At 67.0% G+C, this 453,915-nt stretch carries 415 protein-coding genes, 9 tRNA genes, 1 pseudogene and 1 riboswitch (2 of these 426 only partly in view); of the genes and pseudogenes, 209 read left to right on the forward strand and 216 right to left on the reverse strand.

The genetic code is table 11. From position 1 onward, the window contains the following. From PIB44_RS06920 to PIB44_RS06935, 4 genes are all read right to left on the reverse strand, one after another. Positions 1-1,197, reverse strand: the 5' portion of a protein-coding gene (locus PIB44_RS06920; RefSeq protein ID WP_278070853.1) for a peptidylprolyl isomerase. Its footprint begins 171 nt before the window's first position; 1,197 of the gene's 1,368 nt are visible here — the first part of the coding sequence; its start codon is at positions 1,195-1,197; the stop codon falls past the left edge of the window. 112 nt (positions 1,198-1,309) lie between these two features. Then, complete coding sequence (locus PIB44_RS06925) at positions 1,310-3,802, reverse strand: LPS-assembly protein LptD (protein WP_278070854.1); 2,493 nt, start codon at positions 3,800-3,802, stop codon at positions 1,310-1,312. Positions 3,803-3,842: 40 nt separating this feature from the next. Next, complete coding sequence (gene lptG, locus PIB44_RS06930) at positions 3,843-4,946, reverse strand: LPS export ABC transporter permease LptG (protein ID WP_278070855.1); 1,104 nt, start codon at positions 4,944-4,946, stop codon at positions 3,843-3,845. After that, positions 4,943-6,076 carry an LptF/LptG family permease gene (locus PIB44_RS06935; RefSeq protein ID WP_278070856.1) on the reverse strand — a complete coding sequence of 378 codons (1,134 nt, stop codon included), beginning with the start codon at positions 6,074-6,076 and terminating at the stop codon, positions 4,943-4,945. The genes lptG and PIB44_RS06935 overlap by 4 nt, the downstream gene beginning before the upstream one ends. A 158-nt stretch (positions 6,077-6,234) precedes the next feature. Here PIB44_RS06935 and PIB44_RS06940 point away from each other — a divergent pair, with 158 nt between their 5' ends. From PIB44_RS06940 to PIB44_RS06955, 4 genes are read left to right on the forward strand one after another with little or no spacing between them, the layout of a single operon-like run. Continuing rightward, the gene (locus tag PIB44_RS06940) at positions 6,235-7,710 is read left to right on the forward strand and encodes a leucyl aminopeptidase (protein WP_253120150.1); all 1,476 of its coding nucleotides are present in this window, start codon (positions 6,235-6,237) and stop codon (positions 7,708-7,710) included. A 25-nt stretch (positions 7,711-7,735) separates the two neighbouring features. Further along, entirely contained in the window at positions 7,736-8,197 is a 462-nt protein-coding gene (locus tag PIB44_RS06945; RefSeq protein ID WP_003167123.1) for a DNA polymerase III subunit chi, read from the forward strand. Further along, the gene (locus PIB44_RS06950) at positions 8,155-8,565 is read left to right on the forward strand and encodes a hypothetical protein (RefSeq protein WP_235599232.1); all 411 of its coding nucleotides are present in this window, start codon (positions 8,155-8,157) and stop codon (positions 8,563-8,565) included. The genes PIB44_RS06945 and PIB44_RS06950 overlap by 43 nt, the downstream gene beginning before the upstream one ends. 17 nt (positions 8,566-8,582) lie before the next feature. After that, positions 8,583-8,885, forward strand: a complete 303-nt coding sequence (locus PIB44_RS06955; RefSeq protein ID WP_025976723.1) for a hemolysin — start codon at positions 8,583-8,585, stop codon at positions 8,883-8,885. A 20-nt stretch (positions 8,886-8,905) separates the two neighbouring features. On the opposite strand, the gene PIB44_RS06960 is transcribed toward PIB44_RS06955, so the two are convergent. Next, positions 8,906-9,148 (reverse strand): DUF2164 family protein, encoded by a 243-nt coding sequence (locus PIB44_RS06960; protein ID WP_278070857.1) that lies wholly within the window; start codon positions 9,146-9,148, stop codon positions 8,906-8,908. After that, entirely contained in the window at positions 9,148-11,034 is a 1,887-nt protein-coding gene (locus PIB44_RS06965) for an ABC-F family ATP-binding cassette domain-containing protein (protein ID WP_278070858.1), read from the reverse strand. Before PIB44_RS06965 ends, PIB44_RS06960 begins: the two co-directional genes overlap by 1 nt. A gap of 103 nt (positions 11,035-11,137) precedes the next feature. Between PIB44_RS06965 and ndk the strand changes: the two genes are divergently transcribed. Beyond that, positions 11,138-11,557 (forward strand): nucleoside-diphosphate kinase, encoded by a 420-nt coding sequence (gene ndk, locus PIB44_RS06970; RefSeq protein ID WP_025976727.1) that lies wholly within the window; start codon positions 11,138-11,140, stop codon positions 11,555-11,557. A 218-nt stretch (positions 11,558-11,775) separates the two neighbouring features. Next, positions 11,776-11,988, forward strand: a complete 213-nt coding sequence (locus PIB44_RS06975) for a YMGG-like glycine zipper-containing protein (protein WP_025976728.1) — start codon at positions 11,776-11,778, stop codon at positions 11,986-11,988. Between the two features lie 213 nt (positions 11,989-12,201). Here PIB44_RS06975 and PIB44_RS06980 read toward each other — a convergent pair whose 3' ends face one another. Both PIB44_RS06980 and purN read right to left on the reverse strand, forming a co-directional pair. Next, complete coding sequence (locus tag PIB44_RS06980; protein ID WP_278070859.1) at positions 12,202-14,259, reverse strand: M13 family metallopeptidase; 2,058 nt, start codon at positions 14,257-14,259, stop codon at positions 12,202-12,204. A gap of 109 nt (positions 14,260-14,368) precedes the next feature. Then, on the reverse strand, positions 14,369-14,959 hold the full coding sequence (gene purN / locus PIB44_RS06985; protein ID WP_278070860.1) for a phosphoribosylglycinamide formyltransferase: 591 nt from the start codon (positions 14,957-14,959) through the stop codon (positions 14,369-14,371). 205 nt (positions 14,960-15,164) lie between these two features. On the opposite strand from purN, the gene PIB44_RS06990 reads away from it, so the two are divergent. Next, entirely contained in the window at positions 15,165-16,757 is a 1,593-nt protein-coding gene (locus PIB44_RS06990; RefSeq protein ID WP_025976731.1) for a S10 family peptidase, read from the forward strand. Positions 16,758-16,990: 233 nt separating this feature from the next. On the opposite strand, the gene purM is transcribed toward PIB44_RS06990, so the two are convergent. Beyond that, the gene (purM, locus tag PIB44_RS06995; protein WP_278070861.1) at positions 16,991-18,028 is read right to left on the reverse strand and encodes a phosphoribosylformylglycinamidine cyclo-ligase; all 1,038 of its coding nucleotides are present in this window, start codon (positions 18,026-18,028) and stop codon (positions 16,991-16,993) included. Between the two features lie 81 nt (positions 18,029-18,109). Between purM and rnd the strand changes: the two genes are divergently transcribed. Beyond that, positions 18,110-19,264, forward strand: a complete 1,155-nt coding sequence (gene rnd, locus PIB44_RS07000; RefSeq protein ID WP_278070965.1) for a ribonuclease D — start codon at positions 18,110-18,112, stop codon at positions 19,262-19,264. A gap of 161 nt (positions 19,265-19,425) precedes the next feature. Here the strand turns inward: rnd and PIB44_RS07005 are convergent, their stop codons facing one another. The 3 genes from PIB44_RS07005 to PIB44_RS07015 form a co-directional block, all read right to left on the reverse strand. Continuing rightward, positions 19,426-20,916, reverse strand: coding sequence for a Ppx/GppA phosphatase family protein (locus tag PIB44_RS07005; RefSeq protein WP_278070862.1), 1,491 nt, complete (start codon positions 20,914-20,916; stop codon positions 19,426-19,428). Further along, complete coding sequence (locus PIB44_RS07010; RefSeq protein WP_278070863.1) at positions 20,913-23,147, reverse strand: RNA degradosome polyphosphate kinase; 2,235 nt, start codon at positions 23,145-23,147, stop codon at positions 20,913-20,915. The genes PIB44_RS07005 and PIB44_RS07010 overlap by 4 nt, the downstream gene beginning before the upstream one ends. A 70-nt stretch (positions 23,148-23,217) precedes the next feature. After that, on the reverse strand, positions 23,218-23,883 hold the full coding sequence (locus PIB44_RS07015; RefSeq protein ID WP_278070864.1) for a P-loop NTPase family protein: 666 nt from the start codon (positions 23,881-23,883) through the stop codon (positions 23,218-23,220). A gap of 196 nt (positions 23,884-24,079) precedes the next feature. Here PIB44_RS07015 and aspS point away from each other — a divergent pair, with 196 nt between their 5' ends. Beyond that, positions 24,080-25,912 (forward strand): aspartate--tRNA ligase, encoded by a 1,833-nt coding sequence (gene aspS / locus PIB44_RS07020; RefSeq protein ID WP_278070865.1) that lies wholly within the window; start codon positions 24,080-24,082, stop codon positions 25,910-25,912. 61 nt (positions 25,913-25,973) lie between these two features. Here aspS and PIB44_RS07025 read toward each other — a convergent pair whose 3' ends face one another. From PIB44_RS07025 to PIB44_RS07035, 3 genes are all read right to left on the reverse strand, one after another. After that, positions 25,974-26,888, reverse strand: a complete 915-nt coding sequence (locus PIB44_RS07025; RefSeq protein ID WP_278070866.1) for a pentapeptide repeat-containing protein — start codon at positions 26,886-26,888, stop codon at positions 25,974-25,976. Positions 26,889-26,950: 62 nt separating this feature from the next. Next, positions 26,951-27,445 carry a pentapeptide repeat-containing protein gene (locus PIB44_RS07030; protein ID WP_278070867.1) on the reverse strand — a complete coding sequence of 165 codons (495 nt, stop codon included), beginning with the start codon at positions 27,443-27,445 and terminating at the stop codon, positions 26,951-26,953. Positions 27,446-27,516: 71 nt separating this feature from the next. Continuing rightward, complete coding sequence (locus PIB44_RS07035) at positions 27,517-30,138, reverse strand: TSCPD domain-containing protein (RefSeq protein WP_278070868.1); 2,622 nt, start codon at positions 30,136-30,138, stop codon at positions 27,517-27,519. Between the two features lie 219 nt (positions 30,139-30,357). Here PIB44_RS07035 and PIB44_RS07040 point away from each other — a divergent pair, with 219 nt between their 5' ends. Continuing rightward, positions 30,358-30,750 carry an NADH:ubiquinone oxidoreductase subunit NDUFA12 gene (locus PIB44_RS07040; protein ID WP_025976741.1) on the forward strand — a complete coding sequence of 131 codons (393 nt, stop codon included), beginning with the start codon at positions 30,358-30,360 and terminating at the stop codon, positions 30,748-30,750. Then, positions 30,747-31,445, forward strand: coding sequence for a DUF2155 domain-containing protein (locus tag PIB44_RS07045; protein WP_278070869.1), 699 nt, complete (start codon positions 30,747-30,749; stop codon positions 31,443-31,445). The genes PIB44_RS07040 and PIB44_RS07045 overlap by 4 nt, the downstream gene beginning before the upstream one ends. Here the strand turns inward: PIB44_RS07045 and aat are convergent. From aat to aroQ, 4 genes are read right to left on the reverse strand one after another with little or no spacing between them, the layout of a single operon-like run. Next, the gene (gene aat, locus PIB44_RS07050) at positions 31,412-32,107 is read right to left on the reverse strand and encodes a leucyl/phenylalanyl-tRNA--protein transferase (RefSeq protein WP_512699163.1); all 696 of its coding nucleotides are present in this window, start codon (positions 32,105-32,107) and stop codon (positions 31,412-31,414) included. The genes PIB44_RS07045 and aat overlap by 34 nt on opposite strands. A gap of 6 nt (positions 32,108-32,113) precedes the next feature. Continuing rightward, positions 32,114-33,466 (reverse strand): acetyl-CoA carboxylase biotin carboxylase subunit, encoded by a 1,353-nt coding sequence (gene accC, locus PIB44_RS07055; protein ID WP_025976744.1) that lies wholly within the window; start codon positions 33,464-33,466, stop codon positions 32,114-32,116. A gap of 5 nt (positions 33,467-33,471) precedes the next feature. Then, the gene (gene accB, locus PIB44_RS07060; RefSeq protein ID WP_278070871.1) at positions 33,472-33,957 is read right to left on the reverse strand and encodes an acetyl-CoA carboxylase biotin carboxyl carrier protein; all 486 of its coding nucleotides are present in this window, start codon (positions 33,955-33,957) and stop codon (positions 33,472-33,474) included. A 40-nt stretch (positions 33,958-33,997) separates the two neighbouring features. Beyond that, positions 33,998-34,453 carry a type II 3-dehydroquinate dehydratase gene (gene aroQ, locus PIB44_RS07065; protein ID WP_278070872.1) on the reverse strand — a complete coding sequence of 152 codons (456 nt, stop codon included), beginning with the start codon at positions 34,451-34,453 and terminating at the stop codon, positions 33,998-34,000. Between the two features lie 296 nt (positions 34,454-34,749). Here aroQ and PIB44_RS07070 point away from each other — a divergent pair, with 296 nt between their 5' ends. From PIB44_RS07070 to PIB44_RS07080, 3 genes are all read left to right on the forward strand, one after another. Continuing rightward, positions 34,750-35,067 carry a hypothetical protein gene (locus PIB44_RS07070; protein WP_278070873.1) on the forward strand — a complete coding sequence of 106 codons (318 nt, stop codon included), beginning with the start codon at positions 34,750-34,752 and terminating at the stop codon, positions 35,065-35,067. 93 nt (positions 35,068-35,160) lie between these two features. After that, a complete protein-coding gene (thiS, locus tag PIB44_RS07075) occupies positions 35,161-35,358 on the forward strand; it encodes a sulfur carrier protein ThiS (RefSeq protein ID WP_024352991.1) in 198 nt (65 codons plus the stop codon). Between the two features lie 194 nt (positions 35,359-35,552). Further along, entirely contained in the window at positions 35,553-36,341 is a 789-nt protein-coding gene (locus PIB44_RS07080) for a thiazole synthase (RefSeq protein WP_278070874.1), read from the forward strand. Between the two features lie 133 nt (positions 36,342-36,474). On the opposite strand, the gene PIB44_RS07085 is transcribed toward PIB44_RS07080, so the two are convergent. The 3 genes from PIB44_RS07085 to PIB44_RS07095 are packed head-to-tail and all read right to left on the reverse strand — an operon-like array spanning position 36,475 to position 41,487. Beyond that, positions 36,475-37,272: a DsbA family protein gene (locus PIB44_RS07085; RefSeq protein ID WP_278070875.1), complete on the reverse strand. Its 798-nt coding sequence runs from the start codon at positions 37,270-37,272 to the stop codon at positions 36,475-36,477. Between the two features lie 45 nt (positions 37,273-37,317). Beyond that, the gene (locus PIB44_RS07090) at positions 37,318-38,742 is read right to left on the reverse strand and encodes a M48 family metalloprotease (RefSeq protein WP_025976749.1); all 1,425 of its coding nucleotides are present in this window, start codon (positions 38,740-38,742) and stop codon (positions 37,318-37,320) included. A gap of 54 nt (positions 38,743-38,796) precedes the next feature. Beyond that, positions 38,797-41,487, reverse strand: coding sequence for an Rne/Rng family ribonuclease (locus tag PIB44_RS07095; RefSeq protein WP_278070876.1), 2,691 nt, complete (start codon positions 41,485-41,487; stop codon positions 38,797-38,799). A gap of 449 nt (positions 41,488-41,936) precedes the next feature. Between PIB44_RS07095 and PIB44_RS07100 the strand changes: the two genes are divergently transcribed. Beyond that, positions 41,937-43,145 carry an N-acetylmuramoyl-L-alanine amidase family protein gene (locus PIB44_RS07100; RefSeq protein ID WP_025976751.1) on the forward strand — a complete coding sequence of 403 codons (1,209 nt, stop codon included), beginning with the start codon at positions 41,937-41,939 and terminating at the stop codon, positions 43,143-43,145. Positions 43,146-43,182: 37 nt separating this feature from the next. Here PIB44_RS07100 and PIB44_RS07105 read toward each other — a convergent pair whose 3' ends face one another. Beyond that, positions 43,183-43,827, reverse strand: coding sequence for a uracil-DNA glycosylase (locus tag PIB44_RS07105; RefSeq protein WP_278070877.1), 645 nt, complete (start codon positions 43,825-43,827; stop codon positions 43,183-43,185). Next, positions 43,824-44,405: a LabA-like NYN domain-containing protein gene (locus tag PIB44_RS07110; RefSeq protein ID WP_278070878.1), complete on the reverse strand. Its 582-nt coding sequence runs from the start codon at positions 44,403-44,405 to the stop codon at positions 43,824-43,826. Before PIB44_RS07110 ends, PIB44_RS07105 begins: the two co-directional genes overlap by 4 nt. Positions 44,406-44,438: 33 nt before the next feature. On the opposite strand from PIB44_RS07110, the gene folK reads away from it, so the two are divergent. From folK to PIB44_RS07165, 11 genes are all read left to right on the forward strand, one after another. Beyond that, positions 44,439-44,981 (forward strand): 2-amino-4-hydroxy-6-hydroxymethyldihydropteridine diphosphokinase, encoded by a 543-nt coding sequence (folK, locus tag PIB44_RS07115; protein ID WP_278070879.1) that lies wholly within the window; start codon positions 44,439-44,441, stop codon positions 44,979-44,981. A gap of 130 nt (positions 44,982-45,111) precedes the next feature. After that, complete coding sequence (gene rpoZ / locus PIB44_RS07120) at positions 45,112-45,471, forward strand: DNA-directed RNA polymerase subunit omega (RefSeq protein WP_003168108.1); 360 nt, start codon at positions 45,112-45,114, stop codon at positions 45,469-45,471. 170 nt (positions 45,472-45,641) lie between these two features. After that, on the forward strand, positions 45,642-47,795 hold the full coding sequence (locus PIB44_RS07125) for a RelA/SpoT family protein (protein ID WP_253120719.1): 2,154 nt from the start codon (positions 45,642-45,644) through the stop codon (positions 47,793-47,795). A gap of 36 nt (positions 47,796-47,831) precedes the next feature. Beyond that, a complete protein-coding gene (locus tag PIB44_RS07130) occupies positions 47,832-48,611 on the forward strand; it encodes an LOG family protein (protein ID WP_253120086.1) in 780 nt (259 codons plus the stop codon). A gap of 45 nt (positions 48,612-48,656) precedes the next feature. Continuing rightward, entirely contained in the window at positions 48,657-49,241 is a 585-nt protein-coding gene (gene pyrE, locus PIB44_RS07135; protein WP_278070880.1) for an orotate phosphoribosyltransferase, read from the forward strand. 33 nt (positions 49,242-49,274) lie between these two features. Continuing rightward, entirely contained in the window at positions 49,275-50,033 is a 759-nt protein-coding gene (locus tag PIB44_RS07140; protein WP_278070881.1) for a pyridoxine 5'-phosphate synthase, read from the forward strand. After that, a complete protein-coding gene (gene acpS, locus PIB44_RS07145; protein ID WP_003165381.1) occupies positions 50,030-50,431 on the forward strand; it encodes a holo-ACP synthase in 402 nt (133 codons plus the stop codon). Before PIB44_RS07140 ends, acpS begins: the two co-directional genes overlap by 4 nt. Positions 50,432-50,543: 112 nt before the next feature. Continuing rightward, entirely contained in the window at positions 50,544-51,470 is a 927-nt protein-coding gene (gene lepB, locus PIB44_RS07150) for a signal peptidase I (RefSeq protein ID WP_025976760.1), read from the forward strand. Continuing rightward, positions 51,470-52,186: a ribonuclease III gene (rnc, locus tag PIB44_RS07155; protein WP_025976761.1), complete on the forward strand. Its 717-nt coding sequence runs from the start codon at positions 51,470-51,472 to the stop codon at positions 52,184-52,186. The genes lepB and rnc overlap by 1 nt, the downstream gene beginning before the upstream one ends. Next, a complete protein-coding gene (gene era, locus PIB44_RS07160) occupies positions 52,183-53,148 on the forward strand; it encodes a GTPase Era (RefSeq protein WP_025976762.1) in 966 nt (321 codons plus the stop codon). Before rnc ends, era begins: the two co-directional genes overlap by 4 nt. Before the next feature lie 4 nt (positions 53,149-53,152). Further along, entirely contained in the window at positions 53,153-54,391 is a 1,239-nt protein-coding gene (locus PIB44_RS07165; protein ID WP_134580540.1) for a serine hydrolase domain-containing protein, read from the forward strand. Between the two features lie 144 nt (positions 54,392-54,535). Here the strand turns inward: PIB44_RS07165 and scpC are convergent, their stop codons facing one another. Further along, positions 54,536-56,044 carry a succinyl-CoA:acetate CoA-transferase ScpC gene (gene scpC, locus PIB44_RS07170; RefSeq protein ID WP_227157893.1) on the reverse strand — a complete coding sequence of 503 codons (1,509 nt, stop codon included), beginning with the start codon at positions 56,042-56,044 and terminating at the stop codon, positions 54,536-54,538. 194 nt (positions 56,045-56,238) lie between these two features. On the opposite strand from scpC, the gene PIB44_RS07175 reads away from it, so the two are divergent. From PIB44_RS07175 to PIB44_RS07195, 5 genes are all read left to right on the forward strand, one after another. Then, the gene (locus tag PIB44_RS07175; protein ID WP_278070882.1) at positions 56,239-56,694 is read left to right on the forward strand and encodes a nuclear transport factor 2 family protein; all 456 of its coding nucleotides are present in this window, start codon (positions 56,239-56,241) and stop codon (positions 56,692-56,694) included. Beyond that, positions 56,694-57,425 carry a DNA repair protein RecO gene (gene recO, locus PIB44_RS07180; RefSeq protein WP_278070883.1) on the forward strand — a complete coding sequence of 244 codons (732 nt, stop codon included), beginning with the start codon at positions 56,694-56,696 and terminating at the stop codon, positions 57,423-57,425. Before PIB44_RS07175 ends, recO begins: the two co-directional genes overlap by 1 nt. A gap of 116 nt (positions 57,426-57,541) precedes the next feature. Further along, the gene (parC, locus tag PIB44_RS07185; RefSeq protein WP_025976767.1) at positions 57,542-59,755 is read left to right on the forward strand and encodes a DNA topoisomerase IV subunit A; all 2,214 of its coding nucleotides are present in this window, start codon (positions 57,542-57,544) and stop codon (positions 59,753-59,755) included. Positions 59,756-60,120: 365 nt separating this feature from the next. After that, positions 60,121-60,690, forward strand: coding sequence for a LemA family protein (locus tag PIB44_RS07190; RefSeq protein WP_025976768.1), 570 nt, complete (start codon positions 60,121-60,123; stop codon positions 60,688-60,690). Between the two features lie 6 nt (positions 60,691-60,696). Then, the gene (locus PIB44_RS07195) at positions 60,697-61,728 is read left to right on the forward strand and encodes a M48 family metallopeptidase (protein ID WP_278070884.1); all 1,032 of its coding nucleotides are present in this window, start codon (positions 60,697-60,699) and stop codon (positions 61,726-61,728) included. Positions 61,729-61,767: 39 nt separating this feature from the next. On the opposite strand, the gene PIB44_RS07200 is transcribed toward PIB44_RS07195, so the two are convergent. Beyond that, a complete protein-coding gene (locus PIB44_RS07200; protein WP_134580557.1) occupies positions 61,768-62,499 on the reverse strand; it encodes an arginyltransferase in 732 nt (243 codons plus the stop codon). Positions 62,500-62,632: 133 nt separating this feature from the next. Continuing rightward, positions 62,633-63,535 carry a flagellar motor protein MotB gene (locus tag PIB44_RS07205; protein ID WP_025976771.1) on the reverse strand — a complete coding sequence of 301 codons (903 nt, stop codon included), beginning with the start codon at positions 63,533-63,535 and terminating at the stop codon, positions 62,633-62,635. Between the two features lie 123 nt (positions 63,536-63,658). On the opposite strand from PIB44_RS07205, the gene PIB44_RS07210 reads away from it, so the two are divergent. Beyond that, positions 63,659-64,171: a flavin reductase family protein gene (locus PIB44_RS07210; protein ID WP_253120068.1), complete on the forward strand. Its 513-nt coding sequence runs from the start codon at positions 63,659-63,661 to the stop codon at positions 64,169-64,171. Between the two features lie 140 nt (positions 64,172-64,311). Here the strand turns inward: PIB44_RS07210 and hemB are convergent, their stop codons facing one another. Further along, positions 64,312-65,316: a porphobilinogen synthase gene (gene hemB / locus PIB44_RS07215; RefSeq protein WP_278070885.1), complete on the reverse strand. Its 1,005-nt coding sequence runs from the start codon at positions 65,314-65,316 to the stop codon at positions 64,312-64,314. A gap of 291 nt (positions 65,317-65,607) precedes the next feature. Here hemB and PIB44_RS07220 point away from each other — a divergent pair, with 291 nt between their 5' ends. From PIB44_RS07220 to PIB44_RS07255, 8 genes are all read left to right on the forward strand, one after another. Continuing rightward, positions 65,608-66,744 carry an isobutyryl-CoA dehydrogenase gene (locus PIB44_RS07220; protein WP_025976774.1) on the forward strand — a complete coding sequence of 379 codons (1,137 nt, stop codon included), beginning with the start codon at positions 65,608-65,610 and terminating at the stop codon, positions 66,742-66,744. Next, positions 66,741-67,793, forward strand: a complete 1,053-nt coding sequence (locus PIB44_RS07225; RefSeq protein WP_278070886.1) for an enoyl-CoA hydratase/isomerase family protein — start codon at positions 66,741-66,743, stop codon at positions 67,791-67,793. Before PIB44_RS07220 ends, PIB44_RS07225 begins: the two co-directional genes overlap by 4 nt. 51 nt (positions 67,794-67,844) lie before the next feature. After that, positions 67,845-69,215, forward strand: a complete 1,371-nt coding sequence (locus tag PIB44_RS07230) for a class II 3-deoxy-7-phosphoheptulonate synthase (RefSeq protein ID WP_025976776.1) — start codon at positions 67,845-67,847, stop codon at positions 69,213-69,215. Further along, positions 69,212-69,778 carry a prephenate dehydratase domain-containing protein gene (locus PIB44_RS07235; protein ID WP_025976777.1) on the forward strand — a complete coding sequence of 189 codons (567 nt, stop codon included), beginning with the start codon at positions 69,212-69,214 and terminating at the stop codon, positions 69,776-69,778. Before PIB44_RS07230 ends, PIB44_RS07235 begins: the two co-directional genes overlap by 4 nt. A 358-nt stretch (positions 69,779-70,136) precedes the next feature. After that, complete coding sequence (locus tag PIB44_RS07240) at positions 70,137-70,850, forward strand: chorismate mutase (RefSeq protein ID WP_235599231.1); 714 nt, start codon at positions 70,137-70,139, stop codon at positions 70,848-70,850. 48 nt (positions 70,851-70,898) lie between these two features. Next, the gene (locus PIB44_RS07245; RefSeq protein WP_278070887.1) at positions 70,899-71,546 is read left to right on the forward strand and encodes an SPOR domain-containing protein; all 648 of its coding nucleotides are present in this window, start codon (positions 70,899-70,901) and stop codon (positions 71,544-71,546) included. 120 nt (positions 71,547-71,666) lie between these two features. Beyond that, positions 71,667-72,500, forward strand: coding sequence for a division plane positioning ATPase MipZ (locus tag PIB44_RS07250; RefSeq protein ID WP_025976780.1), 834 nt, complete (start codon positions 71,667-71,669; stop codon positions 72,498-72,500). Between the two features lie 25 nt (positions 72,501-72,525). Further along, the gene (locus PIB44_RS07255) at positions 72,526-72,954 is read left to right on the forward strand and encodes a J domain-containing protein (protein ID WP_278070888.1); all 429 of its coding nucleotides are present in this window, start codon (positions 72,526-72,528) and stop codon (positions 72,952-72,954) included. A gap of 12 nt (positions 72,955-72,966) precedes the next feature. On the opposite strand, the gene PIB44_RS07260 is transcribed toward PIB44_RS07255, so the two are convergent. Further along, positions 72,967-73,737 carry a tRNA1(Val) (adenine(37)-N6)-methyltransferase gene (locus PIB44_RS07260; protein WP_278070889.1) on the reverse strand — a complete coding sequence of 257 codons (771 nt, stop codon included), beginning with the start codon at positions 73,735-73,737 and terminating at the stop codon, positions 72,967-72,969. Positions 73,738-73,879: 142 nt separating this feature from the next. Here PIB44_RS07260 and PIB44_RS07265 point away from each other — a divergent pair, with 142 nt between their 5' ends. Beyond that, positions 73,880-74,854, forward strand: coding sequence for a polyprenyl synthetase family protein (locus tag PIB44_RS07265; RefSeq protein ID WP_278070967.1), 975 nt, complete (start codon positions 73,880-73,882; stop codon positions 74,852-74,854). After that, the gene (locus PIB44_RS07270; RefSeq protein WP_278070890.1) at positions 74,854-75,219 is read left to right on the forward strand and encodes a hypothetical protein; all 366 of its coding nucleotides are present in this window, start codon (positions 74,854-74,856) and stop codon (positions 75,217-75,219) included. The genes PIB44_RS07265 and PIB44_RS07270 overlap by 1 nt, the downstream gene beginning before the upstream one ends. A gap of 48 nt (positions 75,220-75,267) precedes the next feature. On the opposite strand, the gene PIB44_RS07275 is transcribed toward PIB44_RS07270, so the two are convergent. After that, positions 75,268-76,473, reverse strand: a complete 1,206-nt coding sequence (locus PIB44_RS07275; protein ID WP_278070891.1) for a pyridoxal phosphate-dependent aminotransferase — start codon at positions 76,471-76,473, stop codon at positions 75,268-75,270. 122 nt (positions 76,474-76,595) lie between these two features. Between PIB44_RS07275 and PIB44_RS07280 the strand changes: the two genes are divergently transcribed. The 8 genes from PIB44_RS07280 (at position 76,596) to PIB44_RS07315 (ending at position 84,642) form a co-directional block, all read left to right on the forward strand. Next, the gene (locus PIB44_RS07280; RefSeq protein WP_025976786.1) at positions 76,596-77,318 is read left to right on the forward strand and encodes a TVP38/TMEM64 family protein; all 723 of its coding nucleotides are present in this window, start codon (positions 76,596-76,598) and stop codon (positions 77,316-77,318) included. A gap of 13 nt (positions 77,319-77,331) precedes the next feature. Continuing rightward, the gene (locus PIB44_RS07285) at positions 77,332-77,949 is read left to right on the forward strand and encodes a glutathione S-transferase family protein (RefSeq protein WP_278070892.1); all 618 of its coding nucleotides are present in this window, start codon (positions 77,332-77,334) and stop codon (positions 77,947-77,949) included. Between the two features lie 252 nt (positions 77,950-78,201). Then, on the forward strand, positions 78,202-79,242 hold the full coding sequence (locus PIB44_RS07290; RefSeq protein ID WP_003168146.1) for a rod shape-determining protein: 1,041 nt from the start codon (positions 78,202-78,204) through the stop codon (positions 79,240-79,242). A 127-nt stretch (positions 79,243-79,369) separates the two neighbouring features. Next, entirely contained in the window at positions 79,370-80,458 is a 1,089-nt protein-coding gene (gene mreC, locus PIB44_RS07295) for a rod shape-determining protein MreC (RefSeq protein WP_278070893.1), read from the forward strand. A gap of 20 nt (positions 80,459-80,478) precedes the next feature. Continuing rightward, positions 80,479-80,973, forward strand: coding sequence for a hypothetical protein (locus PIB44_RS07300; protein WP_029972406.1), 495 nt, complete (start codon positions 80,479-80,481; stop codon positions 80,971-80,973). Then, a complete protein-coding gene (gene mrdA / locus PIB44_RS07305; protein ID WP_253121789.1) occupies positions 80,970-82,973 on the forward strand; it encodes a penicillin-binding protein 2 in 2,004 nt (667 codons plus the stop codon). The genes PIB44_RS07300 and mrdA overlap by 4 nt, the downstream gene beginning before the upstream one ends. Beyond that, positions 82,970-84,127: a rod shape-determining protein RodA gene (rodA, locus tag PIB44_RS07310; protein ID WP_278070894.1), complete on the forward strand. Its 1,158-nt coding sequence runs from the start codon at positions 82,970-82,972 to the stop codon at positions 84,125-84,127. The genes mrdA and rodA overlap by 4 nt, the downstream gene beginning before the upstream one ends. A 26-nt stretch (positions 84,128-84,153) precedes the next feature. After that, on the forward strand, positions 84,154-84,642 hold the full coding sequence (locus PIB44_RS07315) for a DUF6173 family protein (protein WP_278070895.1): 489 nt from the start codon (positions 84,154-84,156) through the stop codon (positions 84,640-84,642). 31 nt (positions 84,643-84,673) lie between these two features. Here the strand turns inward: PIB44_RS07315 and pip are convergent, their stop codons facing one another. Beyond that, the gene (pip, locus tag PIB44_RS07320; RefSeq protein ID WP_278070896.1) at positions 84,674-85,645 is read right to left on the reverse strand and encodes a prolyl aminopeptidase; all 972 of its coding nucleotides are present in this window, start codon (positions 85,643-85,645) and stop codon (positions 84,674-84,676) included. 24 nt (positions 85,646-85,669) lie between these two features. Continuing rightward, positions 85,670-86,041 carry a DUF423 domain-containing protein gene (locus PIB44_RS07325; RefSeq protein WP_025976794.1) on the reverse strand — a complete coding sequence of 124 codons (372 nt, stop codon included), beginning with the start codon at positions 86,039-86,041 and terminating at the stop codon, positions 85,670-85,672. 47 nt (positions 86,042-86,088) lie between these two features. On the opposite strand from PIB44_RS07325, the gene PIB44_RS07330 reads away from it, so the two are divergent. Then, entirely contained in the window at positions 86,089-87,258 is a 1,170-nt protein-coding gene (locus PIB44_RS07330) for an MFS transporter (RefSeq protein WP_278070897.1), read from the forward strand. Here the strand turns inward: PIB44_RS07330 and PIB44_RS07335 are convergent. The 3 genes from PIB44_RS07335 to PIB44_RS07345 all read right to left on the reverse strand — a co-directional run bounded on the left by PIB44_RS07335 (position 87,244) and on the right by PIB44_RS07345 (position 90,823). Further along, positions 87,244-87,843 carry a hypothetical protein gene (locus tag PIB44_RS07335; RefSeq protein ID WP_278070968.1) on the reverse strand — a complete coding sequence of 200 codons (600 nt, stop codon included), beginning with the start codon at positions 87,841-87,843 and terminating at the stop codon, positions 87,244-87,246. The two genes, PIB44_RS07330 and PIB44_RS07335, sit on opposite strands and share 15 nt — an antisense overlap. A 90-nt stretch (positions 87,844-87,933) precedes the next feature. Beyond that, a complete protein-coding gene (locus PIB44_RS07340) occupies positions 87,934-90,486 on the reverse strand; it encodes a tipN (protein ID WP_278070898.1) in 2,553 nt (850 codons plus the stop codon). Between the two features lie 145 nt (positions 90,487-90,631). Further along, positions 90,632-90,823 (reverse strand): hypothetical protein, encoded by a 192-nt coding sequence (locus tag PIB44_RS07345; protein ID WP_029972408.1) that lies wholly within the window; start codon positions 90,821-90,823, stop codon positions 90,632-90,634. Between the two features lie 153 nt (positions 90,824-90,976). Here PIB44_RS07345 and PIB44_RS07350 point away from each other — a divergent pair, with 153 nt between their 5' ends. Continuing rightward, positions 90,977-92,455, forward strand: a complete 1,479-nt coding sequence (locus tag PIB44_RS07350; RefSeq protein WP_278070899.1) for a phospholipase D-like domain-containing protein — start codon at positions 90,977-90,979, stop codon at positions 92,453-92,455. Here PIB44_RS07350 and PIB44_RS07355 read toward each other — a convergent pair. From PIB44_RS07355 to folD, 5 genes are all read right to left on the reverse strand, one after another. After that, entirely contained in the window at positions 92,440-93,186 is a 747-nt protein-coding gene (locus PIB44_RS07355; protein ID WP_278070900.1) for an endonuclease/exonuclease/phosphatase family protein, read from the reverse strand. The genes PIB44_RS07350 and PIB44_RS07355 overlap by 16 nt on opposite strands. 70 nt (positions 93,187-93,256) lie before the next feature. Further along, positions 93,257-93,940 carry a TPM domain-containing protein gene (locus PIB44_RS07360; protein ID WP_318035487.1) on the reverse strand — a complete coding sequence of 228 codons (684 nt, stop codon included), beginning with the start codon at positions 93,938-93,940 and terminating at the stop codon, positions 93,257-93,259. Then, positions 93,940-94,800 carry a TPM domain-containing protein gene (locus PIB44_RS07365; RefSeq protein ID WP_278070902.1) on the reverse strand — a complete coding sequence of 287 codons (861 nt, stop codon included), beginning with the start codon at positions 94,798-94,800 and terminating at the stop codon, positions 93,940-93,942. The genes PIB44_RS07360 and PIB44_RS07365 overlap by 1 nt, the downstream gene beginning before the upstream one ends. Before the next feature lie 8 nt (positions 94,801-94,808). Next, positions 94,809-95,489, reverse strand: coding sequence for a LemA family protein (locus PIB44_RS07370; RefSeq protein ID WP_253121763.1), 681 nt, complete (start codon positions 95,487-95,489; stop codon positions 94,809-94,811). Between the two features lie 140 nt (positions 95,490-95,629). Continuing rightward, a complete protein-coding gene (gene folD / locus PIB44_RS07375; protein ID WP_278070903.1) occupies positions 95,630-96,553 on the reverse strand; it encodes a bifunctional methylenetetrahydrofolate dehydrogenase/methenyltetrahydrofolate cyclohydrolase FolD in 924 nt (307 codons plus the stop codon). Here folD and PIB44_RS07380 point away from each other — a divergent pair. The 3 genes from PIB44_RS07380 to PIB44_RS07390 all read left to right on the forward strand — a co-directional run bounded on the left by PIB44_RS07380 (position 96,513) and on the right by PIB44_RS07390 (position 100,322). Next, positions 96,513-98,462: a PPC domain-containing protein gene (locus PIB44_RS07380; protein WP_278070904.1), complete on the forward strand. Its 1,950-nt coding sequence runs from the start codon at positions 96,513-96,515 to the stop codon at positions 98,460-98,462. The genes folD and PIB44_RS07380 overlap by 41 nt on opposite strands. 62 nt (positions 98,463-98,524) lie before the next feature. Continuing rightward, positions 98,525-99,511: a type 2 isopentenyl-diphosphate Delta-isomerase gene (fni, locus tag PIB44_RS07385; protein ID WP_278070905.1), complete on the forward strand. Its 987-nt coding sequence runs from the start codon at positions 98,525-98,527 to the stop codon at positions 99,509-99,511. A gap of 49 nt (positions 99,512-99,560) precedes the next feature. Continuing rightward, entirely contained in the window at positions 99,561-100,322 is a 762-nt protein-coding gene (locus PIB44_RS07390; RefSeq protein WP_253121747.1) for a peptidase, read from the forward strand. 34 nt (positions 100,323-100,356) lie between these two features. On the opposite strand, the gene PIB44_RS07395 is transcribed toward PIB44_RS07390, so the two are convergent. The 3 genes from PIB44_RS07395 to hutU all read right to left on the reverse strand — a co-directional run bounded on the left by PIB44_RS07395 (position 100,357) and on the right by hutU (position 104,283). After that, the gene (locus PIB44_RS07395; RefSeq protein ID WP_278070906.1) at positions 100,357-100,857 is read right to left on the reverse strand and encodes a hypothetical protein; all 501 of its coding nucleotides are present in this window, start codon (positions 100,855-100,857) and stop codon (positions 100,357-100,359) included. Between the two features lie 56 nt (positions 100,858-100,913). Then, positions 100,914-102,443 (reverse strand): histidine ammonia-lyase, encoded by a 1,530-nt coding sequence (gene hutH, locus PIB44_RS07400; RefSeq protein ID WP_278070907.1) that lies wholly within the window; start codon positions 102,441-102,443, stop codon positions 100,914-100,916. A 166-nt stretch (positions 102,444-102,609) separates the two neighbouring features. After that, positions 102,610-104,283: a urocanate hydratase gene (gene hutU, locus PIB44_RS07405; RefSeq protein WP_278070908.1), complete on the reverse strand. Its 1,674-nt coding sequence runs from the start codon at positions 104,281-104,283 to the stop codon at positions 102,610-102,612. A gap of 86 nt (positions 104,284-104,369) precedes the next feature. On the opposite strand from hutU, the gene hutC reads away from it, so the two are divergent. From hutC to PIB44_RS07435, 6 genes are all read left to right on the forward strand, one after another. Next, positions 104,370-105,071: a histidine utilization transcriptional repressor HutC gene (gene hutC, locus PIB44_RS07410; protein ID WP_278070969.1), complete on the forward strand. Its 702-nt coding sequence runs from the start codon at positions 104,370-104,372 to the stop codon at positions 105,069-105,071. 5 nt (positions 105,072-105,076) lie between these two features. Beyond that, positions 105,077-105,967 carry an agmatinase family protein gene (locus PIB44_RS07415; protein ID WP_278070909.1) on the forward strand — a complete coding sequence of 297 codons (891 nt, stop codon included), beginning with the start codon at positions 105,077-105,079 and terminating at the stop codon, positions 105,965-105,967. Beyond that, positions 105,967-107,184, forward strand: a complete 1,218-nt coding sequence (hutI, locus tag PIB44_RS07420) for an imidazolonepropionase (protein ID WP_376787739.1) — start codon at positions 105,967-105,969, stop codon at positions 107,182-107,184. Before PIB44_RS07415 ends, hutI begins: the two co-directional genes overlap by 1 nt. A 168-nt stretch (positions 107,185-107,352) precedes the next feature. Continuing rightward, complete coding sequence (locus PIB44_RS07425; RefSeq protein WP_318035488.1) at positions 107,353-110,736, forward strand: class I SAM-dependent DNA methyltransferase; 3,384 nt, start codon at positions 107,353-107,355, stop codon at positions 110,734-110,736. 137 nt (positions 110,737-110,873) lie between these two features. Next, complete coding sequence (locus PIB44_RS07430) at positions 110,874-113,615, forward strand: valine--tRNA ligase (RefSeq protein WP_278070912.1); 2,742 nt, start codon at positions 110,874-110,876, stop codon at positions 113,613-113,615. Positions 113,616-113,619: 4 nt separating this feature from the next. After that, complete coding sequence (locus tag PIB44_RS07435; RefSeq protein WP_278070913.1) at positions 113,620-114,345, forward strand: TlyA family RNA methyltransferase; 726 nt, start codon at positions 113,620-113,622, stop codon at positions 114,343-114,345. A gap of 73 nt (positions 114,346-114,418) precedes the next feature. Here PIB44_RS07435 and PIB44_RS07440 read toward each other — a convergent pair whose 3' ends face one another. After that, on the reverse strand, positions 114,419-115,072 hold the full coding sequence (locus PIB44_RS07440; protein WP_278070914.1) for a glycine zipper 2TM domain-containing protein: 654 nt from the start codon (positions 115,070-115,072) through the stop codon (positions 114,419-114,421). A gap of 157 nt (positions 115,073-115,229) precedes the next feature. On the opposite strand from PIB44_RS07440, the gene PIB44_RS07445 reads away from it, so the two are divergent. Further along, positions 115,230-116,471: a class I SAM-dependent RNA methyltransferase gene (locus tag PIB44_RS07445; RefSeq protein WP_278070970.1), complete on the forward strand. Its 1,242-nt coding sequence runs from the start codon at positions 115,230-115,232 to the stop codon at positions 116,469-116,471. On the opposite strand, the gene PIB44_RS07450 is transcribed toward PIB44_RS07445, so the two are convergent. From PIB44_RS07450 to PIB44_RS07465, 4 genes are all read right to left on the reverse strand, one after another. Continuing rightward, on the reverse strand, positions 116,472-117,548 hold the full coding sequence (locus PIB44_RS07450; protein WP_278070916.1) for a PA0069 family radical SAM protein: 1,077 nt from the start codon (positions 117,546-117,548) through the stop codon (positions 116,472-116,474). It lies immediately after the preceding gene. A gap of 80 nt (positions 117,549-117,628) precedes the next feature. Then, positions 117,629-121,867, reverse strand: coding sequence for a translocation/assembly module TamB domain-containing protein (locus PIB44_RS07455; protein ID WP_278070918.1), 4,239 nt, complete (start codon positions 121,865-121,867; stop codon positions 117,629-117,631). After that, positions 121,864-123,651, reverse strand: coding sequence for an autotransporter assembly complex protein TamA (locus tag PIB44_RS07460; RefSeq protein ID WP_025976821.1), 1,788 nt, complete (start codon positions 123,649-123,651; stop codon positions 121,864-121,866). The genes PIB44_RS07455 and PIB44_RS07460 overlap by 4 nt, the downstream gene beginning before the upstream one ends. A 56-nt stretch (positions 123,652-123,707) precedes the next feature. After that, complete coding sequence (locus PIB44_RS07465) at positions 123,708-123,980, reverse strand: hypothetical protein (RefSeq protein WP_278070919.1); 273 nt, start codon at positions 123,978-123,980, stop codon at positions 123,708-123,710. 241 nt (positions 123,981-124,221) lie between these two features. Between PIB44_RS07465 and PIB44_RS07470 the strand changes: the two genes are divergently transcribed. Then, positions 124,222-124,298: transfer RNA gene (locus tag PIB44_RS07470), tRNA-Lys, on the forward strand. 87 nt (positions 124,299-124,385) lie between these two features. Here PIB44_RS07470 and PIB44_RS07475 read toward each other — a convergent pair. From PIB44_RS07475 to PIB44_RS07490, 4 genes are read right to left on the reverse strand one after another with little or no spacing between them, the layout of a single operon-like run. Next, the gene (locus PIB44_RS07475; protein ID WP_278070920.1) at positions 124,386-125,525 is read right to left on the reverse strand and encodes a hybrid sensor histidine kinase/response regulator; all 1,140 of its coding nucleotides are present in this window, start codon (positions 125,523-125,525) and stop codon (positions 124,386-124,388) included. Then, a complete protein-coding gene (locus tag PIB44_RS07480) occupies positions 125,522-126,073 on the reverse strand; it encodes a chemotaxis protein CheB (RefSeq protein ID WP_318035489.1) in 552 nt (183 codons plus the stop codon). Before PIB44_RS07480 ends, PIB44_RS07475 begins: the two co-directional genes overlap by 4 nt. Before the next feature lie 20 nt (positions 126,074-126,093). Continuing rightward, positions 126,094-126,918, reverse strand: coding sequence for a CheR family methyltransferase (locus PIB44_RS07485; RefSeq protein ID WP_025976825.1), 825 nt, complete (start codon positions 126,916-126,918; stop codon positions 126,094-126,096). 8 nt (positions 126,919-126,926) lie between these two features. Beyond that, entirely contained in the window at positions 126,927-130,316 is a 3,390-nt protein-coding gene (locus PIB44_RS07490; RefSeq protein WP_278070922.1) for a response regulator, read from the reverse strand. 228 nt (positions 130,317-130,544) lie between these two features. Between PIB44_RS07490 and PIB44_RS07495 the strand changes: the two genes are divergently transcribed. Then, positions 130,545-131,093: a hypothetical protein gene (locus tag PIB44_RS07495; RefSeq protein WP_025976827.1), complete on the forward strand. Its 549-nt coding sequence runs from the start codon at positions 130,545-130,547 to the stop codon at positions 131,091-131,093. On the opposite strand, the gene tgt is transcribed toward PIB44_RS07495, so the two are convergent. Genes tgt through queA form a run of 4 tightly spaced genes read right to left on the reverse strand, consistent with a single transcriptional unit; the run spans position 131,090 to position 134,126 of the window. After that, complete coding sequence (gene tgt / locus PIB44_RS07500) at positions 131,090-132,202, reverse strand: tRNA guanosine(34) transglycosylase Tgt (protein ID WP_278070923.1); 1,113 nt, start codon at positions 132,200-132,202, stop codon at positions 131,090-131,092. The two genes, PIB44_RS07495 and tgt, sit on opposite strands and share 4 nt — an antisense overlap. Positions 132,203-132,257: 55 nt before the next feature. Beyond that, on the reverse strand, positions 132,258-132,728 hold the full coding sequence (locus PIB44_RS07505; RefSeq protein ID WP_278070924.1) for a hypothetical protein: 471 nt from the start codon (positions 132,726-132,728) through the stop codon (positions 132,258-132,260). Positions 132,729-132,737: 9 nt separating this feature from the next. Beyond that, positions 132,738-133,022 (reverse strand): hypothetical protein, encoded by a 285-nt coding sequence (locus PIB44_RS07510; RefSeq protein WP_278070925.1) that lies wholly within the window; start codon positions 133,020-133,022, stop codon positions 132,738-132,740. Positions 133,023-133,040: 18 nt separating this feature from the next. Next, a complete protein-coding gene (gene queA / locus PIB44_RS07515) occupies positions 133,041-134,126 on the reverse strand; it encodes a tRNA preQ1(34) S-adenosylmethionine ribosyltransferase-isomerase QueA (protein ID WP_278070972.1) in 1,086 nt (361 codons plus the stop codon). Between the two features lie 115 nt (positions 134,127-134,241). Here queA and PIB44_RS07520 point away from each other — a divergent pair, with 115 nt between their 5' ends. From PIB44_RS07520 to PIB44_RS07530, 3 genes are all read left to right on the forward strand, one after another. After that, positions 134,242-134,700, forward strand: a complete 459-nt coding sequence (locus PIB44_RS07520) for a MaoC family dehydratase (RefSeq protein WP_134580667.1) — start codon at positions 134,242-134,244, stop codon at positions 134,698-134,700. Between the two features lie 49 nt (positions 134,701-134,749). After that, entirely contained in the window at positions 134,750-136,420 is a 1,671-nt protein-coding gene (locus PIB44_RS07525; protein ID WP_278070926.1) for a lysine--tRNA ligase, read from the forward strand. A 369-nt stretch (positions 136,421-136,789) separates the two neighbouring features. Further along, positions 136,790-137,269 (forward strand): SH3 domain-containing protein, encoded by a 480-nt coding sequence (locus PIB44_RS07530; RefSeq protein WP_025976833.1) that lies wholly within the window; start codon positions 136,790-136,792, stop codon positions 137,267-137,269. Positions 137,270-137,331: 62 nt separating this feature from the next. On the opposite strand, the gene PIB44_RS07535 is transcribed toward PIB44_RS07530, so the two are convergent. The 5 genes from PIB44_RS07535 to PIB44_RS07555 all read right to left on the reverse strand — a co-directional run bounded on the left by PIB44_RS07535 (position 137,332) and on the right by PIB44_RS07555 (position 139,865). After that, entirely contained in the window at positions 137,332-137,967 is a 636-nt protein-coding gene (locus tag PIB44_RS07535; protein WP_278070927.1) for a S24 family peptidase, read from the reverse strand. 41 nt (positions 137,968-138,008) lie between these two features. Further along, positions 138,009-138,443, reverse strand: a complete 435-nt coding sequence (locus PIB44_RS07540; protein WP_025976835.1) for a hypothetical protein — start codon at positions 138,441-138,443, stop codon at positions 138,009-138,011. Between the two features lie 89 nt (positions 138,444-138,532). Next, positions 138,533-138,868 (reverse strand): hypothetical protein, encoded by a 336-nt coding sequence (locus PIB44_RS07545; RefSeq protein WP_003168195.1) that lies wholly within the window; start codon positions 138,866-138,868, stop codon positions 138,533-138,535. Positions 138,869-138,984: 116 nt separating this feature from the next. Beyond that, on the reverse strand, positions 138,985-139,389 hold the full coding sequence (locus tag PIB44_RS07550) for a PaaI family thioesterase (RefSeq protein WP_025976836.1): 405 nt from the start codon (positions 139,387-139,389) through the stop codon (positions 138,985-138,987). After that, positions 139,386-139,865: a PaaI family thioesterase gene (locus PIB44_RS07555; RefSeq protein WP_025976837.1), complete on the reverse strand. Its 480-nt coding sequence runs from the start codon at positions 139,863-139,865 to the stop codon at positions 139,386-139,388. Before PIB44_RS07555 ends, PIB44_RS07550 begins: the two co-directional genes overlap by 4 nt. A 72-nt stretch (positions 139,866-139,937) precedes the next feature. Here PIB44_RS07555 and PIB44_RS07560 point away from each other — a divergent pair, with 72 nt between their 5' ends. Next, a complete protein-coding gene (locus tag PIB44_RS07560; protein WP_253121677.1) occupies positions 139,938-140,975 on the forward strand; it encodes a ligase-associated DNA damage response exonuclease in 1,038 nt (345 codons plus the stop codon). Between the two features lie 7 nt (positions 140,976-140,982). On the opposite strand, the gene PIB44_RS07565 is transcribed toward PIB44_RS07560, so the two are convergent. Further along, positions 140,983-142,569 (reverse strand): response regulator, encoded by a 1,587-nt coding sequence (locus tag PIB44_RS07565; protein WP_134580677.1) that lies wholly within the window; start codon positions 142,567-142,569, stop codon positions 140,983-140,985. 197 nt (positions 142,570-142,766) lie between these two features. Between PIB44_RS07565 and queC the strand changes: the two genes are divergently transcribed. Then, on the forward strand, positions 142,767-143,483 hold the full coding sequence (queC, locus tag PIB44_RS07570; RefSeq protein WP_278070929.1) for a 7-cyano-7-deazaguanine synthase QueC: 717 nt from the start codon (positions 142,767-142,769) through the stop codon (positions 143,481-143,483). Continuing rightward, positions 143,480-144,115 (forward strand): 7-carboxy-7-deazaguanine synthase, encoded by a 636-nt coding sequence (gene queE / locus PIB44_RS07575; RefSeq protein ID WP_134582453.1) that lies wholly within the window; start codon positions 143,480-143,482, stop codon positions 144,113-144,115. The genes queC and queE overlap by 4 nt, the downstream gene beginning before the upstream one ends. Positions 144,116-144,119: 4 nt before the next feature. Here queE and PIB44_RS07580 read toward each other — a convergent pair whose 3' ends face one another. From PIB44_RS07580 to PIB44_RS07590, 3 genes are all read right to left on the reverse strand, one after another. Continuing rightward, complete coding sequence (locus tag PIB44_RS07580) at positions 144,120-144,383, reverse strand: hypothetical protein (RefSeq protein ID WP_278070930.1); 264 nt, start codon at positions 144,381-144,383, stop codon at positions 144,120-144,122. Between the two features lie 97 nt (positions 144,384-144,480). Further along, complete coding sequence (locus tag PIB44_RS07585; protein ID WP_278070931.1) at positions 144,481-145,461, reverse strand: RcnB family protein; 981 nt, start codon at positions 145,459-145,461, stop codon at positions 144,481-144,483. Between the two features lie 153 nt (positions 145,462-145,614). Beyond that, entirely contained in the window at positions 145,615-146,172 is a 558-nt protein-coding gene (locus tag PIB44_RS07590) for an RcnB family protein (RefSeq protein ID WP_278070932.1), read from the reverse strand. A 192-nt stretch (positions 146,173-146,364) separates the two neighbouring features. Between PIB44_RS07590 and PIB44_RS07595 the strand changes: the two genes are divergently transcribed. The 4 genes from PIB44_RS07595 to PIB44_RS07610 all read left to right on the forward strand — a co-directional run bounded on the left by PIB44_RS07595 (position 146,365) and on the right by PIB44_RS07610 (position 148,929). Beyond that, complete coding sequence (locus PIB44_RS07595) at positions 146,365-146,667, forward strand: sel1 repeat family protein (RefSeq protein WP_278070933.1); 303 nt, start codon at positions 146,365-146,367, stop codon at positions 146,665-146,667. Positions 146,668-146,759: 92 nt separating this feature from the next. After that, positions 146,760-147,065, forward strand: a complete 306-nt coding sequence (locus PIB44_RS07600) for an ETC complex I subunit (protein ID WP_134580685.1) — start codon at positions 146,760-146,762, stop codon at positions 147,063-147,065. A 548-nt stretch (positions 147,066-147,613) separates the two neighbouring features. Next, on the forward strand, positions 147,614-148,381 hold the full coding sequence (locus tag PIB44_RS07605) for a DUF4214 domain-containing protein (RefSeq protein WP_278070935.1): 768 nt from the start codon (positions 147,614-147,616) through the stop codon (positions 148,379-148,381). Positions 148,382-148,852: 471 nt separating this feature from the next. Further along, positions 148,853-148,929, forward strand: a tRNA-Arg gene (locus PIB44_RS07610). Here PIB44_RS07610 and metC read toward each other — a convergent pair. The 4 genes from metC to PIB44_RS07630 all read right to left on the reverse strand — a co-directional run bounded on the left by metC (position 148,888) and on the right by PIB44_RS07630 (position 155,853). Next, positions 148,888-150,081 carry a cystathionine beta-lyase gene (metC, locus tag PIB44_RS07615; protein WP_278070973.1) on the reverse strand — a complete coding sequence of 398 codons (1,194 nt, stop codon included), beginning with the start codon at positions 150,079-150,081 and terminating at the stop codon, positions 148,888-148,890. The genes PIB44_RS07610 and metC overlap by 42 nt on opposite strands. A 150-nt stretch (positions 150,082-150,231) precedes the next feature. Further along, positions 150,232-153,621: an error-prone DNA polymerase gene (locus PIB44_RS07620; protein WP_278070936.1), complete on the reverse strand. Its 3,390-nt coding sequence runs from the start codon at positions 153,619-153,621 to the stop codon at positions 150,232-150,234. Continuing rightward, positions 153,618-155,174: a Y-family DNA polymerase gene (locus PIB44_RS07625; protein ID WP_278070937.1), complete on the reverse strand. Its 1,557-nt coding sequence runs from the start codon at positions 155,172-155,174 to the stop codon at positions 153,618-153,620. The genes PIB44_RS07620 and PIB44_RS07625 overlap by 4 nt, the downstream gene beginning before the upstream one ends. After that, on the reverse strand, positions 155,065-155,853 hold the full coding sequence (locus tag PIB44_RS07630) for an ImuA family protein (protein WP_278070938.1): 789 nt from the start codon (positions 155,851-155,853) through the stop codon (positions 155,065-155,067). Before PIB44_RS07630 ends, PIB44_RS07625 begins: the two co-directional genes overlap by 110 nt. A 430-nt stretch (positions 155,854-156,283) precedes the next feature. Here PIB44_RS07630 and PIB44_RS07635 point away from each other — a divergent pair, with 430 nt between their 5' ends. Then, positions 156,284-157,660 (forward strand): AMP-binding protein, encoded by a 1,377-nt coding sequence (locus PIB44_RS07635; RefSeq protein ID WP_278070939.1) that lies wholly within the window; start codon positions 156,284-156,286, stop codon positions 157,658-157,660. Between the two features lie 25 nt (positions 157,661-157,685). Here the strand turns inward: PIB44_RS07635 and PIB44_RS07640 are convergent, their stop codons facing one another. Next, positions 157,686-158,390, reverse strand: coding sequence for a TetR/AcrR family transcriptional regulator (locus PIB44_RS07640; protein ID WP_025976855.1), 705 nt, complete (start codon positions 158,388-158,390; stop codon positions 157,686-157,688). A 262-nt stretch (positions 158,391-158,652) separates the two neighbouring features. On the opposite strand from PIB44_RS07640, the gene PIB44_RS07645 reads away from it, so the two are divergent. The 6 genes from PIB44_RS07645 to PIB44_RS07670 are packed head-to-tail and all read left to right on the forward strand — an operon-like array spanning position 158,653 to position 167,812. Next, positions 158,653-161,241, forward strand: a complete 2,589-nt coding sequence (locus PIB44_RS07645; RefSeq protein WP_278070940.1) for a TonB-dependent receptor plug domain-containing protein — start codon at positions 158,653-158,655, stop codon at positions 161,239-161,241. Positions 161,242-161,262: 21 nt separating this feature from the next. Continuing rightward, positions 161,263-162,525, forward strand: a complete 1,263-nt coding sequence (locus PIB44_RS07650) for a serine hydrolase domain-containing protein (protein WP_278070941.1) — start codon at positions 161,263-161,265, stop codon at positions 162,523-162,525. Positions 162,526-162,572: 47 nt separating this feature from the next. Beyond that, the gene (locus tag PIB44_RS07655) at positions 162,573-164,033 is read left to right on the forward strand and encodes an MFS transporter (protein WP_278070942.1); all 1,461 of its coding nucleotides are present in this window, start codon (positions 162,573-162,575) and stop codon (positions 164,031-164,033) included. Between the two features lie 60 nt (positions 164,034-164,093). Further along, positions 164,094-164,975 (forward strand): SDR family NAD(P)-dependent oxidoreductase, encoded by an 882-nt coding sequence (locus PIB44_RS07660; RefSeq protein WP_025976969.1) that lies wholly within the window; start codon positions 164,094-164,096, stop codon positions 164,973-164,975. 8 nt (positions 164,976-164,983) lie between these two features. Further along, positions 164,984-166,630, forward strand: coding sequence for a carboxylesterase/lipase family protein (locus PIB44_RS07665; protein ID WP_278070943.1), 1,647 nt, complete (start codon positions 164,984-164,986; stop codon positions 166,628-166,630). 9 nt (positions 166,631-166,639) lie between these two features. Further along, on the forward strand, positions 166,640-167,812 hold the full coding sequence (locus PIB44_RS07670; RefSeq protein WP_278070944.1) for an acetyl-CoA C-acyltransferase: 1,173 nt from the start codon (positions 166,640-166,642) through the stop codon (positions 167,810-167,812). A gap of 85 nt (positions 167,813-167,897) precedes the next feature. Here the strand turns inward: PIB44_RS07670 and PIB44_RS07675 are convergent, their stop codons facing one another. After that, positions 167,898-169,142, reverse strand: a complete 1,245-nt coding sequence (locus PIB44_RS07675; RefSeq protein WP_278070945.1) for a DUF6880 family protein — start codon at positions 169,140-169,142, stop codon at positions 167,898-167,900. Positions 169,143-169,728: 586 nt separating this feature from the next. Then, positions 169,729-169,803, reverse strand: a tRNA-Asn gene (locus PIB44_RS07685). Between the two features lie 111 nt (positions 169,804-169,914). On the opposite strand from PIB44_RS07685, the gene PIB44_RS07690 reads away from it, so the two are divergent. Then, a complete protein-coding gene (locus PIB44_RS07690; RefSeq protein ID WP_278070948.1) occupies positions 169,915-170,730 on the forward strand; it encodes a TrmH family RNA methyltransferase in 816 nt (271 codons plus the stop codon). A 49-nt stretch (positions 170,731-170,779) separates the two neighbouring features. Here PIB44_RS07690 and PIB44_RS07695 read toward each other — a convergent pair. Beyond that, positions 170,780-170,853, reverse strand: a tRNA-Cys gene (locus PIB44_RS07695). A 131-nt stretch (positions 170,854-170,984) separates the two neighbouring features. Here PIB44_RS07695 and PIB44_RS07700 point away from each other — a divergent pair. The 3 genes from PIB44_RS07700 (at position 170,985) to PIB44_RS07710 (ending at position 174,062) form a co-directional block, all read left to right on the forward strand. Further along, complete coding sequence (locus PIB44_RS07700; RefSeq protein WP_278068905.1) at positions 170,985-171,614, forward strand: protein-L-isoaspartate O-methyltransferase family protein; 630 nt, start codon at positions 170,985-170,987, stop codon at positions 171,612-171,614. 137 nt (positions 171,615-171,751) lie between these two features. Beyond that, complete coding sequence (locus PIB44_RS07705) at positions 171,752-173,326, forward strand: TolC family outer membrane protein (protein WP_278068906.1); 1,575 nt, start codon at positions 171,752-171,754, stop codon at positions 173,324-173,326. 169 nt (positions 173,327-173,495) lie between these two features. Beyond that, the gene (locus PIB44_RS07710; RefSeq protein ID WP_278068907.1) at positions 173,496-174,062 is read left to right on the forward strand and encodes a DUF2497 domain-containing protein; all 567 of its coding nucleotides are present in this window, start codon (positions 173,496-173,498) and stop codon (positions 174,060-174,062) included. A gap of 35 nt (positions 174,063-174,097) precedes the next feature. On the opposite strand, the gene recG is transcribed toward PIB44_RS07710, so the two are convergent. Then, positions 174,098-176,188, reverse strand: a complete 2,091-nt coding sequence (gene recG / locus PIB44_RS07715) for an ATP-dependent DNA helicase RecG (protein ID WP_278068908.1) — start codon at positions 176,186-176,188, stop codon at positions 174,098-174,100. Between the two features lie 87 nt (positions 176,189-176,275). Between recG and PIB44_RS07720 the strand changes: the two genes are divergently transcribed. After that, the gene (locus tag PIB44_RS07720; protein ID WP_278068909.1) at positions 176,276-176,605 is read left to right on the forward strand and encodes an FAD assembly factor SdhE; all 330 of its coding nucleotides are present in this window, start codon (positions 176,276-176,278) and stop codon (positions 176,603-176,605) included. Then, positions 176,605-180,054, forward strand: coding sequence for a transcription-repair coupling factor (gene mfd / locus PIB44_RS07725; protein WP_278068910.1), 3,450 nt, complete (start codon positions 176,605-176,607; stop codon positions 180,052-180,054). Before PIB44_RS07720 ends, mfd begins: the two co-directional genes overlap by 1 nt. Here the strand turns inward: mfd and PIB44_RS07730 are convergent. Then, complete coding sequence (locus PIB44_RS07730; RefSeq protein ID WP_278068911.1) at positions 180,051-182,327, reverse strand: fused MFS/spermidine synthase; 2,277 nt, start codon at positions 182,325-182,327, stop codon at positions 180,051-180,053. The genes mfd and PIB44_RS07730 overlap by 4 nt on opposite strands. 73 nt (positions 182,328-182,400) lie before the next feature. Here PIB44_RS07730 and PIB44_RS07735 point away from each other — a divergent pair, with 73 nt between their 5' ends. Beyond that, positions 182,401-182,895, forward strand: a complete 495-nt coding sequence (locus tag PIB44_RS07735) for a CinA family protein (RefSeq protein WP_145915905.1) — start codon at positions 182,401-182,403, stop codon at positions 182,893-182,895. 68 nt (positions 182,896-182,963) lie between these two features. Then, on the forward strand, positions 182,964-183,134 hold the full coding sequence (locus tag PIB44_RS07740) for a sulfurtransferase TusA family protein (protein ID WP_318035456.1): 171 nt from the start codon (positions 182,964-182,966) through the stop codon (positions 183,132-183,134). Here PIB44_RS07740 and PIB44_RS07745 read toward each other — a convergent pair. Then, positions 183,100-183,996 (reverse strand): YihY/virulence factor BrkB family protein, encoded by an 897-nt coding sequence (locus PIB44_RS07745; RefSeq protein ID WP_051582071.1) that lies wholly within the window; start codon positions 183,994-183,996, stop codon positions 183,100-183,102. The two genes, PIB44_RS07740 and PIB44_RS07745, sit on opposite strands and share 35 nt — an antisense overlap. A gap of 215 nt (positions 183,997-184,211) precedes the next feature. Here PIB44_RS07745 and PIB44_RS07750 point away from each other — a divergent pair, with 215 nt between their 5' ends. Next, entirely contained in the window at positions 184,212-185,519 is a 1,308-nt protein-coding gene (locus tag PIB44_RS07750) for a diguanylate cyclase domain-containing protein (RefSeq protein WP_278068914.1), read from the forward strand. A 4-nt stretch (positions 185,520-185,523) separates the two neighbouring features. Here the strand turns inward: PIB44_RS07750 and PIB44_RS07755 are convergent, their stop codons facing one another. Beyond that, the gene (locus tag PIB44_RS07755; protein ID WP_278068915.1) at positions 185,524-186,666 is read right to left on the reverse strand and encodes a bifunctional 2-C-methyl-D-erythritol 4-phosphate cytidylyltransferase/2-C-methyl-D-erythritol 2,4-cyclodiphosphate synthase; all 1,143 of its coding nucleotides are present in this window, start codon (positions 186,664-186,666) and stop codon (positions 185,524-185,526) included. Positions 186,667-186,732: 66 nt separating this feature from the next. On the opposite strand from PIB44_RS07755, the gene dusB reads away from it, so the two are divergent. The 7 genes from dusB (at position 186,733) to PIB44_RS07790 (ending at position 195,614) form a co-directional block, all read left to right on the forward strand. Then, on the forward strand, positions 186,733-187,782 hold the full coding sequence (dusB, locus tag PIB44_RS07760; RefSeq protein ID WP_278068916.1) for a tRNA dihydrouridine synthase DusB: 1,050 nt from the start codon (positions 186,733-186,735) through the stop codon (positions 187,780-187,782). Then, positions 187,782-190,031: a sensor histidine kinase NtrY-like gene (locus tag PIB44_RS07765; protein ID WP_278068917.1), complete on the forward strand. Its 2,250-nt coding sequence runs from the start codon at positions 187,782-187,784 to the stop codon at positions 190,029-190,031. The genes dusB and PIB44_RS07765 overlap by 1 nt, the downstream gene beginning before the upstream one ends. A gap of 10 nt (positions 190,032-190,041) precedes the next feature. Next, complete coding sequence (gene ntrX, locus PIB44_RS07770; protein ID WP_025976988.1) at positions 190,042-191,448, forward strand: nitrogen assimilation response regulator NtrX; 1,407 nt, start codon at positions 190,042-190,044, stop codon at positions 191,446-191,448. Further along, positions 191,448-192,308, forward strand: a complete 861-nt coding sequence (locus PIB44_RS07775; RefSeq protein WP_278068918.1) for a D-amino-acid transaminase — start codon at positions 191,448-191,450, stop codon at positions 192,306-192,308. The genes ntrX and PIB44_RS07775 overlap by 1 nt, the downstream gene beginning before the upstream one ends. A gap of 110 nt (positions 192,309-192,418) precedes the next feature. Beyond that, positions 192,419-192,664, forward strand: a complete 246-nt coding sequence (hfq, locus tag PIB44_RS07780) for an RNA chaperone Hfq (RefSeq protein ID WP_003164861.1) — start codon at positions 192,419-192,421, stop codon at positions 192,662-192,664. Continuing rightward, positions 192,665-193,978 (forward strand): GTPase HflX, encoded by a 1,314-nt coding sequence (gene hflX, locus PIB44_RS07785; protein ID WP_278068921.1) that lies wholly within the window; start codon positions 192,665-192,667, stop codon positions 193,976-193,978. It begins immediately after the preceding gene. Positions 193,979-193,985: 7 nt separating this feature from the next. Then, positions 193,986-195,614, forward strand: coding sequence for a Na+/H+ antiporter (locus PIB44_RS07790; RefSeq protein WP_278068922.1), 1,629 nt, complete (start codon positions 193,986-193,988; stop codon positions 195,612-195,614). A gap of 1 nt (position 195,615) precedes the next feature. On the opposite strand, the gene mazG is transcribed toward PIB44_RS07790, so the two are convergent. Together mazG and PIB44_RS07800 are read right to left on the reverse strand one after the other, a co-directional pair. Further along, positions 195,616-196,404 (reverse strand): nucleoside triphosphate pyrophosphohydrolase, encoded by a 789-nt coding sequence (gene mazG / locus PIB44_RS07795; RefSeq protein WP_278068923.1) that lies wholly within the window; start codon positions 196,402-196,404, stop codon positions 195,616-195,618. Next, the gene (locus PIB44_RS07800) at positions 196,405-197,790 is read right to left on the reverse strand and encodes an MFS transporter (protein WP_278068924.1); all 1,386 of its coding nucleotides are present in this window, start codon (positions 197,788-197,790) and stop codon (positions 196,405-196,407) included. A 120-nt stretch (positions 197,791-197,910) separates the two neighbouring features. Between PIB44_RS07800 and PIB44_RS07805 the strand changes: the two genes are divergently transcribed. The 3 genes from PIB44_RS07805 to ygiD all read left to right on the forward strand — a co-directional run bounded on the left by PIB44_RS07805 (position 197,911) and on the right by ygiD (position 200,105). After that, the gene (locus PIB44_RS07805; protein WP_278068925.1) at positions 197,911-198,768 is read left to right on the forward strand and encodes a M15 family metallopeptidase; all 858 of its coding nucleotides are present in this window, start codon (positions 197,911-197,913) and stop codon (positions 198,766-198,768) included. Beyond that, complete coding sequence (locus PIB44_RS07810; RefSeq protein WP_278068926.1) at positions 198,765-199,229, forward strand: NUDIX hydrolase; 465 nt, start codon at positions 198,765-198,767, stop codon at positions 199,227-199,229. Before PIB44_RS07805 ends, PIB44_RS07810 begins: the two co-directional genes overlap by 4 nt. Positions 199,230-199,349: 120 nt before the next feature. Then, on the forward strand, positions 199,350-200,105 hold the full coding sequence (ygiD, locus tag PIB44_RS07815; protein ID WP_278068927.1) for a 4,5-DOPA-extradiol-dioxygenase: 756 nt from the start codon (positions 199,350-199,352) through the stop codon (positions 200,103-200,105). Between the two features lie 21 nt (positions 200,106-200,126). On the opposite strand, the gene PIB44_RS07820 is transcribed toward ygiD, so the two are convergent. Beyond that, on the reverse strand, positions 200,127-200,537 hold the full coding sequence (locus PIB44_RS07820; RefSeq protein WP_025976997.1) for a DoxX family protein: 411 nt from the start codon (positions 200,535-200,537) through the stop codon (positions 200,127-200,129). Positions 200,538-200,619: 82 nt separating this feature from the next. Then, positions 200,620-202,176 (reverse strand): AMP-binding protein, encoded by a 1,557-nt coding sequence (locus PIB44_RS07825; protein ID WP_376787740.1) that lies wholly within the window; start codon positions 202,174-202,176, stop codon positions 200,620-200,622. A gap of 218 nt (positions 202,177-202,394) precedes the next feature. Between PIB44_RS07825 and lipA the strand changes: the two genes are divergently transcribed. The 15 genes from lipA (at position 202,395) to gcvA (ending at position 215,845) form a co-directional block, all read left to right on the forward strand. Next, complete coding sequence (gene lipA, locus PIB44_RS07830) at positions 202,395-203,369, forward strand: lipoyl synthase (RefSeq protein ID WP_278068929.1); 975 nt, start codon at positions 202,395-202,397, stop codon at positions 203,367-203,369. 4 nt (positions 203,370-203,373) lie between these two features. Beyond that, entirely contained in the window at positions 203,374-203,826 is a 453-nt protein-coding gene (locus PIB44_RS07835) for a type II toxin-antitoxin system RatA family toxin (protein WP_025977000.1), read from the forward strand. A 4-nt stretch (positions 203,827-203,830) separates the two neighbouring features. Then, positions 203,831-204,952, forward strand: coding sequence for an NAD(P)/FAD-dependent oxidoreductase (locus PIB44_RS07840; protein ID WP_278068930.1), 1,122 nt, complete (start codon positions 203,831-203,833; stop codon positions 204,950-204,952). Positions 204,953-205,100: 148 nt separating this feature from the next. Continuing rightward, on the forward strand, positions 205,101-205,283 hold the full coding sequence (rpmF, locus tag PIB44_RS07845; RefSeq protein WP_024352840.1) for a 50S ribosomal protein L32: 183 nt from the start codon (positions 205,101-205,103) through the stop codon (positions 205,281-205,283). A gap of 112 nt (positions 205,284-205,395) precedes the next feature. After that, the gene (locus PIB44_RS07850; protein WP_134580739.1) at positions 205,396-206,001 is read left to right on the forward strand and encodes a hypothetical protein; all 606 of its coding nucleotides are present in this window, start codon (positions 205,396-205,398) and stop codon (positions 205,999-206,001) included. An 81-nt stretch (positions 206,002-206,082) separates the two neighbouring features. Then, the gene (eno, locus tag PIB44_RS07855) at positions 206,083-207,360 is read left to right on the forward strand and encodes a phosphopyruvate hydratase (RefSeq protein ID WP_134580740.1); all 1,278 of its coding nucleotides are present in this window, start codon (positions 206,083-206,085) and stop codon (positions 207,358-207,360) included. Between the two features lie 152 nt (positions 207,361-207,512). After that, positions 207,513-207,833 carry an FtsB family cell division protein gene (locus PIB44_RS07860; protein WP_035302209.1) on the forward strand — a complete coding sequence of 107 codons (321 nt, stop codon included), beginning with the start codon at positions 207,513-207,515 and terminating at the stop codon, positions 207,831-207,833. 112 nt (positions 207,834-207,945) lie between these two features. Further along, positions 207,946-208,974 carry a pyruvate dehydrogenase (acetyl-transferring) E1 component subunit alpha gene (gene pdhA / locus PIB44_RS07865; protein ID WP_025977005.1) on the forward strand — a complete coding sequence of 343 codons (1,029 nt, stop codon included), beginning with the start codon at positions 207,946-207,948 and terminating at the stop codon, positions 208,972-208,974. A gap of 3 nt (positions 208,975-208,977) precedes the next feature. Further along, positions 208,978-210,333: a pyruvate dehydrogenase complex E1 component subunit beta gene (locus PIB44_RS07870; RefSeq protein ID WP_278068932.1), complete on the forward strand. Its 1,356-nt coding sequence runs from the start codon at positions 208,978-208,980 to the stop codon at positions 210,331-210,333. Next, the gene (locus PIB44_RS07875) at positions 210,330-210,647 is read left to right on the forward strand and encodes a DUF5076 domain-containing protein (protein WP_278068933.1); all 318 of its coding nucleotides are present in this window, start codon (positions 210,330-210,332) and stop codon (positions 210,645-210,647) included. Before PIB44_RS07870 ends, PIB44_RS07875 begins: the two co-directional genes overlap by 4 nt. Further along, on the forward strand, positions 210,647-211,915 hold the full coding sequence (locus tag PIB44_RS07880) for a pyruvate dehydrogenase complex dihydrolipoamide acetyltransferase (protein ID WP_278068934.1): 1,269 nt from the start codon (positions 210,647-210,649) through the stop codon (positions 211,913-211,915). Before PIB44_RS07875 ends, PIB44_RS07880 begins: the two co-directional genes overlap by 1 nt. Positions 211,916-211,930: 15 nt before the next feature. Then, positions 211,931-212,410: a glutathione peroxidase gene (locus PIB44_RS07885; RefSeq protein ID WP_278068935.1), complete on the forward strand. Its 480-nt coding sequence runs from the start codon at positions 211,931-211,933 to the stop codon at positions 212,408-212,410. Between the two features lie 2 nt (positions 212,411-212,412). Continuing rightward, entirely contained in the window at positions 212,413-213,819 is a 1,407-nt protein-coding gene (gene lpdA, locus PIB44_RS07890) for a dihydrolipoyl dehydrogenase (protein ID WP_278068936.1), read from the forward strand. 66 nt (positions 213,820-213,885) lie between these two features. Further along, positions 213,886-214,887, forward strand: a complete 1,002-nt coding sequence (locus tag PIB44_RS07895) for a cysteine synthase A (RefSeq protein ID WP_278068937.1) — start codon at positions 213,886-213,888, stop codon at positions 214,885-214,887. Between the two features lies 1 nt (position 214,888). Further along, positions 214,889-215,845: a transcriptional regulator GcvA gene (gene gcvA, locus PIB44_RS07900; RefSeq protein WP_278068938.1), complete on the forward strand. Its 957-nt coding sequence runs from the start codon at positions 214,889-214,891 to the stop codon at positions 215,843-215,845. 186 nt (positions 215,846-216,031) lie between these two features. On the opposite strand, the gene PIB44_RS07905 is transcribed toward gcvA, so the two are convergent. From PIB44_RS07905 to PIB44_RS07915, 3 genes are all read right to left on the reverse strand, one after another. Beyond that, the gene (locus tag PIB44_RS07905; protein ID WP_278068939.1) at positions 216,032-218,044 is read right to left on the reverse strand and encodes a TonB-dependent receptor; all 2,013 of its coding nucleotides are present in this window, start codon (positions 218,042-218,044) and stop codon (positions 216,032-216,034) included. Positions 218,045-218,364: 320 nt separating this feature from the next. After that, positions 218,365-219,405: a zinc-dependent alcohol dehydrogenase family protein gene (locus PIB44_RS07910; RefSeq protein ID WP_278068940.1), complete on the reverse strand. Its 1,041-nt coding sequence runs from the start codon at positions 219,403-219,405 to the stop codon at positions 218,365-218,367. A 167-nt stretch (positions 219,406-219,572) separates the two neighbouring features. Further along, positions 219,573-220,574, reverse strand: a complete 1,002-nt coding sequence (locus PIB44_RS07915; RefSeq protein ID WP_278068942.1) for a zinc-dependent alcohol dehydrogenase family protein — start codon at positions 220,572-220,574, stop codon at positions 219,573-219,575. A gap of 127 nt (positions 220,575-220,701) precedes the next feature. On the opposite strand from PIB44_RS07915, the gene PIB44_RS07920 reads away from it, so the two are divergent. The 5 genes from PIB44_RS07920 (at position 220,702) to PIB44_RS07940 (ending at position 226,205) form a co-directional block, all read left to right on the forward strand. Then, positions 220,702-221,424 (forward strand): HAD family hydrolase, encoded by a 723-nt coding sequence (locus PIB44_RS07920; RefSeq protein WP_278068943.1) that lies wholly within the window; start codon positions 220,702-220,704, stop codon positions 221,422-221,424. Continuing rightward, the gene (locus PIB44_RS07925) at positions 221,421-223,721 is read left to right on the forward strand and encodes a glycoside hydrolase family 65 protein (protein WP_278068944.1); all 2,301 of its coding nucleotides are present in this window, start codon (positions 221,421-221,423) and stop codon (positions 223,719-223,721) included. Before PIB44_RS07920 ends, PIB44_RS07925 begins: the two co-directional genes overlap by 4 nt. A gap of 113 nt (positions 223,722-223,834) precedes the next feature. Then, the gene (locus tag PIB44_RS07930) at positions 223,835-224,398 is read left to right on the forward strand and encodes a DUF1003 domain-containing protein (protein ID WP_025977042.1); all 564 of its coding nucleotides are present in this window, start codon (positions 223,835-223,837) and stop codon (positions 224,396-224,398) included. A gap of 33 nt (positions 224,399-224,431) precedes the next feature. Further along, positions 224,432-225,400, forward strand: a complete 969-nt coding sequence (locus PIB44_RS07935) for a universal stress protein (RefSeq protein WP_278068947.1) — start codon at positions 224,432-224,434, stop codon at positions 225,398-225,400. A gap of 115 nt (positions 225,401-225,515) precedes the next feature. Further along, positions 225,516-226,205 carry a VIT1/CCC1 transporter family protein gene (locus tag PIB44_RS07940; protein WP_278068948.1) on the forward strand — a complete coding sequence of 230 codons (690 nt, stop codon included), beginning with the start codon at positions 225,516-225,518 and terminating at the stop codon, positions 226,203-226,205. A gap of 105 nt (positions 226,206-226,310) precedes the next feature. Here PIB44_RS07940 and PIB44_RS07945 read toward each other — a convergent pair. Further along, positions 226,311-228,683: pseudogene (locus tag PIB44_RS07945) on the reverse strand (cation-translocating P-type ATPase); the annotation flags it as partial. 539 nt (positions 228,684-229,222) lie between these two features. Between PIB44_RS07945 and PIB44_RS07950 the strand changes: the two are divergent. Then, positions 229,223-229,855 (forward strand): helix-turn-helix domain-containing protein, encoded by a 633-nt coding sequence (locus PIB44_RS07950; protein WP_278068949.1) that lies wholly within the window; start codon positions 229,223-229,225, stop codon positions 229,853-229,855. A 39-nt stretch (positions 229,856-229,894) separates the two neighbouring features. Here PIB44_RS07950 and PIB44_RS07955 read toward each other — a convergent pair whose 3' ends face one another. From PIB44_RS07955 to PIB44_RS08030, 16 genes are all read right to left on the reverse strand, one after another. Next, positions 229,895-230,758, reverse strand: coding sequence for a putative universal stress family protein (locus tag PIB44_RS07955; protein WP_278068950.1), 864 nt, complete (start codon positions 230,756-230,758; stop codon positions 229,895-229,897). Positions 230,759-230,784: 26 nt separating this feature from the next. Beyond that, positions 230,785-231,384 carry an NAD(P)H-dependent oxidoreductase gene (locus PIB44_RS07960; protein ID WP_278068951.1) on the reverse strand — a complete coding sequence of 200 codons (600 nt, stop codon included), beginning with the start codon at positions 231,382-231,384 and terminating at the stop codon, positions 230,785-230,787. Next, complete coding sequence (locus PIB44_RS07965) at positions 231,384-233,012, reverse strand: MBL fold metallo-hydrolase RNA specificity domain-containing protein (protein ID WP_278068952.1); 1,629 nt, start codon at positions 233,010-233,012, stop codon at positions 231,384-231,386. The genes PIB44_RS07960 and PIB44_RS07965 overlap by 1 nt, the downstream gene beginning before the upstream one ends. 24 nt (positions 233,013-233,036) lie before the next feature. Continuing rightward, positions 233,037-233,495 (reverse strand): host attachment protein, encoded by a 459-nt coding sequence (locus PIB44_RS07970; protein ID WP_278068953.1) that lies wholly within the window; start codon positions 233,493-233,495, stop codon positions 233,037-233,039. Positions 233,496-233,673: 178 nt separating this feature from the next. After that, on the reverse strand, positions 233,674-234,171 hold the full coding sequence (locus PIB44_RS07975; protein WP_278068954.1) for a GlcG/HbpS family heme-binding protein: 498 nt from the start codon (positions 234,169-234,171) through the stop codon (positions 233,674-233,676). A 47-nt stretch (positions 234,172-234,218) separates the two neighbouring features. Then, on the reverse strand, positions 234,219-234,941 hold the full coding sequence (locus PIB44_RS07980; protein ID WP_278068955.1) for an ABC transporter ATP-binding protein: 723 nt from the start codon (positions 234,939-234,941) through the stop codon (positions 234,219-234,221). Next, the gene (locus PIB44_RS07985) at positions 234,938-236,143 is read right to left on the reverse strand and encodes an ABC transporter permease (RefSeq protein ID WP_278068956.1); all 1,206 of its coding nucleotides are present in this window, start codon (positions 236,141-236,143) and stop codon (positions 234,938-234,940) included. The genes PIB44_RS07980 and PIB44_RS07985 overlap by 4 nt, the downstream gene beginning before the upstream one ends. Positions 236,144-236,147: 4 nt before the next feature. Continuing rightward, complete coding sequence (locus tag PIB44_RS07990) at positions 236,148-237,221, reverse strand: efflux RND transporter periplasmic adaptor subunit (protein WP_278068958.1); 1,074 nt, start codon at positions 237,219-237,221, stop codon at positions 236,148-236,150. A 145-nt stretch (positions 237,222-237,366) separates the two neighbouring features. Further along, positions 237,367-238,149: a hypothetical protein gene (locus tag PIB44_RS07995; protein ID WP_278068959.1), complete on the reverse strand. Its 783-nt coding sequence runs from the start codon at positions 238,147-238,149 to the stop codon at positions 237,367-237,369. Positions 238,150-238,562: 413 nt separating this feature from the next. After that, positions 238,563-238,639 (reverse strand) — tRNA-Pro (locus tag PIB44_RS08000). Positions 238,640-238,711: 72 nt separating this feature from the next. Next, positions 238,712-239,128, reverse strand: a complete 417-nt coding sequence (locus PIB44_RS08005) for a MerR family transcriptional regulator (RefSeq protein ID WP_278068961.1) — start codon at positions 239,126-239,128, stop codon at positions 238,712-238,714. Between the two features lie 5 nt (positions 239,129-239,133). Then, complete coding sequence (locus PIB44_RS08010; protein WP_025977057.1) at positions 239,134-239,442, reverse strand: integration host factor subunit alpha; 309 nt, start codon at positions 239,440-239,442, stop codon at positions 239,134-239,136. A 68-nt stretch (positions 239,443-239,510) separates the two neighbouring features. Continuing rightward, positions 239,511-240,488 (reverse strand): beta-ketoacyl-ACP synthase III, encoded by a 978-nt coding sequence (locus tag PIB44_RS08015; protein ID WP_025977058.1) that lies wholly within the window; start codon positions 240,486-240,488, stop codon positions 239,511-239,513. Next, the gene (gene plsX, locus PIB44_RS08020) at positions 240,485-241,534 is read right to left on the reverse strand and encodes a phosphate acyltransferase PlsX (RefSeq protein ID WP_025977059.1); all 1,050 of its coding nucleotides are present in this window, start codon (positions 241,532-241,534) and stop codon (positions 240,485-240,487) included. The genes PIB44_RS08015 and plsX overlap by 4 nt, the downstream gene beginning before the upstream one ends. A gap of 130 nt (positions 241,535-241,664) precedes the next feature. Then, positions 241,665-242,198, reverse strand: coding sequence for a YceD family protein (locus PIB44_RS08025; protein WP_278068963.1), 534 nt, complete (start codon positions 242,196-242,198; stop codon positions 241,665-241,667). Beyond that, positions 242,195-242,722, reverse strand: coding sequence for a ubiquinol-cytochrome C chaperone family protein (locus PIB44_RS08030; protein ID WP_278068964.1), 528 nt, complete (start codon positions 242,720-242,722; stop codon positions 242,195-242,197). The genes PIB44_RS08025 and PIB44_RS08030 overlap by 4 nt, the downstream gene beginning before the upstream one ends. Before the next feature lie 90 nt (positions 242,723-242,812). Here PIB44_RS08030 and bamE point away from each other — a divergent pair, with 90 nt between their 5' ends. Further along, positions 242,813-243,292 carry an outer membrane protein assembly factor BamE domain-containing protein gene (gene bamE / locus PIB44_RS08035; RefSeq protein WP_025977062.1) on the forward strand — a complete coding sequence of 160 codons (480 nt, stop codon included), beginning with the start codon at positions 242,813-242,815 and terminating at the stop codon, positions 243,290-243,292. A gap of 122 nt (positions 243,293-243,414) precedes the next feature. On the opposite strand, the gene PIB44_RS08040 is transcribed toward bamE, so the two are convergent. The 10 genes from PIB44_RS08040 to glyA form a co-directional block, all read right to left on the reverse strand. Next, positions 243,415-245,565 (reverse strand): sodium-translocating pyrophosphatase, encoded by a 2,151-nt coding sequence (locus PIB44_RS08040; protein ID WP_278068966.1) that lies wholly within the window; start codon positions 245,563-245,565, stop codon positions 243,415-243,417. Between the two features lie 174 nt (positions 245,566-245,739). Continuing rightward, a complete protein-coding gene (locus PIB44_RS08045; protein ID WP_278068967.1) occupies positions 245,740-246,162 on the reverse strand; it encodes a hypothetical protein in 423 nt (140 codons plus the stop codon). Between the two features lie 40 nt (positions 246,163-246,202). Further along, a complete protein-coding gene (gene thiL, locus PIB44_RS08050) occupies positions 246,203-247,192 on the reverse strand; it encodes a thiamine-phosphate kinase (protein WP_278068969.1) in 990 nt (329 codons plus the stop codon). After that, entirely contained in the window at positions 247,179-247,715 is a 537-nt protein-coding gene (gene nusB / locus PIB44_RS08055; RefSeq protein ID WP_035302214.1) for a transcription antitermination factor NusB, read from the reverse strand. Before nusB ends, thiL begins: the two co-directional genes overlap by 14 nt. Further along, on the reverse strand, positions 247,712-248,173 hold the full coding sequence (gene ribH / locus PIB44_RS08060) for a 6,7-dimethyl-8-ribityllumazine synthase (RefSeq protein ID WP_029972475.1): 462 nt from the start codon (positions 248,171-248,173) through the stop codon (positions 247,712-247,714). The genes nusB and ribH overlap by 4 nt, the downstream gene beginning before the upstream one ends. Beyond that, entirely contained in the window at positions 248,170-249,306 is a 1,137-nt protein-coding gene (ribB, locus tag PIB44_RS08065) for a 3,4-dihydroxy-2-butanone-4-phosphate synthase (RefSeq protein ID WP_134580800.1), read from the reverse strand. The genes ribH and ribB overlap by 4 nt, the downstream gene beginning before the upstream one ends. Further along, complete coding sequence (locus tag PIB44_RS08070; protein WP_278068972.1) at positions 249,303-249,893, reverse strand: riboflavin synthase; 591 nt, start codon at positions 249,891-249,893, stop codon at positions 249,303-249,305. Before PIB44_RS08070 ends, ribB begins: the two co-directional genes overlap by 4 nt. 77 nt (positions 249,894-249,970) lie before the next feature. Then, positions 249,971-250,729, reverse strand: coding sequence for a RibD family protein (locus PIB44_RS08075; protein WP_278068974.1), 759 nt, complete (start codon positions 250,727-250,729; stop codon positions 249,971-249,973). Further along, a complete protein-coding gene (nrdR, locus tag PIB44_RS08080; RefSeq protein WP_003164743.1) occupies positions 250,729-251,202 on the reverse strand; it encodes a transcriptional regulator NrdR in 474 nt (157 codons plus the stop codon). The genes PIB44_RS08075 and nrdR overlap by 1 nt, the downstream gene beginning before the upstream one ends. A gap of 12 nt (positions 251,203-251,214) precedes the next feature. Continuing rightward, positions 251,215-252,498, reverse strand: a complete 1,284-nt coding sequence (gene glyA / locus PIB44_RS08085; protein WP_376787710.1) for a serine hydroxymethyltransferase — start codon at positions 252,496-252,498, stop codon at positions 251,215-251,217. A gap of 192 nt (positions 252,499-252,690) precedes the next feature. Here glyA and PIB44_RS08090 point away from each other — a divergent pair, with 192 nt between their 5' ends. Then, positions 252,691-253,428, forward strand: coding sequence for an IPTL-CTERM sorting domain-containing protein (locus PIB44_RS08090; RefSeq protein WP_278068975.1), 738 nt, complete (start codon positions 252,691-252,693; stop codon positions 253,426-253,428). A 9-nt stretch (positions 253,429-253,437) separates the two neighbouring features. Here PIB44_RS08090 and PIB44_RS08095 read toward each other — a convergent pair whose 3' ends face one another. The 5 genes from PIB44_RS08095 to gor all read right to left on the reverse strand — a co-directional run bounded on the left by PIB44_RS08095 (position 253,438) and on the right by gor (position 258,339). Continuing rightward, positions 253,438-253,626, reverse strand: coding sequence for a DUF6898 family protein (locus PIB44_RS08095; RefSeq protein ID WP_278068976.1), 189 nt, complete (start codon positions 253,624-253,626; stop codon positions 253,438-253,440). Further along, positions 253,623-254,849, reverse strand: a complete 1,227-nt coding sequence (gene hemA / locus PIB44_RS08100; RefSeq protein ID WP_278068978.1) for a 5-aminolevulinate synthase — start codon at positions 254,847-254,849, stop codon at positions 253,623-253,625. Before hemA ends, PIB44_RS08095 begins: the two co-directional genes overlap by 4 nt. A 273-nt stretch (positions 254,850-255,122) precedes the next feature. Next, the gene (gene mmsB / locus PIB44_RS08105; protein ID WP_278068980.1) at positions 255,123-256,019 is read right to left on the reverse strand and encodes a 3-hydroxyisobutyrate dehydrogenase; all 897 of its coding nucleotides are present in this window, start codon (positions 256,017-256,019) and stop codon (positions 255,123-255,125) included. 83 nt (positions 256,020-256,102) lie between these two features. After that, positions 256,103-256,846 carry a class I SAM-dependent methyltransferase gene (locus PIB44_RS08110; protein ID WP_278068981.1) on the reverse strand — a complete coding sequence of 248 codons (744 nt, stop codon included), beginning with the start codon at positions 256,844-256,846 and terminating at the stop codon, positions 256,103-256,105. Positions 256,847-256,941: 95 nt separating this feature from the next. Continuing rightward, a complete protein-coding gene (gene gor / locus PIB44_RS08115) occupies positions 256,942-258,339 on the reverse strand; it encodes a glutathione-disulfide reductase (protein WP_278068982.1) in 1,398 nt (465 codons plus the stop codon). A 238-nt stretch (positions 258,340-258,577) separates the two neighbouring features. On the opposite strand from gor, the gene PIB44_RS08120 reads away from it, so the two are divergent. Continuing rightward, entirely contained in the window at positions 258,578-259,519 is a 942-nt protein-coding gene (locus PIB44_RS08120) for a hypothetical protein (RefSeq protein WP_278068983.1), read from the forward strand. Here the strand turns inward: PIB44_RS08120 and rpiA are convergent. Together rpiA and glmU are read right to left on the reverse strand one after the other, a co-directional pair. Then, a complete protein-coding gene (gene rpiA, locus PIB44_RS08125) occupies positions 259,509-260,192 on the reverse strand; it encodes a ribose-5-phosphate isomerase RpiA (protein ID WP_278068984.1) in 684 nt (227 codons plus the stop codon). The genes PIB44_RS08120 and rpiA overlap by 11 nt on opposite strands. Further along, a complete protein-coding gene (glmU, locus tag PIB44_RS08130) occupies positions 260,189-261,556 on the reverse strand; it encodes a bifunctional UDP-N-acetylglucosamine diphosphorylase/glucosamine-1-phosphate N-acetyltransferase GlmU (RefSeq protein ID WP_278068986.1) in 1,368 nt (455 codons plus the stop codon). The genes rpiA and glmU overlap by 4 nt, the downstream gene beginning before the upstream one ends. Before the next feature lie 75 nt (positions 261,557-261,631). On the opposite strand from glmU, the gene PIB44_RS08135 reads away from it, so the two are divergent. From PIB44_RS08135 to PIB44_RS08155, 5 genes are all read left to right on the forward strand, one after another. Next, on the forward strand, positions 261,632-262,321 hold the full coding sequence (locus PIB44_RS08135) for an HAD-IA family hydrolase (RefSeq protein WP_278068987.1): 690 nt from the start codon (positions 261,632-261,634) through the stop codon (positions 262,319-262,321). A gap of 279 nt (positions 262,322-262,600) precedes the next feature. Beyond that, positions 262,601-263,890, forward strand: coding sequence for a dicarboxylate/amino acid:cation symporter (locus PIB44_RS08140; RefSeq protein ID WP_278068988.1), 1,290 nt, complete (start codon positions 262,601-262,603; stop codon positions 263,888-263,890). Positions 263,891-263,995: 105 nt separating this feature from the next. Continuing rightward, positions 263,996-264,070, forward strand: a tRNA-Val gene (locus PIB44_RS08145). A 147-nt stretch (positions 264,071-264,217) separates the two neighbouring features. Next, positions 264,218-265,714, forward strand: a complete 1,497-nt coding sequence (locus PIB44_RS08150) for a sensor histidine kinase (protein WP_227157298.1) — start codon at positions 264,218-264,220, stop codon at positions 265,712-265,714. Further along, positions 265,714-266,091, forward strand: coding sequence for a response regulator (locus PIB44_RS08155; protein ID WP_025977083.1), 378 nt, complete (start codon positions 265,714-265,716; stop codon positions 266,089-266,091). Before PIB44_RS08150 ends, PIB44_RS08155 begins: the two co-directional genes overlap by 1 nt. A gap of 22 nt (positions 266,092-266,113) precedes the next feature. Here the strand turns inward: PIB44_RS08155 and PIB44_RS08160 are convergent, their stop codons facing one another. Genes PIB44_RS08160 through kdsA form a run of 4 tightly spaced genes read right to left on the reverse strand, consistent with a single transcriptional unit; the run spans position 266,114 to position 270,631 of the window. Next, a complete protein-coding gene (locus tag PIB44_RS08160; protein WP_278068990.1) occupies positions 266,114-267,214 on the reverse strand; it encodes a DUF3089 domain-containing protein in 1,101 nt (366 codons plus the stop codon). Then, positions 267,214-268,215 (reverse strand): ADP-glyceromanno-heptose 6-epimerase, encoded by a 1,002-nt coding sequence (gene rfaD, locus PIB44_RS08165; RefSeq protein ID WP_278068991.1) that lies wholly within the window; start codon positions 268,213-268,215, stop codon positions 267,214-267,216. The genes PIB44_RS08160 and rfaD overlap by 1 nt, the downstream gene beginning before the upstream one ends. Positions 268,216-268,249: 34 nt before the next feature. Beyond that, positions 268,250-269,710 carry a D-glycero-beta-D-manno-heptose 1-phosphate adenylyltransferase gene (gene rfaE2 / locus PIB44_RS08170; protein ID WP_278068992.1) on the reverse strand — a complete coding sequence of 487 codons (1,461 nt, stop codon included), beginning with the start codon at positions 269,708-269,710 and terminating at the stop codon, positions 268,250-268,252. 18 nt (positions 269,711-269,728) lie between these two features. After that, positions 269,729-270,631 carry a 3-deoxy-8-phosphooctulonate synthase gene (kdsA, locus tag PIB44_RS08175; protein WP_376787711.1) on the reverse strand — a complete coding sequence of 301 codons (903 nt, stop codon included), beginning with the start codon at positions 270,629-270,631 and terminating at the stop codon, positions 269,729-269,731. A gap of 124 nt (positions 270,632-270,755) precedes the next feature. On the opposite strand from kdsA, the gene sseA reads away from it, so the two are divergent. Beyond that, positions 270,756-271,595, forward strand: coding sequence for a 3-mercaptopyruvate sulfurtransferase (sseA, locus tag PIB44_RS08180; RefSeq protein WP_278068994.1), 840 nt, complete (start codon positions 270,756-270,758; stop codon positions 271,593-271,595). On the opposite strand, the gene PIB44_RS08185 is transcribed toward sseA, so the two are convergent. Further along, positions 271,592-272,917 (reverse strand): dicarboxylate/amino acid:cation symporter, encoded by a 1,326-nt coding sequence (locus PIB44_RS08185; RefSeq protein WP_278068995.1) that lies wholly within the window; start codon positions 272,915-272,917, stop codon positions 271,592-271,594. The genes sseA and PIB44_RS08185 overlap by 4 nt on opposite strands. A 31-nt stretch (positions 272,918-272,948) precedes the next feature. Beyond that, positions 272,949-274,049, reverse strand: a complete 1,101-nt coding sequence (locus PIB44_RS08190; protein WP_029972480.1) for an amino acid ABC transporter substrate-binding protein — start codon at positions 274,047-274,049, stop codon at positions 272,949-272,951. 153 nt (positions 274,050-274,202) lie between these two features. Between PIB44_RS08190 and PIB44_RS08195 the strand changes: the two genes are divergently transcribed. Beyond that, positions 274,203-274,823 carry a TetR/AcrR family transcriptional regulator gene (locus tag PIB44_RS08195; RefSeq protein WP_025977091.1) on the forward strand — a complete coding sequence of 207 codons (621 nt, stop codon included), beginning with the start codon at positions 274,203-274,205 and terminating at the stop codon, positions 274,821-274,823. Positions 274,824-274,923: 100 nt separating this feature from the next. Here PIB44_RS08195 and PIB44_RS08200 read toward each other — a convergent pair whose 3' ends face one another. Continuing rightward, entirely contained in the window at positions 274,924-275,745 is an 822-nt protein-coding gene (locus PIB44_RS08200) for a hypothetical protein (protein WP_278068996.1), read from the reverse strand. Positions 275,746-275,831: 86 nt separating this feature from the next. Between PIB44_RS08200 and PIB44_RS08205 the strand changes: the two genes are divergently transcribed. Together PIB44_RS08205 and PIB44_RS08210 are read left to right on the forward strand one after the other, a co-directional pair. Then, positions 275,832-276,437, forward strand: coding sequence for an LOG family protein (locus PIB44_RS08205; RefSeq protein ID WP_025977093.1), 606 nt, complete (start codon positions 275,832-275,834; stop codon positions 276,435-276,437). Positions 276,438-276,552: 115 nt separating this feature from the next. After that, a complete protein-coding gene (locus tag PIB44_RS08210) occupies positions 276,553-276,846 on the forward strand; it encodes a DUF8200 family protein (RefSeq protein ID WP_025977094.1) in 294 nt (97 codons plus the stop codon). A 78-nt stretch (positions 276,847-276,924) separates the two neighbouring features. On the opposite strand, the gene gltX is transcribed toward PIB44_RS08210, so the two are convergent. The 3 genes from gltX to PIB44_RS08225 form a co-directional block, all read right to left on the reverse strand. Continuing rightward, positions 276,925-278,259, reverse strand: coding sequence for a glutamate--tRNA ligase (gltX, locus tag PIB44_RS08215; RefSeq protein ID WP_278068997.1), 1,335 nt, complete (start codon positions 278,257-278,259; stop codon positions 276,925-276,927). 80 nt (positions 278,260-278,339) lie between these two features. After that, positions 278,340-278,774 carry an RNA polymerase-binding protein DksA gene (dksA, locus tag PIB44_RS08220; RefSeq protein ID WP_082891449.1) on the reverse strand — a complete coding sequence of 145 codons (435 nt, stop codon included), beginning with the start codon at positions 278,772-278,774 and terminating at the stop codon, positions 278,340-278,342. A 187-nt stretch (positions 278,775-278,961) separates the two neighbouring features. Then, positions 278,962-279,390 carry a flagellar assembly protein FliX gene (locus PIB44_RS08225; RefSeq protein WP_025977097.1) on the reverse strand — a complete coding sequence of 143 codons (429 nt, stop codon included), beginning with the start codon at positions 279,388-279,390 and terminating at the stop codon, positions 278,962-278,964. Positions 279,391-279,573: 183 nt separating this feature from the next. Here PIB44_RS08225 and PIB44_RS08230 point away from each other — a divergent pair, with 183 nt between their 5' ends. Genes PIB44_RS08230 through PIB44_RS08245 form a run of 4 tightly spaced genes read left to right on the forward strand, consistent with a single transcriptional unit; the run spans position 279,574 to position 283,101 of the window. After that, entirely contained in the window at positions 279,574-280,692 is a 1,119-nt protein-coding gene (locus PIB44_RS08230) for a flagellar basal body P-ring protein FlgI (protein WP_025977098.1), read from the forward strand. Next, positions 280,692-281,015, forward strand: coding sequence for a rod-binding protein (locus PIB44_RS08235; RefSeq protein ID WP_134580846.1), 324 nt, complete (start codon positions 280,692-280,694; stop codon positions 281,013-281,015). The genes PIB44_RS08230 and PIB44_RS08235 overlap by 1 nt, the downstream gene beginning before the upstream one ends. Next, positions 281,012-281,452 (forward strand): flagellar basal-body protein FlbY, encoded by a 441-nt coding sequence (locus PIB44_RS08240; protein ID WP_253121038.1) that lies wholly within the window; start codon positions 281,012-281,014, stop codon positions 281,450-281,452. Before PIB44_RS08235 ends, PIB44_RS08240 begins: the two co-directional genes overlap by 4 nt. Positions 281,453-281,499: 47 nt before the next feature. Then, complete coding sequence (locus tag PIB44_RS08245; RefSeq protein ID WP_278068998.1) at positions 281,500-283,101, forward strand: EAL domain-containing protein; 1,602 nt, start codon at positions 281,500-281,502, stop codon at positions 283,099-283,101. Here PIB44_RS08245 and PIB44_RS08250 read toward each other — a convergent pair. Next, positions 283,074-284,675: an ABC-F family ATP-binding cassette domain-containing protein gene (locus PIB44_RS08250; RefSeq protein WP_278068999.1), complete on the reverse strand. Its 1,602-nt coding sequence runs from the start codon at positions 284,673-284,675 to the stop codon at positions 283,074-283,076. The two genes, PIB44_RS08245 and PIB44_RS08250, sit on opposite strands and share 28 nt — an antisense overlap. Next, positions 284,641-284,778 (reverse strand): hypothetical protein, encoded by a 138-nt coding sequence (locus tag PIB44_RS08255; RefSeq protein WP_167309460.1) that lies wholly within the window; start codon positions 284,776-284,778, stop codon positions 284,641-284,643. The genes PIB44_RS08250 and PIB44_RS08255 overlap by 35 nt, the downstream gene beginning before the upstream one ends. Positions 284,779-284,944: 166 nt before the next feature. Here PIB44_RS08255 and PIB44_RS08260 point away from each other — a divergent pair, with 166 nt between their 5' ends. Together PIB44_RS08260 and uvrA are read left to right on the forward strand one after the other, a co-directional pair. Continuing rightward, on the forward strand, positions 284,945-285,472 hold the full coding sequence (locus PIB44_RS08260) for a group III truncated hemoglobin (RefSeq protein ID WP_278069000.1): 528 nt from the start codon (positions 284,945-284,947) through the stop codon (positions 285,470-285,472). A gap of 96 nt (positions 285,473-285,568) precedes the next feature. Beyond that, complete coding sequence (uvrA, locus tag PIB44_RS08265) at positions 285,569-288,508, forward strand: excinuclease ABC subunit UvrA (RefSeq protein WP_278069001.1); 2,940 nt, start codon at positions 285,569-285,571, stop codon at positions 288,506-288,508. Positions 288,509-288,606: 98 nt separating this feature from the next. On the opposite strand, the gene PIB44_RS08270 is transcribed toward uvrA, so the two are convergent. Then, the gene (locus PIB44_RS08270; RefSeq protein WP_278069002.1) at positions 288,607-289,497 is read right to left on the reverse strand and encodes a hypothetical protein; all 891 of its coding nucleotides are present in this window, start codon (positions 289,495-289,497) and stop codon (positions 288,607-288,609) included. A 109-nt stretch (positions 289,498-289,606) separates the two neighbouring features. Between PIB44_RS08270 and trmFO the strand changes: the two genes are divergently transcribed. Beyond that, positions 289,607-291,025, forward strand: a complete 1,419-nt coding sequence (gene trmFO, locus PIB44_RS08275) for a methylenetetrahydrofolate--tRNA-(uracil(54)-C(5))-methyltransferase (FADH(2)-oxidizing) TrmFO (RefSeq protein ID WP_278069003.1) — start codon at positions 289,607-289,609, stop codon at positions 291,023-291,025. Here the strand turns inward: trmFO and PIB44_RS08280 are convergent. After that, the gene (locus PIB44_RS08280; RefSeq protein WP_278069004.1) at positions 291,022-292,227 is read right to left on the reverse strand and encodes an MFS transporter; all 1,206 of its coding nucleotides are present in this window, start codon (positions 292,225-292,227) and stop codon (positions 291,022-291,024) included. The genes trmFO and PIB44_RS08280 overlap by 4 nt on opposite strands. A 64-nt stretch (positions 292,228-292,291) precedes the next feature. Here PIB44_RS08280 and PIB44_RS08285 point away from each other — a divergent pair, with 64 nt between their 5' ends. Then, positions 292,292-292,783 (forward strand): MarR family winged helix-turn-helix transcriptional regulator, encoded by a 492-nt coding sequence (locus PIB44_RS08285; protein WP_134580871.1) that lies wholly within the window; start codon positions 292,292-292,294, stop codon positions 292,781-292,783. Here the strand turns inward: PIB44_RS08285 and PIB44_RS08290 are convergent. The 10 genes from PIB44_RS08290 to serS form a co-directional block, all read right to left on the reverse strand. Next, positions 292,780-293,313: a rhodanese family protein gene (locus PIB44_RS08290; RefSeq protein WP_278069005.1), complete on the reverse strand. Its 534-nt coding sequence runs from the start codon at positions 293,311-293,313 to the stop codon at positions 292,780-292,782. The genes PIB44_RS08285 and PIB44_RS08290 overlap by 4 nt on opposite strands. A 28-nt stretch (positions 293,314-293,341) precedes the next feature. After that, entirely contained in the window at positions 293,342-293,659 is a 318-nt protein-coding gene (locus PIB44_RS08295; protein WP_253121046.1) for an ArsR/SmtB family transcription factor, read from the reverse strand. Positions 293,660-293,722: 63 nt separating this feature from the next. Further along, positions 293,723-294,349: a squalene/phytoene synthase family protein gene (locus PIB44_RS08300; protein WP_278069006.1), complete on the reverse strand. Its 627-nt coding sequence runs from the start codon at positions 294,347-294,349 to the stop codon at positions 293,723-293,725. A gap of 105 nt (positions 294,350-294,454) precedes the next feature. Beyond that, positions 294,455-295,447: a protein translocase subunit SecF gene (gene secF, locus PIB44_RS08305; protein ID WP_278069007.1), complete on the reverse strand. Its 993-nt coding sequence runs from the start codon at positions 295,445-295,447 to the stop codon at positions 294,455-294,457. Further along, the gene (secD, locus tag PIB44_RS08310) at positions 295,447-297,045 is read right to left on the reverse strand and encodes a protein translocase subunit SecD (RefSeq protein WP_025977113.1); all 1,599 of its coding nucleotides are present in this window, start codon (positions 297,043-297,045) and stop codon (positions 295,447-295,449) included. The genes secF and secD overlap by 1 nt, the downstream gene beginning before the upstream one ends. 48 nt (positions 297,046-297,093) lie before the next feature. Then, positions 297,094-297,408 (reverse strand): preprotein translocase subunit YajC, encoded by a 315-nt coding sequence (yajC, locus tag PIB44_RS08315; protein WP_025977114.1) that lies wholly within the window; start codon positions 297,406-297,408, stop codon positions 297,094-297,096. Positions 297,409-297,555: 147 nt separating this feature from the next. Further along, positions 297,556-298,632 (reverse strand): peptidoglycan DD-metalloendopeptidase family protein, encoded by a 1,077-nt coding sequence (locus PIB44_RS08320; RefSeq protein WP_278069009.1) that lies wholly within the window; start codon positions 298,630-298,632, stop codon positions 297,556-297,558. Between the two features lie 115 nt (positions 298,633-298,747). Further along, the gene (locus PIB44_RS08325; protein WP_003167066.1) at positions 298,748-299,392 is read right to left on the reverse strand and encodes a protein-L-isoaspartate(D-aspartate) O-methyltransferase; all 645 of its coding nucleotides are present in this window, start codon (positions 299,390-299,392) and stop codon (positions 298,748-298,750) included. Next, positions 299,389-300,180, reverse strand: a complete 792-nt coding sequence (gene surE / locus PIB44_RS08330) for a 5'/3'-nucleotidase SurE (protein ID WP_003167065.1) — start codon at positions 300,178-300,180, stop codon at positions 299,389-299,391. Before surE ends, PIB44_RS08325 begins: the two co-directional genes overlap by 4 nt. 160 nt (positions 300,181-300,340) lie before the next feature. Then, positions 300,341-301,633 carry a serine--tRNA ligase gene (gene serS / locus PIB44_RS08335; protein ID WP_278069011.1) on the reverse strand — a complete coding sequence of 431 codons (1,293 nt, stop codon included), beginning with the start codon at positions 301,631-301,633 and terminating at the stop codon, positions 300,341-300,343. A gap of 171 nt (positions 301,634-301,804) precedes the next feature. On the opposite strand from serS, the gene PIB44_RS08340 reads away from it, so the two are divergent. Continuing rightward, positions 301,805-302,500, forward strand: a complete 696-nt coding sequence (locus PIB44_RS08340) for a pirin family protein (RefSeq protein ID WP_278069012.1) — start codon at positions 301,805-301,807, stop codon at positions 302,498-302,500. Between the two features lie 50 nt (positions 302,501-302,550). Here PIB44_RS08340 and gatB read toward each other — a convergent pair whose 3' ends face one another. Genes gatB through gatC form a run of 3 tightly spaced genes read right to left on the reverse strand, consistent with a single transcriptional unit; the run spans position 302,551 to position 305,816 of the window. Then, a complete protein-coding gene (gene gatB, locus PIB44_RS08345; protein WP_278069013.1) occupies positions 302,551-304,044 on the reverse strand; it encodes an Asp-tRNA(Asn)/Glu-tRNA(Gln) amidotransferase subunit GatB in 1,494 nt (497 codons plus the stop codon). 2 nt (positions 304,045-304,046) lie between these two features. Then, positions 304,047-305,525, reverse strand: coding sequence for an Asp-tRNA(Asn)/Glu-tRNA(Gln) amidotransferase subunit GatA (gatA, locus tag PIB44_RS08350; RefSeq protein WP_278069014.1), 1,479 nt, complete (start codon positions 305,523-305,525; stop codon positions 304,047-304,049). A gap of 3 nt (positions 305,526-305,528) precedes the next feature. After that, positions 305,529-305,816, reverse strand: a complete 288-nt coding sequence (gene gatC, locus PIB44_RS08355) for an Asp-tRNA(Asn)/Glu-tRNA(Gln) amidotransferase subunit GatC (RefSeq protein WP_278069015.1) — start codon at positions 305,814-305,816, stop codon at positions 305,529-305,531. A gap of 172 nt (positions 305,817-305,988) precedes the next feature. Between gatC and PIB44_RS08360 the strand changes: the two genes are divergently transcribed. From PIB44_RS08360 to dprA, 7 genes are all read left to right on the forward strand, one after another. Continuing rightward, positions 305,989-306,288, forward strand: coding sequence for a helix-turn-helix domain-containing protein (locus PIB44_RS08360; RefSeq protein ID WP_278069016.1), 300 nt, complete (start codon positions 305,989-305,991; stop codon positions 306,286-306,288). Between the two features lie 197 nt (positions 306,289-306,485). After that, positions 306,486-306,950, forward strand: coding sequence for a Holliday junction resolvase RuvX (ruvX, locus tag PIB44_RS08365; RefSeq protein WP_025977123.1), 465 nt, complete (start codon positions 306,486-306,488; stop codon positions 306,948-306,950). A gap of 1 nt (position 306,951) precedes the next feature. Further along, on the forward strand, positions 306,952-307,875 hold the full coding sequence (locus PIB44_RS08370) for an AEC family transporter (protein ID WP_278069018.1): 924 nt from the start codon (positions 306,952-306,954) through the stop codon (positions 307,873-307,875). Positions 307,876-307,898: 23 nt separating this feature from the next. After that, positions 307,899-308,882: an aspartate carbamoyltransferase catalytic subunit gene (locus PIB44_RS08375; protein ID WP_278069019.1), complete on the forward strand. Its 984-nt coding sequence runs from the start codon at positions 307,899-307,901 to the stop codon at positions 308,880-308,882. Beyond that, positions 308,879-310,174, forward strand: coding sequence for a dihydroorotase (gene pyrC, locus PIB44_RS08380; RefSeq protein ID WP_278069020.1), 1,296 nt, complete (start codon positions 308,879-308,881; stop codon positions 310,172-310,174). The genes PIB44_RS08375 and pyrC overlap by 4 nt, the downstream gene beginning before the upstream one ends. Positions 310,175-310,188: 14 nt before the next feature. After that, positions 310,189-310,827: a glycerol-3-phosphate 1-O-acyltransferase PlsY gene (gene plsY / locus PIB44_RS08385; protein ID WP_278069021.1), complete on the forward strand. Its 639-nt coding sequence runs from the start codon at positions 310,189-310,191 to the stop codon at positions 310,825-310,827. After that, a complete protein-coding gene (gene dprA, locus PIB44_RS08390) occupies positions 310,824-311,912 on the forward strand; it encodes a DNA-processing protein DprA (RefSeq protein WP_278069022.1) in 1,089 nt (362 codons plus the stop codon). The genes plsY and dprA overlap by 4 nt, the downstream gene beginning before the upstream one ends. Here dprA and PIB44_RS08395 read toward each other — a convergent pair. Continuing rightward, positions 311,909-312,094 (reverse strand): hypothetical protein, encoded by a 186-nt coding sequence (locus PIB44_RS08395; RefSeq protein WP_278069023.1) that lies wholly within the window; start codon positions 312,092-312,094, stop codon positions 311,909-311,911. The two genes, dprA and PIB44_RS08395, sit on opposite strands and share 4 nt — an antisense overlap. A gap of 152 nt (positions 312,095-312,246) precedes the next feature. On the opposite strand from PIB44_RS08395, the gene topA reads away from it, so the two are divergent. Continuing rightward, complete coding sequence (gene topA, locus PIB44_RS08400) at positions 312,247-314,883, forward strand: type I DNA topoisomerase (protein WP_278069024.1); 2,637 nt, start codon at positions 312,247-312,249, stop codon at positions 314,881-314,883. 95 nt (positions 314,884-314,978) lie between these two features. On the opposite strand, the gene PIB44_RS08405 is transcribed toward topA, so the two are convergent. Next, positions 314,979-315,350: a hypothetical protein gene (locus PIB44_RS08405; protein WP_278069026.1), complete on the reverse strand. Its 372-nt coding sequence runs from the start codon at positions 315,348-315,350 to the stop codon at positions 314,979-314,981. A 223-nt stretch (positions 315,351-315,573) separates the two neighbouring features. Here PIB44_RS08405 and PIB44_RS08410 point away from each other — a divergent pair, with 223 nt between their 5' ends. From PIB44_RS08410 to PIB44_RS08420, 3 genes are all read left to right on the forward strand, one after another. Then, positions 315,574-317,064, forward strand: a complete 1,491-nt coding sequence (locus PIB44_RS08410) for a DEAD/DEAH box helicase (RefSeq protein ID WP_278069027.1) — start codon at positions 315,574-315,576, stop codon at positions 317,062-317,064. 80 nt (positions 317,065-317,144) lie between these two features. Next, positions 317,145-318,203 carry a GGDEF domain-containing protein gene (locus tag PIB44_RS08415; RefSeq protein ID WP_278069028.1) on the forward strand — a complete coding sequence of 353 codons (1,059 nt, stop codon included), beginning with the start codon at positions 317,145-317,147 and terminating at the stop codon, positions 318,201-318,203. Positions 318,204-318,252: 49 nt separating this feature from the next. Beyond that, the gene (locus PIB44_RS08420; protein WP_278069029.1) at positions 318,253-319,050 is read left to right on the forward strand and encodes a lysophospholipid acyltransferase family protein; all 798 of its coding nucleotides are present in this window, start codon (positions 318,253-318,255) and stop codon (positions 319,048-319,050) included. Here PIB44_RS08420 and PIB44_RS08425 read toward each other — a convergent pair. From PIB44_RS08425 to PIB44_RS08475, 11 genes are all read right to left on the reverse strand, one after another. Beyond that, complete coding sequence (locus tag PIB44_RS08425; protein WP_278069030.1) at positions 319,047-319,856, reverse strand: MetQ/NlpA family ABC transporter substrate-binding protein; 810 nt, start codon at positions 319,854-319,856, stop codon at positions 319,047-319,049. The genes PIB44_RS08420 and PIB44_RS08425 overlap by 4 nt on opposite strands. A 20-nt stretch (positions 319,857-319,876) precedes the next feature. Continuing rightward, entirely contained in the window at positions 319,877-320,539 is a 663-nt protein-coding gene (locus PIB44_RS08430; protein WP_278069031.1) for a methionine ABC transporter permease, read from the reverse strand. A gap of 169 nt (positions 320,540-320,708) precedes the next feature. After that, on the reverse strand, positions 320,709-321,701 hold the full coding sequence (locus PIB44_RS08435) for a methionine ABC transporter ATP-binding protein (RefSeq protein ID WP_278069032.1): 993 nt from the start codon (positions 321,699-321,701) through the stop codon (positions 320,709-320,711). 1 nt (position 321,702) lies between these two features. Next, positions 321,703-322,101 carry a HesB/IscA family protein gene (locus tag PIB44_RS08440; RefSeq protein ID WP_025977137.1) on the reverse strand — a complete coding sequence of 133 codons (399 nt, stop codon included), beginning with the start codon at positions 322,099-322,101 and terminating at the stop codon, positions 321,703-321,705. A gap of 10 nt (positions 322,102-322,111) precedes the next feature. Next, the gene (locus PIB44_RS08445; RefSeq protein WP_025977138.1) at positions 322,112-322,513 is read right to left on the reverse strand and encodes an SUF system Fe-S cluster assembly protein; all 402 of its coding nucleotides are present in this window, start codon (positions 322,511-322,513) and stop codon (positions 322,112-322,114) included. 5 nt (positions 322,514-322,518) lie between these two features. Beyond that, entirely contained in the window at positions 322,519-323,787 is a 1,269-nt protein-coding gene (locus PIB44_RS08450; RefSeq protein WP_278069033.1) for an aminotransferase class V-fold PLP-dependent enzyme, read from the reverse strand. Continuing rightward, entirely contained in the window at positions 323,766-324,788 is a 1,023-nt protein-coding gene (gene sufD / locus PIB44_RS08455) for a Fe-S cluster assembly protein SufD (RefSeq protein ID WP_278069034.1), read from the reverse strand. The genes PIB44_RS08450 and sufD overlap by 22 nt, the downstream gene beginning before the upstream one ends. Beyond that, positions 324,785-325,534 (reverse strand): Fe-S cluster assembly ATPase SufC, encoded by a 750-nt coding sequence (gene sufC / locus PIB44_RS08460; RefSeq protein ID WP_134580939.1) that lies wholly within the window; start codon positions 325,532-325,534, stop codon positions 324,785-324,787. Before sufC ends, sufD begins: the two co-directional genes overlap by 4 nt. Before the next feature lie 21 nt (positions 325,535-325,555). Next, a complete protein-coding gene (gene sufB, locus PIB44_RS08465; RefSeq protein ID WP_025977142.1) occupies positions 325,556-327,022 on the reverse strand; it encodes a Fe-S cluster assembly protein SufB in 1,467 nt (488 codons plus the stop codon). Between the two features lie 3 nt (positions 327,023-327,025). Continuing rightward, positions 327,026-328,162, reverse strand: coding sequence for a cysteine desulfurase family protein (locus PIB44_RS08470; protein ID WP_278069035.1), 1,137 nt, complete (start codon positions 328,160-328,162; stop codon positions 327,026-327,028). Beyond that, positions 328,159-328,617, reverse strand: coding sequence for an Rrf2 family transcriptional regulator (locus tag PIB44_RS08475; protein ID WP_025977144.1), 459 nt, complete (start codon positions 328,615-328,617; stop codon positions 328,159-328,161). The genes PIB44_RS08470 and PIB44_RS08475 overlap by 4 nt, the downstream gene beginning before the upstream one ends. A 159-nt stretch (positions 328,618-328,776) precedes the next feature. Between PIB44_RS08475 and PIB44_RS08480 the strand changes: the two genes are divergently transcribed. Beyond that, on the forward strand, positions 328,777-329,427 hold the full coding sequence (locus PIB44_RS08480; RefSeq protein ID WP_003167032.1) for an alpha/beta hydrolase: 651 nt from the start codon (positions 328,777-328,779) through the stop codon (positions 329,425-329,427). 70 nt (positions 329,428-329,497) lie between these two features. On the opposite strand, the gene PIB44_RS08485 is transcribed toward PIB44_RS08480, so the two are convergent. Together PIB44_RS08485 and PIB44_RS08490 are read right to left on the reverse strand one after the other, a co-directional pair. Further along, positions 329,498-330,454: a DMT family transporter gene (locus PIB44_RS08485; protein ID WP_278069036.1), complete on the reverse strand. Its 957-nt coding sequence runs from the start codon at positions 330,452-330,454 to the stop codon at positions 329,498-329,500. Then, a complete protein-coding gene (locus tag PIB44_RS08490; RefSeq protein WP_278069037.1) occupies positions 330,454-331,593 on the reverse strand; it encodes an anhydro-N-acetylmuramic acid kinase in 1,140 nt (379 codons plus the stop codon). Before PIB44_RS08490 ends, PIB44_RS08485 begins: the two co-directional genes overlap by 1 nt. A 179-nt stretch (positions 331,594-331,772) precedes the next feature. Here PIB44_RS08490 and tyrS point away from each other — a divergent pair, with 179 nt between their 5' ends. From tyrS to PIB44_RS08505, 3 genes are all read left to right on the forward strand, one after another. Further along, a complete protein-coding gene (tyrS, locus tag PIB44_RS08495) occupies positions 331,773-333,053 on the forward strand; it encodes a tyrosine--tRNA ligase (RefSeq protein ID WP_025977147.1) in 1,281 nt (426 codons plus the stop codon). A 10-nt stretch (positions 333,054-333,063) separates the two neighbouring features. After that, positions 333,064-333,531 (forward strand): peroxiredoxin, encoded by a 468-nt coding sequence (locus tag PIB44_RS08500; RefSeq protein ID WP_025977148.1) that lies wholly within the window; start codon positions 333,064-333,066, stop codon positions 333,529-333,531. Positions 333,532-333,664: 133 nt separating this feature from the next. Continuing rightward, positions 333,665-334,228 carry a bactofilin family protein gene (locus tag PIB44_RS08505; protein WP_278069038.1) on the forward strand — a complete coding sequence of 188 codons (564 nt, stop codon included), beginning with the start codon at positions 333,665-333,667 and terminating at the stop codon, positions 334,226-334,228. Positions 334,229-334,300: 72 nt separating this feature from the next. Here the strand turns inward: PIB44_RS08505 and prfB are convergent. From prfB to dapA, 4 genes are all read right to left on the reverse strand, one after another. After that, a protein-coding gene (prfB, locus tag PIB44_RS08510; RefSeq protein ID WP_278069039.1) for a peptide chain release factor 2 occupies positions 334,301-335,414 on the reverse strand; the annotation gives its coding sequence in 2 pieces (ribosomal slippage) (positions 334,301-335,344 and positions 335,346-335,414; 1,113 coding nt in all). Positions 335,415-335,538: 124 nt separating this feature from the next. Continuing rightward, complete coding sequence (locus PIB44_RS08515; protein ID WP_278070975.1) at positions 335,539-337,929, reverse strand: penicillin-binding protein 1A; 2,391 nt, start codon at positions 337,927-337,929, stop codon at positions 335,539-335,541. Positions 337,930-338,030: 101 nt separating this feature from the next. Continuing rightward, a complete protein-coding gene (gene smpB / locus PIB44_RS08520) occupies positions 338,031-338,501 on the reverse strand; it encodes an SsrA-binding protein SmpB (protein ID WP_025977152.1) in 471 nt (156 codons plus the stop codon). Next, on the reverse strand, positions 338,501-339,385 hold the full coding sequence (gene dapA, locus PIB44_RS08525) for a 4-hydroxy-tetrahydrodipicolinate synthase (RefSeq protein ID WP_278069040.1): 885 nt from the start codon (positions 339,383-339,385) through the stop codon (positions 338,501-338,503). Before dapA ends, smpB begins: the two co-directional genes overlap by 1 nt. A gap of 114 nt (positions 339,386-339,499) precedes the next feature. On the opposite strand from dapA, the gene PIB44_RS08530 reads away from it, so the two are divergent. Further along, on the forward strand, positions 339,500-341,530 hold the full coding sequence (locus tag PIB44_RS08530) for a lytic transglycosylase domain-containing protein (protein ID WP_278069041.1): 2,031 nt from the start codon (positions 339,500-339,502) through the stop codon (positions 341,528-341,530). On the opposite strand, the gene PIB44_RS08535 is transcribed toward PIB44_RS08530, so the two are convergent. Genes PIB44_RS08535 through PIB44_RS08550 form a run of 4 tightly spaced genes read right to left on the reverse strand, consistent with a single transcriptional unit; the run spans position 341,521 to position 344,697 of the window. Continuing rightward, on the reverse strand, positions 341,521-342,288 hold the full coding sequence (locus tag PIB44_RS08535; protein ID WP_278069042.1) for an ABC transporter ATP-binding protein: 768 nt from the start codon (positions 342,286-342,288) through the stop codon (positions 341,521-341,523). The two genes, PIB44_RS08530 and PIB44_RS08535, sit on opposite strands and share 10 nt — an antisense overlap. Continuing rightward, on the reverse strand, positions 342,285-343,274 hold the full coding sequence (locus PIB44_RS08540; RefSeq protein WP_278069043.1) for a FecCD family ABC transporter permease: 990 nt from the start codon (positions 343,272-343,274) through the stop codon (positions 342,285-342,287). The genes PIB44_RS08535 and PIB44_RS08540 overlap by 4 nt, the downstream gene beginning before the upstream one ends. Continuing rightward, a complete protein-coding gene (locus PIB44_RS08545; protein ID WP_278069044.1) occupies positions 343,271-344,023 on the reverse strand; it encodes an ABC transporter substrate-binding protein in 753 nt (250 codons plus the stop codon). The genes PIB44_RS08540 and PIB44_RS08545 overlap by 4 nt, the downstream gene beginning before the upstream one ends. A gap of 41 nt (positions 344,024-344,064) precedes the next feature. Next, complete coding sequence (locus PIB44_RS08550; RefSeq protein ID WP_025977158.1) at positions 344,065-344,697, reverse strand: TetR/AcrR family transcriptional regulator; 633 nt, start codon at positions 344,695-344,697, stop codon at positions 344,065-344,067. 216 nt (positions 344,698-344,913) lie between these two features. Between PIB44_RS08550 and PIB44_RS08555 the strand changes: the two genes are divergently transcribed. From PIB44_RS08555 to PIB44_RS08565, 3 genes are read left to right on the forward strand one after another with little or no spacing between them, the layout of a single operon-like run. Continuing rightward, a complete protein-coding gene (locus tag PIB44_RS08555; protein ID WP_278069046.1) occupies positions 344,914-346,221 on the forward strand; it encodes a glycosyltransferase family 2 protein in 1,308 nt (435 codons plus the stop codon). Positions 346,222-346,237: 16 nt separating this feature from the next. Further along, on the forward strand, positions 346,238-347,134 hold the full coding sequence (locus tag PIB44_RS08560; protein ID WP_278069047.1) for an RsmD family RNA methyltransferase: 897 nt from the start codon (positions 346,238-346,240) through the stop codon (positions 347,132-347,134). After that, a complete protein-coding gene (locus PIB44_RS08565) occupies positions 347,134-347,946 on the forward strand; it encodes a TrmH family RNA methyltransferase (protein WP_278069048.1) in 813 nt (270 codons plus the stop codon). The genes PIB44_RS08560 and PIB44_RS08565 overlap by 1 nt, the downstream gene beginning before the upstream one ends. A gap of 17 nt (positions 347,947-347,963) precedes the next feature. Here the strand turns inward: PIB44_RS08565 and hrpB are convergent, their stop codons facing one another. Further along, positions 347,964-350,399 (reverse strand): ATP-dependent helicase HrpB, encoded by a 2,436-nt coding sequence (hrpB, locus tag PIB44_RS08570; protein WP_278069049.1) that lies wholly within the window; start codon positions 350,397-350,399, stop codon positions 347,964-347,966. Positions 350,400-350,554: 155 nt separating this feature from the next. Between hrpB and PIB44_RS08575 the strand changes: the two genes are divergently transcribed. The 5 genes from PIB44_RS08575 to PIB44_RS08595 all read left to right on the forward strand — a co-directional run bounded on the left by PIB44_RS08575 (position 350,555) and on the right by PIB44_RS08595 (position 360,652). Then, positions 350,555-352,216, forward strand: coding sequence for an amino acid permease (locus PIB44_RS08575; RefSeq protein ID WP_278069050.1), 1,662 nt, complete (start codon positions 350,555-350,557; stop codon positions 352,214-352,216). A 179-nt stretch (positions 352,217-352,395) separates the two neighbouring features. Continuing rightward, a tRNA-Leu gene (locus PIB44_RS08580) sits at positions 352,396-352,480 on the forward strand. Between the two features lie 567 nt (positions 352,481-353,047). Continuing rightward, positions 353,048-355,747, forward strand: a complete 2,700-nt coding sequence (locus PIB44_RS08585) for a M14 family metallopeptidase (protein ID WP_318035461.1) — start codon at positions 353,048-353,050, stop codon at positions 355,745-355,747. 267 nt (positions 355,748-356,014) lie between these two features. Further along, the gene (locus PIB44_RS08590; protein WP_278069052.1) at positions 356,015-358,978 is read left to right on the forward strand and encodes a TonB-dependent receptor domain-containing protein; all 2,964 of its coding nucleotides are present in this window, start codon (positions 356,015-356,017) and stop codon (positions 358,976-358,978) included. Positions 358,979-359,191: 213 nt separating this feature from the next. After that, entirely contained in the window at positions 359,192-360,652 is a 1,461-nt protein-coding gene (locus PIB44_RS08595) for an amidohydrolase (protein ID WP_278069053.1), read from the forward strand. A gap of 124 nt (positions 360,653-360,776) precedes the next feature. Here the strand turns inward: PIB44_RS08595 and glnA are convergent, their stop codons facing one another. Together glnA and PIB44_RS08605 are read right to left on the reverse strand one after the other, a co-directional pair. Beyond that, on the reverse strand, positions 360,777-362,186 hold the full coding sequence (gene glnA, locus PIB44_RS08600; protein ID WP_278069054.1) for a type I glutamate--ammonia ligase: 1,410 nt from the start codon (positions 362,184-362,186) through the stop codon (positions 360,777-360,779). 58 nt (positions 362,187-362,244) lie between these two features. Further along, positions 362,245-362,583 (reverse strand): P-II family nitrogen regulator, encoded by a 339-nt coding sequence (locus tag PIB44_RS08605; protein WP_025977168.1) that lies wholly within the window; start codon positions 362,581-362,583, stop codon positions 362,245-362,247. Between the two features lie 190 nt (positions 362,584-362,773). On the opposite strand from PIB44_RS08605, the gene PIB44_RS08610 reads away from it, so the two are divergent. Beyond that, positions 362,774-363,541, forward strand: a complete 768-nt coding sequence (locus PIB44_RS08610) for an NAD(P)H-hydrate dehydratase (RefSeq protein WP_278069056.1) — start codon at positions 362,774-362,776, stop codon at positions 363,539-363,541. Between the two features lie 23 nt (positions 363,542-363,564). Here PIB44_RS08610 and tatC read toward each other — a convergent pair whose 3' ends face one another. Genes tatC through PIB44_RS08625 form a run of 3 tightly spaced genes read right to left on the reverse strand, consistent with a single transcriptional unit; the run spans position 363,565 to position 365,272 of the window. After that, on the reverse strand, positions 363,565-364,452 hold the full coding sequence (tatC, locus tag PIB44_RS08615) for a twin-arginine translocase subunit TatC (protein WP_278069057.1): 888 nt from the start codon (positions 364,450-364,452) through the stop codon (positions 363,565-363,567). Continuing rightward, on the reverse strand, positions 364,449-365,033 hold the full coding sequence (gene tatB, locus PIB44_RS08620) for a Sec-independent protein translocase protein TatB (RefSeq protein WP_278069058.1): 585 nt from the start codon (positions 365,031-365,033) through the stop codon (positions 364,449-364,451). Before tatB ends, tatC begins: the two co-directional genes overlap by 4 nt. A gap of 23 nt (positions 365,034-365,056) precedes the next feature. After that, a complete protein-coding gene (locus PIB44_RS08625) occupies positions 365,057-365,272 on the reverse strand; it encodes a twin-arginine translocase TatA/TatE family subunit (RefSeq protein WP_003166998.1) in 216 nt (71 codons plus the stop codon). Between the two features lie 115 nt (positions 365,273-365,387). Between PIB44_RS08625 and rnhA the strand changes: the two genes are divergently transcribed. Beyond that, positions 365,388-365,840 (forward strand): ribonuclease HI, encoded by a 453-nt coding sequence (rnhA, locus tag PIB44_RS08630; RefSeq protein ID WP_025977172.1) that lies wholly within the window; start codon positions 365,388-365,390, stop codon positions 365,838-365,840. A gap of 22 nt (positions 365,841-365,862) precedes the next feature. Here rnhA and PIB44_RS08635 read toward each other — a convergent pair whose 3' ends face one another. The 3 genes from PIB44_RS08635 to PIB44_RS08645 are packed head-to-tail and all read right to left on the reverse strand — an operon-like array spanning position 365,863 to position 367,840. Further along, the gene (locus PIB44_RS08635; protein WP_025977173.1) at positions 365,863-366,321 is read right to left on the reverse strand and encodes an NfeD family protein; all 459 of its coding nucleotides are present in this window, start codon (positions 366,319-366,321) and stop codon (positions 365,863-365,865) included. A 3-nt stretch (positions 366,322-366,324) separates the two neighbouring features. Beyond that, the gene (locus PIB44_RS08640; protein ID WP_376787741.1) at positions 366,325-367,335 is read right to left on the reverse strand and encodes an SPFH domain-containing protein; all 1,011 of its coding nucleotides are present in this window, start codon (positions 367,333-367,335) and stop codon (positions 366,325-366,327) included. 52 nt (positions 367,336-367,387) lie between these two features. Further along, complete coding sequence (locus PIB44_RS08645) at positions 367,388-367,840, reverse strand: NUDIX hydrolase (RefSeq protein WP_278069061.1); 453 nt, start codon at positions 367,838-367,840, stop codon at positions 367,388-367,390. 77 nt (positions 367,841-367,917) lie between these two features. On the opposite strand from PIB44_RS08645, the gene PIB44_RS08650 reads away from it, so the two are divergent. From PIB44_RS08650 to PIB44_RS08665, 4 genes are all read left to right on the forward strand, one after another. Beyond that, complete coding sequence (locus PIB44_RS08650) at positions 367,918-369,321, forward strand: FAD-binding oxidoreductase (protein ID WP_278069063.1); 1,404 nt, start codon at positions 367,918-367,920, stop codon at positions 369,319-369,321. A gap of 95 nt (positions 369,322-369,416) precedes the next feature. Further along, entirely contained in the window at positions 369,417-370,190 is a 774-nt protein-coding gene (gene yaaA, locus PIB44_RS08655; RefSeq protein WP_278070976.1) for a peroxide stress protein YaaA, read from the forward strand. Between the two features lie 65 nt (positions 370,191-370,255). Then, positions 370,256-371,053 carry a 3-hydroxybutyrate dehydrogenase gene (locus tag PIB44_RS08660; protein ID WP_278069064.1) on the forward strand — a complete coding sequence of 266 codons (798 nt, stop codon included), beginning with the start codon at positions 370,256-370,258 and terminating at the stop codon, positions 371,051-371,053. Between the two features lie 40 nt (positions 371,054-371,093). Then, positions 371,094-372,119 carry a patatin-like phospholipase family protein gene (locus PIB44_RS08665; protein WP_134580984.1) on the forward strand — a complete coding sequence of 342 codons (1,026 nt, stop codon included), beginning with the start codon at positions 371,094-371,096 and terminating at the stop codon, positions 372,117-372,119. Here the strand turns inward: PIB44_RS08665 and PIB44_RS08670 are convergent. After that, on the reverse strand, positions 372,116-373,054 hold the full coding sequence (locus PIB44_RS08670) for an L-threonylcarbamoyladenylate synthase (RefSeq protein ID WP_278069065.1): 939 nt from the start codon (positions 373,052-373,054) through the stop codon (positions 372,116-372,118). The two genes, PIB44_RS08665 and PIB44_RS08670, sit on opposite strands and share 4 nt — an antisense overlap. A gap of 137 nt (positions 373,055-373,191) precedes the next feature. Between PIB44_RS08670 and PIB44_RS08675 the strand changes: the two genes are divergently transcribed. Then, positions 373,192-374,976: an acyl-CoA dehydrogenase gene (locus PIB44_RS08675; RefSeq protein WP_278069066.1), complete on the forward strand. Its 1,785-nt coding sequence runs from the start codon at positions 373,192-373,194 to the stop codon at positions 374,974-374,976. A gap of 126 nt (positions 374,977-375,102) precedes the next feature. Here the strand turns inward: PIB44_RS08675 and PIB44_RS08680 are convergent, their stop codons facing one another. Next, positions 375,103-375,906, reverse strand: coding sequence for a trypsin-like serine peptidase (locus PIB44_RS08680; RefSeq protein ID WP_278069067.1), 804 nt, complete (start codon positions 375,904-375,906; stop codon positions 375,103-375,105). 72 nt (positions 375,907-375,978) lie between these two features. Between PIB44_RS08680 and PIB44_RS08685 the strand changes: the two genes are divergently transcribed. Both PIB44_RS08685 and PIB44_RS08690 read left to right on the forward strand, forming a co-directional pair. Next, a complete protein-coding gene (locus PIB44_RS08685) occupies positions 375,979-378,156 on the forward strand; it encodes a S9 family peptidase (protein WP_278069069.1) in 2,178 nt (725 codons plus the stop codon). 154 nt (positions 378,157-378,310) lie between these two features. Further along, positions 378,311-378,387: transfer RNA gene (locus PIB44_RS08690), tRNA-Asp, on the forward strand. Between the two features lie 374 nt (positions 378,388-378,761). Here the strand turns inward: PIB44_RS08690 and PIB44_RS08695 are convergent. Continuing rightward, the gene (locus PIB44_RS08695; RefSeq protein WP_025977183.1) at positions 378,762-379,031 is read right to left on the reverse strand and encodes a hypothetical protein; all 270 of its coding nucleotides are present in this window, start codon (positions 379,029-379,031) and stop codon (positions 378,762-378,764) included. 148 nt (positions 379,032-379,179) lie between these two features. On the opposite strand from PIB44_RS08695, the gene PIB44_RS08700 reads away from it, so the two are divergent. Then, a complete protein-coding gene (locus tag PIB44_RS08700; RefSeq protein WP_278069070.1) occupies positions 379,180-380,097 on the forward strand; it encodes an MBL fold metallo-hydrolase in 918 nt (305 codons plus the stop codon). On the opposite strand, the gene PIB44_RS08705 is transcribed toward PIB44_RS08700, so the two are convergent. Then, the gene (locus PIB44_RS08705) at positions 380,094-380,774 is read right to left on the reverse strand and encodes a DUF1499 domain-containing protein (RefSeq protein WP_278069072.1); all 681 of its coding nucleotides are present in this window, start codon (positions 380,772-380,774) and stop codon (positions 380,094-380,096) included. The two genes, PIB44_RS08700 and PIB44_RS08705, sit on opposite strands and share 4 nt — an antisense overlap. Positions 380,775-380,792: 18 nt before the next feature. Further along, on the reverse strand, positions 380,793-382,424 hold the full coding sequence (locus PIB44_RS08710) for a long-chain-fatty-acid--CoA ligase (protein WP_278069073.1): 1,632 nt from the start codon (positions 382,422-382,424) through the stop codon (positions 380,793-380,795). 172 nt (positions 382,425-382,596) lie between these two features. Here PIB44_RS08710 and udk point away from each other — a divergent pair, with 172 nt between their 5' ends. Together udk and PIB44_RS08720 are read left to right on the forward strand one after the other, a co-directional pair. Beyond that, positions 382,597-383,241: a uridine kinase gene (udk, locus tag PIB44_RS08715; RefSeq protein ID WP_278069074.1), complete on the forward strand. Its 645-nt coding sequence runs from the start codon at positions 382,597-382,599 to the stop codon at positions 383,239-383,241. Positions 383,242-383,324: 83 nt separating this feature from the next. Then, positions 383,325-383,939, forward strand: a complete 615-nt coding sequence (locus PIB44_RS08720) for a TetR/AcrR family transcriptional regulator (RefSeq protein WP_278069075.1) — start codon at positions 383,325-383,327, stop codon at positions 383,937-383,939. A 10-nt stretch (positions 383,940-383,949) separates the two neighbouring features. Here the strand turns inward: PIB44_RS08720 and pdxH are convergent, their stop codons facing one another. Next, a complete protein-coding gene (gene pdxH, locus PIB44_RS08725) occupies positions 383,950-384,606 on the reverse strand; it encodes a pyridoxamine 5'-phosphate oxidase (RefSeq protein WP_278070977.1) in 657 nt (218 codons plus the stop codon). Positions 384,607-384,769: 163 nt separating this feature from the next. On the opposite strand from pdxH, the gene PIB44_RS08730 reads away from it, so the two are divergent. Continuing rightward, positions 384,770-385,516 (forward strand): J domain-containing protein, encoded by a 747-nt coding sequence (locus PIB44_RS08730; RefSeq protein WP_278069076.1) that lies wholly within the window; start codon positions 384,770-384,772, stop codon positions 385,514-385,516. An 11-nt stretch (positions 385,517-385,527) separates the two neighbouring features. Next, on the forward strand, positions 385,528-386,613 hold the full coding sequence (gene aroC, locus PIB44_RS08735; protein WP_278069077.1) for a chorismate synthase: 1,086 nt from the start codon (positions 385,528-385,530) through the stop codon (positions 386,611-386,613). Between the two features lie 7 nt (positions 386,614-386,620). On the opposite strand, the gene PIB44_RS08740 is transcribed toward aroC, so the two are convergent. Together PIB44_RS08740 and PIB44_RS08745 are read right to left on the reverse strand one after the other, a co-directional pair. Then, positions 386,621-387,940, reverse strand: a complete 1,320-nt coding sequence (locus PIB44_RS08740; protein WP_278069078.1) for a YceI family protein — start codon at positions 387,938-387,940, stop codon at positions 386,621-386,623. Positions 387,941-388,016: 76 nt separating this feature from the next. Then, positions 388,017-388,721, reverse strand: a complete 705-nt coding sequence (locus PIB44_RS08745; protein WP_278069079.1) for a YceI family protein — start codon at positions 388,719-388,721, stop codon at positions 388,017-388,019. 214 nt (positions 388,722-388,935) lie between these two features. Between PIB44_RS08745 and mutL the strand changes: the two genes are divergently transcribed. Next, complete coding sequence (gene mutL / locus PIB44_RS08750) at positions 388,936-390,858, forward strand: DNA mismatch repair endonuclease MutL (RefSeq protein ID WP_278069080.1); 1,923 nt, start codon at positions 388,936-388,938, stop codon at positions 390,856-390,858. Positions 390,859-390,921: 63 nt separating this feature from the next. Here mutL and PIB44_RS08755 read toward each other — a convergent pair whose 3' ends face one another. Together PIB44_RS08755 and PIB44_RS08760 are read right to left on the reverse strand one after the other, a co-directional pair. Continuing rightward, positions 390,922-391,359 carry a hypothetical protein gene (locus tag PIB44_RS08755; protein ID WP_278069081.1) on the reverse strand — a complete coding sequence of 146 codons (438 nt, stop codon included), beginning with the start codon at positions 391,357-391,359 and terminating at the stop codon, positions 390,922-390,924. A gap of 115 nt (positions 391,360-391,474) precedes the next feature. Then, positions 391,475-392,491, reverse strand: coding sequence for a Kelch repeat-containing protein (locus PIB44_RS08760; RefSeq protein WP_278069082.1), 1,017 nt, complete (start codon positions 392,489-392,491; stop codon positions 391,475-391,477). 190 nt (positions 392,492-392,681) lie between these two features. On the opposite strand from PIB44_RS08760, the gene PIB44_RS08765 reads away from it, so the two are divergent. After that, on the forward strand, positions 392,682-392,957 hold the full coding sequence (locus tag PIB44_RS08765; RefSeq protein ID WP_003165268.1) for a YjhX family toxin: 276 nt from the start codon (positions 392,682-392,684) through the stop codon (positions 392,955-392,957). Here PIB44_RS08765 and rsmD read toward each other — a convergent pair. After that, a complete protein-coding gene (gene rsmD, locus PIB44_RS08770; RefSeq protein WP_025977198.1) occupies positions 392,940-393,515 on the reverse strand; it encodes a 16S rRNA (guanine(966)-N(2))-methyltransferase RsmD in 576 nt (191 codons plus the stop codon). The two genes, PIB44_RS08765 and rsmD, sit on opposite strands and share 18 nt — an antisense overlap. 3 nt (positions 393,516-393,518) lie before the next feature. Next, positions 393,519-395,060, reverse strand: coding sequence for a pseudouridine synthase (locus tag PIB44_RS08775; RefSeq protein WP_278069083.1), 1,542 nt, complete (start codon positions 395,058-395,060; stop codon positions 393,519-393,521). Positions 395,061-395,072: 12 nt separating this feature from the next. On the opposite strand from PIB44_RS08775, the gene tadA reads away from it, so the two are divergent. After that, the gene (gene tadA / locus PIB44_RS08780; protein WP_278069084.1) at positions 395,073-395,543 is read left to right on the forward strand and encodes a tRNA adenosine(34) deaminase TadA; all 471 of its coding nucleotides are present in this window, start codon (positions 395,073-395,075) and stop codon (positions 395,541-395,543) included. 31 nt (positions 395,544-395,574) lie between these two features. Continuing rightward, on the forward strand, positions 395,575-395,991 hold the full coding sequence (locus tag PIB44_RS08785; RefSeq protein ID WP_253121110.1) for an MliC family protein: 417 nt from the start codon (positions 395,575-395,577) through the stop codon (positions 395,989-395,991). On the opposite strand, the gene aroB is transcribed toward PIB44_RS08785, so the two are convergent. Both aroB and PIB44_RS08795 read right to left on the reverse strand, forming a co-directional pair. Beyond that, positions 395,988-397,100, reverse strand: coding sequence for a 3-dehydroquinate synthase (gene aroB / locus PIB44_RS08790; protein ID WP_278069085.1), 1,113 nt, complete (start codon positions 397,098-397,100; stop codon positions 395,988-395,990). The two genes, PIB44_RS08785 and aroB, sit on opposite strands and share 4 nt — an antisense overlap. Next, positions 397,097-397,666, reverse strand: a complete 570-nt coding sequence (locus PIB44_RS08795) for a shikimate kinase (RefSeq protein ID WP_025977203.1) — start codon at positions 397,664-397,666, stop codon at positions 397,097-397,099. The genes aroB and PIB44_RS08795 overlap by 4 nt, the downstream gene beginning before the upstream one ends. Positions 397,667-397,733: 67 nt before the next feature. Between PIB44_RS08795 and PIB44_RS08800 the strand changes: the two genes are divergently transcribed. From PIB44_RS08800 to PIB44_RS08815, 4 genes are all read left to right on the forward strand, one after another. After that, positions 397,734-398,633: a site-specific tyrosine recombinase XerD gene (locus PIB44_RS08800; protein WP_278069087.1), complete on the forward strand. Its 900-nt coding sequence runs from the start codon at positions 397,734-397,736 to the stop codon at positions 398,631-398,633. A gap of 85 nt (positions 398,634-398,718) precedes the next feature. Continuing rightward, entirely contained in the window at positions 398,719-399,669 is a 951-nt protein-coding gene (locus PIB44_RS08805; protein ID WP_134581028.1) for an acetyl-CoA carboxylase carboxyltransferase subunit alpha, read from the forward strand. 95 nt (positions 399,670-399,764) lie between these two features. Beyond that, positions 399,765-400,340: a response regulator gene (locus PIB44_RS08810; protein ID WP_278069089.1), complete on the forward strand. Its 576-nt coding sequence runs from the start codon at positions 399,765-399,767 to the stop codon at positions 400,338-400,340. After that, positions 400,337-400,813: a chemotaxis protein CheE gene (locus tag PIB44_RS08815; protein ID WP_278069090.1), complete on the forward strand. Its 477-nt coding sequence runs from the start codon at positions 400,337-400,339 to the stop codon at positions 400,811-400,813. Before PIB44_RS08810 ends, PIB44_RS08815 begins: the two co-directional genes overlap by 4 nt. A 6-nt stretch (positions 400,814-400,819) precedes the next feature. Here the strand turns inward: PIB44_RS08815 and PIB44_RS08820 are convergent, their stop codons facing one another. The 6 genes from PIB44_RS08820 to PIB44_RS08845 form a co-directional block, all read right to left on the reverse strand. Beyond that, the gene (locus PIB44_RS08820; protein ID WP_376787712.1) at positions 400,820-402,706 is read right to left on the reverse strand and encodes an ABCB family ABC transporter ATP-binding protein/permease; all 1,887 of its coding nucleotides are present in this window, start codon (positions 402,704-402,706) and stop codon (positions 400,820-400,822) included. Positions 402,707-402,756: 50 nt separating this feature from the next. Then, complete coding sequence (locus tag PIB44_RS08825; RefSeq protein WP_278069091.1) at positions 402,757-403,773, reverse strand: threonine aldolase family protein; 1,017 nt, start codon at positions 403,771-403,773, stop codon at positions 402,757-402,759. Between the two features lie 3 nt (positions 403,774-403,776). Next, the gene (locus PIB44_RS08830; protein WP_278069092.1) at positions 403,777-404,757 is read right to left on the reverse strand and encodes a mechanosensitive ion channel family protein; all 981 of its coding nucleotides are present in this window, start codon (positions 404,755-404,757) and stop codon (positions 403,777-403,779) included. Between the two features lie 44 nt (positions 404,758-404,801). Beyond that, on the reverse strand, positions 404,802-406,499 hold the full coding sequence (locus PIB44_RS08835) for a cisplatin damage response ATP-dependent DNA ligase (RefSeq protein WP_278069093.1): 1,698 nt from the start codon (positions 406,497-406,499) through the stop codon (positions 404,802-404,804). Between the two features lie 65 nt (positions 406,500-406,564). Continuing rightward, positions 406,565-408,370: a response regulator gene (locus PIB44_RS08840; RefSeq protein ID WP_025977214.1), complete on the reverse strand. Its 1,806-nt coding sequence runs from the start codon at positions 408,368-408,370 to the stop codon at positions 406,565-406,567. A gap of 106 nt (positions 408,371-408,476) precedes the next feature. Continuing rightward, positions 408,477-408,800, reverse strand: a complete 324-nt coding sequence (locus PIB44_RS08845) for a BolA family protein (protein ID WP_446680376.1) — start codon at positions 408,798-408,800, stop codon at positions 408,477-408,479. A gap of 21 nt (positions 408,801-408,821) precedes the next feature. On the opposite strand from PIB44_RS08845, the gene PIB44_RS08850 reads away from it, so the two are divergent. Next, positions 408,822-409,490 carry a J domain-containing protein gene (locus PIB44_RS08850; RefSeq protein ID WP_025977216.1) on the forward strand — a complete coding sequence of 223 codons (669 nt, stop codon included), beginning with the start codon at positions 408,822-408,824 and terminating at the stop codon, positions 409,488-409,490. On the opposite strand, the gene PIB44_RS08855 is transcribed toward PIB44_RS08850, so the two are convergent. Then, a complete protein-coding gene (locus PIB44_RS08855; RefSeq protein ID WP_025977217.1) occupies positions 409,450-409,722 on the reverse strand; it encodes a hypothetical protein in 273 nt (90 codons plus the stop codon). The genes PIB44_RS08850 and PIB44_RS08855 overlap by 41 nt on opposite strands. A gap of 132 nt (positions 409,723-409,854) precedes the next feature. On the opposite strand from PIB44_RS08855, the gene PIB44_RS08860 reads away from it, so the two are divergent. Together PIB44_RS08860 and cobS are read left to right on the forward strand one after the other, a co-directional pair. Next, positions 409,855-410,283: an organic hydroperoxide resistance protein gene (locus PIB44_RS08860; protein WP_278069094.1), complete on the forward strand. Its 429-nt coding sequence runs from the start codon at positions 409,855-409,857 to the stop codon at positions 410,281-410,283. Positions 410,284-410,363: 80 nt separating this feature from the next. After that, complete coding sequence (gene cobS / locus PIB44_RS08865) at positions 410,364-411,368, forward strand: cobaltochelatase subunit CobS (RefSeq protein WP_025977219.1); 1,005 nt, start codon at positions 410,364-410,366, stop codon at positions 411,366-411,368. A gap of 78 nt (positions 411,369-411,446) precedes the next feature. Here the strand turns inward: cobS and PIB44_RS08870 are convergent, their stop codons facing one another. Next, the gene (locus PIB44_RS08870; RefSeq protein WP_278069095.1) at positions 411,447-412,502 is read right to left on the reverse strand and encodes a COX15/CtaA family protein; all 1,056 of its coding nucleotides are present in this window, start codon (positions 412,500-412,502) and stop codon (positions 411,447-411,449) included. A gap of 138 nt (positions 412,503-412,640) precedes the next feature. On the opposite strand from PIB44_RS08870, the gene PIB44_RS08875 reads away from it, so the two are divergent. Beyond that, a complete protein-coding gene (locus PIB44_RS08875) occupies positions 412,641-412,892 on the forward strand; it encodes a transglycosylase (RefSeq protein ID WP_278069096.1) in 252 nt (83 codons plus the stop codon). Then, positions 412,892-413,086, forward strand: coding sequence for a DUF2842 domain-containing protein (locus PIB44_RS08880; RefSeq protein WP_025977222.1), 195 nt, complete (start codon positions 412,892-412,894; stop codon positions 413,084-413,086). Before PIB44_RS08875 ends, PIB44_RS08880 begins: the two co-directional genes overlap by 1 nt. A 46-nt stretch (positions 413,087-413,132) precedes the next feature. Here PIB44_RS08880 and PIB44_RS08885 read toward each other — a convergent pair whose 3' ends face one another. The 7 genes from PIB44_RS08885 to PIB44_RS08915 all read right to left on the reverse strand — a co-directional run bounded on the left by PIB44_RS08885 (position 413,133) and on the right by PIB44_RS08915 (position 421,109). Then, the gene (locus PIB44_RS08885; protein WP_278069098.1) at positions 413,133-415,082 is read right to left on the reverse strand and encodes a TonB-dependent receptor plug domain-containing protein; all 1,950 of its coding nucleotides are present in this window, start codon (positions 415,080-415,082) and stop codon (positions 413,133-413,135) included. 132 nt (positions 415,083-415,214) lie between these two features. Continuing rightward, positions 415,215-415,425: riboswitch (cobalamin riboswitch) on the reverse strand. 127 nt (positions 415,426-415,552) lie between these two features. Further along, positions 415,553-416,824, reverse strand: coding sequence for a dicarboxylate/amino acid:cation symporter (locus tag PIB44_RS08890; protein ID WP_278069100.1), 1,272 nt, complete (start codon positions 416,822-416,824; stop codon positions 415,553-415,555). A gap of 143 nt (positions 416,825-416,967) precedes the next feature. Next, the gene (locus PIB44_RS08895; RefSeq protein WP_278069101.1) at positions 416,968-417,786 is read right to left on the reverse strand and encodes an MBL fold metallo-hydrolase; all 819 of its coding nucleotides are present in this window, start codon (positions 417,784-417,786) and stop codon (positions 416,968-416,970) included. Next, positions 417,783-418,568, reverse strand: coding sequence for a TatD family hydrolase (locus PIB44_RS08900; RefSeq protein ID WP_278069102.1), 786 nt, complete (start codon positions 418,566-418,568; stop codon positions 417,783-417,785). The genes PIB44_RS08895 and PIB44_RS08900 overlap by 4 nt, the downstream gene beginning before the upstream one ends. 15 nt (positions 418,569-418,583) lie before the next feature. Beyond that, positions 418,584-419,564 (reverse strand): DNA polymerase III subunit delta', encoded by a 981-nt coding sequence (locus tag PIB44_RS08905; RefSeq protein WP_278069103.1) that lies wholly within the window; start codon positions 419,562-419,564, stop codon positions 418,584-418,586. Then, entirely contained in the window at positions 419,561-420,187 is a 627-nt protein-coding gene (gene tmk / locus PIB44_RS08910; protein WP_278069104.1) for a dTMP kinase, read from the reverse strand. Before tmk ends, PIB44_RS08905 begins: the two co-directional genes overlap by 4 nt. Before the next feature lie 40 nt (positions 420,188-420,227). Next, positions 420,228-421,109, reverse strand: coding sequence for a septal ring lytic transglycosylase RlpA family protein (locus PIB44_RS08915; RefSeq protein ID WP_278069105.1), 882 nt, complete (start codon positions 421,107-421,109; stop codon positions 420,228-420,230). Positions 421,110-421,246: 137 nt separating this feature from the next. On the opposite strand from PIB44_RS08915, the gene PIB44_RS08920 reads away from it, so the two are divergent. After that, complete coding sequence (locus PIB44_RS08920; protein ID WP_278069106.1) at positions 421,247-422,179, forward strand: DMT family transporter; 933 nt, start codon at positions 421,247-421,249, stop codon at positions 422,177-422,179. Positions 422,180-422,243: 64 nt separating this feature from the next. Beyond that, a tRNA-Ser gene (locus PIB44_RS08925) sits at positions 422,244-422,333 on the forward strand. A 264-nt stretch (positions 422,334-422,597) separates the two neighbouring features. Here PIB44_RS08925 and PIB44_RS08930 read toward each other — a convergent pair. The 4 genes from PIB44_RS08930 to PIB44_RS08945 are packed head-to-tail and all read right to left on the reverse strand — an operon-like array spanning position 422,598 to position 430,456. Further along, positions 422,598-424,724, reverse strand: a complete 2,127-nt coding sequence (locus PIB44_RS08930; RefSeq protein WP_278069107.1) for a M13 family metallopeptidase — start codon at positions 424,722-424,724, stop codon at positions 422,598-422,600. A 35-nt stretch (positions 424,725-424,759) separates the two neighbouring features. Beyond that, a complete protein-coding gene (locus PIB44_RS08935; RefSeq protein ID WP_278069108.1) occupies positions 424,760-426,577 on the reverse strand; it encodes a DUF885 domain-containing protein in 1,818 nt (605 codons plus the stop codon). Positions 426,578-426,613: 36 nt separating this feature from the next. Beyond that, positions 426,614-428,683 (reverse strand): M13 family metallopeptidase, encoded by a 2,070-nt coding sequence (locus tag PIB44_RS08940; RefSeq protein WP_278070979.1) that lies wholly within the window; start codon positions 428,681-428,683, stop codon positions 426,614-426,616. 54 nt (positions 428,684-428,737) lie between these two features. Then, a complete protein-coding gene (locus PIB44_RS08945; RefSeq protein ID WP_278069110.1) occupies positions 428,738-430,456 on the reverse strand; it encodes a retropepsin-like aspartic protease in 1,719 nt (572 codons plus the stop codon). A gap of 232 nt (positions 430,457-430,688) precedes the next feature. Between PIB44_RS08945 and PIB44_RS08950 the strand changes: the two genes are divergently transcribed. The 8 genes from PIB44_RS08950 to PIB44_RS08985 all read left to right on the forward strand — a co-directional run bounded on the left by PIB44_RS08950 (position 430,689) and on the right by PIB44_RS08985 (position 443,457). After that, positions 430,689-431,492, forward strand: coding sequence for a TrmB family transcriptional regulator (locus tag PIB44_RS08950; protein ID WP_278069111.1), 804 nt, complete (start codon positions 430,689-430,691; stop codon positions 431,490-431,492). Positions 431,493-431,506: 14 nt separating this feature from the next. Next, on the forward strand, positions 431,507-433,576 hold the full coding sequence (locus PIB44_RS08955) for an alkaline phosphatase D family protein (protein WP_278069112.1): 2,070 nt from the start codon (positions 431,507-431,509) through the stop codon (positions 433,574-433,576). 18 nt (positions 433,577-433,594) lie between these two features. Continuing rightward, positions 433,595-434,503, forward strand: a complete 909-nt coding sequence (locus tag PIB44_RS08960; RefSeq protein WP_134581068.1) for a GNAT family N-acetyltransferase — start codon at positions 433,595-433,597, stop codon at positions 434,501-434,503. Next, positions 434,500-434,982 (forward strand): YybH family protein, encoded by a 483-nt coding sequence (locus PIB44_RS08965; RefSeq protein WP_278069114.1) that lies wholly within the window; start codon positions 434,500-434,502, stop codon positions 434,980-434,982. Before PIB44_RS08960 ends, PIB44_RS08965 begins: the two co-directional genes overlap by 4 nt. Positions 434,983-435,009: 27 nt before the next feature. Continuing rightward, a complete protein-coding gene (locus PIB44_RS08970) occupies positions 435,010-437,175 on the forward strand; it encodes a M3 family metallopeptidase (protein WP_278069115.1) in 2,166 nt (721 codons plus the stop codon). Next, positions 437,172-438,269 (forward strand): serine hydrolase domain-containing protein, encoded by a 1,098-nt coding sequence (locus tag PIB44_RS08975; protein ID WP_278069116.1) that lies wholly within the window; start codon positions 437,172-437,174, stop codon positions 438,267-438,269. Before PIB44_RS08970 ends, PIB44_RS08975 begins: the two co-directional genes overlap by 4 nt. 186 nt (positions 438,270-438,455) lie before the next feature. After that, a complete protein-coding gene (locus PIB44_RS08980; protein WP_278069117.1) occupies positions 438,456-441,416 on the forward strand; it encodes a TonB-dependent receptor plug domain-containing protein in 2,961 nt (986 codons plus the stop codon). 292 nt (positions 441,417-441,708) lie between these two features. Beyond that, complete coding sequence (locus PIB44_RS08985) at positions 441,709-443,457, forward strand: acyl-CoA dehydrogenase (protein WP_278069118.1); 1,749 nt, start codon at positions 441,709-441,711, stop codon at positions 443,455-443,457. A gap of 7 nt (positions 443,458-443,464) precedes the next feature. Here PIB44_RS08985 and PIB44_RS08990 read toward each other — a convergent pair whose 3' ends face one another. Further along, complete coding sequence (locus PIB44_RS08990) at positions 443,465-444,349, reverse strand: SDR family NAD(P)-dependent oxidoreductase (RefSeq protein ID WP_278069119.1); 885 nt, start codon at positions 444,347-444,349, stop codon at positions 443,465-443,467. Between the two features lie 270 nt (positions 444,350-444,619). Between PIB44_RS08990 and PIB44_RS08995 the strand changes: the two genes are divergently transcribed. Beyond that, the gene (locus tag PIB44_RS08995; protein ID WP_278069120.1) at positions 444,620-444,829 is read left to right on the forward strand and encodes a hypervirulence associated TUDOR domain-containing protein; all 210 of its coding nucleotides are present in this window, start codon (positions 444,620-444,622) and stop codon (positions 444,827-444,829) included. A 10-nt stretch (positions 444,830-444,839) separates the two neighbouring features. On the opposite strand, the gene PIB44_RS09000 is transcribed toward PIB44_RS08995, so the two are convergent. The 4 genes from PIB44_RS09000 to tpiA all read right to left on the reverse strand — a co-directional run bounded on the left by PIB44_RS09000 (position 444,840) and on the right by tpiA (position 448,054). Next, positions 444,840-444,968, reverse strand: coding sequence for a hypothetical protein (locus tag PIB44_RS09000; protein WP_268750902.1), 129 nt, complete (start codon positions 444,966-444,968; stop codon positions 444,840-444,842). A gap of 70 nt (positions 444,969-445,038) precedes the next feature. Then, on the reverse strand, positions 445,039-446,691 hold the full coding sequence (gene pyrG / locus PIB44_RS09005; RefSeq protein ID WP_278069121.1) for a CTP synthase: 1,653 nt from the start codon (positions 446,689-446,691) through the stop codon (positions 445,039-445,041). A gap of 125 nt (positions 446,692-446,816) precedes the next feature. Continuing rightward, the gene (gene secG, locus PIB44_RS09010; protein WP_428979865.1) at positions 446,817-447,218 is read right to left on the reverse strand and encodes a preprotein translocase subunit SecG; all 402 of its coding nucleotides are present in this window, start codon (positions 447,216-447,218) and stop codon (positions 446,817-446,819) included. Between the two features lie 86 nt (positions 447,219-447,304). Next, positions 447,305-448,054: a triose-phosphate isomerase gene (gene tpiA / locus PIB44_RS09015; protein ID WP_278069122.1), complete on the reverse strand. Its 750-nt coding sequence runs from the start codon at positions 448,052-448,054 to the stop codon at positions 447,305-447,307. A 130-nt stretch (positions 448,055-448,184) separates the two neighbouring features. On the opposite strand from tpiA, the gene PIB44_RS09020 reads away from it, so the two are divergent. Beyond that, positions 448,185-450,110: a peptidylprolyl isomerase gene (locus PIB44_RS09020; RefSeq protein WP_134581076.1), complete on the forward strand. Its 1,926-nt coding sequence runs from the start codon at positions 448,185-448,187 to the stop codon at positions 450,108-450,110. After that, complete coding sequence (trpE, locus tag PIB44_RS09025; protein WP_278069123.1) at positions 450,110-451,627, forward strand: anthranilate synthase component I; 1,518 nt, start codon at positions 450,110-450,112, stop codon at positions 451,625-451,627. Before PIB44_RS09020 ends, trpE begins: the two co-directional genes overlap by 1 nt. On the opposite strand, the gene PIB44_RS09030 is transcribed toward trpE, so the two are convergent. Next, positions 451,624-451,812 (reverse strand): hypothetical protein, encoded by a 189-nt coding sequence (locus tag PIB44_RS09030; protein WP_278069125.1) that lies wholly within the window; start codon positions 451,810-451,812, stop codon positions 451,624-451,626. The genes trpE and PIB44_RS09030 overlap by 4 nt on opposite strands. Positions 451,813-451,936: 124 nt before the next feature. Here PIB44_RS09030 and PIB44_RS09035 point away from each other — a divergent pair, with 124 nt between their 5' ends. The 3 genes in view from PIB44_RS09035 to trpC are tightly spaced (at most 4 nt apart) and all read left to right on the forward strand, a layout consistent with a single transcriptional unit that may run on beyond the window. Continuing rightward, positions 451,937-452,527, forward strand: a complete 591-nt coding sequence (locus PIB44_RS09035) for an anthranilate synthase component II (RefSeq protein ID WP_278069126.1) — start codon at positions 451,937-451,939, stop codon at positions 452,525-452,527. A gap of 4 nt (positions 452,528-452,531) precedes the next feature. Beyond that, complete coding sequence (gene trpD / locus PIB44_RS09040) at positions 452,532-453,566, forward strand: anthranilate phosphoribosyltransferase (RefSeq protein WP_278069127.1); 1,035 nt, start codon at positions 452,532-452,534, stop codon at positions 453,564-453,566. Further along, a protein-coding gene (gene trpC, locus PIB44_RS09045; protein ID WP_278069128.1) for an indole-3-glycerol phosphate synthase TrpC crosses the window boundary here: on the forward strand, positions 453,566-453,915 show its beginning. Its footprint extends 454 nt past the window's final position; the window shows 350 of its 804 coding nt (coding positions 1-350); the start codon lies at positions 453,566-453,568; its stop codon lies off the right edge, out of view. Before trpD ends, trpC begins: the two co-directional genes overlap by 1 nt.

The following is a 453,915-nucleotide window of genomic DNA, read 5'->3' on the forward strand; positions in this document are numbered from 1 at the left end:
ACGCACCGCCGTGCTGACCGAGCCGATCTCGGCCGAGCGGGCGACCTGCTGGAACTGCGGCGCCAGATCGTCGACGTCGCTTTCGCCCAGGTCGGCGCCGAGCAGGCCCGTCTCAGAGCGTGCGCGGGTCAGGATGTTGTCGCACGTCAGTTGGCCGCGCAGGGCCTCGAGACGCTGGGTCGCGGCGGCGACCTGAGCCTCGTCGGCGGTCTCGGGCAGTTCGATCATGACCTGCTTCATCTTGACCATGCTGGTCGAGGCGCCCGAGCGCTTGTCGCGCATGTACAGGATGTAGACGCCGCCATCGACGGGGATCGGGTTGGACAGCTGACCGACTTCCAGGGTCTCCATGACCGTTTCCAGGGCGGGCTGGGCGGCGCCCTTGACGATCCACCCGGCGTCGCCGCCGCGCGCGGCTGAAGGAGCGGCCGAGAACTGGCGCGCCACGGCCATGAAGGGGGCGCCCTGGATCATCTGCTGCACCAACTGGCGCGCGCCGTTCATGGCTTCCTGCATCCCGCCGACGCGGGCCGCTTCGAGGTAGATCTCCCCGACCAGATACTGGGGCTTGGTGGCTGATTCCGTCAGCTGGCGCACGGCCTGGTCGACCTGGCTCTTGCTGACGCGGGCGCGGTCGCGGAAGCGGCCGCCAACCAGTTCGCGCCAGCCCACCTCGGTGCGGATCTGTTCGCGGAAGGCGGGAAGGGCGATGCCGCCCTGTTGCAGGAAGGCGAGGAAGGATTCGGGGCTGGCGCCGGCCTGGCGGGCCATGTCGGCGATTTCGCGATCAACCTCGTCGTCGGTGATCTTCAACTGGTCGAACTTGGCGATTTCCTGCGCCTGGAGATGCTGTTCGATCAGGTCGTTGAGCGCCTGCTGCTGGATGGCGGCGATGTTTTCTTCGGTCGGCTGCAACTGGGACATGGCCATGACGACCAGCATCCTCTGGCGCAGGTCGAAGCCCGTGATGATGCGGTCGTTGACCGTAGCGATGATGCCGTCGGCCATGCGGAACTGAGGCGCCGGCGTCGCGCGCTGAGGCGCTTCTTCCGCCGCCGGATTCAGGGCTCCGGCTGCGGGCTGGGCGGGGGGCTGAGCCTGAGCCGCCGGCGCCGTCTGGGCCCATGAAGGCTCCACGGCCGCCACGACCATGAGGGCGGCCAGGGCGGCTCCCGTAGAGTAACGCTTCAAACGCATCGTCAGTCCTGATTCCCTAAAGCGGTCCCAATCCGGCCCAATCCGGTAAGCGACGCTGTCCGCGCCGCCGCGCCAGGGCGCACGTCCCCGTAAGCCGCAATCCACGCCATGCCTACCGCATATTGCCGCGATCATAGCCTGAACCTCCAAAAGTGGCGAGGTTAAGACGGATATAGACGCCCTCGGCCGGGCCGGTGGGGCGCACGCGGGTGTTGTCGCGACGCCAGCCCAGCTCGATGCGGAAACAGTCGTCGTCAAACAACAGGCCGACCTCCGAGCGGGTGATGATGTCGCGTTCCAGATCGGCGATGCCGGTCACCGCCACGCCCCAGTTGCCATAGACGAACTGGTTGGCCGACAGTTGGACGAATTCGTAGTTGCGGTTCTCGGGTCCGTCCAGCGGATTGGAGCGGTCGACGATGTAGCTGACGCTGGCCAGGTTGCGGCGACCCCAGCGGCCGTCGACCGTCGCTTCGGCGCGGCGAATCTCGCCATTGCCGTCGACGGTGGCGTGGAACCAGCCGCGCATCCGGTCCGACGGATTGAACGTCCCCTGAACCACCCAGTCCGAGGTGCGGCTGGCCAGACCCGACGGGTCATAGAGGCGGGCCGGATCATCCGGGATCGGCGTCAGATATTCGTCCTGGTCGTCGGCGCGCATGCTGCGGCCGATGAACAGGCTGGCCGAGCGCACCTCGTCCCAGCGCAGGGTGGCGCGGGCGCCCGCCGTGAAGCGCAGGCCGCCCTCCAGCAGGTCGTAGCCGGGGAAGCGGTCCATGCGGAACAGGGACAGGTGATCCAGTTCGGTGATCTGGCTGTCTTCGTTCGGGATGCGCGGGTCCAGGTCGGCCTTGTTCGAGATCGACAGCTGGGCCATCGGCTCAAGGATCAGGTCGGACGAGGCGCTGAGGCGGCGATACAGCGGATAGCTGACATCGACCCCGGCGCTGGTCCGCGCGCGGAAATGGGTCTTGTCCTCGACGCCGAGGGCGGGCGGCAGATCATCGACCGAATAGACGTCGGCGCGCAGGTCCACGAAAGGCTCCCACCGCACGCCGATGGGCGAGGTCAGCACCCGGCGCCACTCAGCCTGGCCGGTGATGCGGCGACTGTCGACGCCGGGCAGGTCGTCGGTCGGCCCGGCGGGAATCAGTTCGGGCGCCAGGGTTGGGAAGCCGACATAGGCGTCGCGCGTCAGCGCCACGGCCGAGCCGCGCAGGCGCAGGCGACCGCCCAGCACGGGGCCTTCAGGCTCCCAGCGCGCCTCGATCAGCGGCGCGACCAGCGGCAGGGTGTTGTCGTCTTCAAAGACGTTCAAGGCCGGGGTGATCGGGTTGAACTCGGCCACCCGCAGGCTCTGCAAGGTGAAGGCCGCGACCGACAGATAGGACCGCTCGGTCTGGCGCTCGGCGTAGATCTGGCTGATCAGGCGGCGGCTGTCGCCGTAGTAGAGGCCGTTGTCCTGATAGGCGTCGCGGATGTCGTAGCGGTCGAACAGGGTCTTGTCCGAAACCCGCTCGGCGGTGAAGCCCCAGCGCCACGGGCCGTCGGGATCGAACTTGCCGTGAGCCAGCAGATAGCTGCGCGTCGTCGTGTCGCCGAAACGGACGTTGCTTTCCGCCTGGCCGTCGCCGTCCAGGTCGAAGTCGCCGAAGCTTCGGCCGTAGGTGGCGCCGCCGCGCGCGACGATCATCCCGTCGGTGAATCGCTTGCGCCACTGCAGGTTCAGCAGCGGGGCGACCTTGGTGTTGAACTGGGGGCTGACCAGCACGTCTTCAGAGGGCGAGATGACGTGCAGATAGGGAATCTCCAGCGAGACCCCGCGTCCCGCCTGATAGTCGCCCCACGGCACCAGGAAACCCGACGCGCGATCCACGGTCGGATCGGGATGCGAGAAGACCGGCAGATAGAAGATGGGCACCCCGCCCAGCCGGAACACCACGTCGCGATACAGGATCGCGCGCAGCTCTTCGTTCTGGACCGCCTTAGACGCCTGGATGGAGACGCTGGGCGTCTTGGCCGCGCCGTCCACGGTGCAGATCGGGCAGGGGGTGAAGATGACGTTGTTCAGCTCGCTGACCGTCTCGGAGCGTCGCACGGCGGTGGCGGCCATCAGGCTGGAGCCGTTGGATAGGCGGGTGGCCAGGTCGACGGCGACGCCCGCCTTGAGGTCGGAATCCAGTTCGATCCGCTGGGCGTGGACGACCGAACCGTCCGGCGCCGTCAGCTCGGCGTCGCCCGAGGCCGTGGCCACGCGGTTCTGGAGGTCATAGGTGAGGTCCTGAGCGCGCAGGCTGTGGTCCTGAAAGCGGGCCATGACCCGATCCTCGTCCGAGCCCTGGGCCGAGATGACGTCGCCCTGACGCTGAGCGGAATCGGCGTCCACGAAGACGGCGTCGGGCGTCAGGCCGTCGGCGCCGGGGGCGGCCTCGGTCGTGGTCTGGGGCGCGGTCTGCGCCGGGGCCTGAACGGGGACGGGCGCCGTCTGGGCCTGTGCGGCCGAGGCGAACGCCAGCGATGAGAGGGGCGCGCCTATGACCAACGCCGCGCCGGTCAACAGCCGAAGGCGCAGGGCTCCCATACGGGGGAGGCGGCGATGGGTCATGCGGAGTCCACTCATTACCGGCCGGGCGGAAACCGCCCGATTAGCCGTCTTCGGTATAGAACAGCAAGGTAAAGGCGGCGAGAGCCGTCAATATGGGCGGCAGCCAGGCGGCGATGACCGGCGGCACGACCTCAGCCGAGCCCATGGCCGAGGAGAACTGATTCAGGAAGAAGAAGGCGAAGCCCAGCACCACGGCCGCCACCGTCATCCGCGCCAGATCGCCCAGACGCATCAGCCGCAGCGAGAAGGCCGCCGCCAGGATCGACATGGCGCCGAAGACCAGCGGCGTGGCCAGCAGCTGCTGCAACCGCAAGCGATAGGCGGTGGAGGCGAAGCCGGCGTCTTCAATGCGGCGAATCTGGTTGGGCAGGGACCAGAAGGGCGTGGACTGGGGCCGGGCGAAGCGCTGGAAGGCTTCCTTGTCGGCCAGGTTGGACGGCAGATCCAAGGTGGCGTAGCGGACCGCCCGCTGGCCCGTCTGCGCGCCCGAGGCGTCGGTCAGGCGCCAGCGCCCAGCGTTCAGGGTGGCCGTGGCCGCATCGACCCGCTCGGTGAAGACGCGATGGCCGCCGGAGGTCGTGGTGTAGATGAAGAAGGTCGCGTCCAGCAGGCGGCCGGTGGCCGGGTCCTGCCGTCCGCCGCGAATGATCATCTGGCGGTTCTCGTCGCCTTCGCGCAGCCAGACGGATTCGCGTGAATCGCCTCCGGGCGTCGAGCCGGAGATGCGCCCGCGCTCACGCTGCCAGACGCCGTCGCCCGCGGCGGCTATTGGGCCCAGAACGGTGACGGTCAGGGCGCCCAGCAGCACGGCGGCGCCCGCCGCGGGCAGGACGAAGCGCCAGGCCGACACGCCCGCCGCCCGCATGGCGATCAGTTCGCTGCGCCGGTTCAGGCTGACAAAGGCGCCCAGGGTCCCGAACAGGAAGACGAAGGGCAGGAGCTGGAGGATGACCGAGGGCGACTTGACCAGCACCAGGCCGAAAATCCGCGCGCTGGACAGCTCGCCCGAGGAGTTCAGCCCGCGCGAGACCTCGACGAAGTCGATCAGCATGACCAGGGCGGCGATGACGGCGAAGGCTACGCCCAGCGACTTCATCTGCTGGATCAGGACATAACGTTCGATGCGGCCGAGACGGAATTTCATGCGAGCCTCGCCTTCACGCGGGCCAGCGGCGATCCGGCGCGGCGACGGCGCGGCTTGAGCGCGCGGAACAGGACGCGCAGGGCCAGGGCCGTGGCGGCCAGCGGCACGACATATTGCAGGATGTTCAAGGCGCCGTTCCAGGCGCTGGCCGCGACCAGACCGTAGCCGATGACGCGCAGCAGCAGGAAGGCGCCCGCCGCCTTGGCGATGCGGCCGGTGTAGCCTGTCCGGCTGAAGGCGCCGCCTAGAATGGCCGCCAGGGCAAAGGCCATCGCCGCCAGGGCGTAGAAGGGCGAAGCGAGGCGCGAATGGCCCTCGGCCGCCAGCTCGCCCCGCGTTCCAGCGGTCTCAAGCAGGGCGGGCGTCGGGTCGAACAGGTCAGTCAGCCACAGGTCCGACGGCTTGAAACGGATGCGCTCGGTGGTCTTGGCGTAGGGCGACAGGTCGAACACCTGCTGGTCGAACGACAGCTGGTTCAACACCTCGCGCGAGGAATAGCGCTGCATCGACCCGTTCTGCATGGTCAGCACCGGCAGGCCGTCGACGCGACCGAATCGGGCGGTTTCGGCGTCCCAGGTGGTGACCGTCTTGCCGTTGTCCAGATAGACGAAGAGGTTCTTCATCAGCCCGTTCTGCTCGATCTGCTGGACGTAGACGGTCAGGCCGTCGGGCCCCTGGACGAACTGGCCTTCTTCGACCAGCAGGGCGGCCAGGTCGGTGCGGATGGCGAAGGCCTGACGACGGCCTTCGCGCTGGGCCCACGGCTGGACGAAGACGTTCACCAAAAGGGCGATGACGGTGACGATCAAGGCGATCTGCAGGGCGGGCCGGATCAGGGCCCAGCGGCTGACCCCGGCGGCGTAGGCGGCGGTCAGCTCCTGCTCGCGCTGCAGCCGCGTCAGGGCGATCAGGGCGCCGACGAACAGGCCGATGGGCAGGATGACGGCGATCAGCTGCGGCAGGGCCAGCAGGGTAAGCTTGACCATGACCCAGACGCTCTGTCCGCGCTCGACGATGACTTCCAGCTGATCCAGGCTCTGGCTCAGCAGGCCGATGCCGGCCAGCGCCGCGACCGCCGCCACGACGGGCAGGCCGATCTGGCGGAAAAGATACCTCTGGATCAGGGTCATAAGGCCGGAAAGGTCGTATAATCGGCTGCGAACGTGTTGCAGCCCGGGGCGATGCGAGCCATGTAATACACATCCGGCCGCCCCGACGAAACCGTCGCCGCGACCATGGCAAATTCAAGCGTGATCGGGACAGGTTCTTCCGGTCTGGAGTCAGTTTCATGAAAATCGAATTCGTCGCTTCGCCCGGCGCCGCAGAAATTCTCGCCGTGCTGGTGCATGAAGGACGAGCCCTCGCCGGCGCCGGTTCGGCGCTGGATCAGGCGGCCTCGGGCGCCCTGACCAAGGCGATGAAGAACAGCCGCTTCAACGGCGCCGCCAACAGCAGCCTGAACGTCGCGGCCCCGGCCGGGATCGACGCGAACGCCGTGCTGATGGTCGGCGCGGGCGCGGCGGACAAGCAGGACGATCTGGCGGTCGAAACCGCCGCCGCCGCCGCCTATCAGGCGACCAAGATGTCGGGCGCCGAAGTCCTGACCATCGAGGCGTCGCACCTGTCGCCGGAGCTGGCCGCCCGCGCCGGTTTCGCCGTTCGCCTGGCCGCCTATCGCTTCGCCAAATATCTGACCAAGCAGAAGGCCGACAAGATTCCGTCGGTGACGACGGTGCGCGTCGTGACCTCGGACGTGAAGGCCGCCGAGGCCGCCTTCGGCCCGCTGTCGGCCGTGGCCGACGCCGTGCTGTTCGCGCGCGATCTGGTGTCGGAGCCCGCCAACATCCTGCACCCGGTCGAGTTCGCGCGCCGCGTGAAGGAGCTGGAGGCCCTGGGCGCCAAGGTCGAGATCCTGGGCGAGGCCGAGATGGAGAAGCTGGGCATGGGCTCGCTGCTTGGCGTCGGCATGGGCTCGGTGCGTGAAAGCCAGCTGGCCGTTATCCAGTGGAACGGCGGCAAGGAGGGCGAGGCCCCCATCGCCTTCGTCGGCAAGGGCGTCTGCTTCGACACCGGCGGCATCAGCCTGAAGCCCGCCGAGGGCATGGAAGAGATGAAGTGGGACATGGGCGGCGCCGCCGCCGTGGCCGGCCTGATGCACGCCCTGGCGGGCCGCAAGGCCAAGGTGAACGCCGTCGGCGTCCTGGGCCTGGTCGAGAACATGCCGGACGGAAACGCCCAGCGTCCGGGCGACGTGGTCACCTCCATGTCGGGCCAGACCATCGAAGTGCTGAACACCGACGCCGAAGGCCGCCTCGTTCTGGCCGACGCCCTCTGGTACACGCAGGACCGCTTCAAGCCGAAGTTCATGATCGACCTGGCCACCCTGACGGGCGCCATCATCATCTCGCTGGGCCTGGAATATGCGGGCGTCTTCACCAACAGCGACGAACTGGCGGCCAACATCGCCGACGCCGGTCCGAAGGTGGGCGAGAAGTCCTGGCGCATGCCGATCCCGGCGGAATACGACCGCCACATCGACAGCCCGATCGCCGATGTGAAGAACATGGGCAATGGCCGCGCCGGCGGCTCGATCACCGCCGCCCTGTTCCTGCAACGCTTCACCAACGGCGTGCCGTGGGCGCACATCGACATCGCCTCGACCGCCTGGGTGAAGGACTCCAAGAACCCGACCGTGCCGGACGGCGCCGTGGGCTATGGCGTGCGTCTGCTCGACCGCATGGTCGCCGACCACTACGAAGGCTGAGTTTTGTTCAGCAGGGTAGGGCCGGGTGTCTGACGCCAAGCCGGAAATCTGGTTCTACCACCTGGAGCGGTCGACGCTGGAACAGGTGCTGCCGACCCTGCTGGAGCGCACGCTTCAGCGGGGCTGGCGCGCCCTGATCCGGGGGGCGACCTCGCATCGGCTCGACGATATCGACGAGCTGTTGTGGACCTATCGCGACGATAGCTTCCTGCCTCACGGACGGGCCGATGGCGACCACGCCGCGCGCCAGCCTGTGCTTCTGTCCGAATCGGGCGAGAATCTGAATGGCGCTCAGGCGCTGTTCATCGTCGATGATTCAGAGCTTGGGGCCACGCAGGAGTTCGCACGTTGCTTCATCATCTTCGACGGTCGGGACGAGCAGGCGCTGAACCATGCGCGCGGGCGCTGGCGGACGCTGAAGGCGGACGGCGCCGACCTAGCCTATTGGAAACAGTCGGACGAAGGGCGCTGGGAAAAGGCGGCCTGATCCTGACGCTTGGCGCGCTGGCTGTCGCGGCCTGCGCTGCGCCGCCCCCAAACGCCACGACTACGACGCGGACGGCCGCCCATTCGAACTATCCGCCGGTCACGCCGGCCGCGCCCGCATCGCCGACCGAGCGTCCCTATCTCTCCGAGCCGGGCATCCGCAATGCTTCGGGCGTCGCCATGTGCAAGGCGGATGAGTTTCAGTGGCTGATTGGGAAACCTCGGACTGAAATACCCGTTCCGGTGGATGTGGTGAACCGTCGGGTCGCCTGCACGACCTGCCCGATCACCGAGGACTATTCGCCCTATCGGCTCAACATCTTCTACAACCAGCGCACAGGCCTGATCGAACAGGTCCGCTGCGGATGATCATGAGGGACGACGTTATGAAGTCATTTCTGACGCTGAGCGCCGCCGCAGGCTTCCTGGTCCTGGCGGCCTGTGCGCCGACGCAAGGGGGCGGGACGACGACCGCGCCGGGCGGCGAGGCGACGCCGGTTGCCTGCAAGGCCAGCGACTATCAGGAGTATGTCGGCCGCAATCGCTCGACCATTCCGGCTGCCCCGGAAGGCCGCATCTTCCGCGTCCTGTGCAGCAGTTGCGCGGCGACGATGGACTATCGCGACAACCGCGTGACCTTCACCTACGACGACAAGACGGACATCGTGACGCGCGTCAGCTGCGGCTGATCGGGATCAGGGGGCGGGACTTATCGTTCCAGGCCGTAGAGGGCGTCGGCGACGTCCTCGACCTTCTGGCGCACCACGGTTTCGGCGTCGCGCAGGCCGCGGTTGTAGAACAGGCGGCCGATGTCCCGACCGATGAACTCGACCAGCATTTCGGCGGGCAGGCGGCCGACCTCGACCTCCATTTCGTCGCGCAGATAGGTCTGCAGGCGGGCGGCCGCCTCCTGCATCTCGTCCTTGGTCAACAGGGGCGGCGCCTTGCTCATTACGACACCTCGGCCAGAGCTTCCTCGGCGGCGATCCAGTCGGCCTCGGCCTGATCCAGGTCGGCCTGGGCCTTGGCGCGGGCGCGAGTCAGGCCTTCCAGCTTCTTGGGGTCACTGACGGCGGCGTTGGCCAAATCGTCGTCCAGACGCGCCAGATCGGCGGTCAGCTGGGCCATTCGGTCCTCGGCCTTCTTCACCGCATGGCGAAGGGTGGACGGGGACGGTCCCTTCTTCTTCTCGGCCTTGGGCGCGGCGGAGGGCGCGGGGGCCTCGGCCACGGCTTCCTCGTGCTTGACCTGGCTCGGCTTCATGCCGGCCTGCTTGGCGCGGTCCAGGACGAACTTCTGATAGTCGTCCATGTCGCCGTCGAACGGCTTCACCGTGCCGTCGGCGGCCAGCCACAGGCGGTCGGCCACCAGCTCCATCAGCGAGCGGTCGTGGGTGATCAGGATGACCGCGCCGGTATATTCGTTCAGCGCGTCCAGAAGGGCGCGGCGGCTGTCGATGTCCAGGTGGTTGGTCGGTTCGTCCAGGATCAGGATGTGCGGCGCATCCATCGCCACCAGGTTCAGCAGCAGACGCGCCCGCTCGCCGCCCGACAGGGAGCCGACGGTGGTCTCCTGCTTCTCGAAGGGCAGGCCGAACTGGGCCAGACGGCTGCGGCGGCTGCTTTCCGAGGCGTCCGGCATGGCGCGGCGGATGATCTCCAGCGGCGTGTCGGTCGGGTCCATCGCCTCGATCTGGTGCTGGTGGAACCAGCCCACGCGCATCTTCCCGTCGCGGTGGAACTCGCCCGTCTCGATGGTCAGCGCCTTGGCGATCAGCTTGGCGAAGGTGGACTTGCCCGCCCCGTTGACGCCCAGCAGGCCGATGCGGTCGTCCAGGTCCATCCGCAGGTTCAGGTTCCGCAAGATGGGCTTGCCCGGCTCATAGCCGACATTGGCCTTCTCCAGCCGGATCAGCGGCGGGGGCAGGGGGCGTTCGGGCGAGGGCAGGGTGAAGGGGGCGACGCGTTCTTCGGGCGGCAGTTCGATGCGCTGCATCTTCTCCAGCCGCTTGACGCGCGACTGGGCCTGCGTCGCCTTCGACGCCTTGGCCTTGAAGCGGTCGATGAACTTCTGCAGGTGGGCGCGCTCGGCGTCCTGCTTGGATTTGTTGGCCTCCATCAGGCGCAGTTTCTCGGCCCGCGTCTTTTCGAAGGTGTCGTAGTTGCCGGTGTAGAGGTCCAGCTTGCGGTTCGACAGCTGCAGGATGTGGGTGCAGACGCCGTTCAGCAGCTCGCGGTCGTGGCTGATGATCAGGGCCGTGTGCGGATAGCGCTTCAGCCGCTGCTCCAGCCAAAGGGCGCCTTCCAGGTCGAGGTAGTTGGTCGGTTCGTCCAGCAGCAGCATGTCCGGCTCGGCGAACAGGGCGGCGGCCAGGGCCACGCGCATCCGCCAGCCGCCCGAGAACTCGGCCATCGGGCGAAGCATGTCCTCCTGGCTGAAGCCAAGGCCGACCAGGATTTCAGAGGCGCGCGAGGGGGCGCTGTCGGCGTCGATCTCGATCAGACGGCCCCAGATCTCGCCCATTTCCTCGGGTTCGGCGGTTTCCAGCCGGGTCAGCAGGTCGTGGCGCTCGACGTCGGCTTCCAGGATGGTGTCCAGAACGCTGACCGGCGTGGCGGGGTGTTCCTGATCGACCGAGCCGATGCGGGCGGTCTTGGGCAGGGAGATTTCGTCGCCGTTGGCGGCCAGCTCGCCCAGGATCAGCTTGAACAGGGTCGACTTGCCGATGCCGTTGCGGCCGACCAGCCCGACCTTGGACCCCGGCGGCAGGCTGACGGAGGCGTCGTCCAGGAACTCTCGGCCCCAAGCGTTGTAGGTCAGGTTTTTGATCTGCAGCATGGGATCCGGAACGAAAAAGGCTTACAAGCGGGGATATTGGAAAGATGTGCGGCGCTCGCTATAAGCCGCCGACCCTCAAACACCCAAACAAGAAGTCACTCCCATGACCGAACGCACGTTCTCGATCATCAAGCCCGACGCCACGCGCCGCAACCTGACGGGCGCCATCAACGCCGTCATCGAAGGCGCCGGCCTGCGCATCGTCGGCCAGCGCCGCATCAAGCTGACCGAAGCCCAAGCCAAGAAATTCTATGAAGTGCACGCCGAGCGTCCCTTCTACGGCGAACTGGTGTCGCAGATGATCGCCGAGCCGGTGGTCGTGCAGGTGCTGGAAGGCGACAACGCCGTCGCCAAATACCGCGAAGTCATGGGCGCCACCAACCCGAACGACGCCGCTGAAGGCACCATCCGCAAGCTGTTCGCCCTGTCGATCGGCGAGAACTCGGTCCACGGTTCGGACTCGCTGGAGAACGCCAAGATCGAGATCGAGCAGTTCTTCACGGACGCCGACATCGTCGGCTGATGCTGAAGGGCCGCGCTCGTCGGCCCTTCGGGACCTCCCGACCCGACGCGGTTTGGTTTTCTGAGCCGCAGTCAAAAGGCTTCGCCCTTTCGACCCGACGCGGCTTGATCGTTTGCGGTCAAGCTGTGTGACAATTCGGCCCGCTCCCGGAACCGGGGGCGGGCCGTTTCGTTTTCACGGTCTCGTTACGCTCGCTCGCAACAATAAGGATGACCGCCATGAAGACGATGCTGAAGCTTGCCCCTGTGCTGGGCCTGACGGCTCTGCTTGCCGCCTGCGGCACCACCACGGAACAACGCGCCGCCACGGGCGCCCTGGGCGGTGCGGTCGCTGGTCAGGCGATCGGCGGCAACACCGGCGCGACCGTCGCCGGGGGCGTCATCGGCGCCGTGGCCGGCGCGGCCACCACGCCGAAGAAGCCCAACGAGTAACCGCTTTCCTCCCCACAAAGTGGGGAGGGGGACCACGAAGTGGTGGAGGGGCGAGCTGGGGCGGGCGATTAATCCCAGCTCAGCGGAAACAAGCGGCCCCTCCGTCTCGCCACCTTCGGCGCCGATCCACTTCCCCATGGAATGGGGAGGAGAAAAAAGGGCGTCGGCTTTGCGGCCGACGCCCTTTCCTTTGTCCGTCGCCGGGCGCGCCGGCTACCAGATCCGGGCGCGCTTTTCGGGGGCGATGTATTGCGCCTGATCCGGGGTGACGCCGAAGGCGGCGTACCAGGCGTCGATGTTGCGCGGCGGAGTGGCGGCCCGCGCCATGCCGGGCGAGTGCGGGTCGGTGGTCAACTGCTCTTTCAGAGCCTCTTCACGCGACTTCTCGCGCCACACCTGGGCCCAGCCCAGGAAAACGCGCTGTTCGCCCGTCAGTCCGTCGATCACTGGCGCCGGTTGACCGTTGAGGCTGCGCTTATAGGCGTCCAGCGCCATCAGCAGACCGCCGAGGTCGGCGATGTTCTCGCCCATGGTCAGGTCGCCGTTGATGGGCGTGCCCGGCACCGGCTCCTGGGCGGCGTAGATGGCGCCCAGCGTCTTGGCGCGCTCCTTGAAGCGGGCGGCGTCCTCGGGCGTCCACCAGTCGCGCAGCACGCCGTTGGCGTCGGTCTTGCGGCCCTGATCGTCGAAGCCGTGGGTGATTTCGTGGCCGATCACGGCGCCGATGCCGCCGTAGTTGACCGCCGGATCGGCGTTCGGGTCGAAGAAGGGCGCCTGCAGGATGGCGGCCGGGAAGACGATCTCGTTGCGCGGCGGGTTGTAGTAGGCGTTCACCGTCTGGGGCGTCATGCCCCACTCCAGCGGATCGACCGGCTGGCCGATCTTGCCGCGGTTCCAGGCCCAGTCGAAGGCGGCGGCGCGCTCGACGTTGCCGTAGAGGTCGTCGGCCTTCAGCTCCAGCCCGTCATAGTCGCGCCACTTCTCGGGATAGCCGATCTTCACGCCGAACTTGGACATCTTCAGCAGGGCCTGCTCGCGCGTGGCCTCGCTCATCCAGTCCAGCGCCTTCAGGCGCTCGGTCATGGCGTCCCTGAGGTTGGCGACCAGCGTCTCCATCTGCGTCTTGGACGACGCGGGGAAGTGCAGGCGGACGTATTCCTGGCCCAGAACCTCGCCCAACTGGCCGTCGACCAGGACCACGCCGCGGTTCCAGCGCGGACGGTTTTCGGGTTGGCCGCGCAGGGTCTTGCCGCGGAACTCGAAGCGCGAGTCCACGAAGGCGTCGGACAGATAGGGGCTGGCCTGATCGACGGTCTGGAAGGCCTGCCAGGCCTTCAGCGTCTCGATCGGCGCATCGGCGAACACCTGGGCGATGCCTGGGATGGCGGTGTTCTCCATCAGCACCAGGGTCGGCACGGTCTCGACCTTGGACGCCTGCAGGAAGGCGGCCCAGTCGAAGCCCGGCGCAAAGGTCGCCAGTTGCGCGGCCGGGGTGGGGTTGTAGATCTTGTCGATCTGGCGACGCTCGACAGTGGTCCAGTGCTTCTCGGCGACCTTGGTCTCGAAGGCCAGGATGTCGGCGGCGGCCTGCGCCGGGTTGTCCCAGCCTGCGGCCGTCAGAGCGCGCGTGACATAGGCGACGTAGGCTTCACGCTGAGGGGCGAAGTCCGGCTTCAGGTAGTAGTCGCGGTCCGGCAGGCCCAGGCCGCCCTGACCCAGATAGGCCGAGTTGATGTTCGGGTCCTGCAGGTCCTCGAACACCGCCAAGCCGAACAGGGAGCCGCCGAAGCCTTCGTGGCTGGCGCCCATCAGGCGGGCCATGTCGCTGTGGTTCGCCACGGCGCGGATGGCGGCCAGATCGGCGGCCAGGGGCTGGGCGCCCAGTTGGTTGACGCGAGCCTCGTCCATGAAGCTGGCGTACAGGGCGCCCACCTTCTGGGCGTTGGCGTTGGCCGGGTTGGCGGCGCTGGCCTCGATGATGGCGCGCAGCTGGGCCTGCGAGTTCTCATACAGGACGTCGAACGGGCCGAAGCGGGCCTTGTCCGACGGAATTTCCGTGTTCTTCAGATAGACGCCGTTGGCGTAGGCGTTGAAGTCGTCGCCCGGCTTCACCGTCAGGTCGCGACCGTCCAGGTCGAAGCCCCAGGGCTTGATCTCGGGCGCGGTGGAGGCAGCCGTCGAGGCGTGGGCGTGTTGAGCGAGGGTCGGTTGAGCGGTGAAGGCGAGGGCGAGCGCCATGGCGGCGGCGCCCATCAGGCGGGTTTTCATCATCGGGTCTTTCCCAGTGGTGCAGACGTGCGCGATAGCGCCGTCAGGAAGGCGCGTTCGTGCTTGCGGGCAACCTGCGCCTGCGTGCGACCGGCTGTCGCATTAAAAATCGTTAAGGTTTCGGAGCGTTCAGAAAATCCATCAGAATTCGGGGATAAAGCTGATGTTCCGCCGCCTTGACCCGCTCAGACAGAATTTCAGCCGTGTCGCCGGGCAGGATGGGCACGCGCGCTTGGCCCAGGGCGGGGCCTTCGTCTACGCCCTCGGTGACGATGTGAACGGTGCAGCCCGCCTCCTGGTCGCCCGCTTCTATGGCGCGGGCGTGAGTGTTCAGGCCGGGATAGAGCGGCAGCAGCGACGGGTGGATGTTGAGCATCCGGCCCGCCCACCCGCGCACCAGCCACGGCGTCAGCAGGCGCATATAACCGGCCAGGGCCACGACCTGAACGCCATGTTCGCGCAGCAGGGCGTCCACGGCGCGTTCGTGCGCCTCTCTATCCTTGCCGAAGGGGGCGTGTTCGACGGCGACGGCCTGAACGCCCAGCGCCCGCGCCTTGTCGAGGCCGGCGGCGCTCGCGATGTTGGAGACCACCAGCACGACTTCATACGGCGCATCCGGCGCCTGTCCCGCCTCGATCAGGCTGACCATGTTCGATCCGGTCCCGGAGATCAGGACGGCGACACGGGCTTTGGCGACGGACATGGGCGGCTCACGCGTGGAAGATGGCGTGATTGCCATGCGGCCCCGAAGGCGACTTAGCAAGAGGGGCGGCAGGGTCGAGGGGAAGGGCGGGTCGCCGCCGAACCATTGTTGCTGAACCGACGTAAACTCCGTTGCTTCTTCGGAAACAGCGGCGTTAGCGTCCATGCGCCGGGGGAGTCCGGCATCCAAGGGGGGAGTATCCTATATGCGTCGTCTGTTGACCGCCGCCTGCGCAGCGGCCCTGTTGGCCGCGCCGGCCGTTTCCATGGCTCAGGAAGCCGCGTCCAGCGGCGGCTCGGGGCCGGTCCGCTCGGCATCTGATCGCTTGCGCAACGTCACCGCCGAACAGATCGAAAAGAACTGGGCGCGCGCCACGGCCGATGAATCGGAAGTGACCACCAGCCACTCGATCAACGCCCACGGCCGCACCCTGCGCTACAAGGCGACGGCGGGGACGCTGACGGTCCGCAACGACGCGGGCATGCCGACGGCCAGCCTCTTCTATGTGGCCTATACGCTGGACGGACAGCCGGTCGGTCGTCGTCCGATCACCTATATGTTCAACGGCGGGCCGGGTTCGCCGACGGTGTGGCTGCACATGGGCGCCTTCGGCCCGATGCGGGTCCAGACCGATGAGCCAGTGGTCGAGCGCCCGGCGCCGTTCAACCTGGCGCCCAACGACATGACCCTGCTGGACAAGACCGACCTGGTCTTCATCGACATGGTCGGCGCCGGTTATTCGCGTCCGCTGGGCGAGACGCCGGGTTCGGCCTTCTGGGGCGTGGATCAGGATGCGGACACCTTCGCCCGCGCCATCATGCGCTACACGACCAAGTTCGACCGCTGGTCCAGCCCGAAATATGTTCTGGGCGAAAGCTACGGCACCCTGCGCGCCGGCGCCCTGGTGCACCAGCTGGAAGATCGCGGCATGTCGCTGAACGGCGTGGTGCTGCTGTCGTCGATCATGAACTACGGCGTGCGCCAGCCGGGCTATCCGCAGAACTTCGTCACCCTGCTGCCGACCTATGCGGCGACGGCCTGGTATCACAACAAGATCCCGAACAAGCCCAGCTTGGAAGAACACGTCCAGCGCGCCCGCGAATTCGCCATCGGCCCCTATGCGGCGGCCCTGTCGAAGGGACACCTGATCTCGGACGCCGAGCGCGCTCAGATCGCCCAGCAGATGAGCGCCCTGATCGGCATTTCGCCGACGGTGCTGGATCAGGCCAACCTGCGCCTTGAGCTCAGCCCCTTCCGCAAGGAACTGCTGCGCGACCGTCGCCAGACGATCGGCCGTCTGGACACGCGTTACCTGGGCATGGACGCCAGTGCTGTGGGCGGCTCGCCCGAGGAAGACCCGTCCAGCAGCGCCATCACCGGGGCCTATTTCAGCATCTTCCGCGACTACATCGCCACGACGCTGAACTATCGCACCGATGTGGATTACCGCCAGTCGGCGCGTGGCCTGCCGGGCTTCAACTGGGACTGGAGCCACCGCCCGCCGGTCGGCGGTCCGCAGACCACGCCGAACACGGCCGTCGACCTGGCCACCGCCATCCGCCGCAATCCGCACATGAAGGTGCTGGCGCTGAACGGCTATTACGACGCCGCCACGCCCTTCTTCAGCACGGAGTACGACCTGGCCCAGATGATGCTGGAGCCGCACCTGCGCCGGAACCTGGAGTTCACCTACTATGAAGGCGGCCACATGATGTACACGGCCCGCCCGGCGCTCGAGCAACTCTACACCGACATGGCGAAATTCTACGACGAGACGGTCAACGGCGGTCTGCGCTGATCCTCGCGACAGTCTGAAATGAAGAAGGCCCCGGTCAGCGCGACCGGGGCCTTTTTCGATGGGGTTTGGGTTTTCGCCGTCATCCCCGGCTCCACGCCGTCATCCTCGGGCTTGACCCGAGGATCGGGTTGTCCGTCTGCGCGGGGTTGGCAGGGAAGGGCGCGCCCCCGCCCTCGATCCTCGGGTCAAGCCCGAGGATGACGGAGGATGAAAGACCGGCGACCGCGTGTGGATCAGGCCGCCTGAAGCTGCCCGCAGACGAAGGCCGTCTCGCCCGCGTTCAGCAGGGCGGCCAGCACCGGCTCGACGTTCTCGGGCGCGACGATCAGGATGAAGCCGACGCCGCAGTTGAAGGTGCGGCGCATCTCGTGGTCCGAAATACCGCCCGTCTCGGCCAGCCATTGGAAGACGTCGGGCATGGGCCAGGCGTCCCAGTCGAAGCTGGCCTCAAGGCCATCGGCGATGCAGCGCGGCGGGTTTTCGATCAGGCCGCCGCCCGTGATGTGGGCCGCGCCCTTGATGAGGTCGGCCTTCATCAGCGGCAGGACCGGCTTCACATAGATGCGGGTCGGCTCCATCAGCGCCTGGGCTAGGGACAGGTCCTTGGCGAAGGGAGCGTCGTCGCCCCAGGCCAGACCGGACTTCTCGACCACCTTGCGGATCAGGGAATAGCCGTTCGAGTGCGGCCCCGAGGAGGCCAGGCCGATGATGACGTCGCCGGCCTTCTGCTGGTCCAGATAGGGCAGGACCTTGCCGCGCTCGACCGCGCCGACCGAGAAACCGGCCAGATCATAGTCGCCGCCCGAATACATGCCCGGCATTTCGGCCGTCTCGCCGCCGACCAGGGCGCTGCCCGACTGGCGGCAGCCCTCGGCGATGCCGGCCACGACGCGGCGCGCGGCGTCCACGTCCAGCCTGCCCGTGGCGTAGTAGTCCAGGAACATCAGCGGCTCGGCGCCCTGCGCCAGCAAGTCGTTGACGCACATGGCGACCAGATCGACGCCCACGCCGTCGTGACGGCCGGTCTCGATGGCGATCTTCAGCTTGGTGCCCACGCCGTCCGTCGTCGTGACGATCAGCGGATCTACGAAACCGGCGGCCTTCAGGTCGAACAAGGCGCCGAAACCGCCCAGAGAGGCCTCTGCGCCGGGGCGGCGGGTGGACTTGGCCAGCGGCTTGATGGCGTCGACCAGCTGCTCGCCGGCGTCGATGTCCACACCTGCGTCGGCGTAGGTCAGACCGCTTTTTTGGGCCTCAGGGGTGTCGCTCATCGGTCACGGCTCGAAATCGGGGGCGAAAATATGTCGCGGCGCTCTTGCCACGACGGCGTCGCGCGGGGCTATAGCATCGGAATGACGCTAATCACCACCAATGACGCGCTGATCGCCTTCTGCGATCGTCTGGCCAAGGCCCCGTACATCACCGTCGATACGGAATTCATGCGGGAAACCACCTACTGGCCCAAGCTGTGCCTGATTCAGGCGGCGGTCTCGCCGTCCGACGCCGCCATCATCGACCCGATGGCCGAGGGGCTGGATCTTGAGCCCTTCCTCGACATCCTGCGCGACGAATCGATTCTGAAGGTCTTCCACGCCGCCCGGCAGGACGTGGAGATCTTCAACAAGCTGGGCGCCATGCCGCGCCCGCTGTTCGACACCCAGGTCGCCGCCATGGCCGCCGGGTTTGGCGATCAGGTCAGCTATGAACAGCTGGTCCGCCAGATGCTGCGTCAGGAGCTGGACAAGGGCAGCCGCTTCACCGACTGGGCTCGCCGTCCGCTGTCGGAGGCGCAACTGACCTATGCGCTGGGCGATGTGACGCACCTGTCGTCGCTGTATCCCAAACTGCGCGACCGGTTGCAGAAGGAAGGCCGTCTGGACTGGGTCATGTCGGAAATGGGCGCGGTCACCGACCCGGCGCTGTACGACACCTCGCCCGAGAACGCCTGGAAGCGTCTGAAGCCGAAGAAGTTCAACGCCAAATACCTGGCCGGTTTCGTCGCCACCGCCGTGTGGCGCGAGCGCGCGGCCCAGGAGCGCGACCAGCCGCGCGGCCGCATCCTGAAGGATGAGGCCATAGACGAGATCGCCGTCCAGACGCCGACCGATCCGGACGCCTTCAATCGTCTGCGCTCGGTGCCCAAGGGCTTCGGCGGCTCGCGTCTGGGGCTGGAGCTGGCGGCGGAACTGAAGCGCGTCCTGGCCGACCCGGAAGCTCATGCGCCCAAGCTGGAGCGCCCGGCCAATAGCCAGCCCGCGCCGCCCTCGGTGGTGGAGCTGCTGAAGGTGCTGCTGAAGGCCAAGAGCGACAACGCCGGCGTGGCCGCCAAGCTGATCGCCACGGTTTCGGACCTCGAAAAGATCGCCCTGAACGACAATGCGGACATCGAGGCCATGAAGGGCTGGCGCCGCGAACTGTTCGGCGAAGACGCTCTGAAGCTGAAAAAGGGCGAGATCGCCCTGGTGCTGAACGGCGCCCGCGTCGAAGTGGTCGAGATCGAGGGGTAGCCCTTTCTCCCTCCCCTTCAAGGGGAGGGTGGTCGCGAAGCGACCGGGTGGGGAGGGCTGGGTGATCGGCCCTCAGCGCTTGAATAGCCTTGCCGCCCCCACCCGGCTTCGCCTTTCAGGCTCAGCCACCCTCCCCATGAAGGGGAGGGAGATGCGTTGCGCTAGATCTTCAGCGTCAGATCCATCGCTTCCGCCAGCGCCTTGGCGCGCCGTTTCGTCTGTTCGCCCAGCAGCATGTCGGCGTAGCCGTTGGCGGCGGTGACGCGCAGGGCGCCTTTCTCGACCGTGGCCGCGGCGTTGGCCAGCAACTGCGGCGAGCGGCCCGACAGGTCGCAGGCCAGCCGCATGGCCAGCCCCAGCGCTCGCGCGCGCTTCTGGCCCTTTTCCGACAGCAGGCGCTCGACCGTTTCGGGCGCCGGCGTGCGCGCCTCGCCGCCGTAGCGGGCGTTCATCGCCACGGCCATGAAAGCGCGTTCGGCGTGGGTCTGGCCGGGAATGGGTGACCATAGAACCTGATCGAACACCAGGCTGACGCGGTGGTCGGGGTGCAGGCGCGCGCCCAGGTCCGCCAGACGGCACACCGAGGAGGTTAGCAGGGCGTCGCGCTCCTCTCCGAACACTTCGGGCAGGGCGGAGACCACGGACTGCAGCCAGCCGTCCAGGGCGCGGGGCAGGGCCGGGTCCACGCCCTGACGGCCGCCCCATGCCGAACACCCGGCCAGCAGGGGGTCGACCACGCGCATGGCGGGGTCCATGCCGTGATACAGCAGTCCCTCGCGAACGCCCCAGGCCGAGAAGCTGACCGAGGTCAGCCCCAGGCGGTCGATCAGCCCCTCCAGCACCAGGGCGGCGTAGGGCAGGGTCTCGGCGCGGCGCTTGGACAGGCCGGGCAGCTTCTCCAGCGAGGCGCGGGACTGGCGCGCGACCAGCCGGGCCATGTCGCGCGCGTCGGCCGCGCTCATGGCGTACTGGTGGACGATGCGGATCGGATGTTCGACCATCGCCATATGCATCTGGGCCAGGCTGCGCCAGGCGCCGCCGACGGCGTAGAGCGTCGGCGTGGCGTAGTGGTCCTCGATCGGCTCCAGCCGCTTGGCGATGCGGCCGCGCAGGCGGTCGGCGTCGAAGCCCCTGTCGTCCAGCAGGGCGAAGGGGCCCAGCGGCAGGGTCACGCCCGGGCCGCGCGGACCGTCGCCGATCCGCGTCAGCTCCAGACTGGCGCCGCCCATGTCGGCGGCCACGCCGCGCGCGCCGGGGTCGCCTGCCAACACGCCCAGCGCCGAATATTTCGCCTCTTCCTCGCCGTTGAGGACGCGGATGCGCAAGCCCGTCTCGGCGGCTACGCGCTCGCAGAAATCAGGGCCGTCTTCGGCCTGACGCACGGCGGCGGTGGCGGCGACCAGCACCTGATCGGGCTGGACGCCCTCGATCACGGCGGCGAAGCGGCGCAGCGCCGTCATGGCCATGACGACGCCCGGTTCGGACAGGCGCCGCGTGGCGGCCAGGTCACGCCCCAGACCGGCCAGCACCTTTTCGTTGAACATGGTCCAGACCGCCCGGCCTTCCAGCCGGTACAGCACCAGACGCACCGAGTTGGAGCCGATGTCGATGACGGCGATCTGTTTCGATTCGTATTCGCGCTCGGGGCTCATGAGCGGCGCTTCCGCACCTTGAGGCCCGGATAGGACAGGGCGCCCGGCAGGGTCTTCACCTTGCGGCCGCGCCCCGACAGGCTGGGGTTGGTCATGAAGTATTTGTGCGCCGAGAAGGGCCGTTCGGACCCGCTGGGGATCACCCGTCGGTAGGAGCCGTCAGGCTCCAGCACCCAGCTCTGGGCGTCGTCTTTCAGGTTGGCGACCATGATCTGGTCGAGCACCTGGTCGTGAACGGTGGCGTTCAGGATCGGCGTCATCACCTCGACGCGGCGTTCCAGGTTGCGCGGCATCCAATCGGCCGAAGAGATGTAGACCCGCGCCCGGTTGCTGGGCAGGTCGTGGCCGTTGGCGAAGGCGACGATGCGGCTGTGCTCCAGGAAGCGGCCGACGATCGACTTGACCCGGATGTTCTCCGACAGGCCGGGCACCCCGGGGCGCAGGCAACAGATGCCGCGGATGACCAGTTCGATGCGCACGCCCCATTGGCTGGCGCGATACAGAGCGTCGATGATCTCGGGATCGACCAGGGCGTTCATCTTGGCCCAGATGGCGGCGGGCTTGCCCTTGGCGGCGGCCGACATCTCCTTGCCGATCATCTCGATCAGGCTGGTCTTCATGTTCAGCGGGGAGACGACCAGAGCCTCCAACTCGTCCGGCGCCGCATAGCCGGTGATGTAGTTGAACACCCGCGTGGCGTCGCGGCCCAAGGCCGGATCGCAGGTGAACAGGCTGAGGTCGGTGTAGATCTTGGCCGTGACCGGGTGATAGTTGCCGGTGCCGAAGTGGCAGTAGGTGCGCAAGGATTCGCCCTCCCGCCTCACGACGACGCTCATCTTGGCGTGGGTCTTGTACTCGACGAAGCCGAAGACGACGTGGACGCCCGCCCGCTCCATCTGGCGCGCCCAGCGCAGGTTGGCTTCTTCGTCGAAGCGGGCCTTCAGCTCCACCAGGGCGGTGACGTTCTTGCCGTTCTCGGCCGCCTCGATCAGGGCGGCGACGATGGGGCTGTCCTTGGAGGTGCGATACAGGGTCTGCTTGATGGCGATGACGTGCGGATCGCGCGCCGCCTGGCGCAGGAACTGCACCACCACGTCGAAGCTCTCGAACGGGTGGTGGATCAGCATGTCCTTTTCGCGCACGGCCGCGAAGATGTCGCCGCCGTTGTCGCGCACCCGCTCGGGGTAGCGCGGCTCATAGCCCTTGAACTTCAGGTCGGGGTGGCCGCCGGGGATCAGTTCGGAAAGCTGAGCCAGGCCCAGCATGCCGTCGACCAGCACCACGTCCTGCGGCTGGGCGTGCAACTGGGCGATGATGAAGTCGCGCAGGTCGTCGGGCATGTCCGCCTGAATCTTGATGCGGACGACCGAGCCCATGCGGCGCTGCTTCAGCGCCTCCTCGAACTCCATGACCAGGTCTTCGGCTTCTTCCTCGATCTCGATGTCGGAATCGCGGATCAGGCGGAACAGGCCCTTTTCCAGGATCTCGCAGCCCGGAAACATGTGGTCGATGAACAGCAGTAGCAGGTTTTCCAGCGAGACGTAGCGCGTCCGTCCCGGCGTCGAACGCCCGTCCGTCGCCAGCGCCCAGAAGCGCCGCACCTGGGTCGGCACCGGCACCAGGGCGTACAGCACGCGGTTGTCGCTGTTGCGGCGCAGCTTCAGCGCCAGGGAGAACCCCAGGTTCGGCAGGAAGGGGAAGGGGTGCGCCGGGTCGATCGCCATCGGCGTCAAGACGGCGAAGAGCTGGTTCAGGAATTCCGGCTCCAGCCGCTCGCGCTCGGTCTTGGTGATGCGGGCGCGCTCGACGATCTCGATGCCGGCGGCGGCCATCTCCTTGCGCAGGACGCGCCACTGGCGCTGCTGTTCGGCCATCAGGCCGCCCGCCGCCGCATTGACCTGCTCTAACTGCTCGGCCGGCGTCAGGCCGTCGGGCGAGACGACGCGGATGCGCTCACGGACCTGACCCTTCAGACCGGCGACGCGCGTCATGAAAAACTCGTCCAGGTTGTTGGCCGAGATGGACAGGAAGCGCACGCGCTCCAGCAGGGGGTGGCCCTCGTTCGCGGCCTCTTCCAGCACCCGGCCGTTGAAGGCCAGCCACGACAGCTCGCGGTTGATGAACCGCTCGGGCGAGGCCATCAGCGCCTCGGACAGCTTGAGTTGCGGCGCGCGCGAGGAGGGGACTTCCTCACCGGTGGTGTCGACGGCGATGGGCGCGATATCGGTCATGATTCCGTTGTCGCGCGCGCCTGTGACGGCTGCAACCGCGATTGTGTCGCGGCGGGGAATGGGCAGGCGGTTAGGGCTGCTCCCCGTCCAGCACCTGGCGAGCCAAAACGCGCGTCACGGGACGGTGCAGGGCGTCCAGGCGGTCGACCACGGCCTCGGCGGCGTCGGCCGAGCGGTCGATGCGGCGGACGAGATACTCGATCAGTTCATCGGCCGGGGTGATGTTTCGGCTGGCGAAGGCGCGGCGCAGCATGGCGGCGAAGACGACGTCGTCGGGCGCCTCGATCCCCACGGTGCGGATGGCGTTCAGGCGCGAGCGCAGGTCGGGCAGGTCCGTCGCCCAGGCGCCTGGCGGATCGCGCGACACCAGCAGCAGGGCACCGCCGCCCGACTGGGTCAGATTGATCAGGTGGAACAGGCTCTCGTCATCGGCGTCCTGGGCGTCGTCCAGCAGGACGGGGCGGCCTTCCAGCTCCAGCGGGTCGACCAGGGCCGCCTCGGCGCCGTGCAGGGCGATGGCGCCGGTGCGCTCGACCCAGGCGGCGGCCAGGTGGCTCTTGCCGCAGCCCGCCGGCCCGAACAGGGCCAGCATGGCGCCGGGCGCTTCGGGCCAGACGGCCAGGGTCGCCACGCCTCCAGCGTTGGCTTCCGAGATCGCCAGGTCGGAGGCGCGCTGGGGCGTCTCCTGCTGCAGCGGCAGGCGCAGTTGACGGATCTCGGCGGCTGGGGCGTTCATGACGATGAACCCTAGCCGGGCGGGGATGCGGGCGTCTCTGTTGATAGGGCGGGATCTCGGGGACAACCAGCCTCGCCCTGTGGATGGCGTATCAGGGGCGTTTGAGCCGTCAGCCTTGACTTTCGGGGGCGATGATGGGCCTTTCCCCGCTCCTAATTCACGCTGTTCGACAGCCGTTTTCAGACGAAATCCGATCATGCACGCCTATCGCACCCACACCTGCGGCGCCCTCCGTTCGACGGATGCCGGCGCGAATGTTCGTCTGTCGGGCTGGATCCACCGCAAGCGCGACCACGGCGGTCTGCTGTTCATCGACCTGCGCGACCACTACGGCCTGACCCAGCTGGTCCTGCACCCCGAAACGCCGGGCTTTGACGTGGTCGAGCGCCTGCGCGCCGAGAGCGTCATCAAGATCGACGGCGAAGTGGTCCTGCGCGAAGGCTCGACTGTCAACGCCAACCTGCCGACCGGCGAGGTCGAGGTGCGCGTCCTGTCTCTGGAAGTCCTGTCGGAAGCGGCCGAACTGCCGATGCCGGTCTTCGGCGAGCAGGAGTATCCGGAAGAGATTCGCCTGAGCAACCGTTTCCTGGACCTGCGTCGCGAGCGTCTGCACAAGAACATCGTCCTGCGTTCGCGCGTCATCCAGTCGATCCGCACTCGCATGGTGGCGCAGGGCTTCCTTGAGTATCAGACGCCGATCCTGACGGCCTCGTCGCCGGAAGGCGCGCGCGACTTCCTGGTGCCGTCGCGGATGCACCCGGGCAAGTTCTACGCCCTGCCGCAGGCCCCGCAGCAGTTCAAGCAACTGCTGATGGTGTCGGGCTTCGACCGCTACTTCCAGATCGCGCCCTGCTTCCGCGACGAAGACCTGCGCGCTGACCGCTCGCTGGAGTTCTACCAGCTGGACGTGGAAATGAGCTTCGTCACCCAGGAAGACGTCTTCCAGGCGATCGAGCCGCTGATGCACGGCCTGTTCACCGAGTTCGGCGAGGGCAAGCCGGTCTCGCCGATCGACGACGTGAAGACCTTCACCAACGACTTCGGTCAGACGATGGAGCACAAGGGCTTCGAGCGCCTGACGTTCGCCCAGTCGATGAAGTGGTACGGCAGCGACAAGCCGGACCTGCGCAACCCGATCAAGATGCAGGACGTGTCGGACCATTTCCGCGATGGCGGTTTCGGTCTGTTCGCCAAGATCCTGGGCGCGGACGCCAAGAACGCCGTCTGGGCCATCCCGGCGCCCACGGGCGGTTCGCGCGCCTTCTGCGACCGCATGAACTCCTGGGCGCAGGGCGAGGGCCAGCCGGGCCTGGGCTACATCTTCTGGTCGGACGATCAGCAGTCGTGGGGCGGCCCGATCGCCAAGAACCTGGGTCAGGAGCCGACGCAGGCGCTGATGACGTCGCTGGGCCTGGGCCAGGGCGACGCCGCCTTCTTCACCGCCGGCGACCCGGCCGTCTTCGCAAAGTTCGCCGGTCTTGCGCGCACCCGCGTCGGCACCGAGCTGAAGCTGGTCGATGAGGATCAGTTCAAATTCTGCTGGATCGTCGACTTCCCGATGTTCGAATGGTCGGAAGAAGAGAAGAAGGTCGACTTCAGCCACAACCCGTTCTCGATGCCGCAGGGCGGCATGGAGGCGCTGGAAACGCAAGACCCGCTCACCATCCGCGCCTATCAGTACGACATCGTCTGCAACGGCTATGAGCTGTGCTCGGGCGCGATCCGGAACCACAAGGCCGAGATCATGCTGAAGGCCTTCGAGATCGCCGGCTACGACGCCTCGGTGGTCGAGGAGCAGTTCGGCGGCATGCTGAACGCCTTCCGCTACGGCGCACCGCCGCACGGCGGCCTGGCGCCGGGCATCGACCGCATCGTCATGCTGCTGGCGGGCGAACAGGCTATCCGCGAGGTCATCGCCTTCCCGCTGAACCAGCAGGGCCAGGACCTGATGATGAACGCCCCGGCCGAGGTCGAGGAGCGTCAGTTGAAGGAGCTGTCGATCCGCACCCAGCTGCCGATCAAGGTCTGATCCAGGCGAGCGCCGAATTGCAAAAGGGAGGGGCGACCCCTCCCTTTTTTGTATCCCGGCCTCAGTTGCCGGAAACGATCACCAGATTGCGCTGGCGCGGCGGAACAGGCGGAGATGGCGGAGCCGGAGGGGTCGCTGGCGTGCGGATGACGCGCACGCCGCTGATGCGGCAGTTGCGGGCCGTCATGTCGCCGGGCAGGCGGGTGGCGGCGTCGCCGCAGGCTTCGGACACCTGATCGGCGCTGAGCCCGCGCGCCCGGGTCAGGTCCAGACCGCGAATGTCCGTGCGACGCATGGAGGCGCCGCGAAAATCGGCGCGGGTGAAGTCGCCGCCGGACAGGCGGGCGCTGTCCAGATCGGCGCCCCGGAAGGAGGCCCCGCTGAAGTTGCCGCCGGTCAGGTTCGAGGCCTTGATGTCGGCGTTTCCGAAGTCGGCGCCGCTGGCGTTGACGTTGGCCAGGGTGGCGCCGAAAATCTCGGCGTCGTTGAGGCGGGCGCGGGTCAGGTTGGCGCTGTTCATGTTCACTCCCTGAAGCTCGGCCCCGCTCAGGTTGGCGCCGTTCAGGTCGACGCGGATCAGCACGGCGCCCGTCGCTTCGGCGCCCATCAACTGGACGCCGGTCATCTTGGCGTTGGTGAAGTTCGAGCCGACCATTTCAATGCCGCGCATGTCGGCCCGGCTGAAGTCCGCCCCTGTGAAGTTGGAGCCGACGAGTTCAGCGCCGCGCAGATTGGCGCCCACCAGGGTGGCCTGGGCGAAGTTGGCGCCGGTCAGGGTGGCGCCCGACAGGTCGCGGCCCGACAGTTCGCAACGCGTGCAGCTTCCGCCCAGCGACACCATGCGGGCCACGTCGCGATCCTGGGCCCAGGTCATCTCCACGGCGCCGGCCAAGGCGGGGGCGGCCGCCATCAGTCCCGTGAGGGCTGAGGCGGCGAGGGCCAGACGGTGCAGGGGAGAAATCGAGCGTTTCTTCACCCTTATTGAATGCGCCTTAGTCCGTAAAAACCCTACTTAAATCGCGGTAACGAAGGCGACGCTCAACAGGCGGGAATGCGTAGGCCAGAAGGCAGAACCGTGTTCTGATCGCCGCAGGCCTGATTGAGCTGCGACTGGGTCAGGCCGCGCGCGCGCGCCATTTCGGCGCCCGACAGATTGGTCCCGTTCAGCTTGGCCCCGGTGAAGGAGGCGCCTTCCAGGAAGGTCCCCACGAAGCTGGCGTTGGTCAGGTCGGCGCCGTTGAAGTTCGAGCTGGACAGGACGGCGCCATAGGCCTCGACATCGCGCAGGTCAGAGCGGCTGAAGTTGGTGCGGTTCATCACCGACAGGCTGATGTCGGCCTGACGGATGCGGGCGCCGGACAGGTTCAGGCCGGTGCGCTCCATGCCGGAAAAGTCGCCCTGAAACAGGTTGCAGGCGGGGCAGGAGGCGCCGCGACGCACCTGGGCGATCTGCGAGGCGTTCTGCGCCGAGGCGGGCAGGGCCGTCAGCGTCAGGCCGACGGCGGCGAGAAGGGCGATTGCGGGACGGATCATGCGAATGGCTCCAGGCTTTGCGCCTGTTGCAGCAAGAAGCGGGCCGCCGTTTCGGGACAGTGCGTCCCGTTTCAACCCTGAACCTTGGGCGCCGCGCCGCAGGAACCGCACGCGGGCGTCCCGCTCCGATCCGTCAGCATCAGGTCGCCGCACTCAGGGCAGGGGCCGGCCTGAACCTGCGGCGTGGCGCGCGGCGACGGCTCCTTGCGGCCGAACGGGGCGACGATCAGGTTGTCGGGCGCTGCGCCCCGCGCGAAACCCTTGGAGATGAAGCGGGCGGCGGGCACGGGCTGGGGCGTCTCAGCCGGAACGCCGTCCATGCCGTCCAGATTGGCAGCCTCGGGCGTTACTTGCGCCAGTTCGCGCCGGTCCAGATAGGAGACGCCCAGTTCGCGGAACACATAGTCGAGGATGGAGGTCGCCGAGCGTATGGAGTCGTTGCCTGTGACCCGCCCCGACGGCTCGAACCGGGTGAAGACGAAGGCGTCGACGAACTCGTCCAGCGGCACGCCGTATTGCAGGCCGATCGAGATGGCGATGGCGAAGTTATTCATCATCGACCGGAAGGCGGCGCCTTCCTTGTGCATGTCGATGAAGATCTCGCCCAGTTCGCCGTCTTCGTATTCGCCGGTGTGGATGTAGACTTTGTGGCCGCCCACCGAGGCCTTCTGGATATAGCCCTTGCGGCGATCGGGCAGGCGGCGGCGGGTGCGGTCGCGCTCGATCACTTTTTCGACCACGCGCTCGACGGTGCGGGGCGCGGCCTCGGGGGCGGGGGCCGCTTCGGTGCGGCGTGGAGCCTCGACCTCGGGCAGGCGCAGGCGGAAATCGGCAGGGGGCTGGGCGCGGCGCAGGACTGCGGCGCGACGACCGTCCAGCGCCGCATCGGCCAGGGCGCGGGCCAGATCCAGACGATCAGCGCGCCAGTCCAGCGTGACAGGGGCCAGGTCGGGCGCGTCGCTGAACGGCTCAATGGCGCGGCGCAGGTCGGCTTCCAGCGCCTCGCCGGATTGCGACAGCACCTGCCGCAAGGCCTCGGGCGCTTCGGCCCAGTCGGACAGGTCGGGGCGGCCGAAGACATAGTCCGCCGCAGCCCTGATCGCCGCCTCGTCAAAGCCCAGGCGCGGCAGCAGGGCTTCGCCCGGCGCCAAAGTCAGGCCCAGAACGTCGCCGATGAACCCCTCGTCCAGCACGGGCGGAGCGAAGGCGGCGGCGAAATCCTCGACCGAGGACAGGGCGCGCTCGATCCCTTCAAGCTCCAGGTCGGTGAAGCCCAGTTCGCGCAGGCGGGCGTGGTTGACGCCGGGCGCCTCGGCCAGGGTGCGGCGGCCGAACAGGTGGTGCTCCGCGGCCTCGACATCAGCGCCGGCGCGGGTCAGGGCGAGGGCCAGCGCCGGGCGGAGGCGACGTTCGACCTCGCCGTCCGCCGTCTGCCAGACGTCCGTCGCCGTGAAGGGCGAGAGGCCGAGGCGCAAGGCCAGTTCGGCGTCGTCGGCGAACAGGCTGATGGCCGCATGGCGCCGCCCTTGGGCGCGCAGCGCATCGACCGGCTCGCCGCGTTCGGTCAGGGCGGCGAGGGTTTCGTCCTTCACCGCTTCCCACTCGGCGCAGGGGCCAAGGCGGGCGGCCAGATCGGCCGAGGCGGCGTTGGCGAGGCGCGCAACCCGAGCGGCCAGGGCGGCGGCGGGCAGGGCCGGCTCAGCGGCGTCCTGCGACACGGCCCAGTCGGCTAGACCGCCCAGACCAAGGGCGATGGGGCGCGCGGCGGCGCGGCGCTCCTGGGCGTCCAGCGTCAGGTCCAGCGCGGTGACCAGCAGTTCGGTCAGGGCGGCCAGCGCCGAGTCGAACGCTTGCGGGAAGGCGGCGGCCAGCGCGGGCAGGTCCATCGCCGCGCGTGCGGCCAGAGGCGTATCGGCGGCAGCGTCGGCGTCAGCGGGCGTGAAGACGGCGGCGACGGGGCCTTCCAGGGCCGCCTCGGCCACGGCGAGCGCCAGAGGTCCGCCGGCGGCGGCCGTGTCCGGCTGGACCAGCACGATCAAGGAAGCCGGCGGGGCGTCAGCCAGCGGCGCGGCGGTCGCCGACACACCCTCGCCCTTGATGGCGCGCAGGATGTCCGCATGGGCGGCGCCGCACTGTCGCGCGACATGGGCGGCGCGGGTCAGGGCGGGGTTGGAGGCGGGGTCAGCGCAGGCGGCGGCGTCGCCCTCGCACCGCGCCACGGCGTCGGCGACGTTGGCCAGCGCCTGAGCCAGCGCCTCGGCGGCCTGCCCGGCCAGCCGTTCGCGACGCCAGGCGGCGGCCTGCTGCGCCAGACGGCGCTCGGCCTCGGGCTCGGACAGGTCCAGACGAAGGGCGGTTACGGCGGGCGTGCCCGCATCGCTGACGGCGGCCAGACCCAGCAGGACCGCGCCCGTCAGTTCCGCCTCGAATCGGGCGCTTTCGGCGGCGTTGGCGAAGACCGCGCTGTTTTGCCCGGCGGCGGCGAGACGCTCCGCCCAGTCGTGCACGGCGCCGTTCAGGGGCAGGTCGGGGCGAGAGGAGGACGCGTCGGCCCAGTCCAGCCAGGTCTCGACCTGCACATCGGTCCAGGCGTCGGGCGCCAGCACCCTGTCGACGACGTCGGGCCGCTCGATCTCGCGCAGCGCGACGGGGACGGCGGCGGCCAGGGGAGCAAACAGGGGCTTGAAGCGCATCAGGCGTCTCCCACGCTGGAGGTGGAGCGTGTCCTGAAGACAACCTATCGGGCGATCATGACGGCGTTCAATAGATGTTGCGGCTGTCGTGGGTGTTGCCCACAAGATGTTGAGGCGTTTCCAATGCGCTCGACGCTGGACGTAGGGCGTCGCGGTTTCTATGATCGGCCCGCGCCGCCGGACCTCCCCGGGGCGGTGGATTCGAGTGAGTTCAACGACGTGCTGAGCAAGATCTTCACCTGGTGGAACGGCGCCACGATCGGCACCCTGTTCACCATTGGCAAACGCGGCCAGCAGGTCGGCACGGACGAGTTCGGCAACCGCTACTACGAATCCCGCGACACCGTCAGCTATGACGGCCGCAAGCGCCGCTGGGTCATCTATGACGGCTATGCCGAGGCGACCAAGGTGCCGCCGGAATGGCAGGGCTGGCTGCGCTACACCTATGACGAGACGCCGACTGAGCGCCCGCTGCCGCGTCAGGCGTGGGAAAAGGATCACCTGCCGAACATGACGGGCACGCCCATGGCGCGTCGTCCGCAAGGGTCGCTGGCCGCACTGGGCCAACGCCCGGCCGCCACCGGCGACTATCAGGCCTGGAGCCCGGAATGAGCCTTCGCCATGTCCTGCTGGCCGGGGTGGTCGTCGCGGGACTGGCGATATCGGGCGCCGGCGTGGCCAGCGTCCTGATGGACCTGCCGCAGGACGCGACGCCCGCGCCGGCTGATCCTGTCGGCGACATGCTGCGCGACACCAACCGCACGCCGCTGCAGAATCCGCAGGGTCCGGCGACACAAGCGCAGCAACCGGCGTCGTCCAATAGCCCGGCCATTGTGATGCCGACCGCGCCCGCCGCGACGCCTGCGACGCCCGTTATCATCACGCCGGGCGAGGAAGTGGCGGTTCAGGAAGAGGCGCCGGACGAAATTCCGGTCGAAGAGGTCGCGCCTGCGCCCACGGAACCGGTCTCGCCGCCGGGAGTCCGTCAGCGTCGCCGCACCGCCGTCATCCAGGCGGTGGACAAGACCACGGCCGAGACCATGCGGTTTGAGGTCGAGGTGGGCGGCCGTCCGGTGCGGTTCGGCAGGACCCTGCTGTTCAAGGCCCGCGCCTGCGAGGTCTCGGCTTCTGACGAAATGACCGAGGACGCCATCGCCTATCTGGAGGTCGGCGTTCAACCGCGCGGTCTGGCGGCGCCGACCGAGGCGCGTCAGGTGTTCAAGGGCTGGATGTTCGCCTCATCGCCCAGCGTCAGCGGCCTGCAGCACCCGGTCTATGACGCCTGGGTGGTGGGCTGTAAGGCGTAAGCCACAGCCTCGGCCCCGCTGAGGGGCGCCGTAAAGGCGTCCATGTCGGGCGCCGCCTGCAGAGCCCAAGGCAGCATGCGCAAATAGGCCTCCTGAGGCGTCTCCACAGCGCCGAACTGGCCCAGGTGCTCGGTCAGGAACTGGGTGTCCAGCAGCCGCCAGCCGCCTTTTTTCAGGCGCGCGACCAGGTGGACCAGCGCCACCTTTGACGCATCGGTCGCCCGGCTGAACATGCTCTCGCCGAAGAAGGCGCCGCCCAGCGTCACGCCGTAAAGCCCGCCCACCAGCGCCTCGTCGCGCCAGCATTCGATGCTGTGGGCGAAGCCGCGCTGATGCAGTTCGACATAGAGGCGGCGGATCGGGGCGTTGATCCAGGTGTCTTCGCGGCCGGGCGCAGAGGCGGCGCAGGCGTCCAGCACGGCGGCGAAGGCGGTGTTCACCCGCACGTCGAACGGCTCGCCCCGCACGGTGCGGCGCAGGCGCGAGGGGATGTGAAAGCGATCCAGCGGTATCAGGCCGCGCTGGTCCGGCTCGACCAGAAAGACGCGCGGATCGTCGTGCGCCTCGGCCATGGGAAAGACGCCCCGCGCGTAGCAGGCGAGCAGCGCCTCCGGTCCGAAGACGTCAGAGGCGCCGCTCGCGCTGAAGCCGGGTTCGTGCAAGGGGGGTTAGGCCTTGGCCTTCTGCGCCGCCGCCCACTTCTCCAGCCAGTGGATGTCGTAGTCGCCCGACAGGATGTCCGGCTCCTGCAACAGCTTCTGGAACAGGGGGATGGTGGTGTCGACGCCGCTGATGACCGTCTCGCCCAGCGAGCGTTTCAGCCGGGCCAGCGCTTCCTCGCGGTCGCGGCCGTGGACGATCAGCTTGCCGATCAGGCTGTCGTAATAGGGCGGGATCGAATAGCCGGCGTAGATGGCGCTATCCAGTCGCACGCCCAGGCCGCCTGGGGCGTGGAACTCGGTGATCGTGCCCGGGGAGGGCGTGAAGGTCTCGGCGTTCTCGGCGTTGATCCGCACCTCGATGGCGTGGCCCTCGAAGGTGATGTCTTCCTGCTTGAACGACAGCGGCAGGCCCGCGGCGATGCGGATCTGTTCGCGCACCAGATCGACGCCCGTGATCATTTCCGTGACCGGGTGTTCGACCTGCAGGCGGGTGTTCATCTCGATGAAGAAGAACTCGCCGTCCTCCCACAGGAACTCGATGGTCCCGGCGCCCAGGTAGCCGATGGCGGCGATGGCCTTGTTGACCGTCTCGCCGATCTTGACCCGGCCTTCGGCGGACAGGGCGGGAGAGGGGGCCTCTTCCAGCACCTTCTGGTGACGGCGCTGCAGCGAGCAGTCGCGTTCGCCCAGGTGGACGACGTTGCCGTGGCTGTCGGCGATGACCTGAATCTCGATGTGGCGCGGCTTCTGGAGATAGCGCTCCATATAGACGGCGCCGTTGCCGAAGGCGGCCAGGGCCTCGGCCTGGGCCGTCTGTACGGCCTCGACCAGATCGTCGGCCGTCTGGGCCACCTTCATGCCGCGACCGCCGCCGCCGGCGGCCGCCTTGACGATCAGGGGGAAGCCGATGGCCTTGGACGCCTCGATGGCCTGTTCGACCGTCTCGACCTCGCCGTCAGAGCCGGGGACGACGGGGATGCCCGCGTCCTTCACGGCTTGCTTGGCGGTGATCTTGTCGCCCATGACGCGGATATGCTCCGGCTTGGGCCCGATGAAGGTCATGCCGTGGGCTTCGATGATCTCGGCGAAGCGGGCGTTCTCGGCCAGGAAGCCGTAGCCCGGGTGGATCGCCTGGGCGCCGGTGATCTCGGCCGCCGCGATGATCGAGGGGATGTTCAGATAGGACTTGGCCGCCGGCGCAGGGCCGATGCAGACGCTCTCGTCGGCCAGACGCACCCACATGGCGCCGCGGTCGGCCTCGGAGTGAACGGCGACGGTGGAGATTCCCATCTCCTTGCATGCGCGGTGGATGCGCAGCGCGATCTCGCCCCGGTTGGCGATCAGGACCTTGGTGAACATGGGGCTCAGGCTTCCAGCACGACCAGGGCTTCGCCGAACTCGACCGGCTGGGCGTCGCCCACCAGGATCTCAGCAACCACGCCGTCGCGCGGCGCCTGGATCGGGTTCATGGTCTTCATGGCTTCGACGATCAGCAGGGTCTGGCCCTTCTTGACCTTGTCGCCGGCCTTGATGAAGGGATCCGAACCCGGCGCCGGCTGCAGATAGGCGGTGCCGACCATCGGCGACTTCACCTCTTCGCCCGAGCGGGCGACGATGGCAGCCGGGTCCGACGGCATGGAGGCCGGGGCGGCGGCCGGGGCGGCGTGCACGACCGGAGCCGGAGCAGCGGCGTAGTGGATCGGGGCGGCGGCGACGGTGACTTCGCGCTTGACCTTGATCTTCAGATCGCCGCGCTCGACCTCGATCTCGGTCAGATCGGTGTCGTTCAGGATGTCGGCCAGGCTGCGGACCAGATCGGCGTCGATGTGCTTGTTCTTGTCGTCGGACATGAGGGTCTCTTCTACTTTATCTTCTGACGGCGCGCGGCGGTCAGCCCTTGGCCCCGGCGCGACGCGCCAGGTCCAGGGCGGCCCGGACGGCCAATTCATAGCTGTGGGGGCCAAAGCCGGCGATCACGCCGGTCGCGGCCAGGGACGCATAAGAGTGATGCCGAAACGCCTCGCGTGCGGCGGGGTTCGACAGGTGGCATTCGACCACGGGGATGCTCAGCGTCTTCAGCGCGTCGAGCAGGGCCACCGAGGTGTGGGTGAAGGCGGCCGGGTTAATGACCAGGGCGTCGGCCTCGGTCCTGGATTCCTGGATCCAGTCGACCAGCTGGCCTTCATGATTCGACTGGCGGAACACCACGCGCGCGCCGTCGGCCGCCGCCTCGCACATGGCCTGAACGTCGGCCAGCGTCTCGCGGCCATAGATGTCCGGCTCCCGAACCCCCAGCAGGTTCAGGTTCGGCCCGTTCAGGACATACAGGGTGAGGGTTTCGGGCATTCGCTCGCAAAACAGGCGCGCCGCCGCGCGGAATCGAGCGCGCGTTGTAGCCCAGGTGGCGCGCGGCGCAAAGCGGGCGAGGAAAAAGGGTGACGTAGGGAAAGGGTGTGAATTTATTTCGATCGACCGCAGCTTAGCGACGTTATAATTGTCGGGCGCGAGATTGAGCTTCGCTAGACATCAAGGATCCGAATATCTTGTAAGTAAAGAGACGGATGTCTGAAATTTTACGTCAACGAAGGCTAGTTTTTAGCGAGAGTTTTTCCACATTATCGTATTTTAGGGGGACGGCCGGTGTGAGCGTGTTTGCCCATTTCTTTTCATTAGTCTCCTTTCTGCTAGGTCTTGTTGCCTGGGTTTGGCTCTTGGTTTGGCTAGATCATAGATTGAGATTGCGGGGTAAAAATATCCTTTGGTTGATCCTGTTTTTTGGACCATTTTGCGTTGTTTTGTTTGCTATTTCGCTAATACCTGTGGACCGTCAGAAGTTGATTCTTCTGGGGGTAATTTTCGGCGGCATTATTTCTGCGCCAACAGCCATCTGGGGTTTGGTTGAGATAACCGCCGCTTCGAAAAGCTCGGGCGTCAAATCGAACTCAGAAAAGGATAGTTGAAAAACTGCCTCGGGCAAAAGGTGTTGGAATTGATCTCTCTAGGTCAGAAGCCCATATCTGCCTCTCAACCCTGCATCGTCTGGAGCGAACAGTTTGCGTATCGAAGTCAACGGCGAGGCGCGGGAGACCGGCGCCACGACCATTCTGGGTCTGGTTCAGGAGTTGTCGCTGGACCCCAAGAAGGTGGCGGTCGAGCGCAATCTGGAGATCGTGCCGCGCTCGCTCCACGGAGAGACGGCGCTGGCCGAGGGCGACAGGATCGAACTGGTGCAGTTCGTGGGCGGCGGCTGAGGCCCCCTATGCTCCGCTCATCGCGGCGGACGCGGGGATCCAGTCCTTTGGCGACAGGTTCGCCCTTCAAAAGGTTGCGCGTGAGGCTCTTACTGGATCCCGGCGTCCGCCGGGAGGAGCGGGAGGGGGCGCGCGCTCATCAAATCCCGCAACGCCGCTTCCCCCCGGCGGCGGGCGGCGCTACTTCCCTAGGCATGACTGACACCGCTCCCCGCACCGACAGCTGGACCGTCGCCGGCCGCACCTTCAACTCGCGCCTGATCGTGGGCACCGGCAAGTATCGCGACTACGCCCAGAACGCGGCGGCGGCCGAGGCGTCGGGCGCCGAGATGGTCACCGTGGCCGTGCGCCGGGTCAACCTGACCGATCCGAACCAGCCTGTGCTGACGGACTTCATCGATCCGAAGAAATACACCTATTTGCCCAACACGGCGGGCTGCTTCACCGGCGAGGACGCGGTGCGGACCCTGCGTCTGGCGCGCGAGGCCGGCGGCTGGACCCTGGTCAAGCTGGAGGTGCTGTCGGACCCCAAGACCCTGTTCCCCGACATGGAAGAGACCCTGCGGTCGCTGAAGCTGCTGACCGCCGAGGGCTTCGAGGTCATGGTCTATTGCACCGACGACCCGGTCTATGCGCGCAAGCTGGAGGACGCGGGCGCCGTGGCCATCATGCCGCTGGGCGCGCCGATCGGCTCGGGGCTGGGGGTGCAGAACCCGATCAACATCCGCCTGATCGTGGAGCAATCGAAGGTGCCGGTGCTGGTCGACGCGGGCGTCGGCACGGCCTCTGACGCCGCCATTGCGATGGAGCTGGGCTGCGACGGCGTGCTGATGAACACCGCCATCGCCGAGGCGCGCGACCCGATCCTGATGGCCAGCGCGATGAAGCACGCCGTCATCGCCGGGCGCGAATCCTATCTGGCCGGGCGGATGAAGAAGCGGTTCTACGCCGATCCGTCCTCGCCGCTGGCGGGGCTGATCTGATCGCCTCCCCACGACGTGGGGAGGTGGCGCGGCGCCGATAGGCGACTGACGGAGGGGACGCTTGGTTCAGCCGTTGCTGAGCCCCCTCCACCGCTTCGCGGTTCCCCTCCCCATAAAATGGGGAGGAAAGGCGTCAGCCCTTTTTCTTGGCGGCCTCGATCAGGGCGCCGACCTCGCGCGGGTCGATGCCGGGGCTGGCGACGCCGTTGATGAAGAAGGTCGGCGTGCCCTGCAGGCCCAGCGCCGCCGCCGCCGTGTGGATGTCGGTGACGTGGCGCGTCATCTCGGGGGCCGAGATGGCGGCGTTCGCCTTGGCCATGTCGACGCCGTTGTCGGTCAGGATGCGGTCGATGGCGCCGCGGTCCAGCGCGCGCTCGGCCATCAGGGCGTCATAGACGGGCAGATACTTGCCCTGTTGATGCGCGGCCAGGGCGGCGCGCGCGGCGTATTGGGACGTCACATCCTCGCCCCGGTCCAGGATCGGCCAATCCTTAAAGACGAAGCGCACCTCGGGGTGGGCGGCCATCAGGGCGCGGTATTCGGGGGCAACCGCCTTGCAGCCGGGGCAGCGGAAGTCGAAGAACTCGATCACCGTCACCTTGGCGTTCTCAGGGCCGAACGCCGGGTCGCGCGGATCGGCGGCCAGCAGGGTCGGATTGGCGGCGGCGGCGGCGTTGATGCTCTGCACGCGCGACTGGGATTCGGCCGCCTCACGCGCAGCCAGCACTTCGTCCAGCACCTGCGGGTTCTGGATCAGATAGGCCCGCACCCGCTCGCCGAAACCGCCGGTCAGATAGGGCGCAGCCGACAGGGCCAGGGCGACAGCCGACATGCCTGCGGCGGCCCAGCCCAGCGTCGTGCCCGACAGGCCCAGCCGCGCCTTCTTCGGCGTGGCGGTCGGGGTCGGTTCGGGGCGCGCGTCGTCGGTCATCAGGGTCTCGTATTATCAGGCAGTGCAGTAGGGGGCGGGAAGGGCTCATTCCCCGCCGGGCGGGATGACGCCGGAGCGGCTGCGCTGTTCGTTGCGGCGCTCGGCGTCGGTGATGTCCTTCTCGGTCGCGCCCGAGGCCAGGACGATGTCGGTGGCGCGGCGCCATTCGATGGAGTTGCGGTCCAGCATGTCGCGCGCCCGCATGGCGAACTGGGCCGCCTGATCCGGGCGACGCAGGGCGAACCAGTATTCGGCCGAAGCCAGGCGCGCCTCGCCCTCCTTGCCCTGGCTGGAGTAGGCCTGAGACAGCAGGCGCCAGGCCAGGTTGTTATCGGCCTCCAGCGCCAGGGCGCGCTTCAACTGGTCTTCCGCCTCGGTCAGCCGGGCCGTGTCGTTGGTTTCGATCAGGGCGTGGGCCAGGTTGATGCGCAGCAGCGGCGCGTCCGGCTTCAGCTCGACGGAGCGTTCATGGGCGCCGATGGCCTCGGCCGGGCGGCCTTCCTCGAACAGGATCTGGCCCTTGAGCTCCCAGAAGTAAGGGTTTTCGGGCTGTTCGGTCAGTAGGACGTCGACCGCGTCCAACGCCTTCTGCGTCTGGCCGTCCCGGTACCAGGCGATGGCGCGGGCGTACCGGGCGGGCAGGGAGGCGTCGCTGGACGGATAGTCGCGCAAGGTTGCGTTGGGCGCGTCCATGAAGGCGCGAATCTTGGCCACGACCAAGGCGTGCTCAGCCATGCGCTGCGTGCTGTCGCGCTTGTCGTAGTGGGAGGCGGCCTCGACGGCGGGGCGCAGGGCCTCGATCCGCTGGGACGACAGGGGGTGGCTGCGGAAATAGGGATAGCGCCGCTGGTCCGAGAAGATTTCCTGCGAGCGGAAGTTCTCGAAGAACTCGACCATGCCGCGCCCGGATTCCCCGGCGCGCTCCAGGGCCCGGGCCCCGGTGATGTCGGCTTCGCCCTCCTGGCTCTGCATGTAACGCAGAGCGCCCAGCGTGCCGAAATACTGGCTTGAGGCCAAAAGCGCTGCGCCCGCGTCCGGCGCGCCCGCGATCGCGGCCAGGGCGCCCAGGGCCATGGTCATGATCATCGGCTGCATGCCGGCGTTCTGGGCGCCGTCGCGCAGGGTGTGGCGGTTCTTGATGTGGCCGGCTTCGTGAGCGATCACGCCCAGAAGCTGATTGGGGCTCTTGGTCCGCAGGATCAGGCCGGTGTTCAACCCCATGATCCGCCCGCGCGTGGCGAAGGCGTTCAGGTCGTTGTCGTTGACCAGCAGGATCTCGACCTCGTTCGGGTCAAGGCCCATCGCGTCCAGCACGGGCTCGGACCAGTCGTGGATGATGCCTTCGATCTCGGTGTCGCGGATCAGGCTCTGGGCCTGGGCCGCAGCGGCCGAGGCCAGCACCGCAAGGGCGCCGACCCCGGCGGCCAGATAGCGCCGGAAGCGGGGTGCGGCGGGGGGCGTCCTGGTCATGAAGAACTCCAGAGCGATCGTCTCCCCCGCAGCTTCCAGCCTAATCGTGTCCGATCAACGGCGCCACCAGCCGCGTTTCGGCTTGGTCGGCGGGGCGACGATCTGGTTCGGATCCTCGGCGATGATGGCGGCGATATCGACTTCGGGCGTCGGCGCCGTGACCGGTTCGGCCAGGACGACGGCTTCCTCGGCCAGAACCTCCTCGATCGCCTGCTCGATGCGGGCGGCCACGGCGGGCGTGACGTCCAGCTCGGCCGGGACTGGGGCCGATTGCTTGGCCTCTGCGGCAGCCTCAGCCTCGGCAGCGATCGCCTCGGGGGCGGCGGCTTCGGCCTGTTGCTCGGCGGCGACCTCGTTCAGCTCCTCGGCGATGGCCGAGGTGACCTTGCGGCGCACGCGGCGACGCTTGGGCGCCTCGACGGGCTCCAGCACCGGGACGGCCTCGGTCGCCGTTTCGGGCGAACCGTTCGACGTTTCTTCGTCGATCACCATGGCGATGGGCGTGTCGGGCGAGCCGACAGGCGGCAGGCCTTCGTTGACGGCGCGATCCTCGACCTTGGCCTCATGCGTCACCTCGCTCCGGCCGCGACCACGACCGCGACGACGGCGCGAGCGGCCGTTGCGGCCTTCGCCCTCGGTCGCCTGTTCGGCGTGAACATCGCGCGGCTCGTGGCTGCGCTCGGCGTCATCCTCGGCGACGCGTTCGGCGCGCACCGGCGCCGGGTTGATCGGGTCGAACCAGACATAGGGGTCCTGCAGCGACGGCGTGCGGCCGCGCACCCAGGTGAAGACGTCGCGTTCGCCTTCCTCACGCACCCGGCGACCACCGCGGCGGCCCCGGCGACGGCGACCGCCGCGCCCGTCGTCATCGTCGTCTGCGACGACGGCTTCGGCTTCATCCTCCCGACCTCCGCCGCGACGGCGACGGCGGCGACGGCCGCCACGGCCGTCATCGTCCTGTTCCTGACGAGCGCGGCTTTCGTCGTCGTCCTCGTCTTCAGACTCCAGTTCGGCCTCGTTCTGATCGTCGCCGAAGTCCTCGTCCTCGTCGTGATCCTCGTCTTCATCGTCGAACGCGCTGTCGTCGAAGCCGTCGTCCAGGTCGGCCAGGTCGATGTGGCTTTCCGGCGCGACGAAGTCCTCGTTGGTTTCGGTGCGCTCGATCGAGTGCTCGCCCTGAGCCAGGCTGTCGTCGATCTGGATGACGACGTTCAACCCGCGCTGTTCCAGCAGGGACTGCAGATAGGCGCGCTTGTGGTTCAGGATGTACAGCGCCACGGCGGTCGAGACGCGCAGGTTCACCGAACCCGCGCCGTTCTTGCCGGCCTCGATGTCGACGGCGCGCAGGGTGGTCAGGGCCGCCGATTCGGCCGAGCGGACGCGTCCGGCGCCCTGGCAGCATTCGCAGACCTCGGTGGCGCCTTCGATCACGCCCAGACGGCGGCGCTGACGGCTGATCTCCATCAGGCCGAAGCCCGAGATGCGGCCCATCTGGATGCGGGCGCGGTCCTTGGCCAGGGCGTCCTTGACGGCCTTCTCAACCGCGCGGTTGTTCTTGCCCTCGTCCATGTCGATGAAGTCGATGACGATCAGACCGGCCAGGTCGCGCAGGCGCAGCTGGCGGGCGGCCTCGACGGCGGCTTCCATGTTGGTCTTGGTGGCCGTGGCCTCGACGTTGCGCTCCTTGGTGGAGCGGCCCGAGTTCACGTCGATGGCCACCAGGGCCTCGGTCTGGTTGATGACCAGATAGCCGCCCGACTTCAGCGGCACGACCGGCTGGTGAATCTGGGCCAGCACCTCTTCGATGCCGTTCGCGGCGAACAGCGGGCGCGAGCCTTGATAGAGATGAATCTTCTTGGCCTGGGAGGGCATCAGCACGCGCATGAAATCGCGCGCCTGTTTGAAGCCCTCGACGCCCTCGACCTGAATGCCGTCGAAGTCCTTGTCGTACATGTCGCGCACGGCGCGACGGACCAGGTTTTCTTCCTCGTAGATCATCGCCGGCGCGTTGGAGCTCAGCGTCGTCTCGCGGATCGTCGACCACAGGCGCAGCAGATATTCATAGTCGCGCTTGATCTCGGCGCGGGTGCGCTTGGCCCCGGCCGTGCGGATGATCAGGCCCATGCCCTGCGGCACCTTCAGCGCGGCGGCGGCGGCCTTCAGGCGGCGACGGTCCGAGGTGTTGGTGATCTTGCGAGAGATGCCGCCGCCCTTGCCGGTGTTGGGCATCAGCACGCAGTAGCGGCCAGCCAGCGACAGCCAGGTGGTCAGGGCCGCGCCCTTGGCGCCGCGCTCGTCCTTGACGACCTGCACCAGCAGGATCTGACGGCGCTTGATGACGTCCTGGATCTTGTAGCGGCGCATCAGGCGACGCTTCAGGCGCTCCTCGTCGGCCAGGCCGCCTTCCGATTCGCCGTCGTCGCTCTCGCGGCCCAGATCATCGTGATCGTCGTCGTCGTCCGACTGCGCTTCGGCCATGATGGCTTCGCGGTCGGCGACCGGGATCTGATAGTAGTCGGGGTGAATTTCGTTGAAGGCGAGGAAGCCGTGGCGGTTGCCGCCGTACTCGACGAAGGCGGCCTGCAGGCTGGGCTCTACGCGGGTGACCTTGGCGAGATAGATGTTCCCGCGAAGCTGGCGACGCGCGCGGGATTCGAAATCGAATTCCTCAACCTGGCGGCCGTCTACGATCGCGACGCGCGTTTCTTCCGCGTGCGCCGCGTCGATCAACATGGTTTTTGACATGAAGGGTCTCTCTCAGGCGCGCCAGGCCGTGCGCCGCGAGTTCAATCGCGGGAATGGGGGCGGCTCGCCGAATGGAAATGGGGGCCGGGGCGCGCGTCATCCCCTCGCAGAAAGCGAGTGCGGCAAGGTCTTGCCGAAGAGGATCGCAGGCGTAGTGGCCCATAAGGTTGTCGGTCCTGGGCCCGAACGCGCCGATCAAGGCTGCGTCCTGAACCCGTTCTCCGGATCGTCGGCCAGGCCGGGCGATCCTCGGAATAGGTGAAAGTCAACGCCGCGAGGAGGGCGCGGCCGGTCCCGCAGAACTGCGGGCGGCGCGATCAGTCGCATGCGGAACTCATAATAGGCACATGCGGCGGAAAATAAAAGAACCGCGACGATAAGAGGTCTTAACGAAATCCTTAAACTGCGGCGGCATCCTGCAAGGACAAACTACAGGGTAACTTCGGTTCATGGCTGGTCGGTGGCGCGACAATCTCGCCCTTTGGGGCGTCCGCGAATGGGCGATGACGGCCGTGGCCGTTGTCGTCGTGTGCGTCGTCGTGCTGGCGGCCGGACGCGGGCTGGCTTTCGGGCCGGACGGAGAGGTCATGCGCCTGCGCTTCGGCGGCGACGCCCAGCGCACCCGCATCGTCGTCGATCTGGGCCGCAGCACGCGCGGTCAGGTGATTGAGGACGGGTCGTCGGGGCGGGTGATCCTGGCGCTGTCGGGCGTTCAGCCGGGGCGTGGGCTGGACGGTTCAGGCTCCGGGCTGGTGCGCGGCTATGAGGTGTCGGCTTCGGGCTCTTCGTCGCGCGTGCGGCTGGACCTGGCGCGCGGCGCGGAGATCGAGCGCCGTTTCCTGCTGCCGCCCGGCGATGGGGTGGCTCACTATCGCTATGTCATCGACCTGAAGGCTACCGGCGCGGCCGCTGCGCCCGCCGTCGCCCCGCGGCGCGAACAGGTTCGGGCTGAAAAGCCCCTCATCGTCATCGACGCAGGCCACGGCGGCCGCGATCCGGGCGCGCAAGGCCAGCATGTTCAGGAAAAGGCCGTCACCCTGGCCGCCGCTCAGGAGCTGAAGGCCGCGCTGGAGCGCACCGGCCGTTATCGCGTGCGGCTGACGCGAGACGGCGACGTCTATGTCGCTCACGGCCGCCGGGTTCAGGTGGCGCGCGATGCGGGCGCGGACCTGTTCATCTCCCTGCACGCCGACGCCGGTTCTGATCCGGCCCTGCGCGGCGCCAGCGTCTACACCCTGTCCGAACAGGGCGCCGGACGGGCCGTGCGCGAGTTCACCAAGGGCGAAGACTGGCAGCGCGACCTGCGCCTGCCTGGCCGCGATCCCTCGGTCGACCGCATCCTGCTGGACATGACCCAGCGCGCCACCCAGAACCGCTCGGCCCAGTTCGCGCGGGTGCTGCTGACCCATATCGAGGGCGACAACCATCCCCTGCTGCGCCGCAGCCACCGCGACGCGGGTCTGGCGGTGCTGCTGGCGCCCGACGTGCCCGCCGTGCTGCTGGAGATGGGCTTCATCACCAATCCGGAAGACGAACGCGTCCTGACCGACGAACGCGCCCGCCGCCGCCTGATGCGCTCGGTCGCCGAGGGCATCGACCGCTATTTCCGCGAACCGGCCGCCCCGGTGATGGTTGCAGGCGAGATCGCCGGGGGCTGATGTCCTCCCCATGCAATGGGGAGGGGAAGGCTTTGCGTTATTCCTCCAGCGCCGCTTTCGCGCGCCGGAAGATGTCCTCGAACATTTCGGCGGTCAGTCGGCCGGTGTTCGTGTTCAGCCGCGAGCAATGATAACTGTTGATCAGGGTGTAGGGGCCGACCTTGCCCTCGACCCCATGCCCGGCCGGAATGGCCGAGCCGGGATAGCCCAGCGTCCGCAGGATGCTGCGCCGGGACACGTCGCCCAGCGTGACGATCACCTTCAGGCGGGGCAGGGCGGCCAGCCGGTCCACCAGGAAGGGCCGGCAGGTGTTCTCCTCCGCCGCCGTCGGCTTGTTCTGCGGCGGGGCGCAGCGCACGGCGTTGGTGATCATGCAGTCGATCAGCCGCAGGTCGTCGTCGCCGTTCGGATCATATCGGCCTTCAGCGAAGCCGGTCTTCTTCAGCGTGTCGTACAGCAGCCAGCCTGCGTGGTCCCCGGTGAAGGGGCGGCCGGTGCGGTTGGCGCCGGTGCGGCCGGGCGCCAGACCTGCGATCAGCAGGCGCGCGTTCGGGTCGCCGAACGAGGGCGCGGGGCCGTTCCACCAGTCCGGGTTCTGGCGCGCGTTCTCGGCCCGATAGGCGACCAGTCGCGGGCACAGGGGGCAGTCGCGGGGCGGCTCGGGGTTCACAGAAGCGCTCACGCGCGGTCGTTCCGATCCAGGGTGCGGGTCACGCCCTGATTCATCGGGGCCTTGGGCTTGCCCACCTCATTGACGATGTCGGCCAGGTCGATGAAGGCGTCCGCCTGACGGCGCAGGTCGTCCGAAATCTGGGGCGGCTGGCTCTTGACCGTCGAGACGACGGTGACGCGCACGCCCTTGGCCTGCATGGCCTGCACCAGACGGCGGAAGTCGCCGTCGCCGGAAAACAGCACGGCGTGGTCGAGGCGCGGCGCCAGTTCCAGCATGTCGACCGCGATCTCGATGTCCATATTGCCCTTGGTGCGGCTGTGGCCTTGCGCATCGACATAGCGTTTGACCGGCTTGGTCACGACGGTGAAGCCATTGTAGTCGAGCCAGTCGACCAGGGGGCGGATCGGCGAGAATTCCTCGCCCTCGATCACCGCTGTGTAATAATATGCGCGGATCAGCCGGCCCTCGCCGGTGAAGCGCTGAGACAGTTTCTTGAAGTCCAGATCGCAGTTCAGGGCGCGAGCCGCCGAATAGAGGTTGGCGCCGTCGATGAACAGGGCGATGCGGTCGTCGGGATAGTCGGTCATGAAGAAAATGAGTCCGTCGGAATGATCGAGAAAATGAACGCCCGGAATGACGCGGCCGAAACGGCGTCTGATCTGGATGACGCAGTCATCGTCGCCCTGGGCTGCAATGACAAGGGCGCATGGTCGTCCTGCGTCGAGGCGCTGGAGGCGGGGCTGGCCCGATTTCGCGCCGAGGGGATCGACGTGCTGGCGCGGTCCTCCTGGTGGTCGTCGCAGGCCTGGCCCGATCCGACCGATCCGCCGTTCCTGAACGGGGTGGCGATCGTCAGCACCGCCCAGGACGCCGGGACCCTGATGCGGACGCTGGCGCGGATCGAGGATGTCTGCGGGCGGGTGCGCACGACGCGCAACGCCCCGCGCACCCTGGATCTGGACCTGATCGCCTATGGACGACTGAGCGGCGACTTGGACGGGCTGATCCTGCCGCACCCGCGCGCGGCCGAACGGCTGTTCGTCATGGGACCGCTGGCCGAGCTGGCGCCCGAGTGGAGGCATCCGCTCTGCGGCCGCATGGCGCGCGAACTGGCGGCGGAGGCGCAGGTCGGGCGCGACGCCTTCCCGCTGCACAGGGCTTGACGCGGGGCGGGCTGTCGGGCGAGGGGAGAGATGACGGACGCCGATCCGCCTCAATGACGCCTTCGCGGCGTTGCACAATCGGCTTTCAACCTATATTTTGTGCGGTTCTCCCTGCCGCCAGAGGATTTTCATGGCCCGCGTCACTGTCGAAGACTGCATCGAAAAGGTGCCGAACCGCTTTGGTCTGGTTCTGCTGGCCGGCCACCGCGCCCGCAACATCGCCAACGGCGCCGCGCTGACGCTGGACCGCGACAACGACAAGAACCCGGTCGTGGCCCTGCGCGAACTGGCCGACGAAACCGTCGTGCCGGAAGAATTGCGCGAGAACATCATCACCACCCTGCAACGCGTCGATGAGCGCACCGAGGCTGAGGACGAAGCCGAAGTCGTGGCCCTGCTGGCCGAGCCGCAGCACATGAACATGGCCGAAGCCGAACTGATCCGTGCGCTGCAAAGCGACCGCGACGGGGGCCAGGAGGAGCGCTACTGACGACCGACCCGGTCACCAAGGTAGCCAGGCGCACGGCGCGGCCTCAGATGGACACGCCGATGGACCCCGCCGCGAATCTGCAAGACAACACATCGGCGTCGTCTCTTCCCGAGGCGGCGCCGAAGTCGTCTGAAGGCCCTGCATTGTCTGATACCAAGCGCGCACCGATCATGCGCCAGTTCGAACTGATCGAGGCGGTCAAGGCCTATGACCCGACCGCCGACGAGGCGCTGCTGAACCGCGCCTATGTCTATGCGATGAAGATGCACGGCTCGCAGCTGCGGGCCTCGGGCGATCCCTATTTCGCCCATCCGATCCAGGTCGCGGGCATTCTGACGGATTATCGGCTGGACACGGCGACCATCGTCACCGCCCTGCTGCATGACGTGGTGGAGGACACCTCCGCCACCCGCGACGACATCGCCGCCATGTTCGGCGAGGAGATCGCCATCCTCGTCGAGGGCGTGACCAAGCTGTCGCGGCTGGAGCTTCAGGCCGAACACACGCGCCAGGCCGAGAACCTGCGCAAATTCATCCTGGCCATCTCCAAGGACGTGCGGGTGCTGCTGGTCAAGCTGGCCGACCGTCTGCACAACATGCGGACCCTTCACTTCGTGAAGCCGGAGAAGCGCGAGCGCATCAGCCGCGAAACGCTGGAAGTCTATGCGCCTTTGGGCCGTTCTATCGGCATCCACTCCATCGCCGCCGAGCTGGAGGAACTGGCGTTCGAGCATCTGAACGCCACGGCCCGCGTCGCCATCCAGCGTCGTCTGGAGGCCCTGAAGCTTGAGAACGGCAGCGCCATCGAGGCCGTCTCGCCCGAGATCGAGCGCGTTCTGGCCGAAGCTGGCGTGCAGGCGCGGGTCAAGGGACGGGAAAAGACGCCCTATTCCATCTGGCGCAAGCTGCAGCGCAAGACGGTCGGCTTTTCGTCCCTGTCGGACATCTACGGCTTCCGCGTCATTGTGGAGAGCGAGGACGACTGTTACCGCGCCCTGGGCGTCATCCACCGCGCCTGGCCGATGGTGCCGGAGCGGTTCAAGGACTTCATCTCGACGCCCAAGTCGAACAACTACCGCTCGCTGCACACCACGGTGGTCGGGCCCGGCGGCCTGCGCATCGAGATGCAGATCCGCACCGAGGCGATGGACCGGGTGGCCGAGGACGGGGTGGCGGCGCACTGGCGCTACAAGAACTCGTCCTATGGCTTCGACCGCGAAGCGATGGAGGCTGACGGCGGCCGCGACCCCCTGCTGAACCTGCGCCATCTTGTTCAGGTCATCGAACACGGAGAGGGAGGCGAAGACTGGGTCGAGCACGCCAAGCTCGAAATGTACCTGGATCAGGTCTTCGTCTTTACGCCCAAGGGCACGCTCATCACCCTGCCGCGCGGCGGGATGCCGCTGGACTTCGCCTATGCTGTCCACACCGAAGTCGGCGACACGGCCGTGGGGGTCAAGATCAACGGCGAGCTGAAGCCCATGCGCACGGCGCTTCAGAACGGCGACGTGGTCGAGATCATTCGCGGGACCAAGCGGGAAGTCCCCACCGACTGGCGCAGTCTGACGGTCACGGGCCGGGCCCGCTCGGCCATTCGCCGCCACATCCGCACTTCCGAGCGTGAAGAGTTCGTGCGTCTGGGCAAGACGACGCTGGAGCAGACGCTGGAGCGGGCGGGCAAGTCGCTGGCCGAGGTCAAGCTGACGGAGGTGCTGAAGACCTTCGCCATGCCGTCCGAAGAGGACATGTTCGACGCCATCGGTCGCGGCCGACTGGCCGCGACGCGCGTGGCCGAGACCCTGTTCCCGGCGCTGAAGGGTCAGTTGAAGGCGGGACCCGAGCGCAAGCGCATCGGCGAGGAATCGCCGCGTCTGTTCGTGCGCGGCGGCGGGCTGACGCCCGGCGTCAGCATCCATTTCGGCCAGTGTTGCTCGCCGGTTCCGGGCGACCGCATCGTCGGCATCCTTGAGCCGGACAAGGGGCTGACGGTCCACACCATCGACTGCCAGACCCTGGCCGATTTCGCCGATGATGACTCGGTCTGGCAGGACCTGCAATGGACGCCGCAGGCCGAGCGCAGCGCCGTCGGATCGGTCAAGCTGCACGCCACCCTGACCAATACGCGCGGCGTGCTGGGACAGGTGGCCTCCATCATCGGCGAGGCGGGCGGCAACATCCTGAACCTGTCGATGGCCCATCGTCAGCACGACTTCTACGACGTCGACATCGACGTGGAGGTCGAGGACGCCCGCCACGCCACCATGATCATTGCGGCGCTGAGGGCCAATCCTTACGTCGATACGGTCGATCGCGCGCGCGGCTGAGCCGCGCCGACGCCATCCATTTTCTCAAAGGTCGAAATGTCTCCTGAACAACAAAGACTCGCCAACGAGGCCCAGGTGGCCTCGCCCTCCTATCGTCTGGCCGCCCTGGATCAGGACTTCCTGCTGGGCGAATCGATGCGCGGCGTGCGCTTCCTGATGGAGTATGAAAAGGCGGAGCAGGCGCTGAAGGCCTGGGGCGTGCGCTCGACCATCGTCGTCTTCGGCAGCGCCCGCGTGGGCGCCAACGGCGACGGCCGCCACGCCTATTGGTACGAACAGGCCCGCCAGTTCGGCCGCATCGCCTCTGAACGCGGCGGCGCCTTCCGCGGCGAGCCGGGCGAGGTGCGCGACAACGTCATCGCCACGGGCGGCGGGCCGGGCATCATGCAGGCCGCCAACCAGGGCGCGCACGAGGCCGGGGCGCCGTCGATCGGCTTCAACGTCACCCTGCCGCACGAGCAATTCCCGAATCCGTGGTCTACGCCGGAACTGACGTTCCAGTTCCACTACTTCGCCATGCGCAAGATGCACCTGGCCATGCGGGCCAATGCGCTGGTGGTCTTCCCCGGCGGCTTCGGTACTCTGGACGAGTTGTTCGAGATCCTGACTCTGCGCCAGACCGGCAAGGCGCCGCCGATCCCCATCGTCCTGTTCGACGAGGCTTACTGGCGCTCGGTCGTCAACTTCGACACCCTGATCGAGCACGGCATGGTCAAGGCTTCGGACATGGACCTGTTCGCCTTCGCCGATGACGCCGAGACGGTTTGGGCCAAGCTGCTGGAAGGCGGGCTGAAGCCCAACGCCGAGATCAAATAGGGCGCGGGTTGAGGGCGGTCGTCACAGGGTCTAAGGACGGCGTTCATGAACACTGAAGACGTCCTCCACGAATTCCGCGACGCCGGCGCCCTGCGCGAAGGCCATTTCGTCCTCTCGTCCGGCCTGCACAGCCCGGTCTTCCTGCAGAAGAACCTGGTCTTCATGGACGGGGCTCGCTGCGAGCGCCTGTGCAAGGCGCTGGCGGAAAAGATCGTCGCCACGGTCGGCCCGGTCGATGCGGCGATCTCGCCCGCCGTGGGCGGCATCATTCCCGGCTATGAGACCGCCAAGCACCTCAACGTCCGCTCGATGTACGTCGAGCGCGAGGGCGGCGAGTTCAAACTGCGTCGCGGCTTCTCGGTCGAGCCGGGCGAGAAGGTCGTAATGGTCGAGGACATCGTTACCACAGGGCTTTCTTCGCGCGAATGCATCGCCGCGATCCAGAAGGCGGGCGGCGAAGTCGTCGCCGCCGCCTGCATCGTCGACCGTTCGGGCGGGAAGGTCGATGTGGGCGTGCCGCTGATCGCCCTGGCTTCGATGGAAGTGCCTGCCTATCCGGCCGACGCCCTGCCGCCGGAACTGGCCGCCCTACCGGTCGAGGACCCGGGCAGCCGCCGCCTTTCCAAATAAAAGAGACGGTCAAAGTAGAGAAGAGAGAACGGGATGAAGCGTCAGCGGGTTCGTCTGGGCGTCAATATCGACCACGTCGCCACGGTTCGTAACGCGCGCGGGGGCGCTCATCCTGATCCGGCCCGCGCGGCCGAGGCGGCGCTGGCGGCCGGGGCCGACGGCATCACCGCCCATCTGCGCGAGGATCGCCGTCACATCACCGACGCCGACATCGACGTGCTGACGGCCCTGTGCCGCCGCGCGGACAAGCCGCTGAACTTCGAGATGGCTGTGACGGAGGAGATGCTGGCCATCGCCCTGCGCCACACGCCGCACGCCGCCTGTCTGGTGCCTGAACGCCGCGAGGAAGTGACGACCGAGGGCGGCCTGGCCGTCGCCGGTCATGAGGCCCGCATCGCCCCGGTGGTGAAGGCCCTGTCGGACGCCGGCATCCGCGTCAGCCTGTTCATCGAACCGTCCGAGGATCAGGTCGAGGCCGCCGCCGCCGTCGGCGCCCAGGTGGTCGAGTTCCACACCGGCCGCTATTGTCTGCTGGGCGATCCGGCCGAGCGTGAAGCCGAGTTCGAGCGCCTGGCCGCCGCCGCCGCTCAGGCGGATATTCTGGGGCTGGAGGTCCATGCGGGCCACGGTCTGAACTACGCCACGGCGGGGTCGATCCTGGCCATTCCCGAGATCGTCGAGCTGAACATCGGCCACTTCCTGATCGGGGAGGCGGTCTTCGTCGGGCTGGACGCCGCCATCCGCCGGATGCGGGCGGCGATGGACGAGGCGATTTTCGGGGCCGGGTCGTGATTATCGGCGTCGGCGCCGATCTGTCGGACATTCGGCGCATTCAGGCCTCGCTGGACCGTTTCGGCGACCGTTTCAAACAGCGGGTCTTCACCGAGCTGGAGCGCACCCGCTCGGACCGCAAGGCCGACCCGGCGTGGAGCTACGCCAAGCGGTTCGCCGCCAAGGAAGCCTGCGCCAAGGCGCTGGGCACGGGGATGCGCTCTGACGTCTACTGGCGCGACATGGGGGTGGTGAATCTGCCGTCCGGCCAGCCGACCTTGGCCCTGACCGGCCACGCGGCCGAGCACCTGGCCCGTCTGACGCCGCCGGGTCATGAGGCGCGCATCCATCTGACGCTCAGCGACGAGCATCCCTATGCGCTCGCCTTCGTGGTGATCGAGGCCCTGCCCAAGGCCTGACGCCGCCGCGAAGGTTGCGGTTCCTTCATCATCCAAAGTCTTGCTCGCGGCCGTTTCAGAGACTACGCCTCGACCTTCAAACCCCGCGTTCGGCGGGGGATTCGAGCAGACGATGAGCGACGACCCCAAGGCGAACGGCGGAGCGGCCAACCCAGCTCTTCATCCGGCTGAACAACGGCCGATCTGGAGCGATGACGGCGACGCGCCATTCGACATCGGGGACGACCCCGAGGCTCTCGATAGCGAGACCCCGATCTATGCGCCTCGGCGCTCCAGGAAGGCCAAGCGAGTGAAGAAAGAAAAGTCCGCGAGCAACGAAACGGTCGAGATCATCAAGACCGTCGTTTTCGCCCTGCTGATCGCGCTGGTGCTGCGGGTGCTGCTGTTCCAGCCCTTCACCATCCCGTCGGCCTCGATGGAGCCGAACCTGTACGAAGGCGACTACATCGTCGTGTCGAAGTGGTCGTACGGCTATTCCAAGCATTCGATCCCGTTCAGCCCGCCGGTGTTCAACGGCCGCATCCTGGGACGCGAGCCCGCGCGCGGCGACATCGCCGTGTTCAAGCTGCCGCGCGACAACAAGACCGACTACATCAAGCGCGTGATCGGCCTGCCGGGCGACAAGGTGCAGATGATCGCCAACAAGCTCTACATCAACGGCGCGCCGGTGCAGGACGTGGTGGTCACCCGCGCCGAGATGGCGGACATGTTCGGCCCGCGCGCCGTGACCCAGGTCCGCGAGACCCTGCCCGGCGGCAAGAGCTTCATGACCCAGGACTTCGGCCCCGGCAACGAACTGGACGACACGCCGCTGTATGAGGTCCCGGCCGGCCACTACTTCATGATGGGCGACAACCGCGACAACTCGATCGACAGCCGCGTCGAGATGTCGTCGGGCGTGGGCATGGTTCCGGCCGAGAATCTGGTCGGCAAGGCCGAGATCATCATGTTCTCGTGGACGCCGGGCGCCTCGTTGTTCAACCCGGTCAGCTGGTTCGCCAACGTGCGCTTCAGCCGGTTCTTCAAGATCCTCGACTGATGGCGGGCGGACGCACGAATGTGCGCGCCGAGGCCGTGGCGGCTCTGCGTCGTCGGCTTGGCCATGCTTTCGCCGAGCCTGAGCTTCTGGAACGCGCCTTGACCCACTCCAGCGTGGGCGAGGGCGCGGGGCCGCAGGTTCCGGCCGACAATGAGCGTCTGGAATTCCTGGGCGACCGGGTGCTGGGCCTGCTGGTCGCGGACCGGCTGGTGCACGAGTTTCCGGCGGCGGACGAGGGGCAGTTGTCCGCCCGTCTGCACGCTCTGGTGGACAAGACCGCCTGCGCCCGCGTGGGCGAGCGACTAGGCGTCGGCGACGCCCTGCGCCTGTCGCCCGGCGAGACCAAGACCGGCGGCCGCAGAAAGGCCGGAGTCATCGCCGATGCTGTTGAAGCGATCCTGGCGGCCGTCTATCGCGACGGCGGCCTGATCGCGGCGCAGGCCGTGTTCGAGCGCGCCTGGGCCGAGGAACTGGCTGCGCCCCCGGCGCCGGCCATCACCAATCCTAAGTCCGCCCTGCAGGAATGGGCGCAAGGCCAAGGCCGTCCGCTGCCGACCTATGCGGTGGTCCAGCGCACCGGTTCGGACCACGCGCCGACCTTTACGGTCGAGGCGACGGTGACAGGATATGAACCCGCCCGAGCTCAAGGGCGTTCGCGACAGGAGGCGGAAAAGGCCGCCGCCGTCGCTCTTTTGAAACGTGAAGGCGTGATTTGACCGAGACCCCCGAAACCACCGAGATCAGCAACCAGCGCGCGGGCTTCGCCGCCATCATCGGCGCGCCCAATGCGGGCAAATCGACGCTGGTGAACCGGTTGACGGGCTCCAAGGTCTCGATCGTCACCCAGAAGGTCCAGACCACGCGCTTTCCTGTGCGCGGCATCGCCATCAAGGGCGACGCCCAGATCGTGCTGGTGGACACGCCCGGCATCTTCACGCCGCGCCGCCGTCTGGATCGCGCCATGGTCGCCTCGGCCTGGGGCGGAGCGCAGGACGCCGATGTGGTCGTGCACCTGATCGACGCCCAGTCGCATATCGACGCGGAAGGACGTGAAGGCACGCCTGCTGACCGTCGCTCGGCCGAGGACACAGAGACCATCATCGCCAACCTGCAGGCGACGGACACCAAGGTCATTCTGGCGCTGAACAAGATCGACGGGATGCGCCGCGATACGCTGCTGGCCCTGTCGCAGCGCCTGTTCGAGACGGGCGTCTATTCCGAGGTCTTCATGATCTCGGCCCTTAGCGGCGACGGCGTCGACGATCTGATGACGCGGCTGGCGATGGCCATGCCCGAGGGGCCGTGGCTCTATCCCGAAGACCAGTCGGCGGACGTGCCGCTGCGCGTGCTGGCCGCCGAGATCACGCGCGAGAAGGTCTATCTGCGCGTCCACGAAGAACTGCCCTATTCGGCGGCGGTCGAGACGACCAGCTTCGAGGACCGCGCCGACGGTTCGGCCCGGATCGAACAGACCATCTATGTCGAGCGGGAAAGCCAGCGCCCGATCGTGCTCGGCAAGGGCGGACAGACCCTGAAATGGATCGGTCAGAAGGCGCGCGAGGAGCTGATCGAGATCCTGGATCGGCCCGTTCACCTATTTTTGACCGTCAAAGTCGATCCTAAATGGCAAGACTCAAAGGCATTGTACGCCCAGTTCGGCCTGGAGTTTGACGTCTAGTCTCGTGTTCATCGTTCCCAAGACCGCGGGCGGCAGGCCCTGGTTTCTCGGCTCGCTCGTCGCGGCCGGCCTGATATCGGCCGGGGCGGGCGCGTGGTTCCTCAACGCCGTTGCGCCTGAGACCCAGGCGGCGGTCGTCAACCAACCGGCTGCGCCGAAGCGCCCGCCGGTCGAGGTGGTCGAGGCCCTGCCGCAGTTGAAGGAACGGCTGGATCGCCTGGCTGCGGCCAAGCAGTTCACCGGCGCCGTGCTGGTGTCCAAGGGCGATCAGGTGCTGTTCCGCCAGGTCTACGGCAAGGCGAACTATGAGCAGGACACGCCGTTCGCTCTGGACACCCGTTTCCGTTTGGCCTCGGTGTCCAAGCAGTTCACGGCCGTCGCTGTCCTGAAGCTTCAGGACGAGGGCAAGCTGTCGGTTGACGATCCCGTCTGCAAATGGATTGAGCCGTGCCCCGCCGCATGGGCGCCGCTGCGCATCCATCACCTGCTGTCGCACACCTCGGGCATTCCGGACCTGATGGCTCAGGCCGAATGGGGGCGCATTCGCGTCACCCATCGCACGCCGCAGGAGCTGACCGAGGCGTCGGCCCGCTATGGCCTGCAGTTCGAGCCGGGGACCAAGGTCCGCTACAACAACGCCGCCTTCAATCTGGCCGCCGTAATCGTGGCCAAGGCCAGCGGCCAGACGTTCGAAGACTATCTGGAGCAGTCCATCCTCCGGCCTCTGGGCATGAAGGACACCGGCTCTGACGTGCACGACGATGCTCAGGGCCTGGCCATGGGCTACGGCCTGTTCCCGGCCGGGCTGACGCCGCAGCCGATCGCCAACGTCAGCATCGTGGCGGGGGCAGGGGCGCTGTATTCGACGCTGGACGACATGCTGGCCTGGAACCGCGGCCTGCATCAGGGCCATGTGCTGAGCCGTAAGGCCTATGCCGACCTGATCGCGGACCACGCGCCCGACGACATGCCTGAGCGGCGCGGACCGCACCGGGCCTATGGCTATGGCCTCTATGTCAGCGCCCTGGGCGAACGGACCTCGGCGCCGTTCAGCGATCGCCAGATCTATCACACCGGCAGCTGGGCGGGTTTCCGCAACCTGGTGTCCTATCAGCCGGATGAGCAGGTGACGGTGGTGGTGCTGTCCAACAACTACCACCTGCGCGATCTGGTGCTGCTGATCAATCAGCAGGCGATGGCCGAGGCCCTCGGTCGTCCGGTCCCGGCCGCGCTGAGCCGCTGAGGCGCGGGTTTCACCTCCCCATTTCATGGGGAGGTGGATCGGCGGCCATAGCCGCCGAGACGGAGGGGCCGCTTGGTTGCGACGTGATTAAGCCCCTCCACCGCTACCCGGTCCCCCTCCCCACGGAGTGGGGAGGAGAGGCGGTCACGGCTTCATCGACCCCGTTTCGATATAGCGCTGGTGCCACGACAGCGCCTCGGTCAGCAGGTGCGGCGACTGCAGGCCGTACGACCCCTTCATCGCGCGGGCGTAGTAGTCGGCCAGCGCGTCGCGATAGTTGGGGTGGGCGCAGTTGGCGATGATGACCTTCGCGCGCTGCTTGGGCGACAGGCCGCGCAGGTCGGCCAGTCCCTGTTCGGTGACGATGACCTGCACGTCCTGGGTGATGTGGTCGACGTGGCTGGCCATGGGGACGATAGCGGAAATCTTGCCGCCCTTGGCCGTCGACGGCGTGACGAAGCAGGAGATGTAGGCGTTGCGCGCGAAGTCCCCCGAGCCGCCGATGCCGTTCTGGATGCGCGAGCCCATGACGTGGGTCGAGTTGACGTTGCCGTAGATGTCGGCCTCGATCAGGCCGTTCATGGCGATGCAGCCCAGGCGGCGGATGATCTCCGGGTGGTTCGAGATTTCCTGCGGGCGCAGGATGATCTTGCCGCGGAACTGCTCCATGCGGCTGTTCAGATCGGCGGCGGCCTCGGGGCTGAGCGAGAAGGCGGTGGCCGAGGCGACGGTCAGCTTGCCTGAGTCCAGCAGGTCCAGCATCCCGTCCTGCAGCACCTCGGTATAGGCGGTCAGGTTCTCGAACGGGCTGTGCTGAAGGCCGGCCAGCACGGCGTTGGCGACATTGCCGACGCCCGATTGCAGCGGCAGCAGATGGGCGGGCAGGCGGCCCAGCTTCACCTCATGCTGCAGGAACTCGATCAGGTGGCCGGCGATGGCCGTGGCGCTGGCGTCCGGCGCCGCGAAGGGCAGGTTGCGGTCGGGGCTGTCCGTCTCGACGATGGCGGCGATCTTGGACGGATCGACGCGGAAGACGGTCTCGCCGATCAGATCGGTCGGCTTGGTCAGAGGGATCGGCACCCGGTTCGGCGGCAGGGCGGTGCCGTAGTAGATGTCGTGCATCCCTTCCAGCGCCGCATTCTGCCAGCTGTTGACCTCAAGGATGATGCGGTCGGCGCGGTCCAGCCAGGTCTTGTTGTTGCCGATGGACGACGAGGGGATCAGGGCCCCGTCTTCTCGGATGCCCGACACCTCGACCACCGCCGTCTCCAGCGGGCCGAGAAAGCCCTGCCAGGCCACCGGGGCCACCTGCGACAGGTGCATGTCGAGGTATTCCATCTCGCCCTTGTTGATCTTCTCGCGGGCGATGGGGTCAGAGTTATAGGGCAGGCGGAACTCGATGCCGTCCGCCTTGGCCAGGGCGCCGTCCAACTCAGGCCCGGTCGAGGCGCCGGTCCAGACCTTGAGCCGGAACGGATTGCCGGCCGCGTGCTCGGCCTCGATCCGCTCGGCCAGGGCCATTGGCACGACCTTGGGATAGCCCGAGCCGGTAAAACCGCTCATGCCCACGGTCGAGTTCGCCGGGATCAGGGCGGCGGCGTCCTGCGCGGACATGATCTTCGACTTGAGGGCGGCGTTACGGACGCGGGACATCGCAAACCTGACGACTGGAGCCGGGAAGGGCTCGGAAAACGAAGCGGACATAGGCGCCGCATCACCCTGATTCCAATACGGCTTTGGTCGTAACAGTCTGTGATCACAAAGGCGTCAGCAGGCGGGGACGGATCAGGAATGCGACGAGGCGGGCCGTGCTTCCCCCACGGACGGAACAGGACTAGAACAAAGCCATGATCACCGCCGCCCTGATGATGCTTCAACTGTCCGCCGCGCCTGCCGAGACCGCGCTAGTCGAGCGTACGCTGGACGCTATGCACGCCGCCGCCTCCGTCGCGGACGGCGAGGCCTACTTCGCGACCTTCACGCCGGACGCGCGCTTCATCGGCACGGATGCGGCTGAGCGCTGGAGCTTGTCGGAGTTCCGCGCCTACGCCATGCCCTACTTCTCGCAAGGGCGTGGCTGGACCTATCGCCCAACGGCGCGAACCGTGACCATCGCACCGATCGATTGCCGCTGCGTCGCCTGGTTCGACGAGGTGCTGGACAACGACGCTTATGGAACCACGCGCGGCTCGGGCGTGCTGCGTCTGACCGACGACGGCTGGAAGATCGAGCAGTACGTCCTCAGCTTCGCCGTGCCGAACGACCGGGCGCGCGCCGTCGTCGACGCCATCAAGGCCGACTGATGGAGGTTCAGGACGACGCCTTCGTGCTGTCGGCGCGGGCGCATGGCGATACGGGGGCGGTGGTCGATCTGCTGACCGAGCGGCATGGCCGCCGTGCCGCCTATGTCGCAGGCGGGGCCTCGCGCAAGATGCGGCCCTTCCTTCAGCCGGGCGCCAGGGTTGTGGCGGACCTGAGGTCGCGAACATCGGATCAACTGGGTTCGGCGCGGCTGGAGCCCGTGGGCGAGGGGCCGGCCGCCCTGTTCGACGACCCGCTGGCCCTGACCGGCCTCAGCGCCGCCGCTGCGGTGGCGCAGGGCGCCCTGCCGGAGCGAGAGCCGCATCCCGGCGCCTTCTATGCTTTCGAGGCGCTGATGACGGCCTTCGCGGTGCCCGAGGTCTGGCCCGCCATCTTCGTGCGGTTCGAGGCGGGGCTGCTGGAGGACCTGGGGTTTGGGCTCGACCTGTCGCGGTGCGCCTCCACAGGGTCGATGGACGATCTGGTCTGGGTCAGCCCCCGCACCGGCCGCGCCGTCAGCCGCGAGGCGGGCGCGCCCTACGCCGACAAGCTGCTGGTCCTGCCGCCCTTCATGCTGGGCGCGCAGGCGGGGCTGGGCGCGGGCGACGTGAAGGCGGGGCTGGAGCTGACCGGGCATTTCCTCGAGCAGTTCGTCTTCCACGCCCTGAACCGCCCGCTGCCGCCCGCGCGGGTCTGGATGATCGACAAGCTGGGCGAGGCGGGGCGGCTGTAGCGCCTGCCCGCGTCAAAGCCCCTTCGCGCGTTTCTGCACAGTTAGGCGCGGACAATCCCGGCGTCAGGCCTCCGCTGCGCTAGACTTTCCTCGTCCGATCATTGATTCGAAGTCATATGACCATCCACACCCCGACGCCCGACGGCGGCCGCATCGTCGAAGAACCGATGGGCGAGGCGCTGTCGCGCCGCTATCTGGCCTACGCCCTGTCGACCATCACCAACCGGGCGTTGCCCGACGTGCGCGACGGCTTCAAGCCGGTGCACCGGCGCATCATGTACGCCATGCACCAGATGCGGCTGAACCCCCAGGCGGCGGCGCGCAAATGCGCCAAGGTCGTCGGCGAGGTCATGGGCGGCTATCACCCGCACGGCGACGCCTCGATCTATGAGGCGCTGGTGCGCCTGGCTCAGGACTTCGCCCAGCGCTATCCGCTGGTGGACGGGCAGGGGAACTTCGGCAACATCGACGGCGATAGCGCGGCCGCCATGCGCTACACCGAGTGCAAGCTGACGCCCGCCGCCGTCCTGCTGCTGGACGGCATCGATCAGGACGCCGTCGACTTCCGCCCCACCTATGACGATCAGGACGAGGAGCCGGTGGTCTTGCCGGCGGGCTTCCCCAACCTGCTGGCCAACGGCTCGTCGGGCATCGCCGTGGGCATGGCGACCTCGATCCCGCCGCACAACGTCGGCGAACTGATCGACGCCTGCCAGTTGCTGCTGGAGCGGCCGGACGCGACGACGGTCGACCTGATGCAGATCGTGCCGGGACCGGACTTCCCGACCGGCGGCGTCTCGGTGGAGAGCCAGGCGGCCATTCTGGACGCCTATGAGACGGGTCGTGGGGGGGTGCGCCTGCGCGCCAAATGGGTCGAGGAAAAGCTCGATCGCGGCGCCTATCAGATCGTCGTCACCGAGATGCCGTACCAGGTGCAGAAGTCGCGCCTGATCGAGGCTCTGGCGGATCTGATCGAGAACAAGAAGGCGCCCTTGCTGGGCGATGTGCGCGACGAGTCGGCCGAAGACATCCGCCTCATCCTCGAACCGAAGAACCGCACCATCGAGCCTGAAATGCTGATGGAAAGCCTGTTCAAGCTGTCCGATCTTGAGGTGCGCTTCCCCATCAATATGAACGTCCTGGATGCCACCGGCACGCCGCGCGTCATGGGGCTGAAGGAATGCCTGCGGGCCTTCCTGGATCACCGCCGGGTGGTCCTGAACCGCCGCAGCCAGTGGCGCATCGCCCGCGTCGAGAAGCGCCTGCACCTGTTGGAAGGCCTGCGCATCGTCTTCCTGAACCTGGACGAGGTCATCCGCATCGTCCGCGAGGAAGAGCAGCCCAAGGCGGCCCTGATCGCGACCTTCGGGCTGAGCGAGCTTCAGGCCGACTTCATCCTCGACACCCGCCTGCGCCAGTTGGCCCGCCTCGAAGAGATGACGATCGAGAAGGAATTCAAGGAGCTGTCGGAAGAACTTGCAGCGTTGCAGGCGCTGACGTCCTCCGAGGCGAAACAGTGGAAGGCGATCGGCAAGGAGCTTGAGGCCGTGCGCAAGGCCTTGATCTCGCCGCGCCGCACCGTGATCGGAGAGGCGGTCGACGCCTCGGCCTTCGTTGCGCCGGAAGCCTTCATCCCGCGCGAAGCCATCACCGTCATCCTGTCGGATCGCGGCTGGATCCGCGCCGCCAAGGGCAAGGTCGACGATCCCTCCGAGCTGAAGTTCAAGGAAGGCGACAAGCTGGGCTTCCTGATCCCCGCCTTCACGACGGACAAGCTGTTGGTGGGGGCCTCGGACGGGCGCATCTTCACCATCGGCGCCGACAAGCTGGCCTCCGGGCGCGGCCACGGCGAGCCGTTGCGCCTGATGATCGACCTGGACGAGAAGGCCGACATCATTAACGTCGTGGCGCATGAGCCGGACGCCAAGCTGCTGATCGCGTCGAAGGCCGGCTACGGCTTCGTGGCCCCCGAGAACGACCTTCTGGCGCAGAAGCGCGGCGGCAAGCAGGTGCTGAACGGCGAGATGTTGGCCATGCTGCGCGTGCCTTCGAACCCCCAGGCCGACCACGTCGCCGTCATCGGCGAGAACATCAAGACGCTGGTCTTCACCCTGGCCGAACTGCCCGAAATGGGCCGGGGCAAGGGCGTGAAGCTGCAGAACTACAAGCAGGGCGGCCTGGCCGATGTGACGGTGTTCAACGCCGAGCAGGGACCGGAATGGGTCGATGGCGGCGGCCGCCGCCGCAACTGGCCGGACTGGAAGGACTGGCTGGGCAAGCGCGCCGGGGCCGGGCGGCAGGGTCCGCGCGGCCTGAGGAAATTCCGCTGATCCCTGTCTCCCTCCCCGTCCCGGGGAGGGGGGTCGCGCAGCGACCGGGTGGGGAGGGCTTGGTGATCAGGGTGCGCTTGAATAGCCTTGCCGTCCCCACCCGGCTTCCCCCTTTCGGGCTCAGCCACCCTCCCCGGGACGGGGAGGGAGAAGGTTGGTGCGCGTCTTTCCTTCCCACTTTGTGGGGAGGGGGACCGCGAAGCGGTGGAGGGGCCTGACCACCGCGAAACCAAGACGCCCCTCCGTCACGTCGCCTTCGGCTCCGCGCCACCTCCCCATTGCATGGGGAGGAGAGGTGACGGCGAATTCATTGGTTGGGGCGGGATTCGCACCCCATACTCCGCCCATCTTTCGGAGGAGGCTCAATGATCACCCTGATCATCATCGGCGTCATCGTCGCGATTCTGCTGTTCGTCGTGGTCGGCGCCTACAACCGGCTGGTGAAGCTGGATCAGACGGCGAACCAGTCGTTCGCCGATATCGACGTGCAGCTGAAGCAGCGTCAGGACCTGATCCCCAATCTGGTGGAGACGGTGAAGGGCTACGCCACGCATGAGCGCGGCACCCTGGACGCCGTCACCCAGGCGCGCGCCGCCGCTGCGGGGGCGCGCACCGTCGATGAAAAGGTGCAGGCCGAGAACATGCTGACGGCGACGCTGGGTCGCCTGTTCGCCGTTTCCGAGGCCTATCCGGACCTGAAGGCCAACGCCAACTTCCAGCAGCTGCAGATGGACCTGTCGGACATCGAGAATAAGCTGGCCGCCGCGCGCCGCTTCTTCAACAATGCGGTCAGCGAGTTCAACGCCGTGCGCCGCCAGTTTCCGACCGTTCTGTTCGCCGGGATGTTCGGCTTCGGCGCCGACAAGCCTTTCTTCGACGTGGGCGAGAGCGAGCGCGCCGGTCTGAACGCCGCGCCGCCGACGGTGCAGTTCTAAGCCCCAATGGCGGTTTTCGGTCAGGCCGTCGGCCTCAAGACCCACATCTGGCAGAACAACGCCCGGTCAGCGATCCTGCTGGCCGGGTTCCCGGTGCTGCTGGTCGGCATATTGTTCGGCGTTCAGGTGCTGATGATGGGGTTCGGCCTGCTGCCCAACTCGGGCGGGGACCTGGGTCAGGACCTGGCGCTGGCGGCCTCCATGCTGGGCTGGACGGTGCCCTTCGCCGCCATCGCCGCGGCGATCTGGTTCGTCATCGCCTATTTCGGCAACCAGATGATGATCGACGTCATGACCGGGGCGCGCAAGGTCGAGCGTCGGGTCGAGCCGGCACTCTATAACCTGCTGGAGAATCTGGCGATCTCGCGCGGGATGAAGACGCCCGCCCTGCGCATCATCGAGAGCCCGTCGCTGAACGCCTATGCGTCGGGCCTGCATGAGGGGAACTATAGCGTCACCGTCACGCGCGGCCTGATGCAAACCCTGAGCCGGGACGAGATGGAATGCGTCCTGGCGCACGAGCTGACGCACGTCATCAACAAGGACGTGCGGACCATGGTGATCGCCTCGATCTTCGCCGGCATCATCAGCGTGATCGCCGAACTGGTGTTCCGCAGCCTGTTCTACATGCGCGGCGGGCGCGGGCGGGACAACAAGAACGCCATGCCGCTGATCCTGATCGGCCTGGCCATCGGGGTGATCGGCTTTGGTCTGGCCGCCGTCATCCGCATGACCCTGTCGCGGACGCGGGAGTATGTGGCGGATGCGGGGGCTGTGGAGCTGACCAAGAACCCGGATGCGATGATCTCGGCGCTGAGGAAGGTGTCGGGTCAGTCCAAGATCGAGGCGCCGGACGAACTGCGCGGCATGTTCCTGGACAATACGGCCGAGAAGACGGGGTTCTCGGGCCTGTTCGCCACGCACCCGCCGATTGAGAAACGCATCGCGGCGCTGGTGCAGTTCGCTGGCGGCCGCGATGATGGGCCGTGGGGCGGCGAGGCATCCCAAGCCAGAGGCACGGCGGTGCCGACGACGTAGGTTTTCCTTCTCCCACAAGGGGAGAAGGAAGGTGCGGCTTTAAAACCGCTCCCAGCCCCAGGGGCGCAGCGCCTCTAGCGGGCGGAACTCGGCCTTGTAGTCCATCTTGGGCGAGCCCTGGACCCAGTAGCCGAGGTAGACGTAGGGGAGTTCCACCGTCTCGGCCTGCTGCAGGTGATCCAGAATGGCGAAGCGGCCCAGGCTGCGGCGCTCCAGATCCGGGTCGAAGAAGCTGTAGACCATGGACAGCCCGTCATGCAGCAGGTCGGTCAGGCAGACGCCGACCAGACGGCCGGGGCCGTCGTCTTCGCTGGGCAGGCGGTATTCGATCAGATGGGTGCGAACGGCCGTGTCCTCGACCATGGAAACATAGTCGGACCAGCCCATGTCGCTCATCCCCCCGCCGGGGTGGCGGGCGTTCAGATAGCGTTGCAGCAGGTCGAACTGTTCCATTGTCGCCTCGGCTTCGACCAGACCGCGCGACAGGTCCGCGTTGCGGGCCAGGATGCGGCGGCGCGAGCGAGAGGGTTCGAAATCCGCCACCGGAATCCGCACCGAAACGCACGCCGCACAGGCCTCGCAGGCGGGGCGATAGGCGATGTTCTGGCTGCGACGGAAGCCGGCCTGGGTCAGGGCGTCGTTGACGTCCGCCCCGTCGCTGAACGGCAGGTTGGCGAAGACTTTGCGCTCGAACTTGCCAGGCAGGTAAGGGCAAGGGGCGCTGGCCGTCATGAAGAAGCGGAGCTGGCGCGAGAAGAAGTGCTGGGTCACGGCTGTCGCTCCGTGACGGTGTCAGCGCCCGCATAGGGGCTGGATGGGTACGCGCGGCTCATGTCCTGATTTGGCGCGCAACCAGCCGATTTCGCAAGCCTTCTTCGCGCGGCGGGCGTCTCGCCGCGCTTTGTCACAGGCTGGTGTCCATGGGCAGGACCGGCGCTTCGCGCAGCAGGACTATGGCGATGCGGCGGTTGCCCGCCAGCGACGGGTCGTCGGGATAAAGGGGATCGGACCCCGCCTTGCCCGCGACGGAATAGACGCGGTCGGCGTTCACGCCCGCGCTTTGCAGGGTCAGGCGCGAGGCGTCGGCGCGGGCCGAGGACAGGGGCCAGTCGCCGGGGCTGCTGGCGCGGCTGGAGCCGGCGACGGCGCTGGTGTGGCCGGTGATGGAGATGCGGTTGGGCAGTTGGTTGATGACCTTGGCCACCGCGCGCAGCAGCAACTGGGCGCGCGGGTTGGGGCGGGCCGAGCCGTTCTCGAACATCGAGCGGCCTTCCTGATCGACCAGCTGGATGCGCAGGCCTTCGGGCGTCTGATCGATGATCAGCTGTTTCGACAGCTCGGCCAGTTCCGGCATGGATTGCATGGCCTGGCGCAGGGATTCGGCGGCGCTGGCGAAGTCGGCGGCCTCGCGCCGGGCGATCTCGGCGCGCAGGGCGGCTTCGCTGGCCGAGGCCAGGTTGGAGTTCTGGCCAGCGTCCTGGGGGGCGTCGGGCGCGGCCGGGGCCAGTTGTTCAATCACGGCGTTGGAGCCGGCGCCCTTGGCCCCTTCGGAATCGCCCAGCGACGTGCCGCCCAGAATACCGCCCGAGCCCGAAGTGGAGGCGGATACGCTGGCCGGGGCGAAGTATTCGGCGATGCCGCGTTTCTGTTCCGGGTCGGTCGTGTTGATTAGCCACATCAGCAGGAAGAAGGCCATCATGGCGGTGACGAAGTCGGCATAGGCCACCTTCCACGCGCCGCCGTGGTGCCCGCCGCCGGAAACCTTTTTCACCTTCTTGATCAGGATCGGGCGATCGTTCAGCGCCATGGGGGCGGGTCCGTCTTAACCGTGTTCGTTCGCCTTACATCCCATACGGGGCTTAAGAAGCGGTTGCGGCGAGCTGCGGCGGCCCGCCGCGCCCTTGCCGATGCGGACTTCACGGCCTAGCTGATGGCCATGACCAATGCGTCCGCTTCTCCTACCGCTGATTTCGATCCTCGCGCCTATCGCCGGGCGCTGGGCGGGTTTGCGACGGGCGTGTGCGTGGTGACGGCCCATACGGGCGACGGGCCGTTGGGGATCACGGTGAACAGCTTCACCTCTGTGTCGCTGGACCCGCCGCTGGTGCTGTGGTGCATGGACGTCAAATCCGACCGCCACGACGCCTTCGCCGGCGCGGAGCGGTTCGCCGTCCATATGCTGCCCGTCGAGGACAAGGCCATGTCCGACCGCTTCGCCTGGGGCGCGTGCCGCCTGTCAGACGATGAGTTCGCGGTGGACGACCCGGAGCCGCCGCGCCTGCGGAACGCCGTGACGCGTCTGACCTGCCGGACCCACGACCGCATCGTCATGGGCGACCACTTGGTCATTGTAGGCCGGGTCGAGGCGTTCGATACGCGGCCGGGGGATGCTCTGACCTATTTCCGAGGCAAGTACGGCAAGGCGGTCGATCCGACGGCGTGATCCCGCTTTTTTCCTCCCCATGAAATGGGGAGGGGGACCGCGTAGCGGTGGAGGGGCTTAACCACAGCGGAACCAAGCGGCCCCTCCGTCTCGTCGGCTGCGCCGCCGATCCACCTCCCCACAAAGTGGGGAGGAGAAGCTCAGCTTCCCATCATCCGCGCGGCCTGCGGCGCGAAGTAGCTGATGACGCCGGACGCTCCCGCGCGCTTGAAGGCGTGCAGGCTTTCCAGGATGGCGCGGTCCGGGTCCAGCCAGCCGTTGGCGAAGGCGGCCTGCATCATCGCGTACTCGCCGGACACCTGATAGGCGAAGGTCGGCACCTTGAACGTCTGCGACACCAGCCGGACGATATCCAGATAGGGCAGGCCCGGCTTGACGATCAGGGCGTCGGCCCCTTCCGACAGGTCCATCGCCACTTCGCGCAGGGCCTCCTCGGCGTTGGCGAAGTCCATCTGATAGGTCTTCTTGTCGCCGGTCAGCGACTTGGACGAGCCGACCGCGTCGCGATAGGGACCGTAGAAGGCCGAGGCGTATTTGGCCGCATAGCTGATGATCAGGGTGTCGCTCAGGCCATTGGCCTCCAGCGCCTCGCGGATGGCCTGGACGCGGCCGTCCATCATGTCGGACGGCGCCACGGCGTCGGCGCCGGCGTGGGCGTGGATGAAGGCCTGTTCGGCCAGCCGCTCCAGCGTCGGGTCGTTGACGATGCGGCCGTTCTCCAGAACGCCGTCGTGGCCGTGGTCGGTGTAGCAGTCCAGCGCCACGTCGGTCATGACGCCGATCTCGGGCGCGGCGTCTTTGATGGCGCGGATGCAGTCGGGGATCAGGCCGTCCGGGTCGGTGGCGGCGGCGCCCACATTGTCCTTCAGGCCGTCGTTCACGTTCGGGAACAGGGCGACCATCGGGATGCCGAGGTCGCGCGCCTCGACGGCGGCCTTGGCGGCTTCCTTGGGCGACAGGCGGAAGACGCCCGGCATGGAGGCGACCGGCTGACGGTCTTCCGGGCCGTCGTGGACGATCAGCGGCCAGATCAGGTCGGCCGGCGTCAGGGTCGTTTCGGCGACCAGACGGCGCACCCAGGGCTGCGAACGCAGGCGACGCGGGCGGGCGTAGGGGAAGGCGGCGGGCTGGAAGGGCATGGTCATGGGCGGGGCTTAAAACAAAGCGTGGGGAGAGGCAAAAGGTGGCCCCTCTTCTTTCGTCATCCTCCGGCAAGCCGCGAAGCGGCGCGACCGGGGGACCCAGCGGCGCCGAAGGCGATCTAGCTGCAAGCGCTGTGCATGGGTCTTTCGCCCTGACGGGCGCCGCTGGGTCCCCCGATCTTCGCTACGCTACGTCGGAGGATGACGAGAGGGTAAGGGTGACGCGCGCGCAGCCAGCCGCTAGAAGCGCCCCGAACGCCCCGTCAGAGGGCAGGCTGTAATGCGGGAGCTTTCATGGACTTCGCCCTCACCGACGATCAACGCGCCATTCAGGACGCGGCCCGCGCCTTCGCCGAGGCCGAGCTGGCCCCGCACTCGGCCCGCTGGGACGAGGACAAGCATTTCCCTGTCGACGTGCTGAAGGCCGCCGCAGAGATGGGCTTCGCCGGCATCTATACGGGCGAGGAACATGGCGGCATGGGTCTGGGCCGGGTCGAGGCGGCGCTGATTTTTGAAGAACTGTCGCGCGGCGATGTGGCGACGGCGGCCTTCATCTCGATCCACAACATGGCGACGTGGATGATCGACAGCTTCGGTTCCGGCGAACTGCGGGCGCGCTTGGTGCCGTCGCTGGTCGGGATGGAGAAGATCGCCAGCTACTGCCTGACCGAGCCGGGCTCGGGCTCGGACGCGGCGGCGCTGCGGACGACGGCGGTGCGCGACGGCGACCACTATGTGCTGAACGGCTCCAAGGCCTTCATCTCGGGCGCCGGAACGTCCGACGTCTATGTCGTCATGGTCCGCACGGGCGGGGAGGGGCCGAAGGGCATCTCGACCCTGGTGGTCGAGGCGGGCACGCCCGGCCTGTCGTTCGGCGCCAATGAGAAGAAGATGGGCTGGAACGCCCAGCCGACCGCCGTGGTCAGCTTTGACGACTGCCGGGTGCCGGTCGCCAATCTGGTGGGCGAGGAAGGCGCGGGCTTCAAATACGCCATGGCCGGTCTGGACGGGGGGCGCCTGAACATCGCCGCCTGCTCGCTGGGCGGGGCGCGTCTGGCGCTGGAGACGGCGCAGGAATACGTCGCCGGCCGCAAGCAGTTCGGTCAGGCCATCGGCCAGTTCCAGAACACCCAGTTCGAGCTGGCGGACATGGCCACGGATCTGGAGGCCGCCCGCCTGATGGTTCTGCGCGGCGCCTGGGCGATCGACACCGGCCATCCGGAAAAGACCAAGTGGTGCGCCATGGCCAAGCGCCTGACCACCGACGCCTGCTTCCAGATCGCCGATCAGGCGCTGCAGCTGCACGGCGGCTACGGCTATCTGAAGGACTATCCGCTGGAGCGGATCGTGCGCGACCTGCGGGTGCACCGCATCCTGGAAGGCACGAACGAGATCATGCGGGTGATCATCGCGCGGGAGCTGGCGAAATGAGCGAAGCTGAAGTCATCACCCGCATTGAAAACGGCGTCGGCCGCATCACCCTGAACCGGCCCAAGGCGATCCATGCGCTGAACCGGTCCATGTGCGAGGCGATGATCGAGGCGCTGCTGGCGTGGCGGGACGACGCCGCCGTGGCCTCGGTGCTGATCGACCATGCGGGCGAGCGCGGCTTCTGCGCCGGGGGCGACATCCGCATGATCGCCGAGAGCGGGGCGGGGGACGCGTCAGAGGCCAAGGCCTTCTTCAAGACCGAGTATCAGCTGAACCATCTGATGTTCGTCTATCCCAAGCCGATCACGGCGGTGGTGGACGGCATCGTCATGGGCGGCGGCGTGGGCATCAGCGAACCGGCCGACGTCCGCATCGCCACCGAGCGCACCACCTACGCTATGCCCGAGACGGGCATCGGCCTGTTTCCCGACGTGGGCGGCGGCTGGTTCCTGCCGCGCCTGCCAGGCCAGACGGGGGTCTGGCTGGCGTTGACCGGCGCGCGGCTGAAGGCGGCGGATACGGTGGCGCTGGGCATTCACACCCACTTCGTGCCGAGCGAGGGCGTCGAGGCGTTCAAGGCCGAACTGCTGGCCGCGCCTGCCGACCCGAAAGCGGTCGCGGACCGCGTCGCCGCAGACGCCGGGCCGTCGCCGCTGGCCGCGCACCGCGAAGCCATCGACCGGTTGTTCGCCTTCGACACGGTCGAGGAGATCGTCGCCGCGCTTCAGGCTGACGGTTCCGAGTGGGCGCTGAAGCAGCTCGACATCCTGAAGACCAAGTCGCCGCAGTCGCTGAAGGTGTCGCTGCGCCAGATCCGCACTGGCGCGACGCTGACCGACTTCGCCGACAACATGGCGATGGAATACGCCCTGGGCGGCCGCGTGGTTCAGACCCATGACTTCCAGGAAGGCGTGCGCGCCGTCATCATCGATAAGGACAATGCGCCGAAGTGGTCGCCCGCCGAGCTTTCTTCGGTTTCCGACGCCCAGATCGAGGCCTTGTTCGAGCCGCTGTCCGCCGCTGAGGCATGGAAACCGCTGATCGACTGATTTCGTGCAAGCTTTGTTGTCCGGGTCGGGGGAAAAGCCTATCTTGGCGAAATGAGTAAGCGCTGGACCCCCGAATCCTGGAGAAACAAGCCCGTCCTGCATATGCCGACGGACTATCCGGACGCCGCCGAACTGGCGCGCGTCGAAGACGAGCTGCGCGCGATGCCGCCCCTTGTCTTTGCGGGCGAGGCGCGCAAGCTCACCAGCCATCTGGCCCAGGTCGAGGCGGGCGACGCATTCCTGCTGCAGGGGGGCGACTGCGCCGAGAGCTTCAAGGAGTTCTCGACCGACAACATCCGCGACACCTTCCGCCTGATCCTGCAGATGGCGGTGGTGCTGACCTTCGCCGGCCGCAAGCCGGTGGTGAAGGTAGGCCGCATCGCCGGCCAGTTCGCCAAGCCGCGCTCGTCCCCGGTCGAGGAGATCGGCGGGGTCGAGCTGCCGTCCTATCGCGGCGACATCATCAACGGCATGGGCTTCACGCCGGAAGAGCGCACGCCCGATCCGCAGCGCCTGATCCGCGCCTATAACCAGTCGGCCTCGACGCTGAACCTGCTGCGCGCCTTTGCGGGCGGGGGATACGCCGACCTGTACAATATCCACCGCTGGACGCTGGGCTTCGCCGACGACGGCGCGGGCGCGGCCTACCGCGAGCTAGCCGACAAGATCACCGAGGCCCTGGCCTTTATGGAGGCGGTCGGCGTCACGCCTGAGACGCACCCCGACCTGTCGCGCGTCGAGGTCTTCACCAGCCACGAAGCCCTGCTGCTGAACGTCGAGAGCGCCCTGACGCGCCTGGACGGCTCGACCGGCGAATGGTTCGACACCTCGGCCCACATGCTGTGGATCGGCGAGCGCACCCGCCAGCTGGACGGCGCTCACATCGAGTTCATGCGCGGCATCTCCAACCCCATCGGGGTCAAGTGCGGGCCGACCATGACGGCGGACGACCTGCTGCCGCTGATTGACGCCCTGAACCCGAACAATATTCCGGGCCGTCTGACGCTGATCGGCCGCTTCGGCCACGACAAGGCGGGCGACCGGCTGCCCGGCCTCATGCGGGCGGTGAAGGCGGCGGGCAAGCGCGTCGTCTGGTCGATCGACCCGATGCACGGCAATACGCTGAAGGCGGGCAACGGCTACAAGACCCGTCCGTTCGACCGCGTCATGGGCGAGGTCCGCACCTTCATCGACGTGGCGGAGGCCGAGGGCGTCCATCCCGGCGGCGTCCACCTGGAGATGACAGGCCAGAACGTCACCGAATGCATCGGCGGCGCCCAGGCGGTGACCGAGGACGACCTGTCGAGCCGCTATCACACCCACTGCGACCCGCGCCTGAACGCGGATCAGGCGCTGGAGCTGGCCTTCCTGGTCGCCGAGCGTCTCAAGGCCGGGCGGCAGGCCCGGTCCGAGGCCGCATGACGGCAGAAGACCACACGCCCGGCCGCGTCGCCTATCAGGGCGCGCCGGGCGCCTTCAGCCATGAAGCCTGCCTGGACCTGCGCCCGTGGGACGAGGCGGTCGGCTTTGAAACCTTTCAGGGGGCGATCGACGCGGTCCTGAGCGGCGACTGCCACTGCGCCCTGATCCCGGTCGAGAACTCGACCGTGGGCGTGGTCGAGCCCGCCGCCACTCTGGTGCGGGAGGCGGGATTGGTGGCGGTCAGCGACGCCTGGCGGCCGATCCGATTGGCCTTGATGGGCGTGCCTGACGCGCGCCTGTCCGACATAAAAACGGCCGAAAGCCATCCCGTCGCCCTGCAGCAGTGCTCCAAGGCTCTGAACGAGATGAAGATCTCGGCGATTGAAGTGTTCGACACCGGGGGCGCCGCCGCCGCCGTCGCCGAGGCGGGGGACGTCTCGCGCGCCGCCGTCGCGCCAGCGCGCGCGGCCGAGGTTTATGGGCTGATCGTTCTACGCAACGATTTGCAGGATTTCAGCGACAACCGGACGCGTTTTGTCCTGTTCACGGCCCCTGAGGCTTGACCGCGCATAAAATTTGCTGTTGTAAGGCCCGGTCGGATCAACCCTGATCCAGAAACCGGACCGGATTCATGTCCTCGCTGCGCGCACAAATGACCCTTGAAACCACCACGCGCGCGGTGGCCGGCTTTTATTTTGGCTGCGGCTATTACGGCTTTCGATACGCCGGCTGAGGCGTCGGGCTTCTAACCAAACCCTGACTGTCTCGCTGGCGACCGCTTCTCCCCAAGCGGCCAGTACGCGCGTTCACGCCTGACCTTCTGTCGGCGGGACGCGACCCCCCATCGAAATCCTATGCCGAAAGCCATCCCCCATGCCGCAGTCCGCCATCCAGCAAGTCTGGCCCGCTGAAATCACTGAAATGAGCGCAGAACAGAAGGCGCTGGCCGCCCTGCGCGCCGAAATCGACAGCCTGGACGATCAGATCCTCGAATTGTTCGAGCGCCGTCTGGCCGTCGCTGCCCAGGTGGGCCAGGCCAAGGACGCGCCCGTCGGTCCCCACACCAAGCTGCGTCCCGACCGCGAACAGGCCGTTCAGGCCCGCATCCTGAAACAGTGCGATCCCGAGAACCGTGAAGCCGTCGAGCACCTGTGGCGCGAGATCGTCGGCTGGGGCCTGGCGCGCCAGGGCCGTCTGCAGGTCCAGGTCTGGGCCCCGATCGATCCGTCCAAGGCGGTGGACGGCGCCCGGCTGCGTTTCGGCGCCGCCGCCGACATCAAGCTGGTCCTCGACCCGCAAGCCGCCCTGGCCCACGCGGCCGAGGGCAAGGGCGTGGCTGTCCTGTCCATCAGCGGCGACGATCCCTGGTGGATCGGTCTGCGCCGCGAGTGGTCGATGCTCAGCGTGTTCGACGGTTACGGGGGCGAGACGCCGACGTCTCTGGCTGTCGGCAAGATCGATCCGCCGGCCCTGCCCAAGGGGCGTCGCGTCGTCGTCACGGCGGGCGGCGATGCGGGCGACGGGTCGGGCGCGCGCCGCTGGGGCCTGAACACCCACCACGGCTGGACCCTGGCCCTGACCGACGCCGATGTGGCGCCGGGCGAGGTCGAGGGCGGCGTCGGCGCCATCGGCTGACGCAGGGCGTTAACTCCGTCTCAAAGCAGGGCGGGCGAGTGTGGCGACATGGCCCAGCCCGTCCTGCATCGACTGCCGCGTGTCGTCGCCCTCTCGGCGGCCGCTCTGGCGCTTGCGGGCTGCGGCGTGAACGAAGCCGACCCGCATCGGTTCGAGGCCCTGGCCCAGTCGGTCGCCGCTATTCCTGTATCGGCAGACGAGGGCGGGGAGAGGGACGACACAACGCGGCCAGCCGCGGCTCCCGGCGCTTCACATCAGCGCGCAGCGCCTCTGAAGGTTGAGCTGATGACCCCGCACGAGCTGTGGGACGCCCGCGACGGGCTGGGCGCCAAGGTTCGCCGGATGTCGGCTCCTGCGCCTGCTCCGACCGGCTATCATGATTTCGAGGCCCCCCCGCCCGTCGCCGCTGCGCCCGTCGTTCCCCTGCCAGGCGCGCCGGCGCCGACGGCCCGCCATGTGCAACTGGGCGCCTTCTCCAGCGAGGACAGCGCCCGGGCGGCATGGCGACGGATGAGCCAGGGGGCTGGCGGCGCGGCCTTGTCGGGGCTTCAGCCCGCCTATGAAGCGGTTGAGGTCGGCGGGCGCCGGCTGGTCCGGCTGAAGGTCGCCGCCACGGCTGAACAGGCGCAGGTTCTGTGCCGCGATCTGGCGGCGTCGGACCCCTGGTGCGCGCGCGCCGGCGGCGCTGCGGCCTGATCGTCCACAGGCTCAGCTTAAGGTTTCGTTGACGATTGGCCCTCGCGGCCCGATCCTGCGCGGCATGGGCGGGCTGCGGACAGAGATGAGTCGCGCCTGCTGATCACAGTGGGATTTCACATGGCGCAGCCTCAGGTCATCGTCATCGGCAATGAAAAGGGCGGGGCAGGCAAGTCCACCCTGGCCATTCATATCGTCACCGGCCTTCTGCACGCCGGGCGCAAGGTCGCGATTATCGACCTGGACCTGCGCCAGCGTTCGCTGGAGCGCTTCTTCGCCAACCGTATCGCCTGGACCAAGGCCAACGGCCATGAGCTGCCGCTGCCCATCGTTCCGGACATGGGCGACGGCAAGCTGCTGCATAAGGCGGATGAGGCCGAGCAAATGTCGCGCTTCGAGGCGGCGTTCAGCTACGCCAAGTCGTCGGCGGACGTCATCGTCATCGACACGCCGGGCGGGGACACCCCGCTGTCGCGCGCCGCGCACGGCCGGGCCGATCAGATCGTCACCCCGATGAACGACAGCTTCGTCGACTTCGACCTGCTCGGCGAGGTGGACCCGGTGACGCTGGATCTGATCCGTCCGTCCATCTATTCGGAAAGCGTCTGGGAGGCGCGCAAGCACCGCGCCATCGCCGAGGGCCGCCAGGTGACCATCGATTGGATCGTCGTCACCAACCGTCTGGCGGTGGCCGAGGCGCGCAACCGTCGCCGCCTTGCCTCGCGGATGGCCAAGCTGGCCAAGCGGGTCGGTTTCCGGGTCGGGCCGGGCCTGCGCGACCGGGTCATCTATCGCGAACTCTTCCCGTTCGGGCTGACGGTGGCGGACCTGTCGAATGACATCCGCCCGGTGTCGGTGTCCCTGGCGCACGTCGCCGCGCGTCAGGAGATGCGCAACCTGATGCAGGCCCTGGGTCTGGACGACGCCATCTCGGCGATGGACGCGGCGGCTTGATCGCTTCATGGGCTGATAGAGCTTCATGGGGTTGATCTGGCTGGGTCTAGCCGCCGTGGCCCTGTGGGCTCTGGTGCGGCTGGGCCGTCAGACCGAGCGCGCGCGGCGCGGCCACTGGCGCATCTCGGCGACAATATTGAGTGCGGCCCTGTTGGCCGGGGCTGTGCTGGCGGCGGCGCGCGGGGCGTGGCTGATCGGCGGAGGCATGGCGTTGGCGGGCGTCTGGCTGGCGGTGCAGTCGCGCGTCAGGCCCGTAGCGCCGAAGGCTCAGCCCTCAGAGCGGATGAGCGAAGCCGAGGCGCGGGCGATCCTGGGCGTGCCTCCAGGCGCTGACGCCCAGACGGTGCAGGCCGCCTGGCGACGCCTGATGGCGCGCGCCCATCCCGATCAGGGCGGCACCGAAGGGCTGGCCGCCCGCGTCAATGCCGCGCGCGATCGCCTGCTGAAGGAGTAGGGGACTCTTCGGTCAGAAGCCGAGTTCGGCCTCGCCGCGCAAAATGGCCTCGGCCTGCAGGGTGTGCTTGGCCCCCGCGCGGTCGTGGACGATCAACGGCGGCAGAAGGCGCAGCGGCGCCTTGCCCGTCTTGATGGCCTGAACCAGAACCCGCTTGGCGGGCTGATCGACGTAGGGCTGGATCGGGCGAATGGCGAACGAGCCGGCCTTGGGCGCGAGCAGCGACAGGATGTCGGCCAGCCGGTCGGCGCGGTGGATGATGACGATGCGTCCGCCCTCGCGCACCGCCTTCAACAGAAACCCGGTCCATGCGGCCAGGCCGTCGTCGGCCATCCAGGCGCCGCGCTTGCCCTCTGCCGGAGCGCGCAGGGCGCCGGGGTCGTCGAAGAAGGGCGGATTGCTGACAGCCCAGTCGAACGGCGGCAGGTCCAGGGCGCGGAAGGCGTGGGCCACGTCGCCGTCCAGGATGGTCGTGCGCGAGGCGGCGCGGTTCAACTCGGCGTTCTGGCGGGCCAGGGCGGCGGCGGCGGCGTCGCGCTCCAGCCCGGTCAGCAGGGCCTCGGGCCGTCGCGCCGCGATCTGCATCAGCACCGCCCCGGCGCCGCAACCGGCCTCGATCACCCGTTCGCCCGGCCGAGCGCTTACCGCAGCGGCCAGCAGAGCCGCATCCAGACCGGCGCGATAGCCGCGCGCCGGCTGGCGCAGGCGGACGCGTCCGCCCAGCAGGGCGGATTCCGCAACTTCAGCGGCGGTTGTAAGGGATGACTCGGCTTGACCCATCATGACGCCGCCACCATTGTGCGCCGCGTCGCGTCCGGGCAAGCGGATGCGTGTGAATTTCGGGCGAATCTCCCCCTTCGCCCCTGTGCTGAAAGAGATTTTCGTGGACGCAGCTCTCGCCGTCGCCTCCCGGCCCAAGGGCGACGTGGACGCCCTGGTTCGTCTGGCCAAGGACGACATGGCGGCGGTCGACGCCCTGATCATTGCGCGGATGCAGTCCGACGTGCCGGTGATCCCCCTGCTGGCCGAGCATCTGGTTTCGGCGGGCGGCAAGCGTCTGCGTCCTCTCCTGACCGTCGCTGCGGCCCGCGCGACGGGACAGACGGGCGATATCGAAGGCCCCAAGAAACTGGCCGCTTCGGTCGAGTTCATCCACACCGCCACCCTGCTGCATGACGATATCGTCGACGGCTCGGAAATGCGTCGGGGCAAGGTCGCGGCGCACCTGATCTGGGGCGCGGCCTCGTCGGTGCTGGTCGGCGACTTCCTGTTCGCGCGCGCATTCGAGTTGATGGTCGAGACGGATTCGCTGCGGGCCCTGGGCATCCTGGCCACGGCGTCCAGCGTCATCGCTGAGGGCGAGGTCCTGCAGCTGACGCGCGCCCACGACCTGAATCTCGATCTGGACACCTATCTGCAGATCATCCGCGCCAAGACGGCCGAGCTGTTCGCCGCCGCCGCCGAATCCGGCGCGGTCGGGGCGGGCGCAACGGATGAACAGGTCGCGGCCCTGCGTGACTATGGCATGGGCCTGGGCATCGCCTTCCAGTTGGCGGACGACGCCCTGGATTACGGCGGCGCGACCGAGACGCTGGGCAAGAACGCCGGCGACGACTTCAACGAAGGCAAGGCGACCCTGCCGCTGCTGCTGGCCGTCCAGCGCACCAAGGGGACCGAGGACCTGTTCTGGGACCGCGTCATCACCAAGGGCGACCGCAAGCCCGAGGATTTCGAGCGGGCGCGCCAGTTGATCGTCAGCAGCGGCGCCGTCGAAGCCACGCTGGATACGGCGACTGAATACGCCGACCGGGCTAAGGCCGCCCTGCATGTGCTGCCAGCCGGGCCGTGGCGCTCGGCGCTGGAGTCCCTGGCCGACTTCGCTGTCAGCCGGGCGACCTGATGCTGGCGGCGCTTCTTGTCGCCGGGCAACTGGGCGCGCAACAGCCGCCAAGTTTTACATTGAGGCCAGAGCCGGGCGACGCCCTGAGCGCGCAGCTGTTTCGTCTGGAGCCGGGCGATCCGGGCGGTCAGGCGCGCGCCCTTCTGGGCGAGGACATGACGCGCGATGAGGCTGCACTGGCCGTGCGTTCGGTGCCGCCACTGATCATGCTGTATCGCGAGGGCAGCCTGCCCGACGGCCCGATCGTGCTTTACGCAGGGCCCGAGGTCGAGGGCGAGCCGGACGCCGCCTGTCGCCTGTCATTCCCGGCGGGGTGGTCGACAACTCGCGTCGCGCTATCGTCTGGTGCAGCGAGTTCATCCTGAAAACGGCGCCGACGTTGAACATTCCGCCGGCGCCGGTTCACTGAGAGCTTATTTCAGGCTGGCGCAGAAGCGCTGGATGCGGGTGCAGCCTTCTTCCAGCACGTCTTCCGACGTGGCGTAGCTGATGCGGAAATAGGGGCTGAGGCCGAAGGCCGCGCCCTGCACCACGGCCACGCCCTCGGCGTTCAGCAGTTCGGCGGTGAAGGTCTCGTCATTGTCGATGACCACGCCCGAAGGCGTCGTCTTGCCGATCAACTGCTCGATCGACGGATAGACGTAGAAGGCGCCTTCCGGCTTCGGACAACGAATGCCGTCGGCCTGATTCAGCATGGACACGACCAGGTCGCGACGCTTCTCGAAGGCGGCGGCGCGCTCGGCCAGGAAGTCCTGCGGACCGTTCAGGGCCTCGACGGCGGCCCACTGGCTGATGGAGGAGGGGTTGGAGGTCGTCTGGCTGGCGACCTTGCGCATCAGGTCGATCAGGGGCTTGGGGCCGCCCGCATAGCCGATGCGCCAGCCGGTCATGGCGTAGGCCTTGGACACCCCGTTGCAGGTCAGGGTGCGATCGTAGAGGTCCGGCGCCACCTGGGCGATGGTGACATAATCGAAGTTGCCATAGACGAGGTGCTCATACATGTCGTCGGTCAGGATCCAGACCTGCGGATGCTTGCGCAGCACCTCGGCCAGGGCCTCCAGCTCGGCGCGAGTATAGGCGGCGCCGGTCGGGTTCGACGGGGAGTTGAGGATCAGCCACTTGGTCCTGGGCGTGATGGCCGCGTCCAGCACTTCGGGGCGCAGCTTGAAACCGTCGGCTTCCTCGCCGACCACGGTGACGGGCTCGCCGCCGGCCAGCAGCACCATGTCCGGGTAGGACACCCAGTAGGGCGCGGGGACGATCACCTCGTCGCCCGGATTCAGGGTGGCGACGAAGGCGTTGTAGATCACCGGCTTGCCGCCCGAGGCGACGTGGATCTGGTTGGTCTCGTAAGTCAGCCTGTTTTCACGGGCGAATTTGGCGACGATCGCGGCCTTCAACTCGGGCATGCCGTCGGCGTCGGTGTATTTCGTCTCGCCGCGCTTGATGGCTTCGATGGCCGCGGCCTTGATGTTGTCCGGGGTGTCGAAGTCCGGCTCGCCAGCGCCCAGGCCGATCACATCGCGACCCTGGCGTTTCAGCTCGCGCGCCTGGGCGGTCACGGCCAGGGTGGCCGAAGGCTTGACGCGGGCGAGGGAGGCGGACTGAAGGCTGGACATGGCTATCCTGTCTGGAGGATGGGAAGAAAGCCGGGGAGGCGAAGGCTTGATACGCAACCCCGCAGGGCCGCACAACGTTTGTGCGCGTCCGGGACGATCAAAAGGCGATTTGGGCGAAATCTATGCGGCGAGTCGTCGATTTTCTGCTGAATATGGAGGCCAGACGGTGGCGAACCCTGGCCGTGACCCTGCTGCTGCTGGGGGGAATCGTCGCCTTGTTCGCCCTGGGCAAGACGCAGTTGGCGCTGGGGGCCGAGGATCGGCTGGAGGACTGGCTGGCGGGGTATCGCGTCGGGCCGTGGGGGCTGGTTGCGGCGGTTGTTGTTTTCACCCTGTCGGCCTTCATCGGCGTGCCGCAGTTCTTGCTGATCGCCGCCTGCGTGGTGGCGTTCGGGCCGTGGTTCGGATTCCTTTATAGCTGGATCGCCACCATCGCCTCGGCGGCCGTGACCTATTGGCTGGGGCGCGGGCCGACGGCGCGGACGCTGGAGCGGTACGGCGGCGGGACGGTCGAGCGCATCCGCAGGTTCGTCGGACGCAACGCCTTTTCGGCCAGCTTCATCATCCGCAATGTGCCCTCGGCGCCCTTCATCGTCGTGAACATGGCCTTCGGCGCCGTGCGCGCCTCGTTCCCGGCGTATCTGGCGGGGTGCGCGCTGGGCGTCCTGCCCAAGACGGCCCTGGTCGCCTTCTTCGGCGGCTCCTTCATGGCGGCGGTCAGCGGCGACGGGGTGTGGACCTCGGTGATCCTTGCGGCGGTCGCCGCCGTCTGGCTTGTATTGATGCTGGCGGTGCGTGAGTGGGTGAAGCGCCGTGAGGCTGCGCGCGGCCTGTCAGTCGATTGATCGGAGAACGACCATGCTGAAGCTCTATTACTCTCCCGGCGCTTGCGCCGTCGCCTCGCACATCGGCCTGGAAGAGGCGGGCGCCGACTATGAGATCGAGAAGATCGACCTGCGCGCCGGTCAGCAGCGGACGCCCGAATATCTGGCGATCAATCCGGCGGGCGTGACCCCGGCGCTGAAGACCTCCGAGGGCGTGATCACCCAGAATGCGGCCATCCTGGCCTATGTGGCGCAGACGCATCCGCAGGCGGGGTTGGCCGATCTGGACGACCCGTTCGCCTTTGCACGTCTTCAGGCCGTCAACGGCTGGCTGGCCTCGTCGCTGCACCCGGCCATCGGCAAGGCGCTGTTCTCCAAGCCGCCGCTGGAAGGCGAGGCGAAGGAGGAGGCCGTGAAGGTCGCGCTGGAGAAGTACGACCTGGCTGAGAATCATCTGCTGACCGGCCCCTGGGTCCTGGGCGAAGATTATTCGATGGCGGATGGTTATCTGATGGTCTTCACGCGCTGGGCGCGTCAGGCGGGCCTGCTGGACAAGACCCGGTTCCCTAAGCTGAACGATCACCTGGACCGGGTGCAGGCGCGCCCGGCCGTACAGCGCGTGCTTGAGGCCGAAGGCATTCAGGCGGTCTGACCCGCGCGCCCCTCAAGCGGGGCTGGAAAGCTTGACCGGCAAGGCTTTCAAGCCTTGCCGTGACAAGCCTGTGATCGACAAGCCATAGGCGCTTGCAATCCCCGCGGCATGAGGGCAAACGGGCCTGTAGTCGGCTCGGCGAAGACGGTCAGGACGGCTTTGCGGTCACGCGAAGCGGGGGTAGGGCGTCGCCATAGCGGACGAATGAAATTCACGCCCTTGCAGGCCCGAACTAAGCGGTAACCGACGCCCATGCTTTCACCCCTCTTCGGCATGATTTCTAATGACATCGCGATGGATCTGGGGACGGCCAACACCCTGATCTATATGCGCGGCAAGGGGATCGTCCTGAACGAGCCGTCGGTCGTCGCCCTGCGCAACGTCGGCGGCCGCAAGATCGTCCACGCTGTCGGCCTTGAGGCCAAGCAGATGCTGGGCCGGACGCCTGGCCACATGGAAGCCATCCGCCCGATGCGCGACGGCGTCATCGCCGACTTCGAAGTCGCCGAAGAGATGATCAAGCACTTCATCCGCAAGGTTCACAACCGCAAGGGTTTCGTGAATCCCAAGATGATCGTCTGCGTTCCCTCGGGCGCCACGGCGGTTGAGCGCCGCGCTATTCACGACAGCTGCCTGAACGCTTCGGCGCGCCGCGTCGGCCTGCTGCCCGAGCCGATGGCCGCCGCGATCGGCGCTGGCCTGCCGATCCACGAGCCGACCGGCTCGATGGTCGTCGACATCGGCGGCGGCACGACCGAAGTGGCCGTGCTGTCGCTGTCGGGCGTGGTCTATTCGCGCTCGGTGCGCGTCGGCGGCGACATGATGGACGACGCCATCATCGCCTATATGCGCCGCAACCATAACCTGCTGATCGGCGAGACGACCGCCGAGCGCATCAAGAAGGACATCGGCACCGCCCGCGTCCCGGCCGACGGCGAAGGCCTGTCGATCGAGGTTAAGGGCCGCGACCTGATGCAGGGCGTGCCGCGCGAAGTGAAGATGAGCGAGCGCCAGGCGGCGGAAGCCCTGGCCGAGCCGGTGGCCCAGATCGTCGAGGCCGTGAAGGTCGCGCTGGAAGCCACGCCGCCGGAGCTGGCAGCCGACATCGCCGACAAGGGCATCATGCTGACGGGCGGCGGCGCGCTGCTGCGCGGTCTGGATACCGAGATCCGCGACCACACGGGCCTGCCGGTCCAGGTGGCGGACGATCCGCTGTCGTGCGTCGCCATCGGCTGCGGCAAGGTGCTGGAGCACCCGTCGTGGATGAAGGGCGTGCTCGAGGCGTCGCTCTAAAGAACAGACTGTCCGGCCCCCGGGGGCGCCGCAGACCTGCAATGGGGCGCATCCCAACGGTCGTTTCACACACACATAGGCGGGCTTCGGCCCGCTTATTCCTAAGCTCTAGCAGGAAGGGCTGGCCGTGGCGTTTCGCGACGGACCATTCGAGAATCTGAAGGTGCCGCTGGCCTGGACGGCGGCGGTCATGGTTGTCGGCGGCATCGTCGCGGCGATCATGCTTCTGCTCGCCGATCGCCCGCCAGCCATTGCGGACGATCTTCAGCCTGCCCAGGCGGGGTTCGACGCCGCCGCTGGAACGACGGGCGGGGTGTTGGCGGCTCCCGTACGGTGGACGGGCGACGCCGTCGGCTTCGTCAAAGGCTATTTCTTCGCCGTCTCCGAGAACCGTCGCCTGCGCCGCGAACTGGCGGAGATGAGCGCATGGCGCGACGACGCCTTGGCTCTCAAGAGCCTGAACGCGCGCTACGAACAACTGCTGGGCCTGCAAACCGAACCGCCGATCGAGATGACGGCCGGGCGGGCGATCACTGATGCGCGCGGCCCCTTCGCCCGCTCGCGCCTGCTGAACGTCGGCGCCGCCAAGGGCGTGCGGGTCGGCAATCCGGTTCTGAGCGAACACGGCCTGGTCGGCCGCATCGTAGGCGCCGCCGCCGGTTACAGCCGCATGGTGCTTCTGACTGACGTCGCCTCGCGCATTCCTGTGATGGTCGAGCGAACGGACGCACGCGCCGTGCTGACCGGCGACGGCAGCCGCAGTCCGCGGCTGGACTATGTGCGAGGGCAAGGCGCGGTGCAGGACGGCGATCGCATCCTGACCTCGGGCGATGGCGGCGGATTCCCGCGCGGCCTGCCGGTCGGTGTTGTGGCCAAGGGGGTCGACGGGTCGTGGCGGGTCAAGTTGTACAGCGATCGCACCGCCATCGATTATGTGCGGGTCCTCCTGTTCCAGGACTTCGGTCAGTTGGCTGATCAGAACGCGCTGAACGCGCCGCCGCTTTCCGGCCTGAAGACGGCGCCGCCGCCGACCGCCGCCCAGGCCGCCGCCATTCAGGATGTAGCCACGCGCCGCGCCGCCGCCGCCCAGGCCGTCGCTGAGCGCGTGCGCGCCGCCAACGCTGCGCCGCCGCCGGTTGCGGACGCCCCGCCGCTCCCAGCCGCGACCCAGCCTGCCGCACCGGCGGCTGGAACGCCCGACGGAGGCCGCGAGTGAGACGGACGATCACCGTGCGGATGGTCGGTCCGATGCAGTGGATCGGCTACCCGGCGCTGATCGCCGCAGCCGCGACCATTCTGTTCGCCATTCCGCTGCGCCTGTTCGGCCTGACCTTGCCTGAGCCGGTCTGGCCGATGGTGCTGGCCTTCGCCTGGCCGCTGATCCGGCCGTCCATGCTGGCGCCGGTCGTGCTGTTCGGCCTTGGCCTGTTCCTGGACTTCTTCTGGGGCGGCAAGGCGGGGATGTGGGCGCTTAGCCTGCTGTTGATCTACGGCGCCATCCTGCTGACGGCGAAATATCTGGCGGGGCAGGCGACCATCGTCCTGTTCGCCCTGTATGTCGCCTCGACGGGCCTGGCGTTTGCAGTCGCCTATTTCGTGACGCTGGGCAGCCTTGGGAATGCCCCCAACCTGCTGGCTATCATGGGGCAGATGATCCCGACGCTGCTGCTCTTTCCCCTGGCCAACTGGCTGATCGAGCGTTTCGACGACGCGGACGTGCGATTCCGATGAGCAGCGAACCGCATATCTTCTTTTCCGATGTGAACGAGCGGCAGGGCTCCTTCCTGCGGCGCACCATGCTGATGGGCGGGGCGACGGCGCTCGGCGGTCTGGCCCTGGTCGGGCGGCTGGCGCACCTGCAACTGTTCAAGTCCGAAGAGTTCGCCACCCTGGCGACGCGCAACCAGTTCAACTTCCGTCAGGTGCCGCCCCCGCGCGGCCTGATCAAGGATCGCAACGGCGTCGTCATCGCCGGCAACCGGCCCAGCTTCCGCGTGCTGGTCGTGCGCGACGAGACCAAGGACCTGGACCAGACGCTGGACCTGCTGGGCCAACTGCTGCCGGACACGCTGGAGCGGCGCCGCACCATCATTCGCGAGGTCAACGCCGCGCCGCGCTTCTCGCCGGTTCCGGTCAAGAGCGACCTGACCTGGGAAGAGTTCTCCAAGGTCAATCTGCACGCGGCCGAGCTGCCCGGCGTCATGGCTGACATGAACGAGGCCCGCTACTATCCGCACGGCGGCGCCTACGCCCATGTGGTCGGCTATGTGGCCAAGGTGTCGGATCGCGACGTTCAGGCGCTGCGCGACAAGGGCGAACAACCGCCCGCCATCCTGTTCAATCCGGGGTTTAGGATCGGCCGCCAAGGCCTTGAACGCTCGCTGGATCTGGACTTGCGCGGCGTCGAGGGCGGCAAGCGCGTCGAGGTCAATGCGCGCGGCCGCGTCGTAGCCGAGGACATCGCCGGATCGCGTCCGGCGGTGCAGGGCTCAGAGGTCGTTCTGACGCTGGACAACGACGTCCAGCAGCGGGCGCTCGAAGTCTTCGGCGAAGAAGCCGGAAGCATGGTGGTCATGGATGTGCGCAACGGCGACATCCTGGCGATGGTATCGTCGCCGTCGTTCGATCCGAACCTCTTCGTGTCGGGGGTGCCGTCCAAGATCTATCGCGCCCTGGCCGACTATGAGCGCCGCCCCCTGCTGGACAAGGCGCTGAGCGGGACCTTCGCGCCGGGCTCGACGTTCAAGCCGGTCGTGGGGCTGGCGGCGATGAAGCGCGGGCTGGACCCGTCGCGGCGCATCTTCTGCGGCGGCAGCTTCTATCTGGGGCGGCGGTTCGCCTGTCTGGGGCGACACGGCGCGCTGGATTTGCGCGGGGCCATCAAGGCGTCGTGCAACGTCTACTTCATGACCCTGGCCACCGAGATGGGGCCGGACGCCATCGCCGAGACGGCGCGGGATCTGGGTTTTGGGCAGACGTTCGATATCGGCATCGGCGGCCAGAAGGCCGGGCTGGTGCCGGACCGCGAGTGGCGCCGCAAGAATCCGGTGCGCGGCGATACGAAATGGTATCCGGGCGAGAACCCCAGCTATGGCATCGGCCAGGGCGCGCTGACGGTGAACGCCCTGCAACTGGCGGTCTATACGGCGCGGGTGGCCAATGGACGCAAGGCGGTGACGCCGCGCCTGATCAAGTCGATCGGCGGGGTGGAGCAGGGCGGCAGCGCCTTCGCCGATCTGCCCTATACGCCCGAGATGCTGCAGGTGTTGCGCGACGGCATGGAGGCGGTGACCGCCGCCGGGGGCACGGGCTTCCGCAACAGCCAGCTGGGGTTGGGCACGGTCAAGATGGCGGGCAAGACCGGCACGGCCCAGGCGCGCAACTATGGCTCCGGGTCGCGCAAGGGGGCGGGGCGTCCGTGGGACCAGAAGGACCACAACCTGTTCGTCGCCTATGCGCCGACCGACAACCCGCGCTACGCCGTCTCGGTTATCGTCCAGCATGGCGGTCTGGGCGGGGGCACGGCCGGGGCGCCGCGCGCGCGTGAAGCGATGAAGGTGGCCCTGCTCAAGGACCCCGAAATCCGCGCCCGCATCGAATCGGCCGGTTTCGAGGCTCAGGAGGACGCCGGAGTCCGCGAAGCGGAGGCCAGAGGCGAGCCCATCGACAACGGCGATGCCGACCCGGGCGCCGCCGTCGCCCCGCCGCCGTTGACGGAGCCCGGACAATGACCGCTTCCGCCCTGACCCGCCCCGGCGAACGCGATCGCCTGTCCACCAAGTTCGCAGAGCTGGACTGGCGCATCATCGGCCTGCTGTGCATCCTCGCCGGGATCGGCACGGCCATGCTTTATTCCATTGCGGGGGGCCACTGGCAGCCGTGGGCGGCCAAGCATCTGATCCGCTTCGGGGTCTTGCTGGCCGGCATGCTCGCATTGGCCATGGTTCACCCGAAGTGGTGGTTCCACGCGGCCTATCCCGTCTATGGCGTCCTGCTGTTCATGGTGATGCTGGTTGAGTTCACCCCGCTGGGGTACGTGGCGGGCGGCGCCAAGAATTGGCTGCACCTGGGCTTCATCCGCATTCAGCCTGCCGAGTTCGTCAAGATCGGCCTCGTGCTGGCCCTGGCGCGCTGGTACCACGGACATTCGGCTCAGGACGCGCGCTGGTCGTGGAAGCTGTTGTTTCCGGCCGGGATTATCGGTGTTCCCTTCATTTTGGTGGCCAAGCAGCCGGACCTCGGCTCGGCCATGATCATCGGCCTGACCGGGGCGGTGATGATGTTCATGGCTGGGTTGAGCTGGCGCGTGATCGGCGCTGCGGTCGCCGCCGCCGTGGCCGTGATCCCGCCCTTCGTCATGTTCGGCATGCACGACTATCAGCGCAACCGGGTCCTGACCTTCCTGAACCCTGAAGCCGACCCCTCGGGCACGGGCTACAACATCATCCAGTCCAAGATCGCCCTGGGTTCGGGCGGATTGATGGGCAAGGGTTATGGCCTGGGCAGTCAGAGCCAGCTTGAATTCTTGCCGGAACGCCACACGGACTTCATCTTCTCGACGGTGTCGGAAGAGTTCGGATTCATCGGCTCGTTCACCGTGCTGGCCTGCTATGTGGCGCTGATCCTGATTTCGTTGCGGATCGCGGCGCTGTCGCACAGCCATTTCGGTCGTCTGAGCGCGGCGGGCATGACGGCCTTCGTGGCCCTGTTCATGCTCATCAACGGGGCGATGGTGATGGGGCTGGCGCCGGTCGTCGGCGTGCCTATGCCGATGCTGTCCTATGGGGGATCGTCGATGATGACGGTGATGGTCGGCTTCGGCCTGATCCTGTCGACGCGCGTGCACCGCTATGTCGAACTGCCGAAGGGGCAGGGGCTGTTCTGATCGCCCGGCCGCGTTAGGCTGAGCAGATGACTGAACAGACGCCTGACAAACCAGCCGCCGCCGACGCCCCCAAGGCCGATCCCGCCATTTTCTCGGACTGCGGCGACACGCCCTGTCCGCAGCCCGTGCTGACGGATCCTCAGAACGAGGCGGCCGCCCTGGCTGAGGGCGTGCGGATGCGGGATAATCCGGCGGAATGGGCCTTTGTCCGCCTGTCCAAGCTGATCGAGGAATTCGAGGCCAATCTCGACAAGGACGAGGAGATCGGCGCGCGCGTGGTCGGCCTGCCGGGCGACGGGACGATGCAGATCGTGGACGTCGGCTTCTGGGGGCCGGACCTGATCATGTTTTTCGGCCGCAACGCCGACGGCAAGCCAGTGCGCCTGATCCAGCACTATAGCCAGATCAATGTGGTTCTGAGCGCGGTGAAGAAGCCGGAGGAGCGCGAGGCGCGCCGCATCGGCTTCCAGCTCAACGAGATGGTGCAGAAGACCAGCCCGAAACCGGCGGGCTGATCGTGTCGCGCGACGCAGCCGCCCTTCGGGCTTAAAGGGCCGCCGCCCAGTCGGTGGCGCGGATCAGGCTGTCGATGATGCCGGGTTCGGACGAGGCGTGGCCGGCGTCGCCGATGATGTCCAGCTTGGCCTCGGGCCAGGCGCGGTGGAGGGACCAGGCGCCCGAGATCGGCGTCACCACGTCAAAGCGCCCCTGCGCAATCCAGCAGGGGATGTGGCGGATGGTCCCGATGTTTTCGAGGATCCAGTTCTCGCTGTCCATGAAGCCGCCATTGGTGAAATACCAGTTCTCGATCCGGGCGAAGGCGACGGCGAACTCGGGATCGGCGAACTTGTCGGGCTTGCCCGAGGGGCCCTGGATGCTGACGGTCTCGCCTTCCCAGGTGGCCCACGCGACGGCGCAGCGGTTCCGCTCCTCAATGTCGTCGCCGGTCAGACGCTTGTAATAGGCGGCCATCAGGTCGCCGCGCTCAGCCTCGGGGATCGGGGCCAGGAAGCGTTCCCAGGCGTCCGGGAAGATCATCGAGGCGCCGTCCTGATAGAACCAGTGCAGTTCCTTCTTGGTCAGCAGGAAAATGCCGCGCAGCACCAGCGCCAGACAGCGATCCGGGTGTTTGATGGCGTAGGTCATCGACAGGGTCGATCCCCACGACCCGCCGAACACGACCCATTTGTCGATGCCCAGCTTCTCGCGCAGGCGCTCGATATCGGCGACCAGGTCCCAGGTGGTGTTGTTTTCCAGCGAGGCGTTGGGCCGCGACAGGCCGCAGCCGCGCTGGTCGAACATGACGATGCGGTATTTGGCCGGGTCGAAATAGCGACGCATTCCCGGATTGACCGCCCCGCCGGGGCCGCCGTGCAGGACAATGACCGGCACGCCGTGCGGATTGCCGCTTTCCTCGTAGTAGATCTCGTGGACGCTGTCGGTCGGCATCCAGCCCGAGGCGTAGGCTTCGATCTCGGGGTAGAGGTCACGGCGGGACGTGTCGTTCACGGAAAACATGCTGGGACCCTGTTCTGCTTGTAACTAGGCGTTGTTGGGTGCGGACTTGAGGGCGGCGGCGACCACCAGGCACCAGCCCGCGATCATCATGACGCCGCCGATCGGGGCGACGGCCCCCATGACGGGCAGGCTGAGCAGTCCGATCATGGCCAGGGCGAGACAGAAGATCAGCCCCCCGGCGCTCGCCAGCCACCCAGCGAGACGCGCCAGCCGCCCGCCGCCCCTCCACAACGCCAGCGCCACCGCCAGGACCGCATGGACCATCTGATACTGGCCCCCCGTGGTCAGCAGGGTTTTGACGGCGGGCGCCGCGCCATGGGCTGCGAAGGCGCCCAGCGCCACAGCCATGGCGCCGTTGAACCCGGCGAAGACGAGGAGGTTGCGGTCGGGACTCATCACTTATGTCTAGACCACAAAATGGGGGAAGTCTGCTATGGCGCGCCATGACGTCCGCCCCGCGCCTGGCCTTGCAATACATCCTCCTGTTCGGCGCCAGCGGCGTGACGCTGCCGTTCGCCGGACTGTGGTTTCGCAGCCAGGGACTGAGCGGAGCGCAGATCGGGGTCTTGTTGGCCATTCCCATGCTGGCTCGCGCGCTGACGGGGCCGTTGATCGCCGTCTGGGCCGACGGTTTTAGGCGCCGGCGCACCCCGATCGCCCTGCTGGGGCTGGCGATGGCGGTGGGTTACGGCGGGGCGGGGCTGGTGCAGGGGATCATCCCGTGGGCCGTCTTCTGGCTGATCGGGGCGACCGCTGCGGCCGCGTTGATCCCGCTCAGCGACGTGCTCACCCTTAAGGTCGCGGGACGAGAGGGCTTTGCATTCTCCCTGCCGCGCGGGTGCGGCTCGGCGGCCTTCGTCGTGGCCAATGTCGCTATGGGCTGGCTGCTGACGCGGATGTCGGCGGATGTGGTGATCGTTTGGGCTGTGGCGGCGTCGTTGCTGATCGCCGTGGCGGCGTGGCGCATCCTGCCCGATGAACGGGTGGGCCAAGACGGGCCGCTGTCGGGGTTCGAGCGGTTTCGCGGATTGGGGCGTCTGGCGGCGGACCCGGTGTTCATGACCGCCATCTTCGCCGTGGGGGCGGTGCAGGCGGCGCACGCCTTCTATTACGGCTTCTCCGCCATCCTGTGGCGGGCGCAGGGCGTGGCCGAGAGCATGACAGGCCTGCTGTGGGCCTTTTCCGTCCTGGTCGAGATCGGCTTCATGTGGGTGGTCGAGCCGTGGCGCCGCAGGCGGGGAATCGGGCCCTGGTTCATTCTGGCGCTGGGCGCGGGGGCGGCGGTGCTGCGCTGGTCTGTCATGGCCTTTGCGCCCCCGCTGTGGCTGCTGTGGCCGTTGCAGACGCTCCACGCCCTGACGTTTGCGGCCACCTATCTGGCGGGCGTGCAGATCGTCGAGCGCCTGTGTCCGCCCGATAGCCATACGGCGGCGCAGACTCTGAGCTCGGCCCTGTCGGCGGGGGTGCTGATCGGTCTGGCGACCCTGGCCAGCGGGCCGCTGTACGACGCCTTTGGTTCGCGCGCCTATCTCAGCATGGCCGGACTGGCGCTGGTCGGCGGAGTGACGGGACTGCTGTTGGCGCGACGGTTGGGCGGCTCAGGCCGCGCTTGAGCGGGGCAGGGGCGTGAGGTGACGCGCCATCGCCGAGGCGACGGCCTTGATAGCGGTGCGCATGGCCTCTTCTGTCGCGCCGTCGGGCGCGCGCAGCAGGCCGATGGAGGGCGAGTTCAGGCTGTCCGGCAGGTCGGCGAGGGAGCGGTAAAGAATGTAGCTGCCCGCGTCCTCTTCAGCGTCGGAGGCGGCGATGGCCGGCAGCCCGGTAGCCGTCAGATCGCGCAGCATCTCGGCCACGGGCGCGGTGACGCGCGCCACGCCTGGGCCGGTCTCATCCAGTCGGCCAGAGCCCTCCAGACGCCGGTTCTCGGCCCGCATCTGCAGGCGGAAAGGCCCGGGATGGCTGGTGCGGCCGATCAGCAGCAGGCCGGCGCAGTCCTGGTCTTTCAGCGCGACGATCAGACGGTCGGCCAGGGCTTGGGCGTCCCTGTCGCCGGGGATCGGCTGGGTGCGGGCGCCCGGCGGGCTCCAAGGCTCGCCGGACAGGTCCTCGACCAGATCCCAGGTGGGGTAATCCGGATTCCACACGCAGATGGCGAGGGCGGGGCGTCGATCAGGACGGGCGCGGGAATCCGTGTCCACCAAGGGGCGTGGCTCCTGTACGTCGGGATGGCGCTAGGTCCGGCGAGCGTGCCGGTAAAATCGTTGTGAGGTCAAGCCTGAGCTGTTTTCTCAGCTCAAGTCGCCGACGGCGGCGTCCAGCAGCATGAAGGCGCGGCCTTCGTCCGTGGCCAGCCGGGCCTGAATGTCATGGGCGTCGCCGCGCTCGGCCTGGAGCTTTAGGCCATGGGCGAACGCACGGACATAGGCTTCGGCGTCGGCGCGCAAGCCGTCGTCGCTCAGCACGCGGCGCGAGACGCTGCGGACGGCGGCGGGGGCCACCCGGCGGACGATCTGGCGCGCGCGCGCGGGATCGCGGGCGGCGAACGCCTGGGCCGTCTCCTCGATGCGGGGCCGCGGCAACAGGGCGTTGGGGTCCACGCCCATGCGCCGGATGGCGTCGGTGATGCGCGAAGCCAGGGCGTCGATCTCGTCGGGCGAGCCGATCGGCGCCGGGCTGGTCGCCGCCAGCGCCGGGCCGCTTGCGGTCAGGTCGCTCCAGTCCAGATCGGCGGCGGGCGCGTCCCGGAGGGGCGGCGCTGCGGGCGTCGTATCCCGGGGCGGCTGCGCGGTCCGGACGGGCGGCGCGGCCGGGATCGCTTCGATGTCTCTTTCAGGCGCGGCTTGGGGGCGCAGGCGACCGCGCAGGCCGTCCTGCGGTTGCTCAGGGGACCGCTCGGACATGGCCGCTTGGCTCAAGGGGCGGCGTCGGCCGCCTTCGCCGGATACGGCGCCCATCAGGCGCACGGCCTCGGTCAGCATGTCGTAGTTGCGACGCACGCGCTCCTGGAAGCCGCTTTCCAACGCCTCTGTGTCTTCGGCCGCCTTGCGCGAGGCGGCGCTCAGGGCGGTGAGGCCGTTCTCGACGGCGGCCCGAACCGATTCCACGCGGCTTTGCGCCTCCAGCGGCAGGCGGCTGGCGCGCTCGTCCATGTCGGCCACGGCCTGTTCGACCTGGCTCAGGGCCTCTGTAACGCGGGTCAGGGTGGCCTGAAGGCTATCGATCAGGCGCTCGCCCGTCTGGTCCACCATTTCAGCGGTCTGGCCGATGATGCGGCGTGCGCCCTCGATGCGCGCCTCGGCGGCGGCGTCGGCCTGCTGGGCGGCGTCAAACAGGGATTCGCCCAGGCGGTCGGCGCGGATCTGCGCCTGCTCGATGGCTTTCTCGGCCGCCTGACGCTGGGCGTCGGCCGTGGCCTGAAGCGCCTCAAGCGCGCGGCGCGTCTCTTCGACCAGCAGGTCGCGGGAGTCGGCGGACAGCGCCTCGAACCGGTCTAGGGCGAGTTTGGTGGCGTGGTCGAAGCTGTCGGCCTCGCGCTGGGACATCTGCACCAGGGCCTGGAACTGATCGACCACGGCCTCGACCTGGGCCTTGATGGCGTTGGCGGCCTCTTCGCCCTTCAGGTTCAGGTCGTCGGCGGCGGTGCGGGTCTGGGACAGGTGATCCAGAAGCTGGGCGCGCTGGCTCTCCACCTGGGCCGAGAAGTCTTCCTGATCGGTGCGCAGAGCGTAGGCCGCGGTGACCAGGGCGGCGCGCTGCTGTCCCAGGCCTTCCTCGACCGACTGAATCTGCTCGGCGACGCCCGTACCGGCGGTCTCAAGCCGGATAGTCTGGCGGGCCAGGTCGTCAGCGGCGGCGCGGGCGGCGTCCTGCGCCTCGCTGGCGGCGGCGGCCAGGTCGGCGGCGCGGGCGGCCAGGGCGGCTTCGGCCTCACGCAGCTGCGTCTGAGCCAGGTCTGAGGCGTCGGCCACCATGCGCGACTGGCGTTCGACCGTTTCGACCACCTTTGAGGCCTGCGTTTCCAGACGGCCGCTGAGGCCGTGCATCTGCTCCCGCTCGGCCGACATTTTTTCGGTCAGTTGGCGGGCCGTGCCGCCGGCGCGTTCGGCCGCCTCGTTCAGCAGGGCGGTTTCCTTGGCCAAGGCCTCGCGCAGCAGGGCCATGTCGTTGCGCGCGCGTTCGGCAGCCTGGGCGGCCAGCTCGATATCGCCGCGCAGACCGGTCAGCACCTGGCCGGCTTCGTTGGCGGCCAGGGCCGTCGGCGCGACCAGGGCGTTCGCCATCTCGCGGGCGCGCTGGGTCTCCTGGGCCAGACCGACGCCCTGACGCACGGCGTGGGCCAGCAGGATAGACAGGCCGACCGGCGCTAACAGGATCAGTGCGTAGACCGCCAGGCGCAGCGGATCCAGCTCCATCATGCCGGAGCCGAGTTCATAGGCGAACCAGGACGCCAGTCCGCCGACCCACAGGGCCGAGGCCAGGCCGGCGATCAGATAGGCGTGATTGCCGCCGCTTTTGGCCGGTTTGCTGCGAGGGGCCGCTGGCACGGTGAGGGGCGTTGATTCGACGGTGGCGGGCGGCGCGTCGGCGGACTCGCCGAGGATGGCCAGGGTGCGCGCCGCTTTTTCCGCCTCAGCGGCGCGCTGTTCGGCGATCGCTTGCTGCTCGGCCAGGCGACGCCGCTGACGTTCGGACATCGGGCGTGGAGGGGCCGCCGCATGCTGAGGTATCGCCTCGGGTGCGACCGCATCGGCCAGCGAGTCGGGCGTGACGGCGGAAGCCTCGTCCTCGAGGGCGGGCTCGGGGTCGGTCAGGTTGAGCGGCGGCCGAGGGCGGGATTTCATGGGCGTCGATCTCGATTACTGGTCGCCTGGAGACGCGGGCGAGGTCGTGTGCGGAGCGACCCTAACGACTGTAACGAGAAGCGAAAAGGCTGGAGGGCGTATTATCCGGTCTGAAGCAGCGGCTTCACTGAGCCTAAGCTGTGGATCAGCAGGAGGCCGGGGCGTTGACCTGAATGTGGGTGGACGGGGCGTCGCCGCACTTCTTTTCGACCCGGTGGATCTCGCCGTCCGACTTCTTCGTCGGGCTGAGATCGACGCCGAACTGCGACAGCGCGACTGCGGCGAGCAGTGCGATGAGGCCGATCACCATTTCGATCAGAGCTTGCATAGCGGCCATAATGACAGATCACGGTTCCGGCGACAATGCGGCGAAGTGAAGGAGCGTCGCCATTGACCGTGCTGATGCGAAAATGGAACGATCTGCGGCCGCTCGACCTCTGCTGTAGAGGCCGCGCATCAAGCCGTCACGCGAATCGGCCATCGGAGGGTCATGGGGCCAGATCGTTCTTATGAAGCCAGTCTGATCGAGCCAGGTCCGGGCGTGTGGCGGTCTGCGCCTGCGCATCGTTTCGCGCCGCTGATGGAGAACAAGGCCTATTTCGACGCTTTGTCCTCGGCGCTGCACAAGGCGAAACGGTCGATCCTGATTCTGGGCTGGCAGTTCGATCCCCGCACGCGGCTCGATCCGGAGGGGCCGCTGACCGACCGCCGGGCCGAGATCGGTCATCAGTTAAAGGCCCTGGTGCGGCAAAAACCGGACCTGGACGTACGCCTGCTGATCTGGCGCTCGCCCCTGCTGATCGCCGCGTCGCAGGGCTTCTATCCGCACAAGGCCCAGAGGTGGTTCCGCCGCCGGATCGTGGAGTTCCGGCTCGACGGTCCTGGCATCCTGGGCGCCTGCCATCATCAGAAGGTGGTGGTGATCGACAATCAGATCGCCTTCTGCGGGGGCGGCGACATCTCGACCGATCGCTGGGACACCGAGGAGCATTTCTCGGGCGATCCGCGCCGGTGCGAGCCGACCGGCGTCATTCCGGCCCCGAGGCATGAGGTGATGTGCGTGCTGGACGGACCGGCGGCGCAGAACCTGGGCGACCTGGCGCGAGAACGCTGGCGGCGGGCGACGGGCGAGGTGCTGGAAATCTCCCCGCCGCGCGACGGCGACGCCTGGCCCGATGGCGTCGAGCCGACGCTACTTGATGTTCCGGTCGCCATATCCCGCACGGAACCGCAGGTCCGGGGCCGATCTGAGGTGCGCGAGAACGAGGCCCTGCACCTGCAGGCCATCCGGCAAGCGCGGTCGCTGATCTATATGGAGAACCAGTATTTCACCTCGCCCCTGCTGGCGGCGGCGCTGGCCGAACGTCTGGCCGAGCCGGACGGCCCTGAGGTGGTGCTGGTCTCCACCGGGCGCAGCCCTAGCTGGTTCGACGGCCTGACGATGGATACGGCGCGGGCCGAGGTGCTGTATCGCCTGGAGCAGGCGGACCGTCACGACCGCTTCACCGCCTTTTACCCCGTGACCGACGAGGGCGAGCGGATCATCGTCCACGCCAAGATGACCATCATCGACGACAAGCTGCTGCGGATCGGCTCCAGCAACCTGAACAATCGCTCGATGGGGCTGGACACGGAATGCGATGTAGCCGTCGAAGCGCAGACGGATCAGCAGCGCGATGTGATCCGGCGCTTTCGCCGCCGCTCGCTGGGCCATTTCATCGGCGTCTCGGGCGAGGCCTTCGCCGAGGCGGAAACACTGCTGGGCTCGGTCGGCAAGGCGATCCAGACCTTTGGCCAGGAGCGGATGAAGCCGCTGGGCGCCGCTGAGCCGACGCGCGTAGAGCGGATGTTCGCCGAGTGGCAGTTCGGCGACCCGATGGCGGCGACCGACGCCTGGCGGCCGTGGAAGCGGTTGAACCGCTCGCATCGCACGCGCCCGCAGTCCGAGGGCGGTCAGGCGCCAGGCTGAGGCTCGATCTCGAAGTCGATGACCAGAGGCAGGTGGTCTGACGCCGCTCGCGCCAGAGGCGAGGTCGGGGTGCTGGCGCCCGTCACGCGGATCTCTCGGCTGACGAAGCAGTGGTCGATGCGAATGGCCGGAAAGCTGGACGGGAAGGTTTTGATCGAAGGCCTCAGCCCCAGGCGTCGCTGAGCGTCGTCCAGCCGGCGCGCCAAGGCTTGGTAGGGGCGGGTGATGGAGGTGGCGTTGAAGTCGCCCGTCAGGATGGTCGGCCCCTGACACATCGGATCGCCCAACCAGTCGCGGCCGATCAGGGCGGCGGTTTGAAGCCTCTGCTCGCGGGGAACGAGCCCCAGGTGGGTGTTCAGGATGTTGACGATCACCCCGTCGAAATCGACGGCAGACCACAGGGCGCCGCGCGGCTCCAGCCCCTTGATGCCGCGTAGGGTGGGCAGAGCGGCGGCGCGCACCAGCCGCTCTGGCCTATGAGTCAGGATGGCGTCGCCATAAAGCTCGGCCTCGACCTTCATAGCGGGATGGAATTGCACGCTCATGGCCAGGTGTTGAGCGATGGCGCTGGCCTGATCGACATGGCCTGTGCGGGCGCGCCCGACATCCAGTTCCTGCAGGCAGACGACGTCAGGCTCATACTCGGCGATGACATCGGCGATGCGTTTCACGTCCAGCTTTCGGTCGACGCCGACGCAGCGATGGACGTTGTAGGTCAGAAGTCTCGGCATGAATTCCTTGCCCGCAATCGCAGCGACTGTCGCGGCTCAATGCGGCGGTCGCGAGGCCCTGATAGCCAGACTAGATGACAACCAGTCGGTCGGGGATCTCGTTCTGATCAGCGGGCTTGGGCGGAAAGCGTTCCGCCAGCACCCCGCCGCACAGGTTGATGGCCTGTTCGAAGCCTTCCACCGGGCGGTTGCGGCGCAGGGCGCCGGTCAGGGCGGCGACGGCGTCTGCCCAGACCTCAGGACTGACGCAGGAATGGATGCCTTCGTCCGCCACCACCTCGACCTGGTGATCAGCCAGCGCGGCGAAGATCAGGACCCCGGTGCGCGCCTCGGTGACGTGCAGGCCGTGGGCCAGGAACTGCTGCATGGCGGCGCGGCGAACGCGCGTGCGGCGCAGGGCGGCTGGCGTCAGCAGTCGCCGCACGGCGGGGATCAGCGACAGGAGGAAAACGGCCACGAACACTCCGGCTTGAACCAGTCCATACGCCGCCAGCGCGCGGCCGATCTCTACCGAGGCGGCAGGCGCATGGGCGATCTCCCAGCCCCTGCCGAATGACAGCCAGTCGCCGTTGAAACCCAGCGGGATCAGCCCCAGCGGCAGCAGCAGGGCCGCCGCCGCCGCCCAGCCCAAGCTGATGTCTCGATAGGACGACACCTGCCGCGCCACGACGCAGAAGATCTCGCCAGAGGTGCGCGCTTCGGCCTCGGCGATGGCCTGGGTCACCCGCGCGTGGTCGTCTGTTGTGAACTGCATCACCATCCCCCCGAAGCGCCGCCGCCGCCGAAGCCGCCGCCGCCTCCGCCGAAACCACCGCCGCCAAACCCGCCTCCGCCGCCCCAGCCTCCGCCTCCGCCTCCGCCGCGATCGCGGTCTTTCAGCGCCTCGCTAGCGGCCCAGATGAGGATGGGCGTCAGGCCGTCTCCGCGCCCGCCGCGCCGTTTGCGGCCGCCCGCCGCCGCGCCGATCATGCTGAAGAAGATGAAGGCGAACACCATCAAGATGACGACGGCGGGAATCACGGGCTTGGCGGTCGCCGTCGCCGCGCTCTTGGCCTCTTCCGCTCGCGCCTGCGCCTCGGCCGGGTCGGCGGTCAGCTGGGCGATGATGGAATCGGCGCCAGCGATGATGCCCGCAGCATAGTCGCCCTGGCGGAAGGCGGGCAAGATGTCGTTGCGGATGATGAGCGAGGAATAGGCGTCGGTCAGCACGCCCTCCAGGCCATAGCCGACCTCGATCCGCACCTTGCGCTCGTTCGGCGCGACGATCAGCAGGGCGCCGCCGTCGTTCTCTTTCTGGCCGATGCCCCAGTGACGGCCCAGCTGGTAGCCGAAATCCTCGATTTCCTGATCCTGAAGCGAGGGCAGGGTGACGACGACCAACTGGTCGCCGGTCTGCTGTTCCAGCGTCGCCAGCTTGCCCGTCAGCGCCTGTTCCTGTTGCGGCGTCAAAAGCTGGGCATCGTCGACCACCCGCCCGGTCAGCGTCGGGAACTTGATTTCAGCGGCCAGACTGGCGCTGGGCATGACCGCCAGCCACAGGACGAGGACCAGCATCACCGCAGCGAGCAAGCCGCGCGCGACGCCGGCCCGGCGGGCGAGGGCGGAAGACATCATTTCCAAGCTTACTGCGCCGCCGGGGCGGGCGCGGGCGGCGTCGATCCGGGCGTGGTCGCAGGTGCGCCGCCGCCGGGTTGAGCGCCCAGGTCGAAGTTCACGCTCGGCGCGGACTGGGCCTCGGACGTGGCGGTGAACAGCTGCATGGGCTTGGAGCCGGCGTGCAGGGTCTTGGCCCAGATCACGCTCGGGAAGGTGCGCAGGGTGGTGTTGTAGTCGCGCACGGCCTCATTGTAGTCGCGGCGGGCTACGGAGATGCGGTTCTCGGTGCCTTCCAGCTGAGACTGCAGGGTCAGGAAGTTCTGGTTGGCCTGAAGCTGGGGGTAGGCCTCGACCGTCACCAGCAGCCGCGACAGGGCGCTGGAAAGCTCGCCTTGAGCCTGTTGATATTGCTGGAAGGCGGCGGCGTTATCGAGGTTGGAGGCGTCGATGTTGACGCTGGTGGCCTTGGCGCGGGCCTCGATCACCTGGGTCAGGGTGGTGCGTTCCTGAATGGCCGCGCCCTGAACGGTGGCGACCAGGTTCGGCACCAGATCGGCGCGGCGCTGATACTGGCTCTGGACGTCGGCCCAGGCGGCCTCGGCCCGCTCCTGCTTGGTCGGAATCGTGTTGTAGCCGCAGGCGCCCACGGCGGGGGCAAGGACGACGACAGCGGCGACGGCCGCGATGCGAGGCGAAAATCCAGCCATGAAGAAGCTCCTGCGGGCGGTCCTCATGACCGCTGATCGCTAAAGACTATCGGGGCCGAAAGGCTCCGCTTCAAGGCTGGATTTTTGCAACTTGATCCGCTCATCCCGGCGGACGGGTGAGCGGGAAGAGGGAGCGACCCTCAGCCATTCAAGTCTTCCGCGTCGACCCCCGCCGCGCGACAGGCGGCGGTGTAGGTGTTGGCCAGCAGGCAGGCGATGGTCATGGGGCCGACGCCGCCGGGGACAGGGGTGATGCGTCCGGCGACCTCGACCGCCTCGTTGAAGTCCACGTCGCCCACCACGCGGGTCTTGCCTTCGGCGGCCTTGACCGGATCGCGCGAAGGGACGCGGTTGATGCCCACGTCGATGACGGCGGCGCCCGGCTTGATCCAGTCGCCCTTGATCATTTCGGGGCGGCCGACGGCGGCCACCAGGATGTCGGCGGTGCGGCACAGGGCGGGCAGGTCGCGGGTGCGCGAATGGGCGATGGTGACGGTGCAGCTCTCGCCCAGCAGCAGTTGTGCCATCGGCTTGCCGACAATGTTGGAGCGGCCGACGATGACCGCGTTCAGCCCCGACAGGTCGCCCAACTGATCCTTCAGCAGCATCAGGCTGCCCAGCGGCGTGCAGGGAATCATGCCGGGCAGGCCGACGGCCAGGCGCCCGGCGTTGACGACGTGGAAGCCGTCCACGTCCTTGTCCGGCGAGATGGCGTCCAGCACGGCGGACGAGTCTATGTGTTTGGGCAGCGGCAGTTGCACCAGGATGCCGTGGATGCCCGCATCGGCGTTCAACTGGGCGATCAGGGCCAGCAGTTCGTCCTGAGTCGTTTCGACCGGCAGGCGGTGGGTGTCGGATCGCATTCCGGCCTTCAGCGTCGTTTCGCCCTTATTGCGAACATAAAGCTGGCTGGCGGGGTCTTCGCCGACGATAACGACAGCCAGACCGGGCTTGACGCCGTGGGCGGATTCCAGCCGGGCGGCCGCCGCTGCGACGCGCTCCACCAAGGTCTGTGAGAAGGCCTTGCCGTCGATTAGGGAGGCGCGGGCGGGTTCGACAGCCATGTTCGGCTCCATCGGTCGGGAACTGGAAAGCGTGGGCCGCGATTTACAGGCGCTGCGGTTCGGCGTCTATGATGACGCCAGCAAAGAGGTGTTTATGCGTTACTCCCTGTTCGCCGCGGCCAGCGCTGTCGCTCTCATGGTCGCTGGCGGGGCCAGCGCCCAAACGCCCGCTGACGCCCGGCTGGGAGACGACATCCGGGGGCGGCTGGAAGAGGGAGACGCCCGCACGCGGGGCGGGGACGCCTATCGCTATGACGACTATCGGCTGAATCTGCGCGCGGGACAGCGGCTGGAAGCCGAGATGACGGCGGATGATTTCGACGCCTATCTGGAAATCTACGCCGAAGGCTCGATGCGACAGTCGCTGGCCAGCGACGACGACAGCGCAGGCGATATGAATGCGCGCCTGCGTTTCACCGCGCCGGAGGCGGGGGTCTATATCGTGCGCGCCCGCACCTTCTCGGGGATGGAGACCGGCGATTATCGGCTGTCGTTGAAGGAGCGCGCCGCGCCTCGCCTGCCGCGTCCTGGCCGCGTCGCCATAGGCCGTGACGCCTCTGGCCGCCTGGGCGCCAACATCGCCGAGGATGACGACGGCAATCGCTATGACGCCTACGCCTTCCGGGCCTCGGCGGGCGAGCGGGTGAAAATCGATCTGGAATCAGATGACTTCGACGCCTTGCTGCGCGTCGGCCGCATTGTGAACGGCGCCTTCGTGCAGATGGCCGAGAATGACGACGGCGGGTCCAGCCTGAACGCGCGACTGGTGTTCACGGCGCCGCAGGACGGAGAATATCTGGTCCGCGCCACCTCCTATGACGGCTCGGCGCAGGGGACGTATCGACTGGCGTTGGAACAGGGGCCGCCCGCACCGACCGCTACGTCTGTCGCGGTCGGGGAGGAAACGCGCGGGCGGTTGACGCCGGACAGCGCCAGCAGCGACTCCGGCGCTCCGGCCGATCTCTACCGGTTCAGCGGCCGCGCCGGTCAACGCATCGCGGCCACCATGAAGGCCGATGGGTTCGACACCTTCCTTGAACTGTTCGACGCCAACCACAACAGCCTGGCTAGCGACGACGACAGCGCCGGGGACCTGAACTCTCGCCTGACGAACACCCTGGCCGAGGACGGCGACTATCTGATCGAGGCGCGCGCCTTCTCCAGCGGGGAAGGGCCCTATACGCTCAAGATCGAGGAGATCGCGCCGCCGCCGCCGCCCTCCGCCATCGCCTTCGGCCAGGCGGTCGAGGGCGAACTGACGAGCAGCGACGCCACCGACGACGACGGACGCCTGTATGACGCCTTCGTCTTCAGCGGCACCGAAGGCCAGCGGATCCAGGCTGTCATGCGGTCGGGCGACTTCGACGCCTATCTGCAACTGGGTCAGGACGAGGACGATTTCAGCGAGCTCGCCAGCGACGACGACGGCCTGGGTCAGGGGACGGACGCGCGCCTGATCTTCACGCTGCCTGCGAGCGGCGACTATGTGCTGCGCGCGCGCTCGTGGTCGCGTGAGGCCAAGGGCCTCTACTCGCTGGAACTGACCGATCTGGGCGGCGAGCCTGCGCCGGGCAGCCTGTTGATCGGAGCGACCGTCCGCGGACAGCTGAGCGAGCGCGCCAGCATCACCGAGGAAGGCGTCTATTTCGACGCCTATCGCTTCAAGGCCAAGGCCGACGAGAAACTGCGCTTCACCCTGATCGCCAGCAGCTTTGACGCGGTGGTCGAGGTCGGCGAGGAGAAGGACGGCGACTACTTCGAGCTGGACACGGATGACGACAGCCTGTCCGACACCCACGCCCGCCTGAGCTGGACCGCGCCGCGCGACGGGACCTATGTGCTGCGCGCCCGCAGCTTCAGCCCCAACTCGACCGGCGACTATGTGCTGATCACGGAGCGACAGCCCTGACCGACGCCAGCGACACCGCCGCCTCGGCCCTGATCCTGGGCCGCAAGGATCAGCATCTGGACGTGGTGCTGGCGGGCGGAGGGCGTCACGCTGTCTCGGCGGGGTTCGACGACTGGCGCTTCGTGCACGACGCCCTGCCGGACGTGGATCACGCCCGCATCGATCTGGGCGTCGATTTTCTGGGGCGGCGGCTGAAGGCGCCCCTGCTGATCAGCGCCATGACCGGCGGGCCTGCCAGGGCTGAGGCGATCAACGCCCGCCTGGCCGAAGCGGCCCAGCATCTAGGCATCGCGCTGGCCGTCGGTTCGCAGCGGGCGGCGCTGGAAGGCGGCGCGGCCGGCGGGCTGGACTTCGCGCTCCGGCTCAAGGCGCCGGACACGCCGATCTTGGCCAATATCGGCGCGGCCCAGCTGACGCGCGGCTTCGGCCGGGACGAGGCGCGCCGGGCGCTGGACATGATCGGCGCCGACGCCCTGGTCGTTCACCTGAACCCTCTTCAGGAGGCCTGCCAGCCCGAGGGGGACCGCGACTGGTGGGGCGTGGGCGCGGCGCTTCAGGCCCTGATCCGCGATCTGGACGCGCCGGTCATCGTCAAGGAGACGGGGGCCGGGATCTCCGCCGTTACGGCCGAGCGCCTGATCGCCATGGGGGCGGCGGGCGTGGATGTCGCCGGAGCGGGAGGCGCCAATTGGGGCCTGATCGAAGGCGAACGGGCGACCGATCCCGCAGATAAGGCGCATGCCCTGGCCTTCGCCGGTTGGGGGATACCGACGGCCCGCGCCCTGGCCGAGGCGCGCAACGCCCTGCCGGACGCTCTGCTGATCGGGTCGGGCGGGGTCCGGGACGGGGTGGACGCGGCCAAGGCGATTCGCCTGGGCGCCGACATGGTGGGCATGGCCTCAGGCGTGATTCAGGCCGCGACCGTCTCGACCGAGGCCGTCATTGACCAGTTCCAACTGGTCATAAGGCAGCTGCGTACCGTGTGTTTCTGCGTCAACGCTTCAAATTTAGCGGCGCTGAAACGAGTTTCGTTGCTTCTTGTCGCCTGAGCGGGGCATTTCCGCCCTGTATTTTTGCGTCGCACCCAAGGAGATTCCCATGCGCGCTGTGTTGATGACGTCGGTTCTGGCGTCCTCGCTGATTCTGGCCGGCGCTGCGGCTGCCCAGAGCTCCATCCGGCCGGGGCAGACCGTGAACGGGAACTTCAGCGCCAAGGACGCGCGCATGGACGATGGTTCGCACTATCGCTGCTACGTGATCCAGACCGAAGCCGGTCAGGCCTATACGGTGACTCTGCGCTCGTCCGATTTCGACACCTATCTGATGGCCGGCGCCGGGACCGACTGCGACGAGACCTCGGTGACGAACGACGACGGGCCGGACATGGGCACCGACTCGCAACTGCGCTTCATCTCGAACGGCGGGAACTGGATCATCCGCGCCAACACCCTGAGCGAAGGCGAAACTGGGTCGTTCCGCCTCACTGTGTCGGAAGGCCAGCGCCTGCGTCCGACCACCCAGATCGTGCCGATCTCGGTTGGTGAAAGCCGCCAGGGTCGTCTGGAGTTCAGCGACCGTCAGGCCGACGACGGCTCCTTCTACGACTGCTATGCCCTGAACATCGGCGCCCGGGGCAATGTGTCGATCCGGATGGATTCGGCGCAGTTCGACGCCTACCTGTCGTTGCACGAAGGGCCGCAGTGCGATGGCGAGAGCCTGGCCGCCGACGACGACAGCGGCGGCGGGACCAGCGCCCTGATCACCGAGACCCTGCGCCCCGGTTCCTATTCTTTCCGCGCCAACAGCCTCAGTTCGGCGCAGGAAGGCGACTACACCGTTTCCGTCACCACCATGCGGTGATGCGCAAAAGGCCCCGGCGAAACCGGGGCCTTTTTCAATAGAACATCTCTTCGGCCGCGGGCCGGGCTTGGGACGGGGGCCGATCCTGCAGGGCCGACTGACGCGCGGCGCGTTCGGCGGCGTAGTCCGGCTGTGGCGTATCGAAGCCGAAGCCGTAGTCGTCGCGGTCCAGCTCCGGCGCCGGTCGGGACGAGAGAGGCGGGCCATGATCGGCCAGCGTGTCATAGTAGGGCGGCTGCGACGGTTCCGGCGTCAGTTCCAGCCATGCGCTTTCGACATAGGGCGCGTCCTCGCTGGAAAGGGCCGCGACGCGCTCGGCATCGTGTTCATATCCGTCGCGCAACTCGCCCACGGCCATGATGGAGCCGGGCGGCAGGTCGGGCTCGATCGGAGGCACGACCTCGACCGTCACGCCGGAATCGGGCGCACGCCCGCCGTGCGCGGCCGAGGTGGAGTTCCAGACGGCCCAGCCCGCCGCCCCCAGTCCGGTCAGAACCAGGGCGGCGGAGGCCAAAATGACGGCGCTTCTGCTCATGATCGGCGGCATCCTGCATTCGCGTTGATTACGAAAGCGCTCAACCGCCGTCTGGTTCAAGCCGAAGGCAGCAGATCGCCGGCGAAGGGGCGATAGCGGCCAGCACGGACGCCCTCGGTTACACGGGCGATGTCCGGCGCAAAATAGCGGTCTTCGGTATAGGCGCCGCAGGCCTCGCGCACGATGGCGTAGGTCTGCTCCAACTCCGGCGAGGAGGTCAGCGGACGGCGGAACTCGATGCCTTGCGCCGCGGCCAGCAGTTCGATGCCGACCACGGTCGCCGTGTTCTCGGCCATGTCCAGCAGGCGGCGCGCGCCGTGGGTGGCCATCGACACGTGGTCTTCCTGGTTGGCGCTGGTCGGCACGGTGTCGATGACGCAGGGGTGGGCGACCATGCGGTTCTCGGCCACCAGAGCCGCCGCCGTCACCTGGGCGATCATGAAGCCCGAGTTCACGCCGCTGTCCTTGACCAGGAAGGCGGGCAGGTCGGTCATCTTGGGATCGACCAGGATGGAGGTGCGGCGCTCGGAGATATTGCCGATCTCGCACAGGACCATGGCGATCTGATCTGCTGCATAAGCAACGGGTTCGGCGTGGAAGTTGCCGCCGGAGATGACGTCGCCGTCCTCGATGAAGACCAGCGGATTGTCGGTCACGGCGTTGGCTTCACGCTCCAGCATGGCGGCGGCGTTGCGCAGGACGTCGAGCGTGGCGCCCATGACCTGGGGCTGGCAGCGCAGGGAGTAGGGATCCTGCACCTTGGCGCAGTCGTGGCGGTGGCTGTCGCGGATGGCGCTGCCGCTCAGCAGTTCGCGCAGGCGCCGCGCCACGTCGATCTGGCCCGGCTGGCCCCGCAACGCGTGGATGCGGGGGTCGAACGGCGCGTCCGAACCCTTGAGAGCGTCGACCGACAGGGCGCCAGCAGCGATGGCGGCGGCGAACACGTCTTCGGCCGCGAACAGGCCGGTCAGGGCCAGGGCCGTCGAGCACTGGGTGCCATTCAGCAGGGCCAGGCCTTCCTTGGGGCCCAGAACGACGGGATTCAGCCCGGCCTTGGCCAGGGCCGTCACCGCGTCCAGCGTCTGACCCTGATAGCGGGCCTCGCTGACACCGATCAGGACGCACGACATATGGGCCAGCGGCGCCAGATCGCCCGACGCGCCAACGGAACCCTTGGACGGGATCAGCGGCAGGACCTCGGCGTTGACCATGCCGATCAGGCTCTCCAGCGTATGTCGCCGAACGCCCGAGGCGCCCTTCGACAGGCTGGCGATCTTCAGCACCATCAGCAGGCGGGTGACGTTCTCGCTCAGCGGCTCGCCGACGCCGCAGGCGTGGCTGAGCACCAGGTTCTTCTGAAGGGTTTCAAGGTCTTCCGCCGCAATGCTGGTGTTGGCTAGCAGGCCGAAGCCGGTGTTGATGCCGTAGACGGTTCGGCCTTCGTCCAGAATGGCGGCGACGGTCGCCGCGCCCTTTTCGACATTGGCCCAGGCGGCGGGCGTGAGTTCAACCTGAACAGGGCCATTCAGGACTTGGCGCAGCTGATTAAGAGTCAGCGGGTCTTGGCCGATAAGGATCTGAGTCATTGGTAGTCCTTTGCCTTCTCCCCTTGGGGGAGAAGGTGGGCGGCGGAGCCGCTCGGATGAGGGGTAGGGTTCAGCAGGCTCGCCAGCCGACGATGAGCATGAGGACGCAGCCCCCTCATCCGCCTCGCTGCGCGAGCCACCTTCTCCCCCGAGGGGAGAAGGGATTTCATGTCAGGCTCGGCAGGTTCAGGCCGTGTTCGCGCGCGGCGTCCTTGGCGATGTCGTATCCGGCGTCGGCGTGGCGCATGACGCCGGTGGCCGGGTCGTTCCACAGGACGCGCTCCAGACGCTTGGCGGCCTCCGGCGTGCCGTCGGCGACGATGACGACGCCCGAGTGCTGGCTATAGCCCATGCCGACCCCGCCGCCGTGGTGCAGCGACACCCAGGACGCGCCCGACGCGGTGTTCAGCAAGGCGTTCAGCAACGGCCAGTCGGACACGGCGTCCGAGCCGTCCATCATGGCCTCGGTCTCGCGGTTCGGGCTGGCGACGGAGCCGCTGTCCAGATGGTCGCGGCCGATGACGATGGGGGCGCTCAGTTCGCCCGAGGCCACCATCTCGTTGAACATCAGGCCCGCGCGGTGACGGTCGCCCAGACCGATCCAGCATATGCGCGCCGGCAGGCCCTGAAAGGCGATGCGCTCGCCCGCCATGTCGAGCCAGCGGTGCAGGCCTGCGTTGTCGGGGAAGAGCTTCTTCATCGCCTCATCCGTCTTGCGGATGTCCTCAGGATCACCTGACAGGGCGGCCCAGCGAAACGGGCCGATGCCGCGGCAGAACAGCGGGCGGATATAGGCGGGCACGAAGCCGGGGAAGTCGAAGGCGTTCTCGACGCCTTCATCAAAGGCGACCTGGCGGATGTTGTTGCCGTAGTCGGTCGTGGGGACGCCCATCTTCTGGAAGTCCAGCATGGCCTTGACGTGGGTCGCCATCGACGCGCGGGCGGCGGTCTCGACGGCGGCGGGGTCGCTGACGCGCTTCTCTTCCCACTCGGCGACGGTCCAGCCCGAGGGCAGGTAACCGTTGACGGGGTCGTGGGCGCTGGTCTGATCGGTCACCAGATCGGGGCGAACTCCGCGCTTAACCATTTCAGGCAGAAGATCAGCCGCATTGCCCAACAGGCCGATCGACAAGGGTTTCTTGTCCTTGAATGACTGCTCCAAGAGGGCCAGCGCCTCGTCCAGGGTTTCGGCCATGACGTCGACATAGCGGGTGCGCAGGCGGAACTCGATGCGGCTGCGCTGGCACTCGATGGTGATGCATGAGGCGCCGGCCATGGTCGCGGCCAGCGGCTGGGCGCCGCCCATGCCGCCGAGGCCCGCCGTCAGGATCCACTTGCCCGACCAGTCGCCGCCATAGTGCTGGCGACCCGCCTCCATGAAGGTCTCATAGGTACCCTGAACGATGCCCTGGGTGCCGATGTAGATCCACGACCCGGCGGTCATCTGGCCGTACATGGCCAGGCCCTTCTTATCGAGCTCGTTGAAATGGTCCCAAGTCGCCCATTTGGGCACCAGGTTGGAGTTGGCGATCAACACGCGCGGTGCGTCGACATGAGTGCGGAACACGCCGACCGGCTTGCCCGACTGCACCATCAAGGTCTCGTCGGCTTCCAGCTTCTGCAGCTGGTCGACGATGGTGTCGAAGGCTTGCCAGTTGCGGGCGGCCTTGCCGATGCCGCCATAGACGACCAGATCCTCGGGACGCTCGGCCACCTCGGGGTCGAGGTTGTTCATCAGCATCCGCATGGCGGCTTCGGCCGCCCAGGTTTTTGCAGTCTTTTCCGGCCCGCGCGGGCTGCGGATCACTCTGGTATTCTGGCGAGTGTTGGGCGTGGACATCGAATCCTCCATGCGGCTTCGGCAGTCGAATGTTGGGCTCAGTGTTATGTCTAGACATTAATGCGCGCAAGGGGCAGTTTCGCATGATGGATCAGGAGCCGCTTCATCGTCGCATTGCGGGCGACATCGAGCGCCGCATCGCCTCGGGCGAGTGGCGGCCGGGTTTCCGCATCCCGACCGAGGCTGAACTGACGGCGGAATACGGTTGCGCCCGCATGACGGTGTCGCGGGCCATGTCCGATCTGGCGTCTCGCGGGCTGGTCGTTCGCCGTCGCCGCGCCGGGACTGTGGTGGCCCATCCGCCGGTGCATTCCTCGGCTCTGGTCGCCATTCCCGACATTCAGTCCGAGGTCGAGGGGCGGGGGCTGGCCTATTCCCACCGCCTGCTGGGCCGGATCGTGCGCCCGGCCGGTGAGGACGAAGAGGGGCTGGGCGGCAAGGTTGTGGAACTTCAGACCCTGCATCTGGCGGATGATCTGCCGTTCGTGTTCGAGCGGCGTCTGATTTCACTGACGGCGGCGCCCGAGGCGGAGACCGCCGACTTCAACACGCAGCCGCCGGGCGGCTGGCTTTTGGCCCACATGCCCTGGACCGAGGCTGAGCACCGCATTTCTGCCGTCGGCGCCGATCATGAGACGGCGGCGGGGCTGGGTCTGGCCGACGGCGCGCCCTGCCTGCGGTTGGAGCGCCGAACCTGGCGCGACGGTCAGGGCGTGACCTGGGCCTCACAGATTTTCCCCGGCGCGGCCTATGATCTGGTCGCGCGTTTTTCCCCGACCAAAGGATGACCCCTATGAGCGAACCGTCTGAAGCCCTGGGGTGGCGATCTGTCGGCGATCTGGTGGGCCATCATCCCGACGCGCGCGTCGCCCTGATCGGTGCGCCGCTGAACGAGCGGTCGCTGACGCCGGGCCGTTGTGACCTGGGCCCCAAGACTCTGCGCGCCGTGCTGCCGCGCCTATCGACCTATGATGTCGAAACGGGGCTCGAGCTGGACGTGCCGGTCCATGACGCCGGTGATGTGGCGCTGAAGGCCGTCTCGCCGTTAGAGGCTTTTGAGCCGGTGCGTAACGCGGTGGCGGCGCAGGCTCACCGCGACCTCACCATCCTGGTTGGCGGCAACAACGCCATCACCCGGCCGGGCGTCCATGCGCTCGGGTTGGATCGCGTCGGCGTGCTGACGCTCGACGCCCATTTTGACCTGCGCGACACGGATCAGGGCCTGACCAACGGCAATCCGATCCAGGCGCTGCTGGATGACGGGATGGACGGCCATCGCATCAGCCAAGTGGGCCTCGCCCCCTTCGCCAATACCCGTCGCGCCCACGAAAAGGCCGAGGCGGCCGGCATCAGCGTCCGCACCGCCCGCGAATGCCGTCAGCGCGGCCTGGCCAATATCGTGGTCGAGGAATTGGAGCGTCTGTCGTCTCTGTGCGAGGTCATCTACGTCGATTTCGACATCGACGTGATCGACCGCAGCCAGTGGCCTGCCAGCCCCGGCGCGCGGCCAGGCGGGGTGTCGGTGCATGACTTCTTCGACGCCGCCCGCGCCATCGGCGCCCATGCCAAGGTGCGCGCGGTCGACCTGACCGAATACGACCCGTCGCTGGAAGTCGGCGACCTCGGCTCCCTGACGGCGGGTCGTTGGTTCTGTGAAATCCTCAGCGGAGTGGCCGCGCGATGATCGACGCCGACCTGTTGATCACCGACTGCCACGTCGCCGCGATGACCGAGGGCGGCGAGCCCTATGGCGCGATCGAGGACGCCGCCATCCTGATTAAGGACGGGCGCATCGCCTGGGTCGGGCCGCGCGCGGATCTGCCTGTGCACAAGGCTGTGGAAACCGACCGTCTGGGCGGGCGCTGGGTCACGCCTGGGCTAATCGACTGCCACACCCATCTGGTCTTCGGCGGCGACCGCTCGGGCGAGTTCGAGCGGCGGTTGGAGGGCGCGACCTATGAGGAGATCGCCCGCGCCGGGGGCGGCATCGTCTCGTCCGTGCGCGCCACGCGCGAGGAGAGCGAGGATCAGCTCTACGTCTCGGCCCTGGCGCGGCTGGAGGGACTCAAGGCCACCGGCGTCACCACGGTCGAGATCAAGTCCGGATATGGTCTGGATCACGACAGCGAGCTGAAGATGCTGCGCGTCGCCCGCCGCATCGGGCGCGAGGCAGGGGTGCGGGTGCGCACCTCCTATCTTGGCCTTCACGCCGTGCCGCCTGAGCATAAGGCCGACCGCGCCGCCTATGTCGACAAGGCTGTGGATGAAATCCTGCCCGCCGCCCACGCCGAGGGGTTGGTCGATGCGGTGGACGCCTATTGCGAACCCATCGCCTTCTCGGTCGAGGAGGTCGGCCGCCTGTTCGGCAAGGCTGAGGAACTGGGCTTGCCGGTCAAGCTGCACGCCGACCAGCTGTCGGATGGCGGCGGCGCTGCTCTGGCCGCCCGCTATCACGCCCTGTCCGCCGACCACATCGAGCACACGACCGAGCGGGGCGTAAAGGCGATGGCCGAGGCGGGCGTGGTGGCGGTGCTGCTGCCCGGCGCCTTCCTGATGCTGCGCGAGACGCAGGCGCCGCCGATCGCCCTGCTGCGCCAGCATGGCGCGCGCATGGCGGTGGCGACGGACTGCAACCCCGGCACCTCGCCGGTCGCCTCAATGACGGCGGCGATCAACTTGGCCTGCGTCCAGTTCCGCCTGACGCCGGAAGAGGCGCTGGCGGGCGCCACGCGCAATGCAGCCCGCGCGCTAGGGTTGCACGATGAGATCGGCACGGTGGAGGCGGGCAAGGCGGCCGATCTGGCCGTGTGGGACATAAGCCGCCCGGCGGAACTGGCCTATTGGTTGGGCAAGCCGCTGCTGCACTGCCGCTATGTCGCCGGGGTCGATCGCAGTATCTGAGGCTGAAGATTAGCCGGCGCCATCCTCGGCCCAAACGCCATTTCAGCTTCCCGTTTTTTAACCTCCGGCAGCCCTGCCGGAGCGGTTGAGCCGCTAGAAATGCTATCTTAAGTTGTTACAATTAATATATTCGCGTTATGAGAGTGTTTCTCTTGGGAGGGACAATCTATGGACGTCGAGGCTTTTATTGCGCGCTGGAGCGAAGCGACGATCAGCGAAAGGGCGAACTGCCAGAGCTTTATTATCCAGCTATGCGCCGTCCTGGGCGTAGCTGCGCCGGGACAGGATTCGGTGGGGGACCGGGACTATTGTTTCGAACGCGCGGTGAAGTTTTCTCTGCCCGACGGAACTAGCCGCCACGGCTCCATCGACTGTTTCAAGCACGGCTCTTTCGTGATGGAGCTCAAGCATTCTCCGAAACGCGCGCCTGATGGCGACTTGGAGCTGCGTCAGCTTGCGGCGCTTCTAAATGGGCGGGGTCGAAAGGCGCCTAAGGGTAGCGTGGAAGCCTTGGATGGCCTGATGATCCGGGCTCACGCCCAGGGTGAGAACTATGCTGCGGCCCTGCCGGAATATCCGCCGTTCTTGATGACGGTCGATGTCGGCGCGGCCGTTCACCTGTGGGCTGACTTCGAGCGGGCGGGGAGGGGCTATGCGCCGTTTCCAGATGTGAAGAGCAGCCGCATCGATCTGACGGATTTGCGTGATCCGGCGATCAGGGAACGTCTGCGAAAGGTGTGGGACGCCCCCCGCAGCCTTGATCCGCAACGCCCGGTGAACGCGGCGACGCACGAGATTTCGGGCCTGCTTGGGCAATTAGTTCGTTCAATGCGGGATCGGGCGTTGCAGGATCCATCGCAGGCGTTTCAGCCGATCACGGATCGCCGCATCTTCATGTTCGTGATGCAGTGCATTCTGGCGATGTACGCCGACAGCGTCGGTCTGATCCGCCACAAGGGTTTTCTGACGTTGCTGGAAAGCTATCGCGGAAATGCGGCTCGCTTTCACCTGAGCGCGGCGACCGTATTCCGCAATCTGGCGCGCGGAGGCCACTGCGCCGCCTTGCGTCAGGATGTGCCGGCATTCGGCAGCGGCCTGTTCCGCGAGGAGGTGGCGCTGCCGCTCAGCGAGGCTGATCTGGAGGTATTGATACGCGCCGCTGCCTGCGACTGGTCGGCCGTAGAGCCTGCTGTTTTCGGAAGCTTTCTGGAGCGCGCGCTGGAACCCGGCGACCGCACCGAACTCGGCGCGCATTACACGCCAAGAGCCTATGTGCAGCGGCTGGTGGATGCCACGATCATAGAACCTCTGCGGGCGGACTGGGAGGCGGTGCGAGCCTGTGCGGTCAGCGATTACGCGCGGGGCGAAGCCGTGGCTGCTCGAGCGGCGGTCCGGCGGTTCCAGCGGCGCCTCTGCGCGATCCGGGTGCTGGACCCCGCCTGCGGAACAGGCAACTTCCTCTATGTCGCCATGACCATGATGAAGGACCTGGAGCGGGAGGTCCTCAGCGTCTTGCAGCGGCTCGGGGGCGAGACGACCGACGGGGCTGTGCGCCGCAATATCAGCCCGGCCCAGTTCTGGGGCATTGAGAAATCCGATCACGCGGCCTCGATCGCCGAGGTCGTTATGTGGATCGGATACCTGCAATGGCGCATCCGCAACGGCGAGGCGCCGTCCCAACTGGCCGCTGCCGGCCTACTGGCGCCAAGACGGGGGCGCGACCGTATTATCCGGGCCGACGCTCTGCTGGTATCGGCGGGCGAAGACCTGCGTCGCGATGCGCGCGGTCGCCCGATCAGTCTGTGGCGGTTCAACCAGGAAACAGAGGTCGTGCAATATCGCCAGCCCCAGCCGACCCAATGGCCCGTGGCGCACTTCATCATCGGCAATCCGCCCTTTATTGCCGCCAAGAATCTGCGGCGGGAGCTGGGCGACGGCTATGTCGACGCCCTGTGGCGGGTGCGGCAGGGGCGGTTCCGCTCGGCCGACCTGGTCATGGCGTGGTGGGGTCGGGCGGCCGAGATTCTGACGGCGCCGAATAGCCAGTTGCGTCGGTTCGGCTTCATCACCACCAACTCCATCACCCAGGATTTCTCGCGCCGCGTGCTGGAGCATCACCTGAACGGTGAGCCGCCCATGCGGCTGACCTTCGCCATTCCTGACCATCCCTGGAGCAAGCGCGAGGAGCGCGGCGCTGAGGTGCGCATCGCCATGACGGTGGCCGAGCGCGGAGGCCCGAACGGACAGGGGCGTCTGCTGACGATCCGTGAGGAGCGTCCGGATGCTGGCGGCGAGATCGTCCCTCAGTTCGATGAACAGCGCGGCGATATCGGCGCCGATCTGACCATAGGCGGTGGGATGTCCTCCGCCCAGCCGTTGAGGGCGAACGCACTCCTGTGTTCGCCGGGCGTCAAGCTGCACGGCGCGGGCTTTATCGTCTCGGAAGGCGAGGCCGACGAACTGGCGCGCGCTTGCGTGGATGCGCCGCCGATCCGCGCCTATCGGAACGGGCGCGATCTGGCCGCCAGCCCCCGAGGCGTGAAGGTGATCGACCTGTACGGCCTGGAGGAGGCCGAAGTCCGGCGCTCCTGGCCACAGCTTTTTCGGCGCCTGACGGACACAGTGAAGGTCGAGCGTGACCGGAACAGTCGGGCCGCCTATCGCGACAAATGGTGGGTGTTCGGCGAGCCGCGAGGCGCCTTCCGCGACGCCTTGCGCGGGCTGCCCCGCTACATCGCCACGGTCGAGAAATCCAAGCACCGTTGGTTCCGCTTCCTGGATGCGGATGTTCTGCCCGACAACACGGTGGTGGCGGTCGCGTCGGATGATCCCCGTGTTCTGGGCGTGCTGTCGTCCCGTGCGCACGGCGTTTGGGCGCTGGCGATGGGCGGGCGTCTGGAAGATCGTCCGGTCTATAACAAGAAGGTTTGCTTCGACGCCTTTCCTTTCCCTCCGCTGGACGGCGCCGTGGGGCACGAGATCGGCGTGATCGCAGATGAGATCGACGCCTTTCGAAATGAGTTGATGGTTCAGGATCGCTCGCTGACGATGACGGAACTCTACAATCGGCGAGATTCACCTCGCTTCGGCGTTCTTGACCACTTGCACCGGCGCTTGGACGCCGAGGTCCAGCGGGCATACGGCTGGCCCTCCGCGATGACGGATGAGGATACGCTGACCGCTCTGCTGGAGCTGAACAAGGTTCGCGCCGATCAGGAGGGGAAGGGGCATGTCCTCTTTCTGCGTCCGGATTATCAGCAGGATCGTGTGAAGCCGGCGCGACGGGACCGCGCGGCGCAGGCGCAGGCGCCGCGCTCGCGTGTGGCCGATGTTAAACCCCTGCCAGAGGCCCCGGAAGAACTGGCCGCAGAGGTTCTGGATGTTCTGCGGCTCGAGGACGGGCCGCTGTCGCTGGGTGAACTGTCGAGCCGTTTCGCCGGGCCGAATGGCCGCCGCAAGATGGATCGCTTGGAACAGATGCTGGCGATCCTGGCCGCAGTGGGGTCGGTTCAGCGCGCGGGAGAAGGTTGGTTCTCACCGCGCGGCTTCTGATTTGACCTAGCCGTGAGCTGCGGCGATCATTAAGTCACTTAAGGGCGGTTCCGGCGGGGCCGCCCTTTGCTTTACCGAAGAATTCCAGCCTCGATCGGCGGCGCATTCGCGCTGGGCCGGGGGGAAACGAGATGACCATGCTTGAGAAGACGTTCGAACCCAAGGCCGCCGAGCCGCGCATCTACGCCCAGTGGGAGGAGAGCGGCCTGTTCGCCCCGCGCGCGGCAAAGCCCACTGACGGCGCCGCCGACGCCTATTCGATCGTCATTCCGCCGCCGAACGTAACGGGCAGCCTGCACATCGGCCACGCCCTGAACAACACGCTGCAGGACATCCTCGCCCGCTATCACCGGATGAAGGGCAAGGCCGTCCTGTGGCTGCCGGGCACCGACCACGCGGGCATCGCCACACAGATGGTGGTCGAGCGCAAACTGGCGGCTGAGGGCGCTCCGGGGCGGCGCGACATGGGCCGCGACGCCTTCATCGAGAAGGTGTGGGAATGGAAGGCCGAATCCGGCGGGACCATCGTGCGCCAGCTGCGTCGCCTGGGCGCGTCGTGCGACTGGAGCCGCGAACGCTTCACCCTGGACGAGGGGCTGAACGCCGCCGTCCGCAAGGTCTTCGTGCAGTTGCACAAGGACGGCCTGATTTATCGCGACAAGCGTCTGGTGAACTGGGACCCGCACTTCCAGACGGCCATCTCGGATCTCGAGGTCGAGCAGAAGGAGGTCGACGGCGCCTATTGGCACTTCGCCTATCCGCTGGCCGACGGCGTGACCTATCAGCACCCGGTCGCCTTCGACGAGGACGGCAAGGCGACCGAGCTCGAGACGCGCGACTTCATCGTCGTCGCCACGACGCGGCCCGAGACCATGCTGGGCGACACCGGCGTAGCGGTTCACCCGGAGGATGAGCGCTATACGGGTCTGGTCGGCAAGTTCGTGACCCTGCCGATCACCGGCCGTCGCGTGCCGATCGTCGCTGACGACTACGCCGATCCGACCAAGGGCTCGGGCGCGGTGAAGATCACGCCTGCGCATGATTTCAACGACTTCGGTGTCGGAAAGCGTGCAGGACTTGAAGCCCTGAACGTCATGGACGCCTTCGGTCGCATCACCGCCGCCGACACGCTGGACGTGCCCGCCGAGTACGAGGGCATGGACCGCTTCGCCGCGCGCAAGGCCATCGTCGTCCGCGCCGAGGAAGAAGGCTGGCTGCGCGAGATCGAGAAGACCAAGCACATGGTCCCGCACGGCGACCGCTCAGGCGTCGTCATCGAGCCGTGGATGACGGACCAGTGGTACGTCGACGCCAAGGTCATGGCCCAGCCCGCCCTGAAGGCGGTCGAGGACGGCGCCACCGTCTTCGAGCCGAAATCCTACGAGAAGATCTACTTCGAGTGGCTGCGCAACATCGAACCCTGGTGCATTTCGCGCCAGCTGTGGTGGGGCCATCGCATCCCGGCCTGGTACGGCCCGAACGGCGAGATCTACGTCGCCGAGACGGAAGAGGACGCCCGCGAACAGGCGATGTCGGACTATGATTCCGAGGTCGTGCTGACCCAGGACGAGGACGTTCTGGACACCTGGTTCAGCTCGGCCCTGTGGCCCTTCTCGACCATGGGCTGGCCGGAAAAGACCGAGGATCTGCAGCGCTTCTATCCGACCAGCGACCTGGTCACGGCGGCGGACATCATCTTCTTCTGGGTCGCCCGGATGATGATGATGGGCCTGCATTTCATGGACGGCGAAGTCCCCTTCAAGCGCGTCATCATCAACGGTCTGGTCCGCGACGAGAAGGGCCAGAAGATGTCAAAGTCGAAGGGCAACGTCATCGACCCGCTGAACATCATCGACGAATTGGGCGCCGATCCGCTGCGCTTTACGATGGCGATCCTGTCGGGCACGCGCGACATCAAGTTGTCGAAGCAGCGCATTGAAGGTTATCGCAATTTCGGCACCAAGCTGTGGAACGCGGCTCGCTTCAGCCAGATGAACGAGGCGCGCCGCGTCGAGGGCTTCGACCCCGCCGGCGCGCAGCAGACGATCAACCGCTGGATTCGCGGCGAACTGACCAAGGCCGAGCGCCAGGTGTCGGACGCCATCGAGGGCGGGCGTTTCGACGACGCGGCGGGCGCCCTGTACCGCTTCATCTGGAACGTGTTCTGCGATTGGTATCTGGAACTGGCCAAGCCGGTGTTCAACGGCTCGGACGAAGCCGCCAAGGCCGAGACGCGCGCCATGACGGCCTGGACCATCGACCAGACGCTGAAGCTGCTGCACCCGGTCATGCCCTACATCACCGAGGAGCTGTGGGCCGAACTGGGCAAGGAAGGCCCGGCGCGCGACGGCCTGCTGATCGGCGAGACGTGGCCGGTGCTGCCGGACGCCTTCGTCGATGCGGACGCCGAAGCCGAGATCGGCTGGCTGGTGGATCTGATCGGCGAGATCCGCGCCTTGCGGGCCGAGATGAACGTGCCGCCGTCGGCCAAGCCGCCGCTGGCCTTCGTTGCGCCGGACGCAGCCACGGCTGAGCGCATCGCGCGCCACCGCGACTTGATCCTGACGCTGGGCCGCGTGTCCGAGGTCGCCGTGGCCGAGGCCGCGCCGGCCGGGGCCGTGACCTTCGTCTCGGGCGGGGCGACCGTCGCCCTGTCGCTGGCCGGGATCATCGATCTGGCCGCCGAGCGCGCGCGCCTCGAGAAAGAAATCGCCGCCTTCGACTCCGACATCGGCCATGTGAACAAGAAGCTGGGCAATCCGAACTTCGTCGCCCGCGCCGCCGCCGAAGTGGTCGAGGAGCAGCGCGCCAAGCTGGCCGAAGCGGAGGAGGGCAAGGCCCGCCTGCAGGCCGCGTTGAAGCGGTTGGAAGCCTTGTAACGGCATGAGGATCGACCAACTGCTCGTCGCGCGGGGCGTCTTCGACAGCCGCGCCCGCGCCCGCGCCGCCATCGAGGCTGGGTTGGTGAAAGCCGACGGCCGCACGGTCGCAAAGCCGTCGGAAAAGGTCGCGGAGGACGCGTTCATTGAGGCCGAGGCCGCCCATCGCTGGGTCGGGCGCGGCGCGCTGAAGCTGGAACGCGCTCTGGACCTGTGGCCGGTCGCGGTCGATGGGCGTGTTGTTCTGGATGTCGGCGCCTCGACTGGCGGCTTCACCGAGGTTTGTCTGGATCGCGGCGCGGCCCGGATCTTCGCCGTGGATGTCGGCACGGGGCAACTGCATCCCTCGGTCGCCGACGATCCCCGCGTGATCAATCTGGAAAAGACCGACGCCCGCGACCTGACGCCCGAGATCATCACCGAGGCTCCGTCCCTGATCGTCTGCGACGCCAGCTTCATCAGCCTGTTAAAGGTGCTGCCTGCCGCCCTTGATCTGGCGGCGGCGGAGGCGGACCTGATCACCCTGGTGAAGCCTCAGTTCGAGGCGGAGGGCCCCAAGGCGGTCGGCAAGAAGGGCGTGGTCAAGGACCCGGAGGCCCACGCCGCAGCCGTGGCCCGGGTGCGCGACTGGCTGGAGGAATGCGGCTGGACCGTGCGCGAGGTCGCCGACAGTCCCATCACCGGCGGCGACGGCAACGTCGAGTTCCTGCTCTGGGCGCAGAAGGCCTGAGCTGAAACGATTTGAGGGCCGCCGGATCGCCGGCGGCCCTCTTCACATCGTCGATTGACAGGGGGGCTGAAACTTAATCGACGACGCGATAACGGCCCGATTGGTCCATGCAGGTGCGCACATAGCGCGTCTCCATGCGACCGTCGGGAAGACGGATGTTGCTCTCGGCCAGGCGGCACTGATCGGCGTCGCGGGGCGCAGAGGCGTAGGTGTCGGGGTAGTCCCGGTAATAGTCGTAGCTGTCGCGGCGGTCGTCATAACGACGGTCATAGGCGCGATTGTCATAGCTGCGGCTGTCGTAGCCTCGGTTGTCATAACCATAGGCCGGCGGGACATACGTCCCCTGATAGCCGTAGTCGGCGTCGCGGCGGTAGCGGCTGTCGCAGGCGGCCGAGCTGTTGCCCACGCCCGCGCCGATCGCGGCGCCCAGAACGCCGCCCAGGGCGCTGCCCTCGGTACGGCGGCCGCGCGCGGCCATCTGGGAACCGGCGATGGCGCCGATGGCGGCGCCCAGAACGCCGCCGGTCGTGGCGCGCTGACGCTGATCGCGGACGCAGGGGTCGTAATAGGTTCCCTGGCTGTAGCCGCTGTTGCCGTAACCATAGGCAGGCGGATAGTCGTAGCCATAGCTCTGGGCCGAGGCGACGCCAGGCAGGGCGACGGCCGAGGCGCAGGCCAGGGCGGCGATGGCGGCGGCCGAGGCTTTTTTCGAGATGAGAGCGATCATCGTTCTTTTCCTTCGACGGAGGCCGCACCTGAACGGATCAGGTCGCCGTCTGTTGCAGCCATTGATAGGGCGGCGAAGCTGAACGGCTTTTGAGCGCGTCGTTCATCTTCGTTCATGTTTCGATTTTCGCGCGGAAGTCGCTAGAAGCCGCTGCATGATGCAGACGCTGACCATCGCCCGCATGGGCCATCAGGGCGACGGGATCGCCGACACCGCCGACGGCCCGATCTTCGTGCCCGGCGCCTTGCCGGGCGAGGTCGTCGCCGCCGAGGTCAAGGACGGCCGGGCCGAGCGCTTCGACCTGATCGAGGCCAGCCCTGATCGGCGCCCGATCCACTCGCAGACCTATGCCGAATGCGGCGTGGCGCCGCTGCAGCACTGGGCCGAGGAACCCTATCTGGCGTGGAAGCGCGAGGTGGTGATCCAGACGCTGGCGCGCGAAGGCTTGGAGACTGAGGTCGAGGCGGCCGTGGCCACGCCGCTGGCCAGCCGCCGTCGCCTGGCGCTGCACGCGCGCAAGCTGCCGGACGGGCGGGTCATTCTGGGGTTCAAGGCGCGCAAGTCGTGGCGGGTGGTCGAACTGACAGACTGTCCATTGTCGGATCCGCAACTGACGGCGGCTCTGCCTGCGCTCGCCAAGATCGCCGCGCCCTTGCTGGGGCATCCCAAATCGGCGCCGACCCTGCATGTCACCCTGACGGACAGCGGTCTGGACGTCGATGTGACCGGCGTGGAGAAGCGGTCAGGCGGCCTCAATGGAGATCAACTGGCGCTGGCCATCGCGGCGGCGGCGGAGGCCGATCTGGCGCGGCTCAGTCTGGATGGCGAGACGCTGGTCATGGCGCGCCAGCCGCGCGTGCGGTTCGGGCGTGCGTCAGTGCCTTTGCCGCCGGGCGCTTTTCTTCAGGCGTCGCCTGCCGCCGAAGCAGCCATGGTCGCGCGCGCGGTCGCGGCGGTGAAAGGGGCCAAGAAGGTCGCCGACCTGTTCTGTGGGGCCGGAACCTTCACCTTCCCGCTGGCGGAGGTGGCCAGCGTCATGGCCGCCGATTCCGCCGCCGCCTCCATCGCGGCCCTGAAGGCGGGCGTGAGTACGGCCCAAGGCCTGAAGGGTATCGAGGCGCAGGCGCGCGATCTGTTCCGCCGTCCCTTGTCACCCTATGACCTCAAGGGCTGCGAAGCCATCGTTCTGGACCCGCCGCGCGCGGGCGCGTTGGAGCAGACGCAGCAACTGCCCGGCACGAAGGCGTCGGTCATCGTTGGCGTGTCGTGCAACCCTCAGACCTTCGCTCGGGACGCGCGGGTGCTGGTCGACGCCGGTTTCCGGCTGGAGAAGGTTACGCCGATCGATCAGTTCATCTGGTCGACTCATATCGAACTGGTCGGCGTATTTCGGCGCTGATCAGGACGCCAGATCGAACAGGTCCAGTTGCGGTCGGGCGTCTGCCGGGACGCGGAACTGGGTCATGTCGAGCGCATGACGGGGTCCATCCAGCCCATAGCGTTTGACCGCCGCCTTGAAGCGCGCAGCGATCAGTTCGGCGACGGGGCCGGTTCCCTTCATCCGTTGCGACCAGTCGGGATCATAGTCCTTGCCGCCGCGCGTCTGGCGGATCAGGGACATGACGCGCGCCGCCCGCTCGGGGCGGGCGTCGGCCAGCCATTCGCGGAACAGGTCCTTGATCTCAAGCGGCAGGCGCAGGGTCACATACATGGCCGATGTCGCGCCGGCCTTCTGAGCCGCCTCCAGCACCGATTCCAGCTCATGGTCGTTCAGGCCAGGGATGACGGGGGCGAAGCCGACGCCGACCGGGCAGCCGGCGTCAGCGAGGCGGCTGATCGCCTCCAGCCGCTTGGCGGGGGTTGAGGCGCGCGGCTCCATCGCCCGCGCCAGCTTGCGGTCCAGGGTGGTGATGGAGACGAAGGCGGAGGCCAGGCCCTTTCGTCCCATGTCGCCCAGAATGTCGGCGTCGCGCGCGATCAGCACCGACTTGGTGATGATGCTGAAGGGGTGGTTGAACCGCTGCATCACCTCAAGGATCGAGCGCGTGGAAGCTGTCTCGCGCTCGACCGGCTGATAGGGGTCGGTATTGCCCCCTATGTGGATACGCCGACAGACGTACCGGGGCTTTGAGAGCTCTTGTTCCAGCAGACGCGCGGCGTCGGGCTTGAAGAAGATCCGGCTCTCGAAATCCAGGCCCGGGGATAGGCCCATCCAGGCATGGGACGGACGGGCGTAGCAGTAGATGCAGCCATGTTCGCAGCCCTTGTAGGGGTTGATGGAGCGATCGAAGCCGATATCGGGACTCGTGTTCTTGGCGATGATGGTGCGAGCGCGTTCCGGGGACAGGGTGGTGCGAAGCGGGGCCGCCGCCTCGTCCTGATCCGTCCAGCCGTCGTCATAGGCCTCGCGTCGGTCGGCTTCGTACCGACCCGAGGCGTTGGAGCGTGCGCCGCGTCCGTTAATCGCCTTACTCATGACTGCAGGATGCAGGACGAGGTAGAACAAAGCAAGAACAAATAGCGCGACGGGCGACAGGCGCGCCGATCTGCCTCGGATCAGCGTCGAGCGGAGGCGTTAGGCCTGCGGTCGCGGCGTTCGCCGCCGGGGCGGGGGCCTTCGCGCCGCCAGCGGACGGACAGGGAGGTGTCGCCTTCGCCGCCGAACTTAGAGGCCACGGCAAGGTTGCGGCGCACCTGCCACTCCACGCTGACCGCAGCACCGCGTTCTCCGCCGCCGATGACTTCCAGGTAGACGTCGTCGGTGATGTAGCGGCCGCCCGCAACGGTGAGGCTGGAGGCCTCGCCGCTGAAGGACAGGCGGTCCAGCCCGGCCAGTTCGCGCAGGTTGCCGATCACGTCGAAGCCCCCGCCGCCGGCCAAGGACGCCACCGCCGAGGCGAGCTGGGCCGCCTCGAACGGCGACAGCTGCGCCGCCGATCGGCCGAAGAGCACCTGGGACAGGATTTCATCCTGGGGCAGGGCAGGGGTGGAGGTCAGCTGGATCTTGGGTTCGGCCGCGGTCCCGGTGACCTTGATCACGGCGGTGAGCGCCGGGTCTTCGCGGACAGCCTCAAGGTTCAGACGAATCCGCGCGGGGTCGGTCGACAAGGTGACGGAGCCGCGATCATCAAAGACAAAACGCTTGCCTGCAAACTCATAGTCGCCGCGCACGACGTTGGCCGTGCCGGACAACTGGGGATCGGCGATGGTGCCGCGCACGCGCGCATTGGCGGACAGTTCGACGTTCAGCCCGCGTCCGCGCACGTGGATTTCCCGTCCGGTCAGGTTGAGGTTCAGGCCGATCCTGGGACCGCCCCGCGCCTTCTCCTCGGCTTCGACAGGATCGCCGCCGGGGCGGTTGATCTCGACCACGTCCATTTTGACGATGCCGTTGGAGCCGGGCAGGTTCGGCGAGATCTCGGCCTCGTCGATGTTCAGGTCGCCGGTCAGCTGGATGTTGCCGTCGGCGCCGCGCACGGCGGTCAAACGACCGTTGGCGCGGGCCTGTGCGATGTCGTTGTCGATGATGCGGAAGCGCGTCAGCTCCAACCGCAGGGTTGAGGGCGATCCTTGACGCAGGCCGAGATCGCCATTGCCGGACACCTCGCCTTTCAGCCCATCGGTAGCCTGGAACCGCTCTATGACGGCTTGGCTGTCGTTGAAGCGGCTGGCGAGGGTCACATTCTCCAGGCGCAGGCCCGAGGCGCTGTCGCGGAAGGCGCCTTGCGTCATGTCCAGCCGGCCGTTCAGTCGGGGCGCGTTCAGCGTGCCCGCCAGCGTGGCCTGACCGTTCACCTGACCGGACAGGGATTGGGCGCCGCCCAGGAACAGGTCCCAGATCGGCTGGATCTGCCCACGAATAGCCACCTGGCCCGACATGTCCCGGGTCCGGGCGATGGCCAGACGCAAGGGGGCGGCCGAGGTTTCGACCGGCAGGCTGACGTCGGCTGTCGCCTGGACGGCGGTTCCGTCATGGGCCTGGGCGCGCAGGCGCAGGACGTCGCTGGTCAGGTCGGCGTTCAGCGTGCCGTCGACCGCCAGACCGCGCGGCGCGTCGATGCTGCGCAGCTGTTTCAGGTCCACATTGGCCGAGCCGCGCAGAGCGTCGCCTTGGCCTTGCATCGAGATGCGGCCGGTGACCTGACCGCGAAGATCGGGGAGGAGCGAACCCATTTCGACATTGGTCATGTCGGCTTGAATGGCCGCACCCTGCTTGTCCTGCTTCAGCTCGCCGGTCAGGACGCCGCCGCCGACGCCCAGGTCCAGGCGCGCCACGCGGCCGTCGCCGTTGATGGCGAAGACAGCGGGTGCGCGGGTGGTGAAGGCGATGTCGCGCACGCGGCCGCCGCCGCGCAGCGTCAGGCTCTGCGCCGGGCCCTGGCGGGAGTATTCGCCCGCGCCGTTGAACTGGACCGGATTGGCGCCGCCCACGTCGGCGGCCACGGTGAAGGGCAGGCGGTCCAGCGTGCCCTGGCCCTTCAGCGACAGGTTGCGCAGGGTCCAGTCCTGGCCCGTCAGGCGCACGTTGCGGCCGGTCACGTCCAGCACGGCCGTCTGATCGCCCGCGCCCTCGGTCAGGCGCACGCGGCCGTTGGCCTCGCCGGAGGCCAGGAAGGCGCCCTGGCGCGCGGTGAAGGTCAGATCGGCGCTAGAGGGGAAGTTGTTCGACAGGGCCACATCGCCCTGGGCCGTGACCCCGCCGGCGTTCACGTCGACATCCGACAGGCGCAGACGCGGACCGCCCAGATAGAAGTTGCCCGAGGCGCGCGCCGGTCCGTAGTTCGAGCCGGAGGTCAGTAAAATGCGGCCGTCAGAGGCGTCGGCGCCCTTGCGGAAGCTGAGGATCAAGTCAGCGTTGGTCAGGATCAGCCCGCCCGCAGCCACCTTGTCGAAGGCGGCGCGCAGGTCGGCGCGCGGCTGGGCCAGGGTGCCGGTCAGGGCGCCGTCGCCCGACATGGCGCCGTCGATGGCGACCGGGCCGACGCCGAACGGGCCGCGCGCGTCCCAGTCCAGGGCGAGGCGCAGTTTAGAGCCTTCGATACGCCCCTTGGCGCCTGCGCGTCCGGCGGCGCCGGTCAGTTCGCCGGTGTTGATGGAGACGACGCCGTCGTTCAGCGAACCGGCCAGTTGCAGACGCGGTTGGGCGCCCAGCAGACGATCCAGCTCTTCCATGCCGATGGCCATGCGCGAGCCGCGCCCGTCGAAGCTGAGGACCCAGGGCGCGCCGGCTCTTGCCGAGGAAGCGCGGATCGGTCCGCCGAAGGCGCCCCTAGCGCCGTTTCGGATGCGCGACAGGTCTGTCAGTTCGGCGCGACCCGTAAAGTTCAGGCCGCCGTTCAGGCTGCGTCCGCCCGAGCCGGTCAGGGTCAGGCCCTGGCCGCGCGCATCGACCTTTTTCAGCAGCATGGCGCCATCGGCCATGCGGGCGCCCTCCATCTGGATACGCGGCGTCGAGCCCAGGAGCGCTCCGATGATGCCTGCTGACGAACCGCCGACAGCGCGGACGTCTGTCGTCACGTCGATGCGGCCCTTGTTGGCGGCGATATTGACCGGGCCGGAGATACGCGTGGCGCGATAGGAGGCGATGTCAGCGTTGAGCAGGCTGGCGGAGCCCTGCAGGCTCCAGGCCTGAGCGTCGCCCTTGAACACGCCGGTATAGGCGGCCGGACCGGCGACCGGGTTGCCGACCAGACGGCTGAGCGACGGTGTGGTCACTTCCAGGTTGATGCCTTCCGGCGCGGTGTTGTCCGTCGTGCGGATCAGGCCGCGCGCGCTGGATTCGATGTTGTCGGCGTACAGGCGCCAGGCCACGCCCTGATAGCCTTCGCGTTTGGCGTCCGGCGTCATGGCGAAGCCGAAGCGGGCGGTGCGGCCGATGCGCTCGACGAACGGCTGCAGCAGGTCGGAGCCCGAGAAGTCGGCATAGCCCGCGACTTTGGCGCCGTTGTCGCCATAGGTCCCCTTGACCAGTAGGGGGCGGAATTGCCCGGTCTGCACGGTCACGTCGATGACCTCGCCATTCACCACGGCGACGGCCGAGAAGGGCTGGTCGGGAGAATAGCCCAGCGAACCGGCGATCGGCCCGCCCTGGGCCTCGTTGGCGCGCAGGTTGACGCGCAGGTCTTCGGGCTTGTCGCCGAAGGCGGCGGCCAGGCGCAGGTAGTCGCCCTTGCGGTTCAGGCTATAGGCGTTGACGTTGGCGGTCTTGACGCCCTTGCGCGGAATGGCGGCGTCGCCGCTCAGCGTCCAGCGGCCGTATTCCTTGGAGAAATCTTCCATCAATTCGACATTGGCGCTGAAGCGGTCGATGTCGATGGAGATGGCTTGCGGGCCGCCCGGCTCGGTGGGCGCCTCCAACTCAGGGCGACGCAGCAGACGGATCTGACCCGCGCTGACTTCGGTGGCGTGAAAACGTCGCGCCAGAAGGGGCCAATAGGACCAGTCGACGCGCACGTCGGTCGCTTCGAGCCAGACGCCCTTTTCGTCGGTCACGGTGATGCGTTTCAGGCGGAAATCGTTGAACAGGTCGCCCTGCAGGCCTTCGACGTTGATGCGTCCGTAGCGGCTGATCTTCTTGCCGGCGACGAAGCTGGTGATCAGTTCGCGGCCCGGATCGGAAACCAGATACATCCGCCCGCCGACCAGGGCGACGATGACCAGCGCCAGAACGCCAGCCGAAACGATCCCTGCGATGAAGGCGGCCAGCTGAAGCCGGGTGCGTTTGCGCTTCGCCTTTTCAGCGGGCGTGTCGGCGACGTCTGCGCCCGTTTCGTGAGGCGGAGGAGTGTCGGTCAAAACGCCTGGCCGATGCTGATGTAGAGCTGAAATCCCGAATCGCCTTCGCGCTTGTTCAGCGGGAAGGCGATGTCGGCGCGGACGGGACCGAACGGCAGCTTGTAGCGGACGCCGACCCCTGCGCCGTAACGCATGTTGCTGAAGTTCGGCGTTTCCTGAAAGCCGACGGCGCCGCCGTCGACAAAGGCGACAGCCTGGAACTTCTCGCCGATATCGCGCCGCACCTCCAGCGAGGTTTCAAACAGCGACAGGCCGCCGCGCGGACGGTTGTCCGGCAGGCGCGGGTTGATGCTCTGATAGGAATAGCCGCGCACCGAGCCGCCGCCGCCGGAGTAGAACAGGCGGTCAGAGGGCACCGTCAGCTCTTCGCCGCCGATGATCGAGCCGATACGGGCGCGCCCGGCCAGAACCGTCTTGGCGCCGTCCTGCAGCGGCAGATAGGCGCTGGCCTGTCCCTCGGTGCGCAGGAACATGACCGTATCCTCGCCCGTCACGGCGGTCGGCTGGGCCGAAACGGACAGGCGGTAGCCGGTCGTCGGGTTCAGCGGATCATTGGAGCGGTCCATATAGGCGCTGCCCCGCAGGGTGACGATGGCCAGATCCCGGTCCAGGGTGATCGGTGTCTGCGTTTCGGGATCGAAGCGGTATTCCGTGTATCGCCCGGCGTCCACGCCGACGCCGTAGCTGAACCATGAGGTCTTGCCGAGCCGCTGTGACAGGTCCGCGGCCATGGTCAGGGCGCTGCGGTCATAGGCGTCGGTCTGTTCGTTGACGATGAAGGACGACAGTTTCAGCGTCCGACCCGCCCGCCGCCAGTGGGGCTGCGACCACTCGCCGCCGATACGGCTGTCGATGCTGGCGATCCGCGCGCCATACCGCAGCGTGTCGGCGCGGCCGAAGCGGTTGTAGCGGGTGCGGAAGACATCGACGCCGACGCCTTCGTAGGTCGAATAGCTGGCGCCCGCCTCAAGCAGGCTGACCGGCCGATCCGCCAAGGTGACGACAACCGGCCTCAAGCCGTCCGGGCGCGTATCGTCCAGCGACGACAGGGCGACGCCCACGCCGTCATACACGCCGGTGTCCAGCAGGCGGCGCTCAAGCTCGGCGACGTCTTCTGGATCGTAGCGGTCGCCTTCACGCCAGGGGACAAGGCTCTGGACCCAATCGGGCTTGGTCGGCCCGCGCGTGCGCAACTGGATGCCGTCCAGCCGCACCAGTTCGCCCGACGCCACATTGAATCCAGGCTCCACCAGAAAAGTCGCGTGATCCACGACGACGCGGCGGGGCTGGGCGACGGCGTCGGCATAGCCGCGCCGGGTCAGATCGGCGATTAAGCGTCCCTCAGCCGCCAGCACGTCGGCCGCTCGGCCCGGCTCGCCGGGCTTCAGCTTGATGTTCTCTATCACCGCCGCGCTGGTGTCTGCGTCCGGGGCAGGCGCGCTCCAGTTGACCTTGGCTTCTCCCAGCAGGAACCGGCGGCCGGGCGTGACCTCGACGATGGCGACAGGCGTTTCCTCGCCTTCGACCTGATCCTGGACCGTGGCCTGATAATAGCCCTCAGACCGCAGCAGGGCCTGCGCCGATTCCAGCGCCGCCCGCGCGCGACGACGAGCTTCAAAGCGATTGGCGGGCGCGCCGTCGACCTGGCCCACCGCCTGTTCCAGCTGTCGTTTCAGATCGGCGTCGATCTCGCCGCGAATCTGGGCCCTCGGCTCGGCAGCCGCCTGTGTGGCGAAGGCGCACAGGGCCGCGGTGGCGAGAAGGAGGGGGAGCCTCGACGTCAAATCTGAACCCTGTGTAGTGGTGAACGCGCCGCACTTAGCCGTCTACGCCGATGGAATCAGTAAAACAGCGTATCGCTTTCAGGCTGCACCGTCTCCTCGGACGACCGCTGGTCGGGCGGCAGGGCCTTGACAGGCGCGGTCGACGGCGTGTCGGGGGCTTCTGCTGCTGTCGGCGCGGCGGCGTCCTCGGCGGCGGGGGTTTCGGGTTCGACGACCGGCGCGGGGGCAGGGGCCGGTTCCCGGCTAGGCTCCTCGCAGGCCGCCAGCGCAGCGACGCCGCCCAGGGCGACGGCGCCGAGCAGCAGACGCTTCGGAATGAATTGGCTCATGGAGATTCCCCCTTTCAGGGGCTGGAAACGTGAAAAAGGGCGCGGAGGTTCCCGCTCGACACGGTGTGGCTCCGACTCTCTGAACGCAATCTGAACCTGAACGAGGGTTGCGGCGCCTCTTCCAGACCGTTTCCCGCCTGGCATATCGGGGGTGTTTGTTTTCCCACAAATTTTCCGAAATATCGGCTTGCCGGATCAGAAACTCGACCGTATGTTCCGCGCCTCTTCGCAGACGCGATGTGCGCCCCTAGCTCAGTTGGTTAGAGCATCTGACTTTTAATCAGAGGGTCCCCGGTTCGAGCCCGGGGGGGCGTACCACTTCCCACCCAGAAATCATTGCATGGTGAGGCGGCCTGTCGGCCTCGTGACCTGAAACAGCGCCTTGGCGAGACGCTGGTCCATATGTCACGCGCTGAGCGGCAAACGCACCGTGAAGCAGCTGCCCCGGCCAGGGCCTTCGCTGACGAGATCGATCGTGCCTTCGTGCAGTTCGACCAACTGCTTGACCAGGGCCAGGCCGATGCCCAGGCCGTCGCGGGAGCGGTCGTCGGGGCCTTTGGACTGGGCGAACAGTTCAAAGATTCGGCCTTTCAGCTCAGGCGAGACGCCGATGCCGTTGTCGGCGACATTAATTCGGATCTGATCTACCTCGCTGTCGACGGACAGGTGGATGCGGCCTTTGCACGGGGTGTATTTGGCGGCGTTGGCGAGCAGGTTGCTGATCACCTGGGACAGGCGCGTGAAGTCGCCGTGCAACCACACCGGCTCGGGCGGCACGGAGACCGTTAGCTCGTGCGACGCGGCCTCGATTTTCGGGCGGCTGGTGTCGATGGCGGAGTCGATGACGCTTTGCAGGCTTATCCGTTCGCGTTTGAGCGAAATTTTGCCTTGGTCGATGCGGGCGACGTCCAGAAGGTCTTCGATCAGACGCGAAAGGTGATGAGCCTGGACCTCCATGCGGGCGTGAATCACCGCCTTGCGCTCTTCGTCCGACTGGCGTTGCAGCAGCTGAAGTCCGGCGTGGATGGCCATGATGGGATTGCGCAGTTCATGGCCCAGCATGGCGATGAAGTCGTTCTTGCGCCGATCCGCCTCGCGCAGGGCGTTGGCGTAGGCTTTTAGTTCGTCGCGCTGGGCGAGGCTTTCCATGCGCTGGCGATACAGGTCGATGAAGACCTTGGCCTTGCTGCGCAGTATGTCCGCCTCGATCGGTTTCTGGATGAAGTCCACCGCGCCCGCTTCATAGCCCCTGAAGCGGCGCTGAAGGTCGGCGCTTCCAGCCGTGACGAAGATGATGGGGATATGGCGGACGTTCACATTGCCGCGCATGAACTCGGCCAACTGAAAACCGTCCATGCCAGGCATCTGCACGTCGAGCAGGGCCAGGGCGACATCATGAACCAGCAAAAGTTCCAGCGCTTCGTCGCCCGAACGGGCCTTCAGGCAGACGACGCCCTCGCTTTTCAGCAGAGCTTCCAGCGCCAGCAGGTTTTCCTCCAGATCGTCGACCAGCAGGAGATGAATCGGCTGTTCCGTGCTGGTCATTCTCTGTCGAGACCTTTCAGATAGTCGGCGATGCGTTCGAGCGGCAGCACGAGCGCGGCGTTACAGGCCTGATAAGCAGCCTGAGGCATTGCCCGGGCATAGGCGGCCGCCGGGTCCTGCACCAGGGCGACGCCGCCCGCAGCGTGCACCGCCTTGAGCCCGGCTGCTCCGTCATTGTTAGCGCCGGTCAGGATGATGCCGATCAAGCCCTCGCCATAGGCGTCCGCCGCGCTCTCGAACAGCACGTCAATGGAGGGGCGTGAATAGTTGATCGCTTCGTCGGATGACAGGGCCAGGTCGCCGTTTTCTTCAACCAGAAGATGGTAATCGGAGGGGGCGAAATAGACCACTCCAGGACGGGCCGTCTCCTTGTCCTCGGCCTCCTTCACCTTGAGCCCGCATTTGGCCTCGAAAAGAGGCGCCAGAACACTGCTGCGGTCGGCCGGGACGTGAAGGACGACGAAGATCGGCCAGGGAAAGTCTGCAGGCAAGGCGGGCAGCAGGGCGAGCAGAGCCTGGACGCCCCCGGCGGAGGCGCCGATCACCACGGCCCGGTCCGAGGCGCGGCTCATGGCTCGCGTTTCCTGTAGATTTTTTCTTCGGGCACAAACTCGGTGAAGGCGGCTGCGTGCTTCGAAAAGCGCAGGCTTTCCTTAGACCCCACGCCCAGGAACCCTTGTCGCGCCAGAGAATCCTTGAACAGCCCGACGGCCCGGTCCTGAAGACCTCGGTCGAAATAGATCATCACGTTGCGGCAGGAGATCAACTGCATCTCCGCAAAGACGGCGTCCGTGACCAGGCTGTGATCCGAGAAGACGACATTGGCGCGTAGCGACTTGTCGAAGACGGCCCGCCCATAGTCCGCTGTGTAGTAGTCGGAGAGGGATGATCGCCCGCCTGAATTTTGATGGTTTTCAGTGAATTTGCGGATGCGGTCGAGCGGATATATCCCGGCCTCGGCGGCCCTCAGGGCCTCAGGATTGATGTCCGTGGCGTAGAACAGGGTACGGTCGAACAGGCCTTCTTCGCGAAACAGAATTGCCATGGAATAGAGCTCTTCGCCGGCGCTGCAGCCCGCGATCCAGACCTTCAGCGACGGATAGGTGCGCAGGTGAGGCAGAACCTGTTCGCGCAGGGCTCGGAAATAGCCGGGATCGCGGAACATCTCGCTGACCTGAACGGTCAGAAATGCGAGAAGACGCGGCAGCATTTCGGGATCGTGCAGCACGCGTTCCTGAAGAGCCGTCAGGCTGGGCATGTTGAAATGGCTGCGCGCCTGCAACAGGCGACGCTTAATGGACGCCCGCGCGTAGTGGCGGAAGTCGTAATGGTAGCGCTGGTATAACGCTTCCAGCAGCAGGCCGATCTCGATGTCTTCGGTCTGGTGGGGCATGAACGGGCTCAGCGCGGCATCCAGACGCGCACGAGGGACAGCAGCTTGTCCACGTCCAGCGGCTTGGCCATGTAGTCGTTGGCGCCGGCCGCCATGCAGCGTTCCTGATCGTCCGGCATGGCCTTGGCCGTAAGCATCAGCACCGGCAAAGTCTTCCAGCGCGGATCTTTTCTCAGCTCGCGGGTCGCCGTCAGACCGTCCATGACCGGCATCATCACATCCATCAGAACCAGATCGACCGCCTGGGACGGGTCGGTTGATGAGCGCTCCAGCGCCTCCAGCGCCTCCTTGCCGTTGCGGGCGATCTCGACCAGGGCGCCGCGCGGTTCGAGCACATTGGTCAAGGAATAGACGTTACGCACGTCGTCCTCGACGATCAGAATGCGGCGGCCTTCGAGAACAGCGTCGCGGTTGCGGGCCTTGCGGATCATCTTCTGCTGCTCGGGCGGCAGTTCCGAAACGACCTGGTGCAGGAACAGGGAGACCTCGTCCAGAAGCCGTTCCGGCGACTTGGCGCCCTTGATGATGATTGAGCTGGAATAGCGGCGCAGCTGTTGTTCGTGATCGGGCGACAGATCCCGGCCGGTGTAGACGATGACCGGCGGGAAGCTGTGGCCGGTGTCGCGGCTGAGGGTCTCCAGAAGAGAGAAGCCCGAGGCGTCCGGCAGCGTCAGGTCCAGCACCATGCAGTCGAAGGTCTGGGTCTTGAGTTGCTCCAGACACTCTGCGGCGGTGCCTACGCCGACCGTCTCGACGTCGCCGGAACTCAGCAGGCGGCTGACCGCATCGCGCTGAACCAGGTCGTCCTCGACGATCAGGACGCGCCGGACGGTGCGGGTCAGCTTTTCCTCCAGGTTGCGCAGGACCTCGGCGAGGTCCTCCCGCTTCACCGGTTTGATCAGATAGCCGATCGCTCCCAGCGAAAGGGCGGTCTGGCTGTGATCTTCGCCCGAGACGACGTGGATGGGGATGTGGCGGGTGTCGTCGTCGCGCTTGAGTTCGTCCAGAACGGTCAGGCCGGACTGGTCGGGCAGGCCGATATCCAGCACGACCGCGCTGGGGCGATGGCGTTTCGCCAGCTTCAGCGCTTCTTCCGCCGTACCGGCGACGATGCATTTGAAGCCCAGTTCGCGGGAAAGATCGCGCACGATGGCGGCGAACCGGCCGTCGTCTTCGACCACCAGCAGCAGCCGTCGGTTTCCGGCGAGGTTGTCCCGGTCGTCCTCAACGCTCGCGGACAGAGGGCGAGGGGCGGCGGGCCTGGGGTTTGACGCCGCCGGAGAAGGCAGCGGGGGCGCGGCCGCGGGCGCAGCCTGACGCGAAGCCACCCGTCCGGCGTCATAGATCCGCGGGAGAACAAGGGTGAAGACGCTGCCTTCGCCGACGCGGCTTTTCAGCTCGATTCGGCCGCCCAGAAGACGCGCCAGTTCGCGCGAGATTGAGAGCCCCAGCCCTGTTCCGCCGTATTTGCGGCTGATGGTGCCGTCCGCCTGCTGGAAGGCCTCGAAAACGCCCTTCTGCTGCTCGGGTGAAATGCCGATGCCGGTGTCTGAGACCGCGAAGGCGATCTCGTCGCCGGGCAGGGCGGATATGCCCAGTTTAACCAAGCCGCTTTCGGTAAATTTGAAGGCGTTGGACAACAGGTTCTTGAGAATTTGCTCAAGCCGCTGACGGTCCGTCTCCATCAGATCGACGCTCGCATCCACCTCAATCTCGAACGGCAGGCCGCGATCATCGGCGATGGGCTGGAAGGTCTGACGGAGGTCCTCGGTCAGCCGCTGCATCGAGACGGCTTCCGGGTGCGCCTGGATGTGGCCGGCCTCGATCTTGGACAGGTCCAAGATGTCGTTGATCAGGGCCAGAAGATCGTTCCCCGACGACTGAATGGTGCGGGCGTAGTTGACCTGTTCCTCCGACAGGCTCCCCTCGGGATTGTCCGCCAGCAACTTGGACAGGATCAGCAGAGAATTCAGCGGCGTCCGCAACTCGTGGGACATGTTGGCCAGGAAGTCGGACTTGTACTGGCTGGCTTGCTCCAGTTCGCGGGCCTTGAGCGTGAGGGCGGCGGCGCCGCGCTCCAGGTCGTCGCGCTGGGTTTCCAGGATCTGAGCCTGTTCCTCCAGCTGGCTGTTGGTCTGTTCCAACTCGGCTTGCTGCTGTTCGAGGCGGAACTGGGATTCCTTGAGCGCCCGACCCTGTTCTTCCAGCTCTTCGTTAGAGACGCGGAGCTCCTCGCTTTGAACCTGGAGCTCCTCGGATTGGCGCTGGGTTTCCTCCAGCATATTCTGCAACTGGGCGCGATAGCGGGCCGAGCGCAGGGCGGTTCCGATGGCGGGGCCGACCTCTTCGAGCAGGGAGACCAGTCGGTCATCCGGCGCATGGAGGAAGCCTAGCTCCATCACCGCGTTTACGGCGCCGTCAGCCCGCGCCGGGGCGATAACCAGATGGCGGGGCTTATCGCGCCCGAGCGCCGAGCCGATTGTCAGATAGCCGTCCGGCACATCGGTTATGGTCAGGATTTCGCCCTCTGAGGCCACTTGGCCCAGCAGGCCTTCCCGCTGACCAAATCGCTGGGGGACGGAAGCGTCGGAGGGAACGCCGAGCGCTGCGACCCGGCGGTAAAGGCCGCCCTCGCCCTTGAAAAGCGCCGCCGCCTGGACCCCGGTATAGCGACCGAGATAGGCCAGGATGTTGTCGGCGAGCATCTCAAGCGACTGGTCGCCCATCATGGCCGCGGCCAGACCCACCTGGCCTTCATGCAACCACTCCTGCCGCGCGCGGCTGCGTGCAGAACGGCGGATCAGGGTGAAAACGCTTACGCTCAGCACCGCTCCCAACAGCCCGGACAACAGGCCGCTGATCAATGCCGTGCGATAGGCAGCGTCCATTTCGTTCAGGCGCAGGCGCCGGACGCGTTGTTCTTCCTGACGCATCAACGCGATCTGGTCGCGAATGGCGTCCATCTCGCGAAGGCCGTGACCAGAGGACATGCGTGAGATCGCCCCCTGAACGCCTTCGGCGCGGCGGGCTTGAAGCGTGGCGTCCAGCTCGCTCATCTTGGCGGCGAGATGACGGCGTAGCTCATTAAGGTGCGCCTGCTGGGTCGGGTTGTCGCGGGTTAAACCCGTCAACTTTTCCAACTGGTGCGTCAGGTCGCGCGACGCTGCCTCGTATGGCTCGAGGTATTGCACATCGCCGGTCAGCAGATAGCCCCGCTGCCCGGTTTCGGCGTTTTGCGCCGCCGACAGCAGCTCGTCGACGGCGACGATCACCTCGTGGGTGTGAATGATCTGCCGGTTGTTTGCGCGCAGAACATCGACATTGCGCCACGCGACAAGGCCGGTAGCGAGGAAAAACGCCAGGACGAGCGCCATTCCGAGCGTCGCCAGTTTTTCCATCTTCGACCCTGCGGACGGACGGCTTGGTGATTTCATTACGAAGAGCCTCTGTGACGACCGTGCTCGAGCCCCATCCGGGCGCGTCACCGACGCAGCCATATCCTAGGATGGATTCGACGCACAGTACTCGATGCACTTGCGCGGCTGCGCGCTGTCAAAAAGCAGGGCGCCAAATGATCAGAGGCAGCTGTCTGGCGTGCCGGAGGGTGTCGTGATTTAACGCGGGCCATGCGATCTCTCATTTTGCCCGCCGTCGCCGTTTCCCTTGCTCTTTGCGGCTGTAACGCGGGCGCTTCTGCGCGCGGGGGCGCGCAAAAGGTCGGAGCCGGGCTGGGCGACGCCGTCACCGCGCCGCTGGAAGACCTGAACCTGCGCCGTGATGAAATCCCGACCATTCTTCTGCAAGCTGAAGCCAATCCCTATGACCTGCGCAACTTGAATAGCTGCCGCACCATCGGGGCCGAGATCGCCCGGCTGGACGAGGCGCTGGGGCCTGACACGGATGGACCGCCGTCGCAGGACGGCTCCTATATGAGCGAGCGGGCGGCCGATGCTGCGGCCGGGGCGACGCTTGACGCCGTTCGCGGGACAGTCACCGATTTTATCCCGGCGCGCAGCTGGGTTCGTCGTCTGACCGGCGCCGACGCGCACAGCAAGCACGTGCAGTCGGCGATTCAGGCGGGCCTGCGTCGCCGCTCTTTCCTGAAGGGCGTGGGGATGCAGCGGAACTGCGCGCCGCCGGCCGCGCCTGCCGGCTTCGTCCCCCGTCGAGGCTAGGCTTTCAGGTGCCGAGCGCGGAAATCGCGGCGGAACTGTTCAAACCGGCCCTCGGCTATGGCGGCGCGCATGGCGGCCGTCAGCGCCTGGAAGAAGGCGATGTTGTGCCAGCTGAGCAGGATCTTGCCGAGGATCTCGTCGGCGCGGATCAGGTGATGCAGGTAAGCCTTTGAATAGTCCTGCGAGGCGGGGCACGGAACCTCAGGATCCAGCGGGTCCTGATCCTCGGCGAAGCGGGCGTTCTTGAGGTTCAGCGGGCCGTCCCAGGTCCAGGCCTGGCCGTGACGCCCGGCGCGGGTCGGCAGGACGCAGTCGAACATGTCGACGCCACGATAGACCGCCTCGACCAGGTCGATGGGCTTGCCGACGCCCATCAAATAGCGCGGTCGGTCCTTGGGCAGGAACTCGGGCGCATAATCCAGCACCTCGCACATGGCCTCATGGCCTTCGCCGACGGCCAGACCGCCGATGGCGTAGCCGTCGAAGCCGATCTCCCGCAGGCGTTCCGAGGATTCGCGGCGCAGGTTTTCATAGGTCGAACCCTGCTGGATGCCGAACAAGGCCTGCGCATCGCGCGTGCCGAAGGCGTTCTTGGATCGCTGGGCCCAGCGCGCCGACAGCTCCATGCCCTCGCGGGCGCGCTTTTCCTCGGCGGGCCAGGCGACGCATTCGTCCAACTGCATGACGATGTCGGAGCCGAGGCGGTCGGCCTGAATCTGAATCGAGCGTTCGGGCGTCAGGACGTGTTTGGAGCCATCGATGTGGCTGGAGAAGGTGACGGCCTCCTCGGTCAACTTGGAAATGCCCGACAGGCTCATGACCTGAAAGCCGCCTGAGTCTGTCAGGATTGGCTTGTCCCAGCGCATGAAGTTATGCAGGCCGCCCAGACGCTCCATCCGCTCCGGCCCCGGCCGCAGCATCAGGTGATAGGTATTGCCCAGAATGATGTCCGCGCCCGTCTGCTTGACCTGATCCACCGTCATGGCCTTGACCGTGGCGGCGGTGCCGACGGGCATGAAGGCGGGGGTGCGGATGTCGCCGCGCGGCGTTTTCAGCACGCCGGTGCGGGCGCGGCCTTCGGCAGCGGAAATTTCGAACGGGAAAGGCATTAAGCGTTCCTTGCAGCGGAGCCGCGTCTTAGGCCCTCTGTTTCTGAACCGCCAGTCAGCGCAGCAGCGTCGCCAGCCGCTCTGCGCGTTGCAGATCCTTGGGGCGGCCAAACAGGCGGCATTTCTCGATCTGTTCGGCGACCGTGGGAACATAGAGCGTCCCGCCGTCCAGGGCGATCGGCTGGCGCGTGGTGAAAATGACCGGCGTCCAGTCGGCGCCTGCGCGCACATCCATCTGCGCCATCACCTCGACCGGGACGGGCGTGGTCAGGATTTGGCCGAAGACCTGAGAGCGGAACAGGCCCTCGCCGGGGTCTTCCACGGCCTCGCCGTGCAGGGTTTCGATCAGGCGGCGGGCGTCGCGCGGGCTGGTCATGACATCGACGTCCGGCACATGCCATTCCGACAGGCCCGACAGCGCCATGCCTGCGCCCCCGAACACCCACCAGGGATCCTGAAGCTCGCTCGCCGCAGACGCCAGGATGTCAAAGGTGGCGGCCAGGTTTTCGGGCAGTTGGTCGATCATGGCTGTCTTTTAGGCTGATTTCGTCTCCGGCAGGAAGTGTCTGATCCCCATGACCACCAAGGCGCCGAGCGCGGACATGGCGGCATTTATGCACAGGCCGAAGACCAAGAGGAAGATGAGCACGCCGATGGCGCCAAGCGCCGACGTCGCTGGAGCGCCGTTCATGTGAAACAGGCCGGGTGATAGAAACGCCAGCAGGACGCCAAGGATGAAGAAAGCGATCTGAAAGGCGGCGGCGACGCCGAACGTCACGGTGAACAGGCCCCCGAACGAGGCCGTCTTCAGATAGTGCATGGTCGTCCCCCTGCTGCGCTACTGTCTGAACAGCAGGCTTCCGTCGCCATAAGAATAGAAGCGGTAACCATTGTCGATGGCGTGGGCGTATGCGGCCTTCATCGTCTCCAGACCCGCAAAGGCGCTGACCAGCATGAACAGCGTCGATTTCGGCAGGTGGAAGTTGGTCATCAGCACGTCGCACGCGCGGAAGCGATAGCCCGGCGTGATGAAGATGGCCGTGTCGCCGTGGAAGGGCTGGATCACGCCGTTCTCGGTGGCAGCGCTCTCCAGCAGGCGCAAGGAGGTGGTGCCGACGCAAACGATGCGCCCGCCGGCCGCGCGCACGGCGTTCAGGGCGGCGGCGGTGTCGGCTGAGACCTCGCCCCACTCGGAATGCATCTTGTGCTCGGCGGTGTCGTCGGCCTTGACCGGCAGGAAGGTGCCGGCGCCGACATGCAGGGTTACGGCGTGGGTCGTCACGCCGCGCGCCCGGATGGCGTCCAGCAGGGCAGGGGTGAAGTGCAGACCCGCCGTCGGCGCCGCGACCGAGCCGTCATGCTCGGCGAAGACGGTCTGATAGTCCTTCAGATCCTGATCGTCCTCGGCCCGCTTGGCGGCGATATAGGGGGGCAGGGGCATGACACCGACCTCGCGGATGGCGTCGTCCAGCGCCGGGCCCGCCAGATCGAAGCGCAGGGTGACAAGGCCGTCCTCGCCCTTGGCGGTGATCTCGGCGTCGACCTGGCCCAGGAAGCAGGCGTTGTCTTCCTCGCGCCCGAAACGCACCCGGTCGCCGACCTTCAGGCGCTTGCCGGGCTTCATGAAGGCGCTCCAGACATCGGGCGCGTCGCGGTGGTGAAGGGTGGCCTCGACTGGCACGGACAGAAGCTCGCCTTCTGGTCCGGTGCGGTGGCGCACGCCGGACAGACGGGCGGGGATCACGCGGGTGTCGTTGAAGACAAGGGCGTCGCCGGGCTCCAGAAAGCCGGGCAGGTCGCGGATGACCCGGTCCTGAAGCTCGCCGCCCTTCACCACCAGCAGGCGCGCTGAGTCGCGCGGGTAGGCGGGGCGCAGGGCGATGCACGCCTCGGGCAGGTCGAAGTCGAAATCGGAGGTCCGCATGGGGCGGGGAATGCTCACGCCGCGCCTTTGCGGTCAAGCGAGGCGCAGCCGAAAGTCGACTGGCGAAAACCTATCCAGCCGCTATGTCAGGCGCAGCCAATGGGAGTTTGAGTGCATGACCGATCGCTATCTGGACGACCTGACCGTCGGCGAAAGCTGGACCAGCGAGCCCTTCACCATGACCGAGGCGGAGATCATCGCGTTCGCGACCGAGTTCGACCCCCAACCCATGCACATCGACAAGGCGGCGGCCGAGGCGGGACGGTTCGGCGGCCTGATCGCCAGCGGCTGGCACGTCTGCTCGCGCGTGATGCGTCAGTTCGTGGATGAAGCCTATTTCGGCGACACTCCGCTGCTGGGCATGAACGTCGACGCCCTCTGGTGGGTGCGGCCCGTGCGGCCCGGCGACACCCTGACGGTGCGCCGCGAGATCATCGAGATCCGTCCGTCCAAGAGCCAGCCTGATCGCGGGGTCGTCCGCACCAAGACGACGGTGACCAATCAGGACGGCGACCTGGCCATGAGCTTTGAGAACCAGATGCAACTGCCGCGGAACGCCGAAGCGCAGCTGTAAAACGCGGCTGCTGTTGACCCCGGGCCTTCAAGGCGTCAAAGCCCGGTACATGCTACAGAACCTCGAAACCCTGTCCCGTGAGGCCCGTTCGTGGCCGTTTGAGCAAGCGCGCAACCTGCTGGCCCACGTGCTCAAAAAACGGCTGTCGGACGCGGAGCGTGATGCGGCCAAGCTGCTGATCGACGCGGGCAAGACGGACGAGGCTCTGGCCGCCTTTGAGGCGCTGAACAAGCCGGTGATCCTGGAGACAGGTTACGGCCCGTCGGGCCTGCCGCACATGGGCACCTTCGGCGAGGTGGCGCGCACAACCATGGTGCGCAACGCGTTTCGCGCCCTGACCGGCGATCACTGGGCCACGCGTCTGATCGCCTTCAGCGATGACATGGACGGCCTGCGCAAGGTGCCCGAGGGCATCCCCAACTCGGAGATGCTGCGCGAAGACCTGCATCTGCCGCTGACCAAGGTGCGCGATCCGTTCGGCACGCACGACAGCTTCGGCGCGCACAACAACGCCCGCCTGCGCGCCTTCCTCGATAGCTTCGGCTTCGAGTATGAGTTCATGTCCTCGACCGAGACCTATCGGTCGGGCCGGTTCGACGCGGCCCTGCTGACCATGCTGGAGCGCTTCGACAAGGTCATGGGCATCATGCTGCCGACCCTGGGCGAAGAGCGCCGGGCGACCTATTCGCCCTTCCTGCCGATCAGCCCGATCACCGGCCACGTGCTGCAGGTGCCGACGCTCGAGCGTAACGTCGAAAAGGGCACGATCGTCTTTGACGACCCTGCGGGCGGCCGCACCGAGGTTCCCGTCACCGGCGGCCATGTGAAGCTGCAGTGGAAGCCCGACTGGGCCATGCGCTGGACGGCGCTGGACGTCGACTATGAGATGTCGGGCAAGGACCTGATCGAGAGCGTGCGCGAGTCGTCCAAGCTGTGCCGCGCCATCGGCGGCGTCCCGCCGGAAGGCTTCAACTACGAGCTCTTCCTCGACATCGAAGGCCGCAAGATTTCTAAATCAAAGGGCAATGGCCTGACGATGGAGGACTGGCTGCGCTACGGCACGCCCGAGAGCCTGAGCTGGTACATGTTCCAGTCGCCGAAGTCGGCCAAGAGCCTGCATTTCAACGTCATTCCGCGCGCGACGGACGACTATCTGTCCTTCATCGAACAGTACAAGACGCAGGAACCGGCCAAGCGGATGGACAATGCCGTGTGGCACATCCATTCGGGCCAGCCGCCTGAGAGCGCCTCGCCAGTGTCCTTCGCCCTGTTGCTGAATCTGGTGGGCGTGGCCAACGCCTCGACCAAGGATCAACTGTGGGCCTATTTCGCCAAATATCTGCCGGACGCCACGCCTGAGAGCGAGCCCATGCTGGACCGGCTGATGGGCTATGCGCTGAACTACTACGAGGACTTCGTGAAGCCCTCGAAGACCTATCGTCTGCCCGACGACAAGGAGAAGGCGGCGCTGCTGGATCTGGCCGAACGGCTGAAGGCGCTGCCGGCCGACACCACCGACGGAGAGGTCATCCAGGGCGAGGTCTATGCGGTCGGCAAGGCGCATGAGTTCGAGCCGCTGCGGGCCTGGTTCCAGGCGCTGTACGAGGTGCTTCTGGGCGCCTCGCAGGGGCCGCGCTTCGGGTCGTTTGCGGCCATCTACGGCCTGCCGCAGACGATCTCCCTGCTTGAGGCGGGCGCCAACGGCGAACTGGCCGCCTGACCCTGAGCGTCATCCCGGCCGAAGCCGCAAGGCGTAGAGCCGGGACCGCCCAAAGCTCGAGGAGCAGCGCTTCCCGTGGTCCCGGATAATGGCTTCGCCGTTTCCGGGATGGCGTTGGGGTGGCCTCAAGCAGCGCTATGCGCGGTCGGCCCACTGAGCATGGCCTCAAGTAGCCCGAAGGGCGGTAGGCCCACTGAGCATGGCCTCAAGTAGCGCGAAGGGCGGTAGGCCCACTGAGCATGGCCTCAAGCAGCGCGAAGCGCGGTAGGCCCACTAAACATGAACACAACATAACGGCGAGGCTGGGGGAGCCTTCAGCTTCGCCGGTGCATTGTCCCTCCATCGACAACTCGATGACAGGAGAGACATATGTCGAAGATGTTCAAGGCGGGTCTGGCCGCCACCGCAATGTTCGCCGCCCTGGGTTCCGCCGCCGTGCCGATGAGCGCCGCCGCCATGCCTCAGGCCAACGGCATCACCAACTGCGACGCGCCCGGCGGTCGCCAGCAGGCAGGCGCCGCGATCGGCGCCGTTCTGGGCGGCCTGGCCGGCAGCCAGGTTTCCAAGAATGAGCGCGCGCTCGGCGCGGTGGTCGGCGCCGGCGCCGGCGCTGCGGCGGGCTCCTACATCGGCTGTAACCAGCAACGTGCGCGTTCGGCCAATCAGGCGGGCGCCAACTCCTACCGCGCGACCTCCAATCTGCGCATTCGCACGGGCCCGGGCGCCAACTATCGCCAGACCGGCAGCCTGTCGGCCGGTCAGCCGTTCACCGCCATCGGCTCGCAGGGCGAGTGGGTCCAGATCGCCGGCGGCGGTTGGGTGAACGCCCACTACGTCGCGCCGAACTGATCGATTTTCTCCCCCGCATCGATCAGAGCGAAGGCCGTCCCGAAAGGGGCGGCCTTTACGTCTTATTGGCTGACCCAAAGGATGCGCGCCATCCAGAGAATCTGATCGCGCGCGATGGTGCGCGGGGGATATTCGGGGTTGATCGAGGCCAGGACGATCTCTCGCGCGCCCAATAGAGCCGCTTCTTTCGCCAGCGTTTCGCCGCTTCGCGTCCGCAACGCCACGCGGTCGCCTCGCCGAACGTCCGTGGCGTCCAGATCGACAATCACCCGGTCGCCGGGGCGATACAGGGGCGCCATCGAGTCGCCCTCGATCCGCAGGCTGAACAGGCTGTCCTTGCGCGTGGGCAGAGCCGTCTGCTCCCAGCCTTCGGCCAAGGGCAGGCCCGCGTCGTCGAAGAAGCCTTCGTCGCCAGCGCGCGCCAGGCCGAGCAAGGGAATAGGCAGGGCGCGAGGGCCAGCGTCGTCTGCCAGATCCGCGAACTCGCCCAGGCTAAGGCCTGTCGATTGCAAGACGCGCATCAGGCTTTCGCTGGAGGGCCATCTGGGCCGCGTTGGGGTCCCGGCGCCAAACCGCTTTGAACGATTGAAGCTGGTGGGATCCAGACCCGCCCGGCGCGCCAGTCCCGAGGCCGACAGGCCCTCGCGGCGCGCCAGCGCATCAATCGCGTTCCAAATCTGCGTGTGGGACAGGGGCATATGCAACCCTATCATGCCAGGCGGTGTGTAGGAATATTAGCCTATTCGGTATCCTGGCCGACGGCTCGACGCTCCTGCCAGGCCAAAAAGGCGCCGACAGCAATTGCGATCATGATGCCGTAGGCCGTCATGTTCAGCACGGTGTAGAAGGCGGAAACCGTCGGTTTCATCTTCATGAAAACCATGACGTGGCTGGCCACGGTCAACAATTGAAGCGCACTGGCCCAAACGGGCCAGGAACGAGGCGACTTCCACACCAAGGCGACGAAAACGCCCAGAACCACCAGATCGATCACGAACATCGGCCACTGGACGCCCGCATAGCCGATGTAGTTCTGGGTCAGGATCGATAAAAACCAAGCAAACAGCATGGTCGCAGCGCCGATCCTCTCGGGGCGCCCGCCCTTGGCGAGTGCGAACAGCCCTATCGCGAGCATGATCGTCATGCCGACGTACTCGGACATGAAGCTGAACATGAAAAACCCCCTCCGCCGTGAGCGAAGGGGGTATCATGTCACCAAAGTGCGGGAAACGCATCCAACACTATGGCTGGATTAGATTAAATTCACGCAACCCGCAGGTGGCCCATCGGGCGGTCGTCCCACTCGTCGGGCTTGGCCACCGGGCCGGCGGCGTAGACGCCGTAGCCCATGCGGCGGTGATCCTTGGCCATTTCGTTATGGCTGGCGACGATGGCTTCGCGCGCGGCGCTCAGGGCGGCGATGGCTTCCATCGCCTTGGCCTGCGACACCGTTCCGGCCACGGCGGACACGTTTAGCGCGGAGCGGGCGCCGATCATCGACTGCACGAGGGCGGTCGCCTGCACGATCGCGTCGTCGATCGCCTTTTCAGCAGAATGCAGATCACCGGCGACTGCGGCGATGACTTCGTTACGTTGCATAGCTTACCCCTCATCTAAAGAACGAATGGGCAATAGTTAACACGCATTAACGATCTTCGGTAGTGTTTTGTTTACCATTCTTTACGTTGCGACCGGCTGTCAGACGACCCGGCTCCTCAGGCTGAGGCCGCTTCGTCCAACAGGAAATGCGCCGTCAAACTGGCGATCGGCTGGGCGTGGTTTTCCTGCCAGGCCTCGGCGATGACATAGGCGACGCGGCGTCCGGCGCGGTTGATGCGGGCGCGGGCGAATACGTCGACGGGCTTGCCCGAGCGCAGATAGGCCACCGTTACGTTGATCGGTCGCGGCAGGCGCAGGCCGGGATAGGTCAGAGAGACCTGGGCCATAGCCGTCATCTCCAACAGGGCGGCGGTGGACCCTCCATGCAGGGCAGGCAGGAGCGGGTTGCCGATCAGCTTGTCGTCAAACGGCATTGTGACGGTGACTTCATCGCCGTTCACCTGTGTCTGAAGGCCGAGGAATTGGGCGTAGGGCAGGGAGTCCAGCAGGGCGGCGGTCATGCGGGGTCCTTGGCTCTGCGGGGCTTAAGATTGGCGCCGGTGCGGCTGTCGCCTTCGGCGCTGACCATATAGGCGGACTGGGCGGCAGCGACGGGGTCGGCAGGATCATCCTCGAACGCCCAGGCCCGCACGAAAGCCAGATTGCGCGTCAGGCGATAACAGCGGGCCTCGGCCAACAGGTCGCGCCCCGGCTGGGCGGCGCGCATGTAGTCGACCCGCAGGTCCAGCGTCGCGATAGGCCGGAAGGCGTCCAGCGCCACCCAGACCGCCAGACCGCCCGCATGGTCCAGCAGGGTGGTGACCAGCCCGCCCGCCAGCACGCCCGTCTCGGGATCGCCGACCAGATCGTGGCGATAGGGCACGCGCATCCGCACCCGATCGCCCTCCAGCCCTTCATAGGCAAAGCCCAGGGCGTGGGTGTGAGCGGCCCCCGAAGCCAGTTGCGGCAGTAGGGTGGTAAGGAACGATTCCGTCATCAAGGCGTCCTTTGTGAGCGTCGCCTTTGGTCGCCTGCCCGAGGTTGTCTTGTCCAGCCACACTGTGAACCGATGATGCGTCCTCAGGATCTTTTGCGACCTACGCCCGCAGGCCTTTATTGCCCGCCGGGAGATTTCTATGTCGATCCGGTGCGGCCGGTGGACCGGGCCGTCATCACGCATGGTCATTCGGACCATGCGCGCGCCGGACATGGGGCGGTGCTGGCGACGCCCGAGACTCTGGCGATCATGGCGGTTCGCTACGGCGCGGATTTCGCAGGGCGCACGCAGGCGGCGGGCTATGGCGAGACCATATCCATCGGCGGCGTCGAGGTGCGGCTGATCCCGGCGGGACACGTTCTGGGCTCGGCGCAGGCGGTCGTTAGTCAGAGCGGCCTGATCATGACGGTGTCAGGCGATTATAAACGCCGCCGCGATCCGACCTGCGCTGCTTTCGAGGCGGCGCCGTGTCACGTCTTCATTTCGGAGGCGACGTTCGGCTTGCCGGTCTTCGTTCATCCGCCGGACACAGAAGAGATCCAGCGGCTTGTGTCGTCTCTGGCGCAGTTTCCCGAGCGGGCGCACCTGGTCGGGGCCTATGCGCTGGGCAAGGCGCAGCGGATCATACGGCTATTGCGTGAAGCGGGTTGGGAACGGCCCATCTATGTCCACGGCGCGCTGGAGCGGCTGAACGACCTCTATCAGGCGTCAGGCGTGCCGCTAGGGCCGCTGGCGCCTGCGACGGGGCTGAAGGCCGGAGCCTTGGGCGGGGAGGTGGTCATTGCGCCGCCGTCGGCCATTCAGGATCGCTGGGCGCGCAGGTTCGCCGAGCCGATCGCGGCGTTTGCCTCGGGCTGGATGGGCGTGCGCGCGCGCGCGCGTCAGCGCGGGGTGGAACTGCCGCTGGTGATTTCCGACCATGCCGACTGGCCGGAACTGACGCAGACGTTCGAAGAGATCACGCCGGAAGAAGTTTGGATCACCCACGGCCGGGAGGAAGGCCTGCTGCGTTGGTGCGAACTGAAGGGAATGCGGGCGCGCGCCTTGCGTCTTGTCGGCTATGACGAAGAAGGCGAGGACGAGCAGAACGTGCTGGAGGACGCAGGTTGAGCCGAGGTCAGGCGGCTCCGCGATCCTTGTGTGCAACGCTCTCTTCTGCAGGATCCAGAGCCGTGTTCATCGCCAGGCGCAGCCGTTCAGGCTTGATGGGCTTTTCGACCACGGCGGCCATGCCTGCGGCCAGATAGCCCTTGGCGTCGTCCGGATCGGCGTTGGCGGTGAGGGCGATGATGGGGATTTGGCCGGCGGGTCCCGAAAGGGCGCGGATTGCGCGCGTGGCGCCGACGCCGTCCAGGCGCGGCATCTTGATGTCCATCAGGATCAGATCGAACGGCCGTGACTGCACGGCTTCGACAGCTTCCTGGCCGTCCTCGACGGTTTCCGAGGTGCAGCCGAACATTTCGCACAGGGCCTGGGCCACGACGCGGTTGGTAGCATTGTCGTCGGCGATAAGGATGTGCGGCTGGGCCTGCAGGTGCAGATGTTCCAGGTCCGCGACGTTGGATGGCGTTTCCTGCTCCATCAAGGCGATGGGGGCTTCGATTTCAAAGGCGAAGGTCGCGCCCCGACCGGCGTTGTGCTCCGCGCGCAACTCGCCGGCCATGTATTGAACCAGACGGCGGCTGACCATCAGTCCCAGGTCGCCGCCCTGTTCGGCCGCGTCGTCGAACCGGGCCGGGTCGGCCGCGCCGTCGTCGCGGACGCGGGCCTCGATCACCACCTGATCGCCTCGAGCGTGAGCCTTCAGGCTGGCTTCGACCATGCCGTGACGCGCATTGCCCAGGGCGGCGCCGATCAGGTTGTTGAACACCTGTTTCAGGCGCTCGGCGTCCAGAATGGCCGCCAGTTCGGTGTCGCCCTCATAGCCGACCATCAGGGTCACGCCGTCCTGGGCGGCGCGCGGAGACCAATGGGTCTGAAGCTGGTCCATCAAGGTGCGTAGCGGCGTAGGCGCCGGGGACAGCTGCAGCTCGCCCGCCTCGGCCCGAGCCAGGTCTAGGGCATCGTGCAGATTGCCTAAGAGGTCTTCGGCCGATTCCATGATGGTGCGCGCGTGCGCCTTGGCAGCTTCATTCAGCGGCTGTCGATGCAGGAGCTCCGCGACGGCCAGCACGCCGTTCATGGAGGTGCTCAGCTCGCGATTGAGCAGGCCCATGAAACGGCTCTTCTCACGGGCGGCGGTCTGCATGGCGTGATCGGCGTCAACAGCGGCGCGGGCCTGCTCTGCTAGCCGCTGGTTTTCATGCCTCTGCTGTTCGTTGACGGCGCGAAGCAGGGCCACGGCCGTGCCGACGCCGCGATAGGCCCCGTTGCGGGTGACGATGAAGCCTCGCATCAGCGCGCCGGGACCGCTTTTCAGGATGATGTCGGCGAATGCGTCGATGCGAACGCCCGCTTCGACCACCGCCGGTTCCGGGTCCATCAGATGAGAGACCTCGCGCCCGCCGTACAGGCTGACGCCCAGCGGACCGGCCAGCTTCATCAGGAAGTCGCTGCGTTCGATCAGGCCGACCGGGCGGTCTCCGTCCACGACTGCAATCGCCAGGGTGTCCGGCTCCCGCTCGAAACGTGCAAACACCTCTCCTGTCTTGGCAGAAGGGAGTACGGGCTCCGCCCTGTCGGTCAGCACTTCGATGGTCGGCATTCGGCCGGACTCCTACTGAGGCCATTTTACATTCGCTTATGATTGTTTGCTGAACCGTTAAGCCAGGCCCGCAAAGGACGGCGGCCGGTTTCTTTTGCGACGCGGACAGGTCTGGTCTATGGGTCTTGACCACCCATCTTCCTGACCCTGGACGTCCTCTGGATGCGCGCGGCCGACCGGCCGACCGCAGATTTGTCATGAGCGAAATCGACCTTCACCCCGCTGCCTCCGCCCTGATCCTCTTTTCCGGAGGACAGGACAGCGCCACCTGTCTGGCCTGGGCGCTGGAGAGGTTTGAGCGGGTGGAGACTGTCGGCTTTGATTACGGCCAGCGCCACGCGGTCGAGATGGAGGCGCGCCAGGCGGTCCGGCGCGAAGTGACTAAGGCCCTGCCGCAATGGGCGGACAGGCTAGGCGACGATCATGTGGTCGATCTAACAGGCTTTGGCGCCATCGGCGAGACGGCCATGACCACCGCGCGCGCCATTGAGGCCGACGCGCGCGGCCTACCCAACACCTTTGTCCCGGGGCGAAATCTGATCTTTCTGGTCGCGGCGGCGGCGTTGGCCGACCGGCGGGGCCTGGAAGCCTTGATCGGCGGCATGTGCGAGACGGACTATTCCGGCTATCCCGACTGCCGCAACGACACCATTCAGGCCACGGCCCGCGCCCTGTCGCTGGGCCTGGACAAGCCCGTGCCGGTCGAGACTCCGCTGATGTTCCTGACCAAGGCGCAGACGTGGGAACTGGCCGAGCGGATCGGCGGCGCCGCCCTGGTCGAAGCGATCATCGAGTTCAGCCACACCTGCTATCTGGGCGACCGGACCCAGCGTCACGCCTGGGGGTATGGCTGCGGGGCCTGCCCGGCCTGCGAACTGCGTGCGGCAGGCTATGCCGAATGGGCGGCCGCATGACCTATTCGGCCAAGGAAGTCTTTCTGACGGTGCAGGGCGAGGGGGGGCAGGCGGGCCGCCCGGCGGTGTTCCTGCGCTTCGCCGGATGCAATCTGTGGAGCGGGCTGGAGCGGGATCGCGCTGCCGCCGTCTGCACCTTCTGCGACACCGATTTCGTCGGCGTGGACGGCGATGGCGGCGGCAAGTTCAAAACCGCCGATCTGATGGCCGATCACGTCGCCGGGATGTGGCGCGGTCGCGAGGGCGACCCCAAGCTGGTGGTCTGCACCGGCGGCGAGCCCTTGATGCAGTTGGACGCGCCGCTGATCGACGCCCTGCATGCGCGCGGTTTCCAGATCGCCATCGAAAGCAACGGCACCATGGCGGCGCCCGAAGGGATCGACTGGATCTGCATCAGCCCCAAGGCCGACGCCCCTGTGGTTCAGAACTCGGGTCAGGAACTGAAGCTGGTCTTTCCTCAGCCGCTGGCCATGCCCGCCCGGTTCGAACACCTCGATTTCGAGCATTTCTGGCTTCAGCCGATGGATGGACCGGACCAGGCCGCCAACACGGCCGCCGCCATTGAATACTGCCTGACCCATCCGAAATGGCGTCTCAGCGTCCAGACGCACAAATATATCGGGGTGCGGTAGGCCCTCAGCAGTCCTTGCCGCGCTTCTGTCTCTGTTCGCAGCGGCGTTGCTCACGCTCCCAGGCGCGCTGTTCGCGTTCGCGTTTGGCCTTGGTTTCCTCATCCGAGGTGGTGACGGCGTCGAAGCCTGCACCTACGGCTGCGCCGGTCACCTTGGCCGCGCCGCCGACCACAGCGGCCCCGGCGCCGACGACGGCGCCCGCGACGCAGCCCTGAAGCATCAGGGCGGTGGTCAGGCAGAGGGCGAGGGTAGGTAAGCGCGTGAGCATGCGGATAGTCTGCCTGCGCCGGCTGCATCTGTCAGCGTGGAAAAAAAGAAAGACCCCGGAGATCGCTCTCCGGGGTCTCTTGCTAGGGTCCGTTCGGTTACCAGCTCCAGGCGTCGCGGACGACTTCGATGATGTAGCCGTCGTAGTCGTCGATCAGATAGATCGCATTGTCGACGTAGACCCACCGCGTGCCGGGAGGCGGATAGCCCAGGCCATAGGTGCGCCAATCGTTCACCTGATAGCGCCAGAAGACGTCCGGCAGGTACTGACCGACGGAGTACTGCCGGTTGTAATAGGTTCGCGGCACGCTGTAGTAGCCGTAGCCCGGTGCGAAATAGAAGCCGACGCGCACGCCGCTCCAGCCCCGGAAGCGGCTGTCGTAACGCCACCAATCGCTGCGATGACGACGGTCCCAGTCACGGCGCCACTGGTCGCGGTTCCAGCGATTGTGGAACTCGCGATAGTCCCGATCCCGGTTCCAACCTGGACGATCCGGCCGGTGCGGACGATTGACGTCAGGGCGGCCGGGGCGGTTCCAGTCAGGACGGTTCGGGCGGTTGGCGTCTGGACGATTCGGACGGTTCCAGTCGGGCCGATCGGGACGGTCGGGACGCGTCGCCCCCGGTCGATCAGGACGGTCCGGTCTTTCCGGCCGTTGCGGACGGTCAGGACGATCGGGGCGGCCAGGCTGGTTCGGCTGATTCCAGTCGGGACGGTTGGGACGCTCGGGCCGCTGTCCTTCTGGACGATCCGGGCGGTTGGGCCGTTGATGATCAGGGCGTTGGCCCGAGGGACGTTCGCCTTCGGGCCGCTGCGGGCGCGGGCCGTCCGGCGTTTGGGGGCGAGGCTGATCGGGACGAGGTTGCACGCTCTGGCGCGGGGTTTCGTGACGCTCGCGCGGCCGCATGGCCATATCGCCGCGATCGCGCTGCGGCGCGGCGCGGCGTTCAGAGCGGCGGGGACCGTCTTCGCGGGTCTGGGCGCGTTCAGGGCGCTCCTGGGCCAGGGGCGACAGGGGGGCTGCGGCGGGCACGAGGAAGGCGGAAACCGCCGCGAACATGAGAAAAGAACGTTTCATGGTCAAAGTCCTCGCACACCCAGATTGGGCGGCTTGAACGGAAAATAGACGGCTGAGCATGAACTGCGGCTGAACGGCGGTCACAGAGCGCCGTCATGAAAAAGCCCCGCAAGACAAATGCTTGCGGGGCTGATCGACTGCGCAGGTGCAGGTTTAGTAGACGTTGTTCATCACACTGGCGATCAGGCCCGTGGCGACCGCGATCATCAAGATGTCATTGCCGGCGTGGACGTAGCGGTAACCGCGCGGCGCAGGGCGCAGGCCATAGAAATAGGGGTCGCTGACATAGTAGCTGCGATACGCTGGCGGCAGGTATCCGCCCGTGCGCCAGCGATAACCGTAATAACGCGGCTCGACCCGATAGTAGCCATGGCCCGGCGCATACCAATAGCCGTTGCGCGCGCCGCGATAATCGCGGAATTCGGGGCGTCCGCGCCACCAGTCGCGGTTGTCGCGGCTCCAGCGGTCGTGACGGCGCTGCTCCTGGCGCCACTCGCGCTGGTCAGAGCGACGGTCGTGACGCCACTCGCGACGATCTTGGCGCCATTCGCGACGGTCGTCTCGTCGATCCTGACGCCACTCGCGGCGATCATCCCGGCGGTCCTGGCGCCATTCACGGCGGTCGTGGCGATCCTGGGCCTGCGCCATCATGGGAGCGGCCGTGGTCGCCAGCGCCAGGGCGATGACGGCGGCCTTGGTCAGGCGGTTCATGTTAAACTCCATGCAAAGCGGCGAAACCCTGTCAGCAGCCAGCTTCGGCGGCGGCGAATGAACCGCGGCTGAACCGGTCTGTCAGCCTCGCGTCCGCAGGCGTCTTGCGCGTTAACTCTAATTTCAAACCGCCGGTATTTGAATGTGGGTCCGAGAGCGGCGCAGAACGTGCTTCTCAGGAGGAACCTAGCGATGAACGCCCATGATACGGCGCGCCAACAGACCGACTACGCGCCCTTGCCCCTGCCCACGCCGGATATGGACGGCGATGCGCTGTTCCGGTTGGGCCTGGCCTATTCGTCCGGCCTGGACGGATGCCCGATCGACCGGGTGTCGGCCCATATGATCTTCAACCTGGCGGCCATGAAGGGGTCGCTCGAGGCGAAAGGGTATCGCCGCGACCTCAGCCAGGAGATGGAACACGACGAGATCGCCGAGGCCCAGCGCGCCGCGCGTCGTTGGATCGACGCCGGTTCATCGTCTCTGGCGGCCTGATTTCGAGCGGACCGAGACGGCTTCGGCGTCTGGACCGGGCGGCGACGGCGGGGTATGCACCCGGCAAGTTCTCCGTCCGAAGGATTCCGTCCATGCTCGCTCGCATCTATCGCCCGGCCAAGACCGCGATGCAGTCCGGCAAGGCCAAGACGCGCGACTGGCGTCTGGAGTTCGAGCCCGCCTCGGCGCGCACGATCGACCCGCTGATGGGCTGGACCAGCTCGACCGACATGAACGGCCAGGTCCGCCTGACCTTCGACACCAAGGAAGAGGCGATCGAATACGCCGAACGCCACGGCATCGCCTTCCGCCTGCATGAGCCGAACGAAGCGCCGGTGATCATCAAGGCCTACGCCGACAATTTCGCGACCGACCGCAAGCAGTCCTGGACCCACTAAGGTCCGCCGCGCCCCCTAGCGCCCATAGCTCAGGGGGCGGACTGCGCGAGTCTGACGGCTCCAGCGCTGTGTGCGACCACGGCAGGACGCGCCGCCGCGATGTCTCGCTGCACATATCCATAGAGCTGAGAGCCCAGCCACGCGATCCGGCTGACGACGATGGCGGCTAGCATCCCAAGGCCGTTCGGATGGCCGTCTTGATGGCCTCCGTATCGCGCTCATGGCTGTCGCCCCCGCACCGGCTAAGTCCCGCCGAAACCTGTCAGATGCCCGCAGGCGCTCAGGGTAGGCCTCTCTAACAGCAAGCATCGACGCACGCAGCGTCGGCTTGACGAACGGCGCGGTCGGCATCGGTTCTGTCCTTTGTGACTTGCCCAATCGCGGGGACGACGCCAGCGATCAGATCCAGCTTCTGCGGATGGGCTTCGGAGATGCCGCACCATCCGGCAAGGAAGGGTGCTCAACAAAGCGCGCCGACTTTCGTGGGGAAGCCGCACCCTTGTTTTTCGCGCGTTACCTCGCCCATAGTTCACCGAACGGAGAACTTGATGAGCGACATTATCAGACTGCCTGGCGGCGTTGAAACCAACCTGCGCCGCCTCAACGTCGGCTGCGGCTTTGACATTCGCCCCGATTACATCAACGTCGATATGAACGACTTCCACAGCCCAGACGTGGTGGCTGATATCGTGGACTTGGACGGCTTCCCCGACGGCCAGTTCGACGAGGTTTTCGCAAAGGACGTGCTGGAGCATTTCCTGTGGCGCATGACGCCCTTGGCGCTCCGGTCCTGGAACCGCGTGCTGCGCGTCGGTGGGAAGCTGGTGCTCACCACGACCTACCTGCCCGGTCTGGCGCAGCGTATTTTCTCCCCAGGCTACATGACCGATCTGCGGACCCAGCACATCACTCTGGTCAACCTCTTCTCGAGACAAGGGTATCCGGGCGATACGCACTACACCGCCTTTACCGAGCGGCAGTTGCGTTTTCACGCGCACAACGCGGGCTTCGGCGTCGAACATGTTGAGCTGGATGGCGGATGGCTTATCCGCATGACGATGGTGAAGGAGGAGGAGCGCTCGAACCCCGATATTACCACCGGCGACGATGGTGAGTTCGTGCACCGTATGTATCGCGACATCCTCGGGCGAGAACCTGACGCCGAAGGCACGGAAAGCTGGATGCACCGCCTTTCAGCAGGCGAGTTCGATCGTAAGGGTGTCCTGCTTCAGTTCATCGGCTCTACCGAACGGCAAGAGATCGACATGCGGGCGATGGACGCATTTGAACCTGGGCCGCTGACGCTGGGGATTTAGGCGTCAGTCCATATGGTGAATAGACATAAGATCGCCGGGGTCAAAGCCAAGCGTGGCGGGGCTTTGCGCCGAAACTCCCCGCCTTTCCGGCGTTGTGGGCGCCACCCCCTCCTGGCGATGCTTGCTGCATCGGGGCCCCCGCTGGCTCGACCTTTGCCGTGAAGGCGTCGCGCACGAAACGGCTCGTCGGTCGCGCCGTCGATCGCCGTGCTGATCTGGCGCCCATGGCGCGGATCTGTAGGCCGACATCAGACGCGACCGCGACAATGGCCAGCGCGAACGATATCCTGAAGGTCTCTATGTCGCGCAACAGCCGCGTGGCGAGGAACGAGCAGCGGAAGGGGGCTGGTGGCATGAACATCCAGGACGCACGAGTCCGACGGTCGGGTCGGACGGGAGTCTGACAGTCGCGGTTCGTTCTCTTGCCGCCGTCGCCGAAACCTCTTACGAAGCAACACTTTCCGGCCCTAGGCGCCCATAGCTCAACCGGATAGAGCACCCGCCTTCTAAGCGGACGGTTGCAGGTTCGAGTCCTGCTGGGCGCGCCACGCCTCTAATCCACGGGTCAGATCGGCGAGCAGATCGGCCGGATCCTCCAACCCGATATGCAGGCGCAGCAGTTGGCCGGGCAGGTCGGGCGCGTGCTGCCGATAGGCCAACTGCGGCGTCTCGTAAGTGATCAGGCTCTCGAAGCCTCCCCAAGAATAACCCATGCCGAACAGGCTGAGCGCGCGCATGAAGGCGTGGGCCGCCGCCTTGTCGCCGCCCTTCATGACCACGCCCATCAAGGACGCCGCGCCGTCGAAATCCCTGCGCCAAAGCGCGTGCCCGACCGAGCCGGGCAGGGGCGGGTACAGCACGCGAGAGACCTCGGGCTGGTCCTGAAGCCATTCAGCGACCTGCAGGGCGGCGCGCGCCTGAGCCTCATAGCGCAGCGGCAGGGTGCGCAGCCAGCGAAGCGCCAGCCAGGCGTCGTCCGGCGAGACATGCCAGCCCATGTCCTCGATGACGTTGCTGATGGCCCGGATGATTTCGGGCGCCTGCGCCGCGACGCCGCCCATCAGAAGGTCCGAATGCCCCCCTGCGTATTTCGTCAGGGCCTGAGCGCTGAGATCCACGCCGTGGGCGAGCGGGCGAAAGGCCAGACCGGCCGCCCAGGTGTTGTCCATCACCGTCAGCACGCCACGCGCCCTGCAGGCCGATGCGAGAGCAGGCACATCCATCATTTCAAAGGTGAGGGAGTCGGGCGCTTCGATCAGCAGCACCCGCGTCCGGTCATTCACCTGCTCCATCACTTGCTCGACAGACGCCCCCGCCGAGTGAAAGCGCGCGGCGACGCCTCTGTCGGCCATGTGGCGCGTCAGAAAACGCCGCGTGGGGCCATAGACAGCCTCGGTCGTCAGCACTTCGTCGCCCGGCCGCAGAAGGGCGGTTAGGGGCACGGTGACCGCCGCCAGACCGGACGGAACCAGAAAGGCCTCGCTTGCCCCCTCGAGGTCCGCGAGAGCCGCCCGCAGCTCACGCGCCGCGCTGGTCCCGTCTAGCCCATAGACAGGCCCGTCGCTCGGGTCCTGCATCGCCGCGGGATCGTCGCTCAGCATCGTGGAGGCGCGTTCGATCGGCGGATTGACCGGCCGGCGACCCAGGCCGCGTCGCGTGGCGCCGGCGATCAGTCGCGTGCGGTCCGACAGCTTCGGCATAGGGGCTCCGAGTAGTGTGGGCGTTCAAGGCCATGTTGGCGTTCGACGGCGAGGCCGACAAGGCGCGCGATGGCTCGGCGTGGCGGGGGGGGCTGCCGACCTGAGGCGGACGGGCGCAGCAACCATTGGAGCAGCCGCCAAGACCTCAGATCAATGAAAATCCCGCGACCCCGGCAGGATGCGCACGTCGCGCGGGTGCCGGTGGGACGGGTGGCGCGACGGCTGCGGGTGAGCGACGACGTCAGCGCGAGACAGTTGAATGTGGGCCTCGTGGTCCTCCGACAGGCGGGACAGTTCTGCGCTGCGGTCGAGGATGCGGCGGGCGACCACGTGGACGACGCCTTCAGGGCTTTTCTCGACCACGCCTTCGACCTGCATCAGGCGGGCGCCCATGACCTCGCGCCGGAACTGGTCCAGCATCCGCGCCCACAGGACCACATTGGTGATGCCCGTCTCGTCCTCCAGGGTGACGAAGACGGCGGCGCCCTTGCCCGGCCGCTGACGCACCAGGACCACGCCTGCGACCTGTACGACGGAGCCGCCGCGCTTGGCCTCAGTCGCCGCGCAGGTCAGCACGCGGTCAGCGGCGAAGATGGGGCGCAGGATGGCCATGGGGTGGGCCTTCAACGACAGGCGCGCGGTCTGATAGTCGGCGGCGACGTGCTCGCCCAGCGGCATCAGGGGCAGATGGGCGTCAGGTTCAGCCCCCAGTTCGCGGGCGCCGCGCTCGCGCGCCTCGGCGGCGGCGAACAGGGGCAGAGGATCGTCGTCGGGTAGGCGACGCACCGCCCACAAGGCCTCGCGACGGTCCTGGCCCAGGGACCGGAAGGCGTCGGCGTCGGCCAGCTTGCGCATGGCGGCGGCGGGCAGTTCGGCGCGGCGGGCCAGGGTTTCGACATCGGCGAAGGGCCTTTGGGCCCGCGCTGTCGACAAGGCGTTGGCCCAGTCCTCTCTGAAGCCGTCGATCTGGCGAAGGCCCAGGCGCAGAATGGGCGCGTCGGCAGGGCCCTCCAGACTGTTGTCCCAGTGGCTGTATGAGACGTCGATGGGGCGCACCTCGACCCCGCCGACCTTCTGCGCCTCGCGCACGATCTGGGCGGGGGCATAGAAGCCCATGGGCTGGCTGTTCAGCAGGGCGCAGGCGAAGGCCGCCGGGTGGCGATGCTTGATCCACGACGAGACGTAGACCAGCCGGGCGAAACTGGCGGCGTGGCTTTCGGGGAAGCCGTAGGAGCCGAAGCCCTTGATCTGGTCGAAGCAGCGCTGAGCGAAGGCTGGATCATAGCCGCGCGCGACCATCCGACTGACCATGCGAGTCTCATAGGCGTGCAGTTTGCCGTCGCCGCGGAACGTGCCCATGGCCTTGCGCAGGCCATTGGCCTCGCGGTCGCTGAATTCGGCGGCGACGATGGCCAGTTTCATCGCCTGCTCCTGAAACAGGGGCACGCCGAGGGTCTTGTGCAACACCTGTTCCAGTTCGTCGGGCGGCCCGTGATCGGGGGAGGGCGAGGAATAGACGACCTCCTCCTCCTTGTTGCGGCGACGCAGATAGGGGTGGACCATGTCGCCCTGAATCGGGCCAGGGCGGACAATGGCGACCTGGATGACGAGATCGTAGAGGCAGCGTGGCCTTAGGCGGGGCAGCATGTTGATCTGGGCCCGGCTTTCGACCTGGAAGACCCCGATGGACTGGCCCCGACACAGCATATCGTAAACGGCCGGGTCCTCGCGCGGGAGGGTGTGCAGTTCCCAGTCCTCATGCTCATGCGTGCGGATCAGGTCGAAGGCCTTGCGGATGCAGGTCAGCATGCCGAGCGCCAGAACATCGACCTTCATCAGGCGCAGGGCGTCGATGTCGTCCTTGTCCCATTCGATGAAAGTCCGGTCCGGCATGGCTGCGTTGCCTATGGGGACCATCTCGTCCAGCCGGTCCTGGGTCAGGACGAAGCCTCCCACGTGCTGGCTGAGATGACGGGGAAAGTTCAGCAGGCGAGACGCCATCTCGACCGCGCGGGCGATCATGGGGTTGGCGGCGTCCAGTCCCGCCTGAATGACGTGGCGATCGTCGATCTCGGTTCCCCAACTGCCCCAGTGGCTGGCGGCCAGACGGGCGGTGATGTCCTCGGTCAGGCCCAGGACCTTGCCCACCTCGCGGATGGCGCTGCGGGGGCGGAAGTGGATGACGGTGGCGGCGATGCCGGCGCGGTGGCGCCCATAGCGTTCGTAGATGTGCTGGATGATCTCTTCGCGCCGCTCATGCTCGAAATCGACATCGATGTCGGGCGGTTCGTTACGGTCCTCGGACAAGAAGCGCTCGAAAAGCAGATCGGAGTCCATCGGATCCACCGAGGTGATGCCCAGGACGTAGCAGACCGCCGAGTTGGCGGCCGAGCCGCGCCCCTGACACAGGATGCGCTTGTCACGCGCCACGCGGACGATGTCGAAGATTGTCAGGAAATAGGGGGCGATGTCCTTGCGGGCGATAAAGGCCAGTTCCTTGTCCAGCAGGGCCTGGACCTTGTCGGGAACGCCGTCGGGATAGCGCATGGCGGCGTGACGCCCCGTAAGCTCTTCCAGCCAGGCCTGCGGGGTCCAATCGGGCGGGACCGGCTCTTCCGGGTATTGATAGCTGAGCTCAGACAGATCGAAGGTCGCGCGCGACAGGAAGGCCGTCGTCTCGGCTGCCGCCTCGGGCGCGTCTTTGAACAGATGGACCATTTCGTCCACGGGCTTCAGCCAGCGTTCAGCGTTGGCTTCCAGCCGACGGCCGGCGGTCTCGATGCTCACGCCTTCGCGGATGCAGGTCAGGACGTCCTGCAGGTCCCGGTCATCGGGCGCGGCGTAGAGGACGTCGTTCAGCGCCAGCAGCGGAACGTCCGCCCGCGCCGCCATGGCCTTCAGCCGGGCCAGCCGGCGCCGGTCGTCGCCGCGCCTGTGCAGGGCGGCGCCCAGCCAGACCGCGCCCGGCGCCGCCTCGGTCATGCGAGTCAGCACCTCTTCCAGCCCTGTCAGCCGATCCGGCGGGACCAGGATCAGCAGCAGGTCTTCAGGATCGGCCAGCAGGTCGCGCAGGCCGATCTCGCACTCGCCCTTTTTAGCCCGGCGATTGCCCAGGGTCAGCAGGCGCGTCAGGCGGCCCCAGCCCGCGCGCGTTTCGGGATAGGCGATGACGTCCGGCGTCCCGTCGTTGAAGACCAGCCGCGCGCCTGTCAGCAGGCGGAAGTCCGCCGCGCGCCGCTTTACCTCTTCGGACAGGGCTGGATCGTTCAGCGGATTCTCGATGAAGGCGATCTCGCCCGGACTGCCGCCCTCGCGCACCTTGTCCGGGGGAGCCAGACCTTCGGCCCGTAGCTCCTTCAGCGCGCTCCAGGCTCGCACCACGCCCGCCACGGTGTTGCGGTCGGCCAGCCCCAGTCCGGCATGGCCGCGCAGGATCGCGGTCAGCACCAGATCCTTGGGATGCGAGGCGCCGCGCAGGAAGGAGAAGTTGCTGGCCGTCGCCAGTTCGGCATAGGCGCCGCCAGGGTCGAGCCTGCTCATGCGAACAGGCCGTGGATGAACCAGCGCGGCTCGGGCGTCTCGCCATAGAGGCCCTGGCGGAACAGCCAGAAGCGACGGCCGTCCCGATCCTCGACCCGGTAATAGTCGCGGGTGCGTTGGCCCGGAGCGCGCCACCATTCGCCGCTGATCCGCTCGGGTCCTTCGGCGCGCGTCACCTCGTGCAGGACGCGGCGCCAGCGGAACTTCAGAGGATAGCCGTCAGGGACTTCGGCCAGGGTTTCGACCGGCTGGGGCGGATCGAACATCTGCAAGGGCCGCAAGGGCGGATCGTCGGGATCGAGGTCGGGCCAGGTCTCGGCGCCATGGCGGGCCGAGGCCGGAACCAGCCGCGCCGCCCGTTCGGGAATGTGCGAGGCGAAGGGCTCGAAACGCAGCACGGCCTCTGGCCCCAGGCGCGCTGTCAGCCGGTCGACCAAATGACTGAATGCCTCCTCGCCGGGCGTCTCGCGCTCCAGTCCCTGCTGGGCTGGCGCCAGGATCTGGGTCCAGGGCACGGACATCCGCATCTGGTCGAAGCCGAAGCCGGGGTCCAGCGGGACGGCCAGGGCCGCCATCCGCTCGCGGAACAGCCGCAGGGTCGCGTGCGCGTCGCGGGTCGGACGGCCGGTGCGGACGGCGATCCGACGCGTCTCGCCGTCCACGCGATAGAAGCCGGCCTCGAAGGCGCGGCCGCCTAGGCCCGTCTGATCCAGTCGGTCCATGGTCTCGATCAGCAGGTCGGACAGAACCCGCTCGATGTCTTCAGGCGCCGAGATCGGCTCGAAGAAGACGCGGTCGACCACGACGGGTGCGGCCGGACGATGCGGGGAGATGCGCACGTCCTCGTCGCCCAGAACTCGCGCCAGCTGGGCGGGAAAATCGGCGCCGAAACGGGCGGCCAAAGGCGCGCGGGGCCGGTCGTCCAGGTCAGCCAGACGTTTCAGCCCTGCGCGGCGCAAGGCCTGTTCCTCCTTTTGCGGCAACTCCAGAGCGGCGACGGGCAGGCGGCGTGCGGCGGCGCGCTCCTGCTCGGGCTCGAACCGCCCGCCGGGTCCGAAACGCGCCAGGGCGCGAGCGACCTGAGGCGTTGCGGCCAGGGCGCATCGCGTTTGAAGCCCGGCGCGTTCGGCACGCGTCTGAACCGTCCGCATCAGGTCCGCTTCGCCGCCGAACAGGTGGGCGCAGCCGGTCACGTCCAACATCAGGCCGTGCGGCGGGTCGAGCGCGATCATGGGGGTGAAGCGGCCGAAATCCTCCAACACCCGTCCCAGCAGGGCGTCGTCCAGGTCCGGTCGATGGGCGACGACGCGCAAGGCGGGAGTCCGCGCCCGCGCATCGGCCAGGGCGAGGCCGGGGGTCAGTCCCGCTCGCGCGGCCGTCGGATCGACCGCCGCTAGCCGCAGGGCGCCCTTGATCTTCTCGGCCAGGACGACGGGCGTATCCTCAGGCGGCGCGTCTTCGCGCTGCTCCTGACGCCGCAGTCGGTCGCTGGGCAGCCAGGGGAACCAGACCGCCAGATAGCGGCGCGGGTGCGCGGAAGGTTCGCTGTTCACGATCCCACTCCATGATCCAGGTTCCGGTCGCCCCGCCGCCGCGCCGCCGCAGCAGGGTCGCCGAAAAAGACGGCCGCCCCGGCGCCTCGCCTTCCAAGGGTTCTGAAGCGCAGGACGCCACTGACCAGCGGGTCTCGGCCGCGCTGGGGCAGGGCAGGGCGCCCGCCCGCGCCAGGAACAGGGTCGCGCCGCCCGCCTCGGCCGCCAGAGCCAGTCGCCGGCTGGCCGTCAGGCTGAAGGCCTTGGCCTCGCCCCAGGCGCTCAACAGCACGGCGCCCACGGCGGGACTGCGGAGGGCCTCTTCGCCCACGGCCAGCAGGGTCTGCACGTCGCGCGCCCGCACCAGCAACAAGTCCCGCGGCGACAGCCCCATCTCATGCAGGCCCGGACCGTGCGGCCGCCCCGCCTCCTGGGCCATCATCTCATGCAGGCCCCAGACGATGGGCCGCTCCGCCGCCGCCCGCAGCGCCATGCCCAGCCCGAAGGCGTTGACCGCCACCGCGTCAGCGGGCGCAGCGGCGTAGAGATCGTGAACCACGCCGGTCGCCAGAGGGGCGAAGACATCCTCACCCGCATGACGTTCAGGTGTAGCGACGCGTCGTGCGCCACATCGCTCAAGCGCCTCCAGTCGCGCCTTCAGCGCAGTCAGCGCTTCTGGTTGTGAACAAATGTTCCTCATTTGTTCTATATGCGCTCCTGCCCATGGGAGGAGTCAAGCGAGGCAGAAAGATTATCCAGCCCGGAGCGTAGGGCCCGGCGATCTCCGTTTAGCGCCCTGCAATGATAAGACGGCGGCGCCGATTTGAGATGATGTTTGAGTGACGGGCGGCATGTCGCCACACGCTACGACTCCTGGGCCTAAGACGGAGCGCGCTTGGTCGTGCTGGCGCAACGCAACGGGGGGGCGGCCCTAAAAGTATTTTGGTGCTCGGATGGGGCATACCGCTTTTCATTCATTTAGCGCTAAGTTAATGAACGAGGGCCGGAGAGGGTTCTAGAGGCCAGCCCGGCGTATGGGAGGCTTCAAAAACGTGACTGATAACACTGTGCCGCTGTGCTCGATCCTCGCTCATCACGCGGCGAGGAATCCTGGGCGCCTTGCGCTCATCATGGACGACCTGCGTCTGACCTATGCGGAGTTGGACGCGCGCTCGACGAAACGCGCGCGCTTCATGCAGGCTCGTGGGGTGGGGCAGGACGACTATGTCACCGTGGCGCTGCCGAACGGGCTGGACTTCTACGAAACGATCTTTGGTATTTGGAAGCTGGGGGCGACCCCGAACGTGGTGTCCGCTCGCTTGGCGCCGGTCGAGTTGGAGCACATCCTTGACCTGGTGGGGCCGCGCCTGTTCGTCGGCCAATGCCCGCGCGAGGACATCCCCACGGTAGATGGCGCCTTCGACGGGTATCGGGCGCTTTCGGCCGAACCTCTGCCGCCGGCTATCGCCAGGAACTGGAAGGCCATGACCAGCGGGGGGTCCACCGGGCGGCCCAAGGTGATCGTCGACGCCATGCCGGCGCAGTGGAACACCACCGAGGGTTTCCTGCACCAGCAACCCGGCGAGGTCGTCCTGAACCCGGGGCCGCTGTATCACAACGCGCCGTTCCACTGCATCACCATGGCCATGTTCACCGGCAACACCATTGTGGAGATGCAGAAGTTCGACGCCCAGCGGGCCCTCGATCTGATCGAAGAGCATGGCGTCAACTGGGTGACCATGGTTCCGACCATGATGCACCGCATCTGGCAGCTGGGGCCGGAGGTCCTGGGCCGCTACAAGCTTCCGACCCTGCGCATGATGCTGCACATGGCGGCGCCCTGCGCGCCCTGGCTCAAGGAAGCCTGGATCGACTGGTTGGGTAGCGATCGCGTCTGGGAATATTACGGCACCACAGAGGCGACAGGCTCGACCATCATTTCCGGGACCGACTGGCTGCAGCGTAAGGGTTCGGTGGGCAAGGTCCGTCCTGGCTATGATCTTAGGATCCTCGACGCCGATGGCCGTGAATGTGCGGTGGGCGAGGTGGGCGAGGTCTTTTTCCGACCAGAAACCGGACCGTCGTCGACCTACCATTATCTGGGCAGCGACTCGCGCCTGGTCGGCGAATACGAGACCATGGGCGACCTCGGCAGCGTGGATGCGGAGGGCTATCTGTATCTGTCGGACCGTCGCAACGACCTGATCATCTCGGGCGGCGCCAATATCTATCCGGCCGAAGTCGAGGCGGCGCTGGAAGCTCATCCGGACGTGCGCGGCAGCGCCGTGATCGGGTTGCCGCACGATGAATGGGGTTCAGTGGTGCACGCCATCGTGCAGCCGATGGACGGCTCGACCCTCAGCGAAGAGGTTTTGCTGGAGTTCATCAGCGCGACGCTGAGCCGTTACAAGATGCCGAAACGCATTGAGTTCACCAACGAGGCCTTACGTGACGAAGCGGGCAAGGTCCGGCGCGCCGCTTTGAGGCAGGCGCGCCTGCCTCAATAAGGATTGCGGCCGGTCGGGACGCGCGTCAGCTTGACTGGGGCGCGTCCTTTTTCTTGCTGGCGGCGAAGACGGCGGCGAAGCCCGCGGCCATGAAGGTGACGAAACGCTCCCGCACGGCTTGAAAGTCGTCAGAACTGCAAGCGCCGTTCGATAGACGGTCAATCCGGCCCGTGCGCGACAGGATCAGGGTGTAGGCGCCGGACGTCAGTTGGAAACACCAGAAGAGGTCTTCGTCGCTCGCATCAGGGACGGCCTTCTTCAACAGTTCGATCAGGCGCAGCACCAGGGGATCGAAATACTCGTCCATCAGCTCCGTGCCGTAGCCGGGCGCATTGTTGACCTGGGCGAAGATGCGGCCAAAGCTGCGCCAGCCTTCTTCGCCATGGATATAGGCGTCAAAGGCGTTGTCGTAGAAAGCGCGCAGGGCCCCCTCGATGGTCACGTTGTCGCCGACGGCATTGGCGTAGTCGTCCAGCCCGGCGATACGCGCCGATACGGCCAGTTCAACCCGCCGCTCCCACACAGCCTCGAACAATGACTGCTTGCCGTCGTGGTAGTAGTGGATCAGGGCGGGGTGGATGCCCATGGCGTCTGCGACATCCTTGATCGTGACGCCGAAGTAGCCGCGTTGAGAGAATAGATCCTCCGCCGTGTCGAGAATCAGTTTTTCGGTCGCTGCGCGTTGTTCAGCGCGCGAGCGGCGGACTTTTTTCTCAGGCGTGGTGGCCATTGGGGCGGGACTCTCCAGTAGGCGCTCTGACGTGACGGGCTGGATGAAACGGTACCCATCCGAGCGGCTGGCGCGATGCTCCGTCATGAATAACACGCATTTCATTTAGCTGCGACAAAATGAACTTGACGGGAAAGTTTCATTTAGTGCTAAGTGAATGAATGGGTGGCTGGCCGAGGCGGCGGCCACGAACTAGAGCGGCCAAAGTCGCCATCGGGAGGTCAATTTGAAAGTCGTTCGTCATTCGACGAAGCGCGCAGCCGTGTGCGGCGCTTCTCTGCTCACCCTCATGCTGGCGGCCGGCCAGGTTCAGGCCCAAGAGGTCGGCCCTGACGACGAGGCCGTCGCCGTCGATGAGATCATCGTCACGGGGACGAGCATCCGCGGCGTGCCCCCGGTGGGCTCCAACCTCATCGGCGTGAGCCGCGCGGATGTCGAGCGTCTTGGTGCGGCCAATACGCCGGACATTCTGGCGTCCGTGCCCCAGCTGAACAGCTTCAACACCGCGCCTGTGGCCGCCAGCGGCGGTTTCGGCACCTTTGCGCCGGGCATGCGTGGTCTGCCGTCCAGCGCCACCCTGCCGCTGATGAACGGTCACCGCCTGGTGGCGGCCGCGGCCAATGACACCGCGCCCGACTATCCGTTGATCCCGGCTCTGGCCATTGAGCGTGTGGAGGTCGTGGCCGACGGCGCCTCTTCGATCTACGGCTCCGACGCTGTCACGGGCGTGGTCAACTTCATCACCCGTCGCCGTGTCGACGGCGTCGAGGCGAGCGCCAACTACGGCGTGGGCGACGCCTATTATCAGGGCCACTTCGGCGTGCTGGCCGGCAAGACGTTCGAGCGCGGCTCGGCGCTGGTCGCCTATCAGTATACCCAGAACGACAGCATCACCGGCGGCGACCGCGACTATCGTACGCAGGACTTCACCAAACAGGGCGGTCTGGACGCGCGTGCGGTCAACTGCCCGACGCCGAACGTGCTGTACGATACGAGCTTCTACGCCGTGTATCACGCGGCGCCGGCCCTGGTCGCCGGCACGAAGAACTACTGCGACAACGGCGCCGTAGTCGATCTCTACCCCTCGACAGAACTGCACAGCCTGTTCGCGTCGGGCGAGTATCTTGTCTCTGACAAGATCCGGCTGTGGGGCGAGGCCCTCTATGCCGATCGCCATGACGAAATGCGCGTGGGGCTGCCGGTTCAATCGGTGGCGATGAGCGCCGCCAATCCCTTCTTCAGAGGCCCGGCGGGCGGCGCGGCCAATGTGGCCTATGTGCTGTTCCGCCCGGACAACATCGTCGGCGCCGACCACTTCATCAACCGGGACGACAAGCAGGTCTTCAACGGCTCGGCGGGCGTTGATTTCCAGCTGCCGCGCGAGTTTGAACTGACGCTGGGCGGCACGTTCGGCCGGACGGACAACGACGCCTATATTCCGGCCATCAACACTGCGGCGATCATGGCGGCGGGTTTCGGAACCACGGCGGCGACGGCGCTGGATCCGTTCGGCGATGGCACTTCGGAAGCGGTCAAACAGGCCGTCCTCTCCAATGCGGCTACGGCTGTGGGCATCACTCAGGCCATGGACATGGCTTCGGCCCGTTTGAGCGGTCCGCTGTTCGAGCTGCCCGGCGGCACGATGAAAATCGCTCTGGGCGCCGAATACCGGAAGGAAACCTTTGAGCAGCGCGGGGTCGTGGGGGTCTCTCCGGTGCCCGAGAAGCTCGACCGCGATATCAGCTCGTTCTACGGCGAAATCTTCGCCCCGCTGGTCAGCGAAGCCAACGCCCTGCCGCTGGTGCAGAAGCTGTCGCTGTCGCTGTCGGGCCGCTATGATAAATACAGCGACTTCGGCGAAACCTCGAACCCGAAGGTCGGCGTGAACTGGACGCCTGCAGACGGTCTGGACCTGCGCGCTTCTTACGGCCAATCGTTCCGTGCGCCGGGCATGCGCCAGATCGGCGCGACGGTCGGGGCCTATTATCTGGATGCGGCCACTTCGGTCGTCGGCGCCAATGACCCGACGCGCGGCCCCAATCAGGTCGCCACCATCTATCTGCTGGGCGGGAACAAGAACCTGCAGCCGGAAGAGGCTGAAACCTGGTCGCTGGGCGCGGACTGGACGCCGTCGTTCGCACCCAACTTCAAGGCCAGCGTCACCTACTACAATATCGAGTACATCAACACGATCGGCGTGCCGTCGGCCGCCATGGTCTTCACCGACCCGACCTTCTCCAAGGTCATCCAGCGCGACCCGACCGCGAGCGAGCTTCAGGCCCTGCTGGCCGGCCATGTGAACGTCAACGTTCCGTCGGCGATCCCGGCGGCCGTGAACTTCCTCGACCTGCGCCTCAACAACTTCGGGATGCGCAGCACTGACGGTCTGGACATGTTCTTCCGCTACAACTGGCCGACCGATTTCGGGTTGGTCTATGCGGACCTGTCGGCCAACTACATCCTGAACTACGACGTCAAACAGACGCCGAACTCAGCAGTGGCCGACAGCCTGGACCTGGGCATTCCGCAAACGACGGCGCGCTTCACCCTTGGCGCCGACGTGGGCGCCTGGAGCGTGGCGAGCTTCGTCAACTTCCGCGGCGAATACACCAACAACTACGCCACCCCGACCGGCGTGGCCCAGTACACTTCCTCGCCGTACGTGACGGTCGACCTGCGCGTGTCCTGGACGCTGCCCGACGCCGGCTGGTCGCAAGGCATGACGGCTTCGCTCCAGGTCAATGACCTGCTGGACGAGACCCCGCCTTACTTCCCGGCCACCGACGGCATCGGCGGGGCCTACAACCCCATTGGCCGTTTCGTTGCGCTGAACCTGCGCAAGAAGTTCTAAGCAGCGACCTGTGGTGGCGTGATGAGTCATGAAGCACTGGCCCGGTCTCTGGGCTTTGATCCGGAAACCCTGAAGGCCATTCGCCCGAAACTGCAAGCCTTCGTCGATCGCGATGAACTGGCCGGGATGGTGGCGCTGGCCTCGCGTAACGGGCAGGTCTTCTATGAGGAGCAGATCGGCTGGCAGGACCGCGAGGCTAAAAAGCCGATGCGTCCGGACAGCCAGTTCCGCATCGCCTCGATGAGCAAGCCGGTGACCTCGGTCCTGGCCATGATGCTGGTGGAGGAAGGCTTGATGGCGCTCGAGGATCCAGTCACGCGCTGGATCCCCGAGTTGGCCAATCGTCAGGTTCTGCTCGACCCGGCAGGCCCGCTGGACCAGACCGAGCCGGCTCATCGCGACATCACGGTCGAGGACCTTCTGACCCACCGGTCGGGACTGGCCTATGCGCCCTTTTCCGAAGGCCCCATCCAGGCGGCCTATAATGCGGCGCTGGGCGATCCCGGCATCAATGAAAAGTCGGTCGATGAATGGCTGGCGGGGCTGGGGACGTTGCCGCTGTCGTGCCAGCCGGGGCATCATTTCCACTATGGGCATTCGACCGAGGTTCTCGGCTTCCTGATCGGCCGCGTCCTCGGCGTTTCGGTGCGCGAGGCCATGCTGGAGAAGGTGCTGCATCCGCTGGGGATGATGGACACCGACTTCTGGCTGCCGAAAGACAAGCTGGATCGTCTGGCCAGCCTCTATGCCTATCTGGAGGGCGTGGATGGACTGGCCCGGGTGGACATCCCGGTCTTCGACGCCCCGCCCGAATATACGCCGGCGGGCGGCGGACTGGTGTCGACCGCACCAGACTATCACCGCTTCGTTCGTATGCTGCTGAACGGCGGCGAGCTGGACGACGTTCGTCTGCTCAAGCCAGAGACGGTCGAGCTGATGCTGACCAACCGCCTGACGCCGGAACAGCGGGCGTATCCGTTCGCGGGCATGGATCTGTGGACCAAGTCCGGCTTCGGCCTGGGTCTGGCGATCACCGAGGAGCTGACCGACAACCCTTATGGCTACGGCGAAGTCGGCAGCTTCACCTGGCCGGGCGTGTTCGGCACGTGGTGGCAGGCCGATCCGGCCAACGACATGGTGATGATCTTCCTGATCCAGCACCAGGTGCCGGTTTCCGCCAACAGCGGCTCGACGATCGCCACGGGGCGCGGCGCCGCCGGGCGCAAGGCCCTGCCGGTGTTCCAGCAAGGCATCTATGGCGCACTCAACGGGGCCGGGCGCTAGGCGCGATCTGGCCGTGGAGTTCGGGGCGAAAGCATGTGGGGAGCGGCATGAGTCACACCAGTAACCCAGCGACACGGGCGGCGCTGCGTAGCCAGCCTCTCAAACGCGTTTTCAAACTCACCTACGGTTCGGGAGCCTTGGCCGACGGCATTGTCGTCGCTGGCTTCGGCTTCTTCCTGCTGTTCTTCCTCACGGCCGTCTGCGGCATGAGCGGCACCATGGCCGGGCTGGCCAAGATGATCGCTCTGCTGGTGGACGGGGTGGCCGATCCGGCCATCGGCCTGGCCAGCGACCGGCTGAAATCCCGCTATGGCCGCCGAGTGCCTTTCATGGCGTTGGGCCTGATCCCCTTCGTCCTGTCGTTCGGCCTGCTGTTCTCCATGCCGGAGAGCCTGACCGGAGCGGCGCAGTTCATCTACGCCACCGTCTGTCTGGTGGTGCTGCGGGTCTCGCTGTCGGGTTTCGTGCTGCCCTATACCGCTGTCGGCGCCGAGGTGACCGACAACCATACAGAGCGGGCCAGCATCGTGGCCTATCGCCTGTCGTTCCAGAACGCCGGCATCCTGCTCGGCGTGGTCCTGGGTCTGGGCGTCTTCATGTCCGGCGCCACGGGGATGTTGGAGCGCGAAAACTATGTCCCGTTCGGCTGGACCTGCGCCTTCGCCATGTTCCTGGCCGGCATGATCGCCATTCGCTCGGTCTGGTCGGTTCAGCCCCGCCTGCACGGGCCGGAGAAGAGCAAGGAGAACCTCCTGCTGGGCTTCTTCCGCGAGATGAAGGAGTTGAAGCGCAACCGCTCCTTCATGCTGCTGTTCGGAACGGTGCTGCTGTATTTTCTGGCCTATTCGACCCATTCGTCGCTGGCCCTGCATTCAAGCCGTTACTTCTGGGGGCTGGATACGACGGCTATCCAGATGATCCTGCTGAGCGCCTGTCTGGGGCCAGTCCTGGGGGCGCCGCTCAGCACGCTGATCCTGCGCCGCATGGAAAAGCGCACTCTGTCGCTGATCGCCTATTTCGCCATTGCGGTGCTGCTGTTCTGGCCGCCGCTTTACCAAGTCCTGTCGCCGGTGAAACTGACGCCGGACGCGGCGGCTATCGTGCTGCTGATCAACGGCATGCTCATGGGCACCGCCATCATGGTCGGCGGCGTCGGCTTCCAGTCGATGATGGCCGACACCGCAGACGAGCATGAGTATCTTTTCGGCGTGCGCCGCGAAGGGCTGTTCTTCTCGGGTCTGACGCTGGCGTTCAAGGCGGCCTCGGGCGTCGGGGGCCTGATCGCCGGCGTGGCGCTGGACTTGATCCGCTTCCCCACGGACATCGCTTCGCGTCCGGATCTGGTGATCCCCAGCGAGGTCCTGACCAAGCTGGCGCTGGCGTCCGGCCCGCTGCCTGCTTTGATCGCCTTCCTCGCGCCGCTGTTCCTGTTCGGCTATCGCCTGACACGCAAGCGCCACGCGGAAATCATCGCCGCTCTGGACGCCCGCAAGGCCGGCGCCGAGTGACGGCGCGGCCAGCCGGGACGGGGGGCCTGGCTGGCCGCTTTACGACAATGGAGAACGCTCATGATCAGACTTGACGGCCAGGTAGCCATTGTGACCGGCGCCGGCGGCGGCCTGGGTCGCTCCCACGCCCTGTTGCTGGCCAAGCGCGGAGCCAAGGTGGTCGTCAACGACATGGGCGCCGGCGCGGACGCAGTCGTGGCCGAGATCAAGGCCGCTGGCGGTGAGGCGATGGCGGCCATCGGCTCCGTCACGGACGAGGCCTTCATCAACGCCATGGTCAAGACGGCTCATGAGCAATGGGGCCGGATCGATATTCTGGTGAACAACGCCGGCATCCTGCGCGACAAGAGCTTCGGCAAGATGGACCTCGACTCGTTCCGCCTGATCCTGGACGTCCATGTCATGGGTTCGGTCATTCCGACCAAGGCGGTCTGGGAGATCATGCGGGCCCAGAACTATGGCCGGATCGTCATGACCAGCTCGTCGTCTGGAATCTTCGGCAATTTCGGCCAGGCCAACTACAGCGCCGCCAAGATGGCCGTAGTCGGCTTCATGCAGACGCTGGGGCTGGAAGGCGAGCGCTACAACATCCGCGTCAATGCGCTGGCGCCGACCGCCGCCACGCAGATGATGGAAGGCCTGATGCCTCAAGAGACCGTGGACCTGATCCGGCCCGAGTTTGTTTCGCCGGCGGTGCTGGCGCTTGTGCACGCCGATGCGCCCAACCGCACCATCATCTGCGCCGGAGCCAAGAGCTTCGAGGCCGCCCGCATCTCTATGACGCGCGGCATCCACGTGCCTGCCGATGCCGACGATATCGCTGAGATCCTGGTCGAACGGTTTGACGAGCTGATCGACCCGGCCAACGATATCGTCCCCCATCAAGCCTTTGACCAATCGAAGCTGGAACTGGGCAAGGCCGGTTTCGGCCCCGGTATCTGAGGATGCAGATGAGCCGTCTTCGATCTTTCCTTGTCGCGGGCGTGTTGTCGCTGGCCCTGCTGCCGGCGACGGCCCTGGCCGGTTCGCCGGTGGCGATGACCACGGCCGGTCAGGTCAGGGGTCAGGTCGAAGGCGGCCTTGCCGTGTTCAAGGGCGTTCCCTTCGCAAAGCCGCCCGTCGGCGACTTGCGATGGCGCGCGCCTCAGCCGGTGGAGGCGTGGAGCGGGGTGCAGGACACCACACGCTTCGGCGCGGCCTGCATGCAGGCCAGGACGCCGGTCGCCGACTATGAAGCGATCAGCGAGGACTGCCTTTACCTCAACGTCTGGGCGCCAGGGGGCGCCAAGGACCTGCCCGTGATGGTCTGGATTCACGGCGGGTCGCTGAGCATGGGGGCAGGGCACGAGCCCTTTTACGACGGCGCCTCGTTGGCTCGCGAGGGGCTGGTCGTCGTCACCATCAATTATCGCCTCGGCCCGTTCGGCTGGCTGGCCCACCCGGCCCTGAGCGCCGAGACGCCAGAAAACATCTCTGGCAACTATGGTCTGCTGGACCAGGTCGCGGCTTTGGAATGGGTGAGGGACAACATCGCCGCCTTTGGCGGGGACGCCGGTCGCGTGACCATCGCGGGCGAGAGCGCGGGCGCGCTCAGCGTCATGTACCTGATGACCTCGCCCAGGGCCGAGGGGCTGTTCCACGGCGCCATCGCCCAAAGCCCCTATATGATCACCTCGCCTGTGTTGCGAGACACGCCCTATGTCGGCTGGCCGGACTCAGAACTGGCGGGGACGACGGTGGCCACGGCGCTGGGGGCCCAGACCGCTGACGAGCTTCGCGCCCTCTCTGCCGACGAGATCTTGGCCAAGCTGCCGGCGACCGGCTACTTCCCCATGGGGACCGTGGACGGCCACATCCTCCCTAAGCAGGTGATCGACGCCATCGACGCGGGCGAACAGGCCAAGACGCCGGTTCTGGCGGGCTTCAATGAGGGTGAAATCCGCTCCCTGCGGATTCTCCTGCCGCCAAAGCCCGAGACCCAGGAGGACTGGATCCGCGAGATCCGGACCCGCTATGGCGATCTGGCCGGTCCCTTCCTTGAGCTCTATCCGGGGGAGGACCTCGACGCCTCCATGTTGGCGGCCACGCGAGACGGTCTGTATGGCTGGAGCGCCGAGCGGCTGGTCGAGGGCCAGCAGAAAGTCGGGCTAAATAGCTATCTCTACTATTGGGATCACGGCTACCCCGCCCAGGAGGCCCATAATCTGCGGGCCTTCCACGCTTCGGAAATCCCTTACGTGTTCGGGACAGCCGATCGCCTGCCCGCCTACTGGCCGCGCCCGCCTGCGACCCCGGACGAAGACGGACTGTCCCAGGCTATGACCCGCTACTGGGCCAGCTTCGTCAAGACGGGCCGCCCCATGGCCGAGGGAGAGAGCGACTGGCCCGCCTATGGCGACGCCCAGGCCTATCTGCACGTCGACGACCGCCCTGCGGCGCGCATCAAAACTCAGAATGGCTACGAGTTGCATGAAGAGGTGGTCTGTCGCCTCCGAGCCGCCGGCGACCTGGCGTGGTTCTGGAATATCGGATTGATTGCTCCATCCGTGCCGCAGACTGAAACCTGTTCGCCCGCCTTCAACACCCCTGCCAAGTGAGGACCCGCCATGCGTGAAGCCGTAATCGTCTCGACCGCCCGCACCCCGATCGGCCGGGCCTATCGTGGGGCCTTCAACGACACCCCGTCGCCGACCCTGATGGCCCATGCGCTGAAGGCCGCCGTCACCCGCGCCGGTATTGATCCGGCTGAGATCGACGACTGCATCATCGGCTCGGCGCTGCCGCAGGGCGTGCAGCACACCATCGGCCGCACGGCGGCGCTGGCGGCCGGCTTCCCCGTCAGCGTGGCGGGTATGACCATCGATCGGCAGTGCGCCTCCGGCCTCATGGCCATAGCCACGGCGGCCAAGCAGATCATCACCGACCAGATGCCCATCGTCGTGGCGGGCGGGGTGGAAAGCATCTCCATGGTCCAGGACGCGGCCCTGCGGGTCAGCACGGACCCTTCAGTTCTGGCCCAGGCGCCGGACGCCTATATGCCCATGCTGCAAACCGCCGAGGTGGTGGCACAGCGCTATGGCATCGGGCGCGAGGCGTGCGACGCTTATGGCCTGCAATCCCAGCAACGCACGGCGGCGGCCCAGGCCGCGGGCAAGTTCGACGACGAGATCGTGCCCCTGACCAGCCGCATGAAGGTCGTGGACAAGGCCACGGGCGAGGTCTCCTATCGCGACGTCACGCTCGAGAAGGACGAGGGCAATCGCGCCGACACCACGCTGGAGGGCTTGCAGGGCCTGCGCACAGTGATCGAGGGCGGCATCATCACGGCGGGCAACGCCAGCCAGCTGTCAGACGGGGCCTCGGCCTGTGTTCTGATGGAGGCAGGGGAGGCGGCGCGCCGCGGTCTGCAGCCCCTCGGTCGCTACGTCGGCATGGCCGTGGCGGGCACCGAACCGGACGAAATGGGCATAGGCCCCGTCTTCGCCGTGCCGCGTCTTCTGGAGCGCTTCGGCCTCAAGGTCTCCGACATCGGCCTATGGGAACTGAACGAAGCTTTTGCGGTCCAGGTGCTGTATTGCCGCGACCGTCTGGGCATTCCGGATGACAGGTTGAACGTCAATGGCGGCGCCATTTCGATCGGCCATCCCTACGGCATGTCGGGCGCCCGCATGGTTGGCCACGCCCTGATCGAAGCCAAGCGCCGGGGCGAACGTTATGCCGTCGTCACCATGTGCGTCGGCGGCGGCATGGGCGCGGCGGGGCTGTTCGAGGTCCTCTGAGTGTGTCTCAAATCGCTGCGTGAGGATTGGCCGAGCGAGGCGGCTTCTTGCCGAGACCGGCAACGACCCTTTCTGCCGGCTATTCTCAATGGCCCGAGGGCCGCCGGAGCTTCTTCAGGGACGGGGAAGGCGACTGGTTTGTGAGGACTTCGGCGGCCTCGGGATAACGCTGGGCCAAGCGCGCCTTCCAGTCGCCTGACTGTGGTCGGGGCAGCCGGGCTTCACGGGGACGCGCCAGGACGAGCGCCGCCGCCTCCCTGTGGGCGGGCCAATCCATCAGCAGCAGCACGGCCGCCTCGAAGTCCGGATGGGTCGCGGCGTGGGTGAACGCTCGGTCCAGGGCCTCGACATCATCGAAGTCGGGCAGTCGCGAGAGGTAATCCCGAAGAACGGGCGCCGACAGGTCGCGCTCGAACAAGCTCCAGCGCAGATCCTGGGCCTCCTGGCGGTGTCCTTCGGCGTCGAGCACGTCGATGGATGCGGCTTCCCAGGCCGGGGTCAGGCGCGGGGCGCCGTCCGTCGGATTGTGGCCGAAGGTCCAGCGACGATTCAGCAGTGAAGGGTTCAGGACGCCTTCGAGGGCGGCGCGGGCTTCCGCAATCCGTCCCGCGGCAAGGAGGCGGCGGGCGATGTCGGCGGCGATGTCGGGCGACCCGGCCTGCTCCGGCGTGACGAGCGAGAGCCAGAGGTCGAGGTCCTCCGCCTTGTCCGCCAGGCGGCGAAGCAGGTTGCGGCCCGACGGGGTTTTCGTGGCCGAAGCGTCTAGACTGGCCAGCAGCCGACGCGCCGTAAGCGGGCCGAGGGCCTCGCCGGCGGCTAAGACCCAGCGCGCGTAAGCCTGCGGACGTCGGCCCAGAGCGTCGATCAGGTCGCGCAATGCATGATCGTCTACGGTCTCGGCAAGAGCGAAGAGATCCGGCGCGGCGGCCTCGAAGGCGGCGGGCAGTTCCCCCTTGGTGTCCTTCACGCGGGCGGCCAGGCCAGGATAGAGGTCGAACCAGCGAATGAGGACGGCGAGCGCCTCGCCCGGGGCCTCGGGCGCCAGGCGCCCCACGATCATGTCGCGGTGCGTGTTCAGATCATCGATCAGTTCGCCGCGCTTGCGCCACGACACACGTGTACGGGCGACGGAGACGGCGGTGATGCGCTTGTCGATCTCAAGGGCGAGGAGGTCGGGCCCGGCCTCGGCCGCCAGTTCAAGACGAAGACGGCGCTTGAGATTGGCGTTCCCCGCGCCGGCCTCGATCAGCAGGTCCGCCAGGCGGGGCGCCCCGAGGTGGACGAGGTTGGCTGCGGAAAGCCTGGTCGAGATCCTGGGTTGTCGCGCCATGAGGTCCTTTGGGAGGAGCGGGGTCGTCCAAGGGGCAGCTATAGCACGTGCGCCAAGGACGATTCGTCGTCCCCCTTGCTATCCTGGAGCCTCTCAGTGTCGGGCGGGAGGTGCGCTTTCTCCACGCGGAGCTGCGGGGTGAGGACCCAGGTGGGATTCGCTGGTCGATCGATGGAGGCCGCGATCAGCCCACGCGGCAAGGTCTTCCATATCGTAGACGACCCTGCCGCCAAGCTTCCGATAGACGGGGCCTGTGCCGTAGGTGCGATGCTTTTCGAGCGTGCGGCCGGATGGTCCGAGATACCGCCCCGCCTCAGATATGCGCAGAAACCGCTTCACCGGAAACTGTCCCATGATGCCTCCCTGAAAAGAGATCGATCATGCCTTGGAAGCGCCGGGGATCCGCCCCGCTACTTCATCACCGTAGCGACGCGGTTTGGCTTCGCGCTCAAGACAATGTGAAGCGAAAGGGAACGTGGAACAATTGCGTCCAAAAGTACCGTTCTAAACGCCGCTCTAAACGGCCAAGCTAGAACGGGGCGCTCCGGCCACGTCGTCAGATTGTTTGGGATATCAATCCCCCGAGTGGCTCCGCGGGTAGGATTCGAACCTACGACCAGCCGATTAACAGTCGGCTGCTCTACCACTGAGCTACCGCGGAACATCCCCTCGGGGGAGGCCGGCGTATAGCAGCGCCTTTTCGATTCATGCAACGGGTAAAACGCAGAAATCGCCAAATTTTTTCGCAAAGCCCTGCGCTACAAGGGTCGGCATGACTCCGATCACTGTTTTCGATCCTGATGACCCCCGCGTCGCTCCCTTTCGTGATGTGAAGGAACGCGACCTGACCGGGCGGCAGGGGCTGTTCGTCGCCGAGGGAGAGGTGGTTCTGCGCGTCCTGGCGTCCGGGGCCTCTCTTTGTGCGCCCGTATCGGTTCTGATCGCCGAGAAGCGGCTGGAGGGGCTGAGCGAGGTGCTGGAGCGTCTTCCAGCGGACGTGCCCGTCCATGTGGCGCCCCAAGCGGTTCTGAACGCTGTGGCGGGGTTTGACCTGCACCGGGGCATCCTCGCCCTAGGCCGCAAGCCGGACCCGGTCGAGCCGGGCGCTCTACTGGATCGACTGCCGGAGCGGGCCGTGGTCGTGATGGCGTGCGGAATCGGCAATCACGACAATATGGGCGGGCTGTTTCGTAACGCCGCCGCCTTCGGAGCCGGGGCGGTGCTGCTGGATCGGACTTGTTGCGATCCGTTTTACCGCAAGGCGATCCGGGTTTCGGTCGGCGCGGTCCTGCGCACGCCCATGGCGACGGGACTGGACGCTGAGGCCATGGTCGATCTGCTGCAGGGTAGAGGATTTGAGGTTCTGGCTCTGACGCCGTCGGCGGATCAGGCGCTGGCCGAGCTGGCGCCCGCGCCACGCACTGCGATTCTGTTGGGCAGCGAGGGGCCGGGCTTGCCGGGGGAGATCATCGCGCGCTGCCGCCCCGTCGGCATCCGCATGGCGGGAGGATTCGATTCGCTGAACGTGGCGGCCACCAGCGCCGTGGCCTTGCATCACATCACGACGGTGAAGTTGGCTGAAGGCTGAAAACAAGAAAGCCGCCCCGAGGGACGGCTTTCTCGATGTTTCATCGCGATGGAGGCCTGACCGGGAATCGAACCCGGGTGCAAGGATTTGCAGTCCTCTGCGTCACCACTCCGCCATCAGGCCGTGGCCCCCGTTTCCAGAGGCCCCGCCATCGCGAGGGCCGTCAGCTATCAGATCGGATTGTCCGCTGCAACGCACGGACCTATAAGCGCGTCACATTTCTTCGCCTAAGCCGACCTGAAGGACTTCGGATTATGGATTTCGCCGCCGCCCGCAAGGTGATGCTGGACTCGCAAGTCCGCGTGAACGACGTCACCGACCGCCAACTGCACGCCGCCATCGGCGCTGTGCAGCGCGAGCGATTCTGCGCCCCTGACCGCGCCTTCTCGGCCTATGCCGACGTCGAGCCGGAGATCGTGAACGGTCGCCGCCTGATGCTGCCCCGCGATGTGGCCAAGCTGCTGCAGGGGCTGGACGCCCGTTCGGGCGAGAAGGCGCTGGCCATCGCCGCCCCCTATGCCGCCGCCGTGCTGGCGCAGATGGGCCTGCAGGTGACGGCTCAGGAATCAGATGCGGCCGTGTTCGACGTGGTCGGCGCGGCCCTGGCCGAGGCCGGCGTCGAGACGGCGGTCGCGCCGCTGAGCCAGCCGCAGGGTGAAGGTTATGACCTGATCGTCAGCGAAGGCGCGGTGATCGAGCGTCCCGATTCCTGGATCGCGGCCCTGCGTCCTGGCGGCCGTCTGGCCGTGGTGGAGCGCGACGGCGCCAGCGGCGCGGCGGTTCTTTATGTGCGCGGCCGTGAAGGCGTGTCACGCCGCGAACTGTTCGATGCGGCGCCTGACCTGCTGCCGGAAATGACGCCGGCGCCGGCGTTTGCGCTTTAACGCCTGCTTCGCGACGGAATCGGCATCGCGCTGCGTGAAAAAAACTTAACTGGCGTCGGGCGAGGCTAGCCGCCAACTACGCCGTTAGAAGGCACTACAGGCGCGCCGAACGGGGGGCGTCAGGCAGGGACAGGTTCATGTTGAAACGCTCGCGCGCGCTCGCTTCGGTCGCTCTGGTCGCATTGACGATGGGGGCGACGCCGGCTCTGGCCGAGTCGCTCCAGGAAGCGATCGGTCTGGCCTATCGAACCAATCCGTCCCTGCTGGCCCAACGCGCCAATCAACGCGCCCTGGACGAATCCATTGTTCAGGCGCGCGCCGGGCTGCGGCCGACCATCAACGCCTCAGCGGGCGTCGACTACAGCCGCACCCGCACGGATCGCGTGACCACGACCATTCCCGGCCAGACCATCCCGATCGATACGAACGGCGACGGCGTGCCGGACGCCACGGGCACGCTGCCGGGCAGCACCACCACCAGCGGCGGCACGATCGAAAGCGACGGAGCCAGCGCCAGCGTCAGCCTGAGCCAGAACATCTGGACGGCGGGCCGGGTGTCGCACGGCATTTCGGCTGCTGAGGCTAACGTCATGGCGGGCCGTGAAAACCTGCGTCAGGTCGAGCAGCAGGTGATGACTTCGGTCGTCCAGGCCTATGCCGATGTCGTGCGCGATCTGGAGATCCTGCGGATCCGCCAGGAGAACCTCCAGGTCCTGCGTCGCCAGCTGGACGAATCGAACGCCCGTTTTGAAGTGGGCGAGATCACCCGCACCGACGTGGCCCAGTCAGAAGCCCGTCTGGCGCAATCCGAATCCGACCTGGCCGGCGCTCAGGCGCAGTTATCCGTGTCGCGCGCGGCCTACGCCGCCGTGGTGGGGCAGGCGCCGTCCAACCTTCAGGCCTTGCCGATCCTGCCGGGTCTGCCGTCGGATTTCGATGCGGCGATGGATGTGGGCCTGGCTGAGAACCCCGGCGTTCTGGCCGCCCTGTACGCCCAGCAGGCGGCTGAGGCGAACGTGGCCGCCGCGCGATCGGAATATCTGCCTTCGGCGCGCCTGACGGCCTCCTACGGCGGTGTGGCCAACGACCTGTCCGGCTTTGATTTGACGGACCGCACCAGCTTCACCGCAGGGGCTGCGGTCTCGGTGCCGCTGTTCACGGGCGGGCTGAACCGGTCGCGCGTCGCGCAGGCTCTTGAGCGCGCCAACGCCGCCCAGATCAACGTCGAGGGCCAACGCCGCACCGTGCTGCAAGCGGTCAGCTCGGCCTATGCTCAAAGCGCCTCGGCGAGGTCCAGCGTCGCCGCTGGTCAGGAGGCCGTCCGCGCCGCGTCGGTCGCCGCTGAGGGCGTGCGCCAGGAAGCGCAGGTCGGCCTGCGCACCACTCTGGACGTGCTGAACGCCGAACTGGAACTGCGCAGCGCCGAGGTCGCCCTGGCCAGCGCGCGCCGCAATGAATATGTGGCTCAGGCTCAGTTGCTGGCGGCCATGGGGCGGCTGGGCGGTCCTAACCTGGACCCGGCTATCGACGCCTATGATCCGGCCGACAACTACAACGCCATCCGCAATCGCGGCGCTCTGCCGTGGGACGGCCTGCTGGAGACGCTGGACCGGGTCGCTGCGCCGGCTGTGACGCCCGCTGCTGACGCCGAAGACGCGCCAGTCGACCGCCAGTTGAAGGGCGAGGTCGTTCGCACGGCGCCGCAAGGCTGAGGCCTCGCCCGCGCGGACGGATGAAAACGTTCGTTGATTCCGGCCGAGGTTGATGCGACGACAGGGCAGGGGCGAGGCGAGTCTGTATCGGCCGCGCCCGTTCGCCCTGCGCCCTTTCCGGTTCAGCGGGTGATCATCGAGATCGAGCACCGAGGTTTAAGGCTCCGACATGACCGACCAGTCCGCTCAGGAACCCACGATGGAAGAAATCCTGGCGTCGATTCGCCGGATTATTTCTGAAGACGACGCCCCGGCGGAGACCGCCCCTGCGCCAGAGCCGGAACCTGCCCCTGCGCCCGAACCAGAGCCCGCTCCGATCGCGGCCGCCGAAGAAGACGTTCTTGAGCTGACCGAGCCTTATGAGGCCCCGGCTGCTGAGGCCATCGGCGATCTGGAAGTCGCCGACGCAGCACCCTTCCCGGTCGAGGCCCCTGTCGTCGCACCTGAGCCTGCGCCCGTCGCCGCCGCGCCTGAGACGGACGCCCTGGTCGGCGAAAGCGCCGCCGCCAGCGCCGCCTCGGCCTTCGCCGGCCTGGCCGCCAGCTTCCAGAAGCCGGAACCGGAGCCTGTCGCCGCCACGGGCGACATGCCTTTCATGAGCGGCAACACGGTCGAGGCCATGGTCCGCGAGATGTTGCGCCCGATGCTGAAGGACTGGCTGGACGCCAATCTGCCGGCCATCGTCGAGGCCCAGGTGCGCAAGGAAGTCGAGCGCATCGCCCGCAGCGCGGGCTGATCGCTCGAACACCGCCGAGTTTTTTTCGACGCCCCTCAGTCCGCTGAGGGGCGTTCGTTTTTCCAGTCGAACAGGGCTTCCAGCAGGCGCACGGCATGGCCGCGCTCGCTGGTCAGCTCGGGATCGCGGCCTAGCAGCAGGCGCGCGTCATCGGCCGCCGCCAGCAGCAGGGAGCGGTGCCGGATCGGGTCGGCGAAGCGATAGGCCGGGAAGCCGCTCTGCTTCAGGCCCAGCGGGTCGCCGCCGCCGCGCAGGCGGAAGTCCTCCTCGGCGATGACGAAGCCGTCCTCTGTCCGGCGCAGGGTCTCCAGCCGTTCCTTCGCCGTCTCGCCCAGCGCGCCGTCCTCGCCGCCATACAGCAGGATGCAGGAACTGGCCTTGGCGCCGCGCCCCACGCGCCCGCGCAACTGGTGCAGCTGGGCCAAGCCGAAGCGGTCGGCGTGTTCGATCACCATGATGGAGGCGTTGGGCACGTCGACGCCGACCTCGACCACGGTCGTGGCGACGAGGACGGGCAGGCGGCCCTCCGCGAACTGCGCCATCACCGCCTCGCGCTCGGCGCCCGGCATCTGGCCGTGGGCCAGGCCGACCTCCGTTCCGAGCAGTTTGCGCAGGTCTTCGGCCCGATCCTCGGCGGCGGCCAGGTCGATGGCTTCGGATTCGGCCACCAGCGGGCAGATCCAGTAGGCCTGAGCGCCCGCCTCGATCGCCGACTTCAGCCGTTTCGCGACCTCACCGATGCGCGCGAGCGGCAGGACAGCCGTGGTGACGGGCGTGCGGCCCGGCGGCTTCTCCATCAGGCGGCTCACCTCCAGCTCGCCGTACTGCGTTAGCTCCAGCGTGCGGGGGATAGGCGTCGCCGACATGGTCAGCAGGTGGACGCCGCCCAGGCGCGGGTCGCCCTTGGCCTGCAAACGCTGACGCTCGCGCACGCCGAAGCGGTGCTGTTCATCGATTACGGCCAGAGCCAGCCGGTGGAACTGAACCGCATCCTGGAACAAGGCGTGGGTGCCGATGGCGACCTGAGCCTCGCCGGAGGCGAGCGCGGCCAGCTTGCCGCGCCGTTCGGCCGGGGTGTCGCGGCCTGTCAGCAACAGGCTGGACACGCCCGCCTGATCCAGCATCGGCGACAGCTTGTCGTAGTGCTGGCGCGCCAGAATCTCGGTCGGCGCCATTAGTGCGGCCTGAAAGCCGCTGGAGGCCGCATCGGCCAGGGCCAGGGCAGCGACTGCTGTCTTGCCGGAACCCACATCGCCCTGCAGCAGCCGCCCCATCTGCTCGCCGGAAGCCAGATCGGCGCGAATTTCCGTGACGGCCTGTTCCTGTGCGCTGGTCAGGGCGAAGGGCAGGGCGGCCAGCAGGCGGGCGGAGACTTCGCCCGGCGTAATGCGGGCGGCAGGCGTGATCTGGCGGGCGCGACGACGGCGCGCCAAGGCCAACTGGTGCGCGAACAGTTCGTCATAGGCCAGGCGCTGACGCACCGGGGCGTCCGGCGCCAGATCGGCCTCGTTCGTCGGGGCGTGCAGGGTCTCTAGCGCCGCGCGCCAGCCGGCCCAGCGCCGGGCCGTTAGCCAGTTCGGCTCCTGCCACTCGGGAAGCTCGGGGGCGAGGGCCAGCGCGCCCTGCGCCAGCTTGCGGATTTGGCGTGAGGTCAGCCCCTGCGTCGCCGGATACACCGGCTCGGACAGCGGAATCTCATCCGCCTTCTCGACCGGCAGGATGTAGTCAGGGTGGGCGATTTGAACTTCGCTGTTGAAGCGCTCGACCTTGCCCGTCACCAGACGCCGCGAACCACGCGGGGCCAGGCTCTCGATATGGCGCGGCGATCCGGCGAACCAGATCAGATGGATAAAGCCGGTATCGTCGATGGCGCGCACCTTGATCGGCGCGCCGTGCTTGTGCGGCGGTATCAGGCGATCGATCGTCACCTCGAAGACGCCGATCTCGCCGTCGACAGCCTCCATCGCCGTGGTGCGGCGCCGCTGGATCACGCCGCTGGGCGACAGGAACAGCACGTCGCGCACCAGCGGGCCCGCCACCTTCTGCACCAGGGGCGCGCTGCGCGGCCCCACGCCTTTCAGCGTGGTGACGTCCGCGAACAGGGGAAAGAGAATCTCGGGCCTCATGATGGTGCAGCATAGCTGGCGCAGCGGCGTCTGGAACGCTATCTGATCCGCCTCTTACCGAAGTGAACGGACAGGCAAGGAAACAGCGTGGCCGATATCGACGCACGTCCTGAGGACGCCCAGAACACCGACGACCGCAAGACGCGCCTGGGGCGCCTGTCCTTCCGCGCCTGGCGCCGAGGCTTTCGCGAGGCCGACATGGTGCTGGGGCCCTTCACCGACCAGGTCGCGCCGACGCTGAACGACGACGAGCTGACCGAACTCGAGACCCTGCTCGATGAAGAGGATCAATACCTCTACGCCTGGATCATCGAACGCGAACCGACCCCGCCTGAGTTCGACGGGCCGATGATGGCCCGCATCCGCGCCTTCATGCGCGAGCACGTTGCGGCTGAAGTCGCCAAGGGCATCGGCTGATGGACGGCGCGCCGGCGCGGGCCGACATGGAGCTGGGCGGCGCGCCTGAGGGACTGGACGCCCTGATCGTCGCTGATCGCATCAAGGCGCAGGGCGGGACCGCCCTGTTCGTTGCGCGCGATTATCAACGCACAGGAAACTTCATCCAGGCGTTTCGTTTTTTCGCCAAGGATGTTGAAGTTCTTGAATATCCTTCGTGGGATTGTCTGCCCTATGATCGGCTGAGCCCGACGGCTTCGGTCGCGGCCCAGCGCATGGCGACGCTGACCCGGCTGGCGACGCGCGATCCGGCGGACAGGACGCCGCTGCTGGTGGTCGCCACTGTCGCCGCCGCCGCCCAGCGCACCCCGCCGCGCAGCGCCGTGACCGGCGCCGGGTTCGCCGCAAAGGTCGGAGCCGATCTCGATACGGCGGCTCTGGAACGTTACGTCACGGCGAACGGCTATGTTCGCGCCTCCACCGTGTCTGAACGTGGTGAGTACGCTATTCGCGGCGGGGTGATCGACGTCTTCCCGCCGGGATTCGAAGAGCCTGTGCGCCTCGACATGTTCGGTTCCGAGCTGGAATCGATCCGCGCCTTCGATCCCGAGACCCAGCGCTCGACGCGCCAGCTGAAGGCGGTTTCGCTGTCCCCGGTGTCGGAGGTGCTGCTCGACGCGGACGCCATCTCGCGTTTCCGCAGCGGCTATCTGAATCTGTTCGGCGCGCCGGGCGACGAGCCGATGTACGCCGCCGTCAGCGAGGGTGCGCGCCGTCAGGGCGTTGAGCACTGGTTGCCACTGTTCTACGATCGGCTGGATACGCTGTTCGACTATCTGCCGGATGCGGCGCCGGTCTTTCTGGACAGCCAGGCGGAGCAGGCGCGCGGGGAGCGCTGGAACCTGACCGTCGACGCCTATGAGGCGCGCAAGGAGGCCGCGCGCGGCAAGGGCGGGGCCGCCTATCGCGCCCTGCCGCCCGCGCGGCTTTATCTGGACGACGGCGACTGGAACAGCGCCCTGGCGGGTCGCGCCGTGCGTCGTCTGTCGCCGCTGGCCGCCGGTTCGGGCGAGGACGCAGGCGGCCGTCTGGGCCGCAGCTTCGCCGCCGAACGGTCGCAGGACAGCGTCAACCTGTTCGCCGCCGTGGCCCAGCACGCCGAGGCGCTGAAGGCGCAGGGCAAGCGCGTTCTGTTCGCCTCCTGGTCCGAAGGTTCGGCCGAGCGTCTGGCCGCCATGCTGGGCGATCACGGCCTGACGCACGTCGTGGCGGTGCGCGACTGGGACGACGTGCAAGTGGCGCCCGAGGGGGTCTATCTGCGCGCGGTGCTGCCGGTCGAGCACGGCTTCGTGACCGACGACCTGGCCGTCATCTCCGAGACCGACATCCTGGGCGACCGGCTGGCGCGGCCGAAACGCAAGCGGCGGGCGTCCAACTTCCTGGCCGAGGCCTCGGCTCTGACGGCGGGCGATCTGGTCGTCCACCTGGATCACGGCATCGGCCGCTACGAGGGCCTGCGCACGCTGGAGATCCAAGAGGCGCCGCACGATTGCCTGGAACTCCTCTACGCCGGTGAGAGCAAGCTGTACCTGCCGGTTGAAAACATTGACCTTCTGACGCGCTACGGCACAGACGCCGAAGGGGTTCAGCTGGACCGTCTGGGCGGCGCGGGCTGGCAGGCGCGCAAGGCCAAGGCCAAGGAACGCCTGCGCGCCATGGCCGAAGGACTGATCGCCCTGGCCGCCAAGCGCGCGCTGCGGGTGTCCGACGCAATCACGCCGCCCGCCGGTCTGTTCGACGAGTTCTGCGCCCGCTTCCCTTACGAGGAGACGGACGACCAACTGAACGCCATCGGCGACGTGCTGGAAGACCTGGGCAAGGGCACGCCGATGGATCGTCTGATCTGCGGCGACGTCGGCTTCGGCAAGACGGAGGTCGCCCTGCGCGCAGCCTTCGTCGTCGCCATGACGGGGCAACAGGTCGCCATTGTCTGTCCGACGACGCTGCTGGCCCGCCAGCACTTCAAGACCTTCAGCGAACGCTTCGCCGGTTGGCCGATCAAGGTGCGTCACCTGTCGCGCATGGTCACGGCCAAGGACGCCAACGAGACGCGCGCCGGCCTGAAGGACGGCAGCTTCGAGATCGTCGTCGGAACCCACGCCGTGCTGGCCGATCAGGTCGGCTTCAAGGACCTCGGCCTCGTCATCGTCGATGAGGAGCAGCACTTCGGCGTGAAGCACAAGGAGAAGCTGAAGTCCCTGCGGGCCGATGTTCACCTGCTAACCCTGACGGCCACGCCGATCCCGCGCACCCTGCAGATGGCGCTGTCGGGCATCCGCGAGATGTCGATCATCGCCACCCCGCCGGTCGACCGCCTGGCGGTGCGGACCTATGTGACGCCATGGGATCCGGTGCTGGTGCGCGAGGCCCTGCTGCGCGAGAAGTATCGCGGCGGCCAGGCCTATTACGTCGCGCCGCGCCTGAAGGACCTGCCGGACATCGAGCGATTCCTGCGCGAACAGGTGCCAGAGGTGAAGTTCGTCGTCGGCCACGGCCAGATGAGCCCGACCCAACTGGAGGAGGTGATGAGCGCCTTCTATGACGGGGAGTATGACGTGCTGGTCTCGACCACCATCGTCGAGAGCGGCATCGACATTCCGACGGCCAACACCCTGATCGTGCACCGTGCTGACATGTTCGGTCTGGCCCAACTGCATCAGATCCGGGGCCGCATCGGCCGTTCCAAGGCGCGGGCCTTCGCCTATCTGACGACCGATCCGACCAAGCCGCTGAGCCTGTCGGCCGAGCGGCGGCTGCAGGTGCTGCAGTCTCTGGACAACCTAGGCGCGGGCTTCCAACTGGCCAGCCACGATCTGGACCAGCGCGGCGGCGGCAATCTGCTGGGCGACGAACAGTCGGGCCACATCCGCGAGGTGGGCGTCGAACTGTATCAGCAGATGTTGGAAGACGCCGTCGCCGAACTGCGCGAGCAGGGCGAGGCGGCGCCGGATCGCGGCTGGTCGCCCTCGATCAATGTCGGCGCGGCTGTATTGATTCCAGAGGATTACGTCCCGGACCTGAACCTTCGCCTCAGCCTTTATCGTCGCCTGTCGGACGCCGAGAATATGGAGGATCGCGAGGCGCTCGCGGCCGAGCTGATCGACCGGTTCGGCCCGCTGCCGGACGAGGCGCAGCAACTCCTGCGGATCGTCGGCGTCAAGGCCAACTGCCGGACGGCCTGCATCGAGAAGATCGACATCGGGCCCAAGGGCGCGGTGCTGACGCTGCGCAACAACACCTTCCCCAATCCGATGGGCTTGGTGGGTCTGATCCAGAAGAACCACGCCTTCTGGAAGATCCGGCCGGACCAGAAGATCGTGGTGAAGGGCGAATGGCCCACGCCCGACGACCGTCTGAAGGTCGCCGAGCGCATCACCGCCGATCTGGCGCGGGTGGCGGGCGCGGCCTAGCCGGCGCGCCCCCTCATGCTGCGCACAAGGGCGCCGAACAGATTGACGTAGTCGTCGGTCCAGGGGCGCACTTCGGTCGGCTCCAGCTTGCGCCAGCGGCCGTCGGCCTTGAAGTCGGCCAGACCTTCGGGCGTAGGCGAGATGACCAGGGCCTCGGTCGAGGCTTCGGCCATCAGGGCGGCGTCGGGGTGCTCGATGTAGATCTGGTGCAGTTCGGCGGCGCCGAGTTCGCGCGCGGCGGCGACGGCGGGCAGGGTGATCTCCAGGTTGCGATTGGACAGGTGCAGCACCACGACGCCCGTCGGCTTCAGCAGCTTGAGATAGCCCTCGATCGCCTCGCGCGTCAGCAGATGGGTCGGCACCGCGTCGGATGAGAAGGCGTCGATCACCAACAGGTCGTAGGAGCCTGCCGGCTCCTTGTTCAGCGTTAGCCGTGCATCGCCCAGGACGGTGCGGACCGGGCCTTGAGCGCAGTTCGAGATGAAGGTGAACCACTTCGGATCGCGCGACAGCCGGTCGACCATCGGGTCGATCTCGAAGAAGGTCATCTGATCCGAGGCGCGCTTATAGGCCGCCATTGCGCCCGAGCCCTGACCCACCACGCCGATAACGGCGCCCGGGCCGCGGGCCTGGATCAGTTCGGCCGCCTGCCCGAGAGGCGTGGTCTCGGCATAGTACATGGTCGGGGCGCAGGCGAAGTCGGGGTTGCGCGCCTGGGCGCCGTGCAGGGTCGTGCCGTGCATCAGCACGTGAACGTCGCCGCCCATCTTGGGGTCCGGCGTGACCGCCACACGCATGACGCCGAAGAAGCTGCGCTCGGACAGGCTCCAGTCGTAACCGCGGCCGATGTAGTGGGCCGACAGCGTCATGGCGGCGACGACAGCCGTGAACATCAGCACGCGATCGCGGATCAGGAAGGCGCAGATGGCGGCGCCGCCGAGGATGATCTGCGCCGTTGCAGTCAGGCCGAAGTCGCTGAACACTGTGCGCAACGATGCATCATAGCGCATCATCTCGAACAGCAGCGGTACAGATACGGCGATCGTCAGGCCCGCCGTCATCAGCCAGACTTCATGTTTGGCGGGACGTCCTCCCAGCCAGGGCCGCGCCAGACAGACCAGCACCATGACCAGCGGATATTCGAGCACGGTCTCGAACAGCGTCGGCGCCAGCAAGGCTGTGAATGCCCCGCCCAGCACCCCGCCCAGCGACATCAACAGGTAGAACTCGGTCAGCCGGTCCGGCGCCGGGCGTCGGGCGGCCAACTGCTGGTGGCACATCAGGGTCGTGAAGAAGAAGGCGGCCAGGTGCGCCCCCAGCAGCATCAGCCAATGCCCTGTCGTCATGCCGACCATGGCGCCGATCATCACGGTGAAGGTCGCCTGCAGGATCAGGCTGACGGACAGAGGAATCCACGGCCGCGTCTGGAAGGCGATGACGAAGGTCAGCAGGTAGAGCGCCAGCGGCGCGACCCACAGGAAGGGGGCCGAAGCCACGTCTGTCGAAAGGTGCGCAGTCACCCCCAGCATCAGGCTGGAGGGCGCAGCGGCCAGCAGGATCAGGATAATCTTGCGCGTCCAGGGGATTGGCGGGCTACGCTCGTCCGAGGCGGCGGTGCGCGCGGCGCCCAGACCGCGCGGCAGGAGGACCGCCAGCACCACGATCATGGCGGCGAAGACGCCGTATCCCACCGTCCAGCCGATCCTTTGCCCGGACAGGGACGCCAGCGGCTCGATCAGGACCGGATAAGCCAGAAGCGCCAGAAAGCTGCCGAGGTTGGAGGCGGCGTACAGCACATAGGGGTTGGCTCCGTCGGGGCGACCGACGCGAGCGCGCGCATACCAGGCCTGCAGCAGCGGCGCGGTGGCTGACAGTATGGCGAAGGGCGCGCCGACCGATAGCAACAGAGCTCCCAGCAGCCAGCCGATCGGGGCGGCTGGGTCAGGATCCCCCAACGTCTCAGTAATGCTCAGCGGTAGGAAAACGGCCGCCGCCGCCAACAGCGCCAGATGCGTCATGGCCTGCCACCGCACCGACGGTATCCGTTGCAGCAGGTGGGCGTAGAGATAGCCCGCCAGCAACGCCGCCTGGAAGAAGACCATGGCGGTGTTCCACACCGACGGCGATCCGCCCAGCAACGGCAGCACCAGCTTGGTCGCCATCGGCTGAACCAGGAAAACCAGGCTGGCCGAGGTGAAGATGGCGACGGCGAAGGCGGCAGGTGTTATCGCGTCGATCCTGCGATGCGCCGGGGACAGGACGTGTTCGGTCATGCGCTGCTTTCGACCTCGAGCGGGTGATTCCGCAGGTCGAGGCTAGGACGACTCGAGGATGGAGCGAATTCCCATGTTGCCGCAGGATATCGAGGCGATCGCTGAAGGCGTGATCGGCCATGCGATCAAGGCCGGTCTGATGATCGCTACGGCCGAAAGCTGCACCGGCGGGCTGGTGGCGGGCGCCCTGACGGCGATCGCCGGGTCTTCAGCCGTCGTGGATCGGGGCTTCGTCACCTACAGCAACGAGGCCAAGACGGAGATGCTGGGCGTGCCGCAGGACGTGCTGGCGCGTTTCGGGGCGGTGTCGGAACCGACGGCGCGGGCCATGGCCGAGGGCGCGAAGGCGCGCTCGCGGGCCCAGTTCGCGGTGTCGGTCACCGGCATCGCCGGGCCAGGCGGCGGCTCGGGCGACAAGCCGGTCGGCCTGGTTCACTTCGCCATCGCGCGGGCGGACGGGTCCGTCGCCCATGTTGAAAAGCGCTTCGGCGCCATCGGGCGGGACCAAGTGCGGTTGGAAAGCGTGCGCGTGGCCTTGGGCCTGTTGCACGACGCCGTGACGCGATGAGCGACCCGATCGTCGTCGACGCGCGCGGTCATAAATGTCCCGTGCCCAGCCTCAGGCTATGCAAGGCGATGGAGGGAGCCCGCGCGGGCGAGCAATGGACGTTGCTGGCGACCGATCCGATGGCGCGGATCGACGTACCCTTCCTGATGCAGGAGTTGGGCGGTCAGGTCATTGGGATCGAAGAGTCGGACGGCGTGCTTCAGATCACTGTCGAGAGCGGCGACGCTCGGACAGGCTGACAACCGTATCGGGATAGGCCTCGGGCGGGGGCAGGGCGGCGCGCTTTTCCCAGTCGATCTCCAGTTCCGTGGCGAAGGCGCCGCCATAGAAGACGGCGTTCACGTTCCACGATAGCCAGATCAGCAGCACCACCACGGCGCCGACCGAGCCGTAGGTCGCGCCCAGATGTACGATCTGCTCGACATAGATGGTGCACAGCCACGAGAAGAAGCTGGACATGACCGTGGCGACCAGGCCGCCGATGACGGCGGCCTTCCAGGCGACGCGCTTGGCGTGCGCCATGGCGTATCGATAGAGCATGGTCAGCCCCAGCCACAGCCCGAGAGCGGGCCACAAGCCATCGAGCGGCAGGGTCATCCAGCCGCCTGGTTGGTCGACATAGGCGTGCTCCATCAGGCGCGAGGTGACGACGGCGCCCGACACCACGGTGAACAGCACGAAGGCCGCAAGCGCGACTAAGAAGGCCAGCAGGTTGAACTTGAAAAAGCCCAGCGGCTTGGTCTCGTCGTGGATCAGGTTCAGCCCCGCGAGCAAGGCCTTGAAGCCCCGATGCGCCGCGTAGGCGCCGATCACCAGGGCGATCGCGCTCTGCAGCGACACGGTCCGCGCCGAAGTATTGGCCAGGCGGTCGATCTCGTTCAGGAACAGGGTGCGCGCGGCCGAGGGGATGACGTCCGCCAGCGCCGCCGCCTGCTCGCTCACCTGTCCTATCGTCAGAACGGCCTTGTAGAAGCCGATCAGGATGGCGATGGCCGGGAACAGGGCCAGCAGGGCGAAAAAGGAAACCCCGCCGGTATAGAGCATGACGTCCCGGCCCCAGCTTCTGGCGAAGGCGCGGCCTGCGAGGCGCGCCATGTGCATGGGCAGGTCCGCGAGCGGTAAGGGCTGGGTCAATCCAAGGCCTCGTCGTCGAACAAGCGGGGGGATTAACCCCATTCGGCATGAAGTTGGAACCCCTGATCCGTCGCCCGGCGATATGTCGCCTTGCCCATTGCGGGCGGCCGCTGCGCCGGTATCATGCCCCAAGGCTCGGATACGGCGGCGGGGGCGGCCGGCCGAAGCCAGGAGATCCTTGCTTGCATTCCAATCCGCGCGTGCTGGTCGTCGCCGGCGCTGACGACTCCCTGGATTCTCTGTGCGAAGGCCTGGATCAACTGGGTTGGCGAACCCTGACCGCGCGCGATCTCGATGCGGCTGTCCTGGCGCTGGACGACCTGACGATTGACGCCGCCGTGGTGGATACGTCGCTGCTGGACGCCTCGGCGATCGCGCGGCTGCGATCCGCGACCGACGCGCGCTATCTGACCATTCTAGGCGTCGGCGCGCCGCGCGGGGCCGGTCTCAATGGATGCGATCTGACGCTGTCCAAGGCTCCGCACCCCGCTCAGGCGGCCATGCGTCTGGAGCAGATGACCCGTGCGGCGGTGGCGGAGGAAGAATTCGTTCTGCGCCAGGCCACGTTCAGCCAGCACGGCGTCAACCTGGCGGCGGCCGACATGGAATCGGCGCCGCTGAACATCCTGACGGCCGGCGCTGCAGATCGTCGCTTCCTGGCGCTTTCTAACGCCCTGGTGGCGTTGGGAGCTGAGGTGGTGGCGGCGCCGACCCCATATACTGCGTTTGACTATCTGCATGAGCGCGCGTTCGACGGCGCCGTGCTGTGGGGCGATCGTTCGCACGCGCCGGCCTTGGCGATCGCTGCGGGAATGCGCCGCAACACGCGTCTCTATCATATCCCGCTGACGCTCTACCTGCGGGACGAGGAGGCGGGCGAGGCCTTGGGCGACCTTTACCGGCGAGGGTTCGCCGACGTCGCCGATCCGACCACACCGGAAGAGGACGCCGCAGCCCGCATTGTCGCCCTGGCGCGCAACCATCGCCGGCAGCAGGGACTGCGCCGGGCGCTGGATGCGGTGCGTAGCAGCGAACTGATGGACGCGGCGACGGGCCTGTTCAGCCGCGACCTCTTCGCCTCGCATCTGGGCCGATTGGCGGACGGCGCCCGACTGCGCTCGCGGCATTTGTCTGTGGGTGTTCTGCGCGTGGCGGGACGTCAGCAGTTGGGCGAACTGCGGGCGGGCGGCTGGCTGGACAGGGCCATGCCCCAGGTCGGCGCCATGGTGTCGCGGCTGGTGAGGGTCGAGGACACCGCTGCGCGCCTGTCCAGCGAGACCTTCGCACTGGCCTTGCCCGCCGCCGACGAAGCCTCGGCCCGCGTCACGGCTGAGCGGATCGCGGCCGTCATCGCCTGCACCGCCTTCGACGCCGGCAAGGATCGCCCTCCATTCGTCGTGGAACTGGACGTAGGGGTGGCCCAGTTGAGGCCCGACGACACGGCGCTGACCCTGCTTGAGCGAGCCGCCGCCGGACTGGCCCGCGTCTGAAGCCTTAGCCGGGCAGTTCGACCGAGACGGCGGCCTGGGCGGCAAGACCCTCGCCGCGTCCTGTGAAACCAAGGCCCTCGCTGGTGGTCGCTTTCACGCTGACGGCGTCCAGCGGCAAGTTCAGCAGATCCGCCAGGCGCTCGCGCATCGCCTGTCGATGAGGCTTCACCTTGGGCTGCTCGCAGATCAGGGTGACGTCCACGTTGACGATGCGCCCTCCGCGCGCCGCCACCCGCTCGGCCGCATAGACCAGGAAACGGTCCGAGGCGGCGCCCTTCCATTGCGGGTCGCTGGGCGGGAAATGGTCGCCGATGTCGCCGTCGGCGATCGCGCCAAGAATGGCGTCGGTCAGGGCGTGCACGCCCGCATCGGCGTCCGAATGGCCGATCAGGGTCTGGTCGTGCGGAATCTCGACCCCGCACAGCCAGACCGACGAACCGGGGCCCCAGCGATGGACATCGAAGCCCTGTCCGATGCGAACGACAGTGCGGGGAGCGGCGAGCGCCTCGGCCATGGCGAAGTCCTCAGGGTAGGTGAGTTTCAAAAGGCGGGGATCGCCGGGGATCAAGCGGACGCGGCCGCCGGCGCGCTCGACCACGGCGGCTTCGTCGGTCGCCGTCTCATCGTTCGGCCATGCGGCATAGGCGTCGCGGATGGTCTTCAGGCGGAAGGCCTGAGGCGTCTGGGCGCGCCAGAGGTTGTCGCGATCGACGCCGCCGACAATGAAATCATCCTCGGCGCGACGCAGGCTGTCGGCGACGGCAAGGGCGGGCAGGGCGCCGTCGGCGTCCTTAAGGCCCTGCAGCAGCGCCTCTATGATGTCGGCGCTCAGGAACGGCCGGGCGGCGTCGTGGATCAGCACGGGCTCGGCGTCATCCGCCGTCAGCGCCGACAGGCCGGCCTGAACCGAGGCGGCCCGGGTCGCGCCGCCGGGCACGGCGCGCCAGCCGGATAGCGCTGCCAGAGCAGTCTGGGCCATCGGCGCGGCGTCGGCGGCGATCACCACCACGACCTCACGCGCGCCGGCCTTCAGCAAAGCCTCGACCGACCAGGCGACGACCGGGCGTCCGGCGACGACGCGCCACTGCTTGGCGCCTCCGGCCCGCGAACCCGAACCGGCGGCGACGACAATCGCTGAGAATCCCATGACGGCCTTCTAGGCGTCCCGGTTCCGCTTGACGAGAGGGGGCGCCTTCGGTGCTAAGGGAGCCGTATGAAGACTGGCCTGCAAATTGGGGACGTAAGGATCGACGGGCGGGTGCTGATGGCGCCCATGACCGGGATCACCGACCTGCCGTTCCGGGTGCTGGCCTCGCAGCTGGGCGCCTCTTACGTGGCGACCGAAATGGTGGCGGCGGCCGAACTGGCGCGCGCGCGGCCGGACGTGGTGCGGCGCGCCGCCGTCGGCGGGGGCCTGCCGCTGACGGTGATCCAGCTGGTCGGCGGCGACGCCGAGGCGATGGCCGAGGGCGCGCGCATGGCGCAGAAGGCCGGCGCCGACATCATCGACCTGAACTTCGGCTGTCCGGCCAAGGAAGTCACCGGCGCCGCCTGCGGCTCGGCCCTGATGCGGACGCCGGATCAGGCGGCGCGGATCATGGAGGCGGTCGTACAGGCCGTCAGTCGGCCGGTTACGGTCAAGATGCGGCTCGGCTGGGACGACAACAATCTGAACGCCGCTGACCTGGCGCGTCGGGCCGAGGGGCTGGGCGTGGCGGCGGTGACGGTGCACGGCCGCACCCGCAAGCAGTTCTACACCGGTGTCGCCGACTGGGACGCGGTAGCCGAGGTGAAGCAGGCGGTGGCCATTCCCGTCATCGTCAACGGCGACATCATCACCGCTGAACAGGCGCGCGAGGCCTTGGCGCGATCCGGCGCCGACGCCCTGATGCTGGGTCGAGGCGTCTATGGGCGGCCGTGGCTGGCCGCGCATCTGGAGCGCGCCCTGATCGACGGGACGCAACTGCGCGAGCCGGATCGGGAAGAACGGCTGGCGATCATCATCCGGCATCTGCGGGCCTCGGCTGACTTCTACGGCCTGCCGCTGGGGCTGAAGATGTTCCGCAAACATCTGGGCTGGTACATCGAACAGGCGCCCTGGCCGGCCAATCCCACCGAGCGACGAGCGGCCAAGGCGCGTCTTTGCCGGCTGGAGACGCCAGAGGAGGTCGAGGAGGCGCTGACGGCGCTGTGGCTTGATGTGAAGCATTCTCGCAACTTCGCTGTTGAAAATAGGCCACAGGTGGTTGAAGCTATCGCTTGATGTCGAACCGCGCCGCCCCGGCTGATCACCACAACTCGGAGCTTTCGCTCTGGGGGCGGTTGGCTGGCGGTCGGGCGCGCGCCCTGTTCGGCACAGCCTATGCGATCGCCTTCATCGTCACGGCGGCGGCGATCTGGCTGGTCGCCATCGCGCCCGGCGCGACCGTCGGCGGAGATGCGCGCTCAGCGGCCAGTCAGGCCGTGCTGTTCATCTTGCTGGCCAATCTGGTCCTGATCTTCGGGCTGGCCTTTGTGATCGGCGGTCGGGTGCTGCGCCTGTTCCGTAACCGCTACAACCCGGGCGCGCGGCTGCATCTGCGCTTCGTGACCCTGTTCTCGCTGGTTTCGGTCGTGCCCGCCGTGCTGATCGCCCTGGTGTTCGGCGTTCTGGTCAACCGCGGCGTCGATCAGTGGTTCAGCGCGAATGTGCAATCGGCGGTCAGGAACGGGGCCGAGATCGGCCGCGCCTATGTCGCCGACGTCGGCAGCGGGCTTGAGGCGGACATGGAGACCATGTCCACCGAACTGGGCGGGGTGCGGGGCCTGTTCGACAACCGTATCCAGTTTTCCCGCGCCCTGGCTCAGATCGGCGACTTCTTCGGCTATCCGGCGCTTTATATCCTCGACCAGAACGGCCGCGTGCTGGCCAGCGGCGAGCGGCCCGGGGCCCCGCCCTATGTCGCGCCGCCCCGCGAAGCCTTGGAGACGGTCGCGGGCGGCGAGGTGGCCCCCACCACGGTGACGGAGAACCCCGATACGGTTCGCGCCCTCTATCCGCTGCCTGACTATGGCGACGCCTATCTCTACGTCGTTCGCCCGCTGGCGCCGGGCCTGATCCAGCGGATGCGCAACGGCGAGGAATCCATCACCGCCTATCGCGAGGCGGAGGAAAGCCGCGCCCGCATCCAGGCGGCTTTCGCCCTCAGCTATCTTGAGACGGCCCTGCTGGTGCTGGTCGGCGCGGTGTGGCTGGCCATGTCGGCGGCCAGTTCGATCTCGGCGCCGATCGGGCGACTGGTGCGGGCGGCGGATCAGGTCGCCGGCGGCGATCTGGACGCGAGGGTCGATAATGCTGAGGCGCCGGCAGAGCTGATCGTCCTTTCCGAAGCGTTCAACCGCATGACGCAGGACATCAAGACCCAGCAGGCCGCCTTGAAGACCGCCTCGGACGAAGCTCAGGCCCGAAGCCTTTTCATTGAAACCGTGCTGTCGGGCGTCAGCGCGGGCGTTATCGGCCTGGACCGCAAGCGCCGCATCTCGGCTATCAACGACAGCGCCAGCCACCTTTTGGGACTGGACGCCGACCATGTGCAGGGGCGTCGTCTGGCCGAGGTGGCGCCGGAACTGGGCGAACTGTCCGAGCGCGGCGAGGCCCATATCGAAGAAGACATCGACATCGACCGCAACGGAGAGGCGCTGCGCCTGCGGGTCCGTATCGAAGGCGGGCAGGGCGGCGAGATGGTGCTGACCTTCGACGACATCACGCGTCTGGTCACGGCCCAGCGCAACGCCGCCTGGCGCGATGTGGCGCGGCGCATCGCCCATGAAATCAAGAACCCGCTGACCCCGATCCAGCTGTCGGCCGAACGCTTGCGTCGCCGCTATCGCGAGCAGGTCGGCGAGGATGTCGAAGTCTTCGATCGCTGTACCGAGACCATCATCCGCCAGGTCGGCGATATCGGACGGATGGTGGACGAATTCTCGTCCTTCGCGCGGATGCCCGCGCCTCGTTTCTCACGCGAGAATCCGGCCGAAATGCTGCGCGAGGCGGTGTTCGCCCAGCGCGTTGCAGCGGGGGATATCGGCGTCGATCTGATCGAGCCCCTGCCGGACGTCGTGATGCAGGCGGACGGTCGCATGGTGCGTCAGGCCCTCGCCAACATCCTGAAGAACGCAGGCGAGGCGGTGGCCGGTCGGCGCGAGCGGGACGGGGTGACGGAGCCCGGTCTGGGCATCATCGCCCGTCTGACGGTCGAGGACGGTTTCGCCTCCTTCGTCATTGAGGACGACGGCGTCGGCCTGCCTGCCAAGGATCGGGACCGGCTGACCGAACCTTATGTAACGACGCGCGAGAAGGGGACGGGCCTGGGCCTGGCCATCGTCAAGCGCATTTGTGAAGACCACGGCGGAGAGCTGAAGCTGGCCGACGCCGAAACCTTGTCAGGCGCGCGCGTGTGCCTGACCTTCCCCCTGAGCCAGGATCATAAGGCCGTCGCTCGCGCGTCCAGCGCGATGCGGACGGCGGAGTAAGAGAGGCGTCATGAAAAGCACCGGTGCCGACATTCTGGTCGTCGACGACGAAGCCGATATCCGCGAGCTGGTTTCCGGCCTGCTGGAGGACGAAGGCCACGCGGTCCGCACGGCCGCCAACTCCGACGAAGCCCTGGCCGCCATCAAGGCGCGCAAGCCGTCGCTGGCGGTCCTGGACATCTGGATGCAGGGCGGCGGCCTGGACGGCCTGGAATTGCTGGATGTGGTGCGCGAACTGGATGAGGACCTGCCGGTCGTCATGATCTCGGGCCACGGCAATATTGAAACGGCGGTCAGCGCCCTGAAGCGCGGCGCCTATGACTTCATCGAAAAGCCCTTCAAGTCCGACCGGCTGGTGGTGGTGGTCGAGCGGGCGCTGGAAGCGGCGTCCCTGAAGCGCGAGAACCGTCGCCTGCGCGCCCAGACGCTGACGCCCACCGGCCTGATCGGCAAGTCGGTGGCGGCGCAGGCGCTGCGCAGCACCATCTCCAAGGTGGCACCCGCCAACAGCCGCATCCTCATCGCCGGGCCTCCGGGCTCGGGCAAGGAACTGGTCGCACGCCAGATTCACGACGCCAGCCCGCGCGCCAGGGCCGAGTTCGTGGCGATCTCGGCCGCCGGCATGACGCCCGAGCGCCTTGACGTCGAACTGTTCGGCGAAGAAGGCGGCGACGGCCGTCCGCGCAAGATCGGCGTCTTTGAGCAGGCGCATAACGGCACCCTGTTCCTGGACGACGTGGCCGACATGCCCCGCGAGAGCCAGAGCCGTATCCTACGTGTTCTGGTCGAGCAGCGGTTCCGCCGCGTCGGCGGCGAACAGGATGTTCAGGTCGACGTGCGGGTCATCAGTTCGACCTCGCGCGATCTGCGTCTGGAGATTAGCGAAGGGCGCTTCCGCGAGGACCTGTTCCACCGTCTGAACGTGGTGCCGATCCGCGTCCCGCCGCTGTCCGAACGTCGCGAGGATATCAGCGAACTGGTCGAGTATTTCGTCGATAACCTGTCGGCGTCGCAGGGGCTGCCGCATCGCCGCATCGCCGATGACGCCCTGGCTGTGCTGCAGGTCCACCCGTGGCCCGGCAACGTCCGACAACTGCGCAACAATGTCGAACGCCTGCTGATCCTGGCGACCGGGACGGCGGACGAGCCGATAACGGCGGACATGCTGCCGCAGGAGGTGGCGTCGTCCGCCAGCCCCGCCTCGCTCAGCGCCGATCGCATCATCGCCCTGCCGCTGCGTGAAGCCAGGGAGGTGTTCGAGCGGGAATATCTGTCGGCGCAGATCATGCGCTTCGGCGGCAACATCTCGCGCACGGCCGCCTTCATCGGCATGGAGCGGTCGGCGCTGCATCGCAAGCTTAAGTCGCTGGGCGTGTCGCCCGCACGCGGCGGAGACGAAGAAGGAGAGGGCGCCTGATGTCCAGGGTCGCCTATGTAAACGGCGTTTATCAGCCGCACGGTCAGGCCGTGGTTCACATCGAGGATCGCGGGTTTCAGTTCGCCGACGGCGTCTATGAGGTCTGGTCCGTGTTTGACGGCAGGCTGGCTGACTATGAGGGGCATCTGAGCCGGTTGGCGCGCAGCCTGACCGAGTTGCGCATCGACATTCCCATGTCGGCCCAGTCTCTGGGCATCGTCTTGCGTGAAACGATCCGCCGCAACCGGGTGCGCAACGGCCTGGTCTATATCCAGATCACGCGCGGCACCGCTCCGCGCGATCACGCCTTCCCCAAGGATGTAGCGCCCAGCGTCATTGTCACGGCCAAGTCTGTTGACCTGAAGAAGGGCGAAGCCCTGGCCGCCAGGGGCGCCGCCGGCGTCACCCACCCGGACATGCGCTGGGGCCGTTGCGACATCAAGACCGTCGGCCTGCTGCCCAACGCCCTGGCCAAACAGGCGGCTCGCGAGCGCGGGGCCTATGAGGCCATCCTGTTCGACGAAATGGGCATGGTGACCGAGGGCTCCTCGACCAACGCCTGGATCGTTGATGAGAACGGCAAGCTGAGGACCCGCGACACTCAGGCCAACATTCTGCGCGGCATCACCCGCGCGGCGATTCTGAAACTGGTGGAAGCCGAGGGCATCGAACTGGAAGAGCGCGCCTTCAGCGTCGAAGAGGCCAAGCGCGCGCGTGAAATCTTCGTCACGGCGGCCAGTTCCTTCGTCATGCCGATCGTGTCGCTGGACGGAACCCGCATCGGCGAGGGCAAGCCCGGCCCGGTGGCGACCCGTCTGCGCGAGATTTATCTGGAACAGGCGCGCCGCGAGGCCATTTAAGCCGTTGCCGCACCGGCGGGGGCATGGCTAAGGTCGCGAATGCGGGCGACGTCCCGCCTCGCGGCCATTCCGCCGTCGATGAAAAAGACCAAGAACAGGATCAACCTGCCATGTCGCAAGACAAACGACAGAACCTCCAGGACACCTTCCTGAACAGCGTCCGCAAGACGAAGACCCCGCTGACCATCTTCCTGGTGAACGGCGTCAAGCTTCAGGGCATCGTCACTTGGTTCGACAACTTCTGTGTGCTGCTGCGTCGCGATGGCCAATCGCAGCTGGTCTACAAGCACGCCATCTCGACCATCATGCCGTCCGCGCCCGTGCAGCTGTACGAGCCCGACGCCGAAGAAGACTGATTGACCTCCAAACTCATTGACCACGCCGTCCCGCTGATCCGGGCTGTCGTAATCCACCCCGACCGTCGCGGCGACAATGCGCGCCATGCTTCCGAACGTCTGGAAGAAGCCGTGGGCCTGGCCCAGGCGCTGGACCTTGACGTGCGGGCGCAGGAAATCGTGCGCCTGCGCTCCGTCACGCCCGCCACCCTGATCGGACGCGGCAAGCTGGAAGAGATTTCGGCCCTGATCCTGGCCGCCGACGCCGAGGCGGTCGTCATCGACGACCAGTTGACGCCGGTGCAGCAGCGCAACCTGGAACGTTTCTGGGACATCAAGGTCATCGACCGCACCGGCCTGATCCTCGAAATCTTCGGGCGCCGCGCCCGCACGCGTGAAGGTCGCCTCCAGGTCGAGCTGGCCCGGCTGGAATACGAACGCTCGCGTCTTGTCCGCACCTGGACCCACCTGGAGCGTCAACGCGGCGGCACGGGCGGCGTCGGCGGTCCCGGCGAAACCCAGATCGAGCTGGACCGGCGGATGATCGCCGACCGCATCGTCCGCCTGAAGGCCGAGCTGGAGGAGGTGCGCCGCACGCGCGGCCTGCACCGCAAGGCGCGCAAACAGGTCCCGTTCCCGTCGGTCGCCCTGGTTGGCTACACCAATGCGGGGAAGTCCACGCTGTTCAACCGGCTGACCGGGGCCGAGGTAATGGCCAAGGACCTGCTGTTCGCCACCCTGGACACCACCCAGCGCACCATCCGCCTGCCGCAGGGGCGTCCGGCCATCATCGCCGACACCGTGGGCTTTGTCTCCGACCTGCCGCACGAACTGGTCGAGAGCTTCCGCGCCACGCTGGAGGAGGTGGGCGAGGCGGACCTGATCCTGCACGTGCGCGACATCGCCTCGCCCGACAGCGCCGCCCAGGCCAAGGACGTCGAGACGGTGCTGGAGCAGATCCCGACGCCGGAAGGCAAGACGCGCCGCATCCTTGAGGTCTGGAACAAGATCGACCTGCTGGAACCAGAGACGCGGGAAACCGTGGTCGGTCAGGCCGAACGTCTGGCGCGCGAGGGATCGGCGGTGGCTGTGTCCGCGTGGACAGGCGAGGGGATCGAGGCGCTTCGCGAAACCATCGCCGCCTTGATCGACGACGACCCCGAGACGCAGCTTACGGTCGAACCGCATCGCGGCGACCTGCTGGCGTGGCTCTATGCCAACGGCCGGGTGACGGGGCGCGAGACGGATGATGACGGCCGGGTCCACCTGACGGTTCGACTGCACCCCGCCGCGCTAGGGCGACTTGAACGGCTGTATCCGGACGTGATCGACTGATCCCGTCATGCACCTGATCGAGACCATCCTCTTCCTGTTGCTGGCCGTGGTGCTGTCGGGATGGGTGGCTCGCATCACGCGCATCGCCCTGCCGCTGGTGCAGATCGCGCTGGGGGCCGGGGTGGTGCTGATCACCGGCGAGTCGGTCGATCTGAAGCCGGACGTCTTCTTCCTGCTGTTCCTTCCGCCGCTGCTGTTCGTGGACGGCTGGCGCATCCCCAAGGAGGCGCTGTTCCGCGACCAGGTGGTGATCCTGGAACTGGCGCTGGGGCTGGTGGTCTTCACCGTTCTGGGGCTGGGCTTTCTGATCCACTGGATGATCCCGACCATGCCCCTGGCGGTGGCCTTCGCCCTGGCGGCCATCCTGTCGCCGACGGACCCGATAGCCGTCCAGGCCATCGCTGGGCGGGCGCCGATACCCAAGCGGCTGATGCACATCCTGGAAGGCGAATCGCTGCTGAACGACGCCAGCGGCCTGACCTGCATGCGGATCGCCGTGATCGCGGCGACGACCGGCGCCTTTTCCCTGAGCAGCGCTTTTGGGACCTTCGCCTGGCTGGCTCTGGCGGGCGTGGCGGTCGGGATCGGCGTCACCCTGGCCATAGGGCTGGTAAAGGCCTTCATAAGCCGCCGCTGGGGCGAGGATGTCGGCGGCCAGATCCTGATCAGCCTGCTGATGCCCTTCGCGGCCTATCTGGCGGCGGAAACCATCCATGCTTCGGGCATCCTGGCGGCGGTGGCGGCGGGCGTGACCATGAGCTTCACCGAGCGGCAGGGGTCGGCCCTGGCCGCGACCCGCATTCGCCGCGCCGTGGTGTGGGACACGGTCCAGTTCGTCGGCAACGGCCTGATCTTCGTCATCCTGGGCGAGCAAATGCCCTCCATTATGGCGCGCGCGGCCGAGGTGATCCGCACGACCCAGCACAGCGAGCTATGGTGGCTGGCCGTTTACGTCTTCGCCATTGTCGCGGCCCTGGCGGCGTTGCGCTTCGTCTGGGTGTGGACCTCGCTGAAGCTGACCCTGTTCCGCCGCAAGGGCCGTCGCGCCCAGCCCAAGGTCGGTTTGAGGCTCGTGGCGGTCATGTCTCTGGCGGGCGTGCGCGGAGCGATCACCCTGGCCGGTATCCTGACCTTGCCCTTGTATCTGGGCGACGGGTCGCCGATGCCGGCGCGCAACCTGGCCATCTTTCTGGCGGCGGGCGTGATCATCGTCTCGCTGGTGCTGGCGACCATCGCCCTGCCGCGCCTGTTGAAGGGCGTCCAACTGCCGCCCGAGGATGACCATGAGGCCGAGGAAAACCGCTCTCGTGTCGCCGCCGCCTGGGCCGCCATCCGCGCCATCGAGGACGCCCAGCACTTGATGGCCGAAGGGAAGGCGGACCCCGACTTCTACACCGAAACCGCGACACGGGTCATGGAGGTCTATCGGCACCGTATCGACATGCGCGCCAGCATGGAGGATGACGCCGTGGTCCAGGCTCGCCGCTCCGATGACATCGAGCGCCGCCTTCGACTGGCAGGGCTTGCCGCCGAGCGAGAGGAACTGGTCCGCCTCGGCCGCCAACGGCTCATTGATGAAGAAACGGCCCGCAAGTTGATCCGCGAGATCGACCTGCAGGAGTTGCGCTACATCTAGCTCAGGCTCGCTCGGCCGCCTTTGCGGCGTCCCACAGGGCGTCCATTTCTGGCAGGTCGGACTGTTCCGGCGTACGGCCGTCCTTTTGCAGCTCGGTTTCAATAAACTCGAAGCGACGCACGAATTTGGCGTTGGCCGCGCGCAGGGCGTCTTCCGGTTCGACCTCCAGCTTGCGGGCCAGATTGGCGACCACGAACAGAAGATCGCCCAACTCCTCGCGCGCCTTCTCCTTGTCACCGGCGGCGATCTCGGCGCGTAGTTCCTGAACCTCTTCGGCCAGCTTATCGAACACCTCGTCGGTCGAGGGCCAGTCGAAGCCGACGCGGCCTGCGCGCTTGGTCAGCTTGGCGGCGCGGGTCAGGGCGGGCAGGCCGACCGGCACGTCGTCCAGCACGCCATGCTGTTCCTTGGCCTTGCGCTCGGCCGCCTTGATGTCTTCCCAACGGGCCTTCTGGGCCGGGCCGGTGGCCTTCGCGGCTTCTTCGCCGAAGACGTGCGGATGGCGGCGGATCAGTTTGTCGGCCATGGCATCGGCCACATCTTCCAGCCGGAAATGCCCGGCTTCCTCGGCCATGCGCGAGTGGAAGACGACCTGGAACAGCAGGTCGCCCAGTTCCACCCTCAGTTCGTCCATGTCGCCGCGCTCGATGGCGTCGGCGACCTCATAGGCTTCCTCGATCGTATAGGGGGCGATCGTCTGGAAGGTCTGCTCCACGTCCCAGGGGCAGCCGCCGTTCGGATCGCGCAGGCGAACCATGATCTCTTTCAGGCGGTCGACGGGGTGGGTCATTCAGGCGTGTCCGGCGTCTCTTTGCGCCAGGGCGGCGCGGATTTCATCGTGTCGCTGAGCGGTCAGGGGATAGCCCTTCAGCACCCAGGCGGTGGCCGCCAATAGCAGGCCCGGCACGGCGATGAACAGGATCTGCAGCATCAACAAGGAGAAGTCGCTGTTCCCCTCTGGTCCCGGCAGAGGTTTGAACCCGACCAGAGGCAGGATGGCGTAAGGCAGAAGCGCGAAGACGTGCCCCATCTTCGTCGTGGCCGACAGGATGGAGAACATCAGGCCGGTGCGGTCCACGCCCGTCTCCAGCCGCACCTCGTCGCCGGCGTCCGCCATCATGGCGCGCAACAGGAACAGACCGGCCGCATAGGGCAGGCCGGCGATGAACATGGCGACCGCCGTCAGGGCGAAGTTCCCGCCCGGAACCAAGGTCGCGCCGACGTAGAAGACGGCGAAGATCAGGCTGGCCACGGCCAGGGCGCGGTCCTTGCCGATCCGGGTCGCCAGCCAGGCCCAGATGGGCGCGCCCACCAGACCGGCCATGAAGTAGATCAGCATGAACAGCGACGCCTGGGTGTGGTCGTAACCCTTGATCTGGCCGAAGAAGAAGAACAGCAGCGACCCGGTGATGCCCGGCGCAATGCCCAGCAGCAGGTCAGCGATCAGCAGCTTGCGCACCGTCTTCATCCTGAACAGGGCCAGATAGGCGCGCGGGCCGCCGTGCGGCGCGGCGCCTGCGTTGACCGGCTCGGGCACGGCGACCATGGCCAAGCCGATGGTCAGGGGCAGGGCGATGATGATGGCCCAGCCCATGATATGCACCCCGTCAACGTAGTTCCCCAGGCCCGTCTTCACCACGATGGTCGGCAGGATCAGGATCAGGATCACGCCGATGATGTTGAACACCTGCCACCAGCCATAGACGCGGCTGCGCTGGTCGTACTGAGGCGCCAGCACGGCGGCCCAGCCCAACTGGCCCAGCGTTCCCATCGAGAAGCCGAGGTAGAGCACCAGCAGCCAGGCGAACAGGTAGACCGGCCCGGCGCCCGGCTGGACCGTCACGAACATCATCAGCGCCGCCAGCATCAGGATCGGCGTCGCCACGGCCATCCACGGGCGATAGCGGCCCAGACGCGTGCGGGTCCTGTCCATCCCCCAGCCGATAAAGGGGTCGAACAGGATGTCGATCAGCCGCACCGCCATGAAGACGGCGGCCACCATGCCCATCTCCATGCCGACGTGGGTGGCGTAGAATTCAGGCAGGGTGACGGGCAGGGCGACGCCGAAAGCCGCCAGCGGCAGGCAGGGCCCGGAAAAGGCGGCCAGGATGGCGTTGGAGCGGCGCGGCGCGTCGGGCGCAGCTGTGGCGGACGAAGGCGCGGGGGGTGCGGTCATGCGGTCACGGCCCGATCACGGCGCGAGTCGGCCGCAATCGTCACCATGCAGGTTTTCGACGCAGGCGCGAAGACCGCGAGAGGGGTTGCGGCGACTCTCATCCTGAGGCCTGCTGCGGGCATGTGGAAAGCGTCCGCCTTCGTTATCGCCGCCCTGGCCGCCGCCGTCGCCGGACAGGCTCACGCCGAGGCGCCGGAACCTGCACCGACCGCCCAGATCTGCGACCGGGCGCCTGGCGCCTGGGACGATACGGCCGAGGCGAACGCCATCTCCCTTTATGCGCTGGAATGGGTTCCTTTCGGGCCGTCGGAACTGGGCTGGGAAGTCTATGTGCCGCTGATCCAGCATGAGGTTGGCTCGCCCTGCGATCCGACATCGGCGGGTTTCGCGGAAGCCCTGGCCGCGTTCCAGGCGCGCTATGGACTGACGGCCAGCGGACGGTTCGACCAGGCGACGTTTCAGGTGTTGCGCGGCCTGTGGCAGGAGCGGCGGCCCTTCGTCATGGCGCGGGTGAGGGGGGAATGCCCTGATCCGCCGCCGGTGGCCGACCTGGCCTATCTGACGACCGGCGAGGAACATGCTGAACGTCTGACGCGCCTGCTGCGTCGCGATGTGCTGGAGGCCTATCGCGCGATGGCGGCGGCTGCCCGCGCCGAAGTCCCTGAGATCGCCGCCGAGCCGGAACTGTTGCGCGTCTTTTCTTCCTTCCGCGACCCGGAGGCTGACGCGGCGCGATGTGCACGTGACGGCAATTGCGACGGCCTGCGCCGCGCCGTCTGCTCGCCGCACCGCACGGGCACGGCGGTCGATCTGTATGTCGGCCACCTGCAGGGCATGGGCGTTGATTCCACCGATGTTCACAGCCGCCGCCACATGAGCCAGACCCCGACCTATCGCTGGCTGGTCAAGAATGCGGGGCGGTTCGGCTTCGTCCCCTATGTCTATGAGCCCTGGCATTGGGAGTGGGTCGGTCGATGATCCGCCCCTTGGCGCACGGCGAAGCGGCGCTGGCGCGCGAGGTGTTCGGACGCGACCTGCGGGTGGACGATATTCGCTTTCTGGGCTCGCCCTGGCCGTTCGATCGCGCCTTCGTGCCGGGGCGCTGGTTTGGACGTGACTGGATCGTCTGGCCCAGTGCGACGCTGGCGCCGGACCTGTCGCAGGCGCCGCTCAGGACGCAGGCGGTCTTCATCCACGAACTGGTTCACGTCTGGCAGGCGCAGAACGGCGTCAACCTGCTGACCGGCAAGCTGAAGGCGGGCGACGGGCCGGGCGCCTATGCCTATCCTGTCGATGACGCTTGCGAATGGATCGGCCTGAACATCGAACAGCAGGCCATGGTGGTCGAGCATCGCTTTCTGCTGTCGCGAGGCGCGCGGGTTCCGGGCGAGCCGGCGTTCTATCAGCGCATCTGCCCCATCGGCCTGGAGGATTCTTGACGGAGCCTCTTGCCGCTCCGGATAGAGCGCCTAGATTAGGCACCGACACAGTTGCTGTATAAGCATCGTATTTCACTCTCCCCGGAGCCGTAACGCCCAAGAAGCCGCACGGTTAAGATCATGCGCCAGCCCGCAGTGTTTTTTGGTCATGGTTCGCCCATGAACGCCCTAGGCGGTCCTTTCGCCGACGCCTGGCGGACCTTGGGGCAGGAGATCGGCAAACCGAAAGGCGTGGTCATGATCTCGGCTCACTGGGAGACGCAGGGTCTGGCCGTGACGGCGCAGGAACGACCGGAAACCATCCATGATTTCGGGGGCTTTCCGGCTGAACTTCATGCCATACAATATCCCGCGCCGGGGTCTCCCGCCTTGGCCAGCCGCGTGTCGGAACTGACCGGCGCCGTGCAGACAACCCAGTGGGGCCTCGATCACGGAACCTGGTCCGTGCTGGCGCACGTCTGGCCCGACGCCGACGTGCCCGTGGTGCAACTGTCGCTGGATCGCACCATTGACGCCCGTGGTCATTATGAACTGGCCAAGCGCCTGCGCCCCTTGCGGGACGAAGGCGTGATCGTCGCTGGTTCGGGCGACTTCGTGCACAATCTGCGGACGTGGAAGCGGGCGGGCGGCGAGCCGTACGACTGGGCGGTCGATTTCAATGAGGCGGTGAAACGCGCCTTCATAGCGGGCGACCATGACGCCCTGATCGACTGGGTCCATCTGGCCGAACAGGCGCAGCTCAGCGTGCCGACGGACGAGCACTATTTGCCGCTGCTTTATGTCGCCGCCCAGCAGGCGCCCGGCGAGCCCTTGAGCTTCTTCAATGACGTGATCGACGGCGGTTCGATCTCCATGACGGGCGTCCGGATCGGCTGACCGGACGCCGCGTCGCGCGTGTCAGCGTCGGCCGCCGCGCAGGGCGCTGTCCAGAGACCACGGCCCCGGTCCGGCGAAGACCAGATATAGGAAGACGAAGCAGTACAGGGCCGCCAGTTCCCCGCCGTTGTTGATGGGGTAGGGGCTCTGCGGCGCGTGCACCATCCAGTAGGCTGCGGCGGTGAAGCCGGACAGGATGAAGGCGGTCGGGCGGCTGAACAGGCCCAGCACCATCAGCACGCCGCCGACCAGTTCGATTGGTCCGGACCAGCCCGCCAGCGTCGACAGGTCAATCCCGCCGCCGCGTCCGCCGGGGGGAAAGCCGAGGACCTTCTGCGCGCCGTGCTGAAGCAGCAGCAGGCCGGAGACAAGTCTGAGAAGGCTGAGGAAATGCGGCTCCCAGCCGGCCAGGGATGTCGAACGTCGAGCCATGAAGTCTCCTCGGTCGTGGCGTCCCGAGAGCGGGACCGAACCGTCGAGGTTAGGACACTGGCGGCGAACGGCAAGCGCCTTGTCAGGCGCCCTTCAATTCCTCCTCGACCCGCTTCTGGATCGTCACATAGTCGGTCTTGCCCGTGCCCAAGACGGGAATGCTGTCGACCTTGATGATCCGCTTCGGCACGGCCAGTTCGGGCGCTCCGTTCTCGCGGGCCCACTCCGTCAGCTGGGCGTTCTCGGCTCCTGCGACGTCGGTGACTAGCACCAGGCGCTCGCCCTTCTTGCTGTCAGGGATGGCGACCACCGCGTGGTGGCCAGCCGGCCAGACGGCGCCGGCCATGCCTTCGACGGCGGTCAGAGACACCATCTCGCCGCCGATCTTGGCGAAGCGCTTCACGCGCCCCAAGATGGTGATGTAGCCCTCGGCGTCGATGTCGACGATGTCGCCCGTGTCGTGCCAACCGTCTGCCAGAGGCTCCAAATTGTCCGAGTCGTTCGGCGAGATATAGCCTTTCATCACGTTCGGGCCGCGCAGGAACAGGCGGCCGCCGACCGCAATGCCCTCGACCGGTTCGATCCGGTACTCCATGCCCGGCAGGATCTGGCCCACCGTGCCCGGCCGGTTGCGGTCGGGATGGTTCACGGCCACGACTGGCGCCGCCTCGGTGGCGCCATAGCCTTCCAGCAGTTCGACGCCGCCGAACTTGGTGTTGAACATCTGGCGCGTCTCGTCGCGCACCTTCTCGGCGCCCGCCACGGCGAACTGCAGCGTGGCGAAGTCGCCGGGCTCGGCCACGCGGGCGTACTGGTTCAGGAAGGTGTCGGTGGCGAACAGGATCGACGCCTTCACCTGGGGCAGCAGGTCGGTGATCTGCTTGGCGTGCAGCGGAGAGGGGTATTCAAACGCCTTCAGCCCCTGCAACAGGGGCAGCAGCACCCCGCCGGTCAGACCGAAGCAGTGGAAGGTCGGCAGCGGATTGAACATCACCCAGTCGGGATCCAGGTTGATGTGGGCCGCCACCTGACGCGCATTGGCGACCAGATTCTTCTGGCTGAGCACCACGCCCTTGGGTGCGCCGAAGCTGCCGGAGGTGAACAGGACCACGCCCGCCGAATCCGGATCGGTCTTCACGCGGAAGCGCTTGGGCGCCATGCCCGCGCTGAGGCCATACAGCTTGTCAGCCAGGCCGATGGTCTTGCGGATGTCGTCCAGCCAGACGATTTCGGAGACCTCGCCGAGGGTCTCCACCAGGTCGTCCAGCTTGGCCTGGGTCACGAAGCGCTTGGCCGACAGGATCTTCTTGACGCCTGCCGTCTTCAGCGCCGCCTTCAGATTGGCCTCGCCCGAGGTGAAGTTCAGCATGACCGGCACCCGGCCGAAGGCGTGCAGGGCGAAGAAGGTCACCACCACGCCCGCGCTGGACGGCAACAGCACGCCGACGCGTTCGCCCGGTTTTGTCAGTTTGGCGATCTTGCGGCCCAGCACGAAGGCGGCGCGGATCAGGCCTGTATAGGTCAGGGGGTGGCGATCCTGGTCCTCCAGAATCTCCTTGTCGCCGTAGCGGGCGCGCGCATCGACCAGCGCGTCGAACAGGGTCTCTTCATAGACCTTGGGGTCCAGGGCTGCCCGCAGCAAGCACGTCCTCCTTCGGAGGGCTCTAAAGACGGCCCTCTCGGTTACAAGAGGCCGGAACCTAGTGACGTAAGGTCTGCTTGAAAAGATGCGTAACGCCGCGTGAGGCTGTTCCGGCGTCGGACTGAAACGCAGTGTGCCTTGCGTTTGCACTACGGAAAGCCGACATAGCATCGGAAATCCGGCCGCCCTCGAAAACAGGATTCAGACCACCGACAATGGTCACGCTGATCGACACCTTGCAGAAGAAGCCGTCCGAGCTTCGTCACCCGGAAAAGCAGAACCGGCCGGATTCGGTCGTGCTGAAAAAGCCGGACTGGCTGCGCGTGAAGGCGCCCGGCTCGGGCCAGTATAACGCGACCAAGGAGATCGTTCGCTCCAAGGGGCTGGTGACGGTCTGTGAAGAGGCCGCCTGCCCGAACATCGGCGAGTGCTGGAGCCAGAAGCACGCCACCCTGATGATCATGGGCGACACCTGCACGCGGGCCTGCGCCTTCTGCAACGTCAAGACCGGCCTGCCGCAGCCGCTGGACCCGGAAGAGCCCGCCAAGGTTGGCCTGGCCGTGGCCCAGATGGGCCTGAACCACGTCGTCATCACCTCAGTGGACCGCGATGACGTGTCGGACGGCGGCGCCGCCCACTTCGCCGAAGTGGTGCGCCAGATCCGCCTGCAGGCGCCGAACACCACGGTCGAGATCCTGACGCCTGACTTCCTGCGCAAGGACGGCGCGGCCGAGGTGATGATCGACGCCACGCCCGACGTCTTCAACCATAACCTCGAGACGGTTCCGCGCCTTTATCTGAAGATCCGGCCGGGCGCCCGCTACTTCCACTCGCTGCGCCTGCTGCAGATGGTCAAGGAGCGCGACCCGAACCAGTTCACCAAGTCCGGCATCATGGTCGGCCTGGGCGAGACCAAGGAAGAGGTCATGCAGGTGATGGACGACATGCGGTCCGCCGGCGTCGACTTCATCACTATCGGCCAGTACCTGCAGCCGACGCGCAAGCACGCCCCGATCGACCGCTTCGTCACGCCGGAAGAATTCAAGGCCTATGAGGCGATCGCGCGGGCCAAGGGCTTCCTGATGGTGTCGTCCTCGCCGCTGACGCGCTCGTCGCACCACGCGGGCGACGACTTCGCCCGGTTGAAGGCGGCGCGCGAGGCTCAGCTGTCGTCCCGGAACGGCCGCTGATCCTTTGGCCGTCCATCGCGTAACGCGCATTCTGCCCTATGCGCCGGAACAGCTCGCCGCCCTGGTGGCGGACGTGCGCGCCTATCCCGACTTCGTGCCGTGGATCACCTCCATGCGCGTCTGGAACGTGCGCGACGAGGCGCCGGGCCTGCATCTGCTGGACGCCGAGGCCGGCGTCGGCTTCGCCTTCCTGACCGAGAAGTTCTCGACCTGGGTCCGCCATGACGTCCATGCGCCCAAGGTTGAGGTCGGCCTGATCCGCGGCCCGTTCAAACACCTGAAGAACCGCTGGGAGTTCCATCCGCACCCCCAGGGGACGCGCCTGGAATTCTTTATCGACTTCGCCTTCAAGTCGCGCATGCTGGACATGATGCTTCAGGCGAACTTCGACCGGGCGGTCGACAAGCTGATCCAGTGTTTCGAGGGCCGCGCCAAGGCCCTCTACGGCAAGAGGTAAGACCATGGGCGCGCCTTTCGACTTCGATGCGACGGTCGTGGGCGCGGGGGCTGTGGGGCTGGCCTGCGGACGGGCGCTGTCGCGGCGCGGCCTGACGGTGCTGGTTCTGGAGAAGGAGCCGCACATCGGCCAGGGCGTCTCCTCGCGCAATTCCGAGGTGATCCACGGCGGGCTGTACTACCCGACCGGGTCGCTGAAGGCGAAGTTCTGCGTCGAAGGGCGGCGCGCCCTCTATGACTTCCTGGAGAGCCGCAAAATCGATCACTGGAAGTGCGGCAAGCTGGTCGTGGCGACCGAGGAAGCCGAGGTCGAACGCATCGAGGCCATCTTCCAGCAGGCCGTGACCAATGGCGTCGAGAACCTGGAGCACCTGACCGGCGCGCAGGCGCGGGCGCTGGAGCCGGAACTGAGCGCCCACGCCGCCATCCTGTCGCCCGAGAGCGGCGTGTTCGACAGTCACGGCTACATGCTGGCGCTACAGGGCGAGATCGAGGACGCGGGCGGCTCGGTCGTCGTCTCGGCGCCGTTCGAAGGCGCCGAAAGCCTGCCGGTCGGCGGCTTTTCAATTCGCGTGGGCGGGGAGGGGGCGATGACCCTGACCAGTCGCCTTCTGATCACTGCGCCCGGCCTGTCGGCTCAGGATGTCGCGGCTCGAATCGAGGGCTATCCGACGGCGGATATTCCTGCGCGCCATCTGGGCAAGGGAATCTACTTCCGCCTGACGGGGGCGGCGCCGTTCAACCGTCTGATCTATCCGCCGCCGATTCCCGGCGCGCTGGGCACTCACTACCGCAAGGACCTGGGCGGGCAGGGCGTGTTTGGCCCCGATCTGGCCTATGTCGAGACTGAGGACTATTCCGTCGATCCGGCCAAGGCGGAAGGGTTCGCCCGCTACATCCGCCGCTTCTGGCCGGGCGTGACGATCGAGCGACTGACGCCCGACTACGCGGGCATCCGGCCCAAGCTGCACGGGCCGGGCGAGCCCCAGCCTGACTTCCAGCTTCACGGCGCAGCGAATCACGGAATCGACGGGCTGGTGGCGCTTTTCGGCATCGAAAGCCCCGGTCTGACCAGCTCGCTGGCCATCGGCGAGGCCGTGGCGCAAAGCCTGACGTCAAGGGTTTGACGACCATTGGAACTGACGGTTCCGAGGGTCTTGAAATCGGCTGCGTCTTCATGCATAAGCCCGGCCTCGCGTGGCGGCTCTTATCGGGGGGCCGCCGCTGTTGTTTTCGCGTCTTTACCGGCGCACCGACTTAGAGATTGAGACGGACATGGCCGTTCCGAAGCGCAAAACTTCCCCCTCGCGTCGCAACATGCGTCGCGCTCATGACGCCCTGGGCGCCAACACCTATGTCGAAGACAAGGACACTGGCGAACTGCGTCGTCCGCACCACATCGACCTGAAGACCGGCATGTACAAAGGCCGTCAGGTCCTGACCCAGCAGGAAGACTAAGTCTTTCGGGTCTGACCGGCTTCGGCCGGGCGAAAGTTTTGACGGCGCGCGATGACATCGCGCGCCGTTTTCGTGCGTTATGGCCGGCGTGTCCCAGACAAGAGCGCCATTCATGATCCGTAACGCCGTCCTCAGTTCCGTCGCCCTGTTGGCCTTGGCCGCCTGCAACGCTCCGGAAACCGCCAAAACGCCTGAAGCCGAATCCCCTGTTTCTGTTCCAGCGGCCCCGACGGCTGCTGCGGATGTTCTGACGCCTCAGGGTTATGGGCCGCTGCGAATCGGCATGACCCAGGCTGAGGTGGACGCCGCCGTCGGCCCGCCTCCCGCAAACGCCGCCGACGCCGAGCCTTCGGAATGCCGTCAGTATCAGCCGCCGCGCGGCCCCAAGGGCGTTCTGGTCATGCTGGAGCAGGGCGTCCTGACGCGCCTGACCGCCATCAAGGGATCGGATGTGAAGACCGAGACCGGGATTGGCGTCGGCTCTGACGGCGAGCAGGTGAAGGCTCTCTACGGCGCCGCCGCCGAAGCGACGCCTCACAAGTATCAGGACGCGCCGGCCGCCTATGTCACCATCTGGCCGGGCAGAAACGATCTGTTGAACACCCACGTCATGGACCCCGCTGCCCGCGGCCTGCGTTTCGAGATCGGTCAGGACGGCAAGGTCGCCTTCATTCACGCGGGCGGGCCCAGCATTCAGTATGTCGAGGGATGTTCCTGATCGCGGGCGGCGGTTGGAGATTCCGCACGGTCGGGCTAAACGCCTCGAACAACTCCCACCATTCACTACAGAGTGTCTTTCATGACCGACATCGTCGACATCGTCGCCCGCCAGATCCTCGACAGCCGGGGCAATCCGACGGTTGAAGTGGATGTGATGCTGGAAGACGGCAGCTTCGGCCGCGCGGCGGTGCCGTCGGGCGCTTCGACGGGCGCGCATGAAGCCGTTGAGCTGCGCGACGGCGACATGGACGTCTGGGGCGGCAAGGGCGTCGAGAAGGCGGTCGACGCCGTCAACGGCGAAATCTTCGACGCCCTGTCCGGCATGGACGCCGAGGACCAACGCCGCATCGACGATGCCCTGATCGAACTGGACGGCACCGAGAACAAGTCGCGCCTGGGCGCCAACGCCATGTTGGGCGTGTCGCTGGCCGTGGCCAAGGCCAGCGCCATTTCGGCCGGCCTGCCCCTGCACCGCTACATCGGCGGCGTCTCGGCCCGCATCCTGCCGACGCCGATGATGAACATCATCAACGGCGGCGCCCACGCCGACAACCCGATCGACATCCAGGAATTCATGATCATGCCGACCGGCGCCGAGAGCTTCTCGGAAGGCCTGCGCATGGGCGCCGAAATCTTCCACGCGCTGAAGAAGGCGCTGAAGGATGCCGGTCACAACACCAACGTCGGCGACGAGGGCGGTTTCGCCCCGAACCTGGCTTCGGCCGACGAAGCCCTGACCTTCATCACCAAGGCGGGTCAGGCGGCCGGCTATCTGGCGGGCGAGGACTTCCACCTGGCGCTGGACGTCGCCTCGACCGAGTTCTTCAAGAACGGCAAGTATGAACTGACCGGCGAGGGCAAGTCCTTCGACGCCGAGGGCATGGTCAACTACCTGGCCGACCTGGTCGAGCGCTTCCCGATCGTCTCGATCGAGGACGGCTGCGCCGAAGACGACTTCGACGGCTGGAAGCTGCTGACGGACCGTCTGGGCGACCGGGTGCAACTGGTCGGCGACGACCTGTTCGTGACCAACCCGCGCCGTCTGGCCGCCGGCATCGGCGAAGGTCTGGCTAACTCCATCCTGATCAAGGTGAACCAGATCGGCACCCTGTCCGAAACGCTGGACGCCGTCGATATGGCCCACCGTGCGGGCTACACCGCCGTCATGTCGCACCGTTCGGGCGAGACCGAGGACTCCACCATCGCCGACCTGGCCGTGGCCACCAACTGCGGTCAGATCAAGACCGGCTCGCTGGCCCGTTCGGACCGGACCGCGAAGTACAACCAGCTGCTGCGCATCGAAGAGATGCTGGGCGACCAGGCCGCCTATTTCGGCGACGGCATGCTGCTGAAGTAAGTCTCATCACGAAGATGTCCGGGCGCCGCCTCCGAACCTCGGGGGCGGCGTTCGCAATTACGGCCAAGCTACGGTTCGTTAGGCATTTTCGGTCACTGATAGGTCACCGTGTTTGTGCGCGCTCAGAAGGAGCGTCCGTTGTGCCCGAGCAGATGAAGCCATACCTGCCGACTGTGCTGTTGCTGCTGCTGATCGCCTATCTGGGCGTGCAGGCCCTGACGGGTGAGCGCGGCCTGCTAAGCGGTTCGGAGCGCGACGCCCTATTGGCCAAGCGCCAGGCTCAGCTGGCCCGCCTGAATGAGCAGCGTCAGGATCTGGAAGTGCGTGTCCGGTATCTGCGCACCGAGAGCCTTTCCAGGGACCTGCTGGAAGAGCGGGCGAGGGCGGTCATCGGCTTCGCTGACCCCCGCGACTATGTCGTGCGGCTGAACGGCCCCGCAGGACGCGCCTCTGAGGCGACGCGCGCCTCCTGAACTATTGTTACAGCGTAGCCGGCTGCTTTGGTTTCGGGAACGAAGGCTGCTAAAGCCCCTTTCCGTAACGATAAGAGTCCCTGATACAGGGGTGTAAGCCGGGAGATGCCGGATGGCGAAAGCCGCCGCTCAGAAAAACTCGCCCAGCGCGGGCGACAAGATTCCGAATACGCCTCAGGCTTCCAAGGAAGACCTGCTGCGTTTCTATCGCGAGATGGTCCTGATCCGACGCTTCGAAGAGCGCGCGGGCCAGTTGTACGGCATGGGCCTGATCGGGGGCTTCTGCCACCTGTACATCGGTCAGGAAGCCGTGGCCGTCGGCGTTCAGGAGAGCGTCAAGCAGGGCTACGACAAGATCATCACCGGCTATCGCGACCACGGCCACATGCTGGCCGCGGGCATGGATCCCAATGAGGTCATGGCCGAGCTGACCGGCCGTATCGGCGGCTCAGCGCGCGGCAAGGGCGGGTCGATGCACATGTTCGACGTGCCGACCGGATTCTACGGCGGCCACGGCATCGTCGGCGCCCAGGTGGCGCTGGGCACCGGCCTGGCTTTCGCGGGCAAGTATCGCGGCGACGACTCGGTCAGCTTCGTCTATTTCGGCGACGGCGCGGCCAACCAGGGCCAGGTCTACGAGAGCTTCAACATGGCCCAGCTGTGGAAGCTGCCGGCCATCTACATCATCGAGAACAACCAGTACGCCATGGGCACGAGCATCGAGCGCTCGTCCTCGACGACCGAGCTGTATCAGCGCGGCGCCAGCTTCGGCATCCCGGGCGAACAGGTCGACGGCATGGACGTGCTGGCCGTACGCGACGCCGCCGCCCGCGCCGTGGCCCGCGCCCGCGCCGGCGAAGGCCCCTATATCCTTGAAGTGAAGACCTACCGCTATCGCGGCCACTCGATGTCCGACCCCGCCAAGTACCGGACTAAGGAAGAGGTGGACGAGGTCAAGAAGACCCGCGACCCGATCGACCACATCAAGATGCTGCTCGCCGCCGCCAAGGCGACCGAGGAAGAGCTGAAGGCGATCGACAACGAGGTGAAGGCCATCGTCGCCGAAGCTGTGCAGTTCGCTCAAGAAAGCCCTGAGCCGGATCCGTCCGAGCTCTACACCGACGTCTACGTGGAGGCCTGATACGTGACGGACATTCTGATGCCGGCGCTGTCTCCCACGATGGAAGAGGGCACGCTGACCAAGTGGCACATCAAGACTGGCGACGTCGTGTCGGCCGGTCAGGTGATCGCCGAGATCGAGACCGACAAGGCGACGATGGAAGTCGAAGCCGTCGATGAGGGCGAGGTCCTCGAAATCCTGGTGCCGGAAGGCTCCGAGGGCGTGAAGGTCAATACGCCGATTGCGCGCCTGGCGGGCGAAGACGGCGCTGCTGCGCCCGCGCCCAAGGCCGAGGCTGCTGCGGCCGCCGCCCCCGAGGTCAAGGCTGAAGGCGCGCCTGCCGACGCCCCGGCGAAGCCCAAGGTCGAACTGCGTGACCCGGAAATTCCGGCGGACGCCAAGCTGGTGAAGACGACCATCCGCGACGCCCTGCGCGACGCCATGGCCGAAGAGATGCGCCGCGACGAGAACGTCTTCCTGATGGGCGAGGAAGTCGCCCAGTATCAGGGGGCTTATAAGGTCAGCCGCGACCTGTTGCAGGAATTCGGCGACCGCCGCGTGGTCGACACCCCGATCACCGAGCACGGCTTCGCCGGCCTGGGCGTCGGCGCCGCCTTCGCGGGCTTGAAGCCGATTGTCGAGTTTATGACCTGGAACTTCGCCATGCAGGCGATCGACCACATCATCAACTCGGCGGCCAAGACGCTGTACATGTCGGGCGGCCAGATGGGCTGTCCCATCGTGTTCCGCGGCCCCAACGGCGCGGCCTCGCGCGTGGCGGCCCAGCACAGCCAGGACTATTCCGCCTGGTACGCTCAGATCCCGGGCCTGAAGGTCGTGGCGCCCTATGACGCCGCCGACGCCAAGGGCCTGCTGAAGGCCGCGATCCGCGACCCGAACCCGATCGTCTTCCTCGAACACGAGATGATGTACGGCCACGAGTTCGACGTCCCGGACGTCGAGGATTACATCGTGCCGATCGGCAAAGCCAAGGTTCGCCGCGAAGGCACGGACGTCACCATCACGGCCCACAGCCGCATGGTCGGCTTCGCCCTGCAGGCCGCCGAACAACTGGCCGGCGAGGGCATTTCGGTCGAGGTCGTCGACATTCGCACCCTGCGTCCGCTGGATCACGAGACCATCGTCGAGAGCGTCAAGAAGACCAACCGCCTGGTCTCGGCCGAAGAGGGCTGGGGTCCGATGGGCGTCGGCGCCGAAGTGGTCGCCCGCGTGATCGAGCACGCCTTCGACTACCTGGACGCCCCGCCGCTGCGCGTGCACCAGGAAGACGTGCCGCTGCCCTACGCCGCCAACCTGGAGGCCCTGTCTCTGCCGGGCGTCGACAAGATCGTCGCCGCCGTGAAGAAGGTGATGGCGTGAGGGAGGCCGCAGAGTTCGAACTGGCCGTGCCGGACAGCGTCGCTGCTGACGCCGCTGCGGTCGAGCTGCTGCGCATGTGGTGGTCGAACAACGAGCCGGTGATGTCGGTGAAGCCCGCCTTCGCCGACCCCATCAAGTTCGGGGAACTGCTGGCTTACGCCGCGCGGCACATGGCGCATGGCTACGCCGTGCGTCACGGCCACAATGAGAAGGCCGCCTATGACCGCATCCTTCAAGGGCTCAGCGACGTGATCAAGGCCGATAACGTCCGCACCGTCGCCGAGCCGGTTTCACCGCAAGCGGGGAACGCCTGATGACCGATATCCTGATGCCCGCCCTGTCCCCGACGATGGAAGAGGGCGTGCTGGCCAAGTGGCACGTCAAGGTCGGCGACACCGTCTCGGCCGGCGACGTGATCGCCGAAATCGAGACCGACAAGGCGACGATGGAAGTCGAAGCTGTCGATGAAGGCGAAGTGCTGGAAATCCTGGTGCCGGAAGGCTCTGAGGGCGTGAAGGTCAACACGCCGATCGCCCGCCTGTCCGGCGACGACGTGGCGCCTGCGCCCAAGAAGGCTGACGCTACGGCAGAGGCCCCCAAGGCTGAAGCACCGAAGACGGAAGCTCCCAAGGCTGAGACCGCGTCCGCTCCGGCCGCGCCGAAGTGTGACGACGGCGGACGCATCTTCGCCTCGCCGCTGGCGCGCCGTCTGGCCGCCCAGGCCGGTCTGGACCTGAAGACCGTCAAGGGCACCGGTCCGCACGGCCGTATCGTCAAGCGCGACGTGGAAGCCGCGGGCAAGGGCGGCGCTCAACCGGCCGCCGCTGCCGCGCCCGCGACCTCGGCTGAACCGCGCAAGGCTCTGTCGTTGGCTCAGATGGGCATTGCGGACGGAACCTACGACCTGATCCCGCTGGACGGTATGAAGAAGGCCGTCGCCCGCCGCATGGTGGACAGCGTTCAGAACGTGCCGCACTTCCCGCTCTTCATCGACGTCGAGATCGACCAGCTGATGGCCGTTCGCGCCAAGGTCAACAAGATGCTGGAGCCGCAGGGGATCAAGGTCTCCGTCAACGACTTCGTCATCAAGGCGGCCGCTCTGGCGCTGAAGATGGTGCCGGAGGCCAACGCCTCCTACACCCCCGAAGGCATCGCCATGCACCACAACGCCGATGTCTCGATGGCGGTGGCGATCGACGGCGGCCTGATCACTCCGATCATCCGCAAGGCCGAGACCAAGGGCCTGGCCCAGATCGCGACCGAGTCCAAGGACCTGGCCAAGCGCGCGCGTGAGCGCAAGCTGAAGCCGGAAGAGTTCCAGGGCGGCACTTTCTCGGTGTCCAACCTGGGCATGTTCGGCATCAAGCAGTTCACCTCGATCATCAATGAGCCGCAGGGCTGCATTATGAGCGTGGGCGCCGGCGAACAACGCCCGGTCGTCAAGGACGGTCAACTGGCCGTGGCCACGGTCATGACCGTCACCCTGACCTGCGATCACCGCGTGGTCGACGGCGCGACGGGCGCTCGCTTCCTGCAGGTGTTCAAGCCGCTGATCGAAGATCCCGTGGCGATGCTGGCGTAAGGGAGCCGAGAGGTCATGGCGTCCGTCTATGACTTCTCCGCCCGGGCCATCGATGGCGCGGACGTGTCGCTGGACCGCTTTCGCGGTCAGGCGCTGCTGATCGTCAATACGGCGTCGAAATGCGGCTTCACCGGCCAATACGCCGGGCTGGAGAAGCTGCATCGCGATCTGATTGACGCGCCGTTCGAAGTCCTGGGCTTTCCCTGCAACCAGTTCGGCCAGCAGGAGCCGGGCAGGGCGGCGGAAATCGTGGCTTTCTGCGCCAGCAGTTTCGACGTGACCTTCCCGTTGTTCGACAAGGTCGAGGTCAATGGGCCGGAACGCCACCCTCTATACGCCTGGTTGACGGAGCAGAAGAGGGGCTTCCTCGGCTCGCGCGCCATCAAGTGGAACTTCACCAAGTTCCTGACCGACCGCGAAGGCCGCGTCGTCGCGCGCTATTCGCCCCAGACTGAACCTGAGGCCATCAAGGCCGACATCGAAAAGTTGATCTGATCATGGCTGCTGAATTTGATCTCGTCGTCATCGGCTCGGGCCCCGGCGGTTACGTCGCGGCCATCCGCGCCAGCCAACTGGGCCAGAAGGTCGCCATCGTCGAGCGCGAGAACCTCGGCGGCATCTGCCTGAACTGGGGCTGCATCCCGACCAAGGCCCTGCTGAAGTCGGGCGAGAAGTACGAGAGCCTGTCGCACCTGAAGGACTACGGCCTGTCCGCCTCGGGCGCGTCCTTCGACTTCGACGCCATCATCCAGCGTTCGCGCGGCGTGGCAAAACAGCTGAATCAGGGCGTGGGCTTCCTGATGAAGAAGAACAAGATCGAGGTCATCGAGGGCGAGGCCAAGCTTCAGAAAGGCACCGCTGCGCCCAAGGTCGTCGTGGCTCTGAAGGCCGGCGGCTCGCGCACGATCGAAGCCAAGACCGTTATGCTGGCCGTCGGCGCCCGCGCCCGCGCCCTGCCGCAGATCGGGCTTGAGGCCGACGGCGACAAGATCTGGGCCTATCGCGACGCGCTGGCGCCGAAGAAATTGCCCAAGACCTTCGTGGTCATCGGCTCGGGGGCCATCGGCATTGAGTTCGCCAGCTTCTATCGCGCCCTGGGCGCAGAGGTGACGGTCGTTGAAGCCGTCGACCGCATCATGCCGGTCGAAGACGAGGAGGTCTCCAAGGCCGCTCAGAAGGGCTTCGAAAAGCGCGGCATCGAGTTCAAGCTCGGCGCCAAGGTGACGAAGGTCTCCAAGGATTCCAAGGGTGTGAAGGTCGATCTTGAAGTCAACGGCAAGGTCGAAAGCCTGGAGGCCGAGGTCTGCATCTCGGCCGTCGGCATCACCGCCAACACCGACGGCATCGGCCTTGAGGCGCTGGGCGTCGAACTGGACCGCGGCCATATCAAGACCGACAGCCACTGCCAGACCAATGTGAAGGGCCTATACGCCATCGGCGATTGCGCCGGCGCGCCCTGGCTGGCGCACAAGGCCAGCCACGAAGGCATTCACGCCGCCGAGCACATCGCCGGCTACAAGACGCCGAACGTCAACTCGCCTATCGCCGGCTGCACCTACGCCCAGCCGCAGGTCGCCTCGGTCGGGGTGACGGAGCAGGGAGCCCGCGCCGAGAAGCGCGAGGTCAAGATCGGCCGCTTCCCCTTCAAGGTGAACGGCAAAGCCATCGCGGCGGGCGAGACGGAAGGCTTCGTCAAGGTCATCTTCGACGCCAAGACCGGCGCCCTGATCGGCGCCCACATGATCGGCGCTGACGTCACCGAGATGATCCAGGGCTACGTGACCGCCATTACGATGGAAGCGACCGAGGAAGACATCCACGGCATCGTCTATCCGCACCCGACCATGTCCGAGGCCATGCACGAGGCCGCGCTCGACGCCTATGGACGCGTCATCCACATCTAAGGCCGGTTGTTAGAAAATCTGAACTGTGGCTAAGAGGAGCGCTCCTCCCCATGGTTCGGATTTTCCATGATTGTCGCGCCTGACGTCCTCGGCCTGATCGGCAACACGCCTCTGGTGCGCCTCAAGCGCGCCTCGGAGGCGACGGGCTGTGAAATTCTGGGCAAGGCCGAGTTTCTGAACGTCGGGGGCTCGATCAAGGATCGCGCCGCGCTCAGCATCATCCGGGCCGCGCGGGCGTCTGGCGCTCTCAGGCCCCGCGGGACAATTGTCGAAGGCACGGCCGGCAACACGGGCGTGGGCCTGGGGCTGGTTGGCGTGGCCCTGGGCCACCCCGTCGTCATCGTCATGCCGCGCACCCAGACCGAAGAGAAGAAACGCGCCGTCCGCCTTCATGGCGCGCGCCTGATCGAGGTCGATCCGGCGCCCTTCGCCAGCCCCAACCACTTCGTCCATTTTTCACGGCGTCTTGCAGAAGAACTGAACGAAAGCGAACCGAACGGCGCCTTCTACGCCGACCAGTTCGACAATCAGGCCAACCGCCTGGCCCACTATGAGGCCACCGGCCCGGAGATTTGGAAACAGACCGACGGCCGCGTCGACGCCTTCATCTGCGCCGTCGGTTCGGGCGGAACCCTTGCGGGCACGGCCGCCTATCTGCGCGAACGCAAGGCTGATGTGCGCATCGGTCTGGCCGACGTGCCGGGCGCCTCGCTCTACAGCTGGTTCACCGAGGGCGTGCTGAAAGGCGAGGGGACTTCCATCGCCGAGGGCATCGGCGTCAACCGCATCACGGGCAATCTGCAGGGCCTGTCAGTCGACCATGCCTATCGGATCGAAGACGCCGAATTCCTGCCAATCCTGTTCGACCTGGTGAGAGAAGAAGGCCTGTCGCTTGGCCCGTCCAGCGGCGTCAACATCGCCGGCGCCATCCGACTGGCCCGCGATCTTGGCCCCGGCCGCACCATCGTGACGGTGCTGTGCGACTCTGGCCAGCGCTACGGCAGCAAGATCTATGACCCGGCCTTCCTGGCCGCTCGAAACCTGCCCACGCCCCAGTGGATGAGCTGAGATGACGCGCCGCAAGACCCCATCCGCGCAGGAAAGCCGCATCCCGCCGCTGAATGCGCTCAAGGCGTTCGAGGCGGCGGCCAGACGCCTGAACATCACTCGCGCGGCCGAGGAACTGTCCGTCACGCCCGGCGCCGTCAGCCAGCAGATCCGCATCCTCGAGGAACACGCCGGAGCGCCTCTGTTTCACCGCGATGGCCGTCAGATCGCCCTGACTGAGCTGGGCGCCGAGCTCTATCCTTTGCTGCGCGACGGCTTCGACTATCTGAAACGGGCAGGGGACCTGCTCTATCGTCCAGAGCGTCGCCACGCCCTGTCGATCAGCGTGCCGCCGTCGTTCGCCGCCAAATGGCTGGCGCCGCGCATTGCGCGCTTCTCGGCAGCCCATCCCGAGGTCGAGGTCTGGATGTCGGCCGACATGCGGCTGGCTGACGTCAGCGGAGGCCGGGTCGATGTCGCGGTGCGCTATGGCCGGGGCGATTATGCTGGCGTGCGATCCGAATATCTTCTGAACGCCGACGTAACGCCGGTTTGCGCGCCCAGCCTGATGGCGGGCTCAAGGCCGCTGCGAAAAGCGGCTGATCTGGCGCAGCATGTGTTGATCCACCTGAGGCCCAGCGAACTGGAAGAGCCGCGCCCGGATTGGAGCGCCTGGCTGAAAGCACGCGGGCTGGGCGACATCGATGTTCAGGCTGGACCGCGTTTCGATCAGACAGCCCTGGCGATCGAAGCAGCGGCTCACGGTCAGGGCGTCGCTCTGGCGCCATACGCCTTCGTCGCCGACGACCTGGCGGCTGGCCGACTGGTAGCGCCGTTCGCCGATGGAGCCTTGACGACCGATTTCGCGTACCACGTCCTAATCAAACGCAGCGGGGCTACGGCGGCCGCACGGACGTTCGTGACCTGGCTGAAAGACGAAGTGCGCGCAGCGGCTGAGGCCGGAGTGGACGATCTGTAGGGAGTTAGATCCGATTGTCGCCTAAGGTATATTATGCGAAATGAAAGGGACCTGAATGCTCCCCTTCAGTCCGATCCTCGCCGGATCGTCTCTCGCGGACGAAGGGATGGATGAGGCCGAAAAAATGCAGCCACTCCGTTCGCAAGGCCATCCAGACAAAGCTTACAACCCGGTCTGTCGTGACGCTCAATAGCTCCAGCGGACGCCCAGGCGCAGGGTGCGCGGCGGGCTGTAGCCCTCGACACCCGTTCCCGTCTCGGACACCTCGACCCCTTCGTCGAACAGGTTGTCGGCGGCGACCCAGATCATGGCGGGCGTCAGCCTCCATTCGGCGCGCGCGTCCACCACGACGGCGGCGTCCAGAACGCGGCTGTTCAGATCGTCTTCGAACCGTTTGCTCTCATAGCGAGCCTGGGCGGCCAGGGTCAGGCGGTCGCTGGCGCGCCAGTCCAGGCCGGCTGTGGCGCTCCAGATCGGCGCCTGGGCCGGACGCAGGCCCGTCAGCTGCGGCGCCGCCGAGCCGCCGTCCATGCGGGCGTCGGTGACGGAAACGGCGCCGTTCAGGCTCAGACCGCCGGGCAGGCTGCGGCGCGCCGTCAGCTCGATCCCTGTCGCCTCGATGGTCCCGGCGTTCTGACGCTGGCGCAGCACGCCGCCGGCCGGAACAAAGCCCGCGCGCGGGAAGGTCCCCGGGCCCTCGCCGATGGTCACGTTGACGATGGCGTCCTCGATCCGGTTCCAGAACAGGGTCGCGCCGAAAGCCGCGATCGGCCCCTCATAGGCCAGCCCCGCCTCCACGCCCTGAAGGGTCTCGGGGACCAGGGCGGCGTTGGCCTCGGTTAGGTCGTTGCCGACCCGGAATGGGCGGTGCAACTCGTTCAGGGTGGCGGGCCGAAATCCGGAATAGGCCGCCGCCCGCCCCGCCCAGCCGCCGCCGAGGAAACGCCGCGCCGCCAGACGCGCGCTGACCACCTCGCCTGAGCGGTCGGGATCGGTCTCGTCCAGGGTCGCCGCGCCGTTGGCCCGATCACGCTCCAGACGGCGGCCGTTCGTGTTCTTCCAGCCGTCCAGACGCAGGCCCCCGGCCATCAGCCACAGGTCGTCGCGCCACGACGCCTCGCCATACAGACCCGCCACCGAGGTCTCGCCGCCCGCCACGCGGTCGCGGGTGAAGGCGTCGTCCATGAAGCGGAAGCGTTCGCGGGTCTCGCCCTCGTTGAAGCGGGCGTCGGCGCCCAACTCCCATTCCAGCCGTCCGCCCGCCACGTTGCGCGAGGCGCGGCGCAGCGCGGCGTTGACGCCCCAGCCGGTCGCGGGCGTCTCATACTGATCATTGGCGGGCGTGGTCGCGTTGCGGTCCGCCGCCACCGCGACGGAGGTGTTGGCGAAGTCGCTCGCGCGTCGCCAGGCCTGCAATCGCCAGCCATAGTCGCCGTCCTGCGGCCGCTGTGCCGCTGTCGCCGACAACAGGTGGCCGCTGGCGCTGGACCGCGCGCCCATGAGGCCCGAGCCGCGCTCTTCGTCATAGGCCGAGGCGCGCAGCGATAGACTGGCCCGGCCCAGCGGCGCGTCCAGCCGCAGCGCCGCCGCCTTCGTCTCAAGATCCAGCGGGGTGTCCGCCGCGCCCGCCGCCGCGCCGCGTACGGGCGTATAGCCGTCGCTGGTCTCATAAAGGGCCGAGCCCGTCAGGCGCAGAGGGCCGGCGTCGAGCCCGCCCGCCCCGGCCAGGCGCGCCCCGCCCCTTTCGGCGATCGAGGCGTCCACCACGCCGCCGCGTTCCCGTTCGCGCAGCTGGATCACCCCGGTCAGCGCGCCCGCGCCATAGGGACCGGCCCCGGTGCCGCGCACGATATCGAGGCTTTCCAGAGCCTCGGTCGGCAGTTGCGACCACAGGACCCAGCCGCCGAACGGATCATTCAGCGGCACGCCGTCCAGAGTCACCAGGGTGCGCCCCGCCCCTGACGGCGCGATGGCGCGAAGGGAGATCCCCTGGGTCGTCGGATTGGCGGACAGGCTGGTGGTGCGTCGGAACAGGGAGACCGCCGGCACGGTGGCCAGAGCCTCGTCCAGCCGCGCCGAGCGATCCAGCGTCCGCCCATCCAGCCGCACGACCGAAAATGCCGCCTCCCCCGCCGCCGGCGGCAGACGCGCCGCTGTGACCACGACTTCGTCCACGGAAACCGGCTGAGACTCGAGCACTCTACTTCTCCTGAGACGCTACCTGGGCGGCAAGGCCTTAGCGAGATACGCGATGACGGCGTCGATGTCGTCCGCCGATGCCGGCGTGCCCTTGGCTTCCATCCGAGCCACGATGGATGCCCACTCGGCCTCTGTATGTCCCGCCGCCGTCACAAGGATGAGGGCGCCGCCCGATGACCTCGTTCACATAACCACGCGCGACCCTGTCCTGACCCGTCTTTGAAAAGCACCGGGATGCCTTGCCCCGCTAGCACACAGCGGCGCCCGGACGGGCCCGCCCGTTCTGTCTGAGCGGGATCCTGTCGCCAAGGCCGGATGCTTCAGCCCGCGTTGATGATCACCTTCAGCGCCTTGGTCTCGGCCGCGCGGCCGAAAGCGTCATAAGCCTCCAGGATTTGGTCGAGCGCGAACCGGTGCGTGATCAGGCGGGTCGGGTCGATCTTTCCGGATTGCACCGTCTTCATGAGCATCGGCGTCGTCGAGGTGTCGACCAGCCTGGTCGTGATGGCGATATTGCGCGACCATAGGGTTTCCAGGTGCAGCTGGGCCGGCTTGCCGTGGACGCCGATGTTCGCGATGACGCCGCCGGGAGCCACCAGGGACTCGCACAGTTCAAAGGTGGCCGGGATGCCCACCGCTTCAATCGCGGTATCGACGCCGCGCCCTCCGGTGAGCTTCAAAACCTGGTCGGCGGCATCGACGGCGCTGCTGTTGATTGTCTGCGTAGCGCCGAAGCGACGCGCAACGTCCAGACGGTTGTCATCGAGATCGATCATGATGATCTCGGCGGGAGAGTAGAGTTGGGCGGTCAGCAGAGCGGCCAGCCCGATCGGCCCCGCCCCGACGATGGCGACGCTCGCGCCCGGCGCGACCTTGCCGTTTAGAACCCCGCATTCGAAGCCCGTCGGCAGAATGTCGCTGAGCATCGCCATCGCCTCCTCGTCCGCACCACCAGGCAGAGGATAGAGACTGGTCTCCGCGTGAGGGATTCGAACGTATTCGGCTTGGGTCCCGTCAATGGCGTTTCCCAGGATCCAACCGCCCGTCGAGCAATGGGAATACATGCCCCGGCGGCAGTATTCGCATTTTCCGCAGGACGAGATGCAGGAGATCAGAACCCGGTCCCCCGGCTTGAAAGTCGTGATGGCTGCGCCGACCGTTTCGATGATCCCCACGCCTTCATGGCCCAGAATCCGCCCCGGCGCGCAGGTGGGAACATCCCCCTTGAGAATATGCAGATCGGTGCCGCAAATCGTGGTTTTGACCATCTTGACGACGGCGTCGTCAGGAGCCTGGATTACGGGGATTGGACGGTCCTCGAGCGCCTTCTGGCCGGGCCCTTTGTAGACAAGCGCCTTCATAGCGGCCTCCTCCGGCATGATATCGAAAAGCCGCATCACCAGGCGGCTTGGCCCCATCATCACGCCTTGGCGCCAGTCCTCACTTGATCGACGTCAAGTTTTGCGATCCGCGGGCCGAATTCGAACGCAGGCGGCAGTCCGCCCATCCAGACTGGCCAACAGAGAAATCATCTGCTTGCCGGAATCAGCACCCCTGCCCCGACAAAGGCGCCGCGGCGCAGGTCGTCAAGCGCCTGATTAGCGCGGGACAGCGGATAGGTCGTGACCGTGGGGCGCACGCCGGCCCGCGCGGCGCGGGCAAGATAGTCTCTGCCGTCCTGGCGGGTCAGGTTGGCGACCGAGACGAGCCGTCGTTCCTCCCACAGCAAGGCATAGGGAAACGAAGGTATATCGCTCATGCAGATGCCTCCGCAGACAACGACGCCGCCCTTGCGCACCGCCTTGAGCGCGAGGGGAACCAAGTCTCCGACCGGCGCAAAGATAACGGCTGCATCGAGGGCGACGGGCGCCGCTTCATCAGAGCCGCCCGCCCAGCTGCAGCCAAGCGTGAGCGCAAGCTCCTGGGCGGCAGCGTCGGCGGGCAGCGTGAAGGCGTAGACGGACTGTCCCTCGAAAATCGCCAGTTGCGCCAGAAGATGGGCCGCCGCGCCGAAGCCGTAGAGTCCCAGATGACGCACCGGCCTGTGCTCGCAGGCCTTGCGCCAGGCTCGAAACCCGATCAGGCCGGCGCACAACAGGGGCGCCGCCTCGACATCGCCCAGGGCTGATGGGATGGGAAGGCAGTAATCCGCGCGAGCGATCATCTGGTCGGCGTAGCCGCCGTCGCGGGTCCAGCCGTTGAAGGCGGGATGATCGCACAGGTTCTCCTCTCGATCCCGGCAGTATCGGCACAAACCGCAAGTCTGGGCGACCCAGGGAGCGCCGACCCGGTCCCCGATCCTGAGCCCCTGCGCCTGCCGGCCGACAGCCTCCACAATCCCGACGACTTCGTGACCGGGAACAAGCGGGCGTCTCAGGGAAGGAAGGTCGCCGTCCACGACATGAAGATCTGTCCGACACACGCCGCAGGCCCGGACCTGCAATCGGACCTCGCCCGGCCCCGGTTCGGGGTCCGGTCGGGCGACCTCGACGAGCCGCATGCCGGGCGCAGACAGAGACATGGCGATCATCGCCTCATGAGACTCTGTTTCCCCATCCTCGCCTTGACCATCGTCAAGGCGGCGGCTCGCGGCAGACCTCAGACTCGACAACCGCGAGGTCGCTCGTTTTCTCGCTCGGCCCATGGGAGGCGAAACCTTGAACGCAGGCCGCCATCGGTTTCGGGTGCGCGCCCTGATCCTGGACGTCGACGGCGTCTTGCTGGATTCTCCTCATGAGCAGGCCTGGCGCGAAGCTCTGACGGGGCTTGCCGATCCTTCGCGGTTCACCTCTCGGATCTACCGGGAACAGGTCGCCGGGAAGCCTCGATTGCAAGGCGCTGTTTCCGCTCTAGAAGCCCTAGGCGTCGCGAACGCCGAAGGCGAGGCTGACGCCTATGCCGTCCGCAAACAGGCCCGACTGGAGGCCCTGATCCGAAGCGGCGGCGTTCGGCCCTTTCTGGATGGGCTGCGTTTCGTCGAGCGCGCCGCTGCGGCCGGCCTGCCGATGGCGGTCGCCTCCGCATCCCGCAACGCAGACGCCATGCTGAGACGCTGCAAGCGCTCGGACGGCGGGTCCTTGCTAGAATGCTTCAGCGTCAATCTGAACGGCTGTGACGACGGTCCCGGAAAACCGGATTCCTGGATCGTCCTGCGCGCCGCCGCTGAACTCGGGACCCCGCCGCGGGCCTGCCTGGTCGTAGAAGACGCGCCGACGGGCGTGACGGCGGCCCGCGCTGCGAGCGCCCTGGCCCTGGGCGTGGCGCGATCGGGCGACGCCGGCCCCCTCCGCGCAGCCGGCGCCTGTCGCGTCGTGTCCAGTCTAGACGCGGTTGATATCGAAGGCCTGACGAGCGGCCTGTGGATGGACGCTTGCGCATGAGCCGCGTCTGGGTCCCCGAAGCCGTTTTCGCCCCAACCGCCGATCCGACGTGGCGGCTGTCGCAGGTGGGCTACGACCCCCTGCGTGAAAGCAGCCAAGCCTCGCGTTTCGCCGTCAGCAACGGCTTTCTCGGAATCAGGGGCGAGCGATCCTTCACGCGGGGCCGCCGGGGGGCCTTCCCGAACGCCGCCTATGTGGCGGGCCTTTTCGACCGCACTGGCGAAGCTGGCGGCGTCCCTGTGCTGTTGCCCATCGCGGACTGGCTGCAGGTGCATCTCCAGATCGACGGCGTCGGCTTCGTCGAGGACCCGGCTGACGCGCCATCCCACAGGATGGAGCTGGACATGCGCCGCGGGATGGTCCTCAGCGATTGCATCCATGTCGTCGGTGGCCTGCGCGCCCGCACCCGCACGCTTCGTCTCGTGTCGTTCAGCGATCGTGCCATAGGACTTCAGCTGATCCGGATGGACATGCTGGACGGCGCGCAGGAGGTCGTCCTGGAAGCGTCGCTCGACGGGGCGCATCACGGCCTGGTTCACCGCGTCATTGAGCCGGGCCTGACGCTGTGGCGAACGCGACGGTCGGGCATCGAAATCGCCATCACAACGGCCCCGACTCTGACGATCGATGGATGGACGTCAGCGCCGAGAACGGTTGGCCCCTTGCGCTCCGTCTGGGCATGGAAGACCCAGCCCGGTCAGGTGGTGGAGTTCCAGCGCATAGTCAGTGTCGCCCGCGCTGGCGATGACGCCGCCGCCGCCGCGCATTCAGCGCTTAGCCGGGCCGTCCAGCGCGGTCCGGCAGGCCTGGTCGCGGATCATGAGACGGCCTGGTCAGAGCGCTGGGCCTGCAGCGCCATTGAGATCGACGGCGACCCCGAAGCCCAGCGCGCCCTGCGCTTCGCCGCATACCATCTCAACAGCGCCGCCAATCCAAGCGACGCCCATGTCTCCATTGGCGCTCGGGGGCTCACAGGGAGCGACTATGGGGGGCATGTCTTCTGGGATACGGAGATCTTTCTGCTGCCCTTTTACTGCGCCGTCTGGCCCGAAGCGGCGCGTGCTCTGCTAATGTATCGCTTCCACACTCTGCAGGCCGCCCGGCGGAAGGCGGCGCGCCTGGGCTGGCGCGGCGCCCTGTACGCATGGGAGGCGGCCGACACCGGAGATGAGGCCGCCCCGCCCTTCTCCATCGCGCCGGATCGCCAGGTTCTCGGCATCCTGACCGGAACGCGGGAGCAGCACATCAGCGCGGATGTGGCCTACGGCGTATGGCGGTATTGGATCGCCACCGGGGATGAGGGATTTTTACGCGAAGCGGGCGCTGAAATTTTGCTGGAGACCGCGCGGTTCTGGGTCAGCCGCGCCGTTCCAGAGCCGGACGGTCGCCGCCACATCCGCAATGTGATCGGACCAGACGAATATCACGAGGGGATCGACGACAACGCCTTCACCAATCTTATGGCGCGTTGGAACATCTATCGCGGGATCGAAGCGGCCTCCCTTCTTCAGAGTCGGTGGCCCCGGCGTTGGACAGAACTATCCGACCAACTGGAATTGGAGGCGGGCGAAATCGACCAGTGGCGCATCGCGGCCGAGACGATAGAGACCGGCTTCGACCCGGGCGCCGGCCTCTACGAGCAGTTCGCGGGTTTCTTCGACCTGGAGCCGATCGATCTTTCCCGATATGCGGGACGCAGCGTGCCGATGGACATTGTACTGGGACGAGAGCGGACGCGACGAAGCCAGGTGATCAAGCAGGCGGACGTACTCGCCCTGCTGGCTCTTTTGCCCGACGTCTTCGTCGAAGACGCGGGCAAAAGAAACTTCTCCTACTACGAGCCCCGCTGCGGCCACGGCAGCTCCTTGAGCACCGCCCTACACGGGTTGGTCGCCGCCCGCCTGGGCGAGACCGACAAGGCCCTGGACTATTTTCATCGGACGGCGGCCATCGACCTGGCCGACGCAGCAGCAGCCATCGGCGGCGGCGTTCACATCGGCGCTCTGGGGGGCCTCTGGATGACCGCTATCCACGGTTTTGCGGGCGTCGCCTATGGGGAGGAGGCGATCAGCTTCGCCCCTCGCCTTCCGCCTGGATGGACCCGAATGGCCTTCAGGCTCCAATGGCGGGGCCGCCAGGTCCGGTGCGAAATTGAGCAGACAAATCGTCTGACGCTCGTCCTTGAGCGCGGAGCGTCGATGGCCGCCCGTGTCGAGGAGAGGGATCTGGCGCTGGATCCCGGCTGTCCGCTCGAGGTCCTTCTCGACGGCCTCGCTGGAGTGAAGAACGCCAGTTGAGGGCCTGCCCATGAGCAATCGCGCGCCCTTGGGGCGCTCTTTATATTCAAGCCAGTCACTCCGAACCATGCCCCTACCGGCGCGAGACGGCCTGGCGCTTTGGGAGACCCGACATGTCCGACCCATGGGATCTGGCGACAGCAGCGCATCGATGGTTCAATCTTGCGCCAGACAAGCTCACTGAACGTCAACGCCGTGTGCTGAAACGCACCAAGGCGCGCCGAACGATCGCCCTCGATACGAACGCCGATTTCACACAGGCGCTGACTTTTGGGCAGAGACTGGCTGATCGCGTGGCGTCAATCGGCGGCTCATGGGGCTTTATTATTGGTTTTGGTCTGGTCCTGGCGGCTTGGGTCGGCCTTAACAGCTTGCTGGCGGCCAGGGCGTTTGATCCCTACCCCTTTATCTTTCTCAATCTTCTGCTCTCGATGTTGGCCGCAATCCAGGCCCCGATCATTATGATGAGTCAGAACCGCCAGGCCCTGAAGGACCGCCTGGACGCGGCGCACGACTATGAAGTCAACCTCAAGGCCGAGATCGAGATCATCGCGCTTCACGACAAATTGGACCAGATGCGCAGCCAGGACATGGAGCAACTGATCCGCCGCCAAGAGGATCAGATAGCGCTTCTAACCCGTCTGCTGGACGCTGCCTCGCGCCCGCCCGCCGGGTAGAGGACTTCTAAGCGGGATCGGTTCAGTCCGGCTATGACCGGCTTGCGACTGGTCGCGGCACGCAGGGGGCGCGGGGATTTACGCTTCGCCTGTCGTCGCAGACGGAATTTGACCGTCGTCAAGGCCGAGGCGCCGCCCAGCCGCCCATATGTTGTGTCCGGAGCGGCAAACATGACGATCAAGACCTTACTGGTCAGCGCGAGCAATGATGTTGGACGAGACGCTCGCTTTGATCTTGCTTGCGATCTGGCCAAGGCCTTTCACGCTCGTCTGATCGGCGTGGGCGCCTGTGCGTTGGAGGCGGTTCCAAACGATCCCTTCTGGGCGGGCGCCATGACGGGAGAACTGCTCGGCCTCTATCGCGACATGGCTGCCCAGCAGGTCAGCAAAGGCCGGTCGAGTTTCGAAATGGTCGCCGCAGCTCGGGCGGTCGACACCGGCTGGATCGGCATGATCGAACATCCCGCTACGGTGCTGAACGCTGCCGCTCGCGCCGCAGACCTCATCCTCGTCGCCGGTCCCAACGACACGACTCCGTTTCGCGGCCCCGACCCGGTTGAAGTGATCACCGGCGCGGGACGGCCTGTTCTGGTCGTTCCGGCCGCGCCGCTCGCCTCCCCGCTCGGTCGGCCCGCCGTCATTGCGTGGAAGGACAGTCGCGAAAGCCGCCTTGCCGCCGCTGCGGCCCTGCCCCTGCTGAAAAAGGCCAGGGACGCCCACGTGCTCGCCGTCTGTCCCGAGGATCAAGCGGACATCGCCAACATCCAGCTCGCCGATGTCGCAGCCTGGCTGGGCCGGCACGGCGTGAAGGCTTCGTCTGAGGTGCTCGTACGCAATGAGACCAAGACGGCCCGTCGTCTGCTGGATCGCGCCGCTGCATTAAACGCAGGTCTGATTGTAGCGGGGGCCTACGGGCACCTGCGGCTGACGGAATGGGTTCTGGGCGGTGTTACGCGATCGCTCTTGGCCGACAGCGAGCTCTGTCTGCTCATGGCGCGGTAGACGGTCGCCGACGACCACTAGCCCGGCCTTCCGGGCGGGGGCTGGCCGCGCCCCGATCTGGCTTGCCTTCACTAGGCTTTCGGAGTCTGGTGCAAAGGCGATCGGGAGAACAGCGATGCCCCACAGTGAAACCCACAGGGTCGAACGCATCGGCTGGCTAAGAGCGGCGGTGCTCGGTGCCAACGACGGCCTCGTCTCGACTGCAAGCTTGATCGTGGGGGTCGCCGCAGCGGCCTCCGGCCACGGCGCGGTCCTGGTCGCCGGCGTCGCAGGCCTCGCCGCCGGCGCGATGTCGATGGCCGCCGGCGAATATGTTTCCGTCAGCTCCCAGTCCGACACCGAAAAGGCGGATCTTCAACGCGAGACGTCAGAGCTGGCCGGAGACCCCGAGGCAGAGGTTCGGGAATTGGCCGGAATCTACGCCGCGCGCGGGGTCGCTCCCGATCTGGCCACGGAGGTCGCGAAACAGATGATGGCGCATGACGCGCTCGGCGCCCATGCCCGGGATGAACTCGGCATATCCGAAATCACAACCGCGCGTCCCATTCAGGCGGCGATCACCTCGGCCGTAACCTTTTCCGCCGGAGCCGCCCTCCCCCTTATCGTAGCCGCCTTCGCGCCCATGAACGGTCTGGGGCTGTGGGTCGCTGGATCGGCCTTGCTCGGACTGGCCTTACTGGGCGCTCTGGGAGCCAAAGCAGGAGGCGCTCCCGTCAGCCGATCCGTCGCGCGCGTGGTCTTCTGGGGAGCGCTCGCCATGGCCATCACCGCCGGGGTCGGCCGCCTCTTCGGCGTCGCTGCCTGACCGGACAGCTGCGCTGGTTTCATCGAGCGATCTGACGACCAGCTTTGCAAACGCTCCCGTCAGGCCTGCCGCCGCGACGATCATACCCCAGTCCATCCAATGCAGCGGTTTCAGCGCCAGCAATCCCGCCACCACCGGCGTTTGAACAAAAAGGATCAGACTGACGATCGTGCCGCCCACGACGATCCGCGAGGTCAAACTGGCCAGCCGGCTCAACACCGCGGCGACGGCGGCGCTCATAGCGATCAAAGCGCCGAGCGCGACCGCCCTAGCATGGTCGACATCGCCACCGCCCCCGAGGGCGTGGTCAAATCCGAAAAAGATCACGCCGGCGAGCGCCGCGCCGGAGAGGGCGATGATCAGCCAGGAGCGCGGTCCAAAGAAGCGCGCTTTTCCGCTACGCAGCGTCGGCAGCAATTGACCGGCCTGCGGGGCCTCCTGGAATGCAAGCATCGCAGTTGGATGGATGATCAGTTCCAGCCAGACGATATGGACCGGCAGATAGAGCAGCGGATATCCCGCCAGAGGGATCGCGGCGGCGCTCAGGACCAACGGAATGTGCACCATGAGAAGGTAGATGAAGGACAGCTGCAGATTCCGAAAGAGCTGGCGCCCCTCGCGGATAGCCTCAACGATTGTTCGAAAGTTGTCGTCGAGAAGCACGACGGCGGCGACCTCCCGCGCGCTTTCGGTTCCCCGCTCGCCCATCGCAATTCCGATGTCCGCAATCTGGAGCGCCGGAACGTCGTTGACGCCGTCGCCGGTCACCGCAACGACGTCGCCCAAGCGCTGCAACGTTTGCACGAGCCTGAGTTTTTGGGCGGGCGCGGCCCGAGCCATGACGTCTAAATCAAGCGCCGCTGCAGCGAAGGCGCCCTCATCCTTCCCATCCAACTCGTCGGCCTCAACGACGTTCAGCCGCGCGGCGCCCAACCCCGCCTCACGCGCGATGGCCCTCGCTGTTCCGGGATGATCGCCTGTGACCATGACGACGCGAATGCCAGCCTGCCGGCACGCCATCACGCCCTCGCGCACGCCCTCGCGGACCGGGTCTTCCAGGGCGAGCAGGCCGCTCGGAGAAAAGCCGTCAACCGGCTCGCTCGCCAAGTCCGGGCGACGGTCGAGCGTCTTGGTTGCGATCGCAATGACCTTATGGCCGCCTTCAGCATAGAGGCCGACCTGCTTGCGCAGGCGATCAACTTGCTCCTCACTGCCGGCGCAAAGGTCGAAGACGGTCTCGGGCGCCCCCTTGACCACGGCGATGCAGTCTCCATTCGCGCCCCGCACGATCGCCGTCTCTCTGCGCCGAGCCGCCGTGAAGGGGAAGGTCGCCAACCGTTGAAACCTCTCCCCGGCCGCCGCCGCGATCAGGGCCTCGTCAAGCGGATCGGCGCTGTCTGCGCGCGCTGCCGCAGCCGCGAGAACCCCTAAGGTTTCTGCCGTGAGGTCAGAGGCGGGATAGCTATGAGCCAGCCTCAGCCTCCCCTCCGTCAGCGTCCCTGTCTTGTCGGAACAGATGCAGGTGATCCGCCCCATGTTCTCGATCGCCACAGCACGACGAACAAGCGCCTTGCGCCGAGCGATGCGGTAGACGCCGACGCCGAGAAAGAAGGTGAAGACGACGGGAAACTCCTCCGGCATGGCGGCGATGGCGAGCGTCGCGGCGCTGAGGAAGGCGTCCAGCAATCCGTGGCCTTGCAGCAGCCGGATCACCGCCAAGGCCACGCATAGCGCAAGAGAAGCCGCCAGCAGCAAACCCACCAACCGGGCGATGGCGTGTTGCAGAGGCGTGCGGACGTGACCGCCTAGGCGGGCGGATCGAGCGATTTCGCCGTACAGCGTATCAGACCCTGTATTGACGACCCGCGCGCGAGCTTGACCGGTCAGGACCTGCGTGCCGGCGAACCCCCAATGCGCCGCCTCGGCCGAAGGAAGACCCTGCAGCGGACCCTCCACGGGCCGCTTCGCGACCGGCCACGCTTCGCCAGTCAGGGAAGACTCGTCGACCTGGATTTCTTCGCCCGCCAGAATAAGGACGTCTGCGGGGAAAGGCGCGCCCGCTGCGACTTCGATCAGATCCCCGGGAACGACTTCACGCGCAGGGATCGTAAGGGAGACGCCGCTTCTGACAACGCTCGCCTGAGCGGCAAGGCGGCGCGACAGCGAGCGAGTCGAGGCCTGCGTTCGACGATGAAGAAAAAGATCCATGCCGATCATCGGCGCCAGGACGACGGCTAGAACGGCTGCTTCCGTATAATCTCCCAGAACAGAAAAGAGCAGGCTCAACGTCAGGAGGAACCAGAGCATGGGATCGCGCGCGGTGTCCCTGAGCAAGGTCCGCCAGGTGGAAGGCGCCTTCGCTACGATATCGTTGAAGCCGAACCGGGCCCGACGCGCCGACGCCATCTCGTCGGTGAGACCCACATCGTCACCCCCTAAGTCGGCTAGGCGATCCTTAGGAATGCGGCGCATGGACATGAAGATCGGGTCCGTTCAAGGCAGGTGATAGACTTCCGCAGTCCCATGCCTCGTGTCCGCCCCGACGCCCGCTGCACTAAGGCCATGAACCTGGAACGCACGGGTTTTGCCCTGATAAGTCAGCATGCCGTCGCCCCACAAACCCGAGGCCCGCAGCGACGCTCCCACCGCGGAAGGTGTCGGTGGCGGAAGGCTCCTGTTGAGCTGCGGATGGACTGGCGAAGGCCAGCGCCGAAACGAACGCAAGTGCGACTGCAGCCGTTCATATGATTTCTCCTATTATGCAGGAGTCATGCAGCATTCCGCTCCAAGGTTTTTTGACCAAACTCAATTGCTGACCGGAATGAGCAGACTCCATCAGTGAGCCTCAGCGAAGCCAAGGTTGCTGCTGGGACCCTGGCCGAGGTGGAAGCCTTGAGAGGCGTCGCCGGTCGCTATTGGTCGACAGTCCCCTAGGTATGTTCATGGCTCGCTGAAACGTGTTCGCATAACGCCGAATATTTAACTATACTCTCGCTTTCCTCCTAGCGAGTTTCGAGATGACGGCTGGGCTCGACGATCCATACGATGCGGTCCCCGTTCATACCTTGCCGGTCAGGGCGTGGACGCAAACGCTGGATCTCGCCCTCACCTACGGTTCCGGACAGCAGATTTACGCCGAAGGGGACCGAGCGCATTCCGTCTACACCGTCGTGTCCGGCGCGGTGCGCACCGTTCGGCATTCCGCCGATGGCCGTCGTCAGATTGGCGGCTTCTACTACCCTGGCGAGCTCTTCGGATTGGAAGCGGAGGAGGAGCGCCTCTTTGCAGCGGAAGCCATTCGGCCCACGCGGATCAGGTCGATCCGTCGAGAGACGGCCACGCAACGGGTCATCATCGAAACCGCCCTGCAGGAACTGAGCCGCGCCAATCAGCACCTGGCCATGCTGGGGCGTCGCTCTGCCGAGGAGAAAATCGCCAGTTTCCTCCTGGATCTGGCCCGCGCCGGCCCTGCGCATCAGGCGGCCCTGCCCATGAGCCGTCAGGATATGGCGGACTATCTGGGTTTGGCGCTGGAAACCGTCTCACGCGTCCTGGGTCGCTTCCAGGAGGAGGAGATCGTCGTCTTCGCCTCCTGCCGCGAGTTCAGTATCATAAAGCGTTTTCGGCTGCTGCGCCTGGCCTCCGCTTGAACGCGCTCACCCTCGGAACGCCTCCGGATCGGGCAGCGTTCAGTGAGCCAACAGCAGGCTGGGACCTTCATCCTTCTGCAGGAAGGTTCGCGTCGCCCCGCCGAAGATGGTCTCGCGCACCCTCGAGCGGCCCCATGCCCCAGCCACAAACAGCGCGGCCCCGCGGCTTTGCGCCAGCGACAGCAGAGCCGCCCCTTCGTCGTCGCCTTCCGCCAGCTCTACGTCGTCGATACCGACGCCGTAGAGGTCGAGATAGTCCTTTAACCGCCCGATGTCGGGATCGTTGACCTGGAAGTCTAGCCCCGTCGGGCACTGCACCACGTGAACCGAGCTGGCCCGCTGCAGTATGGGAAGGCTGGCGCGGATCGCGCGACCGGCTTGAGGACTCCCATCCCAGGCGATGGCGGCGGCGCCTGCGACGCCGCCCTCGCCGTCGCCCCTCGCTACCAGAACAGGCGCACCCAGGTTCAACAGCACCTCCCCCAGATGGCGACGCATGGGGCTGTCCCCGGATTGATCATGAGCGATCACCACCAGATCGGCCAATGCCGTCCTTCGCGCCAAGGCCAAGGCTGGTTGAAGTTTCCGCGCCAGGACCGAGATCCGGGAGCCGCCGACGCCAAAGCCGAAAGCGGCGCCCCTCTTGGCGGCCCCCATGCGCGCGATCGTCTCTATGTGACGTTGCACCTCTCCTTCAGCCGCCAGGAGTTCATCGATAACCGTTTGGGATAGAGCCGCTCCCACCGCCGCGCCCAGGGCGATCATATCCGCAGCCGAGTCTGAGTAGACCGGCAGGATCTCGACTTTCGCGTCATGTTCGACGGCCATCTCGGCCCCGAAATTGATCGCTCGTTCGTCCCGCCCCCTGCCCGACGCCAGCACTACGATCAGCTTCAGTCCCATCAGCTCCTCCTGTCCGTTCACAGGGATCAACGACCGCCGTGAGCGATCCGCCTGGCTGTCGCGGCTACCGCTTGAGCGTGCCGTTCTACGACGTCCTCCCTCAGGCCAGACGTCACACCGCCGATGTTGTGGTGGCCGATGAGCTCCAGCCCGGTAACGGCCGCCAAATGATCGTCGAAATGCTTGCGCATGGCGTCCCACGCGCCGCTGCTTTCCACCCAATGCTGGGGGGCGCCGGAACTGGTGAAGCTGACCAGTCGGCGACCTGAAAGGAGGGGCTCATTGCCGCGGAGTCCGAACCGCGAATAGCCGAACCCCATGCCGAACACGCGCTCGACGTAGCCCTTGAGCATGGCCGGCGGCGCATTGAACCAAAGCGGATAGAACAGGGCGAAGACGTCAGCGTCGCCGATGGCTGCGCGTTCGGCCATCACGTCCTGACGCGCCCGAGCGCCCTCGTCGCCAGGCAGTTCGTCGGCGTGCAGCAGGGGATCGAAACCCTGGCGGTAGAGATCGCGCACGATCACCTCGCCGCCTTCATCCCTGGCGGCCGCAGCGTAGGCCTCCGCCATGGCCGTGGTGAAGCTTCGAACCCTGGGGTGGCTTACGATCAGAACCTGCTTCATCAGACCCTCCTTTCAGCCGCCGGCGCGCGAGGGTTATCAGGACGGGACGGCGCCTCCAGAACGTCGCGCAATCTTGCAAGCAGGGCCTCGCGAGCCTCGTCGTCAGGCGCGCCTTGCAGGGCCTCATTGATGTCTCCCAGAAGCGCAGCGCGCCCGTTGCGCCAGTCCGGCCGACCCGCCGCACCAGGCATCAGCCGCCCAACGCCGCCCAAAGGCTCGGCCCCTGCCGCCGTGAGGGCGAACGCCGAATCCAGCAGCGGCATGACGATGGCGTCGCCCTGCACGCCCGCCTGCATGAGACGCGACGCCAGGCCGGAACGCGCGTCAGGCTCGCCATGGGTCAGGAAGACCTTTCCCGTCACCGGCATGCGGCTCTTGAGCCATGCCACCAGCCCCTCGGCGTCCGCATGAGCCGAATAGGCGTCGATTTCGCGTATGCGCGCATTGACCCGCACGTCATCCCCCTGGATGCGGACCAGTCGTCGCCCTTCCAACAGCACCCGTCCCAGGGTTCCCACCGCTTGAAAACCGGTGATCAAAACCGTCGTCTCACGGCGCCAGAGCAATCGTTTCAGGTGCCGCCTGATGCGGCCCGCGTCGCACATGCCGCTGCCGGCCAGAATGATGTGCCAGTCGCGCAAGCGCTCCAGCCCATCGCTTTCCTGAGGCCGCATCAGATAGTGAAGACGCGCGGCGTCGCGAAGCTCAAGATACGGGTTCTCTTCCGCCTCGGCATTCCATCCGCGTCTCAGAAAGACGTCGGTCGCTTCGATCGCCAGCGGGGAGTCCAGGAAGATTTCGGTCGCCAGCTCCGGTTCGTCGCGCATCACCGCCAGCAGATCCAGGATCAGTTCCTGCGCCCGGCCGACGGCGAAACTCGGCATCAGCAACGGCCCCCCGGCCGCCTTGGCGTCATGCATCTCCTTGGCCAGAAGCGCCCGGCGCTCTTCAGGCGTGAGGGGCTGGCGAACGCGGTCGCCATAGGTGGATTCCAGGATCACATGATCGACCCCGACCGGACCCTCCGGCGTGGGCAGCAAGGGCTGATGACCGGACCCCAGATCGCCCGAGAACAACACCCGCACCGGGCCCTTTTCCTCATGCAGCTCAACCTCGATTGAGGCGGCGCCCAGCAGATGTCCGGCAGGCCACCATCGAGCCTGGATTCCCGGCAGCGGACCGATCGTTTCGCCGAACTTGACGGTCTGGAACAGTCTGAGCGTCGGCGCGACATCGGCCGTTGAATAGATGGGCTCAACCCCGCCGATGCCACGTCTCTGATTGCGGCGATTCAGGTGGGCGACGTCGCCTTCCTGGATTTCGGCCGCGTCGGCCAACATCACCTCGCAAAGATCGCGCGTGGCCCGTGTGGCGTAGATTGGGCCGCGATAGCCCGCCTTGACCAGCTTGGGCAGCAGGCCGGAGTGATCGATGTGGGCATGGGTCAGCAGGACGGCGTCGATCGAGTCCGCTTCGAACGGAAAGGGCTCGTGGTTCAGGGCCTTGAGCGATTTGGAGCCCTGGAACATCCCGCAATCCACGAGGAAGCGCGCGCCCCCGCTCTCCACCAGCACACAGGATCCCGTGACGCATTCCGCCGCACCGTGAAAGGCGAGGTTGATGCTCATGCGCTTCCCCGATCCATGCCTGCTTCAGTCATCGGGACGCAGCATCTCCGGGGACAACCACGCGCCAAGATCACGGTCGGCGACCTTGATCAGATCTCGGTGGAGTTCGGCCGACACCACCAGTCGGTCGCCGATCGCTTTTCGCAACACTGGGGCCAAGCGCGGCGGTGCGACAATCACGACCTTGTCCGTGGCATGGCGGGCGGCAAGACGGACCGCTTCATCGGCCACCTCGTCCATGAAGGCAGCTTTTTCCTGTCGGATGCGGTCCTCGGGGCCGACCCGATGGCGGCCGGGCTGAGCGCTTTCATGGACGCTTCCGGGCGGGTGCGATCGTATCTCGGCACGCCGGGCCGCCAGCGCCGAGACATGGTCCAGCGCCTCCGCGGTCTCGAACCGGAAGGGATGCTCTGATCGATGCACTACCAGGCGAGCGTGGGAAGCGTCCGCCAGGATATGAAGCGGAAAGACCTTGTGCGGCATAACGACATTTCACCGTCAATCACGGCCAACCGCAGGTTTAACCAACCAGCGACTTGCGCGTGTCCTGAACTGCCAGCCACGATCCCACCCAAGCCGACAACAGGGTTTGACTATCGTCAATTGTTAGACGTCGAAGATCAAAGCCCGGAGCCAGTCTGCGAGACGTTACCTGACGCTTCTATTTCAGATGCTGACGGATGGCGGCCATGGCGCAGCCCTCGTCGCCGGCCGCACCGCCTGCCCCCGCCACGCCCAGGGCGCCGATGACCTGGCCGTCGACGATCAGGGGCACCCCGCCGCCCAGAAGCAGCAGTTCGTCCAGGGTGTTGAGGTTCTGAGACGTCGGGTCGTTGCGCGCCCGTTCGGCTAGGACGCTGGTCGCGGTCTTGGTCGACAGCGCCGTATAGGCCTTGCGCTGCGCCGCCAGGGTGTTGTGCGGACCGACGACGTCGTCGCGCTGCAAGGCGACCAGGTTGCCGCTGCGGTCGACCACCGCCGCCACCGCCGACCGGCCCTGGGCGTGACAGGTGGTCAGCACGCCGTCCAGCAGGCGGTTGGCCAGGTCCAGAGACACGTCCTGACGAACCAGAACGCCGTTGGCCGCCGCCGGGGCGTCCTGCACCGGAGCCGCGCTGATGAAGGCGGCCGCCGCCAGAAGAGAAAGGGAAAAGGTCATTGTCTGGTCCTTTGAATCAGAGCGGCGGGCATGCCCCGCCATCAGGGTCAGGAATGAGGCAGGTCGGGGCGAATCTCGTGTCCGACCAAGTGATTGGAGACCAACAGCCCGTCTCTGAGCGTCAGACGGCGGGTGCAGCGGGCGGCGACGCCCTCGTCATGGGTGCAGATCAGGAAGGTCGCCCCCTCCTCCCGGTTCACCTCGCGCATCAGGTCCAGCACGCGGTCGGCCGAGTCGCGATCCAGGTTGCCCGTGGGCTCGTCGGCGATGATCAGGTCCGGCTGGTTCATCAGGGCGCGGGCAATGGCGACGCGCTGCTTCTGGCCGCCCGAAAGGCGCGTGGCTGGATAGTCGATGCGATCTTCCAGCCCCACCCGCGCCAGAAGGCCCCGCGCCCGGTCGCGCATCTGGCGCGAAATGCCCCCGGCGGGCGCGGCGGCGGGAAAGGCGACGTTCTCCATCGCGGTGAAGTCGGGCAGCAGGTGATGAAACTGGAAGACGAAGCCCAGCCGCTCGTTGCGGAAGCGCGCCCGCCGGGCCTCGGACAGGCCGTCCACGGCTTCGCCGCTGATCGACAGGGAGCCGGCCGACTGGCGCAGCAACAGGCCGATGATCGACAGCAGGGTCGACTTGCCCGACCCCGACGCCCCCAGAAGGGCGACCAGCTCGCCCCGGTCCAGATCCAGGTCGACGCCTTTCAGCACACGGGTTTCTTCCTCCCCGTTGCGGAAGACCTTTTCGATCCCCCGCGCCTGCAGCACGCGCGTCATTGCTGAATCGCCTCCAGCGGATCGACCTTGGAGGCCGACCGGGCGGGCAGGATCGAGGCGATCACCGCCCCGAGCGTGGTCAGCACCAGGGCCGCGACATAGCCCCCCTGTTCCGGCGCGATGGGCAGGGCCGAGGTTCCGTCAGGTTTGACGATCCCTTGCAGCCAGACACACAGGCCGTAGCCGCTGGCGCAGCCGATCAGGGCGCCGACCAGCCCGATGATCAGGCCTTGCAGCAGGAAGACCCACAGGATGAAGCCGCCCGGCACGCCGAAGGCGCGCATGATGCCGACCTCGCCGCGCCGTCGATAGGCGGACAGGACCAGGGCGCTGGCCACGCCGATGATGATGGAGATCAGCGAAAATATCTGGATCAGGGTTCCCGTCTGGCCCTGCGCCGTCAGCGCGTCCTCCAGGCTCAGGTTCTTTTCCTGCCAGGGCGTGGCGCGCAGCCCCGTCGCATCGGCCAGAAAACGCGCGACCGCGCGGGCGTCGTCCGGATTCTTCAGCTTGACCTCGATATTGGTCACCCCCTCGGGCAGGACGAACAAGGGGCGGGCCGTCTGTAGCGACATGAAGGCCACCCTTTCATCCAGGCTCTGCAAGCCGGTGCGGAATACGCCCTTCACCGTCAACTGACGCTCCACGCCGCGGTCGGTCCGCAGCAGGATGGACTGCCCTGCGCTCAGGCCCAGATCCTCGGCCATGCGCACCCCGATCAACAGGCCGTCCGCGCCCAGATCGCCGTCGCCGCTGATGATCTTGGGCGTGATCTGCGAGATGGCGTCGATCCCCTGCGGGTCCACGCCCAGGATCGACACCGGCGATACCGCCTCGCTTTTCACCAGGAAGGCGCTGCCCGAAATCTGCGGGCTGATGGCCGATACGGCGGGGTTGGCCCGCAGCAGTTGCACGATCATGGGCCAGTCGCGGATCTGCTTGCGCTGGAAGGTGGACACCAGGGCGACCGATTCCACCGGCATGTCCGGCCCCGCCAGGACCCGCGCCACGCGCGTCGGCGGCTCCAGGCTGACATGGGCGCTGTCGCCCGTGACCTGATCGGTCAGCCGCACGGCCAGGCCGGCGATCAGGGCGGTTATGAAGATGAACACCGTCACCCCCAGCGCCACCCCCGCGATCAGCAGCAGAGTCTGGCTGGGATTGGACAGCAGATACCGCCGCGCGACCTTGAAGGCGAACACGGCCTCACCCGTCCGTCTTGGGCGCCACGGGACGGACGCGGGCGCCGACCCGGGCCGAGGCGGGGTCCAGAACCACGCGGTCGCCCGCCGCCAGGCCGCGTTCGATCAGGGCGTTGACCGTGGGCCAGCGCGCCACCACCACCGCGCGTTCGCGCACGATGTCGTCGGCGTCGACCACATAGACCTTGGGCGCGGCGGTGGCGTCCACTACGGCGCTGCGCGGCAGCACGATGGCGCCGGATCGCTGTCCGACGACGATGGTCACGTCGATTGAACGTCCGGGCGACAGGGACGGGCCCGCTTCGGGCGCCAGCTTCACCAGCCGGCCGCCCGTGGCCGCGTCAACCTGCGGCGAGACCTCGGTCACGCGGGCGGCGAAGATCGTGGAGGTCCCGGACAGGGACGCGCGGGCGATCATGCCTGGACGGATGGCGTCGGCGTAGGCCTCCTCGACCTCGGCGCGGATTTCGACGCCTGTCGCCGATCCCAGTTCGAACAGGGTCTCGCCGGCGGCCACCACCTGGCCGTTGTCGATGGGCCGCACCAACACGATCCCGCTCATTGGCGCGCGAATGGTGAACTCTCGCGCGCGTTCGGCGGAGGCGCGCACGGCGGCGGCGGCCGCTGCGACATTGGCCTCGGCCGCCTGCAGTGCGGTTCGCGCAGCGTCCAGCGCCGCCGGCGCGGCGAAGCCCCGCTCGTTCAGCGTTCGGGTGCGCTCGTATTTCAGGCGTGCGTCGGCGGCCTCGGCGCGGGCGGCGCGTTCACGCGCCAGATCGGCCTCGGTCTGGGCCTGCTCGACGGAGGCGAGGATGACGGCCAGCGGGTCGCCGGCCGCAACGCGGTCGCCGTCGTCATGCATCAGGCGCACCACCTGCCCCGGATTGGGCGACGCCACCTGGACCAGATCCATAGGCCGCGCCCGCCCCACCACCGAGAGGCCAAGCTCCACCGTCTGCGGCTTGACCGTCGCCACCGCCGCCTCGGGCGGGCGACGCAACAGAATGGCCGCGGTCACGGCCAGTCCTACCAGGACGGTCACGGCGAGGACGATGAGTTGTTTTCGATTGGGCCGCATGAAGGATCTCTGAGGGTCGCGATCCGCGACGAAACGATCCTGCGGCGGTCGCCATGGATCGGCAAGCCTGTGGGCGCCGCGCGACAGGCGGCTTTTCGCCTGAGGGGAAAGCCCCGGAGCCGGTTGTCGACCCCGGGGCCTGGACTCAGAAGGCGAACTTGGCTCGCAGGGTCACGGGCACATAGGTGCGGTCGCCGACGCCGTTGATCGACGCTAGCCCCAGACCGCCGATGGCGCTGTCGTCGTCGCTCAGGCTGGAGATATAGCGAACGCCCGTCTCGGCCTGCACCGACGCCCGGTCGTTGAAGGCGTAGGACAGACCGACGTCCAGACCCGCCGTGAAGCTGGTGGAGCTGTCGTAGAAGGGCGCGTCAGCGATGGTGATGGCGGCGTCCGGGATCTCGAACGTGGCGTTGATCTTGTCAGTGAAGACCGCGCCCAGACGGCCGGCGACGTAGGGCTTGAGCGCGCCCGCGCCGAAATACTGGCGGTAGCCCGCTTCCAGGGCATAGGCCTTGTATTCGCCGAAGGTCCCGTACACCGGCAGGGTCGTGGCCAGGGCCGGCACGAAGGCGCCGCCCACCTGCACACGGCCCTCGTCAGCCTGCATGTAGCGCACCGATCCAAAGACCTCGGCGTTGTTGCTCATGCCATAGGCGAACTCGGCGCCCAGGTTCATGCCCTCTCCGTAGATATCGTCGAAGCTGCGCGACTGGATGCGCAGTTCAGCGTTCACCCCGGCCAGAGCGGGATTGAGGGGGCCGAGATCCGGCACCGCTGCGGTCGCCCCGCCATGCACGTCGCCCCCGGTCGGGAACTCGGCGCCGGCTTCCAGGCTGACCGTCCAGCGGCCCGGCGCGGTTTGAGCCTGAGCCGCGCCCGCGGCGGAAAGCGCGACAACACTCGAGAGCAAAATCGTCCTGAACATTCTTCATCCCTCTTTCTAGACGCCGACGACGCGAGGCGACGGTCGCACGTCACGGACGAGCCAACGTGACATCTCGTTGGCACGAAAAACGAGCTGCCTTGCTGGACAGCAGCCGATTTACGCGAGGTGGGATCGAACGGATCAACTCGGCGGTCCATTATTCCCGCCAGTCGGTGAACGCCGACGCCTTACCCTGGAGGCGGGCGCTCCAAGTTGCAGGACGCCATGATCCGGCGGTCATGCAGATCTGGTCACCCTTTATGGATCTTGCGCCCCTAGGCAGATGCCAACCGGCGGCTTTTATCGGCCACTGGCGATGTAAACGCTCGCCTCTGTGAAGAGTACATGCGGAACGGGCGGCCCCGCTGATGCGAGACCGCCCGTAAATCCACAGATCAGGCCAAAACCTGAAATGGTCGGAGCGACAGGATTCGAACCTGCGACCCCTTGACCCCCAGTCAAGTGCGCTACCAGGCTGCGCCACGCTCCGAAGGCGCTCCGTATAGACGGGGGTTTGCCGCTCCGCAAACCCTAAAACGCATTATCGACAACAACTTCCGCCCTATCGGCGCAGAACCGCCTCAAGCCGCGCATGCGCCGCTTCCAGCTCGGTTAAAACGCGCCTCAAGCGGTCATGATCCCGTGCTGGCGAAACAGCCGAGGCCTCAAGCGCAGGTGAAAGACCCGAATCGATTTCCAGCGTTGCGGTAGGGTCGCCATAGGCGGCCACGCGCGCCAGGCCCTGATCCTTCACCAGGCGCTGGACGCCGCGAATGGTCAGGCCCTCGTCATGCAGCAAACGTCGAACGGCCTTCAGCACCATCACATCATCCGGGCGATAGAAACGCCGTCCGCCCGCCCGCTTCACCGGGACGATGAAATCGAACTTCGTCTCCCAGAAGCGCAGAACATGCTGAGGCGCGCCGACTTCTTCGGCGGCTTCGGAGATCGTGCGGAAGGCGCTAGGGCTTTTGGCCAATGAACTCAGGTCTCTACGACGGCGTCGTGCACTCGGCCCTTCATGATCTGAGAGGCCCGGAAGCTGATGACGCGACGGGGGTTGATGGCGGCGGGTTCGCCGGTCTTGGGGTTGCGTCCCATGCGCGCGCGCTTTTCGCGCACCTGGAAGACGCCGAAGCCAGACAGTTTGACCGTCTCGCCGCGTTCAAGCGACTCGACGATCAGTTCAAGCGTCCGTTCGACCATGCCGGAACATTCCTGGCGCGATAGGCCGACCTCTTCGTGAACGGCCTCGCACAGATCAGCCCGAGTAAGGGTCTGGGACACTGGCATCTCCCCGCTTTCCAATGGCGGGGCATTGAAGGGCAAAATGAATGAAAATCAAAGCCCTCAATGAAAATCTAGAATCTGAAGGCGCAGGCGCCCCACGTCAGGCCGCCGCCCATGGCTTCGACCAGCACCAGATCGCCCTTCTTGATGCGTCCGTCCTTGATGGCGACGTCCATCGCCAGCGGGATGGAGGCGGCCGAGGTGTTGGCGTGCATGGCCACGGTCGAGATGACCTTGTCCTCGTCCAGGCCGAGGCGGTCGCCGACGCCCTTGATGATCCGCTGATTGGCCTGGTGCGGCACGAACCAGTCGATCTCGGGGATATCGACTCCCGCAACTTCGGCGGCAGCGGTGATCGCCTCGGCGATGTTGACCACGGCGTGGCGGAACACCTGATTGCCCAGCATCCGCAGGTGGCCGACCGTTCCGGTCGTGGCGGGACCGCCATCGACGTAGAGCATGTCGGACTTGGCGCCCTCGCAGCGCAGGGCGAAGCCCAGCACGCCGCGATCATCCTTGGTCCCCTGCCCTTCGCCGGGCTCCAGCACGAAGGCGCCGGCGCCGTCGCCGAACAGGACGCAGGTGGTGCGGTCCGTCCAGTCCATCAGCCGGGTCATTTCCTCGGCGCCGATGACCAGGGCGCATTTGGCCTGGCCGCGCGCGACGAAGCCGTCGGCGATGCTCATGGCGTAGACGAACCCTGAGCAAACCGCCTGAACGTCGAAGGCGATGCCGACCGGGGCGCCCAGCTTGCGCTGGACGATGGCGGCCGTGGCGGGGAAGGTCTGGTCCGGGGTGGTCGTGGCGACGATGATCAGATCGACGTCCGCCGCCGTCTTGCCCGCGTCAGCCAGGGCGCGCTCGGCGGCCTTGAGCGCCAGATCGCTGGTCGGCTCATCGTCACGGGCCTTGTGGCGCTGGCGAATACCGGTGCGCTCGATGATCCACTCGTCGGAGGTGTCGACGATCTTGGTCAGATCGGCGTTGGTGACGACTTGTTCGGGCAGGAAGGAGCCGACCCCGGTGACGACGCTGCGGATGACGCTCACGACTGGATCTCTCCCGTTTGCTCTTTGTCGGACGCGGCCTCAGCCGTATCCAGAACGGCCGACAGACGCGCAAAATTGGCGCTAACCTTGGTCAGATAGTCACTCCGGGCCAGATCGACAGCCACACGGATGGCGTTTCCATAACCCTCGGCCGTGGCGCCGCCGTGGCTCTTCACCACGATGCCGTTCAGGCCCAGCAGGGGGCCGCCGTTGACGCTGCTGGGATCGATCCGGCGCGCCATCTTCTTCAGCGCGGGCATGGCGATCAAGGCGCCCATCTTGGCCATCGGGCCCGAGGTCAAAGCCTCTTTCAGCAGGCCCGAAATGAACCGGGCCGTGCCTTCGGCAGTCTTCAAGGCCACATTGCCGGTGAAGCCGTCGGTCACCACCACGTCCACCGTGCCGGCGGCGATATCGTGGCCCTCGACAAAGCCGGTGTAGTTCACAGGCACCGCATCGGTGCGCAGGACGGCATGGGCCTCGCGAACCTCTTCATGACCCTTCATGTCTTCGGAGCCGACATTCAGAATGCCGACGGTAGGCTTCTCCACGCCGTGGACGGCCGACTGGAAAGCCTCGCCCATGATGGCGAACTCGACCAGCTGACGCGCATCGCTGCCGATGTTGGCGCCGACGTCCAGCACGGCGGTAAAGCCGCGTTTCGTCGGCCAGCTGGCGACAATGGCGGGCCGCTCCAGCCCATCCACCGCCATACGCAGCAGCAGCTTCGAGATAGCCATCAAAGCGCCGGTGTTGCCGGCCGACACGGCGGCCTGCGCCTCGCCGAGCTTGACCGCCTCAATGGCGTTCCACAGGCTGGAGCCCTTGCCCCGGCGCATGGCCTGGGCGGGCTTTTCGTCCATGCCCACGACCTTGTCCGTGTGGCGGATTTCGCAGACATCCGCCGGCAGGCCATTACGCGCGACCTCGGCGCGGATCGCCGTCTCGTCGCCATGCAGTTGAAAACGAACGCCTTCGCCGCCGTAACGGTCGATGTAAGCCTTTACGCCCCCCACCACGACGGAAGGCCCATGGTCCCCGCCCATGGCGTCGAGCGAGATCAGTATCGGTGATGCCAAGTGAAAATCGACTCCGTCGCCGTCTTGCCGCGGCGCATCAGTTTAAGGCGAGCGGACGAAAATGTCGCACCGTGGATGAGGCTTGAGCGACCTTAGGTCAACTCTTGTCGGTTTGCCCGTTTGGCTTCAGCGCCTTGAGCACGCCGAAGGGCGAGATTTCTCCGGGCTCCGGCGGCTGTTGGAACACCGCGCCTTCCTTGCGGGGGTAGGGATCCAGATGCAGGGCCAGTTGCTCGACCGCGTACTGGCCCAGGTCGATCTGACCATTTTCCACCACGTCGGCCGAGTCGTCGTCCAGCTCCAGATCGATCTCGCCTTCCTCGTTGGCTTGAATCTCGGGCGCCGTTTCGGTCAGGTTGATCGAGAACGTCTCATCAATGGCGACAGGCAGCGGCTCCAGCGTCAGGACACACGCCTGAACGGCCTCGGCCTGGACCCGGCCGTCCATGCGCCAACCCGACACGGTGGGGACGATCTCCATGTCGGCGACGAATCGGTCGAGCGATTTCAGGCTCAAGGCCCGCGCGATTCGCGCGCGCGCTGCGTCGTCCGGTTCCAGCCGGCGGCTCAGGGATACGCCGACCTGATGCAGGCGGATAGGTTCGCTATAGGGAAGAGCAGGAAGGGTCATGCGACGATCATCGCCCAGTCCGGCGCCTTTTCCACGGCGGCCGACGGCTGTCGGGCCAGCCTTTCATGCGAATCGATGGTGTAGCGCGCCAGGGCCGCGCCAGCGGCGGCGTCTTCGCTCTCAAAGACATTGCGGGCGATCGAGGCCTGAAGGCCCTCGTGATCCCCTGCCCTCAGCGCCTTTTCATAGGCGCTCATGCGGCCATAGAGGGCTTCGCCCAACTTGCGCATCTTCTTGCCCACCGAGACATCGCCCACGCCCAGTTCGCGCAGCACGTTGTCCAGCGCCGACACATAGGCGTCGAACAGCCTCTGAGACAGGTCAGCGCCACGCTCTCCGTCCTGCTTCAGCCGCACGAACAGCAGCAGCACATGCAGGGTGTAGAGTTCGAAACGCGCGTCGATGCGGTCCGCAACGCCCAGGCGCGTGTAAAAATCAGGCTGGCGGGCCTGATCGACGGCCAGGGCGTACAAGGCCTGGACATGGCGATCTTGCGTCTGGCGCTTGAAGAGTGTCTTGAACATAGGATTTCACGGCCCCTTTTCCGCCGCGCCGTTGCACTAGGACGCAGCGACGGTTAGGTCAAAGACCTTATTTCTTGAGGCCCATCGCCGATGCCCCGTTTTACGTCGCTCATCATCGCCGCCTCGCTCGCCGCCGCCGCCGGCGCCTGCGCGCCAGTCGTCGCCACCCAGGGCTTTCAGGCCGTGGACGTCAAACCTCAGGATATCGAGGCTGGCGTCGACACGCGGGAGACCGTGCTGACAAAGCTGGGCACGCCCTCCACCGCCTCGACCTTTGAGGCGGAGAACGTCTGGTACTATCTGACCCAGACGACCCAGCGCTACACCTACAACAAGCCGAAGGTGTCGCAGCGTACGGTGACGGAGATCACCTTCAACGAGGCGGACGGCAAGGTCGCCACGGTGCGCAATCTGGGCCTGGAAGACGGCCGCCAGATCGCCATGGAAAGCCGCGAGACCCCGACGCGCGGCCGCCAGCTGACCATCCTTGAGCAACTGCTCGGCAACGTCGGCCGCGGCCAACTGCCGCGCACCGAGGACGACGTTCCTGGCCAGCGCCGCCCGGACTAACGGCCACAGCACATACAGTCGCCCTAAAGCCGCGAGCAACCGCGTCACGAGCATAGGGCGCAAAAAAAGATAACGCCCCGGAGATCGCTCTCCGGGGCGTTTTCAGTTCCAGCTGAGCGCTGTCAGACGATCTTGCCGCTCGCCAGCACCGCCAGCAGCAGCAGCGCCACGATGTTGGTGATCTTGATCATCGGGTTCACCGCCGGGCCGGAGGTGTCCTTGTAGGGATCCCCCACAGTGTCGCCGGTGACGGCGGCCTTGTGCGCTTCCGAGCCCTTGCCGTGGACCACGCCGTTTTTGTCAGTGAAGCCTTCCTCGATCACCTTCTTGGCGTTGTCCCAGGCGCCGCCGCCCGAGGTCATGGAAATGGCGACGAACAGGCCCGTCACGATCACCCCCATGAGCATGGCCCCCAGGGCGGCGAAGGCGTTGGCCTTGTCCGGCTGTATGAACAGGATGACGACGAACAGGATGATTGGCGACAGAACCGGCAGCAGGGACGGCATGATCATCTCGCGGATAGCCGCGCTGGTCAGGATGTCGACCGCCCGTCCGTATTCCGGCTTGGTCTCGAACGTCATGATTCCGGGGTTCTCGCGGAACTGACGCCTGACCTCGGCCACCACGGCCTCGGCCGCGCGACCCACGGCCGTCATCGACAGACCGCCGAACAGGAAGGGCAGCAGCCCTCCGAACAGCAGGCCGACCACGACATAGGGGTTGGACAGGTCGAAGGCGACCGCGCCCAGGCCGTGGAAGAAGCTGCCCGGCTGCGCCTCGGCCGCGAAGAACTTGAGGTCCTCCACATAGGCGGCGAACAGGACCAGCGCCCCAAGCCCCGCCGAACCGATGGCGTAGCCCTTGGTCACGGCCTTGGTGGTGTTGCCCACGGCGTCCAGGGCGTCGGTCGAGACACGGACTTCCGGCGGCAGGCCCGCCATCTCGGCGATGCCGCCTGCGTTATCCGTGACCGGACCGAAGGCGTCCAGCGCCACGATCATCCCCGCCACGCCCAGCATGGTGGTGGTGGCGATGGCGATGCCGAACAGGCCTGCCAATTGGAAGGCCGCGACGATGCCGACGATGATGGTCAGGGCCGGAAGCGCCGTGGACTCCAGCGACATGGCCAGACCCTGGATCACGTTTGTGCCGTGCCCCGAGACCGAGGCGTTGGCCACCGACTTCACCGGCCGGAAGCCCGTGCCGGTATAGTATTCGGTGATGACCACGATGGCCGCCGTAACCAGCAGGCCGACGACGCCCGCCCAGAACAGGTTCATCGGCTGGATCAGCAGCCCGCCTGAGGTTTCGACCGCCCCCGGTAGAAGCTGATTGATCACCCACCAGACCGCGCCCAGCGACAGCACGCCGGTGACGATCAGGCCCTGATACAGGGCTCCCATGATGTTGCCGCTCTTGCCCAGACGGACGAAGAAGGTGCCGATGATCGACGTCACGATGCAGACGCCGCAGATCGCCAGCGGCAGCAGCATCAGCACGTCGACATAGGGCTGGTTGCGGAAGAAGATGGCCGCCAGCACCATGGTCGCCACCGTGGTGACGGCATAGGTTTCGAACAGGTCGGCGGCCATGCCGGCGCAGTCGCCGACGTTGTCGCCCACATTGTCCGCGATGGTGGCGGCGTTGCGGGGGTCGTCCTCAGGGATGCCGGCCTCGACCTTGCCGACCATGTCGCCGCCGACGTCGGCCCCTTTGGTGAAGATGCCGCCGCCCAGTCGCGCGAAGATGGAAATCAGCGAGGCGCCGAAGCCCAGCGCCACAAGGCCGTCGATGACCTCGCGGCTGGTAGAGGCGTGGCCCATTCCCTGGGTCATGAAGGCGTAGTAGCCGGACACGCCCAGAAGAGCGCCGCCCGCCACGAACATGCCGGTGATGGCGCCGGAGCGGAAGGCCAGGTCTAGTCCTTTGGACAGGCTCTGCGATGCGGCCTGGGCCGTGCGGACGTTGGCGCGCACGGAGATCAGCATCCCCGCATAGCCCGCCGCGCCCGACAGGACGGCGCCGATCAGGAAGCCGAGCGCCGCCCAGATCCCGATAAGAAAAAAGGCCGCGACCAAGATCACGACCCCTACAATGCCAATCGTTGTGTACTGACGCTTCAGATAGGCGGATGCCCCTTCCTGAATCGCCGCGGCGATCTCACGCATCCGTTCATTACCACTGTCGGCCTTCATCAGGGCGGCGGTCTGGACGGCTCCGTAAAGCACCCCCAAAGCGCCGGCCGCGATGACCAGCCAAAGATATGACCTCATGGCGTTTCCAAGCCCTATGCAACTAGACGCGCGGATCCATGGGCTGCGCTACGGGCGTTGTCGCCTCTCGGCCGCCTTCCGGTCCCCCCGTGCGCTTACAGACGTAAATTCACGCCCCTCGGGAATTGCGGCTAAATCGTGCCAAAAGCAGAGCCGTGGCGCAACAGCGCTCTTTTAGAGGGCGCGCACAGTCGTGCGGCGGCGCGCGGCTTGGCTGACGACCTCGACACGGGCGATCGCCCCCTTGCCGATCAGGCTATCGGCCGAGCGGATCAGGCTGGCGCTCAGCGCGGCCGCGTCCAACTGATTCCAGTCGTCGGCGAGGACGAAGGGCGTCGGGTGGCCGGCGCGGACAAGGGCGTCGCGCAGGTAGGGCTCCTTGGCCCTTACCGCGTCCAGGGTTTGGCCCTCGCCCAGATGCAGTCTCAGTTCTGCAAAGACGTAGTTGCGGACGCGGCCGCCCACGATGATCGGCAGGCCCACGCCGGTCAGGTTGAAGCTCGCGGGCTGGGCGGGCGTTTCCGCTGAGGGCGAGGCGAGCGCCGGTCCCGACAGGGCGGCGCCGGCGAGGGCGAGGATCAGGGAGCGGCGGTTCATCAACTCAGACTGGCTCTTCCCCGTTAGGATTCCGTTGCGCTCAGCCGTGGGTCCAGCCGGTGCGGGTCGGGGTGATGGCCTGGCCCAGATAGCGAGGCGACAGCCCCCTGCCCTCGGTCACGCGACCGATGCAAGTCAGGCGCAGGTGGCGGCGCTCGGCCTCGCGGCGCAATGCGTTCTCGGCGCCCGCCGGGACGGTCAGCAGGATCTCATAGTCGTCGCCGCCGCTGGCCAGCAGCTCCAGCGCCGCCTGAGGGTCGACACGCCCCTCGAACCAGGCCTGGGCCGCCGCTGACATCGGCAGGACCTCCAGGTCGATCTCGAGTCGCACGCCGCTGGCTTCGGCGATGTGGGCGGCGTCGGCCAGAAGACCGTCGGACACGTCGGCGCTGGCCGTGGCGAGGCCCAGAACGACGGGCGCGAACTCCACGCGCGGCATGGGAGTGCGATAGGCGGCCTCCAGCGCGTCCATGCGTTCGGGCTCCAGCGTCAGGGTCGCCTGGGCGGCCTGAAGGCCCAGCCAGCCGTCGCCGATGGTTCCGGTGACGAAGACCAGATCGCCGGGCCGCGCGCCCGCCCGGCTGACCGCCGCGCCTGACGGCGCCCAGCCCATCATCGTCGCGGAGAAACTGGCCGGGCCCGGCGTCTTCACCGTGTCGCCGCCCAGCAGGAAGATGTCGAAAATAGCCTGATCGCGCCGCAGCCCGGCGACGAAAGCCTCGCGCTCGGGCCAGCCGCAGCGCTCTGACCAATGACAGGCCAACAGGTAGCCGAAGGGCTCGGCGCCCTTGGCCGCCAGATCGGACAGGTTCACGCGCAAAAGCTTCTGCGCCACCGTGTCCAGCGGGTCGTCGGGCAGGAAGTGGACGCCCTCGACGATCGCGTCCTTGGTCAGAACCAGGTCGTGTCCCGGTCGCGAGGGCAGCGCGGCCACGTCGTCGGCCAGCCCCCTCGCCCATTCCGGGTGCGCCAGCGGCTTCAACAGCCGCTGGATGGTCTCGAATTCACCCGCGACGTCAATCGCGGGCATCGCGCGCCACGCCGTCCAGCGCCGCGTTCACGAACTTCGCCTCCGCGTCGTCGAAGAAGGCCTTGGCCAGTTCGACGTACTCGTCGATGACGATTTCACGCGGCACGTCCGGCTTGTGCTTCAGCTCCCACGCGCCGCAGCGCAGCAGAGCCCGCAGCGTGGCGTCCAGACGCTCCAGCCGCCAGTTGGAGGCCAAGCGCGCCTTGATCGCCTCATCGATGCCGCGCTGATCCTCGACCACGCCGTGGACGATCTCGGAGAACCAGTCCTCGTCAGCCTCGGCCAGAGGGGCGCCGTCGATGTCGGCGTCGAAGCGGTGATTGCGGAACTCGCGCACGACGCTGTCGACGCCCTCGCCCGCCAGCTCCATCTGATACAGGGCCTGAACGGCGGCCAGACGGGCGACCGTCCGGGCGCGGCGTTGGCGGCTGGTCAGCTGCGGCTCGGCGCGGGCTTTTTCAGCCTCGGCCAGTTGAGCCATGACTTCGGCGACGGTCGCCGGGGCGCTGGTCGGTTCGGTCACGAGGCCAGGCCCCCACGCAGGCGTTTACGGATAGAGATCAGGTCCAGGCAGGCGCGGGCGGCGAAGCCGCCCTTGTCGCCCTCGCTGAGGCGGGCGCGGGCCCAGGCCTGCTCCTCGTCCTCGGTCGTCAGGATGCCGTTGCCGATAGCCACGCCCTTGAGGCCCAGGTTGCGGATGCCGGCGGCCGACTGATCCGAGACGATCTCGAAGTGGTAGGTCTCGCCGCGGATCACGCAGCCCAAGGCGACATAGCCGTCGTAGCGCGGCGCGGTCGGATAGCGCCCGGCCTCCTCGGCCATGGCGATCACGGTCGGCACTTCCAGAGCGCCGGGCACGGTCACGACGTCATACTGTACGCCTTGCGCGCGCAGGGCGTCCTTCGCCCCTTCCAGAAGGGCGTCGGCCAGTTCGTCGTAGAAGCGCGCCTCAACGATGAGGACGCGAGTGGGGTCGTTCAAGATTGGTCTTCTCCGTCCATGTCGCGCCAGCCGACGATGCGCAGGCCATAGCCTTCAAGCGCCGTCGGATTGGGTCGCGTCGAACTCATCACGATCATGTCTTTGACGCCGAGGTCGAGCAGAATCTGCGCCCCGACGCCATAGGCTTTCAGCGAGCGATCCGCCGCCGCGGGCTTGGCCACGCCGCCGAGCCGTTCGGCCAGGCCATGCAGGTCGGGATCGCGCAGGAAGACGACGACGCCCGGGCCGTCATGGGCCGCCAGCGCCTGCATCGCCTTCGGAATATAGTCCTGGCGGGCCTCGACATGGCCCAGCAGGTCGGCGGCGAAGTCGATCTGGTGCATGCGCACGACAGTCGGCTTGGCCGGATCGATATCGCCGCGCACCAGGGCGACGTGCTCCGCGCCCTCGATGGTGTTGCGGTACAGGATCAGCTTGAACTCGCCGCCGTGGACGCTCTGGAACGGCGTCTCCATCACGCGCTCGACAAAGCGCTCGGTGCGGCGGCGATAGGCGATCAAGTCGGCGATGGTGCCTATCTTCAGCCCGTGCAACTGGGCGAAGGCGATGAGATCAGGCATCCGCGCCATCTCGCCGTCGTCCTTGATAATCTCGCAGATCACCCCGGCGGGGATCAGGCCGGCCATGCGGCTGATGTCCACAGCGGCCTCGGTGTGGCCGGTGCGCACCAGGACGCCGCCGTCGCGCGCGACCAGCGGGAAGATGTGTCCCGGCGAGACGATGTCGTCGGCGGTGCGCGACGGGTCGGCGGCCACCTGGACCGTGTGAGCGCGGTCAGCGGCCGAAATGCCGGTCGTGACGCCTTCCTTGGCCTCGATCGAGATGGTGAAAGCCGTGCCCATGCTCTCGCGGTTCTCGGCGGCCATCGGCGGCAGGCGCAACTGCTTGGCGCGCTCGGCCGTCATGGCCAGGCACACCAGGCCGCGCGCATAGCGGATCATGAAGTTGATCTGTTCCGGCGTGGCGAACTGGGCCGGAATGACGATGTCGCCCTCGTTCTCGCGGTCCTCGGCGTCCACCAGGATGTAGGGGCGGCCGTTGCGGGCGTCCTCGATAATGTCCTCGATCGAGCTGATCGGGCTGTCGGTATTGTGGACGGCCAGTTTCATCATGCGGTCTCCTGCCACCGCGCGAGGTAACGCGCCAGCATGTCGATCTCCAGATTGACCTTTTCGCCGACCTTCAGGCCGCCGAGGGTGGTCGCATCCCACGTGTGCGGGATGATGTTCACGTCGAAGCGGCGCTCATGCACCCCATTCACCGTCAGGGAAACCCCATCGACCGTGATTGAGCCCTTTGGGGCGATGAATCTGTGCAGGGGCGCGGGCGCATCGATCACGATGCGGTGCGATCCGCCCTCGGGCGTGATGGACACGACCTCACCCAGACCATCGACATGGCCCGAGACGATATGGCCGCCCAGTTCGTCGCCGAGTTTCACCGCGCGCTCCAGGTTGACGCGGGTGTTCTCGCTCCAGTCGCCCAGCTTGGTCTTGGACAGGGTCTCGCCCGAGACCTCGACCGCGAACCAGCCCTCCCCCTTCTCTGTAACAGTCAGGCAGCAGCCCGCGTGGCTGATGGAGGCGCCCAGGTCGATGGTCGCCGTGTCCCACACGGTCTCGACCTCATAGCGACGGTCGCGGTTGGTTTCACGGACGCTGCGAACGCGGCCGATGTCGGTGACGATGCCGGTGAACATGAAAGCTCCGGTCCCTTCGGACCCAAAAAACAGAGTCTAATTAGTCTAATTCGTCTGAAATCGCGCCTGCGGAGGCGTCAGACCCGGGCGTAGCGTTCCCACAGGTCGTCTCCGACAGGCTCGACGCCCAGACGACGGAACTTGGGGGCGTCGGCCAGCTTTGCAAGCGCCAGGGAGGCGACGCAGGGCCTGCCCTCCCCGCCCAGCAGGATCGGGGCGCGGAACCACTCGATGGCGTCGACTGCGCCCGCCTGGATGAAGGAGGCGGCGACCCGGCCACCGCCTTCGATCAGGACGGAGGTGATGGCGCGGGCGGACAGGGCGTCGAGGACGGCGGAAATGGCGGGGCGGCCGTCATCTGCGGCGACGGTGATGACGTCGGCGTGGCCAATGGCGTGGGCCGTGGCGGTCGTGAGGATCAGGGCGTTGCCGGAGGCGACCTTGGCATTCGCAGGGGTCCGCAGACGACTGTCGAGCACGACCCTCAACGGATTCCTTCTCCCCTCGGGGGAGAAGGTGGGCGGCGGAGCCGCTCGGATGAGGGGGACGCCGGACGCGCCCCCGACTTCAGCCGTTTTGCGTGATGACACATGCCCCTCATCCGTCTCGCTACGCGAGCCACCTTCTCCCCCGAGTGGAGAAGGAAGACGGACAGTCAGTTCGGGATCGTCGGCGAGCACGGTCTCGACGCCGACCAGGATGGCGTCATGCGTCGCGCGCAGGCGGTGGCCTTGCAGACGGGCTTCGGGCCCGGTGATCCACTGGCTTTCGCCCGTGGCCGTGGCGATGCGGCCGTCCAGCGACGTGGCCAGCTTGAGGGTGACGCGCGGGCGCATCAGTCCTGGCCGGACTTGGTCTCGTCGAAACCCTCGTCGCCGAGGAATTTGGCGAAGTCGCTGGTGTGGCGGAAGTCCTTGTAGACAGACGCGTAGCGGACGTAGGCGACCTCATCGACCGACTTCAGCGCCTTCATGATGAAGTCGCCGACGATGTGCGAGGGGATCTCGGTCTCGCCCAGGCTTTCCAGTTGGCGCACGATGCGGCTGACCAGAAGCTCGACCTGATCCGGCTGCACCGGGCGTTTGCGCAGGGCGATGCCCAGCGAGCGTTCCAGCTTGTCGCGGTCGAAGGGGGTGCGGCGGCCGTTCCGTTTCAGGATGACCAGTTCGCGCAGCTGCACCCGCTCGAAGGTGGTGAAGCGCCCGTTGCACTGCGGGCAGGACCGACGGCGGCGGATGGCCGCGCCGTCGTCAGACGGGCGGCTGTCCTTTACCTGGGTGTCGGCGTTTCCGCAGAAGGGGCACTTCATCCGATGGACCTCTTAGCGATAGATCGGGAAGCGCGCGGTCAGTTCGCGCACCTGAGCCGCCACGCCCGCGACGACGGCCGGATCGGCTTCATCGCCGCCGTTCATCGACGACACGACGTCGGCGATCCAGTGGCCGATCTGCTTGAACTCTTCCTCGCCGAAGCCGCGCGTGGTGCCCGCCGGGGTGCCCAGACGGACGCCCGAGGTGACGGTGAAGGGCGCGGTGTCGAACGGCACGCCGTTCTTGTTGCAGGTCATCAGCGCCTTCTCGAGCTCATGCTCGGTGGCCTTGCCGGTCACGCCCTTGGGACGCAGGTCGACCAGCATCAGGTGGCTGTCGGTGCCGCCCGAGACGATGGCCAGGCCGCGCTCGACCAGAACGGCCGCCAGGGCCTGGGCGTTCTTGACCACCTGCTGGGCGTAGAGCTTGAACTCGGGCTTCAGCGCCTCGCCGAAGGCCACGGCCTTGGCGGCGATGACGTGCTCCAGCGGGCCGCCCTGCAGGCCGGGGAAGACGGCCGAGTTGATCTTCTTGCCCAGATCCAGGTCGTTGGACAGGATCATGCCGCCGCGCGGGCCGCGCAGGGTCTTGTGGGTCGTGGTGGTGACGACGTGGGCGTGGGGCATCGGGTCGGGATAGGCGCCGCCGGCGATCAGGCCTGCATAGTGAGCCATGTCGACCATCAGATAGGCGCCGACGCTGTCGGCGATCTCGCGGAAACGCTTGAAGTCGATGTGGCGGCTGTAGGCCGAGGCGCCCGCCAGAATCAGCTTCGGCTTTTCCTTCTGCGCCATTTCGGCGACGTGATCATAATCAATCAGATGGTCGTCTTCGTTCACCTTGTAGGTGACGGGGCGGAACCACTTGCCCGACTGGTTGGCGGGCGAGCCGTGAGTCAGGTGGCCGCCGCAGGCCAGGTCCATGCCCAGGAAGGTGTCGCCCGGCTGCAGCAGGGAGAAGAAGACGGCCTGGTTAGCTTGAGCGCCCGAGTGGGGCTGGACGTTCACATAGGCGGCGCCGAACAGTTCCTTGGCGCGCTCGCGGGCCAGGTCTTCGGTGATGTCGACGAACTCGCAGCCGCCGTAATAGCGACGGCCGGGATAGCCCTCAGCGTATTTGTTGGTCAGGACCGAGCCTTGCGCGTCCAGCACCGCCTGAGAGACGATGTTTTCCGAAGCGATCAGCTCGATCTGCTCCTTCTGGCGACCGAGCTCGCCCTGGATGCCCTTGAAGATCGCCGGATCAGCATCGGCGAGGCTCTTGGTGAAATAGGAATCGTGCGTGAAGGCGGTCACTGGAGGCATCCCGGAGGCTGAAGGCTGAAACGGCGCTCCCTTCTAGGCCGCCCTGCCAGAAGCCACAACATCTAGTGGCCGCTGCGACCGATCAGCCCAAGGGAAAACATCGTTCGAAAACACGTGCGCGAAACATTGCGAACCGCTATCATCCCAACAACTGGCGGGGAATGAATCACGATGAAAAAGTTGATGGGGTACGCCGTTGCGGCCCTTTGCCTTATGGCGACCCAGGCGGCTGCGGCCCCGGTAACCTATTACATCCAGAGCGAGCCCTACACCGCGATCACCAACTCCACGGCATGCCCGGTGGGGGTGTGCAAGGCCTATGTCGCGGGCCAGCGCCTGAGCGGGACGATCACCTTCTTCGGTCCGCTGGACCCCGACCTCAATGTTCAGACCGATGACGTCGGTCATATGATCGACGATTTCGAGATCAGCGACGGCCAAAACACCTACACCCTGCTGACCGCGGGCATCCCTGATCCGAAGATGGTCATCAACTTCGCCAACGTCAGCACCGACGCCAGCGGCGTCATCACGGCCTTTGAGTTCAAGTTCGACCGGACGAATGGCGCGCCGTTCCTTTTCTCCGCCACGCCGTCAAACGATCTCAACACGCGTGTCTCGACGATTTATTTCAGCTCGGTCCATCCGGCGATTTCGGTCGATAACAACGCCCGATGCACGGCGCGCGGCGCCGTCAGCAACGCCCCCACCAACACGCCGGGCGCCGGGTGCATTAATACGACGGCCGCCCCGGCTGAAGGCGCTTCCCAGGCCCAGGCGGGCGCAGTGACCATGTCGCTCACCCCGCCCTCGCCGCCCGCGCCGGTGCCGACCCTGTCGGAATGGGCGATGATCCTGCTGGGCGTCTTGCTGGCCGGCGGGGCGGCTCTGAGCCTGCATCGCCGCCGTCAGACGGTCTGACGGCAAAGGTCAGCGGCGCGTCGTCAGCGCACGCTTCAGCTTGGCGATCGCCACGCGTTCGACCGCGCGCGGCTCGGCGGCGGGGCCTATGGCGGAGACCTCCACGCCCGTGGCCGTGTGGACGGCGGAGCATTTCACATAGGGGCCGTTGCGGACGAACTCGACGATGATCTCGCCGAGGTCAGCGTCAGCCGTCACGCCGCGACCGGACGACGCGCGACGTTACAGTGGGACCACAGCTTGTCCATCGCATCGACCAGCTTGTCGATCATCGCATCATCATGATCGGGCGACGGAGTGAAGCGCAGGCGCTCGGTCCCCTTGGGCACGGTGGGATAGTTGATCGGCTGGACGTAGATGCCATGCTCTTCCAGCAGCATGTCCGAGATCAACTTGCAGTGCACCGGGTTGCCGACGTGGACCGGCACGATGTGGCTGACGCTGGGCAGGACCGGGATCCCCGCCTCGGACAGACGGCGCTTCAGGGTGGCGGCGCGCTCCTGATGGGCGTCGCGCAGTTCGGGGTGCGCTTTCAGATGGCGCACCGAGGCCAGGGCCCCGGCGGTCAGAGCGGGCGGCAGGCTGGTGGTGAAGATGAAGCCCGAGGCCCAGCTGCGCACAGCGTCCACGATCACCGCGTCGGCGGCGATGTAGCCGCCCATGACGCCGATGGCCTTGCCCAGGGTGCATTCAACGATGTCGATGCCGTCCAGCACGCCGTCGCGCTCGGCGACGCCTGCGCCGGTCGCGCCGTACAGACCCACGGCGTGGACTTCGTCCAGATAGGTCAGGGCGCCGTATTTCTTGGCCAGGGCGATGGTGCCCGCCAGGTCAGCGATGTCGCCGTCCATCGAATAGACGCTCTCGAAGGCGATCAGCTTGGGCGCGTTGACCGGCGCGGCGGCCAGCAGTTCCTCAAGGTGTTCGAGGTCGTTGTGGCGGAAGATGTGGCGCTCGCCGCCGCCGTTGCGGATGCCCGCGATCATGGAGGCGTGGTTCAGCGCGTCCGAGAAGATGATCAGGCCCGGCAGGATCTTCTGCAGCGTCGACAGCGTCGCCTCATTGGCCACATAGCCCGAGGTGAACAGCAGGGCGGCTTCCTTCTGGTGCCAGCTGGCCAGCTCGGCTTCCAGGTCGACCGCCGAGCGCGTGGTGCCCGAGATGTTGCGGGTGCCCCCTGCCCCGGCGCCGCTGAGATCGATCGCGTTCTTCATCGCCTCGACCACGACCGGATGCTGGCCCATGCCGAGGTAGTCGTTCGAGCACCAGACCACCACATCCTGGTGCGTGCCGTCCGCGCGCCGACGGCGGGCAAGAGGAAATTGCCCGCGCACCCGCTTCAGATCGGCGAAGACACGGTAACGGCCTTCGCTGCGGACCTGATCCACAGAGTTCTGAAAGGCGGACTTATAGTCGAACAAGGCGGCGCTTCTTTCGCTTATGCAGCTTTGCGAGCCTAATTGCGCGCGCCGCCCTGTCTTGTCCATGTCAGGCGCAGGACAAAACGTCTCAACCCCTTAATTGATAACGGTTCTCAGCTTTGAGAAAGCCCGTGATTTCCTCCCCATGCCAATAGGGAGCTGGATCGGACGCGGAGCGGTCGAGACGGAGGGGCTGCTTGGTTCTGCCGTCGTCAGGCCCCTCCACCACTTCGTGGTCCCCCTCCCCATTAGCATGGGGAGGAAAGCCATGGCTCAGCTCAGCGTATCGATCCGCCCGCGCAGCATCTGGACCATGGCGGAGAAGTCCTTGCCGCCGTAGCCGAGGCCGTTGAACAGGGCGTAGAGAGCTTCGGCCTGGGCACCCAGCGGCGTCGAGGCGCCGGCCTTGGCCGCGGCGTCCTGAGCCAGCTTGAGGTCCTTCAGCATCATGGCCGTGGCGAAGCCGCCTTCATAATCGCGGTTCGACGGGGCGGTCGGCACGGGACCGGCCCAGGGGTAGTAGCTGGTCACGCTCCAGCACTGGCCCGACGACTTGGAGGCGATCTCGAAGAAGCGCTCGGGTTCGAGCCCCAGCTTCTCGGCCAGGGCGATGGCCTCGCAGGTCCCGATCATGCTGATGCCCAGCAGCATGTTGTTGCAGATTTTGGCCGCCTGCCCCGCGCCGTGGTCGCCGGCGCGGATGGTGATGCGGCTCATCGGCTCCAGCGCCGGTTCGACGCGGGCGAAGTCGGCCTCGTCGCAGCCGACCATGAAGGCCAGGGTCCCGGCGTCAGCGGCGGCCGTGCCGCCCGAGACGGGCGCGTCGGCGAAGGCGTAGCCCGCTTCCTTGGCCAGGCCGGCGACCTTGCGCGCCGTCTCCACGTCGATGGTCGAGCAGTCCAGCAGAAGCGCGCTGGAGGGCGCCGCGCCGATGATCTGTTCGGAATAGACGCTGAGGACGTGCGGCCCGGCGGGCAGCATGGTGATGACCACCTCGGCGTCCTTCACGGCCTCGGCGACCGAACTGACGGTGCGGCACCCGGCCTCGGCGGCGCGTTCCAGCGCGGCGGGCGACAGGTCGAAGGCGGCGACGTCATGCCCGGCCTTGGCCTGATTGGCGGCCATGCCGCCGCCCATGTTGCCCAGACCGATGAAGGCGATGCGAGTCATCTGTGCGTTTCCCTTATGGATTTTGGCCGAGGGTTAGCGCCGCACGACCCGCTTCGCCAGTCACCAATTTGAGACGAGACGCCTCAGTTCGGCTTGCGGAAGCGATAGACGAACTGGTTGGTCTTGCCCCGGATCGCCTCGTCGAAGACGTTCAGGCTGTGGTCGTCGGCGGGGTTGGCGACGGCCGTGCTTTCGCCGTCAAAGACGAAGCCGGCGGCTTCGACCTCCTTGCGAAGCTGGGCGCCCTCGATGCGGTGCAGGGTCTCGACCACGGTGTTGGCGGCGCCAGGCGCGGCCTGGTGGTCGATGACGACATAGAGACCGCCGGGCTTCAGCGCCTTGAAGATGTCGGCGTTCATCTTGGCCACGTCCACGCCGAAACGGGGGATGTGGAAGTCGTGATATTCCTGGCTCATGAAGACCAGATCCAGCGGCTGGTCGAAGCTCATGGCGTCCAGGTCGCCGTTGACGCGGCTGACGTTGGGATAGGCGGCGACCAGGGCGTCGGCGCGCGGATTCTCGCGCTCGGCCGTGCGGTTGGGCACGAAGGCGTAGACGTGGCCGCCGTCGCCCACGACGCGCGCGAACAGGCGGGTGAAATAACCCGCGCCGGGGCGGATGTCGGCGATGCGCTGGCCCGGCTTCACCTGAGCGAAGGCCAGCATCTCGGCGGGATGACGCAGGGCGTCGCGCTCGACCTCGTCGGCGGGGCGTAGAGAGTCGGCGACGGCGGCCTGATAGGCAGGCGCGGCGGCGTCCTGAGCCAGAACAGGCGCGGCGCTCAGGAAGGCGGCGGCGACGGCGGCGGCGAGCAGATGCGGTTTCATGACGAATTCCTTGATCTTGCGGCTGCCCCGGTCGGGGCCTTCAGACATCATAAGGCGCGGGGTCGGAGCGGCTGGCAAGCCGCTTCGACGCATAATCAGCCGGCCGTCATGGCCGCCGCGGCCTGCTTCTCTCTCAGTGTGACCAACTCCTCGGCCATCGTCGGGTGAACGGCGCAGGTGGCGTCCCACTGAGCCTTGGTCAGGCCGGCCTTTACAGCGATGGCGGCCAACTGGATCATCTCGGGGCTGTCAGGGCCGACGATGTGGCAGCCGACGACGCGCTGGGTTTCGGCCTCGACCACCAGCTTCATCAGGACCCGCTCGTCCGAGCCCGTGAAGGCGTATTTCATCGGGCGGAAGCGGGTGACGTAGACATCCACCTCGCCCGGACAGGCGTGGCGGGCCTCGGCCTCGGTCAGGCCGACGACGCCGACGGGCGGCTGGCTGAACACGGCTGTGGCGACGGCTTCATAGTCGAACCGCTGAGGGTTGTTCTTGAACACCGTCTCATGGAAGGCCACGCCCTCGCGGATGGCGACGGGGGTCAGGTTCATCCGGTCGGTGACGTCGCCGATGGCCCAGATGTTGTCGGCCGTGGTCTTGGAATATTCGTCGACCTTGATGGCGCCGTTCTCGTTCAGCTCGACCCCGGCGGTTTCCAACCCCAGCCCCTCGACATAGGGCGCGCGTCCGGTGGCGAACATCACCACGTCGGTCTCGATCTTCATGCCGTTTTCGAGGTGGTTGATCAGGCCCGCCTCGGTCTTTTCGATCGATTCATGCTGGCAGCCGAGAATGACCTTGATGCCGCGCTTCTCGATCTCGCCCGCCAGATGGGCGCGCACGTCGTCGTCGAAGCCGCGCAGGATGTTGGGCCCGCGATAGATCAGGGTCGTCTCGACCCCCAGCCCGGCGAAGATGCCCGCGAACTCCACCGCGATATAGCCGCCGCCGACGACGAGGACGCGCTTGGGCAGTTCGGGCAGGTGGAAGGCTTCTTCGGAGGTGATGGCGTGCTCGATGCCCGGCAGGCTGTCCGGCTTCCAAGGTCGGCCGCCGGTGGCGATCAGGATTTTCTCGGCCGTGATCGTCTGGGTTTCAGCGCCGTCCTTGCCGATGACCTCGACGGTGTGGGCGTCCTTCAGCACGGCGCGCCCATGCAGCAGGTCTACGCCCGCCTTGCCCAGATTGGCGGCGTAGATCCCGGACAGACGGGCGATCTCGACATCCTTGGCCTGAAGGAAGGTCGGCCAGTCGAACTTGGCGTCGGCGAACGACCAACCGTAGCCCTCGGCGATCTCAAGCGCGTGGCTGACCTCGGCGGCCATGACCATGAACTTCTTTGGGACGCAGCCGCGAATGACGCAGGTGCCGCCGACCCGATACTCCTCGGCGATGGCGACCTTCTTGCCGCCCAAGGCCGTCAGCCGCGCCGCCCGCACCCCTCCCGAACCAGCGCCGATGACGAAGAGGTCGTAGTCGTATTGGCTCATCGGGGGCTCCGGCTGGCTGGACCTAAAAAATAGAGTCCAATTCGTCTGAATCGTCTGAAATCGCGCGGTTGAACCGCAGCGCTGACCCCGACTTAGGCGCCCGGATGCGAGGGGGCAAGGCGCGAGGCAGGCCCGTGTCAAAGAAGCCCGAGTGGGCGAGGACAGCCACCGCCCCGCTTTCACCAGACGCGGTTATGAAATACTGTGGCTGGGTCAGAATATGTCGTGAGGCCAGGTGATGATCGCAGCCCTTCTCGCTCTTGCGCTCAGCGCCAGCGCCCCGCCCGCTCAGTCGGCCGCGCCCGCCCCTGAGGATCAAGCGGTTCGGCTGGAAGATATCCAGGTCTCGGGCCGACGCCTTGACGACCTGATCGAGAGCTTCGTCAGCGAAGTCGCAGCGCCCAATCGCGGGCGCGGCATCGCCCGATGGGACCGCAGCGTCTGCGTGGGCGCCGTCAATCTGCGCCGTGAAGCCGCGCAATATCTGGTGGACCGCGTTTCGACCGTGGCGGAAGACCTTGGATTGAACGCCGGCGACCCCGGCTGCACGCCCAATCTGCTGATTGTCGCGACCGCCGATGGCGACGCTTTCGCACGGGAGTTGGTGGAACGCCGCCGTCGGGCCCTGCGCATGGGCGGCTCCGGCATGGATCGCGGCGCCGCGGCGCTGAGAGACTTCCAGGAGACGAGCCGCCCCGTCCGCTGGTGGCAGGTCAGCATGCCGGTCGATTCCGAAACGGGTCAGCGCGCGGTCCGCATTCCCGGAGAATGCGCGGACGCCTGCTCGGGGCCGATGGACTACGCTCCGACCATCAACGTATTCGCAGCTTCGCGGCTGACGACCCAGATCGTCGACAACATCTTCCGCGCCATCATCGTCGTGGACGTCAGCAAGACCGGCGCAGTCAATTCGGTGCAACTGGCGGACTATATCGCCATGGTGTCGCTGGCGCAGATCGACCCGACGGCGGACACCAGCGCCTACACCTCGATCCTGAACGTCTTCAACGATCCGGGCAGCGCTCCTTATCTGACCGAGTGGGACAAGGCTTATCTGGACGGCCTGTACGGCGCCCAGCGCACCCGACAGAACGTGCGGGCGGGCAAGTCGGAGATCCAGTCCTCGATCCGCCGCGCGCATGCCCGCCTTGCCGACGAGGCGCCGCCGACTACGGATTGATCGTATAGACGCCCTCGTCCGTACCGATGACGGCCAGGTCAGTCAGGTCGAGGAACAGGCCATGCTCGACCACGCCGGTCAGGCTCTTGAGGTCGGAGGCGAGGCGGGTCGGCTCGGCGATCAGCTTGCAGGCGGCGTCGTAGATCAGGTTGCCGCCATCGGTGCGGATCAGGCCGCGTTCGGCCTCGCGCACGCGGGCGGGCGAGGCGATGTCGTGATCGGCCAGCACGTCGGCGATGCGGTTGGCGGTCGTCTTGTGGCCGAAGGCGACGACCTCGATCGGCAGGGGGAAGGTTCCCAGCGCCGGAACCACCTTGGCCGCGTCGGCGATGCAGATGCAGCGGGCGGACGCCTCCCACACCAGCTTCTCGCGCAGCAGGGCCGCGCCGCCGCCCTTGATCAGCGCCAGGCCGGGGCCGATCTCGTCGGCGCCGTCGACGGTCAGGTCGATGCGGGGGGTGTCTTCCAGCGACGACAGGGTCAGACCCAACTTGCGCGCCAGATCGGCCGTGCGCTCGGACGTCGGGACACAGCGCAGGTCGGGCAGGTTGCGGGCGGCCAGGGCTTTCACGAACCAGGCGGCGGTGGAGCCGGTGCCCAGACCGACGACCATTCCGGCCTCCACGTATTGAGCGGCGGCTTCGCCGGCGTTCTTCTTCTGCAGGTCGCTCATTGGGATTTCGCCGCCTTCTTCGCGCGCATGGTTTCCATGAAGCGGGCGGCCCAGCCCGGCTTCGTCGTCTGCTGACCGCGCGCCAGGGCCAGGTCGCCGGGCGCGACATCCTTGGTCACCACGGAACCGGAGCCGACCATGGCGCCCGCGCCGATGGTCACGGGGGCGACCAGCGAACTGTTCGAGCCGACGAAGGCCCCCTCGCCCACCGTGGTGCGGTGTTTGAAGAAGCCGTCGTAGTTGCAGAAGATCGTGCCCGCGCCGATGTTGGCCTTCGCGCCCACATGGCCGTCGCCGAGGTAGGCCAGATGATTGGCCTTGGCGCCCGCGTCCATGCGGACGTTCTTGACCTCAACGAAGTTGCCGATCTTGACGCCCTCGCCCAGGTCGGCGCCGGGGCGCAGGCGGGCGTAGGGGCCTACCTCGGCGCCGCGGGCGATTTTGGCGCCCTCGATATGGCTGAAGCTGCGTATGCGGGCGCCCTCGGCCACGCGGGTGCCGGGGCCGAAGACGACGAAGGGCTCGATGGTCGTGCCAGCGCCGATGTCCGTGTCCCAGGCGAAGTGGACGGTGTCGGGGGCGCTCATGGTGACGCCCTGCGCCAGGAAATGCTCGCGCTGGGTCTTCTGGAACAGGGCCTCGGCCTGAGCCAGCTCCCCTTGCGCGTTGACGCCCATGACAGAGTCTTCGGCGGCGAAGACGGCGCGGGTCGGGGCGCCGCGCTTGCGGGCCAGTTCGACTACGTCGGTCAGATAGTACTCGCCCTTGGCGTTGTCGTTGCGGACCTCGGCCAGCAGGTCGAACAGCAGGCCGACCGGCGCGGCCATGACGCCCGAGTTGCAGGCGGTGACGGCCAGGACGTCAGCAGACGCCTCCTTGGCCTCGGTGATGGCCAGCAGGTCGTCGCCGTCGAGGATCAGGCGACCGTAGGCGCCGGGATCGCGGGCCTCGAAACCGATGACGGTGACGCCTTCATGAGCATCAGCGAAAACCGGCTCGATGTCGGCGGCCTTCAGCAGGGGCACGTCGCCGTAGGTGACGACCACATGGCCGACGAAGTCGCCCAGCACCGCCTCGGCGGCGCGGACGGCGTGGCCGGTGCCGAGCGGCGGGTCCTGAACGGCGATGCTGTCGGCGCCGAGGCGCTTTTCGACATGGGCGCGGACTTCCGGAGAGTGAGAGCCGACGACGACGACGATGCGTTCGCAGCCCAGAGCCTCGGCCGCGTCGATGGCGTGGTCCAGCATGGCGCGGGCGCCGACCGGATGCAGCACCTTGGGCAGCGGCGACTTCATCCGCGTGCCTTGCCCCGCGGCGAGGATGATGGCGGCCCTAGGATGACTCTGGGGATGGGGTGCGGTCATGAATCGATCCGGCGGCTTGTCGTTGCTTGCGATCTAGCCCATTGCCGGGGTCTTCGCGAGCCGGGAGACAGATGAGTGAACATTGAGCGCGACCTGGAAGGCTGGACCATCGCCTTCGATCTGGACGGAACGCTGGTGGACTCGGCGCCCGACCTGATCGGCACGTTGAACCGGATGCTGGCGGAGTATGAGTTGCCGCCCGTGCCCATGTCTTCGACCCGGCATCTGGTCGGGCACGGCGCGATGGCCATGCTGCGCCACGGCTTCATGGAAGCGGGCGCCGCCTGGGACGAGGCCCATGCGCCCGGTCTGTTCGAGCGTTTCATCGAGGACTACCTGGCCCATATCGCCGACGAGAGCCGCCCGTTCGACGGCTGCGTCGCGGCGCTGGACCGCTTGAGCGCGCGCGGGGCGATCCTGTGCGTGGCGACCAACAAGCGCACGGACCTGTCGGTGGCGCTGATCGAGGCGCTGGGGCTGACGCGCCACTTCGCCTTCGTGGCCGGGCCGGATGCGGTCTCGACCCGCAAGCCCAGCGGCGCGCACATCATCGAGGCGGTGCGCAAGGCGGGCGGCGATCCGGCGCGCTGCGTCATGGTCGGCGACAGCACCACGGACACCAGGGCGGCCAAGGATGCGGGCGTGCCCTGCATCGCCGTCAGCTTCGGTTACAATGACGTGCCGCATAATGAATTGGGCGGCGATGTGATGATTGATCACTACGATGCGTTCGAAGCGGCGCTGGCCGGGGTGATGAGAGCATAACTCTCCCTTCTCCCCTTGAGGGAGAAGGTGGCCCGTCAGGGCCGGATGAGGGGAGTCTGCGCGACGGTTGAAAGTCGCGTGATCGTGCGGCTGTTGGATCGGATACGAGGCGCCGGCGCCCCTCATCCGAGCGCCTCCGGCGCCCACCTTCTCCCTCAAGGGGAGAAGGAAAAACTATCGAACACTTTAGAACTTCTGCACCCCATCTGCGCCCGTCGCTGTTGCCGTCTTCGCGTCTGCGAAACACATAGGTCGACCTGTTCCTCCCCAAGGGTCGTCATGCTTCGTCGCTTCTTCGCCATTCCCCTGTGGCAGCGCACCGCCGCCGGTTTCGCCCTGGGCATTATCGCCGGCCTGATCCTGCGCGAGCAGGCGACCGTCTGGCTGCAGCCCATCGGGGACGTCTATCTGAACCTGATCCGCATGGTGGTAGCGCCGCTGGTGCTGTTCACCATCGCCAGCTCGATCGCCAAGCTGGGCGAAGGCGTCGGCGCGGTGCGGCTGGGGGTGCGGACCATCGTTTGGTTCGCCGTCACCTCCCTGCTGGCCGTGCTGGTCGGTTTTGCGTTCGGGCACATCATCAATCCGGGAGTTGGCCTGTCCGACCTGCCGCTGGGCGAGGTGAAGGCGCGCGAGATCCCCTCGCCGTTGCAGGTGCTGCTGGGCGTCGTGCCGACCAATCCCTTCGCCTCGCTGGCTGAAGGCAAGGTGTTGCAGATCATCTTCTTCTCGGCGCTGCTTGGCGCGGCGCTGGTTGCCCTGGGCGACCGGGCGCAGAACGCGCGCAGGCTGGTGGATGAGGGCGCGGCCCTGATCTTCCGCATCACCCGCTGGGTGATCCAGCTGACCCCGTTCGGGGTGTTCGGCCTGATCGGTTCGGTCGTCGGCGGCTATGGCTGGGAGGCGCTGCTGCCGCTGGGCAAGTTCATCTTCGCCATCTATGCGGCCTGCCTGTTCCACATCCTGGTCGTCTATTCGGGCCTGCTGAAGCTGCACGGGCTGAAGGTGGTCAGCTTCTTCCGCGGCGCGGGCGCGGCCATGCAGACGGCCTTCGCCACCTCCTCGTCTCTGGGGACCCTGCCCGTCACCCTGCGTCAGACGGTCGAGCGCCTGGGCGTGCCGCAGGCCTACGCCTCCTTCGCCGTGCCGCTGGGGGCCAATGTGAAGATGGACGGGTGCGGCGCGATCTATCCGGCCATCGCCTCCATCTTCATCGCCCAGTATTTCCAGATCGAGCTGACGGCGACGCAATATGTCCTGATCGGCCTGACGGCGGTGCTGGGCTCGCTGGGCACGGCGGGCGTGCCGGGGACCAGTATCGTCATGCTGACCCTGACGCTGTCGACAGCGGGCCTGCCGCTGGAAGGCGTGGGCTACATCATCGCCATCGACCGCATCATCGACATGATGCGCACCGCCACCAACGTCACCGGCCAGATGATCGTGCCCGTCCTGGTCGCCAAGGAGGAAGGCATCCTGAACCAGGACATCTATGACGGCCACGTGGCCTGGCTGCCCGGCGATCCGGAAGACGAAACGCCGGACGGCGTGCGGGCGGCGGGAATCTGAGCAAGCGACGCACCGATTTGATGAATTGAGGCTTGCCGTCGTCGGAATCGCGGGCTATGTCCCCGCCTCCCGACGGCGCTGTCACTGACCGCCCCGTTCCCAGGCGGACGCGTAGCTCAGCGGGAGAGCACCTCGTTCACACCGAGGGGGTCACAGGTTCAATCCCTGTCGCGTCCACCATTCCTCCTCCCGATGATTTCTTGCTTCCGACAAGCCGCCGTCAGCTTGACGCTTAAGAACGCTCGTCTTTACAGTTTTCCTGTTTCAACAGCAGGCCTTGCACCCTTTCCGCGCGCGTTGCGTTAGGGACCCAACAGGACGGGGGGCGTGTTGAAGACACTGGCCAAAACGATTGACCTAGTCGCGGCCTTCGACGCCTCGCCTAACCCCTATATGCTGCTGGATCGCGACCTGAGATTTGCCGGGATGAACCAGGCCTATCTGGATGTCACCCAGCGCACGCGCGAAGAGCTGATCGGCGCCCACGTCATGGACGTCTTCGGGGCGGCGGCGGACGGTCCTGGTCGTGAAGACAGCCAGCGGCTGGAAGCGTCCTTCAGAAAAGTGCTGGGGAGCGGGCAGTCCGATCATCTGGCCCTGCTTCACTATCCGATCCGGACGACAGGGGCCCACGGCCAGGCCGTGTTCGAAGAGCGCTACTGGAGTTGCACCCACACGCCGATCAAGAACGATCAGGGCGAAGTCACCCATATCCTGCAGCACACCAGCGATGTCACCGACCTTATCAGGGCGCGGCCGACCCAGGATGGTTCAGGCAACGCCCTCGATGAAATGCTAGGCGGCGGGGTCTTCCGTCGCGCGCTGAAGGTCGAGGCCGACAATCAGAGGCTGGAGGCCGAACGGCGGCAGCTATCGGACGTGCTGTTGAACGCGCCGGGCTTTGTAGCCGTTCTGAGCGGACCAGATCATGTCGTGCAGTTCTGTAATGAGGCCTGCTACCGGCTCGTCAATCATCGCGACATTCTGGGCAGCACCGTCAAAGACGCCCTGCCCGAGTTGGGCGAGCAAGGTCATCTCGACTTCCTCAACGACGTTTACGAGACTGGGGAACCGGTCATGGGCCGGCAGCGCGCGTTCAGCCTGCAGCATTCGCCCGACGGACCGGCCGCCAATCGCTACATCGACTTCGCCTATCAACCCATCCGGGACGAGAACGCGCGCGTGATCGGCGTGTTTGTTCAAGGGCATGACGTGACGGATGTCGTCATGGCCGCCGAACGGCAGAAGCTGATGATCGACGAGCTCAATCATCGCGTGAAGAACACCTTGGCCACCGTTCAATCGATCGCCATGCAGACGGCGCGCACCCATCAGGACCCCCGCTCTTTCGCCGAAGCCTTTGAGGCGCGGCTGATGGCCCTGTCGCACACCCACGACCTGCTCACGAAGAGCCACTGGGAAGGAGCGGACCTGCGCGCGGTGTTGGAACATGAGACGCTGGCGCATGGCGTGGGGCGACTGAGCCTGAACGGGCCTCACATCGCCTTGTCGCCCGCCCGCGCCCTGTCGCTGGGCATGATCTTCCATGAACTGGCCACCAATGCCGCGAAGTACGGCGCCCTGGCTCATGGCGACGGTCGGGTGTCGGTCGACTGGCGCGTGATCCCTCATGCCTCGCCCCAGTTGGAGATCATCTGGAGCGAAAAAGTCGGTCGGCCTGTGAAGAAGCCAGAGCGGCGCGGTTTCGGCACTCGCCTGATCGAACGCAATGTTCGTCACGACCTGCGCGGCGCCGTCGATATGAGTTACACAGAAGACGGCCTGAGCGCCCGATTCACCCTGCCGCTGGAGACAGAAGCCTGATGACCGATATCTTTTCCGGCAGACGCGTGCTCATCGTTGAGGACGAGTCCCTGGTGGCCATGCTGCTGGAGACGATCCTGGCCGATCTGGGCTGCGACGTGGTCGGCCCGGAATCCAACATCGAGGACGGGCTGAACGTCGCGTCAGGGACCGCGCCGCTCGACGCCGCCCTGCTGGACGTCAACGTCGCGGGGCGAGAAATCTTCCCGGTGGCCGAGGCGCTGAAGGCCAGGGGCGTGCCGTTCGTGTTCTCGACCGGCTATGGCGAGGCGGGGCTGCCGGAACATTGGCGCGGCAACCCCACAGTGCAGAAGCCCTTCACTGAAGGCGCCATTCGCGACGCCTTGATGACGGCGCTGAACATGCAAAGGGCCTGAGCGCCGAGGGGCTGACGCGCGCTTACGACGGATGCAGCGCCGACCATGCCGACAGGCGGGCCATCGCATCCGCTTCTATGTCCGCATAGAAAGGGTTGTAGGGCGGGATCTTGCGCTGTTCCGCCCAGGCGCCGGTCGGTCGGAAGGACTCTGAACTCAGGCGAGACCGCCACAGAACGCCGTCGCGGCACTCGGCGGCGACGATGCGACGCTGCAGGGCGGGACGTACGCCCCACTCCAAATTGGTGGCGTTGGTGGCGCCGCGGCTTTCGCGCATTTCAGAGCGCGGGGCGTCCGCTGATCCCGTCACCGGATTGACGCAGGCCGAGGCCAGGCCGTCGAACGTCACCAGAGTTCCACGGTCGTCCCATGTCAGAGCCCGCCGCAGCGCGCGGCGCGCCTCGCTCTCGTTGTTCTCCTCCAGCGAGCGCCAGGTTATGACGCAGCCAGCCTGCTCGCGGCTGCTGCACAGGGGAATGGTGGTGAAGCGAGACGTCGGAGCCAGGTGCTCCATCAGGTAGGCGGCGACCAGACGCGAGCGCAGGGCGGGATCGGGCGCGATCCGTTCATGCAGCAGGCGGTCGGCCAGTTCGGCGCCCTGCTCTACCCCGGCCAGGATAATGGGGCCGTCCGGATGGCGTTTCAGCCAGGCGCCGAAGGCGGCGGATATGTCCTGATAGGCGAAGGCGCGCGCCTCTCGGGCGTCTTCGCGCAGGGTCAGGCGGGTGTAGAGGCTGGCCTGGCGATACAGGGGCGCGCTGACGTCTCCAGCCAGGGCCAGAGGCCCGGCGTAGTTGGGCAGGACCGCGCCGCGCAGCCCGGCCAGGGCGCGGGCGTCATCAACGGCCCCGTTCCACTCCTTGCCGCCGTTATAGGTGGTGGAATGGACGAAGAAGACGTGTGCAGGACCGGCCGTCGGCGTGCGCGCGTCCAGCAGCGCCCAGGCGTCCGTCTGCGCATAGTCAGGCGTGGCCGGCGGCTGATAGGTCTGGAACGGCACCTGCGGATCCAGAGCTGAGCGCAGGATATCGCCGCGCCAGACGACGACCGCCGCCGTCAGAATGAAGACGAGCGCAAAGCCCGCGTAGCCGACCCACTGGCGCGCAGTCAGCCGGGGCAGCATCAGCGGTACGTGTCCGACTGGGCCAGGAAGTCCTGGACGTAGCGGCGGACGCCTTCCTCCAGTGGGGTCGACTGGCCGCCGTAGCCGAGGGCGCGGATGCGATCCATGCGGGCCTCGGTGAAGTACTGATAGCGGTCGCGGATCGCCTCGGGCATGTCGATATAGGCGATGGACGGCTCCTTGCCCGCCGCGGCGAAGGTCGCCCGCGCCAGATCGGCGAAGGAGCGCGCCTGGCCGGATCCGGCGTTGAACACGCCCGAGATGTCTTCACGCTCCAGCAGCCACAGGATGATGTTCACCACGTCGTCGACGAAGACGAAGTCGCGCAGCTGGCCGCCGTCGGGGTAGTTCGGGTTATGCGAGCGGAACAGGCTGACCGTCTCGCCCGCCTGAACCTTGGGCCAGATCTGGGCCACGACCGACTTCATGCCGCCCTTGTGGCCCTCGTTCGGGCCATAGACGTTGAAGAACTTCAGCCCCGCCCACTGACGCGGCGCCTCGTCGCGATCGGCCTGCCGGACGGCGTATTGGTCGAACAAGTATTTCGAATAGCCATAGGCGTTTAGGGGCCGAAGCGAATTCAGGCTCTCAGGATCGTCGCGATCCTCGAACCCCGCCTCGCCGTCGCCGTAGGTGGCGGCCGAGGAGGCGTAGATCATCCGCACGTTGCGCACCGCGCACCAGTCCCAGATGTCGCGCGACAGGCTGAAGTTGGTGCGCAGGATCAGGTCGGCGTCCGGCTCGGTCGTCGAGGAGATGGCGCCCATGTGGATCACCGCCTCGATGCGGTCGGCGTGACGCTCCAACTGCTCGAACAGCTCTTCGGGCGCCCACAGGTCGGCGATCGGGTGTTTGGCGATGTTCTTCCACTTGGCGAGATCGGCCGTCTCCAGCCGGTCGCAGACGACCACGTCCCAGGCGCCGCTCTCGCACAGGCGGGCGACGATGTTGGAGCCGATGAAGCCCGCGCCGCCGGTCACCACAATCATGCGAGGCGTCATTTTTGATCCCCTACCGCTGCGCTGCTTGAGGGGGTCATTCGGGAGCTCCAGTCATCTTCTCGATGGTCTTGGTCGTGGAATAGCCGTCGGCGAAGTCGGCCAGACGGACTTCGCCGCCCCAGCTTTCGACCTCGGCGGCGCCGACGACCTTGTCCTTGGTGTAGTCCGCGCCCTTGATCAGCACGTCGGGCCGCAGCCGCTCGATCAGGGCGATGGGGGTCGGGTCGTCGAAGGCGGTGACGCGATCGACGCTGGCCAGACCGCCGATGACGGCGGCGCGGCTGTCGAGGTCGTTGACGGGACGGCCCTCGCCCTTCAGGCGGCGCACCGAGGCGTCGGTGTTCAGCGCCACGACCAGCCGGTCGCACCAGCTGCGCGCTTGGGCCAGATAGGCGACGTGGCCGCGGTGGAGGATGTCGAAACAGCCGTTGGTGAAGCCGACCTTCAGGCCCTGACGCTTCCACGCTTCGACCTGATCGCCCAGCTCGTCCAACGGGGTGACCTTGGACTGGGCCAGGGCCGCGTGCTGGCTCATCTCGGCCTCGATCAGTTCGGCGGGTGTGACGACGGCGGTGCCGCTCTTGCCCACCACCACGCCCGAGGCGAGGATGGCGAACTGCACCGCCTGCTCCAGCGTCGCGCCCGCGCCCAGCGCGAGGCCTAGCGCGGCGAGGCAGGTGTCCCCAGCGCCCGAGACGTCGAACACTTCACGCGCCCGGCCGGGGAAATGGGTGACACCGCCGCCTCTGCGGGCCAGCGTCATGCCCTTGCCTGCGCGGGTGACGATGACGGCCTTGGCCGTGGTGGCGTCCAGCAGGGCGGCCAGCGCCGCCTCGACCTGTTCGTCGGTCTCGGTCGGCAAGCCGGTGGCGCCCGCCAGTTCGCTCGCGTTCGGCTTGATGACGTCGACCGCGCCATAGCGGGCGAAGTCGCGGCCCTTGGGGTCGACGATGACCGGCGCGCCGTATTCGGCCCCGGCCCAGAGCGCCGCCTGGATCGCGCCGTCGTTCACCACGCCCTTGGCGTAGTCGGACAGCAGGATGGCGCCCGCGCCCTGAAACACCGCCTTGTCGGCATAGCCCGAATGGGGCGCGGCCTCGTCGTCCAGACGCAGCAGCTGCTGGCCGGCGGCGACGAACCGCGTCTTGACGATGGTGGCGGCGCCCTCGGGACGGATCAGGGCGTCCTCGATCCGGTCCTCGGCGGCGATCAGATCGGCCAGTTCGGCGCCCGCCGGGTCATGGCCCGCGACCGCGCCCAGACGGGCCTGACCGCCCAGAGCCGCGACGTTGCGGGCGACGTTGCCCACGCCGCCGGGCATGGCCACGGTGCGGCGCGCGCGCAGGACCGGGATCGGCGCCTCGGGCGAGATGCGGCTGACCTCGCCATAGACATAGCGATCCAGCATCAGATCGCCGACGCAGGCGACCTTCAGGTCGTGCACGCGCTCCAGCAGGGACTGCAGGGCGCCGAGATCGAGAGAACGTTCAGCCATGACGCCGAACTAGCGGATTCACGCCGTCTTCGCCATCGGCCCCTTGTGACCCAGCTTGATGGCCAGGTCGTCAAAGGCGACCAGTTCGGCCGCCAGGGCCTCGAACTGGCTCAGCGGCACCATGTTCGGGCCGTCCGACGGAGCGTTGTCCGGGTCTTCGTGCGTCTCCATGAAGACGGCGTCGACGCCGACCGAGACGGCGGCCCGCGCCAGCACCGGCACGAACTCGCGCTGGCCGCCCGAGGACGTGCCCTGCCCGCCCGGCTGCTGGACGCTGTGGGTGGCGTCAAAGACGACCGGACAGCCGATTTCGCGCAGGATCGGCAGGGCGCGCATATCGCTGACCAGGGTGTTGTAGCCGAAGCTGGCGCCGCGTTCGCAGGCCATGACGTTAGGATTGCCGGCGCCTGTGACCTTGGCGATGACGTTCTTCATGTCCCAGGGCGCCAGGAACTGGCCTTTCTTGATGTTGATCGCCTTGTTGGTGGCGGCGGCGGCCAGCAGCAGGTCGGTCTGGCGCGACAGGAAGGCCGGGATCTGCAGCACATCGACAGCCTCGCCCACGGGCGCGCACTGGGCCTCGGAGTGGACGTCGGTCAGGGTCGGCAGGCCGGTGACTTCCCGGATTTCGGCGAAGATCGGCAGGGCGTCCTTCAGGCCGATGCCGCGCGCGGCGCTGGCGCTGGTGCGGTTCGCCTTGTCGAAGCTGGTCTTGTAGATGATGCCTAGGTTCAGCCGCTCGCCGATCTCTTTGAGCTGATGGGCGGTCTCAAGCGCGTGCTGGCGGCTTTCCATCTGGCAGGGGCCGGCGATGAAGACGATGCGGGCGCCGCCGCCGATGACGACGGGGGTCTTGAGGCCTTCGGACAGGGTGATGACGGCGTTCGGAGAGGTCACGGCGGCGCTTTCGACTGGTTTCAACGGCGGTTCGCGAGCCTATGCCGCGACTTTGAGTCGGACAGGTGGCGTCGCGGATGCGTTTGCGCAACTTATCCGGCGACTCGGGCCCTGACCATCGTTCGCGCGATCGTGGTAATCTGAGGCCATGAACACGCCCGACACTCCCCTGATCTCGACCGAAGCCCTCGCCGCGCAGATGACCAAGCCGGACCTGCGCATCATCGACGCCAGCTGGTGGCTGGATGGACGGGACGCGCGCGCGGATTTCGAGCGCGAGCGGCTGCCCGGCGCCGTCTTCTTCGATCTGGACGCCATGTCGGATCGGGAAAGCCCCTATCCCCATATGTTGCCCTCGCCCGCAGCCTTCGCCGAGGCGATGGGGGCGATGGGCGTGGCCGAGAGCGACGACATCGTAGTCTATGACGCGCAGGGGCTGTTCTCGGCGGCGCGGGTCTGGTGGACGCTGCGGACCATGGGCGCCGAGCGCGTGCGCGTGCTGGATGGCGGCCTGCCGAAATGGAAGGCCGAAGGGCGACCGCTGGAAGGCGGCGCGGCCGGGGCGCCGGTCCCGACGCAGTTTGAAGCGGGGTTCGATGCGGACGCCGTGGCGGACTTCGGTCAGGTCGGCGCCGCACTGGCCGAGGGGCTTCAGGTGGTCGATGCGCGCGGTGCGGCCCGCTTTCGGGGCGAGGCGGCCGAACCGCGTCCCGGCGTGCGCGCGGGGCATATGCCGGGGGCGCTGAACCTGCCGTTCGGCCATCTGCTGAATGCGGACGGGACGCTGAAACAGGATCAGGCGCTGGAAGACGCCTTTCGCGCGGCGGGCGTCGATCTGGAGCGGCCGGTCATCACGAGCTGCGGCTCGGGCGTGACGGCGGCGATCCTGACCCTGGGGCTGGCCGTGCTGGGGCGGCCGTCGCGGCTTTATGACGGGTCGTGGGCCGAATGGGGCGCGTGGCCGGACGCGCCCCTGGCGACCGGCTAGGCCGCGCCTGCCGCCAGCGGCGGCGCGGTCGCGTCCGGCTCCTCTTCGTCCGTCTCGCCGCGAGAAACGATGGTGGCGATCACCAGGTCGCCGGTGACGTTCAGCGAGGTCCGGCACATGTCCAGGAAGCGGTCGACGCCCAAGATCAGGCCGATGCCCTCGGGCGGCACGCCCACCATGGCCAGGATCATGGCGATGACCGGCAGGCTGCCCGCCGGAACCCCTGCCGTGCCGACCCCGCCCAGAATGCAGACCAGCATGACGATGACCTGCTGACCCAGCGTCAGGTCGACGCCGAAGAACTGGGCTAGGAACAGCACCGTCACGCCTTCGAACAGGGCGGTGCCGTTCTGGTTGGCGGTGGCGCCGACGGTCAGGACGAAGCGGGCGATCTTGCGCGGCAGGCCCAGTTCCTGCTCGGCGACGCGCAGCGACACGGGCAGGCTGGCGTTCGAGGAGGCGGTGGAGAAGGACACCACCATGGCCTCGCGGATGGAGCGGAAAAACTTCGCGGGCGACATGCCGCCGGCCAGCCACACGAACAGCGGATAGACGACGAACATGTGGATCGCCATCGCGCCCACGGCGACGGCGACGAAGGCGCCTAACCGGATCAGCAGATCCCAGCCGAACAGGGCCGCCAGGTTGAACATCAGACAGGCGATGGCGATAGGCGCGACGCGGATGACGAGGTTGATGAGCTTCATCATCACTTCGAACAGGCCTTCGATCGTCTGTTGCAGGCGGTCGGTGGCCGGACTCTTGGCCATGACCAGGCCGACGCCGAAGAAGAGGGCGAAGACCATGACCGGCAGGATCTGGTTCTCGGCCGCCGCCGTGAAGACGTTCGAGGGGATCAGTTCGAGGAAGAAGTCGCCGGCCTGGACCGAGGTCGGCGCATTGCCGATGATGGAGGCGGCCCCGGCGCGCCCCTGATCCAGCAGTTGCTGGGCGAGGACTGGATCGACGCCGTCGCCTGGCCTGAACACATTGACCATGACCATGCCGATCAGCACGGCCATGGCGGAAATCACTACGGTGTAGATGAGGCTGCGCGATCCCGCGCGGCCGAGGGCCTTGAGGTCGCCCATCTCGGCCACGCCGATGACCAGGGCCGAGAACAGCAGGGGCAGCACCAGCATGAACAGCAGGCGAAGGAAGATCTGGCCTGCCGGTCCTGTAATGTTGGAGGTCAGCCACTGAACCCAGCCGACATCGCCGCCGACGGTCAGATTGACGATGAGGCCGCCGATGAGGCCGACCAGAAATCCGATCAGCATCAGCATGTGAAGCGGCAGTCCGCGCTTGGCTGTAGTCTCCATCCGGTCCCTTCCCTGCTCCCCCCTTACAGGACTAGCGGACAGGAAGGCCGTAGATCAACCCGCCAGGTCGAGCGGACCATTGAGCATTTAGTCCCCGCTCGAGATCAAGCGACGACTGTTCGCCCAGATTTCGATTGAAGATTTCGCCATAGTTTCCGCTGGCTGTGATCGCATCCAGCGCCCATGTACGCGGCAGATCAATGCTGGGGCCGAAGTCGCCTTCCACGCCAAGCAGGCGTCGCACTCTTGGATCCGCCGAATTCTTCGCCAGGTCAGCGGCGTTGTCGCGGGTGACGCCGAGTTCCTCAGCCAGGATCAAAGCATTCAGCGTCCAGCGGATCACCGCCAGCCAGCGGTCGTCTCCACTGCGCACGACCGGCCCCAGCGGCTCCTTGGAGATCACGTCGGGCAGGATCATGTGTTGCTGCGGGTTGGGCAGGGTCGTGCGCGCAGCGGCCAGGGCCGAGATGTCGGCGGTGAAGGCGTCGCACGCCTCGCGCGCATAGGCCTGGCGCGCCTCGCCTTCGGTGGCGACGACGACCGGGCGGTATTCAATGCCTCGACGACGGAAATAGTCCTCGACGTTCAGTTCGGTCGTCGAGCCGGACTGGACGCAGATGCGCGCGCCGTTCAACTCGGCCGCGCTGGTCAGGTTGAGCGAGCGGCGGACCATGAAGCCCTGCCCATCGTAGTAGTTCACGCCGGCGAAACTGAGATCCGAAGCCGTGTCGCGGCTCATGGTCCAGGACGTATTGCGCCACAGCACGTCCACGCGACCGGCGCGGACGGCGTCGAAGCGCTGCTCTGTCGTTAGCGGCGCGAAACGCACCGCATCCGGGTCGCCGAAGATGGCCGCCGCCGTGGCGCGGCAGAAATCCACGTCAAAGCCCCGCCAGGCGCCCCGGTTGTCGGTATAGGCGAAACCGACCAGACCTTCATGCACGCCGCAGTTCAGACGGCCGCGCTGGCGGACCGCCGCCAGGGTTGGACTTTCCTTGACCTCGGGCAGGGCCGCGGGGGCGCGCGGGGTCGGTTCGCGCATAGCGTCGGTCTGCGGTTCGTCCTGCTTTCCGCAAGCGCCCAGAAGCACAAGCGTCGCCGCCAGTCCCGGTCCGATCCACTGCGCCTTCATGCCGTTCACCGCCTCTTACTCGCCCCGCCTCTAGTTAGGCCGCGCCGAACGCGCACCGCAACCCGCACGGAACGACAAAGCCGCCGCCTCTGATCCCTTGCAGTCGAATCGGGCGGGCCGTAAGAAATCGGACTTCGTAAAGGTCGTTCCTTGATGCCGCTCTCCGTCGCAGACAAGCCCCGGCGTCGCCGCCGTTCGCCTGACGAAGCCCGCCGCGAAGCCATCAGCTCGGCGCGAGACCTGCTGCTGACCCAAGGTCCGAGCGCCGTAACCCTGACCTCCGTCGCACGCGAGATCGGCGTCACCCATGCCAATCTGATCCACCATTTCGGCTCTGTCGCCGGGCTTCAGTCCGCCGTGATGGCCTCGATGACTGCTGATCTGAGCGACGCGCTGGACGCCGCGATCGTTCGGCTGAGGACCGATGACGGCGCGCCGCTGGAGGTGGTCAACGCTGTCTTCGCCGCCTTCTCGACCGGCGGCGCCGGGCGGCTCGCCGCGTGGATCGCGATGTCGGGAGATCTGTCTCACCTCGAGCCGGTGCGGGCGGCGGTGCGCAACCTGGTCGCGGCCATCAAGGAGAAGATCGGCGCCAGCGACGGCCAGGCGGACGGCGTCATCGGCTCGGCGGTCCTCTTCATCGCCCTGAGCGCCTTCGGCGACGCCCTGATCGGCGATCCTCTGCGCGACATGCTGGGCCAGGACGCCGACGCCGGACGCCAGGTCGTCGCAGGACTGCTGGCGCGGATGTTGGCCGATTACTCAGCCCTGTGACCCAAAAAAGAGAGCCCGACGCCAGGCGCCGGGCTTAAAGTCATTCGGTGATGGTGGGTGTCCTCCCAAAAGAAGACAGTCCGTAGATCAACTGGTTTGGTTAATGCGGCGTTAACGACGTTTCGGAAGCCGCCGTGGAGCCGGCCCTGTCGGGAAACCAGCTGGTCTGGCGCGCGGCGTCGGACAAAGCGCGCGTGACCCGCCATCCCTGTCCGGCGCGTTCCGCCCGTCCCGTCGCAGGGCCCGGTCCGGGATAGGCGTAACGCTCGCCCCCGACCTCGATCTGCACCGCTCGGTCCCCGGCTCGCGAGAGGGACGCGGTCCACAGGCCGGCTTCGTCGGCCACGGCCACGGCCGTTTCGCCTTCGCTTTTCACTTCCACGCGCTGGCCCGGCGTGGAACGGCCGGACGCCAGCAGGGCGCGGCCATCGCCGTCCACGGCGTCCAGAGCGGGTCCGTCCGTCAGTCGACGGCTGGGCCCGCCGTCGATCAGCAAGGCGGCGACGATGGCGCCGTCTCCGGCCAGGAAAAGGCGTTCCGGGCCCGGCGTCGGGGTCTGGCCGATCTGGATTTCAGGGGTCAGGACATGGCCGAGCGCTTCCCGGCCGACGCGCAATTCAAAGCGCCCCTGGGAATCGGCGCCTGCCGCCATCGCCTGGCCCAGGGCGTTGCTGAGAATGACGCGCGCGCCCGCCGGTGCCTGGCCGCTGACCACAACGCCGGAGCCCTGTAGGGTGACCTTATCTATATGCGGCGCGGCGGCCCAGTTGTCCTGATCTGCCTGGTTCGGCTCTTCCATGGGCTGACGCGGCCCACTGCAGCCGACGATGGTCAGGCCGAGACACGTGGCCAACGACAGCTTCAGTCCGCCTCGGCCCCACGCCGCCATCGCCTTCATCTCTTCGCCCTTCGCTCGTTCCATCCTGGCTCGCATCACTATAGGTTGCTGCCTCATCCAGGCCAGCCGGTTCGTGCTGGAGCTTAACCGTAAAGGTCGTCAGACACTCTATGTCCCTGCCCCCCGTCAACATCGCCCCGTTCGAGGGTCGCTCTGTCTGTCTGTTCTGCGGCTCGTCCGATGGCACGGACGCCAAATATGTCGAGGCGGCGGCGGCCTTCGGCAAGGCGACGGCCGAGGCGGGGTGGCGGTTCGTTTACGGCGGCGGCGGCGTGGGGCTTATGGGCGCCTCGGCCCGCGCGGCCCATGCGGCGGGCGGCCGCGTCGTCGGCATCATGCCCGCCTTCCTGCGCAGCCGCGAGCGCCTGTTCGACGATGTCGAAACGATCGTCGTCACCTCCATGCATGAGCGCAAACAGCTGATGTACGACGAGTCCGACGTCTTCGTCGTCGCGCCCGGCGGCGTCGGCACGCTGGAGGAAGTGGTGGAGCTGCTGTCGTGGAAGCGGCTGGACCTGCACGCCAAGCCGGTCATCTTCCTGAATCTGGACGGCTTTTGGGACGGCTTCTTCACCCTGATCGAGCACACGGTCGAGAAGGGCATGACGCCGCGCAGCTTCCTGGACGCCTATGTCAGCGTCGATTCGGTCGAAGGCGCGATCGAGGCCATGAAATCGGCGCAGGACACGCCCCACTTGCAACATGATCGCCGGTAAGTAAACGTGCGTCAGTAACGCCGGTCCGTCGGGCGAGAAGCTGGATTGACAGTTTTCTTAAACAACGGTCTATGGCGTTGCTGGGCGTGCGCCCTACCCTTATCGGAGACTGTCCATGCGTGCTCTTCTCGCCGCCGCCGTCCTGTTCGCGGCCGCTCCCGCCTTCGCCCAGGCGCCCGTTACCAGCGCCACCCTGGCGGACGCCGCCAGCGCGCCCTCGGGCCGCGTCATTGTCGACGGCGCGACCTGGCGTTGTGAAGGCGACGCCTGCACCGCCACGGGCGGCTCCAGCCAGCCGGCGACGCGCGCCTGCCGTCGCGTGGTCGCCAAGCTCGGCCCGGTGACCAGCTTCACCTACAAAGGCCAGAGCCTGAACGAAGAAGAAATCGCCGCCTGCAACGCGGCCTGATCCCGACTTCAGCGCCAGATAAAAAAGGCCGCCTTCACGACGAAGGCGGCCTTTCCTGTATCCGTGAGACGAAGCCCGTCAGGCGGCCTCGCCCTTCAGCCGCTGAACCAGACGGTCTCGGCCGATCAGCGGGATCATGGCGGCCATGTCCGGCCCATGCGCTTGCCCGGTCAGCGCCAGGCGCAGCGGCATGAACAGGCCCTTGCCCTTGGCGCCGGTCTTGTCCTTCACCGCTGCGGTCCAGGCCGACCAAGCGTCGGCGTCGATGGTGTCTGGCAGCAGCTCCAGGGCGGCGGCGGCGAAGGCCGCATCCTCGATCACCGGCGTGACCGGCCCGGTGACGATCTTCGCCATATCAACGACATCGCCGAACTTGTTGAGGTTGCCCTTCACCGTGTTCCAAAAGGTCTCGCCCAGATCGACGCCCAGAGCCTCCAGGCGCGGCTTGGCCTCGGCGTAGTCGATCGCGTGCACCGCCTGGGCGTTCAGACGATCCAGATCGGCCGTGTCGTACCGCGCGGGCGAGCGGCCCATCTTGGAGAAGGCGAAGGCGGCGCCCAGGTCTGCCAGCGAGGCGGCGACTTCCAGATTGTCCGAGGTGCCGATCTTGCCCAGGTGGCTGGTGATGGCGATCGGCTCATAGCCGTCGGCGCGCATGTCCATGATGGCCAGCGAGCCCAGACGCTTGGACAGGGCCGTGCCGTCCGCGCCGACCAGCAGCGGCATGTGAGCGAAACCGGGAACCTTGGCCCCCAGCGCCTCGAAGATCTCGATCTGCGCGCCGGTGTTGGTGACGTGGTCCTCGCCCCGGATGATGTGGGTGATCTCCATGTCGATGTCGTCGACGACCGACGGCAGCGTATAGAGGAACAGCCCGTCCTCGCGGATCAGCACCGGGTCGGACATGGAGGCGGTGTCCACCTCGGCGTGGCCGCGCGCCAGGTCTTCCCAGGCGACGCGCTTGCCTTCGAGCTTGAAGCGCCAGTGCGGGCGGCGGCCTTCGGCCTCGAAGGCGGCCTTTTCAGCGTCGGTCAGCGACAGGGCCGCGCGGTCGTAGATGGGCGGCTGGCCGCGCGACAACTGCACCTTGCGGCGGCGGTCCAGTTCGTCGGCCGTTTCATAGCAGGGATAGAGGCGGCCCTCGGCCTTCAGGCGGGCGGCGGCCTCTTCATAGCGGTCGAACCGCTTGGACTGATTGTAGCGCTCGTCCCAGGTCAGGCCGAGCCACTTCAGGTCGATCTCGATGTTGTCTTCCGACTCCTGGGTCGAACGGACCAGGTCGGTGTCGTCGATGCGCAGCACGAAGCTACCGCCCTGCCCCTTGGCGAACAGCCAGTTCACCAGAGCCGTGCGGACATTGCCGACGTGCAGCTTACCCGTGGGAGACGGAGCGAAACGAACCTTGACGGACATGGGGATCAACGACCTCGATGGGAAGGCGGCTTGGTCGCGCCGCCGTCCGCTCAAGTCAAGCCGAACCGCCCGTAAAGACGTCAGTCGTCGCGGTGAACCCGCTCGCGGCGTTCGTGACGCTCCTGCGCCTCGACCGACAGAGTGGCGGTCGGGCGGGCCTCAAGGCGTCCCAGGCCGATCGGCTCGCCGGTGTCTTCGCAATAGCCGTAGGAGCCGTCCTCGATCCGGCGCAGGGCCTCATCGATCTTGGAGATCAGCTTGCGTTGACGGTCACGGGTCCGAAGTTCCAGCGCACGATCCGATTCCGACGATGCCCGGTCCACCAGGTCGGGGTGGTTTTCGGTCTCGGCTTTCAGATTGGTGACCGTACCCTTCGATTCACGAAGGATATCGTCCTTCCAGGCCAGGAGCTTGTTCTTGAAATAGGCGACCTGCCGCTCGTTCATGAACGGTTCGTCGTCGGACGGCCGATAAACAGCCGCGTCCCCAGACACTACAGAGGCCAATGCGGTCATCGCACTCACACTCATTTCCCTATCGCGCCCCCCTGCGGCGCATGGGCCGTATAGGCAAGGGCAAGAGTCGCGGCAATGGCGTTCGCGTTTCCGTGATATGGCTAAGCTGCATTCACCCTGAGGTAGTGTGACGAATTATCCTCACAAAGCCGATCTTGGACGATAAAAGACTGAAGTTTCGTCGCCTTTAGGCGCGAATGCGGCTCATTTCCGCTTTGGCCAATTCCACCGAGGCGCGCAGGTCGATCTGGTCCAGCACGGCGGTCAGACCCGGCTCGACCTCTTCGTCACGCTGTTCCCGAATATCGCGGGCCAGACGGCTCAGAGCCGCCCCGCCGTCCTGACCGCCCAGCAGTGCCAGCTTCAGTTCGTCCAGACGGTCCAGCAGGCCGGAGCCGCGACGGATGGCGCGGCGCCGACGCTCGGTCGGATCCTCGACGCCCTGGAGCGCCATCAGGGCTGCGGCGCCCGCCACGCCCGAGGCGGAGGATGTCGCGCCGGCCTGCGCTGAGGCGGCCGCGCCGCCCGTGGCCGGCAGGGCGAAACCGCCGGCGGCGCGAGCCGCAGGTCGTGTGGTCGGCGTTGAAGCGGCGCCCAAGGGTCCGGTGACCTTCATGCAAGACGTCTCCTTCTACGCGGCCACCTTGACGGCAGGGGCTGAACTCTTGGTTAACAGCTAGGCAAATCCTGCCCGCAGGCGCCGGAAAGAAGATCGACCATCATTGTAATTGCTTATGTTTTCAAGCGGCACGATCCTCGCATGGTTAATGGCGAACGCTCACGCAGGGACGTCCGTCGCATGCAGAAGTTGCTTACCGCCCTTATCGCCCCGGCCATTGCGGCCGTCGCCCTCACCGTCGCGCCCGGCGCGGCGGAGGCCCAGTCGCGCATCAAGGACATCGTCTCGATCGAGGGCGTCCGCTCGAACCAGCTGGTCGGCTATGGACTGGTGGTCGGGCTGAACGGCACCGGCGACAGCGTCCGCAACTCGCCCTTCACCCGCCAGTCGCTGGAAGGGATGATGGAACGCCAGGGCGTCAATATCCGGGGCGCCAACCTGAACACCAAGAACGTGGCGGCGGTCATGGTCACGGCCGAGCTGCCGCCCTTCGCCACGCCGGGCTCGCGACTGGACGTCAGCGTCTCGGCGATGGGCGACGCCAAGAGCCTGTTGGGCGGGACCCTGCTGGTCACGGCCCTGCAAGGCGCCGACGGCGAGGTCTACGCCGTGTCCCAGGGAGCGGTGCAGACCGGCGCGGTTTCGGCCTCGGGTTCGTCCGGGTCGTCGATCACACGCGGCGTGCCCACGGCGGGCCGCATCGCCTCGGGCGGGGTGGTTGAGCGCGAGACCGGCTTTGACCTGGCGTCCATGCCTTCGGTGCGGCTGACCCTGCGCAACCCGGACTTCACTACGGCCCAGCGCATCGCCGCCGCCATCAATGAGACCTACCCGCAGACCGCCTTCGCCGAGAACGGCACGGTCGTCGCCATCCGCGCGCCTCAGAACTTCGGCATGGCGGGCTTCCTGAGCCGGGTCGAGAATCTGCCGGTCCAGATCGATTCCCCGGCCAGGGTCATCATCGACGAGGTCAACGGCGTCATCGTCATGGGCGAGGCCGTGCGGATCTCCACCGTCGCCGTGGCGCAGGGCAATCTGACCGTGTCGGTGCAGGAAACGCCGATGGTCAGCCAGCCCGAGCCGTTCAGCCGCGGCGGCCAGACTGTCGTGGTGCCGCAGTCGGATGTCAGCATCAGCGAAGATGCAGGTCGTGAAATGCGGCTGGTGGGCGGCTCCACCTCTCTGTCGACCCTGGTCAACGGCCTGAATGCGCTGGGCGTCAGCCCGCGCGACATGATCAGCATCCTGCAGGCCATCAAGGCCGCCGGCGCCCTCCAGGCCGAAATCGAGGTGATCTGATGAGCCCCCTCGCCGCCTCTCCCGACCTGTTGCGCGATCCCGCCTCGGCCCTGCCCGGCCAGCCGAAGAACCTGGAAGGCCAGAATCTGCAAGCCATGCGCCGCACGGCAGAGGCCTTTGAGGCCAGCTTCCTGTCGCAGATGATGAAGCCCATGTTCGAGGGCCTGAGCACCGAGGCGCCGTTCGGCGGCGGCGCAGGCGAAGCCGCCTGGCGCGGCTTTCTGGTGGACGCGATGGCGCAGCAGACCGTCAAGGCCGGCGGCGTCGGCTTGGCCGACAGCGTTCTGGCGCAGATGATCAAGATGCAGGAGCAAGGCGCATGACCGCCGATGTCGAAACCGCCGCCCTGCGCGTGCAGCACCTGACGCGCCTGACCCGGGACCTGACCGACCGGCTGTCGCTGGAAATGGACGCCTTACGCGCCCACCGCGCCCAGGAGCTGAGCGAGGGCATGGCCCAGACGCAGGAGATGGCGAACCTCTATCGGCGCGAGTCCGCGCAGGTGAAGGCCAATCCGGCCGCCATCGCCGCCGCGCCAGAGGCTGACCGCCGCGCGCTGATCGACGCCACGGAAGCCTTTGAATCCATCCTGGCCGAGCACGCCGTGACCGTGGAGGCGGCCCGTCAGATTTCTGAGGGACTGGTGCGCACCATCGCCGCCGAGGTGGCGGGGGCCCGGGCGCAGGGGGTCGGCTACGGCGCCTCCGGTCAGGCCATGCAGGGAGACGGCCGGGCGGTGGCGCTGAATCGCACGGCCTGAGGCGCGGCGTCGCCTTTCTTTAACGGCCTCCGTTCTATGAATTCGGCATGACCCTGACCCCTCGCCTGCTCGGACTAGCTTTCGCCGCCGCCGACGCCCTGATCGAAGTCGATCAACATGGGGTGGTTCGCTTTGCGCTCGGCTCGGGCGCTGTGGCGGGACAGCAGACGGCCGCCTGGGTCGGCCAACCCTTCAGCGAGCGCCTGTCGATCAACAGCGCCGCGGCGCTGCAGACCCTGCTGGAGGGCCTGAGCCCGGGTCGGCGCGGCCCCGCCACCGAGGTGCTGGTGGACTGCGGCGACGGCCGGATGCGTCGCGCGACCCTGCGCGCCTTCGCCCTGCCGGACATCGCTCCGGCCCGGTCGTGCGCCCTGTCCTATGAAGGCGAGCCTTTTCTCGTCGATGGAGGGCCGCTTGAGATCGGCGCCCCGCCGCCGGACGCTGAGGGCTTTCTGAGCCATGCCCGCGCGACCCTGGCCGGCGGAGATGCGGACGCCCTGCAGCGTCTGGCCTTGGCCTTTATCGATCTGAGCGGTCTAGAGGGCGTCGACCCGCCGACCCTGCAGCGAATTCACAGCCGTATCGGCGCAACGCTCAGCGCCGCGTCGCACGACGGCGCCAGCGCGGGCCGACTGACGACGGATCGCTACGCCTTGATCCGTCAGGCGGACGATCAACGCGACCTGGCCAATGAGATGCGGATGGCCGGTCAGGCGGAAGGCGTGGCCCTGAGCGCCGTCGCCAGCCAGGCCGGTTTGGGCCGCGACTCCGCCTCGGCGCTGCGCGCCATGCGGTTCGCCATCGAAGGCTGCTTGAAGGAAGGCGGGCTGGACCAGCCGGAGCTGTCCTTCGCCGCTTCCCTGCAGCGCACGCTGGCGGACGCGGACCGTTTCCGCAGCATCGTGCGCGACCGGGAGTTCGCCCTCTACTATCAGCCGATCGTCGACCTGAAGACGCGGGCCGTGCACCATTTCGAGGCTCTGGCGCGCTTCGGCAAGGGATCGGGGCCCGCCGCCGCCATCCGCATGGCCGAGGAACTGGCCCTGATCGACGGCTTCGATCTGGTGGTGGCGGAAAAAGCCGTTCGACGGCTGCGCGAACCGGGCGGGGGTCTGTTGAAGATCGCCGTGAATGTATCGGGTGCCTCGCTGGCCAGCGACGCCTATGTCGCCGCCCTGATGAAAATGACCGCCTCAGCGCCCGAGGATCGGCGGCGTCTGATGGTCGAGGTGACGGAGACCGCCGCACTGGCCGATCTGGCGGCCGCCGACCGACGGCTCGGAGCCCTGCGCAACGCCGGGATCAAGGTCTGCATAGACGATTTCGGCGCGGGTTCGGCCTCCTTCGACTATCTGCGCGGTCTGTCGGTTGATGCGGTGAAGATCGACGGCGGTCTGGTGCGCGATATCGACATCGACGCCCGCACCCGCACGATGGTCGCCCATCTAGTCGAGCTTTGCGGCTCGCTGGAACTGGAGACCATCGCCGAGATGATCGAGACGGATAAGGTCGCCGACGCCCTGCGCGATCTGGGCGTCACCCACGGCCAGGGGTGGCTGTTCGGGCGCGCCGAGGCGGAACCGCGCAACGTGCTGAACAGCCCCGCGATCCGCGGACGCCGTCAGGGCGTGGTCGAAGGCTGGAGCTGACCTGACTTCAGCTCGAGGGTCCGATCGACGCGCAGGTTCTGAATGAAATCAGCGTCGTGGCTGACCACCACAAGGGCGCCGTCATAGGCCGAGAGCGCCGCCTCCACCGCCTCGACGGCGTCGATGTCCAGATGGTTGGTCGGCTCGTCCAGCACCAGCAGTTGTGGCGGCTGGGCGCCCGTCATGACACAGGCCAGGGCCGCGCGCAGACGCTCTCCGCCTGACAGTTCGCCGACGCGCCGATCCGCCTGCACATTGCGAAACAGAAAACGCGCCAGCGCCGCCCGCGCCGCATTGGGCGTCCCTTGCGGGTTCAGCCGCAGCCAGCCCTCGACCAGGCTTTCGTCAGCCTGCAGCATGGCCGCCTGCTGATCCAGCAGGGCGGCGCGAACCGGCCGTTCCACGCTGCCCGACGAGGGCTCGATCAAGCCCGCGATCAGCTTCAACAGCGTCGTCTTGCCGGCGCCGTTGGGGCCGACGACGGCGACGCGCTCAGGCCCGGTCAGACGCAGGCAGAGCGGTCCCAGCAGGCGCCGGTCGTCCTCGACGGTCACGACCGCGTCATTCAGGTTCAGCACCACGCGGCCGGCCGGCAGGCCTGTGGAGGGCATGGCCAGCGCCAGTTGTCGCACCCGCTCGACCCGTTCACGCGCCTGAGCCAGGTTAGCCTCGACGGCCTGACGCTTGCGTTCGGCCAGCCGCTGGCCGCGCGCGCCGGATTCCTCGGCGCGTTGCGCCTGGGCGTCGAGCAGAATCTTGGGATCGGAGTTGTTGGCGCGCGCCGCCTTGCCTGTGCGATCGCGCCGGGCCTGACGCTCCTGCGCCATCTGGGTTTCGCGCTGCACCCGGCCGATGGCGCGCTCGGCCTGTTCCAGGTCGCGTTCAGCGGCGGCCCGTTCGGCGTCGCGGCGCTCGATAAAGAGGTCCCAGCCGCCGCCATGCACCCGCCCGCCCAGACTGGAAAGCTCCACGATGCGATCCACGCGGCGCAGCAGGGCGCGGTCGTGACTGACCAGCACCACGCCGCCCGGCCAGTCGGCCACTACATCGGCGATCATGGCGCGGGCCTCGGCGTCCAGATGATTGGTGGGCTCGTCCAGAACCAGCAGATCCGGCGCGGCCAGCTTCAGCCCCGCCAAGCGCAGGCGCGTCTGCTCCCCGCCGCTCAGGTCCGCCGTGCGCCGATCCAGCGGCAGGTCAGCCAGACCGACCTCGGCCAGAGCTGTCTGCGTCCGCTCTTCCAGCGTCCAGTCCGCCTCGGCCATGTCGTCCAGCGAGCCGTCGCCCGCCAGCACGCGATGCAGAATCGCCAGAGGCTCGGCGACGCCCAGCGTATCGGCGATGGTCTCGTCGTCGGCCGGCTTCTGGGCCTGCGCCAGCCAGCCGACGCTTCCGATGCGCGTGACCGAACCCTCGGCGGGCTCAGACAGACCGGCGACAAGGCGCAGCAGCGTGGTCTTACCCACGCCGTTGCGGCCCACGACGGCCGTGCGTTCGCGCCCGAAGGCGAGCGTCAGATTGTCGAAGAGGCCTCGGCCGTCAGGCGTGCGGGCCGCGACGCCGTTGAGCGTCACGAGTGCGGACGCGGACCGGTTTGGGCTTGGGTTGAGCGAGGACATAGGCGAGCGCGAGCAGCGGCATGGAAAGGGCGAAACCGATTTCCAGAGTGCTGATCATGATCGTCGCGCCTCCTCACTATGCGTTGGCTGAGTGAAGGATGGGGACGGACGTTTCGTAACGCAACCCTAAAACTGCGGCTCCGCTTTCGCTCCGCGACGTGAAGGACCGCCTTGGACAATCCGCATCATGGCCTTTGCAAGCGTCGCTTCCTATGTTGGCGGATATGGACACGCCCGAGCGCACCCTCGCCTTCCGCATCGACCGTCCCGCGCCGGACCGGGCCGAGGCCGCCGCCCGCCGCGAAGCCGCCGTGGCCCGCATCCGCGCCGAGACCGGCATCGATGAAGCCATGATCGACGCCCTGGTCGAAGGCTTCTACGCCAAGGTGCGTGAGGATGACTTCATAGGTCCGATCTTCGCCGAGCGCATCGACGACTGGGGCCCGCACCTGGCGCAGATGAAGCTGTTCTGGTCGTCTGTGGCCCTGTCGACCGGCGTCTATCAGGGGCGGCCCATGCCGAAGCACCTGCCCCTGCCGATCGACGCCCGCCACTTCGACCACTGGCTGAAGCTGTTCGAGGCGACCGCGCATGAACTGTGCCCGCCCGTCGCCGCCGAACACTTCATCGTCCGCGCCCGCCGCATCGCCGAAAGCCTGGAACTGGGCGTCGCCAACGCCAACGGCGTAATGGTCGGCCCCGGAGAACGCTATCGGCGCTCGGAAACGTCGTGGGCGCCGGAAGTCGGCTAAAAGTTCTTATATTGTTCTTGCTGTATCGGACGAATTGATCCCCATATAGCGTCGTCGCCCCGGACCGTTTCGGGGTCTTCCGCGTTCCCGGATTCCATGACCGAAAAGCATAACTTCATTCGCGTTCGCGGCGCCCGCGAGCACAATCTCAAAGGCGTCGATCTCGACATTCCGCGCGAGCAGCTGGTGGTCATGACCGGCCTGTCGGGGTCGGGCAAATCCTCGCTGGCGTTCGACACCATCTACGCCGAGGGGCAACGCCGCTATGTCGAGAGCCTGTCGGCCTATGCGCGCCAGTTCCTAGAGCTGATGGGCAAGCCGGACGTGGACCTGATCGAGGGCCTGTCCCCGGCGATCTCGATCGAACAGAAGACGACGTCGAAGAACCCGCGCTCGACCGTCGGCACCGTCACCGAAATCCACGACTACATGCGTCTGCTGTGGGCGCGCGTGGGCGTGCCCTATTCGCCGGCCACGGGCCTGCCGATCGAGAGCCAGACCGTCAGCCAGATGGTGGACAAGCTGACCGCCCTGCCCGACGGCGAGCGCATCCTGCTGCTGGCCCCGGTCGTGCGCGGCCGCAAGGGCGAGTACAAGAAGGAGATGGCCGAGTGGCAGCGTCAGGGCTTCCAGCGGCTGAAGATCGACGGCGAGTTCTACGCCATCGAGGACGCCCCCGCGCTCGACAAAAAGTTCAAGCATGACATCGATATCGTCGTCGATCGTATTGTAACCAAAGAAGGTCTGGAGCCGCGCTATGCCGACAGCATCCAGACCGCTTTGGCTCTGGCCGACGGCATCGCCACCGCCGAATGGGCCAAGGCGCCCGAGGGCGAAGAGCCGCGCCGGATCGTCTTTTCCGAGAAGTTCGCCTGCCCTGTTTCGGGCTTCACCATCAGCGAGATCGAGCCGCGGCTGTTCTCGTTCAACAATCCTTTCGGCGCCTGTCCGGCGTGCGACGGTCTGGGCGTCAAGCTGGCCTTCGACGCCGATCTGGTGATCCCCGACCGCGACAAGACCCTGCACAAGGGGGCGGTGGCGCCGTGGGCGCGCGGTCCCTCGCCGCTCTATACGCAGACGCTGCAGTCGCTGGCCCTGCACTACGGCTTCTCGATGGACAAGGCGTGGCGCGACCTGCCGGAGAAGGCGCAGGCCGTCATCCTGCGCGGCTCGGGCGGCGACAAGATCAAGTTCGTCTATGACGACAACGCCCGCAAATACGAGGTTTCCAAGCCGTTCGAGGGCGTGCTGCCAAACCTGGAGCGGCGCTGGCGCGAGACCGACAGCGCCTGGGTGCGCGAGGAACTGGGCCGCTATCAGTCCGAAACCCCGTGCGAGGTCTGCGGTGGCAAGCGCCTGAAGCCCGAGGCTCTGGCGGTCAGGGTCGGCGGCGAGGACATCGCCGACATCTCCAACCTGTCGATCTCCAAGGCCTTCCTGTGGTTCTCGACCCTGGAAGAGGCGCTGACCGACAAGCAGGTCGAGATCGCTCGGCGCATCCTGAAGGAGATCACCGACCGGCTGCGCTTCCTGAACAATGTCGGGCTCGACTATCTCAACCTGTCGCGCAGTTCCGGCACACTGTCGGGCGGCGAGAGCCAGCGCATCCGGCTGGCGTCGCAGATCGGCTCGGGCCTGACCGGCGTCCTTTATGTGCTGGACGAGCCGTCCATCGGCCTGCACCAGCGCGACAACACCCGCCTGCTGGACAGCCTGAAGGGGCTGCGCGACCTCGGCAACTCGGTGCTGGTGGTCGAGCATGACGAAGAGGCGATCCTGACGGCCGACTACGTCATCGACATGGGTCCGGCCGCCGGCGTCCACGGCGGCACGGTCTGCGCCGAGGGCACGCCTGCGGAAGTCATGGCCAATCCAAACTCCCTGACCGGCCAATACCTGACCGGGGCGCGCGAGATCGAACTGCCGCCCGAAGGCCGCCGCCCCATCGACCGCAAGCGGATGCTGAAGGTCTCCGGCGCCACGGGCAACAACCTGAAGAACGTCACGGGCGAGATCCCGGTCGGCGTCTTCACCTGCGTCACCGGCGTGTCGGGCGGCGGCAAGTCGACCTTCACCATCGAGACCCTGTACAAGGCCGCCGCGCGGCGTCTGAACAATGCGTCCGACGCCCCCGCTCCCTTCGACCGGATCGAGGGGCTGGAGCATTTCGACAAGGTCATCGACATCGACCAGTCGCCGATCGGCCGCACGCCGCGCTCGAACCCGGCCACCTACACCGGCGCCTTCGGACCGATCCGCGACTGGTATGCGGGCCTGCCGGAATCGAAGGCGCGCGGCTATGGCCCCGGCCGCTTCAGCTTCAACGTCAAGGGCGGCCGCTGCGAGGCCTGCCAGGGCGACGGCGTAATCAAGATCGAGATGCACTTCCTGCCCGACGTCTACGTCACCTGCGACGTCTGCAAAGGCAAACGCTACAATCGCGAGACGCTGGAAATCGTCTTCAAGGGCAAGAGCATATCCGACGTTCTGGACATGACGGTCGAAGAGGCGGCGCGCTTCTTCACCGCCGTGCCGTCGATCCGCGACAAGATGCTGACGCTGGAGCGTGTGGGGCTGGGTTACGTCAAGGTCGGCCAGCCCGCCACCACCTTGTCCGGCGGCGAGGCCCAGCGGGTCAAGCTGTCGAAGGAGCTGTCGAAACGGGCGACTGGCAAGACGCTGTACATCCTCGACGAGCCGACGACCGGCCTGCATTTCGAGGATACGAGGAAGCTGCTGGAGGTGCTGCAGGAGCTGGTCGAGAACGGCAACACCATCGTCGTGATCGAGCACAACCTGGATGTCATCAAGGTCGCCGACCACCTGCTGGACTTCGGTCCCGAGGGCGGCGACGGCGGGGGCGAGATCGTCGCCGTCGGCACGCCGGAACAGGTCGCCGAGAACCCCGCCAGCTGGACCGGCCGCTATCTGAAGGAGGTGCTGGATCGGCACGAGGAGCGCCGCAAGAGCCGTATCGCCGCCATGACCGCCGAGGCTGCGCCCGCCAAACGCGCCAAGGCCCGCAAAAGCGCCTGAACGGCTAGCGATCCGCTCGCCAAGTTGCGGGACCCTACAGACAGAAACGCCGCGCCCTGGTCGGAGCGCGGCGTTTTTCGTTCAGCGATGCCGCCTGATCAGACGCGCGCCTGCCCCTTCAGGCCGAGATAGGCCGACGAGAACGGAGCGTAGATGATCGCCGCCTGCGCCGCCGACAGAAGGGCGTTGACCACGCCCCAGATCAGCAGGGCCGGCCAGAAGCGCGTCAGAAGCGCCACGACATTGGTCGTCTCGGCGCCGATCAGGCTGTTCAGGCCGCCGAAAATCAGGTTCAGCGGCGCGATGACGATGGAGCCCAGCAGGCCGACCAGAATGGACATGACGCCCGCCAGGATCGCCATGCCCAGCAGCGGCCAGAAACGCCCCTTGGTCATGGCCCAGCTTTCCTTGAGGGCGATCTTTCCCTCGGCGAACGTCATCGGGACGACCAGGCTGAGGCGCACGGCCAGCCAGATGGCGACCGCCACAATCGCCAGACCGGCCAGCACAGCCGGGAGAACCAGCCAGGACGCGCCTGTACCGGCGGCGAGACCCGCGAAAAGACCGACGATCAAGGCGCCGCCCATCGTCACGACGAACATCAGAACGGCGACCAACAGGGTCGCGCCCAGAACGCGCAGTTCTTCTCGGCCGAGACGCAGATAGCCGAAACGCTTGTCCTGCGGCCGGATGACCGAGCGCGCGACCGCCGTAGCGAGCACGGCGCCGAACAACAGCGACAGCGGCAGGGCCAGCCCCATCATGGCGCCGTAGGCCTGACCCAGCATGGTCAGGTCGCTCATCGACGGCGACGGATTCTGCTCGACCCGTTCGGCCAGGCTGATGATGTTGACGAGGTTCCCACCCGCCACAGCGAAGAAGACCAGGAAGAAGGCGACATAGGCGCCCGCCCAGGCCAGGATGGCGAGCGGCGCCCGCCGCGCTAGGCGGAAGCCTTCGAAGGCGGACTCTGTGGCGTTGAAACTCATGCTGGCTCCTCGATTCCTGGTCAGCTTAACGCAGCCGCAGCCCATGCGACAGCGCCGACCACGACAGGCGCCGCATGACAGGACTGCGTCGCCCGGCTAGAAGGCCGCCATGTCGAACGCGTCCTCTACTCCCCGCCCCGTCCCCGCGCCTGTGCACGTCATCGGCGGCGGCCTCGCCGGATCCGAAGCAGCCTGGCAGATCGCCCAGGCGGGCGTGCCCGTCATCCTGCACGAAATGCGCCGGGACGAACCGGAACAGGTGCGCACCGACGCCCACCACACGACGGGCCTGGCCGAGTTGGTCTGCTCCAACTCGTTCCGGTCGGACGACTGGGAGTTCAACGCCGTCGGCCTGCTGCACGCCGAGATGCGGGCGCTGGACAGCGTGATCATGGCCTGCGGCGACGCCAATCAGGTGCCGGCGGGCGGCGCCCTGGCGGTCGACCGCGTCGCCTTCTCGGACGCGGTGACGGCCAAACTGGAAGCGCACCCGCTGGTGACCATCGTGCGCGAGGAGATCGCAGGCATTCCGCCCGAAGAGTGGGATAATGTGATCGTCGCCACCGGGCCGCTGACCTCGCCCGCCCTGGCCGAGGCGATCCTGAAGGCGACGGGCGAGGAGAGCCTCAGCTTCTTCGACGCCATCGCCCCGATCATCCATACCGACAGCATCAACTTTGACGTGGCCTGGCGTCAGTCGCGTTACGACAAGGAAGGGCCCAGCGGCGACAAGGCGGCTTACGTCAACTGTCCGATGGACAAGGCTCAGTACGAGGCCTTCATCGACGCCCTGCTGGACGGCCCCAAGGCCGACTTCAAGGAATGGGAGAACGTGCCCTATTTCGACGGCTGCCTGCCGATCGAGGTCATGGCCGAGCGCGGGCGCGAGACCCTGCGTCACGGCCCGATGAAGCCGGTCGGCCTGACAAACCAGCACAACCCGACGGTCAAGCCGTACGCCATCGTCCAGCTGCGCCAGGACAATGCGCTGGGGACCCTGTTCAACATGGTCGGCTTCCAGACCAAGCTGAAGTACGGGGCGCAGACCGACGTCTTCCGCATGATCCCCGGTCTAGAGAACGCCCAGTTCGCGCGTCTGGGGGGCCTGCACCGCAACACCTTCCTGAACAGCCCCAAGCTGCTGGACAAGCAGATGCGGCTGAAGGCTCTGCCGCGCCTGCGCTTCGCCGGTCAGGTGACGGGCGTCGAGGGCTATGTCGAGAGCGCGTCAATGGGCCTGCTGACGGGCCGGTTGGCCGCCGCTCAGGCGCTGGGGCGCGATCTGGCCCCGCCGCCGCCGGAAACGGCCATGGGCGCCCTGGTCGAGCACATCACCGGCGGGCACCTGGAAGGGTCGAAGTTCCAGCCGATGAACATCAACTACGGCCTGCTGCCGCCGCTGGAGGCGCCCAAGGTCGATGAGGAAGGCAAGCGCATCCATCCCAAGGAACGCGGCCGCGCCAAGAAGCGCCTGCAGAGCATTCGCGCCATCGAGGCGCTGAAGGCCTGGCGCGACGCGGCGGCCTAACGCAGCTTGGCGCCGCCGGGGCGGAAGGTCAGGGTCATCGCGGCCATGACCAGAAGGCCCAGCCCCATCAGCATCCACGCCTGACTGAGGTCCGACAGGCGGTCGCGCAGCAGCCCGGCCGCCAGCGGCGACAGGCTGGCGATGATGTAGCCGCCGCCCTGAACGAAGGCGAGCAGGTCTCCGGAGCGCACCGGGTCGTCGATCTGGTCCATCGCCAGGATCAGGGTCAGGGGAAAGACGGCGCCGATCCCCAGGCCCAGCAGCAGCATGACCGGGACCGCCAGACTGACCGGCGTCAGCACCAGTCCGGCCAGACCGATCAGGGCCAGGGCCACGGCCAGCAGCATCGGCCCGCGCCGGTCGGGAAAGCGCGCGATGAACAGCGACACCAGCACGCCCGCCAGCACCTCGGCGCTGGTCATGCCGCTGAGCAGGAAGCCCGCCGTCGCCCTCGCCTGCCCCATGTCGACATAGTAGGGCGGCAACCAGGCCAGCACGAGCGTATAGGCCGAGGTGCCCAGCCCCAGAATGGGAACCAGCGCCCAGGCGCGGGGCTGTTTCCAGAACGGAACCTCGGGATCGGTCCCTTCGGCCACGGCCAGGCGGTTCGGTTCTTCGGCGGCCGGGGTGCGCGAGGCGATGAGCCAGACGACGGCCGCGGCAAGGGCCGGAACCGACCATAGCGCCAGCGCGACGGCCCAACCGAACGCCTCGGCGAAGCCCGCCGCCGTCGCCGCCGCCACGGCGGCGCCGCCCATGATGCCGGTCGTATAGACGGCCATCACCGTACCGAACCGCGTCGGAAAGGCGCGCTTGATGACGACGGGCGCCAGGGCCTGAATGAGGGCCACGCCGACGCCGACCACCACGGCGCTGAGGATCAGTCCGCCCGCGCTGCTGAACGGCCAGCGAGCCAGACAGGCCAGGGCGATGAGAACGGCGCCGAGCAGTATGCCCATCCGCTCGCCCAGACGGCGCCGCAAGGGGCGAATCGACAGGGCTCCGACGCCGATCATCGCCACCGGCAGGGTGGTCAGCAGGCTGGCCATGGTCGAATCCATGCCAGTCGTCGCCTCGATCAGGTCGAGCAGCGGCCCGACCGCCGCCATCGCCGGGCGCAGGTTCAGCGCCAGGGCGAAGATGGCCGCGATCAACAACAGGCCCGCGCCGCGCGACGGCGGCGAGGCGTTCGACTGATCCATCCGAGATGACTCCGGCATTAGAAGGCGATAGTATCTCGACATCGAATATCTTGATGTCAAGACAATGACCGATCGCGCCGCCCGCGCCGCCGCCCAGTGGGCCGTTGCGCGCCCCGACCTGGACCTGTTGGCGATGGAGACGCTGGGCCGTCTGCATGAGGCGTCCATCCTGGTCGCGCGCGAGCGGCAGGCCCCGTTGTATGCGCGCTATGGGCTGCAGCATGGCGAGTTCGATGTGCTGGCGACGCTGCGTCGTGCGCCTTCGCCCGACGGTCTGACGCCGACCGCCCTCTATGAGGCGACGATGATGTCGTCCGGCGGCATGACGGCGCGGCTGGATCGGTTGCAGAAATCCGGCCTGATCGAGCGCACGCCCCACCCCGGCGACCGCCGCGCCTCACTGGTCCGGCTGACGCCCAAGGGATTCGATCTGATCGAGGCCATGATGCCGCTGCACATGGCGGAAAGTCAGGCCATCCTGGCCGATCTGTCGCGCGAAGAGCAGGCCGCGCTGGGCGCCCTGCTCGCGCGGTTGATTGCGACGGTCGAGGCTTAGGCCCGCTTCATCCGACGGTTCCAGGGCATGACCGCCAGCAGCCGCGCCATGCCGCAGAAGCCGGTCGCCCCGGCCACGAACAGGCCAGCCCCGACAAAGGCGCTGATCCCCCAGAAGCCGGGATGGACCATGACGCCCAGCGCCCCGCCCAGCAGGATGAGTCCGCCCGCCGCCATCTGCACCTGACGCATCAGCTCCAGCGGCTGCTTGCGGTCGGCCGCGACCGGCAGGCCCGCCTTCTTCCAGGCGTCCAGACCGCCCGCCAGAACGTGCGACGGGCCGTCGATGCGGGCGGCCAGACGATCACAGTTGCCGGCCGTGCGGTTGCCGCTGCGGCACATGAAGATGACGTCCTTGCCGGGCTTGAGGCTGAGATCGGCGCTTTCAAAAGCGGACAGGGGCGCAGTTACGGCGCCGGCGATGTGTTCGCGCGCATGTTCGTCAGGCTCGCGCACGTCGATCAGCACGGCCGCGCCCGCCTTCAGGCGAGCGGCGACATCGGCGGGGGAAAGGGAAACCAGCGGGTTCATCGTAAAATCCTTGAGGAAGCGGCGGCGCTCAATGCGCCTCAGGCGGGCAGAAGATCTCGGCCAGGACGGCGATCACCTTCAGGGCGGCGGGGTCGGCGATGCGATAGAAGACGGCGGTGCCGCTCTTGCGCGCGCTGACCAGACCGTCGTCGCGCAGGCGCGCCAGATGCTGGGACAATGCCGATTGCGACAGACCAACCTGGAGGTCGGCGACCTGACGTTCTCCCTCGCCGATCTGGCACAGGATCATCAGGCGGTGCTCATTGGACAGCGCCTTCAGCAGCCGCGAGGCGTCGCCCGCGTTGGCCTGAAAACGCTCCAGTCCCATAAGTTCGAGATCAATCATGGCTCTGATATATGCCATGATTCTAAATTAGCAATGTCTAATATGAAACGCTGCAGGCGCCGCTCAGATTCGGCCGCGCAGCACCGCCCAGAACAGACGCAGGCGCTTGAACGGCTCGGGCGCGTCCGGCTTTATTAGGGCGGCGGAGGCCACGGCCGGAAAAGCGGGCGCAGGTAAGGCGCGCAGGGCCTTGTTGGCGTCGCGGCGGGAAGCGCGCGCGTGATCGACCAGTCCGGTCTGGGCCAGTGCGCGCACGCGACCAGCGGCGGCGGCCGCCGCCTCATGCCCCTGCCCTGCGAGGATCCGCACCGCCGCCTGCATCGGCCCGACGTAGAAGGCGTCCAGATCGTGCGGCTCGCCATGCACGCGGCCGATGTGGGCCTCGATCAGGGCATCGAACGGCGCGCGCTCCAGACCATGACGCCCGACCGCCGCCGTCAGCGCCTCCAGCACGGGGTGCCCCAGGCGCGGCGTGTCGGAGAAGACGCCGTCCATCTGTTCCGACCACCAGGCGTAACGCATCTCGGCCAACAGCGGCTGGGTCACGCGCGTGGGAATGGCCATCAGTTCCGCCTCGAAGGCGTACAACGCGATCAGATCGGCGCGCGCCTGTTCATCAGCCACGAAGCGGCTGGCCAGCCAGCGGTCGAGGTCGGCGGCGCGAACCTGAGCGTCAAGATCAACAGTCATGGCGACGGCCCTTCGGCCATTGAGGCGGCGGCATCAAGCCCGGAATGCACACGGCCCGCCTCCCCTGCGGAAGACGGGCCGTGATCAGTAGGCCGTTAGAGCTGTTTACGGCCGGCTGGCCATGCCCAGCTTGACCGGAGTGGCGTCAGCCTTGCCGCCGCCGCTGCGGTCCACGCCCCACAGCAGGATGATCGGCGCGCCCACATAGATGGACGAGAAGGTGCCGATGATCACGCCGAAGGCCAGGGTGATGGAGAAGCCGCGCAGGGCCTCGCCGCCGAAAACGGCTAGGACGATCAGAACGATCACGGTCGTAAGGCCCGTGATGATGGTCCGCGACAAGGTCTCGTTAATCGACAGGTCGATCACGTCACGCAGCGGCATGGTCTTATATTTGCGAAGGTTTTCGCGCAGGCGGTCGAACACGACGACGGTGTCGTTCATCGAATAGCCGATGACCGTGAGCAGGGCCGCGACCAAGTTCAGGCTGAACTCCATGCGCAGGGCGACGATGAGGCCGAACGTCAGGGCCACGTCGTGCAGCAGCCCCGCCACGGCGCCGATGCCGAACTGCCAGGGGAAGCGGAAGGCGATGTAGAGGAACATCAGCACCACGGCCGACACCAGGGCCAGGACCCCATTGGTCAGCAGTTCGCCCGAGACCTTGGAGCCGACGACGCTGACGCCGGAATAGGTGACTTGGCCGACGGCCTCGCTGATGGCGGTTTCAACCTTCTCGACGACGGCAGTCTGGTCCTGGTCCGACGGCACCTGGAAGCGAACGATGGCGGTCGAGCCGTCATCGAGGTTGGTGTCGCGACGCGCGATCCCCTGCACCTGCACGTCGCCCAGATCCAGTCCGCTGACCGAGCCGCGCAGCTTGTCCAGCTCAAGCACCTGACCGGCAGGCTTGGCGACCTCCATCGAGGCGCCCCCGCGGAAGTCGATGCCGAGGTTCAGGCCGGGATAGAAACAGCCGATGATCGCCGCCACCGTCAGGATCGCCGACAGTACGGCGAAGCCCTTGGCGTATTTGACGAACTGGAAGTTCGTCTTGTGCGGCAGCAGTTTGATAAGAGGCCAACCGTTCATCGACATCACTCCGCGATCGGCAGTTTCTTCGGCTTGGCGATCTTGAGCCAGTAGCCGAGCAGGACTTGGGCCGTCAGCACCGAAGAGAAGACGGAGGTGAAGACGCCGATGGTCAGGGTCCAGGCGAAGCCGCGCACGGGCCCGGCGCCGAACATGAACATGATGAGCGCCGCCACCAGGGTGGTCAGGTTAGCGTCGATGATGGTGCCCATGGCGCGGTTGAAGCCCGCATCCATCGACGCCACCACGGAACGTCCCTGACGCGCCTCGTCGCGCATCCGCTCATAGATCAGCACATTGGCGTCAACGGCCACGGCGAAGGTCAGGATCAGACCGGCGATGCCCGGCAGGGTCAGCGTCGCCTGGGTCAACGACATGGCCGCGACGATCAGGATGCCGTTCAGGATCAGGCCGATGACCGACACGCCCCCGAACAGGAAGCCGTATGCCAGGATCATGAAGACGACGATGACGACGAAGCCCAGGGCGGTCGACAGGGCGCCTGCGGCCACGGCGTCGGCGCCCAGTTCGGCGGTGACGACGCGGCGCTCTTCGACGTTCAGCGGGGCCGGAAGGGCGCCGCCGTTCAGCAGGTTCACCAGCTCCGAAGCCGAGGCGATCGTATAACTGCCTGTGATCTGTCCGCTGCCGCCGGTGATGGCCGACTGGATGGTCGGGGCCGAGATCACCTTGCCGTCCAGGACGATGGCGAAGGGCTTGCCGAGATTCTGCGAGGTGGCCTCGGCGAAGCGGCGGGCGCCCTGGCCGTCGAACTGGAAGTCGATGGCGGTGCGCTGGTTCTGGTCCGTGCCGATGCCGGCGCGCGTCAGGTTCTCGCCCGACACCAGGATGCGCTTCTTGACCAGGTAAGGCGTGCCCTGGTCGTCGGTCAGAAGTTCGGCGTCCGGCGGCACGCGGCCGGCCAGGGCGTCGTTCAGGCCCGTCGGCGAGGTGTCGACCATCTGGAAGGTCAGCTGGGCCGTCTGACCGACCAGGCGCTCCAGCTCGGCCGGATCGCTCTGGCCCGGCGCCTGGACGACGATGCGGTCGGCGCCCTGACGGGTGATGGCGATTTCCTTGGTGCCCGAGCTGTCCAGGCGGCGACGCACGACCTCGATCGACTGATCAACCGCCGTGGCGCCCATGCTGTTCAGAGCGGCCTCGGTGAAGGCGTAACGAATACGGCCTCCGCCCAGCTTAGTCGCCACGCGGTCGGGCTGACCGGTCGCGCCCATGCCCTGTTGAGCCATGGTCCGCAGGGTGTTGAACGCCGTGTCATAGGCGGCGCCCTCGGCGACGGTGACGACGACCCCGCCCGGTTCGCGCTGCATGCCGACGATGTTGACCTGGTCTTCGCGCAGGGAGACGCGAACGTCTTCCATCAGGTTGGAGACGCGCTTTTCGCGCATCTCGGGCACGTCGACCTCAAGCAGGAGGTAGGAGCCCCCCTGCAGGTCCAGGCCCAGGTTCAGGCCGTTGCTCGGCAGCCAGCTCGGCAGAGCCTCGCGCTGCGCCGGCGACAGCACGCTCGGGTAGGCCAGGAACAACCCGAGGACGAGCGATAGCGCGACCAGGGTGATCTTCCAGCGTGAAAGCTGAATCATGTCTCGGTTCTCTTCAGGGCCGGCGCGCGCCGCGCCGAGGCGAGGCTATCAGCCCTTGTCGTTGGCGGCGATGGCGGTGCGGTTGCGCACCTCGGCGATCATCGCCTTGACCACGCGGACGTTCACGCCCTGCGAGATTTCGACCATGGCCTCGGCGTCCTCGACGCGCGTGACCTTGCCGACCATGCCGTTGGACAGGACGACCTCGTCGCCCCGCTTCACGCCGGCGATCAGGGCCTGATGCGCCTTCATCCGCTTCTGCTGCGGGCGGATCATCAGGAAATAGAACAGGATGAAGATCGCGACGATCGGCGCGATCTGAACGACAAGAGCCATCAGGCCGCCGTCTTGGGCTGCAGTCATTAGGAAACTCCCCGACGCGGGCCGCGCCTTCATTGGGGGCCCTTCGAAATCAAGGCGCGGAAACTAGGGTGCGCCGGGCCGTTTTGCAACGCGACCTGATGACAAGAACGTCCGGACGCAGCCGCCCGGACGCCTCATTTCACATCCTCAGCGCGGCAGGACCGTCAGAGGGTCCAGCGCGACCGGATCATCGCCGCGCATCTGGCGCACTTCATAATGGATCGAGGGACGGCCGTCGCCGGCGGTCAGGCCGACTGTGCCGATGGCTTGGCCGGCCCGCACCTGCGCCCCGTCGCGCACGGTGGCGGAGCCCAGATGGCCGTAGACCGTGCGCCAGCCGTCGCGGTGAACGATCAGGACCGTCAGCCCCTGCCCCACGATATCGTCGCCGACATAGGCCACGGTTCCGTCGGCCGAAGCCTTGACCTCGGTTCCCGCCGAGGCGCCGATATTGATGCCGTTGTTGCGCTCGCCCATGCCGACCGGGCCGAAGCGACGCAGGATGTCGCCGCGCACTGGCCATTGCAGGGCCAGCGGCTGGCCGATGGGGGTTGCAGGAGCCGTCGGGGCCGTGGCCGCAGGCGCGCGCGTCGGCGGCGGCGGCAGGGGCGCGTTGCCGCTGGGCGGCGGAGGCGGTGGCGGGGCCATGCCGTTGTTCGGCGTGCGGACGCCGACCGGCGACGGGCCGGTCGCGTAGGGGTCGGAGCCCCCGTCCACGGCGCTGTCAGGCAGGATGATGCGCTGTCCGGCCGAAATGGCGCCGCGCGGCCCCAGGCCGTTCAGGTCGATCAGAATCTGAACCGGCGTACGGAAGCGTCGGCCGACCCCCGAAATCGTATCGCCAGGCTGAATGACATAAGTCGCGCCCGGCATGGCGGGATTGCCGGCGGCGGGGGGCGGCGTCACCGTGACCGGCGCGCCGGTCGACGGATAGGCCGGACCGCCAGGGGGCGGCAGGCCGCCGCCCTCGATATTGCCCGCCGGAGCGCGCGGCCCTTCTTCGATCGGCGGTTGTACGGGCTGTTGCGGTTGCGCCGGCTGGCCCTGATAATAGGGATTGTTCGGATAGGCGCCCGGCTGCTGGCCTTGCGGCTGCGGATAGCCGCCCGCCCCCATCGGCCGGGTCGAATAGCGCGGCTCGCTCGGATAGGTCGAACAGGCCGTGACCGCCAGCGCCCCGCCGACGACCGCCGCCGCCCTGATCCAGCCTGTGAAGCCGCTCATGCGTCTCTCCGTATTAACCATGCTTGTCGGTTTGCCCCGACCCGTCGGAGAATCCAACCCGCTAACCCGCGCAAAAGTGGGGCGGAAAGGTTAATGGAGCGGTGAGATTTCGCCCCTAGCCCTCTTTCGCCGTCCCTTCGACCAGGGGCACGAAGCGGACTTCGCACAGGCTTTCGCGCTGGAAACTGCCGTCGGGCTGGCCGGTGTAGCGGTTCAGCATCTGCACCGAGGTGCGGCCGACCGGGGCGACCAGGACGCCGCCCGGCTTGAGCTGTTTCAGCAGTTCCGTCGGCTCGTGCGGCGAGGCCGCCGTCACCATGATGCGGTCGAACGGCGCCTGTTCCGGCCAGCCCTGCCCGCCATCGCCGTGGCGGGTGAAGACATTGTCGATCCCGAGGATTTTCAGTCGGTTCTCGGCCTCGGTTAAGAGACTCTTGTAACGCTCGACCGAATAAACGAAGCGCGCCATGCGGCTGAGCACAGCGCACTGATAGCCGCTGCCGGTCCCAATCTCGAGCACCCGGTGGCGCGGCTGGACGTCCAGCGCCTGGGTCATCAGGCCGACAATATAGGGCTGGCTGATCGTCTGGGCGCAGTCGATCGGCAGGGCCTGATCCTCCCACGCCTGATCGAGGAATTTCTCATGGACGAAGACGGCGCGGTCGATGGATTCCATCGCCTTCAGAACCCGCGCGTCCGTCACCCCCTGACGCCGCAGCGACAGGATCAAGCGGCCCGCGCGGTCGTCCCTGAGACTCATTTCTCGTGCGGCCCCTTGGGCGGAGCGCCGCCCAGCACCTTCTTCAGGTCGTTGACCGACTGCATGTGCGTCAGGTCGATGTGCAGCGGCGTGACCGAGATGCGGCCTTCATCCATGGCGCGCAGATCGGTGCCGTCGGCGTGTTCCTGCGGCGCGCCCCGGAAAGCCATCCAGTAGTAGTCTCGGCCGCGCAGGTCGGTGCGGCGGATGGCGTGCATCTCGCCGATGTCGCGGAAGCCCTGACGCGTCACCTCGACCGACTTGACCAGTTCGGGCGGCAGGCGCGGGAAGTTGACGTTCATGACCACGCCCTCCCCCCACTTCTGCTCCAGCAGGCGAGCCACGATGCCCGGACCGAAAGCTTCGGCGGTCTCCCAATGCGCCACCACGTCGTCGTGGAAACGCTCCAGCGACTGCGACAGGGCGATGGAGCGAATGCCGAAAGCCATGCCCTGCAGGGCGCCGGCCACCGTGCCGGAATAGCTGACGTCCTCGCCCACGTTGTGGCCGCGATTGACGCCGGACAGCACCAGGTCGGGCTTCTCAGGCATGATGTCGTTGACGGCCAGAATAACGCAGTCGGTCGGCGTGCCGGTGACGGCGAACCGCTTGTCGCCCAGCTTGTTAACGCGCAGCGGCTCGGTCAGGGTGATGCCCCGCCCCTTGGCCGACTGCTCTGTCTGGGGCGCCACGACCCAGACGTCGTCCGACAGGGTGCGGGCGATCTTCTCGAGGCAGGCCAGGCCCTCGGCCTCGATGCCGTCGTCGTTGGTAAGCAGAATTCTCATGCGTCGTACTCGTATGCCTTCTCCCCTTGGGGGAGAAGGTGGGCGCCGCAGGCGCTCGGATGAGGGGTAGGTTTCAAAAGGCGGACCGGCGAGAGTGCGGACACAGCCCCCTCAACCGTCGTGCTCCGCACGCCACCTTCTCCCCCGAGGGGAGAAGGGTTCATGCAGCGCCCCCGACCACTTTCAACCCGCCCATATAAGGCTGCAGGGCGGCCGGCACCGCGATGGTTCCGCCCTCCTGCTGATAGTTTTCCATCACCGCGACCAGGGTGCGGCCGACCGCCAGACCCGAGCCGTTCAGGGTGTGCAGATATTCGGTCTTCTTCTCGCCCGCGCGCTTGAACCGGGCGTCCATGCGCCGGGCCTGGAAGTCGCCGCAGTTCGAACAGGAACTGATCTCGCGATAGGTGTTCTGCGAAGGCAGCCAGACCTCGAGGTCATAGGTCTTCTGCGCCGAGAAGCCCATGTCGCCCTTGCACAGCAGCACCTTGCGATAGGGCAGTTCCAGCGCCTGCAGCACCGCCTCGGCGCAGCCGGTCATGCGTTCGTGCTCGGCTTCGGAATCCTCCGGGCGGCAGATGGAGACCATCTCGACCTTGGAGAACTGGTGCTGGCGGATCAGGCCGCGCGTATCGCGCCCCGCCGAACCGGCCTCGGCGCGGAAGCACGGCGTCAGCGCGGTCATGCGCAGGGGCTGAGCAACCTCGTCCTCGGACAGTATCTGCTCGCGCACGAGGTTGGTCAGGGAGACTTCGGCAGTGGGGATGAGCAGATGCTCGCCCGAACGGAACAGGTCTTCTTCGAACTTGGGAAGTTGCCCGGTGCCGAACATGGCCTCGTCCTTGACCATGTAGGGCGGCGCGACTTCCTGATACCCGTGCTTGTCCGTCTGCATATCCAGCATGAACTGGCCGATGGCGCGTTCCAGACGCGCCAGTTGGCCTTTCAGCACGGCGAAGCGCGAGCCGGACATCCTGGCGGCGGCTTCAAAGTCCAGCAGGCCCAGAGCCTCGCCCAGATCAGCGTGATCCTTGGCCGGGCCGGTGGTGCGCGGGTCGCCCCACTTCAGGACTTCGACGTTGTCGTTCTCGTCCTCGCCGTCCGGCACATCGGCGGCGGCCAGGTTCTTCAAGCCCGCCAGCAGGTCGCGCAGTTCGGCGCCCTTGGCGGTTTCGGCCTCGGCCGCCTTGGCGATTTCGCCCTTCAGCGCCTCGACCTCGGCCTTCAGGCGGTCGGCCTCGGCCATGTCCTTCTTGCCCATGGCGGCGCCGATAGCCTTGGATGCGGCGTTGCGTTTGGCCAGGGCGTCCTGGCCGCGCGTCTGGGCGGCGCGCAGTTCCACGTCCAGCGCCAGAATGCGCGCAACGACATCGGCGGCGTCATCCACGCCGCGCGACGACCAGCCCGCAACGAAGGCTTCGGGATTGTCGCGAATGGCTCGGATATCGTGCATGGCGTCGCTCTTTCGGCGCTCAAGGGAGGGAGAGCCGAAGGCTGTAGCGCCCCGCGCGGAGTCGGGCAAATGCTGAGGCCGGTTTCAGCGACCCCTTTTCGTAACAGTCCTAGTTGCCTATATGGTTTTCCAACGGCGCGGCGCAGGCTGCGCACAATCGGAGAGCGCACAATGATCGACGTCAGACCCTTCAACACCCTCGGCGGCGCCAACCACGGCTGGCTGAACGCCAAACACCACTTCTCGTTCGCCAACTACTATGACCCCAAGCGCATGGGCTGGGGCCGTCTGCGCGTCTGGAACGACGATGAGATCGCCGCGCAGTCGGGCTTTCCGCCCCACCCGCACGCCGACATGGAAATCATCACCTATGTCCGCACCGGAGCGATCACCCACCAGGACTCGATGGGCAACACCGGCCGCACCGGTGCGGGCGACGTTCAGGTGATGAGCGCCGGGACCGGCGTGCGTCACGCCGAATACAATATGGAGAACGAACTCACGACGCTGTTCCAGATCTGGATCGAGACGGATCGGCCGGGCGCCCAGCCGTCGTGGGGGCAACGCGAGTTCCCCAAAAGCGACCGTTCGGGCCGTTTCACCGTCGTCGCCTCGGGCGATCCGGCGGACGAGGCGCTGACGATCAACGCCGACGCCAGGGTGCTGGCCGCCACGCTGAAGGCGGGCGAAAGCCTGTCTTATGATCTGGCTAGCGGCCGCCGCGCCTATCTGGTGCCCGCCGTGGGTCAGGTGGAGGTCAACGGCACGACGCTGAACGCGCGCGACGGCGCGGGCATCATGGACGAGCCGACGATCACCATCACGGCCAAGGCCGACGCCGAACTGGTGATGGTCGACAGCCTGTAATCCTGTCGAGCAGCCTGACCCTGGGAGCGCCCCCAGGGTCAGGCGCTGTATCAGAGACCCAGCTTGGCCTTCAGGATGTCGTTGACGGCGGCCGGGTTGGCCTTGCCGCCGGTGGCCTTCATGACCTGGCCGACGAACCAGCCGATGGCCTGAGGCTTCTCAGCGACGGCGGCGGCCTTGTCGGGGTTGGCGGCGATGATCTCGTCCACCGCCTTCTCGATGGCGCCGGTGTCGGTGACCTGCTTCAGGCCGTGCTTCTCGACCACCTCGGCAGGCGAGCCTTCGCCGTTCCAGACGTGATCGAAGACTTCCTTGGCGATCTTGGACGAGATGACGTTGGTCTCGATCAGCTCTACCAGCTGGGCCACATGGGCGGCGGGCAGCGGGTTGTCGCTGAAGTCCTTGCTGTCCGCAGCCAGACGCGCCGAGACCTCGTTCGTCACCCAATTGGACACCAGCTTGGCGTCGCGGCCTTTCGCGGCGGCCTCGAAATAGTCGGCCTTGGCCTGTTCCGAGATCAGCACGCCCGCGTCGTATTGCGACAGGCCGTATTCGCTCATGAAGCGGCGGCGCTTGTCGTCCGGCAGTTCCGGCAGGCTGGCCTTGATCTCGTCGATCCAGGCCTGTTCCAGCACCAGCGGCAGCAGGTCGGGGTCTGGGAAGTAGCGATAATCCTGCGCCTCTTCCTTGGAGCGCATGGAGCGCGTTTCGCCCTTCACCGCGTCGAACAGGCGAGTCTCCTGCGTGATCGAACCGCCGTCTTCGAGGATCTCGATCTGGCGGCGCGCCTCATACTGGATCGCCTGAGAAATGAAGCGGAAGCTGTTGACGTTCTTGATCTCGCAGCGCGTCCCCAGGAAGCTGAAGTCGCCCGTTTCCTTGAACTTGTCGTAGTTGCCGGCGCGGCAGACCGACACGTTCACGTCGGCCCGCAGGTTGCCCTTCTCCATGTCGCCGTCGCAGGTGCCGAGATAGATCAGGATGGTCCGGATCTTCTTGACGTAGGCGACCGCCTCTTCCGGCGAGCGGATGTCGGGGCGCGAGACGATCTCCATCAGCGCCGTGCCCGCCCGGTTCAGGTCGACGTAGGATTCCGTCGGCGACAGGTCGTGGATCAGCTTGCCCGCGTCCTGTTCCAGGTGCAGGCGCTCGATGCCGACGTTGAAGAAGCTGCCGTCCTCGGCCTCCACCTCGACCACGCCCTCGCCCACGATGGGGTGATACAGCTGGCTGATCTGATAGCCGGTCGGCAGGTCGGGATAGAAGTAGTTCTTGCGGTCGAACTGGCTCTTCAGATTGATCTGGGCGCGCAGGCCCAGGCCCGACTTCACCGCCTGCTCGACGCAGTATTTGTTCAGGGTCGGAAGCATACCGGGGAAGCCGGCGTCGATCAGCGACACCTGCTCGTTCGGCCCGGCGCCGAAGCCGACCGCCGCGCCCGAGAACAACTTGGCCTTCGAGGCGACTTGGGCGTGGATCTCCAGACCCATGACGATTTCCCAAGCGCCCGTGCGGCCCTGGATCAGTTTGGAGTTCTCAGTCATGCTCACCACCAACGGTCCGGCTTGGCGACGAAGCCCGCCGCGTCTTCGAGGGCGCCCGCGACCTGGAAGACGGTCGCCTCATCCAGGGCCTTGCCGATGACCTGAAGGCCCAGCGGCAGGCCCTCGCTGTTCAGTCCGGCAGGCACCGAAATGCCCGGCAGACCGGCCAGGTTGGTCGTCACCGTGAAGACGTCGTTCAGATACATGGTCAGCGGGTCGATCTGCTTGTCGCCGATGGCGAAAGCGGCCGACGGGGTGGACGGCGTCAGGATGGCGTCCACCTTGCCCCAGACGTTGTCGAAGTCCTCGGCGATGCGGCGACGCACCTTCAGCGCCTTGACGTAATAGGCGTCGTAGAAGCCCGCCGACAGCACATAGGCGCCGATGGTCAGGCGGCGCTGGACCTCCTTGCCGAAGCCCTCGGCGCGCGAGGCGGCGTAGAGGTCGTCCAGCGACGAGAAGTCCTCGGCGCGGTGGCCGAAGCGCATCCCGTCATAGCGGGCCAGGTTCGACGACGCCTCGGCCGGGGCCACGATGTAATAGGTCGGCAGGGCGTGTTTGGTGTGCGGCAGGCTGATCTCGACGATCTCGCAGCCGGCGGCCTTCAGCCACTCGACGCCCTGTTGCCACAGCGCCTTGATCTCCTCGGACATGCCGTCGATCAGATATTCCGCCGGAACGCCGATGCGCAGGCCCTTGACCGACTGGCCGACGCACTGGGTCCAGTCGGGGGTCGCAACGTCGAGGCTGGTCGAGTCCTTGGCGTCGAACGAGCACATGGACTTCAGCAGCAGGGCGGCGTCCTTCACCGTCTTGGTGATCGGGCCGGCCTGATCCAGCGAGGAGGCGAAGGCCACCATGCCGAAGCGGCTGGCGCGGCCATAGGTGGGCTTGATGCCGACCGTGCCGGTGAAGGCGGCGGGCTGGCGGATCGAGCCGCCGGTGTCAGAAGCCGTCGCGGCCAGACACAGGTCAGAGGCCACGGCCGAGGCCGAACCGCCCGACGAGCCGCCCGGCGTCAGTTCGGCGTCCGAACTCTTGGCCTTCCACGGGTTCTTCACCGGACCAAAGGCCGAGGTTTCGTTGGCCGAGCCCATGGCGAACTCGTCCATGTTCAGCTTGCCCAGCATGACCGCCCCGTCGCGCCAGAGATTGGCGGTGACGGTCGATTCATACGGTGGCACGAAGCCGCGCAGCATGTTGGAGGCGGCGGTCGTCTGCACGCCCTCGGTGCAGAACAGGTCCTTGATGCCCAGCGGCGCGCCTTCCAGCGCCCCGCCCTCGCCCTTGGCCAGACGGGCGTCGGAGGCCCGCGCCTGTCCCAGCGCCTTGTCCGCCGTCACCTCGATATAGGCGTTCAGCGTCGGGTTCGAGGCCTCGATGTTGGTCAGGAAGGCCTGAGTCAGCTCTTGCGACGAGAAGGTCTTAGCCTTCAGGCCGTCGACGGCATCGACGAGCGTCAGTTTGGTCAGATCGGTCATGACTTACTCCACGACCTTGGGCACGACGAAGAAGCCGTCGGCGGATTTGGGCGAGTTGGACAGGACGTCGGCGACCTTGCCGCCGTCCGTCACCACGTCGTCGCGCAGACGCAAGGGTTGAGACACGTTGGAGGTCATCGGCTCGACGCCCTGCACGTCCACCTCGTCCAGCTGTTCGATCCACTTCAGGATGCCGTTCAGCTCCTGGGCCAGCGGCTCCAGGCGGTCCTCGGGGGTCTTGATGCGGGCGAGATGCGCAACCTTGCGCACCGTCGCGGCGTCGATGGCCATGCGGCCCTCCAAAGCATGAGAGTCTGAGGGGGCGGGATTAGCGTTTCAACGCCGGTTCGACAAGGATCGGGCGCCGCACTTCGTCCAGCTTGACCATGGCGACCAAAGGCCCCCTATCCTGACGGAGCGCCCGCCGCGAAGATGAAGGCTCGCCTTACAAGGAGACCCAGCCATGAAGATCACCGGAACCCAAGTCCGCGCCGCCCGCGCCCTGGTGCAATGGCCGCGCGATCATGTGGCCCGCCTGTCCGGCCTGACGGTCGATGTTCTGGCCGACTTCGAGCGCGAGAACGTCGACCCCGGCGAGGAGGCGCGCAGCCGCCTTCAGGCCGCGCTGGAAGAAGGCGGGGCGGTGTTTCTGGGCGAGGACGACGGCGGCCTGGGCGTGCGGCTGAAGTTCACGCGCAAGGAAGTCCGCTCGATCCGGCGCATGGAGAATGAAGGCGGGCCGGTCGGGGATGACGACGTGTGAGTTACTCCCCCTCACCGCTCATCCCGGCGGACGCCGGGATCCAGTAAGAGCCCCACGTGCAGACGTTCGCAGATACTGCTCAATGCGGCCCAACCATCCGTTTGTCGCCAAAGCACTGGATCCCGGCGTCCGCCGGGATGAGCGGGGTTATAGGGATCCGCTTTGACACGCGCCCTCACAGAGCCTAACGCGCCCTCGTGCCTGTTTTTGACCTTTCCGAACTGTCCGCCGCCTGCCCGCCCAACACCCCGTGGCTGGGTCTGGATCTGGGCGAGAACACCATCGGCGTCGCCGCCTCCGACGCCGGGCGCATCATCGCCAGCCCGCTCGAGCTGATCCGCAAGACCAAGTTCAGCCAGGACGCCGAACAGTTGTTCAGGATCATGGACGGCCGCAAGGTCTCGGCGCTGGTCATCGGCCTGCCGCTGAACATGGACGGGACCGAGGGGCCGCGCGCCCAGTCGTGCCGCGCCTTCGCCCGCAATCTGGAACGGTTCCGGCCGGTCAACGTGGCCTTTCAGGACGAGCGCCTGTCGACCACGGCGGTCGAGCGGTTCCTGATCGACGAGTTGGACCTGACCCGCAAGCGCCGCGCCGATGTGGTGGACCGCACCGCCGCCGCCTGGATTCTGCAAGGCGCGCTGGACCGGCTGCGCCCCTGATATGGCGGCCATCTTCGCGGGCGTCCTGCCGGTCTTTCTACTGCTGGCGCTCGGCTATGGCCTGAAGAAGTCGGACTATCTGCCCGACGCCGCCTGGCGGCCGATCGAGAAGCTGGCCATCAATGTCCTCTATCCCGGCTTTCTGATCCCGGCGATCTGGAATGCGGACCTTTCGGGATCGGCCGCGGGCGCGGCGGGCGCCGCCGCCGTGACGGTCTCCATCATCATCTCGACCCTGACCCTGCTGTCCAAGCCGCTGCTGCCCCTCAGCGGCCCGGCCTACACCAGCGTCTTTCAGGGCATGATCCGTTGGAACAGCTTCGTCTTCCTGCCGGTCGTGCAGGCGACCTTCGGCCCGGCGGGCGTCGGCCTGGCCGCCGTGGTCATCGCCGCCATGATCCCGGTCAGCAACATCCTGAGCGTCATCGTCCTGGCCAAATGGGGCGCCGACCAGCGCGGCGCCTCGCCCAAGGCCCTGTTCCGGGCGATGATGTCCAACCCCATCCTGCTGGCCTGTCTGCTGGGGCTCGCGTTGAACTTTTCGGGCGCCCCGCAGCCGCCGGGCGTGGCCGAGACGCTGCAACTGCTGGGATCGGCCGCCTTGCCGCTGGGCCTGATCGTGGCGGGCGCCGGGCTCAGCTTCCGCGAACTGGCGCGCACCCGCGTCACGGTCGGCGCCGTGGTCGTGGTCAAGATGATCGTGACGCCGCTGGCCATGTGGCAGCTGGCGCGCCTGTATGGCGGCGATGAGATGGCCCAGGGAATCGCCCTGCTGTGCGGGGCCGCGCCGGGCGCCGCCTCAGCCTATGTGCTGGCGCGTCAGATGGGCGGAGACGCGCCGCTGATGGCCGGGATCATCGCGGCGACCACGGTATTCTCGGTCATCGGCATCCCTACGGCCCTGCTGCTATTCCATCTGGCCTGAGTCCCGCCTATTACGGCGTCTCAATGACCCACGCAGCGCCTGTCACCGATCTCATCAAGGAACGGCTGACGCCGTTTCCTCGCGACCACTTCCTCGCCGCCGGAGATCTTCATCCGCCGGCCGCCTTGGCCTTGCTGGACCTGGCCGACGCCTTCGTCGACTTCAACCGGCAATCGGCCAAGGGCGTGGACCTGATGCGCGGCCAGACGGTCGTGAACCTGTTCTTCGAGAACTCGACGCGGACCAGCTCCTCTTTCGAGATCGCGGCCAAGCGTCTGGGCGCCGATGTCGTGACCATGCCGGTCGCCTCGTCCTCGGTGAAGAAGGGCGAGACGCTGATCGACACTGCCGTCACGCTGAACGCCATGAAGCCGGAGATTCTGGTCGTGCGCCATGCGTCTTCCGGCGCGGTGGACCTGCTGTCGCAGAAGGTGGGCTGCGCCGTGGTCAACGCCGGCGACGGAAGGCATGAGCACCCGACGCAGGCCCTGCTGGACCTGCTGTCCATCCGCCGCGCCTTCGGCGACGTGGGCGGGCTGAGCGTCGCCATCTGCGGCGACATCGCCCACAGCCGCGTGGCGCGCTCGAACGTCGCCCTGCTGCAGATGATGGGCGCGCGGGTGCGGCTGATCGGACCGCCGACGCTGGTGCCCGGCGACGCCGACCGCTGGGGCTGCGAGGTCTTCCACGACATGAGGGAGGGCCTGGCCGGTTGCGACGTGGTCATGATGCTGCGCCTTCAACTGGAGCGGATGGCGGGCGCCCTGATCCCCTCGACGCGCGAGTATTTCCGCTTCTGGGGTCTGGACCGCGAAAAGCTGGCCTGGGCCGCCCCGAACGCCAAGGTCATGCACCCCGGCCCGATGAACCGGGGCGTGGAGATCGATTCCGACGTGGCGGACGACCTGAGCGTCTCCCTGATCCAGGATCAGGTCGAGATGGGCGTCGCCGCCCGCATGGCCGTTCTGGCCGCCCTCGCCCACCGCCGCGCGGGAGGCGCCGCATGACCGCCGCTCAACCCATAGCCATCATCAACGCCCGCCTGCTGGACCCGGCTAGCGACTACGACGGTCCCGGCGCGGTCCTGATCGAGAAGGGCCGCATCGTCGAGGTCATCCACGGCCAGGCGACCCAGCGCCCCGAGGGCGTGCAGATCATAGACGCCGAGGGCCGCTGCCTGGCGCCCGGCCTGATCGACATCCGGGTCAAGACCGGCGAGCCGGGCAATGAGCCCAAGGAGACGCTGAAGTCGGCCAGCCTGTCGGCGGCGGCGGGCGGCGTCACCACCATCGTCGTCCAGCCCGACACCGACCCGGCCATCGACGACCCGGCCATGATCGACCACATCCAGCGGCGCGGCGCGGCGCTGGATCTGGTCCACGTCCGCGCGGCGGGCGCGGCCACGCAAAGCCGTGACGGCGAGCGCATGGCCGAGATAGGCCTGATGCACGAGGCGGGCGCCCTGTATTTCACCGACGGCGACCGGGTGATCCGCAACACCCGCACCCTGCAACGGGTCATGAGCTACGCCGCCTCGTTCAACGCCCTGATCGCCTGCCGTCCGACCGAGCCGTGGCTGTCGGAAGGCGCGGTGGCGACCTCGGGCGAGCTATCGACCCGGCTGGGCCTGTCGGGCGCGCCCGCCATCGCCGAGCGCATCCAGTTGGAGCGCGACCTGGCCCTGGTCGAGCAGACCGGCGCGCGCTTCCTGATCGACCAGATCTCGACCGAAGGCGCGCTGGAGACCTTGGCTCGCGCCCGTGCGCGCGGGCTGGAGGTCGCGGCCTCGGCCTCGATCAATCACCTGTGCTTCAACGAGATCGACATCGGCGACTATCGCACCTTCTACCGGCTGGACCCGCCCCTGCGCGCCGAGAGCGACCGGCAGGCCCTGGTCGAGGCGGTGCGCGACGGCCTGATCGACGTCATCACCTCGGCCCACTGTCCCGAACCGGCCGAAAACAAGCGCCGCCCGTTCGCCGAGGCCGAGCCGGGCGCAGTGGGTCTGGAGACCCTGCTGCCTGCCGCCCTGACGCTGCACCACGAATACGGCGTCGACCTGCTGGACGTGCTGCGGCCGTTGACGCAGGGGCCCGCAGCCCTGCTGGGGCTGGAAGCTGGTGAGCTGTCGCAAGGGGCGCCCGCCGATCTGGTGCTGTTCGACGCGGGGGCGCCGGTGGTGATCGACGCCGCGACGCTTCGCTCCAAATCGAAGAATTCGCCCTTTGACGGGCGGCGACTGCAAGGGAAGGTCTTGCTCACCGTCGTTTCGGGCCGCATCGTCCACGACGCACGTTAAGGGGAGCGAATCACTTGCAGGATCTGGCGGGGCCGGCGCTCCTTACGCTCGGGCTTGTGGCTATTGGCGGATACCTGCTGGGCTCCATTCCCTTCGGCGTCATCCTGACCCGCGCGGCGGGCGCGGGCGACGTGCGCAAGATCGGTTCAGGCAATATCGGCGCGACCAACGTCCTGCGCACCGGGCGCAAGGATCTGGCTATCGCCACCCTGATCCTGGATGCGGGCAAGGGCGCGGTCGCCCTGCTGATCGCGCGGCATCTGCTGGGAACGGACGTCGCCGGCGCCATCGCCGGGGGCGCGGCCTTTCTGGGCCACCTGTTCCCGGTCTGGCTGGGGTTCAAGGGCGGCAAGGGGGTGGCGACCTTCTTCGGCTTGATCCTGGCCGCGTGCTGGCCGCTGGGCCTGCTGGCGGCGGCGACCTGGCTGATCATGGCGTTCGCCCTGCGCTACTCCTCGCTGTCGGCCCTGGCGGCGGCGGCGCTGACGCCGCTGTACGCCCTGCTGCCCCTGCCCGCGCTGGGCCTGCCTGCGCCTGCGCCCATCCTGGTCCTAGCGGTCTTCACCGCCGTGCTGATCTTCGTCCGCCACCATGAGAACATCGGCCGCCTGCTCAAAGGCGCCGAGCCCAAGATCGGGGCGAAGAAGGCGTGACGCCCCTGTCGGAGGCAGAGTGTTTCGCCCGCCTCCGGCTCGCCCGGACCGACCGCGTCGGCCCCGTGGCCTTTTCCCAGTTGCTCCAGCGGTACGGTTCGGCCGAGCGCGCTCTGGACGCCCTGCCCGATCTGATCCGCAATCGGGGACGCACTGTTTACGCCATACCTGCGCCCGACGCCGTCGAGGCCGAGCTTGAGGCGGGCGCCCGCATCGGCGCGCAACTGATCCTGTGGGGCGAGGCCGCCTATCCCGAAGTCCTCGCCGCCGTCGATCCGCCGCCGCCTTTGCTGTGGACCCTTGGCGACCCGGCGCTGATGCGGCGGCCCTGCATGGCCATCGTCGGCGCGCGCATCGCCTCGGCCGGCGGCCAGCGCATCGCACGCGGACTGGCGCAACAACTGGGTGAAAGCGGTCACGTCGTCGTCTCGGGCCTCGCGCGCGGGGTGGATGCGGCGGCGCACCTTGGCGCTCTGGACACCGGCACGGTCGCCGTTCTGGGCGGCGGCGTGGACGACGTCTATCCGTCCGACAACGCCGACCTGTATCGCCAGATCGCCGAGCGCGGCTGCATCGTCTCGGAAAGCCCTGTCGGCGCGCGGGCGCAGGCGCGCGACTTCCCGCGCCGCAACCGCATTATCTCCGGCTTGTCGCGCGGCGTAATCGTGGTGGAGGCGGAAATCCGTTCAGGCTCGCTGATCACCGCCCGGCTGGCGGGCGAACAGGGCCGCGACGTCTTCGCCGTGCCCGGCTCGCCGCTGGACCCCCGCTCCAGAGGGCCGAACGAACTGCTGCGCCAGGGCGCTATCCTGTGTGAAGGGATGGAGGACATCGAGCGGGCCTTCGCCTCTCTGCGAACCCTGCGAGAGCCGCCCGCTGATTCGCCGTTCGACGCCGGGCGACCTGAACAGATCGAAGACGACGTGCTGGATCGGGTCGAAGCCCTGCTGTCCCCCTCGCCGGTCAGCCGCGACGAACTGGCCCGAGCCGCGAGATTGTCAATCGCGGAAACAGCCGCCGCCCTGCTGGAGCTTGATCTCGCAGGGCGGGCGACCTTGCTGCCCGGCGGCATGGCCTCGGCTTAGGTAGAGCCGTTGCGGCGGGCCAGATCCGCCGCGTTTTCAAGAATGCCGGCCAACCGTTCGTCCCCGTCCCAGCGGGCCATGCCGGCAAGCTCCATAGCCATGGCGGCTACATATTCACGAACCGGATAGTCCGTCAGATCCGGGCTTGGCGCCTGGCGGCGTCGCTGTGCTGTTTGGCTCATCGTCAACCCTCCCGAGAACGCCTCAGAGGAACACAACTTACAATGGTTTGCAAACTCGCGTTACCCGGAAAGGTTGCCCAACTAAAATGCGCCGATTGACTTCCGAGCGCGCCGCAACCACGTTCGCGCCCCCTTTTCCCCGATTGAGCGCCATGAATCTCGTTATCGTCGAGAGCCCCGCCAAGGCCAAGACCATCAATAAATACCTGGGCTCGGACTATAAGGTTCTGGCTTCCTACGGCCACGTCCGCGACCTGCCGTCCAAGGACGGCTCGGTGCTGCCCGACGATGACTTCGCCATGCATTGGGAGGTCGACGCCAAGGCTTCCAAGCGCCTGTCCGAGATCGCCGAGGCCGCCAAGGCCGCCGACCGCGTCATTCTCGCGACCGACCCCGACCGCGAGGGTGAGGCGATCAGCTGGCACGTTCTGGAGATCCTGAACAAGAAGAAGGCGCTGAAGGACACCGATGTCCAGCGCGTCACCTTCAACGCCATCACCAAGTCCGCCGTGCTGGAGGCCATGGCCAACCCGCGCCAGCTGGATATGGAGCTGGTCGACGCCTATCTGGCGCGCCGGGCGCTGGACTATCTGGTGGGCTTCAACCTGTCGCCAGTGCTGTGGCGCAAGCTGCCGGGCGCCCGTTCGGCCGGTCGGGTGCAGTCGGTCGCCCTGCGCATCGTCGTCGACCGCGAGATGGAGATCGAGCGGTTCAAGGCTCAGGAATACTGGTCGGTCGAGGCCGACCTGATCGCTGACAGCCCGCCCTTCACCGCCCGCCTGGTCAAGCATGAAGGCAAGCGCGTCCAGCGCCTGGACATCGTGTCCGAGGCCATGGCCATGGCCGCGCGCGAGGCCGTCCATGGCGGCGACTTCACCATTAAGTCGGTCGAGAAGAAGCCGGCCAAGCGGTCTCCCGCCCCGCCCTTCACCACCTCGACCCTGCAACAGGAAGCGGCACGCAAGCTGGGCTTCACCGCCCAGCGCACCATGCAGGCGGCGCAGAAGCTGTACGAGGGCGTCGACGACACCGGCGGCCTGATCACCTACATGCGTACCGACGGCGTCTATGTGACGCCTGAAGGCATTGCTCAGGCGCGCGAGGCCATCGGCCAGCGTTTCGGCCCGGCCTACGTCCCGGCCGAGCCGCGCTACTACAAGACCAAGGCCAAGAACGCCCAGGAAGCGCACGAAGCCATCCGTCCGACCAACATCCTGCGCAGCCCCGACACCCTGCGGCTCGATAGCGACCTGCAGCGGCTCTATGAGCTGATCTGGAAGCGTATGATCGCCTCGCAGATGGAATCGGCGCGCCTGGACCGCACCACGGTCGAGATCGAGACGCCGGACGGCCAGACCGGCCTGCGCGCCACCGGCCAGGTCGTGGCCTTCGACGGCTTCATCGCCGCCTATGAGGAAGGCCGCGACGAAAAGCAGAAAGGCGCCGAGGAAGACGAGGACGAAGGCGGCCGCCTGCCCGCGCTGAAGGAAGGCGCCAAGGCCAAGGTCGAGGCGATCCGCACCGACCAGCATTTCACCGAGCCGCCGCCGCGCTTCTCGGAAGCCACCCTGGTCAAGAAGCTGGAAGAGCTGGGCATCGGCCGTCCGTCGACCTACGCCTCCATCCTGACGACCCTGCGCGACCGCGAATACGTCCGCATGGACAAGAACCGCTTCTTCCCAGAGGACAAGGGACGGCTGGTCACGGCCTTCCTGGAGCAGTTCTTCGCCAAATGGGTCGAATACGACTTCACCGCCGCGCTGGAGACCCAGCTGGACGAGGTGTCGGCGGGCGATCTGGACTGGAAGACCCTGCTGCGCCGCTTCTGGCAGGACTTCCACGCCGCGACCCAGGCTGCGGGCGAGTTGCGCACCACGGCTATCCTGGATCACCTGAACGACGCCCTGGGCCCGCACATCTTCCCCGACAAGGGCGACGGGACGGACCCCCGCGAGTGCCCGGTTTGTCATGAAGGCCAGCTGAGCCTGAAGACCAGCCGTTTCGGCGCCTTCATCGGCTGCTCGCGCTATCCGGAGTGCAAATACACCCGCCCGGTGGCCTCGCCCGACGCGGCCGAGGGCGGCGTGGAGAGCGGCGACCGCGAACTGGGCGTCGATCCGGCGACCGGCCAGCCGGTGCATCTGAAGATCGGTCGGTTCGGCCCCTATGTCGAAACCACGCCGCCGGACGCGGAAAAGCCCAAACGCTCGTCCCTGCCCAAGGGCTGGACTCCGGCGTCGATGGATCTTGAGAAGGCGCTGCGCCTGCTCAGCCTGCCGCGCGACGTGGGCCCGCACCCCGAAGACGGCAAGATGATCACCGCCAGCCTGGGCCGCTACGGTCCGTTCGTGGCGCACGCGGGCACCTACGCCAACGTCGCGGACATCGAAGAGGTGTTCGACGTCGGCCTGAACCGCGCCGTGGCCCTGCTGGCTGAAAAGCGTGCGGGTCGTGCGGGCCGCGCCTCGGCCGCCGCGCCGCTGAAGGAACTGGGCGCCCACCCGGAAACGGGCGAGGCCGTGCAGGTCATGGCCGGCCGCTACGGCCCCTACGTCAAGTCAGGCAAGATCAACGCCACCCTGCCCAAGGGCACGGCGCCCGAAGACATGACGATGGAGGCCGCCCTGCCCCTGCTGGCCGCCAAGGCCGGCGCCGCGCCGAAAAAGAAGGCGCCCGCCAAGAAGGCGGCTGCGAAGAAGCCTGCGGCCAAGAAGGAGCCCGCAGCCAAGAAGCCGGCCGCGAAGAAGGCTCCGGCCAAGAAGGCGGCTAAGGCCGCAGACGCGGAATAGGATCAAGCCCCCCGTTCTCACGAACGGGGGCATTTCCTGCTTCTGTTCCCATTACCGCTCATCCCGGCAGACGCTGGGACGAGCGGGTATTTAATCTACCGCCCCGCGACCAGCTGATTGCGAACGCGGCGCCCCAAAGGATCGCGCCCCGACCAGGTCTCGCCCACTGAGACTTCGATATAGGGCGTGCAGAAGCGCGAAATGATCATCCGGGGACGGATCTCATTCAGACAGATCTTGTCGTCCTCTTGCGCCCAGCGCGCCGTCAGACGACGCCCGTCTGAAAATAGGGCCCGATAGGCTCCGTCACGATCAAACCAGTGCTTGACCCAGTTGCCGTTGGGATAGTGGGAAACGATAGTATTTCCAAAGGTCGCCTGCATGGCTTCGACGCCCCGTCCGCGATCCGACGCCTGGGCGCCAAGCGGCGCGGCAAGCATCACCGCGATCAATACGGCTGTGCGCATACGATCTGCCTCTCCCTGTCTCCACGGCGGAACATACAGCCCGCAACGTCCTTGCCAAGCTGAGCCGTGCAAACAGAAATACTTGACTGACGAGTAGGGCTTTCCATATACCGCCTCAGGCTCGGAACAGGACTGGCGATGCGCGCCGCCCGCTCGCCCACGAGGGGCGGTTCCGTCAGCTAACGGCGTTTGCGAACGTTATCCTCCGTCCCTTCAGGACTATATGACTGAGTTTTCTAAACTGGGCCTCTCGCCCACGACCCTGCAGGCGGTCGCCGACACCGGCTACACGATCGCCACTCCGATCCAGGAACAGGCCATCCCGGTGGCCCTGGCCGGACGCGATGTCCTCGGCATCGCCCAGACCGGCACCGGCAAGACGGCGGCCTTCACCCTGCCTATGGTCGACCGCCTCGCCTCGGGGCGCGCCCGCGCCCGGATGCCGCGCGCCCTGGTGCTGGCCCCGACCCGCGAACTGGCCGACCAAGTGGCCGAGAGCTTCGCCAAATACGCCAAGGGCACCAAGCTGAACTGGGTGCTGCTTATCGGCGGCGTCTCCATGGGCGACCAGGTCGCCGCCCTGAACAAGGGCGTGGACGTGCTGATCGCCACGCCGGGCCGCCTGCTGGACCTGTTCGATCGCGGCAAGATGCTGCTGACCGGCGTCGAGCTGATGGTGGTCGATGAGGCCGACCGCATGCTGGACATGGGCTTCATTCCCGACATCGAGCGCATCTTCAAACTGACGCCGCCGCGTCGCCAGACCCTGTTCTTCTCGGCGACCATGCCGCCGGAGATCACGCGCCTGACGCAGCAGTTCCTCAAGGATCCCACCCGGATCGAGGCGTCGCGCCCGGCGACGACCGCCGACACCATCACCCAGCACATCACCCGCCTGCCGACCTCGGACCCCAAGGCCAAGCGCACCGCGCTGCGCGCCCTGGTGCAGCGCGGCGACGTTCAGAACGGCATCGTCTTCTGCAACCGCAAGTCGGAAGTCGACATCGTCGCCAAGTCTCTGCAGGTCCACGGTTTCGACGCTGCGCCGATCCATGGCGACCTGGACCAATCGCTGCGCACGAAGACCCTCGCCGACTTCCGCACCGGCGCGTTGAAACTGCTGGTCGCCTCCGACGTCGCCGCGCGCGGCCTCGACATCCCGGCGGTCAGCCACGTCTTCAACTATGATGTGCCGCACCACGCCGACGACTACGTCCACCGCATCGGCCGCACCGGCCGCGCCGGACGCCTGGGCGAGGCCTTCATGATCGTGACGCCGTCCGACGACAAGTCGTTGGACAAGGTGCTGAAGCTGATCAAGAAGGAGCCGGTTGAACTGCCGCTGGACGGTATCGACTTCGCCTCCATCCAGGACCGCCCCCGCGACGACAGCCGCTCAAGCCGCGGCCGTGGACGGGGCGAACGCAGCGAACGCAGCGAACGCGGTAGCCGCTCGCGTCGATCGGTCGAAGAAGCCCCCGTCGAGGCCGAAACGCTGATTGAAACAGCGCCGACGCCTGCGCCCGAAGCCGAAGCGGCGCCTCAACGCGCGCGCAGCCGCAAGAAGACCGAGGCCAAGGCGACGCCAGCGCCCCAGAAGACGCCCCAAAAGGCTAAACAGGCGGAAGACCGTCAGCCCGCGTCCTTCACTGGAAATCCTTTCGGCGATGATGTCCCGGCCTTCCTGCGTCGTCCGGTCGTTCTGGCCGGATAAGGCGGGTCTGCGAACTTAACCCTGCGTTACGGAAGACCGGTATAGCTTGCCGGTTGACGCAGCGCAGGGGCAGTTCAGGCATGACCACGCAGGTGGAAACGACGGTTCGCAGTCCGGAAGCCTATGCTCTGGCGCATCGCGCCGTGGACGCCATGCAGGCGGCCTCAGTCTGGCCGACGCCGCTGAATTTCGAGCTGTGGCTTCACTATCTGGGCGATCCCGAGGGAACCCTGGGACAGGAGATTTCGCGGCTGCTCGCCACGGGCGCGCCCTTCACCGATTCGACGGCGGAAATGCTCGCCGCCGAATTCCTGCCGCGTGGGCGCCTGTCCGAAGAAATCCGCGACGCCGGCGCCGTGCTGAATCGCGAGCTCGCCGCAGTGGCCGGCGCCATCGACAAGGCCCGCGAAAGCCAGGCCACCTATGGCGCCACCCTGGCCGAGGCCGCCGATCGCATGGCCGATTCAGGGACGCCGCACGACCTTACCGATCTGGTCGCGTGTCTAGCGGATGCGACGCGCCGGATCCGACGTCATACCGCCGCGCTGGAACGCCGCTTGGAATCCTCGAACCGCGAAGTCACCAAGCTGCGCGATCATATGGAGCAGGTGCGCCGCGACGCGATGACGGACGCCCTAACCAATCTGGCCAACCGCAAGGCGTTCGATGAACACCTGTTGCGGCTATGCGATCAGGCGGAAAACGGCGGCGGTTCGCTCGGCCTTGCGATCATCGATATCGACCATTTCAAGCGGTTCAACGACACCTGGGGGCACCAGACGGGCGATCAGGTGTTGCGCTATGTCGGCAGCGTCCTGGGACGCGTGTCGCGCGCGCCGCGTATCGCAGCCCGCTATGGCGGCGAGGAATTCGCAGTCATCTTCCCAGGCGAAACGGCGGGCGCAATAGAGGCCGCGTTGAACGCGATCCGCGAGGAAATAGCTTCCCGCGCCCTGCGGCGCCGCTCGACCAACGACGACCTGGGGGCCGTGACCATATCCGTCGGCTTTGGCGTGCGTCGCGCGGGGGAAAGCGCCGGGCAGCTGCTGGCGCGGGCGGACGAAGCGCTCTACGCGTCCAAGCGCAGCGGGCGCAACAAGGTGACCGCCGCCGCCGAGGCCGTATCCGACGCCGCCTGAGGCTTCACTTTAAGCTCGCCTATGAGACGCTTGCTGGCATAGTTGCCTGATGCGAAGCCTGCTGTTCAACATCGCCTATTGGGCGCTTTCCATCACCTACGGCCTGGCCGCCGCCTTTGCGGCACTGGTGCCGGGCCGCACGGCTACGAGCTGGATCATCCGCCGCTATGTCCGGCGCATGGTGCAGGCCATGAGCCTGTTCGCGGGCATCCGCATCGAGACGCGCGGCAAGGAACGCCTCCCGCAAGGCGCCTTCATCATCGCCTCCAAGCATCAGAGCTGGGGCGACGGCTTCGCCACCTATGACCAGTTCGACGACGTGGCTTTCGTCACCGGCGACCATCTGGAGAAGTTCCCGCTGCTCGGAACGGTGCTCAAGAAGCTGGGCGCCATCGTCGTCAACAACTGCGGCGGCCACGCCGCCCGCGCGGCCCTGAAGGAACGCGCCGCCGACGCCAATCGCGAAGGGCGCAAGATCCTGATCTATCCCGAAGGCCACCTGGCCCGCGTCGGCGAGAAGTTCCGCTATCGCTCGGGCGTCTGGCACATGTATCGCGACTTCGACATGCCGGTCGTGCCGCTGGCGACCAATCTGGGCCTGTTCTGGCCGCTGGAGGAGTTCCACAAAAACCCCGGCACGGCGACGCTCGAATTCCTCGAACCGATCCCGACAGGCCTGCCGAAAGCCGAGTTCCTGGACCGGCTGGAAGCCGCTGTGGAAGGCAAGACGGCCGAACTGATCGCCGAGGCGACCGGGCAGCCGGTCACGCCGGCCGTCCTCGTCGAATCCAAGGAAGAATCCGCCCAGGCCGCCGCAGCGGCCAAGGCGGTCAGCGCTGCAGCCTAGGCCGCCGGGATCACCGCGCCTTCGTATTTCGAGGCGATGAAGTCCTTGATCGCCTGACCACGCAGGGCCTTGGCGAGAGCCTGAACGCGCGGGTCGTTCTGATTGTCGGGGCGGGCGACCAGATAGTTCACATAGGGGCTGTCGGCGCCTTCAAGCTGAAGGGCGTCGGTCTTGGGCTTCAGCCCGGCGTCGAGGGCGTAGTTGGTGTTGATCACCGCGCCGTCGACCTGAGGCAGGATGCGCGGGATGGTGGCGGCCTCGACTTCCTGGAACTTCAGCCCTTTCGGATTGGTGGCGATGTCGCGCACCGTCTGCAGCGGGTTCTGCGGGTCTTTCAGCGTGATCAGGCCCGCCGCCTGCAGCAGCAGCAGGGCGCGCCCGGTGTTGGAGGCGTCGTTGGGCAGAACCACCTGGGCGCCGTTCGGCAGATCGGCCAGCGCCTTATGCTTGCGCGAATAGAGGCCCAGCGGCTCGACGTGAATGCCGGCGACCGTGATCAGGTTCGTGCCGCGCGCGGTGTTGAACTCGTCCAGGTAGGGCTTGGTCTGGAAGTAGTTCACATCCAATCTCTTTTCAGCGAGTTGCACGTTGGGCTGAACGTAGTCGTTGAAGACCTTGATCTCGATTGGCACGCCTTCGGCGGCAAGGATCGGCTTCACCTGCTCCAGGATTTCGGCGTGCGGCACGGCGGTGGCGCCGACCAGCAGGGGCGCGACTTCAGCCCCCGCCTTCTTGTCCGCGCCCTGACCGCAGGCGGCGAGCGTCAGAACAGCAACGGCGGACAGCAGCAGCGAACGGCGGATCATGAAGCGGGCTTTCGATAAAATCAGCGGTGCGAGACCTTAGCGACCAGACGGTCGCCGATCATCTGCAGAATTTGTACGAGGATCAGCAGCAGAACTACGGTCACGACCATGACGTCGGTCTGGAAGCGCTGATACCCGAAGCGAATGGCCAGGTCGCCCAGACCGCCCGCCCCCACTACGCCCGCCATGGCGGTGTAGCTGACAAGGGCGATAGCGGTGACGGTCGCCCCGGCGATGATGCCCGGCATGGCCTCGGGCAGCAGGGCGCGCGTGACGATCTGGAAGGTCGAACCGCCCATGGCCTGGGTCGCCTCGACGACGCCCTTGTCCACCTCGCGCAGCGCCGTCTCGACCAGGCGCGCATAGAAGGGCGCGGCCCCGACGACCAAAGGCGGAATGGCCCCCGCCACGCCCAGCGAGGTGCCGACCAGCAGCACCGTCACCGGCAGCATGACGATCAGCAGGATGATGAAGGGCACCGAGCGCAGCACATTGACCACAAAGGACAGCAAGGCGTTGAGCACCGGATTGGCCGCCAGCCGCCCCTTGCCCGACAGATACAACAGCACGCCCAGCGGCACGCCCAGGATCACCGTCAGCACCATCGATCCGCCCAGCATCAGCAGGGTGTCGACCGTCGCCTTCCCGATATCGGCCCAGTCCACATTGGCGAAGGAATTCATACCCAATCCTACTCCTCCGTCATCCTCGGGCTTGACCCGAGGATCGAGCGTTCAACGCGCTGTGCGTTTCTGGTTTCGATCGAGCAAAGCGGACTACTCGATCCTCGGGTCAAGCCCGAGGATGACGGCGATGAAGAGGACCGACCTGAGGATGCCGATGCGAGACGGATCACGCCACGCTCTCCACCACGACGCCGCGCGCGGCCAGTTGCGCCAGAGCCGCCTCGGCGTCGCCGCCGGTGAATGCCACCGTCATCTGGCCGTAGGGCTCGCCGCGAATACGGCTGATGCGGCCCGACAGGATCGAATAGTCGACGCCCGCCGTGCGCGCGACCCGGCTCAGTTCCGGCTCATAGGTCGAGGGGCCGCGGAAGGTCAGGCGGGCCATGCGCGCCCCCGCCGGAGCGACCGAGGCGTCGATCGCCTCCTCGCCCTCGGCCAGCATGGCGCGGGTCACGGCGTGCTGCGGGTGCAGGAATACGTCCGCCGTCGCGCCCTGCTCCACGATCCGTCCGTCCTTCAGCACCGCCACGCGGTCGCAGACGCGGCGCACCACCTCCATCTGGTGGGTGATCAGGACGATGGTCAGCCCCAGGTCGCGGTTCAGCCCGTCCAGCAGGGTCAGGATGTCTTCGGTCGTTTCGGGGTCCAGGGCGCTGGTCGCCTCGTCGCACAGCAGGACGCTGGGCCCGCAGGCCAGGGCGCGGGCGATGCCGACGCGCTGCTTCTGGCCGCCAGACAGCTGGGCCGGGTGCTTCTTGGCGTGATCGGCGAGGCCGAGTTGCGCCAGCAGTTCGGCCGTGCGCGCCTTCACCTCGGCCTCGGGCCGTCCTTCCAGCCGCAGGGGGAAGGCGACATTGTCCTCGATGGTCTTGGCGTTCAGCAGGTTGAAATGCTGGAAGATCATGCCGATGCGGCGCCGCGCGGCGCGCAGTTCGGCGGGGTTCAGGGCGGTGATCTCCTGCCCATCGACGAAGACCTTGCCCGCGTCGGGCGTCTCCAGCCGGTTGATGGCGCGGATCAGGGTGGACTTGCCCGCCCCCGAACGGCCCACCACGCCGAACACCTCGCCGCGCGCGACGTGCAGGTCGACGGCGTCCAGCGCCGTGCGGTCGCCCGTTGCGCTGCGATAGCGCCGGGTCACCCCCTCCAGTCGGATCATGTCAGTCGGCGTCCAGAGCAGCGGCGGGGATGATGGTGACGCTCTCGCCGCAACCGCAGGCGTCCGTCTCGTTCGGATTGCGGAAGATGAATTTCGAGGCGAGCTTCGTCACCTCATAATCGATCTCGGTGCCGATCAGGAACAGGACCGCCTTGGGCTCGATCAGGATGGTGACGCCCTTGTCCTCGACCACCTCGTCCAGCGGCTGGATCTCTTCGGCATAGGCGAAGGTGTACTCCTGCCCCGCGCAGCCGCTGTTCTTCACGCCGACGCGAAGGCCGACATAGTCCTTCTCAGCGTTGTCCATGATCTCGCGCACGCGCGCGGCGGCAGCGTCCGTCAGGGTCACCGCCTTGGGCCGGGGGCGTCGGGGTCGGGTTGTGGTCTGAAGCTCGGTCATCAGGGCCTCCTCAGAACATGTTCAGGGCCAGCTTGGCCTCGTCGCTCATCTTGGAGGCGTCCCACGGCGGGTCGAACACCAGATTGGCCTTGGCGCTGCGCACGCCATCGACCTTTTTCACCGCATCCTCGACCCAGCCGGGCATTTCGCCGGCGACCGGGCAGCCCGGCGCCGTCAGCGTCATCTCCACCAGGACGTCGCGGTCGTCGGAGACGTCGACCTTGTAGATCAGGCCCAGCTCATAGATGTCGACCGGGATTTCCGGGTCGTACACCGTCTTCAGCGCCTCGATCAGGTCGTCCGTCAGCTTGTCCAGCTCGGCCTGAGACAGGGCGCTCTTCTGCGGCTCGTCCCAGCTGGCGGCGAAGGCGTCGCTGTCGCTGATCGCGTTGTCGGTCTTGGCGTCGTCCATACTCGTCACACGAAGAAGTTGCGCGCCTTGATCAGCGCGTCCACGAAGGCGTCTGTATCCTCCATGGTGTTATATAGGGCGAAGGAGGCGCGCGTGCTTGCGCTCACGCCCAGTCTTTTCGCCAGCGGCTCGGCGCAGTGCAGCCCGGCGCGCACGGCGACGCCGTAACGATCCATGATCTGCGCCACGTCATGAGCATGGGCGCCCTCGACGGCGAAGGTCAGCAAAGCGCCCTTCCCTTCGGCCTGGCCCAGAATCCGCAGCCAGTTATGCTCGGCCAGACGTTCGACGGCGTGGCGATATAGAGCCTGTTCGTGTGCCTGGATGGCGGCCGGATCATACTGCGACAACCATTCGATCGCCGCGCCCAGACCAATGGCCTCAAGGATCGGCGGCGTCCCGGCTTCAAAGCGATGCGGCGGTTTGGCGTAGGTGACGCGATCCTTCTCGACCGTCTCGATCATCTCGCCGCCGCCCTGATACGGCGGCAGGGCGTCCAGCGCCTCGCCCGTGCCGTACAGGACGCCGATGCCGGTCGGGCCGAACAGCTTGTGGCCGGTCAGGACATAGTAGTCGCAGCCGATAGCCTGAACGTCCGGCATCGCATGGACCGCGCCCTGACAGCCGTCGATCAGCACCCGCGCCCCGGCCGCGTGGGCCAGGCGGGTGATCTCGGCGACCGGATTGATGGTGCCCAGCACGTTGGACATATGGGTGGCGGCGACCAGCCTGGTCTTCGGCCCCAGCAGGGCGGCGAAGGCCTCCATGTCCAGCGAACCGTCGTCCTTAATCGGCGCCCATTTCAGCACCGCCCCGCGGCGCTCGCGCAGGATGTGCCAGGGCACGATGTTGGAGTGATGCTCCATTTCGGTGACGATGATCTCGTCGCCCGGCTGGATCGACAGACCGACGCCGTTGGCGACCAGATTGATCGCCTCGGTGCCGCCCTTGGTCCAGACGATGGTCTCGGGCGAGGGGACGTTCAGGAAGCGGGCGACGATCTCGCGCGCCTGTTCATAGGCCTCGGTCGCCTCGTTCGACAGGGTGTGAAGACCCCGGTGGACGTTGGCGTAGGAGCCTTCCATCGACGCGACCAGGGCGTCGATCACCGCACGCGGCTTCTGAGCCGAGGCGGCGCTGTCCAGATAGACCAGCGGATTGCCGTTCACCTGACGCGACAGGATCGGGAACTGCGCGCGGGCGGCATAGGGGTCGAACCCCGTCTCGCCAACCTTGTTCACAGGTGCGTTGATCACAGGCGAGCCGTCAGCCATTCCCGCACCACCTCTCTGGCGCCTTCATGCTCGATGCGGTCGACGACCTCGATCAGGAAAGCGTGGGTCAACAGGGCGCGCGCCTCGTCAGCCGAGATGCCGCGCTGCTGCATGTAGAACAGGGCGCTTTCGTCCAGCGTCCCGACGGTCGCGCCGTGGGCGCACTGGACTTCGTCGGCGTAGATGATCAGCTCGGGTTTGACATCGATCTCGCCGCGCTCGGACGTGATCAGACCGTGGTGGCCCATACGGGCGTCGGTGTCGTCGGCGCCCTTCTGGACCAGGATCTTGCCCTGGAAGACGCCGCGCGCCTCGTCACGGACGACGCCCTTGATCAGCTGGCTGGTCGTGCCATTGGCCGCGACGTGGTCAATGACGGAGGTCAGGTCGGCGTGGCGCGAGCCCCCGAGCAGATAGATTCCGTCGACGCACGCATCGGCGCCTTCCGCGCCGTGGCGCAAGCGGGTCTCGTGACGTTGCAGCTTGGCGCCGGTGGCGACGATGGTCTGGCGATAGCGGCCGCCGGCTTCCAGCTTGACCTCAGCCTCGGCCACCGAAATGGCGTCGTCCGGTTCGTCGCTCAGGACGATGCGGGTGACCTCGGCGTCCGCGGCGACGTCGATCTCGACCTTGTTGTGGGCGACATAGCCCGAGCCCTTGCCCTCGTGCGTCTCCAGCAGCAGCAGTCGCGCGCCGGGTCGGGCGACAATGCGCGCCGCCGCCGTATGGCCCCTGCCCGTCGCGTCCGAGATGAAGCGCAGGCGCACGGTCTGGTCGCCCGAGGCGATGTAGTCCCTCACCCCGACCGGGCGGCCGTTGGCGAAGACGATGGCGTCGCCGCCCAAGTCGTAAAACGGCCCCGGCGCATCGACGACGGCCGTGCCGGACGGTTGAGGCGCTTCGCGAAGAAAGCGCTTCAGGTCACTGTATTTCCACTCCTCGACCCGCCGCGAAGGGAAGGTCGCAGCGTCGGTCAGGTCCAGCCGGGCGAGCGCTTTCATGCGGCCTCCGGCAGGAACTTGTCGTAGCCTTCCGCCTCCAGCTGATGCGCCAGCTCCGGCCCGCCCGAGGCGACGATGCGGCCGCCGGCCAGGACGTGCACGCGGTCCGGTTTGATGTAGTCCAGCAGGCGCTGGTAGTGGGTGATCACCAGCATCGACCGTTCCGGACTGCGCATGGCGTTCACGCCGTCGGCGACGATGCGCAGGGCGTCGATGTCGAGGCCCGAATCCGTCTCGTCCAGGATCAGCATCGACGGCTCCAGCAGGGCCATCTGCAGGATCTCCATCCGCTTCTTCTCACCGCCGGAGAAGCCGACGTTCAACGGCCGCTTCAGCATGTCGAAGTCAATCTTCAGCGACTGGGACGCTGCCTTGACCAGCTTCAGGAAGGCCGGGGCTGAAACTTCTTCCTCGCCGCGCGCGCGCTTCTGGGCGTTCAGCGCCGTGCGGATGAAGGTCATCGCCGGCACGCCGGGGATTTCGATCGGATACTGGAACGACAGAAACAGGCCCGCCGCCGCGCGCTCGGCCGGATCAAGGTCCAGCAGGTCCACGCCGTTCCACGAGGCCGAACCGTCCGTCACCTCATAGCCGGGGCGACCCGACAGGCTGTAGCCCAGCGTCGACTTGCCCGCCCCGTTCGGCCCCATAATCGCATGAACTTCGCCCGCAGGCACATCGAGCGTCAGACCCTTGAGGATCGGCTTATCGGCGACAGAGACGTGGAGATTATTGATCTTAAGCATTGTTTTTCTTCTTCAACTCACTCAGCCGACCGAGCCTTCGAGGCTGATCGCCACCAGCTTCTGGGCTTCGACGGCGAACTCCATCGGCAATTCCTGCAGGACGTCGCGAACGAAGCCGTTGACCAGCAAGGCCACGGCCTCCTCTTCCGACAGGCCGCGCTGCTGGGCGTAGAAGAGCTGGGCTTCGGACAGGCGGGTGGTGGTCGCCTCGTGCTCCAGCTGGGCCGAGCCGTTGCGGACCTCGATGTAGGGGATGGTGTGGGCGCCGCACTCCTTGCCGATCAGCAGGCTGTCGCACTGGGTGAAGTTGCGCACGCCCGTCGCCTTGGGGTGGATCGACACCAGGCCCCGATAGGTCGAATCCGACTTACCGGCCGAAACCGTCTTGGCGATGATGCGGCTGCGGCTGTTCTTGCCCAGGTGGATCATCTTGGTGCCGGTGTCAGCCTGCTGATGGCCGTTGGTGATGGCGATGGAATAGAATTCGCCCGAGCTTTCCTCGCCTTTGAGGATGCAGGATGGGTATTTCCAGGTGACGGCCGAGCCCGTTTCAACCTGCGTCCAGCTGACCTTGGAGCGGTCGCCACGACAGTCGGCGCGCTTGGTGACGAAGTTGTAGATGCCGCCCTTGCCCTCGGCGTCGCCGGGGTACCAGTTCTGGACCGTCGAGTATTTCACCTCGGCGTCGTCCAGGGCGACGATCTCCACGACCGCTGCGTGGAGCTGGTTTTCATCGCGCATCGGCGCGGTGCAGCCTTCCAGATAAGAGACGTAAGACCCCTTGTCGGCGATGATCAGGGTGCGCTCGAACTGGCCGGTCTGGCTGGCGTTGATGCGGAAATAGGTCGACAGCTCCATCGGGCAGCGCACGCCCGGCGGAATGTACACGAAGCTGCCGTCGGAAAAGACCGCGCTGTTCAGGGCCGCGAAATAGTTGTCGCTGACCGGCACGACCGTGCCGAGATACTGACGCACCAGATCAGGATATTCGCGCAAGGCCTCGGAAATCGGCATGAAAATCACGCCGTGCTTGGCCAGCTCCTCCTTGAAGGTGGTGACCACGCTGACGCTGTCGAAAACGGCGTCCACGGCATAACGCGGCGCGCCCTCGACCCCTGCCAGGACCTCCTGCTCCTTCAGCGGGATGCCCAGCTTTTCATAGACGGCCAGCAGTTCGGGATCGACTTCGTCCAGCGACTTCGGCCCCTCCTTCTTCACCGGCGCGGCGTAGTAGTAGAGGTCCTGATAGTCGACGGGCTCGTATTTCACCGCCGCCCAGGTCGGCTCCTCCATCGCCAGCCAGCGCTCATAGGCGGCCAGGCGCCATTCCAGCATCCACTCCGGCTCGCCCTTCTTCTCGGAGATGAAGCGGACGATGTCGGCGCTTAGGCCGCGCGGCGCATATTCCGTCTCAATGTCCGACGTAAAGCCGTGCTCATATTTTTCGAGAGCGGCGACTGTGTCGATGGTTTCCTGAACAATAGCCATAATTTACGCGACTTCCTTAGCGCGCTCAATCAGGCGCGCACTATGCTTTTCCCAGGCCGCGACCCAGGCATCGGCGAAGCGAGCCCAGTCCGACTCGGTCGTGCCCCAGCCGCCGGAGACGCGCACGCCCCCGGTCGCCAGGTGATGAAGACCCATGGCGCTGATCGCCTTGGACGGCTTGACCTTGCCGGACGAGCAGGCCGAACCGGCGGACACCATGACCCCGACAAGGTCGAGGGTGATCAGCTGCTGCGGGCTGTCCCAGCCCTCAACCGCCATAAACAGGGTGTTGGGCAGACGCTCCACCGCGCCGCCGATGATCGTCGCGCCCGCAGCCTTGACCTTAGCCTCGGCAGCATCGCGCCAGACGACATGCGTCATGGCGGCGTCCAGATCGCGCGCGGCGCAGTCAGCCGCGACGCCGAAACCGGCGATGCCCGGCACGTTCTCGGTCCCCGCGCGCAGGCCGCGTTCCTGGCCCGCGCCGTGCAGGATGCGAACGGCCGACACGCCGTCCTTCAGCACCAACGCGCCCACGCCCTGCGGCCCGCCCAGCTTGTGCGCCGAGAGGGTCAGGCTGTCGGCGCCCAGCGCCTTCATCGTCACCGGAACCTTGCCCGCCGACTGAATGGCGTCGACGTGCAGCCAGCCGCCCGCCGCATGGACCAGCTTCGCCGCCTCGGCGATCGGCTGGATCACGCCGCTTTCATTGTTGGCGTGATGGATGGCGACGACCGCGCGACCCGGGCGCGCCAGCGCCTCGGCCAGCCAGGTCAGATCGACCACGCCGTTCGAATCCACCCGCAGCACCTCGACCGGCGCGCCGCTGACGGCGGCGGCCTCGGCCACGCATGGGTGCTCGGTCGCGCTGACGATCAGCCGCTCGCAGCCGGCGGCCAGGGCGCTATGGATGGCCTGAGCATTGGATTCGGTGCCGCCCGAAGAGAAGATGATCGCCGTCGGATCGGCCCCGACCAGATCAGCCACCTGCGCCCGCGCCGTCTCGACGCGTGCTCGTGCGCGACGTCCGGCAGCGTGGACCGCCGATGGATTGCCGTTGTCGGCCAAGGCCTTGGCCATGATGTCCTGAACCTCAGGACGAACCAGGCCGGAGGCGTTGTAGTCGAGGTAAACGCTCATGCGGCGGCCTCCATCGAGTCCGCGCCGACACGCGCCCGGCCCGTCCGCTTCTCGACCACGTCGGCGAGGCTGACCCCGGCTAGATAGCGATGAATCTCTGCGCCCAGGTCTTCCCACAGGTCATGGGTGATGCAGCGGGCGCCGCCCGTCATGCAGCCACGCGGCGTGCCGTGGGCGGCGCAGCGCGTAGCGCGGATCGGCTCATCAACGGCCAGAACAATGTCCGCCACGACCATCTCGCCCGCCGCCTTGGCCAGCCGATAGCCGCCACCCGGCCCCCGCACGCTCTTGACCAGACCGCCTTTGCGCAGGCGCGCAAAAAGCTGTTCCAGATAGCTGAGCGAGATTTCCTGACGCGCCGCGATTTCAGCCAGGGAGACGGCCCGATCGGCGCCGTTCTTCGCCAGATCGGCCATCGCCATGACGGCGTAACGTCCCTTGGTCGACAGACGCATCCCAATACCTCAAAATTCTACCGCTTTTCAGGCTCGCTGTGCTAAGACCCCCGGCCTTGCTGGCGAGCGCATCGTGCAGGGGGGACTTAGAAAGTCCTACCTGTGTGGTCAAGTATTATCCGCTCGCGAAACCACTGTTGATCGTAGGGACCGCCATCCATGCCTGAAGTCATCCTGCCTGGCGCCTCCGGCCGCATCGAAGGCCGCTACTCTCCTGGCAAGCGTCCCGACGCGCCGATCGCCCTGATCCTGCATCCCCACCCCAAGGCGGGGGGGCACATGAACAACCCCGTCGCCCTGACGATGCACCAGTTGTTTGTCCAGCGCGGCTTCGCCACCTTGCGCTACAACAGCCGCGGCGTGGGCAAGTCGCAGGGCGAGTTCGACAGCGGCATCGGCGAGCTGGCCGATGCGGCGACGGCGCTGGACTGGCTGCAGGCCAACAACCCCGCCGCCACCCAGACCTGGGTCGCCGGCTATCAGTTCGGCGCCTATATCGGGATGCAGCTGCTGATGCGTCGCCCCGAAACCGACGGCTTCATCTCGGTGTCGCCGCCGTCGAACATCTATGACTTCAGCTTCCTGGCCCCCTGCCCGGCTTCGGGCCTGTTCCTGCACGGCACGGCCGACACTGTGGTGCCGCCGGCCGATGTCGAGCGCGTGGTGAACAAGCTGCGCACCCAGAAGGGCATCGTCATCGACTATGAGCTTGAAGAAGGCGCGACCCACTTCTGGCAGGACCACATCGGCGCGGTCGAGCGCCGCGTCGGCGCCTATCTGGACAAGCGGCTGGAAGAAAAGCCGGCCTGATCCGCATAAGGATATCCTGATTGAAGCGGCGCCCTGATCTTCGGGGCGCCGTTTCTAATTGCGCCGTTCGTCAATGTTCGCCTTCCGCAGCGGCCACAGCCGCCGGGCGGTGAGCGCGGACGCACCAGACGACGCTGACGATCATCAGGATCATGGCGACGATCTCGATCACGGTCGGGCCGCGCTGTTCCCAGATGAAGCCGTAGATGAAGGCGAAAAGGGTCTCGGACACGATCATCTGGCCGAGCATCGTCAGGGGCAGCAGGCGGCTGGCCTGATTCCAGAACGCGTTGCCGATGACCGAGGCGAAGATCGCCACGCCAGCGCTGACGCCGATCAGACGCAGCCAGGCGTCGTTCGTCATTCCGCCCAGCATGAATAGCGACGGGATGACCAGCAGCAGCGCCAGCCCTCCTGTGACCACGCCGGTCAGCAACGACCACTCATGCGGGGTGACATCGCGCAGCCGCCCCATCCAGCGGCTGTTGCCGACGGCGAAGGCGGTCCAGGACAGCAGGGCCGCCAGGGCGCACCCCAACCCGATCAGCGTGGCCGTACCGCTCTGCGCCGCCGCGCCGCCGCCCTGGCTGAGCGACTGCCACCCGATCAGACCGACCGCCAGCGCCGCCACGGCGATGGGCGGCGCGACGCGCGACAGCGGCGGCGAATCCTTGTCCCGCAGGCCCCATAGGGCCACGACCACGGGCACCATGCCGACGATCAGGGCCGAGGCCGCCACGCCTGCGTAATGCACGCTGACCACCAGGAAGGCGAAGTAGACCAGGTTCCCCGCCAGGCTCAGCCAGACCAGCGCGCCCCACGCTTCGCGCGTCAGGGCGGCCGTCACCCGCCGCCACCGCGGCGCGATCAGCAGGACCGCGATCAGGCCATAGGCGAGGTAGCGACCCGCCGTCAGCAGCAGGGGCGAGGCCTCGGGCACCATCTTCGGCGCCAGGAAGACCAGCCCCCACAGAGCGCCCGCCGCCAGACCGCTGGCGACGCCCCAGAAACGCGAAGACGCCGCCATTATTCGGCTCCCGGCTCGACGATCCGGCCGCCGGTCATAGGCGCCGGAACGCCTGTCGTGCCGGGGAAGCTGATCGGCAGGCCCAGACGACAGCGCGCGGCCAGAAAGGCGAAAGCTTCGGCCTCGATCGCGTCGCCGCGCCAGCCCTTGTCCTCGGCGGTCGAGATAGGGACGCCGACGCGCTCGCGGATCGCGGCCAGCAGCACAGGGTTGTGGCGACCGCCGCCGCAGACGACGATCTCCTTCGCCTGCTCCGAACAGCGGGCGACGCCCAGGGCCACGGCCTGCGCCGCGAAGGCGGTCAGGGTGGCGGCGGCGTCTTCCAGGGACAGGTCCGCCACCGGCTCCAGCGAGAAGTCGAAGCGATCCAGGGACTTCGGGCCGCTCGCCACGAAATAGGGATGGGCCAGATAGGCGTCCAGCACAGCCTGATCGACCGTTCCCGCCGCCGCCAGACGACCGCCCTCGTCCATCCGTTTCTTCATGCGCGATTGGACCAGCAGATCGACCATGCCGTTGGCCGGGCCGGTGTCGAAGGCCTCCAGCTCGCCGTCGGCGCGGATCAGGGTGATGTTGCCGACCCCGCCCAGATTCAGGACCGCGACCGGCCCCTCCATCCCCGCCTTGCGGACCAGCGCTGCGTGATAGATCGGCGCCAGCGGCGCGCCCTGCCCGCCCGCCGCCACGTCGGCGCTGCGGAAATCATAGGCGACGGGCACGCTCAGCCCCTCGGCCACGCTGGCGGCGTCGATAAGCTGGACGGTGCGGCCCGGCTGCTCCGGCGTCGGCGCCTCGTGCAGCACGGTCTGGCCGTGGACGCTGACCAGATCCAGCGCACTGGACTTCACCCCGTTCACCGCCATGAAGCCGAGCGCGGCGGCCAGATGCGCATCGGCCACCGCCATGCGGGCGTCTTCGAAGCTGTGCGGTTCTTCTTCGTCGCGCTCCCAATCGAAGGCGTCGTCGATGGCGTCCTCAATGATGGCGCGGGTCTCTGCGTCCAGCTTCATCTCGCCGGCGGGGCCGAAGGACAGGATGTCGTGGCCGTCCGTTTCGATCACCGCCATGTCCACGGCGTCGAGCGAGGTGCCGGTCATGAAGCCGAGCACGCGCAGGGTCTTTTTCGGGGAGGTCGTCATGGCGGCTTGACTGCCACGTCGGGGGCGACGTAGCTAGCGCCGATGATCGCGCAACCGGCCCTTTTCGCCGCCTATTACTACGGCCTCTACTAGAGAGCGGCCGCGATCCTTGCCGCCCTTCCCTCGGCGGCATTATTCCTCGGAAGACGGCCGCCGGTTCTGATGCTACGGACCCGACCATGACCGAGCCCACGACCCAAACCGTTTCCGAAACCGCCTTCAAATCGGACTTCCTGCGCCTGATGAAGGCGCGCGGCTATATCCACCAGATCACCCACCCGGTCGAACTGGACGAGGCGGCCGCGTCGGGCGTGGTCACGGGCTATATCGGCTTCGATGCAACGGCGCCCAGCCTGCACGTCGGCCACCTGATCCAGATCATGCTGCTGCGTCGTCTTCAGCAGGCCGGACACAAGCCGATCGTCCTGATGGGCGGCGGCACGACCAAGGTCGGCGACCCGTCGTTCAAGGACACCCAGCGCCCCCTGCTGACCGAGGAAAAGATCGCCGAGAACATCGCCGGCATCAAAGGCGTGTTCGAGAAATTCCTGACCTTCGGCGACGGCCCGACCGACGCCATCATGCTGGATAACGACGAGTGGCTGTCGCAGCTGGGCTACCTGCAGTTCCTGCGCGACTACGGCACCCACTTCACCATCAATCGGATGCTGAGCTTCGACTCGGTCAAGCTGCGCCTGGATCGCGAGCAGCCGCTGACCTTCCTCGAGTTCAACTACATGCTGATGCAGGCGACCGACTTCCTGGAGCTGAACCGACGCTATGGCTGTTCGCTGCAGATGGGCGGCTCGGACCAGTGGGGCAACATCATAAACGGCGTCGAACTGACCCGCAAGGTGGACCACAAGGCCGCCTTCGGCCTGACCACGCCGCTGCTGTCCACCGCCTCGGGCCAGAAGATGGGCAAGACGGTCGGCGGCGCCGTGTGGCTGAACGCCGACGCCCTGTCGCCGTTCGACTATTGGCAATACTGGCGCAACACCGAAGACGGCGACGTGGGCCGCTTCATGCGCCTGTTCACCGACCTGCCGCTGGATCAGATCGAGCGCTATGAGGCGCTTCAAGGCGCCGAGATCAACGACGCCAAGAAGGCGCTGGCCGACGCGACCACCTCCATGCTGCACGGCGCCGAGGCCGCACAGGCCGCGCGCGCGGCCGCTGAAGCCGCCTTCGAGAAGGGTCAGCTGTCGGCCGACCTGCCGACCGTCGAACTGCCGCGCGACGAGGTGATTGGCGCCATGATCGCCGCCGTGACGACCAAGGCGGGTCTCAGCAGCTCCAATGGCGAAGCGCGTCGTTTGGCCCAGGGCGGCGGTCTTCGCCTGAACGACGAGGTCGTCAACGACGGCGCCCGCCTGATTGAAGAGGCCGACCTGAACGCGGACGGCGTGCTGAAGCTCGGCGCCGGCAAGAAGAAGCTAGTGCTGGTGCGCCCGGTTTAAGGAGAGCGCTGTGACCGACATCACCGAAAATACGCCCGCCCCTGCTTTCGATCTGGCGACAGACGGCGGCGGGCGCGTGTCGCTGGACGGGCTGAGGGGCAAGAACGTCGTGCTCTACTTCTACCCCAAGGCCGACACGCCCGGCTGCACGACCGAAGGTCAGGACTTCTCGGCCCTGATCGACCGGTTCGCGGCGGCGAACGCGGTCGTGATCGGGGTGTCGCGCGACACGGTGAAGAAGCTGGACCGCTTCAAGGCCAAGCATGACCTCAAGGTCGTGCTCGGCTCGGACGAGGACGGCGTGGTCACCGAAGCCTGGGGCGTGTGGGTGCAGAAGAAGCTCTACGGCCGCGAATATATGGGCATTGAGCGCGCCACCTTCCTGATCGACGGCCAGGGCGCGGTCCGCCGCGCCTGGCGCAACGTCAAGGTCAAGGGCCACGCCGAAGAGGTTCTGGCCGCCGTCGAAGCGCTTTGATCGGCGAGCGGGGTTCGGAAGGCCCCGCTTGACCTCTCCGCCTCAGCCCGCGCTAAGTGTCGCCAGGGATTGCATCCTCAGGGGCTGACATTGACCAAACGCCGATAATCGCGGCGTGACGCGGAGAGCATGAATGTTCAATAAGAACAAACCGTTCGACAACAACCCCTCTAGCGGAATGGGCATTCCCAAGCCGCCTGAGCCGGTCCAGCCCAAGCCGGAGCCCGCCGCCCCGATCGCCGCTGCGCCTGCGCGCGCGCCTGAACCGGCTCGCCCCGCCGCCCGTTCCTCCAGCCTTTCGACCCTATCGGCGGGCGTAAAGTATGAGGGCAACATCTCCGGCGCAGGCGAACTTCAGGTCGACGGCTCTCTGAAAGGCGACATCCGCGTGGTGCGCGTGGTGATCGGCGAAGGCGGCGCGGTCGAGGGCACGGTGCACGCCGACATCCTTGAGGTGCGCGGCCGCGTCTCGGGCGCCATCGTCGCCAAGCAGGTCAAGCTGTTCGCCACCTCGCGCGTCGAGGGCGACATCACCCAGGAGCAGCTGTCGATCGAACAGGGCGCCTGGTTCCAGGGCCGCTGCACCCAGGCCAAGCGCGACACGCCGGGCGCCAATATGCTGGAGACTCCTGCTGCGGCCGAAAAGCCTGCGCCCGCCAAGACGGACGCCAAGGTCGAGGCCAAGCCTGCAGCCTGATCGGCGCGAGTGCTGACAACGAGAAAGGGCGGCCCGCAAAGGCCGCCCTTTTTTATGCACCGGTCAGGCGGGTCAGCCCTCGCGGGTTTCGCCCACCCGAGCCGCCAGCGCCGCGCCCATGAACTGGTCCAGGTCGCCGTCCAGAACGCCTTGCGTGTCCGAGGTTTCGACCTCGGTGCGCAGGTCCTTCACCATCTGATACGGCTGCAGGACATAGGATCGGATCTGGTGGCCCCAACCGATGTCCGTCTTGGCGTCAGCCAGAGCCTGGGCCGCAGCCTCACGCTTCTGAAGCTCAAGCTCGTACAGACGCGCGCGCAGCATCTTCCAGGCCTGGTCGCGGTTCTGGTGCTGCGAGCGGCCCGCCTGACAGGCCACCACGGTATTGGTCGGAATGTGGGTCAGACGCACCGCCGAGTCCGTCTTGTTGACGTGCTGACCACCCGCGCCCGACGCGCGATAGGTGTCCGTGCGCACGTCCGACGGGTTGATCTCGATCTCGATGCTGTCGTCGACGACGGGCGAGACCCCGACCGAGGCGAACGACGTGTGCCGCTTGGCCGCCGCGTCATAGGGACTGATGCGCACCAGACGGTGGACGCCCGATTCGGACTTCAGCCAGCCATAGGCGTTAGGTCCGGAGATCAGCAGGGTCGCCGACTTGATGCCGACCTGTTCGCCAGACTCTTCTTCCTGAAGCTCGACCTCATAGCCGTGCGAGCGCGCCCAGCGGCTGTACATCCGCAGCAGAATGCCCGCCCAGTCGTTGGACTCGGTGCCGCCCGCGCCGGAGTTGACCTCCAGATAGGCGTCGTTGCCGTCAGCCTCGCCGGACAGCAGGGCTTCCAGTTCGGCGCGGGCGGCCCGCTCCTTGATGGACTTCAGCTGTTCACGCGCTTCTTCGAGGGTGGCTTCGTCGCCCTCTTCGTCCGCCATTTCGGCCAGCATGATCCCGTCTTCGAGACCCTGCTCCATTTCCTTGACGGCGTTGACCTGAACTTCCAGACGCGAGCGTTCGCGGCTGACGGCCTGGGCCTGTTCGGGATTGTCCCACAGCGTCGGATCCTCAACCCGCGCGTTCAGCTCATCGAGCTTTCTTAGAGCGACATCCCAGTCAAAGTCGCCTCCTGAGCAGAGCGACGCTCTGCTCGATGTCGGCCTTCATGGCCTCGACATCCGATCTCATCGCAAACTCCTGCGAACGGAAGTCCCCCGCAACCAGGACCGCGCAACGCGCGTCCGATAGGGAAGGACAGGTGAAACGGCGCGCCTGAAAGCAGGCGCGCCGGGTTGATGGCTTACCTAGAGCCTCAGTAAAGGCCGCTCAAGTCCTCGGCCGGCTCCTTCTTCGGCGGCGGCGGCGCAGCCGGAGGCGGCGCGGTCGGCGTCGGGGTCTGGGAGCGGACCTCCTGCTCACGACGGATGACGTCGTAATAGTTCTGCGGCCCTTCGGGCTGGGCCGGCGGCGGCGCTTCTTCGCGCAGCTGACGCTCAGTGCCCGGGCGGAAGGCCTCTTCGATGCCGTTGACGATGCGGAAAATGGCGTTCTTCGGCTTCACGAACGGCCGCGCAGGCCGCTCCTTCAGCGCGTCTTCCATGAAGTCGATGAAGATCGGCACGGCGGTCGAGGCCCCGGCTTCACCGCCGCCCAGCGAACGGTTGTCGTCGAAGCCGACGAAGACGCCGACCACGATGTCGGCCGAGAAGCCGACGAACCAGGCCGAACGATATTCATTGGTGGTGCCCGTCTTGCCGCCGACCCACGGGCCCAGGCTGCGAGCGCGAGCGCCGGTGCCGCGCTGGATCACGCCCTCCAGCATGGAGGTCATCTGATAGGCGGTGATGGGGTCGATCACCTGGGTCCCGCGATCCTGAAGGCGGGGCGATTCCTGGCCGCTGAAGCCCCGGCCGCAGTCGCGGCACTGGCGACGGTCGGCGCGGTGGATGGTCTGGCCGTTCCGGTCCTGAGCCAGTTCGATGAGATAGGGATCGATGCGGCGCCCGCCGTTGACGAAGGCGGCATAGGCGGCGGTGATGCGGTAAGGCGTGGTTTCCCCGGCCCCCAGCGACATGGCCAGGTTCGGCGACATGTCGTCCACGACGCCCATCTTCTTGGACAGGTCGACGACGTTCTTCATGCCCACCGCCTGCGCCAGGCGCACGGTCATGACGTTGCGCGACAGCTCCAGCCCGCGCCGCAGCGTCTGGGGTCCGTAGAACTGGCGGCTGTAGTTCTGAGGCGTCCAGGCGCGGCCGCCGGGGCCGCCGGGGAAGCTGATCGGCGCATCCAGCACGATCGAGGCCGGGGTGAAGTCGCCTTCCAGCGCCGCCGCATAGACGAAGGGCTTGTAGGCCGAGCCCGGCTGGCGCTTCGCCTGGGTCGCGCGGTTGAAGCTGGACAGGGCGTAGGAATAGCCGCCGACCATCGCCAGGACGCGGCCCGACTGCGGCTCGATCGCAACCAGGGCGCCGTTGACGGCCGGGACCTGCTTCAGGGCGAACTGGCCGTTCTGGCGCTCGACGAAGATCAGGTCGCCGCGCTTCAGCGGGCGACGTCCGGCGTTGGACCAGGCCACATCGGCGGCGCGCAGCGCGCCCGCCTGATCGTCCTTGGCCGTGCGGACGCGGATTGAGCCCCCGCTGACGCTTTCAACGGCGGCCGCCTGCCACGAGCGGCGCTCGGGCGGGGTCGTGCGTTTCTGGGCCTCGGCCTGCCACCCCTCGGCGAAGTCGGTCGTGCCCCAGGCGCCGCGCCAGCCGTGTCGACGGTCGTAGTCCTCAAGCCCGCGCATCAGGGCGTCACGCGCGGCCGACTGCAACTGCGGATCAAGCGTCGTGCGTAGGTAGTAGCCGCCGCGATTGACCTCTTCCTGACCGAACAGGGCGATGGCGCGACGACGCGCCTCCTCCACGAAGAAGTCGGCGTCGGCGTACTCGGCCCGACGCGGCGCAGAGCGGGTGTTCAGCGGACGGGCCAGCGCTGTCTTCAACTGCTCGTCGGACAGCCATTTGTTGTCGGCCATCTCGCCCAGCACCCAGTTCCGACGACCCAGCGCAGCAGCCGGATAACGTTTCGGGTGATAGTTGGTCGGCCCCTTGGGCAGGGCCGCCAGGAAGGCCGCCTCGTCCGGCGTCAGCTGATCCAGCGACTTGCCGAAATAGTTATAGGCCGCCGAAGCCACGCCATAGGAGCGATAGCCCAGGTAGATCTCGTTCAGATACAGTTCGAGGATCTGCTCCTTGGTCAGCGTCGCTTCCAGACGGCTGGAGAGGACGGCCTCCTTGAGCTTACGGTTCAGGCTGGTCTCACTGGTCAGCAGGACGTTCTTGGCCACCTGCTGGGTGATGGTCGAGCCGCCCTCCAGCCGCTTGCCCGACATGACGTTGAACACGTTCTTGAACATGGCCCGGCCGATGCCGGACACGTCGATGCCGCCGTGATTGAAGAAGTTCTGATCCTCGGCCGCCAGGAAGGCGTGCACGACCGTCTGCGGCACCTGGTCATAGGTGACGTAGATGCGCCGCTGGTCCGAGAACTCGCCGATCAGGGTGCCGTCGCCGGCATAGACGCGCGTCGCCGTCGCGGGGCGATAGTCCGCCAGTTCAGAGGCGTCCGGCATGTCGTGCAGGACCCAGGCGGCGTAGATGGCCACCACCACCCCGGCCAGGGCGATAGCGCCCAGCAGGGCTACGCCCGCCATGACGAACCAGCGTTCGGCTATCTTCACCACGAACTCCGCAAGACGCACCCCATCATCGCTCGTTTATCGCGCGTCGCGCGGCGCGCAAAGCGGAACCGCACTTATCCCTTGTCGCGCAGCAGGCGCGCCTTGTCGCGTTGCCAGTCGCGCTCGGCCGCGGTCTCGCGTTTGTCATGCAGTTTCTTGCCCTTGGCCAGGGCGATCTCCAGCTTCGCCTTGCCCGCCTCATTCAGATAGAGGCGCACAGGGACGATGGTGCGCCCTTCGCGTTGGACTGCGCCGATCAGCTTGTCGATCTGCTTGCGGTGCAGCAGCAGCTTACGGTGACGGCGCGGCTCATGGTTGAAGCGGTTCGCCATCTTATAGGGCGGGATGTCGGCGTTGATCAGCACCATCTCGCGACCCTCCGGCGAGACATAGCTCTCGGCGATATTGGCCCGGCCGTCGCGCAAAGCCTTGATCTCGGTGCCCCGCAGCTGGAGCCCGGCTTCGATATGATCTTCGAGGAAGTAGTCGAAGCGCGCGCGTCGGTTTTCGGCGATGGTCTTCTGTTTGGGGGCGTCGGCGGCCATCAGGCGACTCCAGCGGCGGCCAGCGCCTCGTCGATGGCGGGCCGCACCGCGTCGGCCGTCAGCGACAGCGGCAGGCGAACCTCTTGCGTGCACAGGCCCATCTTAGCCAGGGCGTATTTGGTCGGGGACGGCGAGTTGTCGAGGAACAGCGCCTTGTGCAGACCGATCAGCCGTTCCTGCCACGAGCGCGCGGCGGCGAAATCCCCGGCCTGGATGGCGTCATGCAGGGCGACCATCGCCTCAGGCGCGACGTTAGAGGTCACGGAAATGACGCCGACGCCGCCGTGCGCGGCATAGCCAAGATAGCTGGAATCATCGCCCGAGATCAGGTCGAAGGCGCCGTCGATATTGGCCCGCATCCAGCTGGCCCGCGCCACATCGGCGCTGGCGTCCTTGATGCCGACGATGTTCGGATGCGCCGCCAGGGCCGCCACCGTCTCGTTCGACAGGTCCACCCCCGTACGCCCCGGCACGTTGTAGAGCAGGATCGGCAGTTGCACGGCGTCCGCCACCGCCTCGAAATGCGCCTGCATTCCGGCCTGCGACGGGCGGTTGTAATAGGGGGTCACGACCAGGGCGCCGTCGGCGCCGACCGTCTTGGCGAAACGGGTCAGGTCGATCGCCTTGTCCGTGGCGGACGAGCCCGCCCCGGCGATGACGCGGATGCGACCAGCGGCGATGGCGACGCACTGTTCGACCACGCGCTTGTGCTCATCCAGATGCAGGGTGGCGCTCTCGCCCGTGGTGCCCATCGGCACGACGCCGTGAACCCCAGCGGCGATCTGGCGCTCCAACAGGCGCTCGAAAGCGGCCTCGTCCACGTTTCCGTCACGAAGAGGTGTGATCAGGGCGGTGATCACGCCCTTGAACAAGGGGGCGGTCATGGGAACAACATACCTGCGCGGAGAATGGGCGGCGGTCCGCCCGTCACTAATCGGCAAAGGGTAGGTTGCCCGCCGCCTGGCCGCAACCAAAGATGAATGAGGATCAGATATCTAATGATCGCGACGACCGTGGCCGCCGCCTTGGCGATTCTGACTCCCCCGGCTCAGGACGTGCTGAACAGCACGCCTGCCCCCTACTCCGCCAGCCAGGGCGGAATCATCAGCAGCCAGGACGCCGCCCTGGTGCAGCAGGGACTGACCGCCGCGCGAGCCCGCGACGTGGTCGGCACGCAGGCTGTGATGGCCCGGATTTCCGACCCCTCGGCGCGCAAGCTGGTCGAGTGGGCGCTGGTCGACACCTCTGACAGGCAGATGTCCTACAGCGACCTGGCGCGGGCGCAGACCGACCTGGCGAACTGGCCGCGCGGCGAATCGCGCAGAGCAGCCGGCGAGCGAGCGCTGGACATGGCTGGCCAGTCGCCGGACGCCGTCATCGCCTTCTTCAACGGGACCGCCCCGACCACGGCCCAGGGCGCCATCGCCCTGGCCGGCGCGCTGGAGCAGACCGGCCGCCGCCAGGAGGCCCAGGCGCTGATTCGCGACTGGTGGCGCACCCAGAGCTTTGAGGAAGCTCAGCAAAGCCGCATCTACTCGCGCTGGAGCGGCTGGCTGACCAGCGACGATCATGTGGCGCGGCTGAACATGCTGCTGCTGGGGCCGCACGGCCCGGCGACGCGCGCGATGGTCGCTCTGGTTCCGGCCGACCGTCAGACCATCGCCAATACGGTGATGGCGCTGCGCACCGCTTACGCGCCCGACGCCATCGTCGGCGGCCTGTCGCCCTCGCAAGCCAACGACCCGGCCGTGGTCCTGGAGCGCGTGCGCCTGCTGCGCTCGGCCGGGCGCCAGGCCGAGGCCTTCCCGCTGCTGTCCGCCCTGCCCGCTGCGCCGTCGCACTCGGAAGGTCAGAACACGCTGTGGAGCGAACGCCGCAACTACTTCCTGGACGCCCTGCAACAGGGCAATGCGCGCGCCGCCTACGCCGCCATGAACGGCCACGGCTTCCCCTCGGGCGAGCGCAAGGTCGACGCCGAGTTCTTCGCAGGCTGGGTGGCCCTGACCAAGCTCAATGATCCGGCCACGGCGGCCCAGCATTTCGAGGCCCTGCGCAACGCCTCCTCGACCCCGATCACGCAGGGACGCGCCCTGTACTGGCTGGGGCGGGCGGCCGAGGCGCGCGGCGACCGCGAGGGCGCCCGGCGCTGGTATCAAGCGGGCGCCGAGCACTGGCAGACCTTCTATGGCCAATTGGCGGCGGAGAAAGCGGGGGCGACGACCCTGACCCTGCCGGGCGAACCGGCGCCGTCGCCGGAAGACGTCAACCGCTTCGAGGGCAATGAAGTGGTGCGGGCCACCCGCATCCTGGGCCAGATCGGCGAGAAGACGCTGATGCGGGTGTTCGCCTATCATCTGGATGATACCCTGCCGTCGCCCTACGACCTGGCGCAGCTGTTCGACCTGATGCAGGGCTATGGCGACCAGTTCGGCTCGATGATGGTCGGTCGCGCGGCCAGCCAGCGCGGCTTCGTCATGCCCGAGCGGATGTATCCGATTCAGTTGCCGCAACAGGTCGCGGGCATGGCGCCGAACGAGTTCGCCCTGGCCATCACCCGTCAGGAATCCAGCTTCGACCCCCTGGTCCGTTCGCACGCCGATGCGCGCGGCATGATGCAGCTTCTGCCCGCGACGGCGCAGGGCGTGGCGCGTCGCATGGGCCGCTCGTTCAACTCAGAGCAGCTCTGGGACCCGGAGATCAACATGACCCTGGGCAGCTATCACCTGGGCGAGTTGATGAACAACTTCGGCGGATCTCCCCTGCTGGCCTCTGTCGGCTACAACGCCGGACCGGCCCGTCCGCCGCAATGGACCGCCCGCTGCGGCGACCCTCGTCAGGCCCAGGTCGACCCGATCGACTTCATCGAGTGCGCTCCCTTCACCGAGACGCGCAACTACATGATGCGGGTGATGGAGAACATGCAGGTCTATCGCGCCCGGCTGAACGGCGGCTCTGCCCCGCTGACGCCCTCGGCGGACCTGGCGCGCGGCACGCCGCCGAACGCCGGACCGCGCGCCTATCAGCCGTGAGGTGACGCGCGACGGGCCGCTAGCCACGGCCCGTCTGAGGCCTCCAGCCAGACGGCGTCGAGGTTGAAGACGGTCTTCAGGATGCTGGGCGACAGGGCCTCGGTCGGCGCGCCTTCCGCCGCCGTGCGCCCCTGGTCCAACACCACGACCCGATCGGCGAAACGCGCCGCAAGGCTCAGGTCGTGCAGGCTGACCAGGACCCCGCGCCCCGCGTCAGCGCGCGCGCGCAGCCGCTCCAGCACCAGCAGCTGGGCGTCAGGGTCCAGCCCGGCGATCGGCTCATCGGCGACCAAGAGAGGCGCCGGAACCGTCAGGGCGCGCGCCAGAAGCACGCGTGCGCGTTCGCCGCCCGACATATCGGCCACGCCGCGATCGGCCAGATGGCCGACGCCGACCTCGTCCAGCGCGGCGCGGGCGCGCTCGAGAGCCGCCCCTCCGGTCAGGAAGGGCGCGCCCAGCGCCGCCACTTCGACGGCCGGCAGGTTCCAGGCGATGGAACGGTCCTGCGGCAGATAGGCCGCGCGCTCGCCGCGCTGGCGTTCTGACAGGCGTCGGGCCTCGTGGTCGCCCAGACGAGCGGTCCCTTGGGTCAGCGAGGTCAGGCCAAGAGCGGCGCGAACCGCCGTCGACTTGCCCGCCCCGTTCGGCCCGCACAGGGCGACGACTTCGCCTGGCCGGACAACGAAGGACGCGCCGTTCAGCACCTCGACCCCGCCGAGGCGCGCGTGGGCGTTCTCAAGCTCCAGCAGCCCGCTCACAGCCGCCACTCCCGCGCCGCGCGCCAGGCGATCAGGGCGAACAGCGGCGCGCCGACCAGGGCGGTGAACACCCCCAGCTTCAGCTCCTGATCCGTCGGCAGCATCCGCGCCGCGAGATCGGCCAGCACCAGCATCAGGCCGCCCGCCAGAGCCGAGGGCGCCAGCAACCGTCCCGGATCGCCGCGCACCGCCGCGCGCACGAGATGCGGCGCCGCCAGGCCGACGAAGCCGATGACGCCGGCAACGGCCACCGCCCCGCCCGCCGCCAGCGCCGATGCCGCCAGGGCCAGCACCCGCATCCGTCCCATCGACAGGCCGGAAGCGCGGGCCGCCTCCTCGCCCAGCGTCAGCATCCGCAGCCCCGGCGACGCGCTTCTCGCCAGAAACGCCGAGATCAGAAGCGCCGGCGCCACCCAGGCCACGTCGACCCAGCTTCGGTTCTCGACTGAGCCCAGCAGCCAGTTCATCACCTCGGCCGAGGCGATCGGCGAGGGCGACAGGTTGAAGATCAGGGCCGTCAGGGCGCCTGCGAAGCTGGACAGGGCCACGCCGAACAGGATCAAGGCCTCGGGCGCCCGCACCCGCGCCGCCAGGACGATCAGCAGGCCTCCCCCGACCGCCGCGCCGAACAGAGCCGCGCTTTCCACAGCGCCGGGGATCGCCGCCAGCCCCAGCACAATGGCGGTCGCGGCGGCCAGGGCCGAGGTCGCAGACACCCCCAGCACCCCCGGCTCGGCCAGCGGATTACGCAGCAGTCCCTGCATCACCGCCCCGGCCAGGCCGAGCGCTGCGCCGACCAGCAGGGCGCAGACCGCGCGAGGCGCACGCACCAGCCACAGCACCTCGCCCGGACCGGACGCAGGATCAGACAGCGCCTGGGCGTACTGCGCCGCGCTGAAAGCTGTTTCTCCCAGGGTCGTCGCCACTCCAAGCGCAGCCGCAAGGGCCAAACCCAGGCCGATATTCAGTCTCGCGGCGCCGGTCATTTCGCCTGCTCCGCCAGCAGAACAGCTGCGTCCGCCGCGAACCACGCGGGACAGGTCAGGGCCGCGCCCGGCAGGCTGGCCGCCGTGCGTTCCGCTGTCGCCCGGCGCATGACTGGATGGCGCCCGGCGCCGCGCCAGTCCGACCGCGCCAGGTCGAAGAATCCCTTCACATAGAGCGCGGGCGGCGAAAGCAGCACCCGCTCCAGCCCCAGCGGCTGATAGCCGGGCTGAATCACCCCGTTGCGGAACCCGGCCGCGCGCAGGATGGCGTCCATCAGCGAGCCTGGCCCGCTGGTGAAGCCGCTGGCCGTGACATAGACAGCCGCCCGCCCCCGCCCCGCGCCCGACGCCTGCGTCAGCCGCGCCTCCATTTGGCGGATCAGGGCCTCGCCGCGCGCACGGTGATCCAGTGCGGCCGCCACCTTGCGGATATTGGCCTTGATCCCCTCCATATCCGTGGCGTCGTCAATGCCGACCGTGCGCACTCCACGCCGATCGAGCGCGTTCAAAAGCCGTGCATCGCCGCCCCAGTAGCGAACCGCCACGTCCGGCTGAAATCCTGTCGCGGCCTCCAGGGTCGGACGAACCATCCGCCGGCCTTTCGCCGCCTGTCGCATCCATGCATCGGGATCGTCGGCGCGCGGCGACAGGGCGAGCTCCGCGTCAGGCGCGAGGGCCAGGACGAACTGATCGGCGCACTGATCCAACGCCATCACCCGCAGCGGCCGCGCCTGGGTTGCGGTCGCCAAGGTTGCGGTGATCAGGAGGACGAGTCCGCAGCAGCATAGCCTCACCGGGCGGCCAGCCCATTGAAGAGCACGTCCAACTGAGTGCGGATCAAAACCTCGCGGTCCGCCCAGTCGAAATAGGGCTTGGTGATCAGCAAGGAGACCAGACCGTGCACGCAAGCCCAGATGACCTGCGCCTGGATCCGCGCGTCCCCGCGCAGGACGCCCTGCTCCACGGCGTCTTCGACAACTGACACCACGGCCTCAAACAACTCTCCTCCCGCCTTCTGCGCAATGGTCTCGGCCCCGTGGCGGGTCTCGGCCGTCGGTGTGAGATAGGCGAGGCGGTAGGCGTTGGGATGCTCCAGGCCGAAAGCCACATAGCTCTCGGCGATCCGGCGCAGGCGCGCAAGCGAGGGTTCCGTATCCGCCAGGATGCTGCGGTTGCGCTCGGCCAGCCGTTCGAAGGTATTCCTGCAAATCTCGTTCAGGATTTCGCTCTTATCGGCGAAATGCATGTAGAGCGCCGTCGAGGACAGGCCCACCTCATCGGCGATCTTGCGGATCGTGGCGCCGTCGTAGCCGCTTTCGACAAAGATGCGTTCGGCCGCCGTCAGGATCTCGGCCCGGCGTTCGTGCCCGTCTCCCTTGGCCTTGCGGTTCGATCGCGACGTGGAAGTCGTGGAGATCGACAATCAACTGGCTCCTTGAACGAGGGACCCGAGTCCCGACGCGAGGTTAACTCGACCAACCCCTCTAGCCAAACCCAAGCTTTGGGATATCAATGATATTAACATTGCGTTAAATCGGACGAGGGCGTGGTGGGTTGTCAACAATCAAGGACAGAGTCAGCGCGCATCACCCTGACGCGCGTTCAGGCGATCTCCATAGGCGTCGCGCTGGCGCTGAGCATGACCAGCGCTGCGGCTGTGCCGCGTCTGGCCGGATGGCTCCTCGTATCGACGCAGATCGGGTTTTTGGCGCTGGCGGCGTGGCGGCTAGGCCTGATCGCGGTTCAGGCCCGCGCGCCGAGGGCGGCCCCGTCCTCCAGTTGGCGTCATGAGGACTGGCCCCGCTACACCGTCGTAGCTGCGCTTTATCACGAGGCGCAGATATTGCCCCATCTGGTCGAGCGACTGGATGAGATCGATTATCCCCGTGACCGCCTGCAAGGCTTCCTGGCGCTTGAAGCCGATGATCACGCCACGATCGCCGCAGCGTCGCAGCTGGAGCTGCCCGAATGGTTGAGCGTGCTGGTGGTGCCGCCCGGCACGCCGAAGACGAAGCCACGCGCGTTGAACTACGCCCTGGCGCGCGCGACCGGCGACTTCCTGACCATCTACGACGCGGAAGACGACCCCGATCCGCTGCAACTGAAGGAAGCGGCGATGAAGTTTCGCGATGAGGGCGACAGCCTGGCCTGCGTTCAGGCTCCGCTGCGCATCCGCAGTCGCCAGAAGACCAGCCCCCACCCCCTGCTCGACCGCCAGTTTGCGGCCGAATACGCCGCCCTGTTCGAGATCACCCTGCCCGCCATGGTTCGGCTTGGCCTGCCCTTTCCGCTGGGCGGGACCAGTAATCATTTCCGCGTCTCGGTGCTGAGGGCGTTGGGCGGGTGGGATTCGTGGAACGTGACAGAGGACGCCGATCTGGGTTTTCGGATCTGGCGTTCCGGATATCGACTGGGCGTCATCAGCCGGCCCACCTATGAGACGCCGCCCGGTCCGGTGCGCCTTTGGCTGCCGCAGCGGACGCGCTGGCTGAAAGGCTATCTGCAGACGCTGGCGGTGCATACGCGCTGGACCGAGGGAATGGGCTGGCGCGGCTGGGCGGCGTTGATCATGACCATCGGCGCCGGCCTGGGATCGGCGGCGGTCCATGCCGGCTGCATGGCCTGGGTCGCCGTGGTTTGCCTGATGTCGGCCATGGACAGGCAACTGCCGTCCCTTTCCGTTCTGGGATGGGCGGTGCTGATCGTGGGGGTCGCAGCCGCCTGGATCACCAAATACCGCGGCGCGCGGATCGCCGGGACGCCCTATGGCCCGCTCGATATGGCGGCCTCCCTGCCTTATTGGTTCCTGTTGAGCCTGGCCTTCATGCACGCCGCCGTCCGGCTGGCGCTGGAACCGCACCGCTGGGACAAGACCCCGCATCAGGACGATATAGAACTGATCATCGTTCCTGACCCCTATCCCGACGCTGGACGAGCAGCGGCCTGAGCGCCTATCAGCGCGCATGGCTCCGGTTCTTTCCTCCACGCCCGAAACCCTGGTCACCCGCGGGTGGTCGGACTACGCCCTTTTGGACAGCGGCGACGGCCGCAAGCTGGAGCGTTATGGCCGCTACACCGTCGTGCGCCCTGAGCCTCAGTGCTTCTGGAAGCCTCATGAGGAGGCAGCCTTCGAGCGCGCCAACGCCATGTTCGACCCCCAGCAGGAGGAAGAGGATTCCGGTCGCTGGCGGTTCGATCAACACGGGCCGATCGACGCCTTTCCGCTAAAGTGGCGCGACGTGCGCTTCATGGGGCGGTTCACCCCGTTCCGGCACCTGGCCTTCTTCCCCGAGCAGGCGGCCAACTGGGAGTGGCTGGACGCCCGCGTCCGCACCCTGAAGCAGCCGAAGATTCTGAACCTGTTCGGCTATACCGGCGTGGCCAGCCTGGCCTGCGCGGCGGCGGGCGCCCACGTCACCCACGTCGACGCCTCCAAGAAATCCGTGGCCTACGCCCGCGAGAACGCCGAACTTTCCGGCCTGGCCGACCGCCCGATCCGCTGGATCGTCGAGGACGCCCGCAAATTCGTGGCGCGCGAGGTCCGTCGCGGCAGCAAATATGACGGCATCATCCTGGACCCGCCTAAGTATGGGCGCGGCGCCAATGGCGAAGTCTGGCGGCTGTTCGAGGACATGCCGGGGCTGCTGAACGACTGCGCCGCCCTGCTGTCCGACGACGCCTCATTCCTGCTGCTGAACGCCTATGCGGCGCGCATTTCGGGCCTGTCGCTGGCGCACATGATGGCCGAGGCGACGCATGATCGCGGCGGCCGCATCGACTGGGGCGAACTGGCGCTGTCAGAGGACGGCGAGAGCGCCCGCACGATCGGCCTCAGTTTCTTCGCCAGATGGAGCGCCTGATGAACGAACGCCTCATCACCTCCCTGACCAACGACACCATCAAGGCCGTGCGCGCCCTGCACATGCGCAAGGAGCGCGAGGCGACGGGCCGCTTCCTGGCCGAGGGACTGAAGTTCATCGGCGAGGCGCTGGATCAGGGCCGCGCCCCGGTCATGCTGCTGGTCGGCCAGGACGCCCGGCCGCACCCCCTGCTGGACCGCGCCAAGGCCGAGACCACAAAGGCCGGCGGCCAGATCATCGTCGTCACCCACGCCATCCTCGAGAAGATCAGCCGTCGCGACAATCCGCAGACGGTGCTGGGCGTGTTCGAACAGGTCTATACGCCGCTGGACGCCATCCAGCCCGACGCCAAGCCCTGCTGGGTGGCGCTGGAGCAGGTGCGCGATCCGGGCAATCTGGGCACCATCATCCGCACGGCGGACTCGGCTGGGTGCGGCGGGGTCATCCTGATCGGCGATTGTGTCGATCCCTTCTCGGTCGAGGCGGTGCGCGCGACCATGGGCTCAGTCTTCGCCGTCAGCATCAGCAAGGCGACGCGCGAGGAGTTTCTGGCTTGGCGCGCCCAGTGGCCGGGCAGCGTCATCGGCACCCGCCTGGACGCCACCCACGGCTATCGCGACAGTCCGGCGCGCCACCCCGCCCTGATCATAATGGGCAATGAACAGGCGGGCCTGACCGACGATCTGGCCGCCGCCTGCGACCTGAACGTCAAGATTCCGATGCGCGGCCGCGCCGACAGCCTGAACCTGGCCATCGCCACCGGCATCATGGTCTATGCGGTGACCGACGCCGCCTATGGCGAAGGGCTGTAAGGCAGGCTGATGCCGCGTCAGGTTCCGCGCGGCTTGGCCCGGCTGGTCGCCGCCGCATTGGCCGGATCTTCCGGCCACGGGTGGCGCGGATAGCGGCCGCGCATCTCGCTGCGCACCGCCGCCCATGACCCGGCCCAGAAACCCGGCAGGTCCTTGGTCACCTGCACCGGCCGCCGCGCGGGCGACAGCAGGCTGAGCGTCAGGGGCACACGGCCCCCGCCGACTGTCGGGTGCGCCTTTACGCCGAACAGTTCCTGCACGCGGATTTCGACGCGAGGCCCGCCCTCGGCGGCATAGTCGATGCCCGCGCTGCCCAGCGGCGTGGCCAGGCGCGTCGGCGCCAGTTCATCCAGTTTGCGATGCAGATCCCAGGGGATCAGTCCGCGCAGGGCTTCAGCCAGCTTGCCGTCGCCGATGTCGGCCAGCGATCGCGCGCCGTCCAGCAGAGGCCAGAGCCAGTCCTCGCGCGCCGCCAGCAGCCCCTCATCCGAGACGTCGGGCCAGGCCGCGTCCAGTCCGCGCAGGAAGGCCAGCCGCGCCCGCAGCGCTCCCGCCTGCTCGCCCCACTTCAAGGCGCCGAGGCCGCCCGCTTCGATTTCCGACTTCAGCGCCGCCGTCATGGTGGCCCGGTCCGGTGCGCCAACCACCTTTTCGTCGAGGATCAGAGCGCCGATGCGGCGGATGCGGCGGATCACCGGCTTGCCGGAAGGCTCGCGCGCCAGTCGGTCCTCGACCTCGATCAGATGCGCCAGATCGGCTTCCAGCGTCGCGGCGTCCAGCGCCGCCGCCAGACGGATGCGGTCGCGCGCGTCGCCGCCGCCCAGTTCGGCCACGGCCAACCACGGTTCGCGCGCCAGATGATCCGTCGGCTCGATGAAGGCGCCGCGCCCGGAGGCCAGCAGCACCTCGCCCGGCTTGCCCTTGGCGCGCGCGATGCGTTCGGGGAAGGCCTCGGCCAGCAGCAGGCCCGCATCGGCCTCGCCATCCCGGCCGCCGCCCGCCGCCCGCGCCCAGCGCTCAGCCAGCTTTATCGCGTCGCGGCCGCGCGGCGAACGGTCCCGCTCCAGCCCCTTGAGGCGGTCGTGCAGATCGACGCCGTTTCCGCCGAGGCCCGGCTCGCTGAGCACCGCCGCGATCCTCGCCCCGACCAGCGCATCGCCCTGATCCGAGGCGACAGCGACCATGTGGGCCAGACGCGGCGCCAGGGGGATGCGGGTCAGCCGTCGCCCGTGCGGCGTCAGGTCGCCCCTGGCGTCCAGCGCGCCTAGACGGGCCAGCACCTTCCGCGCCTCCGTCATCGCTCCGGCCGGCGGCGGGTCGAGCAGGGCCAGCCCCTCGACCGACTTCGCCCCCCAACGCGCCAGATCGAGCGCGAAGGCGGTCAGATCCGCCTCCTGAATTTCCGGCCGCTGATGGGCGACCAGGCCGCGCGTCTGTTCCTCATCCCACAGGCGATAGCAGACGCCCGGTTCGACCCGGCCCGCGCGGCCCCGCCGCTGCTCGGCCGAGGATCGGCTGACCTTGACCGTCGCCAGCCGGGTCAGGCCGCTGGACGGTTCGAAGCGGGGCACGCGCGACAGGCCGCCGTCGATCACCACGCGCACCCCCTCGATGGTCAGGCTGGTCTCGGCCACGGAGGTCGCCAGAACCACCTTGCGGCGGCCAGGCGCGGCGGGCTCGATGGCGCGGTCCTGCTCGGCCTTGTCGAGCGCGCCATAGAGGGCGACGACATCGACCGACGGATCACGCAGCCGCTCGTTCAGGCGCTGGACGGTGCGGTGAATCTCGCCCTGCCCCGGCAGGAAGGCCAGGAGCGAACCGGTCTCCTCATGCAGGGCCTGAATCACGGCCTTGGCCATGGCCTCCTCGAACCTTTCGACCGGGTTGCGGCCCAGATAGCGGGTCTCGACCGGGAACATCCGTCCCTCGGCCTCGATCACCGGCGCGCCGTCCAGCAGGCGCGACACCCCGGCGATGTCGAGCGTCGCCGACATGACCAGCAGGCGCAGGTCCTCGCGCAGCACCGACTGACTGTCGCGCGCCAGCGCCAGACCCAGATCGGCGTCCAGACTGCGCTCGTGGAATTCATCGAACAGGACGGCGCCGACGCCCTCCAGGCCCGGGTCGTCGAGAATCATCCGGGTGAATACGCCCTCGGTCACGACCTCGATTCGGGTGTCCGGACCGATCCGGCTCTGCAGGCGCGTGCGATAACCGATGGTTTCGCCAGCCTTTTGGCCAAGATTGGCGGCCATGCGATCGGCGGCGGCGCGCGCGGCCAGTCGCCGCGGCTCCAGGACCAAAATCTTGCCGCCGGCCAGCCAGGGCTGATCCAGCAGGGCCAAAGGCACGACCGTGGTCTTGCCCGCGCCCGGCGGGGCCGCAAGGACGACCGCAGAGGTCTGGGCCAGGGCGGCCTTCAGCGGCTCCAGAACAGCGTGAATCGGCAACATAAAGCGGCTGTAGCGCCTTCGAACGGGTTCACGAAAGCGTCGTCGGCGCGTCATCCCTCGTAAACCGCGTTGCGCGCACGGCCTCAGATGGCTAGCGTCCCCGCCCAAGAAGGCGACCCGGGAGGGGTCGTCGCATATGTTGGGGGCGCAACTGCATGTCTGCAGACGGCGTAAAGCCTGCCGGTAATCGGCTATTCCTTAAAAAATCCATCGCCCAAATTCAGAAGGAAGCCGCCAAAAGCGAGCTGAAGCGGACGCTTGGCCCGCTGAATCTGATGAGTCTGGGCATCGGCGCCATCATCGGCGCGGGCATCTTCGTGCTGACGGGTCAGGTGGCTTCGGCCCACGCCGGTCCGGCCATCATGTTCTCCTTCGTCATCGCCGGCATCGCCTGCGGCCTGGCGGGCCTGTGCTACGCCGAACTGGCGTCGACCATGCCGGTCTCGGGCTCGGCCTACACCTATGCCTACGGCACTCTGGGCGAAATCTTCGCCTGGATCATGGGCTGGCTGTTGGTGCTGGAATACGGCGTCGCGGCCTCGACCGTCGCGGTCGGCTGGTCCGGCTATGTGGTGTCGATCCTGAATGACTTCGGGATCAGCGCCAGTCTGTTTCCGACAATAAGTTACCCAGGCGGCGAAGGACCCCAGTGGGCCACCCCGCTGATCCAGTACGTCGCCTCGGGCGCTGACGCGGGCTTCCCGCTGACGGGCACCTTCAACCTGGTGGCGGCCGTCGGCATCGCCGCCGTCTGCGGCCTGCTGGTGCTGGGCGTGTCGGAATCGGCGAACATCAACAACGCCATCGTGGTCATCAAGATCATCGTCCTGCTGACCTTCATCGCTGTGGGCCTGCAGTACATCAACCCCGCCAACTGGGACCCCTTCATCCCGCCGCAGGGCGACAGCTGGGACCAATTCGGCGTGGGCGGCATCTTCCGCGGCGCCTCGATCATCTTCTTCGCCTATGTCGGTTTTGAAGCGGTTTCGACCGCCGCCGCCGAAGCCAAGAACCCGTCGAAGGACGTGCCGATCGGGATCCTGGGCGCCCTGTTCGTCTGCACTCTGATCTACATGGTCGTGGCCGCCGTCATGACCGGCGTCGTCCCCTACCTGGAACTGGCTTCGCCGGCCCCGATCGCCGTCGCCATCGACCGCATGGCGCTCACCTGGGCCGACATTCCGCTGGCCGGCGCGCCGAGCGGCAAGCTCAACCTGATCGCCTTCCTGATCAAGATCGGCGCCATCACTGGCCTGTCCTCGGTCATGCTGGTGCTGTGCTACGGCCAGACGCGGATCTTCTACACGATGGCGCGCGACGGCCTGCTGCCCAAGGCGTTCGCCGTGGTGCACCCGAAGTTCCGCACCCCGTGGATCGGCACCATTCTGCTGGGCATCGTCATCGCCATCGCGGCGTCCTTCCTGCCCATCTCGATCCTGGGCGACCTGGTGTCGCTGGGCACGGCGACGGCCTTCGCCATCGTCTGCCTGTCGGTCATCGTCCTGCGCATCAAGCACCCAGACATGGAGCGTCCCTTCCGTGTTCCGGGCGGCATGATCACGGCCGTGCTGGGCATCCTGGCCTGTCTGACGCTGGCGTCGTTCAACTTCGTGCCGATGGTCCAGCACGCCCTGAACGACAACCCGCTGCCGCTGACCATCCTGGGCGTCTACGCCGTGGTCGGGGCGCTTATCTACGGTCTGTACGGCTTCGCCCACTCGAAGCTGGCCAAGGGCATCGACATCACCGAGGACGTGAAGCTGGAATCGGCGGCTGACGCCTTCGGTCACGGCGTTGACAACAAGAAGGACGACTGATCCCGATCAGCCGTTCCGCACACCGCGTCTGCACGTTGCAGCGGGCCGACGGCCTCAAGCAGCGCGAAGCGCGGTAGGCCCAAAAAAGAGAAGGGCCCCGGAGCGATCCGGGGCCTTTTTCATGGCCGGACGGGATTGCCGAAACGGCCGCCCTCGCCTACAGCCTCGGGCGAACCTATGCGGATGTGGCGGAACTGGTAGACGCACCAGATTTAGGTTCTGGCGCCGCGAGGCGTGGAGGTTCGAGTCCTCTCATCCGCACCATTCTCGGCCACGCGCCAACGGCCGCGGACCTCCGTGCAGCGCCGACAGCGCCGTTGGCAAAAGCCCCGCCTTATTCCTGCAATTTTAGCAGTTGAGACGCTCGCAGGCGGGGCCTGTAGCCCCCGACCTCGCCCGCCAGCGACCGGCCCTCGCACAGTCGATTCGCGGTGCCTGAGATCATCCGACGGCTATCCACCCGCGGCTCGGCTGTGAGGAGCTTGTGGCGATGCAGCGCGCGCACCATCCGCAGCGCGAGTTCGGCATCCAGCGTTAGAGCTCGGATGTCGGAACCACCACATCTTGCAGAAGCCAAGCCATAATTTCAAATTTCTGACGGCTTTCCACCCCTCAGGGCGCGCCTTCCTTCGTTTTTGGCAAAAAATTGTTCTCAGAGGGGGAATATGTCTTTTACGGGGCGATTTTTTGTCCGAGCCTTTGGCGGCGGCTGGACGATCCCGGGCGCGTATATGGGGGAAATCAATGTTCCGGACGACCTTTGCCAGCCGGCTTTGTGCGGCGCTTCTGACCAGCACTGCGCTTACCGCCGCAGGCCCCGCCTCAGCCGCCTTGGCTCAAGCCGCGACGGCGGCCACGCCGGCTTCGGACATCGTGACGGCGCCTGAGCGCTTTTTCCCCCAGCCTCCCGGCACGGACTACTTCCTCGCCGACTATGATCAGTATGAGCGTTATCTTCAGCGCCTGGCCGGCGAATCTGACCGGATGAAGCTGCAGAGCTTCGGAACCTCCGCTGAAGGACGCACCCAGTGGATGGCGATCGTGTCTTCGCCTGAAAACCTGGCCAATCTGGATCGTTATCGCGACATTTCCCGGCGCCTGGCTCGCGCTGAAGACCTGACCGCAGAACAGGCGGCGGACCTGGCGCGGGAAGGCAAGGCCATTGTCTGGATCGACGCCGGCCTGCACGCCACCGAGACCGTCACCACGCAAGGCCAGATCCAGATCATCCACCGGCTGCTGTCCCAGAACGACGCCGAGACCCGGCGCACGCTCGACGATGTCATCATCCTGTTCGGCCACGCCAACCCGGACGGCCTGCAACTGGTAGCCGACTGGTATATGCGCAACGAAGACCCGCTGAAGCGCGAGTTCAACTCTATCCCGCGCCTGTATCAGAAGTATGTGGGCCACGATAACAACCGCGACTCCTACATGTCGCTGATGCCCGAAACCGAAAACATCAACAGGGTCCACTATCGCGAGTGGTTCCCCCAGATCGTCTTCAATCAACACCAGACCGGCCCGCGCGGCATGGTGGTGTTCATTCCGCCCTTCCGTGACCCGTTCAACTACAACTTCGACCCGCTGGTGATGACCACGACCACCGAGGTCGGGACCATCATGCACAGCCGCCTGATCTCTGAAGGCAAGGCCGGATCAGGGATGGACAGCGTCGCCCCCTACTCGACCTGGCACAACGGCATGTATCGGTCGGCCCCCTATTTCCACAACATGGTCGGCATCCTGACCGAGATCATCGGCGGGCCGACGCCGGAAGCCATTCCGCTGATCCCCGAGACCCAGTTGGCTCGCAACGACGAGCCTATGCCGATCGGCCCCCGGATGTGGCGCCTGCAGGACAGCATCGACTACCAGTGGTCGATGAACCGGGCCGTCATCGACTACGCCTCGCGCAACCGCGAACGCCTGCTGATGGGCATTTATCAGATGGGCGCCAATAGCATTGAGCGCGGCGGCCAGGACAGTTGGACCATCACGCCCCAGAAAGTCGACGACCTGAAGGCGGCGGCCACCACCACCGATCGCGGCGCCATCGATGCGGGTTTGTTCGATACGGTGCTGAAGACGGCCGAGAACCGAGATCCGCGCGGCTTCATCATCAACCCTGAAGAACAGCGCGACCTGCCCACCACGGTGGCCTTCCTCAACGCCCTGATGAAGAGCGGCGTCGACGTCGAGGTCGCCGGCGCCCCCTTCACCGTTGGCGCAAAGCGTTATCCGCAGGGCGCCTATGTCGTGAAGACGGCCCAGGCCTTCCGCCCCCACGTGCTGGACATGTTCGAGCCGCAGGACCATCCGCACAACACCGAGTATCCAGGCGGCCCGCCCAAGCTGCCCTACGACGTGGCGGGTTACACCCTGGCCTATCAGATGGGGGTGACGTTCGATCGCGTGCTGGACGGCTTTGACGGCCCCTTCACCCGGGCGGGCGACCTGCTGGCCGCGCCGCCGGGCGCCGTCATCGGCTCGGGTCGTGCGGGCTTCGTCATCCCCCATGAGGTCAACAACAGCTTCATCCTGACCAACCGCCTGCTGAAGGCGGGGGCCAGCGTCGAATGGCTGGAGAACGGCGCCAAGGTCGGGCGCACCCAGTTGCAGCCGGGCGCCCTGTGGGTGCAGGCCTCGCACGAAAGCACTGCAGCCGTGCGAGCGGCGGTCAGCGAGCTGGGCTTCAACGCCTATGCCGTAGACCGCAAGCCGGCGGGCGGCTCCATCGCCTTGAAGCCCGTTCGCGTCGGGCTGGTGGATCGTTATGGCGGGGTCATGAGCGCGGGCTGGACCCGGTGGTTGCTGGAGCAATATGAGTTCCCGTTCGAGGTGGTCTATCCGCAGACCCTCAGCGCCGGAAACCTGAACGAGCGCTTCGACGTCCTGGTGTTCACCGACGGGACCACGCCGGCGCTCGATCACGCGGCCTATCGTCCCCAGCGCAACCAGCCTCTGCCGCAAGCCGAGGACATCCCCGAAGCCTATCGCGCCTGGCTGGGCGAAGTGACTGCTGAGAGCGCCGTGCCCCAGATCGCCGAGTTCGCTCGCAACGGCGGCTCGGTCATCACGATCGGCGGCGCCAATCGCCTGGCGCACCTTCTGGGCGCGCCCATCGCTCCGGCCCTGGTCAAGGAAGAGAATGGAACGCAGCGGCCCCTGGCCACGACCGAGTTCTTCCTGCCCGGTTCGATCCTGAGCGCCAAGGTGGACAACACCGACCCCCTGGCCTTCGGCATGCCGGCCCAGGCGGATGTCTTCTTCGCCAACGGCCAGACCTATCGCATCGCCGGCGAAGGCGCGAAGTCCGTGGCCTGGTTCGATACCGACGCGCCTTTGCGGAGCGGCTGGGCGCACCATCAGGAGTTGCTGAAAGACACCTCGGCCGTCGTCCAAGTGGATATCGGCAAGGGCAAGCTGTTCGTCTACGGCGTCGAAGTCTTGCAACGCGCCCAACCGGCGGGGACCTTCCGGCTATTCTTCAACGGCCTGCTCTACGGCCCGGCCGCTGCCGCCGACTAAACCCTGAAGCCAACAAGAGAAGCAGGCGCTTGCGACGCGCTGGCTGCCGCTCGTCCTCGCTCAAGCGCTTCAGGTCGAAACACCACGTCATTCGCTGAGACTTCGAAGGAAGTCAGTAAACTCAGAGGGGTAATCATGAAAAACCAAGGACTCACGCGATCCAAGCCCAAGCCCTCCCGCGTGTTGCTAACGAGCGCATGCGCCTATGCGGCCCTGATGGCCGGTGCAGCACACGCCCAGGAAGATCAGTCTGAAACCGCGACCCATGTGAGCGATATCATCGTCACTGGCTCGCGGGTGGCGCGCCCGGACTATGTGGCCAACAGCCCGATCGTGTCCGTCTCGACCGAGGCTATCGAAGACACGGGCCAGGTGTCTGTCGAGCGGGCCCTGACGCAGTTGCCGCAATTCACCGGCGCCTTCGGTCAAGCCAGCACGGGCAGCAGCACCACGACCCTGAACGCCGGCCAGGCCAACGCCAGCCTCAGAGGCCTGGGCCCCAAGCGCACGCTGATCCTGCTGGACGGTCGCCGGATGCAGCCGTCGTCTCCGGATGGCTCGATCGACCTGAACACCCTGCCTGACGCCCTGATCGGCAACGTCGAAGTCATCACCGGCGGCGCCTCGACCGCCTACGGTTCGGACGCCACGGCGGGCGTGGTCAACTTCCGGCTGCGCAACATTGAGGGCCTGACGCTCAGCAGCCAGTACGGCGTCAGCGAATACGGCGACGGCGAGCAGTTCCGCGCGACCGTCACCGCCGGTCAACGATTCGCGGAAGGTCGCGGCCGCGCCATGGTCTCGGTCGACTACTCCCAACGCGAGCCTGCGCTTCAGAGCGATCGGCCGTTCAATATCACGCGAACGCCCCAGAACGGCACGGCGACGCTCGATTCCGGGGCCATGCTCTTTCCCGGAAACGCGCCCAGCGCCGCTGTGGTCAACAACCTGTTCCGCAATGTCTATGGCACCAGTCCCATCACCGGTTCAGCGACCTACACGGGCCAACTGGGGTTCAATCTGGACGGCACCCTGTTCAGCCACGTGACGCCAGTCGGCAACTATTTTGTCGAGAACTACCGCGACCCGGAGACGGACACCCAATACATCGCCGGCAGCCGCAAACAGCTTAACTTCGGCTGGCCGAACAGCCAGGTCGTGAACACCAACGACCGCGTCACGGTCTTCTCCAAGCTTGATTACGACGTCACCGACAACACCTCGGTCTTCGCCCAGGCGACCTTTACGAGCTATGACGCGTTGACCTTCTTCAACCCGACCCTGGCGTCGGGCGCGGCCTATGCGCTGAGCGCGCCGGTCACCAACCCCTTCCTGACGCCTGACGCCCGGCTGATCCTGGCGTCACGCCCCAATCCCAACGGCGACTTTACCTTCCAGAAGGCCTTCACCGCCGCCGGCGACCGCCTACAGACTAACACCTATGACGTCTATCAGATCGTCCTGGGCGCAGATGGCGTCCTGCCGTACCGCGACTGGACGTGGGATACCTTCGCAAGCGTGGGGCAAACCAAGACCAACAACATCCAGCACGGCGCGCTCAGCAAATCCGCCGTCGTGAACCTGCTGTACGATCCGTTCGGCGGCGCGGGCGGTTCGCGGATGGAATACGACCCCGTGACAGGCGCTTCCGTGGGCATGGTCGCCTATCCCGTGCTCTGCGAGGGCGGAGCCAACTTCTTCGGCAACCATGCGCTTTCCCAAAGCTGCATGGACTACATGACCCGCCGGACCTCGAACACCAACGAGATGAAACAGCGGGTCGCCGAACTGAACCTGCAGGGCGGATTGTTCAACCTTCCGGCCGGGGAAGTCCGCGTGGCGACTGGTCTCGGCTATCGCTACAACTCCTTCCAGTACAACTCAGATGAACTTTACAATATTCCGGGCGTCGGCAGCGACATCCTGGGCTACAGCGTCCTGCGCCCTTCCGGCGGCAACACCAGTGTCAGCGAGATCTACTTCGAAGCCCTGGTCCCCATTCTGAAGGACATTCCGATGGCTCGCGAGGTCAACATGAACCTCGGCTATCGCTATTCCGACTACAGCAGCGTGGGCGGCGTCAGCGCCTATAAGGTCGATGTCGACTGGAGCGTCATAGACTCCCTACGTCTGCGCGGCGGTTACAATCGCTCTGTGCGCGCGCCCAGCGTCGGCGAGCTCTACGCCCCCGAATCTTCGGGCAGCACGGGCATCGGCAGCCCCAGCGCGGCGACGCCGTTCGGCGGCGACCCCTGCGATGTCCGCTCCGGCTATCGCGGCGGCTTCGGTCAGAGCGGCGCCAACGCCGCCAAGGTCGAGGCTCTGTGCGCGGCCATGGGCGTGCCTGCGGGCGTGCTTCCGACCTATCAGTTCGGCTCGACCCAGGTGTTCGCTCTCACCGGCGGCAACCCCAACCTGCAGGAAGAAACCACTGACACCTACTCGATCGGCGCCGTCATCCAGTCGCCGTTCTCTTCGCCGCTTCTGGAGCGGATCTCGACCTCGATCGACTGGTACGCGATCGAAGTCGCCGGCGCGGTCGGCAACCTGCCGATCATCCAGACCATGGAGAACTGCTTCAACCTGAATGGCGCCAACCCCACCTATGACGTGAACAACTACTACTGTCAGGTCATGGGCAAGCGTAACCCGACCACAGGATTCCTGTTCGAGCCGGGCCAGCCCGCGCTGAACCTTGGCGCCTTCAAGGTCAGCGGCGTCGACCTGCAAATCGACTGGTCGTTTGACCTGGCTGACATCGGCCTGCCCGCCTCGGCCGGCAGCCTGTCTCTGGGCACCGTGGTCAGCTATGTCGACAAGTTCGAGATTCAGAACCTGCCGGGCGGCCCGTCCTACAACTATGCAGGCAGCCGCGGCACCGCTGTCGAAGAGGGCGCCGGCCTGGCCCACCCCGACTGGAAAGCCAATACGACCCTCGCATACACGCGGGACTGGCTGAACGTCAGCCTGCGGTGGCGTCATACCGCCGCAATGATCAGCGCCGAACAGGTGCGCAATGCGGCCAGCACGACCCGAGGCGTCGATTCCTATGACGTCTTCGACTTGAACGGCCGCTTCACCCTGCCGAAAGACCTCAGCGTGCGAGTGGGCGTCTCCAACCTGCTCAACGAAACGCCGCCCCAGGTGGGCAATTTCGCCGGCAGCTATGATGGCCAGAACTACGACACGCTCGGCCGCTACTACTCAATCTCGGTCACCAAGAGCTTCTAAACGGCTTGGGCGGAGAAGGACGGCCTTCAGAGCCATCCTTTTCCGCCCCTCGCCGCAATGAAGCTGGGTCCGGTTCCCATTCCTGTTTCGCCCACACTGGAGACGCCGTTTTCAGTGGTCGGAAACTGATGACCGCGAGCGATCGTCTGTCCCGTTCGCCGTCTCGATCTTTCACCCTTCAAAAGCATGCGCACGAACAGCGGAACTCAGAATATGAAATTCACCAGTCTTACCGCCATCACCGTCGCTCTATCGTGTCTTGCGGGCACATCGGCGTGGGCGGCTGAACTGCCGGCGGCGCAGCAGTCCGCCATCATCGACAGCGTCGAGCGCGGCCGCGAGCACTTGGGAGCCACCGCCCTGGCCATATGGGAGTTCGCCGAGGTCGGCTATCAGGAAACCCAGAGCTCAGCCCTCCTGCAGCAGGATCTGACGGCCGCCGGCTTCACCATCACCGCAGGCATCGCCGGCCAACCCACCGCATTCGTCGCCAGCTTTAAGAACGGCAAGGGCCCGGTGATCGCCCTGCTGGCTGAATTCGACGCCCTGCCCGGCCTGTCTCAGGCGGTATCGCCCGTCGAACAATCCCTGCATGCGATCGCCGGTCACGGTTGCGGCCACAACCTGTTCGGCGCGGCCTCCAGCCATGCCGCCATCGCTGTCCGCCAATGGATGATCGACAACAACATCAAGGGCGAATTGCGCCTCTATGGCACGCCCGCCGAAGAAGGAGGCTCGGCCAAGGCCTTCATGGTCCGTGACGGCCTGTTCAATGACGTGGACGTCGCGCTCCATTGGCACCCGGCAACCGTCAACAGCGCCAGCCAGGGCACGACCAAGGCCAATGTCAGCGGTAAATTCCGCTTCTACGGCACGTCGTCGCACGCGTCCGGCGCGCCGGATCGCGGACGCTCGGCCCTGGACGCCGTCGAGGCGATGAACGCCATGGCCAACATGATGCGCGAGCACATTCCTGACGGCACGCGCATCCACTACGTCATCACCGATGGCGGCGAAGCGCCCAACGTCGTGCCCAACTATGCGGAATCCTACTACTACGTCCGTCACGGCGACCCGGAGGTCGTCCTGTCGGTCATCGAACGGCTGAAGAAGGCCGCCGAGGGCGCCGCCCTGGGCACCGAAACCCGATATGAGTTCCAGCAGATCGGCGGCGTCTACAGCATGATGCCCAACGGCGCGCTGATGAGCGTCATGGACCGCAACCTGCACCGCGTCGGCGGCATCACCTGGACGCCCGAGGAAACGGCTTTCGCAACCAAGCTCCAGCAGACCCTGGCCAGCCAGCCGCCCCTGTCGAGCGTCGGTGAAATCCAGCCCGCCAAGCTGAGTTTCGATGGCGCAGGCGGATCGACCGATGTGTCGGACGTCAGTTGGGTCGTTCCCACCGTGGGCCTGGCGACCGCTACATTCGTGCCGGGCTCTGCGGGGCATAGCTGGCAGAACACCGCCGCCGCAGGCTCCAGCATTGGCGTCAAAGGCGCCGTCGTCGCCGCCAAGACCTTGGCCCTGACGGCGGCTGAACTGTTCGTCAGCCCCGAAACGATCGCTGCGGCAACTACCGAGCTCCATGAACGTCGCGGCGCGGATTTCGTCTATCGTCCCCTGGTCGGTGACGGCCCGCCCCAACTGAACTATCGCGGCGACGGCAAATAGCGCCAAGGCCGGGACGGTTGGAACACAGTTGACGCCGTAACTGATGCGACTGAGATCTGAGGGCGTAGAAAAGGCGTCGGACCTGGGGTCCGACGCCTTTAGGTCCTTAACGTAGGCCCGCTGATCAGCAGCTGTAATACATGTCGAACTCGACCGGGTGCGGGTGCAGTTGCAGCCGGGCGACTTCTTCCTGCTTCAGGGTGATGTAGCTGTCGATGAAGTCGTCATCCATGACGCCGCCCTTCTTGAGGAAGGCGCGGTCGGCGTTCAGGGCCTCCAGAGCCTCGCGCAGCGAACCGGCGACCTCGGGGATCGAGTGACGCTCTTCGGGCGGCAGATCGTACAGGTTCTTGTCGGCGGCCGCGCCCGGATCGATGCGGTTCTCGATGCCGTCCAGACCCGCCATCAGCAGGGCCACGAACGTCAGATAGGGGTTGCCCATCGGGTCGGGGAAGCGCGCTTCCAGACGCTTGGCCTTGGCCGAGGTGACGTGCGGGATGCGGATCGAGGCCGAGCGGTTGCTGGCCGAATAGGCCAGCTTCACCGGCGCCTCATAGCCGGGCACCAGACGCTTGTAGGAGTTGGTGGTCGAGTTGGCGAAGGCGTTGATGGCCTTGGCGTGCTTGATGATCCCGCCGATGTACCACAGGCATTCCTGCGACAGGCCGGCGTATTTGTCGCCGGCGAACTGAGGCTTGCCGTCCTTCCAGATCGACATGTGGACGTGCATGCCCGAGCCGTTGTCGCCAAACATCGGCTTGGCCATGAAGGTCGCCGACTTGCCATAGGCGTGGGCCACGTTGTGGATCACATACTTATACAGCTGCATCCGGTCGGCCATGGTCAGCAGGTCGCTGAACTTCAGGCCCAGCTCGTGCTGGGCAGGGGCGACTTCGTGGTGGTGCTTCTCAGGGTCGAGGCCCAGATCCTTCATGACCGCCAGCATTTCGCCGCGCAGATCCTGGCCCGAATCGACCGGGTTGACCGGGAAGTAGCCGCCCTTGGGCCCCGGACGGTGGCCCAGGTTGCCCTCGGCGTATTCGGCGCCGGTGTTGGCGGGCAGCTCGGTGGAGTCGAAGCTGTAGCGGGTGTCGTGCGGCGCCGTGTTCCAGCGCACGTCGTCGAACACGAAGAACTCGGCTTCGGGACCGAAGAAGACGGTATCGCCCACGCCGGACGACTGGACATAGGCCAGGGCCTTCTTGGCCATCGAGCGGCTGTCGCGATTGTAGGGCTCGGCGGTGTCCGGGTTCAGCACGTCGCAGAACATGAACAGGGTGGTCTGCTGGTAGAAGGGGTCGATGAAGGCGCTCGACAGGTCCGGCTTCAACAGCATGTCGGACTCGTTGATGGTCTTCCAGCCGGCGATCGAGGAGCCGTCGAACATGGTGCCGTCTTCGAGGAATTCCTCATCGACCATGCCGATGTCGAAGGTGACGTGATGGACCCGACCGCGCGTGTCGGTGAAACGGAGATCGACGTACTGGACGTCCTTATCCTTGATCTCCTGCAGGATCTTTTCGGCGGCGCTCATGGGGAGGAGGTCCTGTACTGGGAATTGAAATCGGCCGCCCCGAGAGGCGGCCGCTGGTCTAGATGGCCTGGGCGCCGGTTTCGCCCGTGCGGATACGGATCACGTCTTCGAGGCTGGTGATGAAGATTTTGCCATCCCCGATCTTGCCGGTGCGGGCCGCGTTTTGAATCGCCTCGACCACAGCCGGAGCCAAGTCATCGGCCACCACCACCTCGATCTTGATCTTGGGCAGGAAGTCGATGACGTACTCGGCGCCGCGATAGAGTTCCGAATGACCCTTCTGGCGGCCATATCCCTTGGCCTCCAGCACAGTCATGCCTTGCACCCCGATATCCTGGAGCGCATCCTTCACTTCATCCAGCTTGAACGGCTTGATGACGGCTTCGATCTTCTTCATGGCAAGTCCCGAGCCGGCTCCTTGTTTGGTCCGACGCTCGGGCGGTAAAGGGACATTGCATCGCACAAATTGGCAAGCGTTTTTCGCGCCCGGAGGCCGTCCGTGAACGGAAATCCACATGAAGTTCGGTAACAGTCCCTCTGAGTGGCGTCATCTGCTGCCCCGACCGGGGCCTGATAGCCATAAACATGTGCGCGGCAGGCTTGGCGTCGTCTCGGGCGGCGCCTTGTCCACCGGGGCCGCGCGCCTGTCCGCCAGAGCCGGCCTTCGGGTGGGGGCGGGTCTGGTCAAGGTCTTCTGCCCGCCGGACGCAGCGCCGGTTCTGGCCCCCGCGCTGGAGGCGGTGATGCTGGCCAGCTTCGCGACGCCCGAGCAGCTTCAGGCCCTGGCCGATCCGATGGACGCCGTCGTGATCGGTCCCGCTGCCGGACTGAACGAAAGCACGGCGTTGAACCTGGCGGCGCTGGCACGTACCGGCGCGGCGCTGGTGGTCGATGCGGACGCCCTGACCCTGTTCCGCGATCGACCTGAGCAGTTGTTCGCCTGGCTGGATCGGGACGATGTCCTGACCCCGCACGAAGGCGAGTTCGAGCGGCTGTTTCCCGGCCTGCTGGCGGCGGAAGGCCGCGAGGGCGCGGCGCAGGAGGCTGCGCGTCTGGCCGGGGCGATCGTGGTGCTGAAGGGCGCGGCGACGGTCATCGCGGCGCCGGACGGCCGCCTGGCGGTCAACGGCGACGGTTCGCCCTGGCTAGCCACGGCGGGCAGCGGCGACGTATTGGCGGGCATGATCGGCGGATTGATCGCCCAACACATGGACAGCTTCGACGCCGCACGGGCGGCGGTGTGGATACATTCTGAGGCCGCGCGACGCTTTGGGCCCGGGCTGATCTCAGAAGACCTGCCGCAGGGGCTGCCCGCGGTGCTCGCCGATCTGCTGAACGGCTCAGGTTCGGTTTAGGCCACGCTGGCCCCAGCCTGCTGTCAGGCCGTCAGCCCGTCAGTTGTATCCGCCTTCCTGCGGCGCAGCTCGATGATGCGGACGCACCAGATGGACACCTCGTAGAGCAGCACCATCGGCACGGCCAGCATCAGCTGGCTGATCGGATCCGGGGGCGTCACCACGGCGGCGACCACGACCACCGCCACGATAGCGTAGCGGCGCCCCTTGGCCATCAGTTCGCTGCTGATCAGACCAGCAAGGCCCAGCAGGGTCATGACGACCGGCAACTGGAAGCACAGGCCGAAGGCCAGAATCAGCGCCGTCACCAGGTTCAGATAGTCCGACACCTTGGGCAGCAGTTCGGCGGCCACATTCTCCCCGATGATCTGCTGGCTCAGCGAGAACCACATCACAAAGGGCAGCATGACGTAATAGACCAGCGCAGCGCCCAGCAGGAACAGCACCGGCGCCGCGATCAGGAACGGCAGGAAGGCGCCCTTCTCATTGCGATACAGGCCCGGCGCGACGAAGCGATACAACTGCCAGGCCAGGATCGGGAAGGCGACGATGACCGCGCCCAAGCCCGCCAGCTTCATCTTGGTGAACAGGATTTCGAGCGGCGCCGTATAGATCAACCGCACGCTGTTGTGGTCCACGTCCGGCACGGGGATCAGCCCGGCCGTGCCCAGGATCAGGCTGAACGGCGACACATGGCCGTGCGCGCCCACCGTCTGGTGGAACGCGGCCGAGACCACATAGGGCTTCACCAGAAACAGGTAGAGGGTCTCTGAAAAGGCGAAACAGCCGATGAAGGCGATGATGAAGGCGACCACGCAGATCATCAGCCGTGACCGCAGCTCGATCAGGTGATCCATCAGGGGCGCGCGCGAAGCCTCGATGTCGGCTTCATCATGGTCGGCGCGGCTCATAGATCGACCTTCTTGGCGCGCTGAGCCCTTGCACGTGCAGCGGCTGGCTTCGGCGAGGACGGCGGGGCGTCAGACTTAGGCGTAGCCTTGCGCGACTTGACCTTGGACGCGGCCGCCCCAGCGCCGGCGTCCGCCTTCTTGGCTCTCGGCTTCGTCGCGGGTTTGGGCGCGGGCTCGGGCGCAACGACGGGCGTGGCGCTGTCGGGCCATTCGTCGACGCCTGTGACCTCAATCTGCGCCGGGGCCTGTTCGACAGGCTCGGGGACGGCCGGCGTCTCAAGCGGCGCCTCAAGCTCCTTGCGGATGTCCTTGAAAGCTTCGTCCGCGTCAGCGCCCAGGGCGTACATCCCCTGCCCCGACCGCAGCGCCTCGACCTCCTTGCGCAGGTCGTCCAGTTCCGACTGGCGCGCCATTTCATCAAAGCTGGCGCGGAATTCATTGGCCATGCCGCGCGCCTTGCCGACGAACTGGCCCACCCTGCGCATTAGCATGGGCAGATCCTTGGGCCCCACAACAAGCAGGGCCACCAGACCGATGACAAGGATTTCGAACCCGCCGATGCCGGGGCCAAGACCACCCATGGTTCAGCGTCTTCCGGCGAAAATCAGCGGTTCAGTTCTTCTTTTTCGGCCTCGGTGCGCGGCAGTGCGCCCGGCGCTTCCTTGCCCTTGGCGTCCGTGTCGTCCTTCAGGCCGTCCTTGAAGGCGCGGATGCCCTTGGCCGCGTCGCCCATGATGCCGGACAGCTTGCCGCGGCCGCCGAACAGGACCAGCACGACAACGACGACAATGGCCCAGTGCCAGATGCTCATGGAGCCCATGGCGATACCTCCTCAAGGGGCGGCCGCGCCCACGCGCGCCCCACCGACTGATTGTTGTGCGTCATATAGGCTGAGTGATGGCGATGCGCCAAGGGAGGCTGTAGGCATCGCGACCATGAATCCTAACGATCACGTCATCATCCACACCGACGGCGCCTGCAAGGGCAACCCCGGCCCCGGCGGCTGGGGCGCTATCCTGCAAACCGGCGGCGGTCATGAGAAGGAACTCTGGGGCGGCGAGGCTCTGACCACCAACAACCGCATGGAGTTGATGGCGGCCATCATGGCGCTGGACGCGCTGAAGCGTCCCTGCCGCGTCGATCTGCACACCGACAGCAAATACGTCATGCAGGGCGTGACGGAATGGATTCGCGGCTGGAAAGCCCGGGGCTGGAAGACCGCCGACAAGAAGCCGGTCAAGAATGAAGACCTGTGGCGGCGCCTGGACGAGGCCCGCAGCCGCCACGAGGTTAAATGGCACTGGGTCAAGGGCCACGCCGGCCACGCCCTGAACGAGCGGGCCGACGGCCTGGCCAATCGCGGCGTGGCCGAATTAAGGGGCCGCTAGCCCCTCCAGTCCTCGGAGCCGCCTAGACCGCCCTGACCTTCAGGCGCGAACCGATGACTGATTCGACGATGACGCTCTCGCCGGCCAGAGGCCCTGCGCCTTCGATCTCGGCCGGCCATTCAGAGCCCGACACGAAAACCCGCCCTCGTCCATCGACGAAGGCTTCCACGACCCGCGCCCGCTCGCCGATCAGGCGCACGTTGGTGTCGTTGATGTCGGGCTGATCCTGGGGATTCACGCGCTTGATCAGGCGACGCGACAGGATCGTGGACGCGACGGTCAAGGCGGCGAACACGCCGATTTCAATCGGCAAGCCAAGTTGCGGCGCCAACGCCGTCAGCAAGGCCGTCAGCCCCGCCGACACCGCCGGCCACAGCAGCCACTCGGTCGAGGCCGCAGCCTCGATTCCCAATAGGACGACGCCAATGGCCAGCCAGAGCCAGAACGGCTGCGAGGCGTGGAGCGAGATGATCCAGTCCATGCCCTACTCCGTCGTCGGCACGGCGCCGCCGGATCGACGCGGCGAAACGGTGCGGCTGGGCGGCGTCGAAGCCGAGGAAGCCGCCGCGGCGCGAGACGGTTCGCGACGGATGTCCGACCGGTTCTGTTGCTGCTCCTTGGCCAAGCCTACCAGTTCGCCCAGCCCGGCGATGGTGCCGACCAGACCGCCCATTTCGGCCGGTACGATGACCGTCTTGGCCGTCGGGTTGCGGGCAAGTTCACCGAACGCCTCGACATACTTCTGGGCCACGAAGTAGTTGATGGCGTTGACGTCGCCGCGCGCGATGGCTTCCGACACCATGGCCGTCGCCTTGGCCTCGGCTTCCGCCTCGCGTTCACGGGCTTCAGCATCGCGGAACGCCGCTTCCTTGCGGCCCTCCGACTGCAGGATGGCGGATTGTTTAGCGCCCTCGGCGCGAGCGATGGCGGCCTGCTTCTCGCCTTCCGCCTCGGTGATGATGGCGCGGCGCTCTCGCTCGGCCTTCATCTGGCGGGCCATGGCGTTGGTGATGTCGACGGGCGGGGTCAGATCCTTGATCTCGATCCGATTGACCTTGACGCCCCACGGCTCGGTCGCCGCATCGATGACGGTGAGCAGGCGTGAGTTGATGTTGTCGCGCTGGAACAGGACTTCATCCAAATCCATGGAGCCGACCACGGTCCGCAGATTGGTCGAGCACAACTGGGTGATGGCGTAAGGCAGATTCTCGACGCGATAGGCGGCGGCCGAGGCGTCCATGACCTGAATGAAGACGATAGCGTCGACCTTCACCATGGCGTTGTCCTTGGTGATGACCTCCTGAGTCGGGACGTCCAGCACCTGCTCCATCATGTTCATGCGGCGGCCGATGCGCTCGACGAACGGAGTCAGGATGTGGATGCCCGGCGTCAGGGTCTTCGTGTATTTGCCGAACCGCTCCACCGTGAACTCACGGCCCTGGGGCACGATCTTGATCACGCTGAACAAGAAGATGAGCGCGAAGACCGCGAACATCACAAAGAAAATCAGCGAAAAATTCATTAGGCCCTCCGATGTGGAGACCAGCTTATCCGCCGGACGCCGGCTGCGCCATCGAATCCGGTTCCCTCAACATGACATCCCCGTCAGCCATCCGGCGCGCCATACGGATGATCCGCCGCGTTTCGTCCCAATCCACCTTGGCCAGCGCGGCCTGGAACGGGAAAAAGGCCGCTTCCGTAGCGTCATCGGCCGCCACGGGCTCGCCCGCGATCCAGCGCGCGGCGTAGTCGATCAGGACATAATGACGCCCAGCCTCTGGAAACAGGCCGTCCACCACGTCGACCAGACCGATCAATTCCGCCTCGACGCCGGTTTCCTCACGCAGTTCCCGCAAGGCGGCGTCGGCCAGGCGCTCGCCCGGCTCCAGCCGCCCGCCCGGCAGGCTCCACTCGCCCACGCGCGGCGGCGTGCCGCGCTGGATCAGCAGGACTTCATCGCCTTTCAGGCACACCACGCCCACAGCCGGCGTCGGAATCATGTTTTGCCCTTGAATTGACCGCCAGAAGGCAAGGTTTTGCGCTTCCACCACGGCGCGCCTTTTGCCACAAGGCCGATATGACCCTCCCGACGCCAGAATCCCTCGCTGAACTCAAGGCCGCCCTGCCCGGCGCCTGGACGCAAGACGCCGCCGAGATGGCGCCGTGGCTGACCGAATGGCGTGGCCGCTGGACCGGCGAGACGCCGCTGCTGCTGCAACCGCGAACGACCGAAGAGGTCGCCCGCGCCGTCGAGATCTGCGCCCGTCACGGTACGGCTATTGTGACGCAGGGCGGCGGCACCGGACTGGTCGGCGGTCAGATTCCCTATGGCGAGGTGCTGCTGTCCACGCGCAAGCTGCGGACGGTGCGCGACGTGACGCCGCTGGACGACGCCATGACGGTCGAGGCGGGCGTGACCCTGCTGGAAGCGCAAGAACTGGCCAAGGAGAAGGACCGCTTCTTCCCGCTCAGCCTCGCAGCCGAGGGCTCAGCCACCATAGGCGGCGTCATCTCGACCAATGCGGGCGGCACGGCGGTTCTGCGCTACGGCATGATGCGCGACCTGGTGCTGGGCATCGAGGCCGTCATGCCCGACGGTCAGGTGTTCAACGGTCTGAAGCGACTGCGCAAGGATAACACCGGCTATGACCTGAAGCAGATGTTCATCGGCGCCGAAGGCACCCTAGGCGTGATCACAGCGGCGACGCTGAAGCTGTTCCCCATCATGCGCAGCCGCGTCACTGCCATCGTCGGGCTGGAGAACCACCACGACGCCGTTGAGCTGCTGGCCCGCGCCAAGGCTGAGACCGGCGGCGGGGTTGAGGCGTTCGAGCTGATGAAGCGGTTGGGCATGAGCCTGGTGCTGAAGAACATTCCCGACACGCGCGAACCGCTGGAGTCGACGCCGCCCTGGTATGTGCTGATCGAACTGGCCTCGGGCGACCCAAACGGCGCCGAGGCGGCGATGGAGCGCCTGCTGACCGCCGCTTTCGAGGAAGGTCTGATCGTCGACGCCGCCATCGCCCAGAATGACGCCCAAAAAGCCGAGTTCTGGCGTCTGCGCGAAGAGCATTCGGCTGCGCTCAAGCCCGAAGGCGGCGGCTGGAAACATGACGTCTCGGTTCCCGTATCGCGAATCGCCGACTTCATCGACGAGGCCACGGCGGCGGTCGAACGCTTCCATCCGGGTTGCCGCGTGTCGGTCTTCGGCCACGTCGGCGACGGCAATCTTCACTATGACGTGATCCCCGGCGTAGGTGAAGACGTCGCCGCCTTCATCGCCCGCTGGATGGAGGGATCGCAGGTCGTGCACGATGTCGTGGCCCGTTACGACGGCTCGATTTCGGCTGAACACGGCCTGGGACGGCTGAAAACCGATGAGGCGCGACGTTACAAATCGCCGCTCGAAATCGCGACCATGCAGGCGATCCGTCAGGCCATCGACCCCCAGCGGATCATGAACCCGGCGGTCCTCTTCTGATGACTTGCGACCGTATGTGACGTTTCAGGCGGTTCAAAACGTCATGGAAGCGGCCTATGAGGCCCGCTCTTGAGACGCATAGGGAGTCGATCGTCTTGCTGATCGTCCTGTCCCCGGCCAAAAAGCTGGACTTCAACCCGCCCGCCATCGACGCCCCCGTGACGCCAAGGCGATGCGCCGATGAGACGGCCGAACTGGCCAAGGTAACGCGTGAACTCAGCCGCGCGGACCTGCGCCGCCTGATGTCCATCTCCGACGCCCTGGCCGAGCTGAACTATCAGCGCTTTCAGGCCTTCGACAACGACACTTCGGAAGGCGCGCTGCAGGCCGTCTTCGCCTTTGCGGGAGATGTCTATGACGGGCTGTCGGCCCGCACCCTGTCGGTCGAGGATCTGAACTGGGCGCAGGATCACCTGCGCATCCTGTCGGGGTTCTATGGCCTGCTGCGGCCGCTGGACGCGATCCAGCCCTATCGGCTGGAGATGGGCGTGCGCCTGAAGACCAAACGCGGCGCCACCCTCTATGACTTCTGGGGCGAGCGGATTTCTCTGCGCCTCAACGAAGACGCCGGAAAGCTGCCCGAGCAGACGCTGGTGAACCTGGCCAGCCACGAATATTTCGGTGCAGTCGACGCCAAGGCGCTGAAGCTGCCGGTCGTGACGCCACACTTCAAGGAAAAGAAGGACGGCGAAGCCCGCATCATCTCCTTCTACGCCAAGAAGGCCCGCGGCGGCATGGCCCGCTTCGCCATCGAGAACCGGCTGGAGAAGGTCGAGGACCTGAAGGCCTTCGATCGCGACGGCTATCGCTTCGACAAGACTCTATCGACGGACACGGACTGGATATTCATCAGGGAAGGAAATTCCTGATCGCCAGATTGAACGACTGCGGCTAGGGTGCGTTGCAGCATCATTAGCCACGGGTTCTTTCTGTCATGTTCGCGATGAACGATCTCAAGGGCCGGGTCGCGGTCGTCACCGGCTCGACTTCGGGCATAGGGCTGGCGTTCGCGCGGGCGGTCGCCCTGTGCGGCGGCGACGTGATGCTGAACGGCCTGGGCGACGCCGACGCCATTGAGAAGACCCGCGCCGATCTGGCCGCCGAAACCGGCGTGCGCGTCCTCTATCACCCGGCGGACATGACCCAGCCGGATCAGATCGCGGACATGATCGCCACGGCGCATCGCGAACTGGGCCGCCTCGACATCCTGGTCAACAACGCCGGCATCCAGCACGTCGAGGCCGTCGAGAACTTCCCTGCCGACGCGTGGGAGAAGATCATCGCCATCAACCTATCCTCGACCTTCTACGCCACTAAGGCGGCGATCCCGATCATGAAGGCGCAGGGCCGCGGCCGGATCATCAACGTCGCCTCGGCTCACGGCCTGGTCGCCAGCCCCTTCAAGTCCGCCTATGTCGCGGCCAAGCATGGCGTCATCGGCTTCACCAAGACGGTGGCGCTGGAGCTGGCGCAAGAGAACATCACCTGCAACGCCATCTGCCCCGGCTTCGTCGAGACGCCGATCGTCGCCAAGCAGATCCAGGATCAGGCCCGCACCCGCAACATGAGCGAAGAAGACGTGATGAAGAACGTCATTCTCGGCTCGCAGCCGACCAAGCGCTTCGTCACGACCGACGAACTGGCGGGGATTTTCCTCTATCTGGCGTCGGACCTCGGCGCCTCGGCCAACGGCGCCCACTTCTCCGTCGACGGCGGCTGGACGGCCCAATAGCCTTCACAGCGGCCGCGCGGGTCGAAAGACGGAGAGGCTGATGGCGGCGAAACGCAAACCTGTCTGTCTGGCCCTGCAGGGCGGCGGCGCGCACGGCGCTTTTCAATGGGGCGTGCTGGATCGACTGCTTGAGGCCGACGTGCTGGACGTGCGCGCCGTCACCGCCGCCTCGGCCGGAGCAATGAACGCCGCCGCCCTGATCACCGGGCTGGAGCGCGGCGGCGCCGAGGGGGGTCGCGAAGCGCTCGACACCCTATGGCGCGAGGTGAACCAGTCCGGCGGCCGCAACGTCTTCGGCGACAGCGCCGTCTGGTCCAAGGCCCTGACGCCCGACTGGCTGAAGGGCACGCCGATGTGGCAGGCGGGACAGACGCTGGCCCTGTCGATGAGCCCCTACTCCTTCAACCCCTTCAACCTGAACCCGCTGCGCCGGGTGCTGGAGACGGCGGTGGATTTCGAGGCCCTGCGCGCCTCCTCCATCCAGATGTTCGTGTCGACGACGGCGGTGCGCGCGGGCCGCTCGCGCATCTTCAAGTCGGGTGAAATGGCGCCAGAGGTGCTGCTGGCCTCAGCCTGCCTGCCCCAGTTGTTTCAGGCGGTCGAGATCGAGGGCGAGCCCTATTGGGACGGCGGTTATCTGGCCAATCCGGCGCTGTGGCCGCTGTTCTACACCGACACGCCGGACGATATCCTGCTGCTGCCGCTCAATCCGTTCCAGCGCGACGAGGCCCCGCGCGAGGCGGGCGACATCAACGACCGGCTGAACGAGATCGTCTTCAACGCCCCGCTGGTGGCCGAACTGCGCGCCGTCGCCTTCGTTCAAGACCTGATCGCCGAGGGCAAGCTGAAGCCCGGCGAGGACCGTCGGCGCGGCATCCGCATCCACGTCATCGAAGCGGATGAGTGGCTGGGCGGCGAGTCGCTCCACTCCAAGTTCGATACGGAGTGGAGCTATCTGAACAAGCTGAAGCAGCACGGCCGGACGGCGGCCGAGGCCTGGCTTGAAAACTGTCTGCCCAAGGTCGGCAAGGCGTCCAGCGTGGATGTGAAGGCGCGCTTCCTTTAGCCGACGAAGCCCGCCGCACGACGCAGACGGTCGTTGATCGCCTCGCCCAGCCCTTTGGCCGGAACGGGCGACACCGCGATACCGGCGGGCCGCGTCCGGTCCGCCTCTCGCAGCAGGCGGAACAGATTGGCCGCCGCCTCGCGCAGGTCCCCGGTCGGGCTGAGGCTCCAGCGCGGATCGCCGACGTTTGGACCGAACCCCAGCAGGATTTCGCCGTCCCTGGCGCCCTCCGCCTCGATCCGCACCGGGGCGTCGGGCGCATAGTGCAGGGCCAGCCGGCCGGGCGAGCGATGCCGCTGCCCGCCTTCATCCAGCGGCCCGACCACGGCCTGAAGTTCTTCGCGGGTGACGGAGCCGGGACGCAGCAGGGAAACCTTGCCGTCGAGCACCGAGACGACGGTGCTTTCCACCCCCACGGCGCAGGAGCCGCCATCGACCGCCGCGCCCACGGCATGACCCGTCTCCTCCAGAGCATCAGCAAAGGTCGTCGGGCTGGGCCGTCCGGAACGGTTGGCCGAGGGGGCGACGACCGGCCCGCCAAAGGCGCCGATGACCGCCCGGGCCCGCGGATGTGCCGGCACCCGCACGGCCACGCTGTCCAGCCCCGCCCGCGCCAGATCGCACACCCGATCGCGGTCCCGAACCGGCGCGACGATCGTCAGCGGCCCCGGCCAGAAGGCTTCGGCCAGCGCCCGCGCCCTGGCGTCGAACACGGCGATGTCTTCGGCGTCCACGGCGTTGGCGACATGGGCGATCAGAGGATTAAAGCGCGGCCGCCCCTTGGCCTCGAAGATACGCGCCACCGCCTGAGGGTTGGAGGCGTCGGCCGCCAGGCCATAGACCGTCTCAGTCGGCAGGATGACCAGACGTCCCGTCTTCAGCGCCTCGGCGGCGATTTCTGGGCTGTCGCCCCTGGCGGGTCGGTCGGCGGGCACGGTCGCTCTTTCCTTACGCGGCGTCAGTCGTTCAAACAGAGGCATAGAGTGCGCGGAAACTCGACCAAAGTCCAAGCGGGCTTGCGCCACAGAGCGCAGGGGTCGACAGAAGCGCAACGTCTTTCTGAGGATAACCGATGAGCTACCGCGCCCCCGTCCGTGACATCGCATTCGCCCTCGACGCCGTGGCCGGCATCGATCAGGTCGCAGCGACCGGCGCCTTTCCGGATTACGACGCAGATGTCGCCTCGGCCGTGCTGGACGCCGCTGGCCAGTTTTCGGAAGAGGTTCTGGCCCCGCTGAACCGCCCCGGCGATCTGGCCGGCGCCAAATACGCCAACGGCGCGGTGACGGCCGCCCCCGGTTTCGCCGACGCCTATCAGCAGTTCGCGGCGGGCGGCTGGACCAGCCTGACCGCCTCGGTCGAGGCCGGCGGGCAGGCCCTTCCCAAGGCGCTGGAGCTGGCGGCCTATGAGACCGTCCACGCCGCCAACATGGCCTTCGGCCTGTGCCCCATGCTGTCGCTGGCCTCGATCGAGGCGCTGGAGCAGGTCGGCAACGAGCATCAGAAGGCGACCTATCTGCCCAAGCTGGTCTCGGGCGAATGGACCGGCGCCATGGTGCTGACCGAGCCGCACGCCGGGTCCGACCTCGGCGCCCTGACGGCGACGGCGGTTCCCAATGGCGACGGGACCTACGCCCTGACCGGCCAGAAGATCTTCATCACCTGGGGCGATCACGACGCCACGGACAACATCGTCCACCTGGTGCTGGCCCGCCTGCCCGACGCGCCTGCCGGGCCGAAGGGCATCAGCCTGTTCCTGACGCCCAAATTCATCGTCAACGCCGACGGCTCGCTAGGCGAGCGCAACGCCTTCCGCCCGGTCGGCGTCGAGCACAAACTGGGCATCCACGCCTCGCCCACCTGCGTCATGAGCTATGAGGGCGCCCGCGCCGAACTGGTCGGCCAGCCGAACCAGGGCCTGGCCCATATGTTCGTCATGATGAACGCCGCCCGCCTGGCCGTCGGCGTCGAGGGCGTCGGCATCGCCGAGCGCGCCTATCAACATGCCCTGGCCTATGCGCTGGAGCGCCGTCAGGGCCGCAGCGTCTGGACCGGCGAGAAGGACGCCCCGATCTTCGACCACCCCGATGTGCGCCGGATGCTGTCGGTGATGAAGGCCAAGGTCGCCGCCGCCCGCGCCATCTGCCTGTCGACCGGCGTCGCCGCCGACCTGGCCCGCCACGCCAGCACCGAGGAAGAGCGCAAGGTTTGGAAGGGCCGCGAGGACCTGTTCACGCCGATCGCCAAGGCCTGGTCCACCGACGTCGGCTGCGAGGTCGCCTCGATGGGCGTTCAGGTCCACGGCGGCATGGGCTTCATCGAGGAGACCGGCGCGGCCCAATACTATCGCGACGCCCGCATCGCCCCGATCTACGAAGGCACCAACGGCATCCAGGCCATGGATCTGGTCGGCCGCAAGCTGTCGATGGACGGCGGCGAGTCGGCCAAGGCTCTGATCGCCGAAATGAAGACGACCCTGGCCCAGATCGACCGCCTCTATACCGGCAAGCCGGTCGAGCGCTTCGCCGCCGCCATCGAGGCGGTCGAGGACGCCACCCTGTGGCTGCTCGACGCCAAGTCGGACCCGGCCCGCGCTGCGGACGTTCTGGCGGGCGCCGACGCCTATCTGAAGCTGATGGGCGACGTGGTCGGCGGCTGGATGCTGGCCAAGGGCGCCCTGGCGGCCAAGGCGAAACTGGACGCTGACGAGGGCGACGCCGCCTGGCTGCAGGGCAAGCTGGACCTCTATGAAGTCTATGCGGCCAACGTCCTTGGACACGTCTCCAGTCGTCTGGCGGCCGTGGGACAGGGCGGCGACCTGCTGCAGCGGATGAGCGTCGAAGCGCTCGCCGGCTGAGGGTTTTTCCTCCCCATTGGCGTCGCCGATGGGGAGGTGGCGCGGCGCGCTAGCGCCGTGACGGAGGGGCCTTTCGGGCGCCGGCGGCGCTGCGCCCTCCACCGCTACGCGGTCCCGCTCCCCATCTCATGGGGAGGAAATATCCAGCCGCTCAATCGTCTCGCGCACATATTGCGCGTGAGCTACGACGCCGAGATCCAAACCCTCTCCGCCGCCCTGAACCTCTTGGACCAGAACCCCGGCGATAAAGGGATGATCCGGCACGGGCGCACCGGGCACGCGACGCGCGGCCGGGGTCCAGAACACCGGGCCGCCCGAGTTCCCCTGCGCCACCACGAAATCCAGCAGGAAGATCGGGAAGTGACGGATGGGAGTCAGCGGCCATGAGCTGATCCGCCCCAGTCGCAGGATCGGAAATCCCGCCCGATTGGCCGACAGCCCATGGGGATAGCCCAGGGCCAGAAGTTCGTCGCCGGGACCCATGCGCCAGCGGTCGAAGGCGTCCGCCTCGGCCAGCCAGCCGAGCGGAATCGCCGCCTGGACAAAGGCGGGCGGCGCCGTGATCTCCATCACCGCCACATCGCGCTCAGGATGGGCCGTCCACAACGGCGCGCCGCCCGCATCGCGTATGCTCAAGGTTTCGGGAGTGAACGTCCACGCCCCGTCCGCCTCGGCTGTGCGCCACCCGATGCGCGCTTCATTGCCGGGCATGACGTCCAGCACGTGCCGGGCTGTCACCAGCACGACGCGGGGGGCGCCGTCGGGCCTGGGGGCGGAGATCAGGAAGCCCGTACCGACCTTTCTCTGTCCGCTGCCGAACGCCTGATCCAGTTGCACGGTGGCGTTGATGACCCCGACCGTCAGGTCCCATTCGGGCGGCGGGGCGGAGACGATACCGGGTTGTTCGGGCGGAAGATCCTGAATGACCATGACGCCATTTGACGCCGAGCGTCGCCGGGCACAAGGTCCCGCTCGAATGATAATCGAGGGGAAGCCCACGCCATGAACCGTCGCGAACTGATCGCCTCGACCGCCGCTGTCGGCATGGTCGCCGCATCCCCCGCCCTTGCCCGCCAGAGTCCCGGAGCCTCGATGTCCAAGCCCACCCCGCCCGTCGCCAAGAAGGTCCCCGTCCGCATCGAGCAGCTGGGCCGCGTGCGCGTCGACGACTATCAGTGGATGAAGGACGACAACTGGCAGGCCGTGCTACGCGATCCGTCACTGATCAAGGCTGACGTCAAGGAGCACCTGACCGCCGAGAACGCCTATCGCGAAGCCATGATGGCCTCGACCCTGCCGCTGCAGGCCCAGATGTTCGAGGAGATGAAAGGCCGCATCAAGGAGGACGACAGCTCCGTCCCTGCGCCAGACGGCCCGTGGGAGTACTACGTCCGCTACAACGTCGGTGATCAACACCCGCTCTATTGCCGCCGCCCGCGCGGCAAGACGGACGGCGAGGTCATCCTGCTGGACTGCAACAAGCTGGCCGAGGGCAAGGCCTATTCGGAGGTTTCGGCGACCGAACACAGCCCCGATCACGCTCTGTTCGCCTATGCCGAGGACGCTCAAGGCTCCGAAGTCTACAAGATCTATGTGAAGGATCTGGCCACGGGCGAGGTGCTGCCCAACCCGATCGAATCGGCCAGCGCCAACTTCACCTTCTCGCCGGACAGCCAGTGGATCTTCTGGACCAACCGCGACGACAACGGCCGCCCCGACAAGATCTTCCGCCGCCCGGCGCGCGGCGGCGAGACCGCCCTGGTCAACGAAGAACTGGACGAGGGCATGTTCCAGGGCATCGAGCGCACCGCCGACGACGCCTTCATCGTCATCTCCATCGGCAACCAGGAAACCTCAGAGAGCCGCATCATCCCGGCCTCGGACCCGACCGCGAAGCCGATGGTGGTCGAGCCGCGCCACGTCGGCCGGCTGTATGACCTGGACCACTGGGGCGATCGTTGGGTGATCCGCACCAACGCCGATGACGCCATCGACTTCAAGGTCATGGAGGCGCCGACCGCCGCTCCCGCCAAGGCGAACTGGAAGGACCTGATCCCCCACACGCCGGGCCGCTTCATCGAGGGCGTGGCCCTGGTGAAGGACTACCTGGGCCGGCAGGAACGCGCCGACGCCAACACCAAGATCGTCATCCGCGACCGCAGCGGCGCCGAACATGAAATCGCCGTGGACGAGCCCGCCTACGCCCTGTCGCTGGGCGGGGCGTCCGAGTTCGACACCACGATCATGCGCTACGGCTACAACTCGCCGTCCACGCCGACCTCAACCTACGACTACGACCTGAAGACGCGCGAGCGCACGCTGCGCAAGGTTCAGGAAATCCCCTCGGGCCACAATCCGGCGGACTATGTGGTCGAGCGACTGAACGCACCCGCTTCTGACGGCGAGCTGGTGCCGGTGACGGTGCTGCGCCGCAAGGACACGCCAGTCGACGGGTCTGCGCCGCTGCTGCTCTACGGCTACGGCTCCTACGGCATCCCGATGGCGGCCGGCTTCTCGACCAACCGGCTGTCGCTGGTGGATCGCGGCTTCATCTACGCCATCGCCCATATCCGCGGCGGCTCGGACAAGGGCTGGAACTGGTTCCTGACCGCGCGTCGCTTCACCAAAAAGAACACCTTCACCGACTTTATCGCCGCCGCCGATCACCTGATCGCGCAGAAATACACCAAGGCGGGGAACATCGTGGCAGAGGGCCGCTCGGCCGGCGGCCTGCTGATGGGCGCGGTCACGAATATGCGGCCCGAACTCTGGGCCGGCGTCATCGGCGGCGTGCCCTTCGTCGACGTCATCAACACCATGAGCGACACCACCCTGCCCCTGACGCCGCCGGAATGGCCCGAATGGGGCAATCCGCTGGAGGACGCGGCGGCCTATGACTACATCCACTCCTACAGCCCGTATGACCAGATCGAGGCCAAGCCCTATCCGGCTCTGCTGGCGACGGGCGGCCTGTCCGACCCCCGCGTGACCTATTGGGAGCCGGAGAAGTGGGTGGCGAAACTGCGTCCCGCCTCGACCTCCGGCAAGCCGGTGCTGCTGAAGATCAACATGGAGGCGGGCCACTTCGCCTCCTCCGGGCGGTTCGACTATCTGAAGGACATCGCCCACGACTACGCCTTCGCCGTCTGGGCCGTAGAAAAAGGCTGGGAGAAGGCCTGAGAAGACGGGAGGAACTCCGGCCCACGGGTTCCTCCCATTCTGCCTGCTAGCATCTGAATTCGCGGATTTTTTATCAAAAACGCCACAACGCGCTTGACCGAAGCGGCGACGCCCCGTATCCGCTCCTTCCTCTCCTCCTCGCGGGGGGAGCAACGCGGGTGTAGCTCAGTTGGTTAGAGTGCCGGCCTGTCACGCCGGAGGTCGCGGGTTCGAGCCCCGTCACTCGCGCCACTCCTTCTCAAGCATTTGAGGGAGTGGCGCGCCGCCCTTCACTTTAATATTGATACGACGCCATCCGGTGATGATCAGAAGGTCATCGCCGCTTTCGCGTGCGCGCGGCACAAGCGCCCTCAACGTCCGCGATCCCGCCTAGAAACGACAAAAAAGGCGGCGGGCCGTTAGACCCGCCGCCCTCAATGCAAGGCTCGACGCTTCTTAGAAGCGGGCGCGAGCGCCGATGTAGAAGTAACGGCCGATGACGTCATAAGTCGACGGATCGGTCTGGTACTGGAAGCCGCTCGCGTAACGCGGCGGATCCTTGTCGAACGATCGGCGAACTGGCCGCCTGTCGCGCGATCGGCGAGCCCGAAGCCCGTCTGTCATGTCTAGACAAGGCGGCCGAGGCGCTGATCCGGGCCCAGGAGGCGGGAGACGTAACGGTTGTAAACCGCCAGCAGGTGCGGGAAGCCCGACGCAACCTGTTCGGCTTCAGCAATGTGGCCCTGCCGGCCTTCCTCGGATCGAATGACGATCGCGAAGAGATATCGTCTATCCAGACCGCCCTCGTCCGGGCAGCGAGGGACGGCGCCGGGCGCTGGGTCTTCCAACTGACGGATGGGAGGGAATGGCGGCAGGTCGACAATGAGCCGGCCCATATTCGCCCTCAAAGCGGGAGTGAGGTACGTATCCGTCGCGCGGCCTTCGGCAGCTACTTCCTCAACGTCGGCGATGCCCGCGCCATCAGAGTGAAAAGACAGTGACCTATCGCCTCCTGTTCGACGCCCTTAGGGCCTGAAGAGAGCTATGATCCCTTACGTTCGCCAGTTCGATTTCGCCTATGGACGACGCGATCAGGTCTCGCCGTTGATTCAGCGCGTGATCGCGGACAATCCGGGGCCGTTCACCTTCACGGGCACGGGGACCTATATCATCGGCAGAAACCGGCCTGGCGCTGGCGTGGCGGTCATTGATCCTGGGCCTCTGGATGACGCTCACCTGGACGCCCTGCTGCGCGCCGTGGCCGGACGCACGGTCAGTCATGTGCTGGTCACCCACACGCACCGCGACCACGCCCCCCTCGCCCGCCCGTTCGCCGAAGCGGTCGGCGGCGCGCCGATCCTGGCCATGCAGCCGCCCGCGCGCACGATGCACGCCTCGGACAGCAGTCTGGACGAGGATGAGGACGAGGATTTCCGTCCCGATATCGTCCTGACCGGCGCAGAGCGGATCGAGGGCGACGGCTGGACCCTGGAAGCGATGGCGACGCCGGGCCACGCCTCGAACCACATGGCCTTCATTCTTAGGGACGAGAACGCCCTGTTCAGCGGCGACCATATCATGGGGTGGTCCACCACCGTGGTGGCGCCGCCCGACGGCGATATGACGGCCTATATGCAGAGCCTCGACGCGGTGCTGGCGCGCGGCTTTTCGACTATCTGGCCCACGCACGGCCCGGCGATCACCCAGGTCGCGCGCTTTCTGAAGGCCTATCGCGCGCACCGGTTAGAGCGGGAAGGCCAGATCATGGCCCGACTGGCGGCGGGCGACCGGACCATCGCGCAAATGGTGCCGATCCTCTACGCCGCCGTGGATGAACGCCTTTGGCCCGCCGCCAGCCTGTCGGTGCTGGCCCACCTGATCAAGCTTGAAAAGGAGGGACGCGCGCGGGCCGAGCCTCAAGCCCGGCTCGGCGCCGACTGGCGGCTGACCGAGGACCTTTAAGGCGTCAGCTCAGCCACCACCGCCTTGGCGAGACGGCAGGCTTCATCGCCAATCTTCAGGCTGTCGCGCCCAGCGACGCGCACATCGGTCCGGCCAGGTCGGATGCGGACGGTGACGTCGTGGGTGACGCCGAACCAGGCGCTCTGCTGGCGGCCATCAACCCGGAACGGCGACGTGCCGAACACGGTGAAGCCCGCCTTTTCAAGCGCCCAGGCGGCCGTTTCAGGCGCAACCTGGGTCGATGCAGGCTCAAGTCCCGCGCAGGCCCGAGGATGGCTGTCGTCTGCGCCCGCCAGGCGCCTTTCAGCCGCAAGGCCCCGGGCGAACGCGGGCGGCTCGTTCACATCCGTGGTCACATCGCGCGGCGCGGGGGTGAAACGACGCTCCTGGATCAGATAGCCGGCGATCGTCACGCCCGCGATCAGCAGGGCGGCGCCGGCGATCCTTATGAGGCGGCGCTCGCGAAACGCCAGCAGGCAGGCCGCCAGAGCCGCCGCCAGACCGAGGTAGGCCAGAATACGGCCGACCGTGAGCGCCAGGACCCCCATGCCGAAGTCTGTGCTCCACAGCTCGCCTCGCGTTCCTGCAGAGGCGACCAACAGCAGGCCCGGCGCCAACAGCGCCGTCGCGAGCAGCAGCTTGGCGAGCACGCCTGCCTTGGGGCGGGGATTGGGCATGGGGGTCCTCCGTCGCAATTAACCAGCGGCGGGCAATTGATAATCCTTCATCCGCTCTCTCAGCGTCTTCTTATCAATCTTGCCCGTGGCGCCCAGCGGAATGTCGTCCACGAAGACGACATCGTCCGGCATCCACCATTTGGCGATCTTGCCCTGCAGGAAGTCCAGATGCTCCTGCTTGTCCTCGGCCTCGCCCTCCTTGAGCTTGACCAGCAGCACCGGCCGCTCGTCCCACTTCGGGTGGGCCGCGCCGATGACGGCGGCCAGGACGACCTTCGGGTGGCCCACGGCGATATTCTCGATGTCGATGGAGCTGATCCATTCGCCCCCGGACTTGATCACGTCCTTGGCCCGGTCGGTGATCTGCATGAAGCCGTAGGCGTCCACGCTGGCGATGTCGCCCGTGTCGAAGAAACCCTCGTGGTCCAGGATATCTCCGCCCTCGCCCTTGAAATAGGCGCCGGCGACGGTCGGTCCCTTGACCATCACCCGGCCGAAGGTCTTGCCGTCGTGAGGCATTTCCTGGCCGCCGTAGTTCTTGATCTTCAGCTCGACGCCCAGCGGCGGCGTGCCTTGCTTCAGGCGCCAGGCCATCTGTTCGTCATAGGGCTTGGCCTTCAGCTCAGGCGTTAGGTTAGCGATGGTGCCGATCGGCGACGTCTCGGTCATGCCCCAGGCGTGGACGACCTCGACGCCGAATTGGTCCTGGAAGCCGCGGATCAGGGCTTCGGGACAGGCCGATCCGCCGATCAGAACCTTGCGCAGGGTTGAGAACTTCAGCCCGTTCTCGACCATATGGCCATACAGCCCCTGCCAGACCGTCGGCACGGCGGCCGAGAAGGTCACGCCTTCGGTCTCGATCAGTTCATAGACAGAGGCGCCGTCCATCTTCGCGCCCGGCATGACCAGCTTGGCCCCCGCCGCTGGACCGCCAAAGGCTATGCCCCAAGCATTCGCGTGGAACATGGGCACGATAGGCAGGATGACCTCGCTGGGCGTCGCGCCCATGACCGTCGACTGCAGGCCCAGCAGGGTATGGATGAAGTTCGAGCGGTGCGAATACAGCACCCCCTTCGGATTGCCGGTCGTGCCCGAGGTGTAGCAGAGGCCGCAGGCGGTCTGTTCATCGAAACCGCCCCAGACGACGTCGCTGCTGACCTGCTCCAGCACCGTCTCATAGGCCTCGGCGTTAGGCAGCTTGGCCTGAGGCATGTGGGCGGCGTCGGTCATCACAATGACCCGCTCGACTGTCGGACAGTGCGGCAGGACGGCTTCGAGCAGCGGCACAAAGGTCAGATCGGTGAAGATGACCCGGTCTTCGGCATGGTTGATGATGTAGGCCAGTTGCTCGGGAAACAGGCGCGGGTTCAGGGTGTGGCAGACGGCCCCGATCCCCATGATCCCATACCAGGTCTCCATGTGATTGCCGGTGTTCCAGGCCAGGGTGGCCACACGGTCTCTCGGCTTGATCCCCCACGCCAGCAAGGCGTTCGACACCCGGCGCGCGCGATCATGAATGGCGGCGTAGGTCGTCCGGACGATCGGCCCCTCGACCGAACGGGTCACGACCTCGCGTCCTCCGTGCCAGTTCTTCGCGTGGTCGAGGATCTTGTCGACCGTCAGCGGCCAGTCCTGCATCATACCCAGCATTCGGCATTTCCCTCGTATATGCGCCTGATTGAAACCGGCGCTTGTCGCCACGCTAAGACAGGTGAACCGCCACAGGCAACGTGCCCTTAGGGAAGCCTGCCCGCGACAGATCGCCTTAAAACCGCCCTCCCCGGGCTTGCGTTAAGACGCGAGCGGAGGAAGTAGGGCGCCCATGACCATCTTGATCGCAATCACCGGCGGTTCGGGCTCGGGCAAGAGCACCCTGGCCGAAGCCCTTGTTTCCTCCCTGCCCGACGGCGTAGCCACCCTCTTGCGGGAAGATTCCTACTATCTGGACGCCGCGTCGGTTCCCGGCTTCGACGCCGCGACCCATGATTTCGACGACGTGGCGGCGCGCGATCACAATCTGCTGATCGCCGACCTGACGGCGCTGAAGCGCGGCCAGGCCATAACGGCGCCGGTCTATTCCTTCATCCACCACGGGCGCGAGCCACAGGGCGAAGCTGTCGGCGCCACCGAGGTGATCGTGGTCGAAGGCACCCACCTGCTGTGCACGCCCGCCCTGGCCGCGCTGTTCGACATCAAGGTGTTTGTCGACACGCCGGCGGACATCCGCTTCATCCGACGTCTGCTGCGCGATCAGACCGAGCGCGGCCGCACGGCGGAATCCGTCATTCAGCAATATCTCGGCACTGTCCGGCCCGGCCACGAACGGCTGACCGAACCGTCGCGCGTCCATGCCGACTTCATCGTCGCCGACGCCACTGCGGCCGTGCGTTTGGAAGACCCTCAAGCCGTCGTTCGACTGGCCGCGCCCGTTCTGGCTCATCCCCTGTTGGCGGCCTGGCTGGCGTAACCTAGATCAGGGGCAGAGCTTTCCCCTCCCATTGCAATTGAGGCGACTTAAAGGCACTCTCCGGCGAAAGGCTGGTGAACGCCATGACGGCCCCTATCCACGATATCGACGACCCTCGGCGCGCGGCGCTGGTACGGCAGGCGCGGCATCATTTCATCAACGAAGGCTACGTCGGCACGCGGATGGAGCCGATCGCGCGAGAGGCAGGCGTTTCAACCGCCACCCTTTACGCGATGTTCGAGAACAAGGCCGCTCTGTTTGCGGCCGTCATGGCCGAAGCAGCGACGGACTTCGCCGCCCGGATGTCAGCCGTTAAGAACTGCACCGGGGCGCCGAAGGAGCGGCTTCTCAGCTTCCTCACGACCTACGCCGATTTCATGAGCGACCCCTTCGTTCAAGCCATATTCCGCCTGGTCATGACCGAGCGCTCGCGATTTGAATCCGTGGCCATCGCCTTTTTCGAACAGGCCGAGGGGGATTTCGCCGGCCCGCTGATCACCGCCCTGGACGAGCTGAAGGCCAGCGGCGATCTGACGTTTGAAAAAGCGTCCTGGGCCGCCGGCCAATTGATGGGAATGGTCGAACATCCCGTCTTTCTCGTGCCCATGGTCACGGGAGGCCAGGTCCGCACCCAGCGCGCGACAGCCGAGATCGCCGCCGACGCCGTACAGACCTTCCTGTCTCGCTACCAGGCCTGAGCGGTCGTTTTTACGGCCACAGGCGGCTGGTCGACCAGGTGTCCGCCACGCGATCGAACCGCAACCGATCATGCAGGCGGAACGGACGGTCCCGCCAGAACTCGATCTGTTCGGGCAGGACGCGCCAGCCGGTCCAGCGCTCCGGACGCGGCACATCCTCGCCTTCGAACCGAGCCGTCTGTTCGGCCACCCTGGCCTCCAGCGCCTCGCGGCTAGCCAAGGGCCGAGATTGGTCGGACGCCCAGGCGCCGATGCGGCTTTCCCGCGCCCGGCTGGCGAAGTAGGCGCTGGCCTCCTCGGCGCTGACGCGCTCGACCGCGCCGCGCACGCGGACCTGGCGTCGCAGGCTCTTCCAGTGAAACAGCAGAGCGGCGGCGGGATGCGCCCAAAGCTGCTCGCCCTTGGCGCTCTCCTGGTTGGAGAAGAAGGTAAAGCCCCGCGCATCCACGTCTTTCAACAGCACCATGCGGACGTCGGGCATCCCCTCTGCGTCGACCGTGGCCAAAGCCATGGCGTTCGGGTCGTTCGGCTCGCTGCGCCTGGCTTCTTCCAGCCATTCGGTAAACAGGCCGATCGGCTCATCCCGATCAAAGATCGTGTCGTCAGCGTTGGCCGCCAACTGGCCGGCGTAGTCGTCTGCGGAGGGGCTGGGCGGGATCACCGACATAGTCAAAAACAAGGCTTCCTGAGGCCGGATATACACTCGGGCCATCCCTGGCTGACTAGGCCCCTGTGTCAATAGCCCAAAGCGTGGTGGCGCGCCTTGTTCCGCGTCGCCCGGCCGGAAGACGGTTAACCTCGTCTTGACCATAGTCCCGCACGGTGTCGCCATGAGCGCGCAGTCGTTTCTTTCCGTGCACGAGGCACGACGTCTGTTGAGCCTGCGCGGCCCTGCCGACGTCGATGGGCTGACGGCGGCGTTCCGGGTCGCCGTGAAGGCTGTTCACCCCGACCGTCCCGATGGAGACGCCGAGCGGTTCAGAAAAACGGTCGCCGCCTACCGCCTGCTGCAAACGCAACTCCCTGCCCTGCCTGCGCCTGTTCGCGTCGAAAGCCGCGCCGAGACGCTTCCTCCGGCGCATCATGCCGTGCCGCCTCTGATCGTGCTGACGCCCATGCAGGCGCTGACCGGCGGAACCGTCTCCGTCAAGGCGTCAGGACGCCGGTTGCTGGTTCATGTCCCCCCCGGGGTGCGAACGGCGGATCGCATTCGCCTGAAGGGCGTCAAGGGACTGATCCCGGTCCTGATCCGCCCTGCCGATGGCCTGTCGGTGCTGGGCGCGGACCTGTTCATGGATTGGCCGATCGCATCCCGCCTGATGCGAGACGGCGGGCGGATCGAGATCGACACCCACGCCGGGCCGCAAGCGGCCTGGCTGGTGCCCGACATGACCGCGCCGGTTCGTCTGCGCCTGCCCGGCCTGGGCCTGCCCGGCCTGGGCCTGCCCGCACGCGGTCGGCGTCCCGCCGGCGATCTGTTCGTCAAGCTGATTCCCTCCGACGAACTGCCGTCGGCGGCCGAGGACATGCTGCTTCGTTTCACTCGGGTCTGGACGCCGCAGCGCATGGCGGCTTAAGCCTCGCCGTCATGACGCACAACACCTTCGGCCATCTGTTCCGCATCACCACCTGGGGCGAAAGCCATGGCCCGGCCATAGGCTGCGTCGTCGACGGCTGCCCGCCGCTGATCCCGCTGACCGAAGCCGACATTCAGCCCTGGCTGGACCTGAGGAAGCCCGGCGGCAGCCGCTTCGTGACCCAGCGGCAGGAAGCTGACCAGGTCCGCATCCTCTCGGGCGTCTTTGATGACGGAAACGGTCCCGTCACGACCGGCACGCCGATCAGCCTGATGATCGAGAACACCGACCAGCGGTCCAAGGACTATGGCGAGATCGCCCGGGCCTTCCGGCCCGGCCATGCCGACTACGCTTATCAAAGCAAATACGGCGTGCGCGACCATCGCGGCGGCGGGCGATCCTCGGCGCGCGAAACGGCCAGCCGCGTGGCCGCCGGCGCGGTGGCCCGCAAGGTGCTGGGCGAGAGCATCGGCATCCGCGCGGGGGTGGTCCAGCTTGGCCCGCATCGCATCGCCGACGACGCCATCGACTTCGGCGCCGTTTACGACAACCCCCTGTTCGCCGCCTCGGCCGAGGTCGTGCCCGCTTGGGAAGAGTATCTGGACGGCGTGCGCAAGGCCGGCTCGTCCATCGGCGCCGTCGTGGCGCTGGAGGTCACGGGCCTGCCCGCCGGCTGGGGCGCGCCCCTCTACGGCAAGCTGGACGCTGAACTGGCGTCGGGCCTGATGTCCATCAACGCGGTCAAGGGCGTCGAGCTCGGCGCCGGCTTCGGCGCCGCCGAACTGTCCGGCGAGGACAACGCCGACGAAATGCGTATGAGCGCTGACGGCCAGCCGGTCTTTCTGTCGAACAAGGCGGGCGGCGTATTGGGCGGCATATCCACCGGCCAGCCCCTGACGGCGCGGGTGGCGTTCAAGCCGACCTCCTCCATCCTGACCCTGCGCCAGTCGATCAACCGCGACGGCGCCGAAGTCGACCTGCGCACCAAGGGCCGCCACGACCCCTGCGTCGCCCTGCGCGGCGTGCCGGTGGTCGAGGCCATGGCCGCCATCGTCCTGGCCGACGCCATGCTGCGGAACCGGGCGCAGGTGGGCTGAAGGAGGCCTACCCCGCCCGCTCGGCTTTTACCCGGATCTCGACGCCGATGGCCTTGGACACCCAGTCGCCGCCCGCGCCGGATGCCATGCCCATGTTCAGCGCAGCGCGGTCCAGCTCCAGCCGGCCTGCGACCGTGGCCGTCCCGCTCGCCTCGTCTAAGGTGAAGGGCAGGACGACCGGGACCGTCGTCGCCTTGATCCGCAGGGTTCCGGTCGCCTCATAGCGGTTTCCGCCCAGCGCCTTGAACGCCGTCGCCTGGAACCGGGCGGTCGGATAAGTCCCGGTATCGAACCATTCGGCGCCCGGCAGGCTGCCTTCCTGAGTGGCGTCGCCCGTCTTCGCCGAACCGGTCTGGATCGTCACGACGGCTTTCGAGCCTGCCAGATCGGCCGGGTCGAACCAGATCTGCGCATCCCACTGCTCGAACTGGCCGGTGAAGGCCTTGCCGGCGTGGGTTCCGGTGAACTGGATCGTCGAGGCGGCCTTGTCCACGGTCCAGGCGGCGGCCGTGCCCGGCGTCACGGCGGCGTCGGCCGCAGGCGCAGCGGCGGGTGCCGAGGCGACCGCCTGCCCTTCCGCCTTGGGCGCAGGCCTGGCGGCCAGACCGAAGGCGGCGCCGATCACGACCACGAAGGCCACGCCAGCCAGCCGCTCGGCCCAGCGCAGGGCCGGCGTCGGATCCGGCGCAACGCCCTGGCTGTCGTCGCCATGCGGCAGGATCGGGATCATGTGCGACAGCACGCCGTCTCGATCCAGAAACTGATGCTTCAACGCCGCTCCGACGTGAAGAACGATTAGGACGATCGCGCCCCAGGCCAGCTTGCTGTGCGCGCCCATGGCCATCCACGCCGTAGCGCGGCGGGCCGCTTCGGAAACATGCTCGATGAAGGGCAGATGCGGAATGGTGAACAGGCCGAACCAGCTGGTCGCCACGGCCAGCGGCGTGTCCGTGACCACGGCCCAGCCGGTCGAGACATAGGCCCACCCCGTCAACGGCAATGCCAGCATCAGGGCGTAGAAGGCGGCGTGCGTCGCCCTCGCGGCGAACTGCTCCCACCCCTTCATAGCGCCCGGCAGGGCCGGAACCGGATGCGTCAGCCGCCACACGATCCTCAGCACCGTCAGCGCCAGGATCAGGAAACCGATCGACTTGTGAATCTGAAAGACGCGATAGGCCAGCGCCTGGCTGTCCGGCTCGGCGATGGCGTCGCTCATCCACCAGCCCATCGGGATCATCGCCAGCAAGGCGATCGCGATGATCCAGTGCAGTGCGATGGCGACGGCGCTGTAGCGGTTGGGCCTCTCGGTCCGAAGACGGGCGATCATGAAATGTCTCGCGGCAAGCGGTGCATGAGAGGGGCGGAGCCTTAAGGCCCCGCCCCTTATAGCTTATCCCAAGCCGTCAGGCAGCCGGAGCGGCCGGGGCGACTTCCTTGATGAACTCGGCGTCGAAGCGAATGGTCACCTCGTCGCCGACCGGGCCCAGCGGCATGCCGAAGTCGGTGCGCTTGAACTTGCCTTCAGCCGCAAAACCGATGGCAGGCGCCGGCACGAAGGGGTGCTTCTCCAGGTCGCCGTTGAACGTGGCGTCCAGGGTCACCGGCTTGGTGACGCCCAGGAAGGTCAGGTCGCCCGTCACCTTCGCCGTGCGCGCGCCGGTCAGCTCGACCTTGGTCGATTTGAAGGTGATCTGCGGGAAGGCCGTGGCGTTCAGGAAGTTCTTGTTCTTGGCGATATCTTCGCTCCAGCTCTTAAAGCCGGTGGCGGCGTGGGTGCCGACGTAGTCGCCCTGATAGTTGGCGTCGACCGAGGTCGGGTCGATGGTCGCCTCGACCGTGCTGTTGGCCAGGTTGGCGGTGTCCAGCGTGATCTTGGCGTCGAACTTGTTGAAGCGCGCCGTGTAATTCGAGATCGAGTTGTGCGGCAGCGACCACTGCAGCGAGGCGTGGGTCGGGTCCATCACATAGACGCCCGAGGTCGCCTTCAGCGCGACCGGAGCGGTCGAGGCGGCGTCGGTCGTCGGGGCGCCGGCAGTGTCGGCGGGCTGGCTGCAGGCGGCCAGCAGGGCGGCGGCCGAAACGGCGATCAGGGCGGCTTTGATCTTCATGGGGGAGAAAACCTCAATCAGGCGGTTGAAACGATAACTGGACAGAAAGTCCGCAAACAGGTCGTGTGTCGGCTCGGCCTCGCCGTCGCGACTGCAACAGTATAAGTTGCCATTAACGCGCTTCAAGTCCCTGCATCACGAAAATCGTCATTCAGCTCACGAAAGCAGGATTGAGGTGCGCCCGGCGGCGACGGCGCCTATCCTCGCGACTCACATGACCATCCGCCGCCTCCCCCCCGAAACCGTCAACCGCATCGCCGCCGGCGAAGTGGTGGAACGCCCGGCCAGCGCCATCAAGGAACTGGTGGAGAACGCCATCGACGCGGGCGCCCGCAGCATTGAGATCCAGGCGGACGGCGGCGGCCTGACCCGCATCCTGATCGCCGACGACGGCAAGGGCATCCCGCGCGACGAACTGCCCGTCGCCATCGAGCGCCACGCCACCTCGAAGCTCAAGCCGGACGACGCAGGCGACGTGGACCTGCTGCGCATCTTCACCCTGGGCTTCCGGGGCGAGGCCCTGCCCTCCATCGGCTCGGTCGCCCGGCTGAACATCACGACCCGCGCCAAAGCCGAGGCGGGTCAACCCCAGAACGAGGCCTGGGCCGTCTCCGTCGAGGGCGGCGCCCAGCGGCCCCTGTCGCCCGCCGCCTTCCCTGGCCCGCATGGCGCCCGGGTCGAGGTGCGCGACCTGTTTTACGCCACCCCCGCCCGGCTGAAGTTCATGAAGTCCGAGCGCGCCGAGGCCATGGCCATCTCCGAAGAGATCAAGCGCCAGGCCATGGCGCACGAGGCGGTGGCCTTCACCCTGTCATTGGACGGCAAGACGACGCTGCGCCTGCCCGCCGAACATCCCGGCGACGAGGGGCGGCTGAAACGTCTCGGCGCGCTTCTGGGCCGCGACTTTGAGGCCAACGCCCTGCTGATCGATCAGGAGCGCGACGGCGTGCGCCTGTCCGGCTATGCGGGCCTGCCGACCTATTCGCGCGGCAATGCGGCGCACCAGTTCCTGTTCGTCAACGGACGGCCGGTGCGCGACCGCCTGCTGCAGGGCGCCCTGCGCGGCGCCTACGCCGACTTCCTGGCGCGCGACCGGCACCCGGCGGCGGCCCTCTTCATCGACATCGACCCGCTGTATGTCGATGTGAACGTCCACCCGGCGAAGGCCGAGGTGCGCTTCCGCGACCCGGCCCTGGTGCGCGGCCTGATCGTCGGCGCCCTGCGCCACGCCTTGCACGCGGCGGGGCACCGCGCCTCGACCACGGTCGCCGCCGACGCCTTGTCAGGATTCCGGCCGCATACGGGCGAGGCCCTCTGCAGCCCGGCCGCGCCACAGTCGTTCAGCAACGCCGCGCCCGGCTGGAGCGGATGGCAGGGCTGGTCGCAACCGGCCGCCGCCGCCCAAAACCTGCCCGGCCTCAACGAACGATCCGCCCGCGTCGAGCATACATGGAGCGGCGAAGCCTCCGCCCCCAGCTTCCGCACCCTGGGCGAGATTCAGGCCGAACACGCGGGCCAGATCACGCCCGGCGCGCCTGCCCCCGTCGATCTGATCGACTACCCGCTGGGCGCCGCGCGGGCCCAGTTGCATGGCACCTACATCGTCGCCCAGACCCGCGACGGCCTGGTCGTGGTCGATCAGCACGCCGCCCACGAACGCCTGGTCTATGAACGGATGAAGGTCCAGATGGCCGAGGGGGCGGTCACCCGTCAGGCTCTGCTGACCCCCGAAGTGGTCGAGCTGGATCCCGCCGAAGCCGAGCGCGTCGCCGCCAAGGCCGAGGAATTGGCCGAGATGGGCCTGATCGTCGAGGCGTTCGGCGCGGGCGCGGTGCTGGTTCGGGAAACCCCGGCCCTGCTGGGCGACACGGACGTTCAGGGCCTGATCCGCGACATCGCCGACGACCTGTCGGAACACGGCGCCGCCCTGTCGCTGAAGGAGCGCATGGCCGAGGTCTGCGGCACCATGGCCTGCCACGGCAGCGTCCGCGCCGGCCGGGTTCTCAGCGCCCCCGAGATGAACGCCCTGCTGCGCCAGATGGAGGCCACGCCTCACTCCGGCCAGTGCAACCACGGCCGCCCGACCTACGTCGAGCTGAAACTCAACGACCTCGAGAAGCTGTTCGGGCGGCGCTGACCGCCAACCCCCGCCACCGCGGCGAACAATCGGGGTTCATTTCCCCAAAGGCTCAGGAGCCGGTCAGATGCAGTGCTTGCGGCGGAAGTCTTCCTTGAACAAGGCCGCGTTCTGAGGCTTCCGGATCCAGGCCTCGTGCCGCCTCTTCTCGACCTCCAACACTGGAAACCAGGTTCGTTTGAGATTGGCGTCCTGATCGCAACGGTCGTCCACCGTTTCAACCAAGTTCCAGACCATCCCGGCGTATATTTCGTAGCGTCGCCGGTTCTTGATCGAGCGCTTGTCCTTCCCCTCCAAGGGCGGAGGAATGCTGGCGGCCGGATAGTCCAGCGCCGCGCGCTGCAGGTCGAAATAGAGTCGATCTAATTCCGCGTAGGTGACGTCACGCAGTTGGCGCGACACGTCCCTGATTGCGCGCCAGGCGCCCCAGAAAGCGAGAGCGAACGCTAGGAGGGCGGCAATATCCTCCAGACTTATGGTCCCGTCCAATGTGAAGGCCATGCGCATTCTCCACGGAAGACCCACTGAACCCGCATGCGCGCGCATTTAACAAATCACAGTTCGTTGAAATGCTGGAGGTCGATAGGGGCCGCCCGCGTCGCCAGATTAGAACGCCTCAGAGGCTGAGCGCCTCGACCAACCCGCTGGCCTTGCCGCCCGACACCACCTCGCCGCCGCCGATAGCGTAAACCACGCCGTCCACGCTGGCCGCCGCCAGGCCGTGCCGGGGCGTCCGCATCACCGGACCCGCCGCCCAGGCGTCGCGGGTCGGCTCATAAATCCAGGTCTCGGCGAAGACCCCGCCGCCCGGCCGGTCGAACCATTCTCCGCCGAAGGCGACCAGCCTGCCGCCCGCCCCCGCCATGGCCAGGCCGCCCCCGACCTGCTTTCCGGTCGCCGGCGAGGCCGGAATCGGGGCCAGCGTGTCCCAGCGGTCTTCGGCGGGATCATAGCGGTCCAGCCGCCCCGTTCCGCCGCCATCCACCGTGCGGCCGCCGGCCACGAACAGCTTGCCGCCCAGCACCGCGCCCGCCGCGCTGTTGCGGGCCATCGGCGCCGGCCGCGCCTTGTCCCAGCGGTTGGCGGCGGCGTCGAAGACCAGGTGCGTCGCCACGTCGCCCTGGTCGGTCCACTGCCCGTTCGCTTCGCCCTTGGGCGAGCGGCCGGTGATCAGGTGCACCTGGCCGTCCAGCGACAGGCCCACGGTCTCGCACAGACGCTCGGGCATCTGGCCGACCTGGGCCCAGACGCCTCGGTCGATGGCCCAGACATCCGTCATGGCGGTCCACTCGCCGCCGTCGCGCCGGTCATAGCCACCGAAGGCCCAGACGCGCCCGGCCGCCGCGGCCAGCATCGGGTGATGGCGCGGTTGCGGCAGGCGCGGCCCCTCGCTCCAGCGGTCGGCCCTCGCGTCATAGACGGCGGTTCGATCATTGATGTGAAGTCCGCCTGTGGCCGAGCGCACCAGGCCGCCGGCGACCGTGATCTCGCCGTCCAGCGCTGCGCAATAGATCTCCTGCGTCGGCCACGACATCGAGGCGCGGGGCGTCCAGCCGGTTTCGGCACAGGCTACGGCGGGCGCAACGGCGACGGCGGCGCTTGCGGCGAGGAAGGTGCGGCGGTGCATGGTCATGCGGCCAAGCCTAGCCGTCGCCGCCGCCCCGCGCTAGAAGTCCGGCCCGTCCCCCAATGGGATCGAACCATGTTTGAGATTGTAGCCACGGCATAGGCCCGGACGCTGATCGTCCAGAGGCCTCCTGAGCCCGCCCCGCGCCTCGTTGCGCCGGGCGCGTGTTTTCTTGTGCCTTGGAAATCTCAATCCCATGAACCTGTCACGTGCGGAGCAACGCACGCTCCACGCCCTCGCCCAGGGCGGTCGCATCCTGCTGGAACGCGACGAACAGGGCCGCATCCTGGCCGCGCGCTGCTTCACCCGCGAAGGCTGGGTGCTGGACGGCTGCAACCTGGATCAATGGCGCAGCCTGAAGCGCAAGGGCGTCATCAAGTCCCGCAACGGCGGCCCCTATGTCGTCAACCGCGACGGCCTCAGCCGCCTGCGCAGTCGGGCCGACAACCGGACTTCAGGCCGAAGCTTCTGACGCCCTGAGGAACAGGACGCGCGCGGCGCCGTAGTCGCGCGCGTCCAACCGCTCATAGCCGGGCGTGTCGATGTCGGGCTCGTCCGAGCCGCGCTCGAACACCACGATGGCGCCCGGCGCCAGCCAGCCGCCCTCCAGCAGACGGGCCAGCGTCTGCTCGCCCAGACCCTTGGCATAGGGCGGGTCCAGAAAGGCCAGGGTGAAGGCCTCGCCCGCCGAACCGGGGCGCGGCCCCAGGTCGGTCGCGCTGCGCCGATGCACCCGGCACCGCCCGAACAGGCCATAGGCGTCCATGTTCTCGCGGATCGCGCCGCGCGCGCCGTCGTCCGTATCCACGAACAGACAGAAGGCCGCCCCGCGCGACAGGGCTTCGAAGCCCAGCGCGCCCGAGCCGGCGTACAGGTCGATCACCCGCGCCTCATGCAGCCCCTCGGCCCACGGGGCGTGCTCCAGGACGTTGAAGATCGCCTGACGCGCCCGATCCGATGTCGGCCGCGTGTTCTGCCCCTCGGGCGTGACGATGGCGCGCCCTTTCAGGCTGCCAGCTACGATGCGCATGGGTCAGCCGCGCCCGCGCGGGCCGCCGCGACCGCCGCCGCCCGAAGGCTTGCCGCCGAAAGGCCTGCCGCCAGAGGGCTTGGCTCCGAACGGCTTACTCCCGAACGGCCTGCCCTCGCCGCGAGGCCCGCCGGGCCGGTCGCCCGACCGCTCGCCAAAGCGGTCGTTAGGACGCGCGTCGGAACGCCCGCCCGCGCCGCCGGGACGGCCGAAAGGCTTATCGCCGGGCTTGCCGCCCCGGCGACCGCCCTTGGGCGGGCCGCGACGGTCGTCGATGAACTGGTCGGCGCGCGGTTCGCGCGGCTTGAACGGGCGGCGCGGGCGGTCGTCGTTCCCAGCGCCTTCACCCTCGCCCGGACGGGCGCGCGGCTTGAAGCTCTTGGAATGCTCGAACTTCGGCTTGGCCTTGGCCCAGCCGTCCTTCTTGGCGGGTTTGCCGAACTCGGCGCCCTCTTCGGCCGCCGTTTCAGCGGCGCGCACGCGGCTGGGCTTGCGCGACGGGTCGGACATGGCCGAGCCGGACTTGCCGCGCACGATCGGCGTGCCGGTGCGGCGGCCGGGCGTCGGCGCGGGCGTTTCGACCGTGTTGCCAGTCGGCAGGTTCTCGGGCCGGATATGCTCGGCCAGCATCTCGCGGATCACGCGCGGCCCGACTTCTTCGACCGCGCCGACCGGCAGGGTGCCGAGCTGGAACGGACCGTAGGCCAGGCGGATCAGGCGGTTGACCGTCAGGCCGACGCTCTCCAGCACCTTGCGGACCTCCCGGTTCTTGCCCTCGGTGATCTGGACGCTGAGCCACAGATTGGCCGAGGACTTCTCGCCGTCGGCCTTTTCCTTGGCCTTGTCGATGGTGGCTTCGACCGGACCATAGCGGATCCCGTCGACGACCACGCCGTCCTTCAGCTTGTCCAACTGCTCCTGGGTGATGCGGCCGCGCGCACGGGCGCGATACTGACGCACCAGGGCGGTGTCAGGAAGTTCCAGCGCCCGGCTCAGTTCGCCGTCGTTGGTCAGCAGCAGCAGACCCTCGGTCGCCAGATCGAGGCGGCCGACCGAAATCACGCGCGGCAGGCCGCTGGGCAGGGCGTCGAACACATTGGGACGGCCCGCCGGGTCGTTGTGGCTGGTGATCAGGCCCGCAGGCTTGTGATAGCGCCAGACGCGCGTGGCCTGAGCGGCGCCGATCGGTTTGCCGTCGACGGTGATCTTGTCGTCGCGCTTCACCAGCACGGCGGGCGTGTCCAGGATGCGGCCGTTCACCGCCACCTTGCCCAGACCGATCAGCCGTTCGACCTCGCGGCGCGAGGCGATGCCGGCGCGGGCCATGACCTTGGCGATTCGCTCGGTGCGCTCGGGCGCCTTGGCTTCCGCTCCAGGCTTGCCCCCGGACCGGCCCTCAGCGCGGTCGCGGGGCTTCCCGCCCGGCTTGCCGTCCTTGTCGAAGGGCTTTCGCGGGCCCTTGTCGGCGAAATTACGGGGACCGCGCGCACCGTCGTCTTGACGGGAGCGGGGCTTCTTGTCGTTGTCTTTGGGATGGCGATCCATGATGAGCGGTTCATGAGCATGGCGCTCGATCTGGCGCAAGCGGCGGCTGAGGCTGGCGAGGTGCCGGTCGGGGCCGTGATCGTGGACGAAAACACCGGCGAAGTGCTTGGGCGCGGGCAAAATGGGCCCATCACGGCCCATGATCCGACCGCTCATGGCGAGATCATCGCGCTGCGCGATGCAGCGGCGACGTTGCAGAATTATCGCCTTACGGACCTAACCCTCTATGTCACCCTAGAGCCGTGCGCCATGTGCGCGGGCGCCATCAGCCACGCCCGCATCGGCCGGGTGGTCTGGGGAGCCGACGATCCCAAGGGCGGCGCCGTGCTGCACGGCGGGCGGTTCTTCGACCAGCCGACCTGTCACTGGCGGCCCTCGACCGAAGGCGGCGTCCTGGCCGACGCGGCCGCCGAGATGCTTCGCGGCTTCTTCCGCTCCCGGCGGAAACCCCGGGCAGGAACGCCGGGCGACACCGGGCGTTGAAGCTCCAAGCTTGACCTTGAGAGGGCCTCCATTGCCGACCCGCACCCTATGGCCGACCGTCGCCGTTTCCGCCCTCGTTCTGTTGTCGGCCTGTGAGCAGGAGCCGCGCGAGGCGCCGACGGACGGCGACGCGGTGCGCCAGCGCGCCATCGACGCCCAGACCGCCCGCCGCCGCACCGGCGCAGAACTTCAGGACCGCGCGCTGAACCGCGTCATTCACGCGGTTTACCTCTGCAACAACTCCGAGCGGCTGTCGGTCGATTTCGACAACCCACGCCAGATGGCGACCGTGCGCAATTCCAACGGCGAAGCGGTCGATCTGTATCAGGAGCGCGCCGCTGACGGCATCTGGTATCGCGCCTCGGGCTATGAACTGCGCGGCAAGGGCGTCATGGCGACATGGAGCGCCGCCAATCGCGAACCGACCGAGTGCCGGGCGGTCGACTAGGCCTCCGCCGCGCCCTCTCCGATCAGGAAGGCGCGCACCGCCTCCGCGTCCACGTCCCTGTCCGTGAAAGCCTCGCCCACGCGCCGCGCCAGGATCAGCGTCAGACGCCCGCCCTCGGCCTTCTTGTCCCCCGCCATGCGCGCGATCAACGCGTGGGCGGCGAAGCGATGATCCACGTCCGACAACCGCGTCGGCAGGCCAGCCGCGCGTATGCCCGCCTCTGCGCGATCAGCCTCGGACGCCGGGCACAGACCCTGCTGCGCCGAATAGCGGAAGGCCAAGGCGCAACCCAACGCCACCGCCTCGCCGTGGGTCAGGGTGTCTGCGAAAGCCAGCTCGGCCTCCAACGCGTGGCCGAAGGTGTGGCCCAGGTTCAGCAGGGCGCGGCGGCCCGCCTCCTTCTCGTCCTCGCCGACGATCTGGGCCTTGATCTCGACCGAGCGGATCACCGCCCTCTCCAGCGCATCCGGGTCGCCGCTTGCCCCGGCCGCGCCCTCCCCGCCAAGCCAGTCGAAGAAGGCCGCGTCGCAGATCAGGCCGTGCTTCAGCACCTCGGCCCAGCCCGAGCGCACCTGACGTACAGGCAAGGTGGCGAGCGCCTCGATGTCCGCCAGCACCCGGCGCGGCTGGTGGAAGGCGCCGATCAAGTTTTTACCGCGCGGCGTATCGATCGCCGTCTTGCCGCCGACCGAGGAATCCACCTGGGCCAGCAGGGTGGTTGGAATTTGCACGAAATCGATGCCGCGCATGAACAGGGCGGCCGCCAGGCCGGCCAGGTCGCCCACCACGCCGCCGCCCAGGGCGACGACCATGCTCTTTCGATCGAGCCCCTCGGCCAGCAGGCGATCCAGAACAGCCTCAAGCTGTTCAAACGACTTGGAGGCCTCCCCCGCCGGGACGGTCGCCAGCCCCGTCGCCAGACCCGCCGCCGCCAGGGAGGCGCGCACCGTCTCGCCGTGAATGGCCGCCACCGTCTCATCGCTGACGATGAAGGCCCGCGACGGCCTCAGGGCCGCGACCTCGGCCCCCGCCGCCTTCAGCAAGCCCCGCCCGACCACGACCTCATAGGGGGCGAAGGCGCCGCCCGCGACCGGGATCGTCGTCGTCATCGCTTGGTCTCCTGCCGCCCGAACCGGCGCAACTGTTTCAGAATGGCGTCCACGGCCTGACCGTGCGAGCCGCCGCCCACATCGACGGTCACATCGGCCTGTGCGTAGATGGGGTAGCGCGCCCGCGCCAACTCGTTCAGCGCCACCAGCGGGTCGCGTCCGCGCAACAGGGGGCGCGTGTCGCGCCGGCCTACACGTTCGGCGATCACCTTCAGATCGGCCCGCATCCAGACGCTGACAGCGTGTTGCTTCATCAAGGCGCGCGTATCGGGGTTGAGCACTGCGCCGCCCCCGGTCGCCAACACGATCGGCGGCCCTTCCAGCAGGCGGCGCATCACCCGCGCCTCGCCCGCCCGGAACTCGGCCTCGCCGCGCGAGGCGAAGATCTCGCTGACGGTCATGCCCGCCGCTTCCTCGATCACCTGATCCCCATCGGCGAACGGCAGGCCCAGCCTTTGAGCCAGCCGTCGCCCCACGGTCGATTTCCCGACGCCCATCAGCCCCACCAGGGCTATGGTGCGGACAGAAGACAGCGGGAAGGAATCAGGCGAGGCGTCGGAAGGCATGGCTCCTATACCCTCTACACGAGACGCCGCCCGGCTCCACACCTCAGAAGAGACGACCTGACACGGCATGACACCGCAGATCGAAGCCTTCCTTGAGATGATGGCGGTCGAGCGCGACGCCTCGCCCCATACGCTGGCCGCCTATGGCCGGGACCTGGCGGATGCGGAAAACTGGCTGGGCGACGGGGGCCTGATGGCTGCGCCGCAGGAGGCGCTGGAGGCGTGGTTCGCCGATCTGTCCCGGCGCGGGCTGTCCGCCGCCACCGCCGCGCGCCGCCGCGCCTCCGTGCGACAGTTCTACCGCTTCGCCCTGGGCGAAGGCTGGCGGGCCGATGATCCGTCGCGCCGTCTCGATGCGCCCAAGCAGGGACGCAGCCTGCCCAAAACCCTGAGCCGCGACGAGGTCGAGGCCCTGCTGGCCGCCGCCGGCGCCGCAGACAACTCCGCGGGCCTGCGCCTGATCGCCCTGGTCGAGATGGCCTACGCCTCGGGCCTGCGCGTGTCCGAGTTGCTGGGGCTCAAGGTCGAGGCCGTGCGGCGCGATCCGGCCTATCTGATCGTGCGCGGCAAGGGTGGAAAGGAGCGTCTGGCGCCCCTCAACGCTGCCGCGCGGGAAGCCATCAAGGCCTGGCTCGACGCCCGCGACGCCGCGCGCAAATCCGGCGCGCCCGATAGTCCGTGGCTGTTTCCTTCCCATGGCAAGAGCGGCCATCTGACCCCGCGCCGCTTCGCCCAGCTGCTGGATCAGGCGGCCGTTTCAGCCGGGATAGACCCGTCGCGCGTCAGCCCCCACGTCCTGCGCCACGCCTTCGCCACCCACCTGCTGGAAGGCGGGGCCGACCTGCGCGTGGTTCAGACCCTGCTCGGCCACGCCGACATCTCGACCACCCAGATCTACACCCACGTCGCCACCGACCGCCTGTCCCAGGTGGTCCAGGCCAACCATCCTCTGGCGAAGGACGACTGAACCCGCGCTTGCTCCGAAGCGTTCGGCGCTCTAGGTTCCGCCGCCTTCCGTAGCGCAATGCGCGCTTCCTCCTCACGGACGCCTAATGGCCACGCACTATCTCGAATTCGAAAAGCCGATCGCCGAACTGGACGCCAAGATCGCCGAGTTGTCGCTGCTGGCGCCGACCAGCGGATCCTTCGAGACCGAGATCGCTGCCCTGCGCAAGAAGGCCGACGCCATGCGCACGAAGGCCTACGCCAACCTTGACCCGTGGATGCGCACCCAGGTCGCGCGCCACCCGCAACGTCCCCACTTCATCGACTACGTCGACGGCCTGTTCACAGACTTCGTGGAACTGCACGGCGATCGTCAGTTCGGCGACGACCAGGCGATCCTGGGCGGTCTGGCCCGTTTCCGCGGCCAACCGGTCGTGATCATGGGCCATGAAAAGGGCCACGACACCCAGACCCGCATCGTCCACAACTTCGGCATGGCCCGGCCCGAGGGCTATCGCAAGGCCGTGCGCCTGATGGACATGGCCGAGCAGTTCGGCCTGCCCGTCCTGACCTTCGTCGACACCGCCGGCGCCTATCCAGGTCTGGGCGCCGAGGAGCGCGGCCAGGCTGAGGCTATCGCCCGTTCGACCGAGCGCGGCCTGACGCTGGGCGTCCCCTCCATCGCCACGGTGACGGGCGAAGGCGGTTCGGGCGGCGCCATCGCCATCGCCGCCGCAAGCCGGGTGCTGATGCTGGAGCACTCCATCTATTCGGTCATCTCGCCGGAAGGCGCGGCGGGCATCCTGTGGCGCGACGGCTCGCGGGCCAAGGACGCGGCCAACGCCATGAAAATCACGGCGCCGGACCTGATCGAGCTGAAGATCGTCGACCGCGTAATCCCCGAGCCGCTGGGCGGCGCCCACGCCGACCGCGAAAAAGCGATCCAGAACGTGGGCCAGGTGCTGGAAGAAGAACTCAAGGCCATGTCCGGCCTGTCGGCCGAGCAGTTGAAGAAGCAGCGCGCCGACCGTTTCTACGCCATCGGCCGTCTGGGCTGATCGGACGCGCGAGCCGTTGCAAGGCGGCTCTTCGGCGTCGAAGCTGCGCCGATGCGATTCGTCCAAGGTTCCGTAATGCGTGATTCGAGGCTCTCATGCGCAGCATGAACGGGGTCGGCGAAACCCTGCGCGAAAGTGCGGTCTTCAACTTCGATGTGGCGATGACCATGGTCATCGACGACTCCCCGTTCGCGATGGAGCTGACGACTCAGGCTCTGCTAGGGTTCGGCATCAAGGTCCGCCATGCGTGCGCCCAAGCGGCGGAAGCCATCAAGGTCCTGCAGACCCACCCGGTCGATCTGATCCTGGTGGACTGCGAAATGCCGGGCATGAGCGGCTATGAGTTCGTGCGTTGGCTGCGTCGCTCGGGGCTGGAGCCGAACGCCTATGCGCCCGTCATCATGACCGCCGCCCACGTTCGCCGCTCCAAGGTGTCTGAGGCGCGCGACTGCGGGGCCAACTTCCTGATCACCAAGCCGTTCAGCGCAGGCGTGCTGCTGGAACGTATCGTCTGGGTGGCCAAGGATAATCGCCCCTTCCTGGAGGTCGGCGACTATTTCGGCCCGGACCGTCGTTTCAGGGAGGAACCCTGGCCCGGTCCCGAGCGTCGTTCCGAGGAGATCCGCAAGACGGAATTCGAGGCCCAGCGAAGAGGCTCGATCAATCTATGACCATCATCACGCACAATCGTCGTCGCTCGCGCCTGTCGACCCTGATCGACCAGCCCGGCGGCGTCAGCGTCGGAACCGCGCTGAAGCAGGCGCGCGCCAACCTGGCGGAATATGAGCCCCGCAGCCGAGAGGTCATCGAGGCACAGGTGTCCGCTTTGGCGGGCATGAAGCCGCCCTCCAGTCCTGACGAAGCCTCCGCCGCTCTGGATCAGGCCTATGCCCGCTCCAGCGCCGTGATCGATGCGGCCGGGCCATTCGAGATGAAGGACATCTGCACCGCCGCCGCCAATCTGTGCGACCTGATCGACGCTGCGCCGGAAGATCAGGCGTTCGACTGGCGGATCGTCACCGTCCACGCCCAGGCGCTGCGCCTGCTGCTGACGCTGCCGAGCGAGGCCGACGACGCCCGCGCCCAGGTGCTGGACAGCCTCAAGGACGTGCTGAAGGCCAAGGTCCCCGGCGCCAAGGACTAAGTTCAGTCAGGTTTGAGGGGCCTGCGTCCTGGCGCCGCGCGTCTGTTTGCGCCACAGGGCCGCATATTCCCCGCCCTGGCGCGCCACCAGCTCATGGTGGGCGCCGCGCTCGACCACGCGGCCCGCCTTGAGCACCAAGATCTGATCGGCGTCGGCCACGGTGGACAGGCGGTGGGCCACCACGAGGGTCGTGCGCCCTGCCCTCGCCTTGCGCAGCGTCTTCTGAATGGCCGCTTCAGTGCGGCTGTCCAGGGCGCTGGTGGCCTCGTCCAGGATCAGGATGCAGGGATCGGCCAGCAGGGCGCGGGCGATGCCGACACGCTGGCGCTCGCCGCCGGAGAGCTTCAGGCCTCGCTCGCCGACGCGGGTCTCCATGCCCTCGGGCAGACTGCGGATGAAGTCGGCCAGTTCGGCGCCCTCGGCTGCGGCCCAGATCGCCGCGTCGTCCGCATCAGGACGGGCGAAGGCGATATTGGCGGCGATGGTGTCGTTGAACAGGGCCACGTCCTGCGGGACCAGGGCCACGGCGGACCGCAGCGACGCCTGGGTCAGGCCGCGCGCGTCCCGACCGTCGATCAGCACCGCGCCTTCCTGTGGGTCCAGCAGGCGCAAAGCCAGTTTGACGATGGTCGACTTGCCCGCGCCGGACGGCCCCACCAGGGCGGTCGTCGTGCCGGCGGCCGTGACGAAGCTGACGTCGTCCAGCCCCGCCGCCCGCGCATCATGCCGGAAGCCCACATGATCAAAGACGATCTCGGCGCCGCCACCGCTCTCAGGCCGGGTCAGGGCCACGGCGTCGGGCGCGTCCGCCACCTGCGGCGCTTGTCGCGTCACCTTAAGCATCTCCTCCATGTCTATGAAGGACTGGCGGATTTCTCGATAGGCGAAGCCCAGGATGTTCAGCGGCGCATAGAGGGAGATCATGATCAGCACGGCGGCCGTCACATCGCCCGGCCCCATCCGTCCAGCCGCCGCCTCGAACCCGGCCATGACCGCCATGACGCCCAGGCCGACATTCATGATCAGGCCCTGGATCAGGTTCAGCGCCGCCAGGGAGGTGTTCGCCTTCAGCGAGGCCTGAACATAGGTCGATAGGGATCGGTCATAGGCCTCGGCCGCGCGGCTTTCGGCGCCGAACGACTTAACCGTCTCATAATTCAGCAGGGCGTCCACCGACAGGCCCGCCGCCTCGCTGTCGGCGGCGTTCATGGCGCGCCGGTGCTCCAGCCGCCAGTTGGCCATGGCGAAGGTCGTGATCGCATAGACCAGCACGACCGCCACCGCGACCGCGCCGAAACGCCAGTCGTATTTGCCGCCCAGCACCGCCGCCGCCAGCAGCAGCTCCAGCACCGTCGGCCCCAGATTGAACATCAGGATGCGCAGCAGGAAGTCGACGGCGCGCGAGCCCCGGTCCATCACGCGCGACAAGGCGCCGGATCGCTTGGTCTGGTGGAAATCCAGCGACAGGCTGAGGGCGTGGGCGAAGGTCTCGGCCGCCGTCTTTCGCTGGGCCGCCGCGCGCACGGGGGCGAACACCACGTCCGACAACTGCGGCGTCGCCGCTGACAGGAAGCGCACCACAGCCCAGCCCACGGCGAAGGCGGCGAAGCCCAGCCCCACGGACGCCGCGGGCCCCTGATCGGCCGCCAGATGGTTGACCGCCGCGCCCAGCACCAGAGGGGCGAGCACGCCCAACCCCTTGCCCGCCAGCGTGAGCAGGATCGCGCCCGTCACGCGCCAGGGCAGTTGCGGCGCGCCGGACCGCGCCACGACGCCGATCAGATTCTTCAGCGCCTCCAGCGTCGGCGGCGCGTCCTGCTGAGAGGGATCGACGCCAGCGTTCATGGCCTTGGTCGCGACATCGCCGCGCCGTCCCGAGCGTTCACCCCGCATCGCCGCGCTCCGCCGTCGTCATGCCATCGAGGCGGAACCGGACCGCCACCTCAGTTCAGGCTCGCCACAGCGTCGATGAGAGCGTCCACCGCCGCCTCTTCGGTCGCCCAGGAACAGACGAACCGCACCGAACCGTCGTCGAACTGATAGCAGGCCCAACCGGAGGCGTTCAGCGCCTGATGCGCCTCGTCAGGCATGCGCACGAAAACCGCATTGGACTCGACTGGATGAGCGAGAACGAAGGACGTCCGGGCCTCAATGCCGTCCGCCAGACGCTGAGCCATCAGATTGGCGTGGGCGGCGCCCGACAGCCAGTCGCCGCTTTCCAGCAGACCCAGCAGCGGGGCCGCCAGCAGCCGACCCTTTGACGCCGTCTGACCCGCCTGCTTCAGCCGATTGTCGATCCGCCGCGTCAGCCCCTTGTCGAAGATGACCAGCGCCTCGACGCAGTGCGCGCCGGCCTTGGCGCCGCCGAACGACAGAACATCCACGCCCAGCCGCGCGATATTCTTGGGGTCGAAACCCGCGGCCACGGCGTTGGCCAGCCGCGCCCCGTCCATATGGACGCCAAGCCCCGCGCTATTGGCCGGCTCGATCAGGTGGCGAAGCTCTTCCTCGGAATAGACGGCGCCGTACTCCGTCGCCTGGGTCAGGCTGAGGGCGGCGGCAGGCTGGCGATGGCCGACGACAGGCTCTTCCAGAGCGGCGTGCAGCGCCGCCACGTCGATCTTGCCCGAGTAGCCGGGCAGCCCGATCAGGCCGACGCCGTGACCGAAGAAGCCGGGCGCGCCAGTTTCATCCGTGCAGATATGGGCCGCGTGGTGGGCCAGCACCGCCTCATAGGGGCGCGCCAGCATCGACAAGCCGATGGCGTTGGCCGCCGTGCCGCTGAACAGGAAGCGCACCTCGGCGTCGGCGTCCAGCGTCTGACGGATCAGGTCGGCGGCTCGCGCCGAGGTCTCATCGGAGCCATAGGCCCGCGCGAACCCGGTATTGGCCGCGATCAGGCTCTGAAGGGCCGAGGGCGCCATGCCCGCCGTATTGTCGGAACCGAAATCGAAACGCACGGGTCACTCTCCCCCTCGGCCGGACGATCCGTCCTGAGCCGCATCGTTTTCCAGCGGGGCCATGACGACCCGCGCGAACTTGGCGTCCTTCGCCGGCACCTCGACCTGGTGCGGGAAGGGAATCTCGATACCGGCCTCGTCCAGCGCCTCCTTGCCCGCCTGCATCAGGTCTGACTGGGTCTGCCACCAGTCGGCGTTGTTGACCCAGGCGTGCAGGGTGATCTGGACCGAGCTGTCCAACAGACCCGTGACCCCGGTCCACGGCGCCGGATCCTTCAGCACCCTGTCGTTCACCCTGGCGACCGACGCCAGAACGGCGCAGGCGTCCTTCAGGTTTTCGCCATACCCCACGGTAAATTTGATCTCGATCCGGCGCGTCCGCTGGCCCGTCACATTGACGATGACGTCGCTCAACACCTTGGAATTCGGAATGACGATCTTGTGGTTGTTGGCGTTGGTCAGCTGAGTAGTGAACAGATCAAGCTTCTGCACCGTGCCGGAGGCGCCGCCCACGTCGATGGCCTCGCCCACGCGATAGGGGCGAAGGATCAGCAGCATCACCCCCGCCGCCACATTCGACAGCGTCCCTTGAAGGGCCAGGCCGACCGCCAGCGAGGCGGCGCCCAGAACGGCGATGATGGAGGTCGTCTGCACGCCCAGACGCTGCAGTACGGCGATCATGCCGATGATGACGACCACCACCCGCACAATCTGCACCATAAAGGCCAGCACCGTGGGATCGCGCCGCACCAGCCGCGTCCGGCCCAAAATCTTCCGCGCCGCCCCCGAGGCCCAGCGCGCAGCGAGCAGGGTCAGGACGAAGATGATCGCCGCAATCGCCAGGTTGACGGCGAAATCGCCTAGCAGATCCATAGCCTTGGCCAGAATAGCGGCGTCCATGCTCAGCCTCTGCTCGCCGGCGGCCATCGCCTGAGCCAAGGGCTCGGCCAGAACGACGCGACTATGCAGGAAATTCATGAGCATGAACCGGGTCTAACGCACGTGGAGCCGATTGGAAGCCCCGACGCTCAAGCTTTTTCACCGGCGCTGACCCGACCGCCGCCGCGCTCGATGGCGTCCAGCAGATCGAGCACCGTCTCGAGCGTATCCGCCTCGCGCGCGGGCTTGTCCCAGCGGATGCGGCTGACGCGCGGGAAGCGCATGGCGACCCCCGATTTGTGCCTCGTCGAGCGCTGAAGCCCCTCGAAGGCGATCTCAAGAACCAGGCCGAAATCGCGTTCGGCGCGAACCGCGCGAACGGGGCCGAAACGATCGGTGGTGTGGTCGCGCACGAATTTGTCGATCTGTTTCAACTCCTCGTCGGTGAAGCCGAAATAGGCCTTGCCGACCGGCGTCAGCGCGCCTTCCTCGGTCCAGACGCCGAACGTGTAGTCGGAATAGAAGCCGGACCGTTTGCCGTGGCCCCGCTGGGCATACATCAGAACCGCGTCGATGACGTGAGGATCGCGCTTCCATTTGAACCACGGCCCTTTCGGGCGGCCAGCGACATAGGCGCTGTCGCGGCGTTTCAGCATCAGGCCTTCGGCAGCGGCGCCGACCGGCGGATCGGCCCGCAAGGCCGCCAGATCGTCCCAGGTCGCGTGGGTCAGCAACGGCGACAGCGCCAAGCGATCGCCCTCATGTCGGGACACCAGACGCTCGAGCCGCTCTCGACGCTCCGTCAGCGGCAGCGCGCGCACGTCCTGCTCTCCGTCGGCAAGCAGGTCGTAGGCCAGGATGGCCGCCGGATAATCCTGCATCAATCGCGCGCTGGCCGTCTTGCGGTTTAACCGCTGCTGCAAGTCGCCGAACGGAGCGACAGCGCCATCGCGCACGACGAGCAGTTCGCCGTCCACCGCGCCCTCAAAGGCCAAAGCCTGGATCACGTCGGGAAACGTCGCCGAAATGTCGTCGCCGGTGCGGGAATAGAGCCGCGTCACCCCGCCTTCGCGCACGGCCTGCACCCGCACGCCGTCCCATTTCCACTCGGCCACGAAGTCCGTCGGGTCCAGACGGGGCATATCCGTCGCCTCATCCAGAGCGGTCGCCAACATGACGGGACGGAACCGGCCGGAAGCCTCGGCGCTGGGGCGCTCGCCTCGCCCTTCCAGCCAGGCGAACAGATCGCCATAGGGCGCGCTCAGCCCATGCCAGACCTCTTCAATGTCTGCGACGTCGACCGGCGGCAGGACGGCGGCCTGCTCGCCGCCTTCCGGCGTAGGAGGCGCGCTGACGGCGTCCGGCCGCATCATGGCCGTGGCGGTGCGCGCCAGGCGCGCCGACACGCCGACGCGCAGTCCGCCTGTGACCAGCTTCAACAGCGCCCAGCGCCCTTTCGGCTCCAGGGCGTTCAGCCAGCCTTCGATCAGACGGGGCGCCTCCTGCCGGCCTGCGCCCTGCAGCGCGTCCACGACCTCGCCCAGCGACGGCTCGCGGTTGGGCCGGTGGTCGGGATCGGACGGCCAGATCAGGGCGACCGTCTCGGCCAGGTCGCCCACATAGTCGTAGGACCAGCCGAACAGCACAGGATCGACGCGCGCCTCGGCGGCCTTGCGGATCATGGCCGGCTTGGCTGCGGAGAATGTCAGGTCGCCGGTCAGCGCCGCCAGCGCCCAGCCCCGATCCGGATCGGGCGTCGACCGGAGGTAATCGCGCAAGAGAACCAGCTTCGCCTTGCGCGACGCAGTCAGCGACAGTCGATCAAGCAGTTCGGCGAAACGGCGCAAATCGGCTCCTGAGATTCGGTCGTGGCCTTACGGAACGCCGAACCTCGCAAGCGTTTCCGTATCCGTCAGGCGGCTTCGCTCTCGACTGACTGTTGAAGCGCGGGCCGCCCGCCCTTGGCCTGGGTCATAAGGCCGGCAAGACTGCGGAAATCGATCGGCTTGTTCAGGTAGGCGTCGGCTCCAGCCGCCATGCCGGCTTCGTGGTCCTCGTTCCGGGCCGACGCCGATAGCACGACGATCGGCGTTTCGGCGTTGGCGCCGCCCGCGCGGATCAGACGGGTGGCGGTCAGGCCGTCCATGACCGGCATGTTCACGTCCATGATGATCAGGTCAAACGCCTGATGTTGAGCGATATCGACCGCCTCCTGGCCGTTTTCAGCCGTCGTGGTGCGGCGTCCGGTCGAGCCCATCCACGCCTCAAGGATCATGCGGTTGACCGGGTGATCCTCGACGACCAGCACCTTCATGCCGTCCGGTTCGATGCTATCGGAGTCCGCGTCGGCCTGAGCGGCCTCATCTTCCCAGCAGACGACCTCGCCCTCGACAGCGAAGGTGAAGACCGACCCCGAGCCGACCTGAGACTGCACCGTGATGTCGCCGCCCATGATGTTGGCCAGGCGTCGCGAAATCGTCAGGCCCAGACCCGTGCCGCCGAAGCGTCGTGTCGACGAAGCGTCGATCTGGGTGAAGGGCTGGAACAACTGATCCATGTCGCCTTCTGAAATCCCTGCGCCGCTGTCGTGAACCGCGAACTCGAACGCCACGCGGCGCTCGGAGATACGGCGGCTTCGCGTCACAAAGCGGATGTCGCCGCTCTCGGTGAACTTCACCGCGTTGGACAGCAGGTTCTGCACCACCTGACAGACCCGCAAGGGGTCGCCGCGCACGACGGCAGGCGTATCGCCCTCGAACTCGGACACGAACCTCAGTCCCTTGGCCTCGGCCTGCGCCTCGAAGGGGCCGACGATGCGGCGGTGAAGGTCGTCCAACTGGATGTCGATGGACTCGAAGTTCATCCGCCCCGCCTCGATCTTGGTCATGTCGAGGATGTCGTTCAGCAGGCTGAGCAGATTGTCGCCCGAGTTGCGGATGATCGCCAGATATTCGCGCTGGGCGCCGTCCAGCCGCGTCGCGCTCAACAGCTGCGCCGCGCCGAGCACCCCGTTCATCGGCGTGCGCAGTTCGTGAGAAATGACGCCGAGGAAGTTGGATTTGGCCTCGTTGGCCGCGTTCGCCTTGTCCCTGGCCGCCTCCAGTTCCTCGATCAGATGCGCCTGGTGTTCCTGGAAAGCGCGGATGCGTTCCTCGCGCAACATGGTCATCGTCACGAGGACGAACAGCGAGGCCGCCGTGAACGGCGCCAGCATGAGGAAGGGCCAGAAGGCCGGATCGCCGATCAGGGTCACAGCGATGATCGCCGCCGCGACGCCGTAGGGCGATGAAATCACAATGGCCTGCTTAGGCGAGCTGCGCAGTTGGGCGAAGACCAGCACATAGCCGGAGATCAGCAGTGCGATCGCCAGTTCGCGGCCGAAGAGCGAGTCGGAAAACCAGGCCATAAGGGGCGCCGCCGCCCAGGCGGCCGTCGTCACAGCGCCCACAATCGGAAAGATGCGGTCCCACCCGGCCTCAGCGTTCTGGCTGCGGCTGATCCGTTTTTCCGCCACGCCGCGCAGCGCCCCGGCGGCCAGGGTTCCGGCGAACCACAGCAGGCCATGCAGCAGACCCACGGTCGCGATCAGCCCCACGGCCCAGCTGGTGATGATCAGATAGCGCAGATAGTGGGTCTGCAGGATGGCGGACAGAGCCTGGGCGGCGCTGCCGGCCTCCTGGCTTTCAAGCCCCTTCCCTATTCCTTCGGAACCCACCATGGCGACGCCCCCGCTCGCTGCAATATGCTTCGGGGGCGGACGCTATGGCCAAAAGTTCTAAGACGATATGAATGCGGAGAACTACGTAATCCCAAATCGGTGAATATCAGCCCGCGGCCTCGCCCGGCGTCTGGGCGCGGATGGATAGGGCGTGAACCGGGCCGCTGAGCTCGTCTTTCAGAGCCGTATTCACCGCCCGCTGACGCGCGACGCGATTCATGCCTTCGAAGGCGGTGGAAACGATCCGCAGCTGGAAATGACTTTCTCCGCCGTCCTGGGCGTCGATTCCCCCTTCGTGGTGGTGGCCGGCGTGTTTCCAGCTGTCGTCCTCCAGCTCAATCACGCTCGGAGCGAAGGCCGCTGTCAGTTTTTCACGGATAATCGTCGCCACAGGGCCATTAGACATCGGTCGTTCCTTGAAGCCGTCCAAATCAGCCCTACACTTCGGAGGATGTCTGCGTCTTTTCAATACAAGCCTCGCTTTACCGATATCCGCGTGAAGCCGCCCCGGCCCGAGGAGGAACAGGCCGAGGCCGACGTCCTGCACCTGAAGCCCGGCGAGAAGCGCTGCGAGTGGCCCGACTGCTCTCGCCCGGCGACCGCCAAGGCGCCCAAGTCGCGCGAGCAGATCAACGAATTCTACAACTTCTGTCAGGGCCACGCGGGCCAGTACAACAAGGGCTGGAACTTCTACGCCGGCATGAACGAGGGCCAGATCCGCGCGGCCCAGGAAAACGAGGCCATGACCGGCGGCCGCCCCACCTGGCAGATGAAGGCCGGCCCCCAGACGCGCGAGGCGGCCGCCTTCGCCGCCAAGTTCGGCACGAACAACACCTCAGGCGCCGGTTCATGGCGCGACAGTTTCGGCCTGTTCGGACGCAGAACCCAGGAAGCGCCGGTCGCCGAGGCCCCTGAACAGCGCATGGGCAAGCTGGAGCGCGCCGCCCTGGCGGACCTGAACCTGGAGCCGGGCGCCGACAAGGCCGCGGTGAAGGCCCGCTATCATGAGCTTTTGAAGCGCTTCCACCCGGACACCAATGGCGGCGACCGTGGCGCCGAGGTCAAACTTCAGAGCGTGATCAAGGCCTGGAAAACCTTGAAAAAGGCCGGTTACGCTTGAGGGACCTCAGCAGGCCGGCGCCGCCGGGCGAGGCCTCCACGCGGGTGACCTGCCCGCCGAGTTGAGACGAGTCCCAGATCTCCGCGAAGACGTCCGCGCCGCTTTCGCCGCGCATCACCTGGCGCGTCTCGCGGATCGCCTCAAGGAAGGTGTCGGCCTCAAGCGCAAGCATTTGAGGCGTCCGGCCGGGCGCGTCGTACACATAGCAGAAGAACTGCGGCAGCGTGGTCATCTCAGCCCCTCCCCAATGGGAGCGATGCGGCAATTGTTAACATCACGCTGTGGATATTCCGAATCACAGAACCGTTGTTTCTGAGAGGCGTTGAAGCAGCTTCAGCCCTTCAAAATGTTCGGAGCCTGTCTCATGGAAATCCTGTACCGCGCCCACGCCACGGCGTCCGGCGGAGGACGCGACGGGGGCCGCTCGGCCACCGACGACGGCAAGATCGACGTCCGCCTGTCCGTCCCGACCGAAATGGGGGGCAAGGGCGGCGACGGAACCAACCCGGAGCAGCTGTTCGCAACCGGCTACGCCGCCTGCTACCTGGGCGCCCTGCGTCTGGTGTCCGGCAAGGCGGGGACGCCTGTGGGACCTGACACCAAGGTCGAGGCAGGCATCGGTTTCGGCAAGAACACCCGCGGCGAAGGTTTCAACTTGGATGTGACGCTGAAGGTCACGGACCACGGATTGGACGAGGCGGTTATCAAAGACCTTATCCACAAGGCGCATCAGGTCTGCCCCTACTCCAACGCCACGCGCGGCAACGTCGAGGTCGCCCTTTCGGCGGAATAATCCGACCGGCCCAGCGCTAATCATCAGTCCGGCCCCTCGCGCGTGTTGAGCCGCGCGCGCGAGGGCGCTAGGTGGTGGCCATGACCTCTCCGCTCGACGCCTCCCCCGATCCGCTCGTCACGCTGGAACCGCACCGCAAGGTCACGCTGAAAGAAGCGTTCGGCATCGATTCCGACATGGTCGTGCCCGCCTTCGAGACGCGCGACAGCCACGTGCCCGAAATCGACGAGTCCTATCGGTTCGATCCGCAGACGACGCTCGCCATCTGCGCGGGCTTCGCCTACGACCGCCGCGTGATGGTCCAGGGCTATCACGGCACCGGCAAGTCGACCCACATCGAGCAGGTCGCCGCGCGCCTGAACTGGCCGATGGTGCGCGTGAACCTGGACGCCCACGTCAGCCGGATCGACCTGATCGGCAAGGACGCCATCGTCCTGAAGGACGGCAAGCAGATCACCGAATTCCGCGAAGGCATCCTGCCGTGGTCGCTGCAACGCCCGGTCGCCCTGGTGTTCGACGAATACGACGCGGGCCGCCCCGACGTGATGTTCGTCATCCAGCGCGTGCTGGAGGCGCAAGGGCGCCTGACCCTGCTTGACCAGAACCGGGTCATCCGTCCGAACAAGTGGTTCCGCCTGTTCGCGACCTCGAACACGGTCGGTCTGGGCGACACCACGGGCCTGTATCACGGCGCCCAGCAGATCAATCAGGCGCAGTTGGACCGCTGGAACATCGTCACCACGCTGAACTATCTCGACCACGACGTGGAAGCCGAGATCGTCGTGGCCAAGGCGCCTGAGTACGACACGGCCGACGGCCGCCGTCAGATCGCCGCCATGGTCCGCGTCGCCGACATGACCCGCAACGCCTTCATGAACGGCGACATCTCGACCGTCATGTCGCCCCGCACGGTCATCACCTGGGCCCAGAACGCCATCATCTTCGGCGGCGACCTGGCTCTGAGCTTCCGGCTGACCTTCCTGAACAAGTGCGACGAGCTGGAACGGCCCACCATCGCCGAGTTCTATCAGCGCGCCTTCGGCGAGGACCTGCCGGAATCCGCAACGCGGGTGAAGATCGGCTAACGCTCTCGCCTATCGCCATATTGAAAAGGCCGCCGTCCGATCCGGAAGGCGGCCTTTTTGTTCAGCCGTGCTGACGGCTTAGCGCAGGCTGGACGCGAACATCCGCGGCCGCGAACGCCGCACCAGCCACAGGTTCACCGTCGCCGCCCCAAGCACGAGCGCCGCCACGGCCTGGTGGAGCACGCCCAGCGTCACCGGCACGGCGTGGATCAGGGTCATGACGCCCAGGCCCGCCTGGAACCACAGCGCGCCCGCAAAGACGACGGCGGCGATCCCAAGCCCGCCGTCCAGACGCCCGCGCAGGGCTTGGACCGCATAGAAGGTGCCGGCGAACAGCAAGGCATAGGCGCCTATGCGGTGGTTCAGCTGCACCAGCCCCTGATCATGCAAGAAGGCCAACACCCCCTGCCCCCACGCGATCGGCGGGAAGAAGGCTCCGTTCATCAGCGGCCAGTCGGTATAGATCAGGCCCGCCTTGGCGCCCGCCACCAGGCCGCCCAACAGGCACTGGACGAAGACCCCGCCCAGCAGCAGGCCCGCGGCCCAGGTCCAGGCGCGCGACGGGCGGTTGGCGTCAACCCCGGCCCAGGCCTCCAGCCCCGTCCAGATCAGGCCCGCAAAAATCACGAAGGCCAGGCCCAGATGGGTCGCCAGACGTTCCGGCGCTACATCGACGCGCTCGGCCAGGCCGCTGGACACCATCCACCAGCCGATCAGACCCTGCAGGCCGCCCAGAGCCAGAAGAACGGCGCAGCGGCCGATCAGACGACGCGGGATCGCCCGAAAGGCCAGGAAGGCGATGAAGGGCAAGGCGAAGACGGCCCCGATCAGACGCCCCAGCAGCCGGTGCGCCCACTCCCACCAGAAGATGTACTGGAACTGCGCCATGCTCATGCCGGCGTTCACTTCGGTGTACTGGGGGATGGCCTTGTACTTGTCGAACGCCTCGACCCAGTCGGCGTGGTTCATCGGGGGCAGCGCGCCCATGATGGGCTTCCATTCCGTGATCGACAGACCCGATCCGGTCAGGCGCGTCGCCCCCCCGACCACGATCATTGCGAACACCAAGGTCGCGCAGAAAAACAGCCACAGCGCCACAGCGCGGCTGCGATCCAAATCCCCAATACGCTTCATTCGACGCCTGCCGTTCGCCCCGATATGCTTGCCGCCTCTTCACAGGCGGCGGAACCGAGGGATATGCCCCTCCCGCGTGGCAAGATCGAGTCGCTTTCTTCGCCAAAGCGTCGCACAGCAGTCAGGGAGCGCCGGCCGGTGCAATATATAGAGATCGCCATCGCCGTTGTCGGCGCCGTGGCCCTGGCGTGGATCGCCGACCTTCTGACGGGACGCCGAGGCATAGGGGCCGTCATCCTGGTCGCCCTGGTCAGCGCGGCCTGCGGCGCCTTCCTGGCCATTCGCGTCTTTGCGGTCGCGGCGCTGACGGACTGGGAGTGGCTGCTGTGGTCGCTGGTGACCACGGTGATCGGCCTGGCGGCCTTCTTCCTGTTCAGGAACAAGCGCTGATGCCGCCCCGCGCGCGCCGGTTCGTCGCCACCGTGGCGGTGGTGTTCTTCCTGATCTTCTGGATCTGGGGCGCCGTGACGCTGCACGCCCTGTTGCCTAAGGCCTGGTGGATCGACCTGATCTTCTTCGCCGTGGCGGGCATCGGCTGGGGCGTGCCGCTCATTCCCCTGCTGCGCTGGGCCGAACGGGAATAGAGGTTTGGCCGGGCCGCCCCGACATCAGGGCGGCCCGACCTTCGCATCAGAAGCGGACGCGCACGCCGCCGAAGACGCCGCGACCGGCCGTGCCGTAGCCCAGCACGGTCTGGTAGTCCTCGTCGAAGGCGTTCTCGATCCGGCCGTAGACTTCCAGATTGTCGTCGATCGGATAGGAGGCCCGCAGGTCGACCAAGGTGAAGGCGTCGACCTTCACCGCGTTCGCCAGGTCATTGAAGGTCTCGCCCACGTAGCGAACGGACAGGCCGGTTTTCAGACCGAAGGCCCAGTCGTAGTCGGCCGCGAGATTGCCCATGTGCTCGGGACGCAGGCGCAGACGCTTGCCTTCATGATCGCCGACGGCGTTCTTGGCGTCCGTCCAGGTGTAGTTGGCGTTCAGGTGCAGGCGCTCGGTCACGTCGAGACGGCCGATCAGTTCGACGCCCTTGGTCTCGGCCTTCTGGATGTTCTGATAATAGCCGCCGTACGGCTGGCTGCAGATCGGGTGAGCGTCGCCGGGCAGGCAGTTGGCGTAGTTGATCTCATTGTCGCTATCGCGCTGGAAATAGGTCGCCGAGACGACGGCGCGGTCGAACAGGCGTTGTTCGACGCCGATCTCCCAGCTCTCGGCTTCTTCAGGCTGCAGATCCAGGCTGCCGTACTCGCTGTAGAGCTCGTACAGACCCGGCGCGCGGAAGCCCTGCCCCCAGTTGGCGCGCAGGACGGTGGCTCCGTCGTTCAGCGCCCAGGCCGCCGCGACCTGCCCCAGCAGATTGTCGCCATACTGGGCGTGATCGTCATAGCGCAGCCCGCCGGTCAGGGTCAGTCCGTCCAAAACAGTCCACTGAACCTGGCCGTAGACGCTGTTCAGTTCAGCCTCGCCGCGCCCGTAGTCTGCGTTGGGATTCCAATCGCCGAGCGAGCGCGCCTTCATTTCAGACTTTTCGTGCTCGACGCCGAAGGTCGTGTTCAGCGTCTCGGTGAGGGCGAAGGCGCCCTGATACTCCCACCGGCGGTTCTGGCCTTCGGAATCGAAGGTCAGGGGCTGGATCTTGTTGTCCGGGTTGAAGTTGCGACGATCCGTATCGGTGTGGGCATAGCCGATGCGGTTACGGAAACGGCCGTCCAGAAGGTCGATGTTCAGCCCGGCGTAGGCGACCAGCTCCTGCGTCTTGCCATAGTCGCGGCTGTCGCCGTTCCAGGCGTCGAAGTCTGCGCGCCCGCTGGACCAGACCGAGCGCAGGTCCAGCGACACGGCGTCGGTGATCTTCAGATTCAACCGTCCCGACAGGCCGGTATTGTCGTAGCCGTCGTCTTCGGTTCCCGTGGCATAGGCCGAGAAGCCGTCGGTGGCGTAGCGGCTGGCCGCCAGGCGCCAGCTCAGTCGCTCATTGGCGCCGCTCACGCCGCCGCGGAAATAGGTCGTGCCGCGCGCGCCGGCTTCTGCGTCCAGGCCGCCCTGGAAGGCTTCTGTCGGCTCGGTCGTGACGATGTTCACCACGCCGCCGATGGCCTGACTGCCCCACAGGGTCGACTGGGCCCCGCGCAGAACCTCGATGCGGGCCGCGTCGCCGACCAGCAGATTGCCGAAGTTGAAGCCGCCCTGGGTCGAGGACGGGTCGTTCAGCTTGACCCCGTCGATCAGGACGACGGTGTGGTGGCCCTCGGCGCCGCGGATATACAGGCTGTTGGCCGCGCCCACGCCGCCGTTGCGGCTGTAGCTGACGCCCGGCGTCTGCGCCAGAAGCTCGGCCACGGCGGTCGTCTGGCGCGCTTCAATGGCGGCCTGGGTCAGGACGGCGACCGAAGCGCCGACACGCTCGATCGGCTGAGCCGAGCGGTTGGCGGTGACGACCACGTCCTCGACGGCGGTGGCGCCGGCGCGGCCCGCGACATCGGGGGCGGCGGCTTGCTGATCGAGCGCTTCAGCGGCGAAAGAAGGGGCGGCGGCCAGAAGGCTGGCGGCGGCCAGGGCGGCGAATGCGGTCCGGTTCATTCCGGGTCTCCATATGACGACGCCGCGCCGGACCGACCCTCGCCCGGATGAGCGAAAGCGGCCGCTGACGCGGCTGGTTTACGACTGTCGTCACACGAGTTGCCTCGACCGCCCGGCACATCCCGACCGCGCGGAGAACGACGGCGACAGGCAGGTCTCCTGGCTCGCGGATCAAGGCCGGTGCGCGTCGCCTTCCCAGCAGTCGATGAGGTCGTGACCTCTCGAGCCGCCAGTGGCGTTTGACGCGCGGGCTAACCGCTTACAGTTGCGGGAACAGCCGGAGTTTCACACTCCGTTCCCTTTTAATCCCCCGTCGAGGGGAACCTGACGCGACCGCCGCAGTAGGGCCGCGCGCGGTTCAGGTCAACAGCAACGCCCGGCCCGGCATGGCGGGCTCCGGCCTTACACCCAAGAAAAAGGGCGTGGAGATGATCTCTCCACGCCCTGCTTCTTGTTGGACCGAACCGACGTCAGACGGCGGCGGGCTGCGGCTCGCCGTCCGCGCTGTCCGCTGCAGGGATGTCGTCCAGCTCGCCTTCCCACTTGGCGACCACTGCGGCGGCGACGGAGTTGCCGACGACGTTGGTGGCCGAGCGCCCCATGTCGAGCAGGTGGTCGACGCCCAGCACAATGGCGATCCACGCCTCAGGCAGGCCGAAGTAGGTCAGGGTGGCCATGATCACCACCAGCGAGGCGCGCGGAATACCCGCAATGCCCTTGGACGTCACCATCAGCAGCAAGAGCATGAAGATCTGCTGCGACACGCTCAGATGCACGCCGTGGGCCTGCATGATGAACATGGTGCCGAAGGTGCAGTAGAGCATCGACCCGTCCAGGTTGAACGAATAGCCCAGCGGCAGGACGAAGCTGACGATGCGGCGGCGCACGCCGACCTTGGGCAGGGCCTCAAGGATGCGCGGGTAGGCGGCTTCCGAGCTGGCCGTCGAGAAGGCCAGCAGCGTCGGGGTGCGGATGGCCTGGAACAGCGGGATCACCCGCTTGCCCAGCACCACGGCGCCCGCCACGAACAGCAGGCCCCACAGCACGCCCATCGAACCATAGAAGCCCAGCACGAACTTGGCGTAGGTGCCCAACATCTCCAGCCCCTGGGTGGCGATGGTCGAGGCCAGGGCGGCGAAGATGGCGAACGGCGCCAGCTTCATCACGAACTCGGTCACCTTCAGCATGATGCTGGCGGCCTGTTCGACCAGGTGCAGCACCGCCGGCGCCTTGTCGTCGAGGGCGGCGACCGCCGTGCCGACGAAGACCGAGAAGACGACGATCTGCAGGATCTCGTTCCTGGCCATGGCGTCGAAGATCGAGGTCGGCACCAGGTGGGCGATGAAGCCGTGCAACGAGAAGGCGTCGGTCGAGGCCGCCGGGGCCGTCGCAGCCACCGCCTCGGGCAGGTGCATGTTCGCGCCCGGCTGCAGCAGTTGGACCATCACCAGGCCCAGCACCAGCGACACGATCGAGGCGCCGATGAACCAGGTCATGGTCTTGACGCCGATCCGCCCGACCGAGGCGGCGTCCTCCATATGGGCGATGCCCGCCACAAGGGTGGTGAACACCAACGGCGCGATGATCATCTTGATCAGACGCAGAAAGATGTCGGTGATGAGATTGAGGTTCGACGCGGCGGCCGAAGCCTGATCCGCCGTCAGAAATTTATTCAGGCCCCAGCCCGTCACAACGCCGAGGACCATAGCCCCGACGATGAGGTAAGCGAAAATACGTTTCATACAGTCGTCCAGGTTCGCGGCGCAGAATCCCCCAACGCCGCCGTTACACCAATGGAGGGCCCCACCGCCCGCAGCTCAGCCGGAGCGAATAGCCGATAAAACCCCTGTGGCACATCACATATTCTTGCATGGACAGGCGAGCGTCACTCCCCAGCCTGAGCCTCGTCCAGCAAGATTCGGCTACGCCAACCGTCATAAGCGACATCGACATTGGTCGGAAGCTCTCGCTTCAACCGCTGATAATCCAGGTCAATGTGCAGATTGGTTAGGACGGCCTGCTTCACTCGCGCTCGCGCGATCCAGTCCAGCGCCTTATCGACATGGGCGTGGGTCGGATGGGGCGTATAGCGAAGAGCGTCCAGTATCCACAGGTCAGCCCCGCGCACCGCTTCCAGCGCCTCATCATCGAGGTCTGAGACGTCGCTGGAATAGACCACGCCGCCGATCCTGTAGCCGACCGATCGGATCGGGCCGTGCGCCTGATCGAACGTCGCCACCGGCAGGTCGCCGCCTGGCCCAGGCACGCTCCATTGACGGCCGTGCGGCGGAAGCGGCCGCGCCTCGACGATGGCCGGATAACCGTGCTGGCTCTCGAAAATGTAGTCAAACCGCCGCGTCAGCGCCGCATGGGTCGGCTCATCCATCCAGGCGGGAATGCGGCCTCGCGCGTGGGCGAAAACCCGCAGATCGTCGATGCCGTGGGTCTGGTCCGCATGGTCGTGGGTGTAGAGGACGCCGTCGATATGCTTGACTTCCGCCACCAGCATCTGCTGGCGGAAGTCCGGCGAGGTGTCGATGATCACGCTAGTGACGCCATCCGGGCCATGAAGACGCGCCAGCATGGAGCAGCGGGTGCGCCGGTTGCGCGGCTCGGCCGGATCACAGTCGCCCCAGTCGCCGTCGCCGCGCGGCACCCCGCCCGACGAACCGCACCCCAGGATGACGACCTCCAGCTCTCTCATTCGGCGGGCCGGGGGATACGGTCGAACAGATTGAAGAAGGCGTCGGTCGTCAGACGATCCGCCTGTTCCGGAGACCACCCGCGAATCTCGGCCAGCTTGGCCAGCACCAGGCCGACATAGGCGGGCTCGTTGCGGCGGCCCCGATGCGGGATGGGCGCCAGATAGGGGCAGTCCGTCTCGACGATGATGCGGTCTTCGGGCATCCGCCGGATCACCGCCCTCACCTCTTCGGCCGCCTTGAAGGTAGCGATGCCGGAAACAGAGAACCACCCGCCCAATTCCATAGCCAGTTCAGCCAGCTCCATGCCGCTGGTGTAGCAGTGCATGAGGAATTTGAACGGCGCCCGCCCATGTTCTTCGCGCAGGATGTCGGCCATGACCTCGTCGGCTTCACGGGTATGGATGACCAGCGGCAGCCCGGTGCGGCGCGCCGCCTCGATATGCTGGCGGAAGACCGCCGCCTGCACATCGCGGGGGCTGAGATCGTAGTGGAAGTCCAGCCCGCACTCGCCGACGCCTATGACGCGCGGGCGCTGCGCCAACTCCACCAGATGATCGGCCGTCAGATCGGCATAGTCCTTGGCTTCATGCGGATGCACCCCGACCGTGCACCAGATGTCGGCGTTGTTCATGGCCAGCGCATGGGTCGCATCAAAGGTCGACAGCTTGTCCGAAATCTCGACCATCAGCCGCACGCCCGCCTCGCGCGCGCGCGCGATCACGGCGTCGCGGTCTTCATCGAACTGGGGCGCGTGAAGATTGACGTGACTGTCGATGATCATTTCAGGTGAACGCCCTTATACTGATGCCTTGACGCGGGCGATGTCGGCCAGAGCTCCGGCCAGCACATCCCCCTTGTCCATATTCAGGCCCGCCGCGCGGTCCGGCAGTTCCGACAGCCGCCCCCACAGTTCAGCCCACAGCGCGCCCTCGCGCCCGCCGGTCTCGACCGCGCGCCGCTTCACCGCCGCGATCAGCCGATCCATCAAGGCGTCGAACCGCGCCTGCCCTTCGGCGCCGCGAAAGCCGTCAGCCACGGCCAGTTGTTCAGCGCGGTCCACATCGCCGCCTTCGACCCAGCTGCGCGCCAGACGATCCGTTTCGGACATGGCGCCGGACGCTAGATCCAGCGCGGCGCCCGGCGAGCCACCGGCCATGCGCGCCGCCTCGTCCGCCTCGGATGGCGACACGCCGGTGCGTCGCTGGACCAACTCCGCCAGACGATGTTCCGGCCAGACCGGAAAGCTGAGACGACGACACCGCGAACGGATAGTGGCCAGCAAACGGCCCGGCGCGTGCGTCACCAGGAACAGAACGCCGCTTTCAGGCGGCTCCTCAAGAATCTTCAGCAAGGCGTTGGCGGCATTGACGTTCAGGTCGTCTGCAGCGTCGATGATCGCCACCCGATGCCGCGCCTGGGACGGGCTCTTGGCGAAGAATTCCGGCAGGTCGCGCGCCTGCTCGACCGAGATCGACTTCTTCTGCTTACCGCCCTCGACCAGACGCTCAAGCACCAGCAGATCAGGGTGCGACTGAGCCGAAACCAGACGACTGACGGGATCGTGCGGCGCGGCGCCCAGCGGCCCGCGGGAAAGATCCGGCGCCGCGCCCAGCAGACGCCGCGCGGCGCGATAGGCGAAGCTGGCCTTGCCCGATCCCTCGACCCCGCACAGAAGCCAGGCGTGGTGCAGACGGCCACGGTCCAGCGCGTCCAGAAAAGCCTCTTCGGCCTTGAGGTCGGCGATCAGATCGAACCGGTCGCGCGGATGCTCGCTCAAAGCAGCCGCGCCTCCACCACCGTCCAGAGGCGTTGCGACACCTCATCGACCTCGCCCGTCGCGTCGATGACGACGCAGCGGTCGGGGTGGCGCTCAGCCACGTCCAGAAAGCCTTCGCGGAGCTTTTGATGGAAGGCCATGCCCTTGGATTCAAAGCGCGTCTCGAACAGGCCGCGACCGAAGGCGCGCTCCAGCCCCACATCCACCGGCAGGTCGAACACAAGGGTCAGGTCGGGTTGGTCGCCGTCGACCACGGCTGCGTCCAGCGCCTCGATCAGGCTTTCAGGCGCGCCGCCGCCTGCGCCCTGATAGACGCGGCTCGAATCGGCGAAGCGATCGCACACCACCCAGCGCCCGGCTTCCAGCGCGGGGCGGATCGTGCGCTCCAGATGGTCGGATCGGGCAGCGTACATCAGCAGGGTCTCGGTGCGCGCGGACCAGCGGTCAGCCTCGCCCGAGACGGCGATGTTGCGGATTTCCTCAGCCCCCGGCGAGCCTCCCGGCTCCCGCGTCTGAACGACGTCCAGCCCAGCGGCGCGCAGCCGCTCGACCAGCAGGCGCGCCTGTGTGGTCTTGCCGGCGCCTTCGCCGCCTTCGAACGTGATGAATCTGCCTCGCTGCACCCGCGCACAATGGCGACCCGCGCGGCGGACGCAAGACCCGTCAGCCGCCTATCAACAGGGCGTCGCTGAAACCGCGCGCAATCACGGCCTGACGCGCGCGCTCCGCCGCCGTCGCATCGGGCCAGGGTCCGACGATGACGCGAAACAGGGTCCGGCCGTCTCGATCGAGGTTCTGGATGGAGGCTCGGTCGCCGAGGCGGCGCGCGACCTGATCCGCGCCGCGCCGATCCGAATAGGCCCCGGCCTGCACCCAATAGGCGGCGGCAGGAGCAGCGTAAGACGGAACAGGCTGAGGCGCAGGCGCCTGTGCGGGTGGCGGCGCCGTCGCGACTTCATAATAAGGGCGCGGTCCCGCGTCTCGGCTCGGCGCGGAGTCGGCGCCGGCCGGCGTCGCCTCTGCGCGCTGCATCGGCGTCCCGCCGCCCTGACGCGGGGCCCGGCCGACATAGCGGACCCGCACTTCGCCCACGCCCTGATTCAGCAGGCCCAATTCCTCAGCCGCCCCGCGCGACAGGTCGATGATTCGCCCGTCGACGAAGGGGCCGCGATCGTTGACGCGCAGGATCACCCGACGCCCGTTCGCCCGGTTGGTGACCTCGACGAGACTGGGCAGCGGCAAGGTCTTGTGAGCCGCCGTCAGGCCGTTCATGTCGAAACGCTCGCCCGTCGAGGTCGAGCGGCCGTGGTGATAGGAGCCGTACCACGAGGCCTGACCCACCTCGTCATAGTTGGGCTGTTCCTTCGGGTGATACCAGCGACCGCGGATCTGATAGGGCCGCATGGTCCCCGACACGATCGGCGCAGGGTCCGTGACGACAGGCGGCTTCAGCGGCGCCTCGCGCCCTCCGCCCAGGCTGGCGCACGCCGCCAGGGTCGAAAAGGCGGCGGCGACGACCGCCGCTCTCAGGATCCTGGCCCACATGGTTCAACGCACTCCGACCGACTGACAGACCTTGCTTATGCGGCCGAACGGTTTCCGGTTTGGTTAACGTCGCGTTTGCGCCTATGAGCGCGGCGGAACGTCGTGCGTCTTCTTCCCTCCGCTTGCTGAAGCCGATCTTGACCCCATCGCTGTATCAGACCCGTTCCGGCGTCTTCATTCTCGCTACTTTGTGCTGCGCGTTGTGGGGCAGCGCCTTTCCCGCGGTGAAGGGCGGCTACGCCCTACTGCACATCGCGAAAGACGATATCGCCAGCCAGTTGCTTTTCGCCGGGTGGCGGTTCACCCTGGCGGGACTGATCCTGTTGTTCGTCGCCGCGGCGTTGAAGAGGCCCGTGCTGAGGCTTGAGCCACGCCAGACGGCGCAGGTCGCCCTGCTGGGCCTGACGCAGACGGCGATCCAGTACGTATTCTTCTATATCGGCCTTGCGCACGCGACCGGCGTGAAGTCGTCGATCATGAACTCCACCAGCGTCTTCTTCAGCGTGGTTCTGGCCCACTATCTGTATGCTGACGACCGCCTCAACGGGCGAAAGGCGCTCGGCTGCCTGATCGGCTTTCTGGGCGTGGTCGTCGTCAATCTGGGCGGGGCCGGCCTGGGGTTCGACTTCAGCCTGCTGGGCGAGGGCTTCATCGTCATCGCCGCCTTTGTGCTGGCGGCGGCCTCAATCTACGGCAAGCGCGTCTCGCGCCAGTTGGATCCCATGATCATGACGGGCTGGCAGCTGTTCATCGGCGGCGCCGCCCTGACCGGCGCCGGGTGGGCGGCGGGCGGCCATCTGGAGGCGCTGAACGCCGCCTCGGCCGCGCTGTTGCTCTATCTGGCGCTGTTGTCATCGATCGCCTTCGCCGTATGGAGCGTGCTGATGAAGCACCATCCGGTCGGCCTGATCGCGGCCTTCAACTTCCTGATTCCCGTCTTCGGCGTGACGCTGTCCGCCGCCTTCCTGGGCGAGTCGATGTTCAAATGGAGCTATCTGATCGCGCTGATCCTGGTCTGCGGCGGCATCTGGCTGGTCACCCGCTCCACACGAGCCGCGAGGCCGGCCTGACGCGCTTTCCGCTTGGATTGCGGACAGCTTTACGGCTATGCACGCGAGCGCGCCGAGTCGCGCTGGACAGGTGGCCGAGTGGTTTAAGGCAGCGGTCTTGAAAACCGCCGTAGGTGGAAGCCTACCGTGGGTTCGAATCCCACCCTGTCCGCCACGCACGTTGTTTTTATTGAACTTTTCCTGCCCCCCCCCGAATTACCCATCTGAGTTTACTTGGGGCGAGGCCGCGGCGGTGGTTCATAGGCTACGCAGAGCGTAATCGCCCAAAGAAACTGCCGCATATCCAGAGTCCCGGCGACACCGGCGACCTCACATCACGGAAATCAGGTTCCTGACTAGCCGTGCAGGGCATGTTCCGATGACGGATCGAAGCGCCCCTCACGGCTAGTCTGCTCGTAATGACTAGCGAGCTATGTAATCACCAAATTCTTACGCGATCGGCCGGTTTAAGGTAGAAGCGCGTGCCGGATTTGACTTTGAAAGCATCATACCAGGCGTCGACGTTTCTAACGGATCCGATGACACGATACTCGGGCGGACTATGCGGCCCCCGCGCGATCTGGTTCTTCAGCGCATCCTCGCGATACTTCGATTGCCAGACCTGAGCCCAACCGTAGAAGAACCGCTGGTCGCCGGTGACGCCGTCGATCACCGGCGCCGGCTGGCCCTTCAGCGACAGGTGGTAGGCCTCAAGCCCGACGGCCGTGCCGGCGGCGTCGCCGATGTTCTCGCCCATGGTCAGGCTGCCCTGAATGTGGAAACCCGGCAGAGGCTCGAACTCGTCATACTGGGCGCCCAGGCGCGCGGTCAGACTATCGAAATTGGCCTTGTCCTCGTCCGTCCACCAGTTGCGCAAAACGCCGTCGCCGTCAGACTTGGAGCCCTGGTCGTCGAAGCCGTGGCCGATCTCGTGACCGATGACGCCGCCGATGCCGCCGTAGTTGACGGCCGGGTCCGCGTCCGGGTCGAAGAAGGGCGGCTGCAGGATCGCCGCGGGGAAGGCGATTTCGTTGTTCACTGAGCTGTAATAGGCGTTCACCGTCTGGGGAGTCATTCCCCATTCCTCCTTATCCACGGGCCGGCCCAGCCTCGATACGTCGTCTTGCCATTCGAAGCGCGCCAGCCTCTGAGCATTGCCGAACAGGTCGTCGGCCTTGATCTCCAGGCCCGAATAGTCTCGCCATTTGTTCGGGTAGCCGATCTTGACGGTGAATTTCTGCAGCTTCTCCTGAGCCGCCGCCTTGGTCTCGGCGCCCATCCAGGTCAGGTTGTCGATGCGGTGCGACAGGGCGGTGCGAAGGTTGGCGACCAGCTCTTCCATCTTGGCCTTGGATTCGGCCGGGAAGTATTCGGCGACGTACAGACGACCCGCCGCCTCGCCCAGGGCGCCTTCGGCGAAGCTGATGGCGCGCTTCTCGCGGCTGCTTTGCTCCGGTTGCCCGTCCAGATCCCTATACCGAAACTCCCAGTGAGCGTCGGCAAAGCGCTGCGAAAGATAGGGAGCGGCCGCGTCCGCAGTGTGGAACGCCTGCCGGGCCTGAAGGGTGGCCACCGGCGTCTGAGCGAAGACGGCGGCGATCTTGGGCATGGCCGTGTTCTGACGCACGATCAGGCGGTCGATCGAGCCCAGGCCGGCGGCGTTGAAATAGCCGTTCCAGTCAAAGCCCGGCGCATCGGCGGCCAGGGCCTGGATCGAGTATTCATTATAGGTCTTGTCGCGATTGCGGTTCTCGATCGGGGTCCAGTGGGCCTGGGCGATCCGATCTTCCAGGGCGACGACGGCGGCGGCCGAACCGGCCGGGTCAGCCCAGCCGATGTGGGTCAGCAGCCGCTCGATATAGGCCTGATACTTCTCCTTCTTGTCGGCGAACCGGGCGTCCAGATAGTAGTCCCGGTTGGGCAACCCCAAGCCGCCCTGGCCCGTCGTCACGGCGTAGCGGGTCGGGTTCTTCTGGTCGATGGTGATCCCGGTGCCGAAGAAGGAGCCGCCCACGCGGCCCTGCGTCTGGCCCATGTAGGCGGCGATCTTCTCATGGGTGTCGGCGGCGCGGATAGCGGCCAGATAGGGGGCCAGCGGCTGGGCGCCCAGCGCCTCGATGCGGGCCTCGTCGATGAAGGCGCGGTAGGCGTCGGCGATCTTCTGCTCGTCCGAGCCAGGGGCCAGGTCGGTGCGCGCGGCCAGATCCGTGACCAGCTTCTTCATGCGGTTGTCGGACAGTTCGCGCAGCAGGGCGAACGAGCCGTAAGAGGTGCGGTCCGAGGGGATGGTCAGTTGATCAACCGCCGCGCCGTTAGCGTAGCGGAAGAAGTTGTCGCCGGGATCGACCGAGGTGTCGCGGCCGTTGAGGTCGAAGCCCCAGGTCCCGTATTTCGGCGCCTCGGTTCCCTGCCAGCCCGAGGCGCCGCCTTGCGCCGCCGGGGTCTGGAATAATTCGAAGACGCTGCACGCCTGGTCAATGCAGGCGTGATCATGTCCGTCCTGAGCCAAGGCGGCGGCAGGCGCCAGAAGCGCGGCGGCGGCCGCTCCTGCGAGCAGTACTCTCATCAAGTCGATCCTTTGCTAATGTAGAGCTCTTCAGCTCACGTTGATGCGGTGAGGTGCGACGCCAGCACCGTCATGGGCATCGGTCCGGACATCACGACGCGGTCGTGGAAGGTCTTGAGCGAGAAGCCGGGACGGCGCTCGGCTTCGGCCCGCAGGCGGGCGATCTCGATCTCGCCCAGCTTGTAGGCGCAGGCCTGGCCCGGGGCGGCGCAGTAGCGTTCGATCTCGCGCGCGGCGCGGTTCTCGGGCTCGGCGGCGGTGGCGATCATGTAGCGGATCGCCTCCTCGCGGCTCCAGCCCTTGGCGTGCAGGCCGGTGTCGACCACCAGGCGCGCGGCGCGGAACAGGAAGCTCTGCAGATAGCCGATGCGGCCGAAGGGATCGTCGTCGTAGAAGCCCATCTCGTCGGCCAGCCGCTCGGCGTAGAGGCCCCAACCCTCGGAATAGGCCGAGAAGCCGGTCAGACGGCGATAGAGCGGCAAATCCCCCGCCTCGCGCGCCAGGGCGCCCTGGAACAGGTGGCCGGGCGCCGCCTCGTGATAGGTCAGGGTCTTCAGGCTCCAGCGCGGCCAGTCCGCCGTGTCCTTCAGGTTGATGTAGTAGATGCCCGGCCGCGTCCCATCCAGGCTGCCCGCCGAGGCGTAGCCGCCCGGCGCTCCGCCCTCGATCTCGACGGGGATGCGGCGGATCTCGAAGCCGCCCCGCGGCACGGTGGCGAACACTTCGGGCATGCGGGCCCGGACCCGGGCCATCTCGGTTTCCAGATAGGCCAGAAGCTCGGCGCGCCCGGCGTCCGTATTGCCGAACAGGAAGCGCGGCTCGCGGTTCAGGGCGGCGACCCGCTCGCCCACCGTGCCCTTGGTGTAGCCCTGAGCCTTCAGCAGGCCGTCGAGGCGGCCGGTCAGCTCGGCCACCTGATCGCGGCCGATGCGGTGGATCTCGTCCGCCGAATAGGCCGTGGTCGTGTAGGTCTTCAGGTTCAGCGCATAATAGGCCTCGGGGTCCGGCAGGCGCGAGCCGATCCCGGCGTCGTGGACGGCGCGGGCGCGGTGGCGCTCCAGGGCCGCGATCTGGCGCGTCAGGGCCTGGCGGATAGGCCCCTCGAACAGGGCGACGGCCGCCGCCTCGGGATCGTCCAGCCCCTGTTCGCGCGCGCGGCGCGTCAGAGAGCGGATCATGGCCTTGTCCTTGGCCTGGCCGTCGCGCAGGGCCTTCAACTGGGCCAGGGCGCCGTCCAGCAGGAAGTCGGGCGGCACGATGCCGGCGGCGGCGTTGGCCTCGGCCCGGTCGGTGTCCTGATCCAGGGCCTTGGCGAAGGCGGCCATGCGCGACAGGGCGGCGTCGACGTCCTGGGCCGTCTTCACCGGATGCTGGGCGTCCAGGAAGTCCGGCGTCATGGAATAGACGCCGCCGATCTGGCTGACGATGTAGGGGCCTTCGCGCCAGCCTTCGGACTTGTGGAAGGGGAAGGCCCGATAGGCCGCCGTGCACTCCAGCTGGAACACGGCGATGTCGCGGCTCAAGCGAGCCTCGGGGGAGAGGGACGCCGGATCGACCGCGCGCACGGCGGCCAGGTCGGCCGCCGCCTTGTCACGGCCCGCCACGGCCGCGGCCTGCGATCGGTCGGCCAGCTTGAAGCGCTGGGCCGCGCGCGCGCCGACGTCCAGGCCTAGGCCCGTCACCAGTTCGGGAGCCCGGTCCAACCAGGCCTGAAGCTGGGCGTCCAGCATTGCGTCCAGCCGCGCGTCCGCGTCCTTCGCCCCCGCCCAGACCGGGCCGGCGGCGGCCGCCAGCGCCAGGCCTGAGCCCGCCGCCAGCACGCCGCGCCGGTTTATGCGCCTTGCGTCAATCATGAGTACTCTCCCCCTCTTTCTCGTTTCAGCTTCCGCTCACCACACCGGCACGCGCTTGGCGGGCGGCAGGTGCAAGGCCTCGCCCGGCTGGACGTCGAAGGCGGCGTACCAGGCGTCCAGATTGCGCGCGGCGTCGGCTCGATAGGGGCCAGGCGCGTGCACGTCGGTCAGCAGGCGGCGGCGCAGGGCCGCGTCGCGGTAGCGGCTGCGGTAGTTCTGGGCCCAGCCCAGGAAGAAGCGCTGGTCGCCGGTGAAGCCGTCCAGCACCGGCGCCTCGGCGCCCTTCAGCGACAGCTTCCAGGCGTCGTAGGCCGCTGACAGGCCCGCCACGTCGGCGATGTTCTCGCCCAGGGTCAGCCGCCCGTTCACCGAAGCGTCGGGGAAGGGCTTGTAGGCGTCGTACTGGGCGATCAGCAGGTCGGTGGCGGCGGTGAAGCGCGCCTTGTCAGAGGCCGTCCACCAGTCGCGCAGCCGCCCGCGCGCGTCGAACTGAGAGCCCAGGTTGTCGAACCCGTGGGTGATCTCATGGCCGATCACCCCGCCGATGGCGCCGTAGTTGACCGCCGGGTCGGCGTTCGGGTCGAAGAAGGTCGGCTCGAGGATGGCGGCTGGGAAGATGATGGAGTTCTGCGAGGGGGCGAACAGGGCGTTCACCTCCTGCGGGACCATGAACCACTCGCCGCGATCGACCGGCTGGCCCAGCTTGGCCAGCTGGCGGCGGTATTCGAGCAGGCTCGACCGCTCGAGATTGCCGAAGGCGTCGTCGGCCCGCACCGTCAGGCCGGAATAGTCGCGCCATTTGTCAGGATAGCCGACGCCGACGCGCATGGACTTCAGCTTGGCCTGGGCCTCGGCCTTGGTTTCGGGCGACATCCACTCCAGCCCCTCGATGCGGCGGGCGAAGGCGGCCTTGATGTTGGTCACCATGGCCTCGACTTCGGCCTTGGCCTCGGGCGGGAAGTAGCGGGCGACGTACATCCGGCCCACGGCGTCGCCCAGCGCGCCGTTGGTGGCCGCCACCGCCTTCTTCCAGCGCGGCGACTGCTGCGGCGTGCCCGACAGGGCCTGGCCGTGGAAGGCGAAATGCTGGTCGACGAAGGCCTTGGCCAGCCAGGGCGCGGCGCGGTCGACGGCGTGGAAGGCCAGGTAGTCGCGCCATGCCTCCATCGGCTCGGAGGCGGCCAGCGCCGACAGTCCGGTCACGGCGTCGGTCTGCCAGACCTTGATCGTCTGCGGCTGGGCCAGGCCCGCGGCGGCGAAGAAGGCGTCCCAGTCCAAGCCCGGCGCGCGCTGGGCGAACTGGGCCTTGGTCCAGGTGTTGTTCGCCTTCTGCACGTCGCCGGTGTCCAGCTGGCTCCAGTGGCTGCGGGCGATGCGGGTCTCCAGCGCCATGACGCGGGCGGCGCGCTCGTCGGCCTTGTCGAGGCCCGCCAGGCGCAGGGTCGCGGCCACATGGGCCTGATACTGGCGGCGCAGATCGGCGAAGCGCGGGGCCGGGTCCAGGTAGTAGTCGCGGTCCGGCATCCCCAGCCCGCCCTGCATCAGATAGGGGGCGTAGCGTTCGGGCTCGTCCAGATCCTGGGCCACCCACAGGCCCAGCGGCCGGTCGGTGTAGTAGTTGGTGGCGTTCAGCGGATCGACATCGGCCCGCATCACCCCGCCCAGATAGGCCGACAGGCCGCGGCGGTCGTTCAGGGCGGCGATGCGCGCCAGCTCGGCCTGGATCGGCTGGACGCCCTTGGCCTCGGCCGCCGCCGCATCCATCAGGCTGGCGTAGAAGTCGGCCACCTTGGCGGCGTCCTTGTCGTTGCCGGCCCGCGCCTGGGTGATCAGCTCCAGCACCCGGCCGTCGGCCTTCTCGGCCAGGACGCCGAAGGTGTTCCACACCGAGCGGTCGGCCGGAATCTCGGTCGTCTTGACCCAGCCGCCGTTGGCGAAGGCGAAGAAGTCGTCGCCGGGCCGCACCGTCAGATCCATGCCCGCGGCGTCGAAGCCGAACGTCCCATAGACGGGAGCCTTACGCTCGGCCCGGCCCGCGTCGGGGCTGGAGCAGGCGGTCAGCAGGCTGAGCGCCGAGGCGGCGGCAAGGACGGTGCGCAGGTTCATCTTCACGGTTTCCTCCCGGTTGGATCCGGTTCTGTCGGGTGCGGCGCCGAAGCGTCAGAAATAGTCGGCCAGGGTCAGGGCGCGGCGCTCCCCGCCCTCCAGCGTCAAGGTCACGGTGCGCCCGGCCGCGGCCTCGCCCCAGTGGTTCTCGGGGTCGATGCCTCCGCCGTCGATGTCGACGATGACGTCGCCCGCCCTCCATCCGCCCGCCTCGCCCGGAGAGCCCGGCGCGACGAAGCGGACGATGCGCTTGCCGTCGCGCACGATGGTGTTCAAGCCCGAGCGATCGCGCGCCAGCGGCCTGGCCATGTCCGGCCCCGGCAGCAGGAACAGCCGGTCGCCGCCGAAGTCGATCATCAGGCGAAAACGCGACAGGATCGGCATGCCGACGTTCGCCGCCGCGTCTTCGCGCGCCCACACGCCTTCGCCGCGCACAGTCGCCGGCACGCTCTCGAACACATGACCGCCTATGCTGAGGCTGTTCAGGTTGAACAGAACCGCCGGCGCCGCGCCGCCAACCCCGCCCGCCATGACGGCCGAGACCCGCCGTCCCTCCGTCAACCGCGCCTCGGCGGCGTAGCCCGGAAACAGGGCGAGCGGCGTACCGTTGCCCAGGTCGAACATCGCCATGACGGTCGGGCCGTCCTCGATGACCACAGGCAGGGCGCGCAGGCCGTTGACCGGCGTCAAGGGCAGTTCGATCGTGCCCGGCGGCGGCGCGAAGGCGTCGGGCGCCACCAGACGAATTCGCCGCGCGGCGAAGTCGATGTCGGTGATCGCCTGGTTCATCATCTCCTTGCCCAGCAGAACCGGGACGGGGCGGCCCAGAGCCTGGGTGATCGGCGACAGGTCCATGACCGCCACGGTCACGCCCTTCAACTCCGCCCCGCCCAGACGCACGTCGAAGCCGGGCGCGATAGAGACCGTCTCGCTGCCTCCGGTGCCGATGGCGGTGACCCCGCCCTGACCGACCAGCCCGATCTTCTCGGCGAAGGCGCGATCAACGACCGTAACCTCCGCCCCGCTGTCGAGCATGGCGTCGACCGTCTGGCCCTGGATGATCACGGGGATGAAAAGGCGGCGCTGCGAGAACAACTCGAAATCCAGCCACCCGCTGTCCGTGCGGCCGGGATCGAAGCGGACCACCTGCACGGCCGCAGGCCGGGCGAAGACGGCGTCGTCCAGCGCCGGGTTCACCGTCAATCTGTCGATCGCAATGTGGCCGTCATTATTATCGTCGCTGTCGTCCACCGCCTGATGGAAGGGCATACGTACGCCGTCGACCCAGCGCCAATCGGAATAGAGGACGGTTCGGCTCTCGCCGGGCGCACTGATGCGCACGCCGCACAGGGCGCCGTCCATGCTATCGATGAGCAACTCGTAAAGCTGACGCCCGGCGTCAGCCGCTACGGGCACACAGGCCCGCCCGTCCACATCCTCAGCCGCGCCTACTCTGGGACGCGCGCCGCGCGGCAGCTGGCCCAGCATCAGGGCTGCGGCGTTCAACGCCTCATCGGCCTGCTCGCGCGACAGGGTCTCGATCTGGCCGCTCATTGTGCGGCTCCAGCCCCCGAGCTCGGTGGCGCCCGTTTCTTCATGCACCGGCCCCAGCTCATCCGCTTGCCGATAGCGTCGTACGCCATCCGGGCCGACGGCGAGCCAAGCCCGCGTTACGCCCTGCAGGCCCGCGGTGGTCACCGTTCCAAACAAGCTGAGCCCCGTCAGGCCGTCCAAGGCGCTGCCGCCGCGCCAGGCGGCATGGCGCTTCAGCAAGGCCTCGGCGGACGGGGACGCTTCCGCAAGCGCAGGGACGGCGGTCGCCAGGACCGCGGCGGACAGGAGGAGAGCGCAAATCTTCATTCGGCGATAATGACTAGTAGCATCGACTAGTCGTCAAATGAGAAATCTGTAATGATGAAATTGTGTCGGCGACATTACGCCGATTTCACTTCCCATAGCAGCTAACGCAACTAGGCTTATGTTCATGTCGCCTGAAGAGACCCTCATGCCCCTGGGCTTCACCGAAACCGAAGCGCTCGCCTATTGCGAGCTGCAGCGCGCCGGGCCGTCGACCGGCTATCGGATCGCTCAGGGCATCGGTAAGGCGCAGGCCAATACCTACAAGGCGCTATCGACGCTGGTGCAGAAGGGCGCCGTCATCGATGACGGCGGCGAGCCCCGCGCGTTTCGGGCGGTGGCTCCGGATCAGCTGATCACGGCGCTCAGCAACCGCTTCGCGAACCAGACTCAGGTCGCTGCCGAGGCCTTGGCCCGGCTCAGGGCGCCCGAGCCAGAACATCGGCTCTACCACCTTCGTTCGCCGGATCAGGTCTGGGCCCAGGCCGAGGCTATGATCGACGCCGCGACAGAGACGGTGCTGTTCGACTGCCTGCCCCAGGTCGAAGCGCGCCTGGCGCCTGCCTTCGCCCGGGCAGCCGCGCGCGGCGTCGCCGTCCTGGGGGTCGCCTATGATGACGCAAGGCTGCGGCCGGGGGGCTATCTTGTCGTTCATTCCCGCATGGCGGACGACGTCGGAGAGCGTTGGCCTGGCGCGATTCTGCGGCTTGTCACAGACGCCGCTCAATATCTGCTGTGCCTCTTGTCCGACGATCTAGCTGAAGTCCGTCACGGCCTGTGGAGCGACAGCGCCTATCTGGCCGTCCACGAGCATTATGCGCTCACAGCAGAGATGCGCCTGCAAACCACCGACGATCTTGAATCTCCGTTCGCGAAGGCGCTCGCCGCCGCCGCGCTGCACAAACGCGGGCTGCGCCGTCTCGTGGCATCGCCTTTATCCGCAACCCCCTGACGCTTCTCTCTTCGATGACCATCGCCGACCGTCGTGAATTCCTCGCCGCCGCCGCGGCCTCCTTCGGGGCCGCCCTGGTCTTCGCCGGCCCCGTCAGCGCCGGATCGCGGGCCGTGCGGCCGGCGCCCGAGCGCTTCCCTCTGGGCGTTGCCTCGGGCGATCCGCAGCCGGACAGCGTCATCCTGTGGACGCGCCGACCGCCGGTCGCGGGACGGGACGGCGGCGCCCTAACCGTCGAGGCGGCCGAGGACGAGGGCTTCCGCCGCGTCGTCGCCAGAGCTTCGGTCACGCCGCTTGAAGCCGCCGACTGGACCTGCCGGGCGCTGGTCGCCGGGCTGAAACCGGGGCAAGCCTACTGGTACCGCTTCATTGACGCTGACGGCGGGGCCAGCCGCACGGGCCGCACCTTCACCGCCCCGAACGAGGACGACATCGCGCCCGCCCGCTTCGCCTTCGTCAGCTGCCAAAACATCAACCTGGGCTACGCGACGCCCTACCGGCGCATGATCGCCGAGGACGCCGGCAAACCCGAGGCCGAACGGCTGCGTTTCGTTCTGCACCTGGGCGACTTCATCTATGAGATGATCTGGTCGCCCAAGGACCAGGCGACCCTGCAGGGACGCTCGGTGCGCGAGATCGGCCCCCTGCCGACCGGCGCCCGCGTCGGGACCATCCAGGTCCCGACCACCGTGGCCGACTATCGCCATGTTTATCAGGCCTATCTGGCCGATCCCGACATCCAGGACGCGCGCGCCCTGTGGCCTTTCATCTGCGTCTGGGACAATCATGAGTTCTCGAACCGCTGCTGGCAGAGCCAGATCAACTACGACGGCTCGCGCGCGGCCCAGAGCCTGAAGGCGGCGGCCAACCAGGCCTGGTTCGAATACATCCCCGCCCGCGTGCGCGGCGACATCGAAGGGTTGAGGCGCTTCCTGTCGCCGGCGGTGAAGGACGCGCCGCTGACCGATTTCGACGCCGACGGCCTGTCGCATCAGGCGGACAATCAAGCGGCGATCAACAGCCTGCTGATCAACCGCGCCCTGCGCTGGGGCGCCAATGTCGAGCTGATCCTGACCGACAACCGCTCCTTCCGCTCGCAGGCGGCGGCCGAGCGGGCGGACGCCGCCCCCTTCGTCGTGCGCGGCTTCCCCTGGTATGCGGCCCAGGACGCGGTCGAGGCTCTGGACGCCGGTCGCGCCCTGCCCGGCGGCGCGCCCGACACGATCCATTTCGGCGGCCAGGACCTGCCCAACCCGCGTCGCGACGCCCCGCCCGGCAGCATGCTGGGCGCCCGCCAAAAGGCGTGGCTGAAAGAGCGGCTGACCGATTCGACCGCCCGCTGGAAGTTGTGGGGCAATTCGGTCGGCATGCTGCACCGGCGCACCGACTGGCAGAACCTGCCCGAGGGCGTCGAGGCCGACTGGCCGTCCGAGGGCTACGGCCTCTACGGCACGGACGACTGGTGCGGCTATCCGGCCGAGCGGCGCGAACTGCTGACCTTGCTCGAGGCCGAGGGCGTGACCAATGTCGCCACCCTGGTGGGGGATCGGCACAGCTTCTTCGCCGGCCTGCTGTCGCCGGACGTGCCCCCGCGCGAATATCGCCCGACGGCGGCCGAGTTCGTGGTCGGCTCCATCTCGACGCCGTCCAGCTTCGAGGCGGCCGAGGCGGCCCTGCCGCTAGATCGGCCGCTGTCGCCCGCCTATTTGCACCGTCCGGCCGCGGGCGGGCCGGTGCAGCCGGCCATGAACCTGGCGGTGCGCCACGGCGTGCGAGCCTGTTACGCGCTAAAGGCCACCGGTCGGGTCGAGGACGCCCTGGCCGCGTCCAACCCCGAGGTCGCCCCGCACCTGGCCTTCGCCGACCTGGGCGGCCACGGCTACGCCGTCGTCGTCGCCGCGCATGACGCCCTGGAGGTCGAGTTCGTCGCCACGCCGCGCCCGACGCGCCCGGCCGAGGGCGAGGCGGGCATCCCCCTGGCCTATCGCGTGGCCCATCGCCTGCCAGCCTGGTCCCCCGGCCAGACTCCCCGTCTGGAGCGCATCCGCCAGGACGGCGTCGCCCCCCTTATTCTCGACATCTGACAACCGGAGCGCCCTGGCGTGAGACCCCCTTCGCTCGACTTCCATCCCGCCGACGTGCTGCCGCTGGGCGAACTGACCCTGCTGTGGCGCGAGATTTACGCCAACTATCCCGTCCCCCTGCCCTTCACCGAAGACGAACTCGAGCGCTTCATCTCCATGTCGGCCGTCGATCTGGGCCTCTCGCTGGTCGCAGTCGCGAACGACTTGCCCGTGGGCCTGTCCTTCGTCGCCGCCGCCGGAACAGAGGCCTGGATTGGCGGCTTCGGCGTGATCGACGCCCATCGGCGCACCGGCATCGGCCTGGCGCTGATGCGGCATCAGTGCCGCATTCTGGAGGGTTCGGGCGTGACCGAGACGCGCCTTGAGGTCATGACCGCCAATCGTGCGCGGCGGCTCTACGCCTCGGCCGGCTTCGTCGACCGCCGCCGCCTGCTCAGCTTCAACAGCCCCGCCATGGGCGGGGGCGCCGATCCTCTCGTGGTTCTTCAACCCGAGCTGCTGCCCGATCTTCATCGTCGGCTGCATATCGGGGTCAGCGCCGCCCCCTGGCAGCGCAACGAGGCCAACGTCATGCGCGCCGTCATGCGCGACCGGCTGACCCTGCTCGGCTGGCGCTCGGGCATGGGCATCGCCGCCTATGCCGTGGAGCAAAACTCGGGCGGCGTATCCCGGCTGATCGACGTGGCGGCGGAAAGCAGCCATGCGGCCGAGGCCATCATCGCCTCCCTGGCCGCACGCGTTCGCGGACGCCGCCTCTGCGTCGGCGACGAGCCGGCGGACTCGCCCATCGCCCAGGCCCTGCGCCGCTTCGGCGCCGCGCCGCGCACTCAGAGATACGAGATGATGCGCCTCAGCGCCCAAACCCAGAACCAGGCGTCGACAAGCCCGGCGCCCCGCATCAAAGCCTTGCAGAGGTGCGCCGGATGAAAAGCGTCCTTAATCGGCGTCTGGCCCTCATGATGGCGGCCGGCGCCGCCCTGCTGCCCGCCACGCGGGTCGCCGCGCGCGGCCCCGACGACCGCTGGGCCGAAGGGGTGTTCCAGCTGTATCGCGGCCTGATCAACAGCCACGACTTCGACCTGCTGGAACGCCACGTCATCGCGCCCGACGCCGTCTTCGTCTTCTCGGACCGGCGCGAGGAAGGCATCGCCGCCGTGCGCGCCGGGTTCGAGCGCACCTGGTCCATCCTGCCCGACGAGGTCTATCAGATGACCGATCCCGAGTGGCTGATCGACGGCCCCGACGCGGCCGCCTGCGCCTTCCGCTACAGCTATAGCGGGACCCTGGCCGACGGCCGGCCGCTCAGCGGAGGCGGCCAGGGAATCAACCTGTTCCGTCGCGCCGAGGGGCGCTGGCGGCTGACCTTCGAACAACTGACGCCCGACACGCGCACGGCCAAGGCCTGATCGCGCCCCCATTACCCGGAGACCATGATGACGACTTCCCCCGCCCTGTCGCGGCGCGGCCTGCTGGCCGCCTCGGCCGCCGCTTCCCTGTTCCTGACCGCCCGGCCCAGCGTGGCCTCGATCGGCGGCGTGACCTTCGTGCGCGACGCCGCCGCCCTGGCCGGCAATCCGGTCTATGCCCCCTGGCCCGGCCCGAACGGCGGGGTTCCGCCGTGGGACAAGGTCAAGGTCGAGCACCTGAAGCCCGCCCTGGTCCAGGCCATGCAGGACCAGTTGGCCAACATCGACCGCATCACCGCCAACCGGGCCGCCCCGACCTTCGACAACACCGTGGCCGCCTATGAGGCCTCGGGCCGCGCGCTGGAGCGGGCAGGAACGATCTACAGCGTCCTGTCGTCGAGCCTGTCCACGCCGGAGTTCCGCGCCGTTCAGTCCGAGCTGGAAGCCCTGTTCGCCGCCCACGCCAACGCCATCAACCAGAACGCCGCCCTCTACGCCCGCATCAAGGCGGTGGAGGCGACGCGCGAGACGTCGAACCTGACGCCGGAGCAGCAGCGCGTCGTCTGGCTGCACCGCACCGACTTCATCCGCGGCGGCGCCGAACTGTCGCCCGCGGCCCGTATCCGGGTCGGCGAGATCAGCCAGGAACTTTCGCAGAAATTCACCGCCTTCCGCCGCAATCTGCTGGCGGACGAAGAGACCTGGATCGTCGTCGACGACCGCGCGGCCCTGCGCGGCCTGCCCGACGCCTTCATCGACGCCCTGGCCATGGCCGCCGAGGAGCGCGGGCTTAAGGGACGCTGGGCCATCGTCAACACCCGCTCCTCGGTCGATCCGGTGCTGACCTACGCCGACGACCGCGACCTGCGCCGCCGCGTCTGGACCGCCTTCATCATGCGCGGCGACAACGGCGACGCCAACGACAACAAGGCGCTGATCGCCGACATCCTGAAGCTGCGCCACGAGCGGGCGGGCCTGCTGGGCCACCCGACCCACGCCCACATGCGCTTGCACAACACCATGGCCCAGACGCCCGAGCGCGCCATGACGCTGCTGGAGCAGGTCTGGCGTCCCGCCGTCGCCCGCGTCCACGAAGAGGTCCGCGACATGCAGGCCCTGGCCGACGGCCAAGGCGCCGGGATCAAGATCGCGCCCTGGGACTACCGCTATTATCAGGAGAAGGTGCGCAAGGCGCGCTACGACCTGGATGAGGGCGAGGTGAAGGCCTATCTGCAGTTGGACAAGCTGCGCGAGGCCATGTTCTGGGCCGCGGGCCGCAACTTCGGCTGGAGCATCGTCGCGGCCGACCTGCCCGTCTATCACCCCGACGTCACCGCCTGGCAGGTCAAGGACGCGCAAGGCCGCCACGTCGGCTATTTCTACTTCGACCCCTTCGCCCGCAGCGGCAAGCGGTCGGGCGCCTGGATGAACCAGATCCGCAGCCAGGAGCGCTTCGCCGGCGCCGTGGCCCCCGTGGTCTCCAACAACGAGAACTTCGTGAAGCCGGCGCCGGGCCGTCCGGCGCTGATCTCCTGGGACGACGCCACCACCCTGTTCCATGAGTTCGGACACGGCATGCACGGCCTGGCCTCGGACGTCGCCTATCCGTCCGTCTCGGGCACCAATGTGCCGGGCGACTTCCTCGAGTTCCCGTCGCAGATGTGGGAGCTGTGGCTGTCGGACCGGCAGGTCCTGGGCCGCTTCGCCCTGCATCACGAAACCGGCCGCCCGATGCCGAGCGAGCTGATGGACAAGATCGAGCGCGCGCGCCACTTCAACCAGGGCTTCGCCACGGTCGAGTTCCTGGCCAGCGCCATCGTCGACATGCGCTATCACATCGCCGAGACGCCGCCGTCAGACCCCGCCGCCTTCGAGAAGGCGGTGCTGGCCGAGATCGGCCTGCCGGACGAGCTGGTCATGCGTCATCGCAGCCCGCAGTTCGGCCACATCTTCGCCTCCGACAGCTATTCGGCGGGTTACTACGCCTATCTCTGGGCCGACACCCTGGTGGCCGACGCAGGCGAGCGCTTCGCCGCCGCGCCGGGCGGCTTCTTCGACCCCGCGCTGTCGCGCCGCTACTATGACATCGCCCTGAAGGTCGGGAACAGCCGCGATCCGGCCGAGACCTATCGGATGCTGATGGGGCGCGACGCCGATCCGGCGGCCCTGCTGCGCAAGCGGGGGTTCGCATGAGCCTGGCCGTCCTCGCCGCCGCGACCCTGCTGACCGCCTCGCCCGCCGAGGCGGAGCTGCAGGCGGCCGTCGCCGCCCTGCCCCGCCCCTCCGCCGTCCATCTGGAGGGGCGCTGCCTGCCCCAGGGCCGGGGCGCCGCCGTCGGCCTGGCCGACGCGGACGCCGGTCGCCCGATGACGGTCGACACCCCCCTGCGCATCGCCAGCAACACCAAGACCTTCACCGCCGCCACGGCCCTGCGCTTGTGGGAGCAGGAGCGGCTGGACCTGGAGGCCCCGATCGCGGGCCTGATCGACCCCCAGTTGGACGCCCTGTTGCGGGAGCGCGGCTACGACACCGGTCGGATCACGGTGCGTCATCTGCTGACCCACAGCGCGGGCCTCTATGACCACGGCTCGGACCCGCGCTTCACCCAGACCCTGTTCGGCGATCCCGAACGGCGCTGGTCGCGCGAGGACCTGGTGCGGTTGTCGATGAGTTACGCTGGCCCCCAGGGAGAACCCGGCGAGAAATTCCTCTATTCCGACACCGGCTACATCCTGCTGGGCGACATGATCGAGCGGATCACCGGACAGTCACTGGCCGTCGCCGTGCGCGACCAGCTGGGCCTGGACCGCCTGGGCCTGGCCTCGACCTGGTGGGAGATCATGGAGCCGCCGCCGGAGACCGCGCCGGACCGCGCCCGCCAGTTTCTGGGCGAACGCGAGGCCACCGGCATCGACGCCTCCATGGACCTGTACGGCGGCGGCGGCCTGGTGATGTCGGCGCGCGACATGGCCCGCTTCATGGCCGCCCTGTTCGAGGGCCGCGTCTTCGCCCGGCCCGAGACCCTGGCCGAGATGACCCGGCCCGGCGCCCACCCCGGCGGCGACCACTACCGCATGGGGCTGATGGCTTACGGCGAAGGGCAGGCCCAGGCCTATTGGCACTCCGGCTTCTGGGGCACCGTCGCCTACTACAGCCCGGCTAAGGGCGTCGCCGTCGCGGGCGTCACCGTGAACCAGGACGGCTACCGCGCCCTGGACAAGCAGGTTCAGGCCCAGATCGACGGCTTCACCCCCGCCACGCCCTGCACAGGAGGGATGGGCCGCTGAAGAGCGGCCCTTACTCCAAGTAATGCTAAGACAAAATCATGCCTAAATACTGTAATATTACGCATGAAGATGCTATTTTGCATCACTAGTTCGAATTGAAATCGCCAATGACAATTGATGTTGAAGTAGTTTATTTGCAAAATAGCGTTCTCGATCTGCGCTTCTTCTGAAACGCAGACGTCAACCATGCGTCGCGCAAGCGACCAGATCGAGAAACCCATGCAGTACCAAAAGTCATTCCTAATGGCCGGTTCGGCCCTGGCCCTGGCGATGTCCGGCGCCCCCGCCCTGGCGGATGCCGATCAGACCCACGCCACCAACGTCGAGGACGTGGTCGTCGTCGGCTCGCGCATTCGCCGCGACGTTTATAACTCCCCCTCGCCGGTTCAGGTCGTGACCCGCGAGGATGCGACGCTTCAGGGCTACGCCTCGACGGCCGAAGTTCTCCAAGGCACCGCCATTACCGGAGGCGCGACCCAGACGGACAATTCGCGAGCCGGCTTCACCGTCAACGGCGGCGCCGGGGTGAACACCATCGGCCTACGCGGCATGAGCCCCACTCGCACCTTGGTGCTGCTCAACGGCCGACGCGTCTCTCCCGCAGGCACGCGCGGCTCGGTCGGGGCGGCTGACCTCAACGTCCTGCCCAGCGCCATGATCGAACGCGTCGAAGTCCTGCGGGACGGGGCATCGTCCGTTTACGGCTCGGACGCCGTCGCAGGGGTCATCAATCTGCAGACCCGCAAGAACTTTGAAGGCTTGTCCGTCGAAGCCACGGCCAATGTCCCTATGGACGCAGATGGGGCCGGCATGAGCAGCCGCCTGTCCGTCGTAGGGGGTTTGCGCGGCGCGAACTGGCGATTGAGCGGGGCGGCTGATTATTTCGAACGAAATGAAATGACGTTGAGGGATCGCGACTTCACCCTCTGCAACCGCCTTATGCAGCGCAATCCGCAGACAGGGGCCAGCCTCGATTACATCGACCCGAACACGGGGAAGGCCAAATGCTTTCCGACGAACGGCTCAGGGGCCTCGATTAATCTGATCGGCACAGGCACGCGTACAGGCGTCGGCGCCCCCGGGGCTGTGGGAACCCAGTTCAACCGCTGGCGCCCAAACTCGGCCGTTGATACCGGGTTTGTCGGATGGGAAGGCGTGGGCGGCACGGGGGTCAACCTCGACGTGCGCGATTCATTCGACGACCGGATGCTGAACCGCTCTCTGATTTCGCCGACCAAGACCCTCAACCTCTATGCAGAAGGCGGCTACGGGCTCAACGCCTTGGGCGACGCTGAGCTTTATCTAGAGACCATGTATTCGCGTCGCGAGTCATACCAAACCGGCACGCGGCAATTTAACCCCGACTATGCGGTAGGCAGCCCCCTGCTTCCAAACAGCCTGTCTTGGAGCCGCTACGGCGCCGATGAAGGCATGAGCAAGGGCAAGGACGTCGCGGTCAAGGCGTTCACTCTTGAACAGAATACAGCGCACCAGACGGTCGACTTCCAGCGTCACGTCGTCGGCCTGAAGGGCGACATCACGAGCCTGGACGGCTGGCGATATGACGCCTATCTCAGCTTCGCCCGATCCGACGCCGAATATCGCCAGCCGCAGTATTTGAAGAGCCGGCTGTCAGAAGCGCTTGACGTAGTGGTGGGTCCCGACGGCCGGTTCGTCTGTCGCGAACTCGCCAAAAACCCGGGCTGCGTCGCCGCGCCCGCCCTCTCGGCAGCCCTTCTGAAAGGCAAGGTTCCGGCCGACTTCCTCGCTTATGTCGCCCCGGTGGACATCGGCAAGACGAAGTATGAAGAAACCGTCCTAGCCGCCGGCTTCGATGGACCGCTCTGGACCTTGCCGGCCGGACAGGTGATGGCGTATTTCGGCGCCGAATACCGTCATGCCTCGCTGTTAGACACTCCGTCTGAAGCGTCGCGCGCCTCCGATATCCTCAACTATACATCCGCAGGCATCACCAAAGGCGATGATTCTGTGATTGAGGCCTTCGGTGAGATTGACGTTCCCCTGCTTAAAGACTTGCCGATGGTTCAGGACCTGAACCTGACCGCGTCTTACAGGTACACCGATTACGATTCGTACGGCGACGACACGACCTACAAATTGGGCCTCTTCTGGAAGACGAACGACTGGCTGAACTTCCGCGCATCCTACGGAACGTCGTATCGCGCGCCGGCCCTGTATGAACAATACGTCGGCGACACCTCCAGTTTCGGCAACGCTCTTTTGGACCCGTGCAACAACTTCGAGAGCAAGGACGCCTACATCAAGGCGAACTGCGCTTCGGAAGGCCTGGCGCCCGGTTTCACACAAAAAGGCAGCATCACCGTCATTCAGCGTGGCGGCGCCGCCACTGGCCTATCCGCTGAAACCAGCAGCAATCTTTCCTTGGGCGCAGTCTTCACGCCGCGCCTTAAGCAAGGCTGGGGCGATCTGGCTGTGGCGGTCGATTACTACGAGATCGAAGTCAATAACGGCGTCTCTCGCCTCGGCTCGGCCAACATCATGAACGACTGCTACGCATCAACGCCGGACGAGTTCAAAGCACGGACGGGGCTCTGCCGTCTGATCAGTCGCGACCCGCAAACCGGATATCTGCGTGTCATCGACTCCTACGTCAATATAGCCACGGATGTCGTCAAGGGTCTGGACTACAATCTGCGCTATCGAAACGACGTCGGCCCCGGCCAGGTCGCCCTCAACGTGGCCGTGAGCTACACGCCCACTCAGGAACAGATGCTGTTCGAGGACGAGCCCGCAATCAATAGCGCCGGCGATATCGGGTCCCCCCGTTACAGCGGCACGGCCGACCTAGCCTATAGCGTGGACAACTGGCTTGTTCGCTGGGGTACCGAATGGGTGGGCGAGATGAGCGGCTACGAACGTCGAAAGCTCGACCCGGCGACGTCGATCTACAACCTGCGGACGCCCAACTATTTCTTGCATCATCTCTCAGCCCAGGTTCGCGCCCATGAATGGACGGCGACCGTTGGCGTTCGAAACGTCTTCAACGTCAATCCGCCCGAAATCTCGGCGACCTCTTGGTACTCCGTGTTTGGAAACGCACCGCTGGTGTCGTCCTATGACTTCGCAGGACGGACGGCTTTCATCAAACTGAGCCGCACGTTCTAAGCGGCGGCCCGGGCAGGTCGGCCAACCTGCCCGGGCTTTTCGATCAAGGCGCGCGCCAAGGATTCCCTGGCCCGCCAGCCCTTTCCGACGGCCAAGGCGGCCCCGTCGGGATGCGGCCGCTGAGAATCTCTTCCTCCAACGCCCGGTGAACAGCCTTCAGGCGCTGCAGTTGATTTGCCGCCTCTCTTTGTCCAACAATCCGACCATCGGCTATCAGGCATCGATCAAGCCGCCAACGCGGGGGATTAGTCGTGCCGGACCGCCACGACCGTCGCCCCGGAGCCCTGACCGCATGACCCATCCGCTGATCGTCCGTCGCGACCTGGATTTCATGCTGAATGACTGGCTGAAGATGGAGACGCTGTTCCAGGCGCCGGCCTTCGCCGATCACAGTCGCGAAAGCATCGACGCGGTGCTGGACCTGTCCGAAGCGCTGGCTGTCGATCTGTTCCTGCCTCACTACAAGGCGGCTGATGCGGCCGAGCCTCGGCTGGAGGATGGGCGGGTGATCACCCTGCCGGCGATTAAAACCGCTCTGGAGCAGTATGCCGAACTCGGCCTGTTCTCGGCCGGGTTCAGCGAGCAGTTGGGCGGGCTGGGCCTGCCCTATCTAGCCTGTTCGGCGTCGTTCGCCTTCTTCGGCGCGGCCAATATCGCCACGGCGGCCTATGCGATGCTGACGACGGCCAATGCGCGACTGATCGCCGAGTTCGGCACGCCGGCTCAGGTCGAGGCCTTCGCCCTGCCCCAGATCGCGGGCCGGTGGTTCGGCACCATGTGCCTGTCGGAGCCTCAGGCCGGCTCGAACCTGGCGGACGTGCGCACCCGGGCCGTGGCCGACGGCGAAGACGAACTGGGCGCCCGCTATCGCCTGTCGGGCAACAAGATGTGGATCTCGGGCGGCGATCAGGACATCAGCGACAACATCGTCCATCTGGTGCTGGCTAAGATCCCGCTGGACGACGGCGCCCTGCCGGACGGCACCAAGGGCCTGTCGCTCTTCATCGTGCCCAAGGTGCTTCCGGAGGGTCAGCGCAACGACATCAGCGTGGCGGGCCTCAATCACAAGATGGGCTATCGCGGCACGGCCAACTGCCTGCTCAACTTCGGCGAGGGTGAAGGCGCGATCGGCTGGCGCATCGGCGAGCCGGGACGCGGCCTGCAACAGATGTTCCTGATGATGAACGAGGCGCGCATAGGCGTGGGGCTGGGGGCCGCCGCGCTGGGCTATCGCGGCTATCGTCATGCGCTCGCCTATGCGCAGGAGCGGGTGCAGGGTCAGCGGCCGGGCCACGCCGGCTCCGTCGCCATCATCGAACACCCCGACGTTCGCCATATGCTGCTGACGCAGAAAGCGTATGCCGAAGGCGCGCTGGCCCTGTGCCTGTATTGCGCCAAACTGGTCGATCAGCCCGACGATCCGGACGCCGCCGCCCTGCTGGGCCTGCTGACCCCGGTGGCCAAGACCTGGCCGTCGGAATACGGCCTCGCCGCCAACGACATCGCCATCCAGATTCACGGCGGATACGGCTACACGCGGGACTTCGACGTGGAGCAGCTCTATCGCGACAACCGGCTAAACCCGATCCACGAAGGCACGACCGGCATTCAGGGGCTCGACCTGCTGGGCCGCAAGATCCTGCGCGCCGACGGCGCCGGGCTTGCGGTGCTGGAACGCCGCCTGGGCGAAACCTGCGATCAGGCCGCACAGAGCGCCGAACTGGCCGCCGCCGCCGACGCCCTGCGCGCTGCCTGGCAGGATATCCTGCGCGCTTTGCGGGCGATTCAGAACCTGCCCGAAGCGACCCGCATGGACAATGCCACCGCCTTCCTGCGCGCGTTCGGCCATGTCGTCATGGCCTGGCTGTGGCTGGATCAGGCCAGGGCGGCCAGCCAGGCGCCCGCTGACGCCTTCCACGCGGGCAAGCTGACCGCCTGCCTCTACTTCTTCGAGTTCGAGCTTCCCAAGGTCGGCCCGTGGCTGGCCGCCGCCATATCCGCCAGCGACCTGACCGGCGCCATGAGCAACGACAGCTTCTAGCCCCGCTTCACGCCGTCACCGGGCCTTCCACGCCCCCCGAGGCCATTTCCTGGGTCGCCTGCTGGAAGCCGAAGGCGGGGACCGCTTCGCCGGTGCGATCGCTCGCCTCGGCCCAACGCGCGATCAGCTGTTCGCCGGCGTCCTCGGCCCCGCCGATGCGCACGCCCTGCGTCAGGGTGATGTTGGCCGTGGCGAAGTGGCCGGCGCCGGCGCACAGGATGGCGCGCGTCGGAGCGTCCTCGCTGACCAGGGCCAGCAGGCCGGGGCTGACCAGGGCCGGGTCCAGCGTCTTCAGCACCTCTTCGGACAGGATGCCGGCCGTCATCTGCGTCGCCGCCGTCGGGGCCAGGGCGTTGACCTTGATGTCGTATTTGGCGCCCTCGATGGCCAGGGTCTGCATCAGCCCGACCTGGGCCAGCTTGGCCGCGCCGTAGTTGGCCTGGCCGAAGTTGCCGTACAGGCCCGAAGACGAGGTGGTCATGACGATGCGGCCGTAGGTCTGGGCGCGCATGATCTCCCACACCGCCTTGGAGCAGATGGCGGCGCCCATCAGGTGCACGTCCACCACCAGGCGGAAGTCGTCCATCGTCATCTTGGCGAAGCTCTTGTCGCGCAGGATGCCGGCGTTGTTGACCAGGATGTCGATCCGGCCCCAGGCCTGCATCGCCGCATCGACCATCGCCTGGACCGCGTCCACGTCGGTCACCGACCCCGCCGCCGCCATCGCCTGACCGCCCGCCGCGACAATCTCGTCGACCACGCCCTGCGCCGCCGCCTCGGCCAGATCATTGACCACGACCCGCGCGCCCTGCGAGGCCAGATACAGAGCGTGACAGCGGCCAAGACCCCCGCCCGAACCCGTCACGATCGCCACCCGATCCTTCAGCAACATCCCTGCAAACTCCTATCTCGAAACCAATAGAAACTCATCACCGTGCGCCGTACTCAGCGCGCAGCCTCAGCTGGTCAGTCGCTTTAGGGCAGACCCCGCGCCCAGAAGCTCCCGCCATCGTGACCTCTATCCGCCGCAACCCATCATGGCGTTGACGGGTTCACTGAGCATGACTGGATTTGGCGGATATCTGCTTTCGGCGCTCGACGACCTGTTCAAGATGATCATCGGACAACGGCGTCTTCTATGACCTCTGGAGGCAGGGAGATAATGGCGGATTTCTCAATCGGCGATCATGTCAGCAGGGATTCAGAAGCCGGGCGAGTGAGCGGTAAAATCATCCGCATCCATCGCCAAGACTTTGATTACAAAGGGCACAGACGACGTGCATCACACGACAAGCCCCAATACGAGATCGCCAGCGACAAGACAGACCATGTCGCGGCGCACAAAGGAGACGCCCTAACCAGGCTCTCCTAATCGCCGCTTCCTAGATCCCGCCGATCAGACGCAACATCGTGCGCGCCATCGCAAAAGCCAGCACCACGCCCAGCGTCACGCTGATCGCGAACACCGCACGAAAGTGGCGGTGCAGGAAGTAGAGAATGTTTCCGGCCATGGGCGTCGTTCCAGATCGTTAACGACAGGTTGACACGAAAACCGGATAACACCGCTACAATCGTCTGTGATCAGACCAGCCGGCTCTGCACCAGGGCCGCCGCGATGAAGCTGGCGAACAGCGGGTGCGGGGCGAAGGGGCGGCTGCGATACTCCGGGTGGTACTGCACGCCGATGAACCAGGGGTGATCCCGACGCTCGACCGTTTCAGGCAGGACGCCGTCGGGCGACATGCCGGCGAAGAACAGACCGCCCTTCTCCTCCACCGCCTCGCGGTAGTTGATGTTCACCTCATAACGGTGACGGTGGCGCTCATTGATATCGGTCTGGCCGTAGATCTCGGCGATCTTGGAGCCCGGCGCCAGGGTCGAAGCGTAAGCGCCCAGGCGCATGGTGCCGCCCAGGTCCCCGCCATGCTCGCGCTTGACGCGCTCATTGCCCTGAACCCACTCGGTCATCAGGCCGACGACGGGTTCGTCCGCGGGGCCGAACTCAGTCGAGGTCGCCTTGGGGAAGCCCGCCAGGTTCCGCGCCGCCTCGATCACCGCCATCTGCATGCCGAAGCAGATGCCGAAATAGGGAATCTTGCGCTCGCGAGCATAGCGCGCCGCCTCGATCTTGCCCTCCGCGCCGCGCTCCCCGAAGCCGCCCGGCACCAAAATGGCGTGGGCGCCTTCCAGACGTTCGGCGCAGGCCTGAGGATCGCCTTCGAAGGTATCGGCCTCGATCCAGTCGATATTGACCTTGGCGTTGTTGGCCACACCGCCGTGCTGCAGCGCCTCGATCAGCGACTTATAGGCGTCCTTCAGGACAGTGTATTTGCCGACCACGGCGATGGTGACTTCGCCGTCCGGGTGCAGGCGGCGACGCACGATCTCGTTCCAGCCCGATAGTTCCGGCGCCGGGGCGTCGTCCATGCCGAAGTGGGCCAGCACCTGGGTGTCCAGACCCTCGCGGTGGTAGTCCAGCGGCACGGCGTAGATGTCGGCCGAGTCCATCGCCTGAATGACGCTGTCGGGACGGACGTTGCAGAACTGGGCGATCTTGCGCTTTTCGTCGGCCGGGATCGGCGCCTCGCAGCGGCACAGCAGGATGTCGGGCTGGATGCCGATGGAGCGCAGTTCCTTGACCGAGTGCTGCGTCGGCTTGGTCTTCATCTCGCCGGCGGTCTTGATGAAGGGCAGCAGGGTCAGGTGAACGAAGCACGACTGGCCGCGCGGCAGGTCCTGCTCCAGCTGACGGATGGCTTCGAAGAAGGGCAGACCCTCGATGTCGCCGACCGTGCCGCCGATTTCGACCAGAACGAAGTCCACATCCTCGCCCGCGTCGGTCTTGGCCGGGTTGAGGCAGAACTGCTTGATCTGGTCGGTGACGTGCGGAATCACCTGGACGGTCGCGCCCAGATAGTCGCCGCGACGCTCCTTCTCGATGATCGTCTGATAGATGCGGCCGGTCGTGATGTTGTCCGACTTGGCCGCCGAGACGCCGGTGAAGCGCTCATAGTGGCCCAGGTCGAGGTCCGTCTCGGCGCCGTCGTCAGTCACGAAGACCTCGCCGTGCTGATAGGGGCTCATCGTGCCCGGATCGACGTTGAGATAAGGGTCCAGCTTACGCAGGCGGACCTTGTAACCGCGCGCCTGCAGAAGAGCGCCGAGAGCGGCGGAAGCGAGGCCTTTTCCAAGAGAGGAAACCACGCCGCCGGTGATGAACACATAGCGAGCCATGGGCGGACACCTTACTCCATGATTCGTCCTGAGCGGAGAGCGGCTCTGAACAAATCCAACGGTTGATCAAAAGAAGAAAGCGCGCCTCGCGGCGCGCTTCCCCAAACTCGATGGCGGCGACGCCCTTACTGGGCGGGCGCGCCCTGGCCGGCGGGCAGGCTGGCTTCCAGATCGTCCAGCGACGGGGCGGCCGGAGCGGCCGGGGTCGCCGGAGCGGCTTCCGGCGCCGGGGCCGTCTGCTCAGGCTGATCCAGGGCGATGGAGCCGACGGCGTCGGCGTCGATCACCGACCGCGAACCGCGCGCATAGTTGCCTGCGATCGTCAGGCCGATGGCGCAGACGAAGAAGGCCACGGCCAAAATCGACGTCACCCGGGTCAGAAGGTTGCCCGCGCCACGCGCCGTCATGAAGCCCGACGGCCCGCCGCCCATGCCCAGGGCGCCGCCCTCGGAACGTTGCAGCAGGATCACGGCCGAAAGAGAGACCGAGATGATGATCATCGCGACGAGCAGAATGGTCTGGAGCATGGCGTCATTCATGTGGGCGCAGAAACGCGCCGATCAGGCGGCGGCCTCTAACACCGTTGAGGGTTTCGAGCAAACGGTCCGCGCGGTCAGGCCGCGCGGATGATGCCCAGGAAGTCTTCGGCCTTCAGCGAGGCGCCGCCGACCAGGGCGCCGCCGACCTCGGCCACGGCCAGGATCTCCTTGGCGTTCGACGGCTTGACCGAGCCGCCGTACAGGATCGGCGCGGCGCGGCCGCCCTCCCCCAGCTTGGCGATCATGGCGGCGCGGACGGCGGCGTGGACCTCTTCGATCTGCTCCAGCGTCGGCGTCAGGCCGGTGCCGATGGCCCAGACCGGCTCATAGGCGACTGCAAAAGCCTTGCCCGCCAGCGAAGACGGGAGCGAACCGGCGACCTGACGGCTGACGATCTCGACCGCCTGCCCGGCTTCGCGCTCCTGAAGCGTCTCGCCGATGCAGATGATGGGCTCCAGACCAGCGGCCAGGGCGGCCTCGACCTTGGCGGCGACATCGGCGTCCGTCTCGCCGAACCCGGCGCGACGTTCCGAGTGGCCGAGAATCACCAGACCGGCGCCCGCCTCGCGAACCATCTCGGCCGAGACCGAACCGGTGTAGGCGCCCGACGCCTCGGCGTGGCAGTCCTGCCCGCCGATCTCGACGACGCCGCCCTTCAGCGACTGCGCCATCCGGTCGATCAGGGTGGCCGGCGGGCACAGGGCCACGCGGCAGGCCGCAGCCTGCTCCTTCAGCGCCTTTGCAAGAGTTTCAGCCTCGGCCAGGCTCGCGCCCAGACCGTTCATTTTCCAGTTGCCGGCGACCAGCTTCACAGATTGTGTCATGCGGCTTGTCTAGTGGCGAGCGCGACAGAAGCCAAGATGTCGTCAGGCCTCACTTGCGGCGGCGGCCCCGCACCCCCTATACGCGACCCTTGGCGCCCCTTTGACGCCGGCCCTCGTCAGGTTCTTTTCGATGATCACGTACTTCCGAAACTTCGCCAAGTCGAAATGGGCCGCAGGCCTGTTCGCCCTGATCATCCTCAGCTTCCTGGTGGTCGGCGCCCAATCCGACATCTTCGCCAACCTGGGGCCGCGTCACATCATCAGCGCCGGCGACCGCAGCGTGGATTCGGGGCAGTTCCGCGCCGACTTCGAGCGCGTGCGCGCCAATCTTCAGGAACAGGCCGGCCGTCCCGTCAGCTATGACGACATGGTCAAGGAGAACCTGCACCAGCAGTATCTCGACAGCCAGACCCAGCGACTGGGCTTCCTGGACTGGGCCTATAAGGCCGGCATCCGTCCGGGCAAGGAACTGATCCTGGCCCAGATCCGCAAGATTCCCGCCTTCTTCAACCAGATCACGGGCCAGTTCGACAAAGACCTGTACGCCCAGGCCCTGGCCCAGCAGAACCTGACGTCCGAAATGCTGGAAGACGACCTGCGCGACCAGTATGTCACCGCCCACGTCGGCTCCGCCGTCTTCGCTGGCCTGCAGGCGCCGCGCGTCTACGCCGCCCTGCTGGCGGGCCAGGCGCTGGAAACGCGCGACGGCCGCTGGTTCTCGGTCACTCAAGCCATGGCGGGCCGCGCCGGCGCGCCGACCGACGCCCAGCTGACCGCCTTCATGAAGGAAAACGAAGCGCGCCTGCGCAGCCCCGAGTTTCGCATGATCTCGCTGGTCCTGTTCTCGCCGGGCCCGAACGACGCCCGCCCGGCGATCACCGAAGAGCAGATCAAGGAGCGTTATGAGTTCCGCAAGGCCGCCCTGGCCGAGCCGGAGAAGCGCACCTTCGTCACCCTGACGGTCCCGACCAAGGACGCCGCCGACAAGATCGCCGCCGACCTGCGCGCCGGCAAGGCTCCGGCCGAGGTCGCCAAGGCCAACAACATTCAACTGGGCGACTACAAGGCCACGCCGCAGGCCGCCGTGGGCGACCCCGCCGTCGGCGCCGCCGTCTTCGGCCTGGCCGCCGATCAGGTGTCGGCGCCGATCCAGGGCCGTCTGGGCTTCACGGTCGCCAAGGTCGCCGCGATCCAGGCTGGCCAGGCCGTGTCGCTGGAAAGCGCCCGCGCCGCCGTGGTTCAGGAGCTTCAGGCCGAAGCGGTGAAGGCCGCGACCTACGCCAAGGTCGAACAGTTCGAGAAGGCGCGTCAGGAAGGCAAGAACCTGGCCGACGCCGCGACCGCCGCCAAGGCCCGCGTCATCCAGCTGCCGCCCTTCACCGAACAGGGCCAACTGCCGGACGGCCAGCCGATGAACGCCCCGCGTCAGGTTCTGGAAAGCGCCTACGCCCTGTCCAAGGGCGGCGAGAGCGACGTCATCGACGCCGGAGACGGCCAGTATTTCGCGGTCCGTCTGGACGAGATCCGCCCGTCGGCCCTGCCGACGCTGGACGAAGTGCGCGCGCCGCTGGGCCAGCAATGGACGATGCGTGAGAACGCCCGTCTGCTGTCGGCCAAGGCTGAAGAGCTGGCCGGTCGCATCCGCGCCGGTGAAGACATCGCCAAGGTCGCTGCCGACGCCGGCGCCCAGTTGACGGTCCGCACCGCCGTCCAGCAAAGCCGCGAGTCGCAGGCTCAGGTCGGCGACGGCGTGCTGCGCGGCCTGTTCGGTCAGTCCAAGGGCCAGGTCTTCTCGGGTCAGCAGGCCCAGGACAGCTTCGTGGTCGGCCGTGTCGACGCCATCCACGCCGCTGATCCGGCGCAGGCGGCGCCGCTGGCTGAACAAGCCCGGGCGCGCCTGACCGAGGAACTGGCCAACACGATGGCTGACCGCACCATCGCCGCCGCCGCCGCACGCACCAAGTCGCGCAATGACCCGGCCCTGGCCCTTCAGGCCCTGGGCGTCGAAGCCCCCGCCGCTCCGGCGGCGGCCCCGGCCGCTCCCGCCAAGAAGTAATGCTGCAAGACCGCGACGCCTTCATCGCCGGCCTGACGGCGGGCCGCCCCCAGGTTCTGGTCCGCCGTCTGGTCGATGATCTTGAAACACCCGTCTCGGCCTTCCTGAAGGTCGGGCACGGGCGGCGCTACGCCAGCCTGTTCGAGTCCGTCGAGGGCGGCGCCGTCAACGGCCGCTATTCCTTCGTCACCCTGTCGCCCGACGTGGTCTGGCGCTGTCGGGACGGCAAGGCCGAGATCGCGCGCGGCGCCGACGTCCTGACGGAAACCTTCACGCCGGAAGACCGGCCCGCGCTGGACTCCCTGCGCGCCCTGATCGCGGCGACGAAGTTCGAGCTGCCCGCTGACCTGCCCCCAATGGCCGCCGGTCTGTTCGGCGTGTTCGGCTATGACATGGTGCGGCTGCTGGAGCCGCTGGGCCCGGCCAACCCGGACCCGCTGGACCTGTCCGACGCCGTCATGGCGCGTCCGGCGCTGGTCGCCATCTTCGATTCGGTGAAGCACGAGATCGTCCTGATCGCCGCCGCCTATCCCGACACGGCGACCGATCCGGCTCAGGCCTACGCCGCCGCCGAGGCCCGCCTCGAGGATTTCGAGGACCGCCTGCGCGGCCCCCTGCCGATCCAGCGCGAGGTCGAGCCCGTTGCGGCGCCCGACTTCCATTCCGCCGTGGACGAGGCCGCCTTCGGCCGCATGGTGGCGCGGGCCAAGGACTACATCGCCGCCGGCGACATCTTCCAGGTCGTGCTGGCGCACCGTTTCTCGGCGCCGTGGAGCCAGGACCCGTTCGCCTTCTATCGCTCGCTGCGTCGCGGCAATCCGTCGCCCTACCTGTTCTTCCTCGACTATGTGGATTTCCAGTTGGCGGGCTCCAGCCCGGAAATCCTGGTCCGACTGAAAGACGGGCGCGTCACTATCCGGCCGCTGGCGGGCACGCGTCCGCGCGGCGCCACGCCCGAACTGGATCAGGCCCTGGAGGCCGAGTTGCTGGCCGACCCCAAGGAGCGGGCCGAGCATCTGATGCTGCTGGACCTGGGCCGCAACGACGTGGGCCGCGTGTCCTCGCCCGGCTCGGTCGAAGTCACGGAAAGCTTCGTGGTCGAGCGCTACAGCCAGGTCATGCACATCGTCTCCAACGTGAACGGCGCCGCCGATCCGAAGCTGGACGCGGTGGACACCCTTCTGGCCGCCCTGCCCGCCGGCACCCTGTCGGGCGCGCCCAAGGTGCGGGCCATGGAGGTCATCGACGAGCTTGAGACCGAAAAGCGCGGCGTCGGTTACGGCGGCGGCGTCGGCTACATCTCGGCCAATGGCGAGGCAGACATCTGCATCGTCCTGCGCACCGCCATGTTCGCCAAGGGCCAGATCTTCGTTCAGGCCGGCGCGGGCGTTGTCGCCGACAGCGATCAGGCCGCCGAATATGCTGAAACGCTGGCGAAAGCCCGCGCGCCGATGACGGCGGCCGAGGACGCGTGGCGATTCACCGCGACCACGCGCGGCCAGGGTTCTGACGGCTAAGGATTGGAAACCGTGGCAGCCTGGTCAAACGATACGCCGGGGCCCACGACCATGGTTCCGGCCAACAGAACCGCCGCCGTCGCGGCGAAGGCGGCCGCCGCCAACAGGCGCAGCGGCTTGGGTGGCTCGCTCGGCGCCTCGTTCAACAGGGCGCAGGCGTCACGGATGCATTCTACAGGGGTCAAGACGGATTTCTTCCGATGGCGATGCTCCTGTATCGCCCGGACAGCTTAACGTCCGCTTTCAATCGGCCCGTTTGCCTTCCATGCTTGGGCCGCCATGCCTCCCCGTCTTCAAGAAGCCTTCGCCATGATCCTCGTCGTCGATAACTACGACAGCTTCACCTACAATCTCGTCCACTACCTCGCAGAGCTGGGCGCCCAGACGCATGTCGTCCGCAACGACGACCTGACCGTTAAAGAGGCATGGGCGCTGAAGCCCGAGGCCGTTCTGCTGTCGCCCGGCCCCTGCGCGCCGGATCAGGCGGGCATCTGCCTGTCGCTGATCGAGACGGCGGCCGAGACCATGCCCATCCTCGGCGTCTGCCTGGGCCACCAGTCGATCGGCCAGGCCTTTGGCGGCGAGGTGGTGCGCGCCAAGACCCTGATGCACGGCAAGACCTCGCCCATCCTACATGGAGGACGCGGCGTCTTCGGCGGGCTGCCCTCGCCCTTCACGGCGACGCGCTACCACTCCCTGGCCGTGCGACGCGAGACCCTGCCGGACGCGCTGGAGGTCACCGCCTGGACCGAGGACGGCGAGATCATGGGCCTGTCGCACCGCACGCGCCCGATCCACGGCGTCCAGTTCCACCCGGAATCCATCGCCACCGAACACGGCCACGAGATGATCGCCAACTTCCTCGACCTGGCGGGCGTCAAGCGCCTGGCGACGGTCTGAGGCCATGGACAGCATCAAGCCCCTGCTGGCCAAGCTGGTCGACGGCCAGGTTCTGACCCTGGACGAGGCCAAGGCCTTCTTCGCCGCCTGCCTGCGCGGCGAGCCCACCCCGTCCCAGGTCGCCGCCGCCGTCACCGCGCTGCGCATCCGCGGCGAGACGGTAGACGAGATCGTCGCCTTCGCCAGCGCCATGCGCGAGGCCGCCCTGTCGCTGAACCACCCGTTCGATCAGGTGATCGACACCTGCGGCACCGGCGGAGACGGCCAGCACACCTACAACGTCTCGACGGCGGCCTCTTTCGTTCTGGCGGGCGCAGGCCTGAAGGTCGCCAAGCACGGCAACCGCGCCGTGAGCTCCAAGTCCGGCTCGTCCGACGTCCTGGCCGCTCTGGGCGTCAATCTGGACGCCACGCCCGCCCAGCAGGCGCGGGCGCTCGATCGAGCGGGCGTCGCCTTCCTGTTTGCCCCGACCTATCACGGGGCCATGCGCCACGTCGGCCCGGTCCGCGGCGAGATCGGCTTCCGCACCGTGTTCAACCTGCTCGGCCCGCTGTGCAACCCGGCGGGCGCCACGCATCAGGTCATGGGCGTCTATGATCCCGCCCTGCTGGAGCCGCTTGCCGAGGTGCTGGGCCGCCTGGGCGCCCGGCGCGCCTGGACCGTCAACGGCCAGGGCCTGGACGAACTGACCACCACAGGCCCGACCGAGGTGGCGGAATGGAAGGACGGCGCCGTGCGCCGCTTCACCGTCACGCCCGCCGACGCCGGACTGCCGCTGGCCACGCTGGACGACCTGCGCGGCGGCGACGCCGAGCACAATGCGGCGGCCCTGACCGCCCTGCTGGCGGGCGAGCGCGGCCCCTATCGCGACATCGTCCTGCTGAACGCCGCCGCCGCCCTGGTGGTGGCCGACCGGGCCCAGGATTTGAAATCGGGCGCAGAGATCGCCGCCGCCGTCATCGACGACGGCTGCGCCGCCGCCGCCCTGGCTGAACTGGTGCGCGTCTCCCACGCGCCGATCGAAGACGAGGACGCCTGATGAGCGACGTTCTGGACCGCATCGCCGCCTACAAGCGCGAGGATGTCGCCGCCCGCAAGGTCGCCACATCACAGGACGCCGTTGAGGCCCGCGCGAAGGAGGCCTCGGCCCCGCGCGGCTTCCGCGCCGCCCTGGCCCGGCGCTTCGCCGAAACCGGCCGCCCGGCCCTGATCGCCGAGATCAAGAAGGCCAGTCCGTCCAAGGGGCTGATCCGCGCCGACTTCGATCCGCCCGTCCTGGCGCAGGCCTATGAGCGCGGCGGCGCCGCCTGCCTGTCCGTGCTGACCGATGGGCCGAGCTTTCAGGGCGACGACGCCTATCTGGGCGCCGCGCGCGCGGCGGTGGCCCT

This window comes from Brevundimonas sanguinis, assembly GCF_029636725.1.
In the GTDB taxonomy this organism is placed as follows: domain Bacteria; phylum Pseudomonadota; class Alphaproteobacteria; order Caulobacterales; family Caulobacteraceae; genus Brevundimonas; species Brevundimonas sanguinis.

Bases quoted from the DNA above. Each gene is read 5' to 3' on its own strand.
- PIB44_RS06925 (WP_278070854.1), bottom strand. From the start codon at position 3,802: ATGACCCATCGCCGCCTCCCCCGTATGGGAGCCCTGCGCCTTCGGCTG.
- lptG (WP_278070855.1), bottom strand. From the start codon at position 4,946: ATGAAATTCCGTCTCGGCCGCATCGAACGTTATGTCCTGATCCAGCAG.
- PIB44_RS06935 (WP_278070856.1), bottom strand. From the start codon at position 6,076: ATGACCCTGATCCAGAGGTATCTTTTCCGCCAGATCGGCCTGCCCGTC.
- PIB44_RS06940 (WP_253120150.1), top strand. From the start codon at position 6,235: ATGAAAATCGAATTCGTCGCTTCGCCCGGCGCCGCAGAAATTCTCGCC.
- PIB44_RS06955 (WP_025976723.1), top strand. From the start codon at position 8,583: ATGAAGTCATTTCTGACGCTGAGCGCCGCCGCAGGCTTCCTGGTCCTG.
- PIB44_RS06960 (WP_278070857.1), bottom strand. From the start codon at position 9,148: ATGAGCAAGGCGCCGCCCCTGTTGACCAAGGACGAGATGCAGGAGGCG.
- PIB44_RS06965 (WP_278070858.1), bottom strand. From the start codon at position 11,034: ATGCTGCAGATCAAAAACCTGACCTACAACGCTTGGGGCCGAGAGTTC.
- ndk (WP_025976727.1), top strand. From the start codon at position 11,138: ATGACCGAACGCACGTTCTCGATCATCAAGCCCGACGCCACGCGCCGC.
- PIB44_RS06975 (WP_025976728.1), top strand. From the start codon at position 11,776: ATGAAGACGATGCTGAAGCTTGCCCCTGTGCTGGGCCTGACGGCTCTG.
- PIB44_RS06980 (WP_278070859.1), bottom strand. From the start codon at position 14,259: ATGATGAAAACCCGCCTGATGGGCGCCGCCGCCATGGCGCTCGCCCTC.
- purN (WP_278070860.1), bottom strand. From the start codon at position 14,959: ATGTCCGTCGCCAAAGCCCGTGTCGCCGTCCTGATCTCCGGGACCGGA.
- PIB44_RS06990 (WP_025976731.1), top strand. From the start codon at position 15,165: ATGCGTCGTCTGTTGACCGCCGCCTGCGCAGCGGCCCTGTTGGCCGCG.
- purM (WP_278070861.1), bottom strand. From the start codon at position 18,028: ATGAGCGACACCCCTGAGGCCCAAAAAAGCGGTCTGACCTACGCCGAC.
- rnd (WP_278070965.1), top strand. From the start codon at position 18,110: ATGACGCTAATCACCACCAATGACGCGCTGATCGCCTTCTGCGATCGT.
- PIB44_RS07005 (WP_278070862.1), bottom strand. From the start codon at position 20,916: ATGAGCCCCGAGCGCGAATACGAATCGAAACAGATCGCCGTCATCGAC.
- PIB44_RS07010 (WP_278070863.1), bottom strand. From the start codon at position 23,147: ATGACCGATATCGCGCCCATCGCCGTCGACACCACCGGTGAGGAAGTC.
- PIB44_RS07015 (WP_278070864.1), bottom strand. From the start codon at position 23,883: ATGAACGCCCCAGCCGCCGAGATCCGTCAACTGCGCCTGCCGCTGCAG.
- aspS (WP_278070865.1), top strand. From the start codon at position 24,080: ATGCACGCCTATCGCACCCACACCTGCGGCGCCCTCCGTTCGACGGAT.
- PIB44_RS07030 (WP_278070867.1), bottom strand. From the start codon at position 27,445: ATGATCCGTCCCGCAATCGCCCTTCTCGCCGCCGTCGGCCTGACGCTG.
- PIB44_RS07035 (WP_278070868.1), bottom strand. From the start codon at position 30,138: ATGCGCTTCAAGCCCCTGTTTGCTCCCCTGGCCGCCGCCGTCCCCGTC.
- PIB44_RS07045 (WP_278070869.1), top strand. From the start codon at position 30,747: ATGAGCCTTCGCCATGTCCTGCTGGCCGGGGTGGTCGTCGCGGGACTG.
- accC (WP_025976744.1), bottom strand. From the start codon at position 33,466: ATGTTCACCAAGGTCCTGATCGCCAACCGGGGCGAGATCGCGCTGCGC.
- accB (WP_278070871.1), bottom strand. From the start codon at position 33,957: ATGTCCGACGACAAGAACAAGCACATCGACGCCGATCTGGTCCGCAGC.
- aroQ (WP_278070872.1), bottom strand. From the start codon at position 34,453: ATGCCCGAAACCCTCACCCTGTATGTCCTGAACGGGCCGAACCTGAAC.
- PIB44_RS07080 (WP_278070874.1), top strand. From the start codon at position 35,553: ATGACTGACACCGCTCCCCGCACCGACAGCTGGACCGTCGCCGGCCGC.
- PIB44_RS07085 (WP_278070875.1), bottom strand. From the start codon at position 37,272: ATGACCGACGACGCGCGCCCCGAACCGACCCCGACCGCCACGCCGAAG.
- PIB44_RS07090 (WP_025976749.1), bottom strand. From the start codon at position 38,742: ATGACCAGGACGCCCCCCGCCGCACCCCGCTTCCGGCGCTATCTGGCC.
- PIB44_RS07095 (WP_278070876.1), bottom strand. From the start codon at position 41,487: ATGTCAAAAACCATGTTGATCGACGCGGCGCACGCGGAAGAAACGCGC.
- PIB44_RS07100 (WP_025976751.1), top strand. From the start codon at position 41,937: ATGGCTGGTCGGTGGCGCGACAATCTCGCCCTTTGGGGCGTCCGCGAA.
- PIB44_RS07110 (WP_278070878.1), bottom strand. From the start codon at position 44,405: ATGACCGACTATCCCGACGACCGCATCGCCCTGTTCATCGACGGCGCC.
- folK (WP_278070879.1), top strand. From the start codon at position 44,439: ATGAACGCCCGGAATGACGCGGCCGAAACGGCGTCTGATCTGGATGAC.
- rpoZ (WP_003168108.1), top strand. From the start codon at position 45,112: ATGGCCCGCGTCACTGTCGAAGACTGCATCGAAAAGGTGCCGAACCGC.
- PIB44_RS07125 (WP_253120719.1), top strand. From the start codon at position 45,642: ATGCGCCAGTTCGAACTGATCGAGGCGGTCAAGGCCTATGACCCGACC.
- PIB44_RS07130 (WP_253120086.1), top strand. From the start codon at position 47,832: ATGTCTCCTGAACAACAAAGACTCGCCAACGAGGCCCAGGTGGCCTCG.
- pyrE (WP_278070880.1), top strand. From the start codon at position 48,657: ATGAACACTGAAGACGTCCTCCACGAATTCCGCGACGCCGGCGCCCTG.
- PIB44_RS07140 (WP_278070881.1), top strand. From the start codon at position 49,275: ATGAAGCGTCAGCGGGTTCGTCTGGGCGTCAATATCGACCACGTCGCC.
- lepB (WP_025976760.1), top strand. From the start codon at position 50,544: ATGAGCGACGACCCCAAGGCGAACGGCGGAGCGGCCAACCCAGCTCTT.
- rnc (WP_025976761.1), top strand. From the start codon at position 51,470: ATGGCGGGCGGACGCACGAATGTGCGCGCCGAGGCCGTGGCGGCTCTG.
- scpC (WP_227157893.1), bottom strand. From the start codon at position 56,044: ATGTCCCGCGTCCGTAACGCCGCCCTCAAGTCGAAGATCATGTCCGCG.
- PIB44_RS07175 (WP_278070882.1), top strand. From the start codon at position 56,239: ATGATCACCGCCGCCCTGATGATGCTTCAACTGTCCGCCGCGCCTGCC.
- recO (WP_278070883.1), top strand. From the start codon at position 56,694: ATGGAGGTTCAGGACGACGCCTTCGTGCTGTCGGCGCGGGCGCATGGC.
- parC (WP_025976767.1), top strand. From the start codon at position 57,542: ATGACCATCCACACCCCGACGCCCGACGGCGGCCGCATCGTCGAAGAA.
- PIB44_RS07190 (WP_025976768.1), top strand. From the start codon at position 60,121: ATGATCACCCTGATCATCATCGGCGTCATCGTCGCGATTCTGCTGTTC.
- PIB44_RS07195 (WP_278070884.1), top strand. From the start codon at position 60,697: ATGGCGGTTTTCGGTCAGGCCGTCGGCCTCAAGACCCACATCTGGCAG.
- PIB44_RS07205 (WP_025976771.1), bottom strand. From the start codon at position 63,535: ATGGCGCTGAACGATCGCCCGATCCTGATCAAGAAGGTGAAAAAGGTT.
- PIB44_RS07210 (WP_253120068.1), top strand. From the start codon at position 63,659: ATGGCCATGACCAATGCGTCCGCTTCTCCTACCGCTGATTTCGATCCT.
- hemB (WP_278070885.1), bottom strand. From the start codon at position 65,316: ATGACCATGCCCTTCCAGCCCGCCGCCTTCCCCTACGCCCGCCCGCGT.
- PIB44_RS07220 (WP_025976774.1), top strand. From the start codon at position 65,608: ATGGACTTCGCCCTCACCGACGATCAACGCGCCATTCAGGACGCGGCC.
- PIB44_RS07225 (WP_278070886.1), top strand. From the start codon at position 66,741: ATGAGCGAAGCTGAAGTCATCACCCGCATTGAAAACGGCGTCGGCCGC.
- PIB44_RS07230 (WP_025976776.1), top strand. From the start codon at position 67,845: ATGAGTAAGCGCTGGACCCCCGAATCCTGGAGAAACAAGCCCGTCCTG.
- PIB44_RS07235 (WP_025976777.1), top strand. From the start codon at position 69,212: ATGACGGCAGAAGACCACACGCCCGGCCGCGTCGCCTATCAGGGCGCG.
- PIB44_RS07240 (WP_235599231.1), top strand. From the start codon at position 70,137: ATGAGCGCAGAACAGAAGGCGCTGGCCGCCCTGCGCGCCGAAATCGAC.
- PIB44_RS07245 (WP_278070887.1), top strand. From the start codon at position 70,899: ATGGCCCAGCCCGTCCTGCATCGACTGCCGCGTGTCGTCGCCCTCTCG.
- PIB44_RS07250 (WP_025976780.1), top strand. From the start codon at position 71,667: ATGGCGCAGCCTCAGGTCATCGTCATCGGCAATGAAAAGGGCGGGGCA.
- PIB44_RS07255 (WP_278070888.1), top strand. From the start codon at position 72,526: ATGGGGTTGATCTGGCTGGGTCTAGCCGCCGTGGCCCTGTGGGCTCTG.
- PIB44_RS07260 (WP_278070889.1), bottom strand. From the start codon at position 73,737: ATGATGGGTCAAGCCGAGTCATCCCTTACAACCGCCGCTGAAGTTGCG.
- PIB44_RS07270 (WP_278070890.1), top strand. From the start codon at position 74,854: ATGCTGGCGGCGCTTCTTGTCGCCGGGCAACTGGGCGCGCAACAGCCG.
- PIB44_RS07275 (WP_278070891.1), bottom strand. From the start codon at position 76,473: ATGTCCAGCCTTCAGTCCGCCTCCCTCGCCCGCGTCAAGCCTTCGGCC.
- PIB44_RS07280 (WP_025976786.1), top strand. From the start codon at position 76,596: ATGCGGCGAGTCGTCGATTTTCTGCTGAATATGGAGGCCAGACGGTGG.
- PIB44_RS07285 (WP_278070892.1), top strand. From the start codon at position 77,332: ATGCTGAAGCTCTATTACTCTCCCGGCGCTTGCGCCGTCGCCTCGCAC.
- PIB44_RS07290 (WP_003168146.1), top strand. From the start codon at position 78,202: ATGCTTTCACCCCTCTTCGGCATGATTTCTAATGACATCGCGATGGAT.
- PIB44_RS07300 (WP_029972406.1), top strand. From the start codon at position 80,479: ATGGTCGGTCCGATGCAGTGGATCGGCTACCCGGCGCTGATCGCCGCA.
- mrdA (WP_253121789.1), top strand. From the start codon at position 80,970: ATGAGCAGCGAACCGCATATCTTCTTTTCCGATGTGAACGAGCGGCAG.
- rodA (WP_278070894.1), top strand. From the start codon at position 82,970: ATGACCGCTTCCGCCCTGACCCGCCCCGGCGAACGCGATCGCCTGTCC.
- PIB44_RS07315 (WP_278070895.1), top strand. From the start codon at position 84,154: ATGACTGAACAGACGCCTGACAAACCAGCCGCCGCCGACGCCCCCAAG.
- pip (WP_278070896.1), bottom strand. From the start codon at position 85,645: ATGTTTTCCGTGAACGACACGTCCCGCCGTGACCTCTACCCCGAGATC.
- PIB44_RS07325 (WP_025976794.1), bottom strand. From the start codon at position 86,041: ATGAGTCCCGACCGCAACCTCCTCGTCTTCGCCGGGTTCAACGGCGCC.
- PIB44_RS07330 (WP_278070897.1), top strand. From the start codon at position 86,089: ATGACGTCCGCCCCGCGCCTGGCCTTGCAATACATCCTCCTGTTCGGC.
- PIB44_RS07340 (WP_278070898.1), bottom strand. From the start codon at position 90,486: ATGAAATCCCGCCCTCGGCCGCCGCTCAACCTGACCGACCCCGAGCCC.
- PIB44_RS07345 (WP_029972408.1), bottom strand. From the start codon at position 90,823: ATGGCCGCTATGCAAGCTCTGATCGAAATGGTGATCGGCCTCATCGCA.
- PIB44_RS07350 (WP_278070899.1), top strand. From the start codon at position 90,977: ATGGGGCCAGATCGTTCTTATGAAGCCAGTCTGATCGAGCCAGGTCCG.
- PIB44_RS07355 (WP_278070900.1), bottom strand. From the start codon at position 93,186: ATGCCGAGACTTCTGACCTACAACGTCCATCGCTGCGTCGGCGTCGAC.
- PIB44_RS07360 (WP_318035487.1), bottom strand. From the start codon at position 93,940: ATGCAGTTCACAACAGACGACCACGCGCGGGTGACCCAGGCCATCGCC.
- PIB44_RS07365 (WP_278070902.1), bottom strand. From the start codon at position 94,800: ATGATGTCTTCCGCCCTCGCCCGCCGGGCCGGCGTCGCGCGCGGCTTG.
- PIB44_RS07370 (WP_253121763.1), bottom strand. From the start codon at position 95,489: ATGGCTGGATTTTCGCCTCGCATCGCGGCCGTCGCCGCTGTCGTCGTC.
- folD (WP_278070903.1), bottom strand. From the start codon at position 96,553: ATGGCTGTCGAACCCGCCCGCGCCTCCCTAATCGACGGCAAGGCCTTC.
- PIB44_RS07390 (WP_253121747.1), top strand. From the start codon at position 99,561: ATGCGCGCTGTGTTGATGACGTCGGTTCTGGCGTCCTCGCTGATTCTG.
- PIB44_RS07395 (WP_278070906.1), bottom strand. From the start codon at position 100,857: ATGAGCAGAAGCGCCGTCATTTTGGCCTCCGCCGCCCTGGTTCTGACC.
- hutH (WP_278070907.1), bottom strand. From the start codon at position 102,443: ATGACTCAGATCCTTATCGGCCAAGACCCGCTGACTCTTAATCAGCTG.
- hutU (WP_278070908.1), bottom strand. From the start codon at position 104,283: ATGTCCACGCCCAACACTCGCCAGAATACCAGAGTGATCCGCAGCCCG.
- hutC (WP_278070969.1), top strand. From the start codon at position 104,370: ATGGATCAGGAGCCGCTTCATCGTCGCATTGCGGGCGACATCGAGCGC.
- PIB44_RS07415 (WP_278070909.1), top strand. From the start codon at position 105,077: ATGAGCGAACCGTCTGAAGCCCTGGGGTGGCGATCTGTCGGCGATCTG.
- PIB44_RS07425 (WP_318035488.1), top strand. From the start codon at position 107,353: ATGGACGTCGAGGCTTTTATTGCGCGCTGGAGCGAAGCGACGATCAGC.
- PIB44_RS07430 (WP_278070912.1), top strand. From the start codon at position 110,874: ATGCTTGAGAAGACGTTCGAACCCAAGGCCGCCGAGCCGCGCATCTAC.
- PIB44_RS07435 (WP_278070913.1), top strand. From the start codon at position 113,620: ATGAGGATCGACCAACTGCTCGTCGCGCGGGGCGTCTTCGACAGCCGC.
- PIB44_RS07440 (WP_278070914.1), bottom strand. From the start codon at position 115,072: ATGATCGCTCTCATCTCGAAAAAAGCCTCGGCCGCCGCCATCGCCGCC.
- PIB44_RS07445 (WP_278070970.1), top strand. From the start codon at position 115,230: ATGCAGACGCTGACCATCGCCCGCATGGGCCATCAGGGCGACGGGATC.
- PIB44_RS07450 (WP_278070916.1), bottom strand. From the start codon at position 117,548: ATGAGTAAGGCGATTAACGGACGCGGCGCACGCTCCAACGCCTCGGGT.
- PIB44_RS07465 (WP_278070919.1), bottom strand. From the start codon at position 123,980: ATGAGCCAATTCATTCCGAAGCGTCTGCTGCTCGGCGCCGTCGCCCTG.
- PIB44_RS07475 (WP_278070920.1), bottom strand. From the start codon at position 125,525: ATGACCAGCACGGAACAGCCGATTCATCTCCTGCTGGTCGACGATCTG.
- PIB44_RS07485 (WP_025976825.1), bottom strand. From the start codon at position 126,918: ATGCCCCACCAGACCGAAGACATCGAGATCGGCCTGCTGCTGGAAGCG.
- PIB44_RS07490 (WP_278070922.1), bottom strand. From the start codon at position 130,316: ATGGAAAAACTGGCGACGCTCGGAATGGCGCTCGTCCTGGCGTTTTTC.
- PIB44_RS07495 (WP_025976827.1), top strand. From the start codon at position 130,545: ATGCGATCTCTCATTTTGCCCGCCGTCGCCGTTTCCCTTGCTCTTTGC.
- tgt (WP_278070923.1), bottom strand. From the start codon at position 132,202: ATGCCTTTCCCGTTCGAAATTTCCGCTGCCGAAGGCCGCGCCCGCACC.
- PIB44_RS07505 (WP_278070924.1), bottom strand. From the start codon at position 132,728: ATGATCGACCAACTGCCCGAAAACCTGGCCGCCACCTTTGACATCCTG.
- PIB44_RS07510 (WP_278070925.1), bottom strand. From the start codon at position 133,022: ATGCACTATCTGAAGACGGCCTCGTTCGGGGGCCTGTTCACCGTGACG.
- queA (WP_278070972.1), bottom strand. From the start codon at position 134,126: ATGCGGACCTCCGATTTCGACTTCGACCTGCCCGAGGCGTGCATCGCC.
- PIB44_RS07520 (WP_134580667.1), top strand. From the start codon at position 134,242: ATGACCGATCGCTATCTGGACGACCTGACCGTCGGCGAAAGCTGGACC.
- PIB44_RS07525 (WP_278070926.1), top strand. From the start codon at position 134,750: ATGCTACAGAACCTCGAAACCCTGTCCCGTGAGGCCCGTTCGTGGCCG.
- PIB44_RS07530 (WP_025976833.1), top strand. From the start codon at position 136,790: ATGTCGAAGATGTTCAAGGCGGGTCTGGCCGCCACCGCAATGTTCGCC.
- PIB44_RS07535 (WP_278070927.1), bottom strand. From the start codon at position 137,967: ATGCCCCTGTCCCACACGCAGATTTGGAACGCGATTGATGCGCTGGCG.
- PIB44_RS07540 (WP_025976835.1), bottom strand. From the start codon at position 138,443: ATGTTCAGCTTCATGTCCGAGTACGTCGGCATGACGATCATGCTCGCG.
- PIB44_RS07545 (WP_003168195.1), bottom strand. From the start codon at position 138,868: ATGCAACGTAACGAAGTCATCGCCGCAGTCGCCGGTGATCTGCATTCT.
- PIB44_RS07550 (WP_025976836.1), bottom strand. From the start codon at position 139,389: ATGACCGCCGCCCTGCTGGACTCCCTGCCCTACGCCCAATTCCTCGGC.
- PIB44_RS07555 (WP_025976837.1), bottom strand. From the start codon at position 139,865: ATGACGGAATCGTTCCTTACCACCCTACTGCCGCAACTGGCTTCGGGG.
- PIB44_RS07560 (WP_253121677.1), top strand. From the start codon at position 139,938: ATGATGCGTCCTCAGGATCTTTTGCGACCTACGCCCGCAGGCCTTTAT.
- PIB44_RS07565 (WP_134580677.1), bottom strand. From the start codon at position 142,569: ATGCCGACCATCGAAGTGCTGACCGACAGGGCGGAGCCCGTACTCCCT.
- queC (WP_278070929.1), top strand. From the start codon at position 142,767: ATGAGCGAAATCGACCTTCACCCCGCTGCCTCCGCCCTGATCCTCTTT.
- queE (WP_134582453.1), top strand. From the start codon at position 143,480: ATGACCTATTCGGCCAAGGAAGTCTTTCTGACGGTGCAGGGCGAGGGG.
- PIB44_RS07580 (WP_278070930.1), bottom strand. From the start codon at position 144,383: ATGCTCACGCGCTTACCTACCCTCGCCCTCTGCCTGACCACCGCCCTG.
- PIB44_RS07585 (WP_278070931.1), bottom strand. From the start codon at position 145,461: ATGAAACGTTCTTTTCTCATGTTCGCGGCGGTTTCCGCCTTCCTCGTG.
- PIB44_RS07590 (WP_278070932.1), bottom strand. From the start codon at position 146,172: ATGAACCGCCTGACCAAGGCCGCCGTCATCGCCCTGGCGCTGGCGACC.
- PIB44_RS07595 (WP_278070933.1), top strand. From the start codon at position 146,365: ATGAACGCCCATGATACGGCGCGCCAACAGACCGACTACGCGCCCTTG.
- PIB44_RS07600 (WP_134580685.1), top strand. From the start codon at position 146,760: ATGCTCGCTCGCATCTATCGCCCGGCCAAGACCGCGATGCAGTCCGGC.
- PIB44_RS07605 (WP_278070935.1), top strand. From the start codon at position 147,614: ATGAGCGACATTATCAGACTGCCTGGCGGCGTTGAAACCAACCTGCGC.
- metC (WP_278070973.1), bottom strand. From the start codon at position 150,081: ATGCCGAAGCTGTCGGACCGCACGCGACTGATCGCCGGCGCCACGCGA.
- PIB44_RS07620 (WP_278070936.1), bottom strand. From the start codon at position 153,621: ATGAGCAGGCTCGACCCTGGCGGCGCCTATGCCGAACTGGCGACGGCC.
- PIB44_RS07630 (WP_278070938.1), bottom strand. From the start codon at position 155,853: ATGAGGAACATTTGTTCACAACCAGAAGCGCTGACTGCGCTGAAGGCG.
- PIB44_RS07635 (WP_278070939.1), top strand. From the start codon at position 156,284: ATGGACGACCTGCGTCTGACCTATGCGGAGTTGGACGCGCGCTCGACG.
- PIB44_RS07640 (WP_025976855.1), bottom strand. From the start codon at position 158,390: ATGGCCACCACGCCTGAGAAAAAAGTCCGCCGCTCGCGCGCTGAACAA.
- PIB44_RS07650 (WP_278070941.1), top strand. From the start codon at position 161,263: ATGAGTCATGAAGCACTGGCCCGGTCTCTGGGCTTTGATCCGGAAACC.
- PIB44_RS07655 (WP_278070942.1), top strand. From the start codon at position 162,573: ATGAGTCACACCAGTAACCCAGCGACACGGGCGGCGCTGCGTAGCCAG.
- PIB44_RS07660 (WP_025976969.1), top strand. From the start codon at position 164,094: ATGATCAGACTTGACGGCCAGGTAGCCATTGTGACCGGCGCCGGCGGC.
- PIB44_RS07665 (WP_278070943.1), top strand. From the start codon at position 164,984: ATGAGCCGTCTTCGATCTTTCCTTGTCGCGGGCGTGTTGTCGCTGGCC.
- PIB44_RS07670 (WP_278070944.1), top strand. From the start codon at position 166,640: ATGCGTGAAGCCGTAATCGTCTCGACCGCCCGCACCCCGATCGGCCGG.
- PIB44_RS07675 (WP_278070945.1), bottom strand. From the start codon at position 169,142: ATGGCGCGACAACCCAGGATCTCGACCAGGCTTTCCGCAGCCAACCTC.
- PIB44_RS07690 (WP_278070948.1), top strand. From the start codon at position 169,915: ATGACTCCGATCACTGTTTTCGATCCTGATGACCCCCGCGTCGCTCCC.
- PIB44_RS07700 (WP_278068905.1), top strand. From the start codon at position 170,985: ATGGATTTCGCCGCCGCCCGCAAGGTGATGCTGGACTCGCAAGTCCGC.
- PIB44_RS07705 (WP_278068906.1), top strand. From the start codon at position 171,752: ATGTTGAAACGCTCGCGCGCGCTCGCTTCGGTCGCTCTGGTCGCATTG.
- PIB44_RS07710 (WP_278068907.1), top strand. From the start codon at position 173,496: ATGACCGACCAGTCCGCTCAGGAACCCACGATGGAAGAAATCCTGGCG.
- recG (WP_278068908.1), bottom strand. From the start codon at position 176,188: ATGAGGCCCGAGATTCTCTTTCCCCTGTTCGCGGACGTCACCACGCTG.
- mfd (WP_278068910.1), top strand. From the start codon at position 176,605: ATGGACGGCGCGCCGGCGCGGGCCGACATGGAGCTGGGCGGCGCGCCT.
- PIB44_RS07730 (WP_278068911.1), bottom strand. From the start codon at position 182,327: ATGACCGAACACGTCCTGTCCCCGGCGCATCGCAGGATCGACGCGATA.
- PIB44_RS07735 (WP_145915905.1), top strand. From the start codon at position 182,401: ATGTTGCCGCAGGATATCGAGGCGATCGCTGAAGGCGTGATCGGCCAT.
- PIB44_RS07740 (WP_318035456.1), top strand. From the start codon at position 182,964: ATGGAGGGAGCCCGCGCGGGCGAGCAATGGACGTTGCTGGCGACCGAT.
- PIB44_RS07745 (WP_051582071.1), bottom strand. From the start codon at position 183,996: ATGCACATGGCGCGCCTCGCAGGCCGCGCCTTCGCCAGAAGCTGGGGC.
- PIB44_RS07755 (WP_278068915.1), bottom strand. From the start codon at position 186,666: ATGGGATTCTCAGCGATTGTCGTCGCCGCCGGTTCGGGTTCGCGGGCC.
- dusB (WP_278068916.1), top strand. From the start codon at position 186,733: ATGAAGACTGGCCTGCAAATTGGGGACGTAAGGATCGACGGGCGGGTG.
- PIB44_RS07765 (WP_278068917.1), top strand. From the start codon at position 187,782: ATGTCGAACCGCGCCGCCCCGGCTGATCACCACAACTCGGAGCTTTCG.
- ntrX (WP_025976988.1), top strand. From the start codon at position 190,042: ATGAAAAGCACCGGTGCCGACATTCTGGTCGTCGACGACGAAGCCGAT.
- PIB44_RS07775 (WP_278068918.1), top strand. From the start codon at position 191,448: ATGTCCAGGGTCGCCTATGTAAACGGCGTTTATCAGCCGCACGGTCAG.
- hfq (WP_003164861.1), top strand. From the start codon at position 192,419: ATGTCGCAAGACAAACGACAGAACCTCCAGGACACCTTCCTGAACAGC.
- PIB44_RS07790 (WP_278068922.1), top strand. From the start codon at position 193,986: ATGCACCTGATCGAGACCATCCTCTTCCTGTTGCTGGCCGTGGTGCTG.
- mazG (WP_278068923.1), bottom strand. From the start codon at position 196,404: ATGACCCACCCCGTCGACCGCCTGAAAGAGATCATGGTTCGCCTGCGC.
- PIB44_RS07800 (WP_278068924.1), bottom strand. From the start codon at position 197,790: ATGACCGCACCCCCCGCGCCTTCGTCCGCCACAGCTGCGCCCGACGCG.
- PIB44_RS07805 (WP_278068925.1), top strand. From the start codon at position 197,911: ATGTGGAAAGCGTCCGCCTTCGTTATCGCCGCCCTGGCCGCCGCCGTC.
- PIB44_RS07810 (WP_278068926.1), top strand. From the start codon at position 198,765: ATGATCCGCCCCTTGGCGCACGGCGAAGCGGCGCTGGCGCGCGAGGTG.
- ygiD (WP_278068927.1), top strand. From the start codon at position 199,350: ATGCGCCAGCCCGCAGTGTTTTTTGGTCATGGTTCGCCCATGAACGCC.
- PIB44_RS07820 (WP_025976997.1), bottom strand. From the start codon at position 200,537: ATGGCTCGACGTTCGACATCCCTGGCCGGCTGGGAGCCGCATTTCCTC.
- lipA (WP_278068929.1), top strand. From the start codon at position 202,395: ATGGTCACGCTGATCGACACCTTGCAGAAGAAGCCGTCCGAGCTTCGT.
- PIB44_RS07840 (WP_278068930.1), top strand. From the start codon at position 203,831: ATGGGCGCGCCTTTCGACTTCGATGCGACGGTCGTGGGCGCGGGGGCT.
- rpmF (WP_024352840.1), top strand. From the start codon at position 205,101: ATGGCCGTTCCGAAGCGCAAAACTTCCCCCTCGCGTCGCAACATGCGT.
- PIB44_RS07850 (WP_134580739.1), top strand. From the start codon at position 205,396: ATGATCCGTAACGCCGTCCTCAGTTCCGTCGCCCTGTTGGCCTTGGCC.
- eno (WP_134580740.1), top strand. From the start codon at position 206,083: ATGACCGACATCGTCGACATCGTCGCCCGCCAGATCCTCGACAGCCGG.
- PIB44_RS07860 (WP_035302209.1), top strand. From the start codon at position 207,513: ATGAAGCCATACCTGCCGACTGTGCTGTTGCTGCTGCTGATCGCCTAT.
- pdhA (WP_025977005.1), top strand. From the start codon at position 207,946: ATGGCGAAAGCCGCCGCTCAGAAAAACTCGCCCAGCGCGGGCGACAAG.
- PIB44_RS07880 (WP_278068934.1), top strand. From the start codon at position 210,647: ATGACCGATATCCTGATGCCCGCCCTGTCCCCGACGATGGAAGAGGGC.
- PIB44_RS07885 (WP_278068935.1), top strand. From the start codon at position 211,931: ATGGCGTCCGTCTATGACTTCTCCGCCCGGGCCATCGATGGCGCGGAC.
- lpdA (WP_278068936.1), top strand. From the start codon at position 212,413: ATGGCTGCTGAATTTGATCTCGTCGTCATCGGCTCGGGCCCCGGCGGT.
- PIB44_RS07895 (WP_278068937.1), top strand. From the start codon at position 213,886: ATGATTGTCGCGCCTGACGTCCTCGGCCTGATCGGCAACACGCCTCTG.
- gcvA (WP_278068938.1), top strand. From the start codon at position 214,889: ATGACGCGCCGCAAGACCCCATCCGCGCAGGAAAGCCGCATCCCGCCG.
- PIB44_RS07910 (WP_278068940.1), bottom strand. From the start codon at position 219,405: ATGAAGGCGCTTGTCTACAAAGGGCCCGGCCAGAAGGCGCTCGAGGAC.
- PIB44_RS07915 (WP_278068942.1), bottom strand. From the start codon at position 220,574: ATGATCGCCATGTCTCTGTCTGCGCCCGGCATGCGGCTCGTCGAGGTC.
- PIB44_RS07925 (WP_278068944.1), top strand. From the start codon at position 221,421: ATGAGCCGCGTCTGGGTCCCCGAAGCCGTTTTCGCCCCAACCGCCGAT.
- PIB44_RS07930 (WP_025977042.1), top strand. From the start codon at position 223,835: ATGTCCGACCCATGGGATCTGGCGACAGCAGCGCATCGATGGTTCAAT.
- PIB44_RS07935 (WP_278068947.1), top strand. From the start codon at position 224,432: ATGACCGGCTTGCGACTGGTCGCGGCACGCAGGGGGCGCGGGGATTTA.
- PIB44_RS07940 (WP_278068948.1), top strand. From the start codon at position 225,516: ATGCCCCACAGTGAAACCCACAGGGTCGAACGCATCGGCTGGCTAAGA.
- PIB44_RS07950 (WP_278068949.1), top strand. From the start codon at position 229,223: ATGACGGCTGGGCTCGACGATCCATACGATGCGGTCCCCGTTCATACC.
- PIB44_RS07955 (WP_278068950.1), bottom strand. From the start codon at position 230,758: ATGGGACTGAAGCTGATCGTAGTGCTGGCGTCGGGCAGGGGGCGGGAC.
- PIB44_RS07960 (WP_278068951.1), bottom strand. From the start codon at position 231,384: ATGAAGCAGGTTCTGATCGTAAGCCACCCCAGGGTTCGAAGCTTCACC.
- PIB44_RS07965 (WP_278068952.1), bottom strand. From the start codon at position 233,012: ATGAGCATCAACCTCGCCTTTCACGGTGCGGCGGAATGCGTCACGGGA.
- PIB44_RS07970 (WP_278068953.1), bottom strand. From the start codon at position 233,495: ATGCCGCACAAGGTCTTTCCGCTTCATATCCTGGCGGACGCTTCCCAC.
- PIB44_RS07975 (WP_278068954.1), bottom strand. From the start codon at position 234,171: ATGACCTTTTCCCTTTCTCTTCTGGCGGCGGCCGCCTTCATCAGCGCG.
- PIB44_RS07980 (WP_278068955.1), bottom strand. From the start codon at position 234,941: ATGACGCGCGTGCTGCAGGCGCGGGGGATCGAAAAGGTCTTCCGCAAC.
- PIB44_RS07990 (WP_278068958.1), bottom strand. From the start codon at position 237,221: ATGCGGCCCAATCGAAAACAACTCATCGTCCTCGCCGTGACCGTCCTG.
- PIB44_RS07995 (WP_278068959.1), bottom strand. From the start codon at position 238,149: ATGTTCAGGACGATTTTGCTCTCGAGTGTTGTCGCGCTTTCCGCCGCG.
- PIB44_RS08010 (WP_025977057.1), bottom strand. From the start codon at position 239,442: ATGCCAGTGTCCCAGACCCTTACTCGGGCTGATCTGTGCGAGGCCGTT.
- plsX (WP_025977059.1), bottom strand. From the start codon at position 241,534: ATGGGCGGGGACCATGGGCCTTCCGTCGTGGTGGGGGGCGTAAAGGCT.
- PIB44_RS08025 (WP_278068963.1), bottom strand. From the start codon at position 242,198: ATGACCCTTCCTGCTCTTCCCTATAGCGAACCTATCCGCCTGCATCAG.
- PIB44_RS08030 (WP_278068964.1), bottom strand. From the start codon at position 242,722: ATGTTCAAGACACTCTTCAAGCGCCAGACGCAAGATCGCCATGTCCAG.
- bamE (WP_025977062.1), top strand. From the start codon at position 242,813: ATGCCCCGTTTTACGTCGCTCATCATCGCCGCCTCGCTCGCCGCCGCC.
- PIB44_RS08040 (WP_278068966.1), bottom strand. From the start codon at position 245,565: ATGAGGTCATATCTTTGGCTGGTCATCGCGGCCGGCGCTTTGGGGGTG.
- PIB44_RS08045 (WP_278068967.1), bottom strand. From the start codon at position 246,162: ATGAACCGCCGCTCCCTGATCCTCGCCCTCGCCGGCGCCGCCCTGTCG.
- thiL (WP_278068969.1), bottom strand. From the start codon at position 247,192: ATGCCCGCGATTGACGTCGCGGGTGAATTCGAGACCATCCAGCGGCTG.
- ribB (WP_134580800.1), bottom strand. From the start codon at position 249,306: ATGATGAAACTGGCCGTCCACAATACCGACAGCCCGATCAGCTCGATC.
- PIB44_RS08070 (WP_278068972.1), bottom strand. From the start codon at position 249,893: ATGTTCACCGGCATCGTCACCGACATCGGCCGCGTTCGCAGCGTCCGT.
- PIB44_RS08075 (WP_278068974.1), bottom strand. From the start codon at position 250,729: ATGCGCCCGCGCGTCACCCTCAAGCTGGCCACGTCGCTGGACGGCCGC.
- nrdR (WP_003164743.1), bottom strand. From the start codon at position 251,202: ATGAAGTGCCCCTTCTGCGGAAACGCCGACACCCAGGTAAAGGACAGC.
- PIB44_RS08090 (WP_278068975.1), top strand. From the start codon at position 252,691: ATGGGGTACGCCGTTGCGGCCCTTTGCCTTATGGCGACCCAGGCGGCT.
- mmsB (WP_278068980.1), bottom strand. From the start codon at position 256,019: ATGACTCGCATCGCCTTCATCGGTCTGGGCAACATGGGCGGCGGCATG.
- PIB44_RS08110 (WP_278068981.1), bottom strand. From the start codon at position 256,846: ATGAAACCGCATCTGCTCGCCGCCGCCGTCGCCGCCGCCTTCCTGAGC.
- gor (WP_278068982.1), bottom strand. From the start codon at position 258,339: ATGAGCCAATACGACTACGACCTCTTCGTCATCGGCGCTGGTTCGGGA.
- PIB44_RS08120 (WP_278068983.1), top strand. From the start codon at position 258,578: ATGATCGCAGCCCTTCTCGCTCTTGCGCTCAGCGCCAGCGCCCCGCCC.
- rpiA (WP_278068984.1), bottom strand. From the start codon at position 260,192: ATGAGCGACCTGCAGAAGAAGAACGCCGGCGAAGCCGCCGCTCAATAC.
- glmU (WP_278068986.1), bottom strand. From the start codon at position 261,556: ATGACCGCACCCCATCCCCAGAGTCATCCTAGGGCCGCCATCATCCTC.
- PIB44_RS08140 (WP_278068988.1), top strand. From the start codon at position 262,601: ATGCTTCGTCGCTTCTTCGCCATTCCCCTGTGGCAGCGCACCGCCGCC.
- PIB44_RS08155 (WP_025977083.1), top strand. From the start codon at position 265,714: ATGACCGATATCTTTTCCGGCAGACGCGTGCTCATCGTTGAGGACGAG.
- PIB44_RS08160 (WP_278068990.1), bottom strand. From the start codon at position 267,214: ATGCTGCCCCGGCTGACTGCGCGCCAGTGGGTCGGCTACGCGGGCTTT.
- rfaD (WP_278068991.1), bottom strand. From the start codon at position 268,215: ATGACGCCTCGCATGATTGTGGTGACCGGCGGCGCGGGCTTCATCGGC.
- rfaE2 (WP_278068992.1), bottom strand. From the start codon at position 269,710: ATGGCTGAACGTTCTCTCGATCTCGGCGCCCTGCAGTCCCTGCTGGAG.
- sseA (WP_278068994.1), top strand. From the start codon at position 270,756: ATGAACACGCCCGACACTCCCCTGATCTCGACCGAAGCCCTCGCCGCG.
- PIB44_RS08185 (WP_278068995.1), bottom strand. From the start codon at position 272,917: ATGGAGACTACAGCCAAGCGCGGACTGCCGCTTCACATGCTGATGCTG.
- PIB44_RS08190 (WP_029972480.1), bottom strand. From the start codon at position 274,049: ATGAAGGCGCAGTGGATCGGACCGGGACTGGCGGCGACGCTTGTGCTT.
- PIB44_RS08195 (WP_025977091.1), top strand. From the start codon at position 274,203: ATGCCGCTCTCCGTCGCAGACAAGCCCCGGCGTCGCCGCCGTTCGCCT.
- PIB44_RS08200 (WP_278068996.1), bottom strand. From the start codon at position 275,745: ATGGAACGAGCGAAGGGCGAAGAGATGAAGGCGATGGCGGCGTGGGGC.
- PIB44_RS08205 (WP_025977093.1), top strand. From the start codon at position 275,832: ATGTCCCTGCCCCCCGTCAACATCGCCCCGTTCGAGGGTCGCTCTGTC.
- PIB44_RS08210 (WP_025977094.1), top strand. From the start codon at position 276,553: ATGCGTGCTCTTCTCGCCGCCGCCGTCCTGTTCGCGGCCGCTCCCGCC.
- gltX (WP_278068997.1), bottom strand. From the start codon at position 278,259: ATGTCCGTCAAGGTTCGTTTCGCTCCGTCTCCCACGGGTAAGCTGCAC.
- dksA (WP_082891449.1), bottom strand. From the start codon at position 278,774: ATGACCGCATTGGCCTCTGTAGTGTCTGGGGACGCGGCTGTTTATCGG.
- PIB44_RS08225 (WP_025977097.1), bottom strand. From the start codon at position 279,390: ATGAAGGTCACCGGACCCTTGGGCGCCGCTTCAACGCCGACCACACGA.
- PIB44_RS08230 (WP_025977098.1), top strand. From the start codon at position 279,574: ATGCAGAAGTTGCTTACCGCCCTTATCGCCCCGGCCATTGCGGCCGTC.
- PIB44_RS08235 (WP_134580846.1), top strand. From the start codon at position 280,692: ATGAGCCCCCTCGCCGCCTCTCCCGACCTGTTGCGCGATCCCGCCTCG.
- PIB44_RS08240 (WP_253121038.1), top strand. From the start codon at position 281,012: ATGACCGCCGATGTCGAAACCGCCGCCCTGCGCGTGCAGCACCTGACG.
- PIB44_RS08245 (WP_278068998.1), top strand. From the start codon at position 281,500: ATGACCCTGACCCCTCGCCTGCTCGGACTAGCTTTCGCCGCCGCCGAC.
- PIB44_RS08255 (WP_167309460.1), bottom strand. From the start codon at position 284,778: ATGATCAGCACTCTGGAAATCGGTTTCGCCCTTTCCATGCCGCTGCTC.
- PIB44_RS08260 (WP_278069000.1), top strand. From the start codon at position 284,945: ATGGACACGCCCGAGCGCACCCTCGCCTTCCGCATCGACCGTCCCGCG.
- uvrA (WP_278069001.1), top strand. From the start codon at position 285,569: ATGACCGAAAAGCATAACTTCATTCGCGTTCGCGGCGCCCGCGAGCAC.
- PIB44_RS08270 (WP_278069002.1), bottom strand. From the start codon at position 289,497: ATGAGTTTCAACGCCACAGAGTCCGCCTTCGAAGGCTTCCGCCTAGCG.
- trmFO (WP_278069003.1), top strand. From the start codon at position 289,607: ATGTCGAACGCGTCCTCTACTCCCCGCCCCGTCCCCGCGCCTGTGCAC.
- PIB44_RS08280 (WP_278069004.1), bottom strand. From the start codon at position 292,227: ATGGATCAGTCGAACGCCTCGCCGCCGTCGCGCGGCGCGGGCCTGTTG.
- PIB44_RS08285 (WP_134580871.1), top strand. From the start codon at position 292,292: ATGACCGATCGCGCCGCCCGCGCCGCCGCCCAGTGGGCCGTTGCGCGC.
- PIB44_RS08290 (WP_278069005.1), bottom strand. From the start codon at position 293,313: ATGAACCCGCTGGTTTCCCTTTCCCCCGCCGATGTCGCCGCTCGCCTG.
- PIB44_RS08295 (WP_253121046.1), bottom strand. From the start codon at position 293,659: ATGATTGATCTCGAACTTATGGGACTGGAGCGTTTTCAGGCCAACGCG.
- PIB44_RS08300 (WP_278069006.1), bottom strand. From the start codon at position 294,349: ATGACTGTTGATCTTGACGCTCAGGTTCGCGCCGCCGACCTCGACCGC.
- secF (WP_278069007.1), bottom strand. From the start codon at position 295,447: ATGTCGATGAACGGTTGGCCTCTTATCAAACTGCTGCCGCACAAGACG.
- secD (WP_025977113.1), bottom strand. From the start codon at position 297,045: ATGATTCAGCTTTCACGCTGGAAGATCACCCTGGTCGCGCTATCGCTC.
- yajC (WP_025977114.1), bottom strand. From the start codon at position 297,408: ATGACTGCAGCCCAAGACGGCGGCCTGATGGCTCTTGTCGTTCAGATC.
- PIB44_RS08320 (WP_278069009.1), bottom strand. From the start codon at position 298,632: ATGAGCGGCTTCACAGGCTGGATCAGGGCGGCGGCGGTCGTCGGCGGG.
- PIB44_RS08325 (WP_003167066.1), bottom strand. From the start codon at position 299,392: ATGAGTCTCAGGGACGACCGCGCGGGCCGCTTGATCCTGTCGCTGCGG.
- surE (WP_003167065.1), bottom strand. From the start codon at position 300,180: ATGAGAATTCTGCTTACCAACGACGACGGCATCGAGGCCGAGGGCCTG.
- serS (WP_278069011.1), bottom strand. From the start codon at position 301,633: ATGCACGATATCCGAGCCATTCGCGACAATCCCGAAGCCTTCGTTGCG.
- PIB44_RS08340 (WP_278069012.1), top strand. From the start codon at position 301,805: ATGATCGACGTCAGACCCTTCAACACCCTCGGCGGCGCCAACCACGGC.
- gatB (WP_278069013.1), bottom strand. From the start codon at position 304,044: ATGACTGAGAACTCCAAACTGATCCAGGGCCGCACGGGCGCTTGGGAA.
- gatA (WP_278069014.1), bottom strand. From the start codon at position 305,525: ATGACCGATCTGACCAAACTGACGCTCGTCGATGCCGTCGACGGCCTG.
- gatC (WP_278069015.1), bottom strand. From the start codon at position 305,816: ATGGCCATCGACGCCGCGACGGTGCGCAAGGTTGCGCATCTCGCCCGC.
- PIB44_RS08360 (WP_278069016.1), top strand. From the start codon at position 305,989: ATGAAGATCACCGGAACCCAAGTCCGCGCCGCCCGCGCCCTGGTGCAA.
- PIB44_RS08370 (WP_278069018.1), top strand. From the start codon at position 306,952: ATGGCGGCCATCTTCGCGGGCGTCCTGCCGGTCTTTCTACTGCTGGCG.
- PIB44_RS08375 (WP_278069019.1), top strand. From the start codon at position 307,899: ATGACCCACGCAGCGCCTGTCACCGATCTCATCAAGGAACGGCTGACG.
- pyrC (WP_278069020.1), top strand. From the start codon at position 308,879: ATGACCGCCGCTCAACCCATAGCCATCATCAACGCCCGCCTGCTGGAC.
- PIB44_RS08395 (WP_278069023.1), bottom strand. From the start codon at position 312,094: ATGAGCCAAACAGCACAGCGACGCCGCCAGGCGCCAAGCCCGGATCTG.
- topA (WP_278069024.1), top strand. From the start codon at position 312,247: ATGAATCTCGTTATCGTCGAGAGCCCCGCCAAGGCCAAGACCATCAAT.
- PIB44_RS08405 (WP_278069026.1), bottom strand. From the start codon at position 315,350: ATGCGCACAGCCGTATTGATCGCGGTGATGCTTGCCGCGCCGCTTGGC.
- PIB44_RS08410 (WP_278069027.1), top strand. From the start codon at position 315,574: ATGACTGAGTTTTCTAAACTGGGCCTCTCGCCCACGACCCTGCAGGCG.
- PIB44_RS08415 (WP_278069028.1), top strand. From the start codon at position 317,145: ATGACCACGCAGGTGGAAACGACGGTTCGCAGTCCGGAAGCCTATGCT.
- PIB44_RS08420 (WP_278069029.1), top strand. From the start codon at position 318,253: ATGCGAAGCCTGCTGTTCAACATCGCCTATTGGGCGCTTTCCATCACC.
- PIB44_RS08425 (WP_278069030.1), bottom strand. From the start codon at position 319,856: ATGATCCGCCGTTCGCTGCTGCTGTCCGCCGTTGCTGTTCTGACGCTC.
- PIB44_RS08430 (WP_278069031.1), bottom strand. From the start codon at position 320,539: ATGAATTCCTTCGCCAATGTGGACTGGGCCGATATCGGGAAGGCGACG.
- PIB44_RS08435 (WP_278069032.1), bottom strand. From the start codon at position 321,701: ATGATCCGACTGGAGGGGGTGACCCGGCGCTATCGCAGCGCAACGGGC.
- PIB44_RS08440 (WP_025977137.1), bottom strand. From the start codon at position 322,101: ATGACCGAGCTTCAGACCACAACCCGACCCCGACGCCCCCGGCCCAAG.
- PIB44_RS08445 (WP_025977138.1), bottom strand. From the start codon at position 322,513: ATGGACGACGCCAAGACCGACAACGCGATCAGCGACAGCGACGCCTTC.
- PIB44_RS08450 (WP_278069033.1), bottom strand. From the start codon at position 323,787: ATGGCTGACGGCTCGCCTGTGATCAACGCACCTGTGAACAAGGTTGGC.
- sufD (WP_278069034.1), bottom strand. From the start codon at position 324,788: ATGAAAGCGCTCGCCCGGCTGGACCTGACCGACGCTGCGACCTTCCCT.
- sufC (WP_134580939.1), bottom strand. From the start codon at position 325,534: ATGCTTAAGATCAATAATCTCCACGTCTCTGTCGCCGATAAGCCGATC.
- sufB (WP_025977142.1), bottom strand. From the start codon at position 327,022: ATGGCTATTGTTCAGGAAACCATCGACACAGTCGCCGCTCTCGAAAAA.
- PIB44_RS08470 (WP_278069035.1), bottom strand. From the start codon at position 328,162: ATGAGCGTTTACCTCGACTACAACGCCTCCGGCCTGGTTCGTCCTGAG.
- PIB44_RS08475 (WP_025977144.1), bottom strand. From the start codon at position 328,617: ATGCGTCTGTCGACCAAGGGACGTTACGCCGTCATGGCGATGGCCGAT.
- PIB44_RS08480 (WP_003167032.1), top strand. From the start codon at position 328,777: ATGCCTGAAGTCATCCTGCCTGGCGCCTCCGGCCGCATCGAAGGCCGC.
- PIB44_RS08485 (WP_278069036.1), bottom strand. From the start codon at position 330,454: ATGGCGGCGTCTTCGCGTTTCTGGGGCGTCGCCAGCGGTCTGGCGGCG.
- PIB44_RS08490 (WP_278069037.1), bottom strand. From the start codon at position 331,593: ATGACGACCTCCCCGAAAAAGACCCTGCGCGTGCTCGGCTTCATGACC.
- tyrS (WP_025977147.1), top strand. From the start codon at position 331,773: ATGACCGAGCCCACGACCCAAACCGTTTCCGAAACCGCCTTCAAATCG.
- PIB44_RS08505 (WP_278069038.1), top strand. From the start codon at position 333,665: ATGTTCAATAAGAACAAACCGTTCGACAACAACCCCTCTAGCGGAATG.
- PIB44_RS08515 (WP_278070975.1), bottom strand. From the start codon at position 337,929: ATGGCGGGCGTAGCCCTGCTGGGCGCTATCGCCCTGGCCGGGGTGGTG.
- smpB (WP_025977152.1), bottom strand. From the start codon at position 338,501: ATGGCCGCCGACGCCCCCAAACAGAAGACCATCGCCGAAAACCGACGC.
- dapA (WP_278069040.1), bottom strand. From the start codon at position 339,385: ATGACCGCCCCCTTGTTCAAGGGCGTGATCACCGCCCTGATCACACCT.
- PIB44_RS08530 (WP_278069041.1), top strand. From the start codon at position 339,500: ATGATCGCGACGACCGTGGCCGCCGCCTTGGCGATTCTGACTCCCCCG.
- PIB44_RS08540 (WP_278069043.1), bottom strand. From the start codon at position 343,274: ATGACCGGCGCCGCGAGACTGAATATCGGCCTGGGTTTGGCCCTTGCG.
- PIB44_RS08555 (WP_278069046.1), top strand. From the start codon at position 344,914: ATGACCAGCGCTGCGGCTGTGCCGCGTCTGGCCGGATGGCTCCTCGTA.
- PIB44_RS08560 (WP_278069047.1), top strand. From the start codon at position 346,238: ATGGCTCCGGTTCTTTCCTCCACGCCCGAAACCCTGGTCACCCGCGGG.
- PIB44_RS08565 (WP_278069048.1), top strand. From the start codon at position 347,134: ATGAACGAACGCCTCATCACCTCCCTGACCAACGACACCATCAAGGCC.
- hrpB (WP_278069049.1), bottom strand. From the start codon at position 350,399: ATGTTGCCGATTCACGCTGTTCTGGAGCCGCTGAAGGCCGCCCTGGCC.
- PIB44_RS08575 (WP_278069050.1), top strand. From the start codon at position 350,555: ATGTCTGCAGACGGCGTAAAGCCTGCCGGTAATCGGCTATTCCTTAAA.
- PIB44_RS08595 (WP_278069053.1), top strand. From the start codon at position 359,192: ATGAAATTCACCAGTCTTACCGCCATCACCGTCGCTCTATCGTGTCTT.
- glnA (WP_278069054.1), bottom strand. From the start codon at position 362,186: ATGAGCGCCGCCGAAAAGATCCTGCAGGAGATCAAGGATAAGGACGTC.
- PIB44_RS08605 (WP_025977168.1), bottom strand. From the start codon at position 362,583: ATGAAGAAGATCGAAGCCGTCATCAAGCCGTTCAAGCTGGATGAAGTG.
- tatC (WP_278069057.1), bottom strand. From the start codon at position 364,452: ATGAGCCGCGCCGACCATGATGAAGCCGACATCGAGGCTTCGCGCGCG.
- tatB (WP_278069058.1), bottom strand. From the start codon at position 365,033: ATGGGTGGTCTTGGCCCCGGCATCGGCGGGTTCGAAATCCTTGTCATC.
- PIB44_RS08625 (WP_003166998.1), bottom strand. From the start codon at position 365,272: ATGGGCTCCATGAGCATCTGGCACTGGGCCATTGTCGTCGTTGTCGTG.
- rnhA (WP_025977172.1), top strand. From the start codon at position 365,388: ATGAATCCTAACGATCACGTCATCATCCACACCGACGGCGCCTGCAAG.
- PIB44_RS08635 (WP_025977173.1), bottom strand. From the start codon at position 366,321: ATGGACTGGATCATCTCGCTCCACGCCTCGCAGCCGTTCTGGCTCTGG.
- PIB44_RS08640 (WP_376787741.1), bottom strand. From the start codon at position 367,335: ATGTTCGCGGTCTTCGCGCTCATCTTCTTGTTCAGCGTGATCAAGATC.
- PIB44_RS08645 (WP_278069061.1), bottom strand. From the start codon at position 367,840: ATGATTCCGACGCCGGCTGTGGGCGTGGTGTGCCTGAAAGGCGATGAA.
- PIB44_RS08650 (WP_278069063.1), top strand. From the start codon at position 367,918: ATGACCCTCCCGACGCCAGAATCCCTCGCTGAACTCAAGGCCGCCCTG.
- PIB44_RS08660 (WP_278069064.1), top strand. From the start codon at position 370,256: ATGTTCGCGATGAACGATCTCAAGGGCCGGGTCGCGGTCGTCACCGGC.
- PIB44_RS08665 (WP_134580984.1), top strand. From the start codon at position 371,094: ATGGCGGCGAAACGCAAACCTGTCTGTCTGGCCCTGCAGGGCGGCGGC.
- PIB44_RS08675 (WP_278069066.1), top strand. From the start codon at position 373,192: ATGAGCTACCGCGCCCCCGTCCGTGACATCGCATTCGCCCTCGACGCC.
- PIB44_RS08680 (WP_278069067.1), bottom strand. From the start codon at position 375,906: ATGGTCATTCAGGATCTTCCGCCCGAACAACCCGGTATCGTCTCCGCC.
- PIB44_RS08685 (WP_278069069.1), top strand. From the start codon at position 375,979: ATGAACCGTCGCGAACTGATCGCCTCGACCGCCGCTGTCGGCATGGTC.
- PIB44_RS08695 (WP_025977183.1), bottom strand. From the start codon at position 379,031: ATGGGCCGGCTCATTGTCGACCTGCCGCCATTCCCTCCCATCCGTCAG.
- PIB44_RS08700 (WP_278069070.1), top strand. From the start codon at position 379,180: ATGATCCCTTACGTTCGCCAGTTCGATTTCGCCTATGGACGACGCGAT.
- PIB44_RS08705 (WP_278069072.1), bottom strand. From the start codon at position 380,774: ATGCCCAATCCCCGCCCCAAGGCAGGCGTGCTCGCCAAGCTGCTGCTC.
- PIB44_RS08710 (WP_278069073.1), bottom strand. From the start codon at position 382,424: ATGCTGGGTATGATGCAGGACTGGCCGCTGACGGTCGACAAGATCCTC.
- udk (WP_278069074.1), top strand. From the start codon at position 382,597: ATGACCATCTTGATCGCAATCACCGGCGGTTCGGGCTCGGGCAAGAGC.
- PIB44_RS08720 (WP_278069075.1), top strand. From the start codon at position 383,325: ATGACGGCCCCTATCCACGATATCGACGACCCTCGGCGCGCGGCGCTG.
- pdxH (WP_278070977.1), bottom strand. From the start codon at position 384,606: ATGTCGGTGATCCCGCCCAGCCCCTCCGCAGACGACTACGCCGGCCAG.
- PIB44_RS08730 (WP_278069076.1), top strand. From the start codon at position 384,770: ATGAGCGCGCAGTCGTTTCTTTCCGTGCACGAGGCACGACGTCTGTTG.
- aroC (WP_278069077.1), top strand. From the start codon at position 385,528: ATGACGCACAACACCTTCGGCCATCTGTTCCGCATCACCACCTGGGGC.
- PIB44_RS08740 (WP_278069078.1), bottom strand. From the start codon at position 387,940: ATGATCGCCCGTCTTCGGACCGAGAGGCCCAACCGCTACAGCGCCGTC.
- PIB44_RS08745 (WP_278069079.1), bottom strand. From the start codon at position 388,721: ATGAAGATCAAAGCCGCCCTGATCGCCGTTTCGGCCGCCGCCCTGCTG.
- mutL (WP_278069080.1), top strand. From the start codon at position 388,936: ATGACCATCCGCCGCCTCCCCCCCGAAACCGTCAACCGCATCGCCGCC.
- PIB44_RS08755 (WP_278069081.1), bottom strand. From the start codon at position 391,359: ATGGCCTTCACATTGGACGGGACCATAAGTCTGGAGGATATTGCCGCC.
- PIB44_RS08760 (WP_278069082.1), bottom strand. From the start codon at position 392,491: ATGACCATGCACCGCCGCACCTTCCTCGCCGCAAGCGCCGCCGTCGCC.
- PIB44_RS08765 (WP_003165268.1), top strand. From the start codon at position 392,682: ATGAACCTGTCACGTGCGGAGCAACGCACGCTCCACGCCCTCGCCCAG.
- rsmD (WP_025977198.1), bottom strand. From the start codon at position 393,515: ATGCGCATCGTAGCTGGCAGCCTGAAAGGGCGCGCCATCGTCACGCCC.
- PIB44_RS08775 (WP_278069083.1), bottom strand. From the start codon at position 395,060: ATGGATCGCCATCCCAAAGACAACGACAAGAAGCCCCGCTCCCGTCAA.
- tadA (WP_278069084.1), top strand. From the start codon at position 395,073: ATGAGCATGGCGCTCGATCTGGCGCAAGCGGCGGCTGAGGCTGGCGAG.
- aroB (WP_278069085.1), bottom strand. From the start codon at position 397,100: ATGACGACGACGATCCCGGTCGCGGGCGGCGCCTTCGCCCCCTATGAG.
- PIB44_RS08795 (WP_025977203.1), bottom strand. From the start codon at position 397,666: ATGCCTTCCGACGCCTCGCCTGATTCCTTCCCGCTGTCTTCTGTCCGC.
- PIB44_RS08800 (WP_278069087.1), top strand. From the start codon at position 397,734: ATGACACCGCAGATCGAAGCCTTCCTTGAGATGATGGCGGTCGAGCGC.
- PIB44_RS08805 (WP_134581028.1), top strand. From the start codon at position 398,719: ATGGCCACGCACTATCTCGAATTCGAAAAGCCGATCGCCGAACTGGAC.
- PIB44_RS08810 (WP_278069089.1), top strand. From the start codon at position 399,765: ATGCGCAGCATGAACGGGGTCGGCGAAACCCTGCGCGAAAGTGCGGTC.
- PIB44_RS08815 (WP_278069090.1), top strand. From the start codon at position 400,337: ATGACCATCATCACGCACAATCGTCGTCGCTCGCGCCTGTCGACCCTG.
- PIB44_RS08820 (WP_376787712.1), bottom strand. From the start codon at position 402,706: ATGCGGGGTGAACGCTCGGGACGGCGCGGCGATGTCGCGACCAAGGCC.
- PIB44_RS08830 (WP_278069092.1), bottom strand. From the start codon at position 404,757: ATGCTCATGAATTTCCTGCATAGTCGCGTCGTTCTGGCCGAGCCCTTG.
- PIB44_RS08840 (WP_025977214.1), bottom strand. From the start codon at position 408,370: ATGGTGGGTTCCGAAGGAATAGGGAAGGGGCTTGAAAGCCAGGAGGCC.
- PIB44_RS08850 (WP_025977216.1), top strand. From the start codon at position 408,822: ATGTCTGCGTCTTTTCAATACAAGCCTCGCTTTACCGATATCCGCGTG.
- PIB44_RS08855 (WP_025977217.1), bottom strand. From the start codon at position 409,722: ATGACCACGCTGCCGCAGTTCTTCTGCTATGTGTACGACGCGCCCGGC.
- PIB44_RS08860 (WP_278069094.1), top strand. From the start codon at position 409,855: ATGGAAATCCTGTACCGCGCCCACGCCACGGCGTCCGGCGGAGGACGC.
- cobS (WP_025977219.1), top strand. From the start codon at position 410,364: ATGACCTCTCCGCTCGACGCCTCCCCCGATCCGCTCGTCACGCTGGAA.
- PIB44_RS08870 (WP_278069095.1), bottom strand. From the start codon at position 412,502: ATGAAGCGTATTGGGGATTTGGATCGCAGCCGCGCTGTGGCGCTGTGG.
- PIB44_RS08880 (WP_025977222.1), top strand. From the start codon at position 412,892: ATGCCGCCCCGCGCGCGCCGGTTCGTCGCCACCGTGGCGGTGGTGTTC.
- PIB44_RS08885 (WP_278069098.1), bottom strand. From the start codon at position 415,082: ATGAACCGGACCGCATTCGCCGCCCTGGCCGCCGCCAGCCTTCTGGCC.
- PIB44_RS08890 (WP_278069100.1), bottom strand. From the start codon at position 416,824: ATGAAACGTATTTTCGCTTACCTCATCGTCGGGGCTATGGTCCTCGGC.
- PIB44_RS08895 (WP_278069101.1), bottom strand. From the start codon at position 417,786: ATGAGAGAGCTGGAGGTCGTCATCCTGGGGTGCGGTTCGTCGGGCGGG.
- PIB44_RS08900 (WP_278069102.1), bottom strand. From the start codon at position 418,568: ATGATCATCGACAGTCACGTCAATCTTCACGCGCCCCAGTTCGATGAA.
- PIB44_RS08915 (WP_278069105.1), bottom strand. From the start codon at position 421,109: ATGTGGGCCAGGATCCTGAGAGCGGCGGTCGTCGCCGCCGCCTTTTCG.
- PIB44_RS08930 (WP_278069107.1), bottom strand. From the start codon at position 424,724: ATGAGAGTACTGCTCGCAGGAGCGGCCGCCGCCGCGCTTCTGGCGCCT.
- PIB44_RS08935 (WP_278069108.1), bottom strand. From the start codon at position 426,577: ATGATTGACGCAAGGCGCATAAACCGGCGCGGCGTGCTGGCGGCGGGC.
- PIB44_RS08940 (WP_278070979.1), bottom strand. From the start codon at position 428,683: ATGAACCTGCGCACCGTCCTTGCCGCCGCCTCGGCGCTCAGCCTGCTG.
- PIB44_RS08950 (WP_278069111.1), top strand. From the start codon at position 430,689: ATGCCCCTGGGCTTCACCGAAACCGAAGCGCTCGCCTATTGCGAGCTG.
- PIB44_RS08955 (WP_278069112.1), top strand. From the start codon at position 431,507: ATGACCATCGCCGACCGTCGTGAATTCCTCGCCGCCGCCGCGGCCTCC.
- PIB44_RS08965 (WP_278069114.1), top strand. From the start codon at position 434,500: ATGAAAAGCGTCCTTAATCGGCGTCTGGCCCTCATGATGGCGGCCGGC.
- PIB44_RS08970 (WP_278069115.1), top strand. From the start codon at position 435,010: ATGACGACTTCCCCCGCCCTGTCGCGGCGCGGCCTGCTGGCCGCCTCG.
- PIB44_RS08975 (WP_278069116.1), top strand. From the start codon at position 437,172: ATGAGCCTGGCCGTCCTCGCCGCCGCGACCCTGCTGACCGCCTCGCCC.
- PIB44_RS08980 (WP_278069117.1), top strand. From the start codon at position 438,456: ATGCGTCGCGCAAGCGACCAGATCGAGAAACCCATGCAGTACCAAAAG.
- PIB44_RS08985 (WP_278069118.1), top strand. From the start codon at position 441,709: ATGACCCATCCGCTGATCGTCCGTCGCGACCTGGATTTCATGCTGAAT.
- PIB44_RS08990 (WP_278069119.1), bottom strand. From the start codon at position 444,349: ATGTTGCTGAAGGATCGGGTGGCGATCGTGACGGGTTCGGGCGGGGGT.
- PIB44_RS08995 (WP_278069120.1), top strand. From the start codon at position 444,620: ATGGCGGATTTCTCAATCGGCGATCATGTCAGCAGGGATTCAGAAGCC.
- PIB44_RS09000 (WP_268750902.1), bottom strand. From the start codon at position 444,968: ATGGCCGGAAACATTCTCTACTTCCTGCACCGCCACTTTCGTGCGGTG.
- pyrG (WP_278069121.1), bottom strand. From the start codon at position 446,691: ATGGCTCGCTATGTGTTCATCACCGGCGGCGTGGTTTCCTCTCTTGGA.
- secG (WP_428979865.1), bottom strand. From the start codon at position 447,218: ATGCTCCAGACCATTCTGCTCGTCGCGATGATCATCATCTCGGTCTCT.
- tpiA (WP_278069122.1), bottom strand. From the start codon at position 448,054: ATGACACAATCTGTGAAGCTGGTCGCCGGCAACTGGAAAATGAACGGT.
- PIB44_RS09020 (WP_134581076.1), top strand. From the start codon at position 448,185: ATGATCACGTACTTCCGAAACTTCGCCAAGTCGAAATGGGCCGCAGGC.
- trpE (WP_278069123.1), top strand. From the start codon at position 450,110: ATGCTGCAAGACCGCGACGCCTTCATCGCCGGCCTGACGGCGGGCCGC.
- PIB44_RS09035 (WP_278069126.1), top strand. From the start codon at position 451,937: ATGATCCTCGTCGTCGATAACTACGACAGCTTCACCTACAATCTCGTC.
- trpD (WP_278069127.1), top strand. From the start codon at position 452,532: ATGGACAGCATCAAGCCCCTGCTGGCCAAGCTGGTCGACGGCCAGGTT.